This window comes from Bradyrhizobium sp. 1200_D9_N1_1, assembly GCF_052075915.1.
GTDB lineage: Bacteria > Pseudomonadota > Alphaproteobacteria > Rhizobiales > Xanthobacteraceae > Bradyrhizobium > Bradyrhizobium diazoefficiens.
In genome coordinates this window covers 792,963-1,246,094 of record NZ_CP197226.1, presented here as the reverse complement: position 1 = coordinate 1,246,094, position 453,132 = coordinate 792,963, and the positions used below count along the sequence as shown (strand labels likewise).

General features: G+C 62.8%; 407 protein-coding genes, 1 tRNA gene, 1 other RNA gene, 41 pseudogenes and 1 riboswitch (2 of these 451 running past the window's edge). Of the genes and pseudogenes, 209 read left to right on the top strand and 241 right to left on the bottom strand.

Annotated features, from left to right (window positions below; translation table 11 throughout):
* Positions 1–4,447, bottom strand: the 5' portion of a protein-coding gene (locus AB5K84_RS05985) for a FecR domain-containing protein (protein ID WP_038966116.1). Its footprint begins 3,881 nt before the window's first position; 4,447 of the gene's 8,328 nt are visible here — the first part of the coding sequence; its start codon is at positions 4,445–4,447; its stop codon lies off the left edge, out of view.
* A 619-nt stretch (positions 4,448–5,066) separates the two neighbouring features.
* Here AB5K84_RS05985 and AB5K84_RS05980 point away from each other — a divergent pair.
* A complete protein-coding gene (locus AB5K84_RS05980) occupies positions 5,067–5,798 on the top strand; it encodes a transglutaminase-like cysteine peptidase (RefSeq protein ID WP_011090649.1) in 732 nt (243 codons plus the stop codon).
* A 116-nt stretch (positions 5,799–5,914) separates the two neighbouring features.
* Entirely contained in the window at positions 5,915–7,039 is a 1,125-nt protein-coding gene (locus tag AB5K84_RS05975) for a lysozyme inhibitor LprI family protein (protein ID WP_011090650.1), read from the top strand.
* A 187-nt stretch (positions 7,040–7,226) separates the two neighbouring features.
* Here the strand turns inward: AB5K84_RS05975 and AB5K84_RS05970 are convergent, their stop codons facing one another.
* From AB5K84_RS05970 to AB5K84_RS05945, 6 genes are all read right to left on the bottom strand, one after another.
* Positions 7,227–8,426, bottom strand: a complete 1,200-nt coding sequence (locus AB5K84_RS05970; protein WP_038966119.1) for an ABC transporter substrate-binding protein — start codon at positions 8,424–8,426, stop codon at positions 7,227–7,229.
* 99 nt (positions 8,427–8,525) lie between these two features.
* On the bottom strand, positions 8,526–10,364 hold the full coding sequence (locus AB5K84_RS05965; protein ID WP_011090652.1) for an AMP-dependent synthetase/ligase: 1,839 nt from the start codon (positions 10,362–10,364) through the stop codon (positions 8,526–8,528).
* A gap of 94 nt (positions 10,365–10,458) precedes the next feature.
* Positions 10,459–11,247 (bottom strand): ABC transporter ATP-binding protein, encoded by a 789-nt coding sequence (locus tag AB5K84_RS05960; RefSeq protein ID WP_011090653.1) that lies wholly within the window; start codon positions 11,245–11,247, stop codon positions 10,459–10,461.
* Between the two features lie 4 nt (positions 11,248–11,251).
* On the bottom strand, positions 11,252–12,010 hold the full coding sequence (locus AB5K84_RS05955) for an ABC transporter ATP-binding protein (RefSeq protein ID WP_011090654.1): 759 nt from the start codon (positions 12,008–12,010) through the stop codon (positions 11,252–11,254).
* On the bottom strand, positions 12,007–13,158 hold the full coding sequence (locus AB5K84_RS05950; RefSeq protein ID WP_011090655.1) for a branched-chain amino acid ABC transporter permease: 1,152 nt from the start codon (positions 13,156–13,158) through the stop codon (positions 12,007–12,009). Before AB5K84_RS05950 ends, AB5K84_RS05955 begins: the two co-directional genes overlap by 4 nt.
* A 5-nt stretch (positions 13,159–13,163) precedes the next feature.
* Positions 13,164–14,039, bottom strand: coding sequence for a branched-chain amino acid ABC transporter permease (locus AB5K84_RS05945; RefSeq protein ID WP_011090656.1), 876 nt, complete (start codon positions 14,037–14,039; stop codon positions 13,164–13,166).
* Between the two features lie 261 nt (positions 14,040–14,300).
* On the opposite strand from AB5K84_RS05945, the gene AB5K84_RS05940 reads away from it, so the two are divergent.
* From AB5K84_RS05940 to AB5K84_RS05920, 5 genes are all read left to right on the top strand, one after another.
* Positions 14,301–15,050, top strand: coding sequence for an ABC transporter ATP-binding protein (locus AB5K84_RS05940; RefSeq protein WP_028173716.1), 750 nt, complete (start codon positions 14,301–14,303; stop codon positions 15,048–15,050).
* Complete coding sequence (locus AB5K84_RS05935; protein WP_011090658.1) at positions 15,047–16,573, top strand: hypothetical protein; 1,527 nt, start codon at positions 15,047–15,049, stop codon at positions 16,571–16,573. The genes AB5K84_RS05940 and AB5K84_RS05935 overlap by 4 nt, the downstream gene beginning before the upstream one ends.
* A 105-nt stretch (positions 16,574–16,678) precedes the next feature.
* A complete protein-coding gene (locus tag AB5K84_RS05930; RefSeq protein WP_011090659.1) occupies positions 16,679–17,494 on the top strand; it encodes an MBL fold metallo-hydrolase in 816 nt (271 codons plus the stop codon).
* A 65-nt stretch (positions 17,495–17,559) separates the two neighbouring features.
* Positions 17,560–18,081, top strand: coding sequence for a hypothetical protein (locus tag AB5K84_RS05925; protein WP_038966118.1), 522 nt, complete (start codon positions 17,560–17,562; stop codon positions 18,079–18,081).
* 272 nt (positions 18,082–18,353) lie between these two features.
* Positions 18,354–19,406: an amidohydrolase family protein gene (locus AB5K84_RS05920; protein ID WP_011090661.1), complete on the top strand. Its 1,053-nt coding sequence runs from the start codon at positions 18,354–18,356 to the stop codon at positions 19,404–19,406.
* Positions 19,407–19,494: 88 nt separating this feature from the next.
* On the opposite strand, the gene AB5K84_RS05915 is transcribed toward AB5K84_RS05920, so the two are convergent.
* Complete coding sequence (locus AB5K84_RS05915) at positions 19,495–19,950, bottom strand: cupin domain-containing protein (protein ID WP_038966115.1); 456 nt, start codon at positions 19,948–19,950, stop codon at positions 19,495–19,497.
* A gap of 131 nt (positions 19,951–20,081) precedes the next feature.
* Between AB5K84_RS05915 and AB5K84_RS05910 the strand changes: the two genes are divergently transcribed.
* Positions 20,082–20,744, top strand: a complete 663-nt coding sequence (locus AB5K84_RS05910) for a hypothetical protein (RefSeq protein ID WP_083860063.1) — start codon at positions 20,082–20,084, stop codon at positions 20,742–20,744.
* 60 nt (positions 20,745–20,804) lie between these two features.
* Here AB5K84_RS05910 and AB5K84_RS05905 read toward each other — a convergent pair whose 3' ends face one another.
* Both AB5K84_RS05905 and pcaB read right to left on the bottom strand, forming a co-directional pair.
* Positions 20,805–22,061 (bottom strand): aminopeptidase, encoded by a 1,257-nt coding sequence (locus AB5K84_RS05905; protein WP_011090664.1) that lies wholly within the window; start codon positions 22,059–22,061, stop codon positions 20,805–20,807.
* A gap of 113 nt (positions 22,062–22,174) precedes the next feature.
* Entirely contained in the window at positions 22,175–23,536 is a 1,362-nt protein-coding gene (pcaB, locus tag AB5K84_RS05900; RefSeq protein WP_011090665.1) for a 3-carboxy-cis,cis-muconate cycloisomerase, read from the bottom strand.
* Between the two features lie 509 nt (positions 23,537–24,045).
* Here pcaB and AB5K84_RS05895 point away from each other — a divergent pair.
* The gene (locus AB5K84_RS05895) at positions 24,046–25,605 is read left to right on the top strand and encodes a winged helix-turn-helix domain-containing tetratricopeptide repeat protein (protein WP_038966114.1); all 1,560 of its coding nucleotides are present in this window, start codon (positions 24,046–24,048) and stop codon (positions 25,603–25,605) included.
* 62 nt (positions 25,606–25,667) lie between these two features.
* Here AB5K84_RS05895 and phnE (AB5K84_RS05890) read toward each other — a convergent pair whose 3' ends face one another.
* The 4 genes from phnE (AB5K84_RS05890) to phnC all read right to left on the bottom strand — a co-directional run bounded on the left by phnE (AB5K84_RS05890) (position 25,668) and on the right by phnC (position 29,282).
* On the bottom strand, positions 25,668–26,516 hold the full coding sequence (gene phnE / locus AB5K84_RS05890) for a phosphonate ABC transporter, permease protein PhnE (RefSeq protein WP_011090667.1): 849 nt from the start codon (positions 26,514–26,516) through the stop codon (positions 25,668–25,670).
* Positions 26,513–27,397, bottom strand: a complete 885-nt coding sequence (gene phnE / locus AB5K84_RS05885; RefSeq protein WP_011090668.1) for a phosphonate ABC transporter, permease protein PhnE — start codon at positions 27,395–27,397, stop codon at positions 26,513–26,515. Before phnE (AB5K84_RS05885) ends, phnE (AB5K84_RS05890) begins: the two co-directional genes overlap by 4 nt.
* Positions 27,398–27,472: 75 nt before the next feature.
* Entirely contained in the window at positions 27,473–28,408 is a 936-nt protein-coding gene (gene phnD, locus AB5K84_RS05880) for a phosphonate ABC transporter substrate-binding protein (RefSeq protein WP_011090669.1), read from the bottom strand.
* 64 nt (positions 28,409–28,472) lie between these two features.
* Positions 28,473–29,282, bottom strand: a complete 810-nt coding sequence (gene phnC / locus AB5K84_RS05875; protein WP_011090670.1) for a phosphonate ABC transporter ATP-binding protein — start codon at positions 29,280–29,282, stop codon at positions 28,473–28,475.
* 173 nt (positions 29,283–29,455) lie between these two features.
* Here phnC and AB5K84_RS05870 point away from each other — a divergent pair, with 173 nt between their 5' ends.
* Genes AB5K84_RS05870 through AB5K84_RS05860 form a run of 3 tightly spaced genes read left to right on the top strand, consistent with a single transcriptional unit; the run spans position 29,456 to position 32,022 of the window.
* Positions 29,456–30,115 (top strand): chloramphenicol acetyltransferase, encoded by a 660-nt coding sequence (locus tag AB5K84_RS05870; RefSeq protein ID WP_038966112.1) that lies wholly within the window; start codon positions 29,456–29,458, stop codon positions 30,113–30,115.
* The gene (locus tag AB5K84_RS05865; RefSeq protein ID WP_011090672.1) at positions 30,112–31,305 is read left to right on the top strand and encodes an alpha-D-ribose 1-methylphosphonate 5-triphosphate diphosphatase; all 1,194 of its coding nucleotides are present in this window, start codon (positions 30,112–30,114) and stop codon (positions 31,303–31,305) included. Before AB5K84_RS05870 ends, AB5K84_RS05865 begins: the two co-directional genes overlap by 4 nt.
* Positions 31,306–31,323: 18 nt before the next feature.
* Positions 31,324–32,022, top strand: coding sequence for a DUF1045 domain-containing protein (locus AB5K84_RS05860; RefSeq protein WP_011090673.1), 699 nt, complete (start codon positions 31,324–31,326; stop codon positions 32,020–32,022).
* Positions 32,023–32,025: 3 nt separating this feature from the next.
* Here the strand turns inward: AB5K84_RS05860 and AB5K84_RS05855 are convergent, their stop codons facing one another.
* The 7 genes from AB5K84_RS05855 to AB5K84_RS05825 form a co-directional block, all read right to left on the bottom strand.
* On the bottom strand, positions 32,026–32,619 hold the full coding sequence (locus AB5K84_RS05855; protein WP_011090674.1) for a hypothetical protein: 594 nt from the start codon (positions 32,617–32,619) through the stop codon (positions 32,026–32,028).
* Positions 32,620–32,702: 83 nt separating this feature from the next.
* Complete coding sequence (locus tag AB5K84_RS05850; RefSeq protein ID WP_011090675.1) at positions 32,703–34,103, bottom strand: selenium-binding protein SBP56-related protein; 1,401 nt, start codon at positions 34,101–34,103, stop codon at positions 32,703–32,705.
* 375 nt (positions 34,104–34,478) lie between these two features.
* Positions 34,479–35,420: a dihydrodipicolinate synthase family protein gene (locus tag AB5K84_RS05845; protein ID WP_038966109.1), complete on the bottom strand. Its 942-nt coding sequence runs from the start codon at positions 35,418–35,420 to the stop codon at positions 34,479–34,481.
* 124 nt (positions 35,421–35,544) lie between these two features.
* Positions 35,545–37,626 (bottom strand): methyl-accepting chemotaxis protein, encoded by a 2,082-nt coding sequence (locus tag AB5K84_RS05840; protein ID WP_063921559.1) that lies wholly within the window; start codon positions 37,624–37,626, stop codon positions 35,545–35,547.
* Positions 37,627–37,749: 123 nt separating this feature from the next.
* Positions 37,750–38,520, bottom strand: coding sequence for an enoyl-CoA hydratase (locus AB5K84_RS05835; protein WP_011090678.1), 771 nt, complete (start codon positions 38,518–38,520; stop codon positions 37,750–37,752).
* 12 nt (positions 38,521–38,532) lie between these two features.
* Positions 38,533–39,006 (bottom strand): MarR family winged helix-turn-helix transcriptional regulator, encoded by a 474-nt coding sequence (locus AB5K84_RS05830; RefSeq protein ID WP_011090679.1) that lies wholly within the window; start codon positions 39,004–39,006, stop codon positions 38,533–38,535.
* Positions 39,007–39,057: 51 nt separating this feature from the next.
* Complete coding sequence (locus AB5K84_RS05825; protein ID WP_011090680.1) at positions 39,058–39,711, bottom strand: TetR/AcrR family transcriptional regulator; 654 nt, start codon at positions 39,709–39,711, stop codon at positions 39,058–39,060.
* Between the two features lie 91 nt (positions 39,712–39,802).
* Between AB5K84_RS05825 and AB5K84_RS05820 the strand changes: the two genes are divergently transcribed.
* On the top strand, positions 39,803–41,050 hold the full coding sequence (locus AB5K84_RS05820) for an HlyD family secretion protein (protein WP_038966096.1): 1,248 nt from the start codon (positions 39,803–39,805) through the stop codon (positions 41,048–41,050).
* Complete coding sequence (locus AB5K84_RS05815; RefSeq protein WP_038966095.1) at positions 40,998–42,611, top strand: DHA2 family efflux MFS transporter permease subunit; 1,614 nt, start codon at positions 40,998–41,000, stop codon at positions 42,609–42,611. Before AB5K84_RS05820 ends, AB5K84_RS05815 begins: the two co-directional genes overlap by 53 nt.
* An 18-nt stretch (positions 42,612–42,629) precedes the next feature.
* Here the strand turns inward: AB5K84_RS05815 and AB5K84_RS05810 are convergent, their stop codons facing one another.
* Positions 42,630–43,109, bottom strand: coding sequence for a baeRF12 domain-containing protein (locus AB5K84_RS05810; protein WP_011090683.1), 480 nt, complete (start codon positions 43,107–43,109; stop codon positions 42,630–42,632).
* A gap of 212 nt (positions 43,110–43,321) precedes the next feature.
* Here AB5K84_RS05810 and AB5K84_RS05805 point away from each other — a divergent pair, with 212 nt between their 5' ends.
* On the top strand, positions 43,322–43,849 hold the full coding sequence (locus AB5K84_RS05805) for an Hsp20/alpha crystallin family protein (RefSeq protein WP_011090684.1): 528 nt from the start codon (positions 43,322–43,324) through the stop codon (positions 43,847–43,849).
* A 60-nt stretch (positions 43,850–43,909) separates the two neighbouring features.
* On the opposite strand, the gene AB5K84_RS05800 is transcribed toward AB5K84_RS05805, so the two are convergent.
* The 8 genes from AB5K84_RS05800 to AB5K84_RS05765 form a co-directional block, all read right to left on the bottom strand.
* A complete protein-coding gene (locus tag AB5K84_RS05800; RefSeq protein ID WP_038966103.1) occupies positions 43,910–45,571 on the bottom strand; it encodes a tannase/feruloyl esterase family alpha/beta hydrolase in 1,662 nt (553 codons plus the stop codon).
* A 98-nt stretch (positions 45,572–45,669) separates the two neighbouring features.
* Positions 45,670–47,124, bottom strand: coding sequence for a GntP family permease (locus AB5K84_RS05795; RefSeq protein WP_011090686.1), 1,455 nt, complete (start codon positions 47,122–47,124; stop codon positions 45,670–45,672).
* 3 nt (positions 47,125–47,127) lie between these two features.
* Positions 47,128–48,147 (bottom strand): patatin-like phospholipase family protein, encoded by a 1,020-nt coding sequence (locus tag AB5K84_RS05790; protein WP_038966094.1) that lies wholly within the window; start codon positions 48,145–48,147, stop codon positions 47,128–47,130.
* Between the two features lie 111 nt (positions 48,148–48,258).
* Positions 48,259–49,503 (bottom strand): phosphoglycerate dehydrogenase, encoded by a 1,245-nt coding sequence (gene serA / locus AB5K84_RS05785; RefSeq protein ID WP_028175507.1) that lies wholly within the window; start codon positions 49,501–49,503, stop codon positions 48,259–48,261.
* A 297-nt stretch (positions 49,504–49,800) separates the two neighbouring features.
* On the bottom strand, positions 49,801–51,033 hold the full coding sequence (locus tag AB5K84_RS05780) for a rhodanese-like domain-containing protein (RefSeq protein WP_038966102.1): 1,233 nt from the start codon (positions 51,031–51,033) through the stop codon (positions 49,801–49,803).
* 75 nt (positions 51,034–51,108) lie between these two features.
* A complete protein-coding gene (locus AB5K84_RS05775) occupies positions 51,109–52,305 on the bottom strand; it encodes a PepSY-associated TM helix domain-containing protein (RefSeq protein ID WP_011090690.1) in 1,197 nt (398 codons plus the stop codon).
* Between the two features lie 2 nt (positions 52,306–52,307).
* The gene (locus tag AB5K84_RS05770) at positions 52,308–54,629 is read right to left on the bottom strand and encodes a TonB-dependent siderophore receptor (RefSeq protein ID WP_011090691.1); all 2,322 of its coding nucleotides are present in this window, start codon (positions 54,627–54,629) and stop codon (positions 52,308–52,310) included.
* Between the two features lie 213 nt (positions 54,630–54,842).
* Complete coding sequence (locus AB5K84_RS05765) at positions 54,843–55,727, bottom strand: dihydrodipicolinate synthase family protein (RefSeq protein ID WP_038966101.1); 885 nt, start codon at positions 55,725–55,727, stop codon at positions 54,843–54,845.
* Positions 55,728–55,905: 178 nt separating this feature from the next.
* Here AB5K84_RS05765 and AB5K84_RS05760 point away from each other — a divergent pair, with 178 nt between their 5' ends.
* The gene (locus tag AB5K84_RS05760) at positions 55,906–57,318 is read left to right on the top strand and encodes an FAD-binding oxidoreductase (protein WP_011090693.1); all 1,413 of its coding nucleotides are present in this window, start codon (positions 55,906–55,908) and stop codon (positions 57,316–57,318) included.
* A gap of 26 nt (positions 57,319–57,344) precedes the next feature.
* A complete protein-coding gene (locus tag AB5K84_RS05755) occupies positions 57,345–58,025 on the top strand; it encodes a GntR family transcriptional regulator (RefSeq protein ID WP_038966100.1) in 681 nt (226 codons plus the stop codon).
* A 6-nt stretch (positions 58,026–58,031) separates the two neighbouring features.
* On the opposite strand, the gene AB5K84_RS05750 is transcribed toward AB5K84_RS05755, so the two are convergent.
* Positions 58,032–58,196: a hypothetical protein gene (locus AB5K84_RS05750; RefSeq protein ID WP_165448180.1), complete on the bottom strand. Its 165-nt coding sequence runs from the start codon at positions 58,194–58,196 to the stop codon at positions 58,032–58,034.
* Between the two features lie 401 nt (positions 58,197–58,597).
* Here AB5K84_RS05750 and AB5K84_RS05745 point away from each other — a divergent pair, with 401 nt between their 5' ends.
* From AB5K84_RS05745 to AB5K84_RS05735, 3 genes are all read left to right on the top strand, one after another.
* Positions 58,598–60,619 carry a YgiQ family radical SAM protein gene (locus AB5K84_RS05745; protein WP_011090696.1) on the top strand — a complete coding sequence of 674 codons (2,022 nt, stop codon included), beginning with the start codon at positions 58,598–58,600 and terminating at the stop codon, positions 60,617–60,619.
* 410 nt (positions 60,620–61,029) lie between these two features.
* On the top strand, positions 61,030–61,488 hold the full coding sequence (locus AB5K84_RS05740; RefSeq protein ID WP_011090697.1) for an Rrf2 family transcriptional regulator: 459 nt from the start codon (positions 61,030–61,032) through the stop codon (positions 61,486–61,488).
* Complete coding sequence (locus AB5K84_RS05735; protein WP_011090698.1) at positions 61,485–62,198, top strand: class I SAM-dependent methyltransferase; 714 nt, start codon at positions 61,485–61,487, stop codon at positions 62,196–62,198. The genes AB5K84_RS05740 and AB5K84_RS05735 overlap by 4 nt, the downstream gene beginning before the upstream one ends.
* 223 nt (positions 62,199–62,421) lie before the next feature.
* On the opposite strand, the gene AB5K84_RS05730 is transcribed toward AB5K84_RS05735, so the two are convergent.
* Positions 62,422–63,054, bottom strand: coding sequence for a DUF2865 domain-containing protein (locus AB5K84_RS05730; RefSeq protein WP_011090699.1), 633 nt, complete (start codon positions 63,052–63,054; stop codon positions 62,422–62,424).
* 260 nt (positions 63,055–63,314) lie between these two features.
* Between AB5K84_RS05730 and AB5K84_RS05725 the strand changes: the two genes are divergently transcribed.
* The 4 genes from AB5K84_RS05725 (at position 63,315) to AB5K84_RS05710 (ending at position 66,513) form a co-directional block, all read left to right on the top strand.
* Positions 63,315–63,464, top strand: coding sequence for a hypothetical protein (locus tag AB5K84_RS05725; protein WP_162494168.1), 150 nt, complete (start codon positions 63,315–63,317; stop codon positions 63,462–63,464).
* Between the two features lie 85 nt (positions 63,465–63,549).
* Complete coding sequence (locus AB5K84_RS05720) at positions 63,550–64,011, top strand: hypothetical protein (protein WP_011090701.1); 462 nt, start codon at positions 63,550–63,552, stop codon at positions 64,009–64,011.
* A 183-nt stretch (positions 64,012–64,194) separates the two neighbouring features.
* On the top strand, positions 64,195–65,217 hold the full coding sequence (locus AB5K84_RS05715; RefSeq protein WP_063921560.1) for an LLM class flavin-dependent oxidoreductase: 1,023 nt from the start codon (positions 64,195–64,197) through the stop codon (positions 65,215–65,217).
* A 267-nt stretch (positions 65,218–65,484) separates the two neighbouring features.
* Positions 65,485–66,513 (top strand): alpha/beta hydrolase, encoded by a 1,029-nt coding sequence (locus AB5K84_RS05710; protein WP_011090703.1) that lies wholly within the window; start codon positions 65,485–65,487, stop codon positions 66,511–66,513.
* Between the two features lie 265 nt (positions 66,514–66,778).
* On the opposite strand, the gene AB5K84_RS05705 is transcribed toward AB5K84_RS05710, so the two are convergent.
* The 3 genes from AB5K84_RS05705 to AB5K84_RS05695 form a co-directional block, all read right to left on the bottom strand.
* A complete protein-coding gene (locus AB5K84_RS05705) occupies positions 66,779–67,822 on the bottom strand; it encodes a zinc-binding dehydrogenase (protein ID WP_011090704.1) in 1,044 nt (347 codons plus the stop codon).
* 13 nt (positions 67,823–67,835) lie between these two features.
* The gene (locus tag AB5K84_RS05700) at positions 67,836–68,501 is read right to left on the bottom strand and encodes a class I SAM-dependent methyltransferase (RefSeq protein WP_028175493.1); all 666 of its coding nucleotides are present in this window, start codon (positions 68,499–68,501) and stop codon (positions 67,836–67,838) included.
* A 277-nt stretch (positions 68,502–68,778) separates the two neighbouring features.
* Positions 68,779–69,435, bottom strand: a complete 657-nt coding sequence (locus AB5K84_RS05695; protein WP_038966091.1) for a glutathione S-transferase — start codon at positions 69,433–69,435, stop codon at positions 68,779–68,781.
* A 116-nt stretch (positions 69,436–69,551) separates the two neighbouring features.
* Between AB5K84_RS05695 and AB5K84_RS05690 the strand changes: the two genes are divergently transcribed.
* On the top strand, positions 69,552–70,115 hold the full coding sequence (locus AB5K84_RS05690; protein WP_011090707.1) for a TetR/AcrR family transcriptional regulator: 564 nt from the start codon (positions 69,552–69,554) through the stop codon (positions 70,113–70,115).
* Between the two features lie 189 nt (positions 70,116–70,304).
* Complete coding sequence (locus AB5K84_RS05685) at positions 70,305–72,599, top strand: MHYT domain-containing protein (protein WP_011090708.1); 2,295 nt, start codon at positions 70,305–70,307, stop codon at positions 72,597–72,599.
* A gap of 171 nt (positions 72,600–72,770) precedes the next feature.
* Here AB5K84_RS05685 and AB5K84_RS05680 read toward each other — a convergent pair whose 3' ends face one another.
* From AB5K84_RS05680 to AB5K84_RS05645, 8 genes are all read right to left on the bottom strand, one after another.
* The gene (locus tag AB5K84_RS05680; RefSeq protein WP_011090709.1) at positions 72,771–74,009 is read right to left on the bottom strand and encodes an efflux RND transporter periplasmic adaptor subunit; all 1,239 of its coding nucleotides are present in this window, start codon (positions 74,007–74,009) and stop codon (positions 72,771–72,773) included.
* 2 nt (positions 74,010–74,011) lie between these two features.
* Positions 74,012–76,375: an ABC transporter permease gene (locus AB5K84_RS05675; protein ID WP_011090710.1), complete on the bottom strand. Its 2,364-nt coding sequence runs from the start codon at positions 76,373–76,375 to the stop codon at positions 74,012–74,014.
* Positions 76,376–76,379: 4 nt separating this feature from the next.
* Positions 76,380–77,087, bottom strand: coding sequence for an ABC transporter ATP-binding protein (locus tag AB5K84_RS05670; protein ID WP_011090711.1), 708 nt, complete (start codon positions 77,085–77,087; stop codon positions 76,380–76,382).
* Positions 77,088–77,193: 106 nt separating this feature from the next.
* Positions 77,194–78,387, bottom strand: a complete 1,194-nt coding sequence (locus AB5K84_RS05665) for a methionine adenosyltransferase (RefSeq protein WP_011090712.1) — start codon at positions 78,385–78,387, stop codon at positions 77,194–77,196.
* 57 nt (positions 78,388–78,444) lie between these two features.
* Positions 78,445–78,861, bottom strand: coding sequence for a hypothetical protein (locus AB5K84_RS05660; protein ID WP_236842151.1), 417 nt, complete (start codon positions 78,859–78,861; stop codon positions 78,445–78,447).
* Between the two features lie 49 nt (positions 78,862–78,910).
* Positions 78,911–79,585, bottom strand: a complete 675-nt coding sequence (locus tag AB5K84_RS05655; RefSeq protein WP_038966090.1) for a methyltransferase family protein — start codon at positions 79,583–79,585, stop codon at positions 78,911–78,913.
* Positions 79,585–79,839 (bottom strand): DUF2933 domain-containing protein, encoded by a 255-nt coding sequence (locus tag AB5K84_RS05650; RefSeq protein WP_038966089.1) that lies wholly within the window; start codon positions 79,837–79,839, stop codon positions 79,585–79,587. Before AB5K84_RS05650 ends, AB5K84_RS05655 begins: the two co-directional genes overlap by 1 nt.
* A gap of 86 nt (positions 79,840–79,925) precedes the next feature.
* Positions 79,926–80,582, bottom strand: coding sequence for a Spy/CpxP family protein refolding chaperone (locus AB5K84_RS05645; protein WP_038966088.1), 657 nt, complete (start codon positions 80,580–80,582; stop codon positions 79,926–79,928).
* A gap of 185 nt (positions 80,583–80,767) precedes the next feature.
* On the opposite strand from AB5K84_RS05645, the gene AB5K84_RS05640 reads away from it, so the two are divergent.
* From AB5K84_RS05640 to AB5K84_RS05630, 3 genes are all read left to right on the top strand, one after another.
* The gene (locus AB5K84_RS05640; protein WP_028175482.1) at positions 80,768–81,010 is read left to right on the top strand and encodes a hypothetical protein; all 243 of its coding nucleotides are present in this window, start codon (positions 80,768–80,770) and stop codon (positions 81,008–81,010) included.
* 474 nt (positions 81,011–81,484) lie between these two features.
* Positions 81,485–86,308 (top strand): NAD-glutamate dehydrogenase, encoded by a 4,824-nt coding sequence (locus tag AB5K84_RS05635; protein WP_011090718.1) that lies wholly within the window; start codon positions 81,485–81,487, stop codon positions 86,306–86,308.
* Between the two features lie 13 nt (positions 86,309–86,321).
* Positions 86,322–86,642, top strand: coding sequence for a hypothetical protein (locus tag AB5K84_RS05630; protein WP_038966087.1), 321 nt, complete (start codon positions 86,322–86,324; stop codon positions 86,640–86,642).
* A 175-nt stretch (positions 86,643–86,817) separates the two neighbouring features.
* Here AB5K84_RS05630 and AB5K84_RS05625 read toward each other — a convergent pair whose 3' ends face one another.
* A complete protein-coding gene (locus AB5K84_RS05625; protein ID WP_038966084.1) occupies positions 86,818–87,720 on the bottom strand; it encodes a hypothetical protein in 903 nt (300 codons plus the stop codon).
* 173 nt (positions 87,721–87,893) lie between these two features.
* On the opposite strand from AB5K84_RS05625, the pseudogene AB5K84_RS05620 reads away from it, so the two are divergent.
* From AB5K84_RS05620 to AB5K84_RS05610, 3 genes and pseudogenes are all read left to right on the top strand, one after another.
* A pseudogene (locus AB5K84_RS05620) lies at positions 87,894–88,087 on the top strand (transposase); the annotation flags it as partial.
* A 225-nt stretch (positions 88,088–88,312) separates the two neighbouring features.
* Positions 88,313–90,061, top strand: a complete 1,749-nt coding sequence (locus AB5K84_RS05615; protein WP_011090720.1) for an ethylbenzene dehydrogenase-related protein — start codon at positions 88,313–88,315, stop codon at positions 90,059–90,061.
* Positions 90,062–90,208: 147 nt separating this feature from the next.
* Positions 90,209–91,219, top strand: coding sequence for a 2Fe-2S iron-sulfur cluster-binding protein (locus tag AB5K84_RS05610; RefSeq protein ID WP_011090721.1), 1,011 nt, complete (start codon positions 90,209–90,211; stop codon positions 91,217–91,219).
* Between the two features lie 30 nt (positions 91,220–91,249).
* Here AB5K84_RS05610 and AB5K84_RS05605 read toward each other — a convergent pair whose 3' ends face one another.
* A complete protein-coding gene (locus AB5K84_RS05605; RefSeq protein ID WP_011090722.1) occupies positions 91,250–92,053 on the bottom strand; it encodes a PstS family phosphate ABC transporter substrate-binding protein in 804 nt (267 codons plus the stop codon).
* Between the two features lie 238 nt (positions 92,054–92,291).
* Here AB5K84_RS05605 and AB5K84_RS05600 point away from each other — a divergent pair, with 238 nt between their 5' ends.
* Positions 92,292–94,913 (top strand): bifunctional diguanylate cyclase/phosphodiesterase, encoded by a 2,622-nt coding sequence (locus AB5K84_RS05600; protein WP_236842152.1) that lies wholly within the window; start codon positions 92,292–92,294, stop codon positions 94,911–94,913.
* Positions 94,914–95,021: 108 nt separating this feature from the next.
* Here AB5K84_RS05600 and AB5K84_RS05595 read toward each other — a convergent pair.
* Positions 95,022–95,098 (bottom strand) — tRNA-Arg (locus AB5K84_RS05595).
* A gap of 264 nt (positions 95,099–95,362) precedes the next feature.
* Positions 95,363–96,862 carry a sensor histidine kinase gene (locus tag AB5K84_RS05590; RefSeq protein WP_028175987.1) on the bottom strand — a complete coding sequence of 500 codons (1,500 nt, stop codon included), beginning with the start codon at positions 96,860–96,862 and terminating at the stop codon, positions 95,363–95,365.
* A gap of 379 nt (positions 96,863–97,241) precedes the next feature.
* Between AB5K84_RS05590 and rpmH the strand changes: the two genes are divergently transcribed.
* The 11 genes from rpmH (at position 97,242) to dapE (ending at position 107,005) form a co-directional block, all read left to right on the top strand.
* Complete coding sequence (gene rpmH / locus AB5K84_RS05585; protein WP_008542748.1) at positions 97,242–97,376, top strand: 50S ribosomal protein L34; 135 nt, start codon at positions 97,242–97,244, stop codon at positions 97,374–97,376.
* 27 nt (positions 97,377–97,403) lie between these two features.
* Complete coding sequence (gene rnpA, locus AB5K84_RS05580) at positions 97,404–97,802, top strand: ribonuclease P protein component (RefSeq protein WP_011090819.1); 399 nt, start codon at positions 97,404–97,406, stop codon at positions 97,800–97,802.
* A 17-nt stretch (positions 97,803–97,819) separates the two neighbouring features.
* The gene (yidC, locus tag AB5K84_RS05575; RefSeq protein ID WP_038966085.1) at positions 97,820–99,667 is read left to right on the top strand and encodes a membrane protein insertase YidC; all 1,848 of its coding nucleotides are present in this window, start codon (positions 97,820–97,822) and stop codon (positions 99,665–99,667) included.
* Positions 99,668–99,777: 110 nt separating this feature from the next.
* The gene (gene yihA, locus AB5K84_RS05570) at positions 99,778–100,431 is read left to right on the top strand and encodes a ribosome biogenesis GTP-binding protein YihA/YsxC (protein WP_011090821.1); all 654 of its coding nucleotides are present in this window, start codon (positions 99,778–99,780) and stop codon (positions 100,429–100,431) included.
* Positions 100,431–100,796, top strand: a complete 366-nt coding sequence (locus AB5K84_RS05565) for a DUF423 domain-containing protein (protein ID WP_038966082.1) — start codon at positions 100,431–100,433, stop codon at positions 100,794–100,796. The genes yihA and AB5K84_RS05565 overlap by 1 nt, the downstream gene beginning before the upstream one ends.
* Before the next feature lie 108 nt (positions 100,797–100,904).
* Positions 100,905–101,792, top strand: coding sequence for an acetylglutamate kinase (gene argB, locus AB5K84_RS05560; RefSeq protein WP_011090823.1), 888 nt, complete (start codon positions 100,905–100,907; stop codon positions 101,790–101,792).
* 182 nt (positions 101,793–101,974) lie between these two features.
* Positions 101,975–102,961, top strand: a complete 987-nt coding sequence (locus AB5K84_RS05555; protein WP_028175983.1) for a DUF1036 domain-containing protein — start codon at positions 101,975–101,977, stop codon at positions 102,959–102,961.
* A gap of 185 nt (positions 102,962–103,146) precedes the next feature.
* Entirely contained in the window at positions 103,147–103,839 is a 693-nt protein-coding gene (locus AB5K84_RS05550; protein WP_011090825.1) for a pyrimidine 5'-nucleotidase, read from the top strand.
* 254 nt (positions 103,840–104,093) lie between these two features.
* Positions 104,094–104,939: a 2,3,4,5-tetrahydropyridine-2,6-dicarboxylate N-succinyltransferase gene (gene dapD, locus AB5K84_RS05545; protein ID WP_011090826.1), complete on the top strand. Its 846-nt coding sequence runs from the start codon at positions 104,094–104,096 to the stop codon at positions 104,937–104,939.
* A 255-nt stretch (positions 104,940–105,194) separates the two neighbouring features.
* Positions 105,195–105,842, top strand: a complete 648-nt coding sequence (locus AB5K84_RS05540) for a DUF805 domain-containing protein (RefSeq protein ID WP_038966079.1) — start codon at positions 105,195–105,197, stop codon at positions 105,840–105,842.
* On the top strand, positions 105,839–107,005 hold the full coding sequence (gene dapE / locus AB5K84_RS05535; protein ID WP_011090828.1) for a succinyl-diaminopimelate desuccinylase: 1,167 nt from the start codon (positions 105,839–105,841) through the stop codon (positions 107,003–107,005). The genes AB5K84_RS05540 and dapE overlap by 4 nt, the downstream gene beginning before the upstream one ends.
* Before the next feature lie 167 nt (positions 107,006–107,172).
* Here the strand turns inward: dapE and truA are convergent, their stop codons facing one another.
* The 3 genes from truA to def all read right to left on the bottom strand — a co-directional run bounded on the left by truA (position 107,173) and on the right by def (position 109,634).
* Complete coding sequence (gene truA / locus AB5K84_RS05530) at positions 107,173–107,910, bottom strand: tRNA pseudouridine(38-40) synthase TruA (RefSeq protein ID WP_038966077.1); 738 nt, start codon at positions 107,908–107,910, stop codon at positions 107,173–107,175.
* A gap of 120 nt (positions 107,911–108,030) precedes the next feature.
* On the bottom strand, positions 108,031–108,966 hold the full coding sequence (gene fmt / locus AB5K84_RS05525; protein WP_011090830.1) for a methionyl-tRNA formyltransferase: 936 nt from the start codon (positions 108,964–108,966) through the stop codon (positions 108,031–108,033).
* Positions 108,967–109,109: 143 nt separating this feature from the next.
* Entirely contained in the window at positions 109,110–109,634 is a 525-nt protein-coding gene (gene def, locus AB5K84_RS05520) for a peptide deformylase (protein WP_011090831.1), read from the bottom strand.
* 171 nt (positions 109,635–109,805) lie between these two features.
* Between def and AB5K84_RS05515 the strand changes: the two genes are divergently transcribed.
* The 3 genes from AB5K84_RS05515 to AB5K84_RS05505 all read left to right on the top strand — a co-directional run bounded on the left by AB5K84_RS05515 (position 109,806) and on the right by AB5K84_RS05505 (position 113,015).
* Positions 109,806–111,008 carry a DNA recombination protein RmuC gene (locus AB5K84_RS05515; protein WP_028175976.1) on the top strand — a complete coding sequence of 401 codons (1,203 nt, stop codon included), beginning with the start codon at positions 109,806–109,808 and terminating at the stop codon, positions 111,006–111,008.
* A gap of 133 nt (positions 111,009–111,141) precedes the next feature.
* Complete coding sequence (locus AB5K84_RS05510) at positions 111,142–111,444, top strand: GIY-YIG nuclease family protein (RefSeq protein ID WP_028175975.1); 303 nt, start codon at positions 111,142–111,144, stop codon at positions 111,442–111,444.
* 197 nt (positions 111,445–111,641) lie between these two features.
* Positions 111,642–113,015, top strand: coding sequence for an AmpG family muropeptide MFS transporter (locus AB5K84_RS05505; protein ID WP_011090834.1), 1,374 nt, complete (start codon positions 111,642–111,644; stop codon positions 113,013–113,015).
* Positions 113,016–113,161: 146 nt separating this feature from the next.
* Here the strand turns inward: AB5K84_RS05505 and AB5K84_RS05500 are convergent, their stop codons facing one another.
* From AB5K84_RS05500 to ffs, 5 genes are all read right to left on the bottom strand, one after another.
* A complete protein-coding gene (locus AB5K84_RS05500) occupies positions 113,162–113,599 on the bottom strand; it encodes a hypothetical protein (RefSeq protein WP_011090835.1) in 438 nt (145 codons plus the stop codon).
* Positions 113,600–113,629: 30 nt separating this feature from the next.
* The gene (gene recR / locus AB5K84_RS05495; RefSeq protein WP_011090836.1) at positions 113,630–114,232 is read right to left on the bottom strand and encodes a recombination mediator RecR; all 603 of its coding nucleotides are present in this window, start codon (positions 114,230–114,232) and stop codon (positions 113,630–113,632) included.
* A 1-nt stretch (position 114,233) separates the two neighbouring features.
* Entirely contained in the window at positions 114,234–114,554 is a 321-nt protein-coding gene (locus AB5K84_RS05490; RefSeq protein WP_011090837.1) for a YbaB/EbfC family nucleoid-associated protein, read from the bottom strand.
* A 26-nt stretch (positions 114,555–114,580) separates the two neighbouring features.
* On the bottom strand, positions 114,581–116,422 hold the full coding sequence (locus tag AB5K84_RS05485) for a DNA polymerase III subunit gamma/tau (protein WP_011090838.1): 1,842 nt from the start codon (positions 116,420–116,422) through the stop codon (positions 114,581–114,583).
* 94 nt (positions 116,423–116,516) lie between these two features.
* Positions 116,517–116,613, bottom strand: an RNA gene (gene ffs / locus AB5K84_RS05480) — signal recognition particle sRNA small type.
* Positions 116,614–116,795: 182 nt separating this feature from the next.
* On the opposite strand from ffs, the gene AB5K84_RS05475 reads away from it, so the two are divergent.
* The 9 genes from AB5K84_RS05475 (at position 116,796) to AB5K84_RS05435 (ending at position 124,300) form a co-directional block, all read left to right on the top strand.
* Positions 116,796–117,650, top strand: coding sequence for a transporter substrate-binding domain-containing protein (locus AB5K84_RS05475; protein WP_011090839.1), 855 nt, complete (start codon positions 116,796–116,798; stop codon positions 117,648–117,650).
* Positions 117,651–117,787: 137 nt separating this feature from the next.
* A complete protein-coding gene (locus AB5K84_RS05470) occupies positions 117,788–118,450 on the top strand; it encodes an amino acid ABC transporter permease (RefSeq protein WP_011090840.1) in 663 nt (220 codons plus the stop codon).
* On the top strand, positions 118,447–119,241 hold the full coding sequence (locus AB5K84_RS05465; protein ID WP_011090841.1) for an amino acid ABC transporter ATP-binding protein: 795 nt from the start codon (positions 118,447–118,449) through the stop codon (positions 119,239–119,241). The genes AB5K84_RS05470 and AB5K84_RS05465 overlap by 4 nt, the downstream gene beginning before the upstream one ends.
* Positions 119,241–119,996, top strand: a complete 756-nt coding sequence (locus AB5K84_RS05460; RefSeq protein ID WP_011090842.1) for an SDR family NAD(P)-dependent oxidoreductase — start codon at positions 119,241–119,243, stop codon at positions 119,994–119,996. Before AB5K84_RS05465 ends, AB5K84_RS05460 begins: the two co-directional genes overlap by 1 nt.
* Positions 119,993–121,120: a muconate cycloisomerase family protein gene (locus AB5K84_RS05455; protein WP_011090843.1), complete on the top strand. Its 1,128-nt coding sequence runs from the start codon at positions 119,993–119,995 to the stop codon at positions 121,118–121,120. Before AB5K84_RS05460 ends, AB5K84_RS05455 begins: the two co-directional genes overlap by 4 nt.
* 266 nt (positions 121,121–121,386) lie before the next feature.
* Positions 121,387–121,806 (top strand): HIT family protein, encoded by a 420-nt coding sequence (locus AB5K84_RS05450; protein WP_038966071.1) that lies wholly within the window; start codon positions 121,387–121,389, stop codon positions 121,804–121,806.
* Between the two features lie 11 nt (positions 121,807–121,817).
* Positions 121,818–122,762, top strand: coding sequence for an NAD(+) diphosphatase (gene nudC / locus AB5K84_RS05445; protein ID WP_011090845.1), 945 nt, complete (start codon positions 121,818–121,820; stop codon positions 122,760–122,762).
* Between the two features lie 13 nt (positions 122,763–122,775).
* Complete coding sequence (locus AB5K84_RS05440) at positions 122,776–123,723, top strand: sugar kinase (RefSeq protein ID WP_038966070.1); 948 nt, start codon at positions 122,776–122,778, stop codon at positions 123,721–123,723.
* A 67-nt stretch (positions 123,724–123,790) separates the two neighbouring features.
* On the top strand, positions 123,791–124,300 hold the full coding sequence (locus AB5K84_RS05435; protein WP_011090847.1) for an Lrp/AsnC family transcriptional regulator: 510 nt from the start codon (positions 123,791–123,793) through the stop codon (positions 124,298–124,300).
* A gap of 148 nt (positions 124,301–124,448) precedes the next feature.
* Here AB5K84_RS05435 and AB5K84_RS05430 read toward each other — a convergent pair whose 3' ends face one another.
* From AB5K84_RS05430 to AB5K84_RS05415, 4 genes are all read right to left on the bottom strand, one after another.
* Positions 124,449–125,948, bottom strand: a complete 1,500-nt coding sequence (locus tag AB5K84_RS05430; RefSeq protein WP_011090848.1) for a phosphomannomutase/phosphoglucomutase — start codon at positions 125,946–125,948, stop codon at positions 124,449–124,451.
* Between the two features lie 193 nt (positions 125,949–126,141).
* Positions 126,142–126,654 (bottom strand): TIGR02281 family clan AA aspartic protease, encoded by a 513-nt coding sequence (locus tag AB5K84_RS05425; protein ID WP_162494178.1) that lies wholly within the window; start codon positions 126,652–126,654, stop codon positions 126,142–126,144.
* 129 nt (positions 126,655–126,783) lie between these two features.
* Entirely contained in the window at positions 126,784–129,258 is a 2,475-nt protein-coding gene (gene hrpB, locus AB5K84_RS05420; protein ID WP_038968081.1) for an ATP-dependent helicase HrpB, read from the bottom strand.
* Positions 129,259–129,380: 122 nt separating this feature from the next.
* The gene (locus AB5K84_RS05415) at positions 129,381–130,697 is read right to left on the bottom strand and encodes a UDP-glucose dehydrogenase family protein (protein ID WP_011090851.1); all 1,317 of its coding nucleotides are present in this window, start codon (positions 130,695–130,697) and stop codon (positions 129,381–129,383) included.
* 193 nt (positions 130,698–130,890) lie between these two features.
* On the opposite strand from AB5K84_RS05415, the gene AB5K84_RS05410 reads away from it, so the two are divergent.
* The 3 genes from AB5K84_RS05410 (at position 130,891) to AB5K84_RS05400 (ending at position 136,158) form a co-directional block, all read left to right on the top strand.
* Positions 130,891–131,958: an acyltransferase family protein gene (locus AB5K84_RS05410; RefSeq protein ID WP_038967713.1), complete on the top strand. Its 1,068-nt coding sequence runs from the start codon at positions 130,891–130,893 to the stop codon at positions 131,956–131,958.
* A 216-nt stretch (positions 131,959–132,174) separates the two neighbouring features.
* Positions 132,175–135,246 carry a DNA polymerase I gene (gene polA, locus AB5K84_RS05405; protein WP_011090853.1) on the top strand — a complete coding sequence of 1,024 codons (3,072 nt, stop codon included), beginning with the start codon at positions 132,175–132,177 and terminating at the stop codon, positions 135,244–135,246.
* Between the two features lie 276 nt (positions 135,247–135,522).
* The gene (locus tag AB5K84_RS05400) at positions 135,523–136,158 is read left to right on the top strand and encodes a LysE family translocator (protein WP_011090854.1); all 636 of its coding nucleotides are present in this window, start codon (positions 135,523–135,525) and stop codon (positions 136,156–136,158) included.
* Between the two features lie 175 nt (positions 136,159–136,333).
* Here AB5K84_RS05400 and AB5K84_RS05395 read toward each other — a convergent pair whose 3' ends face one another.
* Positions 136,334–136,960 carry a glutathione S-transferase family protein gene (locus tag AB5K84_RS05395; protein WP_011090855.1) on the bottom strand — a complete coding sequence of 209 codons (627 nt, stop codon included), beginning with the start codon at positions 136,958–136,960 and terminating at the stop codon, positions 136,334–136,336.
* Positions 136,961–137,144: 184 nt separating this feature from the next.
* On the opposite strand from AB5K84_RS05395, the gene pyrE reads away from it, so the two are divergent.
* Together pyrE and AB5K84_RS05385 are read left to right on the top strand one after the other, a co-directional pair.
* Positions 137,145–137,708, top strand: coding sequence for an orotate phosphoribosyltransferase (pyrE, locus tag AB5K84_RS05390; RefSeq protein ID WP_027547500.1), 564 nt, complete (start codon positions 137,145–137,147; stop codon positions 137,706–137,708).
* 314 nt (positions 137,709–138,022) lie between these two features.
* A complete protein-coding gene (locus AB5K84_RS05385; protein WP_162494179.1) occupies positions 138,023–138,799 on the top strand; it encodes a DUF2865 domain-containing protein in 777 nt (258 codons plus the stop codon).
* A 118-nt stretch (positions 138,800–138,917) separates the two neighbouring features.
* Here the strand turns inward: AB5K84_RS05385 and AB5K84_RS05380 are convergent, their stop codons facing one another.
* Entirely contained in the window at positions 138,918–139,349 is a 432-nt protein-coding gene (locus tag AB5K84_RS05380; RefSeq protein WP_011090858.1) for a hypothetical protein, read from the bottom strand.
* A 166-nt stretch (positions 139,350–139,515) separates the two neighbouring features.
* On the opposite strand from AB5K84_RS05380, the gene AB5K84_RS05375 reads away from it, so the two are divergent.
* On the top strand, positions 139,516–139,695 hold the full coding sequence (locus tag AB5K84_RS05375; protein WP_038967715.1) for an RNA polymerase sigma factor region1.1 domain-containing protein: 180 nt from the start codon (positions 139,516–139,518) through the stop codon (positions 139,693–139,695).
* A 106-nt stretch (positions 139,696–139,801) separates the two neighbouring features.
* Here the strand turns inward: AB5K84_RS05375 and AB5K84_RS05370 are convergent, their stop codons facing one another.
* A complete protein-coding gene (locus AB5K84_RS05370; protein WP_028176048.1) occupies positions 139,802–140,032 on the bottom strand; it encodes a hypothetical protein in 231 nt (76 codons plus the stop codon).
* A gap of 206 nt (positions 140,033–140,238) precedes the next feature.
* Here AB5K84_RS05370 and AB5K84_RS05365 point away from each other — a divergent pair, with 206 nt between their 5' ends.
* Together AB5K84_RS05365 and AB5K84_RS05360 are read left to right on the top strand one after the other, a co-directional pair.
* Positions 140,239–142,755 carry a glycogen/starch/alpha-glucan phosphorylase gene (locus tag AB5K84_RS05365; RefSeq protein WP_038967714.1) on the top strand — a complete coding sequence of 839 codons (2,517 nt, stop codon included), beginning with the start codon at positions 140,239–140,241 and terminating at the stop codon, positions 142,753–142,755.
* A gap of 167 nt (positions 142,756–142,922) precedes the next feature.
* Complete coding sequence (locus AB5K84_RS05360; protein ID WP_011090862.1) at positions 142,923–143,738, top strand: acyl-CoA thioesterase; 816 nt, start codon at positions 142,923–142,925, stop codon at positions 143,736–143,738.
* A gap of 169 nt (positions 143,739–143,907) precedes the next feature.
* Here the strand turns inward: AB5K84_RS05360 and AB5K84_RS05355 are convergent, their stop codons facing one another.
* From AB5K84_RS05355 to AB5K84_RS05345, 3 genes are all read right to left on the bottom strand, one after another.
* Positions 143,908–145,524 carry a phosphoenolpyruvate carboxykinase gene (locus tag AB5K84_RS05355; RefSeq protein ID WP_011090863.1) on the bottom strand — a complete coding sequence of 539 codons (1,617 nt, stop codon included), beginning with the start codon at positions 145,522–145,524 and terminating at the stop codon, positions 143,908–143,910.
* Between the two features lie 284 nt (positions 145,525–145,808).
* Positions 145,809–148,403 carry a CHAT domain-containing tetratricopeptide repeat protein gene (locus AB5K84_RS05350; protein ID WP_038967710.1) on the bottom strand — a complete coding sequence of 865 codons (2,595 nt, stop codon included), beginning with the start codon at positions 148,401–148,403 and terminating at the stop codon, positions 145,809–145,811.
* Between the two features lie 64 nt (positions 148,404–148,467).
* Positions 148,468–149,217, bottom strand: coding sequence for a HugZ family pyridoxamine 5'-phosphate oxidase (locus tag AB5K84_RS05345; protein ID WP_011090865.1), 750 nt, complete (start codon positions 149,215–149,217; stop codon positions 148,468–148,470).
* Between the two features lie 241 nt (positions 149,218–149,458).
* On the opposite strand from AB5K84_RS05345, the gene AB5K84_RS05340 reads away from it, so the two are divergent.
* The 5 genes from AB5K84_RS05340 (at position 149,459) to AB5K84_RS05320 (ending at position 153,453) form a co-directional block, all read left to right on the top strand.
* On the top strand, positions 149,459–150,160 hold the full coding sequence (locus AB5K84_RS05340; protein ID WP_008542552.1) for a response regulator transcription factor: 702 nt from the start codon (positions 149,459–149,461) through the stop codon (positions 150,158–150,160).
* A 117-nt stretch (positions 150,161–150,277) separates the two neighbouring features.
* Positions 150,278–152,083 carry a sensor histidine kinase gene (locus AB5K84_RS05335; protein ID WP_028175918.1) on the top strand — a complete coding sequence of 602 codons (1,806 nt, stop codon included), beginning with the start codon at positions 150,278–150,280 and terminating at the stop codon, positions 152,081–152,083.
* Positions 152,080–152,604, top strand: a complete 525-nt coding sequence (locus AB5K84_RS05330; protein ID WP_011090867.1) for an HPr kinase/phosphorylase — start codon at positions 152,080–152,082, stop codon at positions 152,602–152,604. The genes AB5K84_RS05335 and AB5K84_RS05330 overlap by 4 nt, the downstream gene beginning before the upstream one ends.
* 133 nt (positions 152,605–152,737) lie before the next feature.
* A complete protein-coding gene (locus AB5K84_RS05325; RefSeq protein ID WP_011090868.1) occupies positions 152,738–153,139 on the top strand; it encodes a PTS sugar transporter subunit IIA in 402 nt (133 codons plus the stop codon).
* Positions 153,136–153,453, top strand: coding sequence for an HPr family phosphocarrier protein (locus tag AB5K84_RS05320; protein ID WP_011090869.1), 318 nt, complete (start codon positions 153,136–153,138; stop codon positions 153,451–153,453). Before AB5K84_RS05325 ends, AB5K84_RS05320 begins: the two co-directional genes overlap by 4 nt.
* Positions 153,454–153,581: 128 nt before the next feature.
* On the opposite strand, the gene AB5K84_RS05315 is transcribed toward AB5K84_RS05320, so the two are convergent.
* On the bottom strand, positions 153,582–155,207 hold the full coding sequence (locus AB5K84_RS05315) for a glycosyltransferase family 39 protein (protein ID WP_011090870.1): 1,626 nt from the start codon (positions 155,205–155,207) through the stop codon (positions 153,582–153,584).
* A gap of 114 nt (positions 155,208–155,321) precedes the next feature.
* On the opposite strand from AB5K84_RS05315, the gene lepA reads away from it, so the two are divergent.
* Together lepA and AB5K84_RS05305 are read left to right on the top strand one after the other, a co-directional pair.
* On the top strand, positions 155,322–157,133 hold the full coding sequence (lepA, locus tag AB5K84_RS05310) for a translation elongation factor 4 (RefSeq protein ID WP_028175920.1): 1,812 nt from the start codon (positions 155,322–155,324) through the stop codon (positions 157,131–157,133).
* 329 nt (positions 157,134–157,462) lie between these two features.
* Complete coding sequence (locus tag AB5K84_RS05305) at positions 157,463–159,325, top strand: caspase family protein (protein ID WP_038967705.1); 1,863 nt, start codon at positions 157,463–157,465, stop codon at positions 159,323–159,325.
* 337 nt (positions 159,326–159,662) lie between these two features.
* Here AB5K84_RS05305 and AB5K84_RS05300 read toward each other — a convergent pair whose 3' ends face one another.
* From AB5K84_RS05300 to AB5K84_RS05290, 3 genes are all read right to left on the bottom strand, one after another.
* Positions 159,663–160,079 (bottom strand): SRPBCC family protein, encoded by a 417-nt coding sequence (locus AB5K84_RS05300; protein WP_038967708.1) that lies wholly within the window; start codon positions 160,077–160,079, stop codon positions 159,663–159,665.
* Between the two features lie 187 nt (positions 160,080–160,266).
* The gene (locus AB5K84_RS05295) at positions 160,267–161,520 is read right to left on the bottom strand and encodes a serine hydrolase domain-containing protein (protein WP_038967704.1); all 1,254 of its coding nucleotides are present in this window, start codon (positions 161,518–161,520) and stop codon (positions 160,267–160,269) included.
* A gap of 224 nt (positions 161,521–161,744) precedes the next feature.
* Positions 161,745–162,434, bottom strand: coding sequence for an aspartate/glutamate racemase family protein (locus tag AB5K84_RS05290; RefSeq protein WP_011090875.1), 690 nt, complete (start codon positions 162,432–162,434; stop codon positions 161,745–161,747).
* Positions 162,435–162,603: 169 nt separating this feature from the next.
* On the opposite strand from AB5K84_RS05290, the gene AB5K84_RS05285 reads away from it, so the two are divergent.
* Together AB5K84_RS05285 and AB5K84_RS05280 are read left to right on the top strand one after the other, a co-directional pair.
* Positions 162,604–162,873 carry a hypothetical protein gene (locus AB5K84_RS05285; RefSeq protein ID WP_038967703.1) on the top strand — a complete coding sequence of 90 codons (270 nt, stop codon included), beginning with the start codon at positions 162,604–162,606 and terminating at the stop codon, positions 162,871–162,873.
* A 138-nt stretch (positions 162,874–163,011) separates the two neighbouring features.
* Positions 163,012–164,163 carry an acyl-CoA dehydrogenase family protein gene (locus tag AB5K84_RS05280; protein ID WP_038967707.1) on the top strand — a complete coding sequence of 384 codons (1,152 nt, stop codon included), beginning with the start codon at positions 163,012–163,014 and terminating at the stop codon, positions 164,161–164,163.
* A 250-nt stretch (positions 164,164–164,413) separates the two neighbouring features.
* On the opposite strand, the gene AB5K84_RS05275 is transcribed toward AB5K84_RS05280, so the two are convergent.
* Entirely contained in the window at positions 164,414–166,585 is a 2,172-nt protein-coding gene (locus tag AB5K84_RS05275; protein WP_038967702.1) for an EAL domain-containing protein, read from the bottom strand.
* 389 nt (positions 166,586–166,974) lie between these two features.
* The gene (locus AB5K84_RS05270) at positions 166,975–167,418 is read right to left on the bottom strand and encodes a L,D-transpeptidase (RefSeq protein WP_011090878.1); all 444 of its coding nucleotides are present in this window, start codon (positions 167,416–167,418) and stop codon (positions 166,975–166,977) included.
* A gap of 137 nt (positions 167,419–167,555) precedes the next feature.
* On the opposite strand from AB5K84_RS05270, the gene mepA reads away from it, so the two are divergent.
* The 5 genes from mepA (at position 167,556) to modC (ending at position 171,698) form a co-directional block, all read left to right on the top strand.
* Entirely contained in the window at positions 167,556–168,500 is a 945-nt protein-coding gene (mepA, locus tag AB5K84_RS05265) for a penicillin-insensitive murein endopeptidase (protein WP_038967706.1), read from the top strand.
* Between the two features lie 346 nt (positions 168,501–168,846).
* Complete coding sequence (locus tag AB5K84_RS05260) at positions 168,847–169,350, top strand: hypothetical protein (RefSeq protein WP_038967700.1); 504 nt, start codon at positions 168,847–168,849, stop codon at positions 169,348–169,350.
* Positions 169,351–169,541: 191 nt separating this feature from the next.
* Complete coding sequence (modA, locus tag AB5K84_RS05255; RefSeq protein ID WP_011090881.1) at positions 169,542–170,324, top strand: molybdate ABC transporter substrate-binding protein; 783 nt, start codon at positions 169,542–169,544, stop codon at positions 170,322–170,324.
* A 13-nt stretch (positions 170,325–170,337) separates the two neighbouring features.
* Positions 170,338–171,033 (top strand): molybdate ABC transporter permease subunit, encoded by a 696-nt coding sequence (modB, locus tag AB5K84_RS05250; RefSeq protein ID WP_011090882.1) that lies wholly within the window; start codon positions 170,338–170,340, stop codon positions 171,031–171,033.
* Positions 171,034–171,035: 2 nt separating this feature from the next.
* Complete coding sequence (modC, locus tag AB5K84_RS05245; protein WP_011090883.1) at positions 171,036–171,698, top strand: molybdenum ABC transporter ATP-binding protein; 663 nt, start codon at positions 171,036–171,038, stop codon at positions 171,696–171,698.
* 38 nt (positions 171,699–171,736) lie between these two features.
* Here the strand turns inward: modC and AB5K84_RS05240 are convergent, their stop codons facing one another.
* The 5 genes from AB5K84_RS05240 to AB5K84_RS05220 all read right to left on the bottom strand — a co-directional run bounded on the left by AB5K84_RS05240 (position 171,737) and on the right by AB5K84_RS05220 (position 177,465).
* Positions 171,737–172,774, bottom strand: coding sequence for a glycosyltransferase family 4 protein (locus AB5K84_RS05240; protein ID WP_011090884.1), 1,038 nt, complete (start codon positions 172,772–172,774; stop codon positions 171,737–171,739).
* Positions 172,774–173,643: a UDP-2,3-diacylglucosamine diphosphatase gene (locus AB5K84_RS05235; protein WP_011090885.1), complete on the bottom strand. Its 870-nt coding sequence runs from the start codon at positions 173,641–173,643 to the stop codon at positions 172,774–172,776. The genes AB5K84_RS05240 and AB5K84_RS05235 overlap by 1 nt, the downstream gene beginning before the upstream one ends.
* A 239-nt stretch (positions 173,644–173,882) precedes the next feature.
* Positions 173,883–174,542, bottom strand: coding sequence for a DedA family protein (locus AB5K84_RS05230; protein ID WP_011090886.1), 660 nt, complete (start codon positions 174,540–174,542; stop codon positions 173,883–173,885).
* Between the two features lie 10 nt (positions 174,543–174,552).
* A complete protein-coding gene (locus AB5K84_RS05225) occupies positions 174,553–175,131 on the bottom strand; it encodes a class I SAM-dependent methyltransferase (RefSeq protein ID WP_011090887.1) in 579 nt (192 codons plus the stop codon).
* A 540-nt stretch (positions 175,132–175,671) separates the two neighbouring features.
* Complete coding sequence (locus AB5K84_RS05220) at positions 175,672–177,465, bottom strand: potassium/proton antiporter (protein WP_028175936.1); 1,794 nt, start codon at positions 177,463–177,465, stop codon at positions 175,672–175,674.
* Between the two features lie 207 nt (positions 177,466–177,672).
* On the opposite strand from AB5K84_RS05220, the gene AB5K84_RS05215 reads away from it, so the two are divergent.
* The gene (locus AB5K84_RS05215) at positions 177,673–178,989 is read left to right on the top strand and encodes a mechanosensitive ion channel family protein (RefSeq protein ID WP_028175937.1); all 1,317 of its coding nucleotides are present in this window, start codon (positions 177,673–177,675) and stop codon (positions 178,987–178,989) included.
* A gap of 116 nt (positions 178,990–179,105) precedes the next feature.
* Entirely contained in the window at positions 179,106–179,924 is an 819-nt protein-coding gene (gene map / locus AB5K84_RS05210) for a type I methionyl aminopeptidase (RefSeq protein WP_011090891.1), read from the top strand.
* Positions 179,925–179,938: 14 nt separating this feature from the next.
* On the opposite strand, the gene AB5K84_RS05205 is transcribed toward map, so the two are convergent.
* A complete protein-coding gene (locus tag AB5K84_RS05205) occupies positions 179,939–180,535 on the bottom strand; it encodes a bifunctional transcriptional activator/DNA repair enzyme AdaA (protein ID WP_011090892.1) in 597 nt (198 codons plus the stop codon).
* A gap of 130 nt (positions 180,536–180,665) precedes the next feature.
* Between AB5K84_RS05205 and AB5K84_RS05200 the strand changes: the two genes are divergently transcribed.
* The 5 genes from AB5K84_RS05200 (at position 180,666) to AB5K84_RS05180 (ending at position 186,280) form a co-directional block, all read left to right on the top strand.
* Positions 180,666–181,625 (top strand): DMT family transporter, encoded by a 960-nt coding sequence (locus AB5K84_RS05200; protein WP_011090893.1) that lies wholly within the window; start codon positions 180,666–180,668, stop codon positions 181,623–181,625.
* A 40-nt stretch (positions 181,626–181,665) separates the two neighbouring features.
* Complete coding sequence (locus tag AB5K84_RS05195; protein ID WP_011090894.1) at positions 181,666–182,286, top strand: JAB domain-containing protein; 621 nt, start codon at positions 181,666–181,668, stop codon at positions 182,284–182,286.
* A 157-nt stretch (positions 182,287–182,443) separates the two neighbouring features.
* A complete protein-coding gene (locus AB5K84_RS05190; RefSeq protein ID WP_011090895.1) occupies positions 182,444–183,685 on the top strand; it encodes a tyrosine-type recombinase/integrase in 1,242 nt (413 codons plus the stop codon).
* Positions 183,682–185,025, top strand: coding sequence for a PDDEXK nuclease domain-containing protein (locus tag AB5K84_RS05185; protein ID WP_014498593.1), 1,344 nt, complete (start codon positions 183,682–183,684; stop codon positions 185,023–185,025). Before AB5K84_RS05190 ends, AB5K84_RS05185 begins: the two co-directional genes overlap by 4 nt.
* Positions 185,026–185,083: 58 nt before the next feature.
* Complete coding sequence (locus AB5K84_RS05180; RefSeq protein ID WP_225163673.1) at positions 185,084–186,280, top strand: hypothetical protein; 1,197 nt, start codon at positions 185,084–185,086, stop codon at positions 186,278–186,280.
* 90 nt (positions 186,281–186,370) lie between these two features.
* On the opposite strand, the gene AB5K84_RS05175 is transcribed toward AB5K84_RS05180, so the two are convergent.
* The 5 genes from AB5K84_RS05175 to AB5K84_RS05155 all read right to left on the bottom strand — a co-directional run bounded on the left by AB5K84_RS05175 (position 186,371) and on the right by AB5K84_RS05155 (position 190,783).
* Positions 186,371–187,111: a hypothetical protein gene (locus AB5K84_RS05175; protein WP_441232378.1), complete on the bottom strand. Its 741-nt coding sequence runs from the start codon at positions 187,109–187,111 to the stop codon at positions 186,371–186,373.
* A gap of 84 nt (positions 187,112–187,195) precedes the next feature.
* Positions 187,196–187,956 (bottom strand): IS5-like element ISBj2 family transposase gene (locus tag AB5K84_RS05170; RefSeq protein ID WP_110115815.1). Its coding sequence is split into 2 segments (ribosomal slippage): positions 187,196–187,617 and positions 187,617–187,956, totalling 762 coding nucleotides; the frame shifts between segments, so codons are not numbered across the junction.
* A 45-nt stretch (positions 187,957–188,001) separates the two neighbouring features.
* A complete protein-coding gene (locus tag AB5K84_RS05165) occupies positions 188,002–189,696 on the bottom strand; it encodes an AAA family ATPase (RefSeq protein ID WP_441232377.1) in 1,695 nt (564 codons plus the stop codon).
* Positions 189,693–189,917 (bottom strand): hypothetical protein, encoded by a 225-nt coding sequence (locus tag AB5K84_RS05160; protein ID WP_014498594.1) that lies wholly within the window; start codon positions 189,915–189,917, stop codon positions 189,693–189,695. Before AB5K84_RS05160 ends, AB5K84_RS05165 begins: the two co-directional genes overlap by 4 nt.
* 89 nt (positions 189,918–190,006) lie before the next feature.
* Positions 190,007–190,783, bottom strand: a complete 777-nt coding sequence (locus AB5K84_RS05155; RefSeq protein ID WP_014498595.1) for a helix-turn-helix domain-containing protein — start codon at positions 190,781–190,783, stop codon at positions 190,007–190,009.
* Positions 190,784–190,969: 186 nt separating this feature from the next.
* Here AB5K84_RS05155 and AB5K84_RS05150 point away from each other — a divergent pair, with 186 nt between their 5' ends.
* From AB5K84_RS05150 to AB5K84_RS05140, 3 genes are all read left to right on the top strand, one after another.
* Positions 190,970–191,524 carry a hypothetical protein gene (locus AB5K84_RS05150; protein WP_014498596.1) on the top strand — a complete coding sequence of 185 codons (555 nt, stop codon included), beginning with the start codon at positions 190,970–190,972 and terminating at the stop codon, positions 191,522–191,524.
* 118 nt (positions 191,525–191,642) lie between these two features.
* On the top strand, positions 191,643–193,430 hold the full coding sequence (locus AB5K84_RS05145) for an ATP-binding protein (RefSeq protein WP_014498597.1): 1,788 nt from the start codon (positions 191,643–191,645) through the stop codon (positions 193,428–193,430).
* A 40-nt stretch (positions 193,431–193,470) separates the two neighbouring features.
* Positions 193,471–194,580, top strand: coding sequence for an IS630-like element ISBj5 family transposase (locus AB5K84_RS05140; RefSeq protein ID WP_011085265.1), 1,110 nt, complete (start codon positions 193,471–193,473; stop codon positions 194,578–194,580).
* A gap of 10 nt (positions 194,581–194,590) precedes the next feature.
* Here the strand turns inward: AB5K84_RS05140 and AB5K84_RS05135 are convergent, their stop codons facing one another.
* The 3 genes from AB5K84_RS05135 to AB5K84_RS05125 all read right to left on the bottom strand — a co-directional run bounded on the left by AB5K84_RS05135 (position 194,591) and on the right by AB5K84_RS05125 (position 197,820).
* The gene (locus tag AB5K84_RS05135; RefSeq protein WP_014498598.1) at positions 194,591–195,355 is read right to left on the bottom strand and encodes an IS5 family transposase; all 765 of its coding nucleotides are present in this window, start codon (positions 195,353–195,355) and stop codon (positions 194,591–194,593) included.
* A 558-nt stretch (positions 195,356–195,913) separates the two neighbouring features.
* On the bottom strand, positions 195,914–196,978 hold the full coding sequence (locus AB5K84_RS05130) for an IS110 family transposase (RefSeq protein WP_011088795.1): 1,065 nt from the start codon (positions 196,976–196,978) through the stop codon (positions 195,914–195,916).
* A gap of 257 nt (positions 196,979–197,235) precedes the next feature.
* Positions 197,236–197,820: a DUF308 domain-containing protein gene (locus AB5K84_RS05125; protein ID WP_009734588.1), complete on the bottom strand. Its 585-nt coding sequence runs from the start codon at positions 197,818–197,820 to the stop codon at positions 197,236–197,238.
* A 246-nt stretch (positions 197,821–198,066) separates the two neighbouring features.
* On the opposite strand from AB5K84_RS05125, the gene AB5K84_RS05120 reads away from it, so the two are divergent.
* The 6 genes from AB5K84_RS05120 (at position 198,067) to AB5K84_RS05095 (ending at position 202,536) form a co-directional block, all read left to right on the top strand.
* Positions 198,067–198,693 carry a TetR/AcrR family transcriptional regulator gene (locus AB5K84_RS05120; protein WP_223153791.1) on the top strand — a complete coding sequence of 209 codons (627 nt, stop codon included), beginning with the start codon at positions 198,067–198,069 and terminating at the stop codon, positions 198,691–198,693.
* Between the two features lie 159 nt (positions 198,694–198,852).
* Complete coding sequence (locus AB5K84_RS05115; RefSeq protein ID WP_014498601.1) at positions 198,853–199,500, top strand: L,D-transpeptidase; 648 nt, start codon at positions 198,853–198,855, stop codon at positions 199,498–199,500.
* Positions 199,501–199,604: 104 nt separating this feature from the next.
* Positions 199,605–200,483, top strand: a complete 879-nt coding sequence (locus AB5K84_RS05110; RefSeq protein ID WP_011090906.1) for an oxidoreductase — start codon at positions 199,605–199,607, stop codon at positions 200,481–200,483.
* Positions 200,480–201,328: an alpha/beta fold hydrolase gene (locus AB5K84_RS05105; protein ID WP_011090907.1), complete on the top strand. Its 849-nt coding sequence runs from the start codon at positions 200,480–200,482 to the stop codon at positions 201,326–201,328. Before AB5K84_RS05110 ends, AB5K84_RS05105 begins: the two co-directional genes overlap by 4 nt.
* A 105-nt stretch (positions 201,329–201,433) precedes the next feature.
* Positions 201,434–201,964, top strand: a complete 531-nt coding sequence (locus tag AB5K84_RS05100) for a VOC family protein (RefSeq protein ID WP_026192141.1) — start codon at positions 201,434–201,436, stop codon at positions 201,962–201,964.
* 146 nt (positions 201,965–202,110) lie between these two features.
* Entirely contained in the window at positions 202,111–202,536 is a 426-nt protein-coding gene (locus tag AB5K84_RS05095) for a hypothetical protein (RefSeq protein ID WP_223153792.1), read from the top strand.
* A 463-nt stretch (positions 202,537–202,999) separates the two neighbouring features.
* On the opposite strand, the gene AB5K84_RS05090 is transcribed toward AB5K84_RS05095, so the two are convergent.
* The 4 genes and pseudogenes from AB5K84_RS05090 to AB5K84_RS05075 all read right to left on the bottom strand — a co-directional run.
* Positions 203,000–203,353, bottom strand: a complete 354-nt coding sequence (locus AB5K84_RS05090; RefSeq protein WP_014498603.1) for a hypothetical protein — start codon at positions 203,351–203,353, stop codon at positions 203,000–203,002.
* A 73-nt stretch (positions 203,354–203,426) separates the two neighbouring features.
* Positions 203,427–204,321, bottom strand: a pseudogene (locus AB5K84_RS05085) (IS5 family transposase); the annotation flags it as partial.
* Between the two features lie 665 nt (positions 204,322–204,986).
* Entirely contained in the window at positions 204,987–205,271 is a 285-nt protein-coding gene (locus tag AB5K84_RS05080) for a helix-turn-helix domain-containing protein (protein WP_014498605.1), read from the bottom strand.
* A 261-nt stretch (positions 205,272–205,532) separates the two neighbouring features.
* Positions 205,533–205,697, bottom strand: a pseudogene (locus AB5K84_RS05075) (Mu transposase domain-containing protein); the annotation flags it as partial.
* Between AB5K84_RS05075 and AB5K84_RS05070 the strand changes: the two are divergent.
* Entirely contained in the window at positions 205,620–205,925 is a 306-nt protein-coding gene (locus AB5K84_RS05070; protein ID WP_202557294.1) for a transposase, read from the top strand. The pseudogene AB5K84_RS05075 and the gene AB5K84_RS05070 overlap by 78 nt on opposite strands.
* A gap of 19 nt (positions 205,926–205,944) precedes the next feature.
* On the opposite strand, the gene AB5K84_RS05065 is transcribed toward AB5K84_RS05070, so the two are convergent.
* Positions 205,945–206,829, bottom strand: a complete 885-nt coding sequence (locus AB5K84_RS05065) for a hypothetical protein (RefSeq protein ID WP_014498607.1) — start codon at positions 206,827–206,829, stop codon at positions 205,945–205,947.
* A 466-nt stretch (positions 206,830–207,295) separates the two neighbouring features.
* On the opposite strand from AB5K84_RS05065, the gene AB5K84_RS05060 reads away from it, so the two are divergent.
* From AB5K84_RS05060 to tnpC, 7 genes and pseudogenes are all read left to right on the top strand, one after another.
* The gene (locus AB5K84_RS05060; RefSeq protein ID WP_014498608.1) at positions 207,296–207,961 is read left to right on the top strand and encodes a DUF6088 family protein; all 666 of its coding nucleotides are present in this window, start codon (positions 207,296–207,298) and stop codon (positions 207,959–207,961) included.
* Complete coding sequence (locus AB5K84_RS05055; protein ID WP_014498609.1) at positions 207,958–208,275, top strand: nucleotidyl transferase AbiEii/AbiGii toxin family protein; 318 nt, start codon at positions 207,958–207,960, stop codon at positions 208,273–208,275. The genes AB5K84_RS05060 and AB5K84_RS05055 overlap by 4 nt, the downstream gene beginning before the upstream one ends.
* A complete protein-coding gene (locus tag AB5K84_RS05050) occupies positions 208,265–209,005 on the top strand; it encodes a nucleotidyl transferase AbiEii/AbiGii toxin family protein (RefSeq protein WP_014498610.1) in 741 nt (246 codons plus the stop codon). The genes AB5K84_RS05055 and AB5K84_RS05050 overlap by 11 nt, the downstream gene beginning before the upstream one ends.
* Before the next feature lie 43 nt (positions 209,006–209,048).
* Positions 209,049–210,149, top strand: coding sequence for a hypothetical protein (locus AB5K84_RS05045; RefSeq protein WP_018647441.1), 1,101 nt, complete (start codon positions 209,049–209,051; stop codon positions 210,147–210,149).
* Positions 210,103–211,155 carry a tyrosine-type recombinase/integrase gene (locus tag AB5K84_RS05040; protein ID WP_309248222.1) on the top strand — a complete coding sequence of 351 codons (1,053 nt, stop codon included), beginning with the start codon at positions 210,103–210,105 and terminating at the stop codon, positions 211,153–211,155. The genes AB5K84_RS05045 and AB5K84_RS05040 overlap by 47 nt, the downstream gene beginning before the upstream one ends.
* Positions 211,103–211,582 (top strand): annotated as a pseudogene (locus tag AB5K84_RS05035) (tyrosine-type recombinase/integrase); the annotation flags it as partial. The gene AB5K84_RS05040 and the pseudogene AB5K84_RS05035, both read left to right, overlap by 53 nt.
* Before the next feature lie 103 nt (positions 211,583–211,685).
* Positions 211,686–212,457 (top strand): annotated as a pseudogene (gene tnpC, locus AB5K84_RS05030) (IS66 family transposase); the annotation flags it as partial.
* 166 nt (positions 212,458–212,623) lie between these two features.
* On the opposite strand, the gene ltrA reads toward tnpC, so the two are convergent.
* Positions 212,624–213,952, bottom strand: a complete 1,329-nt coding sequence (gene ltrA / locus AB5K84_RS05025; protein WP_014498615.1) for a group II intron reverse transcriptase/maturase — start codon at positions 213,950–213,952, stop codon at positions 212,624–212,626.
* On the bottom strand, positions 213,888–214,724 hold the full coding sequence (locus tag AB5K84_RS05020) for an outer membrane protein (RefSeq protein WP_011090915.1): 837 nt from the start codon (positions 214,722–214,724) through the stop codon (positions 213,888–213,890). Before AB5K84_RS05020 ends, ltrA begins: the two co-directional genes overlap by 65 nt.
* Positions 214,725–215,167: 443 nt before the next feature.
* Here AB5K84_RS05020 and AB5K84_RS05015 point away from each other — a divergent pair, with 443 nt between their 5' ends.
* A complete protein-coding gene (locus AB5K84_RS05015; RefSeq protein ID WP_011090916.1) occupies positions 215,168–215,836 on the top strand; it encodes an AAA family ATPase in 669 nt (222 codons plus the stop codon).
* Entirely contained in the window at positions 215,799–216,836 is a 1,038-nt protein-coding gene (locus AB5K84_RS05010) for a hypothetical protein (protein ID WP_011090917.1), read from the top strand. The genes AB5K84_RS05015 and AB5K84_RS05010 overlap by 38 nt, the downstream gene beginning before the upstream one ends.
* Before the next feature lie 4 nt (positions 216,837–216,840).
* On the opposite strand, the gene istB (AB5K84_RS05005) is transcribed toward AB5K84_RS05010, so the two are convergent.
* The 6 genes and pseudogenes from istB (AB5K84_RS05005) to AB5K84_RS04980 form a co-directional block, all read right to left on the bottom strand.
* A complete protein-coding gene (istB, locus tag AB5K84_RS05005) occupies positions 216,841–217,704 on the bottom strand; it encodes an IS21-like element helper ATPase IstB (protein WP_011090918.1) in 864 nt (287 codons plus the stop codon).
* Positions 217,601–219,203, bottom strand: a pseudogene (gene istA, locus AB5K84_RS05000) (IS21 family transposase). Before istA (AB5K84_RS05000) ends, istB (AB5K84_RS05005) begins: the two are co-directional and overlap by 104 nt.
* A 299-nt stretch (positions 219,204–219,502) precedes the next feature.
* Positions 219,503–220,042: a GNAT family N-acetyltransferase gene (locus AB5K84_RS04995; RefSeq protein ID WP_014498653.1), complete on the bottom strand. Its 540-nt coding sequence runs from the start codon at positions 220,040–220,042 to the stop codon at positions 219,503–219,505.
* A gap of 600 nt (positions 220,043–220,642) precedes the next feature.
* Positions 220,643–220,882 carry a hypothetical protein gene (locus tag AB5K84_RS04990; RefSeq protein WP_018269532.1) on the bottom strand — a complete coding sequence of 80 codons (240 nt, stop codon included), beginning with the start codon at positions 220,880–220,882 and terminating at the stop codon, positions 220,643–220,645.
* A 132-nt stretch (positions 220,883–221,014) separates the two neighbouring features.
* Positions 221,015–221,281 carry a hypothetical protein gene (locus tag AB5K84_RS04985; RefSeq protein WP_014498652.1) on the bottom strand — a complete coding sequence of 89 codons (267 nt, stop codon included), beginning with the start codon at positions 221,279–221,281 and terminating at the stop codon, positions 221,015–221,017.
* A gap of 235 nt (positions 221,282–221,516) precedes the next feature.
* Entirely contained in the window at positions 221,517–221,921 is a 405-nt protein-coding gene (locus AB5K84_RS04980; RefSeq protein ID WP_011090921.1) for a hypothetical protein, read from the bottom strand.
* 172 nt (positions 221,922–222,093) lie between these two features.
* Here AB5K84_RS04980 and AB5K84_RS04975 point away from each other — a divergent pair.
* Together AB5K84_RS04975 and AB5K84_RS04970 are read left to right on the top strand one after the other, a co-directional pair.
* A pseudogene (locus tag AB5K84_RS04975) lies at positions 222,094–222,303 on the top strand (transposase); the annotation flags it as partial.
* Positions 222,301–222,549 (top strand): annotated as a pseudogene (locus tag AB5K84_RS04970) (IS701 family transposase); the annotation flags it as partial. The pseudogenes AB5K84_RS04975 and AB5K84_RS04970, both read left to right, overlap by 3 nt.
* 98 nt (positions 222,550–222,647) lie before the next feature.
* Here AB5K84_RS04970 and AB5K84_RS04965 read toward each other — a convergent pair.
* The 6 genes and pseudogenes from AB5K84_RS04965 to AB5K84_RS04940 form a co-directional block, all read right to left on the bottom strand.
* Positions 222,648–223,406 carry a reverse transcriptase domain-containing protein gene (locus tag AB5K84_RS04965; protein ID WP_011090923.1) on the bottom strand — a complete coding sequence of 253 codons (759 nt, stop codon included), beginning with the start codon at positions 223,404–223,406 and terminating at the stop codon, positions 222,648–222,650.
* Positions 223,367–223,639, bottom strand: coding sequence for a reverse transcriptase domain-containing protein (locus AB5K84_RS04960; RefSeq protein WP_014498649.1), 273 nt, complete (start codon positions 223,637–223,639; stop codon positions 223,367–223,369). The genes AB5K84_RS04965 and AB5K84_RS04960 overlap by 40 nt, the downstream gene beginning before the upstream one ends.
* An 823-nt stretch (positions 223,640–224,462) precedes the next feature.
* Entirely contained in the window at positions 224,463–224,618 is a 156-nt protein-coding gene (locus AB5K84_RS04955; protein WP_018269530.1) for an NAD(P)-binding domain-containing protein, read from the bottom strand.
* Positions 224,619–224,633: 15 nt separating this feature from the next.
* A pseudogene (locus AB5K84_RS04950) lies at positions 224,634–225,372 on the bottom strand (IS6 family transposase).
* A 227-nt stretch (positions 225,373–225,599) separates the two neighbouring features.
* Positions 225,600–226,733 carry an FAD-dependent oxidoreductase gene (locus tag AB5K84_RS04945; RefSeq protein WP_011090930.1) on the bottom strand — a complete coding sequence of 378 codons (1,134 nt, stop codon included), beginning with the start codon at positions 226,731–226,733 and terminating at the stop codon, positions 225,600–225,602.
* Between the two features lie 246 nt (positions 226,734–226,979).
* Positions 226,980–227,192 carry an aldehyde dehydrogenase family protein gene (locus AB5K84_RS04940; RefSeq protein WP_014498644.1) on the bottom strand — a complete coding sequence of 71 codons (213 nt, stop codon included), beginning with the start codon at positions 227,190–227,192 and terminating at the stop codon, positions 226,980–226,982.
* A 108-nt stretch (positions 227,193–227,300) separates the two neighbouring features.
* Between AB5K84_RS04940 and AB5K84_RS04935 the strand changes: the two are divergent.
* The 6 genes and pseudogenes from AB5K84_RS04935 to AB5K84_RS04910 form a co-directional block, all read left to right on the top strand.
* A pseudogene (locus tag AB5K84_RS04935) lies at positions 227,301–228,046 on the top strand (helix-turn-helix domain-containing protein); the annotation flags it as partial.
* Between the two features lie 84 nt (positions 228,047–228,130).
* Positions 228,131–229,031, top strand: a pseudogene (locus tag AB5K84_RS04930) (IS3 family transposase); the annotation flags it as partial.
* Between the two features lie 156 nt (positions 229,032–229,187).
* Complete coding sequence (istA, locus tag AB5K84_RS04925) at positions 229,188–230,729, top strand: IS21-like element ISFK1 family transposase (protein ID WP_182869528.1); 1,542 nt, start codon at positions 229,188–229,190, stop codon at positions 230,727–230,729.
* A gap of 18 nt (positions 230,730–230,747) precedes the next feature.
* A complete protein-coding gene (gene istB, locus AB5K84_RS04920; protein WP_011090937.1) occupies positions 230,748–231,509 on the top strand; it encodes an IS21-like element ISFK1 family helper ATPase IstB in 762 nt (253 codons plus the stop codon).
* A gap of 104 nt (positions 231,510–231,613) precedes the next feature.
* Positions 231,614–231,859 (top strand): annotated as a pseudogene (locus AB5K84_RS04915) (integrase core domain-containing protein); the annotation flags it as partial.
* 147 nt (positions 231,860–232,006) lie between these two features.
* A pseudogene (locus AB5K84_RS04910) lies at positions 232,007–232,443 on the top strand (transposase); the annotation flags it as partial.
* Positions 232,444–232,575: 132 nt separating this feature from the next.
* On the opposite strand, the gene istB (AB5K84_RS04905) reads toward AB5K84_RS04910, so the two are convergent.
* Together istB (AB5K84_RS04905) and istA (AB5K84_RS04900) are read right to left on the bottom strand one after the other, a co-directional pair.
* Entirely contained in the window at positions 232,576–233,385 is an 810-nt protein-coding gene (gene istB / locus AB5K84_RS04905; protein ID WP_018270204.1) for an IS21-like element ISBj11 family helper ATPase IstB, read from the bottom strand.
* Complete coding sequence (istA, locus tag AB5K84_RS04900; protein WP_038973741.1) at positions 233,382–234,896, bottom strand: IS21-like element ISBj11 family transposase; 1,515 nt, start codon at positions 234,894–234,896, stop codon at positions 233,382–233,384. The genes istB (AB5K84_RS04905) and istA (AB5K84_RS04900) overlap by 4 nt, the downstream gene beginning before the upstream one ends.
* Before the next feature lie 197 nt (positions 234,897–235,093).
* Between istA (AB5K84_RS04900) and AB5K84_RS04895 the strand changes: the two are divergent.
* Positions 235,094–235,297: pseudogene (locus AB5K84_RS04895) on the top strand (IS3 family transposase); the annotation flags it as partial.
* Here AB5K84_RS04895 and AB5K84_RS04890 read toward each other — a convergent pair.
* Complete coding sequence (locus AB5K84_RS04890; protein WP_162130962.1) at positions 235,206–235,532, bottom strand: hypothetical protein; 327 nt, start codon at positions 235,530–235,532, stop codon at positions 235,206–235,208. The pseudogene AB5K84_RS04895 and the gene AB5K84_RS04890 overlap by 92 nt on opposite strands.
* 332 nt (positions 235,533–235,864) lie before the next feature.
* Between AB5K84_RS04890 and AB5K84_RS04885 the strand changes: the two genes are divergently transcribed.
* Both AB5K84_RS04885 and AB5K84_RS04880 read left to right on the top strand, forming a co-directional pair.
* Positions 235,865–236,194, top strand: a complete 330-nt coding sequence (locus tag AB5K84_RS04885) for a hypothetical protein (RefSeq protein ID WP_016848551.1) — start codon at positions 235,865–235,867, stop codon at positions 236,192–236,194.
* A gap of 142 nt (positions 236,195–236,336) precedes the next feature.
* Positions 236,337–236,886 (top strand): annotated as a pseudogene (locus AB5K84_RS04880) (transposase); the annotation flags it as partial.
* On the opposite strand, the pseudogene AB5K84_RS04875 reads toward AB5K84_RS04880, so the two are convergent.
* The 5 genes and pseudogenes from AB5K84_RS04875 to AB5K84_RS04855 form a co-directional block, all read right to left on the bottom strand.
* A pseudogene (locus tag AB5K84_RS04875) lies at positions 236,874–237,125 on the bottom strand (IS5/IS1182 family transposase); the annotation flags it as partial. The pseudogenes AB5K84_RS04880 and AB5K84_RS04875 overlap by 13 nt on opposite strands.
* Before the next feature lie 552 nt (positions 237,126–237,677).
* Entirely contained in the window at positions 237,678–238,724 is a 1,047-nt protein-coding gene (locus AB5K84_RS04870) for a D-alanine--D-alanine ligase family protein (RefSeq protein WP_011090946.1), read from the bottom strand.
* Positions 238,715–239,578, bottom strand: a complete 864-nt coding sequence (locus AB5K84_RS04865; RefSeq protein ID WP_014498636.1) for a 7TM domain-containing protein — start codon at positions 239,576–239,578, stop codon at positions 238,715–238,717. The genes AB5K84_RS04870 and AB5K84_RS04865 overlap by 10 nt, the downstream gene beginning before the upstream one ends.
* The gene (locus AB5K84_RS04860) at positions 239,575–241,197 is read right to left on the bottom strand and encodes a gamma-glutamyltransferase family protein (RefSeq protein WP_014498635.1); all 1,623 of its coding nucleotides are present in this window, start codon (positions 241,195–241,197) and stop codon (positions 239,575–239,577) included. The genes AB5K84_RS04865 and AB5K84_RS04860 overlap by 4 nt, the downstream gene beginning before the upstream one ends.
* A gap of 7 nt (positions 241,198–241,204) precedes the next feature.
* A complete protein-coding gene (locus tag AB5K84_RS04855) occupies positions 241,205–242,257 on the bottom strand; it encodes a KamA family radical SAM protein (RefSeq protein WP_016848546.1) in 1,053 nt (350 codons plus the stop codon).
* A 420-nt stretch (positions 242,258–242,677) separates the two neighbouring features.
* On the opposite strand from AB5K84_RS04855, the gene AB5K84_RS04850 reads away from it, so the two are divergent.
* Both AB5K84_RS04850 and AB5K84_RS04845 read left to right on the top strand, forming a co-directional pair.
* Positions 242,678–243,742: an IS630-like element ISRj1 family transposase gene (locus AB5K84_RS04850; RefSeq protein ID WP_011084514.1), complete on the top strand. Its 1,065-nt coding sequence runs from the start codon at positions 242,678–242,680 to the stop codon at positions 243,740–243,742.
* A 6-nt stretch (positions 243,743–243,748) separates the two neighbouring features.
* Positions 243,749–244,586, top strand: a pseudogene (locus AB5K84_RS04845) (helix-turn-helix domain-containing protein); the annotation flags it as partial.
* A gap of 129 nt (positions 244,587–244,715) precedes the next feature.
* On the opposite strand, the pseudogene AB5K84_RS04840 reads toward AB5K84_RS04845, so the two are convergent.
* Positions 244,716–244,955, bottom strand: a pseudogene (locus AB5K84_RS04840) (transposase domain-containing protein); the annotation flags it as partial.
* A gap of 88 nt (positions 244,956–245,043) precedes the next feature.
* Between AB5K84_RS04840 and AB5K84_RS04835 the strand changes: the two are divergent.
* A protein-coding gene (locus AB5K84_RS04835; protein WP_085967575.1) for an IS3-like element ISRj2 family transposase occupies positions 245,044–246,173 on the top strand; the annotation gives its coding sequence in 2 pieces (ribosomal slippage) (positions 245,044–245,296 and positions 245,296–246,173; 1,131 coding nt in all).
* 403 nt (positions 246,174–246,576) lie between these two features.
* Here AB5K84_RS04835 and tnpB (AB5K84_RS04830) read toward each other — a convergent pair.
* Together tnpB (AB5K84_RS04830) and AB5K84_RS04825 are read right to left on the bottom strand one after the other, a co-directional pair.
* Complete coding sequence (gene tnpB, locus AB5K84_RS04830; protein WP_011090953.1) at positions 246,577–246,933, bottom strand: IS66 family insertion sequence element accessory protein TnpB; 357 nt, start codon at positions 246,931–246,933, stop codon at positions 246,577–246,579.
* Positions 246,930–247,328, bottom strand: a complete 399-nt coding sequence (locus AB5K84_RS04825; RefSeq protein WP_011090954.1) for a transposase — start codon at positions 247,326–247,328, stop codon at positions 246,930–246,932. The genes tnpB (AB5K84_RS04830) and AB5K84_RS04825 overlap by 4 nt, the downstream gene beginning before the upstream one ends.
* Before the next feature lie 156 nt (positions 247,329–247,484).
* On the opposite strand from AB5K84_RS04825, the gene AB5K84_RS04820 reads away from it, so the two are divergent.
* On the top strand, positions 247,485–247,829 hold the full coding sequence (locus AB5K84_RS04820; protein ID WP_011084509.1) for a hypothetical protein: 345 nt from the start codon (positions 247,485–247,487) through the stop codon (positions 247,827–247,829).
* 524 nt (positions 247,830–248,353) lie between these two features.
* Here AB5K84_RS04820 and AB5K84_RS04815 read toward each other — a convergent pair.
* A complete protein-coding gene (locus AB5K84_RS04815) occupies positions 248,354–248,575 on the bottom strand; it encodes a hypothetical protein (protein WP_014497999.1) in 222 nt (73 codons plus the stop codon).
* A gap of 569 nt (positions 248,576–249,144) precedes the next feature.
* Between AB5K84_RS04815 and AB5K84_RS04810 the strand changes: the two genes are divergently transcribed.
* On the top strand, positions 249,145–249,402 hold the full coding sequence (locus AB5K84_RS04810) for a WGR domain-containing protein (RefSeq protein WP_011084508.1): 258 nt from the start codon (positions 249,145–249,147) through the stop codon (positions 249,400–249,402).
* Positions 249,403–249,452: 50 nt separating this feature from the next.
* Here the strand turns inward: AB5K84_RS04810 and AB5K84_RS04805 are convergent.
* The 3 genes and pseudogenes from AB5K84_RS04805 to AB5K84_RS04795 all read right to left on the bottom strand — a co-directional run.
* Positions 249,453–249,774 (bottom strand): annotated as a pseudogene (locus AB5K84_RS04805) (DDE-type integrase/transposase/recombinase); the annotation flags it as partial.
* A gap of 362 nt (positions 249,775–250,136) precedes the next feature.
* Complete coding sequence (locus AB5K84_RS04800) at positions 250,137–254,462, bottom strand: Ulp1 family isopeptidase (protein ID WP_011090955.1); 4,326 nt, start codon at positions 254,460–254,462, stop codon at positions 250,137–250,139.
* 647 nt (positions 254,463–255,109) lie between these two features.
* The gene (locus AB5K84_RS04795) at positions 255,110–255,367 is read right to left on the bottom strand and encodes a hypothetical protein (RefSeq protein ID WP_014498629.1); all 258 of its coding nucleotides are present in this window, start codon (positions 255,365–255,367) and stop codon (positions 255,110–255,112) included.
* 67 nt (positions 255,368–255,434) lie between these two features.
* Here AB5K84_RS04795 and AB5K84_RS04790 point away from each other — a divergent pair, with 67 nt between their 5' ends.
* From AB5K84_RS04790 to AB5K84_RS04780, 3 genes are all read left to right on the top strand, one after another.
* A complete protein-coding gene (locus AB5K84_RS04790) occupies positions 255,435–255,677 on the top strand; it encodes a helix-turn-helix domain-containing protein (protein ID WP_011090956.1) in 243 nt (80 codons plus the stop codon).
* A gap of 114 nt (positions 255,678–255,791) precedes the next feature.
* On the top strand, positions 255,792–256,025 hold the full coding sequence (locus tag AB5K84_RS04785; protein WP_223153795.1) for a helix-turn-helix transcriptional regulator: 234 nt from the start codon (positions 255,792–255,794) through the stop codon (positions 256,023–256,025).
* Positions 256,022–256,261: a hypothetical protein gene (locus AB5K84_RS04780; protein ID WP_016846398.1), complete on the top strand. Its 240-nt coding sequence runs from the start codon at positions 256,022–256,024 to the stop codon at positions 256,259–256,261. Before AB5K84_RS04785 ends, AB5K84_RS04780 begins: the two co-directional genes overlap by 4 nt.
* 3 nt (positions 256,262–256,264) lie before the next feature.
* Here the strand turns inward: AB5K84_RS04780 and AB5K84_RS04775 are convergent, their stop codons facing one another.
* Positions 256,265–256,507, bottom strand: coding sequence for a hypothetical protein (locus AB5K84_RS04775; RefSeq protein ID WP_014498627.1), 243 nt, complete (start codon positions 256,505–256,507; stop codon positions 256,265–256,267).
* Positions 256,508–257,411: 904 nt separating this feature from the next.
* Here AB5K84_RS04775 and AB5K84_RS04770 point away from each other — a divergent pair.
* From AB5K84_RS04770 to AB5K84_RS04760, 3 genes are all read left to right on the top strand, one after another.
* Positions 257,412–257,696: a DUF3892 domain-containing protein gene (locus tag AB5K84_RS04770; protein WP_011090958.1), complete on the top strand. Its 285-nt coding sequence runs from the start codon at positions 257,412–257,414 to the stop codon at positions 257,694–257,696.
* An 871-nt stretch (positions 257,697–258,567) separates the two neighbouring features.
* Positions 258,568–258,792 (top strand): hypothetical protein, encoded by a 225-nt coding sequence (locus AB5K84_RS04765; protein WP_154694125.1) that lies wholly within the window; start codon positions 258,568–258,570, stop codon positions 258,790–258,792.
* Between the two features lie 554 nt (positions 258,793–259,346).
* Complete coding sequence (locus AB5K84_RS04760; protein ID WP_223153796.1) at positions 259,347–259,574, top strand: hypothetical protein; 228 nt, start codon at positions 259,347–259,349, stop codon at positions 259,572–259,574.
* Between the two features lie 385 nt (positions 259,575–259,959).
* Here AB5K84_RS04760 and AB5K84_RS04755 read toward each other — a convergent pair whose 3' ends face one another.
* Both AB5K84_RS04755 and AB5K84_RS04750 read right to left on the bottom strand, forming a co-directional pair.
* A complete protein-coding gene (locus AB5K84_RS04755) occupies positions 259,960–260,163 on the bottom strand; it encodes a cold-shock protein (RefSeq protein ID WP_011090960.1) in 204 nt (67 codons plus the stop codon).
* 16 nt (positions 260,164–260,179) lie between these two features.
* Positions 260,180–261,586: a hypothetical protein gene (locus tag AB5K84_RS04750; RefSeq protein ID WP_011090961.1), complete on the bottom strand. Its 1,407-nt coding sequence runs from the start codon at positions 261,584–261,586 to the stop codon at positions 260,180–260,182.
* Between AB5K84_RS04750 and AB5K84_RS04745 the strand changes: the two genes are divergently transcribed.
* The gene (locus AB5K84_RS04745; RefSeq protein ID WP_309248086.1) at positions 261,498–261,743 is read left to right on the top strand and encodes a DUF3892 domain-containing protein; all 246 of its coding nucleotides are present in this window, start codon (positions 261,498–261,500) and stop codon (positions 261,741–261,743) included. The two genes, AB5K84_RS04750 and AB5K84_RS04745, sit on opposite strands and share 89 nt — an antisense overlap.
* 3 nt (positions 261,744–261,746) lie before the next feature.
* On the opposite strand, the gene AB5K84_RS04740 is transcribed toward AB5K84_RS04745, so the two are convergent.
* From AB5K84_RS04740 to AB5K84_RS04695, 10 genes and pseudogenes are all read right to left on the bottom strand, one after another.
* Entirely contained in the window at positions 261,747–262,112 is a 366-nt protein-coding gene (locus tag AB5K84_RS04740; RefSeq protein ID WP_014498622.1) for a hypothetical protein, read from the bottom strand.
* Between the two features lie 101 nt (positions 262,113–262,213).
* Positions 262,214–262,704, bottom strand: a pseudogene (locus tag AB5K84_RS04735) (HK97 family phage prohead protease).
* 196 nt (positions 262,705–262,900) lie between these two features.
* Positions 262,901–263,449, bottom strand: coding sequence for a hypothetical protein (locus AB5K84_RS04730; RefSeq protein ID WP_223153797.1), 549 nt, complete (start codon positions 263,447–263,449; stop codon positions 262,901–262,903).
* 8 nt (positions 263,450–263,457) lie between these two features.
* Entirely contained in the window at positions 263,458–263,991 is a 534-nt protein-coding gene (locus AB5K84_RS04725; protein ID WP_011090966.1) for a hypothetical protein, read from the bottom strand.
* A gap of 197 nt (positions 263,992–264,188) precedes the next feature.
* Positions 264,189–264,740 carry a hypothetical protein gene (locus AB5K84_RS04720; RefSeq protein WP_014498619.1) on the bottom strand — a complete coding sequence of 184 codons (552 nt, stop codon included), beginning with the start codon at positions 264,738–264,740 and terminating at the stop codon, positions 264,189–264,191.
* Between the two features lie 401 nt (positions 264,741–265,141).
* Positions 265,142–266,569 (bottom strand): phage/plasmid primase, P4 family, encoded by a 1,428-nt coding sequence (locus AB5K84_RS04715; RefSeq protein WP_011090968.1) that lies wholly within the window; start codon positions 266,567–266,569, stop codon positions 265,142–265,144.
* Positions 266,570–266,583: 14 nt separating this feature from the next.
* Entirely contained in the window at positions 266,584–266,919 is a 336-nt protein-coding gene (locus AB5K84_RS04710; protein ID WP_161536874.1) for a hypothetical protein, read from the bottom strand.
* 13 nt (positions 266,920–266,932) lie between these two features.
* The gene (locus tag AB5K84_RS04705; RefSeq protein ID WP_011090970.1) at positions 266,933–267,604 is read right to left on the bottom strand and encodes a bifunctional DNA primase/polymerase; all 672 of its coding nucleotides are present in this window, start codon (positions 267,602–267,604) and stop codon (positions 266,933–266,935) included.
* Positions 267,588–267,806, bottom strand: a complete 219-nt coding sequence (locus AB5K84_RS04700) for a hypothetical protein (protein WP_129964954.1) — start codon at positions 267,804–267,806, stop codon at positions 267,588–267,590. The genes AB5K84_RS04705 and AB5K84_RS04700 overlap by 17 nt, the downstream gene beginning before the upstream one ends.
* A gap of 234 nt (positions 267,807–268,040) precedes the next feature.
* On the bottom strand, positions 268,041–268,370 hold the full coding sequence (locus AB5K84_RS04695) for a hypothetical protein (RefSeq protein WP_164930922.1): 330 nt from the start codon (positions 268,368–268,370) through the stop codon (positions 268,041–268,043).
* Between AB5K84_RS04695 and AB5K84_RS04690 the strand changes: the two genes are divergently transcribed.
* From AB5K84_RS04690 to AB5K84_RS04680, 3 genes are all read left to right on the top strand, one after another.
* Positions 268,303–269,432 (top strand): IS3-like element ISRj2 family transposase gene (locus tag AB5K84_RS04690; protein ID WP_085967575.1). Its coding sequence is split into 2 segments (ribosomal slippage): positions 268,303–268,555 and positions 268,555–269,432, totalling 1,131 coding nucleotides; the frame shifts between segments, so codons are not numbered across the junction. The two genes, AB5K84_RS04695 and AB5K84_RS04690, sit on opposite strands and share 68 nt — an antisense overlap.
* Before the next feature lie 1,766 nt (positions 269,433–271,198).
* The gene (locus AB5K84_RS04685; protein WP_011090972.1) at positions 271,199–271,435 is read left to right on the top strand and encodes a hypothetical protein; all 237 of its coding nucleotides are present in this window, start codon (positions 271,199–271,201) and stop codon (positions 271,433–271,435) included.
* Positions 271,436–271,667: 232 nt separating this feature from the next.
* Complete coding sequence (locus AB5K84_RS04680; protein ID WP_441232376.1) at positions 271,668–271,910, top strand: hypothetical protein; 243 nt, start codon at positions 271,668–271,670, stop codon at positions 271,908–271,910.
* 724 nt (positions 271,911–272,634) lie between these two features.
* On the opposite strand, the gene AB5K84_RS04675 is transcribed toward AB5K84_RS04680, so the two are convergent.
* The 6 genes and pseudogenes from AB5K84_RS04675 to AB5K84_RS04650 all read right to left on the bottom strand — a co-directional run bounded on the left by AB5K84_RS04675 (position 272,635) and on the right by AB5K84_RS04650 (position 275,269).
* On the bottom strand, positions 272,635–272,829 hold the full coding sequence (locus AB5K84_RS04675; RefSeq protein ID WP_011090973.1) for a hypothetical protein: 195 nt from the start codon (positions 272,827–272,829) through the stop codon (positions 272,635–272,637).
* Positions 272,826–273,015 (bottom strand): annotated as a pseudogene (locus AB5K84_RS04670) (hypothetical protein). The gene AB5K84_RS04675 and the pseudogene AB5K84_RS04670 overlap by 4 nt, the downstream one beginning before the upstream one ends.
* Before the next feature lie 181 nt (positions 273,016–273,196).
* Positions 273,197–273,478 (bottom strand): hypothetical protein, encoded by a 282-nt coding sequence (locus tag AB5K84_RS04665; protein ID WP_011090974.1) that lies wholly within the window; start codon positions 273,476–273,478, stop codon positions 273,197–273,199.
* 762 nt (positions 273,479–274,240) lie between these two features.
* Positions 274,241–274,471: a hypothetical protein gene (locus tag AB5K84_RS04660; protein ID WP_016847165.1), complete on the bottom strand. Its 231-nt coding sequence runs from the start codon at positions 274,469–274,471 to the stop codon at positions 274,241–274,243.
* A 291-nt stretch (positions 274,472–274,762) separates the two neighbouring features.
* On the bottom strand, positions 274,763–274,897 hold the full coding sequence (locus tag AB5K84_RS04655) for a hypothetical protein (RefSeq protein ID WP_016847164.1): 135 nt from the start codon (positions 274,895–274,897) through the stop codon (positions 274,763–274,765).
* 21 nt (positions 274,898–274,918) lie between these two features.
* Positions 274,919–275,269 carry a hypothetical protein gene (locus AB5K84_RS04650; RefSeq protein WP_161170744.1) on the bottom strand — a complete coding sequence of 117 codons (351 nt, stop codon included), beginning with the start codon at positions 275,267–275,269 and terminating at the stop codon, positions 274,919–274,921.
* A 483-nt stretch (positions 275,270–275,752) separates the two neighbouring features.
* Here AB5K84_RS04650 and AB5K84_RS04645 point away from each other — a divergent pair, with 483 nt between their 5' ends.
* From AB5K84_RS04645 to AB5K84_RS04625, 5 genes are all read left to right on the top strand, one after another.
* The gene (locus AB5K84_RS04645; RefSeq protein ID WP_223153798.1) at positions 275,753–276,178 is read left to right on the top strand and encodes a hypothetical protein; all 426 of its coding nucleotides are present in this window, start codon (positions 275,753–275,755) and stop codon (positions 276,176–276,178) included.
* 359 nt (positions 276,179–276,537) lie between these two features.
* Positions 276,538–277,107 (top strand): helix-turn-helix transcriptional regulator, encoded by a 570-nt coding sequence (locus AB5K84_RS04640; RefSeq protein WP_016848068.1) that lies wholly within the window; start codon positions 276,538–276,540, stop codon positions 277,105–277,107.
* A 196-nt stretch (positions 277,108–277,303) separates the two neighbouring features.
* Complete coding sequence (locus AB5K84_RS04635; protein WP_049801880.1) at positions 277,304–278,857, top strand: phosphomannomutase/phosphoglucomutase; 1,554 nt, start codon at positions 277,304–277,306, stop codon at positions 278,855–278,857.
* A 41-nt stretch (positions 278,858–278,898) separates the two neighbouring features.
* The gene (locus AB5K84_RS04630) at positions 278,899–279,117 is read left to right on the top strand and encodes a hypothetical protein (protein WP_125459388.1); all 219 of its coding nucleotides are present in this window, start codon (positions 278,899–278,901) and stop codon (positions 279,115–279,117) included.
* Between the two features lie 683 nt (positions 279,118–279,800).
* Positions 279,801–280,922 carry a LysR substrate-binding domain-containing protein gene (locus tag AB5K84_RS04625; protein ID WP_011090981.1) on the top strand — a complete coding sequence of 374 codons (1,122 nt, stop codon included), beginning with the start codon at positions 279,801–279,803 and terminating at the stop codon, positions 280,920–280,922.
* On the opposite strand, the gene AB5K84_RS04620 is transcribed toward AB5K84_RS04625, so the two are convergent.
* The 16 genes and pseudogenes from AB5K84_RS04620 to trbB form a co-directional block, all read right to left on the bottom strand.
* Positions 280,886–280,981, bottom strand: a complete 96-nt coding sequence (locus AB5K84_RS04620; RefSeq protein WP_301309069.1) for a hypothetical protein — start codon at positions 280,979–280,981, stop codon at positions 280,886–280,888. The two genes, AB5K84_RS04625 and AB5K84_RS04620, sit on opposite strands and share 37 nt — an antisense overlap.
* Before the next feature lie 246 nt (positions 280,982–281,227).
* Entirely contained in the window at positions 281,228–281,929 is a 702-nt protein-coding gene (locus tag AB5K84_RS04615; RefSeq protein WP_011090982.1) for an MFS transporter, read from the bottom strand.
* Positions 281,930–281,990: 61 nt separating this feature from the next.
* A pseudogene (locus AB5K84_RS04610) lies at positions 281,991–282,455 on the bottom strand (MFS transporter); the annotation flags it as partial.
* A 100-nt stretch (positions 282,456–282,555) separates the two neighbouring features.
* Positions 282,556–283,152: a ribbon-helix-helix domain-containing protein gene (locus AB5K84_RS04605; protein WP_161170741.1), complete on the bottom strand. Its 597-nt coding sequence runs from the start codon at positions 283,150–283,152 to the stop codon at positions 282,556–282,558.
* A gap of 8 nt (positions 283,153–283,160) precedes the next feature.
* A complete protein-coding gene (locus AB5K84_RS04600) occupies positions 283,161–284,102 on the bottom strand; it encodes an alpha/beta fold hydrolase (RefSeq protein ID WP_011090985.1) in 942 nt (313 codons plus the stop codon).
* Positions 284,103–284,224: 122 nt separating this feature from the next.
* Positions 284,225–284,449, bottom strand: a complete 225-nt coding sequence (locus tag AB5K84_RS04595) for a DUF2274 domain-containing protein (RefSeq protein WP_011090986.1) — start codon at positions 284,447–284,449, stop codon at positions 284,225–284,227.
* Complete coding sequence (locus AB5K84_RS04590) at positions 284,446–285,648, bottom strand: TrbI/VirB10 family protein (protein WP_011090987.1); 1,203 nt, start codon at positions 285,646–285,648, stop codon at positions 284,446–284,448. The genes AB5K84_RS04595 and AB5K84_RS04590 overlap by 4 nt, the downstream gene beginning before the upstream one ends.
* Positions 285,639–286,718, bottom strand: a complete 1,080-nt coding sequence (gene trbG / locus AB5K84_RS04585; RefSeq protein ID WP_011090988.1) for a P-type conjugative transfer protein TrbG — start codon at positions 286,716–286,718, stop codon at positions 285,639–285,641. Before trbG ends, AB5K84_RS04590 begins: the two co-directional genes overlap by 10 nt.
* On the bottom strand, positions 286,715–287,404 hold the full coding sequence (gene trbF / locus AB5K84_RS04580) for a conjugal transfer protein TrbF (protein WP_011090989.1): 690 nt from the start codon (positions 287,402–287,404) through the stop codon (positions 286,715–286,717). Before trbF ends, trbG begins: the two co-directional genes overlap by 4 nt.
* Before the next feature lie 3 nt (positions 287,405–287,407).
* Positions 287,408–288,769, bottom strand: coding sequence for a P-type conjugative transfer protein TrbL (gene trbL / locus AB5K84_RS04575; protein ID WP_011090990.1), 1,362 nt, complete (start codon positions 288,767–288,769; stop codon positions 287,408–287,410).
* A complete protein-coding gene (gene trbK-alt / locus AB5K84_RS04570) occupies positions 288,766–289,086 on the bottom strand; it encodes a putative entry exclusion protein TrbK-alt (RefSeq protein ID WP_011090991.1) in 321 nt (106 codons plus the stop codon). Before trbK-alt ends, trbL begins: the two co-directional genes overlap by 4 nt.
* Before the next feature lie 10 nt (positions 289,087–289,096).
* Positions 289,097–289,855 carry a P-type conjugative transfer protein TrbJ gene (trbJ, locus tag AB5K84_RS04565; protein ID WP_011090992.1) on the bottom strand — a complete coding sequence of 253 codons (759 nt, stop codon included), beginning with the start codon at positions 289,853–289,855 and terminating at the stop codon, positions 289,097–289,099.
* Complete coding sequence (gene trbE / locus AB5K84_RS04560; protein ID WP_011090993.1) at positions 289,852–292,290, bottom strand: conjugal transfer protein TrbE; 2,439 nt, start codon at positions 292,288–292,290, stop codon at positions 289,852–289,854. The genes trbJ and trbE overlap by 4 nt, the downstream gene beginning before the upstream one ends.
* Positions 292,291–292,297: 7 nt before the next feature.
* Complete coding sequence (locus AB5K84_RS04555) at positions 292,298–292,573, bottom strand: VirB3 family type IV secretion system protein (RefSeq protein ID WP_026312513.1); 276 nt, start codon at positions 292,571–292,573, stop codon at positions 292,298–292,300.
* Entirely contained in the window at positions 292,573–292,914 is a 342-nt protein-coding gene (locus AB5K84_RS04550) for a TrbC/VirB2 family protein (protein WP_011090995.1), read from the bottom strand. Before AB5K84_RS04550 ends, AB5K84_RS04555 begins: the two co-directional genes overlap by 1 nt.
* Positions 292,911–293,909 (bottom strand): P-type conjugative transfer ATPase TrbB, encoded by a 999-nt coding sequence (trbB, locus tag AB5K84_RS04545; RefSeq protein ID WP_011090996.1) that lies wholly within the window; start codon positions 293,907–293,909, stop codon positions 292,911–292,913. Before trbB ends, AB5K84_RS04550 begins: the two co-directional genes overlap by 4 nt.
* A 241-nt stretch (positions 293,910–294,150) precedes the next feature.
* Between trbB and tnpA (AB5K84_RS04540) the strand changes: the two are divergent.
* A pseudogene (tnpA, locus tag AB5K84_RS04540) lies at positions 294,151–294,388 on the top strand (IS66-like element accessory protein TnpA); the annotation flags it as partial.
* A gap of 119 nt (positions 294,389–294,507) precedes the next feature.
* Here the strand turns inward: tnpA (AB5K84_RS04540) and AB5K84_RS04535 are convergent.
* Positions 294,508–295,460 (bottom strand): annotated as a pseudogene (locus tag AB5K84_RS04535) (IS481 family transposase).
* Between the two features lie 78 nt (positions 295,461–295,538).
* On the opposite strand from AB5K84_RS04535, the pseudogene AB5K84_RS04530 reads away from it, so the two are divergent.
* Both AB5K84_RS04530 and tnpB (AB5K84_RS04525) read left to right on the top strand, forming a co-directional pair.
* Positions 295,539–295,654: pseudogene (locus AB5K84_RS04530) on the top strand (IS66-like element accessory protein TnpA); the annotation flags it as partial.
* On the top strand, positions 295,635–295,988 hold the full coding sequence (gene tnpB, locus AB5K84_RS04525) for an IS66 family insertion sequence element accessory protein TnpB (protein ID WP_011091000.1): 354 nt from the start codon (positions 295,635–295,637) through the stop codon (positions 295,986–295,988). The pseudogene AB5K84_RS04530 and the gene tnpB (AB5K84_RS04525), both read left to right, overlap by 20 nt.
* A gap of 401 nt (positions 295,989–296,389) precedes the next feature.
* Here the strand turns inward: tnpB (AB5K84_RS04525) and AB5K84_RS04520 are convergent, their stop codons facing one another.
* On the bottom strand, positions 296,390–296,791 hold the full coding sequence (locus tag AB5K84_RS04520) for a hypothetical protein (protein ID WP_011091001.1): 402 nt from the start codon (positions 296,789–296,791) through the stop codon (positions 296,390–296,392).
* Positions 296,792–296,798: 7 nt separating this feature from the next.
* Positions 296,799–297,929, bottom strand: coding sequence for an ATP-binding cassette domain-containing protein (locus tag AB5K84_RS04515; RefSeq protein WP_441232375.1), 1,131 nt, complete (start codon positions 297,927–297,929; stop codon positions 296,799–296,801).
* Between AB5K84_RS04515 and AB5K84_RS04510 the strand changes: the two are divergent.
* A pseudogene (locus AB5K84_RS04510) lies at positions 297,913–298,437 on the top strand (DNA-binding protein); the annotation flags it as partial. The gene AB5K84_RS04515 and the pseudogene AB5K84_RS04510 overlap by 17 nt on opposite strands.
* A 145-nt stretch (positions 298,438–298,582) precedes the next feature.
* On the opposite strand, the gene AB5K84_RS04505 reads toward AB5K84_RS04510, so the two are convergent.
* Positions 298,583–299,712 (bottom strand): IS3-like element ISRj2 family transposase gene (locus tag AB5K84_RS04505; RefSeq protein WP_085967575.1). Its coding sequence is split into 2 segments (ribosomal slippage): positions 298,583–299,460 and positions 299,460–299,712, totalling 1,131 coding nucleotides; the frame shifts between segments, so codons are not numbered across the junction.
* Positions 299,713–299,798: 86 nt separating this feature from the next.
* Here AB5K84_RS04505 and AB5K84_RS04500 point away from each other — a divergent pair.
* The 7 genes and pseudogenes from AB5K84_RS04500 to AB5K84_RS04470 form a co-directional block, all read left to right on the top strand.
* A pseudogene (locus AB5K84_RS04500) lies at positions 299,799–301,016 on the top strand (DNA-binding protein); the annotation flags it as partial.
* Positions 301,017–301,114: 98 nt separating this feature from the next.
* Positions 301,115–301,528: a hypothetical protein gene (locus AB5K84_RS04495; protein WP_011091004.1), complete on the top strand. Its 414-nt coding sequence runs from the start codon at positions 301,115–301,117 to the stop codon at positions 301,526–301,528.
* A 272-nt stretch (positions 301,529–301,800) separates the two neighbouring features.
* Positions 301,801–303,961 (top strand): annotated as a pseudogene (locus tag AB5K84_RS04490) (strawberry notch-like NTP hydrolase domain-containing protein); the annotation flags it as partial.
* A gap of 105 nt (positions 303,962–304,066) precedes the next feature.
* Positions 304,067–306,127 (top strand): strawberry notch C-terminal domain-containing protein, encoded by a 2,061-nt coding sequence (locus tag AB5K84_RS04485; RefSeq protein ID WP_354267522.1) that lies wholly within the window; start codon positions 304,067–304,069, stop codon positions 306,125–306,127.
* Positions 306,127–307,194 carry a DUF7146 domain-containing protein gene (locus AB5K84_RS04480; protein WP_011091007.1) on the top strand — a complete coding sequence of 356 codons (1,068 nt, stop codon included), beginning with the start codon at positions 306,127–306,129 and terminating at the stop codon, positions 307,192–307,194. The genes AB5K84_RS04485 and AB5K84_RS04480 overlap by 1 nt, the downstream gene beginning before the upstream one ends.
* 361 nt (positions 307,195–307,555) lie before the next feature.
* On the top strand, positions 307,556–308,458 hold the full coding sequence (locus AB5K84_RS04475) for an IS110 family transposase (protein ID WP_018646331.1): 903 nt from the start codon (positions 307,556–307,558) through the stop codon (positions 308,456–308,458).
* A gap of 723 nt (positions 308,459–309,181) precedes the next feature.
* Positions 309,182–310,111, top strand: a complete 930-nt coding sequence (locus AB5K84_RS04470; protein WP_011091010.1) for a DUF2493 domain-containing protein — start codon at positions 309,182–309,184, stop codon at positions 310,109–310,111.
* 324 nt (positions 310,112–310,435) lie between these two features.
* Here AB5K84_RS04470 and AB5K84_RS04465 read toward each other — a convergent pair whose 3' ends face one another.
* Complete coding sequence (locus AB5K84_RS04465; protein ID WP_018646330.1) at positions 310,436–310,888, bottom strand: RNA polymerase sigma factor; 453 nt, start codon at positions 310,886–310,888, stop codon at positions 310,436–310,438.
* Between the two features lie 174 nt (positions 310,889–311,062).
* Positions 311,063–311,291: pseudogene (locus tag AB5K84_RS04460) on the bottom strand (ISL3 family transposase); the annotation flags it as partial.
* Positions 311,292–311,300: 9 nt separating this feature from the next.
* On the opposite strand from AB5K84_RS04460, the pseudogene AB5K84_RS04455 reads away from it, so the two are divergent.
* Positions 311,301–311,795: pseudogene (locus AB5K84_RS04455) on the top strand (transposase); the annotation flags it as partial.
* Positions 311,796–312,208: 413 nt separating this feature from the next.
* Here AB5K84_RS04455 and AB5K84_RS04450 read toward each other — a convergent pair.
* The 3 genes from AB5K84_RS04450 to AB5K84_RS04440 form a co-directional block, all read right to left on the bottom strand.
* Positions 312,209–312,712: a GNAT family N-acetyltransferase gene (locus AB5K84_RS04450; RefSeq protein WP_011091014.1), complete on the bottom strand. Its 504-nt coding sequence runs from the start codon at positions 312,710–312,712 to the stop codon at positions 312,209–312,211.
* Between the two features lie 82 nt (positions 312,713–312,794).
* Complete coding sequence (locus tag AB5K84_RS04445) at positions 312,795–314,006, bottom strand: hypothetical protein (protein ID WP_011091015.1); 1,212 nt, start codon at positions 314,004–314,006, stop codon at positions 312,795–312,797.
* Positions 314,003–315,478, bottom strand: coding sequence for a coproporphyrinogen-III oxidase family protein (locus AB5K84_RS04440; protein WP_016842696.1), 1,476 nt, complete (start codon positions 315,476–315,478; stop codon positions 314,003–314,005). The genes AB5K84_RS04445 and AB5K84_RS04440 overlap by 4 nt, the downstream gene beginning before the upstream one ends.
* A gap of 1,318 nt (positions 315,479–316,796) precedes the next feature.
* Here AB5K84_RS04440 and AB5K84_RS04435 point away from each other — a divergent pair.
* The gene (locus AB5K84_RS04435; protein ID WP_018646329.1) at positions 316,797–316,952 is read left to right on the top strand and encodes a hypothetical protein; all 156 of its coding nucleotides are present in this window, start codon (positions 316,797–316,799) and stop codon (positions 316,950–316,952) included.
* Here AB5K84_RS04435 and AB5K84_RS04430 read toward each other — a convergent pair.
* The 3 genes from AB5K84_RS04430 to AB5K84_RS04420 all read right to left on the bottom strand — a co-directional run bounded on the left by AB5K84_RS04430 (position 316,949) and on the right by AB5K84_RS04420 (position 319,819).
* On the bottom strand, positions 316,949–317,227 hold the full coding sequence (locus tag AB5K84_RS04430; RefSeq protein ID WP_011091019.1) for an HU family DNA-binding protein: 279 nt from the start codon (positions 317,225–317,227) through the stop codon (positions 316,949–316,951). The two genes, AB5K84_RS04435 and AB5K84_RS04430, sit on opposite strands and share 4 nt — an antisense overlap.
* 237 nt (positions 317,228–317,464) lie before the next feature.
* Positions 317,465–318,811, bottom strand: a complete 1,347-nt coding sequence (locus tag AB5K84_RS04425) for an IS5-like element ISBj5_B family transposase (protein WP_011084757.1) — start codon at positions 318,809–318,811, stop codon at positions 317,465–317,467.
* Between the two features lie 168 nt (positions 318,812–318,979).
* The gene (locus tag AB5K84_RS04420; protein ID WP_233475823.1) at positions 318,980–319,819 is read right to left on the bottom strand and encodes a group II intron maturase-specific domain-containing protein; all 840 of its coding nucleotides are present in this window, start codon (positions 319,817–319,819) and stop codon (positions 318,980–318,982) included.
* Between the two features lie 173 nt (positions 319,820–319,992).
* Here AB5K84_RS04420 and AB5K84_RS04415 point away from each other — a divergent pair, with 173 nt between their 5' ends.
* Together AB5K84_RS04415 and AB5K84_RS04410 are read left to right on the top strand one after the other, a co-directional pair.
* Positions 319,993–320,268: a ribbon-helix-helix protein, CopG family gene (locus AB5K84_RS04415; protein WP_231088522.1), complete on the top strand. Its 276-nt coding sequence runs from the start codon at positions 319,993–319,995 to the stop codon at positions 320,266–320,268.
* A gap of 140 nt (positions 320,269–320,408) precedes the next feature.
* Positions 320,409–321,524: pseudogene (locus AB5K84_RS04410) on the top strand (recombinase family protein); the annotation flags it as partial.
* 531 nt (positions 321,525–322,055) lie between these two features.
* Here AB5K84_RS04410 and AB5K84_RS04405 read toward each other — a convergent pair.
* Together AB5K84_RS04405 and AB5K84_RS04400 are read right to left on the bottom strand one after the other, a co-directional pair.
* The gene (locus tag AB5K84_RS04405; protein WP_310473585.1) at positions 322,056–322,556 is read right to left on the bottom strand and encodes a reverse transcriptase domain-containing protein; all 501 of its coding nucleotides are present in this window, start codon (positions 322,554–322,556) and stop codon (positions 322,056–322,058) included.
* A gap of 1,511 nt (positions 322,557–324,067) precedes the next feature.
* Positions 324,068–325,579, bottom strand: a complete 1,512-nt coding sequence (locus AB5K84_RS04400) for an ISNCY-like element ISBj12 family transposase (RefSeq protein WP_011084703.1) — start codon at positions 325,577–325,579, stop codon at positions 324,068–324,070.
* A gap of 140 nt (positions 325,580–325,719) precedes the next feature.
* On the opposite strand from AB5K84_RS04400, the pseudogene AB5K84_RS04395 reads away from it, so the two are divergent.
* Positions 325,720–326,128, top strand: a pseudogene (locus tag AB5K84_RS04395) (IS21 family transposase); the annotation flags it as partial.
* 1,754 nt (positions 326,129–327,882) lie between these two features.
* On the opposite strand, the gene AB5K84_RS04390 reads toward AB5K84_RS04395, so the two are convergent.
* Positions 327,883–328,164 (bottom strand): DUF3892 domain-containing protein, encoded by a 282-nt coding sequence (locus tag AB5K84_RS04390; protein WP_370057846.1) that lies wholly within the window; start codon positions 328,162–328,164, stop codon positions 327,883–327,885.
* 767 nt (positions 328,165–328,931) lie between these two features.
* On the opposite strand from AB5K84_RS04390, the pseudogene AB5K84_RS04385 reads away from it, so the two are divergent.
* The 3 genes and pseudogenes from AB5K84_RS04385 to AB5K84_RS04375 form a co-directional block, all read left to right on the top strand.
* A pseudogene (locus AB5K84_RS04385) lies at positions 328,932–329,228 on the top strand (integrase core domain-containing protein); the annotation flags it as partial.
* A gap of 3,239 nt (positions 329,229–332,467) precedes the next feature.
* On the top strand, positions 332,468–332,719 hold the full coding sequence (locus tag AB5K84_RS04380; protein ID WP_014490241.1) for a DUF7662 domain-containing protein: 252 nt from the start codon (positions 332,468–332,470) through the stop codon (positions 332,717–332,719).
* 1,293 nt (positions 332,720–334,012) lie between these two features.
* On the top strand, positions 334,013–334,606 hold the full coding sequence (locus AB5K84_RS04375) for an outer membrane protein (protein ID WP_011082835.1): 594 nt from the start codon (positions 334,013–334,015) through the stop codon (positions 334,604–334,606).
* A 744-nt stretch (positions 334,607–335,350) separates the two neighbouring features.
* Here the strand turns inward: AB5K84_RS04375 and AB5K84_RS04370 are convergent.
* The 6 genes and pseudogenes from AB5K84_RS04370 to AB5K84_RS04345 form a co-directional block, all read right to left on the bottom strand.
* Positions 335,351–335,608, bottom strand: a complete 258-nt coding sequence (locus tag AB5K84_RS04370) for a hypothetical protein (protein ID WP_014490244.1) — start codon at positions 335,606–335,608, stop codon at positions 335,351–335,353.
* Positions 335,609–335,895: 287 nt separating this feature from the next.
* On the bottom strand, positions 335,896–336,969 hold the full coding sequence (locus AB5K84_RS04365; RefSeq protein WP_014490245.1) for a ribonucleotide-diphosphate reductase subunit beta: 1,074 nt from the start codon (positions 336,967–336,969) through the stop codon (positions 335,896–335,898).
* Positions 336,960–338,903 (bottom strand): ribonucleoside-diphosphate reductase subunit alpha, encoded by a 1,944-nt coding sequence (locus AB5K84_RS04360; RefSeq protein WP_014490246.1) that lies wholly within the window; start codon positions 338,901–338,903, stop codon positions 336,960–336,962. The genes AB5K84_RS04365 and AB5K84_RS04360 overlap by 10 nt, the downstream gene beginning before the upstream one ends.
* A gap of 104 nt (positions 338,904–339,007) precedes the next feature.
* A riboswitch (cobalamin riboswitch) is annotated at positions 339,008–339,178 on the bottom strand.
* 125 nt (positions 339,179–339,303) lie between these two features.
* Positions 339,304–339,450 (bottom strand): annotated as a pseudogene (locus AB5K84_RS04355) (transposase); the annotation flags it as partial.
* A gap of 435 nt (positions 339,451–339,885) precedes the next feature.
* Positions 339,886–340,527 carry a GNAT family N-acetyltransferase gene (locus AB5K84_RS04350; RefSeq protein ID WP_043900134.1) on the bottom strand — a complete coding sequence of 214 codons (642 nt, stop codon included), beginning with the start codon at positions 340,525–340,527 and terminating at the stop codon, positions 339,886–339,888.
* 1,268 nt (positions 340,528–341,795) lie between these two features.
* The gene (locus AB5K84_RS04345) at positions 341,796–342,251 is read right to left on the bottom strand and encodes an ATP-binding protein (protein ID WP_018647508.1); all 456 of its coding nucleotides are present in this window, start codon (positions 342,249–342,251) and stop codon (positions 341,796–341,798) included.
* Here AB5K84_RS04345 and AB5K84_RS04340 point away from each other — a divergent pair.
* The 3 genes and pseudogenes from AB5K84_RS04340 to AB5K84_RS04330 all read left to right on the top strand — a co-directional run bounded on the left by AB5K84_RS04340 (position 342,168) and on the right by AB5K84_RS04330 (position 343,517).
* Positions 342,168–342,347, top strand: coding sequence for a recombinase family protein (locus AB5K84_RS04340; RefSeq protein WP_277996271.1), 180 nt, complete (start codon positions 342,168–342,170; stop codon positions 342,345–342,347). The two genes, AB5K84_RS04345 and AB5K84_RS04340, sit on opposite strands and share 84 nt — an antisense overlap.
* 140 nt (positions 342,348–342,487) lie before the next feature.
* A pseudogene (locus AB5K84_RS04335) lies at positions 342,488–342,871 on the top strand (recombinase family protein); the annotation flags it as partial.
* 334 nt (positions 342,872–343,205) lie between these two features.
* Positions 343,206–343,517 (top strand): hypothetical protein, encoded by a 312-nt coding sequence (locus tag AB5K84_RS04330; RefSeq protein WP_441232374.1) that lies wholly within the window; start codon positions 343,206–343,208, stop codon positions 343,515–343,517.
* Here the strand turns inward: AB5K84_RS04330 and AB5K84_RS04325 are convergent.
* Both AB5K84_RS04325 and AB5K84_RS04320 read right to left on the bottom strand, forming a co-directional pair.
* Positions 343,470–344,816, bottom strand: coding sequence for an IS5-like element ISBj5_B family transposase (locus AB5K84_RS04325; protein ID WP_011084757.1), 1,347 nt, complete (start codon positions 344,814–344,816; stop codon positions 343,470–343,472). The genes AB5K84_RS04330 and AB5K84_RS04325 overlap by 48 nt on opposite strands.
* Positions 344,817–345,551: 735 nt before the next feature.
* Positions 345,552–345,875: a hypothetical protein gene (locus AB5K84_RS04320; protein WP_014490252.1), complete on the bottom strand. Its 324-nt coding sequence runs from the start codon at positions 345,873–345,875 to the stop codon at positions 345,552–345,554.
* Positions 345,876–345,973: 98 nt separating this feature from the next.
* On the opposite strand from AB5K84_RS04320, the gene AB5K84_RS04315 reads away from it, so the two are divergent.
* Positions 345,974–346,273 (top strand): hypothetical protein, encoded by a 300-nt coding sequence (locus AB5K84_RS04315; protein ID WP_028144341.1) that lies wholly within the window; start codon positions 345,974–345,976, stop codon positions 346,271–346,273.
* A gap of 246 nt (positions 346,274–346,519) precedes the next feature.
* Here AB5K84_RS04315 and AB5K84_RS04310 read toward each other — a convergent pair whose 3' ends face one another.
* Positions 346,520–346,816, bottom strand: coding sequence for a hypothetical protein (locus AB5K84_RS04310; protein ID WP_125459292.1), 297 nt, complete (start codon positions 346,814–346,816; stop codon positions 346,520–346,522).
* Positions 346,817–347,192: 376 nt separating this feature from the next.
* Here AB5K84_RS04310 and AB5K84_RS04305 point away from each other — a divergent pair.
* A protein-coding gene (locus AB5K84_RS04305; RefSeq protein WP_085967575.1) for an IS3-like element ISRj2 family transposase occupies positions 347,193–348,322 on the top strand; the annotation gives its coding sequence in 2 pieces (ribosomal slippage) (positions 347,193–347,445 and positions 347,445–348,322; 1,131 coding nt in all).
* Between the two features lie 1,270 nt (positions 348,323–349,592).
* Here the strand turns inward: AB5K84_RS04305 and AB5K84_RS04300 are convergent.
* Positions 349,593–350,825, bottom strand: a complete 1,233-nt coding sequence (locus tag AB5K84_RS04300; protein WP_011082852.1) for a cytochrome P450 — start codon at positions 350,823–350,825, stop codon at positions 349,593–349,595.
* Positions 350,826–350,950: 125 nt separating this feature from the next.
* On the bottom strand, positions 350,951–352,951 hold the full coding sequence (locus AB5K84_RS04295; protein WP_011082853.1) for a c-type cytochrome: 2,001 nt from the start codon (positions 352,949–352,951) through the stop codon (positions 350,951–350,953).
* A gap of 1,027 nt (positions 352,952–353,978) precedes the next feature.
* Here AB5K84_RS04295 and AB5K84_RS04290 point away from each other — a divergent pair.
* Together AB5K84_RS04290 and AB5K84_RS04285 are read left to right on the top strand one after the other, a co-directional pair.
* Positions 353,979–354,269, top strand: coding sequence for a hypothetical protein (locus tag AB5K84_RS04290; RefSeq protein WP_011082854.1), 291 nt, complete (start codon positions 353,979–353,981; stop codon positions 354,267–354,269).
* 156 nt (positions 354,270–354,425) lie between these two features.
* On the top strand, positions 354,426–355,535 hold the full coding sequence (locus AB5K84_RS04285; RefSeq protein ID WP_011085265.1) for an IS630-like element ISBj5 family transposase: 1,110 nt from the start codon (positions 354,426–354,428) through the stop codon (positions 355,533–355,535).
* A 675-nt stretch (positions 355,536–356,210) separates the two neighbouring features.
* Here the strand turns inward: AB5K84_RS04285 and AB5K84_RS04280 are convergent.
* Positions 356,211–356,435: pseudogene (locus AB5K84_RS04280) on the bottom strand (ATP-binding protein); the annotation flags it as partial.
* Positions 356,436–356,753: 318 nt separating this feature from the next.
* On the opposite strand from AB5K84_RS04280, the gene AB5K84_RS04275 reads away from it, so the two are divergent.
* A complete protein-coding gene (locus AB5K84_RS04275) occupies positions 356,754–357,179 on the top strand; it encodes a hypothetical protein (protein WP_223153801.1) in 426 nt (141 codons plus the stop codon).
* Here the strand turns inward: AB5K84_RS04275 and AB5K84_RS04270 are convergent, their stop codons facing one another.
* Both AB5K84_RS04270 and AB5K84_RS04265 read right to left on the bottom strand, forming a co-directional pair.
* The gene (locus tag AB5K84_RS04270) at positions 357,180–358,940 is read right to left on the bottom strand and encodes an oleate hydratase (protein ID WP_011082857.1); all 1,761 of its coding nucleotides are present in this window, start codon (positions 358,938–358,940) and stop codon (positions 357,180–357,182) included.
* Between the two features lie 45 nt (positions 358,941–358,985).
* A complete protein-coding gene (locus AB5K84_RS04265; protein ID WP_011082858.1) occupies positions 358,986–359,744 on the bottom strand; it encodes a glucose 1-dehydrogenase in 759 nt (252 codons plus the stop codon).
* A 1,182-nt stretch (positions 359,745–360,926) separates the two neighbouring features.
* Here AB5K84_RS04265 and AB5K84_RS04260 point away from each other — a divergent pair.
* The 4 genes from AB5K84_RS04260 (at position 360,927) to AB5K84_RS04245 (ending at position 364,130) form a co-directional block, all read left to right on the top strand.
* Complete coding sequence (locus tag AB5K84_RS04260) at positions 360,927–361,769, top strand: acetoacetate decarboxylase family protein (protein WP_011082860.1); 843 nt, start codon at positions 360,927–360,929, stop codon at positions 361,767–361,769.
* Positions 361,770–361,865: 96 nt separating this feature from the next.
* Complete coding sequence (locus AB5K84_RS04255) at positions 361,866–362,153, top strand: hypothetical protein (RefSeq protein WP_011082861.1); 288 nt, start codon at positions 361,866–361,868, stop codon at positions 362,151–362,153.
* Between the two features lie 92 nt (positions 362,154–362,245).
* On the top strand, positions 362,246–363,826 hold the full coding sequence (locus AB5K84_RS04250; protein ID WP_011082862.1) for a recombinase family protein: 1,581 nt from the start codon (positions 362,246–362,248) through the stop codon (positions 363,824–363,826).
* 64 nt (positions 363,827–363,890) lie between these two features.
* Complete coding sequence (locus tag AB5K84_RS04245) at positions 363,891–364,130, top strand: recombinase family protein (protein WP_014490262.1); 240 nt, start codon at positions 363,891–363,893, stop codon at positions 364,128–364,130.
* An 82-nt stretch (positions 364,131–364,212) separates the two neighbouring features.
* Here the strand turns inward: AB5K84_RS04245 and AB5K84_RS04240 are convergent, their stop codons facing one another.
* Positions 364,213–364,398 (bottom strand): hypothetical protein, encoded by a 186-nt coding sequence (locus AB5K84_RS04240; RefSeq protein ID WP_011082864.1) that lies wholly within the window; start codon positions 364,396–364,398, stop codon positions 364,213–364,215.
* 294 nt (positions 364,399–364,692) lie between these two features.
* Between AB5K84_RS04240 and AB5K84_RS04235 the strand changes: the two genes are divergently transcribed.
* Complete coding sequence (locus tag AB5K84_RS04235) at positions 364,693–364,926, top strand: polysaccharide deacetylase family protein (protein ID WP_011082865.1); 234 nt, start codon at positions 364,693–364,695, stop codon at positions 364,924–364,926.
* A gap of 179 nt (positions 364,927–365,105) precedes the next feature.
* Here AB5K84_RS04235 and AB5K84_RS04230 read toward each other — a convergent pair.
* Positions 365,106–365,260 (bottom strand): annotated as a pseudogene (locus AB5K84_RS04230) (TrbI/VirB10 family protein); the annotation flags it as partial.
* Between the two features lie 78 nt (positions 365,261–365,338).
* Here AB5K84_RS04230 and tnpA (AB5K84_RS04225) point away from each other — a divergent pair.
* The 5 genes from tnpA (AB5K84_RS04225) (at position 365,339) to AB5K84_RS04205 (ending at position 367,314) form a co-directional block, all read left to right on the top strand.
* Positions 365,339–365,764, top strand: coding sequence for an IS66-like element accessory protein TnpA (gene tnpA, locus AB5K84_RS04225; protein WP_011082866.1), 426 nt, complete (start codon positions 365,339–365,341; stop codon positions 365,762–365,764).
* Positions 365,761–366,117 carry an IS66 family insertion sequence element accessory protein TnpB gene (gene tnpB / locus AB5K84_RS04220; protein ID WP_011082867.1) on the top strand — a complete coding sequence of 119 codons (357 nt, stop codon included), beginning with the start codon at positions 365,761–365,763 and terminating at the stop codon, positions 366,115–366,117. Before tnpA (AB5K84_RS04225) ends, tnpB (AB5K84_RS04220) begins: the two co-directional genes overlap by 4 nt.
* Positions 366,104–366,406: a transporter substrate-binding domain-containing protein gene (locus AB5K84_RS04215; protein WP_014490263.1), complete on the top strand. Its 303-nt coding sequence runs from the start codon at positions 366,104–366,106 to the stop codon at positions 366,404–366,406. The genes tnpB (AB5K84_RS04220) and AB5K84_RS04215 overlap by 14 nt, the downstream gene beginning before the upstream one ends.
* A gap of 12 nt (positions 366,407–366,418) precedes the next feature.
* On the top strand, positions 366,419–366,775 hold the full coding sequence (locus AB5K84_RS04210) for an ABC transporter permease subunit (RefSeq protein WP_011082869.1): 357 nt from the start codon (positions 366,419–366,421) through the stop codon (positions 366,773–366,775).
* A gap of 257 nt (positions 366,776–367,032) precedes the next feature.
* On the top strand, positions 367,033–367,314 hold the full coding sequence (locus AB5K84_RS04205) for a helix-turn-helix domain-containing protein (protein WP_011082870.1): 282 nt from the start codon (positions 367,033–367,035) through the stop codon (positions 367,312–367,314).
* 109 nt (positions 367,315–367,423) lie between these two features.
* Here AB5K84_RS04205 and AB5K84_RS04200 read toward each other — a convergent pair whose 3' ends face one another.
* Positions 367,424–367,546 carry a hypothetical protein gene (locus AB5K84_RS04200; protein ID WP_256379488.1) on the bottom strand — a complete coding sequence of 41 codons (123 nt, stop codon included), beginning with the start codon at positions 367,544–367,546 and terminating at the stop codon, positions 367,424–367,426.
* A 166-nt stretch (positions 367,547–367,712) separates the two neighbouring features.
* Here AB5K84_RS04200 and AB5K84_RS04195 point away from each other — a divergent pair, with 166 nt between their 5' ends.
* Positions 367,713–367,952, top strand: a complete 240-nt coding sequence (locus tag AB5K84_RS04195) for an AAA family ATPase (RefSeq protein ID WP_011082871.1) — start codon at positions 367,713–367,715, stop codon at positions 367,950–367,952.
* Between the two features lie 328 nt (positions 367,953–368,280).
* On the opposite strand, the gene AB5K84_RS04190 is transcribed toward AB5K84_RS04195, so the two are convergent.
* From AB5K84_RS04190 to AB5K84_RS04115, 16 genes and pseudogenes are all read right to left on the bottom strand, one after another.
* Positions 368,281–368,676 (bottom strand): GFA family protein, encoded by a 396-nt coding sequence (locus AB5K84_RS04190; RefSeq protein WP_014490264.1) that lies wholly within the window; start codon positions 368,674–368,676, stop codon positions 368,281–368,283.
* Between the two features lie 536 nt (positions 368,677–369,212).
* Positions 369,213–369,314 (bottom strand): annotated as a pseudogene (locus tag AB5K84_RS04185) (P-type conjugative transfer ATPase TrbB); the annotation flags it as partial.
* The gene (locus AB5K84_RS04180) at positions 369,311–369,751 is read right to left on the bottom strand and encodes a ribbon-helix-helix protein, CopG family (protein ID WP_011082874.1); all 441 of its coding nucleotides are present in this window, start codon (positions 369,749–369,751) and stop codon (positions 369,311–369,313) included. The gene AB5K84_RS04180 and the pseudogene AB5K84_RS04185, both read right to left, overlap by 4 nt.
* Positions 369,752–369,758: 7 nt before the next feature.
* Positions 369,759–371,741, bottom strand: a complete 1,983-nt coding sequence (locus AB5K84_RS04175) for a conjugal transfer protein TraG (RefSeq protein WP_018269525.1) — start codon at positions 371,739–371,741, stop codon at positions 369,759–369,761.
* A gap of 41 nt (positions 371,742–371,782) precedes the next feature.
* Positions 371,783–373,522, bottom strand: coding sequence for a relaxase/mobilization nuclease domain-containing protein (locus AB5K84_RS04170; protein ID WP_018269524.1), 1,740 nt, complete (start codon positions 373,520–373,522; stop codon positions 371,783–371,785).
* Positions 373,523–373,990: 468 nt separating this feature from the next.
* Positions 373,991–374,899 carry a lytic transglycosylase domain-containing protein gene (locus AB5K84_RS04165; RefSeq protein WP_011082877.1) on the bottom strand — a complete coding sequence of 303 codons (909 nt, stop codon included), beginning with the start codon at positions 374,897–374,899 and terminating at the stop codon, positions 373,991–373,993.
* A 4-nt stretch (positions 374,900–374,903) separates the two neighbouring features.
* The gene (locus AB5K84_RS04160; RefSeq protein ID WP_011082878.1) at positions 374,904–375,239 is read right to left on the bottom strand and encodes a DUF736 domain-containing protein; all 336 of its coding nucleotides are present in this window, start codon (positions 375,237–375,239) and stop codon (positions 374,904–374,906) included.
* A gap of 34 nt (positions 375,240–375,273) precedes the next feature.
* Positions 375,274–375,819, bottom strand: a complete 546-nt coding sequence (locus AB5K84_RS04155; RefSeq protein WP_011082879.1) for a S26 family signal peptidase — start codon at positions 375,817–375,819, stop codon at positions 375,274–375,276.
* Positions 375,816–376,334, bottom strand: coding sequence for a DUF2840 domain-containing protein (locus AB5K84_RS04150; RefSeq protein ID WP_011082880.1), 519 nt, complete (start codon positions 376,332–376,334; stop codon positions 375,816–375,818). The genes AB5K84_RS04155 and AB5K84_RS04150 overlap by 4 nt, the downstream gene beginning before the upstream one ends.
* Positions 376,321–376,587, bottom strand: a complete 267-nt coding sequence (locus tag AB5K84_RS04145; protein ID WP_011082881.1) for a ribbon-helix-helix protein — start codon at positions 376,585–376,587, stop codon at positions 376,321–376,323. Before AB5K84_RS04145 ends, AB5K84_RS04150 begins: the two co-directional genes overlap by 14 nt.
* Entirely contained in the window at positions 376,584–377,222 is a 639-nt protein-coding gene (parA, locus tag AB5K84_RS04140) for a ParA family partition ATPase (RefSeq protein ID WP_011082882.1), read from the bottom strand. Before parA ends, AB5K84_RS04145 begins: the two co-directional genes overlap by 4 nt.
* Positions 377,219–378,334 carry a replication initiator protein A gene (locus AB5K84_RS04135; protein WP_014490269.1) on the bottom strand — a complete coding sequence of 372 codons (1,116 nt, stop codon included), beginning with the start codon at positions 378,332–378,334 and terminating at the stop codon, positions 377,219–377,221. The genes parA and AB5K84_RS04135 overlap by 4 nt, the downstream gene beginning before the upstream one ends.
* Positions 378,335–378,347: 13 nt before the next feature.
* Entirely contained in the window at positions 378,348–378,599 is a 252-nt protein-coding gene (locus tag AB5K84_RS04130; protein ID WP_014490270.1) for a helix-turn-helix transcriptional regulator, read from the bottom strand.
* A gap of 203 nt (positions 378,600–378,802) precedes the next feature.
* Entirely contained in the window at positions 378,803–379,318 is a 516-nt protein-coding gene (locus AB5K84_RS04125; RefSeq protein ID WP_014490271.1) for a DUF2285 domain-containing protein, read from the bottom strand.
* Positions 379,319–379,379: 61 nt separating this feature from the next.
* Entirely contained in the window at positions 379,380–379,589 is a 210-nt protein-coding gene (locus tag AB5K84_RS04120; protein WP_014490272.1) for a transcriptional regulator domain-containing protein, read from the bottom strand.
* A 119-nt stretch (positions 379,590–379,708) separates the two neighbouring features.
* A complete protein-coding gene (locus AB5K84_RS04115) occupies positions 379,709–379,972 on the bottom strand; it encodes a hypothetical protein (protein ID WP_011082886.1) in 264 nt (87 codons plus the stop codon).
* A 231-nt stretch (positions 379,973–380,203) separates the two neighbouring features.
* Between AB5K84_RS04115 and AB5K84_RS04110 the strand changes: the two genes are divergently transcribed.
* Together AB5K84_RS04110 and AB5K84_RS04105 are read left to right on the top strand one after the other, a co-directional pair.
* Positions 380,204–380,437 carry a helix-turn-helix domain-containing protein gene (locus AB5K84_RS04110; protein ID WP_016841283.1) on the top strand — a complete coding sequence of 78 codons (234 nt, stop codon included), beginning with the start codon at positions 380,204–380,206 and terminating at the stop codon, positions 380,435–380,437.
* Between the two features lie 163 nt (positions 380,438–380,600).
* Positions 380,601–381,011: a hypothetical protein gene (locus tag AB5K84_RS04105; protein WP_011082888.1), complete on the top strand. Its 411-nt coding sequence runs from the start codon at positions 380,601–380,603 to the stop codon at positions 381,009–381,011.
* 116 nt (positions 381,012–381,127) lie between these two features.
* On the opposite strand, the gene AB5K84_RS04100 is transcribed toward AB5K84_RS04105, so the two are convergent.
* Positions 381,128–381,454, bottom strand: coding sequence for a DUF736 domain-containing protein (locus AB5K84_RS04100; protein WP_011084751.1), 327 nt, complete (start codon positions 381,452–381,454; stop codon positions 381,128–381,130).
* A 707-nt stretch (positions 381,455–382,161) separates the two neighbouring features.
* On the opposite strand from AB5K84_RS04100, the gene AB5K84_RS04095 reads away from it, so the two are divergent.
* On the top strand, positions 382,162–382,503 hold the full coding sequence (locus tag AB5K84_RS04095; protein WP_011082890.1) for a hypothetical protein: 342 nt from the start codon (positions 382,162–382,164) through the stop codon (positions 382,501–382,503).
* A 31-nt stretch (positions 382,504–382,534) separates the two neighbouring features.
* Here AB5K84_RS04095 and AB5K84_RS04090 read toward each other — a convergent pair whose 3' ends face one another.
* Positions 382,535–382,741, bottom strand: a complete 207-nt coding sequence (locus tag AB5K84_RS04090; RefSeq protein WP_014490275.1) for a cold-shock protein — start codon at positions 382,739–382,741, stop codon at positions 382,535–382,537.
* 434 nt (positions 382,742–383,175) lie between these two features.
* Here AB5K84_RS04090 and AB5K84_RS04085 point away from each other — a divergent pair, with 434 nt between their 5' ends.
* The gene (locus AB5K84_RS04085; protein ID WP_011082892.1) at positions 383,176–383,949 is read left to right on the top strand and encodes a class I SAM-dependent methyltransferase; all 774 of its coding nucleotides are present in this window, start codon (positions 383,176–383,178) and stop codon (positions 383,947–383,949) included.
* 48 nt (positions 383,950–383,997) lie between these two features.
* Here AB5K84_RS04085 and AB5K84_RS04080 read toward each other — a convergent pair whose 3' ends face one another.
* Complete coding sequence (locus tag AB5K84_RS04080) at positions 383,998–384,420, bottom strand: hypothetical protein (protein ID WP_014490276.1); 423 nt, start codon at positions 384,418–384,420, stop codon at positions 383,998–384,000.
* Positions 384,421–384,715: 295 nt separating this feature from the next.
* Here AB5K84_RS04080 and AB5K84_RS04075 point away from each other — a divergent pair, with 295 nt between their 5' ends.
* Positions 384,716–385,384 (top strand): hypothetical protein, encoded by a 669-nt coding sequence (locus AB5K84_RS04075; RefSeq protein ID WP_011082894.1) that lies wholly within the window; start codon positions 384,716–384,718, stop codon positions 385,382–385,384.
* A gap of 75 nt (positions 385,385–385,459) precedes the next feature.
* On the opposite strand, the gene AB5K84_RS04070 is transcribed toward AB5K84_RS04075, so the two are convergent.
* The 4 genes from AB5K84_RS04070 to AB5K84_RS04055 form a co-directional block, all read right to left on the bottom strand.
* Positions 385,460–386,389: a DUF2493 domain-containing protein gene (locus AB5K84_RS04070; protein WP_011082895.1), complete on the bottom strand. Its 930-nt coding sequence runs from the start codon at positions 386,387–386,389 to the stop codon at positions 385,460–385,462.
* Between the two features lie 326 nt (positions 386,390–386,715).
* Complete coding sequence (locus AB5K84_RS04065) at positions 386,716–387,774, bottom strand: DUF7146 domain-containing protein (protein ID WP_011082896.1); 1,059 nt, start codon at positions 387,772–387,774, stop codon at positions 386,716–386,718.
* A 56-nt stretch (positions 387,775–387,830) separates the two neighbouring features.
* On the bottom strand, positions 387,831–389,924 hold the full coding sequence (locus tag AB5K84_RS04060) for a ParB/RepB/Spo0J family partition protein (RefSeq protein ID WP_014490278.1): 2,094 nt from the start codon (positions 389,922–389,924) through the stop codon (positions 387,831–387,833).
* 172 nt (positions 389,925–390,096) lie between these two features.
* Positions 390,097–391,293: a hypothetical protein gene (locus AB5K84_RS04055; protein WP_026192137.1), complete on the bottom strand. Its 1,197-nt coding sequence runs from the start codon at positions 391,291–391,293 to the stop codon at positions 390,097–390,099.
* Positions 391,294–391,675: 382 nt separating this feature from the next.
* Between AB5K84_RS04055 and AB5K84_RS04050 the strand changes: the two genes are divergently transcribed.
* The gene (locus tag AB5K84_RS04050; protein WP_016839828.1) at positions 391,676–391,834 is read left to right on the top strand and encodes a hypothetical protein; all 159 of its coding nucleotides are present in this window, start codon (positions 391,676–391,678) and stop codon (positions 391,832–391,834) included.
* Positions 391,835–392,195: 361 nt separating this feature from the next.
* On the top strand, positions 392,196–392,411 hold the full coding sequence (locus tag AB5K84_RS04045) for a helix-turn-helix transcriptional regulator (protein WP_011082899.1): 216 nt from the start codon (positions 392,196–392,198) through the stop codon (positions 392,409–392,411).
* Between the two features lie 267 nt (positions 392,412–392,678).
* Here the strand turns inward: AB5K84_RS04045 and AB5K84_RS04040 are convergent, their stop codons facing one another.
* The 3 genes from AB5K84_RS04040 to AB5K84_RS04030 are packed head-to-tail and all read right to left on the bottom strand — an operon-like array spanning position 392,679 to position 395,006.
* A complete protein-coding gene (locus AB5K84_RS04040; RefSeq protein ID WP_011082900.1) occupies positions 392,679–394,085 on the bottom strand; it encodes an exodeoxyribonuclease I in 1,407 nt (468 codons plus the stop codon).
* 7 nt (positions 394,086–394,092) lie between these two features.
* Complete coding sequence (locus AB5K84_RS04035) at positions 394,093–394,614, bottom strand: ImmA/IrrE family metallo-endopeptidase (RefSeq protein WP_011082901.1); 522 nt, start codon at positions 394,612–394,614, stop codon at positions 394,093–394,095.
* Positions 394,611–395,006: a helix-turn-helix transcriptional regulator gene (locus AB5K84_RS04030; protein WP_011082902.1), complete on the bottom strand. Its 396-nt coding sequence runs from the start codon at positions 395,004–395,006 to the stop codon at positions 394,611–394,613. Before AB5K84_RS04030 ends, AB5K84_RS04035 begins: the two co-directional genes overlap by 4 nt.
* Before the next feature lie 134 nt (positions 395,007–395,140).
* Between AB5K84_RS04030 and AB5K84_RS04025 the strand changes: the two genes are divergently transcribed.
* The 4 genes from AB5K84_RS04025 to AB5K84_RS04010 all read left to right on the top strand — a co-directional run bounded on the left by AB5K84_RS04025 (position 395,141) and on the right by AB5K84_RS04010 (position 398,264).
* The gene (locus AB5K84_RS04025) at positions 395,141–395,362 is read left to right on the top strand and encodes a DUF2188 domain-containing protein (RefSeq protein WP_011082903.1); all 222 of its coding nucleotides are present in this window, start codon (positions 395,141–395,143) and stop codon (positions 395,360–395,362) included.
* Positions 395,363–395,437: 75 nt separating this feature from the next.
* Positions 395,438–396,688 carry a nucleotidyltransferase domain-containing protein gene (locus AB5K84_RS04020; protein ID WP_011082904.1) on the top strand — a complete coding sequence of 417 codons (1,251 nt, stop codon included), beginning with the start codon at positions 395,438–395,440 and terminating at the stop codon, positions 396,686–396,688.
* A gap of 6 nt (positions 396,689–396,694) precedes the next feature.
* Complete coding sequence (locus tag AB5K84_RS04015; protein WP_202557271.1) at positions 396,695–397,144, top strand: hypothetical protein; 450 nt, start codon at positions 396,695–396,697, stop codon at positions 397,142–397,144.
* Complete coding sequence (locus AB5K84_RS04010) at positions 397,128–398,264, top strand: SAVED domain-containing protein (RefSeq protein ID WP_011082906.1); 1,137 nt, start codon at positions 397,128–397,130, stop codon at positions 398,262–398,264. Before AB5K84_RS04015 ends, AB5K84_RS04010 begins: the two co-directional genes overlap by 17 nt.
* 129 nt (positions 398,265–398,393) lie before the next feature.
* Here AB5K84_RS04010 and AB5K84_RS04005 read toward each other — a convergent pair whose 3' ends face one another.
* The 3 genes from AB5K84_RS04005 to AB5K84_RS03995 all read right to left on the bottom strand — a co-directional run bounded on the left by AB5K84_RS04005 (position 398,394) and on the right by AB5K84_RS03995 (position 401,108).
* On the bottom strand, positions 398,394–398,621 hold the full coding sequence (locus tag AB5K84_RS04005) for a restriction endonuclease (RefSeq protein WP_071908403.1): 228 nt from the start codon (positions 398,619–398,621) through the stop codon (positions 398,394–398,396).
* A 5-nt stretch (positions 398,622–398,626) separates the two neighbouring features.
* Complete coding sequence (locus tag AB5K84_RS04000; protein ID WP_011082907.1) at positions 398,627–399,181, bottom strand: restriction endonuclease; 555 nt, start codon at positions 399,179–399,181, stop codon at positions 398,627–398,629.
* 115 nt (positions 399,182–399,296) lie between these two features.
* Positions 399,297–401,108 (bottom strand): hypothetical protein, encoded by a 1,812-nt coding sequence (locus tag AB5K84_RS03995; protein ID WP_011082908.1) that lies wholly within the window; start codon positions 401,106–401,108, stop codon positions 399,297–399,299.
* 286 nt (positions 401,109–401,394) lie between these two features.
* On the opposite strand from AB5K84_RS03995, the pseudogene AB5K84_RS03990 reads away from it, so the two are divergent.
* The 3 genes and pseudogenes from AB5K84_RS03990 to AB5K84_RS03980 all read left to right on the top strand — a co-directional run.
* Positions 401,395–401,631, top strand: a pseudogene (locus AB5K84_RS03990) (HNH endonuclease signature motif containing protein); the annotation flags it as partial.
* 48 nt (positions 401,632–401,679) lie between these two features.
* The gene (locus AB5K84_RS03985; protein ID WP_223153803.1) at positions 401,680–402,819 is read left to right on the top strand and encodes a phosphorylase family protein; all 1,140 of its coding nucleotides are present in this window, start codon (positions 401,680–401,682) and stop codon (positions 402,817–402,819) included.
* 246 nt (positions 402,820–403,065) lie between these two features.
* Positions 403,066–403,230, top strand: a pseudogene (locus tag AB5K84_RS03980) (JAB domain-containing protein); the annotation flags it as partial.
* A gap of 120 nt (positions 403,231–403,350) precedes the next feature.
* Here AB5K84_RS03980 and AB5K84_RS03975 read toward each other — a convergent pair.
* Complete coding sequence (locus AB5K84_RS03975; protein ID WP_011082911.1) at positions 403,351–404,379, bottom strand: hypothetical protein; 1,029 nt, start codon at positions 404,377–404,379, stop codon at positions 403,351–403,353.
* A 559-nt stretch (positions 404,380–404,938) separates the two neighbouring features.
* On the opposite strand from AB5K84_RS03975, the gene AB5K84_RS03970 reads away from it, so the two are divergent.
* A complete protein-coding gene (locus AB5K84_RS03970) occupies positions 404,939–407,188 on the top strand; it encodes an ABC transporter substrate-binding protein (protein ID WP_038966619.1) in 2,250 nt (749 codons plus the stop codon).
* 33 nt (positions 407,189–407,221) lie between these two features.
* Positions 407,222–407,308, top strand: a pseudogene (locus AB5K84_RS03965) (RadC family protein); the annotation flags it as partial.
* Between the two features lie 93 nt (positions 407,309–407,401).
* Here AB5K84_RS03965 and AB5K84_RS03960 read toward each other — a convergent pair.
* The 3 genes from AB5K84_RS03960 to AB5K84_RS03950 form a co-directional block, all read right to left on the bottom strand.
* Positions 407,402–408,265, bottom strand: a complete 864-nt coding sequence (locus AB5K84_RS03960) for a hypothetical protein (RefSeq protein WP_231166616.1) — start codon at positions 408,263–408,265, stop codon at positions 407,402–407,404.
* A 103-nt stretch (positions 408,266–408,368) separates the two neighbouring features.
* Positions 408,369–408,689, bottom strand: coding sequence for a YMGG-like glycine zipper-containing protein (locus AB5K84_RS03955; protein ID WP_011082914.1), 321 nt, complete (start codon positions 408,687–408,689; stop codon positions 408,369–408,371).
* A 165-nt stretch (positions 408,690–408,854) separates the two neighbouring features.
* A complete protein-coding gene (locus AB5K84_RS03950; protein WP_028175101.1) occupies positions 408,855–409,229 on the bottom strand; it encodes a hypothetical protein in 375 nt (124 codons plus the stop codon).
* 289 nt (positions 409,230–409,518) lie between these two features.
* Between AB5K84_RS03950 and AB5K84_RS03945 the strand changes: the two genes are divergently transcribed.
* Positions 409,519–410,907 (top strand): peptidoglycan-binding protein, encoded by a 1,389-nt coding sequence (locus tag AB5K84_RS03945; protein WP_011082916.1) that lies wholly within the window; start codon positions 409,519–409,521, stop codon positions 410,905–410,907.
* Positions 410,908–410,964: 57 nt separating this feature from the next.
* On the opposite strand, the gene AB5K84_RS03940 is transcribed toward AB5K84_RS03945, so the two are convergent.
* The 7 genes from AB5K84_RS03940 to AB5K84_RS03910 form a co-directional block, all read right to left on the bottom strand.
* Positions 410,965–412,251, bottom strand: coding sequence for an RNA polymerase sigma factor (locus tag AB5K84_RS03940; protein WP_038966620.1), 1,287 nt, complete (start codon positions 412,249–412,251; stop codon positions 410,965–410,967).
* A gap of 133 nt (positions 412,252–412,384) precedes the next feature.
* Positions 412,385–412,792 (bottom strand): YciI family protein, encoded by a 408-nt coding sequence (locus tag AB5K84_RS03935; RefSeq protein WP_011082918.1) that lies wholly within the window; start codon positions 412,790–412,792, stop codon positions 412,385–412,387.
* 118 nt (positions 412,793–412,910) lie between these two features.
* Positions 412,911–413,603: an AprI/Inh family metalloprotease inhibitor gene (locus AB5K84_RS03930; protein WP_011082919.1), complete on the bottom strand. Its 693-nt coding sequence runs from the start codon at positions 413,601–413,603 to the stop codon at positions 412,911–412,913.
* Positions 413,603–414,592 (bottom strand): 2-hydroxyacid dehydrogenase, encoded by a 990-nt coding sequence (locus AB5K84_RS03925; protein ID WP_011082920.1) that lies wholly within the window; start codon positions 414,590–414,592, stop codon positions 413,603–413,605. Before AB5K84_RS03925 ends, AB5K84_RS03930 begins: the two co-directional genes overlap by 1 nt.
* Entirely contained in the window at positions 414,592–415,410 is an 819-nt protein-coding gene (locus AB5K84_RS03920; RefSeq protein WP_011082921.1) for an ABC transporter permease, read from the bottom strand. The genes AB5K84_RS03925 and AB5K84_RS03920 overlap by 1 nt, the downstream gene beginning before the upstream one ends.
* Entirely contained in the window at positions 415,407–416,222 is an 816-nt protein-coding gene (locus tag AB5K84_RS03915) for an ABC transporter ATP-binding protein (protein WP_011082922.1), read from the bottom strand. The genes AB5K84_RS03920 and AB5K84_RS03915 overlap by 4 nt, the downstream gene beginning before the upstream one ends.
* 10 nt (positions 416,223–416,232) lie before the next feature.
* A complete protein-coding gene (locus AB5K84_RS03910; RefSeq protein WP_011082923.1) occupies positions 416,233–417,255 on the bottom strand; it encodes an ABC transporter substrate-binding protein in 1,023 nt (340 codons plus the stop codon).
* Between the two features lie 153 nt (positions 417,256–417,408).
* On the opposite strand from AB5K84_RS03910, the gene AB5K84_RS03905 reads away from it, so the two are divergent.
* The 4 genes from AB5K84_RS03905 to AB5K84_RS03890 all read left to right on the top strand — a co-directional run bounded on the left by AB5K84_RS03905 (position 417,409) and on the right by AB5K84_RS03890 (position 422,148).
* On the top strand, positions 417,409–418,215 hold the full coding sequence (locus tag AB5K84_RS03905) for a creatininase family protein (RefSeq protein ID WP_011082924.1): 807 nt from the start codon (positions 417,409–417,411) through the stop codon (positions 418,213–418,215).
* A 139-nt stretch (positions 418,216–418,354) separates the two neighbouring features.
* Complete coding sequence (locus tag AB5K84_RS03900) at positions 418,355–418,618, top strand: hypothetical protein (protein WP_028175107.1); 264 nt, start codon at positions 418,355–418,357, stop codon at positions 418,616–418,618.
* 210 nt (positions 418,619–418,828) lie between these two features.
* Positions 418,829–419,782, top strand: a complete 954-nt coding sequence (locus AB5K84_RS03895) for a DUF1194 domain-containing protein (RefSeq protein ID WP_161536908.1) — start codon at positions 418,829–418,831, stop codon at positions 419,780–419,782.
* 434 nt (positions 419,783–420,216) lie between these two features.
* Positions 420,217–422,148 (top strand): carbohydrate porin, encoded by a 1,932-nt coding sequence (locus AB5K84_RS03890; RefSeq protein ID WP_162494256.1) that lies wholly within the window; start codon positions 420,217–420,219, stop codon positions 422,146–422,148.
* Positions 422,149–422,349: 201 nt separating this feature from the next.
* Here AB5K84_RS03890 and AB5K84_RS03885 read toward each other — a convergent pair whose 3' ends face one another.
* Positions 422,350–424,425, bottom strand: coding sequence for a methyl-accepting chemotaxis protein (locus tag AB5K84_RS03885; RefSeq protein WP_011082928.1), 2,076 nt, complete (start codon positions 424,423–424,425; stop codon positions 422,350–422,352).
* A gap of 243 nt (positions 424,426–424,668) precedes the next feature.
* Here AB5K84_RS03885 and AB5K84_RS03880 point away from each other — a divergent pair, with 243 nt between their 5' ends.
* Positions 424,669–425,967, top strand: coding sequence for a hemolysin family protein (locus AB5K84_RS03880; RefSeq protein WP_011082929.1), 1,299 nt, complete (start codon positions 424,669–424,671; stop codon positions 425,965–425,967).
* A 247-nt stretch (positions 425,968–426,214) separates the two neighbouring features.
* On the opposite strand, the gene AB5K84_RS03875 is transcribed toward AB5K84_RS03880, so the two are convergent.
* The 3 genes from AB5K84_RS03875 to AB5K84_RS03865 all read right to left on the bottom strand — a co-directional run bounded on the left by AB5K84_RS03875 (position 426,215) and on the right by AB5K84_RS03865 (position 429,446).
* Complete coding sequence (locus AB5K84_RS03875; RefSeq protein ID WP_011082930.1) at positions 426,215–426,454, bottom strand: PilZ domain-containing protein; 240 nt, start codon at positions 426,452–426,454, stop codon at positions 426,215–426,217.
* Between the two features lie 102 nt (positions 426,455–426,556).
* Positions 426,557–428,182, bottom strand: a complete 1,626-nt coding sequence (locus AB5K84_RS03870; protein WP_011082931.1) for an FMN-binding glutamate synthase family protein — start codon at positions 428,180–428,182, stop codon at positions 426,557–426,559.
* A 490-nt stretch (positions 428,183–428,672) separates the two neighbouring features.
* Complete coding sequence (locus tag AB5K84_RS03865; RefSeq protein ID WP_028175111.1) at positions 428,673–429,446, bottom strand: ferredoxin--NADP reductase; 774 nt, start codon at positions 429,444–429,446, stop codon at positions 428,673–428,675.
* A gap of 374 nt (positions 429,447–429,820) precedes the next feature.
* On the opposite strand from AB5K84_RS03865, the gene AB5K84_RS03860 reads away from it, so the two are divergent.
* On the top strand, positions 429,821–430,750 hold the full coding sequence (locus tag AB5K84_RS03860) for an ATP-grasp domain-containing protein (protein ID WP_011082933.1): 930 nt from the start codon (positions 429,821–429,823) through the stop codon (positions 430,748–430,750).
* Between the two features lie 206 nt (positions 430,751–430,956).
* Here the strand turns inward: AB5K84_RS03860 and AB5K84_RS03855 are convergent, their stop codons facing one another.
* Both AB5K84_RS03855 and AB5K84_RS03850 read right to left on the bottom strand, forming a co-directional pair.
* On the bottom strand, positions 430,957–431,883 hold the full coding sequence (locus tag AB5K84_RS03855) for an amino acid ABC transporter substrate-binding protein (RefSeq protein WP_011082934.1): 927 nt from the start codon (positions 431,881–431,883) through the stop codon (positions 430,957–430,959).
* Between the two features lie 9 nt (positions 431,884–431,892).
* Positions 431,893–433,191, bottom strand: coding sequence for a dicarboxylate/amino acid:cation symporter (locus AB5K84_RS03850; protein WP_011082935.1), 1,299 nt, complete (start codon positions 433,189–433,191; stop codon positions 431,893–431,895).
* 210 nt (positions 433,192–433,401) lie between these two features.
* Here AB5K84_RS03850 and AB5K84_RS03845 point away from each other — a divergent pair, with 210 nt between their 5' ends.
* From AB5K84_RS03845 to AB5K84_RS03825, 5 genes are all read left to right on the top strand, one after another.
* The gene (locus tag AB5K84_RS03845; protein WP_011082936.1) at positions 433,402–434,403 is read left to right on the top strand and encodes an NADP-dependent oxidoreductase; all 1,002 of its coding nucleotides are present in this window, start codon (positions 433,402–433,404) and stop codon (positions 434,401–434,403) included.
* Between the two features lie 260 nt (positions 434,404–434,663).
* Positions 434,664–435,515 (top strand): cysteine rich repeat-containing protein, encoded by an 852-nt coding sequence (locus AB5K84_RS03840; protein WP_011082937.1) that lies wholly within the window; start codon positions 434,664–434,666, stop codon positions 435,513–435,515.
* 129 nt (positions 435,516–435,644) lie between these two features.
* Complete coding sequence (locus AB5K84_RS03835; RefSeq protein ID WP_038966627.1) at positions 435,645–435,860, top strand: hypothetical protein; 216 nt, start codon at positions 435,645–435,647, stop codon at positions 435,858–435,860.
* A gap of 190 nt (positions 435,861–436,050) precedes the next feature.
* Positions 436,051–437,205: an FAD-dependent monooxygenase gene (locus AB5K84_RS03830; protein WP_028175116.1), complete on the top strand. Its 1,155-nt coding sequence runs from the start codon at positions 436,051–436,053 to the stop codon at positions 437,203–437,205.
* A complete protein-coding gene (locus AB5K84_RS03825; RefSeq protein ID WP_011082939.1) occupies positions 437,202–438,815 on the top strand; it encodes a benzoate-CoA ligase family protein in 1,614 nt (537 codons plus the stop codon). The genes AB5K84_RS03830 and AB5K84_RS03825 overlap by 4 nt, the downstream gene beginning before the upstream one ends.
* Before the next feature lie 180 nt (positions 438,816–438,995).
* Here AB5K84_RS03825 and AB5K84_RS03820 read toward each other — a convergent pair whose 3' ends face one another.
* Together AB5K84_RS03820 and maiA are read right to left on the bottom strand one after the other, a co-directional pair.
* Entirely contained in the window at positions 438,996–439,508 is a 513-nt protein-coding gene (locus tag AB5K84_RS03820; protein ID WP_038966628.1) for a MarR family winged helix-turn-helix transcriptional regulator, read from the bottom strand.
* On the bottom strand, positions 439,498–440,130 hold the full coding sequence (gene maiA / locus AB5K84_RS03815) for a maleylacetoacetate isomerase (RefSeq protein WP_011082941.1): 633 nt from the start codon (positions 440,128–440,130) through the stop codon (positions 439,498–439,500). Before maiA ends, AB5K84_RS03820 begins: the two co-directional genes overlap by 11 nt.
* Positions 440,131–440,334: 204 nt before the next feature.
* Between maiA and gtdA the strand changes: the two genes are divergently transcribed.
* Positions 440,335–441,375: a gentisate 1,2-dioxygenase gene (gtdA, locus tag AB5K84_RS03810; RefSeq protein ID WP_011082942.1), complete on the top strand. Its 1,041-nt coding sequence runs from the start codon at positions 440,335–440,337 to the stop codon at positions 441,373–441,375.
* A 228-nt stretch (positions 441,376–441,603) separates the two neighbouring features.
* Here the strand turns inward: gtdA and AB5K84_RS03805 are convergent, their stop codons facing one another.
* The 4 genes from AB5K84_RS03805 to AB5K84_RS03790 form a co-directional block, all read right to left on the bottom strand.
* Positions 441,604–442,431 (bottom strand): ABC transporter permease, encoded by an 828-nt coding sequence (locus tag AB5K84_RS03805; RefSeq protein ID WP_038966629.1) that lies wholly within the window; start codon positions 442,429–442,431, stop codon positions 441,604–441,606.
* Positions 442,424–443,197: an ABC transporter ATP-binding protein gene (locus tag AB5K84_RS03800; RefSeq protein WP_011082944.1), complete on the bottom strand. Its 774-nt coding sequence runs from the start codon at positions 443,195–443,197 to the stop codon at positions 442,424–442,426. Before AB5K84_RS03800 ends, AB5K84_RS03805 begins: the two co-directional genes overlap by 8 nt.
* Positions 443,198–443,308: 111 nt before the next feature.
* Positions 443,309–444,313: an ABC transporter substrate-binding protein gene (locus AB5K84_RS03795; RefSeq protein WP_011082945.1), complete on the bottom strand. Its 1,005-nt coding sequence runs from the start codon at positions 444,311–444,313 to the stop codon at positions 443,309–443,311.
* 43 nt (positions 444,314–444,356) lie between these two features.
* Positions 444,357–445,721 carry an FAD-dependent oxidoreductase gene (locus AB5K84_RS03790; protein ID WP_011082946.1) on the bottom strand — a complete coding sequence of 455 codons (1,365 nt, stop codon included), beginning with the start codon at positions 445,719–445,721 and terminating at the stop codon, positions 444,357–444,359.
* Positions 445,722–445,834: 113 nt separating this feature from the next.
* On the opposite strand from AB5K84_RS03790, the gene AB5K84_RS03785 reads away from it, so the two are divergent.
* Complete coding sequence (locus tag AB5K84_RS03785; protein ID WP_011082947.1) at positions 445,835–446,719, top strand: LysR family transcriptional regulator; 885 nt, start codon at positions 445,835–445,837, stop codon at positions 446,717–446,719.
* 67 nt (positions 446,720–446,786) lie between these two features.
* Complete coding sequence (locus AB5K84_RS03780; RefSeq protein ID WP_051000323.1) at positions 446,787–447,059, top strand: hypothetical protein; 273 nt, start codon at positions 446,787–446,789, stop codon at positions 447,057–447,059.
* A gap of 11 nt (positions 447,060–447,070) precedes the next feature.
* Here the strand turns inward: AB5K84_RS03780 and AB5K84_RS03775 are convergent, their stop codons facing one another.
* The gene (locus AB5K84_RS03775; RefSeq protein ID WP_038966630.1) at positions 447,071–447,874 is read right to left on the bottom strand and encodes an enoyl-CoA hydratase-related protein; all 804 of its coding nucleotides are present in this window, start codon (positions 447,872–447,874) and stop codon (positions 447,071–447,073) included.
* Positions 447,875–448,031: 157 nt separating this feature from the next.
* Here AB5K84_RS03775 and AB5K84_RS03770 point away from each other — a divergent pair, with 157 nt between their 5' ends.
* On the top strand, positions 448,032–449,006 hold the full coding sequence (locus tag AB5K84_RS03770) for a ketopantoate reductase family protein (RefSeq protein WP_011082949.1): 975 nt from the start codon (positions 448,032–448,034) through the stop codon (positions 449,004–449,006).
* A 2-nt stretch (positions 449,007–449,008) separates the two neighbouring features.
* Here the strand turns inward: AB5K84_RS03770 and AB5K84_RS03765 are convergent, their stop codons facing one another.
* Positions 449,009–449,686, bottom strand: coding sequence for an alpha/beta hydrolase family protein (locus AB5K84_RS03765; protein ID WP_038966631.1), 678 nt, complete (start codon positions 449,684–449,686; stop codon positions 449,009–449,011).
* Positions 449,687–449,812: 126 nt separating this feature from the next.
* On the opposite strand from AB5K84_RS03765, the gene AB5K84_RS03760 reads away from it, so the two are divergent.
* The gene (locus AB5K84_RS03760; RefSeq protein ID WP_038966632.1) at positions 449,813–450,958 is read left to right on the top strand and encodes an acyl-CoA dehydrogenase family protein; all 1,146 of its coding nucleotides are present in this window, start codon (positions 449,813–449,815) and stop codon (positions 450,956–450,958) included.
* A 9-nt stretch (positions 450,959–450,967) separates the two neighbouring features.
* Here the strand turns inward: AB5K84_RS03760 and AB5K84_RS03755 are convergent, their stop codons facing one another.
* Positions 450,968–451,852 (bottom strand): LysR family transcriptional regulator, encoded by an 885-nt coding sequence (locus AB5K84_RS03755; protein ID WP_011082953.1) that lies wholly within the window; start codon positions 451,850–451,852, stop codon positions 450,968–450,970.
* Between the two features lie 103 nt (positions 451,853–451,955).
* Here AB5K84_RS03755 and AB5K84_RS03750 point away from each other — a divergent pair, with 103 nt between their 5' ends.
* The 3 genes in view from AB5K84_RS03750 to AB5K84_RS03740 are tightly spaced (at most 20 nt apart) and all read left to right on the top strand, a layout consistent with a single transcriptional unit that may run on beyond the window.
* Positions 451,956–452,384: a DoxX family protein gene (locus AB5K84_RS03750; RefSeq protein WP_028175129.1), complete on the top strand. Its 429-nt coding sequence runs from the start codon at positions 451,956–451,958 to the stop codon at positions 452,382–452,384.
* A gap of 20 nt (positions 452,385–452,404) precedes the next feature.
* Positions 452,405–452,863: a DsrE family protein gene (locus AB5K84_RS03745; RefSeq protein ID WP_028175130.1), complete on the top strand. Its 459-nt coding sequence runs from the start codon at positions 452,405–452,407 to the stop codon at positions 452,861–452,863.
* A protein-coding gene (locus tag AB5K84_RS03740; protein WP_011082956.1) for a TlpA disulfide reductase family protein crosses the window boundary here: on the top strand, positions 452,856–453,132 show its start. 329 nt of this gene lie beyond the right edge of the window; only the first 277 of its 606 coding nucleotides appear in the window; its start codon is at positions 452,856–452,858; its stop codon lies beyond the right edge, outside the window. Before AB5K84_RS03745 ends, AB5K84_RS03740 begins: the two co-directional genes overlap by 8 nt.

The following is a 453,132-nucleotide window of genomic DNA, read 5'->3' as shown; positions in this document are numbered from 1 at the left end:
GGACCTCGATGGTGCCGGTGTTGGTGACCGCCGCCGAGATCGTGTTGAGACCGGTGACCCCGTAGAGATTGCCAGAATTGCTCAGGCTGCCGCCATTGATCGAAACGTCGGACAGATAGAGTTTTGACGCGGCGTCGATCGAGATCGTTCCGCCGGCGTTGGCCACGGTGGCGGTTATCAGCTTCAGCGTGGCGCCGTTCACCACCTCGATCAGATCGTGATTGGTGATCGCGTGAAGGACGCCGGGATCGACCGTCAGCGTGCCGCCGGTGACGGCGATCGTGCCGGTATTGGTGATATCGGCGTTGTGGATCGCGCTCGTGCCGGTCGATTCCAGCGTCCCCGCGATCGTCAACGTGCCGCCATCGATCACTGCCCCGACGAGATCGAGCGTCGAGCCTGATGTGACCGAAACCGCGCCGGTGCCGTTGGTCACCGTCATCGCGATCAGCTTCAGCGTGCCGCCATTGATTGCGGCCAGCGTGCCGGTGTTGGTGACGGCCTCGTGGTCGATGTCGAGCTCGGCGCCATTGGCCTGAAGCGTGCCGGCGTTGGCGATGGTGGCCGAGGTCATCGTGGCAAGCGTCAGCAGGCCGCCAACCGCCTCGATCAGGCCGTTGCTGGTGATGGCAGCATCGGTGATCGTGGTCGCCCCGGACGAATCCAGCGTGCCCGAAACGGAGAGTGCGCCGCCGGTCAGGCTCGCACCCGCCAGGGTCAGCTTCTTGCCGGGATCGACCTTGACGGTGCCGCCGTTGCCGATCGTGGCTCCCGCAATGGTGGCATCGTCGAGCGTCAGTGTGACGCCGTTTTCGACCGTGACCGTGCCCTTGTTCAGGGTTGCGTTGCCGTCGATCTTGCTGTTGCCGGTGACGTCGATCGCGCCGCCCTGCGCACCGCTATAATTGTCGATGGTGCCGCCGGTGATCTCGGTACCGGACAGCGTCAGCGTCTGGCCATCGTCGATCTTGATGACATGGCTGGTGTTGGTCAGGATATCGTTGAGCAGCGTCGCGGCGCCGGCGATCTCGAGCGTGCCGGTGTTGGCGACCGCTCCGCCCTGGATCCTGGCGCCCTCCTTGAGCTTGACGGTGTTGTCGAGCTCGATGCTGGAATTGTCGGTGATATCAGTCCCGGACACGGTGACGCCATCCAGCGTCAGCGCGGCACCCGCGGTGACCGCAGTGACGCTGAGTATGGCACCGCCGTCGATCTTGCTGGCACCCATGACGTCGATGGTGCCGCCGCCCTTGATGGCGCCGCCGCTGAGCGTGGCGTGGTCCAGGGTCAACGCGGCATTGGCATCGACGATAACGTTGCCGCTCGAATTATTGACGGTCGAGCCCTGGTCGATGGCCAGGGCGCCGTTCGCCAGCACCTCGATCGTGCCGGCATTGTCGACGCCCTCATTGCTCAGCGCATTGCCGCTGCCGCTGACGTTGAGGACAGCATTGTTGTTCAGGATGCCGTCGCTCAGGACGGCGTTGCCGGTCAGGTCGATTTCACCGTTGCCGGTGATCACGCCTGTGCCGCGGATGCCGGCGTTGAGGACGGGGCCATCTTCATCGTCACCGCCGCCGATAACCGGCCCCGCTCCGCTAATCGTCGCGCCGTTGACGGTCAGCTTGCCGCTGGCATCGACGGTAACCGCACCGTTGTTGGTGACGCTGGAGCCCTGGTCGACGGTCAGCCAGCCATTCGCCAGCACCTTGATCGTCCCGCTCGACGTATTGGAGACGCTCTCGTGGGCGAACTCGGCCGTACCCTTGACGTTGACCGTGCCGGAATTGTTCAGCGCGCCGTGCTCGATCAGGCTGGTGCCGTCGAGCTCCAGCGTGCCCAGAATGGCGACGGTGCCGCCGTCGACCGTCGCGGTATCGACGATCAGCATCGTGCCGGCATCGGTCTTCAGCGTGCCGCCGGCATTGTGGATCGTGGCCAGTATGTTCAACGTGCCGCCCGACAGCTCGATCGTGCCCGAATTGCTGATCGTGGTGCCGCTGGCGAAATCACCGCCGCCCTGGAGCGTCAGATAGCCGGCATTGGTAAGCACGCTCGTGTCGAGGATCTTGGCCTTGCCGCCGACCGACATCGTGCCGGTCACGGTGTTGGTGAGGATCGAGTCCGCGCCCATGTTGAGCGCGCCCGATATCGTCAGCGAGCTCTGGTTGATCAGTTTCGGCGGCGGGCCGCCGAAATCGTTCATCGTCACCGACCTGGCATAGGCGGCGACGTCGATCGTCACCGGATAGGACGGCGTCAGGCCGTGCAGCTGATCGGTGATGACGATGACGTCGTCATTGATGGTCGGGACGGTGCCGGTTTCCCAGTTCGCCGCGTCCTTCCAGAAACCGCCGGAAGGCGCGCCCGCGTGGTCGGTCGCGATCCACACCACCGCGGGCGCATCGGTGCCCTTGATCGTGACGGTGATGGTCTGCTGCGAGGTGGCGCCCTGCGAATCCTTGAGCGTCACGGTGTAGGTCAGCGTCAGCACCTCGCCCTTCGGAATGAAGTCGGCGAGGTAGACGGGAAGGTCGGCCAGCGACCAGTTGATGGTGCCGGTGCCGTCCCCGGTGCCGTCGGCACCCGCCGCGATCGCGACCGACATCGCGCTCTGGAACGCGGCGAGCGGACCCGGCGGAACGGTGCTGCCATCAGGCAGGGTCGCGCTGGTCAGCGCCACCGACACCGTATGCTTGTCGGTGAGATCGACGTCGTCGAAGCTCAGCGTACCCGACGTCGGCACATCGCTGGTGAGCGGACCGCCCGGCTTGCTGGTGCCGCCTTCGAAGGTGATGGTCGGAACGCTGGTGGTGATCACCGGCTTGTCGTTGGTGCCGGTGATCGTGATGGTGATGTCGATGAACGACGCTTCGGGGTTGACCGAGAAATTGTTGTCGACGCGGACCCTGTAGGTGAGCGTCAGCGTTTCGCCCGCCGCCAGGAAGTCGAAGACGTGGTCGGGGATCGTATAGGTCCAGACCGCAGAGCCGTTATTGTTGTTGCCGGCGGCGGCGGCGACCTGGATATCGATCTGCGTCGCCGCGATGTCCTGCTTCTGGAGCGCAGAGAGCGTGCCGGTGACATCCTGCTGGCCGGCGGTCTTGTAGACGTAGTTCGGCGCGTCGCCGAAGCTAATGCTCACCGTCGGCTGATCGCCCAGGTTCTGGTCGACGAAGGTGATCCGGCCGGAGATCGTATCGGGCGTCGTATCGCCGGTCGCGTTCGCGTGCTCGGTCAGCGCGAACGCCGTCTTCACGTTGCCGTCGAGATCGAGGCTTTGACGCAGGGGCGGCCCGGGGATGCGGGTGCTGGTCGCCGGATTATGGCCCGCCCCCTCCGAACCCGGCTGATTGGGATTCGTGAAGGTCGCGGTCGCGGTGGCACCGGTGTCCGTCTTGATAACGACAATGTTGCCGGTCTGCGTGATCGTGTCGGTGAAGTTCGTGGTCAGCTTGGTGTTGGTGTTGTTGTCGGTGAACTTCAGCGTGAACACGTCCGTGATCAGCTTCTGGATGTCCGGCGACATCAGCGCGTTGGTGATCGAGACGTTGCCGCCGCTGATCTGGATCATCTGGCCGGCCTGATTGACCGTCGCGATCGGCAGCAGCGTGACCTTGTCGAACAGGATGTAGGAGCCCGTCGTGCCGTTCGGCTCGACCAGCACCTGGAAGCTCGCCTGCGGCTGCGGATCGCCGCCGCCGGCGGGAACGACGAAGTTGATCTGGGTCAGCACCGCCGTGCCGCGGATGCCCATGGTGGCGACCGGCGTGTCGATCTTCATGTCGCCGTGCTTGGCGGTCTCGCCGGCGACGAAGGTGATGGTGCCGGCGACCAGGCTGAGCAGCGAGGAGTTGTTCGACCCGTTGGGGTCGTAGACCATCTCGTTCAGCACCATCCGCGCATTGGAGGACAGGCCGAACACGGTGCCGTCGATGAAGGTGATACCGAGCGTCGAATCCGCGCCGGTCGAGACCACGTCGCCCTTCTCGACATTGTCGCCGTTGTTCAGGATGACCGAAACGCCGTTGCGGACCGCGGTCGCGCTGCCGGAGAGTTTGGTGACGTGGCCGATGACCTGGGCTGCGGCAGTACCGGGCGCGGCCTGCGCATATTGCACATGGCCCGTGAGCGCGTTGACGACGTCGCCGGTGAGGTGGGCGCCATCGGGCGAGGCGATCGCGGCGCGCTTGTCGCCCCTGAAATAATCGTGAACGACGAACTCGTGTCCGTCATGGGACAGCACGAGGTCGAGACCGGCGCGCTTGAACTCGCCGTTGAAGATCAGGTTCGGTTCGGGAACCACGAACGCGCCATCAGGCACGTGACCGTGCGCCTTCGCGATGAAGGGCTTGGCGGTAAAGGAATCGACATGGACATCGGCGGGCGAGTGGGAACCCTGGCCGTCCAAGAAGATCGCGGCGTCAAATTTGCCAGCGTAATTCAACCGGGCACCGTAAAAAGGGTTAAAATTTAAGTAAGTATCAACCGCCTAAGCTTGCATAGCATTACTAAATCCTTAGCGAAACCATCTATTGCTTGTGTGATTTCGCGTCACTTGACGATCGGAGCCCCCGAAGAGCAGTGCCCTCATGGTGAGGACAAAGTATTCCTTGCAGTATTCTGAAGTTGAAGTCGGCCCGTTTTCGCACATTCTCAGTCATCCAAAGTAAACTGCCGTATAGATCAAGCGGCAGATACTCATGTCATCTTTTCTTCGTGGAACCCCGGGGCATCCTGCGGGAAATACGGAACTAAATCTGTGACCCAACTAACAGAACCCGTGAAATAGCGGGTCGTTAGCCATAGGCGACAGAATCAGCCTACCTGCAACTTCTGCCTGCAATTGTTTCCATTTCGCGGCGACCGGACACCTCCTAGCCCCCGATTCGTAAAATTTTACGCAATTTGGGCAGAGCCGTTTCAGCCTGTCCCACGGTTTTGGGGCCCCTGCCGGGCGCGTTAAGCAGAACAAAACGGCCCGTCTCGCACTATCTCCGCGAAAGCAACAAAGCCCGGCACGTACAGGTCGAGGGGGACCTGGCGAAGCCGGAAGGGGATGTCAGATGGAGACCGCTGCTCGCTCGCGCGCCTGGCGCGCAATCCTTGTCCTGTGCGGATTGGTTCTGCTCGGATCGGCCGCAGAGCTCCGCGCCGGCACGCTGCTGTCGCCGGGCGCCGGCGTCCTCGTGCGCAAATCCGCCGAACCGTTCGGCGTGTTCGCCTTTGCCATCTCGTCCGGCAGCCTCCAGCAGAAATGGTCCGCGCTGAAATCCAGGCTCGACGACGACATGGTGCAGCTCGCGCTGTGCGACGGCGACCGCGACAATTGCGCATCGCCTGCGGCACTCAAGTTGCTCGCCATCGTCGACCAGGCCCGCGCCCGCGACGGCCGCGCCCGGCTGGGCGAGACCAATCGCGCCATCAACCTCGCCATCCGCGCCGCCAATGACGGCGCCGACGACGTCTGGAGCTCGCCGCTTGCGACCTTCCAGCGCGGCGCCGGCGACTGCGAAGACTATGCCATCGCCAAGCTGGCCGCGCTGCGGCTCGCCGGCGTTGCCACCGAGGACCTCCGCGTCGTCGTGGTGCGCGACATCCGCGCCGGCGAGGAGCATGCGGTTGCCGCGGCAAAGCTCGACGGACACTGGCTGATGCTGGACAACCGCCGCATGGCGATGGTCGAGGACGACGACTCGCGGGGCTACCAGCCGCTGTTCGTGCTGTACCAGTCGGCCGTGCTGAAATATGTCGACGAGCCGGTGCGGTTGTCGATGGCCACGGCCGAGGCGCACTGAGCTAGCTTGCAACCCGGATGGAGCCAGCGGGTCGACGCAAAGCGCCGTCCCACAAATTCATTCCACCACGCGATCCGGGGCGCTAGCATGCCTCCGGCAAGGCGGGGGCGACTGGAATGCGGTTCATCGGGCTGATTGTGCTTGCGCTGCTGGCGCCCGCGGCACCCGTGTTCGCGCAATCCGGCCCATCCGATCGCTCCATCGCCGACAAGCTGCCGCTGTTCGCCAGGAACAACTGCCAGCAGATTCGCGACCCCGGCAATCAATTGATCTGCGGTGACGCCGAGCTTGCCGCCGCCGCCGAGAAGCTGGGCACGGCGATCGAGGCGCGGCTCGCCCGCCTGCCCGACCGCCTGCCGGCGATCGAGGAGAACGCCATCTGGGGCCGCCAGCGCAATCTCGGCTGCGGCATCGTCGGCCAGACCCGGATCCGCGCCGACGATTTCGACCGGGTGAAGGCGTGTCTCCTCAAGGTGACCGAGGAGCGCGCCACGATCCTGCGTGATCCCGATTTCGACTGTCTCGCCGCCAATACGGCCGCGGGCGCACTGATCTGCGCGGAGCCCTCGCTGGCGCTCGCCGAAACGGAGCTCAATGGCCAGGTGCTCGGGCTGATCGGCAAGCTGGACCCGACTGCGGCCCGCTTTGCCTTCGCTGAATACGGCCGGTGGACGCGAGAGCGTGACCGCAGATGCAATCTGGTCGGCAAGGAGAACGTGCCGCTGCAAGAGCTCGAATCGGCGGAGAGCTGCCTCGCCGATTACCTCGCACACAAGATCGACGAGATCCGCGCCGCCAAGGGCGATCCCAAAAAGGTGTTCGGCCGGCAGGTCGCCGCCCGCTCGCCCGACACCGACGCCGTCGACTTCTGCGCCGCGCGGATTCACGCGGCCAATTCCTGCGGAAATTTCCTGCGCATCAACCGCGTCTACGCCGTCGACAGCCAGGTGAGCGACCAGGAGGCGCAGGTCACGGGCGAGATCGAAATGGTCGTGCTGGCGCCCTTCGCCACATGCAGCAAGGTCGCCTCCACCTGCACCGGCACCTGCTGGGACGCCAGGACGGGTCGTCCGCAGCCGGGAGCCGCCGGCAACAAGGAGCGCTCCGCGGACGCCTTCAACGTCACGCGCCGCCTCAGGATCCAGCGCACCTTCGCCTTCGTCAAAGCCGGCGACGGCTGGCGCTGCCGTGAAGACGAGCTGGCACCGGTGAATTCGGGGACCGCGGGCGGCGGATCGTAGGTGTTTCTTCTCCCTCTCCCCGCTCTTCGCGGGGCCGCGGCGAGCTCCGCTCGCGCTGAGAGGGTTGGGGTGAGGGGCAGCTTCCGCAAAGACGGTGAAAGATGGACTCGCGGAGACTCCCCCTCACCCGGAATTTGCTCCCGCAAATTCCGGCCTCTCCCCGCACGCGGGGAGAGGCGAAGACGCATCAAAACATCAGATTGTCCTTCACCAGCACCCAGCGGCCGCCCTTGACCTGCTGCACCTGGGTGATGGTGTTGGCGAGGTGGTCGGTCTTGGAGAACTTCGTCGGGGGCGAGTTGAAGATGTCGAGGAACTTCTCGCCCGACTCGAGCGAGTCCAGCATCTTCTGTCCCGTGAGGTCCTTGCCCGCCTTCTGCGCATAGAAGGCGAAGGTCATCACCGCGTTGTAGCCGATGATCGCCTGCGTGTTGGCGTCGGTGTTGAACATCTTCTTGTAGTTGACGAGCCAGTCGTGGACCTTGCCCTTGGCGGTGTCCTCATACGGGATCTCGAAGCCCGACGCGGCATAGAGGCCTTCCACTGCTTCCTTGCCGAGCATGGGCACTTCCATCACGTTGACGGGCGTCGCACCGAGGAAGGTGACGTCCCAGCCGAGCTTCCTGGCCTCGGTCATGGCGCCGATGGGCTCGCGCAGGACCGCGCCGAGCACGACGAGGTCGCAGCCGTCGGACTTCATCTTCGCGACCTGGGCGCTGAAGTCGGAGGCGCCGCGCTTGTAGCTCGTGATCGAGGCCGGCTGCACCTTCATCACAGCCAGTTGCTGGTTGAATCCGTCAAGCACGTTCTTTCCGTACTCGTCGTCCTGGTGCATGATGCAGGGCTTCTGGAAGCTCTTCCACTCCATCATGTATTTGAGCGCGGCGCGCGTGCTCTCCACATAGGGCAGGAGGTTGTTGAACTTCAGCCGCTCCTGCGGCTTGGCCGGATCGAACTTGAAGGTGAACTCCGCCGCCGTCAGCGGGAAGAGCTGAAGCACCCCGGCGTCGAGCAGGATGTCCTGCGCCGCGAGCACGGTCGGCGATCCCATTGGTCCCACCATCGCGAAGATCTTGTCGCGCTCGATCAATTTTTGCGACGCCAGCACGGCCTTCTTCGGATCGTAGCCGCTGTCCTCGACCACCAGCCGGATCTTGCGGCCGTTGACGCCGCCGGCGGCGTTGACCTCCTCGACCGCCATCTTCATGCCGTTGGAGACCGGCACGCCCCAGCCCTTGATCGGCCCCGACAGATCCTGATGGGTGCCGATCACGATCTCGGTCGCCGAGATGCCTTCATTGGTGACCTTGGTCTGTGCTGCGGCCGGCAGATGCGTGAGCACCACCGCGCTCACCGCAAGGCCGAACGCCCTGAACGATTTCGACATTGACGTCTCCTCTCCCTGGCCCTTGTTGCGCGAAGGGTTGGCCATCGCTCCTTCGCTGATTTCAGCGTCTCCTTGCGCACGGCCTTCCGGCCGCGCGCCTCACGCCACCGCACGTTCGCGATACATGGCGTCGATCTCGGCGGCGTAGCGCTTGTTCACGAAGCTGCGCTTCAGCTTCATGGTCGGCGTCAGCTCCTCGTCCTCCGGGGTGAGCTGGCGTTCGATCAGGAAAAACCTCTTGATGGTCTCGACGCGGGCGAAATTGACGTTGACCTGCTCGATCTCGCGCCAGATCAGGTCCTGGATCTCCGTCGCCCGGCACAGGCTCGCATAATTGGTGAAGGGGATGTCGTGGTCCTGGGCGAACTTCTCGACGTTCTCCTGATCGATCATGACGAGGCAGGTGAGGTACGGCCGCTTGTCGCCGATCACCACCGCATCCGAGATGTAGGGCGAGAATTTGAGCTGGTTCTCGATCTCGGACGGCGTGACGTTCTTGCCGCCGGAGGTGATGATGATGTCCTTCATCCGGTCGGTGATGCGAACGAAGCCCTCGTTGTCGATGGTGCCGACGTCGCCGGTGTGCAGCCAGCCGCGCGGATCGATGGCCTCCGCCGTCTTCTCCGGCTGGTTCAGATAACCCATGAACAGGAAGTCGCCCTTGATCAGGATCTCGCCGTCGGGCGACAGCGCGACCTCGCCCCAGGACACGGCGGTGCCGACCGAGCCGAGCTTGATCCGCGTCGCCGGCATCATGGTGGCGACGCCGCAATTCTCGGTCTGGCCGTAGACCTCGTGCATGTCGATGCCGAGCGCGAGATACCAGCGAATCAGCTCCGGCGCGATCGGCGCCGCGCCGGTGAAGGCGATGCGGCAGCGATCGAGCCCGATCATGCGGCGGATGTTGCGGAAGGCGAGCCGGTAAGCGAGCTGGTTAGCGAGGCGCAGCGACAGCGGCGGCGCCCTGCCCTCGATCCGGCAATCGACCATGCGGTAGCCGATCCCGATGGCGCGGCGGTAGACCCATTGCTGGAGCGGCGTCGCATCCTTCAGCGCGATGGTAATGGCGGAATAGAATTTTTCCCAGATGCGCGGCACCGCGAGGAAGATGGTCGGCTGCACCTCGCGCAGATTGTCCGGCACCGTCTCCGTGCTTTCGGCAAAATTCATCACCGAGCCGAGCGCGACCGAGATGTAGTAGCCGCCGATGCGCTCGGCGACATGGCAGAGCGGCAGGAAGATCAGCCGGTCTTCGTTCTCCCGCGCCGGGATGAAGTCGTTGGCATGCCGCATCTGGTGCGTGACGCTGCGGTTGGCGTGCATCGCGCCCTTGGGCGGGCCGGTCGTGCCGGAGGTATAGACGAGCACCGCGAGATCTTCAGGGCCGCGGCTGTCGATCATCTCCTGCCACAGTGCTTCGCGCCCGACCATATGGTTGCGCCCGAGCGCACGAAACTCGTCGAGCGACATCACCATGTCGTCGGAGAAGCCGCTGAGGCCCTCCATGTCGAACACGACGATCCTTTGCAGGGACGGGCAGCGTGTGCGGCAGGTGAGGATCTTGTCGAGCTGCTCCTCGTCCTCGGCGAAGATCACCTTCGTGCCGGAATCGTTGACGAGATACTGGACCTGGGACGAGGCATCGGTCGGATAGATTCCGGACGAGACGCCGCCGGCGCACAGGATGCCCATGTCGGCATGGACCCATTCCGGCACGGCATTGGCGATGATGGAGGCGACGTCGCCGGGCATGAAGCCGATCGCGCGAAGCGCGTAGGCGATCTCCTTCGAGATCTCCAGCCACTCGCGCCAGCTCGTCGGCTGCCAGATGCCGAACTTCTTCTCGCGGATCGCCGGCCTGTCGCCCCGCGTTTCCGCGGCGCGCAAGAAGCTTTTCGCGATCGTATCAGCGACCGTCAGCACCGCCGGTCGGGCCATGCGCCTCTCCTCCTTGTCGCTTCCCCTCCGCTGCCTGCCTTGCCGGCGGTCTATGTCTTGCGGACGGGCAACCCATCTAACGCCAAGTCTTGCCTTAACGCCACGTCTTCTTCTTTTTCCAGCGCCGTTCGCCCCGAGCGCCCGCTTCCTTGGCGCCAAGGTAGAATTCCTGGATGTCCTGGGAATGCATCAAGCGGTCGCAGGTGTCGTTCATCACGATACGGCCGATCTCCAGCACATAGCCGTAATGTGCCGTTTCCAGCGCCACCTTGGCGTTCTGCTCGACCAGCAGGATCGACATGCCCTGCTCCTCGTTGACGCGGCGGATGATGGTGAAGATCTCCTTCACCAGCAGCGGCGACAGGCCGAGCGAGGGCTCGTCGAGCAGCAGCAGGGTCGGCCGGTTCATCAGCGCGCGGCCGATCGCGAGCATCTGCTGCTCGCCGCCGGAGAGCTGGCCGGCCGGCTGGTCGATGCGCTCCTTCAGCCGCGGGAAATAGCCGTAGACGCGCTCCAGATCCTCCGCGACGCCGCCACGGTCCTTGCGCGGATAGGCGCCCATCATCAGGTTCTCGCGCACGGACAGGAACGGGAACACCTCCCGCCCCTCCGGCACGTGGCTGAGGCCCAGCCGCACGATCCGGTCGGCCTCCATGCGCTGGATCGGCTTGCCCATGAACTCGATCGCGCCCTTCTGCGGATCGAGAATGCCGGAGATGGTCTTCAGCACCGTGGTCTTGCCGGCGCCGTTGGCCCCGAGCAGCGTGACGATGCGGCCGCGCGGCACCTCCAGCGAGATGCCGCGGATCGCCATGATCGGCCCGTAATAGCTCTCGATGTTGGAAAGCTTCAGGATGATGTCCGGTGTCGCCGCGGCATCCATCGCGTCAGGCTCCCAGATACGCGGCGACGACATCAGGGTGCTGCTGCACCTCGGCGGGCGAGCCCATCGCCAGCACGCGGCCATAGTTCAGCGCGATGACGCGGTCGGAGACGCGGTTGACCAGCGACATGTCGTGCTCGACCATCAGCACGGTGACGCCGAGCTCGTTCTTCATGTCGCGGATCCAGAACGACATGTCGTCGGTCTCCTCGACATTGAGGCCGGAGGACGGCTCGTCGAGCAGGATCAGCTTCGGCTCAGAGCACAGCGCCCGCGCCAGCTCGATCACCTTGCGCACGCCGTAGGGCAGGCCCGAGATCAGCTTGTCGCGATAGGGCTCGAGATCGAGGAACTCGATCACCTGCTCGACCCGGCGGCGATGCAGCTTCTCGTTGGCGCGCACGCTCGGCAGGAACAGCAGCTCCTGCCAGAGCTGCGTGGTGGAATGGCGGTGGCGCCCGACCAGGAGGTTGGACAGCACCGTCGCGTTCTCGAACAGTTCGATGTTCTGGAAGGTGCGGGCGATGCCTAGTCTTGCGATATCGTAAGGCGGCTGCTCGGTGATGTCCTGGTCCTCGAAGAAGATGCGGCCCGAGGTCGGCCGGTAGATGCGCGAGATCAGGTTGAAGATCGAGCTCTTGCCGGCGCCGTTGGGCCCGATGATCGAGAGGATCTCGCCCTTCTCCACCGCGAACGACACCGCATCGACGGCCTTGAGGCCTCCGAAATGCAGCGACAGGTTCTCGGCGCGAAAATAGCTCATCGGTTGCGCTCCGACTTCACGTAGATCTTCTGCCGCTTGAAGGTGGCGCGCTTGTAGAGCGGGAAGAGCTGGAAGAAGAGCTTGATCTTGAGCCAGCGGCCGTAGAGCCCGAGCGGCTCGAACAGCACGAACAGCACGATGATGATGCCGTAGATCGCGCCCTTCAGACCGTTGAGCGAGGCGAAGGCCGCGACCTTGGACTGGACGTTGGCCGCTCCTTGGGTGCCGGCGCCGAAAGCGGCGGCAATGCCGGCGATGATGCCGGGCATGTCGTCCTTCAAATAGGTCAGGAACGGGTCGATCATCACGATGAAGATCGCGCCCAGCACGGCACCGTGCAGGCTGAAGCTGCCGCCGATCAGGATCACGATGATGAACTCGATCGAGAGCTGGAGCGTGAACATCTCCGGCGAGATGAACGAGAGCTTGTGCGCGAACAGCACGCCGGCAAAGCCGGTGATCGCCGCCGAGATCGCAAAGGACTTCACCTTGTAGAGCGCGACGTTGACGCCCATGCTGCGCGCCGCGGTCTCGCTGTCGCGGATCGCGACGAAGGCGCGGCCCGTCGGCGAGCGCAGCAGATTGAGCGTGCCGACGATGGTCAGCACCAGAACGGCGAGACACAGGAAATAGAAGGTCGGGCTGTCGCGCGGCACCGCGACGCCGAGCAGCGACAGCGTCTTGACCCGCATACCCTCGTTGCCGTTGGTGACGCTCTCCCAGCGCGCCAGGATCTCCTCGACGATCAGGGCAAAGGAGATGGTGGCGATGACGAGATAGATGCCCTGGAGCCGCAGCGCGGGAAAGCCGACCATCGCGCCGATGATGCCGGTCAGAAGGCCTGCGGCGAGGAAGTAGACCGGGAACGGCACGTTGTATTTCTGCAAATAGGCCGCCGTGTAGGCGCCGATCGCGAGGAACGCGGCATGCCCGAGCGAGGCCTGCCCCGTAAAGCCGGTCAGGATCAGCAGCGCCACGCCGACGGTTGCATAGATGCAGACGAAGACGAGCTGGCTCATCAGATAGCTGGAGAGCACGTAAGGCGCGACCAGCAGCAGCGCGAGCAGGATGCCGTAGGAGACGAAATAGCCCGAATGCGGGAACAGCTTGATGTCGTCTTCGTAGTCGGTCTTGAACAGGAAGCGCATGGCGTTCAGACCTTCTTGCGGACGTGAAGGCCGAACAGGCCTTCGGGCTTGAGCAGCAGCACGGCGAGCAGCACGACGTACGGCGCGACGTCCTTCCAGCCCTCGGCCAGATAGAAGCCGGCCATGCTCTCGATCACGCCGATCAGGACGCCGCCGACCACCGCGCCGGGGATCGAGCCGAAGCCGCCGAGGACTGCGGCGGGGAATGCCTTGAGGCCGAGCACGAGGCCGACATTGGAGTGAATGAAGGTGATCGGCGCCAGCAGCACGCCGGCGCAGGTCGCGACCGCCGCGCTGATCGCCCAGACGATCGACACCACGCGCTTGACCGGGATGCCCATGTAATAGGCCGCCAGCATGTTCTCGGAACTGGCGCGCATCGCGGTGCCGAGCGTGGTCCTGTTGAAGAAGAGCCAGAGCAGCGTGCACAGGATCATCGTCGCCGCGATCACCGAGAGCTTGTCGTAGGCGAGCACCAGCGAGCCGATGCGCAGCACGCCCTGGCTGAACGGCGTCTCGATCTTCAGATCATCGGTGCCCCAGATCATGCCGGCGATCGAGCGCAGGAAGTAGCCGAGCCCGATGGTCGCCATGATGATGGAGAATTGCGGATAGCCGAGGATCGGCCGCACCACCACGCGTTCGGCCAGCATGCCGAACAGCGCCATCGCGGCCACCGCACCGGCAAAGCCGATCCAGTAGTTCAGGCCCATCATGCCGATGAAGGTGAAGGCGAAGAAGCCGCCCAGCATCATCAGGTCGCCCTGGGCGAAGTTGACGACCTCGGTCGCCTTGTAGACCAGCACGAAGCCGAGCGCGATCAGGCCGTAGACGCAGCCGAGCGCAACACCGCTGACCAGCTGCTGAACGAAATCCAGCATCGCCGCGCTTCCTCCTGACGCAACCGGCGGTTCTTCGATCGCCTCGTCGCATCTTGTGTCCAGTCGCTACGCAGTCGTTTCGCTGCGTCAGCGCCATTTGTCCCGGTGCCAATTCAGCCTGAACCGCCAAGCGCTGTCAACAAACGGTGACTTGCCTTTAGTCCAAGACGGATGACGGAATTTGCGGCAGTGCGATTCACCGCGCCGAAACATCTTCGGGTCATGGTCGCGGGCGATGCAAAACCGGATGGTGTGGCCGTCATGAAGCCGGACAGCTCGGCGCTCGAAGTCCGAGGGTTAACGAAGCGTTTTGACCGTCCGGCGGTCGACGGCCTCGACCTCACAGTTCACGCCGGTGAATTCTACGCCCTGGTCGGCCCCAACGGCGCTGGCAAGACCACCACTTTGCGCATGGTTGCGGGCCTCTTGCGGCCCGACGCCGGCGCGGTCTCGATCTTCGGCATCGATGCGCTCCAAAATCCGGTCGCCGCCAAGCAGGTGATGGCGTGGGTCTCCGACGAGCCCATGATCTACGACAAGCTGACGCCGCTGGAGTACCTCGAATTCGTCGCCGGGCTGTGGGGCATCGCGCCGTCCGCCTCGGAACCGGTCGCCGAGGGGCTGCTCAGCTCGCTCGGGCTCGAGCCGCACCGGCACGAGCGCTGCGAGGGCTTTTCCAAGGGCATGCGGCAGAAGGTGGCGCTGGCCGGCGCGCTGGTGCACGATCCCCGCCTCATCATTCTCGACGAGCCGCTGACAGGGCTGGACGCCGTGTCCGCCCGCCATGTGAAGGGGCTGTTGAGCGAGCGCGTCCGCACCGGCTGCACCGTGATCATGACCACGCACATCCTCGAGGTTGCCGAGCGCATGGCCGACCGCATCGGCGTGATCGCCTCAGGCCGCCTGGTCGCCGAAGGCACGCTCACCGAGCTGCGCCAGCAGAACGGCCATGCCGACACCAGCCTGGAAGATCTCTTCATCGCGCTGGTGACGCTCCAGGAAGCCGCATGAGCTCGGCGACCGCGCTGTCCTGGTTTGCCCGCCACGAGCTCCGCCTCGCCTGGCGCGAATGGCTCGCCATGATGACCGGCGGCCGGCGCAGGCGGACGCGCGTCGCCGTCATCGGCCTGCTTCTCTTCGCAGCGCTCCTGCACGTGCCGGCCTGGGCCGTGATCGGCCGCGTCGCCGACCTGCAACTGCCGCTCGACAAATCCTCGCTGATCGTGATCACAGCGACGATCTTTCTGGCCTGGACCTTGATGCTGTCGCAGGCGATCGAATCGGTGACGCGAGTGTTCTACGCCCGCGCCGATCTCGATCTGATCATGTCCTCGCCGGCGACGCTGGCCAACCTGTTCTCGGTGCGCATTGCCGCGATCGCGCTCGCCGTCACGGTGCTGGCGCTGTTGTTCTCGACACCCTTCATCGACGTGCTGGTGATCGGCGGCGGACCGCGCTGGCTTGCGGCGTTCGGCGTCGTGGTCGCGATGGGCCTGTCAGCCGCGGCGATCGCGATTGCCGTCACCATCCTGCTGTTCCGCTTGATCGGTCCGGCGCGGACGCGCTTCGTGGCCCAGATCCTCGCCGCCATCATCGGCGCCGGCTTCGTGATCGCGCTCCAGGTCGCCGCGATCATGTCCTACGGCACGCTGTCGCGCTTCACCATCCTGACCTCCGGCACCTTTGCCGAACACGCCCCCGACGCCGACAGCATCTGGTGGTGGCCGGCGCGGGCGGCCCTGGGCGACAGCGAGGCGCTGTTGCTGCTTCTCGCGCTCGGGCTGGTGATGCTCGGCGGCGTCATGGCGATCTTTTCGGGCCGCTTTGCCGACACCGCGATCGATGCCGCGGCATACGGCACATCCGGCCGCCGCAGCGCGAAGCAGCGCCCGTTCCGCGGCGGATCGCGGCAGCAGGCGCTGCGGCGCAAGGAATTTTCGCTGCTCTGGCGCGATCCCTGGCTGATCTCGCAGACCCTGATGCAGCTGCTCTATCTGGTGCCGCCGGCGCTGCTGCTCTGGCGCAGCTTTGCCGACAGTTCTGCCGCACTGACGCTGATCACACCCGTGATCGTGATGGCGGCGGGACAGCTTGCCGGCGGACTGGCCTGGCTGACGATCTCGGGCGAGGACGCTCCCGACCTCGTCGCGACCGCACCGCTGACGCCGTCCAGCGTCATCCGCGCCAAGATCGAGGTGGTGCTGATCGCGATCGCGGTCATCTTCTGCCCGCTGGTCGCGGCGCTGGCGTTTGCCTCGCCGATCCAGGCTGCGGTCAGTGCCGGTGCGATCATCATCAGTGCGGCCTCCGCGACCGCAATCCAGCTCTGGTTCCGGGTGCAGGCCCGGCGCAGCCAATTCCGCCGTCGCCAGACCTCTTCCCGGCTTGCGACCTTTGCCGAGGCCTTCTCCTCGATCGGCTGGGCCGCCACCGCTGCGCTGCTGCTCGCTCTCCCCCTCGCCGGCCTCGTCAGCGGCCTGATCACCGCGAGCCTCGTCGCCATCACCTGGAAATTCAGCCCAAGACGCGAATAAGCGGCGCGGATGACAGCTGCGATACTGACGCGCTGTTGATCGAAGCCCATTGGCCCCGCGCTGCATTGCGCGTTAGACTTTCTCCTGAAGTCATCGGGGACGGATATGTGGCGACTTGTTTCGGCCGCTCTGGCGCTGTTCGGCGCGCTCCTCTCGCCTGCCCTCGCTCAGCAGCAGCCCCAGCGCAGCGAATGCCTGGCGATGGCCAACACCGCGCCCCGCGCCGTCCCGGTCGCCTTCCGGCAGGCGACAGCCGCGGCCGAGGTCGAGATCACCTATGTCGGCCACTCCACCTATTTCATCGACACGCCCGGCGGCTTGCGCATCGCCACAGACTATAGCGGCGCCTATCAGATCGGACGGTTGCCCGACGTCGTCACCATGAACCGGGCGCACAGCACGCATTACTCTTTATTCCCCGACAAACGCATTCCCCATGTGCTGCACGGCTGGGGCGAGGACGGCAAGCCGGCCATCGTGTCGGAGCGCATCGGCGACACCTTCATCCGCAACGTCACGACCGACATCCGCCGCTACTTCGGCGACGATGCCGGCACCGACATGATCCGCGACGGCAACTCGATCTTCATCTTCGAGGTCGCCGGCCTCTGCATCGGCCATCTCGGCCACCTTCACCACAAGCTCGACGACAGCCATTTCGCCCAGATCGGGCGGCTCGACATCGTGATGGTGCCGATCGACGGCACCTACACCATGTCGCTGGACGGCATCTCCGAGATCACCAAGCGGCTGCGCGCCTCCGTGGTGCTGCCGATGCACCGCTTCGCCACCCCGCTCGACGATTTCATGCGCCGGATCGGCCAGCAGTTCGAGATCGACCGGCGCCTCGAGCGCTCCTTCCGCATGTCGCGCGATGCGCTGCCCTCGAAGCCGACGGTGATCATCCTCGACGGCGTCTGAGGCGCAATTTTCTCCAAGCCTGCTGGCGCCCATTGGTGCTGATCTCTCCGCAACAGGAGATCGACATGACAGACTTTGCGAGACTGCTGCACGCGGATGGACCAAACCCCGAGCACGCGGCAGCGCTCCGGCTTTACGGCCGCTTCGTCGGCGACTGGGATGCCGAGATCACCGCCCGCGGCCCCGATGAAACGAAACACACCGCGCCCGGCGAAATCCATTTCGGCTGGGTGCTGGAAGGCCGCGCCGTCCAGGACGTCTGGATCATTCCCCGTTCCAGCGGCAGCCCCGCCTTTCCGATCGCCGGCAACTGGTACGGCACGACGCTGCGGGTCTACGATCCGACCATCGATGCGTGGCGGATCTCCTGGTTCGATCCCGGCCGCAGCGTGTTCCGTCAGCAGATCGGCCGTCCGCGCGGCGATGACATCGTGCAGGAAGGCAAGACCGACGCGGGCGACCTGACCCGCTGGAGCTTTACGGAGATCGCGGACGACTCCTTCCATTGGCTCGGCGAGGTCAAGCCGGCTCCCGCAGCCGATTGGCGACTTGTGGTCGATGTGAGGGCGAGGCGACGCAAGGGTTAAGTCGAATGGATTTTGACTGAATCGATCGGGCCACGGGTTCGCTGCAACCTCTCCCGCTTGCGGGGGAGGTCGCGCCGAAGGCGCGGGTGGGGGCTCTCTCCACACTGGGAATCTCTCTGTGGAGACACCCCCACCCCAACCCTCCCCCGCAAGCGGGAGAGGGAGCGCACCTCCTCCGCCGTTGCTATGGTGCTCTGAGCAACGCGCGCTGCCGGGCGCAAGGACGAGATGCTAGGCTCCCGCCACAAAAAACATAGAGGGAGCGAACGCCGATGGCTGCAAGCGGTCTACCCGCCAACACGAGCGGGCTATTCGTCGAGCCGCGCGAGGACTGGCTCGCGCTGCATCAGGAGGAGATCATCGATCCCTCGCGGCCGATCGTCGATCCCCATCATCACCTGTGGAATCGCGGGCACCGCTACCTGATCGAGGAGATGGCGGCGGATATCGGCTCCGGCCACAACATCGTCGCCACTGTCTATGTCGACTGCCGCTCGATGTATCGCGCACACGGGCCCGAGGCGTTCCGGCCGGTCGGCGAAGTCGAGTTCGCCAACGGTGTCGCCGCAATGAGCGCAAGCGGTGCTTACGGCACGGCCGCGATCTGCGCCGGCATCGTCAGCCATGTGAACCTGCTGCTGGGCGACGCCGCCAAGCCGGTGCTGGAAGCCGAGATCGCGGCGGGCAACGGCCGTTTCCGCGGCATCCGGCATTCCTCCGCCTGGGACCAAGATCCTGTCGTCGCGGGCATGTACGCGAACCGGCCGAAAGGACTGCTGCAGGATCCGACCTTCCGCAAAGGCTTTGCCTGCCTGGCGCCGCTGAACCTCAGCTTCGATGCCTGGCTGTTCCATCCGCAGATCGGCGAGCTGATCGAGCTCGCGCGCGCCTTCCCCGACACCAGGATCGTGCTCGACCATTGCGGCGGTCCGGCCGGCGTCGGCCGCTTTGCCGGGCGGCGCGAGGAGGTGTTTCCGCAATGGCGCGCCTCGATCCGCGAGATCGCCAGATGCGAGAACGTGGTGGTGAAGCTCGGCGGCCTCGCGATGTGCCTGCTGGGCTACGATTTCCATCTGCGCGAGAGCCCACCGTCCTCCGAGGAGCTTGCCGCGGCCTGGCGGCCCTATATCGAGACCTGCATCGAGGCGTTCGGCGCAAGGCGCGCGATGTTCGAGAGCAATTTCCCGCCGGACAAGGGCCAGTGCAGCTATCAGGTGATCTTCAACGCCTTCAAGCGCATCGCGGCGCCTCTGGGCGAGGCCGAGAAGACGGCGCTGTTCTCGCAGACCGCGACCGATATCTACCGGCTCGACTTGCCGTCATGACGAGAGAGGGGCCGGGATGTTGGTCCCGACCCCTCTTCCGTCGTAGCCGCTGGGAAGCGTCCTCGAAAAGTCTTGGTCCGGGCGTGCGCTAGCCGGCGCCCATCAGCGAGGCGGGACGGCGCTCGCCGGTGGAGACGAACATCCGCTTGAGCTTGTTGACGACGCGGATCAGGAAACCGATCATCACCGGATTGGTCTTGCGGCAGAAAGCGATTTTCTTGACGTGGCCTTCGACATGCCATTTGGCATGCGCGCCGTCGCGGAAGAAGATGACGTCGCCGGGACCGTAGCGCTTCGGCGGCATGCCGTCGCTTTCGAGCACGATCGATCCTTCCATGATCATGATCGTCTCGTCGATGTCGTAGTACCAGTTGAAGCGCCCTTCGGTGCAGGACCAGATGATGGTCGAGGCGGTACCGTCCGCGCTGGTGGACAGTATGTGCGAGCGCGACACCGGATTGCCTTCGATGATCCAGGACGGCTCGATCGGCCGCAGCTCGAGATCCACATTGCAACTACTAATTTCAATCAATGCGCGCGACATCTGTTTCCCCAGGGGATAGAATAGGTTTTTGGCCGGGTCGGGGCCCGGATTGTTTCCAATGATGTACACAACGCTAGTGATCGGCTTTTAATTCTTTCTTACGCAGGCCTCGACAATCAGCCGCAAGTTGCATGTGCGAAGCAGCTAACGCCGCGATTTCCCTGCAAATTCGCGCACATGAACCCATCTTTTCCGGGGTGCGACAAAATGCGCGAAGTGACCTGAAAGGAGCCGTGCTGATGCCCCTCACGCCCGAGGTTCTGACAGCCAACAGCCAGGTCGTCGCCCGGCTCGGGAGCCTTGATATCTCCTTCACGCCGGATGATGAGTCCTGGTTTACCATCGACGGCATCGAAGGCCCCCGGCAGGTCGGCAGCGACGGCTCCGGCGGCGCGTTCGTGCTGCTGCCGTCGCAGAATGTGCTCTACGTCTCATCGGAGGGCCGCGCAGGAATTATCGCTGGTACGTTCGAGGCCTTCATCCAGCTCGTCGTCGTCCGGCCCTACTGGCTCGACATTCTGAAATTCTCCGCGGGCGGCGACCTCGCGGAAATGCGGCGCGCGGCGGATGCACTGGAGGCGACCCTCGACGACGAGGATGAGGTCAACGAGGCCCGCGAGCAAATCCGCAAGGGCCTCGACCTGCCCGAGCCGGACGATCCGGTCGGTGCGCTCTACGAGGCGGTGGCTGCTTCCGACGCCATTGTGCGGACCACCGACGGCAGCCCGTTCACGACGCTGTTCAACCGCTTCAGCATCGACAACAACCCGATGCTGCGCAACGCGGCGGCGTGAGAGCAGGAGAGACCGTTGCGAGGACGTTCACCCCTCCCCAGCGGGGAGAGGTGAAGCAAACTACTTCGCCCACTCGCCCTTGCGGAACACTGGCACCTTGCTGCCGTCGGCGAGGATGCCGTCGATGTCGGTCTCGGCCGAGCCGATCATCCAGTCGATATGGATCAGGCTCTGGTTGCCGCCCTGCGCGGCGATCTGCTGCGGCGTGAGCTGGGCGCCGTTGACGAAGCATTTCGAGTAGCACTGGCCGAGCGCGATGTGCGAGGCCGCGTTCTCGTCGAACAGCGTGTTGTAGAACAACAGCCCGCTCTGCGAGATCGGCGAGGAATGCGGCACCAGCGCCACCTCGCCGAGACGGCGCGCGCCCTCGTCGGTGTCGAGCACCTTGTTCAGCACCTCGGCGCCGCGCGAGGCCTTCGCGTCGACGATCCTGCCGTCCTCGAAGCGCACCGCGATGTTGTCGATCAGCGTGCCCTGGTAGGACAGCGGTTTCGAGCTCACGACATGACCATAGACGCGGCGGCAATGCGGCGTGGTGAAGACCTCTTCGGTCGGGATGTTGGCGTTGCAGCTGATACCGTTCTTGGACAGGGAGGCGCCGCCTTCCCATTCATGGCCGTCGGCAAGGCCGATGGTGAGATCGGTGCCCGGGCCTGAGTACTGCAACGCGCGGAAACGCTGGCCGTTGAGCCAGTTGGTGCGCTCGCGCAGCACCGCATTGTGGCTCGCCCAATTGGCCATCGCGTCCTCGCGATCGACGCGGGAGGCCGCGAAGATCGCATCCGCGAGCTTGCCGATCGCAACGTCCTCGGGATCGTTGGGGAACACCTGCTTGGCCCATGATGGGCTCGGATAGGCGATGATGTTCCAGTTGGTGTCGAAATTGACGATCTTTTCCAGTGCCGGCTGATAGGCCATCGAGTTGGCCTTGCTGGCGCGCGCTACCTTGGACGGATCCTCGCCCGACAGCAGCATCGGATTGTCGCCGACGATGGCGAGCCGCGCGGTGTTGTCGGAGAATGCCTTGGCCATGCCCTCATAGAGCCAGCCGGCGGCGCGATCGAAACTGTTGTCGTGACCGTGGCGGTAACGCGCCAGCGTCATCTCCTCGTCCGACAGGATCGGCGTCACGATACCGGCGCCGGCCTTGTAGGCATGAACGGCGATCCGCCGCACCAGCGGCAGCGCGATCGCCGGCGCCGTCAGGAGCAGATCCTGTCCCGGCCGCAAGCCCAGGCCCACCTTCACCGCCACCTCGGCCAGCCGGTCGAGTTTCGCGGGATCGATGGGAGTGGAGGTGATGCGTTGATCGGTCATGCCGGGTCCTCTGCCGAAAGTCTCTCGCTCAATCTAAGTCTAGCATCGCGAGACACAAGTATACGAGCGTATTGGGGGCGACGAAAGATACGCAGTTTCGCGCATCTTGGTTTTCAACGCGTTGCCGATTTCAGCACCCGGTCGACCATGGCGGGAGCAAGGCCGAGGTAATTTTTCGGTGAAGTGAGCGCATCGATCGTGGCGCGGTCGATTCTGGCAGAGACGCGCGAGTCGGACGAGAGCGCGTCCGCCAGCGTCAAACCTTTCTCGTTGGCGAGCCGGCAGGCGTCATAGACCACGTCATGCGCCTCCTGCCGCCCGATCTGGGGCGCGAGCCCCATCATGACCGCTTCGGCCACAATCAGGCCCCGGCTGATGGCGAGATTGTCGTTCATCTTCGCCTCGTCGACGATGAGGCCCGCGAGCGCGAACCTCGCCTGGTGCAGCGCCCCCGCGGCCAGCACGAAGCTTTCGGGGATTGCCATCCACTCGGCGTGCCAGGGGCCGGTGGCGCGCTCGAAATCCTGCACCATCGCATCCAGCATCAGGCCCGCGTGCTGGCGCACCGCCTTGGACGCCGCCAGCATCAGTTCCGAGGAGATCGGGTTGCGCTTCTGCGGCATGGTCGAGGAGGCGCCACGGCCCTTGACGAAGGGCTCGTAGACCTCGGCGAACTCGGTCGAGGCCATGATCATGATGTCGAGCGCGATCTTGCCGAGCGAGCCGGTGACGAGCGCGAGGAAGTTCACGGCCTCGGCAAAGCCGTCGCGCGCGACGTGCCAGGTCGAGGCGGGAACGCCGAGCTTCAGCTCGTCGCACAGCGCCTCCTGCACCTCAAAGCCCTTGTCGCCGAGCGAGGCCAGCGTGCCGGCGGCGCCGGCGAACTCGCCCACCAGGACCCGCGGCTTCAATTGCGCCAGACGCTCGGCGTGGCGATCGAACATCGCTAGCCAAATCGCGGTCTTGTAGCCGAAGGTCACCGGCAGCGCCTGCTGGAGATGAGTGCGCCCCGCCATCGGCGTATCGCGATGGCGCCTGGAGAGGTCGGCGAGAATCTTTCGCAGCTCCGCGATGTCGCGCTCGACGATCTCGAGCGCGGCACGCAATTGCAGCACTACGGCGGTATCCATGATGTCCTGCGTGGTCGCGCCCCAATGCACGTAACGGCCGGCATCGCCGCATTGCTTCACCATCTGGTGCACCAAGGGCAGGATCGGATAGCCGACGATGTCAGTCTCCTGCCTGAGCAGGTCGAAATCGAGCGCGGCAACGTCGGTCCGCGCCGCGATCTGGTCGGCGGCATCCTGCGGGATCACGCCGCATTTGGCCTCCGCCTTCGCCAGCGCCACCTCGACCTCGGCATAGCGCGCAACCAGCGCGACATCGGAAAACACCTCGCGCATCTCAGGCGTGCCGAAGGCGTCGCGGAACAGCATGGAGTCGAGCACGGTGGTCGAGGCGTGGAGAGCGGGCATGGGCGTTTCTTTATGGTTGGTGTTTTGTGTGGAAGCAGCTTACGCAGGCCGCGCCGTTCGGCAATGGACAATGCCGGGTCATCACACATTCGGAGTCTTGCATTAGTCTCGCCGCCGCGCGTCAAACCATCGGCTCCGTCATCCCCGCGCAACCGCGAAGCGGTTGTCGCTGGAGGTGCGAACCATGCGACGCGACGCGTCGCGTGGAGAGCCTCGAAGGATGGCAGGCCGGGATGCGGGCCGTCGCCCTTCGAGGGCCGCTGAAGAAGCGGCCACCTCAGGGTGAAGGGAAGCGCGGTCGGCGATATCAGATTGAGTACGTGGCCTGCGACAATCCGACTCCAGCCGCCACATTCCAGTCGAGGCTGCACTCCTCCCCGCAAATGGCATGGCAGCCATCTTGAGATCGCAATGAACCAAGCGGCCTCCCGGCGGACTCACAGACTTAGGTCGAAATCCGTTTTGCTTTGTCATTGCCCCGATGTCGTCGTGAGGTCTGAGTTTTCGACGTGCAGTTTCTGTTCCGGGATCACCTTCTCGACACCGACCGGCGCGAGCTGAGCCGCGAGCAGGTTCCCGTTTCCGTGGAACCGCAGGTTTTCGACCTCGTCGTCCATCTCATGGAAAACCGCGACCGGGTGGTCAGCAAGGACGAGCTGATCGACAAGATCTGGCACGGGCGCAGCGTCTCCGAATCCACCCTGACCAGCCGGATCAATGCGGCACGCAAGGCGGTCGGCGACAACGGCGCGAGCCAGGCGCTGATCCGAACCATCGCGCGCAAGGGTTTTCGTTTCGTCGGCGACGTCGAGACCAAGCTCGCCGCGGCCGCGCCGGAACCCGGCCGGTGGATACCAGCGCCGCAGGCGACACTCGCGCTGCCCGACCGGCCCGCCATCGCCGTGCTGCCCTTCACCAATATGAGCGGTGACCGCGAGCAGGACTATTTCTCCGACGGCATCAGCGAGGACATCATCACTGCGCTGTCGAAGCTGCGCTGGTTCTTCGTCGTCGCGCGCAACTCCTCCTTCGTCTACAAGGGCCGCGCCGTGCACATGCACGAGGTCGCGCGCGAGCTCGGCGTGCGCTACGTGGTCGAAGGCAGCGTGCGGCGGAGCGGCGAGCGCGTGCGCATCTCGGCCCAGCTCAACGACGTCTCGACCGGCAGCCATCTCTGGGCCGAACGCTACGACCGCGAGCTTGCCGACATCTTCGCCGTGCAGGACGACATCACCGAGGCGATCGTCGCCGCGATCGAGCCGCAGCTCTATACGGCCGAGAGCTTTCGCGCCGGGCAGAAGCCGCCGGGCAGCCTGGATGCCTGGGACCTCGTCATGCGCGCATTGTCGCATTACTGGCGCATCACCCGCGAGGACAATGCGGCCGCGCAAGGGCTGCTCGAGAAGGCCGTCGCGATCGATCCCGCCTATGGCAAGGCGCTGGGCCTGCTCGCGACCAGCCATATCTTCGGCGCGCATATGGGCTGGGCCGACATGGCCGCGACCGTGCCGGTCGCCGAACGCGCGGCGCTTGCGGCGGTGGAGGCCGATCGCGAGGACGCCTGGGCCCATCACGGCCTCGCCTACACCTACCTGTTCCGCCGCCGCTTCGACGACGCGCTGGCGGAGTTCGAGCTGACCTTGAGGCTCAATCCGAATTTCGCGATGGCGCACGCCTTCTACGGCGTGACGCTGTGCTACGCGGGACGATGGCAGGACGGCGATGCCGCCGCGCGCCGCGCGCTGCGGCTGAGCCCGCGCGATCCGCTCGCGGCGATCTATTGCGGGGTCGCCGCCTATGCCCAGTTCATCGGCCGCAATTACGAGGCAAGCTTGCAGATGGCGCGGGAATCGATGCGGCAGCGCGCCGATTTCGTCGGCGCACATCGCGTGCTGACGGCGGCCGCCGGCATGCTGGGTGATCCGGTCCTTGCCGCGTCCGCGCTGGAAGGCTTGCGCCGCGCCCAGCCCGGCATCTCGCTCGCCTGGATCACAAGCGAGCTGCCGATGCTGCTGGAGCAGGACCGCGAGCATTATCTGGAAGGATTGCGTCGCGCAGGGATGGAGTAGACTTCTCGCGCAGCATCGAGAGTGCGCCCTCCCCCCACAAGGGGCGAAGGGAGGCGAACAACCTAAGCCACCGCGCGCCGGCCGATGATCGCGAAACGGAGCTTGCCCGAGATGAAATCGATCGCGGCGACCGCGACCAGGATCATCAGGATCAGGAACGACACCTTCTGCCATTCCAGCACACGGATCTGCTCGGCGAGCTGGAGGCCGATGCCGCCGGCGCCGACGATGCCGATGATGGTGGCCGAGCGGGTGTTGGACTCGATGAAATAGAGCACCTGGCCGGCGATCACGGGCAGAACCTGTGGCAACAGGCCAAAGCGGATCTCGTGCAGTGCGCTGCCGCCGGAGGCGCGGATGCCCTCGACCTGCTTCTGGTCGGCGCCCTCGATCGCCTCCGAGAACAACTTGCCGAAGGCGCCGAAATCGGACACGGCGATGGCGAGCACGCCGGCGAAGGGGCCCAGGCCGACGACATTGATCCAAACAAGCGCCCAGATCAGCGTATCGACGCCGCGGATCGAATCCAGGAAACGGCGGATCGGGAAGCGCAGGATGTTTGACGGCACCACGTTGCGGGCGGCGAGCAGGCTGACCGGCAGCGCGAACAATGCGGCGAGCGTCGTGCCGAGCAGAGCGATCGACAGCGTCTCGCCGAGCGCCTTCAGATAGATCGGCAGCGAGGAGCCGGGATCGGGGGGGATCATCATCAGGCTGATCCAGCCGAGCTGGCTGAGGCCTGCGACGAAGCGCGACGGCGAGAAGTCGAGATCGACGAGGCCGTACACCAGGACCGCGAACGCCGCGACGATCATCGCCGGCATTGCGAGCCGCGCCGAGGCAGGCCGGTCGAACACGTCAGGATAGCGCGCGCGAAGCTCTCGCGTGTCAACCTCTTGCGGCCGCGTCACGTCCGCGCCTCCTTGCCGAACAGGCGGCCGCGCAGCCAGCCGGTGGTGATGTCTATGATGAAGACCGTAATGATGATGGTGAGCAGGATCGCGCTGACGTCCGAATAATAGAATTTGCGGATGGCGACGACGAGCTCCTGGCCGATGCCGCCGGCACCGACAAAGCCCATCACCGAGGCTTCGCGAACGTTGATCTCGAAGCGCAGCAGCGCGTAGCTGGCATAGCCCGCGGTCACCTGCGGCACGACGGCAAAGCGCATGCAGGAGAGCCAGCTCGCGCCGGTCGAGCGGATACCCTCGACCGGCTTCATGTCGGCGTTCTCGACGATCTCCGAGAACAATTTTCCGAGCGCGCCGGTGGAATGGATCGCGATCGCAAGCACGCCAGCCATCGGCCCGAGCCCGAAGGCGATCACGAAGATCAGCGCGAAGACGATGCCCGGGACGGTGCGTGCAAATTCGAGCAGACGCCGCACCGTAAAGCGCAGCCAGGGCGCGGGCGAGGTGTTTTCCGCCGCGAAGAAGTTCAGGACAAAGGCGAGGGTCGCACCGGTCAGCGTGCCGACATAGCTGATCAGCAGCGTCTCACCGAGCATCTTCAACCATTTGCGCCAGCCCCAAAGCCACTCGCCGACATCGGTCCAGACCCGCTGGCCGTTGTCGAGCGTGAGGATGCGATCGAAATAGCTGACGAAGTTGCCGAAATAGGTGAAGAAGGTGCGCAGGTTCACTTCGGCGCCGATCGCGGCGAGAAGCAGCGCGGCGGCGAACACCACGATTCCGAGCAAGAGACGGAGCCGCCTGCGCGCGACCGCCTGATTGTAAGCGGTGTTCAGCGCAGCCAGTTGCTGCTCGGGCAGGATCGAAACCGCGAGGGTCATCTGTTCAGGAAAAGTGGCCGATCAAAGAGAAAGAGCCGGGTCCATCGACCCGGCTCGAGTAGCTCGTCCCGAAACTCAGGACGCCTTCTTCTTACGCAGTGCATCGACGAACTTGATCAGCTCGATCGTGCCATCCCAGTCCTTGGTGGTGGCGGGATGGAAACCCTTCTTCTGGCCGTCCTGGAGGCGATCGAAGGCCGCCTTGTCCTTGGCCGGCGCGTCGAAGAACGCCTTCGCGATCGCCGCCTTCGCCTCTTCCGGCAGGTCGGAGTTGTAGGCATAGGGACCGTTGATGATCGGCGCCGACTTGTGGATGATGCGGAAATCGTCCTTCTTCATCGGCGAGCCGTCGGCATTCTTCAGCATGCCCTTGGTCAGCATCTGCGCCAGCGTCGAATCGTCGTCGCTGGTCCACTGGTTGGCCGCGACATCGACCGTGCCCTGCGCCAGCGCCAGGATCGCGTTCTCATGGCTGCCGGTGAAGACGACCTTGCTGAAATAGGTGTCGGCGTCCGCGATGCCCATCTTGTCGAGCTCGAAGCGCGGCACGTTGTTGCCGGACGTCGAGTTCGGGTCGACGAGGCCGAGGTTCTTGCCCTTGAGCTGGTCGATGCTCTTGTAGGGGCTGCTCGCCTTGACGAAGAACACCGAATAGTAGCCGGTCGAGCCGTCGGCGTTGATGTCGTTGGCAAACGCGTCGGTCTTGACGCCGGTCAGGCGGGCGCGGGCGAACGAGGCCGAGCCGTAGCTGGCGATATGGATATTGCCGGCGCGCTGGCCTTCGATGACGGCGGCGTAGTCATTGGCGATACGCAGCGTGACCTTCACGCCCAATTCCTTGGAGAGATAGCTCATGAACGGCGCCCAGCGCTCGGTCACGCCCGAGGCGTTTTCCGCCGGAATGACCGCGAAGGTCAGCTCGGAATATTTGGCTTTCCAGTCGTCGGCGGAGGCCGAGGTCGTGAATGCGAGCGCGGCGGCGCCGGCAAGAACTAGTCTGCGAGTGATCATGATACCCTCTTCATCGGTTGGGGTCGGTTGACGCAAAAACTGGCAACGACAGAAGCGATGCGGCTCAGGCGGCGGCCGCCGTTCCAAGCGCCGGAATGCCCTCGGGCGCCGGCACGGGCGAGCCGCCCATGACGTCGGTGGCTTCGAGATCGTAGAGCTCGCGCGCGACGTGATCGGTCAGCGCAGACGGTGCGCCGTCGAACACGACACGGCCCTGCGCCATGCCGATCAGGCGGTCGCAATAGCTGCGCGCCAAGTCGAGCGAATGCAGGTTGCAGAGCACGGTGATGCCGAAATGCTTGTTGATGCGCAGCAGCGCATCCATCACGATCTTGGTGTTGCGCGGGTCGAGCGAAGCGATCGGCTCGTCGGCGAGAATGATGTCGGGCTGCTGCACCAGCGCGCGGGCGATCGCGACGCGCTGCTGCTGGCCGCCGGAGAGCTGGTCGGCGCGCTGCGCGGCGAGCGCGGCGATATCGAACTGCTCGAGCGCGGACATCGCCAGCGCCTTGTCGTGTTCGGGCCAGGTCTGCGACAGCGAGCGCCAGGCCGGCATCGTCGCGAGGCGCCCCATCAGGACGTTGGTGAGAACATCGAGCCGGCCGACGAGGTTGAACTGCTGGAAGATCATCGCCGAGCGCGCCCGCCACTGCCGCAGCTCCTTGCCGCGCAGCGCTGTGACGTCGGTGCCGTCGAACAGGATGCGGCCCTGCGTCGGCGTCACCAGGCGGTTGATGGTCCGCAGCAGGGTGGACTTGCCCGCGCCGGATCTTCCGATCACGCCGACGAATCCGCCGGGGGAAATTTGAAACGAAGCGTCGTCCACCGCGGCTTTTGCGCCAAAGCGGCACGTCAGACCTTCAACCACCAGCATGCAGGGCTCCAGAGTAGCTGGGACCCACCGCTAACGCCGACGCTTGACACTTGTGTGACATGCACGTTGCGGTGCGGCGATCCAACACACCTCATCCCCTGTCATCGCTGCGTCATGACATTGTCATCGAGCCGCTCGAAGAGGAACGCCCGCCCTCACGCTTCGGATACGACATGGCCGGCAAAGCCCTTTCAGTCCAACCGACCATCGATCCCTCGGCCAAGCTGCACGAGACCCGGCTCGGCGCCTATACCGAGGTCGGCGCGCGCACGATCCTGCATGAAGTGACGATGGGCGATTACTCCTATGTCGTGAACGATTCGCAGATCACCTACACCACGATCGGGAAATTCTGCTCAATTGCGGCGATGACGCGTATCAACCCCGGCAATCATCCGATGCATCGCGCGACGCAGGCGCACTTCACCTATCGTTCCAGCGCCTACTTCCCCGGCGAGAGCGACGACACGGAGTTCTTCGACTGGCGGCGCCAGCATCACGTCCATATCGGCCACGACGTCTGGATCGGCCATGGCGCGATCGTGCTGCCCGGCCGCAACATCGGCACCGGCGCGGTGATCGCGGCCGGCGCCATCGTCACCAAGGACGTACCCGCCTACACCATCGTCGCCGGCAATCCCGCGCGAATCGTGCGGCGGCGCTTCTCGGAAGAGATCGCCGGGCGGCTTGCGCGGCTCGCCTGGTGGGACTGGGATCACGACAAATTGCGTGAAGCCTTGCCCGATTTCCGCAGGCTCGGGATTGAAGATTTTCTCTCCACGTATGAAGCACGGGCACACTCCCCTGTCAGCAAACGAAGCGCGGTCGCGTGACAGACATTTTCCTTGAGGGCGGCCGGGCCCTGATCGGCACCGAGTTGGTCGAGACGTCACTCAGCGTGGCCGGAACGGACATCGCACGGGTCGATGCCGCCCGTGGCCGGGCTCGGCTCGCGATCGATGCGCGCAATCTGCTGGTGTTGCCGGGAATCGTCGATCTGCATGGCGATGCCTTCGAGCGGCAGATGATGCCGCGCGCCGGCGTGGACTTCCCGATCGACGTCGCGCTCGCGGACAGCGACCGCCAGGCGATCAGCAACGGCATCACCACGGTCTTTCACGCCACGACCTGCTCGTGGGAACCGGGCCTGCGCAGCGCCGACAATGCGCGCGGCCTGATGGAGGCGATCGAGCGGCAGCGTCCGCAATTCGCTGCCGACACCCGCTTCCATCTGCGGCACGAGACCTACAATCTCGATGCCGAGGCCGAGATCAGCCGGTGGCTCGCCGAGGGCCGCGTCGACCTGTTTGCCTTCAACGACCACATGGACGGCACCGTCGCCGACATGGCCAAGCCGCGCAAGCGCAACCGCATGGTGGAGCGCACTGGCTTGTCCAGCGAGGATTTTGACGGGCTGGTCGACCGCGTGATCTCGCGCGCCGCCGACGTGCCGGCCTCCGTGTCGCGGCTCGCTGCTTCTGCCCGTGCGGCAGACGTGCGGATGCTCTCGCATGACGATGCGACACCCGCGATGCGCCGGGAGTTTCGCGAACTCGGCGCTGACATCGCCGAGTTTCCGATCAACGAGGAGACGGCGCGGGCGGCAGCGAGCCACGGCGATGCCATCGTCTACGGCGCGCCGAACGTCGTGCGCGGCGGCAGCCACACCGGCTGGACCCGGGCATCCGACATGATCGCAAAGGGGCTCTGCTCGGTGCTGGCGTCGGACTATTACTATCCCGCGCAACTGCTCGCCGCGTTCCGCCTCGCCGCCGATGGCGTGTTGCCGCTGACGGAGGCCTGGAGCCTGGTCTCCGCGGAGCCTGCGCGCGCGGCCGGCCTTGCCGACCGCGGCATCCTCGCCGAAGGACGCCGCGCCGACATCCTCCTCGTCGACGACACCGTGCCGCTGCGGCCGCGGCTCGTCGCGGTGATATCAGGCGGAAAGCTCGTGCATCTCACCGATGCGACGCGACTGCTCAGCGCGGCGGCGGCGCCGCGCGAGGCTGTCGTCGCGGCATAAATTGGCTATGCTGAGGCGATGACAGGTTTTCCCCGCTACGCGATCTATTTTGCCGCCGGCGCCGACAGCGCGCTGACCCGCTTCGGCGCCAAGCTGCTCGGCTACGATGCCTACACCGGCGACGAGGTGCCGTTTCCGCCCGAGGCGCTGCACGTTGCACCGGACTGGCGTGACGTCTCCGCCGATCCCCGCAAATACGGCTTCCACGCCACGCTGAAGGCGCCGATGGCGCTGACGCCCGGCAGCACCGAGGCGGAGCTTATGGCAGCCTGCGCGACATTCGCCGAAACGGCGCGGCCGATCCCGGCCATCCGCCCGATCGTCGACACCATCAGCGGCTTCATCGCCGTCATCCCGGCCGAGCCGGTCGATGCGCTCCAGCAGCTCGCCGCCGATTGCGCACGCGAGTTCGATTCCTTCCGCGCCGCTCTCACCGCGGAAGACCGCGCACGCCGGAAGCCCGACAAACTCACCGAGCGGCAGCGCGATTATCTCGACCGCTGGGGTTACCCCTACGTCATGGAAGAATTTCGCTTCCACATGACCCTGACTGGGCGGCTGGATGCAGAGCGCCGCGGACCGATCCTGGAGATGTTGCGGACGCGGTTCGCGTCGCTTCGTCTCGACACGCTGGCGATCGACCGCCTCGCCCTGTTCAGGCAGAACGAGACCAAGGCGCGCTTCCGCATCATCGGCGAGTGGGCTTTGGCGCGATAGACCTCAGCGCCAGCTCGCAAGATTGAAGGCGAGCGCCACCGCGCCAACCAGAACGAGGCTGGTCGCCCAGACTGCATCCAGATTGAACCAGCTGCGCGAGACGAACCTCAATCCCAGATAGCGGTAGACCAGCCACGCCAGAGATCCGCCGGCGCTGACCATGGCGGCAACGTGCACCAGGGACACCAGCACCGCCATCCCGAGACTTGCCTTCATCAGCGCGCCCGCCGCCTCATGGCCGGCATCGAGCTCGAGGGCCTGGCAGAGCCCGAGATAGATCGGCACGAGCATCAAGGCCGCGCCGTGGGCAATGGCAACGGCGAATGACCAGAGCGCCAATTGCGTTGGCGGAATTCGTGCCAGCGCGCGGGGATGGCGCCGCTCGATCAGCCGATAGACACCGAAGCCGATGACGAGAAGGCTCGCACTGATCTGGATCGAACGCTGCCACTCGGCCAGCACGAGCAGGAACGCGAATGGCAGCAGCACGAGAAGTGTTGCCAGGAGATGTCCGGCCGCCAGGGCCCACAACGCACGGAACAGCGCGCGTGGGCTCTTGTCCATGAGCCCGGCCGAAACAGCGAGCGGCCATCCCATTCCCGGGTTGACCCCGTGGTAGAGGCCGCTCGCAACAAGAGCGAGCCAAAGCCAGCCAAGCGCCGGGCTCGCGTGCGCCCCATCTAGACCGACGGGTAGCAAAAGGAATCCGTCGAACAATCGCCGCCCTCGAGCCTGATCTGGTGCGCACGATATCCGTCGGGGAAGCTCACGAAATAGTCCTTGTCGAGCTCGAGGCCGCCGTTGCCGCCGACATTGGCCATGACTTCCACGCCCGGAACCCCGTCGGGATAGAACTGATCGTCCCAGGTGGAATAGAGCGAATTGGTCCAGTACACGCGCCTGCCGTCGCGGCTGATCTCGACCATCTGCGGACCGGCAGCAAATGCCTTGCCGTTCGGATGGGGGGTGCGGCGCGCGATGCCGCCGATGTGGACCGAGCCCGCAAGCTTCGGCTTTCGCGGATCACTCACATCGTACTGGCGCATTTCACCCGTGCCCCAGCACGAGACATAGAGGAACCGGTCATCCATCGACAGGTCGATGTCGGTCACCAGCGGCGGCACGGCGCCAAATCCCTGCAGCAGCGGCGGGAGCTTCTCCTTTGGCGCAGGTTCGGGAGGGATCGTCGCCGTCTTCTCGGCATGGAATTTTCCGCCTTCGCGCCACCAGGTCCAGATCGATGCTTCGAGGTTCGTGGTGTCGACCACGACGCCAACGAAGCCGTATTCGCGAACCGGATCGTGCGCGGGCCGCACCTCCAGCGCCATCTGATGATTGGCGCCGAGGTCGATGGTCTGGACGTTGCGACGGGCGCGAAGGTCCCAGAAGTGGAGACGATGGCCATATTTGTTCGACAGCAGATCTTCCGGAACGATCCCGTTCTCGAACTGCGGCGGCAATGCCCATTCGCTCGTCACCATGTAGTCGCGCGGCAGATTCCACCAGAAGTCATAATGCAGCGTCTGCGGGCCACGGTCGATCTCCCATCGTCCAAGGACCTCGAACGTCTCGCAATCCATGATGAAGACGCCCGGAGGTCCGTTGGTGCCGTCCTTGCCGCCGCCGCCCAGCGTGCTGACATAGATGCCGTCCGGCCCGCAATGGATGGTGTGCGGGCGCGAGTAGCCGGTCTTCTTGAAGACTTCCTCCGGTTCGATGATCTTGTGGATCTTGGCTTTGGTCGGATCGGGCTTGGTATCGATGATGTAGATCCGCGACGAGCGCAGCCCGGGGATGATGAGATAGCGCCGCTCGATGAAGGCGTGTCCGGCGAGCGGCGACAAGGCGGAAGAGCAGGCATTCCAGCCGAAGTGATGAAACTCGTCGCCTTTGTTGGGCATCGTCACGGTGTGGACGATCTGGCCATAGGTCGGCGATCCCGGCTTGACGTCGATGACCGCAAGAGCATCCGGCTTTGAGAAATCCGGACTGAGCAGCAACGTATAGGCAAAGTTCTCCGCAGGTGCTTCCATCGCAAGCTTGGGCGATGCGTGAAAGGTGGGATCCGGCCTCATCGTCATGGCACTGCCTCCCTGTTCTGTCGGTTCGCGCCAACCTGGCTCGGGACAGCGGCATAATGAAGAACTGGTGCGCGATGTCTTGAGCTGCTCCGCGGGCTTCGTTGGCGAGCCTACAATATGTCATCGCCGGGCTGCGGGAAACGGCCCGAGCCGCGCCAATTCGACGCCTTCCGCCAAATGGAAGCCGGCGGGATCAGGCTAGGGCCCCTCACACTCGGTGTCGTCCCGGCGAAGGCCGGGACCCATACCCCCAGGGAGGGGTTTGGCGAAGGCTAGTAGTAAAAGTCTTCCCGCGGTACCAACACCTGCGTTCACCGATAGATCACGCGGTATGGGTCCCGGCCTTCGCCGGGACGACGACTGGGGAATTGGCCGCTACTTCCCCCACCGCAGCGCCAGGGCATCCCGCTCCTTCGCCAGCTCCAGCAGCCCCGCGCGCGTCGCGGGATGCAGCGGCTGGAGCGGATGGCGCACGGCGTCCGATTTGATCACGCCGCCGGCCTGCATCATGGCCTTGCAGGCGATCAGGCCGCATTGGCGGTTCTCGTAGTTGATCAGCGGCAGCCAGCGCTCATAGGCGGCTTTCGCTTCCTCGCGCTTGCCGGCGAAATAGGGATCGATGATCTGGCGGATGCCGTCGGGATAGCCGCCGCCGGTCATGGCGCCGGTGGCGCCGGCGTCGAGATCGGCGAGCAGCGTGATCGCCTCCTCGCCGTCCCACGGGCCCTCGATATCCTTGCCGCCCACCTCGATCAGGCTGCGGAGCTTTGCCGCGGCGCCCGGCACCTCGATCTTGAAATAGCGGATGTTGGAGAAGTCGCGCGACAGCCGGGCGAGCAGCTCGACCGACAGCGGCGTGCCGGCCACCGGCGCGTCCTGGATCATGATGGGAATATTGATCGCGCCGGAGAGCACCTTGAAGAATTCGACGATGCCCTTCTCCGGCACGCGAAACGTCGCGCCGTGATAGGGCGGCATGACCATCACCATGGCGGCACCGGCCGCTTCGGCCTGCTTGCTGCGCGCCGCACAGACGGCCGAGCTGAAATGGGTCGTGGTGACGATGACGGGAACCCGTCCCGCGACATGCTCCAGCACCGCATGCATCACGGTTTCGCGCTCGGCGTCGGTGAGCACGAACTGCTCGGAGAAATTGGCGAGGATGCAGAGGCCATTCGAGCCTGCATCGATCATGAAATCGATGCAGCGGCGCTGGCCCTCAAGGTCGAGCTCGCCGCGCTCGTCGAAGATGGTGGGCGCGACCGGGAACACGCCGCGATAGGGGCGCTGGGCCTTGTGGTGGGGCGTAACCGGCATCGAACTCTCCATCCCTGATATTCCTGCACATCTAACGCCGCACTCGCGCGGCACGACAGATGTACTCGGGGCGCGGATCGGCGGCAATGCCGATCCGCGTTCCGTTGGAACAGGGATGTGAAAGTTAAGCGGTCTTCACCGCGCCGAGGAAACCTTCGACCGCGACGCGGAGGCGATCGGCGTCTGCCGACATCTTCTTCACGGATTCCGACAGCACCGTGCCGGCGTTGCCGGTTTCCTGATTGAGCTTGGCGACGCTGCCGATGGTGTCGGTCACCTCACGGGTGCCTTGCGCGGCCTGCTGGAAGTTGCGCGAGATCTCGGTGGTGGCCGCCCGCTGCTGTTCGACGGCGGCCGCAATCGCGGTCATCTTCTCGTCGATGCCGCTGATGGCGCCGCCGATGGAACGGATGGCGGTTACCGCCTGACCGGTCGCGCCCTGGATCTCCTCGACCTGGCGGGAGATCTCTTCGGTGGCCGTCGCGGTCTGCGCGGCGAGACTCTTGACCTCGCCGGCGACCACGGCAAAGCCGCGGCCGGCCTCGCCCGCGCGTGCGGCCTCGATGGTGGCGTTCAGCGCAAGCAAATTGGTCTGGCCGGCAATGGCGTTGATCATCTTCACGACCTCGCCGATGCGGCTTGCGGTCTGGTCGAGGATTTCGACCGTGGCGTTGGTCCGCTCGGCCTGCGACACGGCCTCGCGGGCCTCGCGCGCGCTCGACTGCACCTGCGCGGAAATCTCGCCGACGGAGGCCGAGAGCTCCTCGGTCGCGGCAGCGATGGTCTCGAGATTGTTGGTGGCCTGCTCGGCAGAGGAGGCGACCGCCGCGGTCTGGCTGCTGGATTCCGAGACCAGCGTACGCACATCGGTCGCCGTCGCATCGAGCTCCCGCGCCGACGCGGCAACGCCGTGGATGACGGCCTGCACGGTGTCGTCGAAGCTGCGGCAGGCGGCATCGACGGTGCCGGAGCGGGCAAGCTGGAGCGCCTGCTGCGATTCACGTTCCTGACCGAGACGCTCCGCGGTCGCGGCGCTCTCGCGCAGGCTCTCGAGCGCAGCCGCCATGGTGCCGAACTCGTCGGGATACCGGGATTGCGGAACCGGTGTCGAATAATCTCGCGCGCCGATGCGGGCGATGGCATCGAGAATGGCGCGCACCGGACGCATGAGGCGCGTGCGCACCACATAGACGCCGGCCAAGGTCACCGCGAGCGCCACAAGGAAGGCGAGCGACTGCACGACGAGATTGGTGAGGGCCTTGGCCTGAACGGCCTCGGCGCGCGCGATCGACTGGTCCAGCGCCTTGTTCGCGACCGCGACGATCGACGCGAACGGCGACTGGCACAGCGCATTCCATTCCGAGGCGGGCATCGCGGGCTTGCCGCTGCCGTCAAAATTCCTGGTGAGCTCTCCGATCTGCTTCAGGACGCCATCGGTCTTGGCCTTCGCGTCCGACGCTGCCGTAACCAGCTCCGCCGTCACCTCGGGCGCAGCCAGCAACTCGGCCATCCCCGCCCAGCCAGAGGCGATCGTGCCATCCCATTGCGCCACCGACCGCTTCTGAACGTCGTCGAGCGGCTTGCTGCTGTTGACGTTCGAGCGAAGCGACGAACAATGGACCCCATAACGGTCGCGCACCTGCCAGGCAAAGCGGCGAACCTGAATCATGCGGGCGATGTAGGGATCGTTCATCCAGGCGCGGTTTGACACCGCGGTGGAGGCGAGGTTCGCGGTGTCGATGACCTTGGTGACGGCATCGTACCAGACATTGGTACGTTCCATCTTGCGCTCGGCCCGCGGACGCTTGGCTTCGTCGTAGAACAACTCGAACTGCGGCGCGGCTTCGTTCCAGCGCTGCTTCAGCGTATTCGCGAGCTCGTCGCGCCGGTCGAATTCGATCGTGGAGAGCGCCGAAGCGATGGATTCATAGCCGGCCTGCTCGGCCTTCTCTGCGGCTCCCAACTTGGCGCGCGGCTCGTCCTCGCCGAGCAGTGCGCTCTGGGCGTCGCCGCGATTGTTGCGCAGCGACAGCACGCCGTGGAAGATGGTCTTGTCGGCGGCGGCAAGCCGCGCGGTTTCGAGACTGTCGCTGTAACGGCCGAAGGCCCCGACCATCTGGATCGCCGTGCTGGCCAGGGCGCCGGCCGCAAGCAGGGCCATCAAGGTCAGAAGAAGCGAGCTTACCGATTTCTTAAACATTGCCATGAGGTCAAGGGGCCTACTCTTCAACGAGTGGCCACCTTGCATCGCAACCTGCCAATGTTTCGTTAAGGTTTTAGTCGATTTGAGCCGGCTCCGCCTGCACCCATTCGGGCGGCCCGCCGCTCCTTACGCGACTTTCGTAAAATCGGGCGCCCGGCGCTCGGCAAACGCCGTGAACGCTTCACGCGCCTCCGCGGTGCGCACGCGCTGCGCGAACTGCTCGCCCTCCGCCTGCATCTGCGCGACCAGCGCCTCGCCGTTACGCATCAGCTTCTTGGTGGCGGTGAGCGCGCCGGCCGGCTGGCGGGCGAGACGCTGCGCCAGCGCGAGGGTCTCGGCGTCGAGCTTGTCGAGCGGGACAACGCGGTTGGCGAGCCCCCATTCCAGCGCAGCCTTCGCCGGCACCGTCTCACCCAGCGCAAACATCTCGTAGGCGCGGGCATAGCCGATGCGCGCCGGCATCAGCAGGCTGGAGGCGGCTTCCGGCACCAGCGCGAGGCTGACGAAGGGCGTGGACAATTGCGCGTTGTCGGCGAGCACGACGAGATCGCAATGCAGCAGCATCGTGGTGCCGACGCCGACGGCGCGGCCCTGCACGGCCGCAACCAGCGGCCGCGTGCAGCGCGCCAGCGACTGGATGAAGCGTATGACGTTGCGGCTGCCTTCCGACTTTCCGCTCGCAACGGCCGCGAACTCGCCGACGTCGTTGCCGGCGGTGAACATGTCGCCCTCGCCGCGGATCAGGATCACACGAGCGGACGGATCGAATTCGGCGGACTCGATTGCATCGGCGAGCTTGCCGTACATCGCATCGGTCAGCGCGTTCTTCTTGTCGGGGCGCGCCAGCGTGAGCGTGAGAATTCCACCGTTGTTCTCGATCCGGACGTGCTCGGTCATTGGGCTCTCCTCTTATTCCTCTGGATCTCTTGCAGGGTCTCTTGCAGGGTCTCTTGGAAACTTGTCCTGAATGCTCGACAGCCAGCGCGCGACGATGTCGATCTCGGCGCTGGTAAATCCGTCCGTCAGCGCCGCGTTGATCTCCGCCGCCGAGGTTTTTGCATGCGCCAGCACGGTACGCCCCTTCGGCGTCAGCCACACGCGCCAGGCGCGTCCGTCCTCGCGATCGGGCCGCCGCTCGATCAGCCTTGCGGCTGCGGTGCGGTCGACGAGGCCGGAAATCCCGGCCGGCCCCATATCCAGCGCCGCGCCTGCCTCTCCCATCAGGACGCCGTCCTGCCTGCCGAGGATGAACAACAGCCCCGCCTGCGCCGGCGTCACCTCGCTCTCGGGCTGCGCCGCCATCCAGCGCTGCAACCGGCGTTGCGCGACGCTGAGCAGGTAGATCAGCCGGTGATGCCTCGCTGCGGCGGTTTTATTTCGCATGCGAAATAGATAGCCGAGACCGACCGGATTGTCAAAGGGCGGCTGCCGGGCCTAGATAGCGCGACAGCCATCCAGAAACAGCGCCGCGCAGGTCTTGACGCGCCGCTCGATGTCCTTGCGTGACGGCAGCGCCAACCCGCCATAGATCGCCGCACGCTGCGGCGCCGACGCGACCATGCCGATCAGCATCCCGGCGGCCTCCTCGACGTCATCGAGCGCGATGCGCTTCTTCTTCACCTGGGCACGCAGCCAGCCGGCAAGCGCCGTGACGGTGCGGGAGATGCCGTTCTTGTAGAAATGGGCTGCAAGCTCCGGGAATGCGGCCGATTCCTGCAGCACCATGCGCTGCAACGCCACGACTTCCGGATCGAGCGCAAGATCCGCGCAGGCCAGCAGCGCGGCGCGCAGGCCCTTTTCGATGTCGACCTCGTCGCTTGCCTGGAGATCGACCGCGGAGAGCAGCCGCTCGAGCCTGTCGGCGCACATCGCCTCGAACAGCGCGGCCTTGCCGGGAAACAGACGATAGAGCGTCTTGGTGGAGATGCCGGCGCGGCGCGCCAGCTCCTCGGTGCTGGTCGCCGCATAGCCGTCGCCGGCAAAGGCCTGCCGTGCGGCCTCGAGAACGATTCCCTTCGTCTCCTCGTCGCTACGCACCGGCGGCCGACCGCGCGGACGGCATTCGTTTTCCGATTTTGCCTGAGCCATGTCTTTACATGATGCCTGTCATTCCATTGACAATTCCAAAGCTAGTCGCATTTTGGAAATTATCAAGTTTCCTAATTCAGGGGAGCCGGCCATGACCGTCCACACCACCCCGACTGCCGCCGCCCAGACCGCCCTTCCAGCGGCCGCCCTGGAGGGCGTCCTGCCCGCCGCGCCGGTCCAGGCACGCCGGAAAAAGCTCAATTTTCGCAAGCTGTTGCTGATGGGAGCCGCAGCCGTCGCGCTGGCCGGCGCCAGCTGGTACGGCTACGACTACTGGACCGTCGGCCAGTACCTCGTCTCCACCGATGACGCCTATGTGAAGGCCGACAACACCACGATCGCGCCGAAGGTCAGCGGCTATCTCAACCGGGTCCTGGTCGCCGATAACGAGCATGTGAAGGCCGGTCAGGTGCTGGCCCGGATCGACGACCGCGACTTCCGCGTCGCGCTTGACCAGGCCAGGGCCGATGTGCAGGCGGCGAACGCGACGATCGCCAGCAAGGAAGCGCAGCTCGAGGTTCAGCAGGCGGTGATCAAGGCCGCGCGCGCCACGCTCGACGTCGACCAGGCCGCCCTCACCTTCGCCGCTCAGGACAACAAGCGCTACACCGATCTCGCCGCGACCGGCTCCGGCAGCGTGCAAAATGCGCAGCAGGCGCAATCGCGCATCGCCTCGGCACAGGCGACGCTCGAGCGCGACACCGCCAACCTCGCTTCGGCTCTCAAGCAGGTCGACCTGCTCAAGGCCGAGATCGTGCAGGCCAAGGCGGCGGCCGCGCGCGCGGAAGCCGTGCAGCACCAGGCCGAGCTGAACCTCGGCTACACCACCGTGATCTCGCCGATCGACGGCGTCGTCGGCAACCGCTCCTTGCGCGTCGGCCAGTTCGTGCAGGCGGGAACGCAGCTGATGTCGATCGTGCCGACTGATGGCGCCTATGTCGTCGCCAATTTCAAGGAGACGCAGCTCACCCACGTGCAGGCGGGACAGGCCGTCGACATCGAGGTCGACATGTTCCCGGGCCAGATCGTGCACGGCCGCGTCGATTCCATCGCACCCGCCAGCGGCCAGGAGTTCGCGCTGCTGCCGCCCGACAACGCCACCGGCAATTTCACCAAGGTGGTGCAGCGCATCCCGGTCAAGATCGCGCTCGACGCCGCGCATGGCCCCGCGATTGCGCTCCGGCCCGGCATGTCCGTGATCCCGACCATTGCAACACGTTCGACCGCGCCGGCCGCGAATGCGGCCGCCGCGCCCAAAGCGAAGCTCGTCTCCGGAGGGTCGTGCCATGTCAAACAGCCTTTCAATTTCGACGCAAGCAGCACCGGCCGCGACGCCTGATCGCGCCGTCGCCGATCCCGCCCGCGCGAGCGCCGCGACCTGGATCGCCGTGCTCGCCGCCATGATCGGCTCGTTCATGGCGATCCTGAACATCCAGATCACCAACGCCTCGCTGCTCAACATCGAGGGCGGCATCGGCACCGGCGCGGACAACGGCTCCTGGATCTCGACGTCGTATCTGATCGGCGAGATCATCGTGATCCCGCTGACCGACTATTTGAGCCGCGTGTTCTCGTTCCGCCGCTACATGCTGGCGAGCGCGTCGCTGTTCGCCGCCTTCTCCGTCGCCTGCGCCTTCACGCACGATCTGCCGTCGATGATCGCGATGCGCGGCCTGCAAGGCTTTGCCGGCGGCGTGCTGATCCCGATGGCGTTCACGCTGGTGCTGACCAAGCTGCCGAAGCCGCAGCAGCCGGTGGGGCTCGCGATCTTTGCGCTGTCCGTGACCTTCGCCCCGGCGATCGGCCCGACCATCGGCGGCTATCTCACCGAAACCTACGGCTGGCGCACCATCTTCTTCGTCAACGTGATCCCGACCGCGGTGATGGTGGCGGCGCTCTATCTGACGCTGGAGAAGCAGAAGATGCAGCTCGGCCTCCTGAAGGAGGGCGACTGGGCCGGCATCTTCACCATGGCGATCGGACTGTCGGCGCTGCAAGCGGTGCTGGAGGAAGGCAACAAGGACGACTGGTTCTCCTCGCCCTTCATCGTCAAGCTCGCGGTGATCGCGGCCGTCAGCCTGACGCTGTTCGTCACGATCGAGCTCACGATCGAGAAGCCGCTGATCCGGCTGCGCCTCCTCGCTCAGCGCAATTTCGGCTTCGGCACGCTCGCGATGACCATGGTCGGCTTCGCGCTGTTCGGCTCGGTCTACATTCTGCCCGCCTATCTCGGCCAGGCGCAGGGCTATAACGCCGAGCAGATCGGCAACGTGCTGGCCTGGACCGGCCTGCCGCAGCTCGTGCTGATCCCGCTGATCCCGAAACTGATGCAGCGCTTCGACACGCGCTACATCGCGATCACCGGACTTCTGATCTTCGCCTACAGCTGCTTCATGAACACGGCGATGTCGCCGGACTATGCCGGCGACCAGCTCTGGATCCCGAACATCGTGCGCGCCGTGGGGCAGGCGATGGTGCTGACGCCGCTGACCTCTGTGCTGACGGGCGGCATCGCACCGCAGGATGCGGCCGCAGCCTCCGGCATCAGCAACATGTTCCGCAACCTCGGCGGCGCGATCGGCACGGCGACGCTTGCCACCATCATCACCAAGCGCGAGCAATTCCACTCCAACATCATCGGCCAGTCGGTCACGCTCGGCCGCGAGGAGGTCCGCAGCCGCATCGCGCAGATGACGGACTACTTCATCGCGCACGGCGTGCCCGACCCCCATGCCGCGCGCGAGCAGGCCATCATCGCGCTCGGCAAGACCGTGAAGCGCCAGGCGCTGGTGATGGGCTATTCCGACACCTTTGCGGTGATCGGCGCCGTGCTGGTGCTCGCCGCGATCGCGGTCCTGCTGACGCGGCGGGTGAAGGCGGCGGGTGGGCCGGCGCATTGAGCCGTTCCGTTGACGTCCTCAGTGCTCTGCCGTCAGATGCTGCGCGATCTCGTCGATCGGATGCCTGGTGAGATCCTTGTGGACCTCGGCGATGATGCGCGCCTTGACGTCGGCATGAAGGGCTTCGCGCAGATCGGCCAGCGTTCGCGGGGGGGCCACGACAACAAGCGCCTTCACGTCGCGCTCGCGAACGAGCTGTTGCATTGCGCCTGCCACGCGCCGCGCGAAGCGATGCTGCTCGAGATGGTGCCAGTCGGCGGCCTCGACCGCGGTTCTCTGTCCCATTGGGCTATTCAAGCGGCCCGGACGATCGGTGCCCTGCTCACGCGTGGGCGGATTCTCATCCTCGTGCACTTGCTCCATCTTCAGGCTTGGATGCAACGAATTGCCGTCGTTGCGCAGGAACAGGGCCTTGCGGCCGTCGCCAACAAACACGAGCGCGTTGTGAGGGATGTTCAGCAGCCTCATATCGATGCTCCGGCGTTGCCAGCCGAACATTCAAACTCTCGTTTGCCGACGAGGTTAACTCAAATCAATGCGAGTCAGTCGCCGAAAAACGGTCCGCAATACTTACCGATGTCTGCATGCCCGAGCTCGCATCCTGGCCCCTGCGGCCGCGCTTCCGAATTTGAGACAAATCAAGGACAGGCTGTAAGCACCGATGGACGTTTGGCGCATTGAACGAGCTCTATCTCTGAAGGAGAGAGATCATGGCAAACGAAACCAAGCTCCCCGTCACCAAGAAAACCAACGAACCCGCATTTGGCGGCGAAACGTGGCGACCGTTCGAGGCGCTCCGCAAGGAAGTCGATCGGCTGTTCGAGGATTTCGGCACTGACGATTTCTGGCGCCGCCCGTTCCGTTCGCTCGCCGGCTTCGAGCGCAATTTGGCACAGAAGCTCGTGAGCACACCGGCCGTCGATGTCACCGAAAGCGACAAGGCCTATGAGATCACGGCCGAATTGCCCGGAATGGACGAGAAGGACATCGAGGTGAACGTCGCCAATGACGGGCTCACCATCAAGGGCGAGAAGAAATTCGAGAGGGAGGAGAAGCAGAAGGACTATTACGTCTCCGAGCGACGCTATGGTTCCTTTGAACGCCACTTCGGCCTCCCCAAGGATGTCGAAGCCGACAAGATCGAAGCGTCGTTCAGAAACGGCGTGCTTAAAGTGACGCTGCCGAAGACGGCGGAAGCGCAGAAGCCCGCCAAGAAGATCGAGGTCAAGGCGGCCTGACCCCCAGGCATCGGCGCGAGGCCGCCAAGGCGCAGCGGCCTCGCGGGATTTGCGCTGATCTCACTGCGCGCAGAAATAGCTCGACGCCTCCGTCACCGCACCCGCCTTGTAATGCGGCCAGGCCGGCCAGCGGCACAGCGGCAGCGCCCGCGTCACCGCGAACAACGGCCCTTCGACCTTTTGCTCGGTGACCTCCAGGTCGCCGGGCGCCTTGCCGTTCTCGACCCAGTCGACCAGCACGCTCAGCATGTCGACATTGGCCGGCGCGCCGGAACCGACATGGTCGACGCCAGGCGCGGTGTAGAGCCTTGCGAACAACTCCGTCGTCGCCGAGCCCATCAGGCGCTCGACGCTTTCGAAATAGCGGATGCCGGCATAGGGATTCTGCGCATAATCGGCCATGTGCTCGAGCATGATCAGCCGGCCGCCGTGGGCGCGGAAGCGGCTGAGATCGGGGTCGGTCGAGTCCATCAGGCTGGAGACCTCAAGCAACCGCGCCTTGTGCGCCTCCGGCTTGTAGGTCGTGACGTCGAGATTGGGATCTCGCGCGAACACATACCGGATGCCGCCGGCGCCGTAGATCCAGGCGATGCCGTTGTTGGGCGCGGGCGGCTGCGCCGGTGGCGCGGTGCCGAGCCACCACGCGACCCAGCCGCCGGTCGGACCGGCCGCCGGCGTGTCCTCACCCGACACGCCCCAGCCCGGATAGTCGTCGAGGCCGTTGGCGAGCGCGAACGGGAATTTGTAGGTCGCATGCAGCGTGTTGACCGCCTTGATCTGCGCATCGGTGAGACACTGATCGCCGCTCTTGCCGGCCTCACAGCGCAGCGTCTCGACCTTGAACGCCGCCTTACAGGATACGGGATCCTGCACCAGCGCATCGACGGAACCGTCGGCCTTGTCGCACGCCGCGCGCACGGCATCGCCGACGAGCTTGACTTGCGCCGGGTTGATCCAGCCGTCGCCCATGGTCACGAGGCCCGAACGCGTGCCGGCATGCTGGAGGCCGACCCAGTTGATGACAGGCACGCGGGCAAAGATCCCGTCGAAATCATCGGGGTAGCGCTGCGCCATGGTGAGGCCTTCGCGACCGCCCTCGGACGAGCCCATGAAGTACATCTTCTCGGGCGTCCTGCCGTAGGCGCGCTGCATCAGCGCGACGGCAACGTCGCGAACCTTTTTGTAGGCACGATGGGCGAAGTTCTCGAAGGCTTCGTCGTTGAGCGCGAACACCTGCGGCGGCTCGCCCGGCCTGGACTCATGGCCGGAATCGGTACCGTAGGTGACGAAGCCGCGCGCGAGCGGCGAGGGCTTGTCGAACGGATAGGCGGGCGGCAGCGAAAGGCCGGTGATCAGCACGCCGTTGAAGCCGCCGCCGCCATATTGCACTGAGCGGCCGTTCCATTCGACCGGCAGGTTGACCTGAAACTTGATCGGCGGCGCCTTGGGATCGACGGGATCGATATGGCCGAGCACCTTGCAGAAGCCGGGATTGGCCGGCGTGATGCGCCCCGATGGTGTCGGGCCGCGCTCCGCAACAGCGAGTTGCGACGGCGCCTGCAACGTCGCAGAATCGATCTTCCCGGCATCGACGCCGCCGACGAGCCCCTTGCAGACCGTGTCGGCATCCTCCACCAGCGTCACCGCCGACGCGCCGCTCGCGCCCATCGCCGCCGCCGCGCCCACGAGCCATGCGCACAGCTTCGCTCTCTTTCGCGTCATCGTTTCCACCCGGTGTTCGCTGTTTGTTGGATTTGGCCAGTTGGCCGCATTGAATGCAACCTTCAACGTTCCGTCAATCGCTCACGTTCGCATTTTGATCAGAACGATCCGAACGCGCTGCCCAGCGCGATCACGGCGACCAGCGCCAGCAGCGACGTCACGATGCCGACCATGACGATGTCGAAATAGCTGTCACGGTGCGTCAGGCCGCAGATCGCGAGCAGGCTGACCACCGCGCCATTGTGTGGCAGGATGTCCAGCGTCCCCGAGCCGATCACCGCGACTCGATGCATCAGCGAGAGCTCGATCCCGGTGCGTGCGGCGAGTTCGACATAGGTCGGGCCGAGCGCTTCGAGCGCGATGGTCAGCCCGCCCGATGCCGAACCGGTCAGCGCGGCCAGGATGTTGGTCGCGACGGCGAGCGAGACCAGCGGACCACCTTCGATCGCGAGCACCCAGTCGCGCACGATCGTGAACGCCGGCAGCGAGGCGACGACGGCACCGAATCCGACGAGGCTGGCGACACTGAACGCAGGCAGCACCGACGCATTGGCCCCGGCGTCCATGGTCCGGCGAAGCGCCGGCAGGCGGGCACGGTTGAGTGCGATGGTGGTGACGATGGCCGCCGCCAGCGCCACCGCGACCGACCACACGCCCGCGACGGCCGCGAGCGACGTTTCGCCAAAACGCTGCTCGGCGAGATAGCTGACATCGAGCCGCGGCAGCACCACCAGCGACATCACCAGATTCACGGTGACGACGACGACCAGCGGCGCGATGGCGTTCAGCACAGGCGAAGGCCGGTCGCTGCGATGACCGTGTTGTAGTTCAGCCGGATCGAACTCGCGCGCGGTCGTTGCGCGCTCGCGCACGAGTTCGTCGGCGGCGGCCTGCTCGATCAAGCCGTCGGCATCGTCGCCATAGCCTTCTCCGGCGCGGCGGGCTGCTGCCTCGGCGCGATGCAGCCACCACAACCCCGCGCCGAGCATGATGAGGGAGGCGGTGATGCCGAGGCCCGGTGCGGCGAACGGCGTCGTCCCGAAGAACGGCATCGGGATCGCATTCTGGATCGACGGCGTGCCTGGCAGGGCCGACATCGTGAAGGTCGACGTTCCCAGCACGATCGCGGCCGGGATCAGGCGGCGCGGGATCGAAGCCGCGCGAAACAGCGAACGGGCCATGGGAACGATGACGAAGAACGCGACGAACAGGCTGACGCCGCCATAGGTGACCAGCGCGCCGGCGAGAACGACCGCCAGGATCACGCGCCGCTCGCCAAGGCGCTCCGCCATGAAGCCGGCGACCGACGTCACCGCGCCGCTGTCATCCATCAACTTGCCGAAGACGGCACCAAGCAGAAAGATCGGGAAGAACTGCGCCAGAAATCCCGCAGCATTCACCATGAAGACTTGCGTCAGGTTCGCAAGCAACGGTTCGCCGCCGAACAGGGCAGCAACGAGTGCCGCGAACGGCGCGAGCAGAAGCACGCTCCAGCCGCGAAAGGCAAACAGGACAAGCAGGCCGAGCCCGACGAGGAGGCCGAGGAGACCCATGTCTCAGCACTCCGTCAGGAGGACGTCGAGATCGGCGGTCGATTGCCGGCCGATGTCGGCCCCATGCTCGGCGAGAAACGCGTCCGCGGCCATGCGCCCTTCGGCGCGCAGCATCGAGACGAATTCCCATTCCGCGTTGAGTTTCGACGACGCGCCGAACTTCGTCAGCATGTCGCTCTTGATCCGGTGCGTCCGCATCTTCGCCCAGCGCGCGCCTTCGCCGCTGCCGGGGTCGGCCGCCTGGCGCAGCAGCGCGATCATCCGCAGTTCCTTCATCAGCGGCGAGTTGAACGAGATTTCGTTCAGCCTGTTGAGGATTTCCGCCGCTGTCCGCGGTTCCTCCGGCCGCTCGGTCGGATTGATCTGGACGAGGATGGTGTCGTGCGCGTCGCTCTCGCGAACCAGCGGCGTGATTGTCGGATTGCCGGCGAAGCCGCCGTCCCAATACGGCTCGCCGTCGATCTCGATGGCACGGAACATGGTCGGCAGGCAGGCCGATGCCAGCAGCACATCCGCCGTGATCTCCGCGTTGCGGAAGATGCGGCCGCGTCCGGTGCGCACCCGCGTCGCGGTGATGAACAGCTGGATCGGCGAACGCACGAGGCGTTCGAAATCGATGCTCTCGGCCAGCACCGCGCGCAGCGGATTGTAGCCGGTTGGATTGAGGTCGTAGGGCGACAGCACGCGCGACATCAGATCGGTGAGGATGTAGAAGGGCGACGTATCGAGGGTCCAGCGTCCCATCAGCCGGTCGAGCGGCGAGCGTTGCAGCGGACTGAAGGCAGCGGCCCTGGAGACGCGGCGCCAGTATTGTTCGAGCGCCTCGCGCGCGCCCTCGGCGCCGCCGGCCGTCCAGCCATCCGCCAGCACCGCCGCATTCATCGCGCCTGCGGAGGTTCCGGAGATCGCGGCGATCGTGAGCCATCTCTCTTCCAGCAGGCGGTCGAGCACGCCCCAAGCGAAGGCGCCGTGCGAACCGCCGCCCTGAAGCGCGAGATCAATCAGTACGGCGTCCCGTTCCATGGCGGACACTCACGCAACTGAAGCTCAAATTCGACGCGATTCTTGACCACGTCGAATTCGAGCGCAGTGTGAGAGCAGTTGCCAAAAGATGCAACCGGAACGTGGGGCCGTTTAGTGCTCGAATACCAGCCTTGCGCCGACCGTGCCGTCGAGAGCGCGGATCTGCTGGAGCAATTCGCCCGAATCCTGGCCGCCGAGATCGGCATCGAGCACGACGTAGCCGAGGTCGCCGGCGGTCTCCAGATATTGCGCCGCGATGTTGATGTCGCGCTGGAGGAAGACCTCGTTGAGCCGCCGCAGCATGCCCGGCACGTTGCGATGGACATGGCTGAAGCGCGCGCCGGAGGGACGCAGATGCAACTGCACCTCCGGGAAGTTCACCGCACCCATGGTCGAGCCGGTGATGAAATAGTCGACCAGCTTGCGCGCGACCTCGCCGCCGATGCGCTCCTGCGCCTCCTCGGTCGAGCCGCCGATATGCGGGGTAAGGATGACGTTGCCGAGGCCCTGCACCGGGCTCTTGAAACGATCGGAATTCGACGACGGCTCGACCGGAAACACGTCGATGGCGGCACCGGCGATGTGACCGTCGCGCAAGGCGCGCGCCAGCGCATCGAGATCGACCACGGTGCCGCGGCTGTTGTTGATCAGGAAGGAGCCCGGCTTCATCGCCCGCAGCTCCTTCTCGCCGATCATGCCTGATGTCTCCGGCGTCTCCGGCACGTGCAGGCTGACGACGTCGCTCTGCGCCAGCAGCTCCTCGAGCTTCTCGACCGGCTCGGTGTTGCCGTGGCGGAGCTTGTCGGTGCGGTCGTAATAGATCACCCGCATGCCCATGGCCTCGGCCAGGGTCGAGAGCTGCGAGCCGATATTGCCGTAGCCGATGATGCCGAGGGTGCGGCCGCGGACCTCGCGGCTGCCGGTCGCGGACTTGTCCCAGCCGCCGTCATGGGCCGAGACCGAGCGCGGGAAAATCTGCCGCAGCAGCATCACGATCTCGCCGATCACGAGTTCGGCGACGCTGCGCGTGTTGGAGAACGGGGCGTTGAAGACGGGAATACCGCGCTTGCGCGCCGCCAGCAGATCGACCTGGTTGGTGCCGACGCTGAAGCAGCCGACCGCAAGGAGCTGATCGGCGGCCGCCAGCACGTCGTCGGTAATCTGGGTGCGCGAGCGGATGCCGAGCAACGACACGCCCTTGAGCGCCTGGCGCAGCGCCTCGCCGTCCAGCGCCTTGGTCAGCCGCTCGACATTGGCAAAGCCCGCGCTCCGGAACAGGTCCACGGCACTGTCATTGACGCCTTCGAGCAGCAGCGCCTTCGCGCTCCGCTCAGGGCTTTGGCCTGGGGCTGGCATAGAATCTCCTAAAATCGCGGCTTTGCCGCAGCTCATAAACCGCGGACGGTGCACAGCACAATAGGGGTTGGATACGGGGAGAAGATGGCGGGAGCGCGAGAGGCAATTTCGCTACCAGCCCCATCATCCTGAGGTGCGAGGCCTGTGGTGCGGATGCACCGCAGGGCGAGCCTCGAAGGATGAACGGCCCGGATGCAGCCCGGCCGTCGCCCTTCAAGGGCCGCTAAGAAGCGGCCACCTCAGGGTGACGGTGAGAGAGGATCACTCGCGTCGAGAAGCACTTGCGGCCGCTGCGCCTCAAATCACATAAAACCCGTGCGTTCCATCGCGGCGGAGTTGTTCGACGAGGCCATACTCCCAGTCGAGATAGGCCTGCATCGCACCTTCCGCGACATCGGTCCCCTCATAGGGACGGCGATAGCGGTGCGCCGGATCCGGCTTCGGCAGCACGAGCGGCGGACCGACCTCCAGCGCGCCGTCATAGCCGCCTTCGAGCACGTACACCTCCCAGCCCATCTGCGCGAGCCAGGATGCCGTCATGTCAGCGCGGACGCCCTTGTCGTCGGTCAGGAGGATGCGTGCGCCACGCACCGGTGCGGCCATGTCGGTCTCCTGGACAAGCTGGCCGCCGGGATAATGGCGGAAGCCCGGAAGGTGGCCGGCCGCGTATTCCTCCGCATCGCGCACGTCGAAGCGGTAGAGCGTGCGATCGGTCTGCGCCGCGAGCGTCGCCGCCTCGCCTGCGCCGATGTGGCGGACGCCGGCGCGATAGGCGACGTCGCGGGCATTGGCCGGGCCGCCCTCGAACGGCCCGATCGCGCCGCGCCGGTCGGCGCCGTGGTTGAGCGCATGCCGCGCCAGCGTCCAGCCGATGGTGCCGTTGCGCAACGCCCGCACCTTGTTGGGCACGCCCGCATTGATCAGCGACTGGGTGCCGATGATCGAACGGGTGCGGCCGGCACAATTGACGATGATGGTGGTGTCGGGATCGGGCGCGGCCTGGCCTGCCCGCAGCACAAGTTCCGCGCCGGGCACGCTGACCGAGCCCGGAATGTTCATGGTCGCATATTCGTCGAAGCGGCGGACGTCGAGGATCGCGATGTTGGCCTTGTCCGCGATCAGTTTTGCCACTTCGTCGGCACTGAACGACGGCGTATGACGTCGCGCCTCGACCAGCTCGCCGAACGCTTTCGAATAGGAATTGACGTCCTCGAACACCTGATAGCCCGCATCGCGCCAGGCCCTCAGCCCGCCATCGAGCGCACGGACATTGCTGTAGCCGAGCGCCGCAAGGCGCTCTGCGCCCGCCGCGACCAAACCCTCACCGTCATCATAGAGCACAACCGCAACGTCCTTGCGCGGCAGTCTCACCTCGGCCTCAATCGCGATCCGGTCCGCGGCCATGTTGGCCGCGAACAGCGGATGGCCGGTGGCGAAGGCGGCCTCGTATCTGAGATCGAGCAGCGCGATCTCCTCGCGCAGCAGCAGCGCGCGGCGGATGTCGGCGGGGGTGACGGTCGAAAGCTTCATGGCGTGAACCTTGAGAGGACAGGCCATGGGCTTTTGAACGATCGCAGGCGAGTTGGCTAGTCTTTCCGGCGCAGCTCACTCGCCGGGAACGAGGAGCCCGAGCGGCGGCTGCGCAGGACGCCGCAACCTGCGGCGCGACAGGTAGAGCAGGAGACCGGTGATCGCGAATAGCGGCATCAAGGCCGCGGCAATCATGAACGCGAGCTTGCCCGGCCACCCCAGGATCGCACCACGATGGATGTCGTACACGGCCGCGATGATCTTCTCGCCGAAGGTCTTGTCGGCGTAGCGATCCGCGGCGACCAATTGACCGGTAGCGGCATCAACGCGGAATTCGTCGCGCGTGGCCTCGAGCGTCGAATCCTTGCCCCACGACCGAATCCGTATCGCCGTGCCGGGGCCGGCGGGCAGCGTCAGCAGGGCCCTGGAGAAGCGGTCGCCCTCCTCGCGCTGGAACGTAGTCCATGCCTGATCGAATCCGATCGGCCGGGCCGGCTCGGAAACGGCCGCCACGCGCGGCGCCTTTGCAGGCATCTTGGGCTGCATCTTCGCGGCTGCCACATGCGGGCGCGACAGCAGCCAGGCGACGCCGTCCTTGTACCAATCGAACGAGTACCAGAGCCCGGTGAGCGTCATCACCAGATAGATCAGAAGAACCCAGGTGCCGATCACCGCATGCAGCGTTCGGTGCAGACCGCGTCCGCTGAGTCCGAGATTGGGCTTCAGCCACATCTTCACGCTGCCGGCACGGCGCGGCCAGCGCAGCACGAGACCCGAAACCAGCATGACGATCAGGCCGAGCGCGGCGACGCCGGTGACCTGGCGCCCCCAGCCCTTGGCATCGCCGGGGATGAGCAGCCAGCGATGCAGCCTGCGCACCGTCGCGAAAAATTCCTCGCCCCGCGGCGAGCCCAGCACGCGCGCGTCATAGGGATCGAGATAGAGCGAAGCCGGCCGCCCGCCCTGCTCATCGCGGCCGAAGCGGACATGCACCGCCGCGGCCGGATCGCTCGACAGAGTGACGGCCGAGACCTTGCCGAAATCCTGGGCCGCCTTCAGCCGCGCGACCAGTTCGTCCGGCATCAGCGCCGGCGTGGACCGCGGCAAGACCTGCATGATGCCGGCGTTCAGGTGGTCGACGATCTCGTCCTCAAAACTGATGATCGCGCCGGTCAGCGCGATCAGGGACAGCAGCAGCGCGAGCGCGAGGCCCGCAATGGAGTGGACCTGGCGCAGGACGGCCTTGATGTTGTGCCCCAACCGCGCTGCCATCGCTAGAACTTCACCGTCGCCGACAGAGAGACACGGCGAGCATCGCCAATGACGACGTTCAGATTGTTGACGGCAGAAGGATAGTAGACGGTGTCGAACAGGTTCTTGACGTTGAACTGATAGACGACCGGGAACTGCTCGTACTTGGTCTCGTAAGTCGCGAAAATGTCCGCGACGACATAGGACGGCAGGAAGAAGGTGTTGGTCGAATCGCCGGGACGGTCGCCGACATAGCGCGCGCCGCCACCGAGCCGGAGCTGACCCGGCAAGGCTGTGCCAAAATCATAGACCAGATAGAGCGAGGCCGTGTTCAGCGCGACGTTCTGCAGCTTCTTGCCGTAGAGCGTCGGATCTTCGGACGCCGTCACCCGCGCATCGGTGTAGCCATAGCTGCCGATCAAGGCCCAGCTGTCGGTGAGCCTGCCGGTGACGTCCAACTCGATGCCGCGCGAGTGGGCACGGCCGACGGTGTGGAGCTCCACCACGCCCGCGCTGTTCGTCTTCGTCGTCTGCACGTTCTTCTTGTCGAGATCGTAGAGCGCAAGCGTACCGGAGATGCGCTTGTTCAGATCGAACTTCACGCCAGTCTCGTATGACACGCCTTCTTCTGGCGCGACGTTGGAGTCGATCGTGACGCCGATCGGGGCAATGGTCGAGTTCGGCTTCAATGACTCGGTATAGCTCGCATAAAGCGAGACCTGGTCGGTCAGCTTGAAAATGGCGCCGCCGAGCGGAAGCACCTTGTCCTGGGACACGTTGGTGTTGGTGACGAACGGCTTTCCGCGGCCGGCGATCTGGTCGTAGTCCATGTAGCGCACGCCGCCGACCAGCGCGAACCGTTCGGTCAGATGCAGCGTGTCCTGGAAGAATAACGACCATTGGCCGAGCTGGTCAGTCTGGGCGCTGTCGCTGTTCGAGGCCGTCGTCCCCGGCCCGATCAGCCCGTAGACGGGATTGTAGACATTGAAGGCGGGAGTTGCCTGCCGGATCAGAACGTCGCGGTAGATAGTGCGATACTGGCCGTCGCCGCCGAACACCACGTCATTGCGCATGTTGCCGAGCCAGAAGCCACCGGAGATGTAGGACGTTCCGTAGCTGACATTGCTGAGCGAGCTCCCTGTGCCGTCATTGCTGCGCGTCTCGGCACCCGTCGTGAAGTTGATGCCGGTGATGCGGAGCTGGTTGGCGCTGAAGGTTTCGGTGTTGTAGCTATAGCCTGCGTAGAGCTTCCAATCCTGGTTGAAGCGGTGCTCGACCGACGCCTGCATCAGGTCGGAGGTGCCCCATGTGTTGTTGAAGGGCTCATCGAGCCGGCGGTCGGCTGGAACTGCCAGCGGCGCTTTCGTCACCGGATTGAATGCGGTGCCGCGATCGAACGGATAGATGAACTCGCGATGCTCGTAGTTGAGCTGGACCGTGGTGTCCTGGCCGTACCAGGCCAGCGACGGCGCGACCAGCATCTCGCGGTGACGGCCGAAATTGCGCCAGTAATCCTCGCTGATGCCGTAGCCAATGAAGCGATAGGCAAGGCCCTGGTCGCCGATCGGACCGGTGACGTCGAGCAGGCCGTCGGCGCCGGTCTTGGAGGCACTGAAGGCCGAGCCGAGCAGCGTCACCGAGCCGTGCTGGTAGAGCTCGGGGCGCTTGCTGATGGTGTTGACGATGCCGCCGGGGTCCATGATGCCGTAGAGCAGCGAGGCGGGCCCTTTCAGCACCTCGACGCTTTCGACCGCGGAGTTGAAACTGCGGCCCTGCACCAGCGGCATGCCATTGCGCATGATCGAGCCGTCGCGGTTGTCTCCGAAGCCGCGGCGGATCACCGCGTCCTGGCTGCCGGCGAGCGTGTTAGTCTGGGTGATGCCGCTGATATTGATCAGCGCGTCGTCGATGTTGCGCGGGAGCTGGTCCTTCAACACCTGCTCGGGAACGATGTTGACGGCCTGCGAGGTATCGAGCGGCGAGGCGCCGCTGCGCAGCGTGGTCGCACTCGGCATCGCACGGTAGCCGAGCTTGGCGGCTTGCTGCGCGGCGGCCTCCGCGGCCGCGCGCTCGGATATTGTCGGCGCTGCCGGCGCGGCATTGCGATTGCGTTGGCGCGCGGCGGTCTGGGTGCGGCGTGAAGTCTCCTCCGATGCACGCGCCGGCTTCGGCCGCTGTGCCGGCGCCTCCACCGTCACCGGCGGCAGGGCCGATTGCGCCTGCGCGCTCGTCGTGTTGGAGGGATATTCGGCGAGCAGCACGGCTGCTCCGATGAGAAGACCTGCACGGCTCCCGCCGGCACGAATTCGATGACCGCTGACGCGGCCACCCAGATGAGCACGCACTTTCGATTCACTTCCAAGTCAGACACAGCATTGAAGCTGGCGCGTCTAACGGCCGTTGCGAATGAAGAGAACCGTAGGCGGGCTTGAATCCCTCTAGTGTTGAATGGTTCTAAGCGCGGATGGACGCGGAACAGCAATCAAGGATTGCTCTCGCGCCGATCGCGACACGCTGCGCGCGAAATCCGCGGCGGCTTGTCGCAACGTTGCGGGATTTCACACGACGGCAGGAGCCATCAGTTCGTCGAGCTTCCGCTTGGACGCAGTGCCGTCCGACAAGGCCCGGAGCGGCGGGCGCACGCGCAGCCACGCTGCATCGCCCGTCTGCGCCGCAAGGATCGCCTTCAGCGTTGCGAGGAAGGATGGCGTCTTCACCACGACGTCGATCGCGGCCTGCATGCGTGCTTCGACATCTTTGCCGTCGATCATCGCCTTGACCAGCTCCGGCGCAACGTTCGCCATGCCGCAGATGGTGCCGGCGCCGCCGGCGGCGATGGCGCGGGCGATGTCGGCTTCGTTGCCGACGGTGATGGCGAGCTCGGGCGCGGCGGTGCGGAACGCCTGAAACTGCTTGAAGTCGCCGCTGGAGTCTTTCAAGCCTGCAACCAGCTTGCCGTAACGCTTGCGCAAGCTTGCGGCGACCGTGGTCGGAATCGCAACGCCGGAGATCTGCGGGATGTGATAGAGCGAGGCACGCAGGCGATCGTCGGCAACGCCGTCGACGATCGCAGCGAAGGCATCCTCGATACCCTCGGGCGTGACGCTGCGGTCGAAGTAAGGCGGCAACAGCAGCACGTGGCGCAGGCCGAGGCCGAGCACGGCACGCGTCAGCGCGATACTGTCGCTGATGGCGGGGAAGCCGCCGCCGATTCCGATGCGCGCCGGCGCGACGCCGGCCTTGAGCATGGCTTCGATGGTCGCCACGCGTTCGGCGACGTTGAATGAGGTACCCTCGCCGGTGGTGCCGAACAGCACGACACCGTCGACGCCTTTGCTGAAGAGCTGCTTGGCGTGGGCGGCGAGCCGGGCGTGATCCACGCCACCGTCGGTCGCCAGCGGCGTCGCCGACGCCACCCAGAACCCGCGAATCGCCTCCGTCATCACACCACCCTTTGCTGCGGTCTCGGACTAAGCCTCTGATCCCTAACGATCTTCCGGGCTCAGCGGAGACTTGTTTTTGCTTTACTTTTCACCTTGTACCTTACATACAAGACAGACGCAAATCCCCGTCGCGCAGCAGGCGCGCGACAGACGCGGCCAGATTTTGAGGAGGTCTTGCATGGACATGGTGACCCCTGTGGAGCGTCCCGACCAATTGCTCGCGGCCTTGCGCGACAAGCTCGGCGCGGCCGCCGTGCTGACCGGCACCGATGTGCCTGCGCGCAATTGCAACGACTGGAGCGCGAGCCTGCCGCAAACGCCGCGGGCGGTGATCCGTCCGCTCGATGCGCAGGGCGTTACCGATGCGATTCTGACCTGCCGCAAGGCGCATCTGCCGTTCGTGCCGCAGGGTGGATTGACCGGGCTGTGCCGCGGTGCCTCGCCTGAAGCGGGCTGGGTCGCGATTTCGCTCGAGCGCATGACCGGCATCGAGGAGATCGATCGCGCGTCGATGACGATGACGGTGAAGGCGGGCACGCCGCTTGAGACGATCCAGAAGGCCGCGGACGAGGCCGGCTTCTTCTTTCCGCTCGACCTCGGCTCGCGCGGCTCGTGCGCGATCGGCGGCAACCTCTCCACCAATGCCGGCGGCAACCGCGTGATCCGCTACGGCATGACGCGCGAGCTGGTGCTCGGCCTGGAGGTGGTGCTGCCTGATGGCACCATCATCACCAATCTCAACAAGCTGATGAAGAACAATGCGGGCTACGACCTGAAGCATCTGTTCATCGGCTCGGAAGGCACGCTCGGCATCATCACCCGCGTGGTGCTGAAACTGTTCCCGAAGCCGCGCTCGACCATGGCGGCGCTCTGCGCGCTGAAGGATTATGCGGCGGTGATCGCACTGCTGGACGCCGCGCGCAGCGGGCTCGGCCCGCTGCTGTCGGCGTTCGAGGTGATGTGGCCGGATTATTGGGACGTGATCACGACGCGCGCCGGCGTGAAGCCGCCGGTCGCCGCAGGCCACGGACTCTACGTGCTGGTGGAAGCGCAAGGCACCGACGAAAGCCTGGATGCGCCGCGCTTCCAGAGCTGGCTCGAGGAATTGATGAAGCGCGGGCTCTTGGCCGATGCCGCCGTCGCGCAATCGCTGGCGCAGACGCAAGCCTTCTGGCGGGTGCGCGACATCTGCGCCGAGTTCGGCCAGGTGCTGGGCCCGCACATCTCCTACGACATCGGCCTTGCGGTGGCGCAGATGGACGAGTTCGTCACGCGCTGCAAGGCCGCGCTCGCCAATGGCATCAAGGGCTGCGAGAGCGTCTATTACGGCCATATCGGCGACGGCAATCTGCACCTGGTGTCCTGGGTCACCGGGCTTTCCGTCGAGCAGCAGCCGAAAGAGGAGATGGACGCGATCATCTACGGTCTCGTGCGCGAGATGGGCGGCAGCGTCTCCGCCGAGCACGGCATCGGCACGCTGAAGAAGAAATGGCTGGGTCATGCCAGGAGCGAAGCCGAGATCGCGCTGATGCGGACGCTGAAGGCCGCGCTCGATCCCGATCATCTGCTCAATCCCGGCAAGGTGATCTGACCGGTTGCACGGTGATGGGAGCGCCGATGAGATCATTGAAGCTCGATACGCCAAAATCGCTGTCGCAGCGGGTGATGCAGCGGCTGCGGCAGGCGATCATCGACGGCGAGTTCGCGCTCGGCGCTGCGATCTCCGAGGAGATGGTGGCGAATTCCTTCGGCGTCAGCCGGACGCCGGTGCGCGAGGCGATGGGCCAGTTGCAGGCGCAGGGACTCGTGGTGATCCGCCCGCAGGTCGGCAGTTTTGTCTTCACCCCGAGCGCGGACGACATCGCCGCGCTCTGCACTTTCAGGATCGCGCTGGAGCCCAAGGCCGCAGAACTCGCCTTCCGCCACGATCGCGACGGTGCGGTGGCGACGATGAGCGAGGCGATCGCGGCGATGGAGCCGGCGGTCTCGGCCCGCGACAACATCGCCTATGGCCGCGCCGATGCCGCGTTCCACGAGGCGCTGTTCACCCATTGCGGCAACCGCTACCTCGTCGAATCCTACCAGCTCGTCTCCGGCCGCGTCGCGGCGCTGCGCACCAATCTGACCTCGCCGATCGACGTGCGCACCCGCACGTCCTTCGACGAGCACCGCAAGCTGCTGGACCTGTTCGCGCGCGGCGAGTTTGCGGCTTTCGAAGCGCTGATGACCACGCACATCACCAATTCGGGCGTGGTCTACGCCAAGGCCCTGAAAGTGGAGGCGCTGAAAGTGGAGTGAGCGGTTCTACCGCCCGTCCTTCGGACCAGGCCTGTCCAGGAAATCCAGCGCGGTGTTGATCTGCTCGAGCTGATGCTCGATCCTGTCGCGGTCCTCGATGGTTTGCGCCGTCTCGAGCTCCTCTACGAGCTTCTGCTTCCGCGCCAGCAAGTTCTCTATGACCGTACTCACAAGTCCCCCATCGCCCCGAAGCGAGCATCAAGGCAAAAATCCGGTTGCGGGCACTGGCGCCGGGATCGTCGCGGCGCGCGCGAGCAGAGCTCGCGCCGGTGCCTTCATCAGAATGTTCGCGGGGGCGGTTGGTTCCTGCAAATGAACCGCAACGCGGGGCCGATGGAACAGTCGGCGCAAGCTGACCGCCGTCAGAAGCTTCCTTGCCCATCATATGAGCGATCCGTCGTCCGGGTTCTCACCGCGGCCGGCATCGGATCTGCGATTGCTCCATCACAGTCCGCTGACGCTGCCCGCGCGACTGGCGTTGCCGAATTGCGCGCCACGCGGGAACCGGAATCGTCGAAGACAGCCCAGCGATCGGTTGTATTCGCGCCTCCGGAGTCCTATGCGTATGCGCCATGGACACCCAGATCATCGCCGCCGAAAAGCCTCTGATGGCCCAGGCCCGCCCGCGCAAGCCGGCGCCGTTTCTCCCGATGAGCCGCGCCGAGATGGACGCGCTCGGCTGGGATGCCTGCGACATCGTGCTGGTGACGGGCGATGCCTATGTCGACCATCCGAGTTTCGGCATGGCGATCATCGGCCGGCTGCTGGAGGCGCAAGGCTTCCGGGTCGGCATCATCGCGCAGCCGGACTGGCATTCGGCCGAGCCGCTTAGGGCGTTAGGCAAGCCGAAGGTGTTCTTCGGCGTGACCGGCGGCAACATGGACTCCATGGTGAACCGCTACACCGCGGACCGCCGCCTGCGCCATGACGACGCCTACACGGCGGGCGGCGAAGGCGGCAAGCGGCCGGACCGCTGCACCATCGTCTACGCGCAGCGCTGCCGCGAGGCGTTCAAGGACGTGCCGGTCGTGCTCGGCGGCATCGAGGCCTCGCTACGCCGGATCGCCCATTACGACTACTGGTCCGACAAGGTGCGCCGCTCGGTGCTGGCCGACGCCAAGGCAGATCTGCTGCTCTACGGCAATGCCGAGCGCGCCGTCGTCGAAGTGGCGAACCGTCTTGCCGCGGGCGAAGCGCCGCGCGAGCTCGACGACATCAGGGGCGTCGCACTGTTCCGCCGCGTGCCCGAAGACTATTCCGAGCTGCACGCCGACGATCTCGACTCCGCCGACGAAGGCGCAACCCGCCAGAAGGGCGCGACCGTCATTCGCCTGCCGGCGCTGGAGCAGGTCGAGCAGGACAAGGAAGCCTATGCGCGTGCGTCACGCGTGCTGCACCGGGAGAGCAATCCCGGCAATGCGCGGCCGCTGGTGCAGCGTCATGGCGACCGCGATCTCTGGCTCAATCCGCCGCCGATCCCGCTGACCAGCGACGAGATGGACGCGGTCTACGATCTTCCTTACGCGCGCGCGCCGCATCCGTCCTACGGCGATGCCAAGATCCCGGCGTGGGACATGATCAAGTTCTCCGTGACGATCATGCGCGGCTGTTTCGGCGGCTGCACCTTCTGTTCGATCACCGAGCATGAGGGCCGCATCATCCAGAACCGCTCGGAAGGCTCGATCCTGCGCGAGATCGAGAAGATCCGCGACAAGACGCCGGGCTTCACCGGCGTGATCTCCGATATCGGCGGCCCCACCGCCAACATGTACCGGATGGCGTGCAAGGACCCGAAGGTCGAGGGGGCGTGCCGGCGGCCGTCCTGCGTCTTCCCGGAGATCTGCCCGAACCTCAACACTTCGCATGACGATTTGATCCGGCTCTATCGCAAAGTGCGCGAGACCAAGGGCATCAAGAAGGTGATGGTCGCCTCCGGCGTGCGCTACGACCTCGCGGTGGAGAGCCCGGAATACATCAAGGAGCTCGTCACCCATCACGTCGGCGGCTACCTGAAGATCGCGCCGGAGCATACCGAGCGCGGCCCGCTCGACAAGATGATGAAGCCGGGCATCGGCGCCTACAACCAGTTCAAGCGGATGTTCGATGCCGCGGCCGAGCAGGCCGGCAAGAAATATTACCTGATCCCGTATTTCATCGCGGCGCATCCGGGCACGACCGACGAGGACATGATGAACCTCGCGCTCTGGCTCAAGAAGAACCGCTATCGCGCCGACCAGGTGCAGACCTTCCTGCCCTCACCGATGGCGACCGCGACCGCGATGTATCACACCGGCGTCAATCCGCTGCGCGGCGTGCGTCACGGCGGCAGCGACAAGGTCGAGGCCATCAAGGGCCTGCGCCAGCGCCGCCTGCACAAGGCGTTCCTGCGCTATCACGACCCCGACAACTGGCCGGTGCTGCGCGAGGCGCTGAAGGCGATGGGCCGCGCCGACCTGATCGGCTCACGTCCCGACCAGCTCGTGCCCGCGCACCAGCCGCCCGGCACCGGCAAGGCCGCCGGCACAAGGCGGCCCGTGCGCCCCGGCGGCAAGACGCAGCGGTTCACGACCAAGGGCCTGCGGGTGATGAAGTAGGCAAGAGCCGGATGAGATCCGGTTCGGCCTGCGGCTGTCGTGCCCTCCAAAACAAAAAGTCGAAAACAACCCCATGCACAGTAGCCTGCATGAGCGGGATCAATGGCTTACGCGCTTTGCGCCGACGTTGACCCGTCGGGCAAGACAGGAGCAGGATGGCATCGTCGGGCGCCTGGGATGAGCAAGCCTCCGGCGCCACTCCGTATCGATATCGTCAAGCTTCACACAGCGTCCCGCGCGCGAGCTTTTTCGCGCCTGTTCGACGCGCTGTGAGGATCATGCTCCAAACGATAGTCGAACCAGTCCATCGATTGGAATCCAATCTACACGCCGGGCGATGAGCGCTCGCTCCGTACCGCACACACCGACACCCCTTGACCTCGGCGCCATCATGTAACATATAAAGTTACATGAAACGAGACAGCCGTCTATCCGGCGTGCTCCATGTCCTTCTCCACATGGCGCAGCAGCCTGGCCCCTTCACGTCCGAGACCCTGGCGAAGGCGATGGACACCAACCCGGTGGTGATCCGGCGCATCATGGCGGGCCTCAGGGACCTCGGTTACGTCCGCTCCGAGAAGGGGCATGGCGGCGGCTGGACGCTGGCCTGCGACCTGTCGAAGGTGACGCTGCGCGACGTCTACACCGCGCTCGGCAATCCCCCGCTTCTGGCAATGGGCAACCGGACCGAGGCGCCGGGCTGTCTCGTCGAGCAGGCCGTCAATGCCGCCCTGGATCGGACCTTTCAAGATGCCGAGGCGCTGCTGCTGTCGCGCCTCGGTGCAGTGACGCTGGCGATGCTGGGCGATGATCTGCGCAAGCGGCTCGGGGCCCGCAAGGTCCGCGACATCAGCGCGCATCACGCGTGATCGGCTCCGTTCAGCAAGGCAACCTCATGACCGACATTCAAGCCATGTTCTCCGATCCGCATGCAGTGGCGAAATACACGGAAGGGCCGCCGCGGTTCGTTCCCGGCTACAATTCCATGCTGTCCATGGCGGCGATCCTGCTGGCCGAGCGCGCGCGTGAAGACGCGCGAATCCTCGCCCTCGGCGCCGGAGGCGGCCTGGAGTTGAGAGCCTTTGCGCAGGCGCAGCCGCGCTGGACCTTCGACGGTGTGGACCCCTCGGCGGCGATGCTCGATCTCGCGCGGCAAACGTTGGGCCCGCTCGCTTCGCGCGCGCATCTCCACCGGGGCTATGTCGACGCTACCCCGGAGGGGCCGTTCGACGGAGCCACGTGCCTGTTGACCCTGCACTTCGTCGATGCCGCGGAACGGCGTCGCATTGCCTCCGAAATCCGCCGCCGCCTCAAGCCGGGCGCGCCCTTCGTGATCGCTCATTTCAGCATCCCTGATCGCGACGATGAGCGGCCGCTGTGGCTATCGCGATATTCGGCGTTCCTGGCCGCATCCGGCGTCGAGCCGGACAAGGCGGCTGCCGCGCGCGACGCCGTCACCAACCATCTGGAGATCCTCACGCCCGCGCAGGATGAGGCAATTCTGCGGAACGCTGGCTTCTCCGAGCCGACCCTGTTCTACGCCGGATTCACCTTCCGCGGCTGGGTGGCATACGCCTGAGACGTCACGCTTCGTCGACACGGCGCGCATTCATGCAAAGCCGGGACCCGCCGGGACGTGCAGACATGATCCCTTAGCCCGCGAATGAGGCGGTGTCCGTTCTGCCTTCAAAACCAGACATGGCCAGTACGCTCCTGCGAGTCGGCAAAGGGCCAACAACGGAAGAAGCTCTGCAAGAGGTGATCGTCGGACATTGATTGCAACATCAATCCGCATCTACGCGCTAGTCGCGCGCGGGCACCGGCTTCCGCGTGATGGTCGCCGCCGGAAGCGGCGTGAAATCCGGGTTCTGGTCGTTACCGACCCGTATGCCGGAATAAGCGACGAGCCCGTCAGCGGTGGCGACCGCGTCGCCCGAGCGTAACGAGCCGTCCATCGCGAGATCGACTGATGCAAGACCGGCGGGGCTTTGGCCGTTGCAAGTGCAATCGGCGCGCAGCGCCTTCCGATAGGCAAAGGCGTTTTCGCTATCGGCGTAGCGTTCGCCGGTTGCGGCATAGGCTCTGTCAATGCTGGAGCCGAAGAAAACTTTGGTCGGGCTTGCCGGACAGAAGGCCTTACACATCTGCGCCGGCGAGGCCGCGCCGCGCATCAGCGGAAAATATTTGCCGTCGCAACTGCGCACGCAGAAGGCAGGTCCCGCGCTTACGACGACCGGCCGCGGCGGTGGTGATTGCGGATCAAAAGACGAGGTCGGCTGCTGTTGCTTCTGGCCGCCACCGAAAAAGAAATCAAGCAAGCCTTCGGCCGCACTCATTTCGGGCGTCAGCGCCACGGGGCCAACGATGGCGACAGCAACAAGCATGCGGCGCAGCTTGCGCTGAAAGCACGATTCGGTACGCATCGCTTGCTCCACCGGACGCAACGAACTCTCTTCAGCACAAAGAGCGCTTGCGGCAATCGTGGATACGAAACGCGCTCTAAGCTGGGCGCAGAAGGGGAAAGAAATAGGCGAGTGGGCACGGCAAGCGCCACATTTCGGCCGTTATGGGACGCCGTGGGAGCAGTGATCCCCGGAGTTCGCGCCGCGTTGAAACCGACCGAAGTCCGGTTCGGGTCAAAAGCAGCGGTCGTCCAATCTGTCAGGCGGTGTCCGGCCTCCCTCAAACCGCAGACATGACGATCGCTCATGTGGCGCTCGGCTCGGGGCCACTGACAGACCATTTTCGCGTGACCAAGTACGGTCTGCTCGCGGAAGCCGACGTGAGCGGCGGCATTACCGGCACATGCGGGAGCATCACCGACGTTAACCCTGTCGGCAAATGATTTGTCGCGAGTCGGCAGCCGTCGACAAGTTGCCTCATTGGCGCGGAGAATTTTCAGCGGCACGAATCTGGGTCAGAGGCGCATTATGCTGAGAATGGCGTTGTTGGGCCTCCTCATCCTGTTGAGTGTAGGAATGCTGTCGGCAATGGAGCTGAGAGCGCCACCGCGTCGCGCGGCCGCGATCGTGCAGCCGCTTGCCGAGCAGGACGCGGGCACTTCTGCTTCACACGACGCCCTGGCGAAGGCTGACCGCCTCGACGTTGCCGCTGTGAGCAGCGCGATGCCGACACAGACTGCTTCGGTGGAAGACCGCGTTGCTCCGCCAGAAGACGCCCATATTGGCTCGTCCGAGCCGGAGCCGATCGTCCGTCATCGGCACAATCCGAAAAAGATCGCGACCGCTGAACGTCCCAAGCCGAAGGCAACCGCTGTCAAGCGAACTGCCAACTTCCAGCGCTCAAAGGCCGCAAGCAATGCGGAGCCCTGTCGGCTCAAGGCGTTTGGTGGCTTGCGCAAGGCATTGAATTTGACCGGTTGCGACATCTGAGGACGCTTCTCGGGTGGCCGATTGAAGTTGAGCGATCCGAGTTCGTGGCCCGCTATCGGGCAGCAGTCCAGACCGCGCCTAATCAGTTTCCCCAAAGGGGGCTTACGGGTGCACACCCCGTATTGCCATCTTTCCTCCGATCGACGTCTCGCAAACTCTTCCGATCATCCATATGTTGCCCCCATGAAAAAGATCGGATTTCTGTCCTTCGGACACTGGACGCCCTCGCCGCAGTCGCAGACGCGCTCGGCGGCGGACACGCTGCTGCAATCGATCGAGCTTGCGGTTGCGGCCGAACAGCTCGGCGCGGACGGCGCCTATTTCCGTGTGCATCACTTCGCGCGCCAGCTGGCCTCGCCCTTTCCGCTGCTTGCCGCGGTCGGCGCCAGGACCAGCACAATCGAGATCGGCACCGCCGTGATCGACATGCGCTACGAGAACCCGCTCTACATGGTGGAGGACGCGGGCTCCGCCGATCTCATCGCCGGCGGCCGGCTGCAGCTCGGCATCAGCCGCGGCTCGCCCGAGCAGGTGATCGACGGCTGGCGCTATTTCGGATACCGGCCGGCCGACGGCCAGAGCGATGCCGACATGGGCCGCCGCCATGCCGAGGTCTTTCTCGACCTGCTCCGCGGCGAAGGCTTTGCCGAGCCCAATCCGCAGCCGATGTTTCCGAACCCGCCGGGGCTGCTGCGCCTCGAGCCGCATACCGCCGGCCTGCGCGAACGGATCTGGTGGGGCGCCGGCTCCAACGCGACCGCCGTGTGGGCGGCGAAGCTCGGCATGAATTTGCAAAGCTCGACGCTGAAGAACGACGAGACCGGCGAGGCCTTCCATGTGCAGCAGGCCGCGCAAATCCGCGCCTATCGTGCCGCGTGGAAGGAAGCCGGCCACGCCCGCGAGCCGCGCGTGTCCGTCAGCCGCAGCATCTTCGCGCTGATGAACGATCGCGACCGCGCCTATTTCGGCGGGGAGCGCGGAGGCGAAGACCAGATCGGCTTCATCGACCCGCAGACGCGGGCGATCTTCGGCCGCTCCTATGCGGCGGAGCCGGATGTGCTGATCGAGCAGCTGCGGCAGGATGAGGCGATCGCGGAGGCTGACACCTTGCTGCTGACGATCCCGAACCAGCTGGGCGTGGCCTACTGCGCGCATGCGATCGAGGCGATCCTGACGCACGTTGCGCCTGCGCTCGGCTGGCGCTGAGAGATCTGGCGAAAGCCGTGCATCGCATGTCGGCCAATTCGCCACCGTTGATCTGTTGACCCAATGCGTCAGGGGCGTGTCGGCTCATCATTGATGGGCAACCGCCACCCAGGCGTTGGAACTTCGTCGCATCGCTCGCAGACCGGCGAACGGACGCCATGACACGCGACCTGCCAGGACGCTGCTCCGCCGTCTTCTCGCCCCCATTGTCGTTCAGGGAGCTAGGCGGGGCGGCGCTATGGTGGGCATAGTTCCCAAAGGTTCCGCGTGATCGTCCGACATCTTCTACAACGCGACTCTCATCATTCCCTTTCGCGCCGCGCGCTCCTGCGCGGGCTTGTCTCGGCAGGCAGCACTCTCGCGCTGGGCGGATGCGCAGGCTTGGGCGCGACCGGCGCGCGCTACGACGCGTCGTCCCTTTCCGTTGATCCCACACTGCTCGTCGCCACCACACGAAAGCCCGTGAAGGGCGGCCGCACGAAACCCTGGTTCGGGCCGGAGCGGGCGACCGCAATGACGGTCGCTCGGGCAAGGCTGGTGGCGCCGGACGAGAGCCGACTTTCTCTCGCCTCGGTCGGACTGGGCGATTGGCGCCTAGATCAGGTCGAACCGGTGCAAGCCGAAATTGGCGATCTCCTTGCGCAGGGCGGCGCGGGAGGAGACGTGCTGATCTATGTGCACGGCTTCAAGCAGACATTCGAGACGGCCGCGCTCGACGCCGCCCATCTCTCCGATGGGATCAAGTTCCGCGGCCGGACCATGGTGTTCTCCTGGCCCTCCAAGGCAGGATTGTTCGACTATGCCTATGACCGGGACAGTGCGATGTGGTCCCGCGACGATTTCGAACGCGTGCTCTCTTCCCTCGTGTCGACGTCAGGCGGCGGCCGCGTGCACATCGTTGCGCACAGCATGGGGACAATGCTGACGCTCGAGAGCCTGCGTCAGCTCTATGCGCGATACGGCGACACCGTCACGAGCAGGATCGGGACGGTCGTGTTTGCCGCACCCGATATCGACATGGACGTGTTCACGTCGGCGATCCACCGCATCGGTCCGCTTGCCGGCAAGATCACCGTGATCGCCGCGACGAACGATCGCGCTCTGGCTCTGTCGGGACAAATCGCGGGTGGAATGACCAGGGTCGGCGCCGCCGAGAAGGCTGTCATCCAGCGGCTCGGCGTGCGCGTGGTCGATGCTTCCCAGGAAGGCTGGAGCATCATCAATCACGATCTGTTTCTATCGAGCGCGGAAGTGCAGCGGGAGATCCGCCGTTCGATCGACAGTACGGCCGCGTAAGAGCGTGCACTTGCGGCGCATCGTGGACTTCCCGATGGACGCGCCGACTTCTTCGCCGGCTTCATGCGCTCGGCGCAGGGAGACTATCTGCAGGCCTTTATGATCGCGGGCGCAACGCGGATCGTCGCGGCCGTGCTGTCGCTGATGATCGGCCGGCGGCCGGTGCAACCCGCGCTCGCCACGGCCTTGTCAACGCCATCCGCGCCTCGCCACCAGAGGACCGGGTAGGATCAGTCGTTGGTGTGATCGGCATCGGCCGCGGCGTTCAGCTGATGTTTAGCAAGATCCGCCCTGACGTGCCGCTGCGCATCAAATCCAGCGCGTCGTTGATGTCATCGAGCGCGAACTCGTGGGTCACGATCCCGCGGTAACTGACCTTGCCGGCTTCGTCGAGCCGGACGAGACGCGGGATGTCGCGCGCCGGCTGGCACTGCCCGCCTTCCGAACCCTTCAGCACCTTCTCGAAGTGCAGCGGCAGCGTGTAGATCTCGACCTTGTCGCGGGGAACACCGACAAGGATACAGCGGCCCTTCTTCGCGGTGACCTCGTAGGCGAGCTCGATCAAACGGCTGACGCCGGTGGTCTCGACGACCTTGTCGGGCCCGTCAGGCCCCGTGATGGACCGAACCTCGGCGGCCAGATCCTTTACCGCGTCGGAGTTGATGGTGTGGGTGGCGCCGAACTGCCTCGCCATCTCCAACTTGTTGTCGAGGCGGTCGATCGCAACGACCGGATGGGCGCCGACCATCGCGGCAAATTGCACGATGTTCAGCCCGACGCCGCCGACGCCGAACACGAGGACGGCCTCGCCGATCGCGACCTGCGCGTCGTTGTTGACGACGCCGAGGGCGGTCGTCACCGCGCAGCCGAGCAGCGGCGCGCTGCTGCGATCGATCGAGGGGGGAACGGGCGTGACGCGATTTTCCGACACCACGGCATATTCGTTGAAGGTGGTGACCCAGCCCGCGTTGAGTCGCTTGCCGTGCCAGGAATAGACCGGCGTATTGGACTGGATGCCCTTGCCCGGCCGCCAATGCATGACGACGGTGTCGCCCTGCTTGCACGAGACGACGCCGGGCCCGGTTTCGACGATGGTCGCCAGCGCTTCGTGCCCCAAGAGGTGCGGCAGGAACTTGTCGGCGCCCTTGACGGCGTCGATCTCGTTGATCTGTGCGCCGCAGATGCTCGACGTGTGCACGTGCGCGAGCACCTGGCCGTGTTCGAGCGTATCCGGCAAGGTGAACTCGTCGACGATCAGCGGCTTGCCCGACTCGACGAGAATCGCAGCCTTCGCGGTCTTGATATCCATGAGGCGCGCCCGGTCACTCGAAATAGATGAATTCGTAATCGCCGGTGTAACCGAGCTTTCCGTACAGCCAGATCCATTCGGAGGTGTGGAGGATGGACTCCGCCGTCAGCGCCCAGCATTCGAGGTTGTGCAGCTCGGCAACGGTCCGGTAGCCCTCGACCATGACGTATTTGTTCTTGCCGACCCGCTCGATCTCCTTGAGCGCCGCATCGAGCTCGTAGAGCCTGAGATTGTGCAGCGTGCCGAGCGAGATGACGAGGTCGAAACTGTCGTCGCCATAGGGATAGACGTCCTGGGCGCGATAGTTGAACAAATACGGCCGCACCTGCTCATGCGAATTTGCAAGACCGTGCTTGGAGATATCGAAGCCGACGACCTTCAAGCCCGGCAGGATCTTTTGCATCTCGTACAGCAGGAAGCCCTTGCCGCAGCCGACGTCGAGCACGCTGGACCCATCCTTCAGGCCATAGGTCTCGATCAGCGCTTTCGCGACCGGCGCCCAGCGCCCGTCGATGAAGCGGTAGCCGCCATAGCCGAAACGGCGGTCGCCATCCCAATAATCGGCCTCGTATTCCCGCGCCTTCAGCGAGCAGCCGATCTTGTCGTCGTTCATGCGCCCCATATAGTCGCGCTTGGTCGCAGTATGCAGTGGCGTCACGATATTCAGTAGTCGTCCCATCAAGTCCTCGGATTCCATCACGCGCTGAGATTGTCTTGACCGGCCTGGGGAGCCTTGCGACGTGACCTGCGAATCACCCTAGCATTTGTGCTGCAGGTGATCGTTGTTTCAGATCAATGATGGTGCGGCAGCCCCATCCACAACGTGCAGATGCGCACGGCCGGCGTCAGCCGGTCAAGGATCGAAGGATTCCTCCGCTTCACTGAGAGCTTCATCGATGGGACAAGTTCGGACCCGCCTGCTTCTGCAGGCATTCGCGGGTAGCGCGGACCCGATGTCAGGCGGACGCTTCGGCCGGCTCCGACATCGTCACCCGGTTCTTGACGCTGGGGCGCTCCTGCATCCGGGCGTACCAGGCGCGAAGTGCCTCGCACTCCGCAGGCACCGGCAGCTTCAGGAGCTCCGCAAAGATCAAGCCGCCGATGACCGTGATGTCGGCCATCGAGAAGGCCTCGCCGGCGACGAATGGCTGCTGCTTCAGAATGCCGTTGAAGTAATGCATGCCTCTGACGGCCTTGTCGCGCTGACGCAGGCCCCACTCGGCGTTCTGATAGATCTCGACCTCGGGCCCAAGCCCCGGCGTTGCGTGATGAAAGTACACGCTGATCGCGTCGAGCAGCTCCAGCTCGCCGCGCTTGCTCATCATGTGGATCACGCCCTTTTCGCGCGGCGTCCTGCCGGTGAGCACGGGAGCGCCGTCGAGCGCGTCGAGATATTCGGTGATGGCGGTGCATTCGCCGATGAAGGTGCCGTCGTCGAGCTCGAGCACCGGCAGCGTGCCCGAGTAGTTCTTGGCGAGGAACTCGGGTTTCTTGTGCTCGCCCTTCCACAGGTTGACCGACACGAACGTGACGCGCGGCCGCAGATTCTTCTCGGCGATGGCGATGCGAACGCGGGCCGGGTAAGGGCCGGTGGCCCAATCATGAATCTTCATCGATAAACCTCTTTGCTTCTCTCTACCTGCCACTTGGTAGACATTTATAGCCTTCAAAACCCGGCGGTCAAAGCCTATCTGTCACTTGGTAGATAACGAAGCGGTGAGGCGGCGACATGAGTACCAGCGCACGGGAAGCCATCCTGGCGGCCGCCAGACGCACCGCACAGGCGCACGGCTATGGCGGCCTGAACTTCCGCGATCTCGCCGCTGAGGTCGGCATCAAGGCCGCGAGCATCCACTATCATTTCCCGAGCAAGGCCGATCTCGGCGCAGCGGTCGCCAGGCGCTACTGGGAGGACACCGCGGCGGCGCTCGAAGCCATGCTGGCGGAAACCCCGGATCCGCTGCGCTGCCTGCACCGCTATCCCGACGTCTTTCGCAAGGCGCTCGAGAACGGCAACCGCATGTGCCTGTGCAGCTTCATGGCTGCCGAGCATGACGACCTGCCGGACGCGGTGAAGCGGGAGGTGCAGGCCTTTGCCGATGTGAATGTCGCCTGGCTGAGCAAGGTCCTGGCCGCTGCGGCTCCGAGCAGTTCCGGGGAGAGCGAACGGCGCGCCCGGGCGATCTTCGCCGCGATCGGCGGCGCCCAGCTCCTGGCGCGGAGCCGCTCGGATCTGTCGCTCTACGACACCTTGATCGACAGCTACCGCGCGGCCGGTCTGCTGCCGGCCTGACGGATGGTTCCCGCGGGCCGGGGCGATGACACCATGAGAGTGGCGGCACCGCAGGATTGCGTGCACCATGGCGGTCGATTCGAACGTCGTGGACGCCTGCGGCGCCTGTCTTGGTGCCGCGGACGATTTCGGTGTCGGGGAGGACCTCATGCGTAAGCCCGAACGCAACTTCGGCTAGCGTTGGCCGAAATGCATCATCATGCGGCTTCTCACGATCCCGTTCTGGTCGCGCTATCGATTCTGATCGCGGCCCTCGCCTCCTATACGGCGCTGGACCTGGCGACCCGAATGCGAGCTGCTTCGGGAAGGGCCCGCCGATCCTGGCTGGTCGCCGCGGCGATCGCCATGGGCGGCGGCATCTGGTCGATGCACTTCGTCGGCATGCTGGCCTTCAGCCTGCCTGGAATCGAAATCTCCTACGATCCATTCCTGACTCTGCTCTCGCTCGTCATTCCGATCGTCGTCGCCGCTGCCGCCTTTGCCGTTGTCGGACGACGCCCGCAGGCGCTGCTCGCATCCGGCTTCGCGATGGGACTTGGCATCTCCGGCATGCACTATACCGGCATGGCCGCGATGCGGATGGCGGCCCTCATCCAATACGATCCCCGATGGGTCGTGCTCTCGATCCTGATCGCGATCAGCGCCTCGATCGTGGCGCTCTGGCTCGCCTTTCGCAACACCAACGCGGTGCAGCGGCTGTTCGCGGGCCTGGTGATGGGCCTTGCGATCTCCGGCATGCACTATGCCGCGATGGAAGGCGTCATGTTCCTGCCGACGAGCGCCATGGCCCGGCCGGCAGGCCATCTCGGCGTCGGTCAGGCGCCGCTCGCGTTCCTGCTCGCCGGCATCACCATCATGATCCTGAGCATCGGCATCGCGGCGGCCGTCTATGACAGGGCATCGGCGGAGCGCGCCCAACGCGAGGCCGCCGCACTGAGGCGCAGCGAAGAACGCTTTCGGCTGCTTGTCGAAGGCATCGCGGACCACGCGATCTTCATGCTCGATCCGGACGGGCGCGTGGGCAACTGGAATCTCGGCGCGCGCCGGCTGATGGGCTATGGCGACGACATCGTCGGGACGAGCTACACCATTTTTCACACCGAGGAAGATTGCGCGGCCGGGGCGCCCGCGCGCGCGCTCGTTGAAGCCGAGCGGGAGGGGAAGTCCGCCATAGAAGGCTGGCGGGTGCGCAAGGACCGCAGCCGCTTCTGGGCGGAGGCAACGATCGTCGCGGTCCGGAACGACAGCGGCGCAATCGCCGGCTTTGCGAAGATCGTGCGCGACGTCAGCGAACGGAGACGGGCGCAGGAAGCGCTGGACCGCGCGCGCGAAGCATTGATGATGTCGCAGAAGATGGAGACCATCGGCCAGCTCACCGGCGGCGTGGCCCACGACTTCAACAACCTGCTCGCGGCCGTTCTCGGCAGCCTCGAACTGCTGAAGAAGCGCCTGCCGACGGACGATCCGAAGATCCTGCGCCTGGTGGAGAACGCGATGCAGGGCGCGGTGCGCGGCGCCTCCCTGACCCAGCGCATGCTCGCTTTCGCGCGCAAGCAGGATCTCAGGCCGGCGGTCGTCGACGTCCGTGAGTTGGTGCGCGGCATGGCGTCATTGCTGAAATTCGAGGCCGGAATTGATGTCGAGACGCGGTTCCCGATGCATCTGCCGAAGGTGAAGGTCGACGCGAACCAGCTCGAACTGGCGATCCTCAACCTGGCGGTCAACGCGCGCGATGCGATGCCGGACGGCGGCCAGATCACCATCGCCGCACGCGAGGAGCAGGGCGAAGGCGGCCTTTCGAGCAGCGGCTATGTCGCGCTCTCGGTGAGCGACACGGGCTGCGGCATGAGCGACGAGATCCTCAAGCACGCCCAGGAGCCGTTCTTCACGACCAAGGGCGTCGGCAAGGGCACCGGGCTCGGCCTGTCGATGGTCCACGGACTCGCCGAGCAGTCCGGCGGCAGGCTCGTCTTGAAGAGCCGTCCCGGAGAGGGCACGACGGCCGACATCTGGCTGCCGATCGCCGAGGAGACCGCGGTGCCGGACCTGCGCATAGCGGCTCCGGCAGCCGTAGCCCGGCCCAGCCGGCAGCTTTCCGTGCTCGTCGTCGACGACGACCTCCTGGTGCTCGAGAACACGGCAGCGATGCTGGAGGATCTCGGGCACGTCGTGGTCGAGGCGCGCTCGGGCGATGAGGCGCTGGCCTTGCTCCGCCGCACCCGCACCGTCGACCTGGTCGTGACCGACTATGCCATGCCCGGCATGACCGGCCTGCAGCTTGCCAACGCCATCGCAGCGGAGCGCCCGGAGACGGTCATCCTCCTCAGCACGGGATACGCGGACCTCCCGAGCGACACGCGATCCAGCCTGCCGCGCCTGGCAAAGCCGTTCGACCAGGCCGCACTTGCGAAGGCGATCGAGGCGGCGATGGGCGAGGAAGAGCCGGCCGGATCAGTCGTCGCGTTTCGGCCGAAGAGCGCATGATTGCCTGATGATGAACGGCGCGCCATCCAGAATAAAACTGCGAACTCGTATGTTATTGAAGTGACCATACAACTTATGGCGCACCCAAACACGACCCACTGCAGATGGCGCCAGCCTTCTGGAGCACGGAGACTGCTCGGCTGCGGCCACACGAGGTATCAAGGCACGAGCTCAGGGCACCTCCCGCTGTCCGATTCTCCCGCCACTCACAATCCGATCGCTCGGATGCACTACGACCCGATCGCCGACAGCCAGTCCAGAGATCACCTCAGCCACGTGTCTATTGCGGTGACCGATCTGGACCGGCTCGAGCCGGGCATGCCCATTCTCGTCGGCAAAAACGGCCCACTGGTCACCTTTTCGGAACAAGGCACTCACCGGGATGGTCAATGCATCGGTGGCGCTCCAGGTGGTCACATGGACGACCACCCGGTAGTCGTGGCCAAGCTGGGACCACACTTCGGGCGGATCCACGAAATCGATCGTCACCCGTACCCGCTGCTCCTCAATGCCTAGCGCCGACACCTTCAGGAAGCCCGCGGGGTCCACGCGCACGACCTTGCCCTTGATCGGGGCCCCGCCCCAGCCGTCGATCCGGACGGGCGCGCCAACCTTGATCTGCACGGCGTCGGTCGAGAGCAGGTCGGCCACGACCTCCAGATCGAGCGGGTTGCCGATATCGACGAGCGGCGTCCCTGGCAGGACCGTCGCCTCGCTGTCCTGGACGATCTTCAGCACCCGTCCGCTCGCCGGCGCGAGTACCCGGACGCAACAGGTCGGCTCCCCCGACGGGGCAGCGTTGGCTGGATCCATCAACCGGGCAGCCAGGCTGGTGCGTACCGCACGCCGCATGTCGACCTGAGCCTTGGCGCTCGCCAAGGCGGCCTCGTTCGTGGCCACGTCGAACTTCGCCTTATCGAAGGCCTGGGCCGAGGTGGACTGCGTCCGCAACAGCGTCTGCGCCCGCTGGAACTCGGTCCTGGAAAAGTCCAGCGCCGCTCCGATCCGCTGTACCTCGGCTTCCTGTTGCTGGATGGCTGCGTCCGCGGCCGCAACTTCCGCCTGAAGCTGGTCGCGGGAGCGCACGTCGATGAAGCCCGGCAGTGTCGGCTGCATCAAGGCGATGACGGTCTGGTTGGCGACGACCTCGTCGCCGACGTGAAGCGACGGCCCCTGCTCGCCGAACGGATGCGAAATCCTCAGGACCTTGCCTGCGATGGGCGCCGAGACGGTGTAGACGTGGCGGACGCGCGTCTTGCCGTCGTCGTCCGCCGTGACTTCGATCGGGCCTTTCGCGACGGTCGCGAGATCGACCAGAACCGGCCGGGGCCATGCGAACCACGCCAGTCCGCCCGCGATCCCGGCCAGGGCCGCAGCACCGATGATACGTTTGGTCCAGTTTGCCGACATGGCTAGTCTCGCGTCTTGAGGACCGCCACGAGGTCCAGTTTATCGATGCGTTCGCGGATGACCACCGCGGAGGCGACAGCGGCCAGCACCACCACGGACGTGGCGAAGACGTAGGTCGAATGCTCGACGACAAGGCGGACGCGCATCAGTTCTCCGGCCAGGTTCGTCTTCATGACCCACGCGAGCCCGTAACCCATCGCCCATCCGGGCGGTTGTGCGATCAGCGTCAGGATGGCGAGCTCAAGCAGGAGGATGCGCAGAACCTCGCCGCGCGTGAAGCCGAGGACGCGCAGGCTCGCCAATTCCCGCGCCCGCTCCGACAGCGAGATCCGGGCGTTGTTGTAGACGACGCCGAACGCGATCACGGCGGCGAGCCCGGTGTAGATGCTCGCCATCGTGGTGATGAGCAGCGCGACCGTCTTCCGAAAGTTGGCCAGCGAGACGCGCTGCAGCGCCACACCGGCGACCGTCGGCATGGACTTCACGGCCGCGTAGAAGTCCTCCTTCCGGTTCTCGTCGAGGCTGAGGTTGACGCTGGTGACGACGGGGGCCTCGCGCATGACCTGCCGAAGTGCGTCGATATCCATCATGCCCCTGATGCCGAAATAGTCCTCGACGGTGGCCACGACCGGCATCGTGACGGTATGTCGGGCGCCCTCGAGCAGATCGAGCTCGACGGTATCGCCGGCCGCGACCCCAAGGATGTGGCCGAGCATGCCGGAGATCGCGAGGCCGGTCTCCGGAAGCGCGACCGGCCGGAGGTCGACGTCGATGATGCGCCTCAGGTCGGCACCGGCGGGCCGGCCGCTGATCGTGATCCGGCGCTCGACGTTGCCATGGCGGATCCGGACGGGCACCTCGCGGAACGGCTCGGCGGCGAGAACGCCGGGCAGCCGGTTCACCTGCTCCACGACATTCTCGATCCGCTTCTCGACGAAGCCGATGGTCGCGTCCTGCCGGTCGGCGAGGAAGTAGGTCACGTCGATCAGTTGCTCCATCGTGTCCCGGGTAAACAGCGAGACGACCAGGATCGCGGTGGCCAGCGCCATCCCAAGCGCCGTGAACGCGGCCCGGACCGGGTGTCGCGCGATGTTGCGGATCATCATCAGCGTCGGCTGCGACACGACTTCGTCGAGCTGAATGCTCGCCGGGAGCAGCCGCCGGTACACCGGAGGGGCCGGCGGTTGCATGGCGACTGCGGGCGCCAGCTTCACGACTTCGCGCAGCGCCCGCAACGCGCCGATCGCCGCGGCGGCAGCGCTGAGCGCGCCGGCGATCACATACAGATCCGGCGCCTTCGCGAACACCAGGAACGGGAAGTGGAAGAAGTCGCCGAACAGCCCCGTGACGCGCAGTCCCAGTAAGGTCCCGACGATGCTGCCCAGGACGATTCCCGCCGCCACGATCATGGCGACGAACTTGAAATAGTGCAGAACGATGCTGCCGTCCGTGTAGCCCAATGCCTTCAGGAGGCCGATCTGCTCGCGCTCCAGAGCGACCAGCCGGCTGAGGGTGAGATTGACCAGGAACGCGGATACCAGAAGGAAGATCGGCGGCAGCGTGCGGCTCATGTTGTTGAGCATGTCGAGTTCATGATCGAGCCAGGCGTGCGAGGTCTGGTCCTTCCGCCCGTGGGCCGCCTGGCCGCCGTAGGGATCGAGCAAGGCATCCAGCTGCAAGATGACCTCGCGCTCGGCGGCGCCGGGCTGCAGCTTGACCGAAACTGCCGAAAAGGCGCCGTCGAGATCGTAGACGCCTGCGAGCGCCTTCTCCGACATCCAGACGATGGCGAAGCGGCGGTCGTCCGGCATCAGGTCGCCCGGGCCGACCGTGTAGACGAACTCGGGGGACAGGGCCGTGCCGACGATGACGAGCTCACGCTTCTTGCCGTTCAGAATGGCCGAGAATCGCGCCCCTTCGGAGAACCCATGCGCTCGCGCGAACGGCTCGTTAACGACGACCTCCTCTGTCCGCCCCGGCTCCGGAAGCCGTCCGGAACGGATGTACAGCCGATTGAGGTGCGGCTCGGCGTTGTCAGGTAGGGATACGAACTGCCCACTGGCCGGTTCGGAAAAGCCTGGGATGTCGAGCAGCGCGAGCTTCGCGATGCGCGCGTCGACGGCGGCGACACCGGGGATTTCCGCGATCCTGCCGGCGAGGGCCTTGGGTGCGCGCTTCGCCTGGGCGAACACGTCGCCGAAGCTGTACCGTTCGTAGTACGCGATCCGCGTCTCTTCGAGAGACCGATGCGAGCCGACGGCGAGCACCAGCGTGGCGACGCCGCCTCCGACGACCAGCGCGATGGCGAGGACCTGCGCCCACATTCGCCTGACGTCCCGGAACAGCTTGATGTCGAGCGCCCTCATGCCGTCACCAGCTGAGTTCGGCCGCTTCGCGACGGGTCTCGTTCCTCTGGATCCTGGAGATGCGGCCGTCGGCGAAGAACAGCACCCTGTCGGCGACCTGCTGGATGCTGGCGTTGTGCGTGATGATAATTGTCGTGGTGCCGAGCTGTCGGTTGACGCCGAGCAGCGCTTCGATCACGCGAATGCCGGTCTTCGAATCCAGCGCCCCGGTCGGCTCGTCGCAGAGCAGCACCGCCGGGCGTTTCGCGATCGCGCGGGCTATGGCCACGCGCTGCTGCTCGCCACCGGATAGCTGCGCCGGAAAGTGATGCATCCGCTCCTCGAGCCCGACCAGAGCGAGGGCGTCGGCCGGCCGCATCGGATTTTTGGCCACCTCGGTGACCAACGCCACGTTTTCGTAGGCGGTGAGGCTCGGCACCAGATTGTAGAACTGGAAGACGAAACCGACGTGGTCGCGGCGATACTTCGTGAGCTCGCGGTCTTCGAGATCGGTCAGGTCGATATCCCGGAAGAACAGCCTGCCGCTGGTCGGCCGGTCGAGACCGCCCATGATGTTGAGCAGGGTCGTCTTGCCGCTGCCGGAGGGGCCGAGCAGCACGACAACTTCTCGCTCAGCGATCTCAAGATCGACATTGTTGAGGGCATGGACCGCCACCTCGCCGGAGACGTAGGTCTTGGTCAGAGCCGTGGCTGTGAAGACGGATTGGGTCATTGCGTCTCAAACAGTGTGAGCAGTCACTCTCCGCCTTTGAGGCTCCCCTGGATTGATTTAGATCAGGCAGCTCGCTGAATTCGCTCGGTTTTCTCAAAACAGACGCTCAGTAGACATGAGTTGCTCCGGCGACGAGCTCGCCGACCAGTTCCGGGATCCTGCCAAGGTGATCCGATACAATCTCCGCACCTCGCTCTCTTAGCTCCTCCGGGGGAACGCCGTCCTTCGTCGCCAGCCTGAGATGAACGAGATCCGGCATGGACACCGGCGCACCGATCCGGCTGACGATGAGGCACTGCGCTGCGGAGACCTCCGGAATGGCGCTGACCAATGTCTCAGCTACTCGCTTTGCCAAGATGTTGTAGATCTTGCCGACGTGGCTAACGGGGTTCTTGCCGGCGGCAGCCTCCAAGCTCATCGGCCGCCAAGGTGTGATCAGGCCATTGACGCGATTGCCCCGACCGACCTGCCCGTCGTCGCCAGCCTCCGCTGAGGTGCCGGTCACGGTCAGATAGATGCTATCGGACGCCGCATCATCAGCAGCGTTGACGGCCACCTCGCAATCCCTAAATCCGTGCTCGCTTGCGCGTTCACGGACGTACTCGGCGAGCGCCGCCTTTTGTTGCAGATAGCTGTCCATGTCGTTAAGAAACCGCCCGATCATGGCGCAGGCGATTGTCAGCTTGACGCCCTCTCCGCTTCGGACAGCCATGATTTTGATGTCTTCACCCCAAGCCGGATGGTCACGCGCGCGATCGCGGCCGTGAATTCCCTGTTCGATTGCGAGCACGAGGCGTTCGAGCGCACTGAGCGGTGCGTGACCAACTCCGAAAGACGTATCGTTGGCAAGCGGAATTTGCCTTGCGCTCCCCCGAGAGAACAGCGATTGCAGGTCCTGCGAGCCCTGATGAACCAGGGCCTCGATACGGACGTGACGATCGGCGTCCAGCGCATGGAGATTGGCCTTCAGCCAGGCCCTTGAGCCCTCGATGGCAATGTCCTCGACTGGAATCGCTTCGTTTCCGACGTTGGTAACGGCCCGTCCTGCCAGGAGGATTCTGATCGGATCGGTCACCTTTCCGCCGTTGAAGGTAGGCATTGCCCTGCCGCCGCACAGTAGCGCTTTGTCGACATTGTAGTGCAGCACATGGCCGAATCTGCGCAGGTACTCGCGACAGAGATTGCGGGACAGCGTCTCGGCAAGGGCATCGCAGATCGTGTCCGGGTGACCGGCTCCCTTGCGCTCGACGACCTCCACGTCATCGCGATTGTCAAGCTGCGAAAGGACAAGATCAAACATCGGTGTAACCAATCGAAACAGAGGCGGTCAGCCCTTTTCCGCACCATAAGGACCGGTCTACCGGCGATGGTCGTACTTGAATTGCAGGGCAGCCGGACTCGCGCCGGTGCGCTCGACAGTGAGCTTCACGGTGTAGAGATCAAATCCGGGAAGGTCGAAGAAGCCGCCATAGGTCGTGGTGCCCGAGATCTGCATTGGCTCAAGCTTCTTCTTGGCGCCGGACAAGCCCAATCCTGATACTTCCGCAGTCACGACGGCATCAGAAATACGCGCGCCGCTTGCTGCATCAAAGACGGCGGCAACGACGTGATATTCATGCGGCCCCTTTGGGGTGCGCCCGTGCATCGGTCGTTCGGTGGTGGAGCCCGACGGGAGGCCCTTCACGATCTCGGCCGGCACGATGCCCAGGTAGACCGTCACTCCTCCTGCCGTTTTTGAGAGGTCGGTGTCCGCAGCGGTCGCTATGCCGATCAAGCAACCGGCCAGCCAGAGGCCTCCGAGCAGAGCGCCGACCGCCCGCCGGCTAACCATGCCGATATCCTCCAGTGGACTCAGTGCCAAAGACCCGGCTCAACTTCGGAATGAATCCCGGCACATCGGCCGCATATCTGACATAGGCGTCTCCGAATTCTGCTCGGGCATCCTGCTCCTCCGTGTGAGCCAGCCTGACGTACATCACGGTCAGCACCGGGAACATCGCGAGCGTCAGGATCGTCGGCCATTGCAGCAGGAAGCCGAACATCACCATGATGAAGCCGACGTATTGGGGGTGGAGAACGTAGCTGTAAGGCCCGCTTGTGGCGAGGCTTCGGGTCTGCTGGGCATCGTACAGCACCCTCCAGGCCGCGGAAATCAGGACGAAGCCCGCGCCGATGAAGATGAAGCTCAGGATGTGGAACGGTCCGGCGTGCGGATTGGTCTTCCAGCCGAACATCATCTCGAGCAAGTGCCCGGCGTCATGGGAGAACCAATCGACGTTCGGGTAGTGCGACTGCAGCCATCCCGAAAGGAAGTAAATGGTGAGCGGGAAGCCGTACATCTCCACGAACAGCGCCACCAAAAATGCGCTGAAGGCGCCGAAGGAGCGCCAGTCGCGGGCGGTCTGCGGCTTGAAGAAGCTGTAGGCGAACAGGATGAAGACCACCGAATTGACGATGACGAGGCTCCAGAGACCGTAGGCGGGCGCGGTGTCGTGCATCACGCGCTCCTTGGATCGTTGGGGCGGCCGCCGCCATGGTGGTGACCGTGTCCGCCATGCATGAAGAGGTGCATCAGCGGACAGGCGAGAAGCGGAAGCCAGATCAACAATCCGAGCACGTGGGCCCTGTGCTCGGTGAACAGGAGTGCGCCCGCGATGACCAGAAATCCCACCAGGACCAGGCCGGCCTTGGCCTTGACCGACAAGCCCTCTCGAGGGCGCTCTCGATACCCGGAATGATCCTGCAGCGACATCTGCACGCTCCTATGGCGCTTGATAGCTTAGAGGCGCGGCTGCCATCATTGTTGACGCAGATCAACGGCACGAGTCCCGCAGGGCCTCACTGCATCGGCTTGCCGGGCTGCATTCCCATGCCCATCATGCCTCCGCCCCGCATCGCCGGCATCATGCCCATCTGCGGCGCGAGCAGTTCGTCGGCGGTCTTCTTCTGCTCGTCGGAAAAGCTGCCGACGAGATTGGTCAACGCGGATTTCATCGCGCGGGTAGCTTCGAGCCGCGCGGACAGCCATTTCTCCTGCCAGGTCAGCCGGTCTACCAAAGGCTCGGTGCCGGCCTGTGACATCATCGAGGTTCGCAGCTCGCCGAGGGCCTTGGCATTCGCGCGCAGCGCGTCTGCAAACGCGTTCCAGGCCGGCGCCTGGGCGTCCGTGATCTTGAGCTCGGTCCGGAGGAAAGCGATCCGCCCCTCCACGCGATCGATCGTCTCCATGCCGTCGCCGGACTGTCGCATCATGCCCATCATCCGCATCATGTCCGACATCGGCATGTTGCCGCCCATCATGTTCATCATGCCGCCGCTGGTCATGCCCTGGGACGGTCCGGTGCCGCGCGGCGGCTCCGGAGCCGCGGGCGCCTTGGCTGCCGGCGCCTCCTTCTGGTCAGGATGATGACCCTGGTGCTCGGCAGGCGATTGCGCGAACGAGGGATTGCTGAGGATCGTGAGCAGCAAAGCTGCCGCAAGCGTGGGGCTTCGCATCGTTAATCCTCGTGAGATCTGGCATTTGGATGGATTGTGACGATCGCCGCCTGATGCGAGTTGATTCACGTCAACCAAAGCCGCGGTCGCGACAGGATTACCAAGTGTTCATTGCTTGCAATCCCTCAAAGCGGAAAGCCCGGCTGCGCCTCATGATGGCGGGTCCACAATCCGGGAGAACGGACATGATCACGAAGAAGCTCTTGGCTGCGATCGGCATCGTTTCCCTGTTGGCGGTGCCGGCGATGGCGCAGACCACCGACAAGGAAAAGAACGGCCATCATTACAGCGGTGGTCCGAAGACCGAGGTCCCCCACCACATGGGCAAGAAGGAGACGGTCGGCGTTTCGAAGGACGGCGCGTCCGGTGGCCATCACTACACGGGCGGCCCCGCTTCGTCGCCGCACCACATGGGCGACAAAAAGTAATAAGGATCGCGCCCGTTCTCGCGGCGGCAACACCGCCGCGGCGGGCTTCTCGGTTTCGGCAGGTCGGCTCGGCCGGCCTGCCGTCAGCCGACCACCCGATCTCCGACGAATCGACGACACCTCGATCGGGATCAGGGCAGTAGAGATTTGCTCGAAAAGGCGGTGTTGGCCAGCCGAAACGGGGCCGGGTTCGCAGATGAGTACTGGGCGACCGCGCCATCCAGAACCAAGCCACGAACTCCTACACAATTGAAACTCCTTGTGATTTTGCAAGCGCTCGCAGCGCAGCGATGCTCGCCGCCGACTTCGGCCTTGAGCACGCCTCATAACTCTGCGCGCCATGGCGGCTTCGGGATGCTAGTATCGCGAAGGCCGCAAGACCGACGCGATTGAAATACGGTCGAGACGATGGCGCGCGAAGAGACGCACTCCAAAAACAACGCCTGACCGCACTTGCGGTTCGTCGGCCGGGATATGGAGGACGCTATGGCATGGCGCGACGACAAGGCCCGGGCAACTCTGATCCACGACGCGGCGCAAAGCGTGCAGCCGGGCAAGGCGCCCCGGACCTTTGCCGAGCTTCTGTTCGGCTACACCAATAGCGAGGATCTCGCCAACTACGATGCCTCCTCGCTTGCCCTGCTGGCGGAGCAAGCCTGGGAGCACGTGCAGCGGCGCACGGCCGGTCGTGCCGATATCCGCATCGTCAATCCGATGATGCCGGATGGGCGCGAGATTTCCGTGCTCGAAATTCTCAACGACAACATGCCCTTCCTGTTCGATTCCACCATGGCGGAAATCGCCGAGCAGGGCATCGAAGTCACCCTCGTCGCTCACCCCATCATCGCGGTGGAGCGCGATGACCAGGGCAAGCTGCTGCACTTCTACGGTGAAGCCCTCCCGGAGGGAGCAAAGGGCGCGCGAGAGAGCCTGATTCACCTCCACATCACCCGCCTGGACGCCGACGCTGACCGCGACAGGCTGATTGACGGCCTCACCAGGACGTTGAGCGACGTGCGCGCCTGCGTCGTCGACTGGCGCGCCATGCGCGACCGGGTCGAGGACGCGATCAAGACTTTCTCGTCCAATCCGCCGCCGCTGCCGATCGACGAGGTCGCCGAGGCCAATCAGTTCCTGCAATGGCTGTGCGCCGACAATTTCACCTTTCTCGGCGTGCGCGAATATCGCTTCTCGCCCGACAGCGATGGGTCGGACGACATCACGACCGCCGAGGGCCTCGGCATCCTGCGCGATCCCGATGCGAAGGTCCTGCGCCGCGGCAACGAAATGGTGGTGATGACATCGGAAATTCGCGAGTTCATGCGCGAGCCGACCCTGCTGATCGTCATCAAGGCCAATGTGAACAGCCGGGTTCATCGCCGCATCCGGATGGATTATGTCGGCATCAAGCTCTATGCGCCCGACGGCCGGCTCGAGGGCGAATTGCGTGTCGTCGGCCTGTTCACCTCGGGCGCGTATACGCGCTCGGCACGACAGATCCCCTATATCCGCCACAAGGTGACACGGGTGCTCCAGCGCGCCGGCTTCGACCCGAACAGCCATTCGGGCAAGGCCTTGATGCATATGCTCGAGGAATATCCGCGCGACGAGCTATTCCAGGTCGACGTCGACACCCTCTTCAATTTCGTCATGGAGATTTTGATCCTCTATGAGCGCCCCCGCGTCCGGGCGCTGGCCCGGGTCGACAAGTTCGATCGCTTCGTCTCCATCCTCGTCTTCATTCCACGCGACAAATACGACACCGACGTGCGCACGCGCGTCGCCAACTTCCTAGCGCAGGCCTACCGGGGGACGCTGTCGGCCTCCTACGTATCCTTCCCCGAAGGAGCATTGGCGCGCGTCCACTACATCATCGGACGTTATGAAGGTAAGACTCCCGCCGTCGAGCGCGCCGCGCTGGAAGCCGGGATCAGCGCCATTGCCGCGACCTGGGCCGACAAGCTGAAGGCCGCGCTAGCTGCGTCGACCGATGGCATGCGGGCGCGCATGCTCGCCAATCGCTATGCCCAGGCCTTTACCGGCGGCTATACCGAGGTGTCCACGGCGGAACAGGCGATCGCCGATATCGCCACCATCGAGAAGCTCACGCCGGCCCGCCCGGTGACGATTTCGGTTCACCGCTTCGAGGAGGACGATCCCAGGCGCTTCGGCCTGAAGGTGTTCTCGGATGCCGCGCCGCTGTCGCTGTCCTATCGCGTGCCGGTGATCGAAAATCACGGCCTGCGCGTGGTCGACGAACGCACCTATCAGATCGTGCCCGGCAACAGGCCCGAGCCGGTATGGCTGCACGACATGACGATCGAGACCAGCGACGGCCAGCCGATCGAGATCAGCCGGGAATTCAGCCATCGCCTGGAAGCCTCAATCATGGCGGTGGTCACCGATCGCGCCGAATCCGACGGATACAACGCCCTGATCCTGCGCACGGCCCTGGGCTGGCGGGAAGTCTCGACCATCCGGGCGCTGTCGCGCTATTTGCACCAGATCCGCGCTCCGTTCACCCAGGACTATATGTGGGAGACCTTGCGCAAGAACGCCGCGATCACAGCCAACCTCGTCGCGCTGTTCCAGGCCCGCCGCGATCCGCGCCTCGTCCTGACCGATCGCGAGCGTTCGGCGCGCGAGGCAACTCTGCTTGCCGAGATCGAGGAGCAGCTCAAATCCGTCGCCTCGCTCGATGAAGACCGCATCCTGCGCCGCTTCACCAATCTGGTGCAGTCGACCATCCGCACCAATTTATGGCAGGTCGGCCGGGACGGACATCCGCGCCCGGTGATCTCCTTCAAGTTCGACGCGCGCAAGATCGAGGACCTGCCCCCTCCCCGACCACTCTATGAGATTTTCGTCTATTCAACCCGCGTCGAAGGCATTCACCTGCGCTTCGGCAAGGTTGCGCGCGGTGGCTTGCGCTGGTCCGATCGGCCGCAGGATTTCCGCACCGAGATCCTCGGCCTGGTGAAAGCACAGCAGGTCAAGAACGCCGTGATCGTGCCGGTGGGCGCCAAGGGCGGCTTCGTGCCCAAGCGGCTGCCGCCGCCCTCCGATCGCGAGGCGTGGCTCGCGGAGGGCACCGAAGCCTATCGCATCTTCGTTCGCTCGCTGCTCGAACTCACCGACAATCTCGACGGCGACGTCGTCGTGCCGCCCGACTTGACCGTGCGGCATGACGGCGACGACCCCTACCTCGTCGTCGCCGCCGACAAGGGCACCGCCACCTTCTCCGACATCGCCAATGCGATTTCGGCCGAGAAGAACCATTGGCTCGGCGATGCCTTCGCCTCCGGCGGCAGCCAGGGCTACGACCACAAGAAGATGGGGATCACGGCGCGCGGCGCCTGGGAAGCGGTCAAGCGCCACTTCCGCGAGCTCGGCACCGACATTCAGACCATGCCTTTCACCGTGGTCGGCGTCGGCGACATGTCCGGCGACGTTTTCGGCAATGGCATGCTGCTCTCGCCGGCGACAAAGCTCGTGGCGGCATTCGATCACCGCGACATCTTCATCGATCCCTCGCCTGATCCCTCGATCAGCTTCGCCGAACGCAAGCGCCTGTTCGACCTGCCGCGATCGAGCTGGCAGGACTACAACAAGACGCTGATCTCGCAGGGCGGCGGCGTGTTCTCGCGCACGCTCAAGGCGATCCCACTGGCACCGGAAGTGCGCACCCTGCTCGATCTCGACAAGGAGCAGGCCACACCGTTCGAGGTGATGACGGCGATCCTGAAGGCGCGCGCGGACTTGCTGTGGTTCGGCGGCATCGGCACCTACATCCGGGCGTCGGCGGAGAGCGACGATCAGGCCGGCGACCGCGCCAATGATCCGATCCGCATCACCGGGACCGAGGTTCGCGCCAGGGTGATCGGCGAAGGCGCCAATCTCGGCGTCACCCAGCGCGGCCGCATCGAAGCGGCGCAGACGGGCGTCAAGCTCAACACCGACGCGATCGACAATTCCGCCGGCGTGAATACCTCCGACGTCGAGGTCAACATCAAGATTGCATTGGCGCGCCCCGAGCGCGAGGGACGCCTCAGCCCGGCTGACCGCAACACCCTGCTCGCCGCGATGACCGATGAAGTCGGCACGCTGGTGCTGCGCAACAACTACCTCCAGACGCTGGCGCTCTCGCTTGCCGAACGCAAGGGCGTGGCCGAGACCGGCTTCCTCACCCGCCTGATGCAGTCGCTCGAGCAGCGTCACCTGCTCAGCCGTGCCGTGGAATTCCTGCCCGACGATGCAGCGATCGCTGAGCGCACGAGGCGCGGCCAGGCCCTGACACGGCCGGAGCTCGCCGTATTGCTCGCCTACGCCAAGCTGACACTCTACGAAGACCTGCTCCTCACCGGCGTGCCGGATGATCCTTATCTCGCCCGCAGACTGTCGCTGTATTTTCCGCGCGAGGTTCTCGAGAAATTCCCGACCGCGGTCGAGCACCATCGCCTCCGACGCGAGATCATCGCGACCAGTCTCGTCAATGCCGTGATCAACCGCGGGGGCCCGGCCTGCATCGTGCGCCTGACCGACGAGACCGACGCCGATATCTCGACCATCGTCATGGCGCAGGTGGCGGTGGACGCGATCTACGAGCTCAGGCGACTCAACGACGCGATCGACGCGCTCGACACACGTATCGACGGGCAGTTGCAGCTCAGCCTCTACGCGACGATCCAGGATCTCCTGCTCTCCCGCATGGTCTGGTATGTGCGCAATGTCGATTTCAAGGATGGGCTGAGCGCGATCAACGCCCGGTTTGGCCCGGCCGTCCGCGAGATCGCAGCCTCCCTCGACGACGCCCTGCCGCCGGACCTGCAAGCCGCGCGCGGCAAGCGCCGGCAGGAGCTGACCGATGCCGGCGTCCCGACCGGCCTCGCGGGCGAATTGGCGGACCTCGACGCCCTGGTCTCGGCGCCTGACATCGTGACGGTCGCCGAGCGCACTGGCCGCAGCATCCGCGATGCCACTGCGACGTTCTTTGCCACCGAGGCCAATTTCCGTCTCGACCGCATCATCGCCGCCGCGCGCAGCGTGCCGGTCAGCGATCATTTCGAACGCCTGGCCATCGACCGCGCCGTCGAACTGATCGCGGCAGCCGAAAGACGCCTGACCGCGGATATGCTGGCAACCGGCCAATCCGGTCAGCAGGCTGTGGAGACCTGGCTTGCGGCTCATCCCGAGGCGACGCGCATCCGCCGCGCGGTCGAGGAGATTGCCGCCGGCGGCCTGACGCTCGCCAAGCTCATGGTGGCCGCGAACTTGCTGGGGGACCTGGTCAAAGCCTAGAGGGAGGAATCCAATGATTCACGCCACGTGCCATACCGCCGACAATGTCCGCTGTATCGAGTTCGATGCCACACCGTGGTTCAACGAGGCTGATGCTCCGAGCATCATCGATTTGGCTCGACGAGGATGGACCAGCACGGCGATTGCAGAATCCCTCGAGCACCGACGTGGATACGAAGGCTTGCACGACCTCGTTGAGTATGCGGCGAAGCGACTGCAATCGGAATCCCTGGAGGACCCGACCTGGGAAACCTTCGAGTGCGTCGTCGATGGACCCGAGGCCGTCGCCTGGCTCGAGAAAAACCGGCCCAACGTTGTGGCAAGGATCCCGTAGGCCAAGGCAAGCGCAGCAAAGGCCACAATTGATTGGCGGCATCGCAAACGAAGCGGAATGGCGCGCCACGGCCGATGAAGATGGGCACTATTGTTTCGCTGTGCCACTGTGCGCAGTCTGACGCTCTATCCAGCCGAGCCACAGGCGCGGGCGCCGGCGCTGTCGCGCGGCGCCGTTACAGTTTTCCATAGACTCGCCCGGCGACCGCCTTCAGGCGCTCGACCGTGCCGGACTCAGGATGCGGCTTGACCGGCGCGAACAGGATCGAAGCCTGCCTGCCGTTCTTCCAGACATAGATGTTGACGGCGTTGCCGTTGCCCTTGGTGCAGGAATGCTCGCCGAACGCTTCACTGCCGAGCTCGGGTATCGCCACGTGTTTGCACGGGCCCGTGCGCTTCATCATGCTGACGACGGTGTCGCGCGAGATCGCGATTACCGCGACGGTCATGGTGTTGGCCTCGCGATCGAACATCATGCAGCTGCCCGCGCCGGTCCGCTGGACCGTCAGCGTGCCCTTGTCGAGAAAGCCGTCGGCATCCGCGGCCGTGAGCCACTCGCAATTGCCGAACCGCTCGCTGCTCTTGCTTACATTCCCGATGGCAACGCGCGCGGCTTCGGTGATCGGTCCGAGTAGCGCATCGTCGGCACGCCGGCCGATCGGATAGACGCTGATCTGCAGGATGTAGTCGCCGGACAAGGCGACGACCGAGGCCTCCTGGCGCTGCGCGCCGGCGGCGCTCGTTCCGCCCTGGCCTTCGTCGCCGATCCCGGCGACTGCGTTCAGCGGCATGCGCTCGCCGAGCGTCTTGACGAAGGTCGCGTACAATTCCCCGGCGCGGTCCTTGTCGGGATTGCGGAACACGGTCAGCATCATCGTGTCACCGCGCCCGGCCTGGTAGATGCAGCCGCGACCGTCCTGATTTGAAATCAGTGACCATTTGAGCGCCGGCATCGCACGGGCGAGCTCCTGGGCGCTGATGAACGGGCAGGTTTCGGCCGCGCGCACGGGAGCGACCGGAACGGCTGCGATTGCAAGGAACAGGGCGAGGCAGGAGAACAGACGATCGATAGGACGCATGGGACAACTTACCACCGCAAATGGCGCGCCATTCAGAACAAAACCGCGAGCTCGTATATAATTGAAATTGTTATATAAATTCAAGCTACTGGGGAGGATCGACTCACTGAGGCTACCTACGCCCCCCAACGGCTTCCGCCGAGTTTATGACGGACGTGGTTTAGCGATCCGCCGGCGACCACGCCCATCTCGCCAAATCTCAATGCCTCGCAGCCTTTCTGGCGCCACTGCGCAAGCGGAGTGGGTCGTCCACGCAAAGCGGCCGTTCGGCGGGCCCGAGGCCATGCTCGCCGATCTGTCGCGCTACACCCACCGCGTTGCCATCGCCAACAGCCGCCTGATCGCCTTCGACCAGCAGGGTGTCACCGAGGGGGAGCAAAACTGCCCACCAGCAGAAACCTCGTGATGCTCACGCCTTCTCGAATGTCCAAGGGACGGCCGACCGGGGACGAATTGTCGCGAAACGAGCAATCTCGCCAGACTTGATAACTTGCTTATGATATCGCGGAGGTAGCTTGTTCGCAGCTGCCCGCTTTTCTGGGAAGCGAAAAGCGGACGCTGTAGCTTTGCCGGTTTAGCGTGGGTAAGCTTTATGCAATTGAACAATGTCACCGCTCGAACGAACGCCGACGCCTTGACCGAGAGAAGCCTCGCTCAAACAAAGACTGGCGAAAGCCCGCCACGCACGGATGTCGGCACGATAACGCTCCATTGGGCGACCGCGCTCGCATTCGTCGTAAGCCTCGTTACCGGCATACGCATCGCAGCGGACGCGCTGCGCGCCCCCTTCTCGAAATGGCTCGCTCCGGTCCTGCCGCAGGGCGAGATCTTTTCCTGGCACTTCCTCGCGGGACTCGCCGTCTTCTTCTGCGGGTCGGCCTACGTCGCCTACCTCGCGCGCAGCGGCCTCGTCGAGCGCAACAGCCCCAAGAAGACGCGGATCCTCGCGATGCGCGCTCCAGCTCGCCTCAAATGGGGAGCCGTCAACATCATCCTGCACTGGTTCGTCTATGCGCTCGTGATCTTCCTCACGGGGACGGGCGTGATGATGTATCTCGGCTATGGCGGCTGGTGGGCTTATCTCCACTCGACCGCCGCCTTCGTCGCGCTCGTCTATATCTTCGCGCATGTCGTCGCGCATTTTCTCTATGGCGGCTGGCAGCAGATTTTCCGCGTGTTTCGGCCGGCGCCGCTCGCGATCACGAAGGCCGTGCGGCCGAGGCCTCTTCTCGTCGCCGCTGCAATCGGGGTGGCAGTCGCGTGCGGCGTCGCCGGGCTCGACTGGGCGACGCGCGATACGCTCGTCGTCGCCCGGATGAGCGACGCGCCCAAGCTGGACGGCGCCATGGGCGATCCCGCCTGGTCGCGCGCGCGCCCCGTCTTCATCCGCACGCAGCAGGGTGCCAATCTCGGCGGATCGGGCGAATCGCTCGTGGAGGTGCGCGCCCTGCACGACGGGCAGAAGATCTATTTCGCCTTCCGCTGGGAAGATCCCACGCGCTCCCTGCGCCGCATTCCGATCATCAAGAAAGAGGATGGCTGGCACGTCCTCGACGAGCGTGCGGGCCTGCAAGACGCCGTCGACTTCTACGAGGATAAACTGGCGGTCATTTTCTCGGATAATCCATCGCTCGGCGGCGCAGGCGCGACGGATCTGGGCGCCAACCCGCTGCCCGGCAAGCCGATGCCGATCAACGGCCGGGGCTTCCACTACACAACGGATGCCAGCTACATAGACATGTGGCAGTGGAAGGCGTCGCGCGGGGGCATGCTCGGGCGTGTCGACAGCCAATATATCGGCCCGCCCTACGCCCCGACCTTGGACGAGCAAAATTACGATGCCCGCTACCAGGGCGGCTATTGGAACAAGCCTGGTCGCGCTCTTTATTCGTATAACTTCAAGTTCATCCACAGGAACGACAAGGGACCCGTCACGGTTCTGCGGCTTCCCAAGGACTGGAAGGCGCAGGTCGCGGCCCTCAGCAAATTCGATCTTAATCCCGACAGCAGCGACGACGAGAACGGCCGCTGGTACATGTTCGACGGGGAGAGCGAACCCTACACTCCAGAGGCCGACGCGAGGATTCCCGTTGGCACGATCCTGCCCGGCGTGATTATTGCCGGCGACAACGAAGGAGAGCGGGCCAATGTCACCGGGGTTTCAAAATGGAGCAACGGACATTGGACGCTCGAGCTGACGCGCAACATGAAAAGCGATGGCCGATATGACAAAGCCTTCGTGCCAGCCCACGATCTCTACATGTGGGTCGCTGTCTTCGACCATGCACAGACGCGGCATGCGAGCCATAACCGCCCGGTGCGTGTCGTCACGCAGAACTAGGCGTCTCATGGGGAGCGACGTGCTCGACCGGAGGCCACTACGGCGCGGCTGCGCTGAAGCATCGCTTCGCCCTCAACCGCGCATCGCATTCCGGCGCGGCGAGCAGCGGCCTGCTCGCAGAAATTCGCGGCGCCCAGAGGCCTCGCGATGAAGACGCATTGTCGGCTCGTCCTCAACGGCAAGCTCGTCGAAGCCCGCGCCGGCGAAAGCCTGATCGACGCGGCGCTCGGCGGCTCGATCCTCATTCCACACGACTGCAGATCGGGACAATGTCAGAGCTGCCGGGTGACGGTCGTTTCGGGCTCGGTCGATGACGGCGGCTCGGGCCATGGCCGCACTGTGCTCGCCTGCCAGGCCGCGGTCGCAGGCGATGCGGAGATCGAATTCGAAGAATTGCCGCTACCGATGAAGCGGGCGTGCGCCGTTACCGAGATCAACGAGCTCTCGCCAGAGATCGCCGAAGTCGTGCTGACGACCTCAGCGCCGCTCGAGTTTCGGCCGGGCCAATATGTGCGCGTCAAGTTTTCCGGCTATCCTGCGCGCGAGTTCAGCCCGACCTTCAGACTCGATGGCTCCTTCAAGCAAGTCGAACTCGTCTTCCACATCCGGCGCCTGCCTGACGGCACGGTGTCGGGGCAGATCGGCAAGGCCATCAGGCCCGGCCATGCGGCACATGTGCAAGGCCCCTTCGGACAAGCCTATCTGCGACAGGGCCAGGGGCCGCTGGTGCTGGTCGCCGGCGGAGCAGGCTGGGCCCCGATCTGGGCGCTGGCCCGCTCGGCGCGCTCGACCCAGCGCAACCGCGAGATGGCGATCGTCGCCGGCAGCCGGGATGCCGATAACCTCTATATGCTTCCCTCGTTGCAGTGGCTGATCGACGACGGTGTCCGCGACGTCATTGCGACGACGGAGGTCGGATCTACCCTACCGATCAGGCCTGGGCGCCCATCGCACTACCTGCCCCTGCTCGGGCTGGAGGATACGGTCTACGTCGCCGGCCCCGTTGGTCTCGTCGATATCGTGAAGAACAAGGCACGCTCGGCCAATGCGCAATGCTACGCCGATCCTTTCCTGCCGAGCTCTCAAACCCCATCGCTGATGGACAAGATCACCCGTCTATGGCGAAGCCGGGAGCAGCCTCATCGCCCCGGTCTGTGAGCCGATGCCGAGCTTAGCAGCGCCGGCGGCTCACGGCTTGACGGGCAGACTACCGAGGCTGGTGATGACGTCGGCCGCCTTCTGGGTATCGGCAAAGCGTAGAAAGGCCAAGGCGTCCGGATCCTGCAACGTGCTTAAATAGATCAGCGCCAGCACCGCGCTCGAGGGATAATTCGCGTCGGTCGGGTAGTGGCCGTCCACGCGAAGCACTGTAAGCCCCTGTTCCAACGGCCGCGAGAAGGGGCCGAAGCCGATCGCGCCTTGAACATCGCGAACCGTCTCGATCGCTTCCTGTGTGGTCGTCGCCGTCTTCGATTTCTCGGTGATCTCGAGATCATGCCAGCCGGGCATGCTGGCCCGTAGCACGGTGAGAGTGCTGTCCTGGTCCTCGCGCCGCACGACGCGGATGCGCATATCGGCGCCGCCAAGCTCCTTCCAATTCGCGAGGCGGCCCGAATAGATCGCAACGAGCTGATCGCTTGTGACGGCACTCACTCCACAACCGGGATGGACGATGAAAGCCGAGGGCAGGCGGGCGATCTCCTTGTAGACGATGCCGGAAGCCGCTTCGGCGTCGGTCAGGCGGCGTGCGACGCGCCCTAAGATCGCCTTGCCGGACCCCACGGCCGCGATGCCTCCGCCAGAACCGATGCTCGGCGGGACCTCGATCTGTGGCGATCCTTCCTGCTGCATGAAGCTCGCGGCGATGACGCGCAGGACATCGATGCCGTCTCCGGTCCCGACGATGTCGAGCCTGCGTGTTTCGGCGCTAGCGGCATTCACCCCCGCAAGGCAGAGGCCCAAAATTGCCGCCGTTATCCTCGAAAATGCCATGGCAAACCCCTTCGAAGCACGAGGTGCGCAATCTGGCAAAGAAACCTAAACCATCTGTTGTCGCAACGCCGTGCCTTTTGGAATCATCCGTGGCGGACAGAAAGTGAAAAGCACAAAATCTGACGGTTTAAAAAAACCATTTGCTAATTAACCGGCCACAAATAGACGATCAAATTGACGATTTTGGGTATTCCACTCGCCTAAGGTTGGTGCCTGGAAGGGGCCTCAATGAGCGACATTGACCGGCCCCCATAAGTTCAGGGTGCTGGCGGTGGTGGCGACTGACCCGGATATGGCAGAGGCATCGAGGGCGCCGCCCCGCTGGCGTCGTTGGGCCGTTCCGTCCGGGATTCCGAGTTTCCCCTCGTCTATCGCCATGCGCCTTGTTGCCGTCGTGCTCGCGACCGGCGTCCTCGGGCTCGGCCTCATCGGCGGCTTGACGGCGCTACGCCTGCAGCAGCAACTGAGGCATCAGGCTGGGGCACTGGGTGAACTCTCAGAAGACCAGCTCGCTCATCGCCTCGACGGCGAGGCGCAGTTGGCGCGAGCGCGAATCGAGGTCCTGGGCGCAGAAACCGCATCTCGCCTGCGTCAGATCGCTCAGCGCGCCGATGTCGCCAAGGCGGTCGCCTCGAACAACGATGTGACTATCCGCGAGCTGCTCAGCATCGTTGCTTCGACCTCCGGCTTCGAAAGGCTGATCGCCTTCGACGAAACCGGTCGCGTGATCGGCGCCAACACGCCCCTCGACCTCCTCGCGCTCAACCGGGCGCTCGAGAGTACCGCTCTCTCTGTCAATCTCAACGCGATCCTCAAGGACAATAGCCGCTCGCACCCGCGGGGTGAGGAAGGCATCAATGAGTTCAAATTGCGTGAATTGTCAGCGCTCGGCCTGCCGCAGCGCCACACCATAGCGCACACCGCGATCGAGCCCGTGTTCGACGACTTCGGCGACCTCATCGGCGCGCTTGCCGCCATCCGACCGCTCGGCCGCACGGAACGGACTCTCGAGAACTTCACTTCGCTAGCCAATGCCGGCGTGGTCATCATCACGGGTGACAACGAGATCGTGTCTTCCGCGGGGCCTGAAGGGGTGAGATTCAGCGGCGCCAGGACGCGTTTGACCGGGCTGCAGCGCTCGGATGACGGCAACTACGTCGCGCGCTGTGTCGATTACGAGGCGACGCTCAAGGTGTGTACGTTCGCGAGCGCATCGCTGGTGACGACGACACGCGATCAGATGTTCCAGATCGGCGCATCCCATACGCGTTCGCTGATGTGGCAGTTCCTGGCATCCGCGGCGCTGGCGCTCGGTGCCTTGGTCGTCGCGCTATTGGCCGCCGTGAGGCACCTCACGAAAGGACTTTCAGCGCTCGCCAAGACCGCCCAGGAAATCGCGGGTGGCAATCTCGACGTTCAATTCCGCGCAACGGGCATCGGCGAGGTCCGCGGCCTCGGCCTCGCATTCGAGCGAATGCTGACGCATTTGCGGGCCAGCACTCAACGAATTCGCCAGCTCGCTTTCTACGACACGGTGAGCCGCCTTCCCAATCGGGAGAAGATGCGCGTCGATGCGCCGGCGCTCATCGGCGCGGAAGAGGGCGCAGCGCTGTTCTTCCTCGACCTGGATGGCTTCAAATCGATCAACGACACTTTCGGGCACAAGGCTGGCGACGAGCTGCTCAGGATGGTGGCCGAGCGCTTGAGCAATTTGCTGATGACCAAGGGCGCTGCCGGCAAATGTCTGCTCGCCCGGGTCGGGGGCGACGAGTTCGTCGCCATCATCGCTGGGGTGAAGACGGTCGAGGCCGCGAGCCTCAGTGCCCGCGAGATGATCGAGACGCTGCAGGTTTCCTTCAAGCTCCAGAGCAACCATGCAACCATCGGCGTCAGCATCGGCATTGCGATCTGTCCCACCCACGGCACAACCTATGACGATCTCCTGATCCGCGCCGACCTTGCGATGTACGTCGCGAAGAGCTCGGGACGCAATACCTACGCGTTCTTCACTCCGGATCTCGCAGAGGTCGCGCGTGCCCGCCATGCGCTCGAAACCGATCTCGCCCTGGCGATCCGCAATGAAGAGCTCGTTGTCCACTACCAGCCCAAGGTGTCCTGCGCGAATGGCCGCATCCTAGGGGTGGAGGCGCTGGCGCGCTGGCATCACCCGAAGGAGGGCGACATTCCTCCTCAGCGCTTCATCAAGATCGCGGAAGAGATCGGCCTCATCATGGAGATCGACCGCTTCGTGCTCAGGCGCGCGCTCGCCGAAATCGGGGGCTTGATCCGGGCCGGCTCGAACCTCGTGCTCGCCGTAAATGTCGCGGCGACGGAAATCGAAGACCCGCTGTTTATCAGGGATATCATCACGACCGTTCGCGAGGCCGACTTCCCGCCGCCAAACCTCGAGATCGAGATCACAGAGTCGGTCGCGATGCGCAATCCTGATGTCGTGCGCGAGCGAATAAGCCTGCTCAGGCAATTGGGCATACGCTTCGCAATGGACGATTTCGGAGCCGGCTATTCGAATCTTTCGACGATGGCGAGGCTCCCCTTCGACGCCGTGAAGCTCGATCGCACGCTCGTGGCGGGTGTCGCGGGAGACCGCGAAAAGCAGACGATCCTTCGCCTGGCGCTCGGACTTGCGGACGAATTGGGGTTCGAAACGGTCGTAGAAGGCGTCGAAACGGCCGAAGACCTTCGGTTCGCGGCCGAAAACGGCGCCACCATGGCGCAAGGTTATATTTTTTCTCCGCCGCTACCGCTCGAAGAGTTCGCCGTCCTGCTCCAGCCAACCCTTTTGGCGGTCGAACTGGTGCCCAGGCGGGACGGAGCGGAGCGGAAGACTATGATCCGCTGAGGCGTCGGCGTCGACGACAACCTCAGATGCCGATCGGGGATCAAATAGGCACCGATCCATACGAGAGCTCTGCAAGAGTTCGCGGCTCTGTACCGAATGGTGGGAAAATGGCGCGCCCGGAACGATTCGAACGTCCGACCCTCAGATTCGTAGTCTGATGCTCTATCCAGCTGAGCTACGGGCGCGTTTTTCGCGGACAGTGCGGGCAGGGCCCGCAGGCAGCCTCCGGACAGCGCCGGAGGGGTGCGAAAGAGCGCTCTGACTAACCGCTCTTGTCCCGATTGGCAAGGTCCGGGATGGGGAGATTTTGTAGAGAAATGACGACTTCGCCCGGGTCATTCCGGGCTCGCGAAGCGAGAAGTGCGGAATCTCGACCCCAAACCTCTAGATTCCGGGTTCGGCGCTTCGCGCCGCCCCGGAATGACGCCGTTGCTCGGCCGCTGACCGACTTACGCCCGCGCCCGCTCGTTGCGGATGGAGAGCAGTTCCACGGGGCGGTCGGGGATGACGATCCGGAAGGTGGCGCCGATAGTGCCTTCGACCAGGTGGATGTCGCCGCCATGGGCGCGGACGAGCTCGGCGGCGATGGCCAAACCAAGCCCGCTGCCGCCGGGACGGCCCGATGTCTGGAACGCCTCGAACAGATGGTCCCGGGTCTTCTGGGGGACGCCGGGACCCGTGTCGGAGACCTCCAGGATGGCGACGGCGCCCTCGCGCTTGCCCGTGATCCGGATCTGCTGCGCGCCGCCGTCGCCGGAGGAATGACTTTCCAGCGCCTGGGCGGCGTTGCGGACGAGGTTGAGCAGCACGCGGAACAGCTGGTCGGGGTCGGCATCGACCGCGAGCCCGCGCTCGATCGCGGCGACCCAGGCGATCGAGGCATCGCTGGCAAGGCCGGCGGTCTCGCGCACCTCGAGCACGACAGGCTCGATCAGGATCATGCGGCGGTCGGGCGAGGCCTCCTGGGCGCGGCCGTAGGACAGCGTCGACTGGCAGAAGGCGATGGCGCGCTCGAGCGAACGCACGAGCTTGGGCGCAAAGCGCTGCACCCGCGGATCCGGCACGCTGGCAAGCTGGTCCGACAAAAGCTGCGCCGACGCCAGCAGATTGCGCAGATCGTGGTTGATCTTGGAGACGGCGAGGCCGAGGGCGGCAAGCCGACTCTTCTGATGCAGCATCGACATCAAATCGCGCTGCATGTCCGACAATTCGCGTTCGGCGACCCCGATCTCGTCGCTGCGCTGGCTCGGCACGATGATCCGCGCCGAGCTCTCGGGGTTTTCGTGGAAGCCGACCAGGCTCGCGGTGAGCCGCCGCATCGGCCGCACGAAGAGATAGTGGAGCGCGAGATAGACGAGGCCCGCGGTCAAGACCCCGATGATCAGCGCGACCACGACGACATTGCGGGAGAAGCGGTACATCGACTGCCGCAGCGGCAATTCGTCGGTCACGATCTCGACGAACTGGGCGTTGCCGACGCCGGGGCCGACGATGCGGATGGCCTGGTTGCCGGTCTCCAGCATCATCTGGATCGAGCCGGTGATCGCCTCCCATACGGTCATGTCGCGGAGATCAACGTCGTGCTCGATCGCGGCGGGCAGATTGTCGCTGGCGAGCAGCCGGCGCTGCTGGCCCATCTTGATGGCGACGGCGCGGGCATTGATGCTTTTCAGGATCTCGCGCGACAGCGAATCGGGAACCATGCCGAGCGGGGCGGCGTCGAGCACCAGCGCCGCCGTGTTGGCGGCGGCCACGCGGTCGTTCAGCCGGTTGACCCAGAAGTTGGCGATGGCGGGCACGTAGAGCAGGATGGCCGCGATCATCACCAGGGGGACCGTGAGCAGCAGCAGCTTGCCTGACAGCCCCAAGCCGGCAGGCCCGCGCGGCCGCATCGCCGGCGGGTCCCGCTGATCCGTATCCTGGATCGGCTGGAGGTCTGTCGCTGCCACGAAATTCGTCCTCACTGACTTGGCCCGACTGAGTTGGCCGGTGAACGATCTGGCGGAGGAAGGATGCGGCCCGCCCCCGGTCCGGTCAAATTACGGATCGCTAATCTCCCAAGGTGGGATGTAGGCGCTGATAAGGCGAGTCGCCACCTCAACGATTAAAAACCCCGCACAATCAGCGATATTCAGCGCAATCCTGCGCTCTCGCGGCGTTGACGAAAAGGGAGCGCTCGCATATAAGCCGCCCGAATTGTCCGCGATGACCCGGTGTGACGCCGGGAGCGGCTCTCTTGGGGCCGAAAAAGGGCCCGTTTTGGGCCGCATCGTTGGGACTTTACCATCAATTCTACAGGCAAATTGCCCGGTCAGCGGAGAAAAACCCGTGAAGCGGACTTATCAACCCAGCAAACTGGTGCGCAAGCGCCGTCACGGTTTCCGTGCCCGTCTCGCCACTGCCGGCGGCCGCAAGGTTCTCGCCGCCCGCCGCGCCCGCGGCCGCAAGCGTCTGAGCGCCTGAGCCAGACCCCCTTTTTGGGATTTCATCATGGATCGGCTGAGGCAGCGGGCGGATTTCCTCGCCGTTGCCAATGGCGCGCGGGTGAATAGTCCCGCGTTCGTCCTGCAAAGCCGCCCCCGCGACGACAGCGGCCCGATCAGAATCGGCTTCACCGTCACCAAAAAGAACGGCAACGCCCCCGAGCGCAATCGCATCCGGCGCCGGCTTCGCGAACTCGTGAAGCGGCTCGAGCCGGTGTTAATGCAGCCCCATCATGATTATGTGCTGGTCGGCCGAAGGGACGCGTTGTCGCGCCCCTTCGCCACCATGCTCGACGATCTGCGCATAGCGTTCTCGAAGCCCGCGCGGCATACGGCCAAGGAACAGTCAAAGGGACGCGGCCAGAGGCCCGGCACCGCTCCTGCTGCCAGCCGCAAAACGGATTGATGACGAGACATTAGATGATGACCGACAATCGCAATACCATCCTCGCCGTCATTCTATCGGGCCTCGTGCTGATCGCCTGGCAGTATTTCTACAACGTGCCGGCGATGGAGAAGCAGCGCGCCCAGCAGCAGGCGCAGGCCGAGCTTCAGAAGACCACGCCGCAGCCGACGGCCTCCGCGACGCCGGGGGCCACGCCGCAATCCGGCGGTGCCGCGCAGCCGTCAACGCCGGCAGCAGGCCAGCAAGCCCAGCCGGTCGTCGCCCGCGACGCCGCGATTGCGGCCAGCCCGCGCGTGAAGATCGACACGCCGCGGATCGCCGGCAGCATCTCGCTGAAGGGCGGCCGCATCGACGATGTCGCGCTGGTGCAGTATCGCGAAACGGTCGATCCGAAGTCGCCGCCGATCGTCCTGTATTCGCCCTCGGGCACCGCTGAGCCCTATTACGCCGAGTTCGGCTGGGTGCCGGCCACGGGCGTGACGGCGAAACTGCCGGACGCGCAGACCCTCTGGCAGCAGGACGGCAGCGGCAGCCTGACACCGACGACGCCGGCGGTGCTGAAATGGGACAATGGCGAGGGCCTCACCTTCCGCCGCACCATCTCGGTCGACGACCACTATCTCTTCACCATCAAGGACGAGGTGAGCAATGTCGGCAACGCGCCGGTCACGCTCTATCCGTTCGCGCTGATCTCGCGTCACGGCACGCCGCAGGTTTCCGGCTACTACATCCTGCACGAAGGCCTGATCGGCTATCTCGATGGCTTGCAGGAATACGCCTACAAGAAGATCGACGAAGCCAAGTCGGTGAACTTCAAGGCAACCAATGGCTGGCTCGGCATGACCGACAAGTACTGGGCCTCGGCGCTGCTGCCGGACACCAGTGCCCAGCTCCAGGCGCGCTTCTCGTCGAACCCGGTCGGCAACGTCCACACCTACCAGACCGACTATCTGCTCGATCCCGTCACCGTCGCGATCGGCGGCAGTGCGACGGCGAACGCGCGGCTGTTTGCCGGCGCCAAGGAAGCCGGCGTGGTCGGCATCAACTTCCCGCTCGCCGGCCACGGCGGCTACAACAAGGAACTCAACCTCAACCATTTCGACCTGTTGATCGACTGGGGCTGGTTCTACTTCATCACCAAGCCGATGTTCCTCGGCCTCGACTTCTTCTACCGCTTCTTCGGCAATTTCGGCATCTCGATCCTGCTCGTGACCGTGATCGTGAAGCTCTTGTTCTTCCCGTTGGCGAACAAGTCCTACGCCTCGATGGCGAAGATGAAGTCGATCCAGCCGCAGCTTCAGGCGCTGAAGGAGCGCTACCCTGACGACAAGGTGAAGCAGCAGCAGGAGATGATGGAGATCTACCGCAAGGAGAAGATCAATCCGGTCGCCGGCTGTCTTCCCGTCGTGATCCAGATCCCGGTGTTCTTCTCGCTCTACAAGGTGCTGTTCGTCACCATCGAGATGCGGCAGGCGCCGTTCTACGGCTGGATCAAGGATCTCTCCGCGCCGGATCCGACCAATCTGTTCAACCTGTTCGGGCTGATCCCGCTCGATCCGACCACGATTCCGGTGTTCGGCCACTACCTCGCGCTCGGCATCTGGCCGATCATCATGGGCATCACGATGTGGTTCCAGATGAAGCTGAACCCGACGCCGCCGGATCCGACCCAGCAGATGATCTTCAACTGGATGCCGCTGATCTTCACCTTCATGCTGGCGGGTTTCCCGGCGGGCCTCGTGATCTACTGGGCCTGGAACAACACGCTCTCGGTGCTCCAGCAGAGCTTCATCATGCGCCGCAACGGCGTGAAGGTGGAGCTGTTCGACAATCTCAAGGCGACGTTCGCGAGGAAGGCGACGTAAGTCACCCACTCCGTCATTCCGGGATGGTGCAGCACCAGACCCGGAATCTCGAGATTTCGGATTCGATGCTTCGCATCGCTCCGGAATGACCGCGAAACAAAGAGCTTCGCATGACCGACGACAAAGATGCGAAGCTGATCGAGGCCGGGCGAAAGCTGTTCGCGCGCGACTGGCAGTTCATCTGGGCCTCGCCCTCGATCCAGACGCTGCCGCCGATGGACGGGGTGGAGATCGCCTTTGCCGGCCGCTCCAATGTCGGCAAGTCGAGCCTGATCAACGCGCTCACCGGTCGCAACGCGCTGGCGCGCACCTCGCACACGCCGGGCCGCACCCAGGAGCTGATCTTCTTCGAGGTCCCCGGAAAGAAAGACCTGCGCCTCGTCGACATGCCCGGCTATGGCTACGCCAAGGCACCGAAGAGCCAGGTCGCGTCCTGGACCGAGCTGATTCATAAATTCCTGCTGGGGCGCGCCAGCCTCGCGCGCGTCTATGTGCTGATCGACGCGCGGCACGGCCTGAAGGACGTCGATCTCGAGATCCTCGGGACGCTCGACCGCTCCGCCGTCAGCTACCAGATCGTGCTGACCAAGGCCGACCAGGTGAAGCCCTCCGAGCTTGCCTCGCGCATTGCCGAGACCGAGGCCGCGCTGGCCAAGCATCCGGCCGCGTTCCCGAACGTGCTCGCGACCTCGTCGCGGAGCGCGACGGGCATGGCCGAGCTGCGCGCCGCGATGGCGAAGCTGCTGGAAGAGCGGAGCTCGTGATGGCCGCGCATCGCCTGTTGATTGGGCTTGCCGGCTTGATGGGCGCCGCCGGCGTCGCGCTGGCCGCCGCCTCCGCCCATGGCGGCGACGCGAGCCGGCTTGCCTCCGCCAGCGCCATGCTGCTGTTTCATGCAACTGCCATACTTGCGACGGTCGCGCTGCTCGCGCGCGGCCTTCTGCACGGCGGAATTGGCCTCATTGCCGCGTGCGGCTTCGTAGGCGGCGCCGCGCTGTTCGCGGGCGATCTCACCTTGCGGCAATTTGCCGGGCACTCGCTGTTTCCCTACGCGGCGCCGACCGGTGGGACGGTGATGATCTTGAGCTGGCTGGCGGTGACGCTGGCGGCCGTGGTGGCGCAGAAATAGCGCTCGATCTTCCCCTCCCCTGGAGGGTAAGAACCAACACCCACTTTGCGCTGCCCCCGCCAATCGGATAGAACGCGGCCCGACAGTCCCGCCAGCGAGATCCGCCTCATGACCGACATCTCCCCGCTCGACCAGGCCCGCATCCTGTCCGAAGCGCTGCCGCACATGCAGCAGTATGACGAGGAAACCATCGTCATCAAATATGGCGGCCATGCCATGGGCGACGAGGAGACCGCGAAGAACTTTGCCCGCGACATCGTGCTGCTGGAGCAGACCGCGATCAACCCGGTGGTCGTGCATGGCGGCGGGCCGCAGATCGCGACCATGCTCAAGCGCCTCGGCATCCAGTCGGAATTCGCCGCCGGCCTGCGCATCACCGATGCCGCGACCATCGAGATCGTGGAGATGGTGCTGGCCGGCTCCGTCAACAAGCAGATCGTCGGCTATATCAACGAGGCCGGCGGCAAGGCCGTGGGACTATCCGGCAAGGACGCCAACATGGTGAAGGCGTCGAAGACGACGCGCACCATCGTCGATCCGGGCTCGAACATCGAGAAGGCGATCGATCTCGGCTTCGTCGGCGACCCCGAGAAGGTCGACCTCACGCTGCTCAACCAGCTGATCGGCTACGAGCTGATTCCGGTGCTGGCGCCGCTCGCAACCTCCAAGGAAGGCCAGACGCTGAACGTCAACGCCGACACCTTTGCCGGTGCCGTCGCGGGCGCGCTGAAGGCCAAGCGCCTGTTGCTGCTCACCGACGTGCCGGGTGTGCTCGACAAGTCGAAGAAGCTGATCCCGCAATTGTCCGTGAAAGACGCGCGAAAACTGATCGCCGACGGCACCATTTCCGGCGGCATGATCCCCAAGGTCGAGACCTGCATCTACGCGCTCGAACAGGGCGTCGAGGGCGTCGTCATCATCGACGGCAAGATGCAGCACGCGGTGCTGCTGGAGCTGTTCACCAACCAGGGCACGGGAACGCTGATACATAAGTGAGGCGCGAGCGAACAAAGAGCGGCGTCATGGCCGGGCAACAGCGCGAAGCGCGTCTTCGCGAAAATGTCCCGGCCATCCACGATCTTTCGCCCCGCGCCAAGAACGTGGATGCCCGGGACAAGCCCGGGCATGACGAGCCGAGAGAGCGACGGCATCGTCGCTCGGTCGTGACCCGTTTCCTGATGACGCTGCCGGCTGCGGCCGTGTCATTCGTCTTCTCCTCCGCCCCCGCCTTCGCCGACCTCAAGATCTGCAACCGCATGTCCTATGTCGTCGAGGCCGCGATCGGCATCGACGACAAGGCGGCGACCGCGACGCGCGGCTGGTTCAGGATCGATCCCGCCACCTGCCGCGTGGTGGTGCAGGGCACGCTGACCGCCGACCGCATCCTGCTCAATGCTCGCGCGCTCGGCGTCTATGGCGCCTCGCCGATCCCGCAGAACGGCAACGACATGCTGTGCGTCGCCCAGGACAATTTCGTCATTGCGGCCGCGCGGCAATGCCGCAGCGGCCAGACGCAAGTCCCCTTCACGCAGGTGACGCCGACGCAAGGCGACGACGGCAACCTGGTGACGTATCTCGCCGAGGATTCCGAATATGACGACGAGCAGGCGCGCCTCGCCGGCATCCAGCGGCTGCTGGTGATCATCGGTTATGACGTCGGGGCGATCGACGGTGTCGACGGACCGAAGACGCAAGCAGCGCTGGCTGCGTTCCTGAAGAGCCGCGGGCTCCCGTCCGACGCCGTGTCGTCGCCAAATTTCTTCAAGACCATGGTCGACGCGACGCAGACGCCGTCGCCGAGCGGCCTGACCTGGTGCAACGACACCCCGCACAAGGTGATGGCGGCGATCGCCACCGACGACGGCAAGTCGGTGACGAGCCGCGGCTGGTACCGCATCGACCCCGGCAAGTGCCTGCACCCCGACGTGAGCGGCCAGCCGAAGCAGATCTTCAGCTTCGCGGAAGCCGTCGACGCCGACAACCGCGCCGTCAAGCTGAAGGACAAGCCACTGAACTGGGGCGGCGAGAAGCAGCTCTGCACGCGCGAGACCAAGTTCGAGACCGTTGAGCAGACCGATTGCGGCGCGCGCGGGTTTGCGGCGACGGGTTTTGGCGCGGTCGACATGTCGAGCGGCGGCAGGACGCTGCGGTTTGCGATGCCGTGATGTGATGATGGCGCTACACATTGCGCCGTCGTCCTGGCGAAAGCCAGGACCCATTGCCCCAGGGTTTAGCGAAGAACGACGACCAGATTGCCCCAATGATCGGTCACGGAGTATGGGTCCTGGCTTTCGTCAGGACGACGATTGAGGGCGGGGCCGCGGCCTCGGTCAACGGATAGAGAGTTGCAATGAACCCACCCCGCGCCTTCACCCATGTCGACACCTGGGTGTTCGACCTCGACAACACGCTCTACCCGCATCATGTCAATCTGTGGCAGCAGGTCGATGCGCGGATCGGCGAGTTCGTGTGCAACTGGCTGAACGTCAGCCCTGAGGAAGCGCGCCATATCCAGAAGGACTACTACCGACGCTTCGGCACCACCATGCGCGGCATGATGACCCTGCACGGCGTGCGTGCCGACGACTATCTCGCCTATGTGCACAAGATCGACCATTCGCCGCTGGAGCCGAATCCGGCGCTCGGCGCGGCCATCGCAAAACTGCCGGGACGCAAGCTGATCCTGACCAACGGCTCGGTCGACCATGTCGGTGCGGTGCTGGCGCGGCTCGGCCTCGCCACCCATTTCGACGGCGTGTTCGACATCATCGCGGCCGAGTTCGAGCCCAAGCCGGCCCCGCAGACCTACCGGAAATTCCTCGGCGACCATGCCGTCGATCCCGCCCGCGCCGCGATGTTCGAGGACCTCGCCCGCAACCTCACCGTCCCGCACGAGCTCGGCATGACCACCGTGCTGGTGGTGCCCGACGGCACCAAGGAAGTGGTGCGCGAGGACTGGGAACTGGAGGGCCGCGACGCCGCCCATGTCGACCACGTCACGGATGATCTGGCGGGGTTTTTGGCGGGGTTGTCGCCTCACTGACCGCCGTCGTCCTGGCGAAAGCCAGGACCCATGACCCCAGGGAGAGGTTGCGGCGCGAGACTGACAACCACGAGTCGTCGTTAAACTCCTCCCTGGGGTAATGGGTCCTGGATCGCCGCTCCGCTTCGCTGCGCTGGTCCAGGACGACGGTGGGGGATGGAGGACGACAGCGGAGTATGCCTTGACTCTCCCCTGCCAAATCCCGAAAAAGCGCCCCAATCCGTCAAAATTCCCGTTCCGAAGAGGAAATCCCGATGTCCCTGTCCGCCCTCGAATCCACCATCAACAGCGCCTTCGACGCGCGTGACGGCATCTCGACCTCGACCAAGGGCGAGGTGCGCGAGGCCGTGGACCAGGTGCTGGAGACTCTGGACAAGGGCGAGGCACGCGTTGCCGAGCGCGGGGCCGACGGCAAGTGGAAGGTCAATCAGTGGCTGAAGAAGGCCGTGCTGCTGTCCTTCCGCCTCAACGACATGGGCGTCATTCCCGGTGGTCCGGGCCAGGCGACCTGGTGGGACAAGGTGCCCTCGAAGTTCGAGGGCTGGGGCGAGAACCGTTTTCGCGATGCCGGCTTTCGCGCGGTGCCGGGCGCGGTGGTGCGCCGCTCGGCCTTCATCGCCAAGAACGTCGTGCTGATGCCGTCCTTCGTCAATCTCGGCGCCTACGTCGATGAGAGCACGATGGTCGACACCTGGGCCACCGTCGGCTCCTGCGCGCAGATCGGCAAGCGCGTGCACATCTCCGGCGGCGCCGGCATCGGCGGCGTGCTCGAGCCGCTCCAGGCCGAGCCCGTGATCATCGAGGACGATTGCTTCATCGGCGCGCGCTCCGAGGTCGCCGAAGGCGTGATCGTGCGCAAGGGCGCGGTGCTGGCCATGGGCGTGTTCCTGGGCGCCTCGACCAAGATCGTCGACCGCGACACCGGCGAGGTCTTCATCGGCGAAGTGCCTGAATATTCGGTCGTGGTGCCCGGCGCGCTGCCCGGCAAGCCGATGAAGAACGGCCATATCGGCCCGAGCACCGCCTGCGCCGTGATCGTCAAGCGCGTCGACGAGCGCACGCGGTCGAAGACCAGCATCAACGAGCTGCTGCGGGATTAAGGCTCTCTCCTCCCCCTCTCCCCGTTCTTACGGGGAGAGGGTTGGGGTGAGGGGCCTCTCTCCACGGATGAGATTGCCGTGAGACCTGTACCCCCTCCCCCGGATCGCTCCGGACGATGCTTCGCATCGCCGAGGCGATCCGACCTCTCCCCGCAGGCGGGGAGAGGTGAAGAGCCCCTTGCGGCACCTATCGAACCCTCCCTCCCTCCATCGCGACCAATTCCCGGACGGCCTGCGCCGCCCGGAACCTTCGCCATGGACTGGACCTGGTACCTCTTCCGCTTCGACGGCCGCATCAACCGCGCCCTGCTATGGCAGGCGCTGCTGATCGTTGCGCTGCTGGCGGGCTTGCTGGAGATCGTCGGTCAGGTCATCGGGATCCTCGGAGGGACCAGATCCACCTTGAAGCTCGCCATCGACCTCGATTTCGACTTCGGTCTCGACGACCTGTTCAAGCTGGTCGATCCCCGAGCCTCCCGCTCGCTGGCATCCGCCGATCGCGCGACCTCGATCCTCAAGGCGTCCGGCATGGCGCTGTTCTTCTGGATTTATCTCGCGACTACGATCAAGCGGCTGCACGATCGCGACAGGAGCGGCTGGTGGATCGTTCCGTTCTTCGTCGTGCCCGGCCTGTTCAGCCAGTTCGCGGACCTGCTGCCCAACTCAAACTGGATGCTTCCGTTCAGCCTGGCGGTTTCGATCCTGTGGCTGTGGGGCCTCGTCGAAATGTTCTGCCGGCCCGGCACCTCGGGCCACAACCGGTTCGGCCCCGATCCGCTGGCCGACTTCGAGGACAGCTCCGCCGCGTCCCCTGCGCAAGGCTGGGACCAGAGCCGCGAGATCGAAATTGTCCCGCCCAACGCTAGCCCACCCGGCGGCATGCATGTTAAGCGGGGCGCATGACCGATGCTCTCTCGATTGCCCGCGATCTCATCCGCTGCCCCTCGGTAACCCCGGCCGATGCCGGCGCACTCGGGGTGCTTGAAAACGCCCTCAACGCCGCCGGCTTCACCTGCCACCGCGTGACGTTCAGCGAGCCCGGCACCGCCGACGTCGACAATCTCTATGCGCGGATCGGCAGCGAAGGGCCGCACATCACCTTCGCCGGCCACACCGACGTGGTGCCGGCTGGCGACGAGAGCGCCTGGAGCGTCGGCGCATTCTCCGGCGAGGTGAAGGACGGTTTTCTGCACGGCCGCGGCGCGGTCGACATGAAGGGCGGCATCGCCTGCTCGGTCGCAGCCGTGCTGGAGCATCTCGCCGCCAACGGCGGCAAGCCGCGCGGCGACGGCACGGGTTCGATCTCGTTCCTGATCACCGGCGACGAGGAAGACGTCTCCATCAACGGCACCATCAAACTTCTGAAGTGGGCCGCCGAGCGCGGCGAAACATTCGATCATTGCGTGCTGGGCGAGCCCTCCAATGTCGAGACGCTCGGCGACACCATCAAGGTCGGCCGACGCGGCTCGCAATCCGGCACGCTGTATGTCGACGGCGTGCAGGGCCATGTCGCCTATCCGCACCGCGCCTCCAATCCGGTGCCGGACATTTCGCGATTGATCGTGGCGATCTCCGACGAGCCGCTCGACCACGGCAGCGCGCAGTTCCAGGCGTCCAACCTCGAATTCACCTCGGTCGACGTCGGCAACAAGGCCAACAACGTCATCCCCGGCGAGGCCCGCGCAAAATTCAACATCCGCTACAACGACAACCACACCCAGGCGAGCCTGCGCGAGCTGGTCGAAACACGGCTGGCAAAAGCCTGCGGCAACCGCATCAAGGCCCGCATCGTCTGGGAGCCGTCGAACTCGAACGTGTTCGTGACCAAGCCCGGCCCGTTCACCGATCTCGCGGTGTCCGCGATCGAGGAGATCACGGGGCGGAAGCCGGAGCTGTCGACGAGCGGCGGCACCTCGGACGCGCGCTTCATCTCCAGCTATTGCCCGGTGATCGAGTTCGGTCTGGTGGGACAGACCATGCACCAGGTCGACGAGCGCGTGCCGGTGAAGGATCTGGAGAAGCTGACGCAGGTGTATCGGGGGATACTGACGCGGTATTTTGGGTGAGGCGATAGCGCCTCCTGGAATTCCGCTGTCATCGCCCGCGAAAGCGGGCGATCCAGTATTCCAGAGACAGCCGTGATTGAACCGAGAGGCCGCGGCGTACTGGATTCCCCGCCTTCGCGGGGAATGACAGTGGCGGGTGTCGCGAGAGTTTCCCGCCTCCCGTCTCTCTAATAATCTACCTTCACCAGATACAGCCCGTCCGGCGGCGCGACGATGCCGCAGGCGGCGCGGTTGCGGGCCGCCAGCGCTGCGGAAAGGTCGTCCGCGGTCCAGCGGCCTTCGCCGACCCAGACCAGCGATCCCACCATCGAGCGCACCTGGCTGTGCAGGAACGAGCGCGCCGAGGTGATGATGGTGATCTCGCGCCCGTCGCGCAGCACGTCGAGTTGGTCGAGCGTCTTCTCCGGCGACTTGGCCTGGCACTCGGTGTCGCGGAAGGTGGTGAAATCATGCTTGCCGAGCAGGCGCCGCGCGGCCGCATGCATCGCATCGCTATCGAGCCGGCGCGGTACGCGCCAGGCGTGGCCGATGTCGAGCGCGAGATTGGCGCGGGTGTTGACGATGCGGTAGCGATAGTGGCGCTTCACGGCCGAGAAGCGCGCTTCAAAAGTATCGGGTACGATCTCGGCCTCGAGCACCGCGATCGGATGCGGCCGCAGATGCGCATTGAGCCCGTCGCGAAAGCGGCCCGGCGGAAACTGCTTCTCGATATCGACATGCGCGACCTGACCGCGCGCATGCACGCCGGCATCGGTGCGACCCGCGCCATGCACCCGCAGATCCGCACCGGTCATCGCCTTCACCGCCGCTTCCAGTGCGCCCTGCACCGACGGCAGCGTATCCTGCACCTGCCAGCCGAAGAACGGCGCGCCGTCATATTCGATGGTGAGCTTGTAGCGGGGCATCGTTTCCAATTCTGCCGTCATCGCCCGGCTTGACCGGGCGATCCAGTACGCCGCGGCCTATCCGTTCGACCGAGAAGCCTCGGCGTACTGGATACCCCGCCTTCGCGGGGTATGACAGTGTCAGGTGAATTTGGCGCCCGCCTTCAGCGGCACACCACGCAAGAAGTCCGTAGCCTGCATCCGCGCCTTGCCTTCGCGCTGCAGCTCGATGATGCGGATCGCGCCCTCGCCGCAGGCGATGGTGAGCTGGTCGTCGAGCACCTCGCCCGGCGCGCCCGAGCCCTTGGCGAGCTCGCAGCGCAGGATTTTGACGCGCGCGTTCTCGCTGACGCCTGCGAGCTCGGCCCAGGCGCCGGGGAACGGCGACAGGCCGTGGATGTGGCGCAGCACCGCCCGTGCGGGCTTGGTCCAGTCGATCCGCGCCTCAGCCTTGTCGATCTTGGCCGCATAGGTGACGCCGTCCTCGCTCTGCTTCTTGAGCTGGAGCCCCCCGCGGTCGAGCGCGGCCATGGCGCGGACCATCAGGTCGGCGCCGAGGCGCGAGAGACGATCGTGCAGGTCGGCCGCGGTCATGGTGTCCGTGATCGCCAGCCGCTCGGCCATGGCGACATCGCCGGTGTCGAGGCCGACATCCATCTTCATCACCATCACGCCGCTTTCGGCATCATCAGCCATAATCGCGCGGTTGATCGGCGCGGCGCCGCGCCAGCGCGGCAGGAGCGAGGCGTGCAGATTGTAGCAGCCGAGCTTTGGCGCATCGAGGATGGCCTGCGGCAGGATCATGCCGTAGGCGACGACGACGGCGGCATCGGCGTCAAAGGCGCGAAATTCTTCCAGCGCCTCCTCTGTCTTCAGCGTCTTCGGCGTCAGCACGGGAACGCCGAGTCTACGCGCGGCTTCCTCGACCGGGGTCGGCTGCAATTGCAGGCCGCGCCGCCCGCCCGGCTTCGGCGCGCGGGTATAGACGGCCACGATCTCATGGCCGTGCGCGACGAGCTCGAGCAGCGTCGGCACGGAGAAATCGGGCGTGCCCATGAAGATCAGGCGAAGGGGCATCGGAAAAACCTGCGAGGAACGTGATCCAATTTCGGTCATTCCGGGGCGGCTCGAAGAGCCGAACCCGGAATCTCGAGATTCTCAGGTGCGCAATTGCGCACCATAGTTCGATGCTGCGCATCGCCCCGGAATGACGGAGAACCTCACTCCGCGCGCTTGGCGGCTTTCTCGAACTTCTTCAGCACGCGGTCGCGCTTCAGCTTCGACAGATAGTCGACGAACAACACGCCGTTGAGGTGGTCGATCTCGTGCTGGATGCAGGTGGCGTAGAGGCCTTCGGCGTCCTCCTCGTGCACCTTGCCGTCGAGATCGGTGAAGCGCACGCGCACCTTCGCAGGCCGCTCGACCTCCTCGTAATATTCGGGGATCGACAGGCAGCCTTCCTCGTAGACCGACAATTCCTCGGACGAGGCGATGACTTCCGGATTGATGAAGACGCGCGGCTCCGGCTTGGTCTCGCCGTTCTCGTCGCGCTTGGCGAGGTCCATGGTGATCAGCCGCAGCGGCTGGGCGATCTGGATCGCCGCCAACCCGATGCCGGGCGCGTCGTACATGGTCTCGAACATGTCGTCGGCAAGCTTGCGGATCTCCGTCGTGACCTTCTCGATCGGCTTGGAGACCAGACGCAGCTGCTTGTCGGGCAGGATGATGATTTCTCTGAGGGCCATGGCGGGCGATTTAAGCCGGGCGCGACAAGCGGTCAATGAGGCCCGGAACGCGTTAACGATCCGCTAACCATAAAACTTCAGCTTTCGTTAACCATAAAAATTAACGGGGCATTTACCATAAATGTTCGCTATTCGTTCGTGTCGGCAGCCGAATCGGCTAGAAGGACAGGCATGAACGAGATCATTTTCGTGGCTGGCGACTGGCCGGTGCGCACGATCGACGCGCTGATCGGCTTCGGCGTCCTGGTCCTCATCCTGCTGGTTGTGATCGCCGTGGTCATTGCACGCTCGGGGCGGCGCGGGGCGGAACTCGCGATGGCGAATGCCATCCGCGCCGACGAGCTCGAGGAGCGCATCAGCCAGATGCTGCACGCCCAGAGCGAGGCTTCGGGCCGGGTCGATGCCATGACCCAGGCGCTGGCCGGCCGCCAGGCCGAGATGGCACGGGCGGTCAACGAGCGGCTGGATTCGGTGACCCATCGCGTCGGCCAGTCCATGGAGCACTCGACCCGCAACACCATGGAGAGCCTGCACGCCCTGCACGAGCGGCTCGGCATCATCGACAACGCGCACAAGAACCTCACCGACCTCACCACGCAGGTGACGACCTTGCGCGACGTGCTCGCCAACAAGCAGTCGCGCGGCGCCTTCGGCCAGGCCCGGATGGAGGCGATCGTCCAGGACGGCTTGCCGAAGGGCGCCTACGAGTTCCAGTTCACGCTCTCGACCGGCAAGCGGCCGGACTGCGTCGTGTTCCTGCCCGACCAGCGCCCGCTCTGCATCGACGCGAAGTTTCCGCTCGAGGCGATGACCGCGCTGCACGATGCCCGCACCGACGAGGAGAAGCGCATCGCCACGCAGCGGCTGCGCGGCGACGTGATGAAGCATGTCAGCGACATCGCGGAAAAATATCTCGTCACCGGCGAGACCCAGGAGATGGCGCTGATGTTCGTGCCGTCGGAATCGGTCTACGCCGAGATCCATGACGGCTTCGACGACGTGATCCAGAAGGCCTATCGCGCCCGCGTCGTGCTGGTGTCGCCCTCGCTGCTGATGCTGGCGATCCAGGTGATGCAGCAGATCATGAAGGACGCGCGCATGCGCGATGCCGCCGACCAGATCCGCACCGAGGTCATCAAGCTCGGCGACGATCTCGGCCGCCTGCGCGACCGCGTGCTGAAGCTCCAGAAGCATTTTGCCGACGTGAACGAGGACGTCCGCCAGGTGCTGATCTCCGCCGACAAGATCGAGAAGCGCGCGGGGCGGATCGAGGAGCTGGATTTCAGCAAGGCGGACGCGCCCGCGGAGGGCCCGCACCTGGTGGCGACGGGCGCGGCCGAGTTGTTCCCGAGGAAGCTCCAGGCGGGGGAGTAGATTTTTTAGCACACTGTCATGCCCCGCGAAGGCGGGGCATCCAGTACGCCGTGACAGTCGTTGTTGAGCCGAAACGCCGCGGAGTACTGGATCGTCCGCCTTCGCGGACGATGACACCGGTGAGATGGTCTGTATGGGCGCACACCATTACTATGTGTATATCCTCGCCAGCAAGATCGGCGGCACGCTCTATATCGGCGTGACGAATGATCTCATCCGCCGCGTGGCGGAGCACAAGTCAAAGCTGATCGAGAGTTTCACAGAGAAATATGACGTCGCGAGGCTTGTCTATTTCGAGCAATTCGACGACCCCGAGAATGCGATCAAACGAGAGAAGCGGCTCAAGAAGTGGAACAGGGCCTGGAAGATCCGCTTGATCGAGCAGCACAACCCGAATTGGGATGATCTCTATCCTGAGATAGCCGGACCACCATGACACCGTCATGCCCCGTAACTGTCATGCCCCGCGAAGGCGGGGCATCCAGTATTCCGCGGCGGTCGTGAATGAACCGGGACGCCCGTGAGTACTGGATCGTCCGCCTTCGCGGACGATGACGCCGAGGATGTTGGAGGCTCTCCCGCCTCACGGCTACCGCGAGAGTCTTTTCCCCCAGAATCTGCTAACACCTCCCCATGACCGCACCCGACGCGACCACCGGAACCGTCCAAACCAGCGCTGACGCCCCCGCCGCCTCCTGGCGCGACAGCCTTGCCGTGTACCTGCAACCGCGGGTGCTGATCGTGCTGTTTCTCGGCTTCTCGTCCGGCCTGCCGCTGGCGCTGTCGGGCTCGACGCTGCTGGTGTGGATGCGCGAGGCCGGGGTCGATCTCGGGACCATCGGGCTGTTTGCGCTGGTCGGTACGCCCTACACGCTAAAATTTTTGTGGGCGCCGCTGGTGGACGCGCTGCATGTGCCGCTGTTCACGCGCGCGTTCGGACGGCGCCGCGGCTGGCTGCTGTTCTCGCAGCTGCTGCTGATCATCGCCATCCTGCTGCTGGCGCTGACCGATCCCGCGCGCTCGCCGTTCTACGTCGCGCTCGGCGCGTTGCTGGTGGCGACGACGTCCTCGACGCAGGACATCGTGGTCGACGCCTTCCGCGTCGAGAGCCTGCCGGAGAGCGAGCAGGCCGCCGGCATGGCGTCCTATGTCGCGGCCTATCGCATCGGCATGCTGGTCTCGACCGCGGGCGCGCTGTTCATCGTCTCCGGTTTCGAGAGCACCGGCATTTCGCGCACATCGGCCTGGATGTGGGGCTATGTGGTGATGGCGGCGATGGTGCTGATCGGCACGATCACCGCGCTGGCCGCGACCGAGCCCGAGCAGTCGGTGCGGGCGGAAGCCGCAACGCAGGCCGATACGGCGTTCGCGCGCGTGCTGCACGCGGCGATCGGCGCGTTCTCGGAATTCCTGGCGCGCAAGGACGCGCTCGCCGCGCTTGCCTTCGTCGTGCTGTTCAAGTTCACCGACGCCTTCTCCGGCACCATGACGGCGCCGTTCGTGATCGACCTCGGCTTCTCCCGCAACGATTATGCGGCGATCGTGAAGGGCGTCGGCCTTGCGGCGACGCTAATCGGCGGCTTTGCCGGCGGCTTCCTTGCCCGACGCTACCCGCTGGCGACGTGCTTGTGGATCGGCGGCGTGGTGCAGGCGCTCGCCAACCTCTCCTTCTCCTGGCTGGCCTTCGTCGGCACCAGCCAATGGGCGCTCGCCTTCGCCATCACAGCTGAGAATTTCACCAGCGCCATCGGCACCGTGATCTTCGTCGCCTACCTCTCCGCGCTGTGCCAGAACCCGCTGCACACGGCGACACAATACGCGCTGCTGACCGCGCTCGCCGCAGTGGGACGCACCTATCTGTCGTCGGTGGCCGGCTATGTCGCCAAGGCGACCGGCTGGCCGCTGTTCTTCGTGATCTGCGTGCTGGTGGCGATCCCGAGCCTGGTCCTGCTGACATGGCTGCAGAAGCGCGGGCATTTCGAAGAGCTGGGGCCGGTAAGGGTGTGACCACCACTGCTGTCATGCTCCGCGAAGGCGGGGCATCCAGTATTCCAGAGACAGTTGTGATTGACCGAGAAGCCGCGGGGTACTGGATCGCCCGCCTTCGCGGGCGATGACACCGGAGTTGTGGAGAAGGCGTCGCGAATCACCCCCTATTGCTTCTTGATGATGCTCCACTTCGTGACCACGGCTTCGCTCATCTGGCCGGGATCGCTGGCGCAGGCGACTTCGTCGACCTTGATCGAGATTTCCTTGCCGACGAAGGTCTTCAGCTGCGCGGCCTGCGCATCGCCGCTCGGAACGAGCTGGAAGGTCTCTGGGCCGGTTTCGAGATTGCACAGCCCGTTCGGCGCCGGCAGGCGGCGCGGCTCGGAGGTGATCTGATACATCGCGATCCGCTTGCCGGCGTTCTTGACGTCGCGCACCTTCATTGCGTTCAGCTCGCCCGAGAGCACGTCGCCGGTGTTGATCGGCTTGCCGGGCTTGGGCGGCGGCGGCGCCGCGTCGTCCTGCTGCGCGGAGATGGCCGGCGTCACCAGCAGCATCATCGTCGCGGCCAAAGCCAATCGAGTGGCGAAAAGTTTCGTCATGTCGTCCGTTCCGTGGGGTCTGTAGGATAGCTAGAACAGGGTCCGCTGCCGCATCGCGGCCGATAGCGTACCTTCATCGAGATAATCAAGCTCGCCGCCGACCGGCACACCATGGGCGAGCCGGGTTACTTTTACGTTGGCGTCCTGAAGCAGGTCGGTGATGTAGTGCGCCGTGGTCTGGCCGTCGACCGTCGCGTTCAGCGCCAGGATGACTTCGTGGACCTCGGCAGCATGTGCGCGCGCGACCAGCGCGTCGATGGTGAGATCCTGCGGGCCGACGCCGTCGAGCGGCGACAATGTCGCACCCAGCACATGATAGCGCCCTTGAGTCGCATTGGCCCGCTCCAGCGCCCAGAGGTCGGCGACATCGGCGACGACCACGATGATCGCGGGATCGCGCTTCGGATCGGTGCAGACCGTGCAGGGATTTTGCGTGTCGATGTTGCCGCAGGTCTTGCAGACCTGGACCTTGTCGAGCGCGACCTGGAGGGCCGAGGACAGCGGCATCATCAGCGCTTCGCGCTTCTTGATCAGATGCAGCGCGGCGCGCCGCGCGGAGCGCGGACCGAGGCCCGGCAGCCGTGCGAGAAGCTGCACCAGCCGCTCGATTTCGGGACCTGCAACCGCGCCCATGTTACTGGCCGAACAGCCCCGGCGGCAGGCCGAGCCCGCCGGTGAGCGACTGCATCTTCTCCTGCACGGCGGCCTCCGCCTTGCGGCGGGCATCGCCGAGCGCGGTCACGAGCAGGTCCTCGAGCACCTCGCGCTCTTCCGCCTTCATCAGCGAGGGATCGATCTTCACGCCCTTGACGTCCATCTTCGCGGTCATACGCACCACGACGAGGCCGCCGCCGGAGATGCCTTCGACCTCCACATTGCCGAGCGCGTCCTGCATCTCCTGCATCTTGGATTGCAGCTGCGCCGCCTGCTTCATCATACCGAGAAAGTCAGCCATAGTCCCGTGTCCTTGGAAAGATAGGCTCAGAGATCGTCGTCGGTATCGGAACCGTCGGGCGGATCGTCACTGCCATAGTCGGCGTTAATATTGGATTCCGGCGTCTCGGGGGCAAGCCTGCGGACCTCGACGACCTTCGATCCGGGGAAGCGCGACAGCACCTCCTGCACGCGCGGATCGGCCTCCGCGGTACGCGCATGCTCCTGCTTGGCGGCCTGGTTCACCGAACGCAGCGTCGGCTGGCCCTGCTCGTTGGAGACGATCACGGTCCAGCGCCGGCCGGTCCAGAGTTCGAACTTGCGCGCGAGCTCGGTGATCATGGTCCTGGAGGCATTGGGCTCGAGCGCGACTTCCAGCCGGCCCTCCTCGAAACGGACGAGGCGCATGTCGGCTTCGAGCGCGGCCTTGGTCATGATGTCGCGCTTCTGGCCGGCAAGCGCGACGAGCTGGGTGAAGCTCGTGATGCGCAGCTGGGGTGCCGCGGCTTGCGGATCCGGCGCGGGCGCCGCCATCTGCGGCCGGGCAGCACCGCCGCCGAACGACGACGGCGATGAGGTCGGCGCGCGCATGGGCGCAGCCGAGACGGCAGGCGCAGCAGAGGCAACCGGCGCCGCCGGCGCGCTGCGCGCCGCACTGCCGCCGCTCACGACCGGCGAGCCGCCGCCGTTCTGCTCCAGCATCCGGATCGCCTCGTCCGGCGTCGGCAGGTCGGCGACATAGGCGATGCGCACCAGCACCATCTCGGCGGCGGCGGCGGGGCGCGTCGCGGCCTGCACCTCGGTGATGCCCTTGAGCAGCATCTGCCACATCCGCGACAGCACGCGCATCGAGATTTTTGACGCGAAATCCCGCGCGCGCACCCGCTCGGTCTCGCCATAGGCGACATTGTCGGCGGTCGCCGGCACGATCTTCACGCGGGTGACGAAATTGACGAACTCGGCGAGGTCCGAGAGCACGACGATCGGATCGGCGCCGACGTCGTACTGGTCGCGGAACTCCTTGAACGCGGCGGCGATGTCGCCACGCGCCAGCGAATCGAACAGGTCGATCACACGCGTTCGGTCGGCGAGGCCCAGCATCTGCCTGACGGCATCGGCTTTCACCGTGCCTGCCGCATGCGCGATCGCCTGGTCGAGCAGCGACAGCGAATCGCGCACGGAGCCTTCCGCGGCACGCGCGATGATGCCGAGCGCCTCGGGCTCGATCTCGACGCTTTCCTTCGCCGCGATGCTGGCGAGGTGCTTCATCAGCACGTCGGCCTCGACCCGGCGCAGGTCGAAACGCTGGCAGCGCGACAGCACGGTGACCGGAACCTTGCGGATCTCCGTCGTCGCGAACACGAACTTGGCGTGCTCCGGCGGCTCCTCCAGCGTCTTCAGGAAGGCGTTGAACGCCGCCGTCGACAGCATGTGGACTTCGTCGATGATGTAGACCTTGTAGCGGGCACTGGCCGGCGCGTAGCGCACGCTGTCATTGATCTGGCGGACGTCGTCGACGCCTGTATGCGAGGCCGCGTCCATCTCCAGCACGTCCATGTGCCGGCTTTCCATGATCGCCTGGCAATGCACGCCCAAGTTCGGCATGTGGATGGTCGGGCCCTTCACTGAGCCGTCCGGCATCTCGTAGTTGAGCGCACGGGCAAGAATTCGCGCGGTGGTGGTCTTGCCGACGCCGCGGACGCCGGTGAGGATCCAGGCCTGCGGGATACGCCCGGTCTCGAATGCATTGGAGACGGTGCGGACCACGGCCTCCTGGCCGATCAGGTCGTCGAACGAGGAGGGGCGGTATTTGCGCGCCAGCACCCGGTAGGGCGCGTTGCCAGCCTGGCTGGCGCTATCGGAGTTAGGAGGGGCGCCAGCGTCGGTCATCGGTCGATCCGCAATGAAATCTCTCTCGGCCGGCTCTTGCGGAAAGGAGCGCGCTGGCGGCAGGGCCGCCGGCGCAATTCGCTCGGAAAAACAGGTAGGAGACTGACGAGCGACCCGATCCGGACCTCGTTAGGGCTGCTTCCTTCCGGACCTGACCCGGTTGGCGAGTGGCTCGTCCACCGCCAATCTCCCGGTCCCTATTTGGGGCCAAAAGGTCGGGAAAGCAAGCGGGTATCAGCTTGAACCGGTTGAGTTTGCCCAGCATCCGGGCAATTCCCGGTCTGCCCAGCCGACAGGCTGTGCTTTCGCTGGTGAGACCACCTTGCTAGAACCTTGCCGGAACCCCATCCAACCAGAAAAGCGATTGATCCCAATGGTTACACGTCGTGATGTTGCATCGATTGTCGGACTTGGCGCCGTTGGCGCGATGGCCGCGGGCGCACTGGCGTCCTCGGCCGTGGCCCAGGCCGCCGATCCGAACGAATCGACCTTCGCCCGCATCCGCCGCACCAAGAAGATGCGGATCGGCGCGGTCGGCGGCGGCGCGCCCTATTACATGAAGGACCTCGCCAGCGGCCAGTGGAAGGGCTTTTACGTCGACATCGCCAAGGCGCTCGCCGACGACATGGAAGCCGAGCTCGAGATCACCGAGACCACCTGGGGCAATTCGGTGCTCGACCTGCAGTCCAACAAGATCGACATCTTCTTCGGCCTCAACCCGACCCCGAAGCGCGCGCTGGTGGTCGATTTCTCGGTGCCGGTCTTCAACAACGCCTTCGGCATCCTCTGCAAGAAGGACTTCAAGCCGAAGACCTGGGCCGAGCTGAACTCGCCCGACGTCAAGATCGCGGTCGACCAGGGCTCCTCGCACGACCAGGTCGTCAGCCGCCTGATACCGAAGGCGCAGATCTCGCGCCTCAAGACCGCCGATGACGCCACCGCCGCGCTCCAGACCGGCCGCGTCGACGCGCAATGCCTGATCACCATGCTGTCGCTGACCGTGCTGAAAAAGAATCCCTCGCTCGGCCAGTTCGTGCTGCCGACGCCGATCTTCGCCACCACGTCGAACGCCGGCTTCCGCCGCGAGACCGACAAGACCTGGCGCGACTACGTCAACACCTGGATCGACTTCAACAAGGGCCTCGGCTTCATCCGCAATGCGATCATCACCAACATGGAGCTGGTGGGCGTGACCGAGGCGGACATTCCGCCGGGCGTTTCGTTGTAAGCTCCCACTGTCATTCCGGGGCGATGCGAAGCATCGAACCCGGAATCTCGCACTGCAATCTCTGGATTCCGGGTTCGCGACTTCGTCGCGCCCCGGAATGACGGTGCAAACGGCACCCGCGACGAGTAAACGCACGCATGTATCACTGGGACTTCGGCATTCTCTGGAGCTATCGCTGGCTCTTTCTCAACGGGCTCGGCGTCACCGTCGGCTTCACCGTGGTCATCGTGGTGCTCGGACTGGTGTTCGGCCTGTTCGGCGCATTCGGCAGCCTGTCGCGTCTCAAGGCGGTGCGCCTCGTCGCCCTCACCTTCATCGAGGCGTTCCGCTGCACGCCGATTCTGGTGCAGCTGATCTGGTTCTATTACGCGCTGCCGATCCTCGCCGGCGTCGAGATGACGCCGATCACGGCCTCGGCGCTGGCGCTGTCGCTCTATGGCGGCTCGTTCTATTCGGAGATCATCCGCGGCGGCATCGTCTCGATCGACAAGGGCCAGTCCGAAGCGGGTGCCGCGCTCGGCATGACCCCTGGCCAGGCGATGCGGCGCATCGTGCTGCCGCAGGCGATCAAGCGCATGATCCCGGCGCTGATGAACCAGTCGATCATCCAGTTCAAGAACACCTCGCTGGTCTCGGTGCTGGCGGTGCCTGACCTCGTCTATCAGAGCCAGGTCGCGGCCCATGACAGCTACCGGCCGCTGGAGACCTACACGGCGGTCGCGGTCGCCTATGCCGCAATCCTGATTCCGCTCACCATCATCGTCCGGCGCGGCGAGAAGCGATTGGCGGTCGGCGAATGAGCGACACTTCGAAGATCGAGATCCGCGCCTTGCGCAAGAGCTTCGGCAGCAACGAGGTCCTGAAGAACATCAGCCTCGACGTCGCCAAGGGCGGCGTGGTGGCGCTGATCGGCCCGTCTGGCTCGGGCAAGTCGACGCTGCTCCGCTGCGTCAATCTTCTGGTGACGCCTGATGGCGGCAGCGTTCGCGTCGGCGATACACGCTTCCAGTTCGGCGAGGGCGCAAAGCTGCCCGACGTGAAGACACTCGCAAGATTCCGCGCCACCACCGGCATGGTGTTCCAGCACTTCAACCTGTTCCCGCACATGACCACGCTCCAGAACGTGATGGAGGGACCGGTCACGGTGCGCCGCATGGCCAGGGCCGACGCCGAGAAGCTCGCGCGGGCGCAGCTCGCAAAGGTCGGCCTTGCCGAGAAGGCGGACCAGTATCCGGCGACGCTCTCGGGCGGACAGAAGCAGCGCGTCGCGATCGCGCGGGCGCTGGCGATGGAGCCGGACGTGATGCTGTTCGACGAGGCCACCTCGGCGCTCGACCCTGAACTCGTCGGCGAGGTGCTCGCCGTCATGCAGCGGCTGGCCTCGGAGGGCATGACCATGGTGATCGTGACCCATGAGATCGCCTTTGCCCGCGAGGTCGCCGACCGCCTCATCTTCATGCGCGACGGTGTCGTCGTCGAGGAAGGCCCGGCGCGGCAGGTGATCGACAATCCCCAGGAAGCCGCGACGCGTGCCTTCCTCAGCCATTTCCACCGCACCGGCGCGCTGCCGCCGGCCAACGCAACATCCTGATGTCCGATATCAATCGCGTCTATCTCGTCACCGGTGCCGCCAGCGGCATCGGCCGCGCCACCGCAAGACTGCTCGCGGCGCCCGGCACCGCGCTGCTGCTGCACACGCGCTCCAATGCGGCCGGCCTCGATGCCGCTGCGGCGGAAGCCGAAGCGCAAGGCGCTGTGGTCGCAAAATGCCTCGGCGACCTCGCCGGGGAGGCCGCCGCCACCGACGCCGTCGCCGCTGCGCAAACCGCCTTCGGCCGACTCGATGGGTTGATCCTCGTGGGCGGCCATGCCCGCCGCGGCAGCGCGATCGGCACGCCGGCGGATGAATTCCGCCAGGCGATGGACGAATCCGCGCTGGCCTTCACGCGCCTGGTCGACGCCGCGCTGCCGCTGCTGCGCGCCGGTCGCGACGCACGGATCGTCGCGGTGTCGTCCTTCGTGGCCCACGCGATCCGCCCCGAGTTTGCGCCGTTCGCGGCAACGGCTGCGAGCCGCTCCGCGCTTGAAGCGCTGGTGCGGCTCGCTGCGGTCGAGCTCGCAAAAGACGGCATCACCGTCAACGCCGTCTCACCGGGCCTCATCGTCAAGGACAAGCCGAGCGAGAGCCGGCTGTCGCCCGAGCAGATCGCTGCGACCGAAGCGCTGATTCCGATGCGCCGCCGCGGGCGGCCGGAGGAAGTGGCCGAAATCATCGCCTTCCTGGCGTCCCCCAAAGCATCCTACGTCACCGGCCAGGTCTGGCACGTCAATGGAGGCCTGACATGACCGAAGCAACCGTCGAACGCATCAGGCTGTTCCTGATCGAAAGCCCGATCAAGATGGCGCGCCTGCAGGGCGTCGGCAACGTCAAGGGCACGGTGAAGCGCGTGCTGATCGAGCTCACGTCAAGCGACGGCGTGATCGGCTGGGGCGAGGCAGCGCCGTGGGAGGTCTTTACAGGAACGCCGGAAGCAGCCTTCTCCGCGCTCGACATCTATCTGCGGCCGATCGCGCTCGGCAAGCCGGTGCGCCGCATCCGCGCGCTGATGGCCGAGCTCGACCGCGCGCTGGTCGGCCATGCCGAGGCCAAGGTCGCGATCGAGATGGCGCTGCTCGACATCGTCGGCAAGTCGTCGGGGCTGTCGGTCGCCGACCTGCTCGGCGGCCGCGTGCGCGACACGATCCCGCTCTCCTTCTCGATTGCCGATCCGGACTTTCCCGCCGATCTCGAGCGCATGCGAAAAATGGTTCCGGACGGCAATGTCATCTACAAGGTCAAGACCGGCGTGAAGCCGCACCGCGAGGATCTCGATCATCTTGAGGCAATCCGGAAGGAATTCGGCGACAAGGTCGACCTCCGTGTCGACTACAACCAGGCGCTGGCGCCGTTCGGCGCCATCAAGATTTTGCGCGATGTCGAGGAGTTTGCGCCGACCTTCATCGAGCAGCCGGTGCCGCGCAAATATCTCGACGTGATGGCGCAGCTCACCGCGGCGCTGGAAACGCCCGTGCTCGCCGACGAAAGCTGCTTCGACCGCCGCGACATGATGGAGGTGGTGCGACGCGAGGCGGCCGACGCCGTCTCGATCAAGCTGATGAAGGCCGGCGGCCTGTTCGAGGCGCAGGCGATCATGGCGATCGCCGACATCGCCGGCCTGCCCGGCTATGGCGGCACGCTGTGGGAGGGCGGCATCGGCCTTGCCGCAGGTACGCAGCTGATTGCGGCCACGCCGGGCATCTCGCTCGGCTGCGAATTCTACATGCCGCATCATGTGCTCACCGAGGACGTGCTGGAAGAGCGCGTCGCCAACCGCGCGGGTCACGTGGTCGTGCCCGACGGCCCCGGTCTCGGCATCCGCGTCAGCGAAGCCTCGGTCCGCGCCAATGCGCAGGTGCTCGCGGAGGCGTAGTTTCTGTCATTCCGGGGCGCGCAAAGCGCGAGCCCGGAATCCATAACCACAGGAAGAGGTGGTGGCGGGGGCTGGCAACTGCGAGTCTTCGCCAAATCTCTCCCTGTGGTTATGGGCCCCGGATCAGCGCTCCGCTTCGCTGCGCTTGTCCGGGGCGACGACCGTGTATGCAGTACCGGCGGAGCCCCGATCCTTCCCCTATCGGAATCGGTATCGTATGGTCGAACCCAACAAGCCCGTCCCACCGGGCCATCCGGAAAACCTTCATGTCCGAACCCGCCTGGTCGCTGCACTCCCGCCTGAAAGAGGACACCATCGACATCGGCGACCTGCCGCTGTCGAAGGTGCTGGTCATCAAGGACGCCAATTATCCCTGGCTGTTGCTGGTGCCGCGGCGCCCCGATGCGGTCGAGATCATCGATCTCGACGAAGTGCAGCAGGCGCAGCTGATGACCGAGATCTCCCGCGTCTCGCGCGCGCTGAAGGAGATCACCAAATGCGACAAGCTCAATATCGCGGCGCTCGGCAACCTCGTGCCGCAGCTTCACGTCCACATCATCGCCCGCCGCACCGGTGACGCCGCCTGGCCGCGGCCGGTCTGGGGCGTGATGCAGCCCTTGGCGCATGACGCCACAGAGGTGCAGAATTTCATCAGCGCGCTTCGCCGAAAAATCTGGTTGGGTTGAAAGAACAAGAAATGTCAGCATTCGACGCATTTCCGCTGGGACAGCCGGCCTTCGTCACCAACATCCTCGACCGCGCCGCGCATCTGCGCCGCGACGACGAAAAGCTGTTCGCGCTGGAGCAGAAGCCGTCCTCGCGCGCCTATGTCGTCCACCGCGACTCGCTGCTGGTGAAGCGCGAAGGCGAAAACGTGCGCGCGCTGCTGGGAATCGACGAGGCGCTGAAATGCGGCGCCAATCCCGGCACGATCTTCTTAGGCTTACGCGACGGCGCCGCTGTGTTCGGCATGGGCCTGTCGCAGGCCGCCGCCGAGAAGCTGGTCGGCCGCGAGGACTACAGCCTCACCGAGCTGCGCGGCATGGCCATGCAGGGCGCGATTCCCCCCGACGAGCTTTCGGCGATCGCGATGGCGAAGTCGATGGTGAGCTGGCACCAGCGCCACGGCTATTGCGCCAATTGCGGCACGCGCAGCGCGATGAAGGAAGGCGGCTGGAAGCGCGATTGCCCTGCCTGCAAGGCCGAGCATTTTCCGCGCACCGATCCGGTCGTGATCATGCTGGTCGCCTCCGGAGAAAAATGCCTGCTCGGCCGCCAGAAGCAGTTTCCGCCGGGCATGTTTTCCTGCCTCGCCGGCTTCGTCGAGGCCGCCGAGACCATCGAGGACGCGGTGCGCCGGGAGATCCTCGAAGAATCCGGGATCCGCTGCACCGACGTGCAGTATTACATGACGCAGCCGTGGCCCTACCCGTCGTCGCTGATGATCGGCTGCAGCGCGCGGGCGCTGAACGAGGACATTGTCGTCGATCATTCAGAGCTGGAGGATGCGCGCTGGTTCACGCGCGAGGAGGCGGCGCTGATGCTGACGCGGACGCATCCCGACGGGCTCGCCGGCCCGCATCCCTTCGCCATCGCCCATCACCTGCTCGGCCGCTGGGTGCACGACAAGAGCGGCGCTTGAGCTGAGGCCGGTGATGGCCGGGATTGCGCCGCGCATCCTCTGCATCGGCATTCCCGTGCGCGACCTGACCTTTCGCGTCGAGGCCGTGCCCGCACGCGGCAGCAAGGCGAATGCCACGCATCTTGCCGAGATCTGCGGCGGCAACGCGCTCAATGCCGCGATCGCGATGGCACGGCTTGGCGGCCGCGTCTCGTTCGCAGGTCCCATGGGCGATGCCCGGGAGACGTCGAGCGGCTTCATTCTCGAACGGATGGCGCAGGAAGGCATCGACACCGGCCATATCGTGCGCATGCCTGATGTGACCACGCCCGTCTCCGCGATCATGATCGAGCCCTCCGGCGAGCGGACACTCACGATCTATCGCGATCCCGGCCTGTGGAGCGTGAAGCTGCCGGACGCTGACGTCCTGCTCGCCGATTGTCGGGCGGTCCTCGTCGAAAGCCGCTGTGCAGGGTTCGCGACCTCCCTCTGCGCCGAGGCGCGCCGGCGCGGCATACCTGTCATCGTCGGCGTCGACCGCGCGATGTCTTTGCAGGACGGCCTGCTCACGGCGGCCTCGCATCTTCTGTTCGCCAGCGAACAGGTGCAGGAGACTGCCGGCATCGCCGCCGACGGCGAGGCATTGCGGCACCTGGCGAAGCTGACGCCGGCCTTTCTCGCCGCCACACGCGGTCCCCTCGGTACGATCTGGCTGAACGATGCAGGCGAGCTTGAGGAGACACCGGCCTTCCCGGTTCATGCGGTCGATACGCTTGGCGCCGGCGACGTCTTCCATGGTGCCTTCACGCTTCGCCTGGCCGAGGGTGCGGTGGTACGGGAGGCGCTGCGATTCGCCGCGGCTGCCGCAGCGCTGAAATGTACCCGCCATGGTGGCGGCCTGGCTGCCCCGCAACGCGTTGAAGTTGAAAGGCTTTTAGACGGACCGCCAGCGAGGGCGCCGGGCGGGTCGCCAAGATTATAGGCTTGTCGTGGAAGGATTTTCTCTATATCAGGGAAATCGACCCCTATAATGAAACAAAGTTCTTCAAATGACTGACCTCGCCGTCCAGATCCCCGAGACCAGCCGCCGCCTCGACGCCATCGACCGCAAGATTCTGATGGTACTCCAGGAGGATGCCTCCCTGTCCGTCGCCGAGATCGGCGATCGTGTCGGCCTGTCCTCGACCCCCTGCTGGAAACGCATCCAGCGGCTGGAGGCCGACGGGGTGATCCTGAAACGGGTCGCCCTCGTCGACCAGAACAAGATCGGGCTCGGCATCTCCGTGTTCGTCTCGGTCGAGAGCTCCGATCATTCCGACGCCTGGCTCAAGAAGTTCGCCGAGGCCGTCAGCGCCATGCCCGAGGTGATGGAGTTCTACCGGATGGCCGGCGACGTCGACTACATGCTGCGCGTCGTGGTCGCGGACATGCAGGCCTATGACGTGTTCTACAAGAAGCTGATCAGCGCCGTGCCGCTGAAGAACGTCACCTCGCGCTTCGCGATGGAGAAGATCAAGTCGGTCACCGCGCTGCCGATTCCGGCGGTGGTGGCGGCTTAGAGCTCACCACACGAAAAGTGTCATCGCCCGGCTTGACCGGGCGATCCAGTACTCCGAGACGCCTGCGATTGAACCGGGAGGCCGCGGCGTACTGGATGCCCCGCCTGCGCGGGGCATGACGCAGTGCATGTGGTGATACCGGCCCCTCTCAGATCGTCTGATTGTACGCGCCGACTTCGGGATGCGTGCGCAGCACGCTGTTCACCATCTCGAACATGTCGTGCATGCGCTGCTCGGAGACCGGGCTCTCGACCACGACCACGAGCTCGGGCTTGTTGGAGGAGGCACGCATCAGGCCCCAGCTGCCGTCTTCCACCGTGACGCGCACGCCGTTGACGGTGACGAGATCGCGGATCGCCTGGCCGCCGATCTTGGCACCCTTGGCCTGCAAGCCTTCGAAATGCTTCACCACGGCGTCGATGACGCCGTATTTGACCTCGTCGGCGCAATGCGGCGACATGGTCGGCGACGACCAGGTTTTTGGCAGCGCGTTCTTCAGGTCGGCCATCGACTTGCCGGGGGCGCGGTCGAGCATATCGCAGATCGCAATCGCCGAGACCAGGCCGTCGTCATAGCCGCGTCCATACGGCTTGTTGAAGAAGAAGTGGCCCGACTTCTCGAAGCCGGCGAGCGCACCCGTCTCGTGGGTGCGGCGCTTCATGTAGGAATGGCCGGTCTTCCAATAGGTGGTCTTGGCGCCCTGCTTCTGCAACACCGGATCGGTGATGAAGAGGCCGGTCGATTTCACGTCGACGATGAACTGCGCGTCCTTGTGGATCGCCGACATGTCGCGCGCCAACATCACGCCGACCTTGTCGGCGAAGATTTCCTCGCCGGTGTTGTCGACGACGCCGCAGCGGTCGCCGTCACCGTCGAAGCCGAGGCCGACATCGGCCTTGTGCTGCAGCACCGCGTCGCGGATCGCGTGCAGCATCTCCATGTCTTCAGGATTCGGATTGTATTTCGGGAACGTGTGGTCGAGCTCGGTGTCGAGCGGGATCACCTCGCAGCCGATCGCCTCCAGCACCTGCGGCGCGAATGCGCCCGCGGTGCCGTTGCCGCAGGCCGCGACGACCTTGAGCTTGCGCGTCAGCTTCGGACGGCTGGTGAGATCGGCGATGTAGCGCGCCGGATAATTCTCGTGGAATTGATAGGAGCCGCCGACCTTGTTCTTGAAATCGGCGTTGAGCACGATCTCCTTGAGCCGCGTCATCTCGTCCGGGCCGAAGGTCAGCGGGCGGTTGGCGCCCATCTTCACGCCGGTCCAGCCATTGTCGTTGTGCGAGGCCGTGACCATCGCGCAGCAGGGCACGTCGAGATCGAACTGCGCGAAATAGGCCATCGGCGTCACCGCGAGCCCGATGTCGTGCACCTTGCACCCCGCCGCCATCAGGCCGGAGATCAGCGCATATTTGATCGAGGCGGAATAGCCGCGGAAGTCATGGCCGGTGACGATCTCCTGCTTGACGCCGAGTTCCGCGATCAGTGCGCCCAGCCCCATGCCGAGCGCCTGGATCCCCATCAGGTTGATTTCCTTCTGGAACAGCCAGCGCGCGTCGTATTCGCGAAAACCCGTAGGTTTCACCATCGGCTCGGATTCGAAGGCGTAGGTGTTGGGCAACAAGACGGATTTCGGCTTGGGAAACATTGAGACGGTCTCGTGAAAAGGGGGGCAGGATTTGATGCAGCCTTAGCGAATGCCAGGCCGCAGCGGAAGGCGGGAATGGCAGCTTGTGGCTTATAATTGCGGCAGTTTAGCAACGGGGGAAATCTGACCGCGAGAGCGGTCGAAACAACGACGCTTTTTGAAATATACGGTCGCAGGAGCCTTTGGGAGGCTTCTACTGCTCCAGCACCATCTGCCCGTTGGCGTACTCGAAACGCTTCAGGCGGGACAGGAAGGAGAGGCCGAGCAGGTTTTCCGACAGCGCCTCGTCCGGCAACACCATGGCGTCGACGTCGCGCACGACGAGGCCGCCGACCTCCAGCATGGCGATGCGGGTGCGCGCGGCCTTGATGGTGCCGTTGGCGGTGGAGACGGTGGCGTTGTACTCGCCGCGCGAGGGACGCAGGCCGAAGCGGGCGGCCGAGGTCTCGTTCAGCGCAACGACGGAGGCGCCGGTGTCGACCATGAAGCCGATGCGCTGGCCCTCGATCCGGCCCTCGGTCTGGAAATGGCCACGGCCGTCGCGGCCAATGGCGAGGCTGCGGCCACCGGCCGGCGCCGTGGTTGCGACCGCGACCGTCGTGCGCGGCGCTGACGTGGCGGAAGCGGAGCTCATCCTGTCCGCCATCTGCGCCATGAAGGTGCCGAGGCCGATCATGATGGCCGCGAGGATCATTATGTTACGCATCACACCACTTCCGAGCCGGAAAGCTCGATTTCACCACGCGACACGACCGTCCGCGAGCGACGCCGCGGCCGGGCCAGTGCCATTTTGACGAAAAGGATGAGCGGACGGTTAATACGGGTTCGTGATTTCTCAGGTGCCGCGCGGTTTGACCCGCCGGGTCGGCAATGCATTCGCCGGATCTTCCGGCCAGGGATGGCGCGGGTAGCGGCCGCGCAGGTCGGAGCGTACCGCGGCGTAGCTGCCGCGCCAGAAACCGGGGAGATCGCGCGTCACCTGCACCGGGCGCTGCGCCGGCGACAGCAATTCCAGCACCAGCGGCACCTTGCCGGCCGCGATCGACGGATGGGTGTTGAGGCCAAACAACTCCTGGAGCCGCACTGCGATGGTCGGCCCCTGCTCGGCCTCGTAGTCGATCGCGAGCACGGTCCCGGTCGGCGCCTCGAAATGCGTCGGCGCCTCGCGGTCGAGCCGTGCGCGCATCTCCCACGGCAACAGCGCCATCAGCGCATCGGAGAGATCGCCGGCGGAGATATCCTTGAGCGCTATCTTGTCGTAGAGCGCGGGCACCAGCCAGTCGTCGCGCCGCACGATCAGCCCGTCGTCGGACAGGTCAGGCCAGCTGTCGCCTTCGGCCTTGCGCAGGAACATCACGCGGTCGCGCCATTGCTCGGCCGCCTTCGACCAGGGCAACCGGTCGAGGCCCGCGGCGATCAGACCATCCGCGAAGATGCGCGCGGTCTCCTCCGACGGCGACACAGCCAGCGTAGCTTCAGAGAGCGTGATCGCATGCAGCGCGCGCTTGCGCCGTGCACGCAGCGCCATCGCGCCGCGATCGAACGAGATCTCGTCAACGGTCTCGATATGCTCGGCGAAATGCCGCTCGATGTCGTCCTCGGTGATTTGCGCGGCGAGCAGGATGCGGCCGCTCGCCGCCGTGCCCGTCATTTCGCCGATCGCGATATAGGGCGCGCGGGCGAGCGACGAGGTCTGCTCGACGGCGGCGCCGCGACCGTTGGCGAGCACGAAACTGCCGTTGCCGCGATTGCGCGCGACGCGGTCCGGGAAGGCATAGGCGAGCATCAGGCCGGTCGAGAGATCTTCCTGCGGCCCCTCCTTCTCTGACGCCGCGACCTGCGAGGCCCAGCGCCGGGCAAGGTCGCGCGCACTCGATGCGCGCGGTGAGCGGTCGCGGCGGAACTGGTCGCGCCGGTGCTCGAGATCGGCGCTGTCGCCGCCGAGCCCGCGCTCGGTGAGGATCGCCGCGATCTCGGCGGCGTCTCCGCCCGCGCCGGCGCGATGCGAATCCACGATCATGCGCGCCAGCCGCGGCGGCAATGCCAGCGCGCGCAGGCTCTTGCCCTCGGCGGTGATGCGGCCGTCGCCATCCAGCGCATTGAGCTCGCTGAGAAGGCTCTTGGCTTCCTTCCAGGCCGGCTGCGGCGGCGGGTCGAGGAACGACAGCGCGGCGGGGTCAGTGACGCCCCATTGCGCCAGATCGAGCACGAGCGAGGACAGATCGGCGCTGAGGATTTCCGGCTGGGTGTAGGGCGCGAGCGACGCCGTCTGCGGCTCGTCCCAGAGCCGGTAGCAGACGCCCGGCTCGGTGCGGCCGGCGCGGCCGCGGCGCTGATCCACCGCCGCGCGCGAGGCGCGCACGGTCTCGAGCCGGGTCAGGCCGATATCAGGCTCGTAGCGCGGCACGCGGGCAAGACCGGAATCGACGACAATGCGCACGCCTTCGATGGTGAGCGAGGTCTCCGCGATCGAGGTCGCCAGCACCACCTTGCGCGTGCCCTTCGGCGCGGGCGCAATGGCGCGATCCTGCGCGGCGGCATCGAGCGCGCCGAACAGCGGCACGATCTCGATACTGGCGTCCTGGACGCGCTCGCCGAGGAAATTCTGGGTGCGGCGGATTTCAGCGGCGCCGGGCAGGAACGCCAGCACCGAACCGCCATCGGCGCGCAACGCCGAGGCGATCGCATCCGCCATCTGCCGCTCGATCGGCGCGTCCGCCTTGCGGCCGAGATAGCGCGTCTCGACCGGAAAGGCGCGGCCCTCGCTTTCGACGACGGGCGCCTCACCGAGCAGCTTTGCGACGCGGGCGCCGTCGAGCGTTGCCGACATCACGAGAATGCGCAGATCCTCGCGCAGGCCGGTTTGCGCGTCACGCGCCAGCGCAAGGCCCATGTCGGCGTCGAGCGAACGCTCGTGAAATTCGTCGAACAGGACGGCGGCAACGCCGGAGAGCTCGGGATCGTCCATGATCTGGCGGGTGAAGATGCCTTCGGTCACGACCTCGATGCGCGTCGCGCGCGATATTTTCGAGCCGAAACGGACGCGGTAGCCGACGGTCTCACCTGCCCGCTCGCCGAGCGATTTGGCCATGCGATCGGCGCTGGCGCGCGCCGCGATGCGCCGCGGCTCCAGCACGATGATCTTCTTGCCCTTGGCCCAGGGCGCATCGAGCAGCGCCAGAGGCACGCGCGTGGTCTTGCCGGCGCCGGGCGGGGCCACCAGCACGGCCGCATTGTGTGCCTCGAGCGTGCGCGACAAATCGTCGAGCACGGCATCGATCGGGAGGGGCGTGTCGAAGCTGCGGGGCAAAGGTCTCGGTCCGTCATCACCCGCGAAGGCGGGTGATCCAGTAAACTCAGGTCCCAATCATCACGAAGATCGGGGTTACTGGATACCCCGCCTTCGCGGGGTATGACAATCGTGTGTCGCTATCAGCCCTGCGCCGACGGACGGCCGACGCTCTCGTAGGTGAAGCCGGCGGCGCGCATGTCTTCGGGGCTGTAGATGTTGCGGAGGTCGACGACGACGGGCTGCGCCATGACACTCTTCAGCCGGTCGAGATCGAGGCCGCGGAACTGCACCCATTCGGTGACGACAACCAGCGCATCGGCGCCTTGCGCACAGGAATAGGCGTCCTCGCAATAGGTGATGCTGGGCAGCTCACTCTTCGCCTGCTCCATGCCGACGGGATCGAAGGCCTTCACCTTGGCGCCCATGTCGATCAGGCCGGTCACCAGCGGGATCGACGGCGCATCGCGCATATCGTCGGTGTCGGGCTTGAAGGTGAGGCCGAGCACGGCGATGGTCTTGCCGCGCAGCGAGCCGCCAAGCGCCTGGCTGACCTTGCGCGCCATCGCGCGCTTGCGGTTCTCGTTGACGGCCAGCACGGATTCGACGATGCGCAAGGACACGTCGTAGTCCTGCGCGATCTTGATCAGCGCCTTGGTGTCCTTCGGGAAGCACGAGCCGCCGAAGCCGGGACCTGCATGCAGGAACTTGGTGCCGATGCGGTTGTCCAGGCCAATGCCGCGCGCGACCTCCTGCACGTTGGCCCCGACCTTTTCGGAAAGGTCCGCGATCTCGTTGATGAAGGTGATCTTGGTCGCGAGGAACGCGTTGGCAGCGTATTTGATCATCTCGGCGGTGCGGCGCGCCGTGAACATCAGCGGCGCCTGGTTCAGCGACAGCGGGCGATAGATGTCGCCCATCACCTTGCGGGCGCGCTCGTCGGAGGTGCCGACCACGACGCGGTCCGGGAACTTGAAGTCGCGGATCGCCGCGCCCTCGCGCAGGAATTCGGGGTTGGAGGCGACGACGACGTCGGCGTTGGGATTGGTTTCGCGGATGATGCGCTCGACCTCGTCGCCGGTGCCGACCGGCACGGTCGACTTGGTCACCACGACGGTGAAGCCCGACAGCGACTGCGCGATCTCTTTCGCGGCGGCGTAGACGTAGGACAGATCGGCGTGGCCGTCACCGCGGCGCGACGGCGTGCCGACCGCGATGAAGACGGCATCGGCGTCCGCGACCGGCTTCGACAGGTCGGTGGTGAAGTCGAGCCGCTTGGCCTTGACGTTGGTCGCGACCAGCTCGTCGAGCCCGGGCTCGTAGATCGGGATCTCGCCGCGATGGAGCGCCGCGATCTTCTTCTCGTCCTTGTCGACGCAGGTGACGTCGTGACCGAAATCCGCAAAGCAGGCCCCGGACACCAGTCCCACATAGCCCGTTCCGATCATCGCGATTCGCATGAGAAACCCTGTCTTGGCTTGGTTAACGAAACCCCAATGCGGGGCGGTTTAGCATTTTCCCGATGGAAGGGAACAGTCTGCGAGCAAAAACCGGCACGCGAATTGAACCGGTAAAGAAGTCGTAAGCCGCAAGGCCCCACACTGCATCACGCCCGCACAGAGCCGGGTGGAACACGCCTCGAAACGGGACACCATGGCACCATCAGGCACAATCCCTGGGAACGGGGGCGTTAACGCCCCTTCTGCCGCACGTGTCGACTGGGTCGACTATGCCAAGGGCATCTGCATCGTCATGGTCGTGATGATGCATTCGGTGCTTGGGGTCGAGCTCGCCGCGGGCGAGACCGGTTTCATGCATGTCGCCGTGGCCTTCGCAAAGCCGTTCCGGATGCCGGATTTCTTCCTGATTTCGGGCCTGTTCCTGTCATTGGTGATCGACCGCGACTGGCGAACCTATCTCGACCGCAAGGTGGTGCATTTCGCCTATTTCTATGTCGTCTGGGTGACAATCCAGTTCGGCTTCAAGGCGCCCGCCTTCGCGGCGGAGACGAGCTGGCGCGAGGTCGGCCTCTTGTATCTCGAATCCTTCATCGAGCCGTTCGGCACGCTCTGGTTCATCTACCTGCTGCCGGTCTTCTTCGTCGTCACAAAGCTGACACGGCGCGTCCCGCCGCTCGCGATCTGGCTCATCGCCGCGGCGCTGGAGACGGCGCGCATCGCGACCGGCTGGACCGCGATCGACGAGTTCTGCGCGCGCTTCGTCTATTTCTATTCGGGCTATCTGTTCGCGCCGTACGTGTTCGCGCTGTCGGATCGCGCGCGCAGCCATCCTGGGCCTGCACTCGCAGCGCTCGCGACCTGGGCGCTGATCAATGCCGGCCTCGTCGCGTATGGGGCCAGCGAATGGAAGGTCGTCTCACTCGTGCTCGGCTTTGCAGGGGCCTGCGCCATCATCACCATGGGCACGCTGCTCGCGCGCGCGCAGTGGCTGAACTTCTTCCGCTTCTGCGGCGAGCACTCGATCGTGATCTATCTCGCCTTCTTCCTGCCGATGGCGGCAACGCGCACGCTGCTGCTGCGCACCGGCGTCATTCCTGATATCGGCACGGTGTCGCTGATCGTCACCATCGCCGGCGTGCTTGGATCGCTCGCGATCTGGCAGGCCGCCCTGCGGCTCGGTGCCGATTTCCTGTTCGAACGGCCGGATGCGTTCTGGATCGCGCCGAAGAAGGCGGGCGTGCGGTTGCAGGCGGCGGAGTAGCTGCACTCTCGGTGTCGTCGCCCGGCTCGACCGGGCGTCCCAGTACGCCGGGACGCCAGTGATTGAGCCGAGAAGCCGCGGCGTACTGGATTCCCCGCCTTCGCGGGGAATGACAGTGGGGATGCGAGGAATGACAGCGGGGGATAGTCGCGCCGTCAGCCCAAAAATCCCCCTCCAAAGGCTGTCAAAGCCCGCAAAAATTCATACATTGCGGCCATGCCCAAGACATCCCCGAAGACCACCGCCAAAGCTGACACCAAGGCTGCCGCGCCCAAGACGGCCGCCGACAGCAAATCCGCTGCGACAACTGCTGCCAAACCGGTGGCGGCGAAGGCGGCCGGCAAGGGCGACCATGTCTTCCTGGTCGACGGTTCCTCCTACATCTTCCGCGCCTATCACGCGCTGCCGCCGCTGAACCGCAAATCCGACGGTCTTCAGGTCAATGCCGTGCTCGGCTTCTGCAACATGCTGTGGAAGCTTTTGCGCGACATGCCAGCCGACAACCGGCCGACGCATCTGGCCATCGTGTTCGACAAGTCGGAGGTCACCTTCCGCAACAAGATCTACCCCGAGTACAAGGCGCACCGGCCGCCGGCGCCTGACGATCTGATCCCGCAATTCGCGCTGATCCGCGAGGCCGTGCGCGCCTTCGACCTGCCCTGCCTGGAACAAGGCGGCTTCGAGGCCGACGATCTGATCGCGACCTATGCGCGGGAGGCGAGCGACCGCGGTGCCACCACGACCATCGTGTCCTCCGACAAGGACTTGATGCAGCTCGTGAACGACAGGATCACGATGTACGACACCATGAAGGATCGCCGCATCGGCATTCCCGAGGTGATCGAGAAATTTGGCGTTCCGCCGGAGAAGGTGGTCGAGGTGCAGGCGCTCGCCGGCGATTCCACCGACAACGTGCCCGGCGTGCCCGGCATCGGCATCAAGACCGCGGCGCAGCTGATCGTCGATTATGGCGACCTCGAGCAGCTCCTGTTCCGCGCGACCGAAATCAAGCAGCCGAAGCGGCGCGAGGCGCTGATCGAGAATGCCGAGAAGGCGCGGATCTCGCGCAAGCTGGTGCTGCTCGACGACAAGGTCGAGCTGGAGGTGCCGCTCGACGACCTCGCCGTCCACGAGCCCGACGCGCGCAAGCTGATCGCCTTCCTGAAGGCGATGGAGTTCTCCACGCTGACGCGCCGCGTCGCCGACTATTCGCAGATCGATCCCGCCAATGTCGATGCCGATGTGGCGAACAGCAGCGAGGCCCGCGGCGGCGACAGCGCGGCCAGGACGACCTCGTCCGCGACGTCCGGCGATCTCTTCGCCGCTCCTGCGGTTACGGCAACGGGCGGCGACAAAGGCGGCAAGTCGGCCAGCATCAAGGGCGCGCCGATCTCGCTCGCCGCCGCGCGCGAAGAGGCGCTGCGCAAGCTTCCGGTCGACCGCGGCAAGTACCAGGCGATCAAGACGCTCGCCGAATTGAACGCCTTCATCGCGCGCATTCACGATGCCGGCCATGTCGCGATCGAGATCAGGGCGAACTCGATCGATCCGATGCAGGCCGATCTCTGTGGCGTCGCGCTGTCGCTCGCGCCGAACGATGCGTGTTACGTGCCGCTGGCGCACAAGCAGTCCGGCGGCGGCGCCGGCCTGTTCGACGGCGGCCTTGCGCCCGATCAGGTCAAGCATGCCGACGCGATCGACGCGTTGCGGCCGGTGCTGGAATCATCGGGCATCCTCAAGATCGGCTTCGACGTCAAATTCACCGCCGTCATGCTGGCGCAGCACGGCATCACCTTGCGCAACACCGACGACGCCCAGCTGATCTCTTATGTGCTCGACGCCGGCCGCGGCTCGCACGGGCTGGAATCGCTCGCCGAGCGCTGGTTCGGCCACGCCATGCTGAAGGAGGGCGAGTTGCTCGGCAGCGGCAAGGGCAAGATCACCTTCGACCAGGTGCCGATCGACAAGGCCGCGCCGCTGTCAGCGGAAGGCGCCGACATGGCCTTGCGGGTCTGGCGCGTGCTGAAGCCGCGCCTCGTCGCCGAGCACATGACGACGGTCTATGAGACATTGGAGCGGCCGCTGGTCGCGGTGCTCGCGCGCATGGAGCGGCGCGGCATCTCGATCGATCGCCAGGTGCTGTCGCGTCTCTCCGGCGACTTCGCCCAGACCGCGGCCCGCGTCGAAGCCGAGATCCAGGAGATCGCGGGCGAGCCGGTCAATGTCGGCAGCCCCAAGCAGATCGGCGACATCCTGTTCGGCAAGATGAGCCTGCCGGGCGGCACCAAGACCAAGACCGGCGCATGGTCGACCACCGCGCAGGTGCTCGACGAGCTCGCCGAGCAGGGCCACGACCTTCCGAAAAAGATTCTGGAGTGGCGCCAGGTCTCGAAACTCAAATCGACCTACACCGACGCGCTGCCTGAATACGTCAATCCGCAGACCCATCGCGTGCACACGACCTACGCGCTGGCCGCGACCACGACGGGCCGGCTGTCGTCGAACGAGCCGAACTTGCAGAACATCCCGGTGCGCACCGAGGACGGCCGCAAGATTCGCCGCGCTTTCATCGCGACGCCCGGGCACAAGCTCGTCTCCGCCGACTATTCGCAGATCGAATTGCGGCTGCTGGCCGAGATCGCCGACATCCCCGTGCTGAAGCAGGCGTTCCGCGACGGGCTCGACATTCACGCCATGACCGCGTCGGAAATGTTCGGCGTGCCGATCAAGGGCATGCCGAGCGAAATCCGCCGCCGGGCCAAAGCGATCAATTTCGGCATCATCTACGGCATCTCGGCGTTCGGCCTCGCCAACCAGCTCGGCATCGCGCGCGAGGAGGCCTCGGCCTACATCAAGAAGTATTTCGAGCGCTTCCCCGGCATCCGCGCCTATATGGACGAGACGCGCGATTTCTGCCGGCAACACGGCTATGTCACCACGCTGTTCGGCCGCAAGTGCCACTATCCTGATATCAAGGCGTCGAACGCCTCGGTGCGCGCCTTCAACGAGCGCGCCGCGATCAACGCGCGTCTTCAGGGCACCGCAGCCGACATCATCCGCCGTGCCATGACGCGGGTGGAGGACGCACTCGCCGAGAAGAAACTCTCGGCGCAGATGCTGCTCCAGGTGCATGACGAATTGATCTTCGAGGTGCCGGACGCCGAGGTCGAGGCGACGCTGCCGGTCGTGCAGCACGTCATGCAGGACGCGCCGTTCCCGGCCGTGCTGCTGTCCGTGCCGCTGCACGTCGATGCACGCGCCGCGAAGAACTGGGACGAGGCGCATTGACGGCTCTTCACCTCGGCTCACTTGCGCTTCGCTGACGCCACAAACACGGTGTCGTCCCGGCGAAGGCCGGGACCCATAACCACAGGATCGAGTTGGGCGAAGATTGCCCACTACGATCCCGCACCACACTTCTCCCTGGGGGTATGGGTCCCGGCCTTCGCCGGGACGACGCCCAGAGAGACACGCACTGAATCGAATTGTCCTCCGAGCAATTGCGCGATGGCTCCGCCGCCTCGCGCATATTAGAACCACCGCATCTCCTGCACCGGTTCTCCCATGCCCCACACTTCCGCGCTGCTCGGCTTCGCTCTCGTCTGCCTCGGCCTCGTGCTCACGCCGGGACCGAACATGATCTACCTGATCTCGCGCTCGATCACGCAGGGGCCGGCGGCGGGCATCGTCTCGCTCGGCGGCGTGGCGCTCGGCTTCGTGTTCTACATGCTGTGCGCGGCGTTCGGCATCACGGCGCTGCTGCTCGCCATTCCCTTTGCCTATGACGCGCTGCGCTTTGCCGGCGCCGGTTATCTGCTGTGGCTGGCCTGGCAGGCGGTGAAGCCGGGCGGGCGCTCGCCGTTCCAGGTGAAGCAGCTTGCGATCGACAGTCCGCGCAAATTGTTCGCGATGGGGTTCGTCACCAACCTGCTCAATCCGAAGATCGCGATGCTGTATCTGGCGCTGCTGCCGCAGTTCATCGATCCCGCCGCCGGCAGCGTGCTGACGCAGTCGGTGGTGCTGGGCGCGATCCAGATCGCGATCAGCGTCAGCGTGAATGCGATGATCGCGCTCGCGGCCGGATCGATCGCGCTGTTCCTGGCGAACCGGCCGAGCTGGATGCTGGTGCAGCGCTGGCTGATGGGCACGGTGCTGGCCGGGCTTGCGGTCAGGATGGCGGTGGAGGCGCGGAAGGTGTGATTGCCTCTTAACCTCTCCTCGCTTGCGGGGAGAGGTCGGATTGCGAAGCAATCCGGGTGAGGGGGTACAGGTCTCACGCCGATCTCGCGTGTGGAGAGAAGCCCTCACCCCAACCCTCCCAGCGCGAGCGAAGCTCGTCGCGGCCCCGTAAGAACGGGGAGAGGGAGAAGAAAGCTCAATCCAGCTTCGCGTCCATGCCCCGCTTCACCGCAGGCCGCGCCATCAGGGCCTCGTACCAGCGCTTGACGTTGGGGAAGTCGGCCAGCTCAACCTTGTGGCGTGGATGGCGCCAGGCCCAGCCCAGGATGGCAAAATCGGCAACCGAGAGGTCGCCGGCGACGAAGTCGCGGTCCGCCAGCCGGCGGTCGAGCACGGCGTAGAGCCGGCGGGTTTCGGCCATGAAGCGCTTCAGGCCGTAGGCGCGGTCCTGCTCGTTCTCGAGCGCGATGAAATGATGCACCTGGCCGGGCATCGGGCCGAAGCCGCCCATCTGCCACATCAGCCATTCGTAGACCGGGATACGACCCGCGAGCGATTTCGGCAGGAATTTGCCGGTCTTTTCGCCCAGGTAGAGCAGGATCGCACCGGATTCGAAGATGCTGACGGGCTTGCCGTCCGGCCCCTCGGGGTCGACGATCGCAGGGATCTTGTTGTTGGGGGAGAGCTTCAGGAACTCCGGGGCCATCTGCTCGCCCTTGGTGATGTTCACCGGGATCACCTTGTAGGGCAGCCCCATTTCCTCCAGCGCAACCGAGATCTTGCGGCCGTTCGGCGTGTTCCAGGTGTGCAGCTCGATGGTCATGCGTCGTTTCCTTCCCCAAAAGGCATGAGCCCCCACCTACTCCAGAAGGTTGCGACCCCACAACCGGCGGTCCGGGATGGCCGATCGTCGGCCGATCCCTGTTGACTGGACCTGTCCCCTCTGGAATGTCGCGGCCGTCGCGGATAAATTCCGCCACTTCCAAAAACGCTCCCGAGGGACCGCCGTGTCGAAATCAGCCTCCCGCGCCCGCCTGTTCGAAATCATCCGCCGGCGCTCCTTCGGCCGCGGCGAGGTGACGCTCGCGTCGGGCCGCAAGAGCGATTTCTACTTCAACCTCAAGCCGACCATGCTCGACCCGGAGGGCGCGACACTGCTCGCCGAGCTGACCTATGAGGCGCTGAAGGACGACAATCTCGATTTCATCGGCGGGCTCGAGATGGGCGCGGTGCCGCTCGCCGGCGCGCTGGCTCAGATCTCCTGGATCAAGGGCCATCCGATCGCGGCGTTCTTCGTGCGCAAGAAGCCGAAGGAGCACGGCGCCAAGCTCGCGATCGAAGGCCTGCCCAGGGGCGAGACGCTCCAGGGAAAGCGCGTCGTCATCGTCGAGGACGTCACCACGACAGGCGGCTCGGCGATGAAGGCGGTGGAATCCGTGCGCGAGACCGGCGCCGAGGTGGTGCTGGTGCTGACCATGGTCGACCGCGAGGAAGGCGCCACCGACACGTTCGGTGCGGCCGGCCTGCCGTTCCGCTCGCTCTACAAGGCGTCGGAATTCTTGAAGGCGTGACGGCTCTTCCCCCTCGGCCCCGTTCTTACGGGGCCGCGACGAGCTTCGCTCGCGCTGAGAGGGTTGGGGTGACGGGCCTCCCTCCACGCGTGAGATGGCCGCGAGACCTGTCCCCCCTCACCCGATTTGCTTCGCAAATCGACCTCTCCCCGCAAGCGGGGCGAGGTGAAGACCAGCCCCTCAACCGCTCATTTACCATCACCCCTTATGGTGAATCAGAAGCTGAGACGAGTTGCTCTCGGCGGGTTGCGTTGCGTCGGGTGGAGTAAGCGTTGCGTACAGTCATGTCCCATGCGCGCCGGCGGCGTCGCGCGATGCTTGTGGCCGCCACCCTGGCAGCCCCGCTGCTTGCAGCTCCCGCCCCGGTTTCGGCCGAAGGCCTGTTCGACTTCTTCTTCGGCGGCATGCAGCAGCAGCGGCCGCAGCGCGAGGTGCCGCAGCAGGCGAGCTCCTACGCCGATCCCTTCACCGGCCAGCAGAATCCCGCAACCCCGCAATATGTGCCGCCGACACGCTCAGCGGCCGCCGGCGGCTCGGGCCCGGCCTTCTGCGTGCGCAGTTGCGACGGCAAATATTTTCCGCTGATGCGCGGCCTCGCCTCGCCGGCGCAGATGTGTCAGGCGTTCTGTCCTGCCAGCGCGACAAAGATTTATTTCGGCTCCTCGATCGACGGCGCCGCGTCGCAGACCGGCGAGCGCTACGCCGACAGCGAGAATGCGTTCGCCTATCGCAAGGTGCTGCGCGCGGACTGCACCTGCAACGGCCGCGAGCCGGTCGGCCTCGCCCCGGTCGATCTCGCGCTGGATTCTTCGCTGAAGGCCGGCGACGTGATCGCCACCTCCGACGGCCTCGTCGCCTATACCGGCATCCGCGTTGGCAACGAGCAGACCGCCGACTTCACCCCGGTCGCCTCCTATCCCGGCCTCACCGCACAGGTCCGCGCGCGCCTCGGCGAGATGAAGGTGGCCCCGGTGCGCGCAGAGACGGTGGCAGCAGATGCGCCGGCAGCGGAGATCGTGCGCGAGACGCTGCCTGATGTGACGGTGCCGAAGACGCAGGCGAAGCCGGCGAAGCGGGCAGGACTGGATTAGGACCCAACTGTAACCAAGCCGTCGTTGCGAGGAGCACTTGCGACGAAGCAATCCAGAATCCCTCCGCGGACAGATTCTGGATCGCTTCGCTACGCTCGCAATGACGGAGGATGGTGAGTCACCTCCCGATAATCACCCCGATCACATTCGGCGCCGCCAGATATTTCTCCTCGATCGCCGCCCGCGCGGCGGCGCGGTTCTCCTGGGTCAGCAGGCCGCGCTTTTCGGCCAGGATCATCCAGCAGAAACCCCACCAATCGGTCAGCATGCCCTGATCGCCAACGAGGTCATAGCCCTGCTCGGCCGCGAAGATGCGCGCATGCGCTTCGTCCAGCGTGTCGAGAAACAGGTGGTCCTCGACCGAGAACAGGTCGTCGCTGATGTCGTCGATGGTGTAGCCCCAGATCGACTGGCACACCGCGTTGAACTCGCGGTCGAGCTGGTCGTCATCGATCCTCTGGCGCCGCGCCGCCTGATGCAGCCGCGACAGCGAGCGCGCGAAATCGGCGATCCGGGTGAGGGCAAACTGGTCGAAGGCAATGGTGGACATGTAGTCCTCGCAAAGTCTGGCAGACGCTAGATATTGTGTCGGCAACGCGCCGAATCACAATGATATATCAAAGACTTGCTAAAGTGTTCTTAATTTGTTCCCAACGCTCCTCAATCATTCGCTTCGTCCCCCCATAAGTAGAGGCCTAATGTTGGAGGGTGGAAAGATGGAGCGACGGAAGATAATCCAAGCGGCCATTGGGCTTGGTCGCCGCAAAGGCTTCGTCACCTTCGAGCAACTCAACCAGCTACTGCCCGCAGCCACCATTGAGCCCAAAGATATCGAAGCAATCATGCAGGCTTTGAGCGACGAAGGAATAAACCTGATCGATGACGATCAGGCTTGATGCCGAGGGTATCTCCGGCGCATGTGACGTCCTGGCTTTCGCCAGGACGACGATGTGGGGAGAGCCTTGGCCAGGACGACACCAGCTTCTTAGCAAGTCACCCGCCTCAATTCACCGCCGACACCAACTTGTCCCCGCACGCATTCGCATAAAACTTGCCGCCGCATTGGCGCTTGATCGCGGCGCAGCGTTGTGCGGGTGTTGCGTTTTGCGGGAGCGAGAAGCCGCAGCTCAGGCCATCAGCGTTACGGCCCTTGCCGGCGGCGAAGGCGGCGCTCGAGGTGGCGATGCAGATGACAAGGAGCGCTGCAGCAGCGATTTCAATCAGCAGTCTCATGGGGCGTCTCCTCCACACTGATGGCTGAATTAGCCGCCACACTAGCACCAAATCCACGTTCTCCGTGCTCGTCCGGGTTCCCAAATCGGCCCGTTCCTTGCATAAATTTGCGCCAGCGCAGTGCACGGCCGCACCGGCGATAGTTCCGGTGCAGAGGCAAGACGCGTAGGGTTAGTGGTGTTTCTGTCGACCAGGAAGTGACGGCCTTGCAAGATCAATCGTTCCAGCCAAACTTTCCCGCCCCCGACCAGCCCATCGACGAGCTCGCGCTGGCTGAGATCAAGGGCGCGATTCTGGCGAAGCTGCGCCTTGCCATCGGCAAGGACGCCGGCATGGCGACCAAGCACGACTGGTACCAGGCCGCGGCGCTCGCGCTGCGCGACCGCATCGTGCATCGCTGGCTCACAGCCGAGAAGCACAGCTACGACGCGGGGCGCAAGCGCGTCTATTATCTCTCGCTCGAATTCCTGATCGGCCGCCTCTTCACCGATGCGCTCAACAATATGGGGCTGCTCAAGATCTTCGAGGTCGCGCTCGGCGATCTCGGCGTCTCCCTGCCCGAACTGCGCAAATGCGAGCCGGATGCCGCGCTCGGCAATGGCGGTCTCGGGCGGCTTGCCGCCTGCTTCATGGAGAGCATGGCAACGCTCTCGATCCCGGCGATCGGCTACGGCATCCGCTACGATTACGGCCTGTTCCGCCAGATCATCAACCAGGGCTGGCAGCAGGAATATCCGGACGAGTGGCTCGGCTTCGGCAACCCCTGGGAATTGCAGCGGCCGGAAGTGATCTACAACATTCATTTCGGCGGCGGCGTCGAGCATGTCGACGACAAGGGCCGCGACCGCGCGATCTGGCATCCGGGCGAGACCGTGCAGGCGATCGCCTACGACACGCCGATCGTCGGCTGGCGCGGCCAGCACGTCAACGCGCTCCGCCTGTGGTCGGCACGCTCGCCCGATCCGTTGAAGCTCGACGCCTTCAACAAGGGCGACTATGTCAGCGCCAGCGCCGAGCAGTCGCGCGCCGAAGCGATCTGCAAATTCCTCTATCCGAACGACGAGAGCCCGGCGGGCCGCGAGCTGCGCCTGCGCCAGGAATATTTCTTCGTCTCCGCCTCGCTCCAGGACCTGGTCAAGCGGCATCTGTCGTCCGACGGCCAGCTTCGCAGCCTGTCGTCGAAGGTCGCGGTGCAGCTCAACGACACCCATCCGAGCCTCGCCGTCACCGAGCTGATGCGGATCCTCGTCGACCTGCACAATTTCCGCTGGGACGAGGCATGGAAGATCACGGTCGCGACGCTGTCCTACACCAACCACACGCTGCTGCCCGAGGCGCTGGAGACCTGGCCGGTCGAGCTGTTCGAGCGCCTGTTGCCGCGGCATCTGGAGATCATCTACCGCATCAACGTCCAGCATCTGGCGCTCGCCGAGGCGCGCGCGCCCGGCGACATCGACTTCCGCGCCTCGGTCTCGCTGATCGACGAGAAGAGCGGCCGCCGCGTGCGCATGGGCCAGCTCGCCTTTGTCGGCTCGCACCGCATCAACGGCGTCTCCGCGATGCATTCGGACCTGATGCGCGAGACCGTGTTCCACGATCTCAACCATCTCTATCCCGGCCGCATCACCAACAAGACCAACGGCATCACCTTCCGCCGCTGGCTGATGCTGGCAAACCCGAAGCTGACCGACCTGTTGCGCGAGACCTGCGGCGACGCCGTGCTCGACGATCCGACGCAGCTCTCGCTGATCGAGGCGCGCGCCAGCGACGTCGAATTCCAGAAGAAATTCCGCGCCGTCAAGCATCACAACAAGACGGCCCTGGCGCGGCTGATCGGCGAGCGGCTCGGCATCAAGGTCGATCCGGGCGCGCTGTTCGACGTGCAGATCAAGCGCATCCACGAATACAAGCGCCAGCTGCTCAACGTCATCGAGACGGTCGCGCTGTACCAGTCGATGAAGGACGATCCCAACGGCAACTGGGTGCCGCGGGTGAAGATCTTCGCCGGCAAGGCGGCGGCGAGCTACAAATACGCCAAGCTGATCATCAAGCTGATCAACGACGTCGCCGAGGTCGTCAACAACGACCCCGCGATCGGCGGCAAGCTGAAGGTCGTCTTCCTGCCCGACTACAATGTCAGCCTCGCGGAGGTGATCATTCCCGCGGCCGACCTGTCCGAGCAGATCTCGACCGCCGGCATGGAAGCTTCCGGCACCGGCAACATGAAGCTGGCGCTCAACGGCGCCATCACCATCGGCACGCTCGACGGCGCCAATATCGAGATCCGCGACCATGTCGGCAACGAGAACATCGCGATCTTCGGCATGGAGGCCGGCGACGTCATGATCCGGCGCAAGCAGGGGCTGGATGCCTCCGACGTGATCCGCAGTTCGCCAAAGCTCCAGCGCGCCATCAACGCGGTCGGCGCCGGCGAGTTCTCGCCCGGCGATCCCGGCCGTTTCGAATCGATCGCGCATGCGCTGCGCTATCTCGACCATTACATGGTCAGCGCCGATTTCGATTCCTACTACGAGGCGCAGCGCGCGGTCGATGCGCGCTGGCAGGTGGCGCCGGCCTGGACCCGCGCTTCGATCCTCAATGTCGCGCGCATGGCGTGGTTCTCCTCCGACCGCACCATCCGCGAATATGCCGAGGAGATCTGGAACGTGCCGGTCAATCCGACCACGCCGCTGCTGCCGGACCTGCGCGACGCCGCAGGCTGATTTTCCGCAGTGTGAAATCGGCGTTACCTGCGAGGTTATTGCACAGCCAGGCAATTGCTGTGGTATGACGACCGTCATTCCGGGGCGGCTCGCAGAGCCGAACCCGGAATCTCGAGATTCCGGGTTCGATGCTTCGCATCGCCCCGGAATGACAGACGGAAACACCCATGCACGCCAAGCTCCCGCACCCGTTCGACGACGCCACCCGCATCACCGCCGGTGACTCCAGCTGGCAGGGACACACCAGCGACGATTACTGGGCCTTTGTCGGTCCGTTCGGCGGCGCCACCGCCGCGACCATCTTGCGCGCGTTGATCGAGCATCCGCAGCGCGCCGGCGATCCACTCGCCGTCACCGTCAATTACTGCGCCCCGATCGCCAAGGGCCCGTTTGACCTGGATGTGCGGCTGGTAAAGGCCAACCGTTCCAGCCAGCACTGGAGCGTCGAACTGTCGCAGGGCGGCGGCGAGGTCGCGACGCTCGCAACCGCGGTGTTCGCCGAGCGGCGGCCGTCCTGGGAGCACAGGGTGGCGACGGTCCCGGACGCCGCGGCGTTCGAGGCAACGCTGCCGTTCCCGAAGATCTCGGCGTCCTGGGCCAACCAGTACGAATTCCGCTTCGTCGAGGGCGAGATGCGGATCGGCCCGCCGCAGGCCGAGCTTGCCAGCACCTATTCGAAAATCTGGATCAGCGACCGCACCCCGCGCAGGCTTGACATGCTGTCGCTGATGTCGATGTCGGACGCCTTCTTCGGCCGCATCTTCCACGCGCGGCGCGAGCTGGTGCCGTTCGGCACGGTGTCGCTGACGACCTATTTTCACACCGACAGCGAGGAGCTCGCAGCCGAGGACATCGCGCGCGTGCTGGCGACGGCCGATTCGAAGATCATGCACAAGAGCTACGCCGACCAGAACGCCGAGCTGTGGTCGCCGAACGGAAGGCTGCTCGCGACGACGACGCAGATCGCGTATTTCAAGGCTTGAGCTGCCTCCACGTCATTGCGAGGAGCGTAGCGACGAAGCAATCCAGACTGTCTCCGCGGAGGGATTTCTGGATTGCTTCGCTGCGCTCGCAATGACGGTGGAGATATCTCGCCACAAACAAAAAGGGCGGCCTCGCGGCCGCCCTTTTGCATTCTCAAATGATGCGACCTTACTCCGCCGCGAGCTTCACGTCCGGCGCGGCTGCGCGCACTTCGGCGTCGACCTGGGCTTCGAACTTGGCAAAGTTCTTCTGGAACATGCCGACCAGCGCGCGGGCGGTCTTGTCGAACTCGTCCTTGTCCTTCCAGGTGTTGACCGGGTTGAGGATTTCGCTCGGCACGCCCGGCAGCGCGGTCGGAACCGCGAAGCCGAAATATTTGTCGGTGCGGAATTCGACGTTGCGAAGCGAACCGTCGAGCGCCGCGGTGAGCAGCGCGCGCGTCACCTTGATCGGCATGCGCGAGCCCGTACCATACTTGCCGCCGGTCCAGCCGGTGTTGACCAGCCAGCAGTCGACATTGTGCTGGGCGATCAGGTCGCGCAGCATGTTGCCGTAGACGGATGGATCGAGCGGCAGGAAGGGCGAGCCGAAGCAGGTCGAGAACTCCGGCTGCGGCTCGTTGCCGAGACCGCGCTCGGTGCCCGCGACCTTGGCGGTGTAGCCGGAGAGGAAGTGATACATCGCCTGCGCCGGCGACAGCTTTGCGATCGGCGGCAGCACGCCGAAGGCGTCGGCGGCGAGCATCACCACGTTCTTCGGCTGCGGCGCGCGGCCGGTGCGCGAAGCGTTCGGGATGAAGTCGAGCGGATAGGCCGACCGGGTGTTCTCGGTCTTGGAGCCGTCGTCGAAGTCCACCACGCGGGTGTCCTCGTCGAGCACGCAGTTCTCGAGCACCGCGCCGAAGCGCGTGCTTGCGGCATAAATCTGCGGCTCGGCTTCCTGCGAAAGCTTGATGCACTTGGCGTAGCAGCCACCTTCGAAATTGAAGACGCCGTTCGGGCCCCAGCCGTGCTCGTCGTCACCGATCAGGGTGCGGTTCGGGTCGGCCGACAGCGTGGTCTTGCCGGTGCCGGAGAGGCCGAAGAAGATCGCGGCATCGTCCTTGGCGCCGACATTGGCCGAGCAGTGCATCGGCATCACGCCGCGCTCGGGCAGATAGTAGTTCAGCGTGGTGAAGACCGACTTCTTCATCTCGCCGGCATAGTAGGAGCCGCCGATCAGCACGATCTTGCGGGCGAAGTCGATCGCGACGACGTTCTCCGACTTGCAGCCATGGCGCTTCGGATCGGCGCGGAAGCTCGGCATGTCGATGATGGTGAGCTCGGGCGTGAAGGTCGACAGCTCGATCGCCTCGGGGCGGATCAGCAGCGTGCGGATGAACAGCGAATGCCAGGCGAGCTCAGTGAACACGCGGGTCTTGATCCGGTAGGCCGGATCGGCGCCGCCGTAGAGGTCCTGCGCGAACAGGCTCTTGCCTTCGGCGTGCTTGAGGAAGTCCTGATAGAGCGTCTCGAACTGCTCCGCGGTGATCGACTGGTTGCCGGCCCACCACATCTTCTTGTCGGTGGTGGCGTCGCGCACCGTGAACTTGTCCTTGGGGCTGCGGCCCGTGAACTCGCCGGTGTCGGCGCACAGCGCACCGTCGGCAGACAGCACCGCCTCGCCCGCGGAGAGCGAGTATTGATAGAGTTGCGGCGCGCCGAGGTTCCAGTGAACCTGTTTGAGATTCTTTAAGCCGAATTTGTCGGCGCCGAAGGCACCGTTGCGCACGCCCGTCTCTTGCACGAAAAAATCCTCCTAGAACCCGCGACACATAGCGCGACCAAGCTTTGGCGCCATCGCAGTCACCGTGAATAATAGGCCATCCGGCCTAGGTTGGGCGACCTAATACTGATGAACGCTGGCGTTGCCAAGCCGATCCCGCAGGATTTGGTTTATTCAAGGACCGCGCCAAACGTCGCGCATGTCTGCTCTGAGCAGGTGCATCAAAAAATCACGAATGATCGCGCAACCAAATGCGCGTTTCGACGTTATCGGGGGTTATTGCGACGCACAATTCCCTGGGCGGTCTATCGTACGTCTCCCTCGCCGATCAGTGCGAACGGTCCCCACATCGCAGGATAGGCGTTGCGCGGCGACGAGGCGTCGTCGAGATACGTCAACATGGCGCGGCGCAACGCTTGGGCACGACCGATTCCTGGTTCGTTTTTGAGCAGAGCGAATGTCGACGTGGTCAAGCGGGTGGCAGCTTCCGAATCCACTGCCCAATGCGAGACCAGGAGCGCGCGGGCACCGGCATAGAAGAACGAGCGCGCCAATCCCGACAGGGCCTCTGCGCCGGGCTTGTCGCCGGCGATGGTGTTGCAGGCCGACAGCACCACCCAATCCGCATTGAGCTTGAGCTGGGCGACTTCGCTCGCCGTCAGCAAACCGTCGTCCAGCTCCGTAGGCTGATCTGGAATGGAGAGCGCAAGCGAAGGCTCGCCCAGTCCCTTGACGTCGCCCGCAACGAGGCCGTGGGTGGCAAAGTAAATGATGCTGTATTGAGCAAGCGCTGCACGCTTGAGCGTCGTTTCGCTGGCGTCGCGGCCAAGATGGATATCGACATCGCCTGCGCCGACATCCCTGGCCACCGCGTTCAGTTCGTCGGCAGTGTCAGGCAGTTGCGGCAGCGCTTGCGCAAGCCGCGCACGATCGACGCCGGCGCCGCGCCAGAAGTCGGTATAGGCAATCGTCGCGATGCTGCGCGCGGCGACCTTGCCGCTTGCGGCGCGACGATCGGCCGGCCCTTCGGCTGCAGGGTTGAACACAGGATCGCCAAAGCCGGTCATTGGCTTGACGCCCTGATCCTTGCGCGCAAAGGCCCGCAGCGATTTCAGGCTGATCACCGACGGCAGCACCGAGACGGCCTGACGCCGCAACAGCCAGGCGGCGTTGCGATAGCCTTCGAGCTTGTCCGGGATCGCAGCTTGCGGCTTCTCGGTGACGAGCAGATGAAACGGCAGTGCGGTCAGTGCGGCCGAGGGCACCACCAGCAGGCTGCGCGTGTCTTTCGTCAGCGCTTCGACCGGGCCGAGCAGCGCGACATAGAGCTCATTGGCGAGCGCGAGGTCAAACAGGCCGGATTTGCCGGACGCATCGTGTGCCTTGCCGACGTCGAGCCCTTTGCGGAACGCCGACACTTTCTGCGCCAGCGCGTCCGCGCCAAGCGGAATCTCCTTCCAGTCGACGCCCTCGCGCGTGATCGCGATGACATAGCCCTGCTTGTCCACGACGGAATAGATCGTCATCGCCTCGTCGGCCGACAGCAACGGCTGGATGTCCTTCACGCCGAGCGGCAGCGGATTGGACAGCGAGGCATAGTCGGGAAACTCGACGGCGAGCGTCTTCTGCAAGCCGGCGCGCTCGCTCGCGATCGCCGCGATCCGCGCGCGGCTGCGCTGCTCGGCCGCGACGTCGCGTTGCGCGGCTTGCTTGGACACCGCCGTAATGATCGCCTTGTCGAGCGCCTCGGCCTCGGCCGCGAGATCCTGCTCCTTGCGCACGAGCTCGGCGAGCCGGTCGCTGCCGGCCGCAAGCCGCACCGCGAGCTTGTTCACGGCGGATGCGGCGGACGATTGCGTGCCGCGCTGGATCGCGGCCAGCGCTTCGTCGAGGGCCTTGTCGTCGGAGAGGAGCTGCTGCTGCCGCGCGGAAAACAGGATCGGCAGCACCACACGCAGCTGCGCGCGGCCGCTGCGAAGCGTCCTTTCCGCCAGCGGCAAGGCATCGGCAGTGCGCCCGGAGACATAAAGGAAATAAGCGAGATTGCTGGTCGAGGTCACGACGTCAGGATGGTCCGGCCCAAGCGCGCGCTCGCGGATCGCAAGGGCGCGCCGGTAGAGCGGCTCGGCATTGGCATAACGCTGCTGGTGCTCGTAGAGCCCGGCGAGATTGTTCAGCGAACGCGCGACGTCGGGATGATCCGGACCCAGCACCTTTTCGCGGATCGCGAGCGAGCGCTTGATCGGCGCCTCGGCATCCGCATCGCGGTTGAGGTCGCGATCGACCTGACCGATGTTGTTCAGAACCGTGGCGACCGCGGGATGCTCGGGCCCGGCGGCCTTCTGATAGATCGCGAGCGCGCGCTGGAACAGCGGCTCGGCGTCCGCAAAATGCTCCTGCTTCACGTAGAGCGTGGCGAGATTGTTGAGGGCCTGGCCGACATCGGGATGCTCGCGCGACAGCGCCTTTTCGCGAATGGCCAGCGCACGCTTGAACAGCGGCTCGGCTTCAGTGAAGCGGCCCTGCCGCTGATACAGCGCGGCGAGATTGTTCAGCTCGGGCGCGATCAATGTGGTGTCGAGGCCGAGCGACTTTTCCATCAGCGCGATCGCGCGCTTGTAGATCGGCTCGGCGAGGTCGTCGCGGCCCTGGCCGGCATAGACCTGGCCGAGATTGTTGAGCGCGGCGGAGAGTTCGCGGCCGTCGTTGCCCTTCTCCAGGCTCGCCACCATGGCCTGCGCCAGGGGCAGCGCCTCCGCATATTTGCCGGCCTGGTTGAGCGCGTTGATCCGCGCGCCCTGTGCGGCGAGATCGGCCTTCTGGGCAAGACCGGGGGTGGCAAGCGACGTGGTGATCGCGAGCGCCAGACCCGCGGCCAACGCCAAACGACGATGCGTCATGAACCCTCTCGCTGCCAATCCCGAACCGCTCACGGTGTTGGGTCGCAGCGATCGGCAGCGGCGTTCAATTTTGGCGCGGCTCCTCCACCTTCGCGCGCGCCTCGCCGGCAAGGCGAACCAGCATCTTGCGCAGCGCCGTGCCGCTGGTCACCCGCTCCGGGAAGTCCAGCCGCAGCGCGGTCTGGCCGTCCTGCATGTCGAGGCCCTCAGGGTCACAGCCGGTGCAGCGCCAGTCGCCGGCGGCGGCGCCGAGCAGCCTGGTCGCGTAAAGGCCCATGGCGTCGCGGTGGTCGGCATTCATGTGCTCCACGGCCCCCTCCTCCGCCGCCATCAGGTCCTCGGCGCCGCTGAGATCGGTCAGGAACTGCTCCGGCTTGAGGTCGACGATCCGGCCGAAGCCGGCCACCAGATGGGTTCCTGTGGGCCGGATCCTGAAGAACGAGAAGTCCTTAAACGAAACAAAGGCTTCCGCCGACGGGTGCGCATTCAGATACCGCCGTTCGAGAAGATCCTTCTCGGCACCGGCCTGCTCCGCCCGGCCGGACAACATAATCCGGGCGCCCTCCAGGGGATCGCCGGCGGCGCGCTCATCCAGCATCAGGGAGACCCGGCTATCTGCCAGGATGTTCCTGGTGTGCACGGCCAATGCGGAGATCAGCAGGATCGGCGAGCCATCCGGGTGGCTCGCCAGATTGACCAGGGAACAATAGGGATCGCCGCTGCCCACCATCAACGTTGCGAGAGCGCCCTGCCGCGACCGCCTGAGCAGCGACTTGGCGAGCTTTCCGGGGTCGAAATCGGGGGTCGGTTGCATGGGCTTTCTCGGCTCAGGTGGTTGCAAGGGGGGTCTTTTTTCGGCTAAACGGGGGTCTGGTTATGGGTCGGGATGCGGCGAATCTGCCGTGTTTCGTGGAACTTGGTCACACTTCAGCCCAGCTTGCATTGCTCGGTGACAAAGTTCGAACGCCAAGTTCGGGACCCATGTATGCGGCGCATCACTGGATTGCTCGCCGTTTCAAGCCACGACCCAAACGGAAAGCAGAAAGCAGAGGCTCATGCCCACAATCGCTTTGGTCGACGACGACCGCAACATTCTCACATCCGTCTCGATCGCGCTGGAAGCCGAAGGCTACCGCATCATGACCTACACCGACGGCGCTTCCGCGCTTGACGGTTTCCGCACCACCCAACCCGACCTCGCCATCCTCGACATCAAGATGCCGCGCATGGACGGCATGGAGACGCTGCGCCGCCTGCGGCAGAAGTCCGACCTGCCGGTGATCTTCCTGACCTCCAAGGACGAAGAGATCGACGAGCTGTTCGGCCTCAAGATGGGCGCCGACGATTTCATCCGCAAACCGTTCTCGCAGCGGCTGCTGGTCGAGCGCGTCAAGGCGGTGCTGCGCCGCTCGGCGCCGAAGGACCCGACCGTAGCGCCGAAGGAGAACGACGCCAAGGCGCTCGACCGCGGTCTTTTGCGCATGGATCCGGAACGCCATACCTGCACCTGGAAGAACGAACCGGTGACGTTGACCGTCACCGAATTCCTGATCCTGCAGGCGCTCGCGACCCGGCCCGGCGTGGTGAAGAGCCGCAACGCGCTGATGGACGCCGCCTACGACGACCAGGTCTATGTCGACGACCGCACCATCGACAGCCACATCAAGCGGCTGCGCAAGAAGTTCAAGGTGGTCGACAACGAGTTCGAGATGATCGAGACGCTGTACGGCGTCGGCTATCGTTTCAAGGAAGCCTGAGGCGGCAGGGCACCTTCGCGAATGTCCGGAGCATTGCCGGTTCTGGTTCCATCGGAACCGGGATGACTCTAGAATGCGGGGACCGTCGCACGAGCTGTCCTAACGCGGGCGTAAGCATTGCTGGACCGAACGCAGCCTGACCCGAACCAGAGCGCCGAGGATATCGCATCCGACGGCGTTCCAGTGCACGTCGCCGAGGACAAGCCGGCTGCGCAGGGCTGGCGGCCGCTGAACTGGCTCAAGCGCGCCGGGCAATTCTTCTTCGCGCTGTCCTTCTCGAGCCTGACCCGCCGCATCGTCTCGCTCAACCTCGCCGGCCTCGTCGCGCTGGTGGCGAGCATCCTCTATCTGTCGCAATTCCGCGCCGGCCTGATCGACGCGCGCGCGCAGAGCCTGCTGGTGCAGGCTGAGATCATCGCCGGTGCGATCGCGGCCTCCGCGACGGTGCAGACCAACGCCATCACGATCGACCCCGACCGGCTGCTCGACCTCAAGCCGGGCGAGACCTATGGCGGGTCGGACGACTATTCGCCGCTGGATTTTCCGATCAATCCGGAGCGCGTCGCGCCGGTGCTGCGCACGCTGATCTCGCCGACCAAGACGCGCGCCCGCATCTACGATCCGAACGGCAGCCTGCTGCTCGACAGCCGCAACCTCGAGAACGTGCTGCGCTTCCCCCTGCCGCCGCTGTCCGCCGAGAAGCCCGGCGTGGTCGAGCGCGGCATGGTCGCGGTGCGCACCTGGCTGAACCGCGGCGACCTGCCGCTCTATCGCGAGCTCGGGCCCGAGAACGGCAATGGCTATGCTGAAGTGGGCGACGCGCTCCAGGGCCAGAAGCGCTCGATGGTTCGGGTCAATGCGCGCGGCGAGGTGATCGTCTCGGTCGCGGTCCCCGTGCTGCGCTCGCGCGCCATCCACGGCGCGCTGATGCTGTCCACCCAGGGCGACGACATCGACCAGATGGTCACCGCCGAGCGCCTCGCCATCCTGAAAGTCGGCGGCGTCGCCGCCGCGGTCATGATCATGCTGTCGCTGCTGCTGGCCAGCACGATCGCAGGTCCCGTACGCCGGCTCGCGGACAGCGCCGAGCGCGTCCGCCGCCGCATCAAGACCCGCGTCGAGATTCCCGACTTCACCCGCCGTCGCGACGAGATCGGGCATCTGTCCGGCGCGCTGCGCGACATGACCAACGCGCTCTACAGCCGCATCGAGGCGATCGAGATGTTCGCCGCCGACGTCGCGCACGAATTGAAGAACCCGCTGACCTCGCTGCGCTCCGCGGTCGAGACGCTGCCGCTGGCGCGCAACGAGAACAGCCGCGCCCGCCTGCTCGAGGTGATCGAGCACGACGTCAAGCGGCTCGACCGCCTGATCTCTGATATCTCCGACGCCAGCCGGCTCGATGCCGAATTGCAGCGGCAGGACGCGATTCCGGTCGATCTGCGCCGCCTGCTCGGCACGCTGGTCTCGGTCGCCAACGAAACCAAGCTCGGCCACGACGTCGCGGTCGAGGCGCGCTTCGAGGGGCGCGGGCCGACCGACACGTTCGCCGTGACCGGCCATGATTCACGGCTCGGGCAGGTGGTCTCGAACCTGCTCTCCAACGCGCAATCCTTCTCGGAGGCCGGCAGCAAGGTGCGCCTCACCTGCCGCCGCGTGCGCGGTGAAATCGAGATCGTGGTCGACGACGACGGCCCCGGCATCCGTGATGACGCGCTGGAGCGCATCTTCGAGCGCTTCTACACCGACCGTCCGCATCAGGGCTTTGGCCAGAACTCCGGCCTCGGGCTCTCGATCTCCAAGCAGATCGTCGACGCGCATGGCGGGCGCATCTGGGCGGAGAACCGCCCCGGCCCCGCGGACGAGGACGGCGCGCCGACGGTTGCCGGCGCGCGCTTCGTGGTGAGGCTGCCCGCGCTATGAGCGACGGCGGGCCCAGCGTGCACGCCTCCGCGGTCAAGGTCGGGAATCTGGCAGTGCTGATCCGCGGACCGTCGGGCTCCGGCAAGTCGCGCCTTGCCTTCGATTTGATCATGGCGGGGCGCGCCGGCGTGGTCGAAAGGGCCGTTCTGGTCGGTGATGACCGTGTCCATCTGGCGACAGTCGGCGACGAAATTGAAGTCCGCCCCGCGCCGCCGCTCGCCGGCCTGATCGAGATCCGGGGCCTCGGAATCCGCCGCTGCGACTTCGTGGAGCATGCGACCGTCGGCCTCGTGGTCGATCTGGCCGCCGCGGACGCGGAACGCCTGCCGCCGGCCGAATCCCTGAAAACTAGCATTTTAGGTGTCGAAATACCGCGAATCCCTGTTAGCCGCGATTATTCGCCCCTCCCACTGGTTGTTGCGGCCTTGACCACTACCAAGAGTTCATCTTCCGTTAATCCCTCAGGCGATTGTTTGAAGGGAAATGGTAACCATATGAACCCCACTATCGCGACCGAATAGACCGGCGCAGCTCCCCTCATCCATCCGTCTAAGTTCAGGGAGATACGCAACATCCCCTCTTGCGCAGGGGCTCTGGATGGTCAAAGTGGCGCGTTCGTGCGGTGCACCAAAAGCGCCCGCGAGGAGTTTTCCGATGATTGGTCTAGTACTTGTGACCCACGGGCGCCTTGCCGACGAATTCAAGGCAGCGCTTGAACATGTCATGGGCCCACAAAAGCAAATCGAAGCGATTACGATCGGCGCTGAAGATGATTCCGATCTGTGCCGAAGCGACATCATCGAGGCGGTTAACCGCGTCGATTCCGGCGACGGCGTTGCGATCCTCACCGACATGTTCGGCGGCACGCCATCCAACCTGGCAATATCCTGTATGAGCCGGCCGAAGGTCGAGGTGCTCGCGGGCATCAACCTTCCGATGCTGGTGAAGCTCGCCAAGGTGCGTGAGGAACGCGCGCTGCCGGACGCGATCGCGATGGCCCAGGAAGCGGGTCGCAAATACGTCACCATCGCCAGCCGCGTGCTCGCCGGCAAATGAGCGACGACGCGCCGCAAGCCGGGTCGGGCGTGCCCGCGGGCGCGATCTCCAAGGAGCTCCTCATCATCAACAAGCGCGGCCTGCACGCACGCGCCTCAGCGAAATTCGTCCAGGCGGTCGAGCGCTTCAACGCGCAAGTGTGGGTGACGCGCGGCGGCGAGACCGTCGGCGGCACCTCGATCATGGGCCTGATGATGCTCGCTGCGGGACCCGGCACGACGATCACGGTCGCTGCGGCCGGTGCAGATGCCGATGCCGCGCTCGCGGCGATCACGGAGCTCGTTGAAAGCAAGTTCAACGAGGAGGGGATTTAGCGCCCTCCCGCCATGCGCTCAGCGCCGTAGGGTGGGCAAAGGCGCGACGCGCCGTGCCCACCATCTCTCGACAATCGCGACAGAAGTGGTGGGCACGCTTCGCTTTGCCCACCCTACGGCACCTTCGGTCACTTCGCCGGCGGCGCGATGTAGATGTTCCAGCTCATCGACGGGCCGGCCTTGCCGTGAACGAAGCGGCGCGTCGTCATCACGATGCGCTCGGCGTTCGGCGCAGTCTCCGACACCCATTTCTCGAACGCCGGCAGACGGCCGTCGGTCGGATCGAACACGCCGATGAAGCCGTAGGTCTTGACGTCATCGCGCGAGGTCAGCCCGGAATCCCAGGCCTCTAACGGCAGCAATGCGGACGGATGGTCCGGGCTGTAGAACACCAGCGGCTGGATCTGTTCCATCGTGCCGGCAACGACGGCCCAGCGCGAGCCGAAGCGGGTGTGCCAGGCCTGGGTCAATTCGCGCGCGAGCTCCGAGCGCGCGCCATAGATCGCTGCGTTGCCGGCATTGGCCGCCATCTCGCGCGCGGCGATCCAGGGCGAGGCGGCAAGCGTCGCAACGCTGAGCACGAGCCAGATCGCGACGATGTTGAACAGGGTCGCGCTCTGCACCCGCAGCGCGGGGATCGCGACCAGCGCCAAGGGCACCAGGAAGAACAGCGAGATGCCCCAATCGGTCTTCATGTAGATGCTGAAAACCAGTGCGCCGAGCGGCGGGCCGACCGCGACGATGATCTGGATGATCCAGACATTCAGCGCCTGCGAGACATTGACACCCGGATTGGCGCCGCGCGCCCAGGCGCGGGTGACGATGCGCGAGGGCGTACGCAGCAGCAGCTTGCGCCACGGCGGCACCCACGCCATGGCGAGCGCGGCGAGCGCGACGGGAAGCGCCAGCAGCGCGACATTATGCAGGGCATAGCCGGCCACCAGCTGATGCACGAGGCGGCTGTCCTCGAGGCTGTAGGTGTCGCCGGCATAGGTCAGCGGCACGAAATGCACCTCCGCCAGCCAGACGATGTGCGGGATCATCGCCACCACCATCGTCGCGATCGCCACCCACGGCGCCGGCGACAGCAGGAACCGCAGTCGCTCCGGATGGATCAGCGCGGCAAGGCCGATGGCGCCGATCATGGTCAGCACCCAGTATTTGGTCATCAGCGCCAGCGCGCCGGCAAGGCCGAGCCAGATCCCGGACTGCCAGCTCCTTTTCTCGAAGGCGTTGAGATAGGCGAACACGAGGAGCGGCAGCGTGACGAGCTGGAGCAGGTCGGGGTTGTACTTGAAGCCCTTGAAATTGAAGATCGGGTAGAGCGCGACCATCACCACGACCAGGAACGCGCGCCGTGCGTCCACGACGCGCAAGCTCAGCAGCCAGCAGATCACCATGCCGATGCCGACGGTCGTCATGGCCAGCGCATAGGTCGCCCAGTCCGTCGCCGGGAACACCTTGAACCAGAGGCCGGCGACCCAGCCCGACAGCGGCGGGTGCTTGCCGTAGCCCCACAGGAATTTCTGGCCCCAGCCCCAGGCTTCCGCGACGTCCATGTGAACGTCCTGCGCTGCCTTGAGATTGATCAGGATGAAGGTCCAGAGCACCGCATGCAGGATCGCGAGCTGGATCACCAGCCACAGGCGGGCCTCCGGCCGGACCGCGCTGGCAACCAGCCAGGCCCGGAAGCGGTTGAAACTCACCCAGGTCTTCGCGCGGGCTCGGCCAGATGGGATTGAGGTCGTCGACATCAGCCGTTGCGTAGCGCGTTTTGGCCCGTCGTGGAATCAGCTTGGCGTGAAGAAAGGCCCTGAAAATACAGCAATATGGTTGCCGCACGGGGATGTGAGTGGTATCCCGCGCCCATGACGACCGTCCCCATTTCCAACATCCGCAATTTCTCCATCGTCGCCCATATCGACCATGGCAAATCGACGCTGGCCGACCGCCTGATCCAGATGACCGGCGGCCTCACCGACCGCGAAATGGCGGGCAAGGAGCAGGTGCTCGATTCCATGGATATCGAGCGCGAGCGCGGCATCACCATCAAGGCGCAGACGGTTCGGCTCGCCTACCGCGCCAAGGACGGCAAGGACTACATCTTCAACCTGATGGACACGCCCGGCCATGTCGACTTCGCCTACGAAGTCTCGCGGTCGCTGGCGGCCTGCGAGGGTTCCCTGCTGGTGGTCGACGCCAGCCAGGGCGTCGAAGCTCAGACGCTCGCCAACGTCTACCAGGCGCTCGACAACAATCACGAGATCGTTCCGGTCCTGAACAAGGTCGACCTGCCGGCCGCCGAACCCGAGAAGGTCAAGCAGCAGATCGAGGACGTCATCGGCATCGACGCCTCGGACGCGGTGATGATCTCGGCCAAGACCGGCCTCGGCGTTCCCGACGTGCTGGAAGCCATCGTCACCCGCCTGCCGCCGCCGAAGGGCGATCGCGATGCGACCCTGAAGGCGCTGCTGGTCGACAGCTGGTACGACGTCTATCTCGGCGTCGTCGTGCTGATCCGCGTCGTCGACGGCGTCATGAAGAAGGGTAGCCGCGTCCGCATGATGGGCACGGGCGCCGCCTACGACGTCGAGCGCGTCGGCTTCTTCACGCCGAAGATGACGCAGGTCGACGAGCTCGGCCCCGGCGAGATCGGCTTCATCACCGCCGCGATCAAGGAAGTCGCCGACACCCGCGTCGGCGACACCATCACCGACGACAGGAAGCCTGTCACCGAAATGCTGCCGGGCTTCAAGCCGGCGATCCCGGTGGTGTTCTGCGGCCTGTTCCCGGTCGACGCCGACGATTTCGAGACGCTGCGCGCCGCGATGGGCAAGCTGCGCCTCAACGACGCCAGCTTCTCGTTCGAGATGGAAACCTCCGCGGCGCTCGGCTTCGGCTTCCGCTGCGGCTTCCTCGGCCTCTTGCACCTCGAGATCATCCAGGAGCGGCTGTCGCGCGAGTTCGATCTCAACCTGATCGCGACCGCGCCGAGCGTCATCTACAAGATGAAGCTGACCGACGGCACCGAGCTCGAGATCCACAATCCCGTCGACATGCCCGACGTGGTCAAGATCGAGGAGATCCAGGAGCCCTGGATCGAGGCGACGATCCTCACGCCCGACGAATATCTCGGCAGCGTGCTGAAGCTGTGCCAGGACCGCCGCGGCGCGCAGAAGGAGCTGACCTATGTCGGCGCCCGCGCGATGGTGAAATACGATCTGCCGCTCAACGAAGTGGTGTTCGACTTCTACGACCGCCTCAAGTCGGTCTCCAAGGGCTACGCCTCGTTCGACTATCATCTCACCGACTACAAGCCGGCCGACCTCGTCAAGATGCAGATCCTGGTCAATGCTGAGCCGGTCGACGCACTCTCGATGCTGGTCCACCGCACCCGCGCCGAGGGGCGCGGCCGCGCCATGGTCGAGAAGATGAAGGAGCTGATCCCGCCGCACATGTTCCAGATCCCGATCCAGGCGGCGATCGGCGGCAAGGTGATCGCCCGCGAGACGGTCCGCGCGCTGCGCAAGGACGTCACCGCGAAGTGCTACGGCGGCGACATCACGCGCAAGCGCAAGCTTCTGGAGAAGCAGAAGGAAGGCAAGAAGAAGATGCGGCAGTTCGGCAAGGTCGACATCCCGCAGGAAGCCTTCATTGCCGCGCTGAAGGTGGATAGCTGAGGCTGCTGCCCGGACCAGTTTTGACGTAACGAGACTGGTCAGGCCCGGCCATCCGTGGCCGGAAAACAAAAACCGCGAAAACAACCCCATGCACAGTAGCCGGCCCCTTGTCGGCATTGCGCTTTTCGAATTTTCGATTTTACGAAATCGATTTGACCCGTCGGGCAAAACAGGGGCATGATGGCATCATGGCAGCGGGTGCGACGCGGGCGCCCCTCAGGAGGCACCGGAGGCAACATGCCGAAGGCCTGAGTGATCAACATCACAGATCCAATACTTGCCTTTCGGCAGGCTCCGCATACGCTGCGCACGTGATGTTCGGGGCTGCGATGGGCGCATTTCGCTGGTTTTCATTGTTATTTGTCGTCTGGCTAACCTGCGGTTCGGCGCACGCCGAGCGCCGCGTCGCGCTCGTTATTGGCAATTCGGCCTACAAGAGCGTGCCGAGGCTTGCGAACCCGGTGAATGATGCCGCCCTGGTCGGTGGCATGTTCAAGAAGGCCGGGTTCGACAGCGTCGACGTCAAGCTCGACCTCAGCGTGGTCGATATGCGCAAGGCGCTTCGCGAGTTTGCAGGCAAGGCTCGCGAGGCGGAAGTCGCCGTCATCTATTACGCCGGCCACGGGATCGAGTTGGACGGCAACAACTACCTGATCCCGACCGATGCTGCCCTGGAGACGGACAACGACGTGTTCGACGAGGCGTTTCCGCTCGACCGAGTGTTGTTTGCCATCGAACCGGCCAAACAGCTCCGCCTCGTCATTCTCGACGCCTGCCGCGACAATCCCTTTGCCAAGACAATGAAGCGCACGGTTGCCGCCCGCGCTATCGGACGTGGTCTTGCCAAGGTCGAGCCGACCAGTTCGAACACCATGATCGCCTACGCTGCGAAGGCGGGCTCGACCGCCTCCGATGGCGACTCGAAGAACAGCCCGTTCGCGGCCGCGCTCGTCGAGCGTCTGCCCACACCGGGCCTCGACCTGCGCAAGGCCTTCGGCTTCGTGCGCGACGATGTCCTCAAGAACACCGGCTACAAGCAGGAGCCGTATGTCTATGGTTCGCTGGGCGGTGACGACGTCCCCCTGGTCCAGGCCAAGCCGGCAGCCGCATCCGGGCCTCAGGCGAGTCCCGATGACGCCGTCCGTCGGGATTATGAGCTCGCGCTGCAGATCGGCACGAGAGAGGTTTGGACGGCTTTCCTCGCGAAGTATGCCGACGGGTTCTACGCCAGCCTGGCCAAGGGGCAATTGAACCGAATCGCAGCAGAGGAGACGCGCGCCGCCGCCGCCGATAAGGCGCGGCAGGCCGAAGACGAGAAAGCGCGGCTTGCGGCGGAGCGGGCCAGGAAGGCGGAGCAAGATAGGGCGGCGGCAGCCGCCAAGGCCGCCGAAGATGCGCGGATTGCGGCTGAGAAGGCCAAGCAGGTCGAAGAGGCCAAGGCCGCCGCGGCCGAGCAGCGCAGGAAAGAGGCCGAGGCCGCAGCAGCCAAAGCGCTCGCCGACAAGCAGGCAGCCGAGAAGGCTCTTGCGGACAAACAGGCCGCCGACAAAGCCGCTGCCGAGAAAGCCGCCGCAGAGCTGGCGGCGAAAAAGGCTGCCGAGAAGCCGGAAGGCGCGGGTGGCGAACAGAAGGTCGCGGCGCTCGCGCCGCCGTCGGCGCAGCCTGCCATGTCACCCCAGGAGGTCGCGAAATCGGTGCAGTCGGAATTGCGCCGGGTCGGGTGCCTGACTGCGTCGGCTGACGGTGACTGGAATGCGACGTCGCAGCGCTCGCTGACGCTGTTCAACAAGTATGCAGGAACGAAACTCGACGCCAAGCTCGCCAGCTTCGACGCGCTGGACGCCATCAAGGCGAAGCCGGGCCGGGTCTGCCCGCTGGTGTGCGACCATGGCTTCAGGGCCGACGGCGATGCCTGCGTCAAGATCACATGCCGCGCCGGCTCCCGCGTCAACGACGACAACGAATGCGAGAAGATCCCGGAGAGGAAACCCACGGCCGCGCGCGAGAATGCAAAGGGACGAGACGAGCAGCGCAAGCAGGTTGAATCGGCACCGACCAAGCCGCAGAGCACCGGCCAGATGGTTTGCAATGCGGCGGGATGCCGCCCAGTACGTCCGGGATGCAAGCTCGGCTATGCAAGGTCCGGGCAGGGCGTGACGGTCGCTGAAGGGACCCGGGAAGTCTGCAATTGAGGCGACGGGGATAGACTTGCGGCGATGAAAGAGATTTCTCCGCTGGATAGCGAGCGCTTCGTTCCAACTCTCGATGATCGGGCGTACGGAAAGCCAGTGTCCGCGTTTCCTAAAGCGGTGACACAGCGCCTAGTCGGCTCTTGGCCACCGCGTCGGCGAGCGCAACGCAGCGGCTTGTCCGGAGCCCGGCGCAAGCCGGAGGTCGCCGGCTGAGGGGTAAACCGACGCGGTTGCCCCCAAGCCGGCTATTCCCCGACTGTTCAGTTCCTGTCAGGTGCTCCGCCCGGAAAGCCGACGACGCCCGTCAGGGACCTCCATCTCGTGCCCCCGCGCGGCTTCACGACGTCTTCTGCTTCGCTTCGACGTATCGCGCGAAGTTGTCGAGGATCGCCTGCCAGCCGCCTTGCTGCTGCTCGACCGAGTGGGTCGGCTCGCTATCGAAGACAACGCGGACGACAATGCCATTCGAGCCCGGCACGAACTCAACCTCGGCCTTGCGATCGCCGAACGCATATTCGATCAGCTTGTGTTCGACGATCTTGGTGTAGGTGCCGGCGAAGTCAAAGCCCATGCTGCCGTCCTTGGCCTCCATGCGAGACGAGAAGATGCCGCCTTCTCGCAGGTCGACCGTCGCCTTGGTCGTATGCCAGTCGTCGGACGCCGCGTTCCACTTCACGATGTCGGCAGGCGTCGTATAGGCACGCCAGACCTGATCGATGGGGGCTGCCACGGTGGTTTCGACGGTGATCCTCATGAACATTGCTCCTGGTTCGATTTTGACGGTCGAGGTGACGGCATCACTGACGTGTGCGAGGTCCATCCAAGGACGATCGAGACTGGTCCGTGCCGACATGGTCGTGTCGTGAATGTCCAGAAAAAGCAAACCCGTCACACTGAAGGGCGAGCAAATGCGCGGTCATGAGGTCCAAGGCGCTGTCAGATCATTGCCCGAGCTGTTGAAGCACGGCGGACCACAACGCAAGCGGCTCCCTGAGGGCTCCCGGTTCGGACGGCTTCTGGCGAACGGCGGTGTGCACCATGACGAGCTTCGAGGCCGGATCGACCAGGATGACCTGACCGCGGATGCCGAGCAGGGCAAATCTGCGCTGCTCGCCGGGCAGGAGCCACACCTGATAGCCGTAGCCGAAATAGGGTGTGGCCACGCGCGGAGCGAGATGACCGTCGTCTGGCCTGACGGTCGTGGCATCCAGCAGCCATTGCCGGGGGATCAACTGACGGCCTTCCCAGGCGCCGTCATGCGCGAGCAGCCGGGCGAGGCGCGCATAGTCGCGCAAGGTTGCGTTGAAGCAGCAAAAGGCGATCTCCTGCCCGCTGCCGTCGATCGCCCATGAGGCATCCGCTTCGGTGCCGATGGCATCCCAGATCCGGTCGTGGAGATAGTCGGCAACCGGCGTGCCCGTCGCGGAGCGCAGGACCAGGCCCAAGATCTCGGTTTCCACACTGGCATAGTGCCATCGGGTCCCCGGCGGTGCGGTTCTTGTATTGAATTGTGCGACGACGGCGGCGGGATCTTTCGGCTCTTCAACGAACAGGGCTCGCCCAAGCCGGGCTATGTCATCGTGCCCGTCATAGACCTCGGAAAATTCGACGCCCGACGACATGTTCAGCAGGGCCCGGATGGAGGTGTTTCCATATTCCGTTCCCGCAAGGCCGGAGACGTAGGTCGAGACGGGGTCGTCGATCGACTTGATCCGTCCCTCCGAGACCGCGATCCCGACCAGCATGCCCACCAGCGTCTTGGCCATGGACTGCGAGAGAAAGCGGTCGTGGTCGGTCCGCGCATATTGATAGTGCTCGTACAGGATTGTGTCGTCCCGGGCGATCAGGAGTCCCGTCACCGGGTTGCGTTTGAGGTAATCCGCGATGCTCAGCCGTTCCGTACCGAAACTGTAGGCGATCGATGGCTCCGGCGCGCGCTTGAACTGCCAGGGCGCCGTCGCCCGACCGATCGGGCGCGAAGGATAGATCTCGCCGAAATGGCTGTAGACGCCGACGAGCTTGTCGAGCTGGGTGGTGGTCCCCCGCGTGCCGACCGGATAGCCGGACGCCGCGCCGTAGAGCTCGGCATCGGGGCCGCTCTCCGAAAAGACCGGTCCCGCCTCGCCGGGAAAGCTTCGGACGTCCTGTGCGCAGGCCAGGGGCGCCCAGAGCGCGGAGGCGAGAATGACAGGCAAGAAAAGCCCCCGGCAACCGCGGGGCTTGCTGAGTGCTCCCCAATTCATCGTACTTGTCTCCTCACACATTTTTGTTTGTGTGCGTTTATGAGAACAACCTCGCAGACCGGTGACGGGAGGCATGCTATCATTACGGGTAGACGGTGTCAGCATGTGGCCCATCGCCGACGTCGGTCGAATTCTGCGCTTCAGATGACAGACCTCTCGCGCCACCGAGACATCCATCATCCGATCGCGAAATCAGCCGCTGTCTCGGCGTGGATCGCCGTCGTGTCGAACGTCTCGACCGTCGTGTCGCCCTGCCCGACCAGCATCGTGATCTCGGTGCAGCCGAGGATGATGCACTCTGCACCACGGGCGACCAGCGCCGCCATCACCTCCTGATAGCGGCAACGCGAGGGGGCGGCGACGTTTCCAAGGCACAGCTCGTCGTAGATGATGCGGTTGACGTCGGCCCGCGCCTCGGCGGGAGGAACCAGGACGTCGAGATCATGCGCGCGCAGCCGGTCGATGTAGAAGTCTTCCTCCATCGTGAACTTCGTGCCGAGCAACCCGACGCGCCGGTATCCTTTGGACCGGATGCGCTGTGCCGTTGAGTCGCCGATATGGACGAAGGGAATGGTCAGCTTCGCCACGATCTCGGGCGCCAGCTTGTGCATCGTGTTGGTGCACAATACGATCGCCCGCGCGCCGGCGCTTTCCAGGCGTTGCGCGACCTCGGCGAGGCTGCTTGCGGCCTCCTGCCAGCGGCCGGCGTACTGCATCTCCTTGATCTCCTGAAAATCGTAGGAATACATCAGCAACGGGGCCGAATGCAGCTTGCCCATGCGGTCGCGGACACGCTCGTTGATCAGCTTGTAATAGAGCGCGGTGCTCTCCCAGCTCATGCCTCCGATCAGGCCAATGGTTCGCATCCCGGCGTCTCCCAAAACTCGCTCGATGGATCGTAGACGAAGACGCGGACGCTCGCCATGACGCGATTGAACCAGCCGCAAGTCCGGCTACACCAAACAAGGTCGTGCCACTGCAATAGCCGCCGTTTCTCGCAGATGGATGCGCGATACGGATAAAGCGGGTGCATGCATGCGGTTTTTCCTGTGTGAGATCGTCGCCCGAATCGTCGCGATCTATCTGTGCGTCGATTGCAGCCGCATGCTGCGCGACGGCTATACCGAGAGGCAAATCAGGGCCTTCAGTCCCGATCTCGTGGACTGGCTGCTGGACTGGTCGCGGCAGGTTTTCCAGAGGGACACCGCGCCGGTCCAGTACTGGATGGAAATGGGCCATCAGGCCATCTGCCTTTTGGCGTGCCTCGTCGTCGCGATCTTCGGGTGGTGGCTGCCGAACGACTGAGCGTCGGGCGATGGCGTTCCGGGACCGCAACCGACCTCGCCCTGGGGCGAGCGAGCGCGGGCAATCTTGATCCTCCCTGCCAAATAGACCACCATCGCTTGTCTTACCGCTCACGGCAGAATGGGCGAGGAAACGCAGATGAACGCAACTCGCGGGTTTGGCCTGGTTGAGCGGGCGCGGGCCATCGCACCACTGATCGCTGGCGAGGCCGACGAGATCGAGCGGACGCGGCGACTGACGCCGGCCGTCGTTTCAGCGCTGGTCGAGAACGGGCTCTATCGCGCGCTGCTGCCGCAGAGCCTTGGCGGCGCCGAGGTTCCGATCGAAGGCTTCATGCAGATGCTGGAGGAGATCGCGAAGGCGGACGCCTCCACGGCCTGGTGTCTCGGCCAGTGCTGCGTCTGCGCGATGATCGCGGCCTCGCTCGACCGCGACACCGCGCACGAGATCTTCAACACACAGCCGGGCATCCTCGCCTGGGGTGCGATCGCACATGAGGCGCGCGCGGTCGAGGGCGGCTATCGCGTCACCGCGCGCTGGGATTTTGCCTCGGGCTCGCGGCAGGCGAACTGGCTAGGGGCGCATGTCCGCATCGCCAGCGCGGACGGCGTGTCGCGCAAGAATGCCGACGGCTCGCCGGAGGTGCGCACCATCCTGTTTCCGGCAGAGAGCGCCGTGCTGCACGACGTGTGGCAGGCGATCGGGCTCGCCGGCACCGGCACGGATTCCTATGAGGTGAGCGACCTCTTCATCCCCGAGCGCTTCACCGCGTTCCGTGACGTGCCGTCGGCGCTGCGCGAGAAGGGACCGCTCTACAGGATCGGCACCGGCTCGACCTTCAGCCTCGGCTTTGCCGCAGTGTCGCTCGGCGTGGCGCGCGCCACGCTGGATGCGGCGATCGCACTGGCGCGCGGCAAGCACCAGTCGCTGGCGGCAAGCGCCATGCGCGACAACCAGTCGGTTCAGGGCCTGATCGGCCGCACTGAGGGCGACCTTCGCGCCGCGCGCGCCTATCTCCATGCGACCGCAAACGCGATGTGGCGCGATCTCAGCGCGACCGGTGAATTCAGCGCGGCGCATCGCAGCGCGGTTCGCCTCGCCGCGACCTGGACCATCCACCAGTCGGCCAAGGTGGTGGACGCCGCCTACCACATGGCCGGCGCCACGGCCGTGTTCCGCAGCAATCCGTTCGAACGGCGGTTCCGCGACATGCACGCGATCGCGCAGCAGATCCAGGCGCGCGACACGCATTACGAGGATGTCGGGAAGGCGATTTTGGCGAGCGAGTGAGGCGGAGTGATAGCCGCAAGGCCGGTGCGCTCCCTCCCCCGCTTGCGGGGTCGCGACGAGCTTCGCTCGCGCTGAGAGGGTTGGGGAGAGGGTGGCTCCAGAATCGAGAACCCCCAAGAGGAGAGAACCCTCACCCGCGCCTTCGGCGCGACCTCTCCCGCAAGCCGGAGAGGTTAACCGAGAGAGTGGCGCGTCCCTTACATTGGGAATTCACGGTGAGCTGCGAAGAATGGCCAGAGGAGCATGACGATCACGCCACCATCGCGGCGTCTTCCTCGTCGGCGGCATCGATGCCGCGCTGCGCGGCGAGCAGGCTGATGATCTCGATATTGGGGCGGGCCTTGCTGAACAGAAAACCCTGGCCTTCGTCGCAGCCTTCGGCCCTGAGGCAGCTCAGCTCGGCCTCGGTCTCGACGCCTTCGGCGGTGATGGTGACGCCAAGACCTTTGCCGAGGCTGACGATGGAGCGGATGATCGCCTGGGCCTCGCGGTTGGCCCCGAGATCGCGCACGAAGGACTGGTCGATCTTGATCTTGTCGAAGGGGAAGCTGCGCAGATAGCTGAGGCTGGAATAGCCGGTGCCGAAATCGTCCATCGAGATGCGTACCCCGAGCGCGCGCAGCGCATGCAGCGTCGCCAGCACCTGGGCGCTCTTCTCCAGCAGCAGCGTCTCGGTGATCTCGAGCTCCAGCCGCCGCGGCGGCAGGCCGGAATGTTTCAGCGCGTCCGTCACCATCGAGAGCAGGTTGCCGCTGCGGAACTGGAGCGGCGACAGATTGACGGCGACGCGGACGTCGTCGGGCCAGGTCGCGGCGTCGAGGCAGGCGCGGCGCAGCATCAAGCCGCCGAGCGGATTGATCAGGCCGGTTTCCTCGGCGACGGGGATGAACTCCGCCGGCGAGACCATGCCGCGCTCGGCATGCGGCCAGCGCACCAGCGCCTCGAAGCCGGTGATGCGGCCGCTCGAGAGGTCGATCAGCGGCTGGTAGTATGGCCGCAGCACGTCGTTCTGGATCGCGTCGCGCAGCTCGACCTCGATCTTGCGCCGGCTCTGCGCTTTCGCATGCAGCGCCGCCTCGAAGAAGGCGAAGGTGCCGCGCGCGTCCAGCTTGGCGCGCGACAGCGCCATGTCGGCGCTCTTGAGCAGCTTTTCGGAATCGTCGCCGTCGGCCGGCGCCATCGCGATGCCGATGGAGGCGCCGATCACCACGGAATGGCCGTCGAGCAGATAGGGATCGGCGATGGCCTCCAGCAGGCGCTTGGCCAGCATCACCGCGTCCTCGGGACGGGTCAGCCCGCTCTGCACGATCGCGAACTCGTCGGAATTGAGCCGCGCCAGCGCGTCCTCTTCGCGCAAGGTGGAGCGCAGCCGCTTGGCGACACCGCGCAACAGCTTGTCGCCGACGGCGTGTCCCAGCGTCTCGTTGACCGCCTTGAAATTGTCCAGCCCCAGCATCAGCACCGCGACCTTCTCGGAACTGCGGCGCGTGTGCAGCAGCATCTCGTCGACCTGCTGGCGCAGCAGGTTGCGGTTCGGCAGGCCGGTGAGCCCGTCATGCTGGGCCATGAAGGCCAGCCGCGCCTCGGCGCGCTTGCGCTCGGTGATGTCCATCAGCGCGAGCAGCACCGCGGGCCGCTCGGCATAGGTCAATTCGCGCGAATAGATCGCAAGGTCGATCAGCGCGCCGTCGGCCTTGACATGCTTCCAGGTGCGTGCGGCCTGCTCGTCGCTGGAGCGGTCGGTGGTCCAGGGCGGCTCGCTGTCGAAGGCCTGCAAGGACCGGATCTTCAGCTTCTCGAACTCGGTGCGGCTATAGCCGTAATGGGCGACCGCGGCGTCGTTGACACCGAGGATGCGCTCGTCGTCGAGCGCACAGACGATCATGGGGACGGGATTGCCGTCGAACAGCAGGCGGAACGAGGCCTCGCGCTGCTTCAACTCGGTGATGTCGACGCGCAGGCCGACGACGCCGCCGTCGTCGGTGCGGCGCTCCTCGATCAGGATGACACGGCCGTCCGACAGCGTCTGCTCGTGACGTGCGCCCGGCTGATAGAGCTTCTCCAGCCGCTGGGCGATCCACTCTTCCTCGTGGCCTGCGGCTTCCGGATAGTCGCCGCGGGCGACGCCGACGCGCAGCGTGTCTTCGAGGCGCGCGCCCTCCGCGAACAGATCGGCGGTCTTGCTGTAGATCTCGGAATATTGCTTGTTCCAGAGAACGTAGCGGCCTTCGGGGTCGAGAATCACGATGCCCTGCGGCAGCAGGTCGACGGCCTGGCGCAGCCGTTCGTGCGATTTGCGCGCCTCGATGATGGCCGCTTCGGCTTCCGCGCGGCTCTGCACGAGTTCGTCGTGCCTGGCGGGCCGATGCGAGGCGCGCGCGAAACGCGGCTTGCGCGGCCGCTCGCCGGCCGCAGCACGCACGTTGCGCTTTCGCTTTCCTGGTTTTCGAGACCCCAAACTCAACTTCACATGTCCCAGTCGCGCCCTGCGGCCGCAAGTCTTGAGGCAGTCTTGGGGCAAGTGTCTGAAAAAAAAGTAATCTTCGCCGGCACCGCGGCTCGCATGCACCCGCAGCCGTGCCTGTTTGCGAGGCGTGAAAGCCTCGGCGGGCGCAGCAAACCCGTTTCGCCGTCGCAATCGGACGGCGCGCTGACGCAAAATTGCGCGCGCGCTTGAATCATTTCCGAAATCGCGCGCGATTGCATGCCGACCGCGGTTATTCCGCGCGCCGAGCACGAATTTTGGTCAATGCAGGATACGGTTATCGGGCCGTTAAGAATCGGCTGGCCGGCATGCGACTTTGTGATGGTCTAATTGGAAATACGGATCGTGGTGTTGCGCGCACCCTCGCGCTGGACCAGCGCGAACAGGGCGGCCGCATGCGCGGGATGCAGGCGGACACAGCCATGCGAGGCCGGCCCGCCCAGGCGGTAAATGTCGGTCGTGCCGTGAATGGCGAAGCCGTAATGGAAGAAGATCGCGTGCGGCATCGGCGAATTGTAGTACCTGCGCGAGAAGTAGCGCCGCATCATCGCCTGCGGATGGAAGGTGTCGCTCGGCGTGCCGTAGCCGCTGCAGCCGGTCGACACCGGCCAGCTGTAGCGCGGCGCGCCGTCGACACGCACCGACATGCGCTGTGACGATTTGTCGATATCCACCCTGAGGTCGGCCCGCGCCGGCGTCACGCAATATCCCGCCAGCACAAACGCCGCAGTCACGACCCGCATCGCGAGCCGTGCACATTGCCCGTTCATGACCAAAGCCCCGCAGCCTTTTGTCCGGCCAGCACGGTGTCGGGGCCGGACTGCGGCTGTAAAGACACCGTGAGGCGGGGCCGGTCGAAAGCCTAATTCTTAACCCTGACGCAGCGTTGGGCTATAAGGTGATCAGCATGAGTCCCCGCCGCCTCGTCCCTCTCCTGCTTTTCGCGACACTCCTGACCGCCGGCGGCGCGCTGGCCCAGGACAAGGGCAGCGTGAACCCAAAGCCGCTGCCGCCGCTCGCCAACCCCAACGATCCCAGCACCGGCGCCAAGGAGCTGTTCGCGCGAAAGCTGCTGCCCTCGAAGGGGCCGGCACATGTCATCGGCTCCTACACCAAAGGCTGCATCGGCGGCGCCGAACGGATGCCGCTGAACGGCGACAATTGGCAGGTGATGCGGCTGTCGCGCAATCGCAATTTCGGCCACCCCGAGATGATCGCGCTGATCAAGCGGCTCGCGGCCAGGGCGCACAAGGACGCGGGCTGGCCGGGCATCCTGGTCGGCGACATCGCCCAGCCGCGCGGCGGGCCGGCGCTGTCGGGCCATGCCAGCCATCAGATCGGCCTCGATGCCGACATCTGGCTGACGCCGATGCCCGACCATCGGCTCTCGCGCGAGGAGCGCGAGGAAATGTCCGCGGTGATGATGGTGCGCCCGGACCGGCTCGACATCGACCCGAAGGTGTTCACGCCGTCCCACGTGCTGGTGCTGCGCGACGCCGCGCAGGAGCCGGCGGTGCAGCGCATCTTCGTCAATGCCGCGATCAAGAAGGCGCTGTGCCGCGAGGCCAAGGGCGACCGCTCCTGGCTGTCGAAGATCCGGCCATGGTGGGGCCATGACTATCACTTCCACATCCGCATGCGCTGCCCGCCGGGCGCCGGCGAATGCGAGGGCCAGCCGTCGCAGTCCGAGGACGAAGGCTGCAAGGAGGCCGATCTCGCCTACTGGTTCTCTGATGCCGTGCTGCACCCCAAGCCGCCGCCGGAGCCGCCAAAACCGAAACCGCCGATGACGCTGGCGCAGATGCCGGCGGCGTGCAAGGTCGTGCTGCACGCCGGCGATGCGAAGCCGTAACGCTCTCCGCCGTCGTCCCGGGGCGCGAAGCGAGCACGGGATTCATAACCACAGGGAGTGGTTGTGGCGCGAGCTGGCAACTCAGAACCCCCGTGACCACACCCGCCTGTGGCTATGGATCCCGGATCTGCGCTCCGCTTCGCTGCGCTTGTCCGGGACGACAGTGGTGATTGGGGCGCGCGGCCCGGGCTGACGAACGAGTTGATTGGTTCGCACCAGCCAAATACGCTAGTATCGGCCTGCCGCCGCGCCGTAAGCCCGCGGCATCTCGGGACGCGCATCCCGTTCTTCAACAAGCCTGACCGCAAGCCCCGCGTCTTTCGCGTGGCCAACGATGAGATTTGACATGCGCATCCTCACCTTCCTCGCCGCGCTCACGCTCGGTGCGGCCTCCGCTCTGGCCGCCGAAGAGCCGAGCGGCTGCGACAAGTTCAAATGGCCGATCGAGCGCGAGCGCGCCGCGCTGACGGCGCCGGACCGTGCGAAGCTCGTTTCGGGGAGCGAACAGGCCGCGCTGCCGTCATCGGCCATTACGCTGGGGCTGGTCGCCCCGAGCGAAGCAAAGCTGCCCACGCCGCCGGAGCGGGCGCCAAAGGACGGCACCTTTGCCGGCTTCACCGGCATCAAGACAACGAAAGCCGGGCTCTACACGATCAGCCTGTCGGCCGGCGCCTGGGTCGACGTGGTGCAGGACGGGCATGTCCTCAAGCCCGTGGCCTTCAGCGGCGCGACCGATTGCGACGGCATCCGCAAGACCATGAAATACGAGCTGTCGGCGCAGCCCTTGGTGCTCCAGGTCAGCGGCGCCAGGGACAATTTTATCTCGATCGCGATCCTGCCGAGCGAGTAGGCAAGGGTCGGACCAAAGGTCGCCTTTGACCTGTTCCGCCAGCCTGTTATGGTCGCGCCCAGCGATATCCCGAGGGACCGTAAGTCCGTCGGGCTCCCCGGAACAGCGCGTCCGCCGATCGCACCCCTGACTCAACCAACGCCGTCTTGCGTGCGCTATTGGCGCGCGCAGGCGCGCATGGAGCGCTCCCGATGTCCCGCCTTTCCGTATTTTTTTCCGCCTTCATCGTTTTGCTCGCGGCTTTGTCGCCCGCCGCCGCCGAGGACAAGACCATCACCGTGTTCGCCGCCGCCTCGATGAAGAACGCGCTCGACGAGATCGACGCGGCCTACACCGCGAAGACCGGCGTCAAGTTCAGCGTCAGCTATGCCGCAAGCTCGGTGCTCGCCAAGCAGATCGAGCAGGGCGCGCCCGCCGACGTGTTCGTCTCCGCCGACACCGACTGGATGGACTACGCGATCTCCAGGAAGACCATCAACGAGCCTTCCAGAGTCAACCTGCTCGGCAACAGCATCGTGCTGATCGCGCCGAAGGATTCCAAGATCGACAACGTCACCATCGCGCAGGGCTTCGACCTCGCCAAGCTCGCGGGCGACGGCAGGATCGCGACCGGCGACGTCAAGTCGGTGCCAGCAGGCAAATATGCCAAGGCTGCACTGGAGAAGCTCGGCGCGTGGCAGGCGGCCGAGCCGAAATTCGCCATGGCCGAGAGCGTGCGCGCCGCGCTGACGCTGGTCGCCCGCGGCGAGGCCGATCTCGGCATCGTCTATTCGACCGACGCCAAGGTCGAGCCGGGCGTGAAGATCGTCGGCACCTTCCCGGCGGATTCGCATCCCGCGATCATCTATCCCGTTGCCGCGACCGTGACCGCGAAGGGCGAGACCAGCGACTATCTCGCCTTCCTGCGCTCGACCGCGGCCAAGACGATCCTGGAAAAATACGGCTTCAAGTTCCTGATCAGCCCCACGACGTGATATCTGCGACTTGATGTCCGAGATCTCACCTGCCGAATGGACTGCGATCCTGCTCTCGCTCAGGGTCGCCGTGATCGCGACGCTGGTGGCGACGCCGTTCGGCATTGCGCTGGCATGGCTGCTCGCGCGACGCGATTTCTGGGGCAAGTCGCTGCTCGATGCGCTGGTGCACCTGCCGCTGGTGCTGCCGCCGGTCGTGACCGGCTATCTGCTGCTTCTCACCTTCGGCCGCCGCGGCCTCGTCGGCGGCTTTCTCGCCGACCATCTCGGCATCGTCTTCGCATTCCGCTGGACCGGCGCCGCGCTGGCCTGCGGCGTGATGTCGTTTCCGCTGCTGGTGCGCCCGATGCGGCTGTCGATCGAGGCGATCGATCGCAAGCTGGAGCAGGCCGCGGAGACGCTGGGCGCGGCACCGTGGAAAGTGTTCTTCACCGTGACGCTGCCGCTGGCGCTGCCCGGCGTGCTCGCCGGCATGGTGCTCGGCTTTGCGAAAGCGATCGGCGAGTTCGGCGCGACCATCACCTTCGTCTCCAACATTCCCGGCGAGACCCAGACGATTTCCTCGGCGATCTATTCGCTGATCCAGACGCCCGATGGCGATGCCGCCGCCGGCCGCCTCGTGATCGTCTCGGTCATCCTGGCGCTGGGTGCGCTGATTGCCGCCGAGTGGTTCGCCCGCCGCGCCACCGCGCGATTGCACGGGAATTGACCATGCTGCGGGTCGATGTCGAAAAGCAGCTCGGCGAGTTCTCGCTGTCCGCATCCTTCACCAGCGAAGGCCGCGTCATCGGCCTGTTCGGTGCGTCAGGCGCCGGCAAGACCTCGCTGGTCAACATGATCGCCGGGCTCTTGCGGCCCGACCGCGGCACCATCGTGATCGACGGCGAGACCGTGGACGACACCGCGGCCGGCATTCATGTGCCGCCCTGGCGCCGCCGCATCGGCTATGTGTTCCAGGACGCGCGGCTGTTCCCGCATCTCAACGTTGCGCAGAATCTCGACTATGGACGACGGATGAACCGCCTTGCGCCCGATCCTGCCCAGCACAGGCGCGTCATCGACCTGCTCGACATCGGCGCCTTGCTTGACCGCCGTCCGGGAAAACTCTCCGGCGGCGAGCGCCAGCGCGTCGCGCTCGGCCGCGCGCTGTTGTCCAAACCGCGCCTGCTGCTGCTCGACGAGCCGCTCGGCGCGCTCGACGAAGGCCGCAAGCTCGAGATCCTGCCCTATCTGGTGCGGCTGCGGGATGAGGCCAACGTCCCCATGGTCTATGTCAGCCACGACGTCGCCGAGTTGCGCCAGCTCGCCACGCAAATCGTGATGCTGAAAGAGGGGCGCGTGACGTCGTTCGGCGGGGTGAAGGTGCTGACGTGAGGGGCTTGTGACGTTGCCGCTCTTTTGCTTGTCGTCCCTCAGCCCGCGAACAGCGGCCGCGCGGCGTCGGTCAGCATGCCATGCGCCCGCTTGACGTTGTCGAGAAACTGCCGCACGCTTTCCTGCCAAGTGAAAGTCAGGGCATAGGCCCGGCATTTTTCGCGCGGCACCTGCAGGGCGGCGAGCGCCGCGCGGCGCAGGTCGGCATCGAGACAGCCGCATCCGGACTCTCCGATCACATCGAGCGGCCCCATCACCGGGAAGGCCGCAACCGGCAGGCCGCACGCCAACGCTTCGAGGATCACCAACCCGAACGTATCGGTCAGGCTCGGAAAGACGAAGACATCGGCTGACGCGTAGACATCGGCGAGTGCTCGCCCGGTTCGCGTGCCGAGAAAATGGACCTGCGGAAACCGCGCCTGCAGGCTCGCACGCAACGGCCCGTCGCCGACCACGACCTTCGAGCCCGGCAGGTCCAAGGCAAGGAAAGCCTCGAGGTTCTTCTCGATCGCGATGCGGCCGACATACAGAAACACCGGCGCCGGAAAGGCGAGCGGCTGCACGCTGCGCGGACGAAACAGCACGGCATCGACGCCGCGCGACCAAGGCATCAGGTTGCGGAAGCCATGCGCCTTCAGGGCCTGCTCCAGCGTCGGCGAGCCGACCATGATGCCGTCGCCGCCGTTGTGGAAACGGCGCAGTACCGCATAGCTCCACCTCAGCGGCACCGGCAGCCGCTCCGCCAGATATTCAGGAAAGCGGGTGTGATAGCTCGTCGTGAACGGATAGCCGCGGGTCTGGCAGACATGGCGAGTGATCCACCCGATCGGCCCCTCGGTCGCGATGTGCACGGAATCCGGACCCATGCTTTTGATCGCGCGCTCGATTCGCCCCACCGAGGCCAGCGCGAGGCGGATCTCCCGGTAGCCGGGCAGCGGCACGGTGGGGAAATCGCCCGGCGTGAGGAAGCCGATACTGGCGCCGAACGAAGGCGCTTCGCTGGCGAGATATTCGAGCGAGCGCACCACGCCGTTGATCTGTGGGCGCCAGGCGTCGGTTGCCACCAGCACGCGCATCAGGCGACCGCCCCTGCGAACGGCACCACGCTCGACGGCCCCGGCATCTGCTGGGGCCGCGCCTCGACCCAGCGGATGATCTCGAACCGGCCGTCATGGTGCTCGACGACACCGGTGCAGGATTCCACCCAGTCGCCGGTGTTGATGTAGCGAATGCCGAACTCGTCATGCATCGCCGCGTGATGGATGTGGCCGCAGATCACGCCCTGCGCAGCGTGCCGCCTTGCCTCCGACGACAGAACCTCCTCGAAGCGGCCGATGTGATTGACCGCATTCTTGACCCGCAGCTTCGCCCAGGACGAGAACGACCAATAGGCGAGCCCGAACCGGCTCCGGATCCAGTTGAGCCAGACGTTGGAGGCAAGCGCCGTGCGGTAGCCGGCATCGCCGAGCAGCGCCAGCCAGCGGGCGTGGCGTACGACGAGATCGAAGTGATCGCCATGGACGACGAGATAGGCGCGGCCGTCGACGCCCCGGTGGATCGCGTGCTCAACCACCTCGACGCTGCCAAAGGTCAAGCCGACATAGTCGCGCACGAACTCGTCGTGATTGCCGGCTACATAGACGATCCGCTTGCCGCGCCGCGCGATATCGACGAGCGCCTGCACCACTGCATTGTGCGTGCCTGGCCAATACCAGCTCGACCGCAGGTACCAGCCATCGACGATGTCGCCGACCAGGAACACAGTGTCGGCGTCATGGTGATGGAGAAAGTCGATCAGCCGCTCGGCCTGGCATCCCCTCGTCCCAAGATGGACATCGGAGATGAACAAGCTCCTGACCTTGACGACGTCGGACGGCAAAGCCGCATCCCTGTCCGGACTCTGCGCCGGCCGGTCGCCGCGATTGTCATCGCGCAGGAATGCCATCGCGGCAGCTTCCGCCAATCCCGCGACCGCCTTCGTCACATCGCGGTTGGCGCGGCGCCGGAAGATCGAGCGATGCCAATAGACGCCGACGGCAAGAACCAGGAGCGCGAACTGGGCGCCGCGATGCCGCCCGTCGGACGCCGCGACACCGAACTGAAGGCCGGCGAGCAGGATCAGCACCGCGGCGGTGAGATGCTCAAGCGTGTGCGAGCCGGACCGAAACCGGGACAACAGGGGTCTCATGCGATCTCCTCCACAGCCTTGGGGGCGGCGATGGCGCGCGACGACGCGAGGCGCGGCCGCGCGATCGCGTGCGTGTAAAGGCGAAGTCCGAGAATGATCGCGACCTCCACAGCGACGAGGATGGCGACCACCCAGAAGCCGATGCTGACGGGATCCTGACCGCTGTCGCGCAGCACATAGCCGAGGCTCAGGAACGGCATGTTCCAGATCACGGTGCCGATTGCGGTGGCGGTGACGAAGGCGCGCGGCTCCAGTTGCAGCACGCCGGCCGGCAACGCCAGATAGATCCGCACGGTCGGCAGCGTCTGGCCGATCAGCGTGACCCAGAAATGGTTGCCGCGATAGGCATCGGTGAGCTGCTGATAGAACGAGGGCCGCAGCAGCACGTATTTGCCGTAAGTCCTCACCAGTCGCTCGATCCGCTGCGAGCCGAGCGCGCGGCCAAGCCCGTACCAGCCGAGCGCGCCGACGACCGATCCAACACTTGTCGCCACGATGGTCATGGCCAGCGACGCGCCGTCGGACACGGTGAGACCGAGCAGCATCAACAGAACGTAGGACGGAAACAGCGGAATGAATTTCTCGGCGATCGCCAGGCAACCAATGCCCAGCAGGCCGAAGTGCAGAAACATTGCGATCGTGCTCGACGTGTCCATGATGCCTCGATCACGCGCAGGGGGGACGGCGGCTGATCCGGTACACCGAGGCCGGAGGCAGGTTGCGATAGGTCTGCCCGATGCAACTTGCCTGCAGATCGAGATGATCGAGGATCGCATCAGGGACGGGACAGCGCGGGCCGTACGTGATCTGGTAAAACGCGCCGCCCGGACGGAGATAGGCAAACGCGCCGTCGAGAATCGCCAGCACTTTTCCTGGCGGCATCGTGAGCAATCCGAGGCCGCTGACGACGGCGCCGACCGGCGCCCCTTCAAACAGTTTTTCTCTCACCAGCCAGGCCGCATCCATCCACAGCACGCGCGCTCCGGGGAAGCGCTGCTGCAGCAACGGGATGAAATCGGAGCCGTATTCGACCAGCGTCAGATTCTGCTGCCGGACGCCGCGATCGAGCAATGCGCGGGTGAACACGCCGGTGCCGGGGCCGAGTTCGATGACGGGGCCAGTCTCGGCCGTGATCTCCTGCGCCATCAGCGACGACGCGGCGGGTCCCGACGGCGCAACCGCTGCGACACGCAAAGGATCGCGAATCCAGGCGCGGAAGAACGGCAGGATGTCAGCAGACAACATGCGAGATCTCCCTCGCGATGCAGTCGGTTTCGCAGGTGCGGTTCAGTACCAAGGCCATTCAATTGTCTTTCCGCTTGCGCGTGTCCGCCATCGAACGCGGAGCGTCGCGCAGGTGAGCCATGTCGGGCCTGGCAGGATGATCAAGCCCGACCCAATAGTGGCTTCAGTCTCACGCCTACATTGCGAGAGTCTGTCGCGAATGCGCATCTTGCAAAAAAAGCATCCGCGACGTTCGCGCTGGATGGAGCCGCAAGGTTGCCGCAATGAATTGGACAAAAAGCCGGCAGCGAGCGCGAAGGAGAGACTCCTCGATGCGGGCACTGTTGGTGGAACCACACCCTCCGCTGTCGTCCCGGCGAAGGCCGGGCCCATACCGCGTGATCGATCGAGAGCGTTCGGTGCGAGTACCGGCAAAGAAGAGATAGCTACCAGTCTTCGCCAAACTTCTCCCTGTGGTTATGGGTCCTGGCTTTCGCCAGGACGACGTTGGGGAGGCTTATCGCTTCAACAACTCACACCGCCATGACGACGCCGGGACCGCTAAACCCCCGCCACCGAGGTCCACAGCTCCGCCAGCTTGCGGCGCAGCGCCTGCCAGCGCGTCAATGGCGCGGGCGTTTCCTCGTCTTCCGGCAGGCGCAGGCCCACGACGTTGACGCGGCCGCCGGAGATGCTGCGTGCGACCAGCACGATCTCGTCCAGCGCAAGCTCGGCGCCCTCTTTCGGCGCGCGGTCGAGATGGACGTCGAAATAGTCGGCCAAGGTCAGCTTGCCTTCGTCCTCGCTCACCTTCACGCCATAGATCTCGGCGAGCTCGGCCAGCGTGTGCTCGCCGGAGACCATGAAGTCGCCGAGCAGATGCGGGTCCGGCGCGGTGCTCGGCTGCATGTCGACGAAGAAGCGGTCGAGCGACTCGGCCTTTTCCGGCGGCGCCAGCAGATAGATGTAGTCGCCGGGCGCGATCGGATCGGCCTCCGTCGGCGTCAGAATGTTCTCGTTGCGGATCACCAGCGTCGGCTTCGACCAGGACGGGATCAGGCCGCGGCGGAAGTACAGGCTCTTGGATCGCACCGGATAGCCGACGAGCTGCTGCTCGAGCTGGCCGGGCAGATCCAGTTCGACACGCCTCGGGCCGCGCTCGGCGCGCGGCAGCGCGACGTGCAGCTTGCGTGCGGCCGGCGCCAGGGTCCAGCCTTGCAAGAGCAGCGAGATGATGACGACGACGAAAGCGACGTCGAAATAGAGATAGGCCTTGGACAGGCCGACCAGCATCGGGATCGACGCCAGGAAGATCGCGACGGCACCGCGCAGGCCCGTCCAGGCGATGAAGATCCTTTCGCGCCAGTTGAAGCGGAATGGCGCCAGGCAGACGAACACCGCGAGCGGCCGTGCGACCAGCATCAGCACGAGCGCGACGGCAACAGCCGGCAAAACGCTGGCGCCAAGCCGGCTCGGCGAGACCAGGAGACCGAGCAGCACGAACATCACGATCTGCGCCAGCCAGGTCGCGGCATCGAGGAAGGTCACCACCGAATTATGCGCGCGCGTAGGCCGGTTACCGATGATGATGCCGGCGAGATAGACCGCGAGGAAGCCCGAGGCATGCATGATCTGCGAGCCGCCGAAGATCACGAGCGCGCCTGTGGTCACGAACGGCGCATGCAGGCCCTGCGGCAGCGCCACCTGGTTGAGCGCGATGACGACGAGACGTCCGCCGAAGAAGCCGACGACGGCGCCCAGCACCGCCTCCTGCAGGAACTCCATCAGCACGTGCCCCGCCGAGCTCGATCCCAGCGAGATGTATTCGACCAGCATCAGGGTGAGGAAGATCGCGAAGGGGTCGTTGGTGCCGGACTCGGCCTCCAGCGTCGCACCAACGCGCGGACGCAGGCGCAGGCCCTGGGTATGGACCAGCAGGAACACGGCGGCCGCATCGGTCGAGGCTACCACGGCGCCGACCAGCAGCGACTCCGTCCAGTTGAGGTCGAGCGCGTATTTGGCGAACGGCGCCGTGATCAGCGCGGTCAGCAGCACGCCGACGGTCGCGAGCACCACGGATGGCGCAAGCACGGTGCGGATGCTGGCAAAGCGCGTCTTCAGGCCGCCGTCGAACAGGATCAGGGCCAGCGCCACCGAGCCGACCAGATAGGTGGTGCGGACGTCGTCGAACTGGATCTGCCCGGGACCGGAATCGCCCGCGAGCATGCCGATCACAAGGAAGACGAGCAGCAAGGGCGCGCCGAAGCGCAGCGCAAGCAGGCTCGACAGGATACCCGCCATCACCAGGACGGCGCCGAGCAATATGGCGAGGCTGACAGAGTCGAGAGAGGCCATCCACCTTCCGGGTAAAAATAGCTGGATTTGCATCCTTATCGTCGCTGCACCGGCGCGCCAACCCATTTTCTCCCGCTCGCGGCAATCTGCCCGTATTTTGCGGCCTTAACGCGCTTCACATAGCGGTGTATCGATGGCCGGGCCGCACCCTTTGTGGGATTCTGCGGCGCCCTCGAATCAATTCCTCCCCGCTTCCCGACGAGACCGATGGACATGGACCTCAAAGACTTCATGGAGTTCGTGCAGACGACCGCACGCAGCGTCGGGGCGGAGATTTCCTCACCCTGGTTCTACCTGCAATTTGGTCTCATTCTCGCGGCAGCCGGCATCGCCTATGCCGCGGAAGCCGGCGTTCGCAACCGCGTCGACATGACATCGCTGGCGATGGGCTGGCCGCTGCCGCTCCGGCACTTCTCCCGCGTCATGGTCTCCAGTGCCTCGACGGCGGTGTTCACCCTGCTCGTGATCATCTCCCGCTTCGTGATGTACCATGCGACCTGGCCGAGCCGCAGCTATCTCTTGATGGTCGCCGCCAAGATGGGGTTGGCCTGGCTGGCGATCCGGCTCGTGACCTCGGTGCTGCGCAACGCCTTCATCGTCAAGCTGGTGTCGATCACGGCGTGGTTCGTCGCCGCGCTCTCCATCCTCGGCCAGCTCGACGCGACGATCGATCTGCTCGATTCCTTCGCGATCGTGCTTGGCGGCCTGCGGCTGACCCCGCTGCTGGTGATCAAGGCCGGCGCGCTGCTGCTCATCGCGCTGTGGGCCACCAACATCGCCAGCAATTTCGCCGAGAGCCGGATCAACTCGACCACCGATCTGACGCCGTCGGTGCAGGTGCTGCTGGTCAAGATCATCCGCATCGGACTTCTGGCCATCGCAATCGTCATTGCGCTCGGCGCGGTCGGCATCGACCTCTCGGCGCTCGCGGTATTCTCCGGCGCGGTCGGCGTCGGCATCGGTATCGGCCTGCAGAAGATCGTCGCCAATTTCATCTCGGGGATCATCCTGCTCGCCGACAAGTCGGTGAAGCCCGGCGATCTCGTCACCATCGGCGACAACACCGGGCGCATCAGCGCGATGAAGACGCGTTATATTTCCGTCGCCGCCGGCGACGGCCGCGAGTTCCTGGTGCCGAACGAGGACCTGGTGACGCAGAAGGTCGTCAACTGGACCTATACCGACAAGAACACGCTGGTGAAGATCGCCTTCGGCACCAATTACGACGCCGACCCCAGGCTGGTCTGCAAGCTCGCCATCGAGACGGCCATAGCCCATCCCCGCGCGCAGAAAGCCAAGCCGCCGAACTGCATCCTGACCGAGTTCGCGGAGGCCGGGATGAAGTTCTCGCTGACCCTCTGGCTCGCCGACCCCGACGGCATGGACAATGTCAAAAGCGACGTGATGCTGGCGCTATGGGAGGCCTTCAAGCGCGAGGGCATCCGGGTTCCCTATCCGGTCCGCGAAATCCGCGTCCGCGGCGGCGCCCTGCCGGTGGAAACCACCGTAGAAGTCCCGAATTAGGCCCGCTTTCGGGCGCAAGGCCCACGCTCGGCTTGCATGAAGGCCCGCGATCATTAGATTAGGGCCTGAAATCAAGCCCTTTCCACCGCATCGAGCCCCGCAAAGACCATACAAGCATGAGCTACGTCGAAGCCACCGATACCTCCCTGCGCAAGACCGGACAGATCAAGCTGCATGGACCGAGCGCCTTTGCCGGCATGCGCAAGGCGGGCGCGCTGGTAGCCAAGTGCCTCGACGAGCTCACCGACATTGTCGGGCCGGGCGTGCCGACCGAGCGCATCGACCAGTTCGTCCGCGACTTCGCCTTCAGCCATGGCGCCTATCCGGCGACGCTGATGTATCGCGGCTACCGCTACTCGACCTGCACCTCGCTCAACCACGTGGTCTGCCACGGCATGCCCGGCGACCGTCCGCTGAAAGAGGGTGACATCGTCAACATCGACGTCACCTTCATCGTCGACGGCTGGTACGGCGATTCCAGCCGGATGTATGCGATCGGCCCGATTGCGCGCAAGGCCGAGCGGCTGATCGAGGTGACCTATGAAGCCATGATGCGCGGCATCGCGGCGGTGAAGCCCGGCGCCACCACCGGCGACATCGGCCACGCCATCCAGAGCTTCGTGGAGCCGCAAGGCATGAGCGTGGTGCGCGATTTCTGCGGCCATGGCCTCGGCCGCATGTTCCACGACGAGCCGAACATCATCCATATCGGCCGGCCCGGCGAAGGCGTCCAGCTCAAGCCCGGCATGTTCTTCACCATCGAGCCGATGATCAATCTCGGCAAGCCGCATGTGAAGATCCTCTCCGACGGCTGGACCGCGGTGACCCGCGACCGTTCGCTGTCCGCGCAGTTCGAGCATTCGGTGGGCGTGACCGCGACCGGCGTCGAGATCTTCACGCTGTCGGAGCGCCACGGCGAGAAGCAGATCGGGTGATCCCGGCGCGCGTCCTATCGCCGGCGGCGGAATAACGACGGCGGCCGCCTGTAGGTCGCGGCAAAAGCATCGTTGAAGCGGCGGACGCTGCCGAAGCCCGCCGCAAACGCAATCTCCGCCAACGTCATCTCAGTCTGGTCGATCAGACGCTTGGCTTCCTGCACCCGGCGGGTCGCCGCGATCTCGCTCGGGCTCGCGCCGGTGTGGCGCATGAACAGGCGCAGCAGATGGCGCGGCCCGACCCCAAGCGCTTCTGCAAGCTCCACCATCGACGCGCGATCCAGAAAACCGTCGTTGATCAGGCGCATGCCGCGCGCAACGGTGGTGGCGGTCCCCATCCAGGCCGGCGACCCCGGCGCCGTTTCCGGCCGCCAACGCAGGCATGGGCGGAAGCCGGCGCGCTCCGCAGCCGCAGCGGTCGGATAGAAGGTCACGTTCTCGGAGCGCGCGGGGCGAACCGGACAGACCGGCCGGCAATAGATCCGCGTCGAGCGGACGCCGGAGAAGAACAGGCCGTCGAACGCGCGCGCACGCGCCAGCCGCGCCCGGTCGCATGTGTCCCAGTCGAGATGTGGTGGCAGCGTTTGCCGATGTGCCGAACCTGTCGCCATCGCGGAAGAATAATGGCCGCGCGGCTCGCCGAGTAGCTGAAATCGGACTCGGTCGGGCGATGAGGTCCGAATTCAGCCAGCCCGCGCCGTCGCTCCGGATCATGGTGCCGACACATCGGGAGCACATCGCATGAGCACGCAGGCGCAACAAACGACGTCAGGACAAACCACGCTCGCGTTCGAAATCGGGCTCCTGCTGCTGCTGGCGCTGATCTGGGGCAGCTCGTTCACGCTGATCAAGGTCGCGATCCCCTCGATTCCGCCCTTCACGATGGTCGCGGCGCGGGTGACGATCGCAGCCATTCTCCTGCTCCTGATCGCTCGCGCGCAGGGACACGCCCTTCCCCGCCGGGGATCGGTGTGGGCTGCGTTCCTCGTGCAGGGCCTGCTGCAAAGCGCGCTACCGTTCACCCTGATCAGCTGGGGCGAGACGCATATCGCCAGCGGCCTCGCCGGCGTGCTCAATGCGACCCCGCCGATGTTCGTGCTCGCGATCGCGTTGACGACCGGGCGCGGGCGGCAGACCGTCAGCGGCCGGAAGATCATCGGCGTCGCTCTTGGCCTTGCGGGCGTTGCCGTGACCATGGGCGCCGACGCGCTCTCGGGGATCGGCACGACCGCTCCGCTGGCGCAAGCGGCCGTGCTGTGCGCGAGCCTCTGCTACGCGGTCGCGCCGATATGGGGACAGCGCTTCTCGGGCCTTCCCGCGATCGTCACGGCCGCCGGAGCCATGAGCTGCGCAGCGGTGCTGATGCTCCCCGCGGCCGCCGTTCTCGAACGGCCATGGACGCTGGCGCCGCCGCCCGCGCAGGCGATCGCAGCGGTGATCGCGCTCGCGGTGATCTGCACGGCGTTCGCGATGGTGATCTATTTCCGGCTGATCCACACGCTTGGCCCGCTCGGCACGACCAGCGGCAGCTATCTGCGCGCGGGCTTCGCCGTGGCGCTCGGCACCGCGTGGCTTGGCGAGCGTTTTAGCTGGTCCAGTCTTGCCGGAATGGCGCTCATCCTCGCCGGCGTGGTGGCGGTCACGGTGCCCGCTCCTGCACGGACCGGCAAGACAGCGACCGGCGCACCGTCCCGCAATTGACGGTTGCAAAAGCGCAGGTCCCCGGCGATGCTGGCGGCCGATGCCCGCCAAAGCCGACCACGACAAGACCAAGCCGGAGGACGCGCCGCACTATCACGGCCATCGCGAGCGGTTGCGCGAGCGCTTTTACAGCGCCGGGGCGGATGCGCTCAGCGACTACGAGCTTTTGGAGATGGCGCTGTTTCCGGCGCTGCCGCGGCGCGACACCAAGCCGCTCGCGAAGACGCTGATCAAGATTTTCGGCTCGTTCGCCGAGGTCGTGCACGCGCCGGTGGCGCGCTTGCGCGAGATCGACGGCATCGGCGAATCCGCGATCCACCAGCTCAAGCTGATCGCAGCCGCCGCGCATCGCGTCGCCAAGGGCGAGGTCAACAGCCGCAACGCGCTGTCGTCCTGGAACGAGGTGATCGACTATTGCCGCACCAGCATCATGGTGGTGGCCTTTGCCGACAAGGAGCAATTCCGTCTGCTCTTCCTCGACAAGCGCAACCAGCTCATCGCCGACGAGGTGCAGCAGACCGGCACCGTCGACCACACCCCGGTCTATCCGCGCGAGGTGATCAAGCGCGCGCTGGAGCTGTCGGCAACCGCCTTGATCCTGGTGCACAACCACCCCACTACCCACCCTATGATCACGTTGGATCACGTTCAATACCGATGAATCATCAACGATATATCCGATTTTTTCTTCATTGCACACAGGGGGCGGCTATGGCAAATTGGGAGCGGTAAGAGGGGTTGAAAGCGGCTTTCCGATCCCAGCAAACGATCCCCGTTTCTCCTCGACCGATCCCAGTTGCGGCACAGGAGGAAACGCCATGCCAAGCCTGACCGACACCGCGATCCGACATGCGTTGAAGCGGGTGGAGCTAAGTCAGAAACAGGAAAATCTCGCCGACGGTGAAGGGCGCGGCACCGGCCGCCTCGTGCTTGTCCTCAAGCCCATGCCGAAGCGCGTCACCGCCGACTGGATGGCGCAGCAATGGCGCGATGGGAAGCGGACCAAGAAGAAGCTCGGGGCTTATCCCTCCATATCGCTCGCCCAGGCACGCGAAATATTCAAACGCGACTTCGCCGACGTCATCCAGAAGGGTCGCAGCATCAAGATCGCTACCGACACGCGCCCCGGCACCGTCGCTGATCTGTTCGAAGGCTATGTCGCCGCGCTCAAGGATGCGAGCAAGCCGTCCTGGAAGGAAACGGAAAAAGGCCTTAACAAGATCGCCGACACGCTCGGACGCAACCGCCTCGCTCGCGAGATCGAGGCCGAGGAAATCATCGAGCTGATCCGCCCGATCTACGAGCGCGGTGCCAAATCAATGGCCGACCATGTGCGCTCCTATCTCCATGCCGCCTTTAGCTGGGGCATGAAGTCTGACAACGACTATCGGCAGCAGTCTTCCAGACGCTTTCGACTCCCTTTCAATCCGGCAACCGGCATTCCTACCGAGCCTAAGATCCAGGGCACGCGCTGGCTTGACGAAGACGAGTTTGTGCAACTCTATCGCTGGCTGGAGAGCCCCGACACGCCGGTCCACCCCTCCTATCCCCGCGCGGTGCAACTCATCATGCTGACAGGGCAGCGCGTCGAGGAGATCGCGCGGTTTCATGTCAATCAATGGGACGCCAGTGAGCGAATCATCGACTGGTCGAAGACCAAGAACCTCCAGCCGCACGCTGTCCCAGTGCCATTGCTTGCCGCCGAGCTGATCGAAAAGATCAAGCCGAACGAGTATGGCTGGTTCTTCCCCTCCGCCAAGGACCCCTCGAAGCCTGTCAGCCACGGCACTCTTTATAGCTTTGTTTGGCGGCAGCGAGATCGCGGCGTGATTCCATATGCGACAAACCGCGATCTCCGGCGCACGTTCAAGACGCTCGCCGGCAAGGCAGGCGTGTCGAAGGAAATCCGCGATCGCCTCCAGAACCACGCGCTACAGGATGTCAGCTCCAAGCACTACGACCGCTGGCACTATATGATCGAGAAACGCGCTGGCATGGCGAAATGGGACAAATTCGTGCGCGCCATGCTGGCGAAGAAGCGACTGAAAGAGGCCGCATGAGCTCGCGGCCGCGAAAGCCCCCTCGCCGCAGCGATGCGCTCGGTTCCGCTGGCGAAGTGGACGCGCAAAGCTACACGGCGTTCGTCGGGGATCTGAAGCAGAAGATCGCGGCGGCACGCCACCGAGCCAGCTTGTCGATCAACCGCGAGCTAGTGACGCTCTACTGGACGATCGGGCGCGACATCCTGGAACGGCAGGAGCGCGAAGGTTGGGGTGCCCGGGTGGTCGACCGTCTGGCTGGCGATCTTCGCCTGGCTTTCCCGGAAATGACCGGTTTATCGCCCCGGAATCTGAAATACATGCGCTCGTTCGCCGAGGCCTGGCCCAACGGCGAATTTGTGCAACAGGTTGTTGCACTATTGCCATGGGGGCATAACGTCCGTTTGCTCGACGCCGTCAAAACGCAGGAAGAGCGCACCTGGTACGCGCGGCAGGCAATTGAACACGGCTGGAGTCGTAACGTTCTTGTCCATCAGATCGAAAGCAAGCTTTTTGCCCGGCAAGGAAGCGCCCTCACCAATTTCTCGCGAACCCTGCCCGCAGAGCAGTCCGAGCTTGCCCAACAAATCCTCAAAGACCCCTACACGTTCGACTTCCTCTCGCTTGGCCCAGACATGCTGGAGCGCGACCTCGAGCGTGGTTTGGTCGAGCATCTGCGTTCACTCATCCTCGAGCTCGGCAAGGGCTTCGCATTCGTCGGCAGCCAATATCACCTCGAAGTCGGCGGGCAGGATTACTACTTGGACCTTCTTTTCTATCATCTGCGTCTTCGCTGCTTCGTGGTGATCGAGCTGAAGATCGAAGACTTCAAACCCGAATTTGCGGGAAAGATGAACTTTTACCTCTCGGCCGTGGACGAGCAATTGCGCCATCCCGACGACAAACCGACCATCGGCATCATCTTGTGCAAAGGGCGCAACGAGGTGATCGTGGAATACGCGTTGCGAGACTCCAGCAAACCGATGGGGGTCGCCCAGTATCAGCTCTCGGCTGCGTTGCCGCCACAACTCGAGGATGCCCTCCCGACGGCCGCGGAGTTCGCGCGAGAATTTCCACTGATGTCCGTGGTCAAGCTACGCATCGAAATCGAGCGCGCGGTACGCGATCTCGCGGACAAGCGAGGCGTCGCTTTCGACCGGCCGACCGGCATCATGAAAATGCTCCGTGATCTGCATCGAAATGGATCGGTGCCAAGTAGCACAGAGCAGATGCTCGACGCCCTCCACACCATGAACGAAGCTACGCATGGCATGGATGTGGACCCGGAGACCGCTGAACGCGCCGTCGAAATCGGCACGATCTTCCTTGGGGAACTCCAGAAACTGAATACAGACGAGTAAGGTGCTTTTCGCGGCAAATCCGACACCGACAAAACCCCAGAAAGCACAGGACAATCTCGTGGAAGACAGCTGGCCGACGTGGCTCAAAATTATGGAGAACGGCGCCGTCGGAGAAGCGCGTACGCGTTCTTTTCTCATCGACCGGTTCTGGGTTCTCGAGCGGAGCGTAGATACCGACGGGGCCGATTTTCTCATACAGCGACGCACCACCACGCAGCGATTTACCGATAGAGTCCCGCCGCGCGTCGGAGTGATACAGGCAAAATATTTTCAGGATCGCCGCACAACGCACTACATTCCCAAAAGCTACGTGGTTGACGACAAAGGAATGCCGCTCGAAGGCTTCTTCGCGCTTCTTCACGTCGGCCGGGAGGACGACGGCGAGATGTACCTGCTGTCGGCCCGGCAAATCGTCAACACGCTATCCATCAGCAGCACCCATTCACCGGAAAGCTACGTCGTCGGCACGACTGCGCTCCAAGGCACTTTTAGAATTAATGCCCGTAAGCTCGCACTCGATCAGATCGAGCATAGCTTGAAGAGCCAGACCTACTACCAGTCGGCCGCCTTCCTGGACAAGCTCAACATTCCCTATCGGCGCTTCAGCGAAGACGACATCGACTTTCCTTGGACACTTCCGCTTCCGAACCCCGTCGGTGAAATCCCGAAGATGTTTGTTGAGCAAAAAGAGGAGCTCAGAAAGATCGTTTTCGACATGGAGGAGGTGTTGGGAGCCATCGACGCGGTCCTTACAGAAAAAGACCCGCGTCGAGCGCTCGAGCTGATGGACGCGCTGCGTTACCATGTCGATGGTTACGGCAAGATCACCTTCGGCGGCCGGGGAGACTTCAACTGGGGCGATTTTCCAGACGCCCTCGACACCCACGACCGCTGGCGCCAAGGCCTCCAGACAGACGGACTGCTAGAGCCTTACATCGCAATGGGCGATAAACTGCAAGTGGCTCTTGTATCCCATACAGCCGCTCATCCGCTAACCGATAAGGGCAGCTTCCTCCAGGCGATCATTGAATATGATCGGGATACGCTCAACGTCATTGAGCTGTCGGTCAAATCGGGCACGGCCGCCGAGAGGGAACCGGAAATCAAGACCCCCGGGCATGTCCGCATGGCAAGCTCGCTCGGCGAGTGGGTCCCACGCAAAATCAAACCGATGGACTACACGATCGAGAACGTCTGGTGGAATGTCATGCGCTACGTCATCGAAGAGCGCTATCCCGACCCACACTTCGACTAGCTTGCGGCAACTCCCTGCACGCGCAACGCCAGGGCCTTCGGCCCTGTTGTTGCTTGATCGCGAGATTGTCGCGTAGCCTCCGTGAGTCGCTTAACGGCGATCTAACCGGCGATAGTATCGCTTCTGTCCGTTACTCGGATCAACGTAGGTAAAGCAGTCCGCGAGACTATCAATGCTCTGCAACACCCCCAGCAAGGCGTAGGCGTTGAAAGGCGTCCCCGCGCCGGTCTCGTAGTGGCTGACGAAATTCCCAACGATCGATGGCACATGATGGTTTTGGAGATCGGCGATCTGCTGAGGCGTCAGCACACACCGATTGGCCGCATGATAAAGCTTCACGGCCTCGCCGATTGCGTCGATGTAGGTCGAAAGCGTCCGCTTGTCACCACGGGTGGCATAGTCCGGTGGAACAGGGATCTCCAACTTGGCGATAATCTGTCCCAGCTTGTATTCGAGATATTGCCGCAGGATCGGCGCACCAATATCGATCTGGCCAGCATTCAGGTGCTGCAACGCCTGCGCCTTGAGACGATCCGCCTCCTGGGCCGATACCATGAGCCGCCCCTTTGGAGGCATGCCTTGGAGCTTCTGGTGATGCCAATCCGCAGTGCCATTGAGCTTGTCGAAGTACTTCTCCAGGCTGGTGTCATGGCTCAGGAAAATGAACTGCAGCCCGTCCGGCACAGCGCCATAGCGTAGCAACGTCCGCACGGCGTCCATCAACGCGAACTGGTGACCAGCGTCAAAGCTCGATGTCACGTCGTCGAGCACCATGAAGCGCGGAACACCGCTGTGCTTGGTCGCGGCCGCGAAGAAAATCGCAGCCGCCACAGCGTTCCGATAGCTTTCCGAGAGTAGAGCCCGGGCACTGAGGTCCTGTAGGCCGAAGAAGTCCGCGAGCTTTAGGGTCCAGACTCAATTGAGCCAATATGCGACGAGAGCGGCGAGATGAACAGCGGCCAAAAAATTACGGGCGAGCTTGTCATATCGCGTGGCGATGCGCCGGAAGTCCTTGAGCCTGCAAAAGCAGCGTTCGATGACATTTCGTCCTTTGTAGGCGCGTTTGTTGAAGCGATGGATGACGACACGGTTAGATTTATTGGGGATTACGGGCTTGGCGCCGCGACGAATGATTGCGCCGCGAAGCTTGTCGCCATCATACCCTTTGTCGGCGAGGAGCACGCTCATGGGTGGCGCGAGCGCCAGGACATCGGGAGCCGCAGCGATATCGGCATCCTGGCCTGGAGTCAGATGCAGGACGACCGGCCGGCAGAGCGGATCGCTCAGCGCATGGATTTTTGTCGTGCGGCCTCCGCGCGAGCGGCCGATTGCTTGATTGTGCTCCCCCCTTTTCCGCCGGAGGCACACCGGTGAGCTTTAATCGAGGTCGAGTCGAGCGACAGTACGACGCCGTCTTCGCCAGGCTTGGCCAGCGCTTCGAAGATTGCGCACCATCGTCCTCGCTTGGCCCAGCGATTGAAGCGATTGTAGATCGTCGTGTAAGGGCCGTATTCACGTGGACAATCACGCCATCGTGCACCCGATTGCAGCATGTGAATGATGCCGCTGACGATGCGTCGGTCGTCGTCCCGATCCGGCCCCGTCAGTCCCCTCGGCAGATGCGGTTCGATACGCGCCCATTGCCTGTCGTTCAGCCAAAACAAACCAGCGCGCATTCTCTCGCCCCCGAATCAACACGTAGGCAAGAGAATCACGTGGCGCTATTTAGGTACAGACCCTAGATCAACGTTTTCGCTGTTCTGCGCGCGGCTCAGGGTCGGCTTCACATCGGGACCGCCTCGCACGAACCGGCCGAACAGATCCTGACAAGCGGTCTGAATCTCGCCAATCCGCTCGTTGGCCAGTTCGGCTTCGGCATCAGCAAAGCTTTGGCCGGCGCGCGTGATGAATGTCTTCCAGCGATTCAGAACCTTGAGCTTGTCCTGTTTCACCTTGAGCACCGGCTCGCCGCTCTCGTATTCCAGCACGGCATCGCGGAACTGCTTTGCGAAGCTGAGGATGCGGGTTACCTGCACCAATGAGGGAGGCAAGCGCGCCTGCAACGCGTCGGCCTCACCTCGCACCCGAGCAAGAGTTTCGCCACGCTGCGTTTCAAGAACCCCGAGGCGCGCCTTGATGATCTCCAGGTCGGAGGTCGCCAAATCCCCCTTCTTGGCGGCCAAATCGAACGCTACGTGCAAGCGATCACCCGTCGCGATCGCCATGGCCGGCGCCTCTTCAAGCTTGCGTAGCTTCGCGATCCCAGGCGCTGTGGCGACATCGTTGATGAGTTCGGCCCCGAGCTGAGCGGCTACATCGTATTTAGCGATCTTGCCTTCCAGCCGCGGCTTTAGAGCATCACTACCTTTCGCCTCGCAAACTGGGCATTGATTCGGGTCGTGCCAATCGGAGCCGGACACCACAGCCAGCGCATCGCGCAAAAGGGCGTGCAATGCTTCCGCGCCGACGCTGCGCACGGCCTCGTCTCTTCTTCCGGCCAACTCGAGCAGCCGATCAACGTCGGCCAATTCCTCTACCGTGACCTCAAGCCCCGCCAGCGACGTGGCGGAGGTCGTTAGCGTGTCCAGCGTCTTTCGCGCTTCGCCGCCTTCCTGTTTCTCGATCGCCAACTCTGCCGCTTCGAAATCGAGATCCATTACCGAGGCCTCGCCGATCAATGGCTTGAGCAAGGCGATGGCGGATAAGGCGGCGGTTACCGCCGCCTTCAGATCGGAGAGTTTATCGACGGCGGCGCTTCCCGCTCCGGCGACCTCGTCATGCGCCGCAATGACACGCCGCTCGATCGCACTCAACGCGCGCGCGCCTGTGGTCACCTCGGCATCAAGCGCGGAGAGGCCCAGATCACTGTTGACGTTCTGCGTTCGCTTGGCGCCGTCCAGAGCCTGACGTAGCCGGGAGTATCGGCTCAGTCCCACGAGCGATGCGAAAGAACGTCCCCGCTCCAAGGCGGAGATATCGATGAGCTTTGCGAACCGATTATAGTCGACGAGGACGAAATCCTCCTGCAGGCTCGCGAGGAACTGCTGCGGGTCGGCATGACCGCTCGGCGAAGTCACTAGGCGCGCACCGTTGGCAGCCCGCACCACCTTGATCGCCACATCTGGCGAGGCGTCATCGCTGGCGAATATCAGATCAACCGTCGCTTGCTGCCCGGGATGGAAGCGATTCACGATATAGCTGTCGCCCTGCTCGGCTTCCTGGAGCGCCTTCAGGCGCGGGACAATGCCGTGGATCGCGAAGCAAACGGCTTCGAATATGGAGCTTTTACCGACGCCGTTCGGCGCATGCACCGAGTTGACGGCGTCAGATTTGAACTTGAGGACGAGCGGGTCACCGTCATTATTGATCCCACGAAAACCCTCGATGGACAGGCTGCCCAGGAAATACCGCGTCATGCCTTGTCCTCGCCCAGAGGGATGGACATGCCATCAAGCGCATCCAGTACCGCCTTATGAAACTCGCCGATTGTTGCCCGGCTTGGCGCGGTGTCACCTCCCGAATCCAGCAGATGCAAATTGTCGAAGAGGATCTTCGCGCATTCGGGATCGATCTGTACAGCCTCGGCCCTAAACAAAGCGAGATTGTCCTCGAAAGTATTTTCCAGCTTAAACTTCATACGCTCCCCCGACTTCCGCCCAATGCACTTCTATTTGATTTCAGTGCGCGCGTGCAATTCTGCGACGATCAAGCGATTGCGTCTCATCATCAGGCTGTCTCTGTTTCGTTGTCGCTCTTGCGAAGCTTCCGCCATGCCGGAAGGATGAACGGCTGCCCATGATCGATCGGCACGCGCATGGTGGTCTCGCCATATTCACCCGGCGGCCCTAGTGCTACGACCTGACGGCTTTGATAGGAGAACGGCTCGTCCGGCGGTGCGACCGTGTAGCGCTCCGGCAATCGCCTCAGAACCGAGGTTCGATAAATCCAGATGTCGTTGCCCTTGAGAAGGACGATGAGCTGTCGCAGGCGCCGGCGAACCGCGATCTCCGTCGCGGGGGGAATGTCGACGAGAATATCTCGCTGCGACCAGGACAAGCCAACGAGGATATCGAAAAGCTCCTGCGCATAGGCTCCAGTTTCCTCATCGAGCGTTGTCTCGATAATGCAGGCCACGTCGTGCGAGCGGGCCGCCTCCGTATAGAGCGCGCCCTCGTCCGCTGTCGCACTGGCGATGTCATAGTCGTTGCGGGGGATGAGCCGGTCCTCATCTTCCATCAGCGCGGAAAGGACTTCCGGCGCACTTACGGTCGGCGTCATTTCCGAAAGCTCGGAGCCAAGGATAATGCGTTCACGATGAACTTGCAGCGCTTTTGCCAACCGTTCAGCCGTTGTCACTGCAATTGGCGCATTCTCATTCTCGATCATACGAAGCATGCGAATGCTGACACCGATTTCACTCGCCATTTCCTTTTGGGTCGACAGCCTTTCAAGCTGCTCCCTCAGGGCTTTCACCGCCTTCCCGTTCGGCACGACCTTCCTCATCTCAACCTCATCCCGTGTATTCGATGACTCAAAATTTACATGAGGGAGCCTGGCAGCGTGAGGCAGCCGACCGGAATCGGAGCGGCACACTGGCGGCAAACCAGCAAACTGGGCAATTCAACGTGCAGTACCCTTGACTAGGCATTTATGACCGGCCATTTATGACCGGTCAAGGAGACCTTTATCATGCTTCGTTACAATCCGGAGAAATTCGCCTCGCTCTCGGAGTCCGACATCGGTCAGCGGATTTGGTCGTTTCTTACGAAGCCCGCCACTATCGCTCGCTTGGAGACGGCCTCGGAGCTCGGAAAGCCTGCCGTCGAGGGCATCGAGGAGCAGCTTCTGGAGGAGTTTCGCGAAGATGTTCTGGTTGACCGCGTCAAGCAGATGGTCGGCCACATGGTCAGGCAGATATTGGAACAGCGCGATTGGGTTCTCGACCAAAGCGACGTGAAGGTTCAGTCGGTGCCCTTCAGCAAGGCGGCACGTTACAGGCGGCCCGATTGGATCACCTTCCATGCCTTCCGCAATACCAAAGACCCGCGCGACGTCGTCATCACCGACCGTCGGCAGAACGCGCCTCTGCCGAAAGACGCTCGCTGGACCTTCTACGCAACCTTTGCCAGCCCCTTGAAGGCGGCGGTTGCGTTCGGCGTCAATGACACCCCCAAACTTCGCCGACAAGTGCAGACCCACGGTTTTCACCGTGTCCACATCCCGCGAATGCTGCGACGCGCCTAATCCAGGAGAAATTGAAGGCATGATGCAGTTCAACGACAGGTGCGACAGAGCGGATACCCATCGCCGAACGCGAGCGGCCATCGCACGCTTTTATTGAGCCATAACGAGACCGCCAGATATGGAAACGTTCAACCTTGATCCCCGTCAACTTGCCCGGATCGAAGCCGTTCATCGCGGGTTCCTCTATCAGCACCTCTATGCCGCCGCGTGTCTGTTTGATGCTGCCCGGGCCGGTGTGACCCATGTCATCGTCGAGAATGATGAAGACGTCGAACTCGTCCAGCCTGACAGACGAATCTACCTACAAGTCAAAACTCGGGCATCTAACCTTATTCTAAGCGACATTGATGGCGCACTCTCAAGGTTCGCGGCTATTAGACAGGAGCACGAGGAAGGTCGACGGAGCGGTTCATGCCAGTTCGTCATAGTATCGAATAGTGCGCCTGGGCCGGAATTTGCCAAGCTTATCACAGGTAAAGAATGGCCGTCCGACACCAGGCTCCATTGGCCGCAATCACCGGCGGTAGACGAAGCCCTTCCCTTGCCGTGGAGGACCATCGCGGATGGTTTCGAGGCGTGCCGAGCGGCTGCCGAAACGCTTCCTTTTTCCGTATTGGCTCCAGAAACCCTCGTCTGGAAAATCGCTGGCCGGATGATGGCAGCAGCGGGTGGGATTGAGCCAAGCTCCAATCACACGTTCACGGTTGAGGAATTACCGGCACTCTTCGAGCAGCTTGTTGTCCAACTCCAAGATTTTCCTGCTCCGCCGCTTCGATATCGTCCGCAGGAACATGAACCAAATCTGGCAAATGGCCAACGCGTGCGGCTCGTCGTCGGCCTCTCCGGTGCAGGAAAGACGTCCTGGGTTTCTCAGACAGCTCTGCATACTTCTGACCGTCTGGCATATTACGATATTGCCGAGATATCCGGCCCTGCGCTGGCCAATGCCGTCGCACGCGAACTTGCAGCTCGCATCTTCGGATCGCGTGGCGGCAAGCTAGGCGAGATCTTGTTACCGGGCGCAAGCGGCACCGAAATCCTGTTTGCGATCGGTCGCCACCTAGCCGAGGACAAACTCACCGCGACTGTGGTGTTGGATAACGCGCATCGCATTGCAGCCGCGGATTTGGTTTCGCTGGTCGGGGCCTCCGATCAGCTGCAGTTTGTGCTTCTCGCCCAGCCCAGCGCAACGATCGCCCGAATCGAGGCAACGCTTGGCGTGAAGGCGGAGTTGCTTCTCGGCTGGTCCAATGAGACGGCCGCGGCCGAGGGAGCGTCGCTCGGATGCCGTGGGGATTTCTCAGACTATGAGCGCTTGTTGAAAATCACTGGTGGGCTGCCGCTCTACGTCCAGAATGCGCTGAAAATTGCGGCTGAAAGCTACGAGGGGGTGGTCACCCGAGTCTGCGCGGCGCTTGAGGACCGCACCCATATTGTCGAGACTGCGCAAGAACTTATTCTGTCAGATGTCTTCGACAGATTTAACGACCCTGAGCGCCGCGCTGTCGCGGCGCTCAGTCTCAGCGACGTCCCACTGACTCAATCCGAAGCCAGTGTCGTATTGAAGCGCGCCTTCGACCTCGAGCCGGAGATCGCGGCCACGGCATTCAGGCGATTGCGAACAAGCGGTACAATCCAGATTTTCGGTGTCGATCGTTTCAAGATTCACGATGCGATGAGACCGCTCGGCCGCACCTACCTGAGTGACGCCGGGGGTGAGCATCTGCAAAATGCACGCGAGGCCATTCGCGACCTCCTTATAAAGGCACTACCCAACGATCACGACCGTCAAAGAGTTTTTCTTCTCCTGAGGATGTTTGTCGCTCTTGGGAACGTGAAGCCTCTCGTTGAGATGGCCACCGACGAGATATTTCACGAACTAGTCATCTGGAACGGAAGTTCGTGACATTAGTTGATCGCTCGGATCTCTAGAGAGGAGAGCGCTCGTGGCGAATGCAGGTGTGAAAGGCCGGCCGATCGCGCCGTTGGTGCTGAGTTCGCAGGAGCGGGCGTACTTGGAGAGGCAAGTTCGTCGTCATCGTGTAGCCCGATCGCTATCTGAGCGATGCCGCGCGATCCTGCGGTGTGCAGATGGTCTGCCAAGCAAGTCTGTGGCTGCCGAACTTGGCATCCATGAACACACCGTCGGCAAGTGGCGCCGCCGATTCTTGAAGGATCGTTGTGATGGCCTGCTTGACGAAGCCCGCCCGGGCCGCCCTCGAACCATCGACGATGATCAGGTTGCCGAGGTAATCGAGCGGACATTGCGTACGACGCCGCCCGACGCAACGCACTGGTCGATCCGCTCGATGGCTGCGGATACTGGCTTTTCTCACACCACGATCCGCCGAATGTGGACGGCGTTCGGCTTGCAGCCGCACCGCAGCCAGACATTTAAACTATCGAGCGATCCGCTATTCGTCGATAAGGTGCGCGATATTGTCGGGCTTTATCTGTCGCCGCCTAACCGAGCCGTTGTCCTCAGTGTCGATGAGAAAAGCCAGATCCAGGCACTCGATCGCGAGCAGCCGGTCTTGCCGATGATGCCTGGGGTGCCGGAACGTCGCACGCATAGCTATGTGCGGCATGGTACGACCACGCTGTTTGCCGCGCTCGATGTCGCTTCCGGCTTCGTCATTGGCAAATGCTACAAGCGCCATCGGGCGCTCGAGTTCTTGAAGTTTCTCAAAGAGATCGACGCTCAAATCCCTGAGGGGCTCGCTGTCCATATCGTCATGGACAACTACGCTACCCACAAGACCCCCAAGATTAAAGCGTGGCTCGCTCGCCGGCCGCACTATCATGTCCACTTCACGCCGACTTCCGCGTCGTGGATCAATCAGATCGAGCGCTGGTTCGCTGAACTCACCAGAAAGCAGATCCGGCGAGGTGTTCACACCTCCGTCAGGCAGCTCGAAGCCGACATCCGTACCTTCATCGAATTGCACAACAACAACCCGAAGCCCTTCAAATGGACCAAGTCCGCAGACCAGATCTTGGCTTCCGTCAAACGCTTTTGCCACAAAGCCCAGCAGACTTTATGTGGCGAACTTTAGATTCATGTGACTAGGGCGCGGACTCATAACGAGCGGCGAGCCATAGCCGGATAGATGCAAGTTGGATGAAGGCAAGGTAGTTTCCAGCAAGCCTGTCGTAGCGCGTCGCCACCCGACGGCATTGTTTGATCCTGTTGAAGAACCGCTCGACGCGGTTGCGGGCGCGGTAGAGATACGGGCTGAAGCAGATCGGATCGGTCCGATTGCTTTTCGGCGGGATATTGGCCCATGCGCCCTTTTTCATGGCAAGCTCCCTGATCCAGTCAGCGTCGTAGCCGCGGTCGGCGAGCAGCATTGATCCGGATCTCAAACGAGAGAGCAGTTTACCGGCAAGTCGAACGTCGTGCGCCTCGCCAGGACTCAACGCAAGTTGTACCGGTAGACCATTGCTGTCGACCACCGCGTGGATTTTGCTCGTCAGACCGCCGCGTGACCTTCCCATCGATTGACGCCAGTTTCTTGTGATGCAGGCCCCATGTTGATGTACGCGAACAATGGAAGTGTCGATCATCTGCACGGCAGCATCATGGGCGCCGGCCAGTGCGCTCATGAGCTTGGCCCACACGCCGGCCCGTCGCCAGCGAACGAATCGATTGTAGCAAGTGGTGTACGGACCGAAGTTTTCTGGCAGGTCGCGCCATGGCGCTCCGGATCGCAAGACCCAGAAGATGCCGTTGAGGACACGACGGTCATTCACCCGCGGCACGCCGCGCGACTTATTCGGCAACATCGGCTTAATGACGGACCACTCATAGTCCGTGAGTTCGTAGCGCATGATTCGGCCCCTTCCGTTGTGTGGCTTGAATCATGGCTCGGCTGTCGGGCTCAACTGGTCGCTATGCACTCGAAAGCCGACCGATTATGCTCACCTTGAGTTTTGTCGTTCCTGACCCAATGTATGGTCCGGCCGTGCGTAGCAAGAGGTTCGTCGATCAGGTGGTGAGTGGTCTTGCATCAATGTATCCGGCCTTTGATTGGAGCATTCTCTCCGGGCCATCATGGATATCAGCGCGCGTGCGTTCTCATTAGCGGACAGGCCTCGATTGGGCCATTTGGGTCACCAGTGTTCGCATGCGCCGGGAAGACCGAACCTCCATCTCGTCTCATCCTCTCGCAGACCTTGGCTGGAACCTGTTGATGGGGTTACGTCATCGCTTGCTCCTCCTACCTCGCAGTTCCTGTGTTCGAGCCGGGGGCCGTTCCTTCGTCCCGGCCCGCAGGACGTGCGTCGCGTCGCGCGCACGGGCGGTCAAGGCCGGCCGTTGCGCTTTGCTTGCGGCTGGCTCCGGCGTTGCCAGGCCGCGCCTTGACCGCCCCGAGCACGGCGCGACGATCAAGCGGATTGGACGTCTGCATCGTTGGTCCTTGTCAGCTCGAAGGCGCGTCCTTTAGCCAGCACCGCCCAGGCGATGCGGGCAAGCTTGTTGGCGAGTGCGATCGCTAGCACGTTGTGGTGCAATCGCTTCTTGGCGGCTTCGATCCAGGATCTGAGTCCGTAACGTTCCCAGTTCTTGATCCTGACCAGCACCACCCATGCCGCCTGCACGAACAGAACGCGCAGGTAGCGATTGCCGCGCCTTGAGATTTTGCCGAGGATCGTGCGGTCTCCCGTCGAGATCTGCTTGGGCACCAGTCCGAGCCAGGCGCCGAAGTCACGGCCTTTGGAGAAGACGTCTCCAGTGCCGATCGCGGCTACCATGGCGCTCGAAATGATCGGCCCGATGCCAGGCACCGTCATCAGGCGCGAACATGCCTGATCTTGACGGGCCAGTGCTTCGATCTCGCCGGAGAGGCTATCGATGCGCTGATCCAGCCGGCGCCAGTCGCCTGCCAACTCCTCGATGACACGCAACATGCGTGGCGACAGGGCATCGGTGCGCGTGGCAAGGATGGTGGGCAGTTCTGTGCGCAGGAAGCCGATACCCTGGCGCACCGCGATCCCGCGTTCCAGCATGAAGGCGCGAATCTGGTTGATGATGCCGGTGCGTTGCGACACCAGCCGCTCGCGCACCCGATGCAGCGCCTGCAGATCCAGTTGCTCCGCGGTCTTGGTCGCCACGAACTTCATCGTCGGGCGTTGCACGGCTTCGGCAATCGCTTCGGCATCATTGAAGTCGTTCTTCGGTCCTTTGCTATAAGGGCGGACATATTTGGCCGGCATCAACCTGGCATCGTGACCTAGCGATGCGAGTTTGCGGCTCAAATGATGTGCGCCGACGCAGGCTTCCATGCCGATCAGGCAAGGCTGCATATTGGCGAGCCGCGCCTCCACCTGGCCACGCGACCACTTTTGCCGCAGCACGATGGCGCCGCGCGTATCGTGGCCCACGACGTGGAACGAGTTTTTGCCGATATCGATGCCGATCACGGCGATCGCAGTACTGGGTGTCTGGGACATGGCGTGCTCCTTGTCTTGGCGCCCCTGGCCAGCTTATCGCTGGCGGGGCAGGAGCACGGCCGGACCATCCCATTAGCAGATCTGAGGCGTTGCGCCGAGCCCCGCGAAGTAGCCAACGTGGTGATCTTTCTCGATAGGACGGCGCCAGCGCGATGGCTGGGCCGTCCTGACGGCTGATGCGGGGACCATCAATCGGCTAACCGGCGGTATCGAAGACAGCTGCCGGTCCTTCATGATGAAGGTCCGTCAAACGTGTGCTACGCAGTGGTTTGCACAGAAGAGCGACGCAAGCCGGTGCTCCATAGCCAAACGGCCGAAACCATAAAGTAGAAGGCACCGAACGCGGCGTAGCCGGCAACGTCACTAATCCCGACATTGGTAACAACCCCCGCCCGGTAGACGAAGAAGCACCCCGCCAGCGCCGACTGTGCGCCGCTGAGGATCATCGCCCATTGTGCGCCGGCCGATCCCCAGCGGCCCACGCCGGTCGCAAGCTGAAGAAGCCCCGCGACGACCGCCCATGCCCCGAAGATCAAAAGCACGGCATTCATGCTCCGCGTCAGCGCGATGGTGACCGCTATTGCAGTAATAATGCTAATGATGACATTGACCATCTGGCTCTTGCTCGAAGCAAGCCCACTGCTGCGTTGCGCGTCGAGATAGTTGGCGAGGGCATCCCACAAGGGATAGGCAACCAGCAGGATGGCCGCGAGATGGGAACGGTCTCTGGCGATCGTCAAGGCCGCAACCGCCCATAGAGCCGCGACGGCAGAGCGAATGAAATAGTAGCGCTTGAGCCAGGCATTGGCTTTCGGAGAAGGACGTGTAGTGCTGAGCGTCATGTGGTCTCTTCCTGGATGGCAGTTACCCGTCCGCCTGGTCATTATGTTTTCACGCCACGGCGTAGCAGAGGGGAAGCATCATGATTGTCGTTTCGCCTCCTTTGCGAGGCGGCGTCGGACAGGATGTAACCAACTACGAGGCGATGCCGGGAGCCGTTACTGAGGCCGAACGAAAATTTTGGACGGTCCTCACAGCCTGAGCAACGCAGGCCTGCATATAAATCGACTATTGCAATTAGGAACCGTTTGGTTTATATTGCCCGTATGATGACCATCAATACCAAACTTCCTGTGGGACGCCCCCGTGAATTCGATCTCGACGAGGCGGTGAGGCGAGCGATGCAAATCTTTTGGGATCGTGGGTTTCACGACGCATCGTTGCCTGATCTGCTTGCCGGAATGCAGCTTTCGAAGGGCAGCTTCTACAAGGCTTTCGGTGACAAGAAATCTGTCTTCCTGCGCGCCCTCGAGTTCTACACCGACGATGGCGTACGAAACGTCCAGGAGGTTCTGCGATCAGCCCCCTCGCCGAAGGCGGCAATCCGCAACGCGTTGGTGCGGTATGCGGATTTGTCGTCTGGGAAAAAAGGGGTGCGCGGTTGTTTCGGTGTGTTGACGGCTGCCGAGATGTTGCCGGGAGATCCCGACATCGCAGAGGTGATCAAGCGTCTTTTCTCCAGGCTTCAAGCCCTGTTCGCTGCAACGATCGCGAAAGGACAGGCCGCCGGCGAAATCGCCAATAGGTCCGATCCTGAAGTCATCGCGCACTTTATCGTCTCACATGCACAAGGCATGCGGGTGCTTGGTAAAGTTGGATCACGCCGCGACGAGATGCTGAAAGATGCCGATCTCCTGATGGAGATGCTTTTTTAAAAGCAAAATTAGGAACCAATTGGTTCCTATTGCAGTTGTGCCGATGGCACGCTTGGCTTTCCTGGGAGCTTCAATGTTCGGATATCAGCAACAGAGTCACCGATTGGACTGCGGCGAAGGTTACGGTTCGATATGAGGAACTCAGATGCCAGGCGCTCTATGCGGTTCTCGGTATTCGGTGCAATGGCGATCGTTCTCTCGGGTTGTGCCAGTCGCAGCGGCCTCGTCGAGGCCGATATCATCAGCACGCCGAGTGAGTACGCGCAACTCGTCGACGGAGTTTACACCTTACCAGCCGTCGACATATCCGGCGTCGATCCGGCGATGTTGCGCCAGCGCGTGGACTATACGACGAATGAGCCTGTCGGGACGATTGTCATCGATACGGCTGCTCATCAGCTCTATCTTGTCGAGGGCGACGGAAAGGCCATGCGCTACGGCATTGGCGTTGGCAAGGATGGTCTCGCTTTCGCAGGCACCGCGACCATTAGGCGAAAGGCGGAATGGCCGCATTGGACTCCGACCAAGAACATGATGAATCGGGAGCCTGCGCGCTATGGCCATCTCGCCAGCGGAATGGCCGGCGGGCTTGGCAATCCCCTTGGACCACGCGCGCTGTACCTCTTTCAGGGCGAACGGGACACGATGTTCCGCATTCATGGGACGACCGAGCCGGAGACGATCGGTCGCGCCGTTTCGAGCGGATGCATTCGACTCATCAACCAAGACATCATCGATCTCTATAGCCGGGTCAAGATCGGCAGCCGCGTCGTCGTCATCCAGGGCGGCCGAGCGGTGAGTTCTTGAGCATGGCCTCTGATCGCAGAGAGTCGGTCGGCCTTGGCCGATATCACGGGTCGCAATAGCGGCGAACGATTTGCATCGTCTGATAACAACTCGGAGAAGAAAGCATGAAGACTTGGCTCATCACAGGCTGCTCAAGCGGCTTCGGCCAGCGGCTCGCGCTCGCGGCGGCGGAGCGCGGCGATCAGGTCGTCGCGACGGCCCGCAGTGTCAAGACGATCGAGGATATGGCCGAGCCTTTCGACGGCCGCATGATCACCGTGCCACTGGACGTGACCGATGCGGCGGCAGCCAAGGCCGCGGTCGCAAAAGCGGTCGAGACCTTCGGCGGGTTCGACGTGCTCGTCAACAATGCCGGATACGGACTGCATGGCGCGATTGAGGAGGGGACGTCTGACGAATACCGGCCGATGTTCGAGGTAAACCTCTTCGGTTTGATCGAAGCCACCAGAGCCGCCCTGCCCGTCATGCGGCGCTCGGGCGGAGCGATCGTCAATATGTCGTCCGTCGCCGGCATCTCGGGCGGCGGAGGCGGCGGTTACTACAACGCCGCCAAGTTCGCCGTGGAAGGGATTTCCGAAGCGCTCGCCAGCGAGTTGAAGCCGTTCGGCATCCGAGTGCTGATCGTGGAGCCTGGGCCGTTTCGCACCGATTTCCTCGGCCGTTCGATCACAGTCGCCGCCAACGAGATGCCGGAATATGCCGGGACCTCGCGCAGGCACTATCGCGAAACCAATAACGGCAATCAGGCGGGCGACCCCGACAAGGCGATCGCAGTGATCCTGCGCGCCGTCGACGACGACGACGCCCCGCTTCACCTGCCGCTCGGCCCGGTCGCGCATGCTGCCGCCGAGCGAAAGCTGGCTGCCTTCCGCAGCGATATCGACGCCTGGCACGACATCACGATCGCTACCGATTTCGACCCGCCCGGAACGCGGGTCGCGAGCTCCGATCGAACGTCAACATCGACGGGACAGCGACCATGATCGCGACTCTGAAGGGTTTTGCCCAACAGCTGGTGCCGGTGAACGGCATCAAGATCAACGCCGTCACGGGCGGCTCAGGCCCGTCGATTCTTCTGCTGCATGGCTGGCCGGAAACATGGTGGGAATGGCACCATGTGATGCCGCAACTGGCCGCGCATTTCAGCGTGGTCGCGATCGATCTGCGCGGCGCCGGCTTTTCCGACTGTCCGCTCGGCGGCTACGACAAGGCGACAATGGCGCGCGACGCGCACGAAGTGATGGCTGCCCTTGGCCATCAACGCTACGCAGTGTGCGGCCATGATATCGGCGGAATGGTGGCCTTGCCGCTGGCTGCTGTCTATCGAGAGGCCGTAACCCACCTGGCCGTTCTGGACGTTCCGCTTCCCGGCTGGAGCGGATGGGAGGCGACGATCGCAACGCTCTGGCACTTTGGTTTCCACATGAGCCGGGATCTCCCCGAGCGCCTGATCCATGGCCGTGAATACGACTATGTTTCGAGCTTCATGGCCGAGCGGTTCTACGATCACAGCAGCTTCGATCCGGCGGATGTCGAGATCTACGCCAAAGCAATGGCGCTCCCCGGCCGCACCCGCGGCGGCATGGAATGGTATCGCACCCTCGCCGCCGACCACGCAGCGGCGCTTGAGTACAAGAAGCAACCGCTCGAGATCCCGGTGCTGGCTCTCGGCGGGGATCATCGCTTTGGTCCGCATATGGTGCCGATGGTCGAGGAATTCGCCAGCAACGTAACGGGCGGCTCGATCGCCCGCTGTAGCCACTATGTCGCGGACGAGCGGCCGGATGCAGTCGCAGCCGCTCTGATCGAGTTCATCGGAGCCCATTGAAACTCGGCGCCCGTGTCGTTGTGGGCCGGAGAAATCGCGACACTGCGGCAACAGAGCCCCGCACTCATCACGATCGATCAATTCAATCAGAAAGGACAACCCGTCATGACCACACCTATCATCCGCGGCGTCAACCATATCGGCATCACGGTGCCCGACATAGAAGCCGCGAAATCGTTCCTGGTGCAAGCTTTCGGCGGCCAGGTGATCTATCAGTCCTTCGGGCCGCAGGATCCGCCGCGGCAAGGCCCCGAATTCGAGCGGGCCGTCGGAGCGTTCCCGGGAACGGTCGTGCGTGGACAGGCGATGGTCAAGATCGGCACCGGACCCGACATCGAGCTGTTCGAAATGCACGGCCCCCAACAAGCCCAGCCGATCCGAGCGAGCGACTTCGGCATCACGCATTTCGGTGTCTACACCGACGACATCGACGCCTCGGTCACGCGCTTCGAAAAGGCCGGAGGCACACGCCTCACCGCGCCGCGCGCGATTCCTTACGCAACCGAGAAAGGTCTTGGAAACAAGGTCTGTTACTGCCGAATGCCATGGGGCACCACGATGGAATTCATCACCACGCCAGATCGCATGCCTTACCACGACCAGACGGCCTTGCGGAGGTGGCAAGACGAGGATTGAGATGAGCGGGACGGCGCCGGCTCGCGCCGTCGACATGCAGGTTGCACGGCACCGGCTGGGCGCTCGGTCCTCCGCGCGTCTTTTCGAAACAGAGTCCAAGCCGCCGTCTCATCCTCGATATGTGCCCGAATCGGCGGGGCAGCGCGATGCCGGACGATTCACACGGTTCGCGTAAACCGGGCAAGGGCCGTCCGGCGGCCGACATACATATCGATCGCAATCATAAACAGCGGACGCGCGCTGAATGCGAAGGTTCTGTAGAAAGTCGTCTGATGGCAAATGCAACAATGGTCGTGACCTGCAGCGGCGGCACATACTTCGATCGCGACTATTATGTCGACGTGCATCTACCGTTGGCGCTCGCATGCTGGCAGAAGCATGGCCTCGAAAGCGCCGCCGCCTTCTTCCCTCGAGACGTCAATTCGGTAGATGTTTCCGTCGGGTTTTATCGGTTTCGCGATGAGGCTTCGCTTCACGCTGCGCTTGCATCCGCCGACACCGACGCAATTATGGACGATGTCCCCCGATTTACTGACGCCAACGTTACCCGAATGATCGGAGCCCCGCTCTGACGGGCGGATGTCGCGATGCATCCCGTTAACTCGTCAATTCCGACTGGCAGGATCATACGCCTTACCAGTGGACGAAATTCCTGACATTGACGCCGGTCGCGGCCAAGCGTCGACCCATCTCGGAAGTCCGACAATGTCCGCTTTCGCGCCGTTGTTGGGGGACAAGCGGACATAGGTGCGCCTACTCTCAGCGGCAGAGTTTATGAGTACGCACCCTAGTTTACAAATGATCGTTTTACGTTCTTGCGGCGCCCATGGTTGTCTTTGGGCACGAGAGGGCGATCGGCGGACAGTCGAAGCGGATCTCGTAGTGCGGTGGCCAGAAAGCGACATCGCAAATACATAGGAAGAATCCGGACATGAACAAAACCCAGATACATTCCTTCGTGCTTCCCGATGCAGCAAAAGCATTTTTGCAGAAGGAACTAGCTCCCATCAAATATCCTGCCACCGCCTACGGATCTTATCTTGCGCAGATCTCCGCAGTGCGGTCGAAGATCGCCGTTGCGTTGACCGATATCCTGCCGTTTCTCTCGGAGCAGGTTCCTCCGTCAGCTCGCCCCGCGGCTATCGAGATTACGAATCTGCCGGTCGATGCGAACATCGACCGCCCTCCGTCCAATGGCGCGAAGCTAAAGCATATCCCAAAGGCGTCGTACTTGTCTGAGAATCTACTCGTTCTCTTCGCCGGGCTGTTCGGCACTCCCTTCTCGATGTCGTTCGAAAGCGAGAGCCTAGTGAACAACGTCATTCCCTTGCCGTCCGCCAAGTCGGACTTTAGCGCCCTCAGCTCTTCGTCGGATCTGAGCTTCCACATCGAGAACGCGGCCTTGAGATTTCATGACAATGGCCGCGACTGTGCGCCAATGGCGCTGTTCTTCACTGGAGTTGTAAGGCGCGGCTGCCTTGCCCTTGCCGATGCACTCCACCTCCGGGGCGTGGAAAGAATAATGCTTCCAGCCACGCTGACGCTGCTGTTGCGAGCGGATCTGCGAAGCGCGGCTGAGCGGGAGGACGAAGGCGTTCTCGAGCACAGCTCGACCTTCGATCTTGCGGCCGATATCGCGGATGATCGTACGCCTCCGACGGGGATCTCGTCGTATGCGTACGGATGATCCGGCCCAGCCGGCTGTGCAGGATGCGCAACTGCCGCTGATGCCGCCTGAATTGCTTGGCATGGGCGTAGCGTCCCGCCATCATTGCCGCGGTCTTGGCGACGCGAAGATAGGACTGCCGCAGCTTGACCCCGTGCTTCCTCGCCATGCGGTTGAGCCCCTTGATGGCCGCGTGCAGCAGCTTAGCATCGGTCGGAAAGGTGATCGCCTTCGGCTGCACGGTGGTATCGACCGTGACACGCTTGAGGTCCTGGCTGCGTAACGCGCCGGCTTCGTGCGCCACCCGCAGGCTCTCGGCCAACAGCAGCTCCAGCTTGTCGCCGAGCCGCTTGCGCCAGTGGCTCAGGTCCGAGCGCTCGTGCGGAAATGAATGCTGGAAGAACTCTTCGCCGGTGAAGTACTGGAAATACGGGTCGTGGACCCAGCGCTCGCACACCCCTTCGTCGGACAGGCCGTAAATCTGCTTGAGCAGCAGCAGCCCAATCACGAAGCGGGTCGCGATGCCTGGCCGGCCGTTCTCGCTGTAGAGCGGGGCGATCTCCCCATCGATCCAGTCCCAGTCGACCCTGCCGGCGAGCTGAACCAGCTCGTGCTTCATATTGATGATCTGGTCCAGCCTGGCCCGGAACAGATCGCCCGATCCCGTCGCCTTCTGCTTCTTCGGCCGCATCACCCCCTCCGATGCGACCACGGAATCATGACTGGCGATTCGACGGAATCTTGAAAATGAAATTGGAAGGTTCCGATCCCTGAAGCATCAAAACCCTGCAATCGCAAAAAAGCCGGTCTGTCAGATTACGATTCCACATCAGTCGCTTGGTCGCTCTTAACGGACGACTGCCTACTTCATGTTCACGCCGATGATGCGGTTGCTTTCAGCGATTATCCTGCGGAAGGGCTGAACCGCCATTTTGCAAAGCATTCACGTTATCGTACCCCGTCGTCGTGACGGCCGCTAAGCACATCGCTGTCCTGGGCCTGGTCGCCGATCTCCGCAGAACCGCTTCCAGAATCCGGCGCGTCGCAGTAGGCTTGCGACCGGTCGTCTATCGATAGCGCGCTCCTCCAGAAAGTGATTGCGGATGCGTTCCCGTTGCTCATCCGTCAGCCAAATCATTCTTTTTAGCGTCCTCGTCGTCGAAGGTTTCGGTCGCGCGACTAAGCCGAGATTAGGAATATATCCGTAACGAAGATTAGCCAGTACGCTACTTACAAGCCACGAACTTCTATAAACGCTTGGTCCATTGCTAGCATGACTTTGTCGAAGGCCGAATGTCCCTTGAGGTCACTTCGCATGGAACGACGCCGCCCGACAGCCTCAGCTTGCCGCTTACACTATTTCTTCTTCCTGCGACGTGGACGCGCCGGCTTGCGACCTCCAGGCAGGGTCTTGGGAGTCGTCGCACTTTTAGACGGCCGAATAAACAACTCGGACAAATGAACGTCCAGCGTCTCGGCGATGCGTTCGAGAAGATCAATTGTCGGGTTCTTCGATTGCCGCTCAAGAGCCCCCATATACGAGCGGTCAACCCCCGCTTCGTAAGCCAATTTCTCTTGCGAAATACCTCGCTCTACGCGGATTCGACGCACATTCCAGGCCACAATCGCACGAGTTTTCATGCGTAAAACATGTCATGAAGCCGGGGCTTCAAACCACTGGCTATAGTCCCGCTATTAATTTCTTCGCGAAAGCCGCCTGCAGCGCACACTCGCCTAAGCTTCCTCCGACCACGGCTTCGTATTCGGCAAGAGTGCGTATATAGCGCGACAATCAGGATGAGAGTCTCACCCTGATCGCCGCCGCGCATGCGTAACAACGACGGCGGTGGGGACGCCGCCAGCTCCGCCGCGATCTCAGCCGGGCGGACCGCGCCATTGCGACTAACAACTCCATCGAGATGAGCGGAGTCGACGACCCGCAGCCGGCGCCCATCCGATTGCAGTGTGGACGGCAACCTGGTGCAATCCATGGCGGATCCGCACTTCCCCGGCCACGATCGTCACCGCCATGCGCTCGCCAATAAGGCGCCATGGCACGGAGTAGCTGTTCGCGTCGATCTCGACGGCGCAATCATTGCCGACGACGTGGGTCAGTTCACGCAAGGGTCCGAACGACGGCTGTCCGCCGAGCGGTTTCAACCGATGTATCTCATCACGCGCAAAGCGGATGATCGGGGCGCCTCGCCGGTCGCGCCCTGGATGCGAACGTTCGCAACATCACGCTCCCATCTGTCGAGATGCGCCTCGAATGCTTCCCAACTTGGGAAGGAATGACCGGCGATCGCGTTCTTCTTCACGTAGCCGACGCCATTCTCCGTCTCGCCCTTCGTGCGCGCCCGATACGTCTGCAAACAATCTCGGCGTCGACCGCCCGATGGCGCGCAGGCTCGATCAACCATCTGAGCGTGTCTCGCTCACCGGCCTCGAGGACGGCCAGCCGCTCACCTGCCGCATCAGATTCGTTCTCCACGGCTGAGAGCCCACGGCTGAGGCTCGAGGCATCGAGCTTCAGGAGACCGGCGAGCAACAGGCCGAGCGCACGCCAATCGTCGAGGAACGACATGATAATCGGTGCACCTGCGGATTTCGCAAAGACGACGAGCGGCGCTTTGTCCGCCTCCGACAATCGGACGCACCACTCAAAGCTGCCAAGCCGGAAGTCGGGCGCTGTGGCAGACGCCGTGAAGACCGAAGAACTGTCGAGACGGCCATAGACCAGTCCCTGGTTGTGGACGGCTTCAAGCGCCTTCGCCAGACGCTCGGCGTTGCGCCAGAGAACGATGCGCGAGCGCGGGACATCAAGATTGTTCAGCCAGTGATCGGGGCGCGCATGCTTGACCATGGTATCGAGTGGCGCGAGATCTCGCGGCATGGCCAGAAAGAAGGCATCCGACGCCTCGCCGTACCGCAGCAGTTCGACGATGACCTTGTCGGCGCCTGGATAGGCGAGCACACGCTGTGCCTGGCGCATTTCATGCTGCCAAATTTCACGAAGATCATCGTCGACCGCTGAGCCGGTCTTTTGCCAGTATTTGAGCACGACTGGCTGGTCGTCGCGCTTGTCGTGGGCCGAAATGATCGCCGATTTGAGCGGCTCACCACCGGGGGCCGAGAGGTATTGGTCCCCAAGGTCGAACTGATCCGTCAACGGCCGCAGTTTTTTCAATGTGCTCGGCATCAACTATGAGCTCAAATGGAGCATCTGCTTTGGCGCGGCGGGCGTTTGCACATGCAATGATTTTCAGTATTCGCAGCCAACTAACGATGGTATCGAAATTTGCGTCGGCAACGTCCCGAGCAGCGGGATAGCCTGATTCGGCGAGCTGAATTTAACAAGAATTGTCACCGGCATCCGCCGGTCGCAGCAGTATGTCTGAAATATCCCCTGCGAGCCCTTCCGCGTCCGCACCCGCTCTGGTAGCTACCCGCCTTGCCGGGGCCGCCGCAGGCAGCCACCCGGCACCGGTTCAGATTAAGCCAGAAATACCGCAAATTAACTTTTTATATCAACCACTTATAGCTATACTGCCTGATTCTTCGTCGCCTTGGATGAGCTTCTTTGGGGAACGGAACGTCCGAAAAATGCTGCATAGTTCGGACGGACAAATCTTGCCGACGACCGAAATTTGCATCATATTTCGGACATGCTTGATCAACCGACCACAGACCTCCGCCCGCGGCTCATTGCCCGCATCGACGCAACGCCGACAGAGGTATGGACACCCGGTGATTTCGCTGATCTCGGCAGTCGCGCGGCCGTCGACAAGACGTTGCAGCGTCTCGTTGCGGCTGGCGAGTTGCGCCGCATCGACCGCGGGCTCTACGACCGGCCGCGAAAGAGCAACCTCACAGGCAAGCCGATGGTCCCCGACTATCGCGCGGTCATCAGGGCTGTGGCGCGCCGCGACCAGGCCCGCGTCGTGGTCGACGGGATGACTGCCGCGAATGATCTCGGCCTCACCACGGCCGTGCCGGCGCGCATCGAGGTCCTGGTCGACGCTCGCCTGAAGCCGATCAAACTTGGAAAGCAGGTCATCAATTTCAAGTCGGCGGCACCTAGCCGTCTTTATTGGGCCGGACGTCCGGGCATGCGCGTCGTTCAGGCGCTCTATTGGATGCAGGATATGATGGCGGGGAAGGACGATCGACAAGCGGTAGAGAACGTCCTCAGCAAGCTGTTCGCAAACCCGCAGCATGGAAAGGAGATTCGCGACGATCTCCGTGCAGGTCTTTCAGCTATGCCGATCTGGATGCAGGACTTTCTCAGGCCCTTGCTCGAACCTGACGACGCGGCGGAGGATCACGCGTGAGTAGCGCAGCCTACAAGGAGGTCATCTCCGCCGCACCCGGCGAGAAGCTTGATCTTTTCCTGACGACGGCGAACCGGCTCGGTGCGCCGATCGGAAACGTCGAGAAGGATTTTTGGGTCTGCTGGACCCTCAATGCTCTCTATCACGAACGGCCCGCAGGAGGTCCGCGCCTTCTCTTCAAGGGCGGGACGTCGCTGTCGAAGGCATACGGGCTGATCGAAAGATTTTCCGAAGACATCGATATAACGGTGTTTCGCAACGATCTCGACGAGTCTGCTTCAGTCGAAGAACTCGAGATCGATCTTGTCGAATAAGAAACGCCGCGCTCGATTGGATGCGATCCGGGACGCTTGCCGCAGCTATATTAGCGGTCCGCTATACGCCTTCCTGACCGAACATCTCGCCGAAGCGACGAGTGGACGCGGACGCCTCGAGATCGACGCGTCGGATGCCGACGGGCAGACGCTTCTCGTCTGGTATCCCGAGGTTGAACCGCGCGACGAGGCCTATGTGCGGCCGGCAGTCCGGATCGAGTCCGGAGCGAAGTCGGCGCTTGACCCGAACCACCTGGCGAATATCCGTCCTTACATTGCCGACGACGTGGCAGGCCTCGAATTGACGGTGCCGAACGTCACGACGATCGACGCCGAGCGCACGTTCTGGGACAAAATCGTGATCGCTCACGGGCTGCGCCGCTGGTTCGAGCGCCGCGGTGAGCTGCGCCAGGAAGGCCAGCGCATTTCGCGGCACTTCTACGACCTGTATTGCCTCTTCGCCTCCGACATCGGCCGGTCGGCGGTCAAAGATGCCGAATTGGGGGCCGACTGCGTCCGTCATGCTCTCATGTTCTTCAACCGGCCTGATTACGATCTCGTCTCGGCCGTGACCGGATCGTTTGCGCTTGCGCCGACTGCGGCAATGATCGACGCGCTCGCGCGTGACTATACGAACATGACGCCAATGATCTTCGGCGAGGCTCCTCGGTTCGAGCAAATCCTCGCGTCGATGGAAAAGATCGAACGCGCGGTGAATAGGACGCGCTAGCAAACGAGCAGAATTCGACAACCGCCGATGATAGGATCATGGCATGGCTGACGCTCCAGAGAACATCCCAATGCGATTGCCCGATCCCGCCTCGATCGAGGCGGTTCTCGCACGTCTTCCGACCGGATCTGACGAAGCGGCGCTGGCGGCCGCGCTCACAGAGGCGTTTCCGGGATTTCCGTTTTCGACATCGGGCATTGACGAGCAGTATTGGCGCGACACGCGCTCGGTGGTCGCCGCCGACGGGACACGGATCGCAGAATACCGGCCGTGGATGGAAGCGGAGCTTGCCAAGGACAATGGCGACATTGGCGCGCTCTGGACGCGACTGCGCGAGAGCGACCTTCAGATCTCGGAATGGCACGGCAACAGTGTGTATGCCTTCGCGCCAACTGGACCGGGCGCGGCGGACTATGTGCAAATCCGTCTCGGTCTGGAAGTTGAATGGCGTGCCGGGCCGATCGTCAATCCGACATATCGCCCTTGGGGCAAGGGCGAATTACTCGATCCGTCATGGATCACGCACGAAGATATGTCCGACGACAAGGTAATCGCTGGTCCGCTCTATCGGATGCTTGGGCGCCCAGGCAGCAGCGTCGTCCATGTCCGGAGCTTCCTGACGCGGTGTGCCCGCCTCGAGCGCGAGAAGCGCGAGGCGCAGCGGCCAGAGATGGAACGCCGTGTGGTACGTGAAACGACACGCGAGGGCACGACCGAGACGCCGTTTCTTGAACTGGTGCCGGACTGGTTCGAGTTCGTGCCGCGGGAGACGCGCTTCTTCCAGGATTGGGAAGAATCAAGCGCTTCGGCCGAGCGGGTCTATGTGCACTGGGCGCTCGACATTTACGACTACGACGATAAAGGCACACGCGAGATCGGATTCGTGCCGCGCCCGCGGCATCTGCCGGAAGAGAGGCTGATCGCTGGCGACGCCTCGGTTCATATCCTGATGGATCGCGTCGAAGCCATCGACCGTGAGGTCGGCGTCCCATTTGGTTGGTTCTTCTTGATGACCCATGGTAATCGAGTTGCGCCAGAGGTTGGCCAAGCGATCGCCAAGGGCCTGCGTAGTCAGCGCGTGGTCTTACCCGATCGGGATGCGCGTGTGCTTCTCCGCTGGGCCGAACGGTCCTATGGATTCTAGGAAGACAGGGCCGCGGCGGAAGGCCTCAGTAAACCTAACGCCACACTATCGGAGCTCTGGAAAGAGCGTCGCGACCAATCTGCTTGAGGTAGTCAGGCCTCCTCTCACCTGTTGTCGCCGCTTCCAGAAGCCGGCACGCTGCGGGCTTTCGTTCGCTACGTCGAGCGATCTCAGCTGGGTGCGCCCGCCACCCGGACGATGGCGCTGGACTTCGTCCTGTCGTTCGGTGGCGCCGCCGACAGCCGCGCGGTCCGTCACGGCGTGCTCCGCCGATTCTACGAGTACCTGGTCGTCTACGACCCCCAGACCGAGGTCTTGGAGCGCAGAGCTTTCCCGTGGTCCAGGGCGATTCCGCCGCCGCGCATCCCTAAGTGAGGCTGAGCTGACGTCGCTTATCGACGCATGCAGCTTCATTTCGCCAGGGACCCCTCTCAGGGGCCGCACGATGGCGACGCTAATCGGATTGTTGGCCAGCACGGGGTTACGATCGGGCGAAGTGGTCAGGCTTGATCGCGGCGACGTCGATCTGACCAACGGGGGCATCCTCGTCCGTAAAACCAAGTTCCGTAAAGACCGCCTGATTCCTGTTCACCCAACGACCCAGGCAGCCAAACTTCGTCGATACGCCCGTGAGCGCGACACCGTGTTTCCCAGGCCCAAAGGCGAGGCGTTCTTCCTCAGCTCGCGAGGCTGCCGTCTGTCGGCAACCGGCTTGCAAAGCAACTTCGCTAAGGCCCGCAAGCTCGCGGGCCTTGACAATGGCAAGCCTCTGCGACCGCACGATCTCCGGCACCGGTTCGCGGTGACCAGGCTGAGGCTGTGGCACCACGAGCGCGCGGACGTCCAAGCGCTGCTGCCCTTACTCGCCACCTACCTCGGCCACGCCAACTATAGCGACACAGCCTACTACCTCACCGGCTCGTCGGATCCCCACCAAACGGGCCCACATCGAGGTGACGCATCATCTCACCAACGCCGAGGTGGAGGCTATCATCGCAGCCCCTGATCAGACGACGTCCCGCGGTCGGCGCGACCGGGCCTTTCTGCTCTTCTTGGCGAGAACCGGCGCTCGCGTGTCCGAAGCGACCGGCGTCAACGCGAACGACCTTCAGTTGGAGCGAGGACGCCCGCAGGTGCTGCTTCATGGCAAGGGACGCCGAGATCGCGTCGTTCCCATTCCTCAGGATTTGGTGCGATCGCTGACCAACCTATTGAGCGAACGCGGCCTCGCCCATCATGAACCGCGGCCAATCTTCGTCGGGGTCCACAACGAGCGCCTGACGCGTTTCGGCGCGACACACATCGTGCGGCGTGCCGCCTCCCAGGCCGGGTCCACGAGGCCAAGCTTGGAGGGCAAGCCGATATCGCCGCACATCTTCCGGCATTCCCTCGCCATGAAGCTTCTCCGGTCAGGCGTGGACCTCCTGACGATTCAGGCTTGGCTTGGCCATGCTCAGGTCGCCACGACCCACCGATACGCCGCTGCGGATGTCGAGATGATGCGCCGGGGACTTGAGAAGGCGGGCGTCTCAGGCGACGGAAGCGCTTCTGGCCCAGATCGCCGTCGCCAAATATGCCGATGGCCTGCCGCTCTACCGGCAGGAGGCTATCTACGCCCGCGACAAGGTCGAGCTCGACCGCCAGTTGATGGCGCAATGGATGGGCAAGCTCGGCTTCGAGCTCGAGATCATGGCCGACTACATCTTCAGCGAGGTCAAGAAGGCCGAACGGGTCTTTGCCGACGAAACCACTTTGCAGACGCTCGCTCCGGGCTCCGGATCGACAAAGACGGCCTATTTATGGGCCTATGCCAGGGATGATCGAACGTTTGGCCGCAACGGTCCCCCGATGGTGGCTTATCGCTTCGAAGACAGCCGCTCCGGTGAATGCGCGGTCCGCCATCTCAATGGTTATCGCGGAATCCTGCAGGTGGATGGCTACGCCGCCTATAACAAGCTCGCGCGATCCGATCGCGGCAATGATTGCATCACAGGCTGGCTGCTGGTCACACTGCAGACGCAAGTTCTACGAGCTGCATGTTGCAGGGAGCTCAGAAGTGGCAACGGCGACGGTCGAGCGGATGGCGAAGTTCTGGCAGGTCGAGAAAACGATGCGCGGTCAAAGCCCCGACACTCGCGTTGCCGCGCGCCAGCAAGCCTCCGCGGCGATCGTCGCAGATCTCTTCGATCTCTGGCAGCAGACCTTGCGTCGGATCTTCGGCAAATCAAAACTGGCTGAGGCGATCCGCTATGCCGTCTCGCGCCGTGCCATCTTCGAACGATTTCTGACCGATGGTCGCATCGAGCTCGGTAGAGTCGACGACTGACGCGGTGGCTACAGGTTCCGAGGAGTTGCCGTTGGCCGGCAGCTTTCGCTGAGTGCCGGTGGCTCATTTCGGACCATGGCTCCGTTTCCAGTCGCCGCTCGTCAAACCGGACGTGCGGATTTCCCGCATCCGGCTTTCTCTCAACCCATCAAGCCTTCGCTCTCGGCACGTCGGCACGCGCTCTTGGGAGGCGGTAGAGGCCAAGCGTTTCATGCAGGTATTCCTGCGAGTAACGGTTGAAGCCCCGGCCACGTGCCCCGGTGCGCTGGACCAACCAATGACGCAGACGACGGTCGACGTATTGCCGAATGAGGTTGTAAGTTTCCACCACTGGACCTTGGTCGAAGTAGCCGCACCAGCCGCGTAGGAAGCGGTTGATGACAGCGACTGTGTTCTCCGGTGAGTCCGGATACCACTGACGTGTCGTGCGGTCGTGGACCTGTCTGAGCAATCGTCGAACGGCTTTCTTGGAAGGTCTTGTGCCAAGAAAGGCTTGACCTCCCTTTCCATAGAAGCGTCCGATCGTATACCCGAGGAATGTTACGCTATCCTCTGGGACCCGAGCGAGTCGCGTCTTGGTATCGTTCACCTCCAACCCGAGCCTGTTCATTAGCGTCTGCATCCGCGCCATTGCCGTCTCGGACGAACCGGGGCGACAGCAGATCACGAAGTCATCCGCGTAATTCACGATATGCGCATCGAGTTGATCTTGGTGTCCGTGTTTGCGCCAAGCCAGCAGAAACCGACGAAAGTAGAGATTCGCCAACAACGGGCTCAAAGGTGAGCCTTGTGGAGTTCCTCTTTTCTTCGTCCGAGCCTCCGCCGTCCTTGTGATCCGCCGGCCGTCCTTCTCGATAACCGCGACTGTCAGCCAGCCTTTGATCATCGAAAGAAGCCGACCATCGGCGATCCTGCGTGTGAGGCATTTCATCAGTGGTGCATGCGGAATCGAGGTGAAGTAATCCCTCAGGTCCGCATCGACGATCTCTGATCGCCGATGATCTCTGATGTGCCAGAACACGCGGCGCACTGCCATCTTGGCGTCCACCTTCGGGCGGAAGCCATACTGGTTCTCCAGCAGGTCCGCTTCGAAGATGGCGCCGATCACCAGCATCGCCGCCGTCATGACCGTTCGGTCTTTTACGGTTGGAATGCTGAGCGGTCGGCGTCCGCCATTGCTCTTCGGTATCCATACCCTCAGAAGGGGCTGCGGTCGGTAGTCACCCGCCGTCAGCTCCTGTCTGACATTTTCCAGCCATCGTTCGCGTCCCTCGGTTTCGATCTGAGCAAATGTGATGCCATCCGCCCCCGGCGACCCCCGGTTTGCTCGGCAGCGCCTGTAGGCTTCCTCCAGCACATCCAGTCTGCAGATTTTGTCCCAAAGAGAGTAGAATCGATAATCTGGTTCAGCCTTAGCTTTCGCCTGCAGCGAGGTCTGAAGTTTCTGAACGGATATTCTCGGTGTTACTAGGTTCATCACCAATCGCCGTGTTCTCGACTACCGAAACCGGCAGCTTTACGTCTTGCCTGCCGAAATCGAAGTAGTCATACTCAACTTTGGCTGACCAGCCGGGCAGGAAGGCATACTCGATGCCCGCACCCAATGTGCCGCCAAATATGTTCTTGGTCGCTCGGCCATCGGCAGCACCGTTAGCAGCAAAGCCAGCCCCCAAGTTCGATGTAACGGCAAAGGACTGGTTGATGCCGATGCTGGAATCGGCCCAAGCTGCGCCGCCCTTGATGTAGACTAGGCCGCGGTCGCCCACCGTGACGCCGACCCGTCCGGTGATATCGGCAATCCATTTGGTGTCGTTCGTGCAGTTCAAGACCACAAAGCAGCCAGTGCGCCCCTTGATACCACTCCATAAAAAATCGCTTTCCACGCCGTAGACCATCACACCGGACTGGAAATTGTAACCGGCTTGTACGCCGCCGAGGAAGCCGTTCAGCTGCACCTGCGGCAATGGCACATTCAAATCGGCAGTGCCGCCGATGAGCTGGTTTACGGTCTGGTTGACGGGGGCGCCAATGAATGTATTGCCCACAGCGAGGTCGGTCTGGCTGGTACCCCAACCCGAGCCTACACTGCCGCCGATGTAACCTCCAGTCCAGCTGAAGAGAGGATAAACGGGAGCCGGCGCTTTGACGACAGGTGCCGCAGGCAAATCAGCAGCTAAACTTCCGCTCCCAAAAGCGATCGTCCCGAACGCAATGATGCTCGCGAGCGACAATTGCTTGTTGCACTTCATCCGAGAGTCCTCCTGCTGAGCACGGAAAAATATTGCGTAGCTTGTCCCCAAGTTGTGGTTAGCTCGATAGTTCGAGCTGGCAGGCAGATCACCTCTCCAATCTGGTAGGAGGCAGCATCTTGCTGCAACTGCGACAGCCGCTTCTTGCCGTGTCCATTCCAGAGAGGCGAGCAGGCTCTGCTTTCATGCTTGTACGACGGTGCTCAGCAATCCTTTCGCGAAGATCCGTGACACGGCCGAATAATGGGCTATTTTACAAAGCCACGTCGTGGTGATTCTCGCGGCCCTTGGCCGACGTATTGCGCGGTATATCGTTAATGGCTGGGCCTCGATTTGGCTGCGATTTCCACGTTCGCTCTTGATGCGACCCACCATCGGGAAGGGTAGGCTCGATGTCGACGACTCGTGCGTTTCATGTCGTTGTCGTCCGGGACGCGTAGAAGATGTATGTCCTTGCTCTGGTCACCCAAAAAGGCGGAAGCGGCAAGAGCACGCTGGCGGTCGGAATTGCAGTCGCAGCGTTGGGGAACGGGGAGCGCGTCGCAATTGTCGAGGCGGATCCACAAGGCACGATTTCAAAATGGAAAGAGCGGCGCCGCCATCCCGATCCCCGGGTCGTTCGGGTCGCTGATTCGGCCGAAATAGAACGGGCGCTCGTCAGCCTTGAAGCCGAGGGGATCTGGCTTACGGTTATCGATACCGCCGCCACGAACAATGCACTGGCCATGCGCGCCATCGCGAGGGCCGATCTTTGCCTGATCCCGGTGCGTCCGAGTCCCGCCGACATCGAAGCTGCGATACCGACGCTGATTGCTATTCGTAGGCTCAACCGCCGATTTGCTTTCGTCCTCGCTCAGACGCCACCGCGGGGCTGCCGCGTGAGTGAAGCCGCGACGTCGCTCAATTCGCTCGGGGTGCTCGCGCTTCCCTATGTCGGACAGCGCAATGACCATCAGGACGCGCTTGGGGCAGGATTAGGCGTGACGGAGTTTGCACAAGAGGGAAGAGCCTCGGAGGAAGTTCGTGAGCTGTGGCGCTGGATCTTGAAGAAGCTTGTCGAGGGGTCGTCAGATCATGAACCACACGCAAGAAACGAAAAAGCCGCGTACTAGGCAGACGCGCTGCGCGCGACGCTCGCTCGTGGAGCTTACCGCGGCGGCGAGCCGAGCCGTTGACGATGGCCTGTTTGTGCTGCCCCGCGGGATTGCTGCTTCCAATCTGCGATCGGAGCACTCAGGCCCGAATACGTCTGATCAAACAATTCTTGCAAGGCAAGCGACGGCTCCGAGTCCCGTTGCGGTGCTTGAATCTCGGAATGCGGCGGCGCCGCGCAAGGACGAACTCCTAGATTCCGACACTACCACCGAGATGATGGTGAAGGTTGCCGAAGACTCTCAAGACAGAGCTTCTGAAAACATCAAAGCCAGCCTGAATGCTGCCTTGGACCATGCAAACGGCCTCGTAGAGACGCGGGTGGGAGGCGAAGCGGCGTCGAAAACCGTCGTCGCTTCCGGACTTGAAAGCAATTTTTTGACCGTTCTCAAAGAAGCCGCAACGGGGTTTCGCGCGGATGCGGCCGAATTAATCATGCAGAAGGAACCAGCCGACAGCGCGGGACAGTCGCAACCGCGATATATGCGGCGGCTCACCGACGAGGCGGTCAGATTGCTCGACGATCTTCGGAGCGGCAAGCTGGAGAACCAGGCGAACTTCATCCTGAGCGAGTGCTTCAGGGAAGCCGCCAGCGCGTTCTCTATCATCAATCAGCAGCTCAAGCGCGACGGCTATCCCGCGAGCATTGATCCATCAATCTTCATTTGGCTTGCCAATATCACCGAACCGGAGACGCGTGACACCGGGACCAAGCGACTTGAGATCGTACCCAACCACCGAGGTCGTCCGAGCACGTACACGCGCCAGGTCGCTCAGTTCATCTGGCACCTTGTCGAGGGACAGGGCTGCGGGCGCCAGGCCGCATATCGGGCGGCGCTCACGAAGTTCTCCGTAACCGCGAGTTTCGTCGAGAACGCCTATGCGTTTTGGGAGCCGGTCTTCAAACGGGCGGGACCGCACGTGAGGATGCTGACCCGCATTTCAGATCCAGAAGTGTAAAGTGTCAATCGGCTTGCAAATTTGACCCTTCATCGGCGTCCAATTTTGACCCCTTTCCGCGGCGGGGTTTGCTGGTAGCGCTCGTCTCGTCGGAGCTGGCCGGGATAGCGGAGGCGAGACGAGCGCGGGTGGCGTGATCGTCGTCTCGGCTTTTGAACCGCCAGCTATCGTTGCCGGTCTCGACGATGTCGCAGTGATGGGTCAATCGGTCGAGCAACGCTGTGGTCATTTTGGCGTCGCCGAACACGCTGGGCCATTCGCCGAATGCGAGATTGGTGGTCACGATGACGGAGGCGCGCTCATAGAGCCGGCTGACGAGGTGGAAGAGAAGCTGGCCACCGGACTGGGCGAAGGGCAAATAGCCGAGTTCGTCCAGCACGATGAAGTCCATCCGGGTCAGATGCTCGGCAAGCCGTCCCTGCCGTCCATTGCGGGTCTCGGTCTCGAGGCGGTTGACGAGGTCGACCACGTTGAAGAAGCGGCCGCGGGCACCAGATCGGATGCAGCTTCTTGCGATGGCAATGGCCAGGTGGGTTTTGCCTGTGCCGGTGCCGCCGACCAGCACGACGTTGCGCTGTTGGGCGACGAAGCCGCCGCCAGCAAGATCATTGACGAGCGTCTGATTGATCGGCGTGCCGTCGAACTGGAAGTCGGCAATGTCCTTGGCAAGCGGCAGCTTGGCAATGGTGAGCTGGTATTTGATAGATCTGGCTTGCTTCTCGTTGATCTCGGCGGAGAGTAGATCGCCAACGATGCGCTGGGGTTCATGCTGACGTTTGACGGCAGTTGCCATGATCTCGTCGAAGGCAGCCTTCATGCCATAGAGCTTGAGCTCGCCCATGAGGTCGAAGATTTGAGTTCGTTCCATCAGTTGGTCCTCCGAAGGTTGTCGTAGCGGGCACAATCGGCGATTGGTGCATGACGGAGCGTCAGGGCGGCTGGCGTCATGATGTTGGCCGGCGGGGCTGGCTCACGTTGACGGGCCAGGATGTTGAGCACCACATCGGCGGAATGAACGCTGTGACTGAGCGCTTCGGCACAGGCCGCTTCCACCGCAGGCAGACCGTCAGTCAGCACCGCGTTGAGGATGTCGACCATCTGCCGATTGCCATCGTCGATGCTGGCAAGCTTGCGCCGGATCCGCTCGATCGCGGCCGGCAGCACCCAGTCCTTGAAGGGAGCGCCGTTGCGTAAGGCGCCGGGGTTGCGGGCGAGCACCGGCACATAATGCCAAGGGTCGTAGACGGTATCGCCGCGGCCAAAGGATCGCTGATGCTCGGCAACGATACGTCCATCCTGGCGGATCACGATGCGATCGGCATAGGCTTGAACCTCGACCGGTCGTCCGACTGCACTGGCTGCGACCGAGTACTTGTTGTTGTCGAAGCGCACCAGGCAGGTCTTCGAGACCGACGCCGTCACCGCATGGAAGCCGTCAAATCGCCCTGCATAGGGAACGAGCCTAGGGCGTTCGACTTCGAACACGTCCCAGATCGTCTGATCGACCAGTTCCGGATGGCGATGAGCCTTGGCGTAGGTGATGCATTTGTCGAGCAGCCAGGCGTTTAACTCGTCGAGGTTTTTGAACCGCAGACGCGGCGTGAAGAAGCGTTCCCTGACCAGCCCGACCTGGTTCTCAACCTGCCCCTTCTCCCAGCCAGACGCCGGCGTGCAGGCGACTGGATCGACCAGATAGTGGCTGCACATCTGCAAAAACCGGCGATTGTAAAGACGCCCTTTACCGACGAAGATCGTCTCCACGGCGGTCTTCATGTTGTCGTAGATGCCGCGGGTGCAGGTGCCCTTGAACAGCGCGAACGCTCGGTCGTGGGCGTCGAACACCATCTCCTGCGTCTCTCGCGGATACGCCCGGGCAAATAGCATACGGCTGTGGCAGAGCCGGACGTGAGCAACCTTCACGACCACGGTGGTTCCGCTCAACAGCACCACCTCATGGCTCCAGTCGAACTGGTAGGCTTCGCCTGGCGCAAAACTCAGCGGGACATAGGCCGCCGCGGTCGATTGCCCGCGTTCCTTGCTCCACCGCCTGGCGTAACGTCGCACCGCATCGTAGCCGCCGTCATAGCCGCGACCGCGCAGCTCTTCGAAGATCCGGATCAATGTCAGCTGCTCACGAGCCGATTTAGCCGCGTTCGCCGCAAGCAGCCCGTCAAGTTCGACTGCCCATCGTCCGAGCTTTGGCCGCGGCTGCACTTGCCGCTCATACTCGAAGGAGGTCTCTCCCGACCTCAGCACCTTCCGAACCGTGTTCCGTGACACCTTCAGGTCACGGGCGATCTCCTTGATCGTCTTGCCCTTGATGAAGTGCTCGCGCCGAATCCGCGCAATCGTCTCCACGACCAGCATCCTCCACCACCTGCTTTGTTACGAAGCAGGCAGCGCAACAGACCAACCTGTAGGGGGGCAATTTTGGACGCCGATCCCCCGGCTTAGGGGGTCAATATTGCAAGCCGAATGACACCATCGAAGGCAGCTGTGACTTTCTTGGCGTGAACGGCTGGAAACGAGGATGGCAGAATCGTATCATCGGTCATGGCGGGCGTGGTTTAAGGTGATGGGGTGGCTTCGCAACCGAATCCTACGCCGCATCAGCGCTTTACACCACGCTCGCCAGCCCTCAGGCGCACTCTTACGAATAAGACGGGCTAGCGCTCCATCTCGCCCATAAGAATTTCATCTGAGACGTATCGTGGATTGGAAATGACAGTCCGCATTTCCGCATTCTTGCCCTCGTCCGCAAACCGGAATCCCTTCTTGTAGAAAAATGCTGAAGCTCCTTCATCTTGAGAGAGAAGGGATAGCTTGGAAAGGCCCGCGGACTGCCTAGTATGATCGGCGACTTCAATCATAGCCGTCCCGACCCCTTTGTACCTCGACCGGCCGAGATTTTCTATGCTGAGAATTCGCAAACTGTTGCGCCCCGGCGCCACGGTCATCGCTCCCACCTTATTGCGTTCATTGGCATCAGTAAACAAAGAAACACTTTGGGCGTTGCCAATATTGCTACTTACTCTGTGTAGGCGGACTGACACACCTGTCCTCTTGTCAAAAGCGGAAGACGCTGGTCCAGCAGCTAAAGCGGCCGTAAAAGCAGCACCATCTGCGCCAGAAGTGCCGGCCAGCGCATCGCGCTGCTGGTCCACACTTTGCCCGTCGGAGGGCCAGTTGTTGTAATTGGTTCTCATCACAACGAGCTACTATTTGGACGAGCTGACAGAAAGCTGACAAAGCCGACGCATGAGCCGGTCCTTTACGAATAAGACGGGCTAGACTGCCGCTGGGGGTCACTCCGATGGGTGAAGCCAAGCGCAGACTTGAGGAAATGAAGGTGGCACCTTGTCGTTGTCGATCGGGGCGACAATCGGCTTCCTGCTGTTTTGATGGTGTTCGATGGCACAAGCCGGCTTCAGGGCTTGACCTTCGATCCGGCTCGCCCAGTACGACACTTGAACGCTGTTACATGCAGGAGCTGGGAAATTGCGAAGCGCCAATCTCCGGCGAGCATCTGATCAGCGAGGCTGTGATCGAAATACTTCGCGGGGACGGTAATTTCACGGCCTCTGGACTGCCTTGGCTCGAAGCAGGCGAAACAAAGGCGCTGGCTCCAAAGAATCTCACCGCGAACTGCCTTTGTAGACGACACAACAGCGCGCTGTCGCCGTTGGATGCCGCTGCCAAGATATTCTTTGCCGGCCTCAGGGACTGCTTGGAATCGAGCGAAGCCGTCTTGCCGTACTTGCTGTCCGGTCATGATGTCGAACGCTGGCTGCTGAAGACGCTCAAAGCTAACGAAACGGCCGCAGCCCATATCGGCGGCAAAGCGCCAGAAAAAGGTGCCGAGACCACTGGTCGGGAAGTGAGAATTGCTGTTCGATTGGTGGATCGTGGCGAGCGAGTTCCTCGACCCGGGCCCGCACCCGCTGCAGCGCGGCTTCCGCCGCATGGCGCTCACCAGCAGTTCCGGCCCCCACGAACAACGCCTCGATCTTCCGAAGCTTCTCGCGCAGCTGCGACTCGCTGTTCATTCTGATCCCGTTGCCCGCTCCGAACCGGGATCACCCCATCACCGCGCCCCGGCGGCGTCAATCATCCCGACCGCGCTATCCAGAGCATTCCGCGCAAGTCAAGCCCGGGAACCGGTGATCCTGTCGTGACGCTCACGTACAAGCTGCGTTTGATGTAGGGCAGAAGCGACTGCCTTGGTCGTGAACGCGTCCGACCGGAATTTTCGCAACGATTTCGACAAGAGCTGGTCGATCGACGTTGCAAACAGCGAGCTTGAGTGAGCGCGCGGCCTTTTTGGCCGCCGCCGCCTGGCGCTCCGGAAACCGGCCGGCCTTCGGCTTGCCGGTCGCGTCGATCCCGTAAACGATGATTGCCGAGGCGGAGAGTGTCTTTTGGTTCGTGAGATTGGGCTTGGCCATTTTGCCCTCCTGAAAAGCCGAAGGGGCCCGATTTGGGCCCCTTTCTGAAACGGCGTTGTCGCTGGTCCTGCGGGATGCTCCCGGCAATGGCGGTCTTGTCATTGGACGACTCCTTTGCTGAAGACGAGAAGAGCGTTCAAACAATCTCGTCGTAAGTATAATAAAGCATATCATCCAAAAGCGCAATGATTGCAATAATTTAGCTGCAGAAAAATTGCGCTTAAATAGAAGATAATTACTGTAATTTCCGCGCTTTTTTGGCACAATTACTGTAAACAATACACGACGAAAGATCGCATGACTTGCGATCATCAATATTGTTGCCGTTGCAGACGTTCAAACCGTCAGCAGCGCAGTAACGCCAAAGAGCGTGCTGAACAAAGCGCGGAAAATCCGCCGGAAAATTACGATCAAACTGGCGCGCGTCGATCTGTGCCGAGACGCGCCGCAAGACCTCGGCGCAGCCGCCGTCTGCATAGCAACGGGGACCGTACGGATGAACCATGCCAAGTTGCTCCAAAATCCCGGTTCGGACCAGAAAGTTGTGAACCAGCCGATCCACGACGATCATGGCAATGCCAACTGCATACCAATCAGGACGGGCCTCGCGATCCGCCATCAAAACGGATGAAAGCGTCATCGTCAGAACCTTGTCCGAAACCCCAAAAACATGACGGGTCGGACCGACTAACCTGTCTTATTCGTAAGAGGCGCCCGAGAGGCTGGCGAGCGTGGTGTAAAGCGCTCATACGGCGTAGGATTCGGTTGTGAAGCCAACCCCATCACCTCCAACCGCGAACGCCACGCCCGCCATGACCGACGATACGATTCCGCCCTTCTCGTTTCCAGCCATTCACGCCAAGAAAGTCACAGCTGCCTTCGATGGTGGGCGCCTAACCTCGAACGGGGGCGTGATGCTTCTGGCGATGGCCGAGCGGCGTCTCGGCTTGGCCGACAATCTGGCCCGGGTGTTCCCGGATCGGCGCGATCCGACGCGGGTCGTGCACAGCCTTGTCGATATGAAGGAGGAGCTTGGACTTGATCACTTCGAAGGGCGATCATGGCAAGGTCTTCATCGCCACGCCCTTATGACAATGATTGCCTACGCCTTCCTGCAACATCGTCGCCTCGCATACGCGGGGCGGAAAAAAAAGAATCAACGGGCCTCCGCCTCAACCAACCATGCCCGCCGCACGCCATGCCATCGTCGATCTCATCCTTCGGCCGCCGCCTCAGCAATGCCCATATTGCCGAAAGCAAATCCTTGAAAAGCAGTGGCGCAAACGCATTCTGTTCGCGGTAGGGACACCCATCACTGGGCGCCCCCCGCGCAGATCCCGGCGAGCCCAATTAAGGCACCGGGCTCCTACCTCGGGTGTTTGACGGCGAAGCGCAGCTTCGGCCATGGATGAAGGATGCGAGCCTTGGGGAGCCAGTCATCGGTGATCTGCGTTATGCGATCCCAGGTCAGACAGGTCCGCTGACTGCGCCGCCGAAGCGTCCGCCTCCAGAGATCGGTCAGATAGAACCGAAACGCATTGAGCGCTCGGCCATTCGTCGGGACAGCAAAGTACGCAAAGTGGCCGGTCAAGACCTGCCTCAGCCATTTCCCTTGTGCAGGGATCGGCCAGTGCATTCGGCGCCTTAGCTCCTCCTTGATTTCGCGGAGTTTGGTTCGCAAGCGGTCGCTACGGGTCTTCCGTTGAAGCTGGAAGCGCCCTTGGCGTGATTTGCCGCAGATAAACGTGAACCCCATGAACGCAAAGGTTTCCGGCTTTCCGAGTCCGCGCTGCTTGCGTTGAGCCGCCGCATGGCGACCAAACTCAATCAGGCGGGTCTTGGCCGGATGGAGCGTCAGCTCGAACTCCTCCAGTCTCGCGCGCATCGCGTCAAGGAAACGACGTGCGTCATCCTCGCGCTCAAAGCCGACTACTACATCGTCCGCGTAACGCACGATGATCATGCCGCCGGAGACCTCGCGCTGTCGCCGGCGTTTGGCCCACAGGTCGAGAGCGTAGTGCAGGTAGATGTTGCCGAGAAGCGGTGAAATCACCGAACCTTGACCCGTTCCCCTGTCATCAGCGGCTACGACGCTGTCTTCGAGAACACCCCCGCCTTCAGCCATTTCTGAATGAGGCGGATGATGCGCTTGTCGCCGATCCTATGTTCCAAGAAGCGAACCAGCCAAGGTTGACTGACTGCGCCAAAGAAGTTTTGGATGTCGGCGTCAATGATCCAGTTCACGTTCCGCGTCTCGATCGCTGTGCAGAGCGCGTCCAACGCATCATGTGGTCCTCTGCCGGGCCGAAACCCGTAGGAAAAGCCACAGAAGTCTCCTTCGTAGATGGCGTTGAGCACGATGACGGTTGGCGCCCTGGACGATTTTGTCTTCGAGAGCCGCGATCGCTAACGGGCGCTGCTTGCCGTCTGCCTTTGGTATGTACGTCCGGCGAGACGGTTGCGGGCGATACGCTCCTCGTTGGACCCGTTTGTGCAGATCGGCGAGCCGGGGCTCGAGATCTTCCTCGTAGTCCTCCCACGTCATGCCATCCACTCCGGGAGCAGCCTTACGCCTGAGCGCAAAGAACGCCGCCCGCAGTGTATCGACATTGATGTGGTGAAAGAGCGCGGTGAACCGGTCCTTCTTCCTCAGCCTTGCGGCTGTCCGTACGCGGTCCAGCGACTGGGTCATGCGAGCCCGGCCCTGTGTCCGGTGCATGCGCTGCTGTTCCGCGTTTCCCTTGGTCCCCGGCCTTGGCTCCGCCCACTCCGCCGCCAGTAATCCGGCTTTGTTCGTTGGCTTCTCAGCTACTATGCCAGAGTCAGACTTCTCCGTGTCGTGCATCAGCGGCTACAGCTCCTCGCCTTCCCGCTGCGGACCATCTCCTCCGAGAAGGAAGATGGCCGACCCGGAGATATCCCGGTTCCCGTACAAGGAGCTTCCATACATGCCAGGGTCTACGACCACGCCGGGTTGGACGGGTGCTCGCGTTTGCGCACTCGCCCATATTGCCTTCCGCTCTTTGGACAGCGTCGGCTCCCGAGATAACACTGTTTCGCGGCTCAATGGCTGGCCTGCATGCTCCCCTACCGACGCTTCGCCGACACCCTCGCGGACGCCTGCGCACGGCTCGGGGCCGATGTGGTTCGCTACACCTTCATCGCAATGGACTTCCACCATCTATTCCTTGCCGGTCTCCCGGCGCACCCAAAGTAGTGATAGGGCTTCAATATCGCTGCGCGTGCGATTGTAGACGATGAGATGATGGCTAGCCTTTAGCAGGTTCCGCGCCATTGGCGCACCCATGTGGCCAAGCCCGATGAAGCCGAGGTCCATCGCAGGCATCGTCAACTAATCGATCGCCGAGCTGAAGGAGGCGAGTCTCAGAGGTCGAGAGTCGGCGATAGCGCTTGTCCTGGAGATCTCGCGCCAAGTCGCAAAGGCTCGTTCGCGCGAAGCTCGACGGAAGTCGGCCGTGACGGCTCCGGGATAGGGGATGTGGAAAAGGTTCGCGACCTGATCGTGAACTGACAGAAACCGTTGAGCCTGATGGGGACGATTTTAAACGCTTCATGATCCGCTCGCGTCGCCGCGTCGGCTGATGAGAATTCTCGGCCCGATTGTTGAGAGCTTTGTGCTGGCGATGTTCGACGTGAAAGCCCATCTTCGCCCTCGCAGCGCCGTACGAACGCAGCTTATCCGTGATCATCACGCGCGGCGGCGTGCCGGCGGATTTCAAGAGCTTCTTCATGAGCCGCTGGGCAGCGCGCGAGTCTCTCTTCGGCGCTGGATCAAGACGTCGAGAACGAAGCCATTCTGGTCGACAGCGCGCCAGAGCCAATGTTGTTCGCCCGCGATCGAGATAACGACCTCGTCCAGATGCCATTTGTCACCGCGGGTGGGAGCGCGCTCGACGGATCCGATCGGAGAACAGCTTGCCGAATTTCCGTCCCCCCTGGCGCACGGTTTCATAGGTCATGCCAATGCCACGCGCCGCCAGCATTTCCTTGACCAAGCGCAAGCTTAAGGGAAACCGGAAATACAACCACCGTTCATGATGAAGGATTTCGCACAAAACCCGAATGCGCAAGTGGCAGGACTGGCGATAGCAGGACCACTCCGAACACCGTCATCCATGGGCGGAGGTCAAAATCCATCCCTGCAACGAACCTGCTTGTCTTGTCATGCATTTCCCCTGTCGTGACATGCTTGTTGTCGGCCAAAATGCTACAGAGTTTACCTTCAGTCCACGGATGTGGCCGATCCACCGCGGTAGCGACGTCCGTCAAATTCCCATGTGACTTCGCCTGCTTCTAATCAGACGGGCGCAGCCAGAAACGCGTAGCCTTCACGAAGAAGGCCCATCGAATAGTCGCGGCCATGCTCCGGTTTGCGCTCTTCCCGGCAAATGGCGTATGCAATGTCGTATACGCGCCCGACTCTTTCTTCGCGGCGTCGGCAATAGGTCTTGAGCGCAGTCTCCAGATCGTCGTTGCGATTCAGTTCCTGGGCCAGAACCAGCGCATCCTCGATCGCCATTCCGCCGCCGGATGTCATTTGCGGCATCAACGAATGGGCAGCATCGCCGAGCAGCACGACACGGCCACGGTGCCAGGGGGCTGGCATCATCAAGACATCAAATGGGCGGTAGCTTATGTGCTTGTCTTCGCCGATCACCTTGGCAGCCGCGACCAGTTCGGGCGCCGTAAAGGGGGCGAGCAGGTTACGGAGATAGTCGCACACCCGATCTTGCGGAATACGAAGCTTTTCGTCCGTGCTTTCCAGGAAGAATAGATAGCACAATTCCTTCGATAGCGGCAGCGCGCCAACTACGCGGCCCGTCGGAAGGCGGTACAGGACGAAGCCATTCATCGCCTCGGTGCGAGAAACCGTATAACGCCATACCCCTTGGCCGGCGTAGTGCGGCTTGAACTCGTCGCCGAAGATGCTCTGGCGGATCTTGGAATAGACTCCATCCGCAGCGATCAGCAGATCGGCGCGATCTGTCTCGCCGTTCGATAGCTGAACCGTCACCCCTCGATCGTCCTGATCAATACGGGTGATCGTTGTGTTGAAATCGATTTTCGCGCCGCTCTTCGTCGCAAAGTCTTCCAGAATCTGTCCCAGACGTGGCCGCATGAGTCCCAGTGCGGCTGGACGATCAGCGTCCCAAATTCTTGGTGAGGACTGTTCGCTCAGAATCGTTCCCGCGCCATCGCGTACCGACACGGTATCCCAACCAAGGCCGCCTTCGAGGCAGGCATCCACCAATCCCAATTCGGCAAGTGCCCGCAAGGCATTCCCCAGCAGCGTGATACCGGTGCCGATCCGGTCACGCTTATCTCCCATCTCAATGACTCTGGTAGATACGCCTATCCGCTGAAGCGCATGGGCGACCGTCAAGCCGCCAATCCCGCCACCTACGATGAAAACCTTCTTCACCGCGCCCATTTCTCCTCCTCCACTTGTTGGTATCTTTTTTATTTCTTGGCGATCACCCCCCGGGGGCCGCCGCGTTCTATGAAAAGCATTGTATTCTGTAACCTACCAATCCTGCTCTCGCCGAGCACCACCAAGCGCAACACCGATCCCGCTTACATCCATTTCAATGACGTCGTCGGGCTCGATCCGCTCGTCCAAAGATCGGCACACGACTACCCATCGCGCGCTAGAGCGAGACCGCAATGTACTTTGGTTTCAAGGTATTCCTTGATGCCTTCGGTTCGAGCCTTCACGACCGAGGCCGCTTGCCTTGCTGCCACCGAAGGGCGCCGCCCGATCGGACGCAAGTCCTCTGTTCAGCGCGACCATGCCGCTCTGCATTTGCCCGGAAAGGCGCAAACCACGCTTCAGGTCCTCGGTGTAGACGTAGGAAATCGGCCCAAATTCGGTGTCGTTGGCCAACTTCACGGCGCGCGCCTCATCGTCGAAGGGTGTTCGCCGTCAGGACCTGTGAGACAAATTGAAGGATTTTGCGGAGGGAGGATTTCTGGTTCATCGTAGCCACCAGGAGCGAAGATGAAGCAGAAATCCGTACCGGGCAAAGTGCCGCAGAACAAGTTCTAAAAGACATTCTGCGACAAACCCGCCGGCATTATTCGTCGGAGGAGAAGATCCGCATTGTGCTGGAAGGATTGCGCGGCGAGGAAAATATCTCCGAGCTCTGTCGCCGCGAGGGCATTGCCGCCTCGATGTATTACGGCTGGTCCAAGGAGTTCCTCGAGGCCGGCAAGCGCCGCCTGGCGGGCGACACGGCACGAGCTGCGACCTCCGGCGAGGTGAAGGATCTCCGCCGGGAGACTGTTGCCCTGAAGGAGGCCGTAGCCGATCTGACCCTGGAGAACCGTCTGCTCAAAAATAGCATGAACGGGCTCTATAGGTGAATGCTCCGCATTCACCTGTCGGGTGAGAGAGGGGGAGGACGAGGCATGAGGTATCCCGCCTCTGAGAAGGCCGAGATCATCCAGCAGGTCGAGCAATCGCATCTTCCCGCCAAGCGCACGCTGGACAAGCTCGGTATCCCGCGCGCCACATTCTATCGCTGGTATGATCGCTACCGCGAGGGAGGCGTTGAAGCGCTGGCCGATCACCGGTCTCGACCAGACCGGGTCTGGAATCGCATCCCCGACGATGTGCGGGGTCAGATCATCGACCTGGCGTTGGAGTTGCCTGAGCTGTCGCCACGCGAGCTGGCCGTGCGGTTCACCGACGAACGAAAGTACTTTGTATCCGAGGCCTCGGTCTACCGGCTGCTGAAGGCAGAGCTGGCCCCGCAAATTCGGACAGTAGCTTGAGTGGATTTTCTGCCTGACAGCGGCGAGGATTCTTGCTGCGAATCAGGAGCGAAGATGACGAAGAAGAGCCGCCGGACGCATTCTCCGGCATTCAAGGCGAAGGTTGCTTTGGCTGCGGTCAAAGGCGACAAGACACTGGCGGAGCTGGCGCAACTGTTTGATGTTCATCCGAACCAGATCACGATCTGGAAAAACCAGCTCCTGGAAGGCGCCGCCGGCGTGTTTGGGCATGACAAGACATCGGCCGAGACGCCGGTCGATTTGAAGGCGTTACATGCCAAGATCGGCGAGCTGGCGTTGGAAAACGATTTTTTGTCCGGCGCGCTCACCAAGGCGGGCCTGCTGAGCGCAAAGCGATGATCGACCGCGGTCATGATCTTTCTATCGTGCGCCAGGCGAAGGTCCTGAAGCTGGCTCGCAGCACGGTCTACTATGAACCTCGGCCAGTTTCGGCCGAGGACCTTGCCTTGATGCGTCGGCTCGATGAGCTGCATCTCGATTATCCCTTCGCGGGAGCGCGTATGCTGCGATCGTTGCTGCGGCGGGAGGGCGTATACGCCGGTCGCCGCCACATCGCGACGCTGATGAAGCGCATGGGGATCGAGGCGGTCTATCGTCGCCCGAACACGAGCAAGCCGGCTCCGGGTCACAAGATCTACCCGTACCTGTTGCGCGGATTGAAGATCGAGCGGCCCGACCATGCGTGGGCAATGGACATCACCTACATTCCGATGCGGGTGGCTTCGTCTATCTCGCGGCGGTCGTCGATGTGTTCAGCCGACGGGTCCTGGCCCATCGCGTCTCGATCACAATGGAGGCGGCCTTCTGCGTCGAAGCGGTCCAGGAGGCGCTGGCGAAGCACGGCAGGCCCGAGATTTTCAACACGGATCAGGGCAGCCAGTTCACCAGCCTCGAGTTCACCGATGTGCTGCTGGACGTGCGCGTTTCGCGGGATCGTGAGCGCGGATTTCAGGGGATCGTGAGCAGAGATTTCAGACGATCGTGAGCAACGATTTCGCGGGATCGTGAGCAAGGCTTTCGGAGCCTTGCAGCGCTTCGGCCGACAACTCAACCGGCTTAGGGATGACCTCGTGGTTAACGAGGAAGCCCAATGCCTACCCAGAGATTGTCGATGCGCCGGATCAAGGAAGTCCTTCGGTTAGAACATTTTCAAGGCCTGCCAGAGCGGGCCATCGCGCGGAGCGTGGGCGTCAGCAACGGCGTTGTGCACAGCTACCTGAGCCGCGCCCGCTCTGCTGGGTTGAGCTGGCCGCTTCCGGAGGGAATGACCGATGAAGACCTGGAGCTTTTGCTTTTCCCGGCCCCACGACCAGCGTCTCAGAGCCCGCAGCGGCCGGTGCCCGACTGGAGCTACATCGATAAAGAGCTCCGCCGGCGCAACGTAACCCGTCGCCTGCTCTGGGAGGAGTATCGCGCCGTTAATCCCGACGGTTTCGGGTACACGTGGTTCTGCACTACCTACGAGGCCTGGAAGGGGCGGGTCCGACCTTCGATGCGGCAGATTCATCTGGGCGGCGAGAAGGTGTTCGTGGATTTCGCCGGCGACACCATCGACATCGTCGATCCCCTGACCGGGGAAGTGCAGCCGATGAAGCTGTTCGTCGCGGCGATGGGCGCTTCGAACTACACCTACGCCGAGGCCTGCCCCAGCGAGAGCTTGGCCGACTGGATCCGGGCCCACGTCAACTTGTTCACGTTTTTGAGCGGAACGCCGACGTTCGTGGTCTGCGACAACCTCAAAGCCGCCGTCAGCAACCCCGACCGCTACGATCCCGGCCTCAATCGCACTTATGCCGAGATGGCGAGCCATTACGGCACGGCCATTCTCGCCGCACGGCCGCGGCGCCCAAAAGACAAGGCGAAGGTCGAGGTCGCGGTGCAAATCGCCCAGCGCTGGATTCTGGCCCGGCTGCGCAATCAGCGCTTCTTTTCCCGGGCCGAGCTCAACGCCGCCATCAAGACACTCGTCGACGAACTCAATGCTCGTCAAATGCGTGGCTTCGGCTCAAGCCGCGCCGAACTGTTTGCCGAACTCGACAAACCCAAGCTAACCCCGCTGCCAGATCAGCCTTATGCCTTCGCACGCTGGAAGCGCTGCCGCCTCGCTCCCGATTATCATGTCGAGGTCGACGGCCATTGGTACTCCGCGCCGTATCGTCTGATTGGCGAGCTGGTCGATGCCCGTATCGACGATCGGACGGTCGAGATCTTCCACAAGGGCCAGCGGATCGCCAGCCATGCCCGCGCGCCCAACCGACGCGGACACACCACCATCGCCGACCACATGCCCAGCGCCCATCGCCGCTACGGCGAATGGACCCCCGCCGCGGTGATCGCCGCCGGCGAGCGGATCGGTCCTTCGACAGCAGCGTTTTTCCAGGCCGTGATCGACGCCCGGCCCCATCCAGAACAAGGCTTTCGAACCTGCCTTGGCATTCTGGCGCTCGTCAAAAGCTACGGCGCCGAACGCCTCGACGCAGCCTGCCGGAGGGGCATCCTCATCAAGGCGCGCTCCGTCGCCTCGATTAGATCGATCCTCCAGAACGGCCTCGATCGCACGTTCTTCGACGAATCTTTCGAGCACCAGCCCCTGCGCCACGGCAACATCCGCGGACGCGACTACTTCCACTGAAGCAAGGAGAGACCCGGCATGCTTAACCACCCAACCCACGAACGGCTGATCGAGCTTGGCCTGACCGGAATGGCCAAGGCCTTCGAGGAGCAGCGCCGATCGCCCGATCTCGAAGCCCTGCCGTTCGAAGATCGCATCGGCCTGTTGGTCGACCGCGAAGCCGCCGAACGCGACACCAGGCGGCTCACCACGCGCCTCAAGATCGCCGCACTGCGCCAGACTGCTTGCGTCGAGGACGTCGATCTGCGCACCCCGCGGGGCATCGACCGCGCCGTTTTCGCCAAACTCGTCGAAGGTCGCTGGATCGATCGCCACGAGAATTTGCTCGTCACCGGGGCAACCGGCCTGGGCAAAAGTTGGTTAGCCTGCGCGCTCGGCCACAAGGCCTGCCGCGACAACCGATCAGTCCTCTATCATCGCGTTCCAAGGCTGTTCGAGGCGCTCGCGCTCGCGCGCGGAGACGGACGCTACGCCCGGCTCCTCAAAAGCCTCGGCCGCGCTCAGCTTCTGATTTTGGATGATTGGGGACTATCGGTGCTCACCGCCGCGGAACGCCGCGATCTGCTCGAAATCCTCGAGGACCGACATGGCCGCGCATCCACCATCGTCACAAGTCAGCTCCCCGTGGACACCTGGCATGGAGCCATTGGGGACCCCACGGTCGCCGACGCCATTCTCGATCGCCTCGTCCACAACGCCCACCGCCTCCAGCTCACCGGAGAAAGCATGCGAAAACGCAGCGCCAAAACCATCACCCTTGACGGCCAACCAGAACACTGACTCTATCTCCCATCGGCCGTAGCGGGCTGCTCACGATCGTCTGAATTCAGTGCTCACGATCGCGCGAAATCGATGCTCACGATCCGTGAAATCCGCAGCTGGACGCGAAGATCGCCATCAGCATGGACGGCAAGGGCGCCTGGCGCGACAACGTGTTTGTCGAGCGGCTCTGGCGCACGGTCAAATACGAAGAAGTTTATCTCCGCGCCTACGACAGCGTGTCCGAGGCGCGAGCGTCAATTGCCAAGTATCTGGCCTTCTACAATCAGGGACGCCCTCACTCGAGCCTTGACGGGCGCACGCCCGACGAGGCTTACTTCGGCACGCAAGCTATGGTGATGGCCGCATGACCGTCGCCGACGGTTTTGTCGTCGCTCTGGTCGGGCTACGCCCTCCCGACGCAACGACAAAACCGTAAAGCCTCGCGTTCAGCATAACCCGGCAGGAATCCACTTAAATCCAGCGGGGCGCTGTCCAAACAACCGGGGCCAGCTCTGGCGCATGACCTCATCACCAGCCCGGCCTATGTGGTGATCAAGGCCGCGAACGAGTTCAAGGACAAGACGACGGCCGTCAGTCAGCTCTGGCAGACCGACTTCACCTACCTCAAGATCACCGGATGGGGGTGGTACTATCTCTCGACCGTGCTTGACGACTTCTCGCGCTACATCGTGGCCTGGAGGCTTGGTCCCACCATGTGCGCTTCCGACGTCACAGCCACCCTCGACCAGGCACTCGCTGTATCCGGCCTTGACCACATCGCCGTCGCGCACCGGCCAAGGCTTCTCAGCGACAATGGTTCGAGTTACGTGGCGGACGATCTGGCCAAGTGGCTCGACCAGAAGGGCATGCAGCATGTGCGCGGCGCTCCGTACCATGACCCAGGGAAAGATCGAGCGGAAAGATCGAGCGCTGGCATCAGACGCTGAAGAACTATAGCGCGACGATCTGGGTCGGAAGAGCGCGGCGATCAGGATGGCGAGTCAGTGTCGCGGCGCGATGATGATCGCCGCGATGATTGTCGCGCGCAAGAGTTTTGTTTGCTTTGATTGTCGCGGAGCGTCAATCAAGCGAGCGTTTTTTGTGTCGCGTGCTCCGGTGGCCGCCCTGGACCACGCTTTCGCTCGAGGGCAGTCCGCCTGCGATAGCTCTCGACGTTCATCTCGACGATGGTGGCGTGGTGAACAAGGCGATCGATCGCCGCGAGGGTCATAGCTGGGTCCGGAAAGACCTTGTTCCATTCTCCAAAGGGCTGATTGGCGGTGATCAGCAAAGAGCGTCGCTCGTAGCGTGCGCTGATGAGCTCGAACAGCACACTGGTCTCGGCCTGGTCCTTGGTGACATAGGCAAGATCGTCCAAGATGACGAGATCGAAGCGATCGAGGCGGTTGATGGCGCCCTCGAGGTTGAGCTCGCGGCGAGCCACCTGGAGCTTCTGCACGAGATCGGTGGTGCGGGTGAACAGGACGCGCCATCCGTTCTCGATGAGGGCCAAGCCGATTGCTGCCGCCAAGTGGCTCTTGCCTCCACCGGGCGGACCAAACAGCAGCAGATTGGCGCCCTTGCCGAGCCAGCCGTCGCCGGCGGCGAGTGCGGTCATTTGCGCCTTGGAGATCATCGGCACGGCCTCGAAGTCGAAGCTGTCAAAGGTCTTTCCGGTAGGCAGCCGCGCCTCGACGAGATGGCGCTCGATGCGGCGGCGGCCGCGCTCAGCGATCTCGTGCTCGGCAATGGTGGCGAGGAAGCGCGCCGCCGGCCAGCCTTCTTTATCGGATTGCTCGGCAAATTGCGGCCACAGCGCCTTGATGGCGGGCAGCCGCAGCTCGTTGAGCAACAGATTGAGGCGCGCGGTGTCGACTACGTTGGTTGTGCTCATGCGGCGCCTCCGATCTCGGCGGTACCGATGAGGCATTCATAGGTGGCGAGCGGTGCGAGGCGTACCACGACGTTCGGCACCTGGGCGGGATCCGGGGCGAAGTGAGTACGTAGCCGGTTGAGGTCGGGCAGCCGGCCGTCGTTCAGGTCAGCCGTGAGCTGATTGGCGAGTTCGGCCTCGCAACCGCGCTCATGGGCGAGTGCGAGGAGATCGACCATGATCCGGCAGGCCTTCTTGTCCGGTAAGCGTTTGCGCAAGACGTCGAAGGCTCGGCGGTAAGCTTCCCGGGGGAACAGCTGGTCGCGGTAGACCAGGTTGAGGAGCGCCATCGGCTTGCGCCGCAAGGAATGGATCACGTGCCGATAATCGACGACCTGATCGTGCTTGCCATTGGGATGCGGCCGCCCGCGCGGCAAGGTGAGGAGATGCGTGCCGCCGACAAACACGTCGAGGTGATCGTCATACAGGCGCACCCGCAGCCGATGGCCGATCAAGCGCGACGGCACCGTGTAGAACACCTTGCGCAAGGTGAAGCCGCCGGACGACGTCACGTGGACGATCACCTCTTCATAGTCCGACGTGCGGCGGTCCGGCAGATCCTGAAGTGCGCTACGTTCACTGTCGATCCGCTTGGCGTTGCGGGCATTGCGGCGGCTGGCGATCTCATCGATGAAGCCACGATAGGCAGCTAGATCGTCGAAGTCGGCGGTGCCACGCAGCAACAGCGCGTCGCCGATCGCTCGCTTGAGATGACCATGCGAACTCTCGATCGCCCCGTTCTCGTGGGCGATGCCACGATTGTTGCGGGAAGGCCGCATGCCGTAATGGGCACAGAGGTCTTCGTATCGCCGCGTCAGATCGTCTTTGGCGTCGCGGTCGAGATTGCAAAAGGCGGCCGACAGGCTGTCGGTGCGATGCTCCCGTGGCGCCCCACCGAGTGACCACAAGGCATTCTGCAGGCCTTCGGCCAGAGCGACGAAGCTCTCACCGCCGAGCACGACATGGGCGTGCTCAAACCCGGAATAGGCCAGCCGGAAGTGATAGAGACGATGGTCGAGCGGTACGCCCGCGATCGTGACACCCAATTCGCCCATGTCGGTGAAGTCGGACAGGCCGCGCTGACCGGGTTCGTGGGTCTGGCGGAAGATGACCTCCTGCTCCTCGCCGTGGATCGCCCGCCAGGCCCGGATCCGGCGCTCCAGCGTGCGACGGATGCCGGCGCCGAGCTCGGGATGGCGTCGGAGCAACTCCTCGAAGATCGTGACCGGCCGCACACCGGGGGCGGCCTTCAGCATCGGCGCGATCTCTGTCTCAAATACGCGGGCCAAGGGATCTGGCCGGCGACGGCCGCGGGGAGCCTTCTTCTGCGACGGAAGGCGTCGATCCTTCTCGATCCGGTAAGCGGTCGAGGTGCTGAACGAAGCCTTGGCGGCGGCCACGGGTGGGCTATCGGTCTGACGGTACTTCATGTAGAGCCTCATTTGGTGATCGGTAATGTGTCGGCCTGGCACGCGAGTGATTCCTCTTGGCGGAAGAACCACTTGCATAACCAGCCGGCCGCGATCACCAGTCGGCGCGGTCCGCTGTGGATCGCGCCGACGCCGGGCTCGTAACTCCGGTCGGGCTACGCCCTCCCTGCGTCACGAGCCCGGCGTAGCCCTCTCATCATGGTCGACGCTCCACTTCCATCCTGTTCGCCGCGCGGCAGAAGAACCGCATCCTGCTCGACAACTACTACCTGCCCGGTGATCTCGAACGTCAGGTACGGGCCTTCGTCGAACACTACAATCACGTCCGTTATCATGAGAGCATCGACAACCTCACAGCAGCCGATGCCTACTTCGGCAGGGCCGAGGCGATCCTCGCAGAACGAAAACGCATCCGAGGGAAACGATCCATTTTTCCATCATGACCGTGATCCCAAGCTCTTTTTCCGTCTCTATCCTTGCTGCGTTGAGTGCTGCGACCGCTTGCGTTTGGTCGACAAACGAACCCTCCAAGGTGGTGTTCGGAAGAGTAAATAGAGTGTCGTCATGGTCCAGAATCCAGGGAAACCAGCCGTACTCGATCGCATTTGTAAGAAAGTGTTCGTGCGGGTCTGGCCTAGCCTCTTTTAGATCGTACGAGGCAATAAATGTGGGCATCATGGTTGCTCCACTCTGCGGCGCACACGCGGACTTGGAGGCACGCGGACATGACTCGACGCCGTGGAGAGTGAAAACCCGCCGCTGTTCCTGCCGCGCCCACGCTGCCAGTGAAGTTGGCGGCGGTGACTCGGCGCTCACGGCTCCGGAAGCGCTGTCCCCACCACGCGCTGCAAACTTCGGTGGCCAGCCTTCGCCCTTGGATTAGCGAGACCGACCACCTCCCCGAGAGGCTCAATTCCAAGGGCGCTACCAGACAGTATCGCTGAGAACGACTGGAAGCACCTACCAAGATTGGTTGGTGCCGATCTGATGTGGCCTGGGGCAAATGCGCCATGGCGACTGAATTAGATACGATTTTTGATGTGATTGAGCGTCACCGCGAGCTTTCCGCGCAGCACGCCGCCGCGGCATCGGTATCCTCGAAACTTGTCGCAGGTCCCGAGTTTGATGCCGCCGACGCGATCAGCGAGGAAAGAGGGTTGGCTCTCGAGGAGTATGCAGACGTGCTCATCCACTCCAAGCCTACTACGCTTGCGGGCGTAATCGCCCTGAGCCGCTACGTAGCCAGCCTACCGGCTTGGCTGCTGTCTGATGAAAATGATTGGCACCAATCGTTTCTGAGGACGCTGGCGGACGCGGTGGATGAGATCGGTGTGAGGTAGCGCCACCTCTGGAATTGAACCGGCCGGTGCGCGGGAAGCGCAAGAGAGCTATCGCTGAAAGTTGGTGACGGCGGAATCGCAAAGGCGGCACCCCGTGGGGGGGCTTGACGCCTCCACTTCTCCACCGAAGGAGCGATATGCCGTGTCCAACGATAACGTCATCCAGCCGATTCAGCCAGGAATCGTTGACGATCAACTCACAGAAGTCTTGCGCAACGGGGCACGTGCCTTCTCGCCAAGGCGGTCGAGGCCAAAGTCGCAGACTTTCTCGGCCAGCATGCCGATTTGAAGACCGCGGACGGCCACCAGCGCATCGCGCGCCACGGTCACCTGCCGGAGCGCGAGGTGATGGCCGGCATCGGTCCGGTCGCCGTCCGCCGGCCGCGTGTACGCGCTCGCGAGGCGGCCGCTACCTGGGCGCCGGTTCTCTCCGTCGATGCTGCGGCCAACATGCGCCACTCCAAGTCGATCGAGACACTGCTGCCGATCCTTTACCTGAAAGGGATCTCGACCGGCGACTTCTCCGAGGCGCTGCCGGCGCTGCTCGGCAACGATGCTGGCGGGTTGTCGGCATCCGCGATCGGCCGGCTGCAGGACGTCGGATTGACGAGCACGCCGCGTGGCAGAAGCGCGATCTGTCGGCGAAGCGCTACATCTACATCTGGGCCGACGGCATCCATTCCAAGCACCGCCCGCACAGCGCTTCGTCAGACAGATTGTGCATATGTTTGAGGATGAACAGCCCGGCCACGAGCCTCGTTGGCAGCGGCGGCTGGCCCGGCCCGGTGCGACACACCGAGCTGAAGCGCTTCGCCAGAAAATCCCAATCAATCTCCGCCGCAAGCCGCACCAGCGGATGACGAAGGTTGATGATCGCATCCAGAGAAGCCCGAAATAGGTCGTCCTGGCGATCGTCGCGCGGCTGACTCACGGCCCGTTCTCCAACAGCGAATCTTGCCGTCAAAGGAATCACGATCCACCAAAATCCGGTATCCCAAAACGCAAGAAACCGACCCTCCCCCCGGCTTTCTTGCAAAATCGAATACTTGCTCAGGTTAAATCATCGCGACGTATCAATCGCTTCCGAATTCTTCACGGGCGGCTAGCGAAGAATTTGAGGAGCTGATCTCGTCGCAGCGTCTTGCGAAAGATGACGACTCCTGAAACATCCGAGCCATGCACCTTGCCAGTCTCCCGGCGCACCAACTGTAAAGCTAAGATAACGAGGCAGTCGGTACCGGTCGTTATCGCGGTCTGCATATGTCGCCGCATTTCCCGCCAGGTCCTTTCGCGCACGCAAGCCGTTTCCGCCCATCCCTCCGGAAGTGCCGGCACCAACAACCCGAGCGCACAGCTTCAGCGATCGTCTGCATCATCAGTTTCGAGTCCGGCAGGAAAACCGCCCTCCATTTGCCTGTGCAAACATCGCTATTGTTGCTCCGCCGAACCATACGATCGACAAAAAGTGACAGCTCTCAACACACTACCCAGCGGCATAATAAATCCGCTCGCGATTTGACGGTTGTTCGGCCTGGGAAATGCCAGTTCCGAAATACCGCGCGTGGGCGACGTCGAGGATACCGTTGACCAAACTCGAGAAGGTGTACCCGGCGGCTTTCGCGGCCAGGACATAAGACGCGCCGATACCGAGTGCGGCCATCGAGTTGATCTCCAGGACAAAGGGGTGCCCGGAGCGGTCGATCCGGATGTCGACGCGGGCGTAATCCCGGCAGCGGCAGGCGCGGAAGGTCGCAACCGAAATATCCCGCAGTATTGTCGCGAGATTGCTCCCGACCTGCGCCGGGCAAATCTTCTGGGGCTCCACGACCGCCATGTGCATCTTGTCTTCCCAAGTGATAAGACGCGTCTCGCGCTCGCCGAAGTCCTGCTCCACCAGAGGCAACGCCTCAAGCTCTCCGTTTCCCAGCAGGGCAACGCAGATCTCCCGCCCTTCGATGTATTCTTCTACGAGTGCATCCTGCGCATATTGCGTGACGATCACTTCTACGGCCTGTCTCAACTGGGCGGGCTCATATACGAGCTGCAATCCGAAGCTCGTGGATTCATGACGCGGCTTTACTACCAACGGGAAGCACAGATCGCCGGTACTCTCGGTGCCCCTACGCATCACACGAAAGTTCGGCGTCGGCACGCCGCAATCGCGGATGAGCTGTTTGGTAATGGCCTTGTCGAGCGCCAGTGCGTGCCCGAGCGGGCTGGAGCCGGTGTACGGAACGCCAGCCATCTCGAGCATGGCCGGAACGTGCGTGTAGCGGCACTCGCCCTGAATTCCGTACGCCATGTTGAAAACGATCCCTGAAGGGCGGGCTTGCGAATCGGGTGGCATGAACCGCTCAAGCGTCGCGAGCAGTCCTTTATCACCTTCGCACAGCAGCGTGTCGTGGTTACCCTCTTGCAGTGCCGCCACCACGCTTTCGACCGTCTTGCGGCCGTATTTCTCCGGGCAAGGTTGACCGAAGTGGTTGATCACGCCCCTATGATCATCGTTCCACACGACGGCTACCCGCATGAGCTGCTCCCTGTATGTTGCCGGCTTTCACGTTCATTCGCCTGGATTTGGCAGATCGAGAGGGACGGCTCGCCTGGAGTGCCCGCGCCCCAAGGCCAGGCGACGAGCGGGTTCACTCCTTCCAACAAGCGGAAATCGAGATACTTGTTGATTAGCAAAATGCACCCGGCCTGCACCAACAGCAGTTCCGGGAATCGCAGGAAGAGTTCCAACGTGCCTGGCAAACTCGATAGAGCCACGATGATGAGGGCGGCCAACACCGTCGTGAAGGCGCGCCAGATCGCTTCACGGACTCCATTTTGGTCGAGCACTTTTGCGAAGCTTTCGCAGGTCAAACACAAGGCGATAACCGGAAAGAACGCAATCTCACGAAGCCAGGCGATATGCCACCATTCCCCCGCGGTCAAAGGCGCAAACAGCAGCGCTGCCGCCAAGCTCAACAGCACAGCCACTCGCGCGTAACTGTGGTCTGTCTTGAGCAGCGGCCGCAAGGCGACAACGACGAGGAGTACGAACAGCAGGAAGGCAAGGCTGATCGGGATGCTGACGGTATCGAAAGCCATCGCCAACAAGATCGGCCGAAGAAGCCCCAGCACCCTGACGCCAAGAGTGAGGCGAAAGAGTACGACGAAGACAGCTCCCAAGGAGACGAACACCACGCTCTCGGCTGACTTGTGGAACTGGGCCGGTAACTCTGTGAGCGAAACAAAACTCGCACTGATGGACGAAGTCGATAGCATCGGCAGTTTGGCGAGCGCTACGCCGAGCGGCAGGACAAAGAGGCCCACGAGCAACCAATCGGTCTTTGGCGCGGCGTCCGCCGAGGCATTCTTATTTCTGCACGTTTCACTCAAGAGAGCACCTCCACCAGGCCATCACGCCGGGGATCGGCAGCGCCTTTCGCGCTTCCGTCAGTCATGAGTTGGAGCGCGTTGACCGAACCCATCGCAAAATTGAGTCGTGATTTGACGATTGGGATGCGGTTACGGGCGCGCAATCTTGCCAACAGGGCATTGCTGGCTGCCGGCCGCTCGATCCAGACTTTGCGACCGACCAGTCCATGTACGCGAGGCGCCGCCACAGCGTCCGTGATATCCAAGCCCAAGTCGATGACTCCACTTAGGACATGGAGAATTGCCGAAATGATCCGTCGACTGCCGGCGGCGCCCAGTGCCAGGAGCGGGCGGCCGGTGGCGCCCTGTAACACCAGCGTTGGGGCCATGTTCGAGCGCGGTCGACAACCTGGTCCGAGCTCATAGGGGTGAGAAAGGCGGGGACACGTGCACAGATAATTGTTGTAGAGGAAACCCAGATCCCGGTGTGCCACCTTGGCGCCGAACACCGATTGGATAGACTGTGTCAGCACTACAATGATGCCATCTCGATCGCAGACCGAAAGATGGGTCGTATCGCCCGGTTCTTCGGCACTGTCGGTCGCGAGCTCTTTGGTACTTTGCGGCGCCAGGATGCTATCTGCGACTTGCCGCGCGTAATCTTCGCTCAACCGCCCTTGACGCGATTGCGGAATGAGATCATCGGGCAGCAACGGGCGGAGCTCCCGCTCGCGAAAGACGGCGGATGACGCGAGCGCGATCGCTTCGTGCCAGCTATCGTCGGATGACTCCGAGTTTGTCGCTGATATCTGCGCGATGATGTTAAGTGCAAACAAGAGTTGCAGTCCGCCGCTAGGCGGCGGGATGCTGAGAATCCGATGGCCGCGATAGGACGTCGAAACCGGCTCCACCTGTGCGGGCGGACCGCAGCTTGCTAGATCTTCTTCGGTGATGAGACCGCCGGCCGCTCGCATATCGGCTGCGATCTGCCGGGCAATTCCGCCGTGATAGAAGTCCTCGGTGCCGAAATCGGCCAACCGGCGAAGCGTGCCCGCGAGCTCCGGTTGTCGAAACATGTGGCCGATTTCCGGTGGCAGACCGTCTTGGAGAAACAGCTCACCGGCCGGCGATGCTCGCAGATCATCGGCCACCCATCGGGCTTGTCGGTGCTGCAATGGCGTGATCGGATAGCCTTCTTCCGCAATGCGGATCGCTGGCGCCATCACAGTTTCGCGGCTGAGCACGCCGTATTTCCTGTGCGCCCAGTCCAGCGTCGCGGGAGTCGATGGAATCGTGCAGGAGCGATACCCGCGCCGCTGCTGGCCCGCTTTGATCGTGTCGAGCGAAGCGGCTGCGGGCGCACGGGAATGTCCGTCGATGATCCGAATTCGATCATCCGCAAAACGGACGAGCAACACGGTCTGCCCGCCCAGACCCGATGCACTGGGTTCGCACACGCAAAGCGCCCAGGCGGCGGCCACAGCGGCGTCGATCGCGTTTCCGCCGGCGCGCAGGATTTCCACCCCGGCTTCGGTAGCGTTCGGGAAAGCCGTCACCACAGCCTCGTGGCGCTGCCCTACGGAAGCGGCAGGGCCGTCGAGCTCCACGCGCTCCAAGTTGGGCATCAGCATCGCGCGCATTTCGATCTCAGCCTTCGGGCAAATCGTCCAACCAGCAGGCGCCCTCGACGTGCCGCCGGGAAAAGACCTTTCCGAGTTCTTCGGGAATCTTGTTTTGATGATATCGCATATACACGCGGCCATCGGCACCAAGGTCGAGAACCTCGATCTTCCCCGTGTAATGGGACATGATGTATTTGAACGTCTTCTGGATACCGCTGAGACGTCGGTTGATGCCGCGCGCGATCTCTATACCGCGCCGCAGCGAGACCTGAAAGTGCGATGCGCCTTTCACCGGCCTGCCTTGAAAAAGATAATAAGGGCGGACGCCCATTTGGTGACACTTTGCAAAGGTCGCCGCCAAGATTTCGGGATCGTCGTTGACTTTCGCCAGAAGCACGGACTGATTCAGAAACTGCACGCCCTGTGCGCGTAGCGCGCGAATGTTGCGCTCCGCATCGACCGAGATCTCGCCGATGTGGTCGAAATGCGCGACGATCACTGCGGTCTTTCCCGCTTCACTGATCCGCCGGAACAACGCCGGGAGTGCGGGATCCTCAAACCGCCTGGGTGCGAAGGCGACTATTTTTGTGCCGAATCGAATTGACTCCAAGTGCGGGATCGGTAGCAGATGATCAAGAATCTTGCCGAGCTTAGCGGTGCTGAGCACGAACGGGTCGCCTCCAGATAGCAGCACGTTCGTCATCTCAGGATGGCCGGCGATATACTGCGCGACCCGGGCGAAATCGGGCGCGATCTCATCGGAGTCCTTGCCGACGATGCGTTTGCGAAAGCAGTAACGGCAATAGGACGCGCAACGGTCCGTTACCAGCAGCAGACCGGTCTGCGCGTATTTGTGCTGAAGCCCGGGCACGACGGTATTGTCATGCTCGCCGCTGGTGTCAAGACTTCCGGGACTCTTGAACTCAGCAATTGTGGGCTCTACAATGTATTTAAGCTGGTCGTAGTAGCCACTGTTGGTGATCTGATCGCGATAAAAATTTGTGGCGTGATACTGCGTGATGTTGTTGGCTTGCAGCTCACTCTCGGTAATGGCGCGCGCGCCCTCGATGAAATTCATGACCGCGGTGTGCGGCCGCAGGCCGTGCGCGATAGGCCGTGATGAGGTGCGCAAACCCGCGCCTCCGGGGTTGTCAGCATGAACAACTCCTTGTTGATCTTGTGATGAGGACGGTATCTCGACCACCGGACGTCTTCCGGTGGCGACGCGAGCTTGCGCAGATCGGCCTAGCATCTTGTTCGTCATAGCTGATTCTCCCCAGCGCGTGGACCGGAACTGATCCCCGGGCAAAGTCTGGACTAGCAATTGATGTGCCACCAGAGACTCTGTGTAGTTAAGCTTCAATGACAATAGGATGATGCGTCTCTTCTGCGCAGCACGAGACGCAGAGTCGGGTTGCCGACATTGTGTCACCAGCCGGACGCGAGTGAATACTAGTACCCACTTTTCTTGGAACGTGAGTCGTGATTCAAGGTCGGGATGATACCCGAAGCAAGAGAAGTCCACCTTTCGAGGAAAGATCGCAAGGTGCTTGAGGCGTGCTGTCGCTCACCGGTGACGTTGCAGCGCGATTTGAAGCGGGCGCGGATAGTTCTGTTGGCGGCGGATGGGCGCAGCACCCGGTCGATCGCCAAGGAAGTTGGGGTCCAGCCGCGGATTGTCAGCCTTTGGCGGCATCGCTATGCCGACCATGGCCTTGAAGGGCTGCAAGACAAGCCGCGGCCTGGCAAGCAGCCGATCTATACGAAGACGACCGACAAGCGGATTCTGAAGCTGCTGGATAAGCCGCCACCGCAAGGGTTTGCGCGCTGGACCGGCCCCCTGCTGGCCGAGGCGCTGGGCGATGTCGATGTCCAATATGTCTGGCGGTTCCTGCGCAGCCACAAGATTGACCTGGTGGCTCGCAAGTCCTGGTGCGAGAGCAACGACCCGAACTTTACGGCCAAAGCCGCCGATGTTGTCGGCCTCTATGTCGCGCCGCCGGCGAAGGCCATTGTGCTGTGCGTGGACGAGAAGCCCTCGATCCAGGCTTTGGAGCGAGCGCAGGGTTATCTGAAGTTGCCCAATGGCCGCGCCTTGACCGGCCAAAGCCACGATTACAAGCGGCATGGCACCACAACATTGTTTGCGGCGCTCGAAGTCGCCACCGGAAAGATCATCGCGACCCATTCAAAACGCCGGCGCCGCGTCGAGTTTCTCGATTTCATGAACAGCGTCACCGCGACTTTTCCGAACCGCAAGCTTCACGTCATCCTCGACAACCTCAACACCCATAAAAAGAACGAGGACTGGCTCAAGGCCCACCCCAACGTGCAATTTCATTTCACGCCGACAAGTGCGTCATGGCTCAATCAGGTCGAAGTATGGTTTTCCATCTTGCAGGGGCAGTCGCTCAGCGGCACCTCCTTCACGAGCCTCAAGCAGCTTCAGGAACACATCGATGCCTACGTCAACGCATACAACGACAGAGCCGAGCCCTTCGTCTGGACCAAGAAAAAGGTCCGTCAACGCCGTTTCAAAGGCCGCCGTATCACTCAGCTCTGATTCCGGGTACTAGAAGGATTGCGCGGCGAGGAGAACATCTCCGAGCTTTGTCGCCGAGAAGGCATTGCCGCCTCGATCTATTACGGCTGGTCCAAGGAGTTTCTCGAGGCCGGCAAGCGCCGCCTGGCCGGCGACACGGCACGAGCTGCGACCTCCGGCGAGGTGAAGGACCTCCGCCGGGAGGCCGGCGCCTTGAAGGAGGCCGTCGCCGATCTGACGCTGGAGAACCGTCTGCTCAAAAAAAGTATGAACGGAGATGGGGAGGACGAGGCATGAGGTATCCCGCCTCAGAGAAGGCCGAGATTCATCCATTTGGTCGAGCAATCGCACCTCCGGCCAAGCGCACGCTGGACAAGCTCGGGATCCCGCGCGCCACATTCTATCGCTAGCATGATCGTTACCGCGAGGGCGGCATCGCCGCTCTGGCCGATCATCGGTCTCGACCAGACCGGGTCTGGAACCGCATCCCGGACGATGTGCGGGGCTAGATCATCGACCTGGCGCTGGAGTTACCTGAGCTGTCGCCACGCGAGCTGGCCGTGCGGTTCACCGACGAACGAAAGTACTTTGTATCCGAGGCGTCGGTCTATCGGCTGCTGAAGGCGCATGACCTCATCACCAGCCCGGTCTATGTGGTGATCAAGGCCGCGAACGAGATCAAGGACAAGACGACGGCGCCGTCGCGCACCGGCCAAGGCTTCTCAGCGACAATGGTTCGAGTTACGTGGCGGATGATCTGGCCGAGTGGCTCGACCAGAAGGGCATGCAGCACGTGCGCGGCGCTCCGTACCATCCTCAGACCCAGGGAAAGATCGAGCGCTGGCATCAGACGCTGAAGAACCGTAAGCGACGTTCGCGTCCCATTCGCAAAGGTTTGGCGTGGGGATTGCAGTCTGTTGATCAACGTGTTTGCAAATCGTTGGCGGGGGGTATGGAGGCGGCAACGACGGAGAATTACGAGGTGCGGCCGAACGACCAGCTCGTCGATCCGGGACTGCGGGTGACCGGTTGCGATCGCTTTGAGCGTCGCTTTCATCCAGACGTAGGGCTCCACGCTGTTGATTTTGCAGGTGGCGATGAGCGAAGCTATGCGCGCCCATGAACGACCACCTTCGTCGTGACCAGCAAATAAACTATTTTTACGCGTCAGAGTCAGCGGCCTGATTTGATTTTCGACGGGATTGGTGTCCAACTCAACGCAACCATCGTCGAGAGAGCTGGCCCCGCAAATTCGGACAGTAGCTTGAGTGGATTTTCTGCCTGACAGCGGCGAGGATTCTTGCTGCGAATCAGGAGCGAAGATGACGAAGAAGAGCCGCCGGACGCATTCTCCGGCATTCAAGGCGAAGGTTGCTTTGGCTGCGGTCAAAGGAGACAAGACACTGGCGGAGCTGGCGCAACTGTTTGATGTTCATCCGAACCAGATCACGATCTGGAAAAACCAGCTCCTGGAAGGCGCCGCCGGCGTGTTTGGGCATGACAAGACATCGGCCGAGACGCCGGTCGATTTGAAGGCGTTACATGCCAAGATCGGCGAGCTGGCGTTGGAAAACGATTTTTTGTCCGGCGCGCTCACCAAGGCGGGCCTGCTGAGCGCAAAGCGATGATCGACCGCGGTCATGATCTTTCTATCGTGCGCCAGGCGAAGGTCCTGAAGCTGGCTCGCAGCACGGTCTACTATGAACCTCGGCCAGTTTCGGCCGAGGACCTTGCCTTGATGCGTCGGCTCGATGAGCTGCATCTCGATTATCCCTTCGCGGGAGCGCGTATGCTGCGATCGTTGCTGCGGCGGGAGGGGGTATACGCCGGTCGCCGCCACATCGCGACGCTGATGAAGCGCATGGGGATCGAGGCGGTCTATCGTCGCCCGAACACGAGCAAGCCGGCTCCGGGTCACAAGATCTACCCGTACCTGTTGCGCGGATTGAAGATCGAGCGGCCCGACCATGCGTGGGCAATGGACATCACCTACATTCCGATGCGGCGTGGCTTCGTCTATCTCGCGGCGGTCGTCGATGTGTTCAGCCGACGGGTCCTGGCCCATCGCGTCTCGATCACAATGGAGGCGGCCTTCTGCGTCCAAGCGGTCCAGGAGGCGTTGGCGAAGCACGGCAGGCCCGAGATTTTCAACACGGATCAGGGCAGCCAGTTCACCAGCCTCGAGTTCACCGATGTGCTGCTGGACGCGAAGATCGCCATCAGCATGGACGGCAAGGGCGCCTGGCGCGACAACGTGTTTGTCGAGCGGCTCTGGCGCACGGTCAAATACGAAGAAGTTTATCTCCGCGCCTACGACAGCGTGTCCGAGGCGCGAGCGTCAATTGCCAAGTATCTGGCCTTCTACAATCAGGGACGCCCTCACTCGAGCCTTGACGGGCGCACGCCCGACGAGGCTTACTTCGGCACGCAAGCTATGGTGATGGCCGCATGACCGTCGCCGACGATTTTGTCGTCGCTCTGGTCGGGCTACGCCCTCCCGACGCAACGACAAAATCGTAAAGCCCCGCGTTCAGCATAACCCGGCAGGAATCCACTTAAATCCAGCGGGGCGCTGTCCAAACAACCGGGGCCAGCTCTCTCGTACTCCTTCACGAGCAGTTCGAGGCGTTCGACGCTCTCTTTGGACGCAGCCAGTTCACTCTCGACATGAAGGCGCGCCGAGCATTCATCGTCTGCGCGACGACGCTCGGCTTCAATCATCGCTTCCTGCGCGCGGAAGAGCGCGCGCAAATCGGCGGGCAGCGCTGCAAGACGGGCGGGATCAATGGGGGACGGCGGCACATCCGCAAGCTATCATCCCAAAGCCCCGCGCGAAACAGGTTGTCGGGTCTGAGTCAGTTCGCCGCAGCTGGCGTCGCGACAATCCGTTCGCCCACTCGCTTCCAGTTCAGCCCTTCAAACAGCGCTTCGAACTGCACGCGCGTCAGATGCATGACGCCGTCGCTGATCTGCGGCCACTCGAAACGACCATCGCGGCCAAGGCGCTTGTAGACCAAAACGAGGCCCGTGCCGTCCCATAGCAAAATCTTCAGCCGGTCGGCGCGCTTCGAACGAAAAACCACGATCAGGCCCGAATGCGGATCGAGCCCAAGCGTGTTTTGCACAAGACCGGCCAGCGCGTCGTGCCCGCACCGGAAGTCAACAGGACGCACAGCAAGCACAATCCGCAGTCCCTGCGCCGGAATGATCATGCGCCGCGCTCGATCGCAGTCACGATCTCCGCGATCCGCACCGCCGACACGTCCGCATCCAGGCGGACCGAAACCTTGCCAATCGTAATCTCGACGGGCCCCTCGCTCTTGCCTGACGCCACTGGATCGCTCAGCTCGATCGACACGAAATCCGCCGCGTCGTCCGTGACCAATGCGAGCCGGCCAGCACGCGCCAATCTGCGCCACGTCGTCAACTGCTGGGCCTTCACACCATAACGCCGTGCGACATCACATACCCGGGCGTCGGGCTTCATGCTCTCGAAAACAGCGCGCCCCTTGATCTCCGCAGACCATAACCGGCATCCAGAACGCGTCCGGCGCGTAAGCTTCCCCACAAAGCCATCAGCTTCGGCTTCCTCCCCCGATTGTTCCATCGCCTTCAGTCTCCTCTCGGCTCTCTGACAAGCCAAGGATCGCAGAGCGAAAGCCGAAGCGAAACCAGTCAATCAAATGGGAGAAAAGCTCCGCTTACAATTTTTGCTCGTTCAGACCGACACAAATTGCTCAAAGATTCGTGGAGAGAAAAGCAGATGAGCGATGAGCCCGACCTCGAGAGCAGAGTCGTTGCAGCGATACGACACTATCGTGCGGCGCTCGACGTGGCGGAAAACCTGGAACGAGAGGACGCGTGCGCGCATCGAGCGCTGACGAGCACCCTGCTCGATTTGGAGCGTGCCCTGCGAGGCGAAGCGGCCCCGCATCTCAACAACAACCTGTTTGAGACCGGCTCCACGGCGGTTGCACGGTCGGATAAAACATGGGCCGACCTGGTCGAGGCGACTGCGAGATTGGATTCGGCCCGTCGAACCTTAGCTGCTCTGGAACGGCAGTTGGGATATCTTCCAAAAGTCTCGAGGGGAGCGGATCACAAGTGAGGTTAGATAAGAGTCTCGCACGATCGGAAGGTTTCCCGACCATTTCAGAGCGGCGGCGGCAACGCTCTGACGGGCTCGTGTCCCAGCCAAAATCCCGCGCCCAAAACAGACCTCTCTGCGTCCTCGTGTTTGGGACCGCCGAGGTACAGCGCGCGAATCGGGACCTTGCTGGATCCCAACCTTCCAACTTTCCCGCCGCCTCGCCGCGTCCTCCTATGCAGGAATAGACCTCGACGCACTGGCTCGATCGTCCTGTCGAGCGTGCACAGTTTCTGATGACGCTGACCAGCGCGAGTCCTGGTTGAGTTTCTTCTGCTTGTGACTCGGCGTGGAAACGGCATTGCAGCCTCTTCGATCTTCGGCGCGGCTGCGATCATGTGATCAAGCTCTAAAAAGTGGTTCGACGACAGGCAGGCGCTTGAGGCCAGCGTCAACGTTGTCGGAAAAGTGGAAGCCGTGCCGGCTCACACCGTAATCAAAACAGACGTCAAGCGCCAATCCAAGGGCCAGAGCTGCGCTTACGATCAACGTCGAACCGATGCGTTCGAACCACCAATCTCATTGGTGGCGCCTGCTCCGGTGCGATCGATGACCCAGGCCACCATGTAGCCCTTGGCCTGCTCGGTCTGCACCTGCCGGAGGGCCTCAGAGTAGGTTAGTAAGGGCTCTTGCGCCGGGTAGACGGCGCGGTCGGTCGGGGTGACAAAGTGATGGCAGCACACGCGATAGTCTTTAGCCTCGAACATCGGAATCCTCCTCTCGCCTCAGGTTGCGCGGCCATACGCGCTTTCAGATACTGCCCTACCACAGAGAATGCGGCCTTTAAGAGGCCGCGCGCTTCTTCAACACCCCATAAGGTTGGTCGGGCTGCCAGACGCAGGTCGGCGATGTCCGACCACATCGCGCGCTTGATTCTCTGCAGCAGCACCGGCAAAGAAGTGCCCGGGTGTCATTCCATAATTCACCCGTGTCCGGACTTCGATTTCCCGTTCGTCCGCAATTGCTCCGTCGATCGCTCAACGGCTGCACCGATGTCACCTAGTCAGCTTTCAAACCTTGCTGAGGCTGCTGGATCGACAATGCTTGGACCTAGCTCCGGCGCGATTCAGTGAGCTTCTCGATCAGTTCAGACTGCGGTCTCGGTTTTGCCGCGAGACGGTGGGGTTCAAATCGGGCCGTGGAGCCTCCACATCATCGCCACAGTCCGAAGACACCCGCCTGGTGCAATTGATGTAGCGAGAGAATGAATCGTTTGGCCCTGATCGATTCATAGAAAGCATTGGACCTCGCTTCCACAGGAAGCGAGAATCCATGCATGCCGAACCTTAAGCTAGGGCCGCTTCACCTTCGCCGCATCGACACCACCCGCAACATGCGGCGGTTTTACTTGCTTTCGATCCAACCGACCTTGTTCGGCGGGGTCTCGCTGATCCGCGACTGGGGCCGGATCGGCACGACCGGCCAGACGATGGTGCAGACTTTCGATGCCAGCGCTGAAGCGGGCGAAGCATTCGGACGGCTGGAGCGCGCCAAGCGCAGGCGCGGATACACCTCTGCTGAGGAGAGAGTCTGAGGTTTCGTCAATTTCCCGGGGATTACGGATCCACTTACGATGCCTGGAACGTGAAGTGACAGAAACCGTTGAGCCTGACGGGACGATTTGAAACGCTTCATGATCCGCCGCGTTGCCGCGTCGGCTGATGAGAATTCTCAGCCCGATTGTTGAGAGCTCTGTGCTGGCGATGTTCGACGAAAAAGCCCATCTTCGCCCTCGCAGCGCCGTGCGAACGCTTGTCCGTGATCATCACGCGCGGCGGCGTGCCGGCGGATTTCAAGAGCTTCTTCATGAGCCGCTGGGAAACCGGAAATACAACCAAACGGCATAGCTGATCACTTCCGATGGGAAGCGATGGCGGCGATAAAGAGGGTCCCGGGCGGTCGGCATGCCGGTCGTCTACCCCTCGGCCGCTCCAATTCGTTAACTTGACGGTACCCGCTGCTCGTCGACAGCGATGGCACGATCATCGCGGGCGAAGGCCGATACCTGGCCGCGCGAAAGCTCGGTCTCCTCGAGGCGCCGGTCAGCTGACCGGTCTTTCCGAAGCGCAGCGTCGCGCGCTCGCCCTTGCCGACAACCGCATCGCGCTGTCGGTGGTCCGGCGGCTCGTCGGATACGGGCGCTTCGACGGGGGCGAGACGGCCCGCGTGATGGCACGTCTCTACGCCGCGGCGCGCCTGCTGGTGAACTTCTTCCAGCCGTCATTCAAGCTCAAAGAGAAGCGCCGCGAGGGTCCGCCCACGGCGACATCAACCCCTGAGTCGCGCTTGCAGTGCCTGCCGATTGGCAACGACGTTGCTGAGGTTCAGCTGGTCTGGCTCCCGTCCTTGCGCCAATTGCCTAACCAGCTCCCGCGTGCCGTCCACGACAAAGACGCCGCAATCACAAGTGTTCTGCTGCTGGGCCATGCCGGCGGGCTGCAGGGCGAGGTTCAGCCTTTCTGCGAGTTGTCTTGCATGCGTCTCGTTGTATCTCCCGTAGGAATCGTAGTGATAGGCGACAGGCCGTTGCCGGTTGCTGCGATCAACGAACAGCAGCGACCAATGCCTGCCGCGGTCCGTAGCACTGGCATCGTTCACTGGCAGCAACAGGAAGTCGGCTGTATCGTTATCACGCCGATCATGGACGATGCGATGGAATACGCGTAGCACGTCGCTCTCCGCGCCCAGGCGCAGCCGCAGCGCTTCGAGGGGATCTACGAACCGCGTCCGGGCGGCGAGATCCGAATCGCTCCTCTGCAAATCCAGCTCCTGAAGCTGGTAATCCCTGAGGATATGCTCGTCGCCCAGCCATTCCGTGTCCTCGAGCACCAGCCCGCGGTTATGGGACAAGGCTATCGGATTCAACGCCCCGATCTGAGCATCGGAGGAGGTGATCGGAAACCGCCGCACGATATCGTCGCGCAATGGGGACGGTGCGGGCGCGGTCAGATCAACCAATGGAAGACCGTCGTAGGTGTCTGAACGAGCCCTGGCAGAAGGCGCTGGCGCAAAGTGAGCACTGTCATCCAACTCGGCCGCATCCGGATCAAGCAGTGCCCCAAACCCACGATAGAGATCCTGAGCCCTGGCAGTTGATGGTGATGCCGGTTCTTGCATCTGCCGCGCAAGCTCCTCGCTCAACCACGCCAAAGCGTCATCGTCCGAGTGGGCGGACACCGGAGAAAGCCCCTGCGGCGAGCCGAGCTGTCGAGCGCCCTGGTGATGCCCCGGTACCGGCCCGGCAAACGGCGGCGGAAAGCCAGGCGCCCGGCTCCAAGCATTGTCGCGCAACTCAAATGATGTGGGCGAATTCGGATTAAACGATACCTCAAGACCGCCGTAGGTGTCTGAGCAAGCCCTGGCAGAAGGCGCTGGCGCAAAGTGAGCACTGTCATCCAACTCGGCCACATCCGGATCAAGGAGTGCCTCAAATCCACGATAGAGATCCTGAGCCCTGGCAGTTGATGGTGATGCCGGTTCTTGCATCTGCCGCGCAAGCTCCTCGCTCAACCACGCCAAAGCGTCATCGTCCGAGTGGGCGGACACCGGAGAAAGCCCCTGCGGCGAGCCGAGCTGTTGAGCGCCCTGGTGATGCCCCGGTACCGGCCCGGCAAACGGCGGCGGAAAGCCAGGCGCCGGGCTCCAAGCATTGTCACGCAACTCAAATGATGCGGGCGAATTCGGATTAAACGACACCTCAATACCGCCGTAGGTATTTGAGCGAGCCCTGGCAGAGTGCGTTGGCGCTGCTTCCACGGTCGGCCGGGCAGGTTCCTGCCCAGCTTGGACTATGTCCTGCGCCTGCTCAGGAGGAACCTCGGGCCACGATGGGCCGTCTTCCACCATTAAGCGCAGATCCTGATCGTAACCTTCCGGGAGGACCAATGGCCGACTGACAGCTCGCTGCCGCGCGCTGTGCTGCGCAGCGGCGCCCCCGACGTACATCGCGACCGCATGCGGCGCCGTGACATCTTCGTAGCCGCTCCGCAGCAGCATCGGCTGCGTCTCCCATGACGACGTACCCTGTTGATGGGTAGGCGCCGGTGTCGGCTGGCCGCCTGAATTGGCGATCTCGCTCAGCTGCCGCTCGCCGGCAACGCCTTGCGGATTGTTTAGGGTCCTCTGCCTCTTCGCTGGCCTCAACTCAGCTGTGTCATGCTCATCGTTGATGAGGACCTCCTCGCTTGGCAGGCGGTTGCTCCTGGCAAGCGCAGCCATCGGCTCGTCCGGGGACTGCTGGCGGTCGGGCTCTCCGGGATCCGGTGCCTGGTCATGGCGCGCGGCTGGCTCGAGAGATGACGACGAGCGGGGTTCGTCCATCAGCCCCAAAAGCAAATCCTGATCGCGGCCTTCCGCGGGAAGCTCCTCTGGCCGACGGCCAGTTTCCTGCGACGCGCTGTGCTGCGCAGCGGCGGCGTCGACGCGCCTCGGCTCCATCAGTACCGTGTCTTCGGGATTGATAAAGGCCACGTTCTGGGGGTGAGGATTCAGCTTAGCGCGTCGTGAGATCGGCACTTCGCCCGTCGACCGCAAGGTCCGGAGATAGTCGATTGCCTGAACGAGTCTCTTTGGATTACCCTCTCCGGTGAACTCGAGCACCTCACCGCCATCGGTCAGCGACTTATTGTCGAGCCGATCACGAATGCTCGGTTTTTCTTTTGCGAAAAGCCAACGGCTAAAGCTACGAAGGGAACCTCCGTGCTGCTCGGCAGCGGATTTGCTGAACCCGCCCTTGATGAGGGCCCTCTCAAGCCCCGAAATAAGGGGAGCATCCACGGAATAAAGAGGCTGCTTCCTCTTCCCTATCACAATCCAAGTTGACTGAGCCGACTGCGGCGCCGAGGACGACGGGCCGGGTTCATCCATCAGCCCCAAAAGCAAATCCTGATCATGGCCTTCCGCAGGAAGCAATTCCTCTGGCCAACTGCCACCCTTCTGCGACGCAATGTGCTGCGCAGCGGCGTCGCCGACCCGCCTCGACTCCCTCAGGGCCGCCTCTTCGGGATCAATATGGCGCTCGTGCTCCATCGCCTCAGCGCCGGCCTGCGATTTTCGGAGACGAGCCAGTGCGGCACCAATCCTGGAATCAGCACCGGCGACCTTCCTATAGCTCTCGACATCTCCATCAAACGACGTGCCGAGCCCAGCAGCAATGCCCGGCCTGTTGTTGTCACGCAGGTAGTCGCTGAAATTGCGAAGAGCAGTTGCATCCCTCTTGCCGGCATCTGTCGCTACTTCGTTTTTGTACTCTTTGATGAGTGCCGCGTCCTGGGGATAAGGATGCAACTCAGTGCGGCCTGCGATCGGCACGATTCCGCCCGTCGACCGCGAGGTCCTGAGATGGTCTATTGCCCTATGGAGTGTCGCGGGACGCTTTTCGAACAACTCGCGCGCATCAGCGGTCAGTGACTTTTCGTCGTCGAGCCGAGCAGCAATGGGATCTTTGTTATTTGCGTAGAGCCTCTGGCCAAAGCTGAGAAGAGTACGTACATGGTCCTTGGCGGTGCCTTCGGCGGCCCCGCCCTTGATGAGGGCCTTCTCAAGCCCCGAAATAAGGGCAGCATCCTCGGGATAAAGAGGCCGTCTCCTCCTCCCTCTCAAAATCCCAGTTGACTGAGTCGGCTGCGGCGCCGAGGACGACGCGCCGGGTTCGTCCATCGGCCCCAAAAGCAAATTCTGATCATGGCCTTCCGCAGGAAGCAATTCCTCTGGCCAACTGCCAGCTTTCTGCGACGAACTGTGCTGCGCAGCGGCGTCGCCGACCTGCCTCGACTCCTTCAGGGCCGCGTCTTCGGGATCAATATTGCGCTCGAGATCCATCGCCTTAGCGCCGGCCGACGATTTTCGGAGACGATCCAGCGCGACACCGATTTTCGAACGAAAAGCGGAGACTTTCTTATAGCTCTTAACATCTTCATTTAACAACTCGCCGCGAAGCCGACCAACAATACCCTTCTTGTTGTTGTCACGCAGGTAGTCGCTGAAATTGCGAAGAGCGGTTGCATCCCTCTTGCCCATCTCTGACGCTACTTCGTTTTGGTACTCTTTGATGAGTTCCGCGTCCTGCTGATAAGGATTTACCTCAACGTGGCGTGTGATCGGCACGACTTCGCCGGTCGACTGCGAATTTCGGAGATGACCTATTGCTGTAAGAAGTTTCCAGGGCTCACCCTCTCCGCTGAACTCGCGCGCATCTTGAGACAGCGATTTTTTGTCGTCGAGCCGAGCAGAGATGCCCTTTTTGTTATTTGCGGAGAGCCAATGGCCAAAGCCGCGAAGAACACGTAAATAGTTATTGGTGGTGCCTTTGGCGGCCCCGCCCTTCGTAAGGGCCTTCTCAAGCCCCGAGATAAGGCGAGCATCCTCGGAGTAAAGGATCTGATTGCACTGCCTCCCTATCAAAACCTCCGTTGATTGAGCCGGCTGCAGCGCAGCGGCGGCCGGCATTGCTCCACCACCCACACCTGAACTGCTGATCTCTCTCAATTGCCGCTCAAAGGTCGCCGCGGCTGCAGACGGAGCCGCGGGTGAGCTCTCTTGCGGACCCGTGCTGCCCGATTGTTCATGCACCGACTTGGTCAAGGGGAAATCCATCCGTCCTCTTCAAATATGAACCTGGGCTATCGATCTGACATGCCGGGCAATCAGCAACAAACCGCCCTTTACAGCGCCGGCAGGCACGCACCGTGAGCATCGGCAGCGGATGTTCTTCCAAGGGGATCAGCCCTGTATGTTTGTTAAACTTAAATGGGGAAGCTGTCGAGAACCTGATGACGACAATTGCCGCGCCAAGACAGCATGGCGCATGTGCCTGCGCGCTTCGCCGTCAACAGCCGATAGACCGAAGATTCAGAGACAAAATACTGCTCCTCATCGGTGAGGCGTACGGCCAGCTTTCGCGGCGAGGACTATCTCCAGCCAACATCTTTGTGAATCGACGCTGAACATTGACCCATCAAGCACTTGGGACGCCGATCGGCGTCCGGACCCCATATGGACCCCGCCCGATTGCAACGACCGACTTGATCAGGATCGACGGCCACAACTACTGACGTATATCCGGCTTCTTGATGCGGCTGGACAACGTCTTCGCCGCGAGCCTCGATGGTTTTCGCATGCTTCTGTGAATCGGCGCGGGGGTCCGACGCCGATCGGCGCCGGGGTCACTTTTCCGGCACTTGAAAAATCAAGACGTTAGCCCACGAGATAGACTGATTGAGGGGTCAAATTTCGATCCGCATTCACATACGATCGAGCCACTCCTGCTCGTAGGGCAATTCGTCGAGCAGCAGCAGGGCTTTCTTGCTCAGATCCCGCCAGTCTGCGGCGGGCGCCTCAAGGATCCTCTCCGCAATTCCGCATGCGGTGTGGGTCATCTCCTCAACGATCTCGCTGGGAAGCGGCCCACGGGCCAGGTCGGTCAATCGGCGATGGGTGTAGAGAAACTGCGAAAGGGTGGTGGGTCGTTCAGCGGACGGAAATGAGGCGGCTTGCAGCATTGGGCGGGTTCCTTTATTGTGCATCTATCACCTCTATGGTGACAAATGCACTATACAGGAATTAACCATGGTGACAAGTGCACAAATTAGGGCGGCGCGCGGTTTGTTGAACTGGACCGTTCGAGACCTTGCGGAGAAATCGGGTGTGCACAGAAACACCGTGACGAGGGTTGAGACCGACGCGACGGCACCGGGTCATTCGATAGCCGCCATCCGCGCCGCCCTCGAATCTGCCGGCGCCATCTTCCTGGCAGATGGTCAATCGATCGATGGCGGCCCTGGTGTGAGGCTGGCGAAACCGAAGGCCTAGCTGCCCACACCTATCGGGGCGCTTCGGCGCGTCCATAGGGATGTGGGTGCTGCCCTATTGTAAAGCCACACTCCCATTCCAGCGTGCGGCGGCAGCAACGATTCGGTGGCGCCCGTGTCGACCGTTGATCTCAACGCCCTCGCGACAGATCAGTATCTCAACGCCAAGCAAGTTCGCGAGCGCTACGGCAGCGTATCGAACACTTGGCTATTCCGGCGCATGCGCGATGCGGCCTTTCCGCAACCGTCGACGCGCCTCGGTGGCCGCACCAGGTTCTGGCTTCTATCCGAGTTATTGGAGTGGGAGCGGAGCAAGCTCCCTATTGACGCGGACAGCGTAGGCGAATGATGACCAAACGGTTCGCGATCCGCAGTGACGAACCAATCACGGTCGATACACTGGAGCGTTGCTTGGATTGTCTTGCGATCCTAATGGATCAGTCGCCACAAGGCGGTGAAGTCTATCTCCCGATCTTCGAGCGGCTTGAATCAGAGCTTGCCACTGCGAAAGCGAAGGAAGACATGATGGAGCGAGCGCGCGTTAGGGCCGCGCGGTTTATGCAAGAGCACTCGATTAAGAAGTAGCCGCTACGTCTTGGCTGACTTACGGAATTTTTCCGCATTCTCCGCAGCTACAGCTAAGGCCCGCGACAACTCAAGCGCCTGCTCCACTGTCACTTGGAAGTGAACGCCGACAATGCTTGCAATGACGAGCGTGATTTCGTCGTCCATCTGCTCAACACAGATCGCCGCCGATTCATTTAGTTCGATCTCAGCAATTAGTTCGATCTCAGCAATACGTCCGATGAGATCATCCGGTTCATTCGTCATGGCTACAATCCATCCGGCGATTGGGCTCGCGACTGGCGTAGGGTCCGCTCGACAGCAATTCGAGCCCAGAGAACACGAACTGGTCAACTACAAGAATTTGTAGTCGCACACCTACCGCAGTGACCGGCATGATTGCGGACCGTCGCAGCGGAGGCCGCAGACGCAATTTCGGAGGGGGATGTGCCTGCGGCCTAGGGGGAACTGATGAGCGAAAGCTTTAGGGTTGGTTTCGCGATAGCCATCACGGCAGCCGTAGTCGCAGGGGCGTTTTTTGCTATCCGTTTTTTGATTGGCTTTTACGGATAGGATCTCGCCGCCCTACTTCCACCCGAACCTGTCGCAAATCGATGCGATGATTTTGTCGATCGCTATCGCGATGTTCTCATCAGCATATTTTCTGGCCAGGGCGGCAAGTGCGACTATCTGAATCAGAAAAATGCAGATGACGGCCACAAATCCTAAGTGGGGAAATGTGGCCAAATCAATTAGCGTAATGCGCGCGCATATCCAGTAGAATCGTTCCTCGCGGCGCTCATCGGCCTTTTGAGCCCAACAGTCCTGGGGGGGGCGCGGGGGCGACTCGGCGTCGCGAAACATGCGAAACGACGCTGTCCCTGCCACACCCGCGCCGCGGTGAAGTTAGCGGCCACGTGACTCGGCGCCTCCATACCGAAGAAGCGCTGTCCCTATCGCGCGCGCCACTAACTTCCGTGGTCAGCCTTACCGCCTTGAGCTGCAAAACTGACCGCCCCGCCCCCGAGGGGGGGCATCAACCCGCGGGGGGCCCTCGCGTTGTATCGGCGAAAAGCCTCCCGGGCCCCTACCAGGATTGGTTGGGCTGCCTGGGCCGCCACTGAACGCTAAACTGGTCACCCAGCCTTTGCAGCACGAAGGAGAGAGCCCTGTGGTTAAACTCGCACGCGTTCGCTGCATCAATAAGACCGACAGGATGAATCCCCACGAGAGGATTGAAAGTGTCGGAGGTGAATATTCAAACGGAAGTCAATGGAAGCAGTCTGTCGTTCAGACGATCAGAGACATTGAAAGCGGCGAATGGGAGTTCTATGTCGAAGAAGACGGACTCATGGCTGGCGTGGTCGTGGCCGAACACAACGGGCACAAATACATCAAGACAACGGCGGACGGCGTTCAGCCAGACAATCTTCTTTCACTGGCTGAGTGCCCGTGATCCCCACTAGCGACGGCCTCCACGGCTAAGACCCCCCTTCCGCGAGCTAACGCTTTTTCCTTCCGGCCGCCCTGCGCATCCCGACACGGAGCTTCAGGGCCGCCAGCGCGGCGGCGCTCGTCAAACGATTTGCGCTCGTTCCAATCGGCTACGGCGCGGAGACTCGCCGCACCGGCACCAGTGGAGATGGCCTGCTGCAGATGCGAATTGTTTATTCCCTCGGCCCGTTTCGGCTTCGATAAAGTGCGAGAAATTCTCGCACTTTCTCCAACGGCCATTTCTGCCTGCACCTGCTCCCAAATCTCCTTACGTCGCTTGATGTAAAACCTCTCGCACCTAGCCAACCACCGGACATTTGCGGAGAGCGAAGCCGTCTCTTTCCGGTGGACAGCCTTTGGTTGCGATAGCAACTTGGTCGTTTTTCAGGACGTGAGATTTGCTTATGCGCGATTAGCAACTGCCGTTTTCTCGCGTTTGCTCGGATTGCACCTCAAAGCGCGAACGAAGATCCTACCGCCGATTACTGTCATGCAGTGCGATTTTGACCGGTGCGTGATGCTGCTCTACATTTACACGGTCATAATGATCGAGTCGTGGCTCGATTTCTGGCTCGCGTCAGCCCAACGTCTCGCCCCAGCATGCTGCCCGTGCTGGGGTCTCTCTTTCGGAGACTGACTTGGAGTCCTGGCAGCCTGTCGGTCGTGATTGAAGCAAGACAGTCCGTCACCCTTTCGTCAGCTATCGCGAGCGCACCCAGTGCCTTTTATGACTAACCCGCACACCGCAAGCAGCGCGGGCGCGCTGGCGAAAGTCTCACAGGCATGCCACCCGAACCGGTTGGCACACACGCGGCTCTCCTAGAAGAGCGCGTATGCGTGCAGCGATCTTCCGCGCCTCCTTCGGCCCGAGGTTGGGTTTCAAGCTGTCGAGCCTCCTCGGCATTAGACGTCGCGATTTGGCGATCTGCTTGGCTCAAAGACTGATCGGCCGCGCTGGCCTGATTGGCTGCAAACACCGCAAGCGCTTGGGACCGCAGGGACGTGATTTGCTGCTCGAATATGTGCATCCATTGGCCTGTAGCTACCCTGTGTGGTGACGTCGCAAGCGATGGTGGCCAGCCTTCGCCCCTTGGATTGGCAGGGCTGGCCACCTTTGCTCCCGAGGGGCCCAAAATTCCCCCCTGGTGCCACCAAGGAGTATCGCTGAGAAGGACTGGAAGCACCTACCAGTACCAGTGGGTTGTCGCGCCCCCGCGTGCATGCCATATCAAAGTGCTCGGCCTGCAAATGTTCGAGCTGGCTCCGCTCATAGGAGTAACCGCCGTGCCTAGGACCGAAGTGGTAGCGGCAATCCAAGCATTCACGGACTACGTCCGTAGGCCAAGCCATACACCGGCAGAAGACACGTACGCGCCACAGCGAACTGAAGAACAGCTGGCCGATTGGCGATCCCGGGTTGAAGTTATCTGCTCAAAAATGGACGCGGTGGCGGATTGCCCTCTTTCGACCTTATCCGAATTCGAGGCGCTCAGACGCGAGATGGGGACAGATTTTCCCGCAACACCACCCGCTTTACTAAACCGTGTAGCGGACGCATTTTTACGCTGCGGGTCGGCGGATGCCGGCCCCTTAATCAGGACGGAGCCGGATGATGCCTAGCACATTCTCGCTGCACAAGATCGACGAAGCTATACGCGACCTCGAAGAAAAAGTTGCTCACGGTGCAGAAATCAGCCGCGAGGAGCTCGCGAGCGGCATTCTGCGGATTACGAAGCGTCTTCGAGATGAACTCGAAGCCGCGCTCAAGGTAATCGATAGCCTCAAGGATCACACCGGGCTCACGGTGGCAGCCGCGCGACCTAAACAGCGGGAACGTTAGCGGCCACGTGACTCGGTGCTTTGGGGTGGACCGATAAAGCGCTGTCCCTATCGCGCGCGCCACTAACTTCGCCCGGTCAGCCTCAAGGGAGGGAGAAGCTGACCGGGCAACGTATCCTCCGGACGAATGCCCTAGAGCAACTACCAGGATTGTGGGCGGTGACTTGGCAATCAGTCTCGGATCGCAGGCAGCGCCGTGGCGAGTCGCCATCGGCAACTTACTACCAAGGAAGGTACAGCGCGACGAACAGTACCAAGAGGATTAGAGCGCACGCCCACGCGAACAATAGCGCCTTATCCATCGGCCGATTCCGATCGATCTCCTCGGCCGCCCGCAGCGGCGTACCACTGCGGCCTTTCTGTTGAGCAACACAATGGGTGGTGCATCACTCGATTCGTAGATTTTCCGCCGACTCCTTTCCGCGATTTTTCACGATGTCGAAGCTGACTTTTGCGCCCTCTGCGAGCGAAGTAAAACCAGCCTTCTCAACCGCGGAGATGTGGACAAAGACGTCATTGCCGCCGGAATCCGGTTGAATGAACCCATACCCCTTTGTTGGGTTGAACCACTTCACTGTCCCAATTGCCACCTTACTTCTCCATTTTTCAAAAATGAAAAGTAGTGCGCGACTCCGACAAAAGAATGGCTTGTCGCGACGCGCGTCCGCAGGCCATACGGGTGGCACCGATCTTACATCCTCGCCAGGACGCTAAGCGCGTTCTGACCTGCCACGTTGATGTTGTTGGCGTTGGTGCCATCGCCCTGTTCGTTGGCTGAGAACACGTGCAAACCCAATAGTGGCGGAGCCGCGTACGCGGCTGCTCCACCGACCTGAGTAGTATTCGTCCGCCTGCAAGAACCCCCTGACCAATGAAAACGTTGGTCGCATCCACGCCAATACCGGAAACCGCGGCTGCTGAGTTCGTGACCAGACCAATGCGTGATGCATACGAAATCTGCGTCGCATCTTCGGCCAGCCCGAATACAGCCGACACCTGATTGCCTGCGGACGCTCTCGCCTGCCTCACGGTCGCGCTGGAATAGGTGTATGCGAGGCCGCTATCGATCGCCGCTGCGGATGCCGTCACGCGGTTATAGGCATTCCACACGCCGAGGTACCCAGCCACACCGCCAGACCCCGAACCGCCAAGAATCCAATCAAGTTGCGACGATGCATTGCTGCGCGTGGTGCCTCCGCGCCACGCTGCCGGCCCATTGGTGATGGCTTGATTGTTGAGCCAGATACCATTGACCTGGCCCAACGCCGTTCCAGCCGAGCGCACCGTGTCGCTTGTCCAGTCGGGACCGTGAGGCAGCCGCAGCGTACCGCTGTCGTTCCAGACAAACCAGTCATTGACCTTGCTGGCGCCGATCGCCGCGGGGTTCTTGGTGATGTCGGTCGTCGCGATCGACAACTCGGCAAATGTCGTCATCGTGAGTTTGGTGCCGTCATAGATTGGCACCTGATTGCCGTTGTAGAGCGCATAGTACAGCGTCGTTTTGGCGCTCTGCGTCGTCGTCATCACGGGCGTTGCGCTCACCAGGGTCAGGCGACCTTGCGGCGGAGACAGAACCCCGAGATTGCCACGTGACGTTTGAGCACTCGCCACGTCCGACAGATTGTTGGCGCTCGACAGATCACCAGCCCCAGGCTGGCCCACCACGTTGAAGTTCCAGTCCGCGAGCGTGCCGCTGCCGCCGGTCTTGTCGGACGTCATGGTCAGCGTCGTGCCGCTGTAGGTGACGAGGCCTTCCATCCAATTCGCCGTGTTCGCCGCCGAGCTAGCCCGCACGCGAGCGCCATTCTGATAGGCGAGGCCGGCCTGCGTGGTGAACGCTTTGGATCCGGTGCCGATAGCGAGCGACGTGGTCGAAGTGCCGCCATACGTGGGGGCGTTGGCCCCCGCAGCACCGGTTGAGCCCGTGGCGCCAGCATCCCCCTTCGACGCCAGCAATTGCCAGTATGTCGCATTCGGAGGCGTGTGGTTGGTGTGGCCGAGATCGGAGGTCATTCGATCGATCGAGAACGGGACCAATACATTCTTTACGTTGGTCGGCGGTAAGCGCGCGGACGTTGGCGTCGTTAGCGGCCCGAACGGAAAATATGTTCGAACTCACGCTGACGGCTACTACAACGATAACCTACTAGCTCTGCCGGAGTGTCCGTGAGTTTTAGTCAAGTAAATCGTCCGCCTCCTCTGCCGGCGCCCAACTGATCTTGCTCGCATCGGCCGGTGTCGCGCCCATACTGCTTAGGCACAGCCTCAGTAGGCTGAGCGATTTTGTACCCATCTCCGCGCCGCTTTGCAGGCGAGCGCGCAAGACTGATGCGATGGAGACAAGACAACGGTGAGATGCATTGAGCCATGGCAACTCGCTGGCGAATTCACGCCATGCATTGGCCTGTTGCTCGTTTAGCCAAGTGGGTGGAGCGCCGATTTCGGCACCGGTTGGATCGTTGCGTTTATAGCGGCCAGCATTGATGATGTGCCGGCCTTCAACCAGCGCCTTGGCGGCCGGCTTTCTTGGTCGTGGCATTTTGCCCCTGGGGGTCCGAATTGCAGATGCGCGTGAAATGGGGGGCCGCCGGTAGCTAGTGGCGGCAGTGGGAGGGATCTGACCCACCCCTCCCCCTGCGCTTAAAGGATGCCGCGGGCCCGCATCTTCGCTTCAACGCGCCGTCGTGCTGCCTGGTTGTTGCTGGATGCTCGACTGATCTGAGCTGAGGTGTCCTTGCCGTAGGCTCCCCACAGGACCAAGCTGATCTCGAAAAGTTTGGCCTCGGTGATGAGGCGCTTCGGAATGTCGCCACCGTCGTCCCACTCCTCGACAACTGGAGTAAACGACACGCTCACCTCGTTGACAGTGCCAAGGCCTCCTGCCCTAAAGGCGCATCAGGATGCGGCTCTAACGAGTAGTAGAGTCCGACGTTATCCGAACGTAGTTTGAGGGTGCCGTTGCTGATGCGCCCCAGAGGCCTGCTGACATCATGACTGCAAAGCGCGGCGACGTCTGGATTTTGCGCGATGTGCTTGTCGAATGCGCCGCGCGCGAAGCGTTCCTCGAAGAGCCCCGCGATGATGGCCGGCCGATTCCAGGAAATCGCGAATCCTGAGATGGTTTCAGCCATTGCGTTGCGTCACCCGCAATCGTTTCTCGCGTTTCGCTTGCATCAACTTGCGCGCAATCACGGCTGGTGAGTCCGAGCACTCGGAGTGTCGGCTTTCGCCAGGCATCTTTACACGGCGCCGAACTGGCTTTCGGTCGGCCACATCGGAAGTGCGTTCGGATCCCTTAGACATTGTGGCCCGCCTCCTTCACTTCCTTCAAAAAGTAAAAAGCGCGGCCTTCGCGCCGATCGCCCAAGAAGTGCGCGCGCACTGGCCGCAGATAACCGAGGCGCACATCCTCGCGCTCCAGATCGTCCAGCAGCGCGTCGTGCTTTTCTCGGGCTTGGCTGCTTCCAACGCGCGAGCGGCCTCACATACCGCACCCAAACGGCGCTGGTACTCTGGCATCACGGTGAAGCACACGAGCTTGGAGGCTACGTTCCGCGCTTCGTCTGTGCGCCTATGCAGGACCTCCCGCGCTGACTCGATGTTTGCTATCTCCGTGGTGACTTCGCGGAGCTGCCGCGACAGATCGGCAATGCTGTCAGTAGGATCGTCACCAAGCAGCGCGGCCACGCCGGGCGAGATATGTTTCCCAAAAGCCGCCCTGCCCGCCTCGATCTTACCGCGCAGTTTCGAGCGCTCGCTGTTGAGCTTAGAGTCTCTCTGCTCCAATTCCACGCGTTTCGCGATCAGGTCGGCGTACGAGCTGTCGGCCTCCGCGAGGCTGGGGACGCGGAATTCGTCGGTGGTCTTCGTCTTCAACGGAGCCATTAGGCAACAACCTTTCCAAACAATGCATCAATGATACCGGCCACAGCGGCGACGTTGATGGTGACTGACTTGTGATGGCCATTGGATTGCCAGTGAGCGCAATGAGCGCCCGGCTGACTGAAGCGACTGACCGACCCATCAGGTTTGTGAATCGCGACGGCTCTACAATTGCAGGATACGGCAACCTGAGATTTTCGCGCCTCCGCGACGCCAGTGCGTGCGTCCTCGACCAAAATCGCAACAGCGATCGGCGCGTTGGGAATCGACTGCGGGGCCCCATCCAGGTTGACACTACCGGGTGTCATCGCGTGGTAGGCGCGGACCGCGTCAACAGCGGTGTGCAACTCGGTGTCAGAGGCGAGCGCAACAACGAGGTCGAGAACATTGTCCTCGTCTAGCTCAGGCGCAACGCCCGGTGCGCCGGAAGGCAAGATTCCGGCTTCCTGCAAACGCCTGGCGATTCCGGTGCTTCGCGAGCGCGGGAAATCAAGATGACGCTCGATCGCGTCGAGCACGTGATTCCAAGTGGCCATTGGGGCCGCTCTCCTTTCAGGATTGGAAATTGCGATTGGAGGGTTAAATAAAACGCCGCATGCAGCGGCTTCGCGGCTCAGGGCCGGGAAAAAGTGGCGACGCCGGGTGGTGGCCAGCGCGCCGAGTGCACGTCACGTCAGACCACAAATCGTGGTCTTCAAGGTGATACGTTCCCAACTATGGCGAAAACTGGATTTTAAGCCGCCAGCGCGATTTTCCTCCGGCGCGGCCTGTTCCTGCGAATGTCGGGCTCATTATCATTGGCCACCTGCGTCAGGAATCGCTTGGCGTCGATTGCCCGGATCATGGCGTCCTCAACGGCACCGAATTGCATGAGCCGAATGCCGCTTGTCGCCGGGGCGGTGCGGCCCGCAAGAAATTCAGCGCCCTCCGCAACTGCATGCGACCACCTGGAGTACGGTGCGCCCACGTCCTGCTGCCAATCCAGTAGCTCTGGCCTGGCGGGCTTGCCGGGCTTGTTGGGGGTGGCCGCCTGTTTGGTGCGGCGCTTGCCTTTGCTCTGGCGATATTGCTCGGCAGTTGAATGCCATCGCCCGTCCAAACCAAACCACTTGGACATATCCGCATTAAACGTCGCCCTCGCCGCCGCATCCAATTGCCAGCCATGGGCCGGCCCCATACCGGGGAAGCGGCGGTGTAGAATGCGGTTCAGCTCGCCAGGGCGCGGGCGGACCTCGGTAACATGGTCGGCTGCTATGGGTTGGTCGTTGTCGTTTGCGTGTTGCATTGGTTGTCTCTCGTGACGAGCGTACCTGACCGCTTCTGCGGTCTTGTGCGTCGGCATCTGCGTGCCGATCGAATAATCAAACAATCAAAAAAAGTTATACGTAACTCGGCCACTGGTTCGGGCGGCTCGCGGGATCCAAGGGATTTGCTATATCCCCGCCCCATGTTTTGGTTTTCATTTTGCACTCGGAGATGTTTTCCTGGGGGCGCGGGTCCCTATGTGAACGGCGGGAGAGATCAGCTAGACCCCGCCGCCGTGCGCGGTGTGCGCGATGTGCGTGATTTTCACGTATGACTCTCTACACGCGCGCGCGAAGCGCCTATAATGGAAAAATCGCGCACATGTCGCACACGTAGCACCGACCATTGAAATCATTTCGTTTTCCCGTGCGCGATCCGTGCTCAATCGCGCACGCTAGGTTCTTTCTCGGCCTGCCTAAGCAGTTGCAGTCCGATATAGAGTTGTCCGCCGCGTACCCTTTGCCCCTTCTTGAAGCCACTCTTGGTCAGCGACTGGACAAATCCCTTCTGGCTTCCGGGGCGCTCGCCAGATGCTTCAGCATAATCGGTCCACGATTTGAACAGATCCGCGACGAAGTCTGAGATGCTACGATTGTCCGGCTCAACTCGGCAAGCATCCTTCAGCCACTGGCCGAACGTGTCTTGCTCGGCAAAATACGTTTCGGTCGCCTCAACAATAGATGCAGGTCGCACCAAACCATTGCGCTGCCAGTCCCGGCACCCATCAACCATCCACCGCAGAATGGCGGGCGCCTCACCGCGAAGCTTTGCTTCAAGTTCACGATCCGGCTTCGTCGGCTTTCGCGTGAACGGCACGATGTTGAATCGCCGCCGGGCTGCGGCGTCGACGCTATGCAGTGCTGGCTGGTGGTTTCCAACCACAAACAGTTTGAATTGCGGCTGGAACGTAAAGAAGTCCTGCCTCATAAAGCGCGCTGAAATCGCATCGCCGCCCGTCATCTGTTTTATTCGCGACTCGGCCCAAGCCCTGCCCTCCTCTGTCTCGCTGGCGCTGACTAGACGCGCACCGCGCAACATCGCCAAGTCTGTCGGGTGTCTGTCACTGCGGCTGGCAACGAACGTGTCCATTGACGCCGTAGTCGCATAATCGTGCAGAATATAGCTAGTGGTGTTGAGAAAAACCGATTTCCCATTACCGCCGTCGCCATGCACAAAGACAAGTGCATGTTCGCGCGTGTCGCCCGTAAGGCAGTAGCCGCACCACTGCTGCAGAAAGCGGATCATTTCACCGTCGCCGCCAGTCGCGTCTTGAAGAAATCGCAACCAAAGTGGACAGTCTGCCTGGGCAGACGGCGCGGTGGACGTTAGTTTGGTAATGCCATCTGCAGGGTCGGCAGCGCGCATTTTCCCTGTACGCAGATCAACGGTGCCGTCTGGCGTTCCGAGCAGAAACGGGTCGCGGTCCCAAGCCTCGATCGTGACGGCGAAGGTTGGGTCATTGCGAGCGAACCCCTCGACTCCTGAAGCGAATGAACGCTTTCGTATAGTCGCGAGCGCCTTCGGAGACAGGCCCTGTGACATATCGCGGGCCATCACCCTAACATGGTGAGCCGCAAGGCCGACTTCGTTCCTGCGCCAGTACGAACCATCCCATTCAAACCACGCGCCAGTGGAGTGGCAGAAGCGCAGCGTGTCTCGATAGGTGCTCGCGAATATATACGCAACACTATCCTCGGTTACCGAAGTGCCGGGATTAGATGCGGGTTTGTTGTCGTTGGCTGCGACAGGCTCCTCATCGCGGGCTTCAACGGTTGAATTGGACGCGTCGGTTTTAATTGCATTTTGCATTCAGCAATCGCCCTTCAGGACAAAGTTGATGTTGATCGACGCGCTGCGGCACGCCTGGCGGGTTGAGTAAGAAGACGAGCAACGCTGACTGGCTTGGTGTCATCGCCGCCGCCAACTCGTTTACGCAGCCACTCGGCGGCCTCTGACGCGGACATGCTGAGGCTGACTGAAACCATGTTGATCGGCGAGTAGCCGGCGTTTCCAGCCGAATAATCGACAATACCACTGGGCTGGATATTCAGCGCGCGGCCTCGCTTCTTCACCTTCGAGTTGATCGAGGGGCGGAAGGATGCAACAGCGTGGAAGCCGCCCTGGTACTTGCGCAGATCTTCGAGTCCAAGCTCCGGCACCCATGCATCGAGGCTAGCCAACGCGCGGCGTTGATGTGTCAGCCCACGGGTGGTCACTATCGACTACCACCGGGCCGCGGTCACTGGCTTTGCTGGCTGGCTTAATCAGCGTCCCGCGCTCGGCGAAGTACGCCTCCGCCCGAGCCAACAATTCGTCGATCGCCTCTGGTGTGATTTCCGGAAGCTCGGCCAACGGTGTTTCGGCCGGCGAACCGTTGAACCATTCGTAAGGTCGGCCCGTATCGGGATGCGTTCCGAACGCCACGAATTGCGTGCGTTCACCAAACGCCTCGACCTGACACTTGGCGCCGTTGATCAGGTAGGCGCCTGTTGCGCGCTTCTCGCGAGGCTCGGTGGCGCGGAATGCGAACAGGGTCTTCGGTGCCTTGCCCATCCGATACGGCGCTCTGTCCGACCCCGGCAACTCCATCACCATCGCGCGGATAGCGTCGGCAGTCTCAGCGTCCGGCGTGTCGACATCAAGCCCCACAAGTTCGCCGCAGAGCAGACCCGTATTTGTGGCGTCCGGATAGTTGCGAGCGATGCCTTCCATTTGCGCAGCGGACCACCGCGAGCGCTGCCAGTTACCCATGACAGCGGCTTTGCCACTACACGCGACGGGACGGTATCCGTAAGCAATAAGGCTGCGACGAAGGTGGATAATGCGCTTAAGCGTGGCCCGCATGTTGGCAATCGCCCTCTAAAACGAGAGATGAAATTGATTCGACCATCGCGGGCGAAAGCGCAGCCCCGCGCGCGTAAGCTCGATGCGATCCATCGGCCGCACGCACAATGCGCACGCCGAACAACTTCACCCCTTCGCAGACTTCGACGTCCGCAAGGGCAACGTCAGCACCGAGCGGCGAATGAGTGGCGAGGATTTTCATATTCCGGGTCTCCCTCGATCAGAAGCTTAGTCAGTTGCCGGTCGACCTGAACCGGATCGTAATACAGGTTGAACGAGCCGGGGATCTTGACCGGCTCTCTGAAGTTGTGGTGGAAATTGAGTTGTGGCTGCACACAATTCCTCCGTTCGTAGTGTGTGATGAGTAGTGAGATTTTTCGGGCGTGACACTAAAGGTCGCGCTGCAGATATTTGGCGGGCGACGCGGGGCTGTTGTTCACGCAGCTACCTTGGACTTGCCGTTATCGTTTGCGCCGCGGGCAGCAAGCCGCCGCCGCGCGCGTGTCATCACGTCATCCTTCGACTGCATAGCGGCAAGCTCCCGCTCCAGGCGTTCGACGTAGGGCGCGAAGCCCGGCCGGTCGTGCAGCACCATCACCTCGGCGATGAGAGAGCTGGCCTCGCAAATTCGGACAGTAGCTTGAGTGGATTTTCTGCCTGACAGCGGCGAGGATTCTTGCTGCGAATCAGGAGCGAAGATGACGAAGAAGAGCCGCCGGACGCATTCTCCGGCATTCAAGGCGAAGGTTGCTTTGGCTGCGGTCAAAGGAGACAAGACACTGGCGGAGCTGGCGCAACTGTTTGATGTTCATCCGAACCAGATCACGATCTGGAAAAACCAGCTCCTGGAAGGCGCCGCCGGCGTGTTTGGGCATGACAAGACATCGGCCGAGACGCCGGTCGATTTGAAGGCGTTACATGCCAAGATCGGCGAGCTGGCGTTGGAAAACGATTTTTTGTCCGGCGCGCTCACCAAGGCGGGCCTGCTGAGCGCAAAGCGATGATCGACCGCGGTCATGATCTTTCTATCGTGCGCCAGGCGAAGGTCCTGAAGCTGGCTCGCAGCACGGTCTACTATGAACCTCGGCCAGTTTCGGCCGAGGACCTTGCCTTGATGCGTCGGCTCGATGAGCTGCATCTCGATTATCCCTTCGCGGGAGCGCGTATGCTGCGATCGTTGCTGCGGCGGGAGGGCGTATACGCCGGTCGCCGCCACATCGCGACGCTGATGAAGCGCATGGGGATCGAGGCGGTCTATCGTCGCCCGAACACGAGCAAGCCGGCTCCGGGTCACAAGATCTACCCGTACCTGTTGCGCGGATTGAAGATCGAGCGGCCCGACCATGCGTGGGCAATGGACATCACCTACATTCCGATGCGGCGTGGCTTCGTCTATCTCGCGGCGGTCGTCGATGTGTTCAGCCGACGGGTCCTGGCCCATCGCGTCTCGATCACAATGGAGGCGGCCTTCTGCGTCCAAGCGGTCCAGGAGGCGTTGGCGAAGCACGGCAGACCCGAGATTTTCAACACGGATCAGGGCAGCCAGTTCACCAGCCTCGAGTTCACCGATGTGCTGCTGGACGCGAAGATCGCCATCAGCATGGACGGCAAGGGCGCCTGGCGCGACAACGTGTTTGTCGAGCGGCTCTGGCGCACGGTCAAATACGAAGAAGTTTATCTCCGCGCCTACGACAGCGTGTCCGAGGCGCGAGCGTCAATTGCCAAGTATCTGGCCTTCTACAATCAGGGACGCCCTCACTCGAGCCTTGACGGGCGCACGCCCGACGAGGCTTACTTCGGCACGCAAGCTATGGTGATGGCCGCATGACCGTCGCCGACGATTTTGTCGTCGCTCTGGTCGGGCTACGCCCTCCCGACGCAACGACAAAATCGTAAAGCCCCGCGTTCAGCATAACCCGGCAGGAATCCACTTAAATCCAGCGCGGCGCTGTCCAAACAACCGGGGCCAGCTCTGAGGTCGAGGGCCGCGTCAAGGCGATCAGCGGTAACCGCAGACGCATTTAAAGTGGTCATGGGTGTGGGAATTTTCGGTTAGCGTTGCCGCTGAGCGGCTGCATTACCTCGGCTATGAGCCGATGACGGACAAGGTGTCCGTCAGGCAGTCACGGGCGCGCCCTCGAATCGCGCAACGTCGCCATGAGTGGTACATAGCAGAACGGGACCTCAACCGCAATACGAAAAGTCAAATCAAGTTTTGTTACAAGTTGTATAGTTATGGGTTTGCGCTCTACCGCCCCTCATCGACTCGTTAGTTTCGGTAGCCGAGTCGGCTACCGACCCAAAAAGTAGATACACCGCGTAGATACACGTCGAAACGGCAAGATTTTAACATATTGAAATATAATAGGAAATCTCATCATTACCTGTGGTTACATTCCGCTAGGGAGCGCCATTTAAAGAAAATAATACAATAAAATCAGCTAGATAGCCCCAGAGGGCCATTCATATTACACACCTGTTTGCACATCATTGGCATGATGACCGCAATGCTCTTTCTGTCGTCAGCGCCGCGAAGCGGCGGAATGCCGCCATTAAAAGCAGCCGATCTCCGAGTTGGGGCAGTCGCTCTCGAAATGGAGGATGGGGAGAAGCGGTAGTGGCACGTCAAGCTGCATTGCCGCCAACTCTGCCGCCGCGCCTAATCGATCGTGAGGCCTCCGCAGCATATGCCTCGGTTAGCCCGAACACGTTTGACCTTCTCGTGACGGCGGGAAGCATGCCCAAGCCGCGGGTCATTCCGGGTACGAGACGACTGGCTTGGGACGTTCGCGAACTCGAGCGCGATCGACGCTCTGCCTCACCACGGGGAAGAGCACGCGACCGGCGTTGACGCCGATGTTGGTTGGGAGAGGTAGGCCATGCCTCGCAAACTGCCACCAAACGTCGAGCGCAACGTCGTCAAGGGGCATGCGTATCTGTCGTTTCGGATCGGAAAGGCTTGGCATCTGCCACAGTACGGGGACGCCTCAACACCTGCCGGCGCGACGCGGTTCAACCGCAAGGTTCGGCAGCAACAGAGATATGCCAAACAGCGCGCCGAGCGCCTGGCCGCGATGACGCCCCGACAGCGAGCGACGCACGACGCCTGGCACCGAGCCCGTCGCCCGGGCCTATGGGAGGCTATTTGGTTTTTTCTGAGATGAAGTGTCGACTATGCCTGTTCGGCCGAATGGTGGGATTGTCCCAACGACAGCCGCCGAATTAGAAGCGATGTTGGTTGGGGATCCTATCCGATGACGCGAAGACGCTCTTCGACGTCATTGTGTTCGACGGGTCAAATCCTGCGGCCTCGGTTACGCGAAAGTCTCGTAAGAAGGCTCGCAAATGAACCGTGGCTCGCTTCGCAATCGTCAGGCCGTCGCGTGGGCAATACTTCTTGCCGGCCTCGGGCTGTTCGTCGCGCTCTATCCTCCTTGGTAAGGGCCTTTGGGGAGGCCCTGCAAACGCCCGTTGATGTGGCCGAGGAAGCTGTCACATTACTTTGACGTACAGGTGCCAATTTTGTAGGCGCTGGGATTTCGGAGCCCAGACCGGAATACGCGGCGAACGCTGCCAAGCGAATATATTCCGCTTGTGCAGCGTTCAGGATCCTCTCAATTTCGGGAGTTCGGCGTGTTTGATGCTGAAATGACTGCGCTGCTCAGGGCGGTGCTCGACGAAGTTTGCGAAAATATTCCTGTAAGCGAAACGGGCGCCAGAGCGTACGTTGCTTCGAAGCTGCTCGATGCTGCGGCACATGGACAGCTCTCAACCGACGCGTTGAAAGCGGCGGGTCGCAAGGCCTTGAACCCACCAACGATGTGGCGCTGATTATCCGCTCCACATCACTCGATCACATCGTATTCGAAGGCGACGCCCTCCGGGTCGTTCTCCTCGAACCATCGTTCCGCGGCGTCCACCGTCGCGAAGACTTGATGTGATCGACGTCGCCGACCTGCTTGGCGGTGTTCACATAGACGCCCACCGTTGTGTTCCTTTTCAAAACTCGAGCCGGCGCTGTCCGTATCTAACCCAGTGTCCGAACCTGATTTAAGGGCCTAACATGGTAGAAGGCAAGCCAGCGGGGAAAGGCGATCCCACGTCCCGCGCGGGCAACAGGAAGGCTGAGCCATTTATCAACATTGCTGAGTGCCGCGAGCAGGCTAACCACTACAAGAGACTTTCTGGCGTGAGCGGCATTTCCAAGGATCGCGCCGCCGCCCTGAAAAACATCGCCCGAAGTTTCGTGGGTTTGGCTGGCCAGCTGGATAGACTGGCTTCCCGTGCGAGGAACGAGCAGAGGTAAGCAGCCTCAGCTGATGGCCTTAGTTACCAAGGTCGGCGGTTCTTTTTTTTGACCTTGGGAAATTTACGGTGGGCGCCGGTTCACGCTGGTGGGCCTAGCACTCCCGGCGCTCAAATCCGCAATTGGATCGGCAACCGGGAGCATTGGGGCTGGAATTGCCATGCCCAGCCATGTCGGCCCTCCAAGTGACAATACGTAGAAAACCGAAGTCCGGTAGTTGTCCGGACTCCATTTTCGGAACGGGGTGTTCTACTGAAGGAACACCGGCGCGATTTGAGCACTAATTTTTTTGTTATTCCGGGAATGCCGCAGTGGGGCTGGAACCACGCTGCGGCTTTTCCCATTCGGGGCGTACTGGTCCCAGCTGCGTTCCGTCGGGCAAACACTAACCTTTGACCCCTGCGGTAGCCTGCATCATAACTGTCACATGAAGAAAGGCGACGTGACGTGCCCTGATTGTTCGGCGGGATCTCGCCGGATCGAACTTGAATCCCGCAAGGGCAACGCCGGGCACTACAAGTGCCTGATCTGTGAGCGCGTCCTAGAGGTCTTCGACGGCTCCCGGGAGATTGCTTATCGGCTCGCCGTACAGCCGTCCGACTTGCATCCTGTGAGAGAGTAAGGCCGCCTCAGTTGGCGGCGCCTTATTGGTCCCTCTTCAGCTTGCGCCGGCCCCAGTGAGGCTCTTTGCCCTTCGGGTTAAACTCCGGGACGTGGTGGCGGTTCAATGCCCGCATGACCCCGATGCTGGCAAACATACTCGGGCCTCCACCTTCATCGCGGCTTGCCATTCCGATGCGGCGTGCTCTTTCTTCGGCGACGCGGCGATGTACTCGCCGGCGTCGAGCTGCGTCACCAGTATGCGATCGCCGATCGTGATCGGATCCTCGAAACGCCGACCCCAGCCTCGTTCCGTCATTCCTTCCGCTTCAGCTCAGGTCTCGCGGCAGCAATGGCGCGTTCAACCTCGTCGGCCAGAACTGTCAGATGCTCGGCCAGCCTTGTGAACATCTCGCTTCTTGGGTTCAGTAGCAAGATCGCGGATCAAGGCGCACTCGGCAGCATCCGTGCGGAGCTTTTCTAACTGAGCCTGCATGTCCTTCATTGCGACCGGTTCCGTTCCCGATGAGGAACTATACCGCTTTGGGCACAAGTGGACAGAACTGATTGCCGGTTTTTCCTATGCTCGTCACCACCTGGCGACCCCATTACCGCCAAGGTCACCTCCAACGGCCCCGGCCTCCACACTTCAAAAGCCCCCATGGCCGGGGCCGTTTTTAAGGTGGCTACCGATAGCCCATGTCGCCGATCGGCCCTTTTGCGTTCCAGTTGAAATCCGGTCGTACGTCTGCGCCGCGCCCGGCGCAGGCGGTGCAGACGAAGCGCGGCTCGACATCTGACAGCCGAACATCGTCGGGCCAGCGATCGGTGCCGAGCGCAACGTGACGGCCGCAGGGGCAATACATGAGGACGCCGCGCAAGCCCATCTCGCGCATCTCGCCAAAGGTGATCTTGATTGGCCGACCCTCGGCGTGCGTGGGCGTGTGGCGGCGGGCAGGGTGAGGCATGCCGAGATCCAACCGCTGCGCGGGCGACAGTCAAATTATCGATTACTGGTGGCTCGGACCGCGCGCGAGCTACTGCGCGTCGTGGGTGTGGAAAAGCGCTCACTGCGATCGACAGCGGTTTTGCGCCCGCCGGCCGAGGCGGTGAACGACGAGAGCGCGGGGCTTCGGTCCCGCGCCCAGATCAGCGGAAAATGGTTGTTCCTATATTGAAGGGCTGACGGATCCGCAGGGCTCATGGGTTAGGAGCACGTGCCCGTGCCAACATTCACGGTGCGTTTGGGCGAAGCCAATCAAGGCCAGGATAATCAAAGCCACTGCGACGCATCCGGCTACAACGTTCTGCATCATGGCTGCCACTCCAGGTAAACTGTGACTGGCTTACTCGGCCAGGCTCCGCCTCGCTGCCGCGCACCGCGCTGGGCGCCCGGTCACCGAGTGATCACCGCGGACGGTGACCGGGCGGACAAGCTATCTGGCGGGCCTTCTCAAAGCGGCGTGAGAATCTGCCAGATGACCACCAGCACCACGACCACCATCATGACGTAGATAATCCTACGGCCGGTCTGGTTTATTTGGCTCATCGGATCACCCTGCACGGTTTGCCCTTCTTGCGCAGTGGCCCGCCATCTGGTGTCGGCCCTCCGAGGTGCAAGGCCCACATGATGCCACCCCCCAGCTTGCGCCCGTCTACCTCGATCGGATCATCCTCGAACGGGCGCCCCAGCCTTGATCGGTCATTGCCACGGGCTGACACCGCCTGCGCTATCTGGCGAAACCGGAGTCTAGAAGCTTCAGAGTCGAAATCGGCCACTTGCCGTCGTGGCCACCGATCGAGATCCGGAGCCCGTGCACCTCGTCAAGGAAGACGTGATCAACCGTCCCCGCCTTACCGTCGGTCAGGATAGCCCCCCTGCCGATTAGCTCCGTCTCGGCAGCATGAAGTTCTCGAAGGATGTTCGTCGCTCGTTTGGTCCAGTCATCGGACATGGTCATGCCCTACGCGGCTGGCGGATTAGTGAAGATCAGTCAGAGCGGCAGATGCATTGAGGCCATCGGCGCTTCGCGCGAATCAGTGCCGCCAACCGTCCTTGTCGAGCTCGACCCTGAAACCTTCCGGCAGCCGCGGCGTCTCGCCTTCGGTCACGACTTGCAGCGCGGCTTACTTCGGTGGGCGCAAATCGCCTTGAAGCCACCGGCCATTGGAATGCATGGAATCTTCATGCGCTGCGAATGTCGTAAGTGCGTGATTGCAGACAGCGCAGCGAAACCTGTGCAAGTCCACGCTTAGGCTTGCTGACTGCGAATGTCGAGTTCGGCCGCGTCGATCAACGCTTTGGCGGCGGCAAATTGCCCAATTAGCGTGTCGAGAACGGCGGCTTGGGCTTGGATGGTGGCGATGTTGGCAGCGATTGTTGCCATGATGGAGCATTTCGTTTTTTGCTAGGTGGGATCGTAGTCGGTCGCAGCGAAGCCGCCGAACGACGGCCACGGTGCTGCGGGTTCAGGCGCGGGCATGATCGGCTTGTAAGCCGGCTTCGGCAGCGGCGGTGGTGGTGACGGCGGCGCAGGTGGTGCGGCTGGCGCTGGCTGCTCTACACGCGAAGGGAGAGGAGCAGACGCGACCTTCACGATCGGCGGAGCCGGAAGCGCTGGAAGAGATGCTGCGCGAGCCTTGGCGCGATCGATGCGCTCTCCCAGTCCTTCCAACAGGCTAAACTCAACCCGCTCCTGGAACGCATTGACGCGAACATGCTTGCCGATCAGCTCCAGGCGGCGCAGTCGATCACTCAACCTGATCTTCTTGACGTGACCGACTTGCCTACGCTCCTCGCCCGCCCCTTCGTATAGCGCGTCGATCTCGACACCGGCAACGAGGCCTTGCCGCCAAATTTCCGGCCAAGCGTCTATGGGCTTGAGGTCGCCGCGCTCGTCGTACAGGTCAGCAAGGTCGGCTTCAGCTTCATCGGCTAGCGGCGACGATGACGAGCAGGGCCCGTGAGTGCCTCGGGCAAACGAACAGCTCTCAGCTAGCGATCGGGCTTTGCGCGCCCCTCAGAATGTCTTGCTTTCGGCAGAACAGGGCGCAACATCTGGCTTGCCATATTCACTGTCCGGACGGCGCCCGCTGGATTCATTGTACGTTACGTACAGAAGCGGCGCGTTACGAACCCAATTGACCCTTCAGGGCTGTCCCTAGAGAAAGGACATCAAATCACAGCGCTCCGCGGAGTCAGCTATGCTCCACCGCAGGCACGCGGTTAAGGAGGAGAGGATTTGATTTCGAATGAGATTCTGCCGATGATCAGCGAAACGCTCGCCGCCATGCGAACCCACCGTAACCGCATCCACCGCTATCGCCGTTTGCTTGAAACAGAGGTCGCGGGGCTTGACCGCCAGTATGTCGAAAGACGTCTGTCCGAGGAGCGATGTGCTCTCGACGCGCTAGTCTCGGCTATTTTTCCCTTGGTTTTCAAGTTCCCAAAGGCATCTACGCCTCCTAGGGAGATCGAAAGCAGTGGCGTACCAGAGCCCGGAGCCACTCAGGGTGAAGCCCGCTCTGCGTTAGAGGGTTCGCGGCGCGAGGCAAAATCAGGAGGCGCGTTCAAGAGAGCCTGCCGTGATCAAATTCAGCACAAAAATGGGAAAGTTCGCCGGATTTGTGCAGGCAGGACTGCGAAGATCAGCGGCTTCTTCCTATGACTAGTTAGATTTTCACTTTTGCATCGATCGCGCAGCTCGAATGCCGGCGAAGAAGCGCTGAATTCGAACGGGCAAACGCAGCGAGCGCTTATTCATCGCGCGCCCGAAAGGTCCGTAGCCTACGGACTCAGTCTGAAACTCTAGAAATTAGTGCGAAACATATCTCAAATGGGACTGTCCACTTTGACGCACGCAGCTATAAGTTGAGACATGGGACGATGGCGTTTTCAGCATTAGTTATGCGAACCATTTTTTGAACTGTTGCTATGCTTGAGGGTGACGAGAGAACGGGGGCAGGTCCGAAAGGAGCTTTGTTTTGCCCGAGTGAATTGCGCATCGCTCGTGGGGAACGGCCCAGTATGATTGGTACGCTTGATCTATTGGGCCGGCCTGCGATTTTGATCGATCAGAATGGCTTCGTGGCGGCTGTCAACGACAACGCGTCGAAGCTTTTCGATGACGATCTATCGGTGAAGGGACGGCGTCTGTTTGCAGCGGATGCTCAGTCACGACTGAGGCTGGACCGACTGATCACTCAGGTCCGCTTTTTGTCTGGCAAACCGGGCCGTAGCACCTTGCAAACAGTTGTCACCCGGAGTCAGCGCCGGCCGATTGTCATTGATGCCATCGTTCAGGACTGGGAAAGTGCAGGCGATCCCCTCCTCCCGGACATGGGCGCCCTTCTGATCCTGACTGATCTGAATGAAATACCTCGCGTCTCGCAGAGCTCTGTCATGGAGATCTTTGGATTGACTCCCGCGCAGGCTCGTCTCGCATCGCTGCTGGTGGAGGGAAAGTCGCTGGAAGAAATTGCATTTTATATGAACATTTCGTCGGGGACAGCGCGAAACCATCTGAAAGCTGTCTTTTTGCGAACCGGGACCAGGCGGCAAGCTGAGCTAGTCTCGCTATTGTCCCGGCTTCTATAACCCCGCCCATCCAAACTGGCCGGCCGGCTGCATTCTTCTCGCTGTGCAGGTCAACGTTTCCTGGTTTTCGATGACGGAAAGCTGACCAAGACTTAGCCAACAAGCCTACCTTGTCCATTGTGTGATGCCCGCGATACCTCGGCCTGGGCATTCGCTATGGCGGCGGTCAATTCCTCGCATTTCTGAGATTGTCTCAATGTTCCCCAAGCCGAAATCCGTCTTGTTGCCCAACACCTATGCCTTCGAATCCGAGCCGATGGTGAAGGCCACGGGTTTTCGCGAATACGACGCGCGCTGGTTGTTCCAGAAGGAAATCAACCTGATGGGGATCCAGGCGCTCGGCATGGGGCTGGGCGCGCTGATTGCGGAGCTCGGCGTCAAGCAGGAGATCGTCACCGGCCATGATTTCCGCGGCTATTCGGCCTCGATCAAATATGCGCTGATTTCCGGCCTGATGGCTGCGGGCTGCAAGGTGCACGACATCGGGCTCGCGGTGACGCCGATGGCCTATTTCGCGCAGTTCGACCTCGACGTGCCCTGCTGCGCCATGGTCACGGCCTCGCACAACGACAATGGCTGGACCGGCGTGAAGATGGGCGCCAACCGCCCGCTGACCTTCGTCCCCGACGAGATGACGCGGCTGAAGGAAATCGTGCTCAACGCCGAATTCAAGAACAAGGCCGGCGGCTCCTACCAGTTCCACGAGAACTATCCGGCGCGCTACATCGCCGACCTCACCAGCCGTCCGAAGCTGACCCGCAAGCTCAAGGTCGTCGCGGCCCGCGGCAATGGCACGGCCGGCGCGTTCGCGCCGCAGGTGCTGGAGGCGATCGGCTGCGAGGTGATCCCGCTCGACACCGAGCTCGACCACACCTTCCCGAAATACAATCCGAATCCGGAAGACATGGAGATGCTGCACGCGATCCGCGATGCGGTGCTGCATCACAAGGCCGATGTCGGTCTCGGCTTCGACGGTGACGGCGATCGCTGCGGCGTCGTCGACAACACCGGCGAGGAAATCTTCGCCGACAAGGTCGGCGTGATGCTCGCCCGCGACATGTCGGCGATCCACAAGGACGCGCAGTTCATCGTCGACGTGAAGTCGACCGGCCTGTTCGTCACCGATCCCGTGCTGCAGAAGCAGGGCGCCAAGGTCGCTTATTGGAAGACCGGCCATTCCTACATGAAGCGCCGCACCCACGAGACGGGTGCGCTCGCGGGCTTCGAGAAGTCCGGCCACTTCTTCTTCAACAAGCCGTATGGGCGCGGCTATGACGACGGCCTGGTGTCGGCGCTCGCGATCTGCGACATGCTCGACCGCGCGCCGGGCAAGTCGATGGCCGATTTGAAGAACGCGCTGCCGAAAACCTGGTCGTCGCCGACCATGTCGCCGCATTGCGCCGACGAGACCAAGTACGGCGTCATCGACCAGGTGGTGAAGCATTTTGAAGGCTTGCAGGCCAAGGGCGCCAGGATCGGCGGCCAGGCGATCCGCGATCTCGTCACCGTCAACGGCGGACGCGTCACGGTCGAGGACGGCAGCTGGGGCCTGGTGCGCGCGTCCTCGAACAAGCCCGAGCTCGTCGTCGTGGTCGAGAGCCCGGTCTCCGAGCAGCGCATGCACGACATGTTCGAGATGGTGAACAGCGTGCTGCGCACGCATGCCGCGGTTGGGGAATACAATCAGAGGATCCAAGGTGGCCTTGCTGGGCCGATCCGGCAGGCGAGGACCGATACCGAATTTGACTAATTAAGCTCGTCCAAGTTTCCGTAATCTATTTGGAGCAAGCCGTGACAACCAATCTTGTTTCTTCAGGCACGACCACGCTCAGTTCAAACTCCTCCAACAACTATCTCGTCTATGGTTCTGGCGCGCTTGTAATTGCTGCCAGCGTCATGCTTCCGGGACAATCCCTAGCGGGGATGACACCGCCCCAGTCGCTGTATCCAACCGTTCGCGCCAGAAGGGTGGAGCAGATGAGAGCGTTTCGGGCAAGATTCATCGAATAGCCGCGAAAAACGGCGTGCGTCCTTGGCATTAATCCCTCCTGGGCTCTTCGACCCGTAATCCGCGCGCCCCTCCTCTTCCAGGGGCCGTAGTACTGAAAGGCTAATCGCCATTTTTTGGTCTCAAGCGCCCTTTCACGCTGAAGTTGGGTAAGATTGAGTTACCCCGAAAATCGGTAGCAGAAAAGGAATTGCGGATTAGAAGAAAGGCAAGGCGGGCAGCTAGGCCTTAACTTGGATAGGTGGGAGGCTTTCATCCCGATGATTCAGTTATACTTCTAGTTCGCTCAGGCCGCCTGAACTGTCGTCAAAAACCTGTCGACTTCGATCCTCAGTTGCGCGCCGTTGGCGGACAGCATTTAGGCGGACAACCAAGCTGACCTGAAGCTCAGTCGGTTTCTGTTGCCCTGTCGCAAAATTACCTCGTGTAGGATCACACGCTCGGTCACAAAAACGGATTTTCCCCGTTCTACCCATTTCAATCGAAAAGACTGCTTCTCGGGTCGTTCGGGAGGCTTTTTCATGATCGGGTTGGGTTGGCGATTGGTTCACTGTCATTTGGAATCATAGCAGTTTACCCGAAACATGAAGTTAGAAGAGCTTGCGCTTCTCGTGCCTCCAGCGAGCCTAGGTACCGAGCAAATGGCGGCAGGGTCTTAACCGGCCCGGAGGGCGGATGTCTTTTGATGGCCCTTTCGAGGCCGAATTGGCGGGTTGAAGCAGCGCAAGCAAATGAAAGGCAAACTTGCCAAACTTTTTTGGCTCCAGCCTCGCCCATTTTTGCGCTTGCCAAATTGGAAGATCCAGAAGCAGCGCAAGCAAATGGCGTGCGCCATTCAAGACAAAAATTGGTCAATTGGTCACCGGCAACTTACCCTAGGGTTTCGACCGTGCCTGTGGAATTTCGAGACCTGCGCTGGGCGATCGTCGCGTCCAAGCACCGAAGCCTCCGCCAAGCGGCAGAGGCGCTCAGAATCAAGCAACCCACTCTTAGTCGCGGCCTGCGCAATCTCGAATACAGGTTGGGCGTCACTCTGTTTAAGCGTACCAATGGCGGCACACGACCTACCGTTGAAGGGCAGGAATTCCTCGAAGCTGCCCGGCGTTTCGTTGATGAGACGGAAGCAATCACGGTTCGTGGCAAGAACCGCTCGCGTGGTGAGAGCGGCCGATTGACCATCGGCATCCACACTTCCCTGTCAGCCGGCAATCTCCGGGCCACTCTCATCGAGCACCGGCACCGCTTCCCCGATGTCGACAGACAACTGGTTGACGGAGCGAGCGACCATCTGATTTCGGATCTCGCCAGCTCCGCGATTGACGTCGCCTTTGTGGCCGGCCTCAGTCCAAGGTGGAGCGACAGGTCATTGTTGCTCTGGAGCGAGCGTGTCGTTGCCGCCCTCCCCGCGAACCATCCGCTGACAGGTCGTGACGTAATTCACTGGGGCGAACTGAGGCACGAATCGCTTTTGATGTCGCAGCGAGGCCCGGGACCGGAATTCCTGAAGCTCCTTGACAGCAAATTGGGGTCTTCCGATCCTTGCCCGCTGGTTCGCCATGATGTGGTGCTCGACCGTCTTCTCTCCTTGGTCGGCGTGGACTGGGGCATTCTACTGGTATTGGAAAGTGCGACGGGCGCAGTCTATCCGGGTGTCACCTTCCGCGAGGTGCATGATGCCGAGGGGCCGACGCGGCTGAGCTTGCGCGCTTATTGGCGGCAGGACAACGCTAATCCATCGCTGCGTCCGTTGCTCGACCTGCTTCGGGAGCGCTATCCTGATATTTCCGCTGCCCCAGATGCGAGCTGAACAGCATTTCGTCGGGCCTTCGCAAAGGCGCGGTCGGTTGCGATAAAGCGCCCAACCATTGGCGATCAACTTGGCAGCCTTGGTCGGCGTCGTCGCGCCGCCGCTACGCGTCAGAATCGGCATAGCTTTGAGATCCCTGAAGACTGCAGCATCTGTTCGAGCATCGGCATCGGGGTGTCACGATCACCCCTGGGGGGCGGCATTTCCTGGACGAGGTGCGTCGCGGTGTCGAACATTCGCCGGTGCTTGCTGTGATCGCTCACAGTCCCGGCAGGCTGAACCTTGGCTGCCGCCGACTCGCGCCCCTAATCGCTGAACCTAGCGCTCGTCGACGGCCGAAGCACCCACGGGAAAGCGAACCAGACCCATGCGATGATCTGAAGGACAAGATTGAGGAAAAAGGCTATCTGGTACGCGATCTCCGGATAATGCCCCGCCTGAGGCGTCCAATGTTCAAGGACGACGCCAGTGGCATATTGCAGGACAAACGCTCCACCGATATGGAACACGTTCAGCGCAGCATTGGCCCGTCCGGCAAGCTCTTTCGGGAAATAACTAGCCAGGATCGCATAGCTAAGCACCGTAGCTGCGCCGACGGCGGCCACAGCGGCCCACAGGACGTATGATGACAACGGCCATCGCAGGATAATCGCGAATTGCACGGCAATGAACATAAGGCCGACGACCGCGAGGAGCGCCTCTGTTCCAATGCCATAGCGACGCAGCCGATCAGCCAGAACGCCTAGCAGGAGCGCACCCAGGCTGAGCGCGACGGTCATGACAAGCAAATGTTGCACCAAAGCAGCGCGATCAAGTCCCTCGACGTCAGTGAACCACTGCGCTGCCCAAAGTCCCTGCAGCGCCCAGGCGGTGCCGACGGAAGTCGCTGATAGCGGCGCCAGACGCCAGAAATGCGGATCGGTATAAATCTTCTTCAAGCTGGCCACGGCTGTTCCACGCAGGACCGGCGTTGCCGATGCACTCTCCGGCACCAAGAGATAGATCATCGAGATAGATCATCGCCGAACAGCCGGCCGTGAAGACAGCTAACAATGCGAAGAGCGTCCTCCACCCAACCCAAGCCAGCAACCACTGCGCCGGCGAGGTCGTGGTGACTGCTCCCAATGCACCGAGCATGACCATCAGGCCGTTGAGAAACGGAAGACGGTCCTTCGGAAACCAGAGAACGAGGGCTTTCAATCCGGCGGTCAGGCTCGCGGCGACGCCGAGACCGAGTAGCGCCCGGCCTAGAAGCAGCATGAGCAAATTGTCTGACGTAGCAAACAATGCGGCGCCGACCGCAGCAGCAACCAGCAGCACGCTCTGGATCAGCCGCGGACCATATCGATCCAGAAGGATGCCGACGGGTATCTGCGCTACCGCGAAGGTGAGAAAATAGACCGAAGTCAGCAAGCCAAGATCACCAGCGTCGAGCCCCAATTCCGATGTCAGGGGAGCGGCGATCAAAGCGTTGATTGTCCTGAAGAGGTACGAGAGGTAATAACCGACAGCAAAAGGTAGAAACACCCGCATGACAAGTGCGGAGACACCCATCACGTCTGCAACTGATCGTCGCGGCACGTAGGTGCGGCTTGGGCTAGGCGGCCGCGAATAAGGCGTGGTTTCAGCGCCGTTAGATCTCTCGCTGTAGCGGGATGTTGGTCCGGTCTGGAAAGGTTCGAATGCTGCCGCCCTCCCGCACGGCAGCATTCGGCTCTGACCCGCCATCAACCGTGTCGGACAGACGACGGTCTGGTTCTGAAGACCTGCAATTCGTGCGGCGATCCGCGCTTGCCGCAAGGTGGCTCGCCCAGCGGTTCTTATTCGTCACGAGGCGCCGGTTCATCGTCTCCCGGAGGAGGGATGTCCCCCGCTCAACACGACGTCCTACTTGCGCAGCGAACTCATCGAAGCGTTCTGAGCCCACCACAGTCGCCATATGCTGCTCTGCCGCCGATAACGAGGGCGTAACAGCCAAGTGAAAGCGCGCGTGAAGGGCGACGGCCTCATTCACCATCTTGAGATCGGCACCGAGACGCCCGATCTGATCGTTCAACTCAGTGAGGCGGCCTGCCACGATCGCGAAATGTTCAGCAGCGTTATCGGATTCGAGAAAGCTATCGAGCGCGGCTTCAATAAGTTCTGACTTTGTGACTCCCGTGCGTGTAGCCGCGGCGGTCAACCGCGTTGACATGGATTCGCTGAGATGAACGCCGGTCCGGGATTTCATGAGAGGACTCACTGTGAAGCGCCTGGAGTGTTGCAGTAACGGGCCACTGCCTTCGTGCGTGTATCGCACGTCATCTCAAGTTTCAGATCGGATTCAGCCTCAATTTCCGGATGCCCGCGGCGCCAGCTCCCACGCTCGACGGCGGCTAGAAAGCTGTCGAGCTGAGCATTGAATGCTGTCGGCTCTTCCAGATTGATGGTGTGGCCGGTGTTGGGACAGATCCAAAGACCGGCGTTGGGAAGCACTGCTTTCAGCATCAGGTTAGTCTCAAGGCAGGGCGCGTCTTCATCGCCCAGGGCCAGCAATACCGGTGTTCGCATCGTTGAGAACTGATCGGCCAGATCATGCAATGGCGGTCGCACCCCCTGACAGCGCGCCATCGTATTCGACATACCTAGCGGTGAGTGGTGACGCAGGCGTTCCTGGAACTCTTCCCAGCTCCGTGTGTCCTTGTATTTGAGTTGAATACGAGTCTGACCATGCGCCATTCTCCGGGCCATCGCGTCCATCCCGCGCTCGATGAAAGCCCGCGCGAGAATGGAGGTTTCTCTCGACCAGGCGTCCTGCTGGGAAGGAGCCGATCCGGATCCCACACCGGCCGCGACAATCGCGCTGGCTCTCTTCGGATAGCGTAATCCGAACTGCAAGGCGGCATATCCGCACATGCTCAATCCGACCAGGTGTGCGTGTTCGACAGCGAGGCCACGCATGACGGCGGCGATGTCGTTCACAGCGAGCTCCCAGCCATATAGCGTCGGATCGTCAGGAACGTCGCTGGGGGCATATCCGCGAGCGTTGAAAGTGATGCAGCGATAGGCACGAGAAAAGTAGCGAACCTGGGTTTTCCATCCGCGGCTATCTGAGCCGAACTCGTGCAGGAAAATGATCGGATGACCTTCCCCGGCTTCCTCAAAATAAAGCTTCACACCCGTGGCATCGATATATGGCATCTGACTTCCTGTTCACCTGAACGCGTCTACGTGAGCAAAATGCTGGTCTATGACCGGATTTGACTTGATGGGCTTTCGTCCCGGCCGTTTCTGCAAGGCAACGCTGAACGATCGTCCCCTTATCAATTTGTTGCCGCGCGTTTCACCTTTGAAAACCCCTTGTCTGTTGCCATGAATCTTTGGATCATCGGAGCGATGAGCTTGGCGGGATCGGGTGCCGGCTGTCCGCTCTCGCGCGCGATCGCCTCGGCATAGGCGAGGAGATTGCGATGGACGGCAGCCGGCAACTCGACGGCGATCTTCACCGGCTTATCGTCGAGGATGGTTCCGAGCTTCAGCTTGCTCATCGGCTTGCCTCCTGGCGGTAGGGAGCCAACACCAAATCCCGCGTAACGATGACCCGCACCGGGAAACCTGGCCGGATGGTCAGCGTCGGCTGGATGTTGAGCTGGCGCTGCACGATCTGCTGGCCGGTCTGGCTGATGCTGTTGGACGCGCCGCTACGGATCGCTTGAACGAGGTTGTTCTCATTCTGGCTCGTGCCCGCCTCGCCTCCGACGCTGAGCATGGTCGAGAGGACGGCAGCCTTGAACAGCATGCCCCAGTGGTTGTCGACCTCATCCTCGAGACCGGCATAACCACCGGTGTCGGCGCCGGGCTGGCGCTCTAGCACGATCGAGTTGCCATCCGGCATGATGATGCGGGTCCAGACCAGGAGGATGCGGGACTGGCCGAACGCGACGGAGCTATCGTACTGACCTATCAGTTTGGCACCCTGCGGGATCAGAAGATATTTGCCAGACGGACTGTCCCAGACCGCCTCGGTCACCTGTGCGGTGACTTGGCCGGGCAGATCGGAACGAATGCCCGTGATGAGCGCAGCCGGAATCACGGTGCCCGCCTGCACGACGTAAGGTGAGGCCTTGGCTTCGAGCCGTTCCGGACTGACCGTGCGCTTGTCTGTCGGAGCAGTGAGGAAGGCCGTCTTGCGGTCCTGCATGTTCTGGGCAGATCCGGCATCGACGGGCGGTGTCGCGGCCGGAGTGGCCGTGGCGCCAGCGGAGGCATTCGGGATGAGTTGGCCGACGCTCTGCGGTTGCTGAGCAGTTTGGGCAAAGAGGCGGCTGACCCGCGCCGCCTCGATTTCCTGGCCCCTGCGCTGCGTCTCGGGATCTGACGTCGCCGCCATCGTGTTCGGTGCAGCGCCGGTGTTGAGGATCGGCTTGCCGAGATCGCCGGGCAGCGGCGGCCCGAGCGGCGGTGCTTGACGCGGCAGGCCGGTATAGTCTTTCGGCAACCCGGCCAGACCCTCGGCCGAAGGCCGGTTCTGGGTGCTGAGCAGTTCTTGGCCGCTCTGCGCCTTGTTGCCGGTCTGGAGCGCGTAGCCGAGCGCGCCCGCGACCGCGAGGGCAGACAGCGCGCCGAGGCCGACAAGGACCTTGCGCGAGAGCCGTGTGACACGGGGCCGCTCGCCTCGGAGCCGCAGGTCCGGCGGCGCGACGGGCGGAATGTCGCCCTGACGTTCGTCTTCGCTGTCTATCGCCATGCGCGCGGCCTTCCGTCGGTGCGGACGATGCGCACGCGCCGCTCACTATCCTTGTCGCCAAGACGCAATTCGGCGGCGGCGAACAAGCGGTCGACGATGTAGTAGTTACGGTTTGCTCGGTAGTTCACCAGTTCGGAGCCGCCGGCTGGACCTATCACGAACAGCGGCGGCATTTCACCCTGGGCGATACCGCTTGGGAACTCGATGTAGACCTTGTTGCCGTCATCAAAGGCGCGCAGCGGACGCCAGGCCGGGTCGTCGCCCTCAATAGAGTAGCGGAAGTTGATCGAGGCGAGATCGACGCCAGCCGCAATTGGCGCCGCAGTTTCAGCGGCCGCATTCTGCCGCCGAAGCGCAATCAGCTGGTCCTCGGGATACTGCCAGGAGACCGAGGCCATATAGGTCTTTTCCGTCGAGCACAGCTCGAGGAGATAGGTCCGCCGATCGGTGTTGATCACGAGATTGGTGACCAAATCCGGCCGCGTCGGCTTGACGAGGATATGAATCTTCTTGGTCGCGCCCGCGCCGCTCTCGGTATCGCCGATGATCCAGCGCACAGTGTCACCGGCGGCAACCGGACCGGAGCCGACGAGTTGCTCACCCTCCTGGAGGGCGACATCTGTGATCTGGCCGGGCGCCGTGTAGACCTGGTAGAGGGCTCCGCCGGAGAACGGATAGACCTGTACTGCGTTGATGAAACCATTGCGGACCGGCTGCACCCGTGCCGCGGCGTTGGCCTGTTTGACGCGAACCTTTGGATCGGCGGCTTCCGGGACGCGTTTGCCGGCGGCGAGCGGCTTCAACTGCCCGGGCAGTGGCAGCGGCTGGGGCAACTCCACGATTTTGACGGGCGGCGCCGGGTCGACGGTGAGCGTCGCAGGCTCCGCAGTGTCGTAGCTGATGTCGGGTGGGATGAAATTGTGCGCGCAGCCGCCAAGGGCTGAGACGGATATCAGCAAAGCCGTCAAAGCGGATTTACGGAAAGACGTATCGCCGTCCTTCCGGTTTTGATGAACGATGGAAAAACGCGAAGCCGGACCGCCGGCTTTTGCGAAAATCGGCGGGGTCATTGTCCCAGCTCCTTTGACCAGTTGATGGCGTTGACGTAGATGCCGAGTGGATTCTTGCGCAGCCGATCGGCGTCGGTGGGCGGCTGAATCGCGATGGTGAGGATCGCGGTCCAACGCGTGGTGCCGGCGAGCGCCCCGTCCTGAAAGCGGTGCTCAACCCAGGCCACGCGAAAACTGTCGGGCGAGGCGCGGATGACGCTGGAGACGTCGATCGCGACCTGCTGCTTGCCGAGATTGGCGAAGGGGTCGTTGGCGCGGGCGTAGTCGTTCAGCGCCGCCGCGCCCGCCGTGGTTGTGAAATCATAGGCCTGCAGCCAGTTGTGCCGCACGATGATCGGGTCGGCCGGAAGCGAGCGAACGATCTGAATGAAGTGGGCGAGATACCAGGCGATCTGTGGGTCGTTCGGCCTGTAGTCGGCGGTAGCGGGCGCCATGACTTGCGCTTCGCCGAGCTTGTCGACCTGCACCACCCAGGGAACGACAGTGCCGTGCGTGGATTGCCAGACGAGTCCACCGGCAAGGCCGCAGGACAGCATCAGCGAACCGAAGGCCATCAGCCGCCAGTTCCTGGCCTGCACCCGGGCGGATCCAATGCGCTCATCCCAAACTTGCGCTGCGCGCTGGTAGGGGGTTTCTGGTTCGGGCGTGCGGCCGTAACGAACCGACGATCGCCGGAAGACTGACATTCGTTATTCTCCTCCCGAGAGGTCGACGGAGTGGCCGCCGCCATGGCTGTCGCCGGATTTGAGGGCTTGCGCGGTGGTCTGAGCGCCGTGAATGACGGTCTGATTGCGCTTGACGCGTTGGGCCCAGGCGGGCGGACCGCTCTCGCTCGGCACTTGAGATGCGGCTCCATCGTTTGCGGCCGCGCCGCTCCGAATGGTCCCCATCGTCGAGGAGCCACCCGTGTTGGCGACGCCGGCACGGGCGCCAGAAGTGAAGCTCTCCGTCATTGTCCCTGCCGCTTGCGCAGCGGCGCGTCTGACGGGAGCTGCCGCGTGACTAGCCGCCGCACGGCCTGCACCGCCGAGACCGGACGCGACGCCGCCGGCGCCGGACCGACCGGCTGATGCGAGGCTGTAGGCGGAGGACATGCCGCCCGCCATCGCCGCACCGCCGCGCGCGGCAGCCGCAGCACCAGAGCTGGCTGCCATCGCTCCCCTTCCGGCCAAACCGAGCGCCGCGCCGCCGACCATCGCTGTACCGGCAACAGCCAGACCCGTGCCGACGGTAGCGCCCGCACCAAGCTGCGGCGCGCCGGAAACAAGCCCGGTCGCGATGCCGGGCCCGAAGATGCCGAGGCCCAGCATAGCGAGCGCCGCGAGCACGACAGAGAGCGCCTGCTCGATCGTCGGCTGGCCGCCGGCATAGGCGGTGGTGAACTGCGAAAAGAGCCCGGTGCCGATGCCGACGATGACGGCGAGCACCATGACCTTCACGCCGGAGGCAACGACATTGCCCAGCACCTTCTCCGCGAGAAAGGCGGTCTTGTTGAAGAGCGCGAACGGAATGAGGATGAAGCCGGCGAGCGTCGTCAGCTTGAACTCGATCAGCGTGACGAAGAGCTGCACCGCCAGAATGAAGAAGGCGATCAGCACCAGCAGCCAGGACACCATCAGCACGGCAATTTGTACAAAGTTGGAAAAGAAGCTGGTGAAGCCCATCATTTGGCTTGCGGAGTCGAGCAACGGCTGCCCGGCGTCGAGGCCGACCTGCGCAAGCCGGCCGGGCCGCAGGAAGTCCGCCGTCGAGATCGACGAGCCGCCGGCCTTCAGGCCGAGGCCTGCGAAGCTGTTGAAGATGATGCCTGAGAGCTTGGTGAAGTTAGTGATGATGAAGGCAAAGAAGCCGATGTAGAGGGTCTTCTTCACCAGTCGCTGGAGAATGTCTTCGTCTGCGCCCCAAGCCCAGAACAGGCCCGCGAGCGTGATGTCGATGACGATCAACGTCGACGACAAATACGTGACCTCGCCCTTGATCAGGCCGAAACCCGAATCAATGTAGGTCGTGAAAGTATTGAGAAAGGTGTCGATGACGCCGACGTTGTTCACGGCTTCTCTCCCTTTGGAACAGCCGTCATCGGCTGAGTGGCCGGCGCGGCTTGCGGCAGACGTGGCCGCGCCGGCCTGCCGAAGAAGCGCGCGCGGTTCTCCTTCCAAACCGCCTGGCAGTGCGGATCTTCGGCATCCTGGGGTCCAAGCTCGGCGCAGCGGAGCAGCTCGGCCGAGAGGTCATCGGGAGCGGAGACAGAGGGGGCGTCGGATACCGGCCGCTCGGCTGGACGCCGATGGATGACGTGCAGCGCGGCGAGGAAAATCACGAACACGACGATCATCGCGCCTGCGCGAAAGATATCCGAGCGCTCCATGATCGGTGCCTCAGTTGCCGCTGAACATGGTGACGTTGCCCGGCTGATAGCCGCTGCGTGTCGAGAAGATTTTGTATTGCTGCTGGCCCTGCGACTCGGTCGCCGTTACGCGCGCCTGCTCCAGCGCATCCGCCCGTCCCTTCGCGGCGAGCACCGCGACGAGATCGGATAGCTGCTGGGATTGCAGCGCGAGGAGTTGGTTGCCGGCTTGAGCGGCTTGCAAAGCGCCACTTGCCGACTGACTGGCGGTAACCAGCGTACTCATTGCGCTGGAGTTGGTCGAGATATTGCCGACGACGCCGGCCTGCACCTTCAGCGAGTCTTCGAAAGCGCCCACCGAGTTCTGCCAACGACTTTGAGCCGCGGCAAACATTGTTGCATTGGAGCCCGTCGCCGCCGCCGTGCCGTAGGTGCTGGAATACATCGTCTGGACGCGCTCGACGTTGAAGGCGATGTTCTGGGCCTGGCTCAGCAGTGACTGGGTCTTGGCAATCGATGACTGAAGCTGGGTCAGCGTCGACAACGGCAGGTTGGCGAGGTTCTTTCCCTGATTCACCAGGCTTTGGGCCTGATTGGTCAGCATCTGGATCTGATTGTTGATCTGCTGCAGCTCGCGCGCCGCGGTCAGCACGTTCTGGCTGAAGTTGGTGGGGTCGTAGACGATCCACTGCGCAAGGACCGAGGTCGTCGAAAGCGGCGAGATCGAAAAGGCGAGCGAGAGAGCCGTCGCAGCGGCCAAGCCAGCGCGCCGCACTTCGAGAGCGGTCATGATTGCACCTCCAGGTTTGTCAGGTCAGGGATGAGATCGGCGGCCCACAGCAGTTCGTGATCGGCGAGCCAGGCGGCCGTGAAGTCGTCACGGCCGTGCTCGGCAAGCAGCCGTTCGATTGCGGCATGGTCGGTCTTGGAGGAGGCGGCGCAGAAGGCGAGCGCAACTGGCCCAAGGCCGAGCTCGAACAGCCGATTGCCGCGACGAGACTGGCAATAGTAGTCGCGCTTCGGCGTCGCCCGCGCGATGATCTCGATCTGGCGGTCGTTCAAGCCGAACCGCTGGTAGATGGCGGTGATCTGCGGTTCGATCGCGCGCTCGTTCGGCAGGAATATCCGCGTCGGGCAGCTCTCGACGATCGCTGGCGCGATGTTGCTGCCATCGATGTCGGAAAGCGATTGAGTGGCGAAGACGACGGAAGCGTTCTTCTTCCGCAGGGTCTTCAACCATTCCCTGAGCTGTTGCGCGAAGGCTGGATCGTCGAGGACGAGCCACCCCTCGTCGATGATGAGGAGGGTCGGCCGGCCGTCGAGCCGGCCCTCGATGCGATGGAAGAGGTAGGTGAGGACGGCAGGCGCCGCGCCTGCGCCGATCAAGCCCTCGGTCTCGAACGCCTGCACCGACGCAAAGCCGAGCTGCTCGGCCTCCGCGTCGAGCAAACGGCCGGAGGAGCCGCCGACGCAATAAGGTTGCAGCGCCTGCTTGAGTGCGGTCGATTGCAACAGAACCGTCAAACCGGTGATCGTGCGTTCCTCGGCCGGTGAGGACGCCAGTGACGTCAATGCCGACCAGACGTGCTCCTTCACGGTCGGATCGATGGTGACGCCCTCCTTGGCGAGGATTGCCGTCACCCATTCGGCCGCCCAGGCGCGCTCGGCCGCATCGCCGATACGTGCGAGGGGTTGAAGGGAGACTGAATCTTCGGCGCTGTTGGACAGACTTCCGCCGAGGTCGTGCCAGTCGCCGCCCATGGCAAGGGCCGCCGTGCGGATCGAGCCACCAAAATCGAAGGCGAAGATCTGGCTTTTCCGGTAGCGCCGGAACTGGATCGCCATCAGCGCCAGCAGCACGGATTTGCCGGCGCCGGTCGGGCCGACGATCAGGGTGTGGCCGACGTCGCCGACATGCAGCGAAAACCGGAACGGCGTCGAGCCTTCGGTCTTACCGAAGAAGAGCGGGGAGCTGCGGAAATGCTCATCCCGATCTGACCCGGCCCAGACCGCTGAAAGCGGAATCAGGTGAGCGAGGTTCAGTGTCGAGAGCGGCGGTTGGCGAACGTTGGCGTAGGCGTGACCCGGCAGAGAGCCGAGCCAGGCTTCGAGCGCGTTCACCCCTTCCGGCATGCAGGTGAAGTCGCGCCCCTGGATCACCTTCTCGACGAGGCGAAGCTTCTCAGTGGCGAGACCGGGGTCCTCGTCCCAGACGGTGACGGTCGCGGTGATGTAGGCTTGACCGACGTCGTCGGTGCCCAGTTCCTGCAAGGCGAGATCGGCGTCAGTGGCCTTATTCGCCGCATCGCTATCGACCAGTGTCGAGGCCTCGTTGGTCATCACCTCCTTGACGATGGCTGCAATCGACTTGCGCTTGGCGAACCACTGCCGGCGGATCTTGGTCAAGAGTTTCACCGCCTCGGTCTTGTCGAGGAGGATCGCGCGGGTCGACCAGCGGTAAGGAAAGGCAAGCCGGTTCAGCTCGTCGAGGATTCCGGGATAGGTCGCGGTCGGAAAGCCGACCACCGTGAGTGTACGAAGATGATGGTTGCCGAGCCGCGGCTCGAGGCCACCGGCAAGCGGTTCGTCCGCGAGCAGCGCGTCGAGATGCATCGGCGTCTCGGGGACGCGCACGCGCTGTTGCCGGGTCGAGATCGTCGAATGCAGGTAGGTCAGCGTCTCGCCATCATCGAGCCACGCCACCTCAGGCATGAACCCTTCGACAAGTTGCAGGACGCGGTTGGTCCGATCAACAAAACCACGCAGCAGCTCGTGGGGATCGACGCCGCTCTGCGCGCGGCCCTCATAGAGCCAGCCTTCGATCCGCGAGGCGTCCTCAGCCGGCGGGAGCCAGACGAAGGTCAGGAAATAGCGGCTCTCGAAATGCGCGCCCGCCTCCTCGAAAGCGTCCCGCCGCTCCAAATCGACCAGCGCTGATGCGGCGTCAGGAAAAGTATTGTGCGGATAAGTCTGGGCGGCGATGCGCTGGGCCTCGACGAAGATCGCCCAACCTGAGCCGAGACGGCGGAGCGCGTTGTTGAGTCGGGCCGTTACGCCGACCAGTTCGGCAGGCGTCGCGCTGTCGAGATCCGGCCCGCGGAAGCGCGCCGTGCGCTGGAACGCGCCGTCCTTGTTGAGGACGACGCCCTTCTCGACCAAAGCGGCCCAGGGCAGGAAGTCGGCAAGACTGTGGGGCCGGTTGCGGTATTCGGCGAGGTTCAGCATGGAAGTCTCACACGCCGAGGTAAGAAGGATAGCGGAGGTGGCGTCGAACGACGTCCACGAACTGCGGGTCGCGCTTGGCCGCCCAGACCGCCGCGGCATGGCCCACGGCCCAAATCAGCGCGCCGGGGATCCAGAGGTGGAGGCCGAGCGCTATTGCCGCGGCCAACGTGCCGTTGGCGATCGCAACCGTGCGGGGCGCGCCGCCCATCAGGATTGCCTCGGTGAGCGCGCGATGAACCGGCGCGAAGAAGCCCGGCACGTCTAGATCGATGATGCCGGCCATCACACCAGCGCTCCGCCGGAGAAGCTGAAGAAGGTCAGGAAGAAGCTCGACGCGGCGAAGGCGATCGACAGACCGAAGACAATCTGGATCAGCCGGCGGAAGCCACCGGAACTATCGCCGAACGCAAGCGTCAGGCCGGTCACGGTGATGATGATGACCGACATGATCTTCGCGACCGGCCCTTGCACCGACTCCAGGATCTGATTGAGCGGCGTCTCCCACGGCATCGACGAGCCGGAGGCGTAGGCCGCGGGCGCGATTGCAATGGAGATGACGGCAATTGCGGCGAGGCCCGTGAAGCGGAGTCGCACGCGACGGATCGCGGGAGGAAACTGGATCATGAGGGGTCTCCGGGAAGTGAGGATGGGCCGCCCGCCGCGGCAGAGTTGACGCGGTAGTCGCCGGTGGCGGGATCGAGGCCGGCGACGAGAGCAAGTTCAGCGAGGCGGCGTTCGCTGCCGCGGCCGCGCAGAACCGCGACGAGATCGATGGTCTCGGCGATCAGCGCCTTGGGAACAGTGAGGACGGCTTCCTGGATGAGCTGCTCGAGGCGGCGAAGCGCGCCCAGAGCCGTGCCGGCGTGAATCGTTCCGATCCCACCGGGGTGGCCCGTGCCCCAGGCTTTGAGGAGCTCCAGGGCTTCGCTGCCCCGTACCTCGCCGATCGGAATCCGGTCGGGGCGTAGGCGGAGGGAAGACCGAACCAGATCCGACAGGGACGCCACGCCGTCCTTGGTGCGCAGCGCGACCAGATTCGGCGCGCGGCACTGCAGTTCACGCGTGTCCTCGATCAGGACCACGCGATCGGTGGTGCCGGCGATCTCCGCCAGCAGCGCGTTTGTCAGGGTGGTCTTGCCGGTCGACGTGCCGCCGGCGACCAGGATGTTCTTGCGGGCCGCGACGGCTTCGCGGAGCATGCCCGCCTGCCCGGCCGTCATGATGCCGGCCGCCGCGTAGTCATCCAGGGTGAAAACAGCCACCGCAGGCTTGCGGATCGCAAAGGCCGGCGCCGCAACGACAGGCGGGAGAAGCCCCTCGAACCTCTCCCCCGTCTCGGGAAGCTCGGCCGAGACGCGGGGCTTTTCGGCATGCACCTCAGCGCCGACATGGTGCGCGACCAGGCGCACGATCCGCTCGCCGTCGGCGGCGGACATCGTTCGTCCGCTATCCTCCAGCCCGCCGGACAGCCGGTCGACCCAGAGCCGACCATCGGGGTTGAGCATCACCTCGACGATCGAGGGGTCTTCCAGGAAGGTGGCGATCGCGGGACCAAGCGCGGTGCGCAGCATGCGCGCGCCACGCGAGAAGGCTTCCGAATGGAGTGAAGTGCCCGCCACGATCGTCCCCCGTCGAGTACCAATCGCGGCAAGCGATCAGCAACGGGGATGGATAGAAAAGGCAGGAAACGGGTTAGTTCAACAAGTATTCAGGCGTCGTAGGAAGCGGGCGTAGAGCGGCGAAAAAATACTTGCTGCGTCGAAGCATGCTGATCGACAGTAAGCGCGAATTTCCCTCCACCTTTTGCTTTTGAGTACTCTGATGCATGAGGTGTCCACCAAAATAGGTGGGCACCTTGTGATGGCAGACGATGATCAGAAATTGCGAGTGAGGCTTGTTGGCCGGAACGGTCGCCGGCGCTACGAGGCGGCATCGAAGGAGCGTCTTGTCGCGACCTGTCTTGAGCCTGGGGTTTCGGTATCGAGACTTGCGCTCGAACACGGGGTCAACGCGAACCTGCTTCGGAAGTGGATCAAGAAGCACACCGCGACCAGGTCTCTGCCGCCATCTTCACCATCGGCGTTCATCCGGGTTCAGCTTGAGGAGACCGCCGATCGAGCCCTGTCGCGACAAGACAGCGTGGCGACGGTTGATTTGCCGGCGACTTGCGATGAAGTGCGCGGGTCGGAACCCAAGGGGACTACAGCTTTTTGTTCTCTAGCTGTGGAATCTCAACAGGTCGTCCTTCGGGAGGCCGAGGCGGCTGATGGGTGGTTTGGCCTGCAGGCTGCCGTGCGGGCGATGCCAGTTGTAGTGATGAAGCCAGATTGGCAGGTTTTTGGCGCGCTGGTCTGAGGTGTCATAGGCGCGAGCGTAGGCCCATTCGCGCAGCACTGTCTGGATGAAGCGTTCGGCCTTGCCGTTTGTTTGCGGTCTGTAGGGTCTGGTGAAGATGTGCTTGAGGCCGAGCTTCCTGCACGCTCTGGCGAAGGCCTTGGCGCGGTAGCAGGAGCCGTTGTCGGTCATGATGCCGGTGACCTTCATGCCGAGGCTGCGGTAGTAAGTGACGGCCTCCTTGAGGAAGGCGATGGCGCTCTCCTTTTTCTGATCCCGCCGGATCTGGGAGAAGGCCAAGCGCGATGCATCGTCGATGGCCACGTGGACGAACTCGTGGCCGGCGCCGCGGCTTCGCCTTTCTGGCGATCGTGTGTGATGCGGTGGCCTGGTCTTACGAACCTGCCGAGCTTCTTGATGTCGATATGGATGAGCTCGCCGGGGTGCTCGCGCTCGTACCGGCGCACCGGCTCGGCGGGCTCCAGATCGCGTATCCGGCTTAATCCCAAGCGGCGAAGGATACGGCTGACGGTGGCCGGTGACACCTCGACCTCGGCAGCAATCTGCTTGCCGGTGTGGCGCTGCCGGCGCAACGTCTCGACGGCGGCGCACGTGGCCGGCGGGGTTTGGCTCGGCGATGAACGAGGTCGCGACGAGCGGTCGCGCAAACCATCCACGCCTTCTGCGCGGAACCGCTTGACCCATTTGGCCACGGTTTTCGGTGTCGTGTTGAACTGATTTGCCGCATCAGCCTGGCTCAGCCCGCCCTCGACCACGCCTCGCACCATCGCCTCTCGACCTTTGAGCGTCAAAGGCGCATTCTTGTGGACGTTCATCTGCCTTGGAACACTGAAGCTTCGCAACCTCAGCTTCCTCGGTTCAGACCAGATGGACAACCTCCTGAGAGACCAAATCTAGCCCAAGTGAGCGCGTCCCTGCCGAACGGCGTGAAGCTTGCGCTGGAATGCGGCGATGTGGATGCATGACGGCGATCATCGGAGCACTGGGCCATGTTCAGACTGGGCGGTGAGCTTCAGGTCTATCTGCACCGTGAGCCGATCGACTTCCGGGCTGGCATCAACAGCCTTGCGGTTCTGGTCCAGGAGACGATGGCGCTCGATCCGTTCGCTCTTGCGGTTTTTGCGTTCTGCAATCGCCGTTGCGACCGGATGAAGCTGCTGTTCTTCGATCGGTCCGGCTTTGTGCTGGTCCTGAAGCGGCTAACCGAGGACAAGTTCCGATGGCCGCGCCGCCAAGAGGCGGTCGTCACGCTGACGACCGAGCAATTGCACTCGATCCTTGACGGCATCGATATCGATGCGATGGTCCGCCATCCGGTGCGGCAATATCAGGTTGCCGGCTGAGCCCCAAAGCCGCCACGGCCTGAACAGCCCAGTATCGCCAGATACGAACGCCATCCGTCAAAAGCCCGCGCGTCAACGTGCGAGGAAAATCGTGCTTACGCTCAATCAACGCCCTTTGCGCGTTCTTTACTGCTTCACCTTTCGAGCCTAGCTCGATGAGTGGCCCGTTCTTTAATCGCGGGCACGGTATCAAGTGGCCGTTCCGTCATGGAGATTGCCAAGCTCCGAGGGGAGAACGACGAGCTCCTGAGGATGGTCCGCCTCGTCACCCTGAAGCTTAACGAGGCCCAAAAAGAGATGAGAGACGCCGGCGTGGCCGCACGCGAGGCGCGCGCAATCGCTCGCCGTTTCAGCCCCTGCGCTGTACTACAAACGCAAGATGCCGGAGCGCGACCATGCGCTCATGCGCTCCGGCGGCAGATCGAGGAATTCTTGCGCGACCCGCTCTCGGCAATGCGCTCCTTGCGCACGGCCGTCCCGCGATCTTCCGCCCCGACAACGGTGCCGAGTACAACGCGAAAGCCGCCCGCGCCTTCCTTGTGTCGCTCAATATCGCCATCTCCCGCTCGAAGAAAGACCGTCACTGGGAGAATGGGTACCGGGAGAGTTTCTACGACAAATTCAAGATCGACCTCGCGATTCCGGTCCGCTTCTCTTCCCTCGGCGAGTTTGTCGCTGAAATCTACAGACAGATTCACTACGACAACAATGATCGCATCCGACAGCGCACGGCGAGCGGCCGGTCGTGCTCGTGGGCATGCCGGGTGCCTGAAACTGGGCGTCTTACGAAACGGCTGCGGCACTCTTCGTCTAAGTCACTGACAAGGCGCAGTCGGTCAGATCGACCACGACGTCGCTCGTGGAGATGACACCTCTCCGATGAGTGATCGCTAGCACAGTCACATCCTCAGCTAGCGTGCGTATATGGTCCATAACGTCCCGTTCGGTTCGTTCGTCGAGCGCGGAGCTAGCCTCGTCGAGAAGAAGGATCGCCGGCTGTCCATAGAGCGCGCGGGCAATAGCAACGCGCTGTCGCTCCCCGCCGGAAAGCTTCAAGCCGCGTTCTCCAACGGTTGTTTCAAATCCTTCCGGTAGCGCCTCAATCAACGGGAGAATAGCGGCTTCTTTCGACGCATCGCGAAGGCGTACCTCGTCGCGGGGCCGTCCTAACAAAATGTTGTCAGCTAGCGGCTCATTGAGCAACATCACCTCCTGCGGCACGAGAGCAACTGCGGCATACCAATCCGCGCGATCGACGCTCGCTATATCCGTTCCATCGACGAGAATTCGGCCGTAGTCGGGCTCAATCGATTTCAGGGCGAGCTTAAAGATCGTGGACTTCCCCGATCCGGTTTCACCGACAAGAAAAGTAATCCCGCCGCGCCCGGCCTTAAACGAGACGTCGGTAACGCCGCGACCGTTGTCGTAGGCATAACCAATGCTCTCGAAAGAGAGCTGGTCAGCGGAGGGCTTGAAATCGTGAGCATGAGATGCTTGCCGCTCTTCTGGTGCGGCCCACAGTCTACCTAGAGGGATGAGGTCGGCTCGCGACCGCGCCACGTCAGAGATCGCCCTCGCGACCGTCTCAAAGGGCATATTGAGCTGAAGCAGAAGCGTATTGAATAGCACCATATCGCCAATGGTGATCGCGCCGGCGTGATATTCAGGTATAAGAAGGAGAAGCGTGACCGCAAATTGCAGCGCGACGGCAAGGCCGAGCACGGCGATGTAGGCCAGTCGTTGCAACACGTAGGCTCGCCAGTTATCACGCACCTCCCGCGCCCTTATCATAAAGCACTCGTTGATCCAGGAGTGACTGCCGAAATGGCGCAACGTGTCCATCGCGTTCATGACGTTGCCGACGAACCGAGCATTCTCCTGTCCGGCTTCGATCGCCGCATCCAGGAGCGCGCGTGCCTGACGCGTGGAACTCCAGGTCAATGCAATCGCGATTGCGGTCTTCTTCACCTCGGTCAATGTGGTGAAGCAGCGCTTGCGCCTGGCCTCGGTCTCGCCCGCGTTGCTCGACATCTATGCCGAGGACGGCATGTCGCTTGAGCAGTTGATGGCCTTCACCGTCACCGCGGATCATGGACGCCAGGAACAGGTCTGGCAGGCCATCTCCGGCTCCTGGCAGAAGGAGCCCTATCAGATCCGCCGCATGCTGACGGAGAAGACGGCGCGCGCCTCCGACCGGAGGGCCGTGTTTGTCGGCCTCGACGCCTACGAGGCGGCTGGCGGTGTGGTGCTGCGCGACCTGTTCCAGTCCGACGACGGCGGTTGGCTCGAGGACGTCGCTCTGCTCGACCGCCTGGTCGCCGAGAAGTTGAAGGCGGAGGCAGAAACGATCGCTGCCGAAGGTTGGAAGTGGATCGAGGTCGCGATCGACTTCCCCTACGGCCACACGCGTGGCTTGCGCGAGCTGGACAGCGTATCCGCCGGTCTCACAGAGCTGGCCCCGGTTGTTTGGACAGCGCCCCGCTGGATTTAAGTGGATTCCTGCCGGGTTATGCTGAACGCGGGGCTTTACGATTTTGTCGTTGCGTCGGGAGGGCGTAGCCCGACCAGAGCGACGACAAAATCGTCGGCGACGGTCATGCGGCCATCACCATAGCTTGCGTGCCGAAGTAAGCCTCGTCGGGCGTGCGCCCGTCAAGGCTCGAGTGAGGGCGTCCCTGATTGTAGAAGGCCAGATACTTGGCAATTGACGCTCGCGCCTCGGACACGCTGTCGTAGGCGCGGAGATAAACTTCTTCGTATTTGACCGTGCGCCAGAGCCGCTCGACAAACACGTTGTCGCGCCAGGCGCCCTTGCCGTCCATGCTGATGGCGATCTTCGCGTCCAGCAGCACATCGGTGAACTCGAGGCTGGTGAACTGGCTGCCCTGATCCGTGTTGAAAATCTCGGGCCTGCCGTGCTTCGCCAACGCCTCCTGGACCGCTTGGACGCAGAAGGCCGCCTCCATTGTGATCGAGACGCGATGGGCCAGGACCCGTCGGCTGAACACATCGACGACCGCCGCGAGATAGACGAAGCCACGCCGCATCGGAATGTAGGTGATGTCCATTGCCCACGCATGGTCGGGCCGCTCGATCTTCAATCCGCGCAACAGGTACGGGTAGATCTTGTGACCCGGAGCCGGCTTGCTCGTGTTCGGGCGACGATAGACCGCCTCGATCCCCATGCGCTTCATCAGCGTCGCGATGTGGCGGCGACCGGCGTATACCCCCTCCCGCCGCAGCAACGATCGCAGCATACGCGCTCCCGCGAAGGGATAATCGAGATGCAGCTCATCGAGCCGACGCATCAAGGCAAGGTCCTCGGCCGAAACTGGCCGAGGTTCATAGTAGACCGTGCTGCGAGCCAGCTTCAGGACCTTCGCCTGGCGCACGATAGAAAGATCATGACCGCGGTCGATCATCGCTTTGCGCTCAGCAGGCCCGCCTTGGTGAGCGCGCCGGACAAAAAATCGTTTTCCAACGCCAGCTCGCCGATCTTGGCATGTAACGCCTTCAAATCGACCGGCGTCTCGGCCGATGTCTTGTCATGCCCAAACACGCCGGCGGCGCCTTCCAGGAGCTGGTTTTTCCAGATCGTGATCTGGTTCGGATGAACATCAAACAGTTGCGCCAGCTCCGCCAGTGTCTTGTCTCCTTTGACCGCAGCCAAAGCAACCTTCGCCTTGAATGCCGGAGAATGCGTCCGGCGGCTCTTCTTCGTCATCTTCGCTCCTGATTCGCAGCAAGAATCCTCGCCGCTGTCAGGCAGAAAATCCACTCAAGCTACTGTCCGAATTTGCGGGGCCAGCTCTCACCGCCGAAGAGCAGGCGACCATCGAGGCGCTCAAGGCCGAATTTGCCAGGCTGGAAGCCGAGCATGACGGCGCGGATGAGCTGCCCGACGAGGTTGACCAGCGACTTGGCGAAATCGAGACGGCTCTCGCCGTCTTTGACGATCGACCCATCAACTATCAGCTTGCCGACATCGCCCGCGCGGGTGTGTTCGTCGGCATCGACGCCGAAGGCACGCTCTTGGTTGATCGCGGTTACGTCCGCCCTGAGGACGAGCTACCCGTGGCCGAGCCAGAGCAGGGCAGCGATGGCGAACCCGCTGCCGCGACCTTCGACGGCGCCGAACCATCAGCGCCGGGAATCCAGCGCGCCGTCATCACCATCGGCGGGCAGCTCGCGGAGGCAGAGGATGAGGATGATGATGCGGTGAAGCCGCTCCCCGATCGCCTGCTGACCGAGCTCACGGCGGAGCGGACTTTGGCGCTGCGCGACAGGCTGGCGATCACGCCTTCGGTCGCCTTCCAGGCGGTGCTGCACAAATTCTGCCTCGACGTCTTCTCCCGCTATTCCTCCTACGGGACGGCGATGGAGGTCTCGGTGCGCAGCGTCAGCTTCCCGGTGCAAGCGCAAGGGCTGAAGGACACGCCAGCGGCCAAGGCGATCGACGCGCGCCACAAGACGTGGGAGGAGCGCCTGCCCAAGGAGAAGACCGAACTCTGGGATTGGCTGACCGGCCTCACCGGCGACGAGCAGGCGGCGCTCTTCGCGCACTGCGCCTCATTCGGCATCAACGCGCTCTACGAGAAGGGCGACCGCTACGGCGGCGGCATCACGCCGCACACCGTCGAGCACCGGATCACTGAGGCCGATCGCATCGCCCGGGCCGTCGACCTCGACATGGTGGAGTCCGGTTGGCGCCCGACCGTCGAGAACTATCTCGGCCGCGTCCCGAAGCTCCGCATCCTGGAAGCGGTGCGGGAGGGGGCCGGCGAGCGGGCCGCGCAGCTCATCGATCATCTGAAGAAGGGCGACATGGCCAAGGAGGCCGAGCGCCTCCTCGCCGAGGCCGGCTGGCTGCCCGAGCCCCTGCGGATGCCCGACGCCCAATTGGCGGCGGCTGTCGATGCTGCGGAGCCCGAGGGCGATGGCGAGGCGCTGCCGGAATTCCTCGCCGGCGACGACGAGGAAACTCCGGCCGATGAAGCAGACGAGTCGCGCATGATCGCGGCCGAATAGCTCGAGCACGCGGGGCGGCTTCGGCCGTCCCGCGTCTTTTCACTGCCATTCACACCAAAGCCTGGCGCGAGCCGGGCTTTTGCATTCTGGAGGCTATCGTGCCCTTCTTCACCATCGAGACGACCTATCATTTGCCGATCTATCGGCAGCGAACCTACGAAGCCGAAACGCTCGACCAAGCCTGCGATCTTGCGATCGCCGACGAGGGCTGGGACGACAACAGGTCGGACGTTGAAACGTCTGGCGATACCTATGTTACCGGTGCCTGGGAAGGCCGCGACGCTGCCTATAGCGGCCCACGCCTGGCGTTTCCCTCACGTTTCGGCGAGCAGGTCCAGCGCAAGGCCGGCCATTTCGAGTTGCTGCTCGGTCTGCTCAAAATACTCATCCACGTTCCGGAGGAAGGCTCAATGGATGTCGAGCTTTGGCGCCGGCGGGCAGACGCCGCCATCGCGAAGGCCGAGGCCATTCTCGCGGGCGAAAATGATCCGATCGAAGGAGCTGCGTCGTGACGAAATACGCCGTCACCGTCGTCGAAGGCGATGCGAGCTACCTCGCGGAAGCGGGCGCCGCTGACGAAGGCCAGGCGTAGCCGTCCTGGCAGTTCGGATACTGACGAACGCTTTGTACACGGCGCGCCGCCAACCCGGTGGGGCGCCGTTTCTCATGTCGGGCACCGCCTTGATGCTGAGAGGGAGAGGACGGCCGGGACGGGTTTGAGCCGGCGCGGTCAGAGAGAGCGCCGATCGGCTCGCCCATTCCCGCTCTCCTGAAGGCTTCCTCCATGAATGACCATTCCCCGATCGCGGCCGACCCGGCCGCTCCGATCTCGCCTGTTCGCGCTCCCGAGGGCGCCAGTATCATCATCGCTGCCGCGAGTCATCTCCTTCCGCATCTCGAGCGTGGCCGACGCATCGACGCCGCGCTTCTCCGCGCCGCAATGGAAGTGGCCTCCGGCGCATCCGATGCGACGGGCGCCTGGGACTGGAAGATGGCCTATGACACTTGTGAGGTCGCCACCGTCCTGTTCTTACGCAAATACGGAAAGGCGCTCTTCCGCAAAGCTGATTCTGCGGCTTCACGACTTTCCGCTTTGGAAAAGATCGCAAGGCTTCTGCCGACCCACACGCGCCGCTCTGCCGAGAGCGAAATCTTCCAGCAATTCTCGACCCCGATTCCGCTCGGCCTGGCTGCGCTGACTGCGGCCGCCATTACTGCGGCGGATCGCGTGCTGGAGCCGTCCGCCGGCACCGGGCTGCTCGCCATCCTCGCCGAGATTGCCGGCAGCGGGCTTGTGCTGAACGAACTGGCCAAGACCCGGGCCGTGTTACTTTCTTCTCTCTTTCCGGCCGTTTCCGTCACGCGCTTCGACGCGGCCCAAATCGACGACCACCTCGATCCCACGGTGGTCCCGAGTTTCGTGCTGATGAACCCGCCGTTCTCGGCGATGGCAAACGTTTCGGGCCGGATGGCCGACACCGCGTACCGTCACATCGCCTCGGCCCTGGCGCGTCTCGCCGATGGCGGCCGGCTGGTCACGATATCAGGCGCAAACGTCTCACCCGAAGCCTCAGCCTGGCATGACGCCTTCGCCCGACTGCAGGAACGCGGCCGCGTGGTGTTCACTGCGGCGATCGCCGGCGCGGTCTATGCCAAGCACGGCACCACGATCGAGACGCGTCTCACCGTCATCGACAAAGTGCCTGCCGCGGATCCGAGCGCGTTCCCGGCGTCGCCGGGAATGGCGCCCGACGTTGCGACACTGCTCCGCTGGATCGGCGAACACGTTCCACCTCGTCTGAGCGTCGCATCGACCGGTGTGCTTCCCGTGTCAGCCTCGCCGGCGCGTCGCACCGTGCGCGGCTATCTCGCGAGCGCCGCTGCACAGCCGGTTAAGGCGTCGGTCGCCGATCCCGAAGCCGTCGACCTCGCTTATGAGGCGACAGATTGGGCGCCGCCCGAGGGCGCGCGCCTCAGCGACGCCATCTACGAAGAATACCGGCTCCAATCGATCCGGATCCACGGTGCGCAGGCGCATCCGACCAAGCTGGTGCAGTCGGCCGCGATGGCCTCGGTCGCGCCGCCGAAGCCGAGCTATCGGCCACGGCTGCCGGCAAACCTCGTCAGCGATGGCATTCTGTCCGACGCCCAGCTTGAGACGGTCATCTATGCTGGCGAGGCGCATGGTAACTATCTCGCTGGCGCCTGGACGGTAGACGAGACCTTCGACCTCGTCGCGGCCGCCCGCGACGACGCACCGAACGCCGTCCGCTTCCGTCGCGGCTTCATGCTCGGTGACGGGACCGGCGCCGGCAAGGGTCGCCAGTCCGCCGGCATCATTCTCGACAACTGGCTCCAGGGCCGGTGCAAGGCGGTCTGGATCTCTAAGTCCGACAAGCTGCTCGAGGACGCGCAGCGCGACTGGTCGGCGCTCGGCATGGAGCGTCTGTTGGTCACGCCGCTCTCGCGCTTCCCTCAAGGGTACGACATCCGGTTGGCCGAGGGCGTCCTATTTTTAACCTACGCTGCGGTCCGACGACCGCGGCGAGAAGCTTTCGCGCGTCCGGCAGATTGTTCAATGGTTGGGCTCCGACTTCGACGGCGTCATCATTTTCGACGAGAGCCATGCCATGCAGAATGCCGGTGGCGGCAAGGGCGAGCGGGGCGATGTCGCGCCCTCGCAGCAGGGGCGTGCAGGCTTGCGTCTTCAGCATGCGCTGCCCAATGCCCGCGTCGTCTATGTCTCGGCGACCGGCGCCACCACCGTCCACAATCTCGCCTACGCCCAGCGCCTCGGGCTGTGGGGCGGCGAGGATTTTCCGTTCGCCACCCGCGCCGAGTTCGTCGAGGCGATCGAGGAGGGCGGGGTCGCTGCGATGGAGGTGCTCTCTCGCGATCTTCGTTCGCTCGGTCTCTACACCGCCCGCTCGCTTTCCTACGACGGCGTCGAGTATGAACTGGTCGAGCACCAGCTCTCCGACGAGCAGCGCCGGATCTATGATGCCTACGCCGCTGCCTTCAGCGTCATCCACAATCACCTCGACGCGGCAATGGAGGCCGCCAACATTACCGGTGAGAACGGCACGCTCAACCGCCAGGCGAAGTCGGCCGCGCGCTCGGCCTTCGAATCGGCCAAGCAGCGATTCTTCGGTCATCTGCTCACCAGCATGAAGACGCCGACCCTGGTCCGCTCCATCGAGCGGGACTTGGCCGAGGGCCATGCCGCGGTGATCCAGATCGTATCGACCGGCGAGGCGCTGATGGAGCGTCGGCTCGCCGAGATTCCACCTGAGGAATGGAACGACGTGCGCGTGGACATCACGCCCCGCGAATACGTGCTGGATTACCTCGCCCATTCCTTCCCGGTGCAGGCCTATGAGCCCTTCACCGACACCGAGGGCAATCTCTCGTCGCGGCCCGTCTTCCGCGACGGCCAGCCGGTCGAGAGCCGCGAGGCCGTCGCCCGCCGCAATGAGCTGATCGAGCGGCTCGCGTCGCTTCCGCCTGTTCCCGGCGCGCTCGACCAGATCGTGCAGCGCTTCGGCACGGACCTCGTGGCGGAAGTGACCGGCCGTTCGCGGCGCGTGGTGCGCAGATGTGACCGCCTTACCGTCGAGAACCGTGCAGCTTCCGCCAATCTCGCAGAGACCGCCGCCTTCATGGATGACCTGAAGCGCGTGCGTGTCTTCTCGGAGGCTGGCGGCACAGGCCGCAGCTACCATGCCGAACTCTCGGCGCGGAATCGCCGGCTTCGGGTCCATTATTTGCTCGAGCCGGGCTGGAAGGCCGATGCCGCGATCCAGGGTCTCGGCCGAACGAACCGCACCAACCAGGCGCAGCCGCCTCTATTCCGCCCCATTGCGACCGACGTGAAGGCGGAAAAGCGCTTCCTCTCGACCATCGCGCGCCGGCTCGACACGCTGGGTGCCATCACGCGCGGCCAGCGCCAGACCGGCGGCCAAGGCCTGTTTCGGCCTGAGGACAATCTCGAGAGCCACTACGCCCGCGATGCGCTGCGCCAGCTCTACCTGCTGCTCGTGCGCGGCAAGGTCGAAGGCTGCTCGCTCGAGATGTTCGAGGACGCCACGGGCCTGAAGCTCGTCGACGAAAACGGCATCAAGGACGAGCTACCGCCGATCACGACGTTCCTGAACCGGCTGCTCGCGCTCACGATAGGCCTGCAAGCTTTGCTGTTCACGGCCTTCGAGCAATTGCTGAACGCCAAGGTCGAAGGCGCCATTGCTAGCGGCGTCTACGACATTGGCCTGGAGACGCTACAGGCCGACAGCTTCGTCGTCACCGGTCGGCATCCGATCTACACGCACCCTGCGACCGGCGCGGAAACCCGGCTGCTCACGATCACCGAACGCCGGCGCAACCGTCCCATGACGCTGGATCAAGCGCTCGATTATCTCGCCGATGCTCGGGCGGTGCTGCTGGTCAACGAGCGCTCGGGTCGCGCCGCGGTGCAGATTCCGGCGCCGAGCTTCATGCTCGATGACGGCGAGATCGAAAGTCGGGTGCGGCTGATTCGTCCGATGGAGCACCATCATGCTTCGATGAAGATGATGGACGAGAGCCACTGGCAGCCTACGGATCGCGAGACATTCGCCGCGGCATGGAACGGCGAAGTCGTCGACGTTCCCGAGTTCGCTGAGAGCACGCTCCACATCGTCGCAGGTCTGCTGCTGCCGATCTGGAAGCGGTTGCCGAACGAGTCGACGCGCGTCTATCGGCTCCAGACCGATGCTGGCGAGCGCATCATCGGTCGCAGGGTCTCGCCAGCTTGGGCCGCGAGCGCTTGCATGACCGCGACCTGCAGCTTGACCCCGAACGAAGCCTTCTCGGCGCTGATGGAGGGGCGCACCGTCCTTGAGCTCGCCGAGGATCTGCAGCTCCGTCGTGTCCGCGTGATGGGCGCCCATCGCTTCGAACTGTCCGGCTTTACAGATGTGATGCGTGACCGGTTGCGCGCATACGGCCTCTTCAGCGAAATCATCTCGTGGAAGCTGCGCATGTTCGTGCCATCAGATGCGACCGGCGCCGCCGTGTTGGCAAAGGTGCTCGACCACTATCCGATCGTGCGCATCGGCGAGCGGGAGGCCGCCTGATGGCCCGCGACAACGCCTCCGAACTGGCCCGCCGTCTTGCGCGTGACGCCGAGGCCGTGTGCCGCCATTACCTGTCCAACGGGCGGCGCCAGGGCCGATATTGGACGGTGGGCGACGTCCGCAATACGCCCGGCCGGTCGATGTTCGTCCGGCTCAGCGGACCGGAATCCGGACCCGGCGCCGCTGGGCATTGGCGAGATGCTGCCTCGGCCGAGCATGGCGATCTCCTCGACGTGATCCGCGAGAGCTGCTGTTTCACGAACTTTCGCGACGTCGCCAATGAGGCACGACGCTTTCTGAGCCTGCCGCGTCCAGAACCGGAGCCTGCGCCAAATCGCCTCCGGTCGAGAACGTCGCCCGCGCCCCTCGGATCGCCAGAGGCGGCGCGGCGGCTCTTCGGCGTGTCTCAGTCGATCGCAGGCACACTCGTAGAAGCGTATCTCCGCAATCGCGGCATTACGGCTTTGCACGAAACCGGAAGTCTGCGCTTTCACCCACGTTGCTACTACAGGCCCGACGACCACAGCGCGACCGAGACCTGGCCGGCGATGATCGCCGCCGTCACCGATCTCCGCGGCCACCTGACCGGCGCGCATCGCACCTGGCTTGACCCCGGAGGCTTCAGCGAGACGACGCTCGGCAAGGCGCTGATCGACACGCCGAAACGGGCGATGGGCGACCTGCTTGGTCACGCCGTTCGATTTGGCCTAGCGGGTGAGGTCATGGCGGCCGGCGAGGGCATCGAGACGATGCTGTCGCTCCGCAGCGTGCTGCCGACCATGCCGATGGTCGCGGCCCTATCGGCGGCGCATCTCTCAGCCATCCTTCTCCCGGACACGCTCCGCCGGCTCTACATCGCCCGCGATGACGATCCTGCCGGTGACGGCGCCATGGCGACCTTGATCGATCGGGCGCAGGAGGCCGGGATCGAGGCGATCGTGATCTCGCCACGGCTTGGCGACTTCAACGAGGATCTTCGTCTGCTCGGATTTGACGCCCTTCGGGCCGCGAGCCGCGTGCAGATCGCGGCGCAGGACGTCGCGCGCTTTATCGAGCTGGCGGCATAGCCGGAACGGGGATGAGGTGCGACGCAGCCGCTTCGTTATCGCGAGGCCGGTGGTCCTGCTTCCCCTCGGCGCCGGAGAGGACCGCCCCACGGCCTTCCGAGAGGGCGATCGGGCGGCAAGCGGCCCGGACCGGCAACCTCGTGGACCGACTATTTTCCGTCGGCGGCAGAGCCGCCTTTACATCGCGAGGCAAAATAGTCGGCCCCCTTCGTTCCTCCGCTAACGCTCCGGCCCTCCGCTGCGCTGCGGGTGCAAGTCCGTTCCGCCCGCCGCTTTCGTCGCCATGAAGATCCTATGAGTGGCGACGGCGGTCCGTTTCGATACGATCGGCATTGCCAATCGTCGAAAAGGGAGCGATCAGATGAAATTAAATGGAGATGCTAACAAGACGACGAACAAAGTACTGAACGCAATCTTCGTCTCTGTCGAATTGAGCCGGAAGACTTGGCTCGTCACATCGCTGGTGCCGGGAACGGGGGAGAAGCTGTCACGTCACACAGTGATGGGTGGTGACATTGCGGGGCTTTTGGAACGTCTCGCCCGACTGAAGCAGAAGGCATTGGACAGAACCGACCAATCCTATCCCATCATCGTCATTCAAGAAGCTGGACTCGACGGCTTTTGGGTCCATCGGGTTCTGCAGGCCCAAGGGCACGAGAGCCATATTGTTGACGCCGCCTCGATCGCAGTTTCGCGGCGTCGTCGCCGGATCAAGACAGACCGGCTGGATGGAGAGACCCTCATCCGAGCCTTGCTGGCCTTTGAGCGAGGCGAGCCGCGTGTTTGCTCGATGCTGCGTGTGCCCTCGCCCGACGACGAGGACCGTCGCCGCATAACACGCGAACGCATGGTGCTGATGCAGGAGCGAATCCAGCATAGCAACCGAATCAAGGGCCTTCTCTTCTCGCAGGGCGTCACCGATTACGATCCACTCCGGCGTGGTCGGCGCGAGCGGTTCGAGGCTGTGCGAACCGGTGATGGACGAGATCTCCCGCAGCATATGAAGCGCCAGTTCGACCGGGATCAAGGAATCGGAAAGTCCGGAAACACGCGCCTGCGCTCCACACTGCTGGAGATGGCTTGGCTTTGGTTGCGTCATCAGCCCGGCTCGGCGCTCAGCCGATGGTTCAACGAGCGTGTCGCCCAGAATGGCGGCCGCTTCAAGAAAGTCATGATCACGGCATTGGCGCGCAAGCTCATCGTGGCTCTGTGGAAATACGTTAGCGCCGGAGTTGTGATCGAAGGCGCCATCGTTCGGCCATGACAACATCGCTTCCCAGTTCGGTCCGGGCCTAATCAGCTCGCCCGGAACCAGGGTGGACGACCGGATCGCGGCTTGGCTCGCACGCCGTCACGAAGAATGGTCTCGTCCTCTTGAGCCTTTGCCGCCGTAGGCGGGATTTTGGTGCGGCCGCATGCGCGGCGACCGGATGTGAGGTTGATACGTGCATTGGCGCGGATCAGCAGATCGGCTCAGACCTTGGGTTCGAGAGCGGGAAGCAGGCCGGTAAGGGGCAGCGCCGACGATATCGAGGTGCGCCCAATGCCAGCGTCGTTCTCGGCAGACTTGCCGACGAAGCCACCGTGCGGCCTCTCTCTTGGCTGGTCTGGCGCTGTCCGGCCTATGCCAGCAACGGCTTCGCCGACCTTCTTCCCCGGCGTGTGCCACGCCTTCCTCGCGAGACAAGAAGCTCGGCTATCGCCGTCCTCCGCTGTGCTGCGGCCCTCCGGGTGCAAGCCGGCCGTCCATCGCCTCTCGACCGCCATCGAGACCGCATCGGGTGGCTTCGAGGAACAGTCAGGAGAAACGAAAATGGCTCAGATCGGTACGTTCAATCACGGCGAAGATGGCTCCTACACCGGCACCAAGCGTCCGATTTGTACTCCACAATAATCTCGAGTTCACCACCGCTCATTCTTGCCTTGACCAAACAACTCTCATGTGAGGCCGCGATGGGCGCGGTCGATCCGACCAGGGAAAGCCGCAATGACCACCGACCACGACGACGATCTCGAGCCGCACCAAAGCTCATCCCCAACCGACCAAGTGCTCCAGGAACTCCAGCTCTTTGGCTACCGTCCCTTCCACGATGAGCCCGATCCCCGGCGGCTCCCTGAAGCGCGAGTCCTCGCCGGCAGCATCGTCGACATCTTCGATGCCCTCGTGGTGGAGCTGTCCGATACCCGTCTTGAGCCCGACCTCGAGGACCTGCTCTGGTCGACGGTGAACGTCTTCCACCGCGCCAGCGACAGGATCGAACGAGAGCTCGACGGCAATGAACTGGCCCAGCAGCGCTCCCAGCGCGAACAGGACGGCAGCGAGGTGAAATCCGTCGAATTGGAGCGCCTGACGGCGGAAGGTCAAACACTGATCGAGCGACGCAACGCCTTCGAGCTGATGCGCGACCAGGCCGCCGACGAGTTCGAACGCCACACCCATTCCGTCTGGCGGCCGCGCAACGGGTCGAGGGTCAACCACCGCAATCTGACCTCCGCGATGATCGACAGCCGCGACTTCCTGGTCGCGAAGAAGCGCGCCGACAATCAGGTGCTCATGCCGCCCGGACCGAAAGTCGCGCTGACCGGTGGTCTCGACTTCAACGATCACCGGTTGATCTGGGCCAAGCTGGACCAGGTGCACGCCAAGCATGCGGACATGGTGTTGCTGCACGGCGGATCCCCCAAGGGCGCCGAGTTGATCGCCGCCAAGTGGGCCGGCAATCGCAAGGTTCCGCAGATCGCCTTCAAGCCCGACTGGACGAAGCATGCCAAGGCCGCGCCGTTCAAGCGCAACGATGCGATGCTGGAGACGCTACCCATCGGCGTGATTCACTTCCCCGGTACCGGTATCCAGGACAATCTGGCCGACAAGGCGAAGAAGCTCGGCATCCCGGTCTGGAGGTTTGGCGGCGCGTAAGCGCTGCCGCAAACACTAACGGCTAGAAGCCTGCGGCTCGCTCAATGCGGCTGATTGTGCGATTTGAGCTGCGGCCCCGACGCGTCGGCCGCAGCCTTGCACCGGGTTTGCTCGGATCTTCGTTCAGATCACAATTTCGAGCAAGGCCCCCACTCTCGTCCCCGCGCGCGGCCTTGATCACCTCTCCGACGTCGAGGGCGGTGTTGGTAATTGTCCATCCTTGCAGAGCGGAGGTCTGCCGTACCTCCTCATCGCTCGCGGCGAGGATTTCCTCGCTCAGCGCTCCGAGCAGGCGGGCCAGATCGAGACTGGGGTGCTAGCGTGTCACTTACTCCAGTTTTGTTGATGGCGCAGCAGGGTGCGCCGCATCCGCCGTCGCGTCGTGTCGTAGTCGAGCTCGGACATATCATGGACCTTGCAGATTTCTCTGGCCGTCAGGCCATCGGCCATGCCCGCAATGATCTTCAGCGCCCGGGGATCGGCTTCGAACAGCCGATAGACGTTGGCCAACTTCTGGGCGGCGGCCAGGATCCGCTCCGGATCGGGCTCCTCATCGGCCTCGTCACCGGGCCAGCTTCTCTGGTCCGGATCATCTCGGCTCACAAGCAGCCTTTGCTCGAGCCGCGCACGCCGCCAATGGTCGTTGCAGATACTGCGCATGACACCCGACAGAAACGCAAGAATGGGTACGTCTGGCGGCCAGGGGCGCGAGCCGTCGAGAACGCGTGCGATCGCCTCGTGGAGGATGTCGTTCCAGCCAACTCCTCCCGGCAGCATGCGTGTTTTTGTTGAGGCTCGCACAATCGTGACGACCTCGAGGCTGCAGTCGTAGGCGGGAAGTCAGCTACCGTAAGAATCGCAATTCCTGAATAATATCAGGGCAAGCCTCACAAATCCGAGGCTCTCTTTTTGCCGCGGTAATTGCCTATGGTGTTCGGAGACGGTGACCCCGATTGCGCTGCGGATCTGGCGCATCGATTTGTGGACGGCATCGAGGAAGGCTCGACTGGCGTTCTCCATCAACGATCTGCGACCTGAACCGCGTGCGGCAGGGCCTTTGCCGCAGCTTCGCCATATCCCCCGCCGCGATCGCGATCGTGGGATGAGGGCGAGCCGGGCTTGGATCCGGCAGCAGGGTGACGATCCGGTGCCTTTCCAGGTTACAGATGATGCTGGCGTATCAGGTCGCGAGATCTTGAGTGGCGATCATCCACTGCTCGGCGTGATATCCCCGCTGCTGTTGATCCACAAGATCGACGACGAAGTCCGCGGACTGGCAAAACTGGACGAGACCGCACGCCGCCTGATGACGGTTCCTGGTGTCGGCGTGGTGACGGCCTTAAAGATCCGACATACGATTGATGACCCATCCCACCTTCGATCGGCATCAGCCGTCGGCGCTTATCTGGACCTTACACCGCGGCGCAGTCAGCCCGGCGCAACCATTGGCAAGATCTCTCGATGGGGTGGCCGGCTTCCCCGAACCTACTTGTTTGAAGCCGCGGCCGTCCTGCTTTATCGAACGAAGAAATGGTCCTCCCTCAACGCCTGGGGCATGAAGCTCGCAAAGCGGATCGGCATGAGGAAGGCAAAGGTCGCCATTGCGCGGAAGATCGCCATAGTTCTTCACTGCATCTGGGTCAATGGCACATCGTTCGACTGGGGTCAGGCGAAGGAAGCCTGACCCGGTTTGTCAGCTCCTGGTACGGTCCGCCGAACTAGCGATGTCCCGCTGGGACGGTGCTTGTGACGACCTCGTTCATTCATTCGGCTGGTGGCGGCTCGACCGTACTCCGCTGCAGACGTTGAGGCGTCCGCCCCGGACCTCATCATGAGGTGCTGCGCGACCTCGGAAAGGACCATGATCTCAGCGATGGCATCCGCAGGTCCAGGGCGCGTGCAATGCTTGGCCGACGATCATGTATCAGCTGCGCTCGCACCATCTCCACAACCCCGGCCAACGGCGCGAGCGCTACCGTCGTGCCGCAGGCGAATCCAGAAGGATTGCTTGACATTGAACTGCAAATTAAAGGGCCGAATGATAGTATTGCGCTAGGAAGCCGTCGATAGCACTGGGGGCCGGCGCGCCTGCCAGCCTTACTTACCTGGCATAGAGAACTCGTCCCGACCGGTGAGCCGCTTCTCGTAAAAGATCACCGCATATCCGTCCAGTATCCCTTCTCTGCGGCGAACATAGCCAGTGCTCTCATAGAGTCTTTGAGCCCCTACCTGGATCGTTGTCGTGTCGAGCACGATCTGCTTGAATTCCAGCGCAACGGCTCGCGATTCCAACTCACGAAGAATCCGTCTTCCAAGCCCCCGTCGTTGAAAGGAGGGATGGACCCGCATGCGCTTCAATTCTACGACGTCATTGTCAAGCGGTTTCAAGCCACCCATGGCAGCGAAATCGGAACCGATATGCGCAACCATGAAGTCGCCGCCTGACTTGATGTAGACCTCCCCGATATTCCGTAGATCATCGCCCCATGTCCCTTCCGGACTACATACACCAACATCCTGCGACGCGGTTGTATGCAGATGCCAGACATTATCGGTGTCCGCTGGCGCGAACCGACGAAAGATCACTTCGTCCTTAGACATCTATGATACTTTATCCTTTGGCATCGGACGCCGGTGCTCCGACACGATCCCGGGTTCTTCCGAGCAGATACTAATCCTCGGCCTACGGAGGCAGTGTCAATAGCCGCTGGCAAAGCACGACCTCAATACTCTCCGACGCCTCAACTCCGACAAGTGGTCGACCTGGCTCAACCGTGTGCTTCAGGGCCGCACGACGATGCATCCGGGTAAATCGGTCCAGCGCGCAAACACAGGCCTCGTGTAGTCTCTCGATTTCACGGCCGCCGCGCTCGACCACGGGCGAAATGGTTGCAGACCTTGGAAAGTCCGCTTTCCCTTCGAGCCAGGCTGGCTTGAGCCATGCATCCCTGTTGTCTGGCGACAGCCAACAGAACACCTTGCCAATGCTCGTCTGCGGATAGTATTCGGACAGCCGATATAGATCCCAATAAAATTGAGGTTTTTGACGAAATAGCTCTTCGCCGACCAGCAAAACCGAGACCGCGACAACGCGAGCCGAGAAACGGCCGCTTGGACCAAGCGTATTCCTATAAGGATTTTTTCCGTAGAACGCGCGAAACTGGCTGAACAGTTCTGGCGACATATGGTCCTCGAAACGCGTCAAAACATCTTGTGCGGACTCAAGCCGCGCCACGCATTGCGTAAGACATCGAGAAGCATCCGCGCCACCTAAGTCTCGCAAGTCGAGCAGCGCATCCATTGCTGACTGCAATTCGCTCTCGATCAGTTGATGGCCGGCGCAAAAATCACGCTCCTCGACGCCAACTGCGCCAAGGCAATACAGGCGGGGGTCGCTCTGTACCGGATTCGTAAGGATCATGTCTTCGTAGGAGAGGACACCAACGCTAGGCTGACGCTGGCACGTCAAGCTCGCCAGGCGGCTTAATTCCGCTCCCACGGTCAATTCGGCGTCAGAAGGATCGAGGCCGGCAAAGGCCGACATCTGATAAGTGCAATTGACGAGATACTGGATGTCTGTTTTGGCTATTTCGAAATCGCACTGCGGCAGCCTCAACAGCAGCCCGCTGTAGTCTGCCTCACCAATCATTGCGTTGACGCTACGCCCGAACGCCTTTATCGCTCCATTTGGTCGTTCACTACGTTGGATCTCCGCAACACAATGCGGCAGTTGTTCGACGGTAAAGTTGCTCACTGGTCCAAGCGGACGCTTTCGTTCACTTCGATCAATGCTATCAGTTAGATGAGAAAAAATGTCCTCCGAACGGTTGGGCGACCGTTCAGGGGCGACTGGCGAACCACTATCGACCGCAGTCGGGCGCACCACCGATGTCATTGAAAGACCTCTTTCATCTGAACACTTGAGCCGTATCTCGCCGCCGGCGAGTAATCATGTTTTTCGATAAGATCCGTTCGTTTGTCTGCTATCCGACCGTCATTGTATGCGACCTGCTCAAGCACATTATTCGAGAAGAACAGCAGTGACACTGCACCCGAATTGATAGTGCCGGCATCAGTTAACGAAAGGACGCCATCCTTCGAAATGCAGATGAGTCCTGCCTCCTTCAAGGCCCTTAGCTCGCGAGCAAAGTATACTTCAAGGGATACGCCAAATTCCCGTTCGAAGCGGGAGAGCAACACGCCGCTGCTTCGCAGGGCGAACATTAACGTCCTGCGCATGAGATCATCCTGCGATAGGACGACGCCTTTCCACACCGGTTTCTCGCCCGCTTCGACCCTGGACAAGTAGCGATCCAAATCCACTTCGTTGTAGAACTGACACTCGCTCATGAAACCAAATCCGCTGACCCCAAACGGGACCAGATTATTATCGTTCCAGGAATCGTATTTTCGGGCTTGTTGAAAGGAGTGCGGTTGCGACATCTTAGTCCAATAGAAAATCGGTCCATGGCGGTAGCCGAGACTCGTGAGCATATGCTCGGCCATAAAATGCATCATGACGCGCTCCTTCGCCCCGGCGAATTGATATCGTCCGCGCGCCAAGTGACGAGCTATGGGGTCGGTCGATTTGAACATCAATGGAAATATATTGAACTTTTCAACTTCCATATCGAGGAGGCCGATCAGAGAGCCGTACCAGCTCCGGAGCGTCTGCTGCGGCAATCCGTACATCAGGTCGAGCGACAGGTTCTCGACACCCATCCCCTTCAGCAACTTTACGGTTTGCATCACCTCGTCCACACCATGCCCGCGGTTGAGTATCCGCAAAATATCTCGATCTAGAGTCTGAACACCCAGCACGAAGCGGTTTACGCCGCCTTTAAGGAGAGTAGATATGCGATCGGCAGCGTCTGCCTGCTTGGCAAGAGACGGATGTAACTCGAAACTCACCTCCGAATTGGACAAGTCAAAGCGCTTCCCAATCATACCGAACAATGCTTTGAGCTGATTGTTCGTCAAGAATGAGGGAGTGCCGCCTCCAATGAAGGCTGTCTCAATTGCGCTGCCGGCCAGCGCCGCGTCTGACCAACTCATCTCCTTATCCAGGGCCGCCAAGTAGCGTTCGACTCGTCGGGGAGGAGGATTGATCTCCTTGCCGAAGTGGCAAAAGGTGCAGTTCTGATGACAGAAGGGGATGTGGAAATAGAGGTCAATCGACGGCGCAATGCGATCCAACAATATGTCTGGATTGATCTCCCCCATGGCCTTAAGGGGGGGATATGTGCCGACCAGGTAATCGTTAAACGTGTCGAGGTGCAAATTGCGCGACCTTAACATGTCAATGTTGATGTCGTACGAGCGGTCGATCGCGAATTCCAGGGCCTCGGAATAGGTCGGCGTACTCATCTTTCGTGCTCCTTAGGATTTTGCGTTAAGGCAAAGGTGCGATGGCAGTTCTGTTCGTTCGGCGACGACGTAAGGATGTCGCTGTCGGTGCGAACATTGTGCGCGCGGCGGCGCCGACGGGCGCGAGCATTCGTCGAGAGAATGATGCGCTCCCCACAGACGTGTTGGAAGCGGAGGTGGTCTCGGCGAATTCGCTCCGAGCCACGAAGCTTTCGCGCGACCTCCCTTCGCTCCTTTCTCCGCAGCCGCCACTTTCGCAGGGCGCCAAACCTCGTTTGCCTCTTGGGCGATGCCGAGATTGCCCCTGCAGGATCCTCCGCATGCCGCATGACAGCTCCAGCCAGCCACACTGGTTCGGGCCTGCTCGGGACTAATTGAGCCGAATGGTAGGTCGATCCGATCGTCTTGAGCGTCAGCCAATTTGGATGACGGCAACGACTCCGGCGTTGCGCCCGGCAAAGTTCGGGCCGCCCCCAACTCCACGTTGTCGCGGCAATTGCACTTATTCTGATCAGTCGAGCAAGTCTCATCTAAATCCCTGGGCCGACGACGGAGAGACCGCCACGGTCGGGCGGATCGGTCACCGTGTTCCAGCAAGCGACGTGCCATCAAAGATGGGCAACGCTTGCTTGAAAACAGGCGCAAACACGCGCTCCGGACCGCGAGGAGGTGAGGCTTGCGCTTCGGTGTCCAGTCTCGAACAAAAGAGCTTGAACCAGACACACCTGTGCAGCGCCTATCGTGACTGACGGCGACTAGTCTCTCTCAATCCGACGGTCGCCATCTTCAAGGAAGGCAGCGACGACGACGAAGAGGAATTCAGGCACGTAACTTGCGCGGTTGCGGCCACCGATCCGTTGGCAGCCGGGAAGTTGACCATGAAAGACTGCGGCGCCAAGGCTGCAACCCTAAACTGCCCGATCGAAGAGGAACAGTTGCAAAGGCTCGGCTTGGGCCCGATGAGCTGATAGCTATACAGGATGACGAGATCGCTCCAATCATCCCCTGACCCGGACGCCACTAAGCGCTGCACGGCGGCATCGCGGTGGGCCTCGTGGAATCGCCCAGATAGCGATACCTTCACCCGCCTCGCAGACGATTTTCTCGGTCGTCGGGGCCATTGCCGTCAGCATCACGGCCTTCGTCCGACTCACCGGAATGGCCGCAGGCGGACCAGCCAAACACCGCTTGACGCGCGGCTGATATCGGTAGGACGGTGGGGCCGCTCCAGGCATCCAGACTGGCACCAAGCCTTCATCATCGAGCCTGCGCTAACCGCGGCTTTAGCGCCGATGGTGCGAGCTCGGAAACAGAGATCATGGAGGACACCGTGGCGACCATCAGCATCTTCCGGAAGACCGGCAACAACGAGTTGACCGGTCCGATCCGCACGCTCGCCTTCAACGTCAAGGCACGGCCCGTCTCGCATCGAGAACCCTCGGACAAGGGGGCCGGCCTGCGCTCCTGCCTTTAGCCGTTCAGCACATCCTTGAGGGCCTTGGCCGGGGCGAACGTCAGCTTCTTCGCCGCCGCGATCTTGATCGTCGCGCCAGTCGAGGGATTGCGGCCTTCGCGTTCCGGGGTGTGCTTCACCTTGAACTTGCCAAAGCCCGGCACATTGGTTTCAGCGTCGCTCGCTGCTGCATCGGCGATAGACTTGAAGACACCGTCCACGATGGCCTTGGCTTGCGCCTTTGGCAGATTGTACGCCTTGGCGATCTCGTCGGCGATTTCAGTGGCGGTGGTCATGGTGTGACGTTCCTCGGGGATGTCGGTTGCAATTGGCTGCGCGCAGCCTCGGCGCTCTAAGCATAGAGGAGCGCGCATCGCAGCCACGTCAAGACGCGGCCTGGCCGCTTGCGCGAATTATCCCATGGATTCGGCTTACGTGAGCAGCTTTCGCGAACGGGTCTGGCGCGCAAGCCGGCGATTGGCTGCATTCTTCTGGGTGATGGCCGGAGCGAACTCGTCATAATTAGTCGTCCGTTAAGAAGCCGGATTGATCGAGGCTGGCCGGGCGAGCGTGCGCCATAGCTGGGCCAGGAACAGGCACAAGAGATATCTCAGCCAGGCGAGGATGCGGCGGAAGTTGTGTCCGACGGCTGAGAGGACGACGTTGGCGGCATCGCCGGCGCGGCCTTTGAGGTAGCAGCGCCCGAGGTGGCCTTCCGCCTTCAGGTGTCCGATGATGGGCTCGATGGCGGAGCGGCGGCGCAGCTCGCGCTTGATGACACCGAAAACGCCGCGCTTCTGGCCGGAGATGAAGACGCGACGGGGATTTTGTGCGTCGTGGCCGCGGTATCCCTTGTCGACATAGGCCCGCTCGATCGGACAGCCGGTGAGTGTCTCGGTGCGGTCAATGACGTCCCGCAAGGTGTGACCGTCGTAGGGGTTGTCGGGCAGTGCGCTGGCGTGCAGCACGAACAGGCCACCGGGAGCCCGGCGGTTGTTGGTGACGATGGAGGCCTTCACGCCGAACTCGTAAGGCGCGCTGGCCTTGCCCTTGCCGATGCACTCCACTTCCGGGGCATGGAAGGAATAGAGCTTCCAGCCGCGCTGGCGCTGCTGCTGCGAGCGGATCTGCGTGGCCCGGCCGAGCGGGAGGGCGAACGCCTGCTCCAGTGCTGGCTGGCCTTCGATCTTGCGGCGGATGTCGCGGATGATCCGGCCCAGCCGGCTACGCAGGATACGCAACTGCCGCTGATGCCGCCTGAACTGTTTGGCATGGGCGTAGCGGCCGGCCATCATCGCGGCGGCCTTGGCGATGCGAGCATAGGATTGCCGCAGCCTGACGCCGTGCCTGATCGCCAGGCGGTTGAGCCCCTTGATGGCCGCATGCAGCAGCTTGGCATCGGTCGGAAAGGTGATGGCCTTCGGCTGCACCGTGGTGTCGACCGTAACCCGCTTGAGGTCCTGGCTGCGTAATGCACCGGCCTCGTGCGCTACCCGCAAGCTCTCGGCCAGCAGCAACTCCAGCTTGTCGCCAAGCCGCTTGCGCCAATGGCTCAGGTCCGAGCGCTCGTGCGGGAACGTGTGCTGAAAGAACTCTTCCCCGGTGAAGAACTGGAAGTATGGGTCATGGACCCAGCGCTCGCACACCTCCTCATCGGACAGCCCGTAAATGTGCTTGAGCAACAGCAGACCGATCATGAAGCGCGTCTCGATCCCGGGCCTGCCGTTCTCGCTGTAGAGCGGCGCGATCTCGCCGTCGATCCAGTCCCAATCGACCTTGCCGGCGAGCAGAACCAGCTCGTGCTTCATATTGATGATCTGGTCGAGCCGAGCCCGGAACAGATCGTTCGATCCCGTCGTCTTGTGCTTCTTCGGCCGCATCGTTCCCTCCGATGCAGACAAGGAATCATGCTTCCCGCTTCGAGGGAATCCACGAAAACCAAATCGCAAGGTTCTGACGCCCAAAGCATCAAAACCTTGCAATCTGGAAATGCCCCTTAGCCCAAATCGAGATTCCCGATCAGTGGCTTAGTCCTTCTTCACGGACGACTAATTAGCGCGGCTCTTTTGTAGCGCGCGTTTGGCATCGGCGAGTTCGATTTCAACGGCCAATCCAAAATGTCTTGCAGTGGCAGACTTTCGAACTCCCTGAAATCGGGATAGGGGGAAGCCTCGCGGCTCCGCCCCTCCCACACCACCGGACATACGGGTCCGTATCCGGCGGTTCAGCGGATTATGCGGGTCGCCGTGCCGCGACGGAAGCCAAGCCGAGTGAGGCAAAGAAGCCGTTTGGCAGAGCAATGGTGAGCGCGGGGCTGTTCGCGAGCCGCCAAGGGCCACGTGGGCTGCCGGCGGTTTGCGCCGCCAGATCCCGGCCGACGCCGCGGCGTCGCAACTGGCAAAGCGAGCGGGTCCATACTTCCATTGCTTCCAGGCAACGGCGCGCAACCGTCGCCTGATCCACTGGTCAAGCACGCGCAACACCGACGGGGTTTGACAGAAGCCGAAGTAGCCGTGCCACCCAATCAGGTAGGTCGACAGTTCTTTGGCGATCTGCACGAGGCATCGACCACGCGTGCGTCGCGTGAGCTCCCGAACCTTCGCCTTGAAGCGGGCGAGTGCCTGCGGCGCGATGCGCCGCCGCGGTTCTTGCCCGCCGGTGAAGCTGAAGCCCAGGAACTTGCGAACACTCGGTTTGGCAACCGCGCTCTTCGCTTTGTTGATCTTGAGCTTGAGGCGCTTTTCGAGGAACCTCTCGACGCCAGCCAGCACCCGTTCGCCCGCCCGCTGACTGCGCACGTAGATGTTGCAGTCGTCGGCGTAACGCACGAAGCGGTGGCCGCGCTTCTCCAGTTCCTTGTCCAGCACATCCAGCATCAGGTTCGACAACAGCGGCGAGAGGGCTCCCTGAACGCAAAAGATAACTTCCGCTTTGAACGCGTCATCGTCGGCTGGCGTGATAGAGCCGTTGTTGATTTGAGACGCAAAAGGTAATACCGTTATGTCATATGATTCGATCGACGCAAGCGCAGAAAGCCGAGCGGCTGAGGGCGGCGCGACGCTTGCTCGCGAAGAAAATCGGCATGGCGGAGGCGGCCTTGGTGCTGTCGCGCGAAAGCGGCTTGTCGCTGCGGCAGGCCTATCGCTATCTCGAAGTGGCCAAAAGCAGGGAGCGGCTCCTTCCCGCGCCGCAGCCATCAGTGACGCTCTCCCTGAAGATGCCGGCCGATCTTGCCCAAAAACTCCAGACGCATGCGACGGCTTCCAGGCTTTCGGCAAGCGAGGTGATGCGCCGAGCGGTGGCCGCTTATCTCGCGTCTGTCCGCGAAGATGGCTGAGCGGCGAAAAAAACGCGACGTTCGACTCGAATTTGCGTTCGATCGCCTCGTCGCCGTCAAACTTGAACAGGTTTACGAAATTCTCGTTCCAGATCAGGTGCGCTTCGCGCGCGCTGGCGCCGATGTGACGGGAGGCGAAGATGAAGACCGCCGCGATTTACGCCAGAGTGTCGTCGGACAAACAGAAGGAGGAGAACACGATCGCCAGTCAGACGAGCGCGCTGATCGCTTTCGCGCGCGAGCAGAACTGCGACGTGCCGGCGGAATGGGTGATCGAAGACGACGGCTATAGCGGCGCGAGCTTGTTGCGCCCCGGACTTGAACGACTGCGCGACCTCGCCGCAGAAGGGCGGATCCAAGCCGTGCTCGTCTACGCTCCCGATCGGCTGAGCCGGCGCTATGCGCATCAAATCCTTCTTATCGAAGAGTTCGCGCGCGCCGGCGTCGAAGTCTTGTTCATTCGCTCGAGACGGGCAGCGACGCCGGAAGACGAGCTGCTGCTGCAGTTTCAGGGCATGATCGCCGAATATGAACGCGCGCAAATCCTGGAACGGTCGCGGCGAGGGAAGCGCCATCGCGCCCTTCAAGGCCAAGTGAGCGTGCTTTCCGGCGCTCCGTTTGGCTATCGCTACAAGCGCAAGACCGATCACTCTGCCGCCTATTATGAGATCGACGAGCGACAGGCCGGTATCGTGCGCTGGGTCTACGAGCTTTACACCGCAAAAAGCCACAGCATCGGCGCCATCACGCGCCTGCTCAATGAGCGCCAGATTCCGACAGCCAAAGAAACAGGCCGCTGGGAGCGCTCGACGGTCTGGGCGATGCTGCGCAATCCCGCGTATAAAGGAACGGCCTGCTTTGGCAAGACGCGGATCGCGCCGCGCATGCGTGTGACGCGGCCGTTGCGATTGCGCGGCGGCGTCGCTCCTCGCAATAGCGCAAATCATGAGCTTCCTCGCACAGAGTGGATCGAAATCCCTGTGCCGACCATCATCAGCGAAGAGACCTTCGCATTGGCGAACGAGCTTTTGGAAGCCAACAAGAAGCATGCCCCGCGACGCACGATCACGCCGAGCGCCCTGCAAGGATTGTTGAGCTGCGCCAAATGCGGCTATGGGCTCTATCGCACCTCGACCAGGTCGAGCGCTCGAACCATCCATTACTACCGCTGCTTGGGCTCGGATGGCTGGCGCCGGCTCGGCGGGCCGGTCTGCGACAGTCGCCCGACGCGCCAGGATTTGCTGGACGAGGTGGTATGGAAAGAGATCGCGCGTTTACTTGAAGACCGACAGCTCATCGAAGACGAACTTGAGCGCCGGCTCAAGGCGGCGCGCAACTCCGATCCCACACAGCGCCGGGAGGAAACGCTTCGCCGCGATCTTGCGCGCTCCCGGAAAAGCATCGAGCGTCTCCTCACGGCCTATCAAGAGAGCCTTCTCTCACTTGAAGAGCTGCGCAGTCGCATGCCCGATTTGCGTAGCCGCGAACAGGCTTGCTTGTCGGCGCTGCAGGCGATCGAAGACCAATCGCAGGAGCAGGAGGTTTGTCTGCGTCTCGCTGAATCCGTGACTAGCTTCCTCGAGCGCCTCCGCTCGTCCGTCGGCGCGCTCGATATAATCGAACGCCAACGCGTGCTGCGCCTTCTCGTGAAGGAAGTCCTCGTTGGCGACGACAAGATCGTCATCCGCCACTCCATCCCCCTCCCACCCACCCCTCCCGGTGGAAAGGCGCCCGGCGCCGCCAATAGCTCCGTGACCGCTCCCCCACCGCAAAGTTATCTTTTGCGTTCAGGGAACCAGCGGACCGCCCTGCGGCGTGCCCTCTTCCGTCGGACTGACCAGCCCTCCTTCCAACACACCCGCATTCAGGAAGGCGCGGATGAGCTTCAGGATGCGCTTGTCAGCAACCCGCTTGGCAACCAGTCCCATCAGGATGTCGTGGTTGACCCGGTCAAAGAACTTCTCCAGGTCGATGTCCACCACGATGCTGTGGCCGGCCGCAATGTACGCCTGCGCCCGTTCCACCGCCCGATGTGCCGAGCGCCCCGGCCGAAAGCCGAAGCTCGTCTCGGCGAACGTCCTATCCCAATCCGCCTGCAGCACCTGCATCACCGCCTGCTGGATCAAGCGGTCGAGCACCGTCGGAATGCCGAGCGGCCGCAGGCCGCCCGACGCCTTCGGTATCTCCACCCGCCGCACCGGCTGTGGCTTGTAGGTGCCGTCAAGCAACTGGGCTCGGATCGCAGGCCAGTGCTCCTTCAGGTGGGCTGACAGCTCGCCGACGGTCATCCCGTCGACGCCCGCCGCGCCCTTGTTGCGCTTTACTTGCGCCAACGCTGCCTTCAGATTCTCACTCTCGACAACGTCTTCCATCGACGGTCCTGCGACCGCCGGGCGTTCGAGACAGACTTCCGCCGCACGCGCTTCAGGCTCTCGGGCGCCGGCGCTTCGGGCTTCACCCTCCGCTCCGGGGCTCAAGTTCAGCTCGACCTGATTCTTCTGCCGCATGGCTCGCACGAGATCGCCGCTCTACTGACCACTTCCACCGTTCAGGCCTTCAGCGGCGCGCTGCCGCCTACTACGCCCTCGGCTGACTTCTGCGCTGCGGTCAGGCCGTCTTGCGACGGTCTCAGTCTCGTTGCCGAGACACAGCGCAGACCTCCCGAGGTAAGACCGACCGCCTTCACCGCACGCCCGCCGAATTTACCACCCCGACCTTTGATGACCTTGGACTTCGCGATCAATTGCTCGCTCGTCCGGCCGGGTAGGCCTCGTTATCCGGTGTTTGTCCATCGGGCCGCGGCTTTGCTCCACGCTTTCTTCAGACCCCACCTCACGATGACGCCCTTGCGCTTCGCTAATCCTTCGCCGCCATCAGGCTGGATAGAGGACTTCCACCTCCAAGCTGTCGCTCATACTCGGCACACAACGAAAAACCCCGGCATGAAAGCCGGGGCCCCGTGATGCCACGGCGTACATCCGGCCGTGACGATCAGGCGACAGATTGCATTTGGTTCTTAAAGAAAATGTGACCTTTTGCGGCCGTCGCTCTTGAATGTCGCGCCAATCAATCGCGATCACACACTGTTCCATCCGCGCGTTCACCCTGTCCGGTATAAGATATCCGTGTCACGAAGGGTATTCGTGAGGTTACGTCGAGCCCGCCACCGACGCCGGCACGGCGTCACGTATGGAATCGTCCAGATGGCGATGCCTTCACCGACTTCGTACACAATATCTGCGGCCGTCTGCACGATTGCCGTCAGCACCACGGCGTTCATCCACTTCACGGGCTGACCGCGCCCTAGCCAACAGGGCAGATCTTGCCGCGGAGCTGCTAGCGTCACACCGAAGGGGCTGGACTGGATCAGGCACCCCGAGTGCTCGCGGTCCTCGTCTTTGAAGCTGGACTGAGAGCGACCTAAGCGTCGAGGCTCGACCGATCATCGCAGACAGGCAGGTTCGTGGCGGTCATTGTGAGGGGCATCGACCAAGCGGCGGCGGATCACAGACACGGCCAACGACTCTCGTGAGCGCGGCGTGTTGCCGAGGCTTGATCGCGGAAGCGGAGATTCGCAATCGCCGGGTCAGAGAGCCAATCACCATTGAGTTCGTTGGGCCGGGCTCTCGGTATAGCGCGACGATCTGGGTGGGAAGACGTATTGCCTCACATATCGATGCTCCCGGGCGCGATCAGTTGCCTCATTTATTTTGCTCCTGGCCTGAGTTGAGGAGGAGGCCGGGTGCGGAGATGGCCGGGGTTTCGGAGCGCCCGGCCTCCTCCGCTGGCACCTCGCACGTCATTGGGGTGTTGTGACCTCATGCCCTGGCGGCATTTTTTCTGAAGCAAACAGCAGCGCATTCGCTTGCTCGCTGCGCCAGGATTTCAACCGACGTTGAAGGGTTCGAAGAAGCTTGTTCGGATAGTCTCCAGGATATTCCACCTGCAGGCGCGAGAGCAGTTCGCTGCCGGTCCGCCAAGGCTCGGCTTCAAACCATTTTCTCAAATCTGACGTTGCCCGGATAAGCGGATCGGGACGACGCCGGCCCCTTTTAGCCTTCACGATTGGCCGATCCGTCGGGCGCGTGGCGCCGTCCTTCCAGGCCGTTCGCAGGCTTGCCAGGAAGCGATCAATCGATTGTGATGCCGCAGCAGGATGGGCGGATGGTTGGATATCCGCGAGCGCCGCGAGGCGCTCCTGCACGTCGCGGATGTCGCGCAACAACGTGACCGGATCGAGAGCGGTATAGATTTCCTGGAGATGGTGGCGGACCGCATCAGGCGTGCGGGCGTCCGCTGACAGGCGCTGGTGGGGTGTTGCCGGCGCGCTGTATGTCTTACGTACACGAGCACCGTCGCGCTGCTTGGCTAACAGTTTGAACGAAGGTTGGAAGAAGTTTACGAACAGCCGCGCTGACCGATAGAGTTCCGCCAGTAGCTTGGCCGCCTCCAGGCCTTCGAACCTACGATAGCCGACCATCCTGCGCACGACGGCGCCGTTCTTTTGCTCGACGAACGCCTGGTCATTCTTCCGGTAGGGACGGCAACGCGTGAAGACAATGTTGGCCGCCTCGCAGTAGGCCTTCAACGTCTCATTCATGAACACGGTGTCATTGTCCGTGTCGAAGCCGAGCAGCGCAAAAGGCAATTGCTTGCGCAATTCCGTCAGCACCGTGCTCACCAGCGTCTGTTCGCGCACGATCAGAGGTGCGCACTCTGTCCAGCCGGTAGCAATGTCGGTGAGCACGAGGGTCTGGATGAAGCTGCCGCGCGCAGATGGACCGCTATGCGCTACAAGGTCGGCCTCGACGAATCCCGGCGCCGGATCATTCCAATCTGCCGAAGTCCGTATTGGAATACTGCGACGCAGGGAATGCCCCGCGTGCCGCCGGCGCTTGCGACCCAATTTTTCTCGAACCCGCACCAAGGCGCGGTCGATCGTCGCAGCGCTCATCGCCAAAAGTTTGGTGCGAATCTCAGGGGCAAGGTCGAGGTGCCCGTACCGTTCCATCGCCTCAATCAGCGCGGGCATTAATGCTTTCAGTCGCTTCCCGCAGATGCGGTCTGACGCCTCCCAAAGCAGCACGAGTGCGGTGTGTTCTGCTTCATTATATATCCGACGTCGCGCCCGTCGGCCCGGATGTACGCCTTCCTGGTTTCGAAGTAGACGCATCGCATGCTTCCGATGGAATCCGGTGATGTCGACGAACTCGTCCAATATCCGCGCCTTCTTCGCGCGATCCGACCGCCGATAGCGCACGCCTGCCGCCGCCGTCAGTTCCTTCCGCGTTGCCATGCTTAGCCACCCCATCTCCGCCCCTCGCTCGTTCCCGGTCCAGGGGAGCAATTTACGTGAGGCAACGGCTTAGGATCCGGTAACAATTAAGGCGAGGCAATGCGGAATCGAGGGCGATTGTCGCCCGCCATCGGTGAAGTCGGACAGACCCAGGCGCGCAGAAGAAGACGCCGAGGGGCCGGCGCCGGTCCGATCCGCTCGCGCAGTATTGGGAGGCCGAGATCGTTCCGATCCTGAAGGCTGCGCCCGGCATCCGCGTGATCGGCGTGCTGGACGAGTTGCGCCGACGGCATCATGACCTGAACCCGAACATCCGCCGCACGCTGGAGCGGCGCATCAACGCCTGGCGGGCGCTCAACGGCGGGCTTGCAGAACGCGCTGTGGGCGCTTGGCGGCGTGCCGCGGGAGCATCGCAGCGACAGCCTGTCGGCAGCGTTCCGCAATCTGGCCGCCGACGCACGGGAGGATCTGACGCAGCGCTACGCCGGGCTGATGGGCCACTATGGCATGGCGCCAACGCGCAACAATGCGGGCATCGCACATGAGAACGGCTCGATCGAGAGCGGGGAACGCGTCTTCACGCACCAGAGCATAGCTCAACGGCTTTGGGACCAATATAGATGGGCCTCCCGCACGCGCCGTCGCCCCTACACTCTCAAACAACACTAAGAACCTTCTAGGCCGAACGAATCCGTTGGTCGGGCGGGCGGGCGGGCGAGTCTATTTGGTCGAAGAGACGTGGGAGCCGGGAGTGTCTGAAATCGTGACGCCAATCGGCCGTAAGCGGGCAATAGATTGGCTGAGCGCCAATCCGACCCGCCGTCGTGATGCGGCTGCCACTGATCGTAAGCGGGCCGAACGCCTTTTTAATGCGGCCTGATCGATCTGCAAAAGACCGAGGCTGAAATACTGGCAGGCTGAGCGGCGTTAAGTCGCTCAGTCTGGCCTATCAATTTAGGTAGGCCACGCACGGCGGCTTTCTCGCTAAACCGCACTTCAGCTCCCAGCGGATTAAGGTTCATGGGAAAGCAGGGTGTGGGTTAGCCTTTATGATCCGAGGGGCTAACTTCACGGGGCAGTGCGGATGCCGCAGGGATAGCGCCTCTATCTAAGCCCCCCAGCCGATAAAGGCGCCGAGTCGCATCCGCGCGGCTCTTGAGCCGACGAGGAAATCATGGCACCAAAGGCTAAGCCTTTAAGGCATTTGCGCGCGCGGGACATTGCTGAAGCGGTCCATTTCGCGACGCGAGTATCCTATAAAAGGTGGCCGACGGGCGTGTGGTTTGAGCTAAGAGATCGGATGGTCAGAACAGCCGACGGGCAATTCTATCTTATCGAAGATCACCCCATTAAGCTTGACGGCCATGAAGTCGCACGGCCTTACAGTCTAGCGAGCGTCTTTGCGTGGCTGCATGATTGCCCACAACAGATTGAGCTTTGAACGGCCCAAGCGGGCCGCTTTTCGTTTGTAAATTTTCCGCGCGGATCTTTGTCAGCTTTTGGAAAGCTAGCCCGAATACTCAGCCATTGAGCTTAGCGGCGCGTGGCAGGGACAGTGCGTGCCCCGGTGTACGCGAGGGGGCTAGAGCGCCGAGTCACGTCACCGCTAATCTCAATTGCAGCGCGGGCGCGGTAGGGACAACGCCCGATTCTTATCCTGACCTGGCGCCGAGCCGTGCCCGCGTTGCTTCCGGTCGCTGAGACTGATCGCCCAAGCGTCTGGCGGCAACCAGTCCTGGTAGTTGCGCCACGGGCTTTCCCGGACGATACTTTCCGCCGTCAGCTTCAGTCGCTTGACGCTGGCCATGTTGAAGTTGGCGGGGCGTGGTAGGGACAGCGCCTCTAATTCCAGCTCGGGCGCGGAGTCACGTTGCCGCTAACTTCTACCATAGGTCCAAATGGACGGTGATCATCAGCGTGACAGACCTTCGCCCGCAGAGCTGAGACGTTCGGAGCGGATACTACGCGCCGATCAGATCGCACCTCGGGGCCTCACTAAGGCCAACGCAGCCGCCTATTGCGGGTGCTCCAAGGACGCGTTCAACACGTGGATTAAGAAGGGCTTGGTACCGGAGGCTATCCCCGGCACTCAGCGTTGGGATCGCAAGGCGATTGATTGGTATCTGGACCGGGCGTCCGGTCTGCCTACCGGGGAGACCGCATCGAGCGATCCGCTCCCAGCCTGGCTGACCTCAGAACGGAAGGCTGGCAGATAGGAGCGTACACGTCCAACCTTTTCAAGTGACTCTCGGGAGGCGCTCTATCAAAATTATACTACTGATCAGCCGGATCGCCAATGAACTTTATCCTTGCGACAATTAGGGGCACTCAGGGAGTGAAAGCAAATTGTCCGGTTGAATGCCGTCGGCCTTCGTCTTGATGTACTTGTGCCCGTTGTGGACGGCCACAATCACATCGGCCGTGCGCTTTTCCTCGACATAGAACTCCCATACACCGTTTTCGATTTCTTTGATCGTGTGATCGACGGATTGCTTCCACCTAGACCCGTCCGGGTTTACTCCGCCAACGTTTTTGATTCGCTCGTGAGGGTTCTGCCTGTCAGTCTTGTTGATGCATTGAATTCGTATGCGGCTGGTCACTCGGGTCTCTCCCATCTGCAAGAAAAAAGAGCCTCAGTGTGGACCTCGGCCGTGGGTTAGTGTGCCGACCAATCCCAGTAGGTTGCCTTGCATCCTTCTCGGCGCCGAGTCGCGCCCCCATTGCCAGGCGACCGTGACTGTGATGCGGCAACCAGTTCTGGTAGTTGTGCCACGGCTTTTTGCGGTGGATGTATCCTACCGACAGCCTTCTTCCCTCCCGAAGCTGGCGGTGGAGTTAGCGGCGCGCGTGGTAGGGACAGCGCTTCTTCTTCTCTCAGATTGAGCGCCGAGCCACGTGGCCGCTAACTCCCAACCATGGGGCCAAAGGATGCATATATTCGAGCGGCACATCACGGCCCTACGGTCGCAAGCGCTTGAGGTGCTTACAGCCAATCAGGCCCGGGCGGCCGATCAGTCTTTGAGCCTGGCAGATCGCCAAGTCGCGACATTTGATGCCGAGGAGGCTCGGGCAGTGTTAGGCATCCTCGACAGCGTGAAGCCCAATCTTAGGCCGAACGACGCGCGGCGGATCGCTGCACGCATACGCGCGCTTCTAGAGTGGGAGGGTTGAGTGCCGCACGACTCTCTCGGGGACAAAGGCGGTCAGCCCCGGTCTTCGGCGACGGTCTGGTCAACAAGGCCTACTTAAACTCGTGAACATCAGCGGCGAAGGAGTTCGACTAGGCAGCTCTCCGGCAATTCATGTCCTGTAGGGTAGCCAAAGTCATTTCGATGAAACGTCAGCTTTCTTGACCAGCACTTTAACGTACGTATCCATCAAGTACACCGAGCGCCTGGCTGAGGCTGGCGTCGAGCCGTCTGTCAGCAGCGTCGGAGATTCCTATGACAACGCTCTTGCCGAAACCATCAACGGTCTCTACAAGGCCGAGGTGATCCATCGGCGCGGGCCATGGCGCAGCTTCGAGGCCGTCGAGTTCGCCACTCTCGAATGGGTCGACTGGTTCAACAACCGGCGGCTCCTGGAGCCCATCGGAAACATCCCGCCGGCCGAAGCCGAGCAACGCTACTACGCCATGCTGGAACAACCAGCCAAGGCGGCATAACTTAAACCAAATGGCCTCCGGCAAACCCGGGGCCGTTGACTATGATTGCCGGAAAGAGCTTCAGCGAGCCTGCGAACAAACCCCTTCGCCTTTTCCTTGGGTATCGTCGTGACGACGGACATGCGCCCGTGCGACTCTTGCTTGCGGGTGCTCAACTTGGGCGCCGCTCGAGCAGGATAGCGCCGATGAGACGCAACCTTCGCTTGCAGCATCGAGTGCAGGCCGCTTAAACTCTAGCCCCTGAGGAGCCCGACGCTCCTTTCGCCAGCCGCCTAATCAGCCTCAAATCATTTGACAACGGACAACGGTTGCCCCGCTTGTGCGGTGCCATCAACCGGTCGGCCCTCTGCTGAGATGTTTCGTTGTCGTGCAGAACTTCGAGACTACAGACGCGAGCGATCGCCACGACGCGGCGCGAGATTCGCTGATGGTTCATGGATTTTGCTTTTAGCTCTGATGCCGGTAGCGGACTGGCTGCCGGGGTTCAGAAACCGTAATCGTGACCGGCCAATGTGCTTTTGGGGTGCCCTTGGACACGGGCGCACCGTCCCCGCCGAACGGGGCTGTTAGCACGCTGGCCCATTGATGGCCACTGATGCTGTCTTCGGTTTCTGAGACCCAAGCCTATGGTCGCACACAACCTAGACGGTTGCAATGTTAATATTCTACTCTAGGCGCGACGAAACCGCGCGCTTCCGTTGCAAGGCTCGACGCTGAAAGAACTTGGCCTTCCATTTGTAGATGCTGGCGTCGCTGACGCCGCCGATCTTGTTGACCTGCGACGAACGCCTTGTTCCCCACGCAGACCAAGGGCACGCCCGCTGCAGAACCTGGCACGGCAGCGCTCGACAGGGCCGGCCTCAGAAGCGCGGTCGGAAAGTGGATAAGTGTTCGGTGTGAGATTCCGCCCTGCTGATGCCACGCGCTTTGGTGTTGCGGGGCGGGCGTGGCGGGAAAGGTCGGCGCCGATCTCATGTGGTCAGCGATTAGCTGGCTGGTGGGGGTATGGGTCGTGGCCATATGTCCACTCGATTCTAAATTGGTGGTTTCCCTTTGAACGAGAACCTGAGCGACGTGCCCTGCCGCGGCGTCGACGGCGACGCGGTCGCCTCTTCCTCAGTGGCGTAGGGGCCGGAGTACTCAAAATTGAGCGCAACCTTCCACCGGCCTTTATGGCGCGACACGAAGTATTGAACGCCAGCCATAAAGCTTGCTCCGGCCTCGCCCCTGTGATCGACAGATGGCCTTACTCTGCAAATCTGCCGCGGTCGCCTCAACTACCGAATTTGGTGGGCTCGGAAGGAGCAGCGCCTTGTAGTGATAGGGCTGGACTGTTGCTGTGACCGGGGAGACCAACTGCCGGGCCTTGGTCGCTTCCCTTATTCACGAGCGATCGCGGCTGCAATCGGCGAGATCGAGTGTCGAGAGCGAGATGTCGCCTAGCTGCTAGCCAGTCTTTTCTCTCTCGTTAGAGTCAAAGGCTGGATTGATGACGGATTGGGAGACGATCCACTTTTCCATTATGACCGTGATCCCAAGCTCTTGTTCCGTCTCAGCCCTCGGGAAAACATGCGTTCGATCGTCAAACTCGTCAGGGTCCCTCACGGTAGCAGCACGATTTGAGCCGAACCGCGTTGCCGCGCCCTTTCTATTGCCCCCCTGCACGCCCTGGGGAACGTCATTGGGATCTCCGTTCTTAATTAATAGTCTTTGACTGCAATACTGGGCGATATGATCCGGAAGCGCCGATAGCGGCGCCCGCTTGGCTTCTTCCCGTACTCGCGCTCCCACGTCGAAGTGTCAATCCGCACATCCGTCATGTTCGCTGATCGCCTCAAAGATTACAACCTTGCCCTAGCGACCGTGCTTCAGAGCGTCAATTCCTTCGAGCTGGTCGGGGTTGGGCTCGTCCTTGATGTTCCAACGGATATCGCAAGCCGCCGAATCTTCTCCAATCGAACAAGCGCCTCTTGGAGTAACGAGGCTCGGAATTTGCAAGTCGTCGGCGCGGGGTGGCGCTGCTCAGCCGTCCTTCGGAAATCCCTCCGTTCAATGCAGAAACACCATAGCGGCGGCACGCCTGACAGCTCTTTATTTCCGTCAGCTACAAATTCTTGTAGTTGACCCGCGCGGTGTCCTCCGGGCTGAATCGCGATCAACCCCACAGGAGAGCAAAGCTATGTCTCCACTAGAAGCAATCACCCGTTGGCTGGACTCACAAGATTTGGGCATGCAACTTGAGATCGCCGGTTTCGCGACATTCTTGGTTTTCGGGGATGATGACACTTTCACGCTCGGCGACTCGGAGCAGCTCGAGTCTCTTTACCGATGGTTGAACGAGCCAAGCTTGGCATCGGGCATCGCCGCCGAACGTGCCCTGACCTTTCGAGTGTACTTCGCTTCCTTGGCCGAGGATAGATCGACGGGCGCCGGATGGAAGCGAACCGAAGTGTTGGTGCGGAGAATTCTGAAAGACGCTACGCGAGACGGGAGGTTTGCCGCTGCCCGCAAGGCGCAAAGGATGCTTGAGCTCTTGCCCGCCCGAAAAGAGAGCTGGAATCAGGTCGTGAGATCCTGGAATGAATTGGCCGCGACGTATCTAACACACGAGGCTCTCAGTAGTTGGAGCGCCGCCGAGAAGCTCCGAGGCCTGAGGGCGATTTCAAGCACCAGCGTTCCTGTTGCTGGGCTTGGGTCGCCTCATCGAGGCGCTGCTTAATTCTGGTAAAGCCGCAATTCCCCTGTGCTGCGGGGCGAGCGTCTGCATGCACCTGTCGGATCCATGGCGGCCACGCTAGCCGCTTAAAAGCATGACAGCGCATTGAAACTGACCGTCAGGGCCACCGGAGGATATCTCCACCCGACCGGCGGCCCACTTGCGATGCTGTAGCACAAGAGCCGAAACCGGCATCTCAATGGCAGGCACGGCTTCGCGCTTTTCTTCGAACATATGCCAATGCCAGCGGGCCTAACACATCGAGATGAACGAAAGTCTCCGGATAGGCTATATCGTTTCGGTAGCTTCATTGCTCGAGAGCCGCTCAGGCCGATGTTCAGGGCCGTAAAAGGTGGTACGTCCGCCTGCCTTCGGCGCAGACGTGGCTGCTGCTCGACATGATGTCGCGGCGGCGTCAGTGCCGCTGCGAACGAAAACCGACAAATATCGGACAAAATCCGCAATTGGTGACGAAAAGTCCGGATTGGCTATATAATATGAGATCGTTGGATGGGGGAGCCCGATGTCGATCTATAACCCTTTGAGAGACAAGCTGGTCGCAAACAGCTCTGCCTCGCTCAAGATGACCTTTGCCGACATCGAGATGCTTATCGGTCGCTCCCTCCCGAAATCAGCGTATGAATATGATGCGTGGTGGGCCAACGAAGACCCCGTCAAAACAAATCACAGTCACAGCCTTGCGTGGACAGTTCCGGGGTATCAAGCCGAACCAAATCGATTGCAGCGGACAGTAACATTTCGGCGCAGGGGGTAGCATTTTCCGCAAAAGCGAATGCCTTGAACCTGGTTCGCTAATTCGACAATCGAGGATGCGTCGTGAATGAAAATGATCACGCGACACGACTAAGCCCGTATCGACAAGACATGATATTTCTTATCGCAGTAGCCTCTCCCTCCGTTGGCAGCAAGCAAGGGGCGGCCGGGCGCCGATACGCGTGCCGAGCTCGATCTTGGCGTCCCTCATCTCCGCCAGCAGAGCCACGGGATCGAGCGTGCGATAGCTCTCGAAGGCGCCGTTCGTTTGACGCCTTTGCTCAGCTTCGGATGCGCGAGAGCGCACTCAGGGATCATCGCCGCTTCGAGTTTGGGACGGAGCGGATCGGCGACCTTGCCGAACTGCGCCGTTGCAGCTTCTGCATCGAACTCGGTGACGATGAAGGCGAAGACGACACGGCGCCCGGTCTTCCAGCAACCGGCTCACGTGGCTGTTGGAGATGGGTGCCGTAGTCGGCCGCTCCGAGCGCAGTCGTTCAATACCGAACTCGGCTGGGAGTTCTGTGAGAGCTCCTGGAATAGCCAGTTCTCGGGATGTCGCTCGGCCTGTTTCGCGGCTCAAATTTCATGTATCGAAGAGGGTACTGGCCGTGATCGAGAAGGCCAGCCGCAGCAAGAAATTCTGGACTCTTAACTCGATGCGGCGCCGAGCCTTATCGCCGGCCCCTACACACGCCTCCGTCTTACTGCGGATGCATCGTCCGCCCGGAACGAAATGGATTGAATGCGGCTCGTCCGTCGAAGCTTCGCCGTAAGCGGGAACACTTGCATCCAATGGCCGACGAACGGTCGATACGGGCGGAACGAGGACACGCGGAGCAGCTGCAATCAGGAAACTGACTCGCTGTCGATGCGCTGACTCTTGTCATGCTGATGTGCTCGAAGCCGCGCAGGACGGGTAACCGCGATTAGACATTTTCGGGTCAAGCCACTTAATCAACAGTCGGCGGACAGCATCCGCGACCGACCCGACATGCACTTTGCCCATCGACCGGCCGCTCAGGCGGCGCTTGCGACCCCGTCAACTACCAACCCTTGCAGTTGATGGAGGTGGCGGAAACGTGGCAATCGTCGTCAATATCCCGTCGGGGGCGTCGAATTCGAAACTGGGATTCAGAAGAATAAAAAAATTGCTAGCGGGCACGGTAGCCCTCAACACGCTGGCTGCTCCTGCCTCTGCCGTTGATCCGGCCGCGCGGCCTTACTTCAAAGCGCCTCCGGCGGTCATTCCGATCTATGATTGGAGCGGCTTCTACGTCGGCAGTGCTGGGACGTGGTCAACGCCGGCGGCGTGGTCGTCGCTCCGCCCGTTGGCATGGGGCGCCATCATGCGACGGGAGGCACGGTGGGCGGTCACATCGGCTACCGCTGGCAAATAGCGAACTCGGTGTTCGGTCTGGAGACGCAGGGCAATTGGGCCGATTTCAAGGGCTCCAACGCGAACCTTGCTTTCGCAGGCGTCCGGGATGACTCCACGCTTGATGCATTCGGCCTGTTCACGGGCCAAGTCGGCTATGCTTGGAATAACGTGCTGCTCTATGTAAGAGGTGGGGCTGCAGTCGTCCGTGACAAATACCGGGTCTCCGATTTTGCGACCGGGCTCACTATCGACAACGGCAGCGAAACTCGTTGGGGCGGCACGGTAGGGGCGGGCCTTGAATTTGGCTTTGCTCCGAACTGGTCCATCGGCGTTGAATACGACCACCTGTTCATGGGTCGTCGGGATGTGGATTTCTTTTTTTCACCCGGACTCGTGGGTGTTCCGGTGGGCACTTTTGCAGGGACTGCCCGTATCGGTCAGGACGTCGATATCGGCTTGGTCCGTGTGAACTACCGGTGGGGTGGCGTGATCGCCACGACCTATTGATCGATCTTCGCCAAAATGGCGCGGGTTCGCACCAATATCCTGAGCCGCATCGCGGCATAGAAACCTTGGCAACAGGGACTCGCATCAATAGCGCTATCGGCTTCTTGTCGGTACATCGGCTCGAGCTGGTTAGGCGTGGTTCAAAGGAATCTGGCTGATCTGGTTATGACGCAGCGCCACGGCGAGATCGCGGCGAACTCAAGCGTGCTGCCGTGGTCGAACGCCAGCCGCTTAGTGGCTGGCTGCGCCGATTTCCCGGCCCCGTGCCTCCACCTGCATCACCGTCGGCTTTCCGGCCGTCGGAGAATGATGAGGCAAAAAATAGTTTTGTCGACCGTCGTAGTTAACCCGGCCCTCGCTTAGGGAGACACAGGTCATCGATTACAATCGTTCCGGTCGGCCGCAGCACGCTCATCGCACAGGCAGCGCACTGAAATGCGAGCCGAGGTGCGAGCCGGGCGCACCTTCGTGCTACGACTTGGTCGACCAGGTCGAGGCCGCACTGGCCACCTCGGACGAAAGGCCGACGAGCGGTCGAAGCGGCGCTCGTGCGAGGGTGGGACATAACGTCGACGACGTGATGGCTTGCGTCATCGTCGCTGCCGATCTCTGCGCCCGATCAGCCTGCCGAACCCCCGCTGGCGCGGATCAATTGGGAGCGCCTCGGAGAGCGGATGCAAAATCTCGAGAGGTGGATCGGCAGCGCTGAAGCGGAACTCTTGTGTTAGGACAGAAACGCGGCTGTCATCCGAGCCGCATTGCCAGCGTCTGCTCGTAGTAGATCACCTCCGCGAAGCCACGGCCGAGGAAGACCGCCAGTGGGTCGGCGACGAAATCAAACGCGAAGGGGGATGAAGAACAAATCGGTTTGCCTGATCCGACCGGGCTGCAATGAAGATGACCCCCTTTGACAGGGTTGCCCCTCTTTACAACTTCCGATTGCGTGATAGTAATCCCCTCTAGCCCTAAGAGGGGGGCGGCCGTGGCGATCATCGAGAACATTCGTCTGCTCAAGGGCGTAGCCGTGTTGCGCTGATTGACTTCATGAAGGTGGTTGACGAGACCCACCTCACCGACCTGCGGAAATACTGTAAACCCTAGCCGCCATCAGCAATGGAGCGCATGTACCGGCTTAACCCAACAAACCATCTGTGTGTCCGGCTTTGTCGCGCTGCAATCAAGACGCCACGATGAGGAGGTCCGGTTCTATGCCTTTGTCATGCTGGCGGGTGACGGCGACGACTATCGGCGCCTGCCGCTGTCAATGCCGCTAGCATGAATAAAATGGGCTAGATACGGCCGAAAGTCGCCCACACCCCGTCTTCGCCGTCCCAGCTGCCGCGGCTCGCCGCCTTGGAGTACTCCGTGGCGCGCTGCTCGAAGAAATTGGCGTGCTCGACGCCATTGAGAATCTCGACGAGCCACGGCAGCGGATGCGCCTTGAGCTGGGTGAACCCGCCCTCCTTCGCCTCGAAGAAGCCGAAGACCGGGGCAATCCGGAGTTGGGCCAGTCGCCAGTCGGCGACGTAGCGGACGTAGGCGTGGATATGCTCAGGCAGCATCCCCTCGATCTTGCCAAGGCCGAAGGCGAGCTCGACGAAGTTCTCCTCCAGCTTCACCATGGTCTTGGCTACGTCGACAATGTCGTCGCGGACGGGGCGCGTCACCGCGCCGGTTTCGCGGTGCCATTCGTGAAATAGCTTGATGATGCCCTCGCAGTGGAGACTCTCGTCGCGCACTGACCAGCTTACGATCTGTCCCATGCCGTTCATTTTGTTGTGGCGTGGGAAGTTGAGCAGCATGGCGAAGCTGGCGAACAAGGCCATGCCTTCGGTGAAGGCGCCGAACATCGCCAGGGTACGGGCGACATCCGCCACGCTGTCGACGCCGAACTCGTGCATGTAGTCCGCCTTGGCGCGCATCTGCGCATAGCCGCGGAATGCCTCGAACTCGGTCTTAGGCATACCGAGCGTCTTGAGTAGCAGGGCATAGGCGTCGATATGAACCGTCTCCATGTTAGTGAAAGCGGCCATCATCATCTGGACGGTGAGTGGCTGGAAGATCGGAATGTACCGCTTGAAATAGTTGTCGCCGACCTCGATGTCCGACTGAGTGAAGAAACGGAAGATCTGGGTGAGCAGCGCGCGCTCGCTGTCGGTGACGCGGCCCGAAGCCCAGTCGTTGAGGTCGGCGCCGAGCGGCACCTCCTCGCCCATCCAGTGGGTCTGCTGCTGGCGCTTCCAGAACTCGTAAGCCCAGGCATAGCGATCGACGTCGTAGCTGCCGGTCGAGTCAAGGAGGCCGACGCGTCCCTTGCCGATCAACGTGCGCGGATCGGCGCGCGATAGATCGATCACTGACATGCGAGGCACTCCTCATAGTCGGTGCGCTGCCGCGCCGGCTGCTGCGTCGGCGTTGCATCCCCGGCAATCTTGCCGGCGAACGCCGCGCGCGAGATCGACTTTGATCGACAGTAGTAGAGGCTCTTCACCCCACGCTTCCACGCCGTCCAGTGCAGCATGTGGAGGTCCCACTTATCGACGTCGGCCGGCAGATAGAGGTTGATCGACTGGCTCTGGCAAATCAACGCGGCGCGGTCGGCGGCAAGCTCGACGATCCAGCGCTGGTCGATCTCGAAGGCGGTGCGAAAGATCGCTTTCTCGTGCTCCGACAGGACGTCGAGATGGGCGACCGATCCGTCGTGCGCGATGATCGACTCCCAGGTCGCCGAGGTGTCGGCGCCTTTCGCGGCCAGCACCTTAGCGAGGTGCGGATTGCGCACCGAGATGGCGCCGGATAGCGTCTTGTGGGTGTAGATGTTGGCCGGGATCGGCTCAGTGCAGGCGCTGGTGCCCCCGCAGATGATGCTGATCGAGGCGGTCGGCGCGATTGCGATCTTGTGGCTGAAGCGCGCCATCACGCCGCGTTCCAGGGCATCCGGGCACGGGCCACGCTCGCGAGCGAGCGCCACGGATGCGGCGTCGGCTTCGCGACGGAGTTTTCGGAACATGTTCAGATTGAATGACTTGGCCAAGGTACCCTCCATTGGAATGCCCTTGGCCTGGAGAAACGAGTGGAAGCCCATGACGCCGAGGCCAACGGAGCGCTCGCGCAGGGCGGCGTAGCGGGCACGCTTCATTCCGTCCGGCGCCACCGTGATGAAGTGCGTGAGCACGTTGTCTAGGAAGCGCATGACGTCCTCTATGAAGCCGGGCTCCTCATTCCACTGGTCCCAGGTCTCGAGGTTGAGCGACGACAGGCAGCAAACCGCGGTGCGCTCCTCGCCGCGATGATCGATGCCGGTCGACAGGGTAATCTCGCTGCACAGGTTGGAGGTCGAGACCTCGAGGCCGAGCTCGCGCTGGTGCTTGGGGAGCGCACGGTTCACGGTGTCGATGAACAAGAGATAAGGCTCGCCGGTCTGCAGCCGGTTCTCAAGGATGCGTTGCCACAGCTGGCGGGCGTCGATCTCGCGGACGACCTCGTTAGTCTTCGGGCTGCGCAGAGCGAATGCGGTGCCGGCGCCCACGGCACACATGAACTCGTCGGTGACGTTGATGCCGTGATGTAGGTTGAGGCTCTTGCGGTTGAAGTCACCAGACGCCTTGCGGATCTCGAGGAACTCCTCGATCTCGGGATGGTGGATATCGAGATAGACCGCCGCCGAGCCGCGCCGCAACGAGCCCTGGCTGATCGCCAGCGTGAGGCCGTCCGTGACGTGGATGAACGGGATGATGCCCGAGGTGACGCCGCCCCTCGCCTTCTCGCCGATTGAGCGAACATTACCCCAGTAGGTGCCGATGCCGCCGCCATTGGAAGCAAGCCAGACGTTCTCGTTCCAGGTGCCGACGATGCCTTCGAGCGAGTCCGACACTGAGTTAAGGAAGCACGAGATCGGAAGGCCGCGCGTCGTGCCGCCGTTGGAGAGCACCGGTGTGGCCGGCATGAACCACAGCCGAGACATCGCATCATATAGACGTTGGGCATGCGCAACATTGTCCGCGAAGGCGCAAGACACTCGGGCGAACATGTCCTGGAGGCCTTCGCCGGCGAGCAGATAGCGGTCGGTCAGCGTCAGCCTACCAAACGAGGTCAGCAGGTCGTCGCGCGACCGATCGAGCGAAAGGTCAGACGGAGTTGGCGATCGCGCGGGGGGCCTCGGCAGGGGAGCCGGCAATGCTGGGGGCTGCACAAGACACAGTTCAGGTGTGGTAGGCTTTGCCTGCGCTGAGGGCTGCCGCACACTCGGCAGCTCAATGAGATGACCATACTGATCGAAATCGTAAGACGCCGACATCGGCAACCCCGTGATATTTGGGGGCTGGGACCGTGCGGACGACTTGCGAGGGGACCGGGCAAATGTCCCCGGCTGCAAGCGACCCACCGGGCACCCCGCCCGAGGACATGGGTTCTGTCGCGGTAGGTTTCCTGGCTCGCGGGTCGCTGCGGCTGTCGGCCTTCCCAGCGCTGTCGCGCTAATGCCTCGGAATAGCCGCTGCCGACACAATGGGTTCCCCCCTAACACCGTGCCACCATATATGCGAATTTAAAACCACTACGACACCACATATAGAAGCCTTTGCCCAGACTCGTCAAGACGGCACAGTCAAGTTAACCAGTTGGAGCAGCCCCGAGGTCGAGGTTCGAAATTCGCCGAGCGCCTGTCCTGAGAGCCTCACTCAAAAAACATAGATGTCTCAAGGCCTGGCCAATCGGCGAGTTAGGAGCCTCAGATGGGCGACGAGCGGCCAGGCGAGCTCGGTAGCGGCGGAACCTTCGAAGTCTTTGCAGAGATGCCCACATCTGCCGAGCCACGCAAAGGTGCGCTCGACGACCCAGCGCCTGCGATCGGCCAAGATGTGCTCAAACCTTTGGAAGTGGCGTCGCAAATTCTCCAACAGGGGAACAGCAACCCTGGACATCCTGAATGTTGGCATCGATCGGTTCGCGGTCCGCGAATTGAGTTGGGCCGGATCGGGTTTCGGTAGCCATACGCGTCTCGCCATTCATCGCTTTCTGTGGCCTTAGATCAAAAATTGTCTGGAGCCCGACCGCAAATCGATGCAGCCGCCCGTGGCAATATCCCAGCTTAGTGGATTTGACCCCGCCAGCTCTCACATCAGACGTGCCAACTTTGCCGAAGAGACGATTGGTATGCTTTTCGCAGGCCCGGCGAGCCGCCTCACGTGCTCAGTTGTCTGGCCGCGAACATAAGCCGTCCTGACCGAACGCGGTCATGTCAGGTTATTGGCAATCAATCCTAACGGGATGAGGCGGAGCTATGCTTGAGTCTGGGTGACGAGCCGATCCGGCGGCGCGGCCTTGCTGGGTCGGAATGAAGCCGTTCGCAACATTGGCGTGAGCGGCGGCGAAGAACCGTGTTGTATCTCACCAACGACCTTGAAGCCGTGACGTTGGTAAAAGGGAATGTTTTCAGGGTTCGAACTTTCGAGGTAGGCAACAATGCCGTCCTCATCGCATCGTTGAAGGGCGTAGTTCATCAGCAACGTGCCAAGCCCTTTTCCGACCCAGTTCGGATCGACGGCAATGAGTGGCAGATACCAATGTGGCTCGTGGGGACGATGTTCGGCCATTCTCCGCCGCAAGTGTGCCATATCCTCGGTAATCTCCGGGCGCAGGGATAGCGCCATGATTGCATCCAATGCCTCCTCATCTTGCTGCACGTTGGGAGGCAGCCACAGGGCCGCGCCACGAATCTCTCCCGCGACGTAGGCTGTGCCATGTGCAAATGCTCGGCCCCCACAGGCGTCAATGAACTGAGGCATGCTTCTAAGGTATTGCCTTGGGTCAGGCCAGCTCCAACGCATCAACGGATCCGCGGCAAAGCCGAGCACAATTGTCCAGACAGTGCTTGCACGAATGTTTGCGTTCGCAGATCTGATATCTGATTCTTCTGTCATGAAGTCGTTTCGGGGCTCTGTTTTGGCATTGGCCTTCCAAGGAGGAGCATGGCATCGACACATCTGACGGTGAGCGGAATGGATGCACCGACGGGGACTCGCCGGGTGCATTTGGTTTCCCTTCCGAGATCTCCGCCTGTCTCAGACGGCTGACTTTGACGGCCACTTCGGACGAAGGCTCCTTGGTAGGCAATGCTTGGATCTACATATTCCTGGCGGGCTTCTGCGCTTCCACGCCCTATCTGGAACCCGCCCCGCCCTTCCCAAGGAAGCTCCGACGTTCTCAAGGTCGACACGGTTCGGCAGCCTGCAACCGTCCGCGAAGGGAATGACATGAGGACGCCTTTGATATTGCAAGTGCGAAGAAGTCAGGGCATGGCGAACATCGGGCGATGGCTGCCTGAACCGGGCTCCGGCACGAGCAAACAGCCAGCCAAGTGTCGCGCGTCGAGGTCCAGACTAGGCAAGGAATCATCACCTCGTCTCGTATTGAGCGGTTCTCGTAAGTTTCTTGGTCAAAACACATGCTAAGTGCGAAACCTCCATTGCCAACGTCGTGTCCGCGGTCACCGGCAGAGAGAGCTTTCGTCTGCGAGACTCATATGCGTAGTACAGCGGCTTTCCAATTATCGCATGTTGTCCGCGCTCCTTGATGTTCTTGTCTCGGCGCATCATCGCCGCGATTCGCGATTGTCGGATCAAGGCAACGGGACTGGATACCACGACGCTGCCGCCGTCGACCTACTGAACAACGCAACTTGGGATCGCGCGAGAGCTTTCGTGCATTGATTGATCGTCAGGCGTGTCGATCGCTCGCACAACGGCGTTAGCTCTATCGAGCGAAAACGTTGCTGTCGTGCCCTCGTCGTACTTGACGCCCAGGTCAGTTGTATCCGCCGCGATCCTTGCCATAGTGGGAAAGACAGCAGGCTGACGTAGTTGCGTGAGTAACTCTCGTAAAAGAGGTTTTTGGCCACAAGCGTTGATGGCTTCGTAGGACTTGTTCCAACTCACTCCCTGATCGGAACGGTTTGGAAGATTTCTTGGCGCTGGTATGCTTGCCACACCAGGTCCGAGATCCACGTGGTGAGTCATGTTGTTTCGTTCTGTCTTGGAAAACTGTAGTCGTCGGGGCAGCATATCAGAAGGCAATGTAGCGAAGACCTCCCCAGAATAGGTAGGGATCTATCCGCCCTTGATGCTGAGTTGGCCCGGGTTCAACCTTGAGCATAGTCTGTCGAACGCCATCCGGAACTGCCCCCTTTTCGTCATGAAGAACTGCCCCCACCATCGGACGTTTGATGGTCGCTTCCGCCGGTGACGGGACGGAGGGAGGCGGAGCCGACCGGACGGCCGTCACCGGCGGTCGGCGGTTTGATGAAGCCACTCTTGGCGCGGAGTCGGTAGCTGTCGCCGCGGATCGTCAGCACGTGGCGGTGGTGCAGGAGCCGGTCGAGGATCGCGGCAAGAAGACGCGCCTCCAGTAGACGATCCACCGGAAGCGGCGGATCTGCTTTGAGGCCGTCGTCTACGTTCGCCAGTCGACGGCAGACCAGGTCATCAACAACCGCGAGAGCGAGCGCCGCTAGTACGGCTTGGCCGACCTTGCCCGGCAGCTGGGCTGGAGCGAGGTGGCCGCAATCGACGACGAACTCGGTCGCTCTGGTGGCGGCACCGCGCGTCCCGGTTTCGAGAAGCTGCTCGCCGCCATTTGCGAAGGGCAAGTTGGCGCTGTGGTCTCGAGTGAGGCCTCTCGGCTGGCGCGCAACGGCAGGATTGGCATACGCTCCTGGAGTTCTACGGGCTCGTTGGAACACTGATCGTCGATGAGGATGGCGTCGACGATCCTCGCCATCCCAACGATCGCCTTCTGCTGGCATGAAAGGCACGATGAGCGAGATGGAGCTGTCTATCGTTCGGCAACGCTCGCTTGAAGCCTTGGAGCAGAAGGCACGCAGGGGTGAGCTCTTCCTCAACGTCGCCATCGGCTATCTCAAGGTCTCCAACGATCGGATCGACAAGGACCCTGATCGGCGCATTCAGGAGGCGCTCGCACTCGTGTTCACCAAGTTTGCCGAGATGCAGACACCGCGCCAGGTCCACCTCTGCTTACGGCAGGAGCGAATCACTTTGCCCGGGGGGCGGCCATGGCCCCGAGGGCCGCCACGTCGAATGGAAGTTACCAGTGTACAATACGATCTACCACATCCTGACCAATCCCGCCTATGCTGGCGCCTATGTCTTCGGGCGCTCGGGCAGTCGGGTGACGATCGAGGCCGGCCGCAAGAGGATCGTGCGGGGCTTCCGGCGCGAGCGCAACGACTGGGAGGTTTTGATCAAGGACCACCATGAGGGCTACATTACGTGGGCGGAGTTCGAGAAGAATCAGGGCCTGATCACCGACAACGCCAACGGAAAACGCTTCATGAGTCGAGGCTCGGTTCGCAGCGGCGAAGGCCGGCTCGCGGGTTCTTCGTTGCGGCCACTGCGGCCGCAAACTTCACGTTACCTACAGCGGTACGCACAGTACTGTCGGGCGGTATCATTGCCGCGGTAGCCAGATCAACCATGGTGGAGACCCGTGCATCTCATTAGGCGGTCTGCGCGCGGATCGCGCGATCAGCGCGGAGGTCATCGCGCGGCTGCAGCCGCTGGGTATACAGGCAGCGCTGGCGGCCATGGAAGCGCGCGGCTGTGAACACGCCGACAAGCTGCGTCAGCTCGAGTTGACTCTGGAGCAGGCACGCTACGAGGCAACTCGCGCTCCTCGGCGATACGAGGCTGTCGATTCGGACAATCGCCTTGTTGCCGGCGAGCTGGAGCGGCGCTGGAACGAACGCCTGGTCGCTGTCCGCGAGCTTGAGGGCAAGCGCGACACGTTGTTGGCTACGCCGGAGATGACGTTGAGCGACATCGATCGCGATCGGTTACTTGGTCGTCCGTTAAGAAGCCGGATTGATCGAGGCTGGCCGGGCGAGCGTGCGCCATAGCTGGGCCAGGAACAGGCACAAGAGATATCTCAGCCAGGCGAGGATGCGGCGGAAGTTGTGTCCGACGGCTGAGAGGACGACGTTGGCGGCATCGCCGGCGCGGCCTTTGAGGTAGCAGCGCCCGAGGTGGCCTTCCGCCTTCAGGTGTCCGATGATGGGCTCGATGGCGGAGCGGCGGCGCAGCTCGCGCTTGATGACACCGAAAACGCCGCGCTTCTGGCCGGAGATGAAGACGCGACGGGGATTTTGTGCGTCGTGGCCGCGGTATCCCTTGTCGACATAGGCCCGCTCGATCGGACAGCCGGTGAGTGTCTCGGTGCGGTCAATGACGTCCCGCAAGGTGTGACCGTCGTAGGGGTTGTCGGGCAGTGCGCTGGCGTGCAGCACGAACAGGCCACCGGGAGCCCGGCGGTTGTTGGTGACGATGGAGGCCTTCACGCCGAACTCGTAAGGCGCGCTGGCCTTGCCCTTGCCGATGCACTCCACTTCCGGGGCATGGAAGGAATAGAGCTTCCAGCCGCGCTGGCGCTGCTGCTGCGAGCGGATCTGCGTGGCCCGGCCGAGCGGGAGGGCGAACGCCTGCTCCAGTGCTGGCTGGCCTTCGATCTTGCGGCGGATGTCGCGGATGATCCGGCCCAGCCGGCTACGCAGGATACGCAACTGCCGCTGATGCCGCCTGAACTGTTTGGCATGGGCGTAGCGGCCGGCCATCATCGCGGCGGCCTTGGCGATGCGAGCATAGGATTGCCGCAGCCTGACGCCGTGCCTGATCGCCAGGCGGTTGAGCCCCTTGATGGCCGCATGCAGCAGCTTGGCATCGGTCGGAAAGGTGATGGCCTTCGGCTGCACCGTGGTGTCGACCGTAACCCGCTTGAGGTCCTGGCTGCGTAATGCACCGGCCTCGTGCGCTACCCGCAAGCTCTCGGCCAGCAGCAACTCCAGCTTGTCGCCAAGCCGCTTGCGCCAATGGCTCAGGTCCGAGCGCTCGTGCGGGAACGTGTGCTGAAAGAACTCTTCCCCGGTGAAGAACTGGAAGTATGGGTCATGGACCCAGCGCTCGCACACCTCCTCATCGGACAGCCCGTAAATGTGCTTGAGCAACAGCAGACCGATCATGAAGCGCGTCTCGATCCCGGGCCTGCCGTTCTCGCTGTAGAGCGGCGCGATCTCGCCGTCGATCCAGTCCCAATCGACCTTGCCGGCGAGCAGAACCAGCTCGTGCTTCATATTGATGATCTGGTCGAGCCGAGCCCGGAACAGATCGTTCGATCCCGTCGTCTTGTGCTTCTTCGGCCGCATCGTTCCCTCCGATGCAGACAAGGAATCATGCTTCCCGCTTCGAGGGAATCCACGAAAACCAAATCGCAAGGTTCTGACGCCCAAAGCATCAAAACCTTGCAATCTGGAAATGCCCCTTAGCCCAAATCGAGATTCCCGATCAGTGGCTTAGTCCTTCTTCACGGACGACTACTTGCGCTTGATTCCGAACTCAAGAGAGCTTGGGAAAGTCCGGGTGCAACAGCTGCGACGCGCAACAGGATCATCCGAAGCTTCATCAATGAGATCGTTGTGCGCATGCGCGACGAGGTGCTGGACTTGATTGTCCACTGGCATGGCGGCGATCACACGGCATTGCAGGTGAGGAGGAACCGCACCGGCGAGCACCGCGGCGGATGTGGTCGATCTCGTTCGTGTCCTCGCGCGTCAGATGCCCGACAGCATCATCGCCGCGGTTCTCAACCGCGCCAGTAGGTCGACAGGGCGTGGCAACAGTTGGGCCCGCGTCCGCGTCCGCGTTCGCAGTCTGCGCAACCAACACGCCATCGCGGCCTACCGAGAGGACGAGCGCGCCCAGCTGCGTTGAAAGTCAGTCCTTCGACGGCTCGCCGTCTGATCGAAGAACAGAGCTTGCCTGCGCAGCAGCTGTGCAAAGGCGCACCGTGGATGGTCAAAGCGGTTGATCTGGAACATCCCCAAGTCAAGGGCGCGGCGGTTCCGGCGGCCATCGTCTGGCGATCCGGGTCAAAAAGAAACTCAACTCCAAGGGGGTAGCGAGGTGGGCAGCATGAACCTGACTCGAGCGCGCGAGCAGCAGCACGTTCTCGCCGTTGGCGATCCAACGTGACGGCGGCCAGGTCGCGGATCTGCTTCGGTCGATCGACGGCTGCGTCTATGATCCTTGCGCACGACCTCGCGCTCGCACAGTAGGATCAGCGTCTCACGCGCCGACAGGTTCACGCGCGCCGTCTCGTCGGGCAGGTTGTCGAGCTGGTCGCGGATGCCGGAGAGCTGCGAGCGCGCCAGCATGGCCCCCAGCCAATCGATTGGTGCTTCGGTGACCTTCTTTGTACGCACCATCAGAAGCTCCCTCCGATCGTAGCTTCGTATTCGGCAAGAGGACGTAACAACGAGGGCAGTGGTGAAGGCGCCGGCACTGTCGGTGTCGCGGTTGCTGGTTGGCAGACCGCGCCATCGCGACAGGCAACCCCGTCGAGGTGGGCGAACTCGACGATCCGCAGCCGGCGATCCTCCGATTGCCTGTGACCGCAACCTCGCGCATGCCATGGTGGATGCGCACCTCGCCAGCCGCGACCGTCACCGCCACGCGCTCGCTGATCAGCCGCCAGGGTACCGTAGTTGTTCGTATCGATCTCGACAGCACAATCGTTGCCGACGACGCGGGCCAGTTCGCGCGGCGATCCGAGCGACGCCGAGCGGCTTCGACCGGTGTACCTCGTCACACGCAAAGCGAGTGATCGGCGCCACGCCCGTCGTGCCGTGGATACGTACGTTCGCCACCCCGCCCTCCCACTCGGCGAGATGCGTCTCGAATGCCTCCCAGCTCGCGAAGGAATGCCCCGCGATCACGCTCTTCTTCACGTAGCGGACGCCATTCTCCGTCTTGCCCTTTGTGCGCGCCCGATACGGTGCGCAGGCGCGAGGACGGAAGCCCCAATGCTTCGCGAACGTGATGAGCTTGTCGTCAAACTGAACCGACCGGCTCACCTGTCGTGGCGCACCACGAGCGCGCGTGGATTGTCCTTCAGCACTTCCTCCGGCAAGGTCGTGAATGCGCTCTCGAGCCCAGCGAACCAGTGCTCTTGCTTTTCGGCGCGGGTCGCCACGAACACAAATGCTTTGACCTTCGCCCCGCCGATATCGACCAGACGCTCGCCGAAGTCGATCTGTAGCTGCCGCCCCGGGGGCGTCTCGAACCGGGTCGTCGCCAGAGCTTCGGCCTTCAGTGCCTGGCGGTAGGGCTGCACGGCGCGTCGCAGCGTTCGCCGGCTGACCGCCAAGCCGTTTTCGGCCAACAGGTCGTGACGGACCGCATCCGCATTGCCGCGATGTCGAATGAACCTCTCGCGCAGCCAGCCTTCAAGGCCATGACCCGCTTCGCCCGCTCAGGCGACTTGAAGGCTTCACCCACCCGCGCCACGTAGTCCTTCACCGTCTGCAGCCCAGCTGGCGCGCAATCCGCTTCAGACCTCACCCACACACCCTCAGGTGCAACATCTCCGTCACGTCATCCGGCGTATTCATCACCTGCCCCTGTGAATTACTCCACGACAAGCCTTTGATTCGTTAGAGCTGGCCCCGCAAATTCGGACAGTAGCTTGAGTGGATTTTCTGCCTGACAGCGGCGAGGATTCTTGCTGCGAATCAGGAGCGAAGATGACGAAGAAGAGCCGCCGGACGCATTCTCCGGCATTCAAGGCGAAGGTTGCTTTGGCTGCGGTCAAAGGAGACAAGACACTGGCGGAGCTGGCGCAACTGTTTGATGTTCATCCGAACCAGATCACGATCTGGAAAAACCAGCTCCTGGAAGGCGCCGCCGGCGTGTTTGGGCATGACAAGACATCGGCCGAGACGCCGGTCGATTTGAAGGCGTTACATGCCAAGATCGGCGAGCTGGCGTTGGAAAACGATTTTTTGTCCGGCGCGCTCACCAAGGCGGGCCTGCTGAGCGCAAAGCGATGATCGACCGCGGTCATGATCTTTCTATCGTGCGCCAGGCGAAGGTCCTGAAGCTGGCTCGCAGCACGGTCTACTATGAACCTCGGCCAGTTTCGGCCGAGGACCTTGCCTTGATGCGTCGGCTCGATGAGCTGCATCTCGATTATCCCTTCGCGGGAGCGCGTATGCTGCGATCGTTGCTGCGGCGGGAGGGGGTATACGCCGGTCGCCGCCACATCGCGACGCTGATGAAGCGCATGGGGATCGAGGCGGTCTATCGTCGCCCGAACACGAGCAAGCCGGCTCCGGGTCACAAGATCTACCCGTACCTGTTGCGCGGATTGAAGATCGAGCGGCCCGACCATGCGTGGGCAATGGACATCACCTACATTCCGATGCGGCGTGGCTTCGTCTATCTCGCGGCGGTCGTCGATGTGTTCAGCCGACGGGTCCTGGCCCATCGCGTCTCGATCACAATGGAGGCGGCCTTCTGCGTCCAAGCGGTCCAGGAGGCGTTGGCGAAGCACGGCAGACCCGAGATTTTCAACACGGATCAGGGCAGCCAGTTCACCAGCCTCGAGTTCACCGATGTGCTGCTGGACGCGAAGATCGCCATCAGCATGGACGGCAAGGGCGCCTGGCGCGACAACGTGTTTGTCGAGCGGCTCTGGCGCACGGTCAAATACGAAGAAGTTTATCTCCGCGCCTACGACAGCGTGTCCGAGGCGCGAGCGTCAATTGCCAAGTATCTGGCCTTCTACAATCAGGGACGCCCTCACTCGAGCCTTGACGGGCGCACGCCCGACGAGGCTTACTTCGGCACGCAAGCTATGGTGATGGCCGCATGACCGTCGCCGACGATTTTGTCGTCGCTCTGGTCGGGCTACGCCCTCCCGACGCAACGACAAAATCGTAAAGCCCCGCGTTCAGCATAACCCGGCAGGAATCCACTTAAATCCAGCGGGGCGCTGTCCAAACAACCGGGGCCAGCTCTGTTCCTCGTTCATTCGCTCTCTCCTCGGCTATCCAAGGAGGGGGCAATTCCTCGTGACGTCGAGGGGGCAGTTTTCGATGGCGCGCGCGACAGCGAGCCGACTTTGTTGTATCAGTCTGGCTCTGCCCTTTGGCAGAGCCAGAAAGCCAAACAAGCTCGGCCGAAGCTGTCTCGATGGGAGAACTCCAGCCATCTTGGGACGTCAAACAGCACGCGCCATGTTCGATGCGGAGCGCGTTTTCGTACGATCGCTGTCGCTACTGTCGATCAGGTTGGCAGCAGCCATGTGCACTCCACGACAACATACTCCGGAATGCTGTCCAGCGAGGACTTGCCGACGGCCCGAATTTGACGCGTCTGAATGCCAACGGGCGATCGAAGCGATTACCCCTTCTGGGAGTAAAGAGTCGGAATTCGGTGGAGGAGCTCGCCCGGACCTCAACGACGAAAAATCAATGGGGCCGCGAGACGATGCAGTCCCGCGGCCTCGCCACCGGAATTTAGTGAAAAGACAGTTTAAGTATAAAATCCCTCAGCCGGTGTTCTTTCAAGTAGAACACCGTGTTCCAACACTTGCCAATCCGGACAGCTACGGGGAAACGCGTGCAACCGCAGACCAATGCGGCCGCGAGATCGATGAAGAAGCCGGTAAAATTACGGTTCGCCTGTCCTATTCGCCTGTCATAACGGGTGCCAAGCGTCGAAAGAGTGTATCAGCGAGCAGAAGCAGCGCTCGATGCTATGCGCTGTTTGTAGTCGTCGGCGTCGTGCGTAATGGTGATCCTGCAGGTGCCGTTTGAGCGTATCATTGCTGTTGCGCTGATTGCGCGATGTTCGTGCATAACTGCCGGTTGCCGAGGCCCGCTTCAGCGTACGGCTTCCGTTCGCTTAAACCATTTCCTCGGTAAGCCAATGTAGTAGCCGCGCATGCGAAGCTCTGCCTCTCATCTATTGATGTGTTTCGCAAGCGGAACACACCACCGACACGATTGATTATTGCCTCACGCATCTCACGCGCATCGCGTGACGGAGACTTCGCGACGACCGACCTAGTGCTGACGCCAGAGGCCGCCACGCCAGCGGCCGGATCGGTACTCGCGGCTCGTTGCTGGGAAGTCCGGCCTTCAGACCGGCGTGTCGTAGGTGATGGGATAACGCTCTGGAAACGGCCCTCCTGCGTAGTCAATCTCCGCGGCGGGACGGACGCCCCGGATTTGCAGGATGCGGCGAACGATTTCCGGAACTTGGATGCGGCTGATCTGGTCGCCGAGGCAGGTGTGCATCCCGTAGCCCAGATGCATGTAGACCGACTCCGGCCGGTCGATCGCGAAGCTGGACGGCGCCGGCAGTTGCAAGCCATCGCGCATCGCCGACCGGGTCGAGATCAGCACCGTGCTGCCGGCCTTGATTGTCGTCGCGCGCAGCGAGCCCTTGGCTATCCGGTAATCGGTCCGGCAGTGGCGCACCACGAACGGATTGATCGGGTTGAAGCGCAGCGCTTCCCAGCAATAGCGATACATCAGATGGTCGTTGTTGCTGCTGGCGACGTCGATGGCCTCCTTCAGGATCCTCGGGCGCTTGAACAACTCGTCGAGCAGCTGCACGATGGCCGCCGATGTGGTCTCAATCCCGCCGACCAGTGTGCCCATCATATTGGTAATAATGCGTTCGTCGGCGAAGCCGATCGAATCGTCAAAATGGCTATTCAGCAGGCGGCTGAACACGTCCTCGAGCGGCGCCCCATTTTTCAGCTGCTCGCGCCGCTGCGGGAGCAGTTGTGTCAGATAGGCGCGCATCTCCTGCCCAGCGTCAATGTTGTCCTGGTGCACCTTCGGATCTTTGTCCAGGTTGTGAAACATGTCATATTGCGTCGCGCGCGACCAGCGGAACATCGAGGCCAGATCGGGGCCGGGAAAGCCGAAATATTCTCGGGTCAGCTGAATGGGCACCAGGCGCGACAACGTGCTGACCACCTCGATCTGGTTCTGGGTATAGATCTGCTTTTCGACAGACGCATTGGCGAGGCTGCGCACCTTCTGGCGAATTGCCGGCAGATCCTCCATGCGCATGAAGGCGCGCATGATACCCTTGTCGCGCTGGTTTATTTCGGTGCAGTCGCGGCCGAGCATGAAGGGGCCGACCGAAGGGTCCATCATTGGCGCATAGGTGACGTTGAAGATGTCGGGGCGGCTCAGCGCTTCCTGCACGTCGGGGAAGCGGGTGATGAACACCGGCCCCGCGGCGCCCAACGCCAGGTTGGGCCTGACGCGCCGGATGAATGCGAACAATGCATCCGGATGTTTGGCGATCATCCATTTCAGGAACTTCGCCGCCGGCCCCTGTTTCTGTTCCGCCATTGCTGCCGCACCCTAACTCCGAAAAGCTTCGCCTGGTCGGTCGATCCGGGCTTCCGTCCACCTTTCCCCCTGCGGGAGCGAGATGGTCTTCGCTATTGCTCCAGTTGGAGCTGACCCAATCAATTTCAGATCGACTTGAGGAACTCGATGATTGCGTTGCGCTCCTCCGGAGACAGCGCAGGGCCAATGACGCCCTCATGCTTCTCGTTCGAGAATTCGTGGCCGGTATTGCGATTGGCGGGCCTCGACGTATCGATGATGAAGTAGCCCTTGCTGTCGTAGGTCCTGCCTTCAGGAGCGACCGTCCGTGTCACGATACCGACGCGGACAGGATCGAAGCTGGGCTCACCGAGCAGGAAGACTTGTGGGCGCTCCGCAACCGGGCTGAGCAGATCGTAGATCGTCGGCACCGAGCCGTTGTGCAGGAACGGCGCAGTCGCCCATACGCCGTTCAGCGGACGCGCCTTATAGCCGAAACCTGCCGCTAGACAGTTCGGCCGATCGCCTTCGATCTCCGCTTGGACCGTCCCGGTCGACCGAAGCCATTCGTCGATGCCGGATTGGACCACGGCGCCGAGCGCAAGCGCGTAGAGTTGCATCGCATGGTCCGAGAGGTGGATCGTATCCAGCGTGTTGTCAGCCTTCCGTTGGCAGACATCGATGTCGAGGCCGAGCCCTGGGCTGCTCTGGCCCGCCCTGGCCAGTTCGCTGCCGGCGGTGTCCACGGTGCGATTGCGCAGCACGTCGCCCTGGGCCGGATCGGTGCCGATATGGCTTTGCTTGATGATCTTGACGTTGAGTACGGATTCCCTCGTCTGCTTCTCCTGCCCATCGCGACCGCGCCAGCGGATAGGGCCGAAGTTCTTCCAGAACTCCGCGTCCGGGGCCTTGCCGTGCACGATGTCCGGCGTCAGCGCTGGAAGATGGCAGCCGCTGCAATGTTTGTCGTAGAGTTGGGCTCCCACGGCGGCCTTGGCTTTGTCGATCGCAGGAAAGCTGTCGGGCCAGGCTGGCGCATTCAGTCCGGTGAAGGCTTTCGCCACCAGCGGCAGGTCCTTTCCAGCGAGCTGTTGTTCGATCCAGTGCAGATTATCGAAGGGGATGCTGCTGGCAAAACGTCCCCCCTTGGGCGGGGCGGTGAGGTTGAGCTCCGCCGAAACCCCCATCGCCTCGCCGGCATTGCGCACCAATGGCTGCATAATCGAGCCGTCGTACTGCACCCAATCGAACCATGACGATGTCCAGATGTGCGGGTAGCTGACAGGGGCGTTGAGGTTGACGTAGTTGCCGTAGCGCTTGGGGTCGAGTGCGAACACCTGGTTGCCGATGCGATTGAGCGCATCGAGGCGGGTAAACCCTTCCGTGACGTCGATCCCAGCGGGCTGATCGATCAGAGCACCAAGTATTCCATCGAGCTCCTTGGACAGTTGGACGCGTGTAAGATCGCTGTACTCGGTTCCTAAAACGCGCTTCGCGAACCGCCCGAAGCGACCGTCGAAGAAGGGTAGCTTTGCCGACAAAGCGGTCTGTGCGAGCGCAGCGCGGAGCGCATTTGTCAATTGACCGAGATCGGTCACGGCGGGGCCGCCTTCAATGACATAGCGCTTCTCTTTGAAGATCAGTTGGCCGGTATGGCACGCGGCACAGGTCAATCCAACGGCAGTCTCCTTACGCGAAAGTCCGCGGATCGACTGAAACGGCGAATATGCAAAGCCGATCGGCAAACCGTACTCATTGTTCTCGCTTTCGGCAGACTCTATGAATCCAAACCGCAGTAAATAGCGGTTGTCAGAAAACCGTTCTCGTTTGAAAAAGGGGATAGCGAAAGGCGAGTTCAGCGGCGCTTCCAGGGCGAGAAACCATGACAGCGGGATCGGTAAGGTCTGCGTGCCCTGGGCTTTATGATGGAATCGATCGGCGTCTTCGGCGTTCCAGCCCTGATCGAGCGAAACCTGCTCGCTCGCGGAAACCGGTTCAGGGAGACCAGGCGGCGTCAGAGCTTCGATTGTCGCGCCAAGCTGGGAGCTGGTCATGACTGCGATCAAAGCAATGACCACGATGATCGCCAGAAGAACAAGAAAGCGTCGCCACCAAAGGCGCCGAATTGCGCTGGTAACTGTCGACATGGCTCCCCCGTGTCAGCGAACGGCCTCCAGCAGAGAGCCGTGCAAACAGTAATACTACAACTACATGATCTTGTAGGCTTACCCCTGCTGTTGACGTCCTTGAGACGCGATCACTATTCTTTCTGACGTCACAATCGGTGGTCTGTGGAATGGGCGAACTTGACCGCATAACAAGAACATCTAGAGCGTTCGGACGAGCTCTTGTTCGAGCCGCCATCCCATCCTCGCGATCGAATTTGCAGTGACGTTGGGTCCGCTGTGGGAGATCGGGGGGCTGTAATCCGCGGGAACGCGAGCGAACGGAATTGGCCGGGCGCCTGAGGGCAATAGGCTCGCACTCGGAGATCAGGACTCCGTAGGGCGCAATGACCATGAGCATACATCCGGCCACGCCGATCACGATGATGCAGACGGCGAATTCGAGCCAAGCAACGCGGCTACCATTTAACGGCTTCGTTTGGCAAGCACGATGACGGCGCGGCTGACCTGAATTAGCAGCATCGGCGTCAGGCTGTAGCCCGCGACAATGCTCCACATCGTGAGCGTCGGTGGCAGACGTGGAAGACCTCTGTCATCGGCGGCCAGTAGAGAGGGACTGCGAGCAGAGGGCCGTACAGGCCGAGCGCAGCCAGACCCATGGATTGCGCGTGAACTCGTTGAAAACGGTACCGGAGCGGCTGCTGCGCATGGCGACGACGCGCCAGAGTTGTGCGAATGCGACGGCGAGGAATGTGGTGGTGACTATGGCCTCGCCCGTCCAGCCGGGCCGAAACCGCCAGTGTCCCCGCGGTTCTCGCGCTTACGAAGGAAGGCCTCATATCCCTCCGGGTCAACCTCCTTCAGGCGGTTCAGCGCGCGCTTAGCTTCCAGATCGGCGGACTTGCTATGACGCTGTTTGATCTTTTTACTTTTGCTTCCATCTCTGCGAGCTGTCCCGTTGCTGTTGGTACACTCTCGGGTATTGTCTCGAGCTTCGCGCTTGGTCGCGTCTCTTCGAGGCCTTCGACGCACCGATTGGGATGACGAGATGCTGCGGCTCGAATTGAACGACCTTCTCGAAGGTGGGTTTGAGCCGCTCGACGATCTGCACGAGGCCGTCCAGGCGCTGCTCGACCATCCGCGGCGGCGGCGGCGGCGGCTCCGGCGGCCTGCTGCCCGCAGGGCTGATCCAAGCGACCAAGTTTGCATCGTCGCTGTTGAAATGGTTGAAGTCGAGTCGACGTCAGCATCGTCACCTCCGGAGACGTCGGCGTCGCGGCACCGGAAGCTCTGGCAGTATTCCGAGAACGGCACGATCCCCGGCACCGACGACACCTAGCAAGGGATCGACTGCATGGCCCATCCTTCCGCGCAAACGCTCGGGTACCCACGCTAGTAGCCGTGTGCGAGCAGTAACGCCGTCGTGGTCTAGTCATCTGGAACGGAAGTTCGTGACATTAGTTGATCGCTCGGATCTCTAGAGAGGAGAGCGCTCGTGGCGAATGCAGGTGTGAAAGGCCGGCCGATCGCGCCGTTGGTGCTGAGTTCGCAGGAGCGGGCGTACTTGGAGAGGCAAGTTCGTCGTCATCGTGTAGCCCGATCGCTATCTGAGCGATGCCGCGCGATCCTGCGGTGTGCAGATGGTCTGCCAAGCAAGTCTGTGGCTGCCGAACTTGGCATCCATGAACACACCGTCGGCAAGTGGCGCCGCCGATTCTTGAAGGATCGTTGTGATGGCCTGCTTGACGAAGCCCGCCCGGGCCGCCCTCGAACCATCGACGATGATCAGGTTGCCGAGGTAATCGAGCGGACATTGCGTACGACGCCGCCCGACGCAACGCACTGGTCGATCCGCTCGATGGCTGCGGATACTGGCTTTTCTCACACCACGATCCGCCGAATGTGGACGGCGTTCGGCTTGCAGCCGCACCGCAGCCAGACATTTAAACTATCGAGCGATCCGCTATTCGTCGATAAGGTGCGCGATATTGTCGGGCTTTATCTGTCGCCGCCTAACCGAGCCGTTGTCCTCAGTGTCGATGAGAAAAGCCAGATCCAGGCACTCGATCGCGAGCAGCCGGTCTTGCCGATGATGCCTGGGGTGCCGGAACGTCGCACGCATAGCTATGTGCGGCATGGTACGACCACGCTGTTTGCCGCGCTCGATGTCGCTTCCGGCTTCGTCATTGGCAAATGCTACAAGCGCCATCGGGCGCTCGAGTTCTTGAAGTTTCTCAAAGAGATCGACGCTCAAATCCCTGAGGGGCTCGCTGTCCATATCGTCATGGACAACTACGCTACCCACAAGACCCCCAAGATTAAAGCGTGGCTCGCTCGCCGGCCGCACTATCATGTCCACTTCACGCCGACTTCCGCGTCGTGGATCAATCAGATCGAGCGCTGGTTCGCTGAACTCACCAGAAAGCAGATCCGGCGAGGTGTTCACACCTCCGTCAGGCAGCTCGAAGCCGACATCCGTACCTTCATCGAATTGCACAACAACAACCCGAAGCCCTTCAAATGGACCAAGTCCGCAGACCAGATCTTGGCTTCCGTCAAACGCTTTTGCCACAAAGCCCAGCAGACTCTATGTGGCGAACTTTAGATTCATGTGACTAGCTGCTGTTGTTAGTTGGTAAACTCACCGCCGTTTGTCGTGCTGGTGATTGCAACGCCGTTAACGCATGTTGTCAACAGCCGTTAACGTAAGCGGATCAACTTTCCGGACACGATGCAACCGCAGGCATAAATACACGTTCGTCTGCCTATTTTATAAGGCAGGCCGATCGTCGCAGCCAAAAACCTTTCCGAACATCGAATAGCGGCGAACAAGCGTAAACATCGACACGCACTGCTTTTGGCGACAATCAAAACGACCATCGACTCGTGCTCGTGACGATGACGAACGATGGTCAATCAAGCCACATCGGCATGGGATTCTGAGGAGGTGTCGCTTCTGCAATGCATGTGGAGCGCGGGCCACTCGGTGTCTGCGAGGGGTGGCGATGCGTATCTCGCAACGCCATCATCGGCAAGGTCAAGCGCATGAGAGCTCGCCGAGGCCAAGCAACGCAACAGGGACAAACGACGGCAAAGTCAGCAGCAGTCGCTATCGACTTTGATCCGGCGCTCGTGCAGGAGATGCTCGCCAAGATCGATGGCTATCACGCCGATCTCGCATCCGAACGCGGTTCGTCGATGGCGCGGTGTCGCAACATCCGCGATGTCGATCAGCAACGTCTACAAGGAAGTCAAAGCGCGGAGCTCATCGGCAACCCAACCATCGGCCGTCGCCCCGCGCGAGGGCAAGCGCCTCGAACAGCCGCGGCAGCCGCTGACAGAGCACGGAGCGGTTGTCGCGGCAGGCCTTGTGGCCCAAGGCGCAAGCAATCCAGCTCTTGCAGACGCCGGTCGGGCCGATGATGAGCAGGTTCTGATGCCGGTCGATCCACTCGCCGGCGACGAGCTTTTGGAACAGCGGCTTGTCGAGCCCGCGCGGCGCCTTCATGTCGATAGTCGATCCAGTCCCAATTGATCTTGCCGGCGTGCTGAACCAGTTCGTGCTCCATGTTGATGACCTGCTTGAGCCTGGCCCGGAACAGATCACCTTCGTCCGTCGCCTTCGGCTTCTTCGGTCGCATCGGCTCCTCCCGATACGAGCGCCGAATCATGCCGTGCGATTCGAGGGAATCTCAAACTGCAAATTGCAGGTTCCGAGCTACCGCACTGTCAAAGCCTGCAATCACAAAATCGCCGCAGCCGAAAAACAACGACTCCAGATCAGCCCCTTACCTGTTCTTCACGGACGACTAAGGAGGCACGGATGAATCGATCCATGAGTCAAAAACCAGGCGCACGCTTTACCGAGAAGCAGGGCCATTATCTGGCGTTCATCTATACCTATTCGCACATGTCCGGACGGCCACCCGCCGAATCCTGCATCCCCAGAAGCATCGAAGTCCTTGTGCCGCCAGAAAACTTGCCTATCCTAAGCTGGCCGGTATCAAACCATCAAGATCACTGTGACGAGCCACTAGCTAGTTTCGCCCTCACCTCGTGGCAAGAGGTTAATCGGATGCGTGTGGCGAGAATAACATCAAGCCGAAAGAACACCGAATTCCAGAGTACGCCTAAAGGTTGCCTGGAAGATCGGCGCGAACGTTTGATCCGCGCCTTGGCGAGTCCGAGCCGTCACGGCGCAGGACAGCGCTTCTCTATCCGAGCGAAGCCGCAGCGTCCGCTGCCTTAATCACCTCAGGTGATATTTATTGAGTAGTTCGCCAAGCTCAGTCGCTTCAATCTTTTTTAGAATGAGCTCGCGCAGGAACGCAGGTCCCGGGATCTCAATTTCATTGCCGTCGCGCAGTCTACCCATTGCTGCAAGCAGCTTGCGAATATCATAGGTCGAGTTGAATACCTCGGGCACGCCACGTTCAATCTTGAGGAGGATATACACGGCTTCCATCGCGGTCCGAACGGAGTATTCCGTCGTGAAGATACAATCCCGTTCACCCGACTCCGCGAACTGGCCGATGAAGGCGAAATTGACCGCATCTTTCGGCACAACATCTGGCCGGTCGCCCGCCTGCCGCGGCATGAAGAAGGAAGTGACGTAGGGCATCATCACCGGGACCGTCTTGGCGGCCCCAGCGGCGAGTTCCGGTATACTCGCAACCGGCACACCGAGGTGATAAAGCCATTCTTGCGTGATTTCCTCGCCCGTACAATCTTGCATCGGTTTCCTCACGTAGTCGCCGGCTTTATCGACGAATAGCGAATAGACCCAGACGACGACTTGATCGCTGGGCTGGCGCTTGAAATGCGGCTGGCGATTTGTGGTCCAACTGAGCAACCAGCTCGAATCTTTCACCGTAACGATGCCTCCTGTGACAACCTTGCCGCTGAACGGATCGCGTTTGGCGATCTTGCGGATGTATGCTGGAATGCGTTTGTCCAGGGTCGTGATCGTCGCCGATTCCCATTTGCTTGCAGGAATATTGCCGCAAAAGACATTTGGGCGTCCAAAGGCCGCATCTTTGGCCGCAATACGCCGCCACAGATCCCAGGCGGGCGCCGGTCCTTCGTTGAGCCTGGCGGCCGTGTGATGGTCCCCCATGTCCGAGTTTTCGGTCAGCGACCCGATCGTCATGAAAACAAGATCGTCGGCGCCAATAATGAGACTGCCCTCAATGCCATTCTCCAGCCAGCGGATGGCTGTGGCTTGCTTGCGGCCACGCTTTATGTCGAAATCGATATCGGTGACTCCGACCCCGTAGCGAAAGTTGACGCCTTGCGCCAACAGCCATTTGGATAACGGCAGAACGAGCGATTCATATTGATTGTATTTGGTAAACTTCAGCGTACTGAAATCCGGCAGGCCGCCGATATGGTGGATGAATCGATGCAGATAAAGTTTCATCTCGAGGGCTGAATGCCATTCTTCAAAGGCGAACATGGTCCGCCAATAGAGCCAGAAATTGCTGTTGAAGAAATCTCTTCCGAACACTTCGTCGATGCGCTTGGTCTCCATCTGCTTACGAGTGGCAAGAAAAAGGGCAATCAGCTCTTTCTGGGCCTGTTCGCTCAGTGTGAAGAGGCCATCGGTATGGGCATCCTGCCCCTGCTTCACCGTCGCCCGCCGTAGTGTGTAGTTCGGATCATCCTTGTTCAGCCAGTAAAACTCATCGAGCACGCTGGCGCCTTCAAGTTCGAGCGATGGGATCGAACGAAACAGATCCCAGAGACACTCGAAATGATCCTCCATCTCTCTACCACCTCGAATCACGAATCCCCTTTCCGGATCCTGACAACCGTCCAACGCGCCCCCCGGAACCGTCTGTCGTTCGAGGATGGTGATACGGTCGCCACGCAACTGCCCGTCGCGGATCAAGAAGGCCGCGCCGGAGAGCGCAGCCAACCCCGAACCAACGAACCATGCTGTCTTGCTATCCACGCCGGCGGGTTTGCGGGGCCGAGCAAAAGCTTCGTAATTTCCACTGGTGTAATACATCGCGACATTCGATCTCGTTTGATGTGACAATCCGTCCGCTGATAGTCAGAAGATGTTTTCGACCGCCTGACCCTTCTGCGGGACGCCGATCGTCAGACCGCCATCGACGACGATTTCGGAGCCGGTAAGATAAGAGGACTCGTCGCTAAGCAGGAACAAGACTGCCTGTGACACTTCCTGCGGCTCGGCTGGCCGCGCGAGCGGAATTGGAAAACTGGAAAGATCGATGTTCTCTGTCATCCGAGTGTTGATGAAGCCCGGATGGATAGAGTTTATGCGAACGCCGGACGCGGCGGCCTCCAAGGCAGCGGACTTCGTTATGCCCCGCACGCCGAACTTGGAAGCAACATAGGCGTGAAGCCCAGGACTACCCCTCATCCCCTCGACCGACGAGATGTTGACGATCGAGCCTCCGCCCGCGCGGCGCATCGCAGGTAGGGCAGTCTGCATTCCCAAGAATACACCGGTGAGATTGACAGCCAGGGTCTTCTCCCACTGCTCGAGCGGGAACCGCTCGATGGGAGCCATACTCGCTATGCCTGCATTGTTGACGAGGCCGTGCACCGCGCCGAACTTGCCCTCCGCAGCCGCAATCGCCTGGCACCATTCCCCTGGCTGAGCGACGTCTTGACGCACATAGATCGCGGATGGGCCAAGTTCGGCCGCGAAAGTCGCTCCTTCATTGTCAAGAATATCGGTGATCACGACTTTCGCGCCCTCGGCTACCAGCAGGCGCGCATGAGCGGCCCCCATCCCTTGAGCCCCGCCGGTTACCAAAATGACTTTTTCGCTCACACGTCCCATAACTCTTGGTTCCCTCGATCAGTGGCGGTGCAGGGGTTTTCAGCATCAAAAAGGATGACGGGCGTGTTGATCAAAATGGTTGAGAACGAGCATTGAAAGTCGGGCAAGCCAAGAGTTGCGGTCTGCACCACGCCCCGGACTCTTGGCGATCTGCCCTCTGCTACGTATCATCTTTGATTCCCAAAGCCTGTGCGCAGTACCCGTGTAAATTGGCGCTAAAGCACTTCGATAACGATTTCACGTCGCGAACATGCTTCCGCCGCTCAGGCGTTAGCCATCCTTTGGATTATTGCATTGGCTTTGCCGAACTACCCCGCCTTCTAGACGCCGACAATTTGCGACCGAATTTCCTCCGGTTTCGGAGATAGGATCGGTACCCGCGAGCGGAGCGATACCGGTGCCGAACGGTGCTGAGCTCCTTGTGGATCGAAAAGTGGGGCGCAGAACGCATGAGGTTCTCCTTAGTCTTGCGAATTGGAGTATCCATTCCGTGCAATCGGCGCGCCGAGACTCTGATGGGAAGTCAGCCTCACGTGACTCTTGCACAGGCGCCGGAGGTCTTCCGACTCTCCACCGAGACGGCGATGTCAGGGCCTGCGTTTTCGACCATGCGCAGCGACAATGTTACGCTGATCTGGTTTAATCGAGGCTGTTGCGAAAACTCGTGAGAGAGCCTCATCGACTTTCTGTCCGGATACTTGATCATGTCGGGCTTTCGACATCGCGTCGTCAATCGGACAAGCGAGGAAGGCAACAGAACAAGGGTCGAAAGTTGTCGGGTCACTCGTACCCAATTTGACGTCAGCCAGTGAGCCGTATAAACCGCACGAGGTGCCTGGCATCGACGTTGCATAACGACTGATAGACAAATAGGAATCACCCACTCGCCTTGACGTCATCATCGGTGAGCAGGCTCCGCCGGAATGGATGCACAATCAGGCGCATCCGGCAGCACAGGACAGCTGCCGGCTTCTAGAATGGAAAAGGTCAAGCGTGTCGGATGTTTTCGGATCGTTTAATCCGGCGGATTGAGGTGCAAGGCGCAGAAACGGCACTGCGGCCTCGCGTAGCGAAGATCGCTATCACCGGATCGATGTGCCGCACGGACTACCGAACCCACATCGCTGCCAGCGCAGTACAGTCGCTTCAGGGGCGCTTCAACAACCGGAGAGGCGCGGTGAGATGAATAGCTCAATCTCCAACCGCGCGAATTGTTCTGAGATCAAGGAGGATGCGATGCCCGACGTCAAAGGCATTCCGCTTGATGCGCCTCTTTACCATGGGGGCAAAAATCGTGGCGGTGCGTTTCTCGGCTGCCAAGCCATAAACCTTATGTTCAGCGTGGGGCACGAGGCGAATTGTTTATTGCCGAAGGAACTAGCACCTGCAGCAAACCCTGCAATCGCCATTGTGGGGGTCGCGAGCTATCGCTCAAGCACTGTCGGGCCATACTTGGAGTGCTATTCAGGAATTCAAGTTCGTGATCCCGACGGCGAGACTGGCTACTACATCCCTTACATTTACGTGACGGTAAATGATGCAGCTCTCGCCTCGGGACGAGAGGTTCTTGGTGCTCCAAAAAAGCTGGCGCACATTAGACTGATCAGAGAAGGCGGTCTAATTCAGGGTACGCTCGAGCGTCCGAAAGGCAAGCGCCTGCTGACCCTTACCGCTCAACCAGACGAGCGCATGAGCTCGGATTCGCGGCAGATGTATTCTGCGCGGACGAATTTCTACTCGGTTCGGCAGCTGCCGCCCATCATTGAGTCCGGGAAGGGAGAGGTCACGCAACTCGTCAAATGGTGTACGGACCGAACGTTGCGACGCGACGAGCGTGGCGAAGAAGTTCTATTTACTGGACCAACCTCCCTAACTTACGACTCCCCCTCGATTATCGATCCCGTGCACAACTTGACAGTTGGCCAAGCCCTGCTCGGCACATACGAGGAGTATGACGCAAGGCTCGAGGCCATTGATATCCTTTCGGAGGAATCAAACCCGGTAAACGATGATCGACGAGCTTGAAGAATTCATCCAATCCTAAATTGCTGCCAGCGCTGTCGGTTTGCCAGCTGACGGGCGGTATGTGGGGTTCACCTCCCCGGCGACTCATTCTGGAAGATGGTCGACAAGGCCGGCTTCAAGACCCACGTCTACAACAAGAATAGCGGCAATAAGGAGAAGAAGGCCGACGTGGCGATCGCCACAGCCATGATGGATGGGCGTTCAACATCATCGACAAGGACAACGACGATATCCTGCTGGTTGCCTCGTCAGAAGCAGACGAAAGAGCTGCGCCGGACATGTCGGCTACGGGCCCAAAAGCGCAAACCCGCATTTCTCTGCAGCTCGCTTCGCCCGCCGCAACGTGCTTTCAAGAAAAACGACATAGCAGTTGACTCTTTCTGAATACACTTTCCGATGGCGCGGACTTGATGATGCGCCTAAATGGTTTGCGATGCGCAATACAGCGCGGCGCGATATAGCCGCGGGGAGGCAACATGGGGAACACCCTTGTTGTACACGCGAAACGTCTGCCTCAGTCGCAGAAAGCGCGACGGGCGGCGCAGTATGTCCGCATGTCGACGGATTACCAGCAATACTCGATTGAGAATCAGGCAGTGGTCATCGCGACCTACGCCGAACTTCACAAGCTAACCATCGTCCACACCTATCGTGACGAGGGAGAAAGCGGCCTCAGAATCGAAAACCGGGGGGGCCTTACCGAACTGGTTGAAGACGTGCAATCGGGACGCGCTGACTTCGCTCATCTGCTTGTCTTCGACGTGAGCCGATGGGGACGCTTTCAGGACGTTGACGAGAGCGCGCACTACGAGTTCATCTGCCGCAGGGCGGGCGTCGAGGTTGCTTATTGCGCGGAGCAATTCGACAATGACGGAAGCCTTCTCGCCAGCATCATGAAGAATATTAAGAGAGTGATGGCGGCTGAGTTCAGTCGGGAACTCTCCGCCAAAGTTTTCGCAGGGTCAGTCCGGCTGACGCATCGCGGCTTCAAAATGGGCGGCCCTACGGCTTACGCGTTCCAACGACGTCTCGTCGACGATCAATGCAGACCGAAGGGCATTTTAACGATCGGCCAGCGCAAATCTTTGCTTACCGACCATGTCAAGCTCATCCCCGGTGCGCCCGATCAAGTCGAGATCGTGAATTGGATTCTCCACGAATATCTCCGTCACAAATCGCAGGCCACCATTGCCCGAGAGCTCAACCAGCGAGGGATCTTGAATAGCCAGGGAAGACCGTGGCTTGGAAAGGCTGTCGGTGACCTCCTCCGGAACGAAGCTTATATCGGCGTTCTGACCTACAATCGCAAAAGCAGAAAACTTGGCGCCAAGGTGACGCGCAACCCAAGGGAGCTCTGGATCAGAAAAGAGAATGCCATCGAACCTATCGTCCATCGCGACGCATTCCGGCGCGCGCAAAAGATTATGGGTGAGGGGCGCGTCAGCATTCCCGAAGAGGAAATGTTGCTTCGGCTCCGTAAGGTCCTGATGAAGAAAGGCAAGCTTAGTAAGACGATTATCAATTCAAGTCCGGGACTGCCGTCCATGTCATCGTATGTTTTGCACTTCGGCGCGCTGCGGAACATCTACCGTCTTATTGGGTACAACGGCAATCAAGAATGGTTTGACAAATACGCGTCGCACCAACGGTGGGCCGCCCTTCAGCTTAGCAATGCTGCTCGCCTTCGAGACGCCTTCGAGAGACTTGGTCGCAGTGCCACCCTCAATGCTTCGACTGAATGTCTTCGAATCGACAATGTCGTGAATGTCGTCTTTCGGGTCGCGAGATGCCGCAACTATGAAAACCGGCCCTTGCGCTGGACGCTGCAATACCGCGTGAGGTGGCCGAAGGGATGGGTTGTCGCGGTTCGGCTGGACGAGAAGAACGAAGCGATCTTCGACTATGTCTTGATGCCCTCGGCGTGGCTCACCTTCAGTCGTCGCATGTTCTGGTTCTCAAAGGAAGTCTATAAGGGCCGCACCATAAACCGATTTGACACGTTCGAAGCGCTGTCACGCTTCCTCATCGAATGCGTCGGCAAGGAAAAGCCTTCGTGAGTCTAACACCGCAGATGAAGAAGCCGTTGAAGGCGGCAACTCGCCACGCGACATCGCAACTGCCTTGAACAAGAAAGGCGTACCCGGGCCACGTGGCGGCGCCTGGAACGCCTCGACCATTGACGGTAGCCGCAAGCGCTTGAACGGCATCCTTCAGTACGCCGGGCGGATCATCTGGAACCGCCAAAGGTTCATAAAGGTCCCGGAGACCGGCAAGCGCATCAGCCGCGAAAACCCGCGCGAGCAGTGGATGACTGCTGAGGCAAACGATCTGCACGCGCATGAAGGAAACTGGTTTCTGTGATAACCGGCGCACGGTGCCGCTCGAAGCGATTGAAGCCACGGTTCTAGAGGGGCATCGAGCAGATACTCGCGGTCTGCTGAGATCATGCGTCGGTTTCTTCCAGCTCGGCGATACGCTTGCGCAGCGCGGCGACTTGGCGGCCCAGCTTCCATATCTCGTCGCCGGCCCAGTAGGCGCCGCGCTGGGCGATTTCCTTGCGAACGTCGTCTGCTTCCGCGATCTCGCAGCGGATGACGCTGTCAAAGGCTTCGATGATCAGGTCTCGCACGGGTTATTACCACCTTTTCGGAGCGTGCCGGGGCCATCAGATGCCGGCTTTTGCCGGCCGCGTTGCTCAAATACGTAGAGCGCTCCCTACGGAGCGCTCTACGATCGTCAGTTACGCCTTCGGCAAACTGCCGGCGCGCAAGATGGCTTACGCCTGCCGTACGAGGTTTTCTGGATGCGACGATAGGAAATACCATTCGGCCATGTCAACGTTTAAGTTGTATTCTTTTGTATAACACGTATTGAGTCATTAATTATATCGACACACAAAGGTGCACCGTGTTTGAATCGCGCGATGAAGCGTAGAATCAAACCGAACTCGCAGATGGCGGACTATGAAGTCGTCCTCACCTTCGATGACGGACCGCGGCCGCCGAACACGGATAAGGTGTTGGCTGCGCTCGCACAGGAATGCGCGCGAGCCACGTTCTTTCTGGTGGGCCGATCCTCGGCGGAATTTCCCGAGCTCGTGCGGCGTATGGCCGCCCAGGGCCACACCGTAGCGCACCACAGCTGCCGATCGACGTGATAAGCAGATTGCCCATCCCGGGCCACGAAAACACCGTCTCAACAAGGATTGAGCCCGTGACCACTCCCCCAACAAGCAACCCGAGCACCGTCAATATGGCACGGCCGCGTTCGGCAACGCATGATGGATCAAGATACGCCAGACCGGGATGTCGCGTAGCGGACCGAGTTTGAGCTTCGTCATGGCGTTCCTCCCTTGCCGTAGGGTGCCAATACCAAATCGCGGGTAACGATGACCCGCACGGGGAAACCTGGCCGGATGGTCAGCGTCGGCTGGATGTTGAGCTGGCGCTGCAGATCTGCTGGCCAGTCTGGCTGATGCTGCTAGGTCGTCCAGCGACTCGGCATAGACGACGTATCGCTCCGGGGAGGACCGCCTTGTGCGGTTTGATGGAGGATGAAGACATAGGCGTATGACTGACCATATGCCTATGCCGAAGGTTTCCCGACTTGAAGTCGTCTCGACAGGCGCTCGACGTCGTTGGACATTGGAAGAAAAGCAGCGAATCGTCACCGAGAGCTATGGCGGGCCACGTCTGGTGTCGGTCACGGCACGACGTAACGGGCTGTCGACAAGCCAATTGTTCACGTGGCGCCGGTTGGCGCGGGAAGGCAAGTTGAGCGGGGATGCCGCGCCGGTGCTTGTTCCGGTTGAGATGACGCCTGCGGCGGCTCCGATCTCGAGTGGCGCGCCACAACCGGTGTCTTCACCGCCTGCGCAACGTGCACGGGCCGGCATTATCGAGATCGAGCTTGGGGGCGGCTGTCGCGTGCGCGTTGACCGGGACGTGGACGCGGAGGCGCTGCAGCGGGTTCTTGAGCTTCTGAGACGGCGATGATCCCGATCCCGAGCGGCGTCAGGGTCTGGATCGCCACCGGCCACACCGACATGCGCCGCGGGATGCAAAGCCTGGCGCTTGCGGTCCAGGAGAGCCTGAAGCGCGATCCTCATGCTGGCGATCTCTACATCTTCCGGGGTCGCCGCGGCGATCTGGTCAAGATCCTCTGGCATGACGGGCTGGGCATGTCGCTCTACGCCAAGCGCCTGGATCGCGGCAAGTTCATATGGCCTTCGGCGTCGGACGGCGCAGTATCGATCTCGGCGGCGCAGATGGGTCCAGAAACTAAAGGTCCCAAACGTGAAAATCCTAAACATCTCGAATTTTTCAGAAGGACTCTTGGCTGTCGATAGCGATCGCGCCGACGCGTTTTGTTCGGACGACGCGATCCTCTACACTTTGCGACAAAAGCCGGCTCGCGACCGTCTGGAGGTCGTCGGCCGCCCGCTCTCCTTCGAGCCGTACGGGTTAATGATGCGCCGTGACGACTCTGCGTTTCGCTTGGCTGTCAACAAGACGCTGGCCGAGCTCTTTCGCTCGGGAGAGATAACATCTCTCTACCACAAGTGGTTTGACCAATTTGGAATTCCACTGAGCGAGAAGCTCGAGACCGTTTTGCAAGCGCAAGCAGTCCCTCAATAGCGGCTGGGTCGAATGCTCTCCTACAATTGGAACTGGAGTATTCTCTTCCAGCAGCCGCAGCTTGGATGGCTGCTGGAAGGTCTGCGTCTCACAATAGTCATGGCGGTGGTGAGCTTCCTCCTAGCGCTTGCGATCGGAACCTTAGTCGGTACAGCCCGCACTGCTCGATCGAGAGCGGTGCGTGGAATAGGCTTCGTCTACACAGCTCTCTTTCGGAACGTGCCATTGCTGATCCAGATGTTCCTGTGGTTCTACGTCTTTCCGGAGCTCCTGCCCTCAAATCTTGGACGCTGGGTGAAGCGGGATTGGGCGTGCTTGTCGTCCCTTATGGCGATCGATACGTACGGTTGGTCATCTACGCTGGAATAGGACGGGATCAGATCGATGCGGTCTTGAGCGCTTTTTCGGAGATAGGCCAAAGCTTAGAGGCGAAATACCCCGATACACTGTCGACATCCTAAGCCGCGGGCATCGTGCGAAGCGCGTGGGACGCCGACTGCCCACGTGCATCGATCACGGTCCCGGCCGCGTTTGAGGCTAGATCACGTCGAGGAACACCGACCAAGAAATAATAGCGGGATTATAGCCAGTGTTTTGAGGCCTAGCACCATGGCATGAGTTGACGTATGAAAACTCGTGCGATTGTAGCCTGGAATGTGCGTCGGATTCGCGTGAATCGGGGTATCTCGCAGGAGCAATTGGCTTGGAAGGCCGGGATCGACCGCTCCTACATGAGTAGTCTTGAGCGGCAATCGAAGAACCCGACGATTGATCTTCTCGACCGCATCGCCGAAACGCTGGACGTGCAGTTGTCCGAGTTCTTTGTTCTGCCGCCCAAAGGTGCTAGGTCTCCGAAGACCTTGCCTAAAAGCCGCAAGCCAGCGGGTCCACGTCGCAAGAAAAAATAGCGAATTTCAACGGCTTCTACGTAGCCAATTGAGGGACTTAGAACACCAATTTCGCCCGACAAGCCTTCTTTGCCGGCCGAACAGGGCTGTGATTAAATTGGAGTGCGTTTCACAGCACGGGAGTGAGTGACGACTGGTTGCCGGATGCAGGTTCGCGAAATGCATTGGCGGGCGCGGTCGCATCGGAAGAGGAGACTTCGATAATCGCAATTGCCTCGACTTTTTCAACCATTTGTACGCAGCCGATTGACCACGGCAACCGGGTTCATCCCCACTGGGGCGATCTTTCGTAGTCCACGTGTGATGTGTCCGGAGGCGCAAAGGCGCGGAGATTACGCCTCATCAGGCAAGTCTATTGGAGCGCCAATTGAGCTTGAAGAATATCTGATCGATTCGCCGTGATCTCGGGATGCCCCGGCTGTGGGAAGTCCACGCTGCTGACCGAACTCGGCCGACGCGGCTACGCGACGATAGATGAGCCTGGACGCCCGGTCGTAAGGAAGGAATTGGAGTCGGGCGTTCCCGCGTTGCCCGGGACAGGTATTGAAGCGCGCCTGCACAGTGCGTTTGATCTTTCCCTTGAAAACCTGACGCGAGCGAGTGCGTTCGACGGCTGGGTTTATTCGATCGCGGCCTGATCGACGCCGCAGCGGGTCTCGAACGCGTGACAGGCGAGCCGGCGACAAGGAACTCGGACAGGCACGCCACTATCATCGACGCGTGTTCATCGCTTCCGCCTTGGCCGGCCATCCACGCGACCGATCAAGAGACGCGTCATGATTTCGAGGATGCCTGTCGAAAACGAGCATCTTCTGAAGGTTTTCCCGATGCTCGGCTATGAAGTGGCACTACTCCCAAACTCAGCGTGGTGGAAAGGGCCGATTTCGTTCTTTGAGTGCCGACGTCCAACGAACATCACCAATTATAAACACGTGCAGTCGAACGGAAAGTCCATGGCAAGGGCCGCTATGGCGAATCAATTGTCAGCCTGCTGCCGTGAATCTGCCGAACGGGCACTGAAAACGGATCGAAGTCCTTCAGGCAACGCACGTTCACTGCCCATCCGTCGAACGGCCGAATGCCGGCTTCGCGTTCTGCTGCGGTGGGCTGGCTTGGTTTGCGGAACGGCAAAATACCGCAAACCGGGCAAAAATAGTCAGCCGCAGTGAATAAACCCCAGCGATAGACCGACAACTCCTGGAGGGGCGTCAGGAGCCGGAAGTCGCCCTCGGCGACGCGATAAATCAGCGCGCCACGCTTCGAGCAGATAGAGCAGTCGCAAACCCGCACATGGTCGATATCGGCGTCGATCTCGAAACGGACGGTGCCGCAGTGACACGAGCCGGTGTACGTCTTCATCATCGGCGGTTTGTCTCTAGAAGCCCGACCGAAGATAGATCAACGGATGGGGCCTGACAAAATCTCGTTGATCCTGTTCGCAAACACATAATAGCCGCAACTCCGCCAGCAAGTCACGGGCGCGGCGCGCTGATTGGCTCCTGGCTTACTCGCTCGATTGGAGTCGAGAAGAACTCGGGTGGAAGAAATGCCAGTCGTCGCCTTGAGACACACACCGTCTAAAGATACGCCCGCTTCAATGGCGAGGTCATTGGTTAACCAGTCTGGGAAATCGAGCGTGAATGTGCGAACACTATCCGTGTCTTCGACTGAGGCAATCTTGGCAACGCTTGTACAATTGTCGCAAACACAGGATCCCCCCTCATCCCGTTGACATCACTCGCTAGGTCGCAGTCGATCCTGGCAGGCCGTCGAGGGATATAGCTCGCATCAGACGGTCGCATACGGGGCCAGGGGGTCGCCTCTGATCGAGTTGATCCAGGGGAGGGCATGCATTTCGCAGTTGAGCACGCGGGTCGCCTAACACTTTTTGGATGGTCCACGATCCGCTCGCCGTCGGCGGCGGACATCGTTCGTCCGCTATCCTCCAACCCGCCAGACAGCCAATCGATCCAGAGCCGACCGTCGGGGTTGAGCATCACTCGCCTGGGGACGAGTCAGTCTGCTGGGCATCCTCCGGGATTTCTTGCCGCAGTTTCGGCCCTTGATTGAGCCGGCGGCCCAATGCGGCAAGGAAATTATCATAACGCGCTCCGGCCTGTGCTCTCGCGGCCTTGGCGGCGGGTTCGGGGAGTGATGGTGTTGTCGTGAGCCAGAAGCGGATGAAGAGAGCGATAGTCTCGACCGAAATCCCGACATCCCGCTCAAGGCGCGCGATCCGGCGGTCGATCTGGTCAAGACGCTTGGCAGTAGCAGCCTCTCGCCGTTCATCGGCGTCCGGCGACAGAAAGGAAGCGATCGCGGCTTCCGCGATAAGCGACAGCGACTGCTCGCGCCGGGCGGCGTAGGCCGATAGCGCCTTCATGACATCAGGATCGAGATAGACCGACAGCTGAGCCTTCTTTTTTGTCCCGATCATGGCTACCTCACAATCCGAGATCGTCGCCGGGATCGAGGGAGGCTTGGCGCGCCACGCCCTGCATCATGTCGTTCATGCGCCTGATCCGCGGGACATCTTCATCGAGCTCATCCACGAGGTCCGAAGCGAACTCGTTCTCGAGTGGTTCCTTATTCTCCACCGTGTCTCGATCGAGTTCCGGCTGCTGCCTGCGGTCGGCGGCCTTTGGATCTTCGTCATCCGTCTGGTCGTCGTTCAACGTCTCCAATGCCCTTGGGCGCGGCGGCAATGGCCTTGAGCTCCAATCGTCCAACCGGCCGCCATTGGATTTCGTCAGCATCGGCGGCGCCATGATGCGCTCCTGGAAACGTCTATCTTCGTAATAGCGCGCCTTCTTCGCCCGAATCGGATGGAGGCCCGACATCATGACGATCTCGTCGGAGGGCGGGAGCTGCATCATCTCGCCGGGCGTGAGCAGCGGGCGGGCGGTCTCGGACCGCGACACCATGAGGTGGCCCAGCCAAGGCGCCAGCCGGCTGCCGGCATAGTTCTTCATCGCCTTCATCTCGGTCGCCGTGCCGAGCGCGTCGCTCACGCGCTTTGCGGTGCGCTCGTCGTTGGTCGCAAAGCTGACCCGGACGTGGCAGTTGTCAAGGATCGAGTTGTTGGGCCCGTAGGCCTTCTCGATCTGGTTCAGCGACTGAGCAATCAGGAAACTCTTGATGCCGTATCCGGCCATGAAGGCCAGCGCAGACTCGAAGAAGTCGAGCCGGCCGAGCGCCGGGAATTCGTCGAGCATCAGGAGGAGCCGGCGCCGGCCGGCCTTGGCTTGCAGATCCTCGGTCAAGCGGCGGCCTATCTGGTTGAGGATCAGACGGATCAGCGGCTTGGTGCGATTGATGTCGGAGGGCGGCACGACAAGGTACAGCGTGGTCGCTCGCTCTCCGCCAACGATATCGGTAATCCGCCAGTCGCAGCACCGCGTCACCTCCGCCACCACGGGATCTCGGTAAAGGCCCAGGAACGACATGGCGGTGCTCAAGACACCGGAGCGTTCGTTGCCGGACTTGTTCAGCAACTCGCGGGCAGCGGACGCGACGACGGGATGAACACCGGCCTCGCCGAGATGCGCGGTTCGCATCATTGCGGCAAGCGTCGTCTCAATGGGCCGCTTGGGATCGGACAAGAAGGCTGCGACACCGGCGAGCGTCTTGTCTTCCTCGGCATAGAGGACGTGGAGGATCGCGCCGACCAGCAGGGCGTGACTGGTTTTCTCCCAATGGTTCCGCTTCTCGAGGCTGCCCTCCGGGTCGACCAGAATGTCGGCAATGTTCTGGACGTCGCGCACCTCCCACTCGCCGCGGCGCACCTCGAGCAACGGGTTATAGGCCGACGACTTCGCGTTGGTCGGATCGAACAGAAGGACACGGCCGTGTCGGGCGCGAAAGCCGGCAGTGAGCTGCCAGTTCTCCCCCTTGAGGTCGTGGACGATAGCCGAGCCCGGCCACGTCAAGAGCGAAGGGATGACGAGGCCGACGCCCTTGCCCGATCGCGTGGGTGCGAAGCACAGGACATGCTCCGGTCCATCATGGCGAAGATAGGTGCGCTCGAACCGGCCGAGCACCACGCCGTCGGGTCCAAGCAATCCAGCCTGCTCGATCTCCTTTGCCTTCGCCCACCGCGCGGACCCATAAGTCTCGGCATTCTTCGCTTCGCGGGCGCGCCAGACCGACATACCGATCGCGACCGCCGCAGCGATGATGCCGCCGGATGCCGCGATGAAGGCGCCCTCGGTGAAGATTGAGGGCGCGTAAGCATCGTAGGCATACCACCACCAGAAGAAGGCAGGCGGAAGGTAGAACGGAAAATGGAGCAGCTCGAACCAGGGCTGCCCGAGCTGCGGCTGAAAGCCGAGGCGCCAAGCCGTCCATTCCGTCGCGGCCCAGATCGTGAGCAGGACGATGCCGAAGACCATGATGACCTGCCCCCAAAGAATCTTGGTCGCCGACATGGCGGCCGCCCTCTCCTGACGTCGGTGATTGGAAGGATCACTCACAAGCCGAGCCCCCGGTTGCGCCCAAAACCCCAATCGATGCCGCCATCCGCGCGCGCGACGCCAGAGACATGCCGGCCGAGCTGTTTATCGAGTGAGGGCGTCCAAGGCACGAGCTGGAAGCCGAGACCGTCGTCGATCATGGCGAAGCGGCCGGAGGCGAGCGCGAAGCGCTGCCGATAGGTGCCTGCCACATACTCGCCGCTAGCCGACGGGTTGAACGGCTGACCGGTCTCGGCGGCGAGCTGCTTGCCGAGATCCTCTAACTCCCGACGGCGCAGCGTGCCGATAAGGTTTTTCGCGAACACCAGTCCACGCGCCTGGCGTTCGGCGAGCCCCTGCCCGATGAGCTGCTCGGGCCGCCGTTCCATAGCGTCGCGGACCTCGGCGCCGAAGCCGCCCTGGCCAAGCGCCACAGGGTCGCGCGCGACGGCCTGCCGATCGAGCCATGTCGCGCCGCTCGCGGTCACCTGCGCTTCGATCGAGAGATCGGAGCGGACGGCAAGCGCCACGCGACGCTGCCCTCTTGCGTCATCGAATTTGCGAAGCTCGACGATTGAGCCTGGCGCGCTGTCGCCGGCAGCGTCGAGGTCGGGCAGCCGGATGTGGTGGGTGCGGCCGTCGACCCCGTCGACCACGGCATAGGCGGTCGCCTTGAGCTCGTCGTCGAGACCGCGATCAACGAGACGCCCGATGACGGGGACGTCAAGATTTTCGCCTGATAACACGTAACTCGCGCTCCCGCGCTCGATGCCGCGTTCGGTCAAGCTGCGGTGGATACGCTTGATGATGTCGCCGCGTTCGCCGAGCTCGCGCAAGGTCGTTTCGGCGGCCTCGTCCATGGACCATTGGCCGGGCCCGAGTTGATGAGCGAGGCCAAGACTTTCCAAGTGTCGCAGCCGGCCAACCTTCAACGCATGGAATTGATCGGGCTGCTGCTCGGGACGCGGCGCAAGGTCGATAACACCGTGCTGGTTTGCATCGCGAACAAGCTGGCGATCGAGCTGCGTCCAGCGCTCGGCTCCGATCTGGCTCTCGAGCGAGCGACGAATGTCGAGATCGGAGCGCAGTCCAAGTTCCTGGGTGACCAGGTCCTGGGCGCGGGCGCGCATCCCTTCCTTGATGTAGTCGCGGGAGATGACGAGGTCTTGGCCGTCCTCTGCGACGCCGCGCACGATGATGTGGACGTGGGGGTGCTGGGTGTTCCAGTGATCGACCCCCACCCAGTCGAGCTTGGTACCCAGATCCACTTCCATCTGGCCGACCAATTCGCGGGCGAAACCCTTGAGGTCGGCCATGTCAGGCGCGTCCTCGGGGGAGACGATGAAGCGGAAATGGTGGCGGTCATTCTGACAGCGCTCGGCGAAGGCCTTGGGATCGGCATCCTCGGTGCCCGGGCCGAACAGGTGGGCCTTCTCCCCGTCCCGGGTCACGCCTTCGCGCCGGAGATAGCCGAGATGCGTCGCGAGCGGCGCCGACCTCGCCCTGTGCCGGACGACCCGGGTCTTGATGGTCACCAGACGCGAGCGGCCGGTGAGCAGACGGTTTGCCCGCACGCTGGCGGCTCGGCCGCGGCCGAAGCGCGAATGACGGTGGCTGACGAGCTGGCCGGCTCGCGAAATGCCGCCGCCAGCGCGTTGAGCGGCGGCAAGCGCCTGGGCGATGAAGGGCTTGGCCCGCTGGCTCCTCGAGGAGCGGATGCGGCCGGGCCGTGGTTGAAAATCGCTGTCTTCAGCCATGGCCAGCCTCGACAATGTGCGGAATGCAGAATCCCTGCAACGGGTTGATAGTCGAGCGCACATTGCGCGCCGAAGCCGCACATTGCGGACCCGAGGAAAAATAGCAGCACAAACAACCAACCGACCGAGCCGCACATTGCGGCCTTTTATCTCGCCATCGTTCGGTCGGTACTCGCGGAAGCCCCCACTGTTTGCGAGTGTTTGCGATAGCGATCGTTACGCGAAGGGCCGAGACACCCGTAGGGTGGCTCGGTGAGGAGCGAAGCGACGAGTAGAGCGCGGGCCGAAGGCATCGCCCGTATGACTGTGTTGCAGCGTTTCGAATGCAAACCGAATGTTCGTCAAGGGGCGCCAGCGAACCTGGAAACTGACAGCTGATATCGCGAGCTGCCCGATGTGCAGCCGCCGCAACAAGGGTGCCTGCAGACGTACCGCGATCCGCGCATTGACGTTGAAGATGCCGTGCAGTCATTGCGATCGCCCCATGGCCGAGAGCGCGACGAACAGGCCCTCCGACTGCGGCGCAATCGCCGAAATATCGTGCACCGTAGTGCCGACTGAGCCGCCGTGCGCGGGTTGATCGAGCGCCGCTCGCGCGCCAGGGGACGGCCCGTCAGCGTGGTCGAAGAACAGCGGCGCCCGCGTCCAGGATGAACGAGAAGAAGCCGCGAGGAGAAGAGGTCCTGGCGCTCCCTCCGCGTCGACAAAAGGGACGATGGCCGCGACATAGGCTGTCGTCTCCGCGGGCAGTGGACGGTGTCTATCCCGAAACTCCTCGTAGCGGCCGGGACCTGCATTATAGGCCGCGAGAAAGCCCGGCGAGCCGTAACGGTCGTGCAGTTCGCGAAGAAAGGCGGCGCCGGCGAGGATGTTGTCACGGGGATCGAAGGGATCGCGCCCGAGACCATAGCGCGCGCGCATGTCCGCCCAAGTCTTGGGCATGAGTTGCATCAGGCCGAGTGCGCCTTTGGGTGAGACGGCACGCCGATCGCCATTGCTCTCGACCCGCATGACGGCTCGTATCCATGCAGCCGGAATGCCAAAGCGCTGCGCGGCCTCTGCCACATGAGATGCGTAGTGATCGCTCGCCGGTTGACTTCGTGCCGGTGCTCTCTGCCCGGACACTGCTGCCGTTGGCCCGCCAATCACCAGCAGGCCGGTAAGGAGGAGAACGGCAAGGCTCGCCCTGTCTCCGCCATCATGGCGAGGCGTCTTGCTGCCTACCGGCGGTGCGCACGGACCACCGGTTTGACCGCCGCTGTGCGTGGCGGCCGCCCGACGGTTGCGTGGACCCGAGTTATGAGAGGGCTTTTCCCCGAACAAGGGGGTGGACCGTTGATGCGCCTGGTTGGCGGCACGCGCGACAGGATCCTGCATGCAATCAGTCCCGCTCGGCGCGTTGGGGCTGACGATTCCAGTTCAGCGTCCAGGCCGCTTTGTCGTTGCCCGACTGGAAGAGATTTGCGCGGATCGGCCGCGGCAGCGCCGGGTCGTCGATGACGAGCGAAACGTAATCGCCGGCCTTCTCGCCGGTCCGCTTCCAACCTGCGCCGATCTCCGGGCCATCGGCATCGCCGAGGCGGATACGGTAGTCCGGCGCGTTCTCGGCATCCGAGGATTCGGCCGGGACGAGGGTGAGAATCCGCTCGAAGAACAGCGTTTCAACGCGACCGGTGAAGCCGGACTTATCGCGCGTGAACTGGCCGATTTGTGCCATGGGAAAGCTCCTGGGTTGCTGGGTTGGAAACGGGTCAATGAGTGGCGGCGCGCCAGACGAAACGGCCGTCGGCGGCTTCGTCCGTCCAAAGCGGGACTGCGCGCGCGACGATCGAGCTGACGGGGAGCGCGCCGAAATAGCGGCCGTCCAGGCTGTCTGGGACGGTCGGGTTCATGAGAAAGACCTCGCCCGGTTCGAGGGTATGGCAACCGCTCCAACGCGGCAGCGGACGGCCGCGATGATCGTGCTCGTGTGCGGCGCCGACATCGACAGCATCGACCGTGATGGCATCGCCCGACCGGCACACGGTTTGCCCGGGCAGCGCCATCACACGCTTCAGCAGCGGCAGACCTTTTGGAAGAAAGCCGCCATCGGCAAGGAAGCTGGCGATCGGTTCCGGCAGCCGTACCGCGACCAGTTCCAAGTCGCGCAGCTCTCCGAGCGGATGCAGCGCGTAGAGCCCTATTGGCGTGCTCGCGGTAGCGTTCCAAATCAGCCGCGGCGCAGGATGAACGAGGGCCAGGGCGCCGGCGACCAGCGCCGCAAGGTAGGTCAACATGAGATAGCCGAAGCGGGTCATGGCGTGACGCTCCGGCGCTTGAGCCAGGCGATATGCTGCTCGCGCGTGTAGGCGCGCGGCACATGGTCGGCGGCGAGACGGTTGTGGAGATGCCGCCAGTATTCGGGTGCGGCGTCAGCCGGATCGATGGAGAGCGCCTCGATGGCGTCGATGGCCTGCAACACGCGCTCGACCTTCGGCCAGCTATCAACGCGCAGCAGGATTTCGCCACCGGGGCGGACGAAGGGCAGCGTCTGATAGCGCTGCCCGGCTTCCACGGCACGCACGATGTCCATGCGCGACACCACGGTGCCATAGTCGTTCGATGCCCAGCGGACGAAGCCGAAGATGCTGCCCGGCTCAAAGCTCGAGATGCTGCGGCGACGGTCGAGAATCTTCTCCTCCGCGCGGCGGCCGAAGCGCAGCCAGTGCTCGATCCGCTTCTCGATCCAGGTCAGCTCGACATGGGTGAGCGCGACATCCCGTCGATGCGAGGGCGGCACTGCACGCGGCGGCAAGGCTTCATTGTCGTTCATGACGGTTCTCCGGGGCGTCAGCGGGGAACTCTCGCGCCAGCAATTCGCGCAGCATGTCGGCGACGGTCACGCCGCGCTGGAACGCGGCGACCTTGATGCGGCCGCGCAGCGTGGGCGTGACGTCAATCGTCAGGCGCGCGGTGAATGCGGCAGCATCATTCACGCTGCGTGGCGGCGTATCACTGGCTTTGATCCAGCTCTCGGCATCGCCCGGACGCGAGGCGAAGCCGCGTTTGATAGAGCGGTCGCTCATGGCGCGAACCTCGCAACTTCTGCCGCGAGCGCGGCGATCTCGCGGGCGGCGGCGCTCTGCTCGACGAACTCGAAGACGAGCCGTCCGGACTGAGCGGCGTCGGCGAAGACAACGCGTTGGCCGATGGTGCTGGCGAGCACCGGCGGATCGTGGTCGGCGAGAGTTTCGGCAGTCTCGCGGGCGATGATCGTGCGCGCGCCGCAGCGGTTGAGCACAAAGCGAGCAGGAAGCTGCGGACGATAGATGCGAGCCTCTCGCAGCAGAGCGAGCATCTCGGCCGAGGCCCAGCCGTCGAATGGCGACGGCTGCACGGGGATCAACACGAGATCCGCCGCCAGCAGCGCCGAACGCATCAGTCCCGCGACGCGCGGCGGTCCGTCAATGACGACATGATCGGCGGTGCGTGCGATTTCCGGCGCCTCGCGGTGGAGCGTATCGCGCGCGAGGCCAACGACGCCGAATAGCCGTGCGACATTCTCCCGCGCACGCTGCTGCGACCAGTCCAATGCGGAGCCCTGGGGGTCAGCGTCGATCAGCGTCACGCGCTTTCCGCGCAGCGCCCATACGCCGGCGAGGTGCAGGGCGAGCGTGGTCTTGCCGACACCGCCTTTCTGGTTGAGCACGGCGACGATCATCGCATGCCTCCCGTCTTGCGACCTGAAAGCGGCAGAGATGGTTGGCTTGGGTGCTCGGTTGGCGGCTGAGCGCGGATGTCGGTGTTATCCGCAAGACGCGCGGCCCCACTACAACAGTTAGATTCTAAGTTAGACTCTAAGTTAGGGCAGGCGATCGTGTTTCCTGGCCAAAGCGTTAGCTGTGGTTTGCACTCCCGGAATCCCGATACCGGCACGCCCGGAGTCCCGATAGTGTGAACGCCCGAAGTCCCGAGCTGATTCACAGCGCCGTCCACAGGAGCTGTGAATGACTTCGATGGCAGGATGCGCAATAGCTCTCGGCGTTCCCTGCGTTCGATGCTCAGGCAGTAGCCTGGCAGCGGTTGACGTGCCGCGATCCGGCGGAGATCAAAGGCGAAGTCTGCAGGCTTGGCGAGGCTGCCGGATTTCTCATGGAGGTGTGCGACCTCGAACAGCCAACCTCTCGGCTGGCGGCCAGCATGCTTGCGCGCGACGCGGTAGAGCCAGCGCTCGATCCCACCAGTCAGGCTGAAATAGGCCGGATCGATCGTGAGAACGAGTGAGCGATCGATGACGCCGCGATAGAGCCAGTCGGGAAGGACGAATTCCATTCCCTGCACCCGACCGTCGCGCGTCGCGCATTCCTCCCATTCGTTGATCCATGAGAACTGGTGGCGCCGCCAATGCTCCCCCTGCCGGATGCTGGTGCGGATGACGGTCGCCTGCAGGCGGGCCAATGCCCCCTTCAAGAGCTTGTAGTCGCGGGCGCCGGTCTGCCGGCCGACTGCGGTCAGAAGCTGGTAGGGTGTGAAGCGCAGGAAGCGCGAGGTCTTCAGACCGAGGTTCTCGGCCTCGACAATCTGGCTCGCCGCCCAAATCAGCACGTCGGCATCCCAAATGGTCGCCATACCGTGCTCAGGAACTGCATAGACTTCGACACACACGTCGCCGGTCTGGTAGAGGATCGGTCTTGTTCGCTTGGCCTTGGCGAGCGAAAAGAACGGGCGCTCCATCAGGTCGCGTTGATCACGCGGGCTGGCATCACCGGTGGCGACAACGAACGGGTCGAGCTTGCTTCGCTCGCTGGGTGTGATGAGGCGACGCGACGACATGACGAGCGTTGCCTTAGCGATGCGCGTTGCCGGCGGCGCGCGCTTCGAGGTAGCGCGGATCCGACGTTGAGCTGCAGGCGGCCTGATCGGCCCAGGCTTCGAGATCGCCGATGGCGTAGACAACGCGGCCGCCGAGCTTGCGAAAAGTCGGGCCATTGCCATGGCAGCGATATTTTTCAAGCGTGCGCGGCGAGATGCCGAGGAGGCGCGCGGCCTCGGGGGTGCGCACGTAACGGGTGGCGAGTTGCGCAGGCCTGTCGAGCATGGGAGATCTCCGTCTTGCCTCGAAGTGCCGCGGCCAAGTCGCGGCATGTCCGGGCCAGAGTGGCGGAGAGTTCAGGCGTTGGGGGTGGACGAAAATTGACGTACGTTTGTGTCCCCCCATCGTCGCAACCAGGCGAAGCCAGGCGTACTACCGGGGCGCAACTAACTCATCAGGTCGATGGCTTGAAGGAATCGGGGAGCCGATCAGAGGCCGCGTAGAAGTTTCAGATAGCCGCGCTCGACCAAAGCGATTGAATCGTGAATGAGCCGGTTCGCCTTGCGGCGGGCATGAGAATCCTTCCACTCGACCGAGCGGCGCTGAGCGTGGTCGGAGGCGAGCACCTTCGCTGCCACGTCTCGCGGGCCGCCACCCAGGTCGTGGACGTCGAAGGCGTGCAGGAGCTGAATCAGTCGCCGTTTCTGAAACGACGTCAGCCGCAGCGCCGCCGGGAGAAGACCGGTGCGCTGGCCGCTGAGGCGACGCACGAAGTGTAGCGCCACGTCGGCCCGCAGTTCGCCCATGCCGTCGAGCGGCACAAGCACGGCGGGACGGCGCGCGGCCTGCTCGTCGCGCAAACTGACATGGAGCTCACCCGAGCCGTCGGCGACAACCAGCTCGCGACCGTCAGCATCTGTCCGCCCGACGATCGACAGTCCGAAAGCGTTGCGATCAATCGAATGAACGGTCTCGAAGTCCGGCGGCGCGGGCGTCAGGATCAATGTTCCCGGTGATGCCTCGGGCAGCCAAATGGCTGGTTCGGGCCAAACCGGAGAGGCGGGGTCATGGGCGACACCGCAACCTCCATCGACGTGCGAAACTGGTTCGGATGGTGTTGGGATCGGATTCGCCGCGCGCGATCTGTCGCTCAGTGCGGGCGAAGTCGCGGCGGTAGTCGGCATTGCGACGAAGGAATTCGAGGGCAAAACCCGGGCGCTCAAGACGATTCAGGCGTTCGATGGTCTCCGGCGAACGCCAGTACTGGGTCGGCATGGTCTGTCTTCTCGTCTTTTTGTTCTGTGCCCCGCACCACGATCCCTAAAGACGCTACAAGAGACCAGACCCGGAGGTTGCATCACGCGAGATCGCAATTTGCGTGATTGGGGCGCAAATCACTGCATCCGCGGTTCCAAAAGGCCCTGATATCCGGCTTCCACCATCCATCGCGCGCGGGCGAGATGGCTATCATGGACATTTTTGGCACGATCTGGTTCGCGCGTGGGGTCGAGGCCGAAGATCACGCTGACCACCTCGCGCCAGTCGGCGCCCTCCTCTTCGGCCATCAACAACCGAACGTAGATAGCAAGATGTTTCTCGTCATAGGCGTTGACGCGATCCGTTATTGGCGGCCGGTCCTGGAATGGCGCGCCGTTCATTGCAATTGCCCCTCAGCATTGATGCAGCGATTAGAATTCATCTAAGCTCCAGAACTTTGCAAGCTGGGAAATCGTCACACTCGAATTGTGCCGTGATGCGCAGATCGCATCGCGGCGCTCCCCGGAAGCGGCACACCAGGGCCTAGCCAGACGATATGAATAGCACAGTGACGCACGAATCGGAACGATCGTTCCTGGAACGATCATTCCGATGTGAGTTCCCTTGTTGCCATGGATCTCAAGGAGGTCATGGCGGTCAATCTGCGTCGGATACGTCATGTGAAGAAAATGACGCAGGAAGAGTTGGCCGATGGCGCTGGACTAAGCGTCCGTTACGTCGGCGCAATTGAACGCGCAGATGTGTCGGCCAGCGTGACCGTGCTTGGCCGAATCGCGGAGGCGCTCGGCGTCGAAGCAACCGATCTCGTCAAGCGAACGACGGTTCATTCCCATCGGGCTCGATGACGCGACAATTTTGTGCCCCACCGCAACACCGGCACGTCGTGAATCAACTCCGCATTGCCTCACGCATAAGTTGATAGTCGGCTTTACGTAAATCTGATCTGTCTCCAAAGCGCATGCCTAGTTCAGAAACGGACGAGCATGCTGGGGAGATGGAGTAGGCCTCATGACTCTGTACGAGCACTTGCCAGCCGACATTCGCGAGACAGTGGATGCTCTGGTCACGGAACTCAGGCCGCAACCTTGGCCAACGCGGTTCTTTGCGCTGATTGGCCTGCTCGGAGAGAAGTTGGAGGCGCGGCGCGAGGCGGAGCCGTGGCATCTGATCCAACAGTGGACCGGCATAGTGACGGCAACGATGGAGCACTTGCTCCCCGACAGTTCGGTTGTCGAATGCCTGGGACTGATGAGCATTAGTTTCAACGACCAGTGGCGCGCTCAGGCGCTTGGCCAGATCGAACGGGATCCCACAGTGCTGGATCGTCTCGTCGCCATTTGTCCGGACTGGGAAGACATCGTCGAGAGCGTGATCGAGGCCAACCAAAGACGTCCAATCAAATCGGCACGCGGCCGCTGATCGGCATCGGTTACGCCCTTGCCGCTTGCGCCGTCACGGCAAACGAGGTGCCTTCGCGCTTCCTCAGCGTGGCGGTGCCCCGCCCGGGCCAGCCGGGCGGGGCATTGCGGATCGGCTCAGTCGCCGTTGCGACGGTTGGGGCGAGACCAGATCAGGCTGAAGCCCTCGCCCTCTTCATCGGCGAAGAGGTTGGCGAAGATCGGGGCGGTGAAGCTCGGATCGTCGAGCTTGAGGCCGAGATAATCGCGGCCTTCGTTGGAGCGCTTGGACCAGGCGGCCCCGATCTCGACCCGGCCGACATAGATCCGGTGGCTGGGGGCGTTGTCGCCCGAGCGGCTGGTTTCGGGGACGATGCGGACGTTCCTCGCCTGGAGCGAGAGAGTGACGATCTCGCCGTTGAACTCGTTGTTGCCGGTCTTCTTGAAGGTGCCGATGGTCGCCATGGTAGTTCTCCTTGATCTCTGTTTTCGAGCCCGCACCTTGCGGCCTCGATGGTGATCGACAGGCCGGAGGCGATCGACGGCGCACCCCGAAGGGGCTGGACAGCAAAGGAGGAACTTTCTTGTCTCGCGCGAGGAATGGCGGCGCAGCCGGCAGGGGAAGAAAGTTGTGACGCCGCTGTTGCGCCAAAGGCGGTCGAGGCTTCAGCCGTCCTTCGGCCAGATCCATCCATCGAAGAGGCCGTTGGTGCGCTCGATCCAAACAGAGCTGACATCAAGGAGAACGTGGCGATTTGGGAGCCCACCGAGAGAGCTGGCCCAACGAATCCAATGCTGCTTAGCCCTCTGTAATCGAGACGGACGGATCTCCGCTTCCGCGATCGCGCGTCGGCAGCACGCCCCATTCACGAGAGCGGCTGGCCGTAGTTGTGATCCGTCACCGTTTGGTCGATGCCGCACAACGACTGCCACGAAACTGCCACTCTGCGATGATCGGTCGTGTCTCGATGCTTGGCCGCTCTGTGTGAAGCTCACAGACTAGAATGCGAGCACGCTGGATGTCTGATCGAGTCAGCCCCTTCCAATGGACGCTGCCGGCTTGCGCCAGGCCTTCCCGCCCCTACAGGGGTTACGACAATTCGCCGCGCGGACCCAGAGGAGGATCTCGCGCAAATGATGACCGCTAAGAGCTCGAGTGAGAAGAGAACCGGATGAGCGACAAAAGCGATCTTGAAAACAGAGCCATCGAAGCGATATGGAACTATCGTGAGGCCTTCGCCGTGGTCGGCCGCCTGGAGCGAAAAGAACGTTCCGCGCATCGAGCGGTGACCAGGATACTGCCTGAATTGGGGCGCGCCTTACGCAGCCAAGACACGCGGTGTCTTAAGAATAGCATTAAGATCGGCTCGGCAGCTGTCTCGCGGCAGAACGAAGCGTGGGCCAACCTAACTGAGGCGACCGCACGTTTGGATTCAGCCCACTCGACTTTGGCCGCCCTCGAGCGCCAACTAGGATATCTTCCAAAGGTCTCAAAACCACGAGATTCAGGCTAGCTCAAAGTATGCCAGGACGTCGAGCTGCGCCTTATCCTAGGCGGAGATTTTCTGCGGCTTGTTTGCCGCTGCGGTTCATCACCAGCTCGTAGCTGACCTTCGCGCCTTCAACAAGCGAGGTATAGCCGGCCTTCTCTACCGCCGAGATGTGCACGAAAACATCGTTGCCACCGTCGTCCGGCGCAATGAACCCATAGCCTTTGGTCGGGTTGAACCACTTAACAGTCCCTAACGCCACGTCATTTGCTCCAAAAAGAAAAAACACCTTCCCATCTAAATCATTGAACGAGCCGATCGCAAGTCTCCGCGCGAAAGCGGCTCGATGGGATCCGTTGTCCCGCCCGTTCGTAGGTCTTGGACAGAAGAAATAGAGTGCCCCACTCGATGAAATGAACGAGCACGCTGAAATCGGCCGGCATTCAAGAACGACGAGGCGAAGGTCACATTTTCTTCGAAAACTCCGTGCTAACTGTCGCCTGCTTGTCGCGGCCGGATGTACGTCGTGGCATCACGGGAGCCCCGGCTTTCATGCCGGGGTTTTTCGTTTCCGGCGCGAGAAGCAGCTTGACCGGATAGGCTCGTCAAATGGCGCAGCCCACTGCGACAATTCGACTTGGATGCGTAAGAATCATCCGGAGCGGCACAGAGCGAAAAGCCGAATAGCAGGCAGATATGGCGCAGAATATCTACGACAATCCCGATTTCTTCGCTGGCTACAGCCAATTGCCCCGGCAGGTGCATGGGCTGGACGGCGCTCCTGAATGGCCGGCGATCCGGGCCATGCTGCCCGATTTGGTCGGGAAACGTGTCGTTGATCTCGGATGTGGCTTCGGCTGGGCCTCGCGCTGGATGCGCGAGCAGGGCGCGGCCTCGGTTCTGGGTCTCGATCTGTCGCAGAACATGATCGAGCGTGCCAGGGCGGACACAGCGGATACGGCCATTGAGTATCGCATCGCCGATCTCGACACACTGGACCTCCCTGAGGCGGCTTTCGACCTCGCCTACAGCGCACTGACCTTTCACTATGTTCAGGACTTTGGCCGTCTCGTACATGTGATCCGCAAAACGCTCGTTCCTGACGGGCATTTCGTCTTTACGATTGAGCATCCGATCTTCATGGCCGCGGCACATCCGCACTGGATTTCCGATGAGGAGGGCCGCAAAACCTGGCCGGTCAATCGATATTCCGTCGAGGGCGAACGTCGGACGGACTGGTTTGCCAAGGGCGTTCTGAAATACCACAGGACACTTGGCACTACCTTGAATACGCTGATCGGCGCAGGCCTTCAAATTCGGCGGATCGAGGAGTTTGCCCCAACACGCGAGCAGATCCAGCAGATGCCGCAATTGGCCGAAGAACTCGAACGCCCCATGATGCTGATTGTATCTGCGTCCACATCGATCGGCGGTAAGCTTCGAAGCCTTCGTGATATCCGGCCGGATTAGGTTCCTGCCGGGCCCGCCCCGGTATTGATATCAGCCCGGCGTCAAGCGCTATCTTGCCGGCCCGTCTGCGGCCATGCCGGTGAAGCGAGCCAAGGCCGTGATGCTGACCGCAACGGCCCCGGCGATCGCGAAGACCGTTTGCCAGGTGGGCGAAGACATCGCCATCTGGGCGATTCCATGCGTCGCGCTGTAACCGGCGACGGTCGCGGGCGCGACATAGAGGATGATGATTAAGAGCCGCAGCCAAGCCCATGTCACGAGGGCGAGCGCGAGTTGGCCGATGCCGAAGGTTACGGCGCCAGCCGCGAACGCAACCGCGATTCCGCCCAGAGCGCCAGCCCCTGTGTGGAAGGCCCGAAGACCAATCGTCACGCCGGCGAAGACGGGCACCGCGAAGACCGCAAGCGTGAAGAGTAGCCAGGCGAAGAAGCCTATGGCGAGGAAAATAAGCAGTGGTCCCAAGGCAATCATGGTGGTGGGCTCCGTGAGATAGGGGTCTGACGGTCGCGCCTTCCACCACCACCACGGCGCAAACGCAGTATAGCAGCAAATGCCAGCGACCGGAATCGTCACAAATCCGGTTGCGGGCGAATGACAAAATGACCATATTGAGCGTCAGGAGCCGATCGCCCGGGCTGCAAGCGACCCAAAAGGCGGCATCTCGATTTCCCAATCGAACACCCGAACGGCAACCATTCTGCCGGCGCGCGGTGGTCATGAAGCGCTTGTGACTGCCACTAAGACGCCGGTGTGAAATGGATTTGCCATGTCTACCATCCAAAAGAAGTGCGCAGACTTTCTGCGTATGACCTTCAACGATCTGGCCGGCGGCAAGCTCGGATCAGGTCACGCCCACGAGATCGTGGCTGCGTATTTCGGCTATGGTACCGCGGCGGCTCTAAGGGCCGAGCCGAAGTATCAGCTTGCGGCTTTGGATAAAGCCGCGATCCTGATGCCTGATCTGCGCTTGATGGATCAGCGCGTGCAGCACCTCAATGGTCTCCCTGCAGGTCTACCCAATGTTGACGAGCTGGCTTCGCTGCTCTCGAGCTTTCTTAACGCAAACGGCTACTTTTCAGGTGAGGTTTGGTACACCCGAGATCTCGAGGAGTATATCGATGTATCCTTCATTCAAGAAGATCCCATGATGATCGAGGACGCTCTCTCGGGTGAGATGGCTATGACGAATGCTTTTTTTGACGAGCTTTACATAGACAAAGTAAGCCTAGACGTCGGAGACGATGTGCTCGTGGCAAATGTCTCAGGTTCTCTCAATGGAGAGAACGATCCGGATAAGCCGTTCCACGGGGATTCGATCGCTTTCACGACGATGATAACATTTGAGCGTGTGGCCGGTCGAACCGGCTATATGCGGCCGGAGCTGGAGACGTCGGGCGCCATTGATGACTCACATTACTATGATCAGGACGCCTGAGGGCAGCTAGGCATTTCATGGCACGATTGGGCTCTCATTTCGTCTGTCGTTCTGCACGACAAGGTACGGCGGCGCTCACGAGCCGCCGTACCTCCAGACCGGGATGCCTAGCTTCTTCGCTTTGTCAGCGAGATTGTCTTGGATGCCGGTGCCAGGAAAGTGCATCACGCCGATGGGTAGCGTCTCCAGCATCGCATCGTTGCGTTTGAACGGCGCGGCCTTGGCGTGCTTTGTCCAGTCGGGCTTGAAGGCGATCTGCGGGACCTTGCGATTGTCGGCCCACTTGGCGGCAATCAGCTCGGCGCCCTTGGGCGATCCGCCGTGCAGCAGCACCATGTCCGGGTGCTTGGCGTGCACCTGGTCGAGCTTAGCCCAAATTAGCCGGTAGTCGTTGAAGTCGAGTCCACCGGTGAGCGCGACTTTCGGTCCGCGTGGCATGAGCACCTGATTTTCGGCGCGCTTCTTCGCGGCCAGGAAATCGCGGCTGTCGATCATCGCTGACGTCAGATTGCGGTGGTTGACCTTCGATCCGTTGCGCGGCCGCCATGCGGAATGGGCGTGGCGTTCGAACTCGTCGGCGGCCTGGTCGCGCATCAGCTCGAAGGCGTTGCGTCGCTCGATCAGCGTTTGCCCTTCTGCCGTCAGACGCTCCAGCTCGACGGATTTGATTTCGCTGCCGTCCTGCTCCCGCTGCGAGCGCTGCTGGGCCAGCTCGTTATCGTCGAGCTCGCGCTCGATCCTGTCGATCGCACGATGGAAGACGTTTACCATCGACCAGAGCAGGTCGTCGAGGTCGGGCTCAAGACGGGTATCGGACAGCGCCACCACCAGGGCATCGAAGATGTCGGCGACGCTGCCGGCGAGGATTCGCGCTTCAGGAAGCCCCCGGGGATCGGGATCATCGTGGAAGGGACGGTAGCCATGGAGCTGGAGTTCCTGGAGGACCTGGTCGGTCGGGGATGAGCTGTGGTGCGGCTCGAAATCGTTGTCGTGGTCGGCGGTCATTGCGGTTTTCCCTCGTCGGATCGACCGCGCCCATCGCGGCCTTCATGGCGACGAAAGCGGCAGGCGGAACGGACTTGCACCCGCAGCGCAGCGGAGGGCCGGAGCCTTGGCGGAGGACCGAAGGGGGCCGACTATTTTGTCTCGCGATGTAAAGGCGGCTCTGCCGCCGACGGAAAATAGTCGGCCCACGAGGTTGCCGGTCCGGGCCGCCTGCCGCCCGATCGCCCTCTCAGAAGGCCGTGGGGCAGTCCTCTGGCGCCGAGGGGAAACACGTTCACCGACCGTGCGGTAACGAAGCGGCCGCGTCGCCCCTCATCCCGTTTCGGCTATGCCGCCAGCTCCATAAAGCGCGCGACGTCCTGCGCCGCGATCTGTACGCGGCTTGCGGCCCGAAGGGCGTCAAATCCGAGCAGGCGAAGATCCTCGTTGAAGTCGCCAAGCTGTGGCGAGATCACGATTGCCTCGATGCCGGCCTCCTGCGCCCGATCCATCAAGGTCGCCATGGCGCCGTCACCGGCAGGATCGTCGTCCCGGGCGATGTAGAGCCGGCGGAGCGTATCCGGAAGAAGGACGGCGGAGAGATGCGCTGCCGAGAGAGCTGCGACCATCGGCATGGTCGGCAGGGCGCAGCGGAGCGACAGCATCGTCTCGATGCCCTCACCGGCCGCCATGACTTCACCAGCGACGCCAAATCGAACAGCGTGACCAAGCAGGTCGCCCATCGCCCGCTTTGGCGTGTCGATTGGCGCCTTGCCCAGCGTCGCCTCGCTGAAACCATGCGGGTCGAGCCAGGTGCGGTGTACGCCAGCCAGCTCGCCGGACAGATCGGTGACGGCGGCGATCATCGCCGGCCAGGTCTCGGTCGGGCTGTGGTCGTCGGGCCGGTAGTAGCAACGTGGGTGAAAGCGCAGGCTTCCGGTTTCGTGCAAAGACGTAATGCCGCGATTGCGGAGATACGCTTCTATGAGTGTGCGTTCGATCGGCTGCGACATGGCAAAGAGCCGACGAGCGGCCTCCGGCGATCCTCGTGCCGCGCTGGAATTGCGGAGCCGCGGCTGATTGGGCTCGGGCTCTGGATGCGGCAAGCTGAGAAACAAGCGCGCCTCGTCGAGGACGTTCTTGAAGTCGACCAGGCGGCAACTCTCGCGAATGACATCGAGCAAATCGCCATGTTCCCCGGTGGCGGCATCGGTCCATTTGCCGGCGGCTCCCTTCGCCGACTGCTTGAGCCGCACGAACATTGAGCGGCCAGGCGTATTGCGGACGTCGCCGACGAGCCAATAGCTACCTTCCCGTCGTCCGGCAGAGAGGTAGTGACGGCACACGGACTCAGCCTGCCGGCCGAGACGCCGTGCGAGATCGTGTGCGTTATCGGCCATCGTCATCCCCAAAAAGAAAAGGTCCGCCGTCGCCAGCGGACCTTGTTGTTGCTCTCGACGGCTTATTCGGCTGCCATAATCTGCTCACCGGCTCGCTGATTGTGGGCGGTCCGCTCTTCTTCGTCTTCCAGTTTGTTTTCGCTAGGCTGCTCTGGAGTTTCCTCGACTATAGATTCGACCGCCGGTTCGTCGCCAATGGCTCGGCCCAGCGTGCGAAGCGGTTCGGGCAGCCAGGCCGTGTCGGTGAGCAAGGTCTGCGCCTCGGCAGCCATGTCACCCTTCTTCAGATGCTCGATCCGATCGGCGGCGCGCTGCCCTTTTGCCTCCACCACGGCCTGGAGGATTCGCGTCTTCGTCACCCGACCGAAGAAGTTGTCTACGGTCGGTTTCCACCCCGCCGCAGCCATGTCGAGATCGACAGCCCGGGCGAGACGGTCGGCGTGAGCGAGCGCACGCGGCCGCCGATTCCAGGGTTCATGCACGGCGTTGACCGACAGGCTGACGACATGGGCAAAGAGCATCGCCTGGCTGTCGCCGTCCCACGCCTGAAGTGCGTCCCAGAGGTCGGCCGATTCCTTCGGCAAAGCCTTCGCCCAGCGCTCGTGCCGAGCGCGGATCGCCTCGGCTAAGGCGCTGTCGTTCAGGCCGAGCGCCTGGGCGCCGAAACTCACGCTCTTCAGATCCAGCTCCAGGCAGCTATCCGAGCCGTAGTGGTAGAAGGTCTTCAATGTCAGAGCATGCAGGGCCGCATGAAAGGCGACCTGCGGCTGCTCACCGAGGGCATGACGCAGGCCGAGTGTCCGATGGGTGGTGAGCTCGGTCATCAGCCGGTCGGAGATGGGCGAAAGGCCCTCGTCCTCCTCCTGCTCGGCGCCGGGCTCGACCGACACGTTGCGCTCGCCGCCTTCGTAGCTCGCGGCCTTGGCCCGTTCGGCCTCACCATCTTCTTCAGCAAGACCGGGCTCCGGCTCCGCCGACGGTTCGTCTTCGGGCCGGACGTAGCCGCGCTCAACACGAAGCTCGCCTTCAGCGCCAATGCTGACGAAGACGCCTGCGCGCACGATCTCGGCCGGGTCGAAAACAACCGGCCGGCTCTCGAGCCCCTCCAAAGCTGTTTCCAGCTCGGACAACCGTTCGTCGACCTCGTCGGGCAGTTCATCGGCGTCCGCGTGTTTCTCAGACAGCTGATCGAACTCTGCTTGCAAGGCGTTGCGGGCCGCTTCCTCCTCGGCAGTGAGGGTGACGATCTCGCCGCGAAGTTGTCGCAGACCGAAAGCGTGGCCGTAAGCGAAATCGGGGGCGACCTCGGTCCACTTCCAACCCTCGGCGGCAATCGTCTCGGATTCCGCCTTCAGCTTGTCGGCCACCATCTGGTCGACGAGCGCGACATCCTGCATCCAGCCGCCATCGTCGCCCTGAAACAGATCTCGCAGCACCGTGCCACCGGCGGCAGTATAGGCGTCAACCCCGATGAACAGCGCCCGCTTGTCGGAAGCGCGGACCGCGCCTTCTGTCAGCATGCGGCGGATGACGTAGGGCTGCTTGTCGTGGGACGCCTTCAGCCGCTCGAACACAACTTCCTGACGCTCGTGGTCGCCAGATACAGCGAAGGCCATGAGCTGGTCGAGCGTCATGCCGTCCTCCGCATAGACGTCGAGCAGCGTCGGCGAAACCGACGCGAGCTTGAGGCGTTGCTTGACGACGTTGACGGAGACGAAGAAGGCGGCAGCGATCTCCTCCTCCGACTGGCCCTTTTCGCGCAGCGCCAGGAATGCCCGGAACTGGTCGAGCGGATGAAGCGGAGCGCGCTGGACGTTCTCGGCGAGCGAGTCTTCCTCAGCGATGCCGCTATCGCGGACGACGCAGGGCACCGGGGCGGTCTTGGCGAGGCGCTTCTGCTTGACGAGCAGCTCCAGCGCGCGGTAGCGCCGGCCGCCAGCCGGGATCTCGAACACGCCGGTCTCGGCGCCGACCTGGTCGACGACGGGCCGGACACTGAGGCCCTGCAGAAGGCCCCGGCGGGCGATGTCCTCTGCTAGCTCCTCGATCGAGACGCCGGCCTTCACGCGCCGGACGTTCGACTGACTCAGCACGAGCCTGTTGAAGGGGATATCGCGCGAGGGCGAAAGGGTGATCTTGCGAACGGTAGTCGCCATGGGATGATACTCCGCGACGGGCGCCGAGAGCCTCTCTCTCGACATCAACTCGTCACGAAGCGCAGCGCCGCCCTCTCACTTTGGAGGGCGGCGTCGCAAAGCCAACGAACAGGAAAGACGGAAAGCCTCGGAACCGGAAAAGCACCGTTCCGTATCTCCGGTTGTCCGGGAATCAGGCCGCGCGGTCGAGCAGCTTCTTCGCCCGTGCCTCCATGTCGAGTCGTGCGTCCTGATGAGTCTTGTCGCGCGCGACGGCTGTGATGCCCTGGACGAAATCAAACACGCTCTCGGGCTTCCGGCCTTCCTCGGACAGAACTGTGTCGATGATCTTCGCCGTCTCGGTCTTGGAGAAGCCGCCCTTGCGCAGAAACTCGCTGCGGTCCTCGTCGGTCCGGGCGACGATCCGCTCCCGCGCCGATTTGATGCCGTTGACGAAGGGCATCGGCGAAGAGTTCGCGAAGCGTGTCAGCGCCGGCGCCGCCTCATGGGCGAAGCGCGTCGCGGCGTATTTCGAATGGCGGATGGTGATCTCCTCGAAATCCTGAACACCCCACAAATTCCGATTCTGACAGACGGCGCGAAGATAGAAGCTCGCTATGCCGAGCGTCTTCGCGCCCACCTCGGAATTCCAGCAGTAGAAGCCGCGGAAGTAGAGGTCCGGCAAGCCGTCGGGCAGCCGGCCGGCCTCGATCGGATTGAGGTCGTCGACCAGAAACAGGAAGACATCGCGATCGGAGGCGTAGAGCGTCGTCGTATCCTGGGTGATGTCGACGCGCGGGTTGTAAACGCCAGTCGACCAATCAAGCACGCCTGGGACCTTCCAGCGCGTGTCACCCGTGCCATTGCCGGCGATGCGCTGAACAGCTGCCACGAGTTCGTGGTCAAATATACGCCCATATTCCGGACCCGTCGCGGCGCGAAGCTCGAGGCGACTGCCCTGCACCTCAAGCGTTTTTATCTGCTCGGCTCGATGAAAGCTGAGGCCGAACTGCAGGTTGATGCCAGCGAGCGGTGCCGGAAGCTGACGGAGGTAAGCCGCCGGCGCTCCGACCAAGCTGGCAAGTTGACCGAAGCTCCAATGAGTCGGCGCGATCGGCGCGTCGCAACCGGGTAGCATCAGCGTCAGGCGCTCGGCATCGTCGCGGTTGGCCTCCACTCGGATCGCGGTGCTCTCGACCGTTCGGGTCCGGCTGCGCTCGCTCCGGCTGCGCACGGCGGAGTAGAGATCCGACAAGGACAGATAGCGTTCGTCCGCCGGCCGCGAGAACCATTCGGATGAAACGCGGCCGATGCGCTCGCCGCGACTCACATCCACCTTGTAGCCGCCGGCGCAGTCGTGGGCAGCGATCAAAACTTCTGCTTGGGTCATGGGACAATCTCCATGACGGGCGCCGGAGGCCTCTCCTCCGATCATCAACCCGTCACGGCGAAGCCGATCCGTCCTCTCACTCTAATGGGGGCGTTGCGGGGTCTCCCCGCAGAAGGGGGTGCGTCGGCGACCGCGGCGCCGACCAGGGGGAAGGCTTTCCCCTCAAAGGCGCACCGCCGGAATTCGCCATATCATCGGAGCAACAGGCTGCGTAACCCGATGGACCAGCTCGGAAAGTTAGTGCGCGCGCAAACAAGGGGAACTGAACATCGGAGCCAACTGGCGGGTGCTTTCGCCATTTTCATACGACAGCTTGACTTGACGTCCCACACACCGGCAGAACGATCCTCCACAGACCACAACGTCAGCGATTGAAACGAAAATGACGTTCGATATCAGGGGCAGCATCAAGAATACGAAGATCAGCTCGAACCTGTATGTCGTTTTTGAGGAACCGATCTCAAATGCGACCGACTCATTCCTTATCCGCAAGCACGAAGACGCCTCTGAAACGGACATGCTGGTTGAAATCGACGTCTAATTTATTCGAGCTGACATGCTCGACGACCGAGAGTCCATGATCGTTTCCTGCAAAGACAACGGATACGGGTTGGGAGACGATCAGCTCAAGGCATTTCTAACCAAAGACACTTCCTACAAGGACGACCTTCCGATCTTCGCGATTGGTCAGTGTACCTGCGGCCGAGAGCCGCAAGTATTTTTGCTACGCTCCGTTACGCTATCTTGCGGCTATCAACGCAGGCTGACGCGTTAACTCGCTCGCGTTTGACGCGAGCTATGCGGGGTCATCGAGAATATCGTTTTCTTCCGTCATTCTGGGTGCCAACATCTCAGTCATCTCGACCGTGACGTTTCGTGCGGCGGAGTGATGGAGAAGACGAATGACGGAGTCCAAATTCCTGACACCGGAGGAAGTGTCTGCACGATACCGTGGCGAGGTCTCCGTGGGTACGCTGCGGAATTGGCGCGCAATGCGAACTGGGCCTGCATACATCAAGATCGGCAAAGCCGTCTTATACCCGGTGGACGAGCTTGACGCATGGGATCGGGGAAATCTGGTGATTTGTAGTGCGTCGAAAGAACTGAACGTGAGCTAGCTTGAGAAAAACAAAATCGCGCTCTAATATGATGACTCAATCCGCTGGCACGCTCGAGACAACGACTCGGTTGCTGTGCTCGGAATGATAGGGAGCTAAAATCGCGAACCGCGCTGCGTTTCCCCTGTTCAGCGGTGCACCGTCAGACCACCGCTTTCATCATAAGTCGGCTCAACACTGACGCCATGTCCTCGCGGCACTCCGTCCGTGACCAAATACTCAGCGCAGAGAAGGCGACGTTGAGTTGAGCGCTCCGAACCGGTCGGTTCAGGCAATCAGCCGTGTCCGATAGGCCTCAAGCCGCGCCAGTCGATCCTGCAGATACGTGCGATATTGGATCAGAAGATCATCTGGACTGGCGAACTCGCCAAGCACCCTTTCCGTCTCTGCCATCGCCTGATCGATGGTGAGGCAGCCCGAACCGTCGCCTGTCATCTGATCGGTCAAGTAGCGCTCGACCTCCAATCGAGTAGGTTCGGGGAGAACCGAGCGCGCTTCGAAATAGATCAACCGGAGCCCGAACCAGCGCAGTCGCTCGTCCTCCATGCCCTGGACGATCGCGAGGCGGTCCTCCCATCGCGCATCGTGGAACGCGGCAATGCGTGCCTCATCAGCAGGACCGGGAAAGCCGCTATAGATGCGCTCTTCGAGGTGCGGAGATAATGCGTAGGGCTCGCGCGCAGCCATGTAAGCAGCCACAAGCCGCGCGCACAGACCAGTGTCCGCCTTCATGAGACAGGCCCGGTCTCCGGTGGCGCCCATCGAACCGCCATCCAGCATATGCTCGGGAGCGTCGTAGAACGCCGTCAGCGTGGGCGCGGCATTGATCCTGAAGCGACGAATCGGACTTGGCTTCTGCGTCAGATGAACTTGCAGTTCGAGATCGCTCATCGCGGCAAGCCGGCCCATGTCTTCGTTGAGACTCAAGCAAAGCCGGCCATTGGCCTGATCGGGATCCCTGCCGATGCAGACGACCGACGTATGATAAGCTTGGCCGCCGAAAAACTCGGTCAACACGAAGCCGTCTTCGACCTCAATGAAATCCGCGACGGTCGCTTTGTTCGAGAAGCGCACGAAGCGCTGCCACAACTCCGGAGACCTTCGATAGACCAATCGGCTCAGTTCGAGCGTCGCAAGCACATCGGACATCGCGTCGTGTGCCCGAGCATGTGCGACGCCATTTGCCGCCGCCAACTGTTGCAAGCGAAATGTCCGCCGCCCTTCTTCGCTGACCGGCACAACTAGTTGCGCAGGCGACACGGCATCGGCGGCCATCACCAGACTGAGCGCATCGGCGCGGCAGTTTCGATGATTACTTGTCAGATATGCCGGATATAGGCACTGGAAGAGGGCGTGGCGCAGCATCTCCTCGTCGAAGCGGATGGAGTTGAAGCCGACGAAAACCGCAGGGCTCCAGGAAATCAAGGTCCGGCGAATATCTCCTACCATGGTGTAGTGCGACGGCAGGCTGGAATCAGTCAACGACTCGATCGGCAATCCGTTCGTCCGAAGCGCCGAAGGATGGGGAAGCACATGTGGCTGAAGGCGCGAGCGCGTCTCGAACCGAGCCACCTCGTTCAGGTTTTCATCGGTGCGAACAGCGGCGAAGTGGAGAATCTGATCGAAGCCACGCTTAAGCCCCGTCGTCTCGGTGTCGAAAAAGACGAAGCTCATGGGTGTGCTACCAACGAGTCAACCGGAAACGCATCGCCGCCGGGCTTACCCTAAACCGGCGCGCGAGACCCTCAATCGCTGCCTCGTCCTCGAGATCCACACCACCGCCTTCCAAGACGGCGGCTAAGAGGTCGCCGGGGATCAACAGCTCTGAGGCGAAGGCGTTGGCTTCGATCTCTATCGGTTCGGTTCCGAGCGCTGAGATATCATCTCGGAAGAGAACGCGTATCCCCTTGTCGACGTGAACGGCTTGTCTGATGTCTTCGTCGTGCAGCACATGATGGGCGAGTTCATGGGCGGCGGAAAAACGCTGGCGGTTGGGATGATGTAGCGCATTGACGCCGATGATGCCGATGCCGTCCTTGATATAGGCCATGCCCGAAAGATCCTCCTCCAGCGGTGCGTACTGAAGGACGATCTTGCGCGATTTAATGATGCGTTCGACAGGGACGGGCGGCGCTGAAACGCCGAACTCCCGAAGGATCGAGCGCGCAGCTTCGCGCGCTCGACCTGGATCAGCGTCCCTCACGATCCGACCTTAGAGCCGCGGCGTGGCGCGAGCGCGCTGCTGATCAAATCAGCGACCTGGGCGCCCGCGTTCTCGGACAGCGACTCCTTCGAAAGCTTCTCATTGACCAGCGTCATCTTCAATTCCTCCCCGATGGACTTATGCGGCATTGGCGGCAGCAGGTCGGCGACCTTCGCGAAATCAAGCGCGGTGGCGAGGGCATAGACATGGTGCAGCAATATGTTCTGCCGGCCGCTCTCGATGTTGGCGATCGACGCGCGAGACATCTTAACTTTGCTCGCCAACTGGGCCTGGGTCAGCGAAAGAGCCTTGCGCCGCGTCGAGACCGCGTTGCCGAACGCTATATAGACCGGATTGCCCGCCATCGCCGATGTTTGCGCTGCTTCGGGCATAATGTCAATCCCGCAAACATTATGTGCTTATTACAAACTTACTAGTGTGATCATTACTTGACATATTGGCCAATCTCAGGAATCCATATCCCGCCGGAGAGCGCGACGCTCACCGACGAGGCGAAGGAACCGAGATGTCGAAGCGCATTCATGTCGTGCCGCACGAATCAGGTTGGGCAACCCGACGTGAGGGGGCGTTGCGGGTGGGGTCCACCCATCACACCCAAGCCGAGGCGACGGAGGCGGCGCGTAGCACTGCGCTTCGCGAGCACGGCGAAGTCGTCATCCACCGTCCCGATGGCCGCATTCGCGACGCCAACTCCTACGGAAACGATCCCTTCCCGCCGAAAGGATAACCCAACGGATCGCTCACCAGGGCGATCCGGTCGGATCGGCGCGCGGAGGTCATTCAAAGAAGAGGACCAATATCGATGTCGAATTTTCCGTCCCTGCGCCGCGATGATCGGCCTGATGATCCCTTTGCCGACCCGCTGGACGCGGTACTCGCCGAGCTTGCCATCAATATTCAGCTTCCGCCCGGCCTGCATGCCAAGGCGGTCGAGCGATATGAGGCGGTCCGACGCTACATCGAACGACCCGGTAGTCCGCTCGAAGGCAGGGTCGCCTGCTTCTATCCCCAGGGCTCCATGGCAATCGACGCAACCACGTCGACCCGCGGCACGGACGACGAGTACGATCTCGATATCGTCGCCGAGATCGAAGGCCCCGACCTCGGTCCCGAGGCGCTGCTGGATGACCTGGAAGCCGCACTCGAGAGCTACCCGGTAAGCAAGGTCGTGCGCCAAACTCGGTGCATCACGCTCTACTACGCCGACGGCATGCATCTTGACATTACGCCGTCGCGGCGGCGGGCGCCGAAGGAGAAGGAAGGCGAGATCCCGCATGCGAAGAAGGGGACTCGCAGCGACCCGGCGCGCTATGTGCCGATGAACTCATATGCCTTCGGGAAGTGGTATTGCGCCCGAACGCCTACCGAGGAGCGGTTCGCGCTGGCGCTGAATCGTCAGCTGTACGAACAGGCCGGAATCGCCTTCGCCGCAGCGGACGTCGAGGACGTTCCGCCGCAAACGCCGCTCATCATCAAGAGCGTGACGACGGTCGCGCTGCAGCTAATCAAGCGGCACCGCAACATCGCCTACGCGACCGAGACGGGCCGGATCCCGCCATCGGTGATGTTGTCGTGCCATGCCGGCCATGCCGCCCGTCCGGGCATGAGGCTTGCGGAAATGCTGATCCGGCAGGCGCGCTGGACGGCCCGCGCGATCGACGACGCCGCGAAGCGCGGCCAGCTCCTGGTCGTGCCCAACCCCGAATTTCCGGTCGAGCGTTTCACCGACCGTTGGCCAGAATCTCAGCTGCAACAGACAACCTATTCTCGCCACCTGCACACCCTCGCTAACGGGCTCGAAGCCGCCCGCACCGGCGACGTGCAGCTGGAGGACTTGCAGGAGTGGTTGCGCGGGCAGTTCGGGGACCGGGTCGTCACGCGTTCTGTCAAAGCTTTCAACCAGCGGCTCGGGCGCCAAGTTCAATCACGGCAGCATGGTTATACGCGCTCCGGCGGCCTGTTCGTTCCCGCCGCGCCGGCGATCATCGGCGCGGCGACCAGCCTGGCGCCAGTCGCGGCTCGCGCACACACCAACATGGGAGAGCGCCGATAAGTGGTGATGACGGTCGACGCCCAGATCACTGACATGGCTTCCTTGTGGCCGAACTTGAAACTCATCGGCCGCCACGGCGCAATCGCGGCGTGGCAGGGCCCTCTCCGGCCTTTGCTTCAGACGTTTCAGGTCGAGATCACTTATCGAGCGCCGCTGGTGATCGAACGGCTCGACGTGCGCATTCTCCAGCCACGCGTCAAAGTCTTGTCACCGCCGTTACGGCACCGTCCGGGCGACCCGGAGGGTAGGCTCCCTCACGTGTACTACGGTTCGGATGGCGAAGTGACGCTATGCATGCTCGATCCCGATTCCGACGATTGGTCGCCGTTCGACAGCCTCTCGCAGACAACTGTGCCCTGGGTGATCGAGTGGCTTGCCGCTTACGAGGGCTGGCGCGCAACGGGTCAATGGACAGCGAGCGGCCGCCACGTCGTAGCAGGTGGCGTCGGTGTCTAAGAGCAGCATTCCGCAAAAGGTCCAATCGGCGCTGTGGGCGCGGGCTGCTGGCCGCTGCCAATATCGTGGATGCAATACTGATTTGGTCGGCGACCTGGTGGCCGGGCGGCAAGACGGGATCTTCGGCTTCATCGCACACATCGTGGCTGACGTCGAAGGCGGCCCGCGCGGCGATCCGATCCGGTCGACTCAGCTCGCGCGTAGTCTGGAAAATCTAATGTTGATGTGCGCCCGACATCACAAGCTGATCGATCTTGACGCCGTCGCCGATCATCCGGAATCTGTTCTGCTAACTATGAAAGCCGAGCACGAGGGCCGGATCGCGATCGTTGCCGGCATCGACGAAGACCGGGCATCTCACGTCATCAGGTTTGGGGCGAGCATTTGTGACAACGAGGCGCTTGTATCGACGCAGGCGATCTTTTCGGCGATGCCGCCCGACCGCCACCCAGCCAGCGGCCAGAGGTTGGATCTTGAAATGGTAGGCTGTGCGTTTCGAGACAACGAGCCTGCCTATTGGACGGTCCAGCGCGAGAACCTGAGACGCCAGTTCGAAGCGAAGGTGCGAGGCCGCGTAGAGCGACAGGAGATTAGGCATCTAAGCGTATTCGCACTCGCACCGCAGCCGCTGCTGATCGAGCTTGGCCGGCTGCTCTGCGATATCGTTCCGGCCGTCGTTCATCAAAGGCATCGCGAACCCGCGAGTTGGCGATGGGCGTCCGATGGCCCCCCGATCACATTCCAGGTCACCGAACCGGATATCGGGCTGTCAGGCTCGGTCGCGCTAAAGCTCGGTGTCAGCGCTACCGTGACCGACGCGCGACTCCAGGCGGTTCTCGGCGACGAAGCCGCGATCTGGTCGCTCTGCGCGGATCAACCTCACAACGACGTCTTGCGGCGAGCTGACGATCAGGCCGCATTTCGGCGCGAACTCCGACGGCTCTACGACCGCATCAAGGCTCGGCATGGCGAGGGAACGCTGCTGCATGTTTTTCCCGCGCTTCCCGCCTCCCTGGCGGTCGAGGTCGGCCGCGTCTGGATGCCCAAATCGGATCTTTCCCTCCGGCTCTACGACAACAATCGATCGCACGGGTTCATACGGACCTTCGATATTCCCTAAACCCGATGCGACAAGCGCGCGGACATCTTCCTGTCCGCAATCCTCCTCGCCGCTGCGATTACCTGGTGGATCAATTAAGTCCGGACCCAAGCCCTCTCTCGTAGAGGCATGTATCCGAACGGGAGAAGCCTATTTTTTCAGGAGGCCACCAAGCCACTTTTGAAGGCTGTCACCGTTCATCAATTCGAGACGCGTCGGCAGAAAGGGAGTTATGAACGGATCAGATATTAGCCTTGGCGGAAAGTCCGACGTTGTAGTCAGGATTCCCTTAGAGGCATTCTGCTCCCCGCTGAGTACGCCCAGCAATGCACGAATGTCATCATATGAAACCTCGTTCCTCGGCTTATACGCCTTCACCGATCCTATGATCTTGATGCAACCAACCCCCTTCGAACAGCTATGACATCCCGTCCGTGATCCCCTGAGCGTGGCGTTAATGTCACCTCGTCGAACCCCGCTTTATCGAAGGCACCAGCGACGATCTCTTCCCAACGCGTCGCAGAAAGTGAATACGCTTGGCTCCAATCCGATTGCAGGCTTGCTACAATTTCATACCAAACCGCTGAGTTTGCCTTTATTAGAAATCCCTCTGCCGTTTTACGATCTGCCAGGACGATCTTGTGATCTGGTGTAATGATTCCCGCTACTCGCAACTCCGCTTGCTTATTCCCCTCGGAAAACCGCCGAGCGATAAACGACTCGAACACTGACGGAAGCCTGTCTTCGTAGATCAAGTCAGTAATTTTGATCTTCTCTGGTGGAATTTCCAGATTCCTAAAATCCACTAGTCGTGTGAACTCTAAAAGAATCGGAAACGCTAATTTCTGCGCAATAGGAAACAGCTTAACGGGCATGTAGAATATCAGTTGCTGCGCTAGGCGAACCCTTACCTCTTCCATCTGCTGCAAAGTAAGCATGGCACGCGCTCTTTACTACAACTGCGCATAGGTTAGCAGTCAGCCGGCTGTCGGGCCTTAACAGCCGGAATAGCCAAATCGCAGTTTCGAATACCGACTCCGTGATCAGCGCCTGCTAAGTTTGACAGATCACGTATCCATGTGCGTTCATTTCGGTACACGCCGAGAAGAATGACATCAACAGCCAATAGAGCTGAACGAAGTATGGGTCTGGCGCTTGGCCGGCTGCGACTTCCTTTAGCGCCTCTTCAACAGCACCGCGGCTCAGCGAAGAGGTCACGATGAAGACCCGACGAATTGCATCCGGCGCAAGCCGCACTTGAGCGAATTCGTTCATTAGCTCGTCGGCATCGCCTCGGACAATCCTCTTGATCCGGGTTTTGACTCCGCTACCGCTTACATACTTGTTGTTCCAACCACGAATTTTCGCTTCCATCGATTCCGGCGGAAGGCTCATACGCTGCAAGTTCTTAATTGCTTGGCTCACGGAGATATGGAACGGCCCAGCACCGAGCGATAGTGGACCATGCTTTGCGTGATAAAAGGTAATTCTAGGCGGGCTGCTGGAGTTGTTTAGCCCAATATAGTCCGCCCATTCGTCGCCAAGATCGTCGCACACAAGCACATCGTCCCCGTCCGCAACACTCGCTTCGATCACACCGAAAGTGGAGTCAGCATCAAAGGTGGCCTTTCGCGTCGAAAAGTTACCCTTTTCATCAGTCACTCCGTCTAGGAGCGGATCAGAGCGCAAATGGCGCAACAGGGCTGCGCCACCATCTACAAAGCCTTCGTCGCGGAACAAGGTCCCGTCGATGTAAGCTAAAGAGAGGGCGTCGAACAGCAATATGAACTTATCCTCGCGATCGATGTAGCGTCGGAGCGAGATCCGATTTGGATCGTGACCGAGAGCATACTCTGTACTTTCGACCTCGATGCCGGCAGTGATCGGCAATTGCAAGTCACGCAATGCTACGCGAGCTTGGTTGATTGCAATTGCTCCAACCGAATCAGCACCGTCGAAGATATCCATCCTCTTTCCGTCGCCGCTGACCCTAAACGCACGATCGAGCTCATTTAACGCTGCATCGATTTCATGCTTGGAGAGTTGAGTGAGTCTACCGCTATCTTCATGTACAAGTCTGATTTCGCGATCGACATGGATCGCATCAACAAATCCCGCAACGTCGACGGCAAAACTTGTTGGACGCGCGGTGCCGCCAATACTCGCCAAATCGATAGCGCGGGCTAAGGTACGGAGAAAGCTGGCAGGTGCAGCTCTTCCACCTACCAGCTCGTCAATTACAGATTTCGCGTACTCCACAAGTGCGAGGTGATCGACCCGATCAGACCGCTGCCCTATCCTGCCGGTGCTAGGAGTTGTAGAATAGTGGTCAGTTCCCGACCGGACCGCGTACGCCTGGGGCACATACCGGTTTGCGCCAGCAGGCCCGACAACATTTTGTAGGTCATCGGCTTCGAACGTTTTACTCCTCATCACGTGCTTGGAGACCGACATGTTTCGAAGCCGAATCTTTTCGAACACCGCTCCCTGCCGTGCGACCGCACGATCCACGCGTTCGGCTGATACTCGACCGAGATAGCGGGTGAAAAATCCTGCCGGAAGATCGAGCTTGGATTTAAGAATCGCGAGATGATCGCGATATTCGATCAAAAGAATAAATCCGCAGATTCGTTCTCGGATTCCTGCGTCTTCGGTTAAGAATGAAGGCGAGCGGTCATAGAGGAAGGAGATCGCAGACCAACGCGCGCGCCCAGCTTGGACGCGCCGATGGTAGAATATGTTTTGGGAGGCCGAGGGCTGGCTTGCCCGAACTTGGCGAAAAAGGTCATCTAATGCGGCATTGCTCATCTGCCGCTTAAGAATGTGAAAATTTGCTGTTTTTGCAACGCGAAGAGAGTCGATCATCCATCCCCCGTCGCGTTTCCGCGCGGAAGTACGCCATGTCAATTAAGACGGACCTTCAATATGATCAACTTAAGCGCGAATGCCTCCACGATGCAAATGGAAAGAACATGCCCCCCGCAAAGAAGAGTTAGAAGGCTACTCGATGTCGCGCAGCTCTAGACGGCCTGCTCAATAGCAACGTTAGCCACAAAGTGTCGGCTTATCGACACGTATCCGGTTGATGGGCGTTGAAGGCTATGATCTCTTGACTACGGGGCGACGGCATGCGGAGCGTGCTTGAGGTGCTATGCGACGACAACCCAGTGATCGTTCGATAAAGATTCTGTTCGCTTCTTCGGGGGGCCTATGCGCTTTCCCGGGATGTACAACGCAGCTCGTTCAGCCTCAATCTCGCGCATTACTGGGCGAACTCTGCCACATTCGTGCGGCCTCTCCCGGGGGGCCGAGATTCGATCCCGCGCAATCCGAAGAGTCGCGCAACGACGCAGACAACTTGATCATCCTATGTCCAACGCATCATCGTTTGGTCGATCAGGATCCGACCACTTACACAGCGGATTCGTTGCTTCTCATGAAACGGCGCCATGAGAGCCGCGTCGCAGCATTTCTCAGCTCGGTTGCTGTCGAGCTTACTGACAAGCAGGCTACCGACCTCTCGCGACAGGTGGAGGACGAATCAGTCGACTTCGCAGTTGTCGTCGCGTTGCGGAAGGAATTGGCTGCGCTTAAGCATTATTTTCCTGAGCTGGTACCGATTTCGTCGACATCGGATTCGACCCGCACGTACCTTCGCGGAACGATTCCAACAAGACGCGGCGGCTCGTATCGAGTTGTTGCCACTCTCCTTCATTCGATGGGAAATCTCGATGCCGCACATGCGACATCGGACCTCATCCACAAATGGAAGCCGCGATTTGTACTTGTGAATGGAATTGCTGGTGGAATCTCTAGAAAGGATCAGGGCTTCGGCGATATCGTGGCCTCGAACTCCATTTTCTATTATGAGCTCTCGAAGGTTCGACCCAATCATCAGGAGCATCGAGCTCGGCAATTTCAGGCGGACCCCATCCTCGTGGATGGAATACTGAACTTGACCGACTCAACGTGGCGCGCACATTTGCCTTCAAGGCCCGATGGGAAAAGCGCGAGCGCCATCGAGCCGAGAATTCATGTCGGACCAATTGCCTCTGGAGAGAAGGTGATTGCTTCAAGCGAGGCTGCCCAAGAGCTTCGGTCGTTGCAACGCGATCTCATCGCAATTGAGATGGAGAGTGCAGGAGTCGCTTCTGCGGCATTCAGCGCTGTCAAGAAGGTGGGATTCTTGACGATCCGAGCCATCTGCGACTTCGCCGACGGCAAAAAGAATGACATGTGGCAAGAGTACGCAGCGTATTCCGCGGCTTCGTGCTTGCGAAGCTTCATTGAGTCGCGCCCAGTTTCCCTCTCGGAGGGGGCGTGGCCGAAGTCCGTTGCTTCGGTAGCGGCAACGAAGTCGCGTATTTCGATAGCTCAACGTAAGAAATTGTTCGATGAGCTGTGTACGGCGTTCGATATGGAAGAGTTTAAGAACCTTTGCTTTCTCCTGGGCGTGGACATTGACGAAATTCCCGGCGACCGCAAATCGGCCCGGGTCAGAGAGCTAATTTTACTGTTCGAGCGGCGCGATACGTTGCACGTATTGGAGGAAGCCGTCGATGAAAGGACACGTTAACGGAAAACCTGAGCATTCAGGCTGATGCTTTCGGCGGTGTCCGTAAGCCGTCGATACGCACTGAAATGCATGTCACGGACAGATCGGGCATTGAAACAAGGACTCCAATCGAAGCGGCCAGGACCGAGCGTGAACTCTCGTGACTATCACGAACAATCACCCACTACATGCCCCAGTCTCCGCCTCCTACAGCTCGATCAGAATCTAAAATAACAGCAAACTCAAATAGATAATAGACGCCGCAGGCTCATGCACAACCACCCTAGCGGCGATCCCTCGCCCTCGCAGGCCGACATCCAGATGACGAAAGCGATCATCGACATCGCCAGGCCGCTCGGCATCGCCGTGCACGACCACATCATCGTCGGCAAGAACGGGCATTCCAGCTTGAAGGGGATGAAGCTGATCTAACGACGTCGGCTCTTGGGGCTAAAGCGGACCTTACCGCGAACTTCGCAAAACGACGCGACTGACCCAAAGGCGACATTCAACGCCTGGAGTGATTTCCAGCTTCTGTCTGATCTTCGGATGCTAGCCGGGGAAGTCGCGGAACTCCTTGACGAGATTAAACGGAATTTTCCACCCGGCGCCTCCCCCGCGCATCAGCATCTTGATGTCTTCCGCCCTGTTTTCTTTTCCGGTTTTCGGATCGGTCTCCAGCGTGTGGCCTTGGCTGTCCCAAGGTTTGCTCGCGCTCTTCGAGTAGTAGCCGAGAAAATGGCCGGATTCATGGGCAGACGTGTTAGGCCCGCGTTGCGAGCTGATGAAGGCAAGGTCCAGCGATCGAGCAAATGAGCCATTGGCGGGGCCGCCATTGGACCAAACCTTATCGACGCAAAAAATGGTTAGATGGGCGCCCTGAACTTTGTGTTTGACGAAGAAGCCCTTCAGTTTTTCGACGTCGATCACATCGGGAAAGGTCGCTAGGCTCGCATCCTTCATGCCGGTCGCAGTGGCGAGGTCCTGTTTGACGGCAGCCTGCGAGTCGTCGATGACCAGCCAGTCGCTTGGCACCCGCTCGAAGCGGATGTTGGCCTGCGGCCTCCATATATTGTTCATCGTCAGCAATTCATCTTGCTCGTTGCAAGGCTTCTTGGCGTGAAACGCCGGAGCGCCGCCACTCCCCGGAACCATGACGTTACGGAACGCCACCTTGATCTTGATTTCCGGCAGCACGACGACATGGAGCTTGGCTTCGATCTTCCGGCCGGCCGACCGGGCCACCACCTCCAGGCCGGGAAAGCCAATCGGCTTAATCCGGCCATTGATTTCGAAAAACCGTGCATCGCCATTGAAGGTGGTGGGAAGTGACGCCGCCCTGAGCTGCGGATCGATATCGGGTTCGGAGAAGGTGTCTCTGGCTTGCATTACGCGTCTAAGGGTATCGGCGCCATCGATCTCCTTGATCCCGAGGGCATGGGGGTTAGGATCGACTTTGAGCTTTCTTCCGGGATCGATCAGCGCCACGATGTTGGAGCCGCCGAACGGCACCACCATGCCCGGCGGGCTGCGGCGCTCATCGATGCCGGAGCGGCGGAAAACCTCTTGAAAAGCGGCCATGTCTGGTTCTCCTGTCTTAGTTCGGTCCGTCAACGCGAAATTTTGCGCGCGGAATGAGAGCCTCCTTCGGCGGCGGGAACACCATCTGGCCGGCCCCCGCGGCGAGATGCAGAAAATTTCGGCGGCGAAGTTTCATGGCAGTCCCTCCGCAACAATTGGGCACGGACGGCAGTAGGCGTAGCCTACTCCGCTTTGCGGAGAACGCGGAAGGCCAATCAATGTCCGCTTCTGGCCCATCAGAGAAGTGGCGGAACGCCTCATTGAGGTCCGTTCAATCAAGCGCCTCGTCGGCCGCGCTCCACGGCCAGAACGAAAGCCGTTCCGAGCGATCCGGCGAATGCGCGCGGTGTCAGGCCGGGTATGTGAATGACCGAGGCCACGGCCGACGGCCCGGACTTCCGGCACCACGCACTTTCCTTCATCCGCCTTGAATGGTCGTAGATCTTGCCGGTAACGATGGGGCGGGCTTGAAAAACGCTCTCAGCGGCGGCAATCTCGGCTTGATTGAGGCCTCGATCTGGAGAATCTCGGCTTATGCCGATCGATGCGAGGATCGACGATGAAGCAGCGGCTTATAATGTGGCTTGCCGTTGTTGCGGGCGTCGCCCTGGTGCTCGCCGTCGCCTGGGCCGCCATCCTGTGGACTCGCCCGGAGCCTATTCGCATCGCCTTCGCCAATTCGCTCTCTGGACCGTCGGCCCCGGCCGGGACGGAAAGCCTGGTCGCGACGCAGCTTGCAATCGACGAGGTGAACGCCAAGGGTGGCGTCAACGGACGGCTAATTGAACTCGTTCTGTTCGACGACGCAAGCGATCCAGCCGTGGCGCGCGCGAACGCGCAGGCGATCGCCGACAGCCCATGCGTCGCTGTGCTCGGCCATTATCTCAGCTCCGCTTCGCTCGCGGCCGCGCCGGTATATAAGGATGCGCGGATTCCGGCGCTCACGGGAAGCGCGGCTGCCGACGATCTGACATCCACCAATGATTACTATTTTCGTGCGTTGGCGCCGGTCTCCGCGCAGGCGCGCTCGATCGCGGAACATCTGCGCGCCGTGATGAAGGAGCCAAAAGTCCGTCTTGTTCACACGCGCGATTCCTACGGCAAGAATTTTGAGCATGGATTTGCCGCGGCCTATCCGGCGGAGCAGTTGCACGTGTTCGGACTGGACGTCGCAGCCGGTCAGATCGGATCGATGGATGGGACGCTAGCCGCTGCCGCGCAGGAGCCCGGACCCGGCGTTATCGTCGTCGGCGCGGCACCCGATTTTAGCCCAGACATCGTCAAGGCGCTGCGCCGCCACGGCATCAAGGGAACGATCATCGCATCCCAAGGCGCGGCCCGCGAAAGCTATTTGCAGAATTTCGCCAACGAGCCCGAGGAAAAATCGCATCCGGGTTTCTTCAGCGAGAATCTGTATGCCGCTTCATCGCTGATGTTCGACAGCGCAGGCGTGGCGGCGCAGGCCTTTGCCGTCGACTACAAGGCGAAAGCCGCTACCTCGCCAAGCTGGGTTGCCGGCGGCGCGTATGACGCCGCGCGCCTGATGATCGATGCGCTGAAACGAGCTGCCGTACATCACCGGTTTATGGGGCAGGGGATTCAGAAACGATCCGACAGCAAGGTTGCGGATCGCGACCGGGTGCGCGCCGCACTGGCCGCGATCGACAGTCCGAAATCGGCGGTCGTCGGGCTGACGGGGCGGCTCTATTTCAACGCGAACCGCGACATTCCGCGCCCGATCCGAATGGGTTTCTTCCATTACGGTCGGTTCGTCACGGCGCCGCAGCAACTCGTGCGCATCGATCAGCCTGATGGAATCGATCTCGCCGCGGAACAGGAGAAGGGCCATGTCATCGCGTTCGAGGATCGGCGCTACTGGATTCAGCGCGTCGTCTATACCGGCATCGACATCATTCGCGTCAGCCGGATCGACGTGAAGCAAAATTCGTTCAACGTCGACTTCTATCTCTGGATGCGATTCGCTGGCGACGATGAGGCGCAGACGCACGTCGAATTCCCGGCATTGCTGGATCGCGGGGCGTTCGATCCAGCTCGGCCGATTCAGGCTGGACACGAAGACGGCCTGAGTTACCGGCTCTATCGCATCAACGGCGATTTCAAGGCCCATTTCGATCTCCATGATTATCCATTCGACACGCAGCAATTGCATCTACTTTTTCAGAACACGGAACAGCGGCGGGAGCTCATCACCTATGTCATCGATCGGTTCGGCTTGCGCCTCGCCGACGACGGAAGCTCGCGGGCCGAGGACGGGGCCTATTCCGGGCTTCCGCTCTGGCGATTTCTCGGGCTGAACTATTTCGTCGAATCCCTGTCCAGCGGATCGACGCTCGGAAAGGCGCCTTTGTTTGGTGCCGAGGCAAGGACGGAATTCGCAGGCTTCGATGCGGCCATCATGCTGCGCCGCAGCTCCGCCATCTACATGCTGAAGAACCTACTGCCGCTGTTTCTGCTCGTGCTCGTCGTATTCGCCACGCTGTTCTTTCCCGAAACCATGTTTCGTGAACGCGTGACGATCCCAGTGACCTCGATCCTGGCGAGCGCGGTGCTGCTCGTAGCGGTGAACAGTCAGATCGGCGATGTCGGATACACGGTGGTGGTCGAAGAGATGTTCTACATCTTCTTCGTACTATGCCTGATGGCGATGTTGGCGGGCTACAGACATGAAAAACTTCGGGACGCGGGCCGAAAGCGCGTCGCTGTTGTTTCGGATCACGTAGCACAGATCATTTATGCCGGGACGGTGCTCGCTATCATCGTCGTGCTCTACCGGCGTTATGCCGTGTGAGGCAGGCGTGGATACCTCGCCGGCCCGCCACACATCGCCAGGTCGCTCGGCATCGCCGTGCACGACCACATCACCGTCGGCAGAAGTGGCCACGCCAGCTTGCGCGGGATGCGGTTGATCCAGGGCTCCAAATCGTGGCGGCGGATTGAGAGGAAGTCCCGCCTATCTTATCAGTGCCTGCCGCTGAATCGGCCGCATGGCTCTCAGGCCATCTCACCGAACCAGTTGCCACCCTTTCGGCGTCCAGCGCAGCAGCGCGGCGGAAAGCGGCTTCGGCGCGCGCGCCATGACGTTCCTGGCGAGCGTCCGCAGCGCGTCGAGCGCGGCGCCGCTGTCTTCGCTTGCATAGAGCACGAGATCGGCCGACGGCGCCGCCACGATCAGGACGCCACCCTGGGCCTGCGCGAGCGGCGCCCAGCTGTCGATCAGCGCAAGCCGGCTGGTCTGATAGTAGTCTCCCTTCAGCGTGCCGAATTGTCCTGATGGGACCGCCTTTGCGGCGGTCGCGAGCGGCTTCATGCTGCTGCGCAGATTGGCGATGGCGATGTCGAAGACCTGGTCCGGCGTCAGGCCGAGCGCAGCACGATCCTTGTCATTGAACACCCGTATCGTCCGCGGCGAATCCAGCACCGGGACGATCACCAGCCCCTCTGCCAGGGGCCGCGTCAGGGCCGGACCGCGCGCATCGACCTCCCGAAGCGCCTGCCGCATGTAATCGGCCGAGCGCACGACCACGCGCAGCGCTGCTCTGGTGGGAGGATCATTCCGATTGCTTGTCGTTGCCACGACGCCGCTGACATAGGTGCCGATCTCCTTGCTGCAGGCGCCCGTGTTGGTCTTGCAGAAGGCGTAGATGCGATCGAGGTTGGCTTGCAGAGGGCCGATCGAAAGCGTCAGCGGCCCCTTGATCACGACAGGGGTGTCACGAATCTCGGCGCGGATGCGCTCGGCCACGAAAGCCGTAAACGCGGGTTCGTCGGCTGGAATCTGTTGCGCGCGGGCGGACCCGGCTCCGACGAGATCGCCCGCTGCGATGACGGCGATCAGAAGCCGGCACATGCGAGATCGGATAGTCATGCGATCCACCACCCCGGGATGGCGGCCCGCGGCCGATGCTCACCCCTCCCCGCCAAGTCAACCGCCGGCCGCCGTCAACCCCGCGACGCCGGCGGCTGAACGATCAATAGCAATATCGGGGATCGACCGGGACGTAGCGGCCGTCGGGGCGCTGCATGTAGCAGCCGCGCTGATAGGCGTAGTAACCGGAGCGGCGGCGCTCGCCCTCGGAAGCGATCGCGGCGCCCGTTCCGGCACCGACGACGGCCCCGATTGCGGCACCGCGGCCTCCACCGATCGCGCCGCCGAGGATCGCCCCGCCGACACCGCCGATGATCGCGCCGCCGACGGCGTCCTGGGCCGCCGCCTCATGCACCGGCATTGCCATCGCAACCGTCAGACACGCAGCGATCCCAAAACTTCCAATGCGAAGACCTCGAAGCATGCTCGACCTCCCCTGTGGTGAGCTGTGTCATAGCGCCGGAAGCGGATTCGGGCCAGAAAAATAGCCAGCGCCGCCACCTGGACGCGCCGTGATGGCGCCGGGGGGCTCTGCGAGGCGGCAGCTCAGACCGTGCCGGGTGCGGTGCACATGCCGGCCATCTCCGTGTCAGGGCTCGATCCAGCGCTGCACGGCCTCGGCGGTGTCGGCGGGCGTGGTGTTGAAGCAGATCGCCGCATTGGGCGCCAGGCGGTGGACGAGGTTGAGCACCTTCTCGAACAGCAGCAGGCGCTGCTTCGGCTCGCGCAGGCCCGCGCCGATCACGATGCAGTCGAAGCTCTCGTCGCGCAACGCCGCCGTCACCGCCGCTTCCGCAGCCGCGTCGAGATCGATCAGGCAGCTCGTGACCTCGTAACCGAGACCGCGCAGGCGCAGCAGCTGGGTCTCGATATAGTTGCGCACGAGCTCCGGCGTGAGCTGCGGGAATGTGCTGTAGTCCGCAACCCCGGGTTCGATGCCGATCGCGAGGACGCGCTTGGCCATGCAAGCCTCCTGAGCAAGCCTCCTGACCGTGTGGGCTGCTAACGGGCGGACGCCCCAGCAGGTTCCAGGATCGCGGTGACCCGCGTTCGCAAGCCACATTCGGCTTGCGACCTCCGAGCGCAGTGCTGCCGCCGATTTCCCGCTCAGGCTGTAACCCATTTCACACACGCCGGGCCGGCGACCTGTCACATTCTCGCAGATTACGCTGGCGCCACGCCCTGATTACGGCGCCCGGCCTACTTTGACATGCACGGAGAGTAGATCGTTCATCCATTTGCGGGAGCGGGAAATGTTGTCATTCGAGAGTTTGAAAGACGAATACGAGCGCAATTGGGCCAGTCTCGAGGTCAGGCCCTCACGCCTCGCCGAAGCCAATGCGGTCGCACGCAAGGCCCTCAACGGCAAGGCGACCTATCAGCAGATCGAGCGGTTGACCGGCGTGCCCTGGCATTTTGCCGCGCTCTGCCACTATCGCGAATCCAACTTCGATTTCGACACCTATCTCGGCAACGGCGAAACGATCCATCGCGCGACGACCATCGTTCCGAAAGGGCGCGGCCCGTTTGCCACCTTCGTGGACGGCGCCGTGGACGCGTTCAGAATCGAGAATTTCGTTGGCGCTCACGACTGGGGTATCGCGCGGATTCTGTACCGGCTCGAGGCGTTCAACGGCTTCGGCTATCACGCCAAGGGCTGCAATTCGCCCTATCTCTATGGCGGCTCGACACTGTACGGCCCGCCCGAGGCAAGGGCCGGCAAATTCGTCCGCGATCACGTGTTCGACTCGAACCACGTCGATTCCCAGCTCGGCACCGCGGTGATCCTGCATGCGATGATGTCGCTCGATTCCTCGATCGCCATCGACGGCAGCACGCAATTCGTGGGCCGCACCGAGCCCGAGGACGACATCGCCTCGACGGTTGTTCTGATGCAGCAGGCGCTCAACAAGCTCGGCGCCAACCCGCCGCTTGCAGAGGACGGCATCAGCGGACCGAAGACCAAGGCTGCGGTCTCGCAGTTTCAGCAGCAGAACGGCCTGAGGGATACCGGCCTTCTCGACGGGGCCACGGTCGCTGCCGTCACGCGCGCGACGCAGTCGGGCACCGCCGGGCAGACCGGCGATCTGTCCCAGGCCCTGAAGCGGCTGGAGGACCTCGCGCAGTTGCTGCGACCGTCAGCCGGCGGCGTAACGCCGGGGACGACGACACCGGGCAACACGCTGCCCGCCACCAACGACCCGATCAGCCTGTTCGAACGGCTCTTTTCCCTCATCAACAAGACGGCGCCCATGCCAGGACCGGTCACCCCGACCAATCCCGCCCCCGTCGATCAGCTGAAGCAGGTTGTCGACCTGCTCAGCACCTTGCTCAACAAGGACGGCAAGCCCGTGCTCGGCCAGGTCAACGGCGCGCTCGGCGAGACCATCGGCAAGCTGCTCGACGGCAAGAAGACCGCGCTCGGCATCGGCGGCTCGGTGCTCACCGCGCTGCTGTCGTCGGTGACGGCAAGCCCCAATGCGGGCGGCATTGCCGGATTGCTCGGAACGATCGTGTCGGCCGTGCCGGGCCTTGGCCAGTTCGCGATGCCGATCTCGCTGGCGCTCACGGCCTGGGGCGTGCTCGGCAAGCTGGAGAAGTGGGCGCAGGGCACCGCGCCGCCGCCCAAGGCTACGACGTAAAGCCGACGACGTAGAGCCGACGACCTAACCACAACCGCGCAGCCGTTTCAGCGCGCCTCAAGCCATGCCGCCGGCATCGGCAATGTCTGCCGCACGTCGTTCCATCAACCCGCGCTCGCGCGCATTGGTTGCAAGACGGGCGGCGGTCTCGAACGATAGCCGTGCCTCGGCGAAGCGGCCGAGCCTGTGCAGAAGGTCGCCGCGCACGGCCTGAAGATGGTGATAAGTGCTGAGCGCCGGCTCGTCGGCGATCATCTCGACGAGATCGAGCCCGGCCTGCGGCCCTTCGGCCATGCCGAGCGCGACCGCACGGTTGAGTTCGATCACGGGCGAGCGCACCAGCGTCGCAAGCTGGCCATAGAGCTCCGCGATGCGTCGCCAGTCGGTGCTTGCGGCCGTCTCCGCGGTGGCGTGACACGCGACGATTGCGGCCTGCAGCGTGTAGAACCGGCCGGCTCCGCCGAGCTCGCGCGCGCGGTCCAGCGCCCGAAGGCCGCGCGTGATTTGGAGCCGATCCCACAGCCCGCGATCCTGGTCCATGAGCAGGATGGGCTCGCCATCGCGGTCGGTGCGGGCATGCATCCGCGCGGCATTCAGGTCCATCAGCGCCATGAGACCGTGCACCTCGGGCTCGAGCGGCGCGAGCCCGACCAGCACCCGTCCCATGCGCAGGGCCTCGTCACAGAGCTGCGGCCGCAGCCACTCCTCGCCGCGAGAGGCCGAATAGCCCTCGTTGAAGATGAGATAGACGACCTCGAGCACCGAGGCCAGACGCTCGGAAAGCGCCTCGCCGCCCGGCGTTTCGTAGGTGAGGCCCGACCGCGAAAGCGTGCGCTTGGCGCGGACGATGCGTTGGGCGATGGTTGCCTCCGAGACCAGGAAGGCGCGCGCGATCTCGTCGGTGGTCAGGCCGCAGATCATGCGCAACGCCAGCGCCGCGCGGGCCTGCCGCGGCAGCAGCGGGTGGCAGGCCGTGAAGATCAGCCGCAGCCATTCGTCACCGATGTCGTCGTCGAGGGCGGTGTCGAAATCGGGCATCGCGTCCTGTTCCTGCATCAGCTCGTGCGTCAGCAGGTCCTGCTTGCGGGTGAGCATTTTCGCCCGGCGCAGATGATCGAGCGCACGGCGCTTCGCCGTCGCAACCAGCCACGCACCGGGATTGTCCGGCACCCCGCTCAGCGGCCAGGCCTCCAGCGCGGCGACGAGAGCGTCCTGGGTCAATTCTTCCGCGAGCGTCACGTCCCGCAGCATGCGCGACAGCGTCGCGATCAGCCGCGGCTGCACGACGCGCCAAGCTGCGTGAATCGCGGCGCGGATCGCGTGATCGATGTCGGCGGCCGTCATCGCCACCGACCAGAGCCCTTTCCGTTCCGATAGAATCGGAACGGGGCTCTGGATTCTTGCTTTGACGCGTTTTCTTTACGCGAACCGGTATCCACTTTGCTTGAAAACGCACTAAGACGAGCGGTGGTGTTCATCAGGCGTGGGCGGCGACCCTGGAATGCGCGTCGATCTCGCACGCCACGTCGACGCCCGGCGTCGCGAATGCCCGCAATTCGCAGGTACCGTCCCATCCCGGCATGTGATCGAGATGCAACTGCATGAATTCCTTCGCCATGGCCAGGGCTTCCGCCTTGTCGCGCAGCTCGAAAATGGCGTAGCCGCCGATCACTTCCTTGGCCTCGACGAAGGGGCCGTCGATGACGCTGAGCTCGCCGTCGACGATCTTCACCCGTGCGCCGGTCGCAAGCGGCATCAGGCCGCCGGTGTCGAGCATTCGACCGGCCTTGATCTCCCGCTCTGATATTTTCTGCATCGCCTCCATCAGTGCCGGGGTCGGGCCCGCCATCGGCTGGCTGGAGGTGACGATGTACATGAAGCGCATGAAAAACTCCCTTGGCGCGAGCAGCGACCGCTCCGGCCGCAAACCGGCTCGCTATGGATGTGACGATTGAGCCTCGGCTAAATCGACATCCCCGAGAGAAATTATTGGCCGGGAGAAATTATTGCCGCAGCATGATCAGGGGATCAGCGGTATCGGGAACGCGCCGCCACTGCGCGTTGTCGTCGGCCTCGAACTGCCAGACATCGCCTGATTTCGACATCAGGATGATCTGGCCGCGTTCGAGCCGCCATTGCGTCGGATTGAACTGCGCGATGCCCGCATCGCATTTCGGCTTCAGGAAGACCTGGAAATTGTCCGGCCCCGCCTCGGTATTGGTCAGCGTCAGCCCGCAGACCGGCTGGCCGTTGCCGCGCACCATCGACCAGTCGCCGATCATCTGGTCCATCGACTTGGCCATCGAACGGGCGGCGGCGAGGTCCTGCAGGATGTAGACACCTTCGCCCTGCCGCAGCCCCTCGAAGATGCCGGCCTCGACCTCGGTGAAGTCGATCACCGCTTCACCGGTCGCATCCTGCAAGCGAACGATGTCGAGACCCCTGACGCTCCAGGCGACGATGTCCTTGGTGAAGGGCAGCGCGGTCTTGCAGGCCGGCTCCAGCTCCAGCTTGAAGCCCTGGCCCGCGGCATCGCTCTTCATGGTGACCACGCAGGTCTTGCTGCGCTCGGTGGTCGAGAGCTCCCATTGCCCGGGCATCGTCTTCTTCAGGCTCGTCGCATCCTGCGCCAAGGCAGGGCCGACCGCGGCGACACATGCCGCGATGGCCAATGCAGCGACCCGAAGAATGGTCATCAGCGCCCCTTGAACGGCGTTTCCGCAACCGGGGTCAACGGCGCCTTGCCGGCGAACCAGGCCTTGAGGTTGTCGACGACGAGCTGGTCCATCGCGTTGCGCGTCACCACCGAGGCCGAGCCGATATGCGGCAGCAGCACGACGTTCTGCATGCTCTTGAGCTCGTCCGGCACGCTCGGCTCCGCTGCGAACACGTCGAGGCCGGCGGCCAGGATGGTGCCGGATTTCAGCGCCTGCACCAGCGCCGGCTCGTCGACCACCGAGCCGCGCGCGACATTGATCAGTACGCCGCGCGGGCCGAGCGCCTTGAGCACCTCGGCATTGATCATCTTGTTGGTGCTGGCGCCGCCGGGCACGATCACCATCAAGGTATCCACCGCCTTCGCCATCTCGATCAAGTCAGGGTAGTGCTTGTAGGAGACGTCCTTGGACGGGTTGCGGGAGTGGTAGACCACCGGCACCAGCGAGGCATCGAGCCGGCGCGCGATGGCCTGGCCGATCCGGCCCATGCCGACGATGCCGACCTTGCGGTCGCGCAAGGAGCCGACGCTGAGCGGATAGTTCTGCGTCTGCCAGAGGCCGGAACGGACGTAGCGGTCGGCCTTGATGAATTCGCGCACGGTGGAGATCAGCAGGCCCATCGCGACGTCGGCGACCTCCTCGGTCAGCACGTCGGGCGTGTTGGTGACGATGATGTTGTGCTCGGCCGCGTATTTGGCGTCGACGTGGTCGTAGCCGACGCCGAAGCTCGCCACCATCTCGATCTTGGGCAATTGCGACAGCGAGTCCCTGTCGGCACGCACCGTGTGATAGGTCACGGCCACGCCGCGGATCTTTTCGCGGATCGCGGGTGTCAGCCGCTCGAGGTCGCCTCGTGTCTCGGCCTTGTGCACGACGAAATGATCGGAAAACCCGTTCTCGAGGATCGGCCGCACCGGCCCATAGATCAGAAGGTCGATCTTTTCGGACGAAATCGAACCGGCGGTCATCAGTTTTCCTTTCCAAGGGCGCTTTCGTGCCAGCGCCGTAAAACGAGGTGGGAAACTAGCGCCAGCACCCCATAGATGACAATCCCGGCCAGCGACAACAGCAGCAGCGCGGCGAACATGCGGGGTATGTTCAATCGGTAGCCTGACTCGGCGATCCTGTAGGCGAGCCCAGAGCCGGCGCCGGCCGTTCCGGCCGCGATCTCGGCCACGACAGCGCCGATCAGCGACAGCCCTCCGGCGATGCGCAGGCCGCCGAGGATATAGGGCAGCGCCGCCGGCAGCTTCAGGAAGCGCAGGGTTTGTGGTGGCGAGGCGCCATAGAGCTGGAACAGGCCGGCCAGATTGCGGTCGACCGAATTGAGCCCGAGCGTGGTGTTGGAGAGCACCGGGAAGAAGGCGACGATGAAGGCGCAGACGACGACCGCGGTCTGCTGCTCCAGATAGATCAGGAGCAGCGGTGCAATCGCGATAACAGGCGTCACCTGGAGGACGACGGCGTAGGGGAATAGCGAATATTCCACCCATTTCGACTGGTTGAACAGCAGCGCCAGCGCGATACCGCCGACGCTCGCTGCCACAAATCCTTCAAGCGTGGTCAGAAGCGTGGTGGCGAGCGATTGTGACAGCACGGCCCAGTCCTTGATCAGCGTCAGGAAGATCACGGAGGGCGCGGGCAGCACGTAAGGCGGGATCTCCCTGATGCGGACCACGAGTTCCCAGGCGAGAAGCCCGGCCGCAAGCACGATGACGGGAAGCACGAAGCGCACCGCGCGGTGCGCGCCGGACGGACTGGCGGTGACGGAGGGCTGCGCGCTCATAGCACCGGTTGCCCCGAATAGGACGGCGCCAGCGCGGCCGACACCTTCCGGCAATAATCCGAATAGGCGGCCGAGGTGCGAAACTCCTCTCCGCGCGGCTCGACCGTCTCGATGCGGATGTCGGCCTGGATCCGGCCGGGCCGCGCCGTCATGACCACCACGCGCTGCGACAGATAGACGGATTCGAACACCGAATGGGTGACGAAGATGACGGTCTTGCGAAGGCTGCGCCACAGCGCGAGCAGGTCGTTGTTGAGGCGGAAGCGCGTGATCTCGTCGAGCGCCGCGAACGGCTCATCCATCAGGAGGATATCCGGATCGGTGACGAGCGCGCGCGCCAGCGAGACCCGCATCTTCATGCCGCCGGACAGCTCGCGCGGATAGGCGTCGGCGAAATCGGCAAGCCCGACGCTCGCCAGCGCTTCGTCGGCGCGCGCGCGCGCCTCCGCCTTCGCCACGCCAGCAAGCTTCAACGGCAGCCGCACGTTCTCGCGCACGCTGGTCCAGGGCATCAGGGTCGGCTCCTGGAATACGAAGCCGATGCCATGGCCCGGCTGTGCAGGTCCCTCGTGACGCGCCAGCCGCACGATGCCGGACGACGGCGCGCTGAGCTGCGCGATCAGCCGCAGCGCGGTCGACTTGCCGCAACCCGACGGTCCCAGCAGCGAGATGAACTCGCCCTTGCGCACGGCGAGATCGAGCGGCCCGAGCGCCATGACGCCGTTGTCATAGACCTTCGTCACGCCGCGCAGGCTGACGGCGAGCGCCGTCAGGCTGGCCTCGACCCCGGACGAGGTTTTGACTGGTGACATGGACCTTGCGTTACGGCTTGCTCGGGCGCAGCTCGACGCCGACGCCCTTGTTGACGAAGCGCAGCGTATAGGACTTGCGGAAGTCGAGATCCGGCTTCACCACGCCCGCCTTCACCATCTTGTTGAAGAAGGAGGTGTAGCGCTCGTCGCTCATGGCGCCGATGCCGTTCTTCAACGACTCGCCGGAATCGACGATGCCGTATTCCTTCATCCTGGCGACGGAATAGGCGAGCAGATCGTCGGTCATCTCAGGATTGAGCTTCTTGATCATGGCATTGCCGGCGGAATTGTCGCCGTAGATATAGTTGTACCAGCCGATCATGGAGGCATCGACGAAGCGCTGCACCAGATCGGGCTTCTTCTCGGCGATGTCGCGGCGGGTCTCGATCAGGGTCGAATAGGTATTGAAGCCGTAATCGGCGAGCAGCAGCACGTTCGGCTTGAAGCCGGCGGCCTTCTCGACCGCGAAGGGCTCGGAGGTGACGTAGCCCTGCATCGCGCTCTTGGGATTGGCGATGAAGGGCTGCGGATTGAAATTGTAGGGCCGGACGTTCTTCTCGTTGAAGCCGTATTCGGACTTGAGCCACTGGAAGTAGCTGCTCATGCCCTCCTTGGAGACGAACAGAGTCAGCGGCTTGAGGTCCTCGATCTTGGCGACCTTGGCGTCCGGCTGCGTCAGCATCACCTGCGGATCCTTCTGGAACACCGCGGCGATGGTCACGACGGGAACGTTGTTGGCGACCGCATCGAACGACATCAGCGTGTTCGCGGCCATGAAGAAATCGATCTTGCCGGCGATCAGCAGCATCCGGTTGTTCTCGTTGGGACCGCCGGGGACGATGGTGACGTCGAGCCCGTACTTCTTATAGGTACCGTCGGCGACCGCCTGGAAGAAGCCGCCATGCTCGGCCTCGGCGACCCAGTTGGTGCCGAAGGTGACTTTGTCCAGGGTCTCCGCGCGCGCCGGGACGACCGAGACAAGAGCGGCCATCAAGCCCGCCGTTAACGCTCGCCGCAGATGAGAGAGGGTCATAATGGCACTCCGTCGATCGCTTCTGGCCCAATCGCTTCTGGCCCATGTGAAAGCAACGCGATAAAACCGCATGAAGTTCGGGGACGCGAGCCGGCCAGGCCCGCGTCCCCTCATACGCCAAATTACGTGACAAATTCGGGCAAAGAAACCTTGATGATGCCGTCCCGCGACTGGACCGAGATCCGCTGGGCCGACGCCGTCCCTGCGGAGGTGTCGCGCTGGATCGCGGTGCTGCCGCTGGCGGCGACCGAGCAGCACGGCCCGCACCTGCCGCTTGCAACCGACGTGCTGATCGCGGACGCCTATCTGGCGCGCGTGCGCGAGCTTTTGCCCGCGACCATTCCGGCCAGTTTCCTTCCCGTTGAACCGGTCGGAATTTCCACCGAGCATATCGACTATCCGGGCACGCAGACGCTGCCGACCGACGTGGCGCTGAAAAGGTGGACCGCGATCGGCGAGGAGGTCGCGCGGCGTGGGGTGAAGAAGCTCGTCATTATCACCAGCCATGGTGGCAACAGCGCGGCCATGATGCTGGTCGCGCAGGATCTGCGCGCGCATCACAAGCTGTTCGTGGTGACGACGTCGTGGTCGCGCCTGTCGGGCGCCGACAAGCTGTTCCCGGCCGAGGAGGTGCGCCACGGCATTCATGGCGGCGCGATCGAGACCTCGATCATGCTGGCGCGCTATCCCGACCAGGTGCGCAAAGATGCGATCGCGGATTTTCCCGCGAGCAGCGTCGCGATGGAGACGCAGTATCGCTGGCTGTCGACGCAGCGGCCCGCGCCATTCGCCTGGCAGGCGCAGGATCTGAACGCCAGCGGCGCCATCGGCAATGCGACGCTGGCCGTTCCCGAGAAGGGCGCGCAATTGTTGGATCAGGGTGCGCGCGCCTTCTGCGAGCTGCTCACTGAAGTCGATAACTTCGACGTGAACAGGCTCGCCAAGGGCCCTCTCGGCTAGCCAACATCCTCCTGGAATCATTGAGGAAAGGACCTCACCCGGGGGTCGCATCCGCCGTCTTCGAACCGGACGCGCGGAGCCTCCGTCCAACTGGGCACGCGGGCCACAACGGACCGCCTCAACCCGGATGGAGTTTCACATGTCGATCAAGACCAAGATTGCCGCCGCAGCTCTCGCTGCCCTCGCCGTCACCGGCAGCATCGTGTCCACCACCTCCTCGGCCGAAGCCAAGCAGCCCGGCTGGGTCTGGGGTGTGGGTGCCGGCATCGCCACCGCCGCTGTGGTCGGCTCCGCGATCGCCGCCAGCAACGACCCCTATTACTACGGCTATCACCGCTGCGGCTGGGTCGCCCAGTACAACGCCTTCGGCCAGTACGTTGGCCGCGTTCGCAGCTGCTACTGATTTGAGTACCTGAGGCCGATCTCACGTGGATCCTGCGTCCGACACGGGCGCCTCATCCACCCCGTGTCGTGCCCCGACCCCGCCCGGCTGTCCCCCCGGGCGGGGTCAACCATTTGCGGCCAGAAAAGCCCGGCTACCGCTTGGCTCAGACAATCCTTCCGATTGCACGTCTCGCGTGTCAGGATACGGATAGGCGGCTGGAGGGCGAGCGTGAATTGGCGGGTCTCAATTGGATCGATCCTGATTGCGATCCTGACATCGACACAGGCATTTCCCGAGCCGGCCTTACAGCCGCAAACAGCGCCCCAGGGCGACAGCCGCCCCGCCGTGGACCTCGAGCTCGTGATCGCGGTCGACATTTCCTACTCGGTGCAGCCAGATGACCTGGCGGCTCAACGCGAAGGCTATGCCAAGGCCATCGTCTCGGAGGAGTTTCTGCGGGCCTTGCGGACCGGCCCTGTCGGCAAGATCGCGCTGACCTACTTCGAATGGTCATCGACAAGGGATCAGGACGTCATCGTCCCCTGGCGGCAGATCGACGGACCGGAAGCGGCCGAGGCCGTCGCAGCTGAAATCATGAAGGCACCGATCCGCCGCGGTTCGCGCACGTCGATTTCGGGTGCGATCAAGTTCGCCATGCCGCTGTTCGAGCAGAACCCGTACCGGGGCGCGCGCCGCATCATCGACGTTGCGGGCGATGGCCCCAACAACAACGGCGATCCTGTCGCCACCGCGCGCGACACAGCAGTGCAGCAGGGCATCGTCATCACCGGCCTGCCGGTCATGATCAATGCAACGCCTCCTGGTCAGGTGGACATCAGCCATATCGACCATATCGATTGGTACTATGAGGATTGCGTGATCGGCGGTCCAGGTTCCTTCGTCGTGCCCATCACCGATCGCGAAAACTTCAAGGAGGCGATCCGGACCAAGCTGGCGCTCGAGGTCGCGGGCCGTACGCCGGATCAATCGCCGCCCCCCTCAGTGGACAAGAAGCCGCGGGTTCTCTGCACGATTGGTGAAAAACTCTGGCAGCAGCGGTGGGATACGATCGCTCCGGCGACCAATAGTCCGGCGATGAGCAAACCGGCGGCGAACAGTTCGTCGAGCAAGGAGGACGCGCTGCTCGACAAGAAGATCAAGGGCATCTGCCGCGGCTGCTAGGTGCTCCCGCTGGCCAGCGACCGGCCGTCGAGCCTTCGCGATGCCACCACTCTCCCATCCGTCCTGGATAGGTCCTTCCGCAGAGGTCGACTCCGCTCGAGCAGTCGAGATCCTGTCTCCCTGAGCGATGTTGCAGTCACGTCACACAGCGGTGCGAACCATCACCTGCGGCAATCCGCTTCAGTTGCTATTGCGAATTAATCGCAATAAGGTTTGCAGCAGACACGGGGACTTGGGAAGAAATCGCGTCGGATCGAGATCATCTCGGCCGATCGTGCGAACAACCGGAACCTGGTGACAGGATCGCCGCGAATCGGCAGGGATGTCGGCTGCGGCGGATGGGACACATTCGCGTTTTGGGGGCGTGCGTTTTGACGTTGAGAGGTCACCGTTACAGGTATTTGCGGACGGCCGCGGCAATCGCCTCGGGCGTGATGGTTTTGCCCGCCGCGAGCCGCGCGGCCGATCTGCCGCTGAAGGCACCGGCGCTGAAGACCGTCTATGACTGGACCGGCCTCTACATCGGCGCGCATGTCGGCGTCACCCGCGGCACGTCGTCGGCGACACTGATCGATCCGACGCTCGCGACCGACGACCATGTGTTTACCGGCGCGACCGGCGGCGTGCAGGCGGGCTACAACTGGCGCCTCAATTCGGGGCTCCTGCTCGGCGTCGAGGGCGACATCTCGTTTCCGAACTATCTGCCGTCCAACCACGTCGTGTCGTCGGCGGCGACCGTGCTGTCGAGCGCGGAGGAGCGCTGGGACTATGTCGCGAGCCTGCGCGCACGGCTCGGCTACACCACCGGCAACTGGCTGTTCTACGCGACCGGCGGCGCGGCCTTCACCGGCGAGCGTTTCCTGTCGACGCCGACCGGCGGCACTGAGGAGAAGGTGTTGCACACGCGGTTCGGCTGGACCGCCGGCGGCGGCGTCGAATATGCCTTCGCGCCGCACTGGAGCGCGCGGCTCGAATATCTCTACAGCAAGTTCGACAACGCCAACGTCACCTTCCCGTCCGGCGCGCAATATTCGTCGTCGATGGATTTCCAGAGCCTGCGCATCGGCCTCAATCGCAAGATCGACTGGCCGGGCGTGCCGACCTACAACCCGAAGTCCGACGTCACCGACACCGAGTCCAGCCGCTGGGAGATTCACGGCCAGTCGACCGTGCTGGGGCAGGGCTACCCCGCGTTCCACGCGCCCTATACCGGAACGAACAGCCTGCTCCCGTCGCCGGATTTTCAGCAGACCTGGAGCAATTCGCTCTATCTGAATGCGCGGCTGTGGGACGGCGGCGAGGTCTATTTCAATCCCGAGCTTCTGCAGGGCTTCGGCTTCAACAACACGACGGGCGCTGCGGGCTTTCCCAACGGCGAAGCGCAGAAGTCCGGCTTCCCCTATCCGCACTTCAACGCCTCTCGCCTGTTCGTGCGCCACACCTTCGGCTTCGGCGGCGAACAAGAAGAGCTTGCCAGCGGGCAGCTTCAGCTCGCGAGCAAAGTTGACGTCTCGCGCCTCACCTTGCAGGTCGGCAAGTTCTCCGTGGTCGACGTGTTCGACGGCAATTCCTATGCGCACGATCCGCGCAAGGACTTCATGAACTGGTCGATCTGGGCGTCCGGCGCTTTCGACTACGCCGCCGACAAGCTCGGCCTCGGCTACGGCGCGACCGCCGAATTGAACCAGAAGCAATGGGCGCTGCGCGCCGGCTACTTCCTGATCGATGCCGTCTCCAACTCGAACAATTTCGACATGAACGTCGGCCGTCGCGGCGAATATGTCATGGAGCTCGAGACGCGCTACTCGCTGTTCGGCCTGCCCGGCAAGCTGCGCACGCTCGGCTTCGTCAACAGCGCCTTCTCCGGCAGCTATCGCGAGACACTGGACAATCCCGCGTTCGGCGTCGACATCAGCCAGACCCGCCGCGGCCGCCTCAAATACGGCTACGCGTTCAACGTCGAACAGGCCATCACCGACGACATCGGCGTGTTCGGCCGCTGGAGCTGGAACGACGGCCGCAACGAGATCATGGCCTTCACCGACATCGACCGCAGCCTGTCCGGCGGCGTCTCGGTGAAGGGAACGAAATGGGGCCGGCCCGACGACGTCGTCGCCATCGCCGGCGCCATCAACGGCCTCTCGCAGGACCATCGCGACTTCATCGCCGCCGGCGGACTCGGTCCGCTGATCGGCGACGGCCAACTCAACTACCGCCGCGAACGCGTGCTGGAGACCTATTACGCCTACGCGCTGAACAAGGCGCTGACCTTCACCGCCGACTATCAGCTCATCGTCAATCCCGCCTACAACGCGGATCGTGGCCCGGTGTCGGTGTTCTCCGGCCGGCTCCACGGCGAGTTCTGAGCGCGCGCGCCTCGTCCTTCGAGACGCCCGCTTCGCGGGCTCCTCAGGATGAGGCTAAGCATTGGTGCCCGTCGAAACTGCGGCCGCGCACTCCGTCCTCATCCTGAGGAGCCGCCAGAGCGGGCGTCTCGAAGGATGGGCCAAAGGGACGTCGCTCTGCAAATACGATTGCGACCCCAGCGGGGAGAGGAGTTCGATTTTCTACGCGGCCCGGATCGCGTCCAGGAACTTTCCGACCTCGACCTTGAGGCGGCTGCTCTCGCCCGACAGCGATCTGGCTGCCGCGAGCACATTCGAGGATGCCGATCCGGTCTGGCTCGCGCCGCGCTGCACGTCGACGATGCTGGCGGAGACCTGCTGGGTGCCGCGGGCCGCCTGCTGCACGTTGCGGGAAATCTCCCGCGTCGCCGCGCCCTGCTCCTCGACCGCCGAGGCGATCGCGGACGCGATCTCGGACATGCGGGTGATGGTGTCGCCGATCGACTTGATGGCGCCGACAGAATCCTCCGTCGCCGTCTGGATTCCCGCAATCTGCTGGCTGATCTCGCCGGTGGCCTTGGCGGTCTGCTCGGCCAGCGCCTTGACCTCGGAGGCGACGACGGCAAAGCCGCGGCCGGCCTCGCCGGCGCGGGCCGCCTCGATGGTGGCGTTCAGCGCCAGGAGATTGGTCTGGCCCGCGATCTGGCTGATGAGCTCGACGACGTCCCCGATCCGGCCGGCGGCCTTGGCCAGCTCGCCGACGTGATCGTTGGTCCGCCCGGCCTGCTGCACCGCTTCGCCGGCGACGCGCGCGGAGTCCTGGACCTGCCGGCTGATCTCGTCGACCGACGAGGCCATTTCCTCCGCCGCCGCGGCAACGGTCTGCACGTTGGTGGAAGCCTGCTCGGACGCGGCCGCGACGGTCGCAGTGACCTTTTCCGATTGATCGGCCGTGCTCGTCAGCGTTCCCGCCGAGGCCTCCAGCTCCGAGGATGCCGACGCCACGGTGTTGATGACGTCGCCGATCATCGCTTCGAAGTCGCGCGCGATCTGGTCCATCCGCTGGCTGCGACGGAGCTTCGCCTCGGCTTCGACCGCGGCCGCCTCGTCGGCGGCCTTCTTGGCCGCGAGCGAATCCTTGAAGTGCCGCAGCGAGCCCGCCACCTGGCCGATCTCGTCGTTGCGGCCCGTCGCGGGGATCTCGACCTCATGCTGTCCGGCGGCGAGCGTGCCGATCACGTCCGCGAGCCGGCTAAGCGGCGTTACCACGCGGCTGCGCAGCATCATGGTCACGCCACCGAGCGTCCCGAGCAGCGCCAGCACCGCCACGCCTGCAAGCGCGAGCATCGCCAGCGCGCCATCGCGCGCGGCCGCGGCGCGCTCGGCCGCTTCGGCCAGCGCGGCGTCGCGCACGCCGTAGAACATCTGGATGGCCGGCACGATGACACCGGCCAGCTCTTCGGCGTTGACACCGTACTTGCCGTCGCTACGGGCCGCCGGCATTTCCTTATCCACGACGAGCGCGGCTTTGCCGAAATAGGAGTCCGTCGCCGCCTTCAGCGCGGTGGCGATGCGGGGCGGGCTTCCGAGCTGGTCGATACCGGCCTCGATGCGCTCGCGGTCGGCCTCGACACGCCCCTGCATGCGATCCATCAGCGAGAACTCGGCCGCGGTGAGCGGCCGGCGTACGCTCAGCGCCGGCGACAGCGTGGCGGCGCGGCTGCCGGCCGAGACGCGCAGATCCTGCGCCGTCCGTGCCAGGCTCAGCAGCGCCGCGAGCGAGGAATCGGCATTGACGACCTTCGCCTCGAGCCGGTTCATGACCGGCTCGATATTGCCGAGCACCTCGGCAACACCGGGCAGGAAACCCTTGATCGCGGCGCTGTCGCGCGCTGCCAGCGGAACACTCATCGCGCGATCTGCCGCAGCGTTGATCTCCTTCAGCCGCCGCGCCGCACGGTCGAGATGCTCGGCAATCGCTCCGCCGTCATCCAGCACCATGATGGCCCGCCTTGCGCTCTCGAAGGCGGTCTCGGCGGCTTTCGCGGCCTTCGCGGCAGCGTCGATCTGGGCCTGCGTCGCAGCGGCTTCCTGGAAGATCGGTCCAATGTAGGGGGCACGGAGACCGGCGACCTGCTGGCTGACCATCAGGGTCGCACCAAAAGCGTCAACCGTCTTGATCGCATCGGAGCGGTTCGTGAAGATGCGCGCCTGGGGTATCAGCACCTCGGCGCCGAGGATGACTGCAAAAACCGTCACCGTGAGCATCGACAGCGCGAAGAGCTTCCCGATCCGCATCCTTGGGTCCCCGAATACATTGCTACAAATGTCGAAAACCTAGCTGGCGGCCACTAAGGGCCCGTTAAGCAACGGCCCGTAGTTCAGCGGAGTGCCTTGGGCCGCGCGGGTCGCCGGAACGCTGTCATCGCCGGGTTCCCCGTGGTGCCAGATGCGACAGAATTGCCGGGATTTTCCTCGCAAAACGCCTATATCAATGCTTGCGTCGCCATCCGGCCGCACTCGCGTACCTCCGGAACATCAATGCTCTCGGTCGAACTCGTCATCGTCGTCGTCCTGATCGTCATCAACGGCCTGCTCTCCATGTCGGAGCTGGCCGTGGTCTCGTCCCGTCCGGCCCGCCTCTCGCTGCTCGCCGCCAAGGGCGTGCGCGGCGCCGACCGCGCGCTGACGCTGGCGGCCGATCCCGGCAAATTCCTCTCGACGGTGCAGATCGGCATCACGCTGGTCGGCGTGCTCTCGGGTGCATTCTCCGGCGCGACGCTCGGGCAACGGCTGGCGCAATGGCTGGTCGAGCTCGGCCTGTCCGCCGGCATCGCCGACATCGTCGGCGTCGGCATCGTCGTCACGCTCATCACCTACGCCACACTGATCGTCGGCGAGCTGGTGCCGAAGCAGGTGGCGCTGCGCGACCCCGAGAGCATCGCGGTCAAGGTCGCGCCCGCGATGCATGTTCTGGCGCGGATCTCGCTGCCGCTCGTCTTCCTGCTCGATCTCTCCGGCAAGCTGATCCTCACGCTGCTCGGCCGCGGCGGCAAGGCCGAGGAGAAGGTCTCGGAGGACGAGATCCATCATCTCGTCAGCGAAGCCGAAAATGCCGGCGTGCTCGAGCCCGGCGAGAAGGAGATGATCGCCGGCGTGATGCGGCTCGGCGACCGGCCGGTCGGCGCCGTCATGACGCCGCGCACGGAGGTCGACGAGATCGACCTGAACGACACACCGGAAGCCATTCAGCAGATCATCGCCAAGAGCCCGCATTCGCGCTTTCCGGCCTCGGACGGCGAACGCGACAAGCCGATCGGCGTGCTCCAGGCCAAGGACCTGCTGGTCGCGTTCATGAGCGAACGCACGCCCGATCTGCGGGCGCTTGTTCGCGAAGCGCCAAGCATTCCCGCCTCGGCGGATGCCCGCGACGTGCTCGCGATCCTGAGGGCCGCTCCGGTCCATGTCGGTTTCGTCTATGACGAGTACGGCGCCTTCGAAGGCGTGGTCACCGCGGCCGACATTCTGGAATCGATCGTCGGCGCGTTCCATTCCGAGGAAGGCCCGCCGGAGCCGGCCTATGTCAAGCGCGCAGACGATTCGCTGCTGGTCGCCGGCTGGATGCCGGTCGACGAATTCTGCGAGCTGCTCGGCATCGAGCTGCCGCCGCACCACCGCTTCTACACCGTGGCGGGCCTCGTGCTGCAACACTTCAACGTGCTGCCCAATGTCGGCGACGCCTTCGACCTCGGCGGCTGGCACATCGAGGTGGTCGATCTCGACGGAAGAAGGATCGACAAGATTCTGGCGAGCCGTCGGGGTGAGCAGGCGGCGGCGTGAGTGCGCGCTCGCGTGAAGTGACGCATGCTGTCGCGCCAATCTCCACTCGTCGTCCCGGACAAGCGCGCCTCAAGCGCGCGCCGATCCGGGACCCATACTCCCAGGAAGCCGTTTGGCGAAGACTGGGGTTCGGTACTACCACCAACCGCAATCGATCGATCACGCGGTATGGGTCCCGGATCTGCGCTGACGCTTGTCCGGGACGACAGCTGAGATTGTGGTTCGCGCTCATGCCAGATGCAGGCGCCTACCCGAACCTCACACCGATCCGCTTTTCCTTGCGCCAGACCACGGTGCACGCCAGATGCTTTCCGTCGGCCTGGATGAGCAGGGTGAAGTGTTCGGGAATGCCGACCGGGCTGGTGACGTCGAGGGCTGCGCCGGTGTCTGAGAAATTGCGGACGGTGCAGTCGATCGCGCCGCCACCGAACTCGATCGTTCCGGCCTTCAGCACGCGATGCCTGGCTTTGTTGCGTCGCTCGTCCATGGGATGAACTATACCCAAAGTTGAATCAGACGTTAAGCCCCCGCTCTGCTCGCGACAATTTCATGGCCTCGCGCGGGCCGCATCATGCCGTGGCCCGGCGCCTCACAGCGCCGGCTGGAACGTCTCCGCCCGCGCCATCCGCCAGGCGTCGCGGAAGCGCGGGTCCTCCGTGCCTTCGAGCAATTCTCCCGGACGCAGCGCCGGATAGAGCTGCGCGAAAGATTGCACCTGGGTCGTCGACCTCCGTTGGCTGAAGTGGATCGGGCGCAGCTGCTGGGGATGTTCGAGGCCGGCCGCGGCGATCAGCTCGGTCAGCGAATGCAGCGTGGCATGGTGGTAATTGTGCACGCGGTCGATCTTGAGCGGCACGTAGAGCGCGCGCGCCCGCGTCGGGTCCTGCGTCGCGACACCGGTCGGGCAGCGGTCGGTGTGGCAGCTCAGCGACTGGATGCAGCCGAGCGAGAACATGAAGCCGCGCGCCGAATTGCACCAGTCGGCGCCGATCGCCATCGCCCGCGCCATGTCGAACGCGGTGGCGATCTTGCCGGAGGCGCCGAGCTTGATGCGGTCGCGCGCATTGATGCCGATCAGCGCGTTGTGCACGAAATTGACGCCCTCGCGCATCGGCATGCCGAGATGGTCCATGAACTCGAGCGGCGCCGCACCGGTGCCGCCTTCGTTGCCGTCGACGACGATGAAATCGGGATAGATGCCGGTCTCCAGCATCGCCTTGCAGATCGCCAGGAATTCCCAGGGATGACCGATGCACAGCTTGAAGCCGGCCGGCTTGCCACCGGAGAGGCGGCGCATCTCAGCGATGAACTGCATCATGCCAACGGGCGTCGAGAAGGCGCGGTGCGAGGCCGGCGAGATGCAGTCCTCGCCCATGGACACGCCGCGGATCTTGGAAATCTCCTCCGAGACCTTTGCCGCCGGCAGCACGCCGCCATGGCCGGGCTTGGCACCCTGGCTGATCTTGAGCTCGACCATCTTGATCTGGTCCTGGCCGGCGACGCGCGCGAACGCTTCGGGATCGAACGAGCCGTCGAGATGGCGGCAGCCGAAATAGCCGGAGCCAATCTCCCAGATGATGTCGCCGCCCATCTCTGCGTGATAGGGGCTGAAGCCGCCCTCGCCGGTGTCATGGGCAAAGCCGCCCTTCTTCGCGCCGGCATTGAGCGCACGCACCGCGTTCGGGCTGAGCGCGCCAAAGCTCATCGCCGAGATGTTGAACACCGAGGCCGAGTAGGGCTTCTTGCAGTCCGGTCCGCCGACGACGACGCGAAACTTCTCCTCGGCATGCGCCTTCGGCGACACCGAGTGATGCATCCACTCATAGCCCTCGCGGTAGACGTCCTCCTGGGTGCCGAACGGACGCTTGTCGAGCTGCATCTTGGCGCGCTGATAGACCACCGCGCGGGTGTCGCGCGAGAACGGCATGCCGTCCTTCTCGCTCTCGAAGAAATACTGCCGCATCTCGGGGCGTATCTCTTCGAGCAGGAAGCGGATATGCGCCGAGATCGGGTAGTTGCGCAGCACCGCATGGCTCTTCTGGAGCAGGTCGCGGACGCCGAGCAGCGTCAGGGCGCCGAAGATCAGGATCGGGATCAGCAGGATGTCGAAGATCTTGCGGTCGGCGATGCCGAAGCCGATCAGGAGCGCGGTGACGACCGCGCAGATCGTCAGCACTATGAAGCGCGGCGAGAATGGCATCAGCAGGGTTTCCATGGCCCCCTCTTCCAACGGCCCACGCTTCGATTTTGGCGCTTTGCTATTTTCGTCGGCCACGATTCCCATCCTCTCGCCAGCTTGAGGCGGTACGATACGCCCGCGCCTTTCATACGGATATGACGCGGCCCTTGTTTCAGGCTAGCGAATTCCGCCGCCGCAGATCAATCCGCCGAGAGGTTAGGCTTTTGCAGTGCAGCAGAGGGAGTGGGGATGGGAATAGTGGGGCGGCCGGGCCAGTGGGCCTCAACCGGCTGCCCATGGAGCGCAGACGCGTTTCCACAGGTTCAGCTGTCGTCCCGGGCAAGCGTCAGCGCAGACCCGGGATCCATAACCACAGGATTTCGTGACTGAGAGAGCTGTCACTGCGCGTCCTCGCCAAACCACATCCTGTGGCTATGGGTCCCGGATCGGCGCTCCGCTTCGCTGCGCTTGTCCGGGACGACGAGTTGAGTGTTGACGCGAGATCGCGCCACTCATTCAACAGAACTTACCGCTCGACGAACGCCTTCTCGATCACGAAATGGCCGGGCTTGTTGCCGCTTCCCTCGATGAAGTCGCGGCCTTCGAACATCACCTTCAGCTCTTCCAGCATCGCCGGGCTGCCGCACATCATGATGCGGTCGGTTGCGATGTCGAGCGGGCCCTGTCCGATGTCGTTGAAGATCTGCTCGGAGCTGATGAGGTCGGTGATGCGGCCCCGATTGCGGAACGGCTCGCGGGTCACGGTCGGATAATAGACCAGCTTGTCCGCGAGCAGCTCGCCGAACAGCTCGTCCTCGCGCAGATTGGCGACGAGCTTCTCGCCATAAGCGAGCTCGGAGACCTGGCGGCAGCCATGCACCAGCACGATGGTCTCGAACTGCTCGTAGACGTCGGGGTCCTTGATCAGGCTCGCGAACGGCGCGAGGCCTGTACCGGTCGAGAGCAGCATCAGCCGCTTGCCCGGGATGAGGTTGTCGGTGATCAGCGTGCCGGTCGCCTTGCGGCCGACCAGGATGGTGTCGCCCTCCTTGATCTTCTGGAGGCGCGAGGTGAGCGGACCGTCCTGAACCTTGATCGAGAAGAACTCGAGCTCTTCCTCGTGGTTGGCGCTCGCCATGCTGTAGGCGCGCAGCAGCGGACGGCCGTCGACCTCGAGGCCGATCATCGCGAACTGGCCGTTCTGGAAGCGGAAGCCGGTATCGCGCGTGGCGCGGAAGCTGAACAGCGTGTCGGTCCAGTGCTGGACGGAAAGAACTTTCTCTCGGTAAAACGCGCTCATGATTTTCGATATTCCGAATAATTGCGGTTTTAGGGCAAAAGCGCTGCCCGGCCCTGAAAGCAGGGCGGACACCATTGCCATGGCGGAGGATTTCGCGTGTGTGATCTACGCCATTGAGACCAATAATCAACCTCGTTTCGGATGCAATTGATGCCGATCAAACCGGCACTTGCGGTGGAATTGGCCGCATCATTAATGAATCTGCTGCGCGGCGCGCACAGAGGGCAATTTCTTTTCCCTTTCGGGCTCGATGGCAGCACTTAATTTCCGTCGCGCTCGCGAGAATTTCATTAAGAATAGCTCTGATCTTCACCCCGGCTTGGCGCCGATGCCCGCATTTTTGCGGCTTTTGGCGACAGGAATGATTGAGACCCATGGCCAGCAGCGAACGCATCTTCGTCCAGGCGATCAGGCGCTATTGCGCCCGACATGGCATTGCCGTCGACATCCGCGCCGGTGGCTGGCTGATCGCGATGCGCCGGGGCGAGGCGCGCCACTTCGCCTTCGGCTACGACATCGGCCTCAACAGCGCCATCGCGCATCGCCTCGCCAACGACAAATCGGCGACCGCCGAGGCGCTGTCGCTTGAAGCCGTGCCCTGCGTTCCTCATCATCTCTTCCTCAACCCGAGCATGGGCGCGCATGTCGCCGGCCCTGGTTGGCGTGAAGCGATGCTGGCGCTGCTTGCGCAGCACCCGCAAGGCGTGGTGGTGAAGCCGAACGAGGGCACGTCCGGACGCGCGGTGTTCAAGGTGACGAGCGCTGCCGAGCTCGATCGCGCCGTCTGCGAGGTTTTTTCGTCGGGCCTCGGCCTCGTGATCGCGCCTTATGTCGAGATCGAGGAGGAGGTCCGCGTGATCCTGCTCGATCGCAAGCCGATGATCGTCTACCGCAAGGACCGGCCGTCGGTCGTCGGCGACGGGGAGCATACGTTGCGCGAGCTCGCGATCGCGGCGGGACACGACGGGCAGCTCCGCGAGCTCGAAGCGCGCGAGGTGAATGCGGTCGTCCCGAACGGCAAGCGGCGCATCCTGAACTGGCGGCACAATCTCGACGCCGGCGCGCGGCCGGTCCTGATGGAGAATGGCGAGGTGCGCGCGGCATGCGTGAGGCTCGCCGTCGACGCCGCCAACGCCATCGGCATCGCCTTCGCCTCGATCGACGTGGTGCGCGTGGATGGCGCCTGGCGCGTGCTCGAGATCAATTCCGGCGTGATGATGGAGGCGCTGGCGAAGCTCCATCCGGAGCTGGTGCAGGCGACGTATGACGCGGCGCTGGACCGGGTGTTTGGGAAGACAAGCTGAGCGCCAAGCGCACGCTGCCATTCCTTCTCCCCTTGTTGTGGGAGAAGGTGGCGCGGAGCGCCGGATGAGGGGTTCTCTCCACTTGTATGACTGCTCGTGCGGATAGATACCCCTCACCCGTCTCGCCGCTATGCGGCGAGCCACCCTCTCCCACAAGGGAAGAGGGTGCATCGAGACCGCGGCACGATCACCGCCACTCAAACCGCCTAATTATTCGCGCTCGCCGAATCGTCCATCGCCTTGAAGGCTTCCTCGAGTTGCAGCGAGATCGGCACGTTGAGCCGTTCGCCGGTCGGAAGCCTGGCGGTGAACCATTTGTTGTAGAGCGGGACGAGGTCGCGGTTGGAGCCGAGCTTGCGGAAGGTGCGCTCGACCACGGCCGACAATTGCGGCTCGCCTTTCCTGAACATGATGCCGTAGGGGTCGTAGGACAGATAGTCGCCGGTGACGCGGTACTTGTCCTGCGCCTTGTGGCGCGCGATCAGGCCGGAGAGCAGGATGTCGTCGGTCGCGAACGCATCCGCCTTGCCGTCCGCGAGCATCTGGAACGATTGCTCGTGATCGGCGCCGACGGCGATGGTCAGCCCCAGCGAGGATTTCTTGTCGGCCGCTTGGATCGCCTGCTCATTGGTGGTGCCCTTCGTCACCACGATGGTCTTGCCCTTCAGGTCGGTCAGCGACTGGACGCTGGACGCCTTCGGCACCATCAGCTTGGTACCGGCGACGAACATCAAGGGGGAGAACGCGACGCGCTTGGCGCGCTCGGCATTGGCCGTGGTCGAGCCGCACTCCAGGTCGATCTTGTTCTGGAGCACCGCGTCGATGCGGTCGTCCGAGGTGACCTTCACGTAGTCGATCTTGAGATTGGGATCGTCGACCTCGACGCCGATCTCCTCGACGATGGCCTCGCAGAGTTCGAGGCTGTAGCCGATCGGGCGGCCCGACTGGTCGAGGAAGGAGAACGGCGGCGAGCTCTCGCGATACCCGAGCCGCACGACATGCGCCTTCTTGATAGCCGACAGCGTCGGGCTGAGCCCTTCGCTCCCGGTCTGGGCGAGTGCTGTGGTCGCGAGCAACGATGCCGCGAGCCAGAGGCAGCCGCCGATCACTGACCTTGTCAGTGTCTGGCCCATGGTGTGCTCCTAACCATGGCCGGCCATGGCGGGCACTTCGCCCGGCACCATGTCATCAGGAACGGCGTCGCCCGGTCCCATCGCATGCTCGGGCCCAAGCTCGCCTTCCCACTTCGCGACGACCGAGGTCGCGAGCGTGTTGCCGATCACGTTGGTCGCGCTGCGGCCCATGTCGAGGAAGGTGTCGATGCCCATGATCATGAGCAGGCCGGCCTCGGGGATGTTGAACTGCGCCAGCGTCGAGGCGATCACGACGAGGGAGGCGCGCGGCACGCCGGCGACGCCCTTCGAGGTGATCATCAGCGTCGCCAGCATCGCGAGCTGCGTGCCGAGCGGCATGTCGATGTGGTAGCTCTGCGCGATGAAGATGCTCGCGAAGGTGCAGTACATCATCGTGCCGTCGAGGTTGAAGGAATAACCGAGCGGCAGCACGAAGCTCGAGATCCGCGACGAGGCGCCGAAGCGGTTGAGGCCCTCCAGCGTCTTCGGATAAGCCGCTTCCGAGCTCGCGGTCGAGAACGCGATCATCAGCGGCTCGCGGATCAGCTTCAGCAGGTGGCTGTAGCGCGGCCCGATCACGATGAAGCCCACGATCACCAGGATCGTCCACAGGAGCGCCAGCGAGAGATAGAAGCCGCCCATGAACACGACGAGCTTCCAGAGCACCAGCAGGCCGTTCTTGGCCACCGTCGCCGTGATGGCGGCCCACACCGCGAGCGGCGCGAACAGCATCACATAGCTCGTCACCTTGAGCATGATGTGGCCGATATCGTCGATCAGCGCCAGGATCGGCTTGGAGCGCTCCGGCATCGCGCCCATCGCCACCGAGAAGAACACGGCGAAGATCACGATCTGGAGGATCTCGTTCTGCGCCATCGCGTCCGCGATCGAGGTCGGGATCAGATGGGTCAGGAATTTCTCGATCGAGAAGGCGGAGACCGGCAGGCCGGTCGACTGGCCTGCCGCAGGCAGCGTGCCGGGGAAGTTGGCGCCGGGCTGAAGCAGATTGACCATGATCAGGCCGAGCATCAGCGAGACGAAGGAGGCGCTGATGAACCACCCCATGGTCTTGGCGAAGATGCGGCCGAGCTTGGCGCCCGAGCCCATATGGGCGATGCCGCCGACCAGGGTCGCAAACACCAGCGGCGCGATGATCATCTTGATCAGGCGCAGGAACATCATGGCGATCAGGTTGATGGACGAGGCCCAGTCGGCGCGCGTATCGGGCAGGAAGTTGTAGATCGCCGAGCCCATGATGATGCCCAGCACCATCGCGCCCAAGATGTATTGCGTAAACCTGTTCGACATTGCTTACCCCCACGTACACCGGCGCTTCATGATGTCGCAGATATGGCGGCTGCGCAACTCGCTTGCCGGGTGGCCGCGTTGGCCGGATGTTCCCGTTGTGAAACGGCCCCCCGCGATCTAGCCTTCATGCAGCGCACAACGAATGCGCCTGCACGTTTTCTTTGCGGCAGCTGCATCAATAATCGTCAAACAAACGGAGAGGGAAACGCCATGAGCGGCAGCATCAATCGCCAGATTCTTCTGGTCGAAAAACCCAGCGGCAAGCTCGGCCCTGAACATTTCAAGATGGTCGACGGCGCGATGCCCGAGCCGAAGGACGGCGAGGCTTTGCTGCGCGTGCGTTACATCTCGCTCGACGCCGCCAACCGCGCCTGGATGCATGGCGCGACCTATCGTTCAGCCGTCGAAGCGAACAGCGTTATGGCCGGCGGCGGCATCGCCGAGGTCGTCAGCTCGAAGGCGCCGGGGTTGGCTGCCGGCGACATCGTGTTCGGCGACACCGGCTGGCAGGAGTTTGCCGCGGTGCCGGCAAAGCATCTCACCAAGATGCCGAAGCTGGAACCGATGACGCATCTGCTCAGCGTGTTCGGCATCGCCGGCCTCACCGCCTATTTCGGCCTGCTGGAGGTCGGCAAGCCCAAAGAGGGCGAGACCGTCGTGGTCTCCGCGGCGGCCGGCTCGGTCGGCTCGATCGTCGGGCAGATCGCCAAGATCAAGGGATGTCGCGTCATCGGCATCGCCGGCGGCGCCGACAAGTGCAACTGGCTGACCTCCGAGCTCGGATTCGATGCCGCCGTCGACTACAAGGACGGCGCGGTGTTCAAGGCCCTGCGCGCGGCCGCGCCAACGGGCATCGACGTCTATTTCGACAATGTCGGCGGCGACATTCTGGAAGCCTGCCTGCCGCAGATGAACAATTACGGCCGCATCGCCTGCTGCGGCGCGATCTCGCAATATGACGGTGCGCCTGCCGCGCACGGTCCGCGCGGCGTACCCGGCCTGATCGTGGTGAAGCGGCTCGTCATGCAGGGCTTCATCGTGATGGACTACATGAAGGACAGCCAGCGCGCGCTCGCCGAGCTCCAGGGCTGGGTCAAATCCGGCAAGCTGAAGGTGCAGGAGGACATCATCGACGGATTGGAGAACACGCCGAAAGCGCTGATCGGATTGCTCGCGGGCGAGAACCGCGGCAAGCGCATGGTCAAGCTCTGACGACGTATTGCTTGAGCATGATCTCCGCGCAAACGCGTTCCGCGTCTGTCGCGAGGGATAACCGCTGCACACTTTGCGCTGACGCGGCCCTTCGGGTCCGGATCATGCTCCAGTTACGTCGCAATTGCGCCGGCATTATCCACTTGCGGTAGCGGCCAAAGCATCCAAAGATACCGCGCGCGAGGCATCACTCGCGACGATTGCGCTTGAATCACATTTGAAAATCGTCGGCGCTACCGACAGGGCGGGAATTCACTCAGATGTTCAACACGTTGAAACATGCATCAACGCGCACGGCGTTGCTCGCGGCCGTGCTCTTCGCAACTGCAACAGGCGCGTTCGCGCAAGCGCCGACCGACGCGCAGAAGAGCGCGATCCGGTCCGCATGCCGCTCGGACTTCATGGCGCACTGCTCGAGCGTCACGCCCGGCGGCGTGGAAGCGTATCAATGTCTGGCGAAGAACATGTCGAGCCTGTCACCTGGATGCCAGACCGCGGTTCGCGCGGTCGAGCCGGCTGCGCCTCCGAAGACCGAAGCCGCGCCGGCCGCGCCAAAGACCGAAGCTGCGCCCAAGACCGAGTCCAAGACGGAAACGGCGCCTGCGGCGCCGAAGGCTGAATCGGCGCCCGCCGAAAAGCCCGCCGCCGCACCAGCGCCGAAGGCAGCTGCCGCCAAGCAACCGAGCAGCGCGCAGGTTGCTGCGGTCAAGAGCGCGTGCCGCGCCGACTATCCCAAGGTCTGCGCCAGCGTGCCGCCGGGCGGTGCGCCCGCGCTCGAATGCCTTGAGAAGAACAAGGCAAAGGTTTCGCCCGCCTGCGAGAAGGCCCTGAGCGCCGCGGCCGGCGGCGGCGCAGCAGCAACGGCAGCGCCTGCGGGCGCAGCCCCTGCGGCGGCGGCAGCACCGGCGGCCGCGCCAGCCGTGATCGTTCTGCGCCCGCTGCGGCCGCGCGAAGAGCTGTTCATCGTCCGATCGGCCTGCGGCGCCGACATCCGCACGCTGTGCGCCGGCGTCGCGCCCGGCGGCGGCCGCATCGTGCAATGCATCGCCAGCAATGCCGCGTCGCTGTCGCCCGCGTGCAAGGACGTGCTGGCGCCGTTCGCGGCGCGATAAGGCAGCGCACGGCGACGCGCCGGAGTGCACGACACCGATCGGCGGCATGCGCGAATGAATTCTCGCACGCCTGCCGCGATCAACCTTTGCGGATATCGATTTCGATCACGACAAGACCGGGAGGACAACATGCGTTCATTGCTGCTGGTTGCTTCTGCACTCCTCGCCTTCGGGGCGACCATGACGTTCGAGGCCACCGACGCCAACGCGGTGGTGTGCGCCCGCGGCGTCTATCGCGCCGGCTGCGCCGGGCCGAACGCGGCCGTCGTGGTCCGCAAGCCGGTTCCGGTGGTCCGCTGTACCAGGGTGCTGGTGGACGGGGTCTACGTGAAGCGCTGCGTCTGATCCCCGGGTGGCCAAGCCGGCGCGCTTTGGCTATGGTTCGCGCCTGACGGTTTCGGACACGCGCAAGACGCAGGTCCGAAAGCGAGCTTTGGCGCGCCGCGCTTGGCCGATAATTCTGCTGGCGCGGGAGGCCGGAGCACATTAGTCTACCCCTAGATAGTAAGTATACTGTCAATTAGGGAGGCAGACGTTGCGGATCGCCGTGATTGGCGGGGGGCCCGGCGGGCTCTACTTCGCCTATCTCTGGAAGAAGCGTCATCCCGAGGATCAAGTCGACCTGTTCGAACAGAACCCGGCCGACGCGACCTGGGGTTTTGGCGTGGTGTTCTCCGACCAGGCCCTGGAGTTCCTGCGCGCCGACGACCCCGAGACGGTCGATGCGATCGCGCCGCATATGGAGAGCTGGGAGAACATCACGCTCAACCTGCAGGGCGGCAGCGTCGCCATCGACGGGGTCGGCTTCTCCTCGATCGGGCGGCTCGAGCTCTTGCAGTTCCTTCAGCAGCGCGCGCTCGATGTCGGGGTCACGCCGCGCTTCGACACGCAAATTCACGGGATCGACCAGCTCAACGGCCACGATCTGATCGTCGCCGCCGACGGCTTGAACTCGCTGGTGCGCCGCGCTTACGAGGGCGATTTCGGCACCTCGCTGTCCTACTCCTCCAACAAGTTCGTCTGGTACGGCACCTCGAAGCGCTTCGACACGCTGTCACAGACTTTTGTGAAGACCGACCGCGGCGCCTTCAACGCCCATCACTACCGCTATTCGCCGACCATGAGCACCTTCCTGGTCGAGTGCGACCACGCCACCTGGCAGGCCTATGGCTTCGCCTACAAGGACGTCGAACAGTCCAAGGGCGTCTGCGAGGAGGTGTTCGCCGACACGCTCGGCGGCCACTGCCTCGTCTCCAACAAATCGGTGTGGCGCAATTTTCCCTGGGTCTGGAACGAGCACTGGTCGTTCAAGAATATGGTGCTTATCGGCGACGCGCTGCACTCGGCGCATTTCTCGATCGGCTCCGGCACGCGGCTCGCGATCGAGGACGCGATCGCGCTGGTCAAGGCGCTGGAATCCGATGCGCATCTGAACACCGCATTGCTTCGCTACCAGGCCGCGCGCAAACCGGTCGTGCAGAAGCTCGTCGACGCCGCACGAACCAGCGCCTCCTGGTACGAGAACTTTGCCCAGCACATGCAGCTCGACCTGATGGATTTTGCTTACAGCTACATCACCCGCTCCGGCCGCATCGACGATTCCCGGCTGCGGGCGATGTCGCCGGCCTTCATGGCGCGTTACGAGGCCGCCAAGAACGGTGGGGATGCGGCCAGTGAGGCTACCGCATGAGCAACGAGATTTGCGACCAGGTGCCCGCGGACAGCGCGGGCGCACGCGAGATCGGCTTTGCCGTTCCGGAAATCTACAACGCCAGCCGCGTGCTGTTCGACAATCTCGGCAAGGGATATGGCGACAAGCTCGCGCTGATTGGTCCGGCGGGCACGCGCACATATGCCGAGCTCTGCGCGGAGGCTTGCCGCTGGGGCAACGGCTTCATCTCGCTCGGCCTCAAGCGTGGCGATCGCGTGCTGCTGTTCCTCGACGATACGCCGGCTTATCCCGCCGCCTTCTTCGGCGCCGTGCGTGCCGGCTTCGTGCCGCTCCTGATCAACACGCTGACGCCGCCGGATCTGTTGCAATTCTATCTCGCCGATTCCGGCGCGACCGTCGCGGTGGCCGAGTCCGAATTCTGCGCGCGCTTCAATGCAGAGGCGCGCAAGGACACGAGCCTGCGTACGCTGATCGTCGTCAATGGCGAAATGGGCGAGCGTGCTGCGCCTGCGGCGGTCGCGGCGGCAAGCTGGCTTGCGCAATTCCCGGCCGAGCTTGCGGAAGCGAATACCCATCGCAACGAGATGGCGTTCTGGATGTACTCGTCCGGCTCGACCGGCCGGCCCAAGGGCATCGTGCACCTCCAGCACGACATGACCTATAGCGAGGTGGCCTTCGCGCAGAATGTGTTGAAGCTGACGCCTGACGACATCTGCTTCTCGGTGCCGAAGATCTTCTTTGCCTACGGGTTCGGCAACTCCGTCACCTTCCCGTTCTCGGTCGGCGCGGCGACGCTGCTGCTACCGGGACAGCCGAAGCCGGCGACGATCTTCGCGGCGATCGAGCAATACAGGCCGACCGTCTTCTTCGGCCTGCCGACGCTTTACACCTCGCTGACCAAGGCCGAGGGCGCGCAACAGACGAACTTCTCGTCGCTGCGCATGGCGCTCTCCGCAGCCGAAGTGCTCTCGGCCGAAGTCTTCAACGGCTGGAAGACGCTCACGGGGCTCGAAATCGTCGAAGGCCTCGGCTCGACCGAGGTGCTGCACATCTATCTCTCCAACCGTCCCGAACGGAAGAAGCTCGGCGCCGCGGGCCTGCGCGTGCCCGGCTACGAGGTCGCGCTGCGCAACAAGGACGGAAGCGAGGTCGGCGACGGCGAGGAAGGCATCTTGTGGGTGCGCGGCGATTCCAACACGCCACTGTACTGGAATCGGCCGGACAAGTCCGCCGAGACCATCCGCGAGGGCGGGTGGATCTACACCGGCGACCGCTTCGTCCGCGATGCCGACGGCTTCCACTTCTTCCGCGGCCGCGCCGACGATCTCATCAAGATCTCCGGCCAGTGGGTCTATCCGCTCGAGGTCGAGCTCTGCCTCGCCGATCACCCCGACATCCGCGAATGCGCGGTGTTCGCCGCCGAGCTGCCGGACCGTCGCATGACGCTGAAGGCGGTGGTGGTGATGAACAGCCGCACCACCGACCAAGGCGAAGCGACGCGGCGGCTACAGGATTACGTGAAGGGCAAGCTCTTGCCCTACAAATATCCGCGCGAGGTGATCTTCATCGACGAACTGCCGAAGACGGGGACGGGGAAGATCGACCGGCAGGCGTTGCTGCGGATGTGAGGCCAGGCACTGTTAGGGACGCAGCACGCAACCACACTCTCGCTGTCATCGCCCGCGAAAGCGGGCGATCCAGTACGCCGGGACGGTGAGGAATACGGAGAATCCGCGGCGTACTGGATTCCCCGCCTTCGCGGGGAATGACACCGCTATTGTTGCAACATCAGCGTCTTACTCACTCGTTCACCCGCCCTTCCCCAGATGCTCCAGCGCGTCCTCGGCCCGCAGCGGCACCCGCGAGACTTCGTTGTTGAGATCGACGAGCTGCACCAGAAGTCCCATCAGCGCCTTGCGCTCAGTGGGCTTCAGCGGCTCCAGCATGCGCGCCTGGGCGCGTTCGACGGCGGGAATGATCTCGCGCAGGATCGCGGCGCCTGATTTGGTCAGGTAGAGCAGCTTGATCCGCTTGTCCTCGGGCGCGGGCTTGCGCTCGATATAGTCCTTGGCCTGAAGCCGTTCGATCACGCTGCCGAGGGTGGAGCGGTCGAACGCGATCACCGCCGACAGCCGCGTCGCATCGATGCCGGGATGGGTGTGGATCGCGATCAGCGCCCCATACTGCACCGGCGTGAGATCGAACGCCTTGCACTCCTCCATGAAGATCGAGACCGCGATCTGCTGCATGCGCCGGAACAGATAGCCCGGCGCGGCATAGATCGCGTCCATCGTGATCGGGGGAGGAGGCTTACTCGGCATCGGGCTGCTTCTCCGGTGCGGCATCGGCGAACGCCGGCAGCGCCTTGGCGGCAGCCTCCGCCTTCAGCAGGCGCGGATAGGCCGAGACGTCGACGCCGAAGCGGCGCGCGTTGGCAAGCTGCGGCACGAGGCAGAGATCGGCGAGCGTCGGCGCATCGCCGAAGCAGAACGGGCCCGGCTCGTCCCTGATCAGCGTTTCGCACGCCGACAGTCCCTCGCGGTTGACCCAGGCGGCCCAGTCCTGGACCTTCTCCTCCGCAAGCCCCAGCTCGCGCAGCCGCGCCAGCACCTTCAGGTTCTGCACCGGATGGGTGTCGCAGGCGATCGCCAGCGCAAACGCTCTCACCTTGGCGCGTCGCAGCGGATCCTTCGGCAGCAGCGGTGGATTGGGGTGCGTCTCGTCGAGCCATTCGATGATCGCGACCGATTGGGTCAGCACCGCACCGCCATCGTTCTCCAGCGCCGGCACCAGCCCTTGCGGATTGATGGCAAGATAGGCGGGCGCGCATTGCTCGCCCTTGCGAAGATGATGCGGCAGATGCTCGGCGCCGAGGCCCTTCAGATTCAGCGCGATCCGCACCCGGTAGGCGGCGCTGGAGCGGAAATAGCCGTGCAGCTTCATCGGAACCCTCCCTTTTGTTTTCTGTCATTCCGGGGCTCGCGAAGCGAGAGCCCGGAATCCATACTCCCGATCGTGGTTATGGATTCCGGGCTCGACTCTGGCGCGTCGCCCCGGAATGACGACAACCTTGTATGCCGTCCGTCACATTGACGCTACCTAGATCGTCAGTATACTGTCAATCAACAAAACGACGGGAGCCGCACCATGGAAGCCGTGACCAAGACGCCGGAACGCGAGGCGTTCTACAAGAAGATCGACGGCGAAAATCTCACCGCGCTGTGGACGGTGATGGGCGATCTGATCACGCCGGAGCCGAAGAGCGCCTGCCGGCCGCACCTCTGGAAATTCGACGTCATCCGCGACTACATGCGTGAAGCCGGCAAGCTAATCACGGCCAAGGAGGCCGAGCGCCGCGTGCTGGTGCTGGAGAACCCGGGCCTGCGCGGGCAATCAAAAATCACGACCTCGCTCTATGCCGGCGTACAGATGGTGGTGCCCGGAGACGTCGCTCCCGCGCATCGGCACAGCCAGTCGGCGCTGCGCTTCGTGCTCGAAGGCAAGGGCGCCCACACCGCCGTCGACGGTGAGCGCACCGCGATGGAGCCCGGCGATTTCATCATCACGCCGTCGATGACCTGGCACGATCATTCCAACGAGACCGACGAGCCGATGTTCTGGCTCGACGGCCTCGATATCCCGCTGGTGCAGTTCTTCGACTGCTCCTTTGCGGAAGGCTCGAAGGAGGACCAGCAGAGGATCACGAAGCCCGCCGGCGACAGCTTTGCGCGCTATGGCCACAATCTGCTGCCGGTCGACGTGAAGCGGAGCTCGAAGACCTCGCCGATCTTCAGCTATCCCTATGCCTACACCCGTGAAGCGCTGGAGAAGGCTCGCGCGAGCCAGGAATGGGACGCCTGCCATGGGCTGAAGCTGAAGTTCAGCAATCCCGAGACCGGCGACTTTGCGATGCCGACCATCGGCACCTTCATCCAGTTGCTGCCGAAGGGGTTCAAGACTGCGCGATATCGCTCCACCGATGCGACGGTGTTCTGCCCGATCGAAGGCCGCGGCCGCAGCCGCATCGGCGATGCCGTTTTCGAATGGGGCCCGCGCGATCTGTTCGTGGTGCCGAGCTGGCACTGGGTGACGCACGAGGCCGACGACGACGCCGTGCTGTTCAGCTTCTCGGATCGGCCCGTGCAGCAGAAGCTCGACCTGTTTCGCGAGGATCGCGGGAATGCGTAAGGCGGGGTGCTATAGCCTCACATTCGGTGTCGTCCCGGCGAAGGCCGGGACCCATACCGCATGATCTATCGACGGCAGGTGGTGTGAGTACCAGCGAAGAGTAACTACCCGTCTTCGCCAAACTTCTCCCTGGGGTTATGGGTCCCGGCCTTCGCCGGGACGACAATGGAGGTTTTGGCGCGCGTCTCCATCCACATCGTCGCTGCGCTCGCAATGACGGAGTATGTCTCACCGCCAGTGCAGCAACCGCGTCTCCAGCAGATTGATCACCTTGCCCACCGCGAGGCCAAACACCGATAGGATCACGACGCCCGCGAGCAGTTGATCCGTCTGCATCAGATTGCCGGCCTGGAGCACGAAGGCGCCGATGCCGTATTGCGCGCCGATCATCTCGGCGCTGACGACGAGCAGCAGGGCCACCGAGGCGGTGATGCGGAAGCCGGCGAGGATCGCCGGCAGCGCGCCCGGCCAGATCACCTTGCGCACAATGGTGGCGAAGGGCACGTTGAAGCTCTGCGCCATGCGGATGAGGTTGCGCGGCACCGCATCGACGCCGCTATAGACCGAGATCGCGGTCGAGAAGAACACGCCCAAGGCAATGGTCGCGATCTTCGGCTCTTCGCCGATGCCGAGCCAGAGGATCAACAGCGGCAGCAGTGCGATCTTCGGGATCGGGAACAGCGCCGAGATGAAAGTGATGCCGACGCTGCGCGCGAGCCGCGACAGGCCAATGGCAAAGCCGACGGCGACGCCGGCCGCCGTTCCCAGCAGCCAGCCGACACCGATGCGCAGCAGCGAGGCCGACAGGTGCTGCCAGAGCGCGCCTGACATCGCCAGCTCGTAGATCGCGCGCACGATCGCCAACGGCGCCGGCAGGAACAGCGGATTGACGAGACCGGCGCTCCCGGCCGCCTGCCAGATCGCGATGACGAGGGCGAGCGCGATCCAGCCGCCGAAGCGGCTGCTAGCCGGCACGAAGCCCGCGCCGCGGAAGCGGACGCGACGGGTCGCCTCGCTCTTGACAGGTGTCTCCGCCACCGACGCGCGATCAAGCATGCTGGACCTCGCGCTCGGCATCGATCGCCTCGTGGCGGATCAGCGACCAGATCTGGTTCTGAAGCAACAGCAGCTTTTCGCGCGCCGCGGTTTCGCCGCGCTCGGCGCGCGTCATCGGCACGGTGACGACCTCGCGGATCCGCCCGGGCCGGCGCGACAGCACCACGATGCGGTCGGCGAGCCGCGCCGCCTCTTCGAGATTGTGCGTGACATAGACCGCGCCCATGCCGCCGTCGGCGAGCAGGCGGACGAAGTCCTCCATCAACAACTCGCGGGTCTGCGAATCCAACGCCGAGAGCGGCTCGTCCATCAGCAGGATGGCAGGCCTGACCGCCAGCGCCCGCGAAATCCCGACGCGCTGGCGCATGCCGCCGGAGAGCTGCTTTGGATAGGTCTTGCGAAAATCGGTCAGGCCGGTGCGGCGCAGCGCATCCTCGACCAGCGCGCGGCGCTGCGCCGCCGAGAGCTGGGCGTGCAGCAGCGGAAATTCGACGTTCTCCTCGACCGTCGCCCAGGGCAGCAACGCAAAATCCTGGAACACGAAGGTGAGCGGATTGAGACTGTCCGCCGGCGGCGCCCCGCGCAGCTCCGGCGCGCCGGAGGTCGGCTGCAACAGCCCGCCGAGGATCGACAGCAGCGTGCTCTTGCCGCAGCCGGAAGGACCGACGATCGCGACCACCTCACCGGCGCTGACGGTGAAGGAGACGTCGTCGAGCACGGCGAGGTCGCCGAAGCGGTGGGTGATGTGGTTGGCGATCAAGTCCATGCTGTCTCGTCTATCCGGTTCTCCGTCGTTCCGGGATGATCCGAAGAATCAGACCCGGAACCTCGAGATTCCGGGTTCGATGCTTCGCATCGCCCCGGAATGACGGAAGCATCAATCCGCCTTCACATAGTCCTTCGCGATGATCGTATTGGCGTCAAAGCCCTTGTCGGCAAAGCCCTGCTCCTGGAGCCATTTGATCTGGTTGTCGACGTTCTTGACGTCGAGCTTGCCGTCGGGATCGATGTAAGCGCAATTGCCGACCACCTGCTCGACCGGCAGATTGGTGTACTTCGCGATGATCTCCAGCAGCGGCTTGGTCTGCTCGTTGACGGGCGCCACGCCGTCCTTCATCGCGGCGAGGATCACGTCGTGGTATTCGCGGTCAGCCTTTGCCAAAGCGCCGAGCAGCTTGGTTACCAGCGCCTTGTTGGTCAGCGTCTTCGGCGAGGCGAACACCGCGCCGAGCTGCCAGGGCGTCTCGTCACCGACCCAGCCCAGGAACTTCGCGCCGCCCTCATCCATCAGTTTTCGCGCGGTGGAGATCGGCAGTAGCGCGGCATCGACAGTCTCGCCTTTCAGCGCGGCCGCCGCATTGGACAGCGACTGCAGCGGGATGATCTTCACGTCGGCGAGCTTGAAGCCGTATTTGTCGGCGAGCAGCCCAAGCGAATAATGGAAGGATGATCCGACCTGCGTGACCGCGACGCGCTTGCCCGCGAGGTCCTTCGGCGTTTTCAGCCCGGCCGCGTAAGCGTTGTTGCTGGCGAAATAGCCGATCAGGGGATAGCCGGCTTTTTCGCGGCTCATGCCGCCGATCACCTTGAGCACGCCCTTGCCGGCGAGATTGTAGAGACCGGCGGTGAACGCGGTGACGCCGAAATCGACGTCGCCCGAGGTGGTGGCGACCGCGATCGGCTGCGCCGCGTCGAAGAACTTCAGCTCGACGTCGAGGCCGGCCTCGCGAAAATAGCCCTTGTCCTGCGCGATGAAGACCGGCGCGGAGGAGGACAGGCGGAGCACGCCGATCCTGGCCTTCAGCGCGTCCTCGGCCTGCGCCGCGCCCATCGCCATGATCGCCACCAGGCCCGCAAGCGCGAGCCGCGCAATCCCGATCATCCGGTTTCCTCCGTCGTTGTCTTGGTCGTTCTCTTGCAGCCCGTCAAAGCCCTTCGGGCACGGGCTGGTCCCGTCCGATGAAGGCGCCCTGTTGTTTCAACGTTTCCTGCAATTTTTCAATGGGGATGTCACGCGGGATCCGGTTTCCGGAGAGCGCCAGCGCGGCGGCGGAACCGGCCGCCTCCCCCATCACGAAACAGGCACCCGAGACGCGGGCGGCCGACTGGCCCTCATGGGTCATCGAGGCGCAACGGCCGGCGACCAGCAGATTGTCGACGCCCTCGGGCACCAGCATCCGGTAGGGCAGCTCGTTATAGCCGCGCGATTCCGGGATTGGCGGAAAAGTGAAGATCACATCGCCGGGAACATGAGCCTCGATCGGCCAGCCGTTGACGCCGATGGAATCCTCGAACGAGGCACAGCCGAGCACGTCCTCGCCGCTGAGCTGGTAGCCGCCTTTGATGCGGCGGGTCTCGCGGATGCCGAGCTGCGGCGGCAGGTCCACGATGTAGGACTTCTCAAAACCCGGCACCGTGCGCAGGAATTCGAACGCGGCGAGCGCCTGCCTGCGGCCCTCGATCTCGCCGCGGGTGAGATCGTCGGGCTCGATGCCGTTGATGGCGTGGCCATCCTCGCGCGCGACCTGCGTGAAATTCACCCGCCATTCGATGCCGGATTTCTGCGGCCGCACGATGGCACTTTTCCGCGGGAATTTGTGGGTGCCGGCGGCGAGCGCCTTTTCCATCAATTGCGGGATGGTGCGCCAGGCCTCGCCCGCCTTTTCCGGATCGATATTGTTGAGACGGAGCATCATCGACGGGTAGAGCGGATGGCCGTGTTCGTCGCCGACTTCGAACGGCGCCCCGGCCCAGACCGCGAGATCGCCGTCACCGGAGCAGTCGATGAAGATCTCCGAGCGCACCGCCTGCCGGCCGGCCTTGGTCTCGACCATCAGCGCGTCGATGCGGCTGTTATCGCCCATCACCACGCCGGCGCCGAGCGCGTGGAAGAGGATATTGACCTTGTGGCTTGCCAGGAGTTCGTCGGCCGCAATCTTATAGGCCGCGGTGTCGTAGGCCTGGGCAAAGACCTTGCCGAGGATCAGATGCGGGGTGTTGAGGCCGTTGAGCAGGTCGATCCGTGCCAGGAGCTCGGACGCCAGGCCCTGCACCAGCCGGTGGGCCTGGCCGTAGACGTTGCCGTGCAGGCCGCAGAAATTGGTGACGCCGGCCGCGGTGCCCATGCCGCCAAGGAAGCCGTAGCGCTCGATCAGCAGCGTCTTCCGCCCTGCCCGCGCCGCCGACGCCGCCGCGATAATGCCGGCCGGACCGCCGCCGAGCACGACGACCTCATATTCGCCGTAGAGCGGCACCTGGCGCGCTGGTTCTTCGATCGTCGTGGCCCGCATGGCGCGTCCTATCCCTGAAAATCCTTGCTTGGGACCGACTATGAATTAACGCGAGGCGGGCTACAATCCACCAAATTACGCGATCAGCTTTCTCGAATCGCGAAAGGTCAGAGATGGACATCCTGGTGAACCTTCAGGCGTTCCTCGCCACCGCGGATGCGGCCGGCTTCTCTGCCGCCGCGCGAAAGCTCAACGTCTCGACCTCCGTGGTGGCCAAGCGCGTCACGCAGCTGGAGACGCGGATCGGCACGCCGCTGTTTCACCGCTCGACCCGGCAATTGCGGCTGACCGACGCCGGCCAGCGCTATGTGCATCGCGCGCGCGGCGTCGTCACCGATGCCACCGACCTGCTCTCGCGCATGGGCGAGAAGGGCCACGATCTCGTCGATCACCTCCGCATCAAGGCGCCGACCTCGCTGACGGTGGCGCGCCTCGCCGACGCCTTCAGCGCCTTCCAGACCCAGAACCCGCGACTGAAGCTCGAGATCGTGCTGATCGACCGCCCGGTCGATCCCGTGACTGAGGGCTTCGACATTGCGATCGGCGCCTTCCCGCACTCCTTCGGCGGCGTGGTCGACGAGCCGCTCTGCGCGCTGAAGCGGCTGCTCTGCGCTTCCCCCGCCTACTTGAAGAAGCACGGCACGCCAAAGCATCCGCGCGACCTCGTCGAGCATCGCTGCCTCAGCTTTCTGCCGACGGGACCGGAATGGATTTTTGACGGGCCGCGCGGCCGCATCAGCATCCAGGTCAGCCCGCTGCTCTCCTCCAACGAGGGACACGTGCTGGCGCGCAGCGCCATCGCCGGCAACGGCATCGCACTGATCTCGCATTATCTCGTCGCCGATGCCTTGCGCGACGGCACGCTCAAGCCGGTGCTGCGCGACTTTCCGATTCCGGAATTGTGGGTGAAGGCCGCGATCCCCGAACGCCGGCGCAACGCGGCGGCGGTGCAGGCGCTGCTCACCCTGCTGAAAACGTCACTCGCGTCGTCGCTGTAAGCCGCGTCGCGCGGCTGTCACAAGATCGCAGTTGCTCTTGATTGTCGGACCTGAGAGAAGGGCCGCCATGGATTCGATAGTCGTGAAATTCGCCCTGCCAGCCCTGATCGCTCTTGCGATCTCCACCACTCCCGCCGCAGCCGTGGAGCAGAACTGCCGCTTCATCCAGGCCAAGGCCGATCGCGAGGCCTGCTACATGCGGCAGGAGGAAGAACTGGCCGCAAAGCGCAAGCCTGCTGCGCCCGTGAATGAGGGCAAGACGCTCGAAACGCTGCGCCAGATGCGGCAGGACGACGACGCCGTCTATCGCAGCATCAACAACATCTGCCGCGGCTGCTGAGCCGAGAACGCTCAGCCTTTCCCGCCGCCCCAATTCCCCGCCCGCTTCTCGGCGAACGAGGCCAGCCCCTCCGCCGCCTCCGAGCTCTGGCGCTTGACCGAATGCAGGTGCACCAGCCGCGTGTACGCCGCATCGTCCACCGCCATCCCGCCGAACGAGCTCTCCAGCGCGAGCCGCTTGGTCTCGGCCATCGCCTCGGGTCCGTTGGCGAGGAGCTGCTCGACCACCTTTGCACCGGCGGCCTCCAACTCGGCGAGCGGCACGACTTCGTGGACGAGACCGATGCGGCGGGCGTCTTCGGCGCCGAAACGTTCGCCTGTCAGCGCGTAGCGGCGGACCTGCCGCACGCCGATGGCATCGCAAAGCTGCGGGATGATGATCGCCGCCGTCAGGCCCCAGCGCACCTCCGTGATCGAGAACAGGGCATTGTCCGCCGCGATCACGACGTCGCAGGCCGCGATCACGCCGGTACCGCCGCCGAAGCAGCCGCCCTGCACCAATGCGACGGTCGGAATCGGCAGCGTGTTGAGCCGCTGCACGGCCTCGAACGTCGCCCGCGATGCCGCTTCGTTGGCCTCGGCCGATTGCGGCCGCACGCCGTTGATCCATTTGAGGTCGGCGCCGGCCTGGAAATGCTTGCCGTTGCCCCGGAGGACCACGACGCGCAAATTGGGCCTCTTGCCGAGATCGTCGATAGCCGCGAGCACGCCCGCGATCAGCGCACCGTCATAGGCGTTGTTGACCTCCGGCCGGTTCAACGTGACGGTCGCAACCCCACGCTCATCCAAAGTCCACAAAACGGGGTTGGCAGTCATCGGCGATCCTCCGGTCGTTTGTTTGCCCTGCACTATGGCCGAGGCCACGCACCCTGATCCATATCTTTCCGGCGTGGGGCGGCCGCGTCCATCGCATGGCGGCTTGTGTCATGCTGGCGCGGGGTGGCAGCAAGGGATCAGGACGGGACATCACATCATGCGCATTTGCATTTTCGGCGCGGGCGCCGTCGGCAGCCACATTGCGGTCCGGCTGGCGCGCGCCGGCCATGAGGTCTCGTGCGTGATGCGGGGGGCGCATCTGGAGGCGGCGCGTGCGGGCGGCCTGAAGCTGCGTGTCGGCGATTCCGAGGTCACCGCCAAGGTGAACGCCTCCGGGGATCCCGCCCAGCTCGGCCCGCAGGACGTCGTGATCAGCACCTTGAAGGCCACCGCGCTGACCGGACTGGTCTCCAGCATCAAACCGCTGCTGCAAGACGACACGGCGATCGTGTTCGCGCAGAACGGCATTCCCTGGTGGTACGGGATCGGCCTGCCGCCGCGGCACCCGACGCCGCCGGACATTTCCTTCCTCGACCCGGGCGGGCGCCTGCGCGCCTGCATCCCGAAGGAGCGGATCATCGGCGGCGTGATCTTCTCCTCCAACGAGGTGGTCTCGCCCGGCGTGGTGCAGAACCTCACCCCGGACCGCAACCGCCTGCTGATCGGCGAATGCGATGACCGCAATTGCGAGCGCATCACGAAACTCCGCGGCGTCCTCAACGATGCGCGGCTGGAATCGCCGCCGGTGGCCGAGATCCGCGAAGCGATCTGGTCAAAGCTGCTGACCAACATGTCGCTGTCGGTGCTGTGCCTGCTGACCGGCCAGACCGCACGCGGCGTGCGCGACGACCCCGCCTTTGCCGAGGTCATTCCGCGCATGTTGAACGAGGCCAACGACATCGCGCAGCACTTCATTCCCGAGGTCAAGCGCGTCACGCGCAGCGGCCCCGCCCCCAACCACAAGCCGTCGCTGCTGCAGGATTACGAGATCGGCCGCGCCATGGAGATCGACGTGCTGGTGAAGGCGCCCGCCGCCTTCGCGCGCACCTCGGGCCTGCCGACGCCGACCCTCGACCTGATCGCCGCGCTGGCGATCCAGAAGGCGCGCGACAAGGGGCTTTATTCGGCCTGAGTTCAGGCGAGCCCGCCGATCCAGGTCGTGAGCGCGTCGAGCACCTCGGTGAGCGCCTCTTCGTTGCTACGGCCGGACTTCTTCAGCACCGCGAAAGAGTGATCGCCGCCCTCGACCTCATGCAGCGTCGCCTTCGGGCCAAGCCCTTCGACGACAGGCTTGAGGATGCCGAGGTCGGCAAGCTTGTCGCGCGTGCCTTGCAGGAACAGCATCGGGATAGCGATGCCGGCGAGGTGCTCGGCGCGCTCCGCCGACGGCTTGCCGTCGGCATGCAGGGGAAAGCCGAGGAAGGCGAGCCCTTTGACACCAGGCAATGGAGCCTTGGACTGCGCCTGCGAGGTCATCCGCCCGCCGAAAGACTTGCCGCCGGCGACGAGCGTCACGCCGGGGCACAGCCGCGCCGCCTCCGCGACCGCCGCGTGGATGGCGGCGTGCGCGACCGCCGGCTGGTCGGGACGTCCTTGTTTCTTTTCCATATAGGGGAAATTGAAGCGGAGCGTCGCGATGCCGCGCTCCGCGAGGCCTTCCGCAACCTTGTCCATGAACGCATGCCGCATGTCGGCACCTGCGCCGTGCGCCAGCACGTAACAGGCGCGCGCATTTTCGGGCTGCGTCAGGATCGCGGAGACCGTACCGATGCGCTCGATGTCGAGCTTGAGCTCTTGAGTTTTGGTCGCCACAATCAGCCATCCCGACAGACGCTGCTCCGGCCGCCTTGGTAGCGTCACCGGCGCAGCCTGAAAACACAATAATTGTCGCCGCCGACCAGCCTACCAAGCCGGAACGACGCATCAACCGAGGTGACCATGTCCTACCGCTCCTCCTGGATGACCGAAGAGCTCGACGTCTTTCGCGACCAGTTCCGGAAATATCTTGCCAAGGATCTGGCACCGCATGCCGAAAAATGGCGCGAGCAGAAGATGGTGGACCGCTTCGCCTGGCGCGGGCTCGGCGAGATGGGCGCGCTCTTGGCGAGCGTACCGGAGGAATATGGCGGCCTGGGCGCAACCTTCGCCTATGACGCCGCCGTGCTGGATGATCTCGAGAGCACGGTGCCGGAGCTGACGACCGGCGTCTCCGTGCACAGCGCCATCGTCGCGCACTACATCCTCAATTACGGCTCGGAGGAGCAGAAGAAGCGCTGGCTGCCGAAGATGGCGAGCGGCGAGATGGTCGGCGCCATCGCCATGACCGAGCCCGGCACCGGCTCCGACCTCCAGGCCGTGAAGACCACGGCGAAGAAGCAGGGCAATTCCTACGTCATCAACGGCCAGAAGACTTTCATCACCAACGGCCAGGCCGCCGATCTCGTCGTCGTGGTCGCGCGCACGGGCGAAGCCGGTGCGAAAGGCATTTCGCTGATCGTGGTCGAGACCGCAGGCGCGGACGGCTACGAGCGCGGGCGCAACCTCGACAAGATCGGCCTGCACGCTTCCGACACGTCGGAGCTGTTCTTCGACAACGTCACGGTGCCGCCGGAAAACCTGCTCGGCAAGGAGGAAGGCCAGGGTTTTGTCCAGCTGATGCAGCAATTGCCGCAGGAGCGCCTCGCGCTCGCGGTCGGCGCCGTCGCCTCGATGGAGCGCGCGGTCAAGCTCACCACCGAGTACACCAAGGAGCGCAAGGCCTTCGGCAAGCCGCTGATGGATTTCCAGAACACCGCCTTCACGCTCGCCGAGCGCAAGACCGAGGCGATGATCGCGCGCGTCTTCGTCGACTGGTGCATCGAGCGCCTGGTTGCCGGGGATCTCGACACCGTCACGGCGTCGATGGCGAAATACTGGTGCTCGGACAAGCAGGTCCAGACCGCCGACGAATGCCTCCAGCTGTTCGGCGGCTACGGCTACATGCAGGAATACCCGATCTCGCGCATCTTCATCGATTCCCGCATCCAGAAGATCTATGGCGGCACCAACGAGATCATGAAGCTGTTGATCGCAAGGTCGCTGTGATCCGGCTGGTTACCTCATCCGCTTGTCGGCCGCGATGAAGTCGATGAAGGTCCTCACCTTCGCGGAGAGGTATTTGCGGCTCGGATAGACCGCGAACAGGCGCCCTTCGAAGATGATGTCGTCGGGCAGCATATGCACGAGCCGGCCGGCGGCGATGTCGTCCGCGACCAGCCATTTCGGCAGGAAGGCGAAGCCCATGCCTTCCAGCGCGGCCATGTGGAGCAGGGTCTCGTTGCCGCTGCGCAGGACCGGGTTGAGCTTGATGGTCTCGACCGTGCCGTTCCTGTTCAGGGAGAAGCTCTCTCCCGGATAAAGCGCATAGTGCAACAGCGCCTGGCCGGCGAGATCGGCGAACTTCGTCGGGCGTCCGGCGCGTTTGAGGAACGCAGGGGCCGCAACCAACAAGAAGGGGACCTTGGTGATGGGACGCGCGATCAGCGCCTCGTCCGGCGTGCCGGTCGCGCGCAAGGCGAGATCGAATCCCTCCTCGACCAGATTGACCAGCCGCCCGCTGAGATCGACGTCGAGGCACACCTCCGGATAACGAGCCTGGTAATCCGCCAGCACGCCCGCGAAGATCGCATTCGCCATCCACACCGGCGCGGTCAGCCGCAGCGTACCGCGCGGAACGACGGTCGCCTTGCTGACGGCGGCCTCGACCTCGTCGAGCGAATCCAGCATCTGCCGCGCCTGCTCGAAATAGAGCGCGCCGCTCTCGCTCAGGCTGACGCGCCGGCTGGTGCGGTTGAGTAGCCGCGTGCCCAGCCGCTTCTCGAGCTGCATCACGTGCTTGCTCGCCATGGCGGGCGAAATGCGCAGGCGCTGCGCCGCGGTCGCAAAGCTCTTCAGCTCCGCGACCAGGCAAAACACCCTCATGCTGACCAGCGAGTCCATGAAATCATCAACATCCAGGAAAGGAATCAATCATGGAACGCATAATGATCAAATGAGGCGAAACCATCAAATGGTGGCGACCCACAGACCCTGGAGACCCACCATGACCGCCACCACCTTCGAAACCGCCACCCCGGGCCGCGCCCTTCGCATCGGCCTCTGGGCCGCACAGGGCCTGATCTTCTTCGTCTTCGCCTCGGCCGGGCTGGTCAAGCTGCTCACGCCTATCCCTCAGCTGGCCGCGATGATGCCCTGGGCCGGGCAGTATTCCGAAACCTTCGTCCGAATCATCGGACTGATCGACCTTGCCGGCGGGATCGGCATCCTGCTTCCGGCCCTGACGCGGATCCTGCCGCGGCTGACGGTGTTGGCCGCGCTCGGCTGCACCGTGTTGCAGGTGTTCGCGCTCGTCTTCCACCTCTCGCGTGGCGAGACTGATGTCACGCCGCTCAATGTCGTCCTGCTCGCGCTCAGCCTGTTCGTGCTGTGGGGACGCGGCCGCAAGGCGCCGATTACGCCGCGTCAGCTCTGACCGGCAGGAACGCCGCCGCCATGATCTCAGCCAATGGATGGTCCCGGAGGGGTCTGCTCGCAGGCACCGCGATCCTCACCGCGGGCGGCGCCGCCGCCAGGGAGGACCGTCTCGCCGACGGCGTCGTGATCCTGATCGACAGCAACGAGCCCTATGTCATGGGACATGCGATCAGCTACTCGGCTAATCTCGCAAAGCACTTTGCCGACAAGGGCGCGCGATTGCTGATCGAGGTCGTCGCCAACGGCAAGGGCATCGACGTCTTCCGGGCGGACAAGACTCCGCTGGTCGAGCCGCTCGCGACGCTGCGACAGTCGCTGCCCAATCTCACCTACAGCATGTGCGCGTCGTCGAAGGCGATCGCCGAAGCCAAGGAGCAGGTCTCGATTCCGTTGATATCGGGCGCGAGCCTTGTGCCGTTCGGGATCGGCCGCGTCGTCGATCTGCAATTGAAGGGCTGGGCCTATATCCATGCGTGAGAAGCCTCGTGCGCCCGGCACGACACTGTCCAGGCGAGCGCTGCTGATGGCCGCGCCGGCGGCCCTTGTCCCTCCGCGCGCAAGCCGCGCGCAGGGCGGTGATCCCGCCTGGCCGCCGGTGTTGGAGGCCGGCCGCAGCCAGTTTACCGTCGTGCGGCCTCGCGCAACGATGCCGCAGCTCAGGCTTCAGGACCTGCACGGAAAAGACGTTGTGCTGACGGCGCGGCCGGGCCGGATCACGCTCGTCAACTTCTGGGCGACGTGGTGCG

Excerpts from the sequence above, each read along its gene's own strand:
- AB5K84_RS05300 (WP_038967708.1), bottom strand. The coding sequence starts at position 160,079 with ATGAGGATCACCGTCGAAACCACCGTGGCAGCCCCCATCGATCAGGTC.
- AB5K84_RS04170 (WP_018269524.1), bottom strand. The coding sequence starts at position 373,522 with ATGGCTGAAGACAGCGATTTTCAACCACGGCCCGGCCGCATCCGCTCC.
- AB5K84_RS05095 (WP_223153792.1), top strand. The coding sequence starts at position 202,111 with ATGCCGGACGATTCACACGGTTCGCGTAAACCGGGCAAGGGCCGTCCG.
- AB5K84_RS03995 (WP_011082908.1), bottom strand. The coding sequence starts at position 401,108 with ATGATCGACTCTCTTCGCGTTGCAAAAACAGCAAATTTTCACATTCTT.
- modC (WP_011090883.1), top strand. The coding sequence starts at position 171,036 with ATGCTGCGGGTCGATGTCGAAAAGCAGCTCGGCGAGTTCTCGCTGTCC.
- AB5K84_RS05515 (WP_028175976.1), top strand. The coding sequence starts at position 109,806 with ATGAACGAGATCATTTTCGTGGCTGGCGACTGGCCGGTGCGCACGATC.
- AB5K84_RS05125 (WP_009734588.1), bottom strand. The coding sequence starts at position 197,820 with ATGACGCTCAGCACTACACGTCCTTCTCCGAAAGCCAATGCCTGGCTC.
- AB5K84_RS03960 (WP_231166616.1), bottom strand. The coding sequence starts at position 408,265 with ATGACTATCCGATCTCGCATGTGCCGGCTTCTGATCGCCGTCATCGCA.
- AB5K84_RS05715 (WP_063921560.1), top strand. The coding sequence starts at position 64,195 with ATGAAAAAGATCGGATTTCTGTCCTTCGGACACTGGACGCCCTCGCCG.
- AB5K84_RS05150 (WP_014498596.1), top strand. The coding sequence starts at position 190,970 with ATGCTTCGTTACAATCCGGAGAAATTCGCCTCGCTCTCGGAGTCCGAC.
- AB5K84_RS04675 (WP_011090973.1), bottom strand. The coding sequence starts at position 272,829 with ATGACGGAACGAGGCTGGGGTCGGCGTTTCGAGGATCCGATCACGATC.
- AB5K84_RS03975 (WP_011082911.1), bottom strand. The coding sequence starts at position 404,379 with ATGGCCGCTTTTCAAGAGGTTTTCCGCCGCTCCGGCATCGATGAGCGC.
- AB5K84_RS04435 (WP_018646329.1), top strand. The coding sequence starts at position 316,797 with ATGGAGGACACCGTGGCGACCATCAGCATCTTCCGGAAGACCGGCAAC.
- AB5K84_RS05805 (WP_011090684.1), top strand. The coding sequence starts at position 43,322 with ATGGCAAACGAAACCAAGCTCCCCGTCACCAAGAAAACCAACGAACCC.
- AB5K84_RS05690 (WP_011090707.1), top strand. The coding sequence starts at position 69,552 with ATGAGTACCAGCGCACGGGAAGCCATCCTGGCGGCCGCCAGACGCACC.
- AB5K84_RS03945 (WP_011082916.1), top strand. The coding sequence starts at position 409,519 with ATGTTGTCATTCGAGAGTTTGAAAGACGAATACGAGCGCAATTGGGCC.
- AB5K84_RS04365 (WP_014490245.1), bottom strand. The coding sequence starts at position 336,969 with ATGTCAGTGATCGATCTATCGCGCGCCGATCCGCGCACGTTGATCGGC.
- AB5K84_RS05100 (WP_026192141.1), top strand. The coding sequence starts at position 201,434 with ATGACCACACCTATCATCCGCGGCGTCAACCATATCGGCATCACGGTG.
- AB5K84_RS04445 (WP_011091015.1), bottom strand. The coding sequence starts at position 314,006 with ATGACATCGGTGGTGCGCCCGACTGCGGTCGATAGTGGTTCGCCAGTC.
- serA (WP_028175507.1), bottom strand. The coding sequence starts at position 49,503 with ATGCCAGCCCCAGGCCAAAGCCCTGAGCGGAGCGCGAAGGCGCTGCTG.
- AB5K84_RS05135 (WP_014498598.1), bottom strand. The coding sequence starts at position 195,355 with ATGCGCTACGAACTCACGGACTATGAGTGGTCCGTCATTAAGCCGATG.
- AB5K84_RS03800 (WP_011082944.1), bottom strand. The coding sequence starts at position 443,197 with ATGGACTTGATCGCCAACCACATCACCCACCGCTTCGGCGACCTCGCC.
- AB5K84_RS04870 (WP_011090946.1), bottom strand. The coding sequence starts at position 238,724 with ATGCGGGTAGCCGTCGTGTGGAACGATGATCATAGGGGCGTGATCAAC.
- AB5K84_RS04480 (WP_011091007.1), top strand. The coding sequence starts at position 306,127 with ATGGCCCGCGACAACGCCTCCGAACTGGCCCGCCGTCTTGCGCGTGAC.
- trbJ (WP_011090992.1), bottom strand. The coding sequence starts at position 289,855 with ATGACCGCTCTCGAAGTGCGGCGCGCTGGCTTGGCCGCTGCGACGGCT.
- AB5K84_RS04465 (WP_018646330.1), bottom strand. The coding sequence starts at position 310,888 with ATGCTGCCGGGAGGAGTTGGCTGGAACGACATCCTCCACGAGGCGATC.
- AB5K84_RS05455 (WP_011090843.1), top strand. The coding sequence starts at position 119,993 with ATGACCGAAGCAACCGTCGAACGCATCAGGCTGTTCCTGATCGAAAGC.
- AB5K84_RS04825 (WP_011090954.1), bottom strand. The coding sequence starts at position 247,328 with ATGGAACAATCGGGGGAGGAAGCCGAAGCTGATGGCTTTGTGGGGAAG.
- AB5K84_RS05470 (WP_011090840.1), top strand. The coding sequence starts at position 117,788 with ATGTATCACTGGGACTTCGGCATTCTCTGGAGCTATCGCTGGCTCTTT.
- AB5K84_RS04025 (WP_011082903.1), top strand. The coding sequence starts at position 395,141 with ATGTCGAAGCGCATTCATGTCGTGCCGCACGAATCAGGTTGGGCAACC.
- AB5K84_RS05435 (WP_011090847.1), top strand. The coding sequence starts at position 123,791 with ATGACTGACCTCGCCGTCCAGATCCCCGAGACCAGCCGCCGCCTCGAC.
- AB5K84_RS04260 (WP_011082860.1), top strand. The coding sequence starts at position 360,927 with ATGAATAGCTCAATCTCCAACCGCGCGAATTGTTCTGAGATCAAGGAG.
- AB5K84_RS04965 (WP_011090923.1), bottom strand. The coding sequence starts at position 223,406 with ATGGCTGAAGGCGGGGGTGTTCTCGAAGACAGCGTCGTAGCCGCTGAT.
- AB5K84_RS05510 (WP_028175975.1), top strand. The coding sequence starts at position 111,142 with ATGGGCGCACACCATTACTATGTGTATATCCTCGCCAGCAAGATCGGC.
- AB5K84_RS05835 (WP_011090678.1), bottom strand. The coding sequence starts at position 38,520 with ATGACCGAGCACGTCCGGATCGAGAACAACGGTGGAATTCTCACGCTC.
- AB5K84_RS05700 (WP_028175493.1), bottom strand. The coding sequence starts at position 68,501 with ATGGGACGACTACTGAATATCGTGACGCCACTGCATACTGCGACCAAG.
- map (WP_011090891.1), top strand. The coding sequence starts at position 179,106 with ATGAGCTACGTCGAAGCCACCGATACCTCCCTGCGCAAGACCGGACAG.
- AB5K84_RS03795 (WP_011082945.1), bottom strand. The coding sequence starts at position 444,313 with ATGATCGGGATTGCGCGGCTCGCGCTTGCGGGCCTGGTGGCGATCATG.
- AB5K84_RS05465 (WP_011090841.1), top strand. The coding sequence starts at position 118,447 with ATGAGCGACACTTCGAAGATCGAGATCCGCGCCTTGCGCAAGAGCTTC.
- AB5K84_RS05230 (WP_011090886.1), bottom strand. The coding sequence starts at position 174,542 with ATGGACACGTCGAGCACGATCGCAATGTTTCTGCACTTCGGCCTGCTG.
- AB5K84_RS04065 (WP_011082896.1), bottom strand. The coding sequence starts at position 387,774 with ATGACGATGGCCGATAACGCACACGATCTCGCACGGCGTCTCGGCCGG.
- AB5K84_RS04475 (WP_018646331.1), top strand. The coding sequence starts at position 307,556 with ATGAAATTAAATGGAGATGCTAACAAGACGACGAACAAAGTACTGAAC.
- AB5K84_RS04990 (WP_018269532.1), bottom strand. The coding sequence starts at position 220,882 with ATGAACAGCGAGTCGCAGCTGCGCGAGAAGCTTCGGAAGATCGAGGCG.
- AB5K84_RS04330 (WP_441232374.1), top strand. The coding sequence starts at position 343,206 with ATGGAAGCGCGCGGCTGTGAACACGCCGACAAGCTGCGTCAGCTCGAG.
- AB5K84_RS03950 (WP_028175101.1), bottom strand. The coding sequence starts at position 409,229 with ATGGCCAAGCGCGTCCTCGCGATCGGCATCGAACCCGGGGTTGCGGAC.
- AB5K84_RS05540 (WP_038966079.1), top strand. The coding sequence starts at position 105,195 with ATGGACTGGACCTGGTACCTCTTCCGCTTCGACGGCCGCATCAACCGC.
- AB5K84_RS03890 (WP_162494256.1), top strand. The coding sequence starts at position 420,217 with ATGGTTTTGCCCGCCGCGAGCCGCGCGGCCGATCTGCCGCTGAAGGCA.
- AB5K84_RS05505 (WP_011090834.1), top strand. The coding sequence starts at position 111,642 with ATGACCGCACCCGACGCGACCACCGGAACCGTCCAAACCAGCGCTGAC.
- tnpA (WP_011082866.1), top strand. The coding sequence starts at position 365,339 with ATGACTGACCATATGCCTATGCCGAAGGTTTCCCGACTTGAAGTCGTC.
- tnpB (WP_011091000.1), top strand. The coding sequence starts at position 295,635 with ATGTTCAGACTGGGCGGTGAGCTTCAGGTCTATCTGCACCGTGAGCCG.
- AB5K84_RS05460 (WP_011090842.1), top strand. The coding sequence starts at position 119,241 with ATGTCCGATATCAATCGCGTCTATCTCGTCACCGGTGCCGCCAGCGGC.
- AB5K84_RS04995 (WP_014498653.1), bottom strand. The coding sequence starts at position 220,042 with ATGAGAACCAATTACAACAACTGGCCCTCCGACGGGCAAAGTGTGGAC.
- AB5K84_RS03840 (WP_011082937.1), top strand. The coding sequence starts at position 434,664 with ATGTTCAACACGTTGAAACATGCATCAACGCGCACGGCGTTGCTCGCG.
- dapE (WP_011090828.1), top strand. The coding sequence starts at position 105,839 with ATGACCGATGCTCTCTCGATTGCCCGCGATCTCATCCGCTGCCCCTCG.
- AB5K84_RS05925 (WP_038966118.1), top strand. The coding sequence starts at position 17,560 with ATGACAGACTTTGCGAGACTGCTGCACGCGGATGGACCAAACCCCGAG.
- AB5K84_RS05565 (WP_038966082.1), top strand. The coding sequence starts at position 100,431 with ATGGCCGCGCATCGCCTGTTGATTGGGCTTGCCGGCTTGATGGGCGCC.
- AB5K84_RS05645 (WP_038966088.1), bottom strand. The coding sequence starts at position 80,582 with ATGCGAAGCCCCACGCTTGCGGCAGCTTTGCTGCTCACGATCCTCAGC.
- AB5K84_RS04175 (WP_018269525.1), bottom strand. The coding sequence starts at position 371,741 with ATGTCGGCGACCAAGATTCTTTGGGGGCAGGTCATCATGGTCTTCGGC.
- AB5K84_RS04985 (WP_014498652.1), bottom strand. The coding sequence starts at position 221,281 with ATGGCCAAGCCCAATCTCACGAACCAAAAGACACTCTCCGCCTCGGCA.
- AB5K84_RS04775 (WP_014498627.1), bottom strand. The coding sequence starts at position 256,507 with ATGACGAATGAACCGGATGATCTCATCGGACGTATTGCTGAGATCGAA.
- AB5K84_RS05305 (WP_038967705.1), top strand. The coding sequence starts at position 157,463 with ATGGGCGCATTTCGCTGGTTTTCATTGTTATTTGTCGTCTGGCTAACC.
- AB5K84_RS05195 (WP_011090894.1), top strand. The coding sequence starts at position 181,666 with ATGCCCGCCAAAGCCGACCACGACAAGACCAAGCCGGAGGACGCGCCG.
- modA (WP_011090881.1), top strand. The coding sequence starts at position 169,542 with ATGTCCCGCCTTTCCGTATTTTTTTCCGCCTTCATCGTTTTGCTCGCG.
- AB5K84_RS05130 (WP_011088795.1), bottom strand. The coding sequence starts at position 196,978 with ATGTCCCAGACACCCAGTACTGCGATCGCCGTGATCGGCATCGATATC.
- AB5K84_RS05675 (WP_011090710.1), bottom strand. The coding sequence starts at position 76,375 with ATGAGGGCGCTCGACATCAAGCTGTTCCGGGACGTCAGGCGAATGTGG.
- istB (WP_018270204.1), bottom strand. The coding sequence starts at position 233,385 with ATGAGCACAACCAACGTAGTCGACACCGCGCGCCTCAATCTGTTGCTC.
- AB5K84_RS05395 (WP_011090855.1), bottom strand. The coding sequence starts at position 136,960 with ATGACCATCGAGCTGCACACCTGGAACACGCCGAACGGCCGCAAGATC.
- mepA (WP_038967706.1), top strand. The coding sequence starts at position 167,556 with ATGAGTCCCCGCCGCCTCGTCCCTCTCCTGCTTTTCGCGACACTCCTG.
- AB5K84_RS04070 (WP_011082895.1), bottom strand. The coding sequence starts at position 386,389 with ATGACCGCCGACCACGACAACGATTTCGAGCCGCACCACAGCTCATCC.
- AB5K84_RS03835 (WP_038966627.1), top strand. The coding sequence starts at position 435,645 with ATGCGTTCATTGCTGCTGGTTGCTTCTGCACTCCTCGCCTTCGGGGCG.
- dapD (WP_011090826.1), top strand. The coding sequence starts at position 104,094 with ATGTCCCTGTCCGCCCTCGAATCCACCATCAACAGCGCCTTCGACGCG.
- AB5K84_RS04955 (WP_018269530.1), bottom strand. The coding sequence starts at position 224,618 with ATGGACCTCGGCTTCATCGGGCTTGGCCACATGGGTGCGCCAATGGCG.
- AB5K84_RS05970 (WP_038966119.1), bottom strand. The coding sequence starts at position 8,426 with ATGTCGAAATCGTTCAGGGCGTTCGGCCTTGCGGTGAGCGCGGTGGTG.
- AB5K84_RS05285 (WP_038967703.1), top strand. The coding sequence starts at position 162,604 with ATGCGGTTTTTCCTGTGTGAGATCGTCGCCCGAATCGTCGCGATCTAT.
- AB5K84_RS03780 (WP_051000323.1), top strand. The coding sequence starts at position 446,787 with ATGGATTCGATAGTCGTGAAATTCGCCCTGCCAGCCCTGATCGCTCTT.
- AB5K84_RS05010 (WP_011090917.1), top strand. The coding sequence starts at position 215,799 with ATGAACCACACGCAAGAAACGAAAAAGCCGCGTACTAGGCAGACGCGC.
- AB5K84_RS05190 (WP_011090895.1), top strand. The coding sequence starts at position 182,444 with ATGCCAAGCCTGACCGACACCGCGATCCGACATGCGTTGAAGCGGGTG.
- AB5K84_RS05490 (WP_011090837.1), bottom strand. The coding sequence starts at position 114,554 with ATGGCTGACTTTCTCGGTATGATGAAGCAGGCGGCGCAGCTGCAATCC.
- AB5K84_RS05930 (WP_011090659.1), top strand. The coding sequence starts at position 16,679 with ATGTGGCGACTTGTTTCGGCCGCTCTGGCGCTGTTCGGCGCGCTCCTC.
- AB5K84_RS04150 (WP_011082880.1), bottom strand. The coding sequence starts at position 376,334 with ATGAACGACAATGAAGCCTTGCCGCCGCGTGCAGTGCCGCCCTCGCAT.
- AB5K84_RS05440 (WP_038966070.1), top strand. The coding sequence starts at position 122,776 with ATGGCCGGGATTGCGCCGCGCATCCTCTGCATCGGCATTCCCGTGCGC.
- AB5K84_RS05320 (WP_011090869.1), top strand. The coding sequence starts at position 153,136 with ATGAGCGACGACGCGCCGCAAGCCGGGTCGGGCGTGCCCGCGGGCGCG.
- AB5K84_RS05615 (WP_011090720.1), top strand. The coding sequence starts at position 88,313 with ATGCAATTGAACAATGTCACCGCTCGAACGAACGCCGACGCCTTGACC.
- argB (WP_011090823.1), top strand. The coding sequence starts at position 100,905 with ATGACCGACATCTCCCCGCTCGACCAGGCCCGCATCCTGTCCGAAGCG.
- AB5K84_RS05555 (WP_028175983.1), top strand. The coding sequence starts at position 101,975 with ATGACGCTGCCGGCTGCGGCCGTGTCATTCGTCTTCTCCTCCGCCCCC.
- AB5K84_RS04250 (WP_011082862.1), top strand. The coding sequence starts at position 362,246 with ATGGGGAACACCCTTGTTGTACACGCGAAACGTCTGCCTCAGTCGCAG.
- AB5K84_RS05220 (WP_028175936.1), bottom strand. The coding sequence starts at position 177,465 with ATGGCCTCTCTCGACTCTGTCAGCCTCGCCATATTGCTCGGCGCCGTC.
- AB5K84_RS05725 (WP_162494168.1), top strand. The coding sequence starts at position 63,315 with ATGACGATCGCTCATGTGGCGCTCGGCTCGGGGCCACTGACAGACCAT.
- AB5K84_RS05720 (WP_011090701.1), top strand. The coding sequence starts at position 63,550 with ATGCTGAGAATGGCGTTGTTGGGCCTCCTCATCCTGTTGAGTGTAGGA.
- AB5K84_RS04550 (WP_011090995.1), bottom strand. The coding sequence starts at position 292,914 with ATGATCCAGTTTCCTCCCGCGATCCGTCGCGTGCGACTCCGCTTCACG.
- AB5K84_RS05745 (WP_011090696.1), top strand. The coding sequence starts at position 58,598 with ATGGACACCCAGATCATCGCCGCCGAAAAGCCTCTGATGGCCCAGGCC.
- AB5K84_RS05400 (WP_011090854.1), top strand. The coding sequence starts at position 135,523 with ATGCCCCACACTTCCGCGCTGCTCGGCTTCGCTCTCGTCTGCCTCGGC.
- AB5K84_RS05795 (WP_011090686.1), bottom strand. The coding sequence starts at position 47,124 with ATGGGTCTCCTCGGCCTCCTCGTCGGGCTCGGCCTGCTTGTCCTGTTT.
- phnC (WP_011090670.1), bottom strand. The coding sequence starts at position 29,282 with ATGCTGGTGGTTGAAGGTCTGACGTGCCGCTTTGGCGCAAAAGCCGCG.
- AB5K84_RS05845 (WP_038966109.1), bottom strand. The coding sequence starts at position 35,420 with ATGCCGGTTACGCCCCACCACAAGGCCCAGCGCCCCTATCGCGGCGTG.
- AB5K84_RS04020 (WP_011082904.1), top strand. The coding sequence starts at position 395,438 with ATGTCGAATTTTCCGTCCCTGCGCCGCGATGATCGGCCTGATGATCCC.
- AB5K84_RS05415 (WP_011090851.1), bottom strand. The coding sequence starts at position 130,697 with ATGCGAATCGCGATGATCGGAACGGGCTATGTGGGACTGGTGTCCGGG.
- trbE (WP_011090993.1), bottom strand. The coding sequence starts at position 292,290 with ATGCTGAACCTCGCCGAATACCGCAACCGGCCCCACAGTCTTGCCGAC.
- truA (WP_038966077.1), bottom strand. The coding sequence starts at position 107,910 with ATGCCCCGCTACAAGCTCACCATCGAATATGACGGCGCGCCGTTCTTC.
- AB5K84_RS05665 (WP_011090712.1), bottom strand. The coding sequence starts at position 78,387 with ATGTTTGATCTTGTCCTTTCGCAGCTTGACAATCGCGATGACGTGGAG.
- rnpA (WP_011090819.1), top strand. The coding sequence starts at position 97,404 with ATGGATCGGCTGAGGCAGCGGGCGGATTTCCTCGCCGTTGCCAATGGC.
- trbF (WP_011090989.1), bottom strand. The coding sequence starts at position 287,404 with ATGTCAGTCTTCCGGCGATCGTCGGTTCGTTACGGCCGCACGCCCGAA.
- AB5K84_RS05015 (WP_011090916.1), top strand. The coding sequence starts at position 215,168 with ATGTATGTCCTTGCTCTGGTCACCCAAAAAGGCGGAAGCGGCAAGAGC.
- recR (WP_011090836.1), bottom strand. The coding sequence starts at position 114,232 with ATGGGCGCGGTTGCAGGTCCCGAAATCGAGCGGCTGGTGCAGCTTCTC.
- AB5K84_RS04050 (WP_016839828.1), top strand. The coding sequence starts at position 391,676 with ATGACGTTCGATATCAGGGGCAGCATCAAGAATACGAAGATCAGCTCG.
- AB5K84_RS05920 (WP_011090661.1), top strand. The coding sequence starts at position 18,354 with ATGGCTGCAAGCGGTCTACCCGCCAACACGAGCGGGCTATTCGTCGAG.
- AB5K84_RS05450 (WP_038966071.1), top strand. The coding sequence starts at position 121,387 with ATGTCCGAACCCGCCTGGTCGCTGCACTCCCGCCTGAAAGAGGACACC.
- AB5K84_RS04080 (WP_014490276.1), bottom strand. The coding sequence starts at position 384,420 with ATGATTGCCTTGGGACCACTGCTTATTTTCCTCGCCATAGGCTTCTTC.
- AB5K84_RS03845 (WP_011082936.1), top strand. The coding sequence starts at position 433,402 with ATGAGCGGCAGCATCAATCGCCAGATTCTTCTGGTCGAAAAACCCAGC.
- polA (WP_011090853.1), top strand. The coding sequence starts at position 132,175 with ATGCCCAAGACATCCCCGAAGACCACCGCCAAAGCTGACACCAAGGCT.
- AB5K84_RS05775 (WP_011090690.1), bottom strand. The coding sequence starts at position 52,305 with ATGGCAGCGCGGTTGGGGCACAACATCAAGGCCGTCCTGCGCCAGGTC.
- AB5K84_RS05910 (WP_083860063.1), top strand. The coding sequence starts at position 20,082 with ATGTGCGAAGCAGCTAACGCCGCGATTTCCCTGCAAATTCGCGCACAT.
- AB5K84_RS04790 (WP_011090956.1), top strand. The coding sequence starts at position 255,435 with ATGGTGACAAGTGCACAAATTAGGGCGGCGCGCGGTTTGTTGAACTGG.
- AB5K84_RS03745 (WP_028175130.1), top strand. The coding sequence starts at position 452,405 with ATGATCTCAGCCAATGGATGGTCCCGGAGGGGTCTGCTCGCAGGCACC.
- AB5K84_RS04145 (WP_011082881.1), bottom strand. The coding sequence starts at position 376,587 with ATGAGCGACCGCTCTATCAAACGCGGCTTCGCCTCGCGTCCGGGCGAT.
- AB5K84_RS05945 (WP_011090656.1), bottom strand. The coding sequence starts at position 14,039 with ATGCTGGATTTCGTTCAGCAGCTGGTCAGCGGTGTTGCGCTCGGCTGC.
- AB5K84_RS04665 (WP_011090974.1), bottom strand. The coding sequence starts at position 273,478 with ATGCCTCACCCTGCCCGCCGCCACACGCCCACGCACGCCGAGGGTCGG.
- AB5K84_RS04815 (WP_014497999.1), bottom strand. The coding sequence starts at position 248,575 with ATGTTCGAGGCTAAAGACTATCGCGTGTGCTGCCATCACTTTGTCACC.
- AB5K84_RS04210 (WP_011082869.1), top strand. The coding sequence starts at position 366,419 with ATGCTCTCCTACAATTGGAACTGGAGTATTCTCTTCCAGCAGCCGCAG.
- trbK-alt (WP_011090991.1), bottom strand. The coding sequence starts at position 289,086 with ATGGAGCGCTCGGATATCTTTCGCGCAGGCGCGATGATCGTCGTGTTC.
- AB5K84_RS04130 (WP_014490270.1), bottom strand. The coding sequence starts at position 378,599 with ATGCTCGACAGGCCTGCGCAACTCGCCACCCGTTACGTGCGCACCCCC.
- AB5K84_RS05905 (WP_011090664.1), bottom strand. The coding sequence starts at position 22,061 with ATGACCGATCAACGCATCACCTCCACTCCCATCGATCCCGCGAAACTC.
- phnD (WP_011090669.1), bottom strand. The coding sequence starts at position 28,408 with ATGATCACTCGCAGACTAGTTCTTGCCGGCGCCGCCGCGCTCGCATTC.
- AB5K84_RS05360 (WP_011090862.1), top strand. The coding sequence starts at position 142,923 with ATGCACGCCAAGCTCCCGCACCCGTTCGACGACGCCACCCGCATCACC.
- AB5K84_RS03850 (WP_011082935.1), bottom strand. The coding sequence starts at position 433,191 with ATGTCGAACAGGTTTACGCAATACATCTTGGGCGCGATGGTGCTGGGC.
- fmt (WP_011090830.1), bottom strand. The coding sequence starts at position 108,966 with ATGCCCCTTCGCCTGATCTTCATGGGCACGCCCGATTTCTCCGTGCCG.
- AB5K84_RS05045 (WP_018647441.1), top strand. The coding sequence starts at position 209,049 with ATGGCTGACGCTCCAGAGAACATCCCAATGCGATTGCCCGATCCCGCC.
- AB5K84_RS04155 (WP_011082879.1), bottom strand. The coding sequence starts at position 375,819 with ATGACCCGCTTCGGCTATCTCATGTTGACCTACCTTGCGGCGCTGGTC.
- AB5K84_RS03760 (WP_038966632.1), top strand. The coding sequence starts at position 449,813 with ATGTCCTACCGCTCCTCCTGGATGACCGAAGAGCTCGACGTCTTTCGC.
- AB5K84_RS05500 (WP_011090835.1), bottom strand. The coding sequence starts at position 113,599 with ATGACGAAACTTTTCGCCACTCGATTGGCTTTGGCCGCGACGATGATG.
- AB5K84_RS05940 (WP_028173716.1), top strand. The coding sequence starts at position 14,301 with ATGAAGCCGGACAGCTCGGCGCTCGAAGTCCGAGGGTTAACGAAGCGT.
- AB5K84_RS05060 (WP_014498608.1), top strand. The coding sequence starts at position 207,296 with ATGCTTGATCAACCGACCACAGACCTCCGCCCGCGGCTCATTGCCCGC.
- AB5K84_RS04120 (WP_014490272.1), bottom strand. The coding sequence starts at position 379,589 with ATGCCGACCCAGTACTGGCGTTCGCCGGAGACCATCGAACGCCTGAAT.
- AB5K84_RS05185 (WP_014498593.1), top strand. The coding sequence starts at position 183,682 with ATGAGCTCGCGGCCGCGAAAGCCCCCTCGCCGCAGCGATGCGCTCGGT.
- AB5K84_RS04425 (WP_011084757.1), bottom strand. The coding sequence starts at position 318,811 with ATGCGGCCGAAGAAGCACAAGACGACGGGATCGAACGATCTGTTCCGG.
- AB5K84_RS04450 (WP_011091014.1), bottom strand. The coding sequence starts at position 312,712 with ATGTCTAAGGACGAAGTGATCTTTCGTCGGTTCGCGCCAGCGGACACC.
- AB5K84_RS04795 (WP_014498629.1), bottom strand. The coding sequence starts at position 255,367 with ATGCTGCAAGCCGCCTCATTTCCGTCCGCTGAACGACCCACCACCCTT.
- AB5K84_RS04135 (WP_014490269.1), bottom strand. The coding sequence starts at position 378,334 with ATGTCGTCGCGTCGCCTCATCACACCCAGCGAGCGAAGCAAGCTCGAC.
- trbG (WP_011090988.1), bottom strand. The coding sequence starts at position 286,718 with ATGACCCCGCCGATTTTCGCAAAAGCCGGCGGTCCGGCTTCGCGTTTT.
- AB5K84_RS04595 (WP_011090986.1), bottom strand. The coding sequence starts at position 284,449 with ATGAGCAAGCTGAAGCTCGGAACCATCCTCGACGATAAGCCGGTGAAG.
- AB5K84_RS05935 (WP_011090658.1), top strand. The coding sequence starts at position 15,047 with ATGAGCTCGGCGACCGCGCTGTCCTGGTTTGCCCGCCACGAGCTCCGC.
- AB5K84_RS05380 (WP_011090858.1), bottom strand. The coding sequence starts at position 139,349 with ATGTCCACCATTGCCTTCGACCAGTTTGCCCTCACCCGGATCGCCGAT.
- AB5K84_RS04045 (WP_011082899.1), top strand. The coding sequence starts at position 392,196 with ATGACGGAGTCCAAATTCCTGACACCGGAGGAAGTGTCTGCACGATAC.
- AB5K84_RS05425 (WP_162494178.1), bottom strand. The coding sequence starts at position 126,654 with ATGCGTAACATAATGATCCTCGCGGCCATCATGATCGGCCTCGGCACC.
- AB5K84_RS05830 (WP_011090679.1), bottom strand. The coding sequence starts at position 39,006 with ATGCGAAATAAAACCGCCGCAGCGAGGCATCACCGGCTGATCTACCTG.
- def (WP_011090831.1), bottom strand. The coding sequence starts at position 109,634 with ATGGCCCTCAGAGAAATCATCATCCTGCCCGACAAGCAGCTGCGTCTG.
- AB5K84_RS04890 (WP_162130962.1), bottom strand. The coding sequence starts at position 235,532 with ATGATGCCCACATTTATTGCCTCGTACGATCTAAAAGAGGCTAGGCCA.
- AB5K84_RS04655 (WP_016847164.1), bottom strand. The coding sequence starts at position 274,897 with ATGGCAACAATCGCTGCCAACATCGCCACCATCCAAGCCCAAGCCGCC.
- AB5K84_RS05980 (WP_011090649.1), top strand. The coding sequence starts at position 5,067 with ATGGAGACCGCTGCTCGCTCGCGCGCCTGGCGCGCAATCCTTGTCCTG.
- AB5K84_RS04160 (WP_011082878.1), bottom strand. The coding sequence starts at position 375,239 with ATGGCACAAATCGGCCAGTTCACGCGCGATAAGTCCGGCTTCACCGGT.
- AB5K84_RS04640 (WP_016848068.1), top strand. The coding sequence starts at position 276,538 with ATGATTGGTACGCTTGATCTATTGGGCCGGCCTGCGATTTTGATCGAT.
- AB5K84_RS05610 (WP_011090721.1), top strand. The coding sequence starts at position 90,209 with ATGAAGACGCATTGTCGGCTCGTCCTCAACGGCAAGCTCGTCGAAGCC.
- AB5K84_RS03790 (WP_011082946.1), bottom strand. The coding sequence starts at position 445,721 with ATGCGGGCCACGACGATCGAAGAACCAGCGCGCCAGGTGCCGCTCTAC.
- AB5K84_RS04810 (WP_011084508.1), top strand. The coding sequence starts at position 249,145 with ATGCCGAACCTTAAGCTAGGGCCGCTTCACCTTCGCCGCATCGACACC.
- pcaB (WP_011090665.1), bottom strand. The coding sequence starts at position 23,536 with ATGCCCGCTCTCCACGCCTCGACCACCGTGCTCGACTCCATGCTGTTC.
- AB5K84_RS04350 (WP_043900134.1), bottom strand. The coding sequence starts at position 340,527 with ATGACAGAAGAATCAGATATCAGATCTGCGAACGCAAACATTCGTGCA.
- AB5K84_RS03855 (WP_011082934.1), bottom strand. The coding sequence starts at position 431,883 with ATGGGCCAGACACTGACAAGGTCAGTGATCGGCGGCTGCCTCTGGCTC.
- AB5K84_RS04700 (WP_129964954.1), bottom strand. The coding sequence starts at position 267,806 with ATGAAAATCCTCGCCACTCATTCGCCGCTCGGTGCTGACGTTGCCCTT.
- istB (WP_011090918.1), bottom strand. The coding sequence starts at position 217,704 with ATGGAACGAACTCAAATCTTCGACCTCATGGGCGAGCTCAAGCTCTAT.
- AB5K84_RS05800 (WP_038966103.1), bottom strand. The coding sequence starts at position 45,571 with ATGACGCGAAAGAGAGCGAAGCTGTGCGCATGGCTCGTGGGCGCGGCG.
- AB5K84_RS05965 (WP_011090652.1), bottom strand. The coding sequence starts at position 10,364 with ATGGCCCGACCGGCGGTGCTGACGGTCGCTGATACGATCGCGAAAAGC.
- AB5K84_RS04085 (WP_011082892.1), top strand. The coding sequence starts at position 383,176 with ATGGCGCAGAATATCTACGACAATCCCGATTTCTTCGCTGGCTACAGC.
- AB5K84_RS04325 (WP_011084757.1), bottom strand. The coding sequence starts at position 344,816 with ATGCGGCCGAAGAAGCACAAGACGACGGGATCGAACGATCTGTTCCGG.
- yihA (WP_011090821.1), top strand. The coding sequence starts at position 99,778 with ATGACCGACGACAAAGATGCGAAGCTGATCGAGGCCGGGCGAAAGCTG.
- AB5K84_RS04095 (WP_011082890.1), top strand. The coding sequence starts at position 382,162 with ATGAGCGACAAAAGCGATCTTGAAAACAGAGCCATCGAAGCGATATGG.
- AB5K84_RS05280 (WP_038967707.1), top strand. The coding sequence starts at position 163,012 with ATGAACGCAACTCGCGGGTTTGGCCTGGTTGAGCGGGCGCGGGCCATC.
- AB5K84_RS05410 (WP_038967713.1), top strand. The coding sequence starts at position 130,891 with ATGGCACCATCAGGCACAATCCCTGGGAACGGGGGCGTTAACGCCCCT.
- AB5K84_RS05205 (WP_011090892.1), bottom strand. The coding sequence starts at position 180,535 with ATGGCGACAGGTTCGGCACATCGGCAAACGCTGCCACCACATCTCGAC.
- AB5K84_RS05340 (WP_008542552.1), top strand. The coding sequence starts at position 149,459 with ATGCCCACAATCGCTTTGGTCGACGACGACCGCAACATTCTCACATCC.
- istB (WP_011090937.1), top strand. The coding sequence starts at position 230,748 with ATGCTTAACCACCCAACCCACGAACGGCTGATCGAGCTTGGCCTGACC.
- AB5K84_RS03775 (WP_038966630.1), bottom strand. The coding sequence starts at position 447,874 with ATGACTGCCAACCCCGTTTTGTGGACTTTGGATGAGCGTGGGGTTGCG.
- AB5K84_RS05625 (WP_038966084.1), bottom strand. The coding sequence starts at position 87,720 with ATGCGTCCTATCGATCGTCTGTTCTCCTGCCTCGCCCTGTTCCTTGCA.
- AB5K84_RS05235 (WP_011090885.1), bottom strand. The coding sequence starts at position 173,643 with ATGGCATTCCTGCGCGATGACAATCGCGGCGACCGGCCGGCGCAGAGT.
- AB5K84_RS05020 (WP_011090915.1), bottom strand. The coding sequence starts at position 214,724 with ATGAAGTGCAACAAGCAATTGTCGCTCGCGAGCATCATTGCGTTCGGG.
- AB5K84_RS05160 (WP_014498594.1), bottom strand. The coding sequence starts at position 189,917 with ATGAAGTTTAAGCTGGAAAATACTTTCGAGGACAATCTCGCTTTGTTT.
- AB5K84_RS05260 (WP_038967700.1), top strand. The coding sequence starts at position 168,847 with ATGCGCATCCTCACCTTCCTCGCCGCGCTCACGCTCGGTGCGGCCTCC.
- AB5K84_RS03860 (WP_011082933.1), top strand. The coding sequence starts at position 429,821 with ATGGCCAGCAGCGAACGCATCTTCGTCCAGGCGATCAGGCGCTATTGC.
- AB5K84_RS04100 (WP_011084751.1), bottom strand. The coding sequence starts at position 381,454 with ATGGCGACCATCGGCACCTTCAAGAAGACCGGCAACAACGAGTTCAAC.
- AB5K84_RS05375 (WP_038967715.1), top strand. The coding sequence starts at position 139,516 with ATGGAGCGACGGAAGATAATCCAAGCGGCCATTGGGCTTGGTCGCCGC.
- AB5K84_RS05695 (WP_038966091.1), bottom strand. The coding sequence starts at position 69,435 with ATGAAGATTCATGATTGGGCCACCGGCCCTTACCCGGCCCGCGTTCGC.
- AB5K84_RS04850 (WP_011084514.1), top strand. The coding sequence starts at position 242,678 with ATGATACCCGAAGCAAGAGAAGTCCACCTTTCGAGGAAAGATCGCAAG.
- AB5K84_RS04590 (WP_011090987.1), bottom strand. The coding sequence starts at position 285,648 with ATGGCGATAGACAGCGAAGACGAACGTCAGGGCGACATTCCGCCCGTC.
- AB5K84_RS04275 (WP_223153801.1), top strand. The coding sequence starts at position 356,754 with ATGAATCGATCCATGAGTCAAAAACCAGGCGCACGCTTTACCGAGAAG.
- AB5K84_RS05115 (WP_014498601.1), top strand. The coding sequence starts at position 198,853 with ATGCGGTTCTCGGTATTCGGTGCAATGGCGATCGTTCTCTCGGGTTGT.
- AB5K84_RS03915 (WP_011082922.1), bottom strand. The coding sequence starts at position 416,222 with ATGTCACCAGTCAAAACCTCGTCCGGGGTCGAGGCCAGCCTGACGGCG.
- AB5K84_RS04430 (WP_011091019.1), bottom strand. The coding sequence starts at position 317,227 with ATGACCACCGCCACTGAAATCGCCGACGAGATCGCCAAGGCGTACAAT.
- AB5K84_RS04380 (WP_014490241.1), top strand. The coding sequence starts at position 332,468 with ATGTCGATCTATAACCCTTTGAGAGACAAGCTGGTCGCAAACAGCTCT.
- AB5K84_RS04680 (WP_441232376.1), top strand. The coding sequence starts at position 271,668 with ATGGTAGAAGGCAAGCCAGCGGGGAAAGGCGATCCCACGTCCCGCGCG.
- AB5K84_RS04470 (WP_011091010.1), top strand. The coding sequence starts at position 309,182 with ATGACCACCGACCACGACGACGATCTCGAGCCGCACCAAAGCTCATCC.
- AB5K84_RS04820 (WP_011084509.1), top strand. The coding sequence starts at position 247,485 with ATGAGCGATGAGCCCGACCTCGAGAGCAGAGTCGTTGCAGCGATACGA.
- AB5K84_RS04945 (WP_011090930.1), bottom strand. The coding sequence starts at position 226,733 with ATGGGCGCGGTGAAGAAGGTTTTCATCGTAGGTGGCGGGATTGGCGGC.
- AB5K84_RS03930 (WP_011082919.1), bottom strand. The coding sequence starts at position 413,603 with ATGACCATTCTTCGGGTCGCTGCATTGGCCATCGCGGCATGTGTCGCC.
- AB5K84_RS04715 (WP_011090968.1), bottom strand. The coding sequence starts at position 266,569 with ATGCAAAATGCAATTAAAACCGACGCGTCCAATTCAACCGTTGAAGCC.
- AB5K84_RS04300 (WP_011082852.1), bottom strand. The coding sequence starts at position 350,825 with ATGGCGGAACAGAAACAGGGGCCGGCGGCGAAGTTCCTGAAATGGATG.
- AB5K84_RS05270 (WP_011090878.1), bottom strand. The coding sequence starts at position 167,418 with ATGAACGGGCAATGTGCACGGCTCGCGATGCGGGTCGTGACTGCGGCG.
- AB5K84_RS05755 (WP_038966100.1), top strand. The coding sequence starts at position 57,345 with ATGAGATCATTGAAGCTCGATACGCCAAAATCGCTGTCGCAGCGGGTG.
- AB5K84_RS04605 (WP_161170741.1), bottom strand. The coding sequence starts at position 283,152 with ATGAAATCCCGGACCGGCGTTCATCTCAGCGAATCCATGTCAACGCGG.
- AB5K84_RS05145 (WP_014498597.1), top strand. The coding sequence starts at position 191,643 with ATGGAAACGTTCAACCTTGATCCCCGTCAACTTGCCCGGATCGAAGCC.
- AB5K84_RS05760 (WP_011090693.1), top strand. The coding sequence starts at position 55,906 with ATGGACATGGTGACCCCTGTGGAGCGTCCCGACCAATTGCTCGCGGCC.
- AB5K84_RS04370 (WP_014490244.1), bottom strand. The coding sequence starts at position 335,608 with ATGTTCTCGATGATCGCCACGGCCGCCCCCCTCTTAGGGCTAGAGGGG.
- AB5K84_RS05820 (WP_038966096.1), top strand. The coding sequence starts at position 39,803 with ATGACCGTCCACACCACCCCGACTGCCGCCGCCCAGACCGCCCTTCCA.
- AB5K84_RS03755 (WP_011082953.1), bottom strand. The coding sequence starts at position 451,852 with ATGGACTCGCTGGTCAGCATGAGGGTGTTTTGCCTGGTCGCGGAGCTG.
- AB5K84_RS05325 (WP_011090868.1), top strand. The coding sequence starts at position 152,738 with ATGATTGGTCTAGTACTTGTGACCCACGGGCGCCTTGCCGACGAATTC.
- AB5K84_RS04115 (WP_011082886.1), bottom strand. The coding sequence starts at position 379,972 with ATGAACGGCGCGCCATTCCAGGACCGGCCGCCAATAACGGATCGCGTC.
- istA (WP_182869528.1), top strand. The coding sequence starts at position 229,188 with ATGCCTACCCAGAGATTGTCGATGCGCCGGATCAAGGAAGTCCTTCGG.
- AB5K84_RS03865 (WP_028175111.1), bottom strand. The coding sequence starts at position 429,446 with ATGAGCGCGTTTTACCGAGAGAAAGTTCTTTCCGTCCAGCACTGGACC.
- tnpB (WP_011090953.1), bottom strand. The coding sequence starts at position 246,933 with ATGATCATTCCGGCGCAGGGACTGCGGATTGTGCTTGCTGTGCGTCCT.
- AB5K84_RS05040 (WP_309248222.1), top strand. The coding sequence starts at position 210,103 with ATGCGCGTGTGCTTCTCCGCTGGGCCGAACGGTCCTATGGATTCTAGG.
- AB5K84_RS05630 (WP_038966087.1), top strand. The coding sequence starts at position 86,322 with ATGATTCACGCCACGTGCCATACCGCCGACAATGTCCGCTGTATCGAG.
- AB5K84_RS05475 (WP_011090839.1), top strand. The coding sequence starts at position 116,796 with ATGGTTACACGTCGTGATGTTGCATCGATTGTCGGACTTGGCGCCGTT.
- AB5K84_RS05680 (WP_011090709.1), bottom strand. The coding sequence starts at position 74,009 with ATGTCGGCAAACTGGACCAAACGTATCATCGGTGCTGCGGCCCTGGCC.
- AB5K84_RS05825 (WP_011090680.1), bottom strand. The coding sequence starts at position 39,711 with ATGGCTCAGGCAAAATCGGAAAACGAATGCCGTCCGCGCGGTCGGCCG.
- AB5K84_RS05105 (WP_011090907.1), top strand. The coding sequence starts at position 200,480 with ATGATCGCGACTCTGAAGGGTTTTGCCCAACAGCTGGTGCCGGTGAAC.
- AB5K84_RS05790 (WP_038966094.1), bottom strand. The coding sequence starts at position 48,147 with ATGGAACGGGACGCCGTACTGATTGATCTCGCGCTTCAGGGCGGCGGT.
- nudC (WP_011090845.1), top strand. The coding sequence starts at position 121,818 with ATGTCAGCATTCGACGCATTTCCGCTGGGACAGCCGGCCTTCGTCACC.
- AB5K84_RS04660 (WP_016847165.1), bottom strand. The coding sequence starts at position 274,471 with ATGACCATGTCCGATGACTGGACCAAACGAGCGACGAACATCCTTCGA.
- AB5K84_RS05815 (WP_038966095.1), top strand. The coding sequence starts at position 40,998 with ATGTCAAACAGCCTTTCAATTTCGACGCAAGCAGCACCGGCCGCGACG.
- AB5K84_RS05670 (WP_011090711.1), bottom strand. The coding sequence starts at position 77,087 with ATGACCCAATCCGTCTTCACAGCCACGGCTCTGACCAAGACCTACGTC.
- AB5K84_RS05810 (WP_011090683.1), bottom strand. The coding sequence starts at position 43,109 with ATGTTCGGCTGGCAACGCCGGAGCATCGATATGAGGCTGCTGAACATC.
- AB5K84_RS05605 (WP_011090722.1), bottom strand. The coding sequence starts at position 92,053 with ATGGCATTTTCGAGGATAACGGCGGCAATTTTGGGCCTCTGCCTTGCG.
- AB5K84_RS04235 (WP_011082865.1), top strand. The coding sequence starts at position 364,693 with ATGAAGCGTAGAATCAAACCGAACTCGCAGATGGCGGACTATGAAGTC.
- AB5K84_RS04620 (WP_301309069.1), bottom strand. The coding sequence starts at position 280,981 with ATGGTTGGGCGCTTTATCGCAACCGACCGCGCCTTTGCGAAGGCCCGA.
- AB5K84_RS05950 (WP_011090655.1), bottom strand. The coding sequence starts at position 13,158 with ATGCGCTTCCTGTTCAAGACCGACTACGAAGACGACATCAAGCTGTTC.
- AB5K84_RS05485 (WP_011090838.1), bottom strand. The coding sequence starts at position 116,422 with ATGACCGACGCTGGCGCCCCTCCTAACTCCGATAGCGCCAGCCAGGCT.
- AB5K84_RS04860 (WP_014498635.1), bottom strand. The coding sequence starts at position 241,197 with ATGCGCGCGATGCTGATGCCCAACTTGGAGCGCGTGGAGCTCGACGGC.
- AB5K84_RS04635 (WP_049801880.1), top strand. The coding sequence starts at position 277,304 with ATGTTCCCCAAGCCGAAATCCGTCTTGTTGCCCAACACCTATGCCTTC.
- AB5K84_RS05080 (WP_014498605.1), bottom strand. The coding sequence starts at position 205,271 with ATGAAAACTCGTGCGATTGTGGCCTGGAATGTGCGTCGAATCCGCGTA.
- AB5K84_RS04270 (WP_011082857.1), bottom strand. The coding sequence starts at position 358,940 with ATGTATTACACCAGTGGAAATTACGAAGCTTTTGCTCGGCCCCGCAAA.
- AB5K84_RS05165 (WP_441232377.1), bottom strand. The coding sequence starts at position 189,696 with ATGACGCGGTATTTCCTGGGCAGCCTGTCCATCGAGGGTTTTCGTGGG.
- AB5K84_RS04400 (WP_011084703.1), bottom strand. The coding sequence starts at position 325,579 with ATGGGGTGGCTAAGCATGGCAACGCGGAAGGAACTGACGGCGGCGGCA.
- AB5K84_RS04765 (WP_154694125.1), top strand. The coding sequence starts at position 258,568 with ATGCGTGCAGCGATCTTCCGCGCCTCCTTCGGCCCGAGGTTGGGTTTC.
- AB5K84_RS05290 (WP_011090875.1), bottom strand. The coding sequence starts at position 162,434 with ATGCGAACCATTGGCCTGATCGGAGGCATGAGCTGGGAGAGCACCGCG.
- AB5K84_RS04190 (WP_014490264.1), bottom strand. The coding sequence starts at position 368,676 with ATGATGAAGACGTACACCGGCTCGTGTCACTGCGGCACCGTCCGTTTC.
- AB5K84_RS05960 (WP_011090653.1), bottom strand. The coding sequence starts at position 11,247 with ATGGATGCCGCGGCGACACCGGACATCATCCTGAAGCTTTCCAACATC.
- AB5K84_RS04855 (WP_016848546.1), bottom strand. The coding sequence starts at position 242,257 with ATGAATTTCATCGAGGGCGCGCGCGCCATTACCGAGAGTGAGCTGCAA.
- AB5K84_RS03900 (WP_028175107.1), top strand. The coding sequence starts at position 418,355 with ATGTCGATCAAGACCAAGATTGCCGCCGCAGCTCTCGCTGCCCTCGCC.
- AB5K84_RS05740 (WP_011090697.1), top strand. The coding sequence starts at position 61,030 with ATGAAACGAGACAGCCGTCTATCCGGCGTGCTCCATGTCCTTCTCCAC.
- AB5K84_RS04265 (WP_011082858.1), bottom strand. The coding sequence starts at position 359,744 with ATGGGACGTGTGAGCGAAAAAGTCATTTTGGTAACCGGCGGGGCTCAA.
- AB5K84_RS03785 (WP_011082947.1), top strand. The coding sequence starts at position 445,835 with ATGGACATCCTGGTGAACCTTCAGGCGTTCCTCGCCACCGCGGATGCG.
- AB5K84_RS05860 (WP_011090673.1), top strand. The coding sequence starts at position 31,324 with ATGACAGGTTTTCCCCGCTACGCGATCTATTTTGCCGCCGGCGCCGAC.
- AB5K84_RS04705 (WP_011090970.1), bottom strand. The coding sequence starts at position 267,604 with ATGCGGGCCACGCTTAAGCGCATTATCCACCTTCGTCGCAGCCTTATT.
- maiA (WP_011082941.1), bottom strand. The coding sequence starts at position 440,130 with ATGAAGCTGCACGGCTATTTCCGCTCCAGCGCCGCCTACCGGGTGCGG.
- AB5K84_RS03870 (WP_011082931.1), bottom strand. The coding sequence starts at position 428,182 with ATGGAAACCCTGCTGATGCCATTCTCGCCGCGCTTCATAGTGCTGACG.
- ltrA (WP_014498615.1), bottom strand. The coding sequence starts at position 213,952 with ATGAACCTAGTAACACCGAGAATATCCGTTCAGAAACTTCAGACCTCG.
- AB5K84_RS05915 (WP_038966115.1), bottom strand. The coding sequence starts at position 19,950 with ATGTCGCGCGCATTGATTGAAATTAGTAGTTGCAATGTGGATCTCGAG.
- AB5K84_RS05650 (WP_038966089.1), bottom strand. The coding sequence starts at position 79,839 with ATGTCGCTGCAGGATCATTCCGGGTATCGAGAGCGCCCTCGAGAGGGC.
- AB5K84_RS05065 (WP_014498607.1), bottom strand. The coding sequence starts at position 206,829 with ATGCCGAGCACATTGAAAAAACTGCGGCCGTTGACGGATCAGTTCGAC.
- parA (WP_011082882.1), bottom strand. The coding sequence starts at position 377,222 with ATGATCGTCGCCGTGCTCAACCAGAAAGGCGGTGTCGGCAAGACCACG.
- AB5K84_RS04760 (WP_223153796.1), top strand. The coding sequence starts at position 259,347 with ATGCCTAGCACATTCTCGCTGCACAAGATCGACGAAGCTATACGCGAC.
- AB5K84_RS04615 (WP_011090982.1), bottom strand. The coding sequence starts at position 281,929 with ATGATCTATCTCTTGGTGCCGGAGAGTGCATCGGCAACGCCGGTCCTG.
- AB5K84_RS05870 (WP_038966112.1), top strand. The coding sequence starts at position 29,456 with ATGGCCGGCAAAGCCCTTTCAGTCCAACCGACCATCGATCCCTCGGCC.
- tnpB (WP_011082867.1), top strand. The coding sequence starts at position 365,761 with ATGATCCCGATCCCGAGCGGCGTCAGGGTCTGGATCGCCACCGGCCAC.
- AB5K84_RS04000 (WP_011082907.1), bottom strand. The coding sequence starts at position 399,181 with ATGCTTACTTTGCAGCAGATGGAAGAGGTAAGGGTTCGCCTAGCGCAG.
- AB5K84_RS05155 (WP_014498595.1), bottom strand. The coding sequence starts at position 190,783 with ATGAGGAAGGTCGTGCCGAACGGGAAGGCGGTGAAAGCCCTGAGGGAG.
- AB5K84_RS04295 (WP_011082853.1), bottom strand. The coding sequence starts at position 352,951 with ATGTCGACAGTTACCAGCGCAATTCGGCGCCTTTGGTGGCGACGCTTT.
- AB5K84_RS05705 (WP_011090704.1), bottom strand. The coding sequence starts at position 67,822 with ATGGATATCAAGACCGCGAAGGCTGCGATTCTCGTCGAGTCGGGCAAG.
- AB5K84_RS04030 (WP_011082902.1), bottom strand. The coding sequence starts at position 395,006 with ATGCCCGAAGCAGCGCAAACATCGGCGATGGCGGGCAATCCGGTCTAT.
- AB5K84_RS03820 (WP_038966628.1), bottom strand. The coding sequence starts at position 439,508 with ATGCCGAGTAAGCCTCCTCCCCCGATCACGATGGACGCGATCTATGCC.
- AB5K84_RS05370 (WP_028176048.1), bottom strand. The coding sequence starts at position 140,032 with ATGAGACTGCTGATTGAAATCGCTGCTGCAGCGCTCCTTGTCATCTGC.
- AB5K84_RS04200 (WP_256379488.1), bottom strand. The coding sequence starts at position 367,546 with ATGGTTGAAAAAGTCGAGGCAATTGCGATTATCGAAGTCTCCTCTTCC.
- AB5K84_RS05975 (WP_011090650.1), top strand. The coding sequence starts at position 5,915 with ATGCGGTTCATCGGGCTGATTGTGCTTGCGCTGCTGGCGCCCGCGGCA.
- AB5K84_RS04720 (WP_014498619.1), bottom strand. The coding sequence starts at position 264,740 with ATGCAACACGCAAACGACAACGACCAACCCATAGCAGCCGACCATGTT.
- AB5K84_RS03985 (WP_223153803.1), top strand. The coding sequence starts at position 401,680 with ATGAAACGGCGCCATGAGAGCCGCGTCGCAGCATTTCTCAGCTCGGTT.
- AB5K84_RS05225 (WP_011090887.1), bottom strand. The coding sequence starts at position 175,131 with ATGTTGTCTGCTGACATCCTGCCGTTCTTCCGCGCCTGGATTCGCGAT.
- AB5K84_RS04750 (WP_011090961.1), bottom strand. The coding sequence starts at position 261,586 with ATGACCTCCGATCTCGGCCACACCAACCACACGCCTCCGAATGCGACA.
- AB5K84_RS04290 (WP_011082854.1), top strand. The coding sequence starts at position 353,979 with ATGCTGCGGCTCGAATTGAACGACCTTCTCGAAGGTGGGTTTGAGCCG.
- AB5K84_RS03885 (WP_011082928.1), bottom strand. The coding sequence starts at position 424,425 with ATGCGGATCGGGAAGCTCTTCGCGCTGTCGATGCTCACGGTGACGGTT.
- AB5K84_RS03925 (WP_011082920.1), bottom strand. The coding sequence starts at position 414,592 with ATGACCGCCGGTTCGATTTCGTCCGAAAAGATCGACCTTCTGATCTAT.
- AB5K84_RS03875 (WP_011082930.1), bottom strand. The coding sequence starts at position 426,454 with ATGGACGAGCGACGCAACAAAGCCAGGCATCGCGTGCTGAAGGCCGGA.
- AB5K84_RS03905 (WP_011082924.1), top strand. The coding sequence starts at position 417,409 with ATGATGCCGTCCCGCGACTGGACCGAGATCCGCTGGGCCGACGCCGTC.
- AB5K84_RS04555 (WP_026312513.1), bottom strand. The coding sequence starts at position 292,573 with ATGGCCGGCATCATCGATCTAGACGTGCCGGGCTTCTTCGCGCCGGTT.
- AB5K84_RS04440 (WP_016842696.1), bottom strand. The coding sequence starts at position 315,478 with ATGAGTACGCCGACCTATTCCGAGGCCCTGGAATTCGCGATCGACCGC.
- AB5K84_RS05345 (WP_011090865.1), bottom strand. The coding sequence starts at position 149,217 with ATGCAACCGACCCCCGATTTCGACCCCGGAAAGCTCGCCAAGTCGCTG.
- AB5K84_RS05840 (WP_063921559.1), bottom strand. The coding sequence starts at position 37,626 with ATGGCAATGTTTAAGAAATCGGTAAGCTCGCTTCTTCTGACCTTGATG.
- phnE (WP_011090668.1), bottom strand. The coding sequence starts at position 27,397 with ATGACCCTCGCGGTTTCGATCCTGCCCGAGCAGCAACTGGCTGCGCTG.
- AB5K84_RS04205 (WP_011082870.1), top strand. The coding sequence starts at position 367,033 with ATGAAAACTCGTGCGATTGTAGCCTGGAATGTGCGTCGGATTCGCGTG.
- AB5K84_RS04015 (WP_202557271.1), top strand. The coding sequence starts at position 396,695 with ATGACGGTCGACGCCCAGATCACTGACATGGCTTCCTTGTGGCCGAAC.
- AB5K84_RS03825 (WP_011082939.1), top strand. The coding sequence starts at position 437,202 with ATGAGCAACGAGATTTGCGACCAGGTGCCCGCGGACAGCGCGGGCGCA.
- AB5K84_RS05655 (WP_038966090.1), bottom strand. The coding sequence starts at position 79,585 with ATGCACGACACCGCGCCCGCCTACGGTCTCTGGAGCCTCGTCATCGTC.
- AB5K84_RS05330 (WP_011090867.1), top strand. The coding sequence starts at position 152,080 with ATGAGCGACGGCGGGCCCAGCGTGCACGCCTCCGCGGTCAAGGTCGGG.
- AB5K84_RS05385 (WP_162494179.1), top strand. The coding sequence starts at position 138,023 with ATGCTTGTGGCCGCCACCCTGGCAGCCCCGCTGCTTGCAGCTCCCGCC.
- yidC (WP_038966085.1), top strand. The coding sequence starts at position 97,820 with ATGACCGACAATCGCAATACCATCCTCGCCGTCATTCTATCGGGCCTC.
- AB5K84_RS03940 (WP_038966620.1), bottom strand. The coding sequence starts at position 412,251 with ATGACGGCCGCCGACATCGATCACGCGATCCGCGCCGCGATTCACGCA.
- AB5K84_RS04780 (WP_016846398.1), top strand. The coding sequence starts at position 256,022 with ATGATGACCAAACGGTTCGCGATCCGCAGTGACGAACCAATCACGGTC.
- AB5K84_RS04885 (WP_016848551.1), top strand. The coding sequence starts at position 235,865 with ATGGCGACTGAATTAGATACGATTTTTGATGTGATTGAGCGTCACCGC.
- AB5K84_RS04105 (WP_011082888.1), top strand. The coding sequence starts at position 380,601 with ATGACTCTGTACGAGCACTTGCCAGCCGACATTCGCGAGACAGTGGAT.
- AB5K84_RS05350 (WP_038967710.1), bottom strand. The coding sequence starts at position 148,403 with ATGACGCATCGTCGTTTGGCGTTGGCCGCGGGTCTGGCGCTCGCGATC.
- AB5K84_RS05200 (WP_011090893.1), top strand. The coding sequence starts at position 180,666 with ATGAGCACGCAGGCGCAACAAACGACGTCAGGACAAACCACGCTCGCG.
- AB5K84_RS05090 (WP_014498603.1), bottom strand. The coding sequence starts at position 203,353 with ATGTGGAAGCTCAGATCCGACGAAGAGCTGAGGGCGCTAAAGTCCGAC.
- AB5K84_RS04320 (WP_014490252.1), bottom strand. The coding sequence starts at position 345,875 with ATGGTGCGTACAAAGAAGGTCACCGAAGCACCAATCGATTGGCTGGGG.
- AB5K84_RS03805 (WP_038966629.1), bottom strand. The coding sequence starts at position 442,431 with ATGCTTGATCGCGCGTCGGTGGCGGAGACACCTGTCAAGAGCGAGGCG.
- AB5K84_RS03970 (WP_038966619.1), top strand. The coding sequence starts at position 404,939 with ATGAAGCAGCGGCTTATAATGTGGCTTGCCGTTGTTGCGGGCGTCGCC.
- AB5K84_RS04625 (WP_011090981.1), top strand. The coding sequence starts at position 279,801 with ATGGCCCTTTCGAGGCCGAATTGGCGGGTTGAAGCAGCGCAAGCAAAT.
- AB5K84_RS05110 (WP_011090906.1), top strand. The coding sequence starts at position 199,605 with ATGAAGACTTGGCTCATCACAGGCTGCTCAAGCGGCTTCGGCCAGCGG.
- AB5K84_RS05850 (WP_011090675.1), bottom strand. The coding sequence starts at position 34,103 with ATGACGATGAGGCCGGATCCCACCTTTCACGCATCGCCCAAGCTTGCG.
- AB5K84_RS04360 (WP_014490246.1), bottom strand. The coding sequence starts at position 338,903 with ATGTCGGCGTCTTACGATTTCGATCAGTATGGTCATCTCATTGAGCTG.
- AB5K84_RS04485 (WP_354267522.1), top strand. The coding sequence starts at position 304,067 with ATGGAGGCCGCCAACATTACCGGTGAGAACGGCACGCTCAACCGCCAG.
- AB5K84_RS05070 (WP_202557294.1), top strand. The coding sequence starts at position 205,620 with ATGGCGGATCCGCACTTCCCCGGCCACGATCGTCACCGCCATGCGCTC.
- AB5K84_RS04075 (WP_011082894.1), top strand. The coding sequence starts at position 384,716 with ATGTCTACCATCCAAAAGAAGTGCGCAGACTTTCTGCGTATGACCTTC.
- AB5K84_RS03880 (WP_011082929.1), top strand. The coding sequence starts at position 424,669 with ATGCTCTCGGTCGAACTCGTCATCGTCGTCGTCCTGATCGTCATCAAC.
- AB5K84_RS03920 (WP_011082921.1), bottom strand. The coding sequence starts at position 415,410 with ATGAGCGCGCAGCCCTCCGTCACCGCCAGTCCGTCCGGCGCGCACCGC.
- AB5K84_RS03955 (WP_011082914.1), bottom strand. The coding sequence starts at position 408,689 with ATGCTTCGAGGTCTTCGCATTGGAAGTTTTGGGATCGCTGCGTGTCTG.
- AB5K84_RS03910 (WP_011082923.1), bottom strand. The coding sequence starts at position 417,255 with ATGACCCTCTCTCATCTGCGGCGAGCGTTAACGGCGGGCTTGATGGCC.
- AB5K84_RS04255 (WP_011082861.1), top strand. The coding sequence starts at position 361,866 with ATGGTCGACAAGGCCGGCTTCAAGACCCACGTCTACAACAAGAATAGC.
- AB5K84_RS05315 (WP_011090870.1), bottom strand. The coding sequence starts at position 155,207 with ATGTCGACGACCTCAATCCCATCTGGCCGAGCCCGCGCGAAGACCTGG.
- AB5K84_RS04110 (WP_016841283.1), top strand. The coding sequence starts at position 380,204 with ATGGATCTCAAGGAGGTCATGGCGGTCAATCTGCGTCGGATACGTCAT.
- AB5K84_RS05765 (WP_038966101.1), bottom strand. The coding sequence starts at position 55,727 with ATGACGGAGGCGATTCGCGGGTTCTGGGTGGCGTCGGCGACGCCGCTG.
- AB5K84_RS04060 (WP_014490278.1), bottom strand. The coding sequence starts at position 389,924 with ATGGCGACTACCGTTCGCAAGATCACCCTTTCGCCCTCGCGCGATATC.
- AB5K84_RS05955 (WP_011090654.1), bottom strand. The coding sequence starts at position 12,010 with ATGAGCTATTTTCGCGCCGAGAACCTGTCGCTGCATTTCGGAGGCCTC.
- AB5K84_RS04405 (WP_310473585.1), bottom strand. The coding sequence starts at position 322,556 with ATGACCGTCGGCGAGCTGTCAGCCCACCTGAAGGAGCACTGGCCTGCG.
- AB5K84_RS05780 (WP_038966102.1), bottom strand. The coding sequence starts at position 51,033 with ATGAAGCTTTCGACCGTCACCCCCGCCGACATCCGCCGCGCGCTGCTG.
- AB5K84_RS04180 (WP_011082874.1), bottom strand. The coding sequence starts at position 369,751 with ATGATCGGGACAAAAAAGAAGGCTCAGCTGTCGGTCTATCTCGATCCT.
- AB5K84_RS05685 (WP_011090708.1), top strand. The coding sequence starts at position 70,305 with ATGCATCATCATGCGGCTTCTCACGATCCCGTTCTGGTCGCGCTATCG.
- AB5K84_RS04055 (WP_026192137.1), bottom strand. The coding sequence starts at position 391,293 with ATGACCCAAGCAGAAGTTTTGATCGCTGCCCACGACTGCGCCGGCGGC.
- gtdA (WP_011082942.1), top strand. The coding sequence starts at position 440,335 with ATGGAAGCCGTGACCAAGACGCCGGAACGCGAGGCGTTCTACAAGAAG.
- AB5K84_RS03750 (WP_028175129.1), top strand. The coding sequence starts at position 451,956 with ATGACCGCCACCACCTTCGAAACCGCCACCCCGGGCCGCGCCCTTCGC.
- AB5K84_RS04165 (WP_011082877.1), bottom strand. The coding sequence starts at position 374,899 with ATGCAGGATCCTGTCGCGCGTGCCGCCAACCAGGCGCATCAACGGTCC.
- AB5K84_RS04600 (WP_011090985.1), bottom strand. The coding sequence starts at position 284,102 with ATGCCATATATCGATGCCACGGGTGTGAAGCTTTATTTTGAGGAAGCC.
- modB (WP_011090882.1), top strand. The coding sequence starts at position 170,338 with ATGTCCGAGATCTCACCTGCCGAATGGACTGCGATCCTGCTCTCGCTC.
- AB5K84_RS04040 (WP_011082900.1), bottom strand. The coding sequence starts at position 394,085 with ATGAGCTTCGTCTTTTTCGACACCGAGACGACGGGGCTTAAGCGTGGC.
- AB5K84_RS05240 (WP_011090884.1), bottom strand. The coding sequence starts at position 172,774 with ATGCGCGTGCTGGTGGCAACCGACGCCTGGCGCCCACAGATCAACGGC.
- AB5K84_RS03770 (WP_011082949.1), top strand. The coding sequence starts at position 448,032 with ATGCGCATTTGCATTTTCGGCGCGGGCGCCGTCGGCAGCCACATTGCG.
- AB5K84_RS04725 (WP_011090966.1), bottom strand. The coding sequence starts at position 263,991 with ATGGCCACTTGGAATCACGTGCTCGACGCGATCGAGCGTCATCTTGAT.
- AB5K84_RS05635 (WP_011090718.1), top strand. The coding sequence starts at position 81,485 with ATGGAGGACGCTATGGCATGGCGCGACGACAAGGCCCGGGCAACTCTG.
- AB5K84_RS05550 (WP_011090825.1), top strand. The coding sequence starts at position 103,147 with ATGAACCCACCCCGCGCCTTCACCCATGTCGACACCTGGGTGTTCGAC.
- AB5K84_RS04800 (WP_011090955.1), bottom strand. The coding sequence starts at position 254,462 with ATGGATTTCCCCTTGACCAAGTCGGTGCATGAACAATCGGGCAGCACG.
- AB5K84_RS05855 (WP_011090674.1), bottom strand. The coding sequence starts at position 32,619 with ATGGGATGGCCGCTCGCTGTTTCGGCCGGGCTCATGGACAAGAGCCCA.
- AB5K84_RS03935 (WP_011082918.1), bottom strand. The coding sequence starts at position 412,792 with ATGCGCTTCATGTACATCGTCACCTCCAGCCAGCCGATGGCGGGCCCG.
- AB5K84_RS05430 (WP_011090848.1), bottom strand. The coding sequence starts at position 125,948 with ATGTTTCCCAAGCCGAAATCCGTCTTGTTGCCCAACACCTACGCCTTC.
- AB5K84_RS04980 (WP_011090921.1), bottom strand. The coding sequence starts at position 221,921 with ATGACGCTTTCATCCGTTTTGATGGCGGATCGCGAGGCCCGTCCTGAT.
- AB5K84_RS04740 (WP_014498622.1), bottom strand. The coding sequence starts at position 262,112 with ATGCCACGACCAAGAAAGCCGGCCGCCAAGGCGCTGGTTGAAGGCCGG.
- AB5K84_RS05640 (WP_028175482.1), top strand. The coding sequence starts at position 80,768 with ATGATCACGAAGAAGCTCTTGGCTGCGATCGGCATCGTTTCCCTGTTG.
- AB5K84_RS05215 (WP_028175937.1), top strand. The coding sequence starts at position 177,673 with ATGGACATGGACCTCAAAGACTTCATGGAGTTCGTGCAGACGACCGCA.
- lepA (WP_028175920.1), top strand. The coding sequence starts at position 155,322 with ATGACGACCGTCCCCATTTCCAACATCCGCAATTTCTCCATCGTCGCC.